A 332,509-nucleotide genomic window follows, 5' to 3' on the forward strand; every position below is an offset into this window, starting at 1 on the left:
GGGCACGGGGCACGGGGCACGGGGCACGGGGCACGGGGCACGGGGCACGGGGCACGGGGCACGGGGCACGGGGCACGGGGCACGGGGCACGGGGCACGGGGCGGAATGAGAGGTTCGACCCGCTTGGGGCTCGTCGGCCCGGCAGGATGACGATGTCGACTTAGACTCCTGCTGCGTCGATTGATGCGTCGATTCTTGGAGTGAGCGCGAATGTCCGGACGACGGGGCTTCGGCCGGGCCACGCTGGTCGCGGTGGTGGTCGTGCTGGCCTGGTTGGTGATCGGCGCGGTGGCCGGCCCGTACGCCGGACGGCTCGGTGAGGTCTCCACCAACGACAACGCGGCCTTCCTGCCCACTGACGCCGAGGCGACCCGTGCCCAGGATCTCGCCGGTGGGTTCGTCGACCGGCAGACCACTCCGGCGCTGGTCGTCTACGAGCGGTCGTCGGGGATCACCGACGCCGACCGGCAGCGGGTCGCCGCCGACGCGGCCCGCTTCGCCCGGGTGCCGGGCGTCGTCACCCCGCTGTCCCCGCCGATTCCCAGCGAGGACGGCCAGGCGTTACAGGTAGTCGTGCCGGTGGACGACGCCGAGGGCGAGCAGATTGGCGCGGTCGTCCGACAGGTGCGCGACATCGCCGGGGGCGACCGGGACGGTCTCACCGTGGACGTCGCGGGTCCGGCCGGTCTGCTCGCCGACCTGATCGAGGTCTTCTCCGCCATCGACGGGCCGCTGTTGCTCGTCACGCTCGTCGTGGTGCTGGTCATCCTGCTGATCGTCTACCGCAGCCCGGTTCTGTGGGTCTTTCCGCTGCTGGCGGCGGGGATGTCGTACGCCCTCGCCGCGGTCTTCGTCTACCTGCTCGCCGACGCCGACGTTCTCAAACTCAACGGGCAGGCGCAGGGCATCCTCACCGTGCTGGTCTTCGGCGCCGGCACCGACTACGCGCTGTTGCTGATCGCCCGCTACCGGGAGGAGTTGCACCGGCACGAACGTCCGTGGAGCGCGATGCGTGCCGCGTGGCGGGGTGCGGCGCCGGCCATCATCGCGTCCGGCGGCACGGTCATCGTCAGCCTGCTCTGCCTGCTGCTGTCCAGCCTGAACTCCAACCGGGCACTCGGGCCGGTCGCCGCCATCGGCATCGCCGCCACGCTGCTGGTGATGCTCACCTTCCTGCCCGCCCTGCTGGTGCTGGGTGGTCGGTGGGCGTTCTGGCCCCGGCGTCCCCGGGTGGACCAGGCCGACCCGCAGGCCGAGCACGGCATCTGGAGCCGGATCGCCGGCTTCGTGGCCCGGCACGCCCGCCCGATCTGGTTGAGCACGGCCGTCGTCCTGGCGGTGCTCACGCTCGGCCTCACCCAGCTCGGCGCGACCATCCTCGGTCAGTCCGACCTGTTCACCCAGCGCACCGACTCGGTGGACGGTCAGGAGGCGGTCGCCCGGCACTACCCGGCCGGCACCGGCAGCCCGGCCACCATCTTCACCACCCAGCAGTCCGCGCAGCGGGTGGCCGAGGTGGCGCAGGGCGTGCCCGGGGTGGCTGCCGTCCGCCCGTTCAGCGGCGGCCAGCAGGGCGGCCCGCCCGACCGCAACGCCGCCCCGAAGGTCGTCGACGGTCGGGTGCAACTGGAGGCGACCCTGACCGACCCACCGGACAGTGACGGCGCCGAGCGGACCATCCGCGACCTGCGGGAGGCCGTACACCGGGTGCCGGACGCGGACGCCGTGGTCGGCGGCTTCACCGCGATCAACGTGGACACCTCGGACGCCGCGAAGCGCGACCAGAACGTCATCATCCCGGTGGTGCTGGTGGTCATCGCGGTGATCCTGGCCCTGCTGCTGCGCGCCCTCGTCGCGCCGCTGCTGCTCATCGGCACGGTGCTGCTCAGCTTCGCGGCCACCCTCGGCCTGTGCGCGCTGCTGTTCCGCCACGTCTTCGGCTTTCCCGGCGTGGACTCCTCGTTTCCGCTGTTCGCGTTCGTGTTCCTCGTCGCGCTCGGCATCGACTACAACATCTTCCTGATGAGCCGGGTCCGCGAGGAGTCGGTCAAGCGGGGTACCCGGGCCGGTGTGCTCGCCGGCCTCGCCGTCACCGGTGGGGTGATCACGTCCGCCGGCATCGTGCTCGCCGCGACGTTCTCCGCCCTCGCCGTGCTGCCACTGGTGGTGCTTGTCGAGTTGGGTACGGCGGTCGCGATCGGGGTACTGATCGACACGATCATCGTCCGGTCGCTGCTGGTGCCCGCGCTCACGTACGACATCGGGCCGAAGATCTGGTGGCCGGGCCGGTTGTCCCGGACGAACGGCGAGCGGGAGGCGCGCGATGCTGGCTGAGACCGACGTGGTGGTCGTCGGCGGCGGCCTGGCGGGCCTCGCCGCGGCCCGCCGGCTGCACCGCGCGGGCGTGCCCTGGCGGCTGCTGGAGGCCGGCGGCCGGCTGGGGGGTCGGGTCGCCACCGATGTCGTCGACGGGTACCTGATCGACCGCGGTTTCCAGGTGCTCAACACCGCCTACCCGCGACTCGGCACGTTGCTCGACACCGACCGCCTGGACCTCGGATACTTCACCTCCGGCGTGCTGGTCCGTCGGGGCGACGACCTGCTGCGGCTGGTCAACCCGCTGCGTGAGCCGACCGGCGGCCCGCGTACCGCCCTCGCCGGTGTCGGTTCACTGCTCGACCGGCTCCGCTTCGCCGCGCTCGCCACCGGTGCCGCCACGCTGCCGGCGTCCCGCCTGCTCGCCGCGTCGGAGACCACCACCGAGACGGCGCTGCGCCGGGCCGGTCTCTCCGACGCGATCATCGAGGAGTTGCTGCGGCCGTTCCTGTCCGGTGTGTTCATCGACCGGGAGTTGGCGACCTCCAGCCACGTGTTCGCGATGGTGCTGCGCTCGTTCGCTCGGGGGCGCATCGGCCTGCCCGCCGAGGGCATGGCCGCGCTGCCCCGGGCCATCGCCGATCCGCTCCCGGTCGACCTGCTAGACCTGGACACCCCGGTCGCGCAGGTCGCGCCCGGCCTGGTCCGCACGCAGGCCGGCGACATCAGGTGCCGGGCCGTCGTGGTCGCCGTCGACCCGCCCGCCGCGGCCGCGCTGCTGCCGGCTCTGACGACGGTACGGATGCACAGCTACACGACGTACTACCACAGCGCTCCCGAACCGCCGCTTCGCGAGCCGATCCTGCTCGTCGACGGCGACCGCCGGGAGATCGTGGCGAACACGGTGGTGCTCAGCAACGCCGTGCCGACCTACGCCCCGGCCGGCCGGCACCTCGTGGCCACCTCGGTGGTCGGCCCGACGGCCCCGCCCGAACCGACCATCCGGGCCGAGTTGACCCGGCTGTACGGACGATCCACCGCCGACTGGACGCACCTCACCACCGTGTCCGTACCGGCCGCGCTGCCCGCCGCCCCACCCCCGCAGGGACGGCTACGCAAGCCGGTCGCGCTCGGGCAGGGGCTGTTCGTGGCGGGTGACCACCGGGACAGCCCATCGATCCAGGGCGCTCTCGCCAGCGGTTGGCGGGCCGCCGGTGAAGTGCTCGAGGAGTTGCGCGCCGGCTGACCCCGAGCCGAAAACGAGGGCACCGCAGCCGTAATTGATCACCTATGATCGCCGCCATGCCCGCCACCCTCCCGGCGCCCACCTTCGACGTCGCCGACGCGTACCCCGAGGTCAGTGACCTGCACAAGGCGCTCGACGCCGCCGACTGGCCCGCGGTGCGGGCGGTGTTCGCGGACCGCGACCCGGACGGCCGCACGCTGCTCGTCGCCGCGGCCGGCGACAAGGTCGGGACCGAGTCGTTCCTGCGCCAGGTGTACGACGCCGACCCCACCGATCCGCTCGCCGGGACGTTGCTCGGTAACCACCTCATCCGTGCCGGCTGGCGGATCCGCAGCGGCTACCGGGCCAAGTACGTCAGCCGGGAGCAGTTCGACCAGTTCCACGACCATCTGCGTCGCGCCGAACGGGTCCTCATCGACGTCACCGCCCGGTACCCCGACGACGCCGCCGCCTGGACCCAACGGATCACCATCGCGCGGGGCCTGGAACTGGGGCAGAACGAGGCGCGTCGCCGCTACGACCGACTCGCCCAGCACCACCCCCACCACGCGCCCGCCCAGGCGACGCTGCTTCAGCAGCTCTGCCCGAAGTGGAGCGGCGACTGGGACCGCGCCTTCGCCTTCGCCCGCGAGTGCGCGCAGGCCGCGCCCGCCGGCGCGCCCAACGCCGTGGTGCTCGCCGAGGCGCACCTGGAACGCTGGCTCGACTTCGACACCGAGCGGGAACGCGCCGCGTACGTGCGCAGCGCCCCCGTCGTGGACGAGATCATGCAGGCCGGGCAGCGGTCCGTGCTGCACCCGGACTTCGTCGACCGGCCCGGTTGGGTCTGGGTCCGCTCGTCGTTCGCGCTGGTGTTCAGCCTCACCGAGCAGTGGTCCGCGGCGGCCAGCCAGTTCAGAGCGCTCGGCAACCTCGGCTCGGAATTCCCCTGGACGTACGCGGACGACGCCGAGGGCTACACGAAGTACCGCGCGAAGGCGTACGCGAAGGGTGGCCAGTCGTGATCCAGCACCTGGACGTGGACGGGGTGCCCACGCTGCTCGCCCCCACCGGTGGGCCGATGCGCGCCGGGCTGACCTTCCGGGTCGGCACCGCCGACGAGACGCTCGCCCGCGCCGGCACCACCCACCTCATCGAGCATCTCGCGCTCGCGCCCCTCGGCCTGGCCGACTACCACGTCAACGGCGTGACCGCGCCGGCGTTCACCATGTTCCACACGCAGGGCTCCGAGACCGACATCGCGGCGTTCCTGACCGCCGTCTGCGGGCACCTGTCCGACCTGCCGGTCGCGCGACTCGACGTCGAGAAGGACATCCTGCGTACCGAGTGGAGCAGCCGGGGCGCCGCCGCGATCGACGACATCCCGCTGTGGCGACACGGGGCCCGCGACTTCGGGCTCAGCAGCTACCCGGAGTGGGGCCTGGGCGCGCTGACCGCCGACGACCTGCGCGAGTGGACGGCCCGCTGGTTCACCCGGGAGAACGCGGTGCTGTGGATCTGCGGCGACCGGGTGCCCGCCGGGCTCCGGCTGCCGCTGCCGACCGGGGTACGCCAGCCGGTCCCGGCGGTCTCGTCGGCGCTGCCGCAGACCCCCGCGTACTTCGTGCACGGCGCCCGGGCCGTGGTGCTCGACGCCGTGGTGCGGCGCAGCGCCGCGGCGGCCGTCTTCGCCGGCGTGCTGGAACGGGAGCTGTACCGGTCGCTGCGCCAGGAGTCCGGTCTCTCCTACACCGCCACCACCGGGTACGACCCGCGCGGCGACGGCAACGCCACGCTGCGGGCACTCGCCGACGCGCTGGCGGAGAAGCAGGACGCGGTTCTCGGCGGCTTCGTCGACGTGCTCGCCAAGCTGCGGGTCGGCCGGATCGAGCAGGCCGACCTGGACGCCACCGTGGCCAAACGCGAGGATCTGCTCGGCACCGCCGAGGTCGATGCCGCGCGACTTCCCGGGTACGCCCTGAACGTGCTCACCGGGGAACCCAACCTGACCATCGACGAGCACCGGGCCGAGTTGAAGGCCGTCAACCTCGCCGACCTGCACGAGGTCGCGGGCGAGGTGATGGGGTCCGCGCTGCTCATGGTGCCGCGAGGGCTCACCGCCGACTGGGCCGGCTTCGTCGCCGCGCCCACCCACTCGACGGAGATCCTGGAAGGCACCGGCTACTCGGCGAAGGAGGGCAACGCCGCCCTGCGGATCGGCGTCGACGGGGTGACCCTGCTCCAGAGCGACAAGCCGCTGACTGTCCGCTACGCCGACTGCGCGGCCATGCTCACCTGGCCCGACGGAGCACGGCAACTGATCGGCGCGGACGCCATCGTGCTGCACATCGAGCCGACGATGTTCCACCTGCACCCGGCGGCGCTCCCGATCATCGACGCCCAGGTGCCGGCCGACCGGCACATCAGCATGCCGGCACGTACGCCGGACGAGATCCCGCAGCCCTCCGCGCCGGAGAAGCCGGCCCGCGCGCCCGGCGACCGCCCCTGGTGGGAGGTCGTGATGATCGTGGTCAGCGGCGTCGCCGTCCTCGTGGCGGGCGCCGTGAGCCTCCTGGTGACCTACGTCATGGTCGCCGCCGGCACCGAGCCGGGCGAAGAGTGGCTCTGGGGCGTCGTCGTGGCAGGCTGGCTGCTCACTGTTATCCTCGCGTTGCCCATCGTGCTGCTGTGGCGACGGCGGCGGTGATGGGACGGGGCCGCATCGGCGCTGGCCCGTGATCCACCGGGCGGGATAAGATCCGCGCGGTTCCGGGGCGGTAGCTCAGCCGGTTAGAGCAGGGGACTCATAATCCCTCGGTCGCGGGTTCGAGTCCCGCCCGCCCCACCGTTTTCCCTGGTCAGCCATGCTGCCGACGATCCGGGCGCACCGCGTCGAGGTCTGGGCCGACGCCCTCAGTCTGCACCGGGGTCCGCAGCCGCACGACCCGCTGCCCGATCAAGCGGGCCGCGTCGGCCCGGCCCCGGCCTGCTGGCGATGCCCGACGGGGAGATCCGCTCTACCGTAAGACGTCATCGTTGCGAGGCTGCGACGAACGACTCGATCCGGTCTAGGTCGTCAGGTTGCAGGCCGCGGTGTGACTTCGGCGCGATCAGGAGTGCTTGCCCACCGGCGGTCAACTCATCACGTAGAGGGCCCGGTGGGGGCAGTGCCTCGTCGTCAGTCCAGACAAGTTTGCGCCCCTCGGCCAGCACGGCGCGAGCCGCAGCAAGCTTCAGCGGCCAACAAGCAGGACCCCGTGGCATCGGATCAGCAGTGATCGCCCGAGCCAACGGGGGGAGGCGCCACAGGTACTCGATCCGGCGCGCATCGGGGCACCATGTGGTGCACCAACGGATCTCCACGATGCCGGACTCACGGAGGGACCGGATCCGGCCGATCAGAGCTGGCGCCCAGCGGACGATGTATGACACCTGGTCGGTGTCCGACCAGACCTCGCTCTTCCTGGGTGGCCCGCCCCAGCCTGGCCGGTTCGCGTTGATGACCCCATCCACATCCAGCAACCACACGGGGCGTCCGGGAGGCAGATCCATCTTTACTTCGTCGCCACCCGGGCTCATGCCATCAATCGAGGCAGTGGACGTGGACGGCGATGTGCTGTGGCTGAGCGCCGCCCGTGTCTCGGTGTAGGACCTCAAGCTCGACACGGTGCCGGACCGCTGAGGCGGGCTCGTTCTCCTCGCCGACCAGGCAGGTTGGATACGTGCCGTCGCTGTGCAGTGTCCCGAGCACGTCCTGCCAGCTCTCGGCGATCACGGAGTAGATCGTGTCGCCATCGAGAGGGCCCCGCAGCGCCCCGTCTTCCTCGAACGCGATGGACCTGGTGTCGTCGTTCGACCAGGTGACCGTCCCCACGAGCAGCTCCGCCCTGGCAGTGTGCGGATCGTCGCCGAGCTTGGCCGCCCCGAAGCCGCCGATCAGCCCTACGGCGACCAGCGCCAGAGAGAACGCAACCGTGGCGAGACGGCGATGTGGCGGAGTAGGGGCCGCCGCCTCCTGCGTCGTGTCGGGAGATGCCACTGGCATGGGTGCAAGGTACGCGATCGGCGCTTACCGGGCTGGCCCCGAAGTTCCTCTCCTGCAACCGATCCGCGCTGACGTCGCGGATCGGTTGGCGGACGACTGTCGCACGTCAGCCGACGGAGGGCAGCCATCGACGGCCTTGTCTGGTCCCACCTGATGCTTGACGGTTGGTCTAAACAGCCCGCCTTCCGTCGATACTCTTGGTCGCCATCGACACCCTGATGGCTGCCGAAGGCCGCACATCGGTCGACCCTGCGGATCCGGCCGGTGTGCTCAGGCGAGGCGGAGGTGCTTGATGATGGTTCGTCGGCGCTGGCTGTTCTGGGCTGCGGCCGTGGTGGTGCTGGCTGGCTGCGGCTCCGAGGTGAACGACCCGCATGAGGGTGCACTACCCAAGGGGGAAAGCTTGGGGGAGATGCGCCAGCAGGCGGGCGAGGCCCTGGCCCGCTATGACCAGGCGGTTAGCAACGCTGATGGTATAGCCACCGTCACCGTGACACCGCCGCCATGGAACTCCCCACCCGGCATCTCCATCGAATCAGCCACCAGTACCAGAGCCGGCACCCGGTTGACTGTCACCTTCACCGGCACTCGGGAACCGGCAACCAGACCGTGCGGTGCCGACTACCACGCCGAGGCGGTCGAGTCGGCCAACGCCGTCGTCGTGATTGTTATCGCCCAGCCTCACGCCGCCAACGAGGTATGCACGCTTGTCGGCTACCAACGAACTGCCGCTCTGACCTTGGCTCAGCCTCTGCGCCAGCGGGTGGTCCTCGAAGCGAGGCAAGGGCAGCGAGTTCCCCTGACCACCAGCGGGTGAGCACCAGCGCAACGGTCGCACGTCGATCGTGTCAACCATCTGGTGGGACACGAGTGTCAAGCATGTCTCGTGACGGGACAAGCCATCGACGGCCTTGTGACCATCGCGCAGTGGCCGCTCGTGCCAGGATGCTCCGATGGAACCGGCGACTGGGGCGGACGAAGTTTGGCGCGCGCTCTTGGACGACACGCAGGGCTGGTGGGTGGGTCATCCGGTCTTCCGGGCCGCCTATGAGCACCCTACGTTGCGCGCCCTTTACCCCATGGCCACGCACGGAGCGCTCAAGTTCTTTAGGACCGCGTGGAGCTGGCCTGATACCCCCGCCGACGATCTGCCCCTCATCGCCTGCGGCGGCCCTCCCTACCAAGTTATTTCGGCCGGTTACGAGCGGATCATTGGCTTTGCCGTAACGGCGGAAGAAGCCGCAGAGCTGGTGGTGGAGAACCTTCCGCCGGCCCCGGTAGTCCCCGACCCGACGCTCTGATTTGCCGCGTTCGCGCGCTGGAGCGTCGCAGATCAGTTGACGGACGACAGTTGCGCAGGCCGCGTACGCCAGCAGCGTCGGGACCGGGATCGGAGCCGGTGAGGAGCCGGGGTCGCCGCCTGTTCGCTCGATCGCGTCCGTGGTCAGGAGGTCGTCGGGGCGTGGCCCCGAGGGGCTGCTCCCCAACGCACGCCGGGCGGAACGAGGCCGAACCAGGCTCCGATGGCGGCCATCGAGGCGACGAGGTACGCCGCCCACCACCCGAGCAGCGCCCACATACCGTGGCCGACGAGGTCGGCCAGGCCGAGCACGAGGAACACGAGAAAAAGGTAGGCCAGACGGCCGTACGAGAGGCTCCTGCTCTTCGGCAACTCATGGGCCTCGCGGAACGGAATGAGGCTGACCCCGTAGGGACGACGGAGCAGCGTGAAACTCGCCGGCCAGAGCCGCCCGTACCCGGCCACGTCGACCACGCTGACGCCGGGCCCGTGCCGGATCGTAGCCTGACGCGACCTGGTCAGCTCGCGCAACCACGGTTCCCAGACGACACGTTGGTGCAGGACACCGCCCCTGCCCCGGCCGCTCACCGTCAGCCACACGGAGTATCCCTTGGGGCTGGTGTCGGACCCGCCGGCGGCGCTTACGGCGTGCGCCGCAGCGGTGACCCGCCCCGCGCTTCCCGGCTGCTTCCCCAGCGCCAGATGCGCGGTCACCAGGACGCGCCGCGCGGGAGCACGAGCGGCACCCCACCACTGAGCCAGGCGGACGAGCCAGGACAGCACCAGAAAAGCTCCCGGAGCCAGCGTCACGCGGATGACGGCCCCTCCGTGCCCGACCCGCGGGTCGGTACTCAGCCGGTACCCCAGCGCGATGAGGGCGGCCAACGCCACGACACTGCCGATCACGAACATCGGCGCGCGAGCACGCCGATTCGCCGAGCTAGCTGTACCTCCGCTGCTGGCCATGGCGTCCGTCCTACCTGTTCGCCCCCAGACGTAGCCACGACGCTAGCAACGCCGAGCAAGGCTCACATCGCGCGTCCGTTCCAGGATCCCGCTGCGTTGCACGGTGGCGGCAGTTCTCGTGCAGTGCACTGCAGTGCGGTCGCGAACGGGCCCTGAGCTGATCGCTTCGACCCGATGATGAGCGGGCGGTTCGCATCTGGTCCGCGAGAGGTCGACGGATAGCGGAGCAGCGTGCGATGTCGAGCCCAGGTCGGTGGGGGAGCTTCTCGGTTCGCATGCTGCCTCAAGGTATAGGCTGAGCTATAGTTGGCTCATGCCTCACGGCCCCGCCCATCGCTGGGCGATCAGAACGACCAGCGATGTCCGCGACTGGTTGCGCGCGCTCCGCCAGACGGATCCGGCGACATACCGGTCGGTCAACGTAGCGATCGACATGCTCGCGGAGGTCGGACCGGGCCTGGGACGTCCGTTGGTTGACACGCTCAGAGGGTCGAGCATCGGCAACGTGGTTGCCGAGGTCGCCTACGACGGCTGGCTCGCCTTTGAGAGGAAGCGGAGGGAGGGCTGATGAGCGACCTCCATGACTGGGACGACATCCGTGCCGAGTTGCACGACGGGGATGACGACGCGCTCGATGTGGAGCGTGCCCGCACCGAGGCATGGATCAGCGCGTTCCACCTGGCCGAGGAGCGCAAGCGTCTCGGGCTCACCCAGCGGCAGGTTGCCGAGCTGATGGGGGTCACCCCCGGCCGAGTCAGTCAGATCGAGAACGGCGATCTGGAGGCCAATGAGGTCGCGACCCTAAGTCGGTACGCGCGAGCACTGGGCGCCCGGATGCGGATCATCTTCGACTATGGCGGCGATCTCCGTCAGATCGCCTGATCCTGGGCCGAGCCTATGAAGCGCACTCCTGCTCTACGTACCCGCAGGTGAACCACATCGAGGTCCGGCTCGGCGTTGTCACTCCGCAGTGAGTCGAGGGCAGAGGGGCGGTAGGTGGCGGACGAGGATTTTCCCAGCGATCTTTCGGGCCACTTCTGGGCGACATTGGAACACCGCCCCGAACTTGATCGGTGGCGCTTCGAGATCATCGACTATCAGGGCAACATCCTGCTCAGTGGCTTGGCCTGTAGCGAGCGGCAGGCCGCAGCCATTGTCAACGCGTGGGACCAGGTGATCGTGACGTCACCGGACGATGAGGACCCCAGCCTGGATTGGGTCGACGACCTGGAGTGACGCGAGAATCGTCGCTCCTACTCCGGAGAAGGGGGATCCACGTACTCGCCGAACGGCTCGACCGATCCGTCCCATCCGAGCCAGCCCTGTTGGGTCATCCGTCCGTCGGCGTAGATGTAGGACCAGCGAGCGCCGTCCTCACCTTCGAAGTGGACGACCCCGGAGCGAACGAACGGCGCGATCGCGACGTAGAGGGCGATGGCCTGGTGCGACCACTTGGGATCGCCTTCGTCGTCGTGATCGAACTCGATCCAGTCCCCGTCGCGGGTGATCGAGGCCCTGGCCTCGCACGCTATGTCGACTAGCCGCTCGGCCGCATCGGGCTCGTACCAGCCACTCTGCTCGGCCATGGCGGCCTTGGCGGCTGCGGTCGCGGCGGCATCGTCCGACTCCGGTAGGTGCAGACGGCCCGATGGCCATACCGAATATCCCACGGCGGGCAGTCTACGGTCGTCGAGGTTCGGACCACCGACGTGCTAGCTCCGGGTCAGTCCGATGGCGGCGGCCAAGCGGGCGACGTCGGCTGTTGTTCGGCCGGCTCGTAGCGCGGCGGTCAGCGCCTCCCGGGCGACGGGGCGGGTCCGCGTCTCCGCAGGCGCGATGCGATCGGCGTTGGCCAGGGCCTGGCCGGCTGCGCCCGCGTCGCCGAAGTTCAGGTGGGCACGTGCGATGTCGATCAGGTGGGCGGCTCGATGTTCGGCGGGGAGCAGCTGCCAGCCGTTGGCACCGATGGCCCGTCGGTGTCTGAGCACGGCCAGGTGGTGATCGCCGGACCACGTCGCGATCAGGGCGCGAGCGAGGTCGACCGGAGTGGTGCCGAAAGCGACGCCGTCGTGGTCGTGGCAGTTGGCGTCGTCCGCGAGGCGGGCCGCGCGCTCGGTGAGGTCGCCGGCGGCGGTGACGTCCGAGCTGATGGCGGCGGCGAGCGCCGCTTCGATCAGCAGAGTCCCCGCTATGCCCGCATGGCGGGGGTGGGGCGGCGCAAGGTCGATCTGGCGTACGGCGTCCAAGGCGGCCGTCATCGCCAGCCGGCCCCGACCGAGGATCCGTAGTGCCTGCGCGAGGGAGATCGCCGCGAGACCCCCGCGTCGACCAGCGAGTCGCCGCGCGGATGACCCGGCAGGAGGTGTTGCACCGGCAGCCGAATCCGCTGCGGATGCACGCCATCCTCTCCGAGGCGTCGCTGCGTACCGAGGTCGGCGGCCCGGACGTGCTGCGTGAGCAGCTCGACCACCTGGTCGCGGCGAGTCGACTGCCGAACGTGACGATCCAGGTGCTGCGCTTCGAGGCCGGGGCGCACCTGGCTGACAGCAGCGGCTTCGTTCTACTCAGCTTCGAGCAGGATGAGCCACCGCTCGGCTACATCGAAACCCTGGCTGGCGAGCTGTTCCTTGAGTTGAGTCGCGACCTGGCGCGGCTGTCGGCGGCGTACGACAATCTGAAGATGCTGGCGATGTCACCCGCCGAGTCGATCACGTTCATCAAGGAGCTGAGCAAGCATGGAACGTAACGCCTGGCGTACGTCGAGCCGTTCCGGCAGCAACGGTCAGTGCGTGGAGGTGCGTGACCGGGGCACCGGGGTCGACGTCCGCGATTCCAAGGCTCCGGAGGGCGGGATGCTGAGCTTCGCGCCGGCCGCCTGGGCGGCGTTCATCAGCAGCGCCAAGCAGCCGCGCTGACCCGTTCCCGCCGTACGCCGGACCGTTCGTCAGAAGTAGCGGATGGACCAGTCGAACATGCGTACCGGCAGGAGTACGAGGACGACGGTCGCGGCGACGGCGAGCAGTACGCGCACGGTGCGGAGACCCCGCCACCACGGGATGATCCAGAGCAGCAACCACATGGCGCCCGCGATCGCCACATGCAAGCCGACCATCCTGAGGCTGGTCTCCTCGCACATGTTGTCGGCGACTGCCTCCTTGCACAGCGCCGGAGGGCCATTGTTGTCTCCGATGTTTCCCAACACTGCGACGATGCCGGCCAGCACCGGTGCCGCGACGAGGGTGAACAGTGGCGTCACCAACCATCCGGCAAGATCGCGGCGCCGGTCCATGAGCCGCTCCACAGGCGAGACGATACAGCCGGATCTCGATGGGGAATGACCCTCGGGCTGGGCACGTGCAGCACACTCAGTTGCCCCGGGGGGTTTCGGCTTCGCCTATCAAATCGATAGGTTTGGTAGATGAAGAAGAAGGTGGACGAGACCGGGTACGACGCGTTGCGGCTACGACAGTGGCAGGCCGGGCACGCCGAGGGCTTCTCCCGGCGCACGTTCCTCGCGCTCGCCGCTGCGGCCTCAACCGGCACACTGCTGCGTCCCGAGGCGGCGTCGGCCGCCGCGCCGGGGCCGATCGTCAAACCGCTGCCGCCCGAGCTGTTCACCGTGTTCGGGTCGAACGCCGAGATGCGCTGGTCCGCGATGCGCGACCAGGGCTACCTGGTCCCGGTCGACCGGTTCTTCGTCCGCGACCACACCAGCACCCCCATCATCGACGCCGGCACCTGGCGGCTGACCGTCGACGGCGCCGGGCTGCGCGGCGCCCCGGTCGAGTTCAGCCTCGCTGAGCTGCGTCGGCTACCCAGCGAGACCGCGATCGCCGCGATCGAGTGTGCCGGCAACGGGCGCAGCTTCTTCACCACTCAGCAGGGTCAGAGCGTCACCGGCACCGCGTGGACGCTCGGGGCGGTCGGGGTCGCACGCTGGCGCGGTGTGCGGCTGTCCACCGTGCTGCGTCGAGCCGGTCTCTCCCGCCGGGCGGTCGACGTGATGCCGTCCGGGCTCGACCCGAATTTCGTGACCGGCGGCGTCGACCTTGGCCCCGTGCGCCGTCCCATGCCAGTCGGCAAGGCCCTGGATGACGTGCTGCTGGCGTACGAGATGAACGGTGAGCCGCTACTGCCCGACCACGGCCATCCGGTACGCCTGGTGGTGCCCGGCTGGATCGGCGTGTCCTCGATCAAGTGGCTGGGCCGGATCGAGGTCTCCGATCAGCCACTCTTCTCTCCCTGGAACACCCAGTTCTACCGGCTGTTCGGTCCCGGCTATCCCGACGAGGGGCAGCCGTTCGACAAGCAGGTCATCAAGAGCGCGTTCGAGCTCGACTTCGGTGCCACCGTCCTGGCCGGCCGCACCGTACGGCTGACCGGCCGGTCGTGGTCGGCCGGCGGCCCGATCCGGCATGTCGAGGTCAGTACCGACGGCGGCCACCATTGGCGGCGCGCCCGGCAGACGGGCCGCGATCTCGACGCTGCGTGGCAACGCTGGGAACTCGATTGGAATCCCACGATCGGCAACCACGAGCTGCTTGCCCGAGCCACCGATGTGCACGGCAACACCCAGCCGGACGTCGCCCGTTACAACACCCTCGGCTACCTCTTCGACGGCGTGGTCCGTCACCCCGTGTCGGCGGTCGCTGGCTGAACCGCTCGGGCCGAGTCCGGTTCGAGGCCGACGCGAGCCCGCATGGGTCCTATGAAGGGTCGACGTACTCGCCGAACGGCTCGACTGACCCATCCCAGCCGTTCCAACCCTGTTGGGTCATTTGCCCGTCGGTGTAGGCGTAGGACCAGCGAGCACCGTCCTCGCCTTCGATGTGGACGACTCCGGAGCGAACGAACGGCGCGATCGCGGGGTAGAAGGCCATCGCCTGGTTCGACCACTTGGGGTCGCCCTCGTCGTCGTGATCGAACTCGACCCAGTCTCCTTTGCGGGTGAGCGAGGCCCTGGCCTCGCACGCGATGTCGACGAGCCGGTCATTCACGTCAGCCATGTCGGGCTCATACCAGCCACTCTGTTCGGCCATGGCGGCTTTGGCCGCGGCGGTCGCGGCGGCATGGTCCGACTCTGGTAGGTGCAGACGGCCGGAGGGCCACACCGAACATCCCACGGCAGGCGAGGCAGGCGGTCGAGGCCGTCGAGCGGGGGCTGACCGTCGACGACGAGACCCGGTGGAGGATCGCCCGCCTCACGGCGCAGGGCGGTGACGTCCGGGCCGGCGCCGATGCCGTGCACGCCCTGCACGCGGCGCTGGGCGCGGGAATGGCCGGCGTCGACGCGCTGGGCGCCGCGCGGCACGCGCTCGGCGACGGCTGGCCGGCGGTGCGCCAGGACCTGTACCGCCTGGTGCGGGAGACCGGCTGACCGAGAGCATCCGGCACCTGGGTGATTGTGCATGCATAATGAATGCATGGTTGCTCTTCAGATTCGGGACGTACCGGAAGAGGTGCGGGACGCTCTGGCGGCCCAGGCCAAGGCGCGGGGACAGTCGCTCCAGGCGTACCTGTTGGAGTTGGTCGAGACGCAGGCGCGGCGGCTGCGCAACACGGCGACCCTTGATCGTTTCGCTGGTCGTTCGGATGGTGCCCGCTCCCTGCCGGGGGAGACCGCCACCGAGTTGGGTGAGCAGCGGGAGCAGCGTTCACCCTGGGGAGACGCCGCGTGATCGTCGTGGATGCGTCGGTGTTGGTCGACGCGTTGGTCGACGATGGTCCGCTGGGCGACGCGGCGCGGGCGGAACTGACCGGCGATCCGCACTGGGCTGCTCCGGGTCACCTCCTTGTCGAGGTTCTGTCGGTCATCAGAGGCAAGGTCCTCGGTGGCAAGCTCGGCCTCGCTCGTGCTTCGGAAGTGGTCGACACTCTGCCCTCGCTCGTCGTCGACGAGGTCAACGTCGCGATGCTGCTCGACCGGATGTGGCAGTTGCGGGGCAACGTCACGGCGTACGACGCGGCCTACGTCGCGGCGGCCGAACTGTTGAGCTGTCCACTCGTGACCGCTGATGGTCGACTCGCCAAGGCCAGCGGCGTCCGCTGCGAGATACGGCTAGTCGGAGCGTCCTGAGGCGGTAGGGCGTGCCGTGACATTCTTCTCCGCCACGGCGTCGAATCGAGGGCTGCTCGTTCGTGGTACGGGTGGAGGTGGTCGGCGGAGGCCGCCCGGGAGAAGGGGAGTTCTGAGATGGCGCGGTACCTGATCTCGTTCAACGATGGCGCGATGGACCACATCCCCGCCGAGGAGTTGCCCGAGGTGGGCAAGGCGGCGCACGCCGTGCTCCAGGAGGCCGTCGACGCGGGCGTCTGGGTGTTCGGCGGCGGCCTTCAACGGCAGCGGGCCAGCGTCGTGGCCACGGACGGGTCGGTCACCGACGGCCTCTACCCGGAGACCAAGGAGGTCATCGGCGGGTTCGTGGTCGTCGACGTGGCGACCCGCGAGGAGGCGCTCGGGTGGGCTGCCAGGTTCGCCGCCGCTTGCCGCTGCGCCCAGGAGGTCCGGGAGATCATGGCCGACCCTGAGATGGAGGAGATGCTCCGCCGCGCCGACCGTCGAGGGTGACCTCGTGTCCAGTGCGCGACGAACCGATCGAGGCTGCGGCCTGCGGATTTAGCCTGGGCCAGTGACGTCGATCGCTGACCCGGGCGTACGCGTCCGGCTGCTGGGGCCGGTGGAGGTCGTCGTCGCCGACGGCCCCCAGGCGGTGAACGGCGTACGCCGCAAGGCGGTCCTGGCGACGTTGGCGCTGCACGTGGGTCGGGTCGTGAGCGTCGACCGGCTCGTCGACGTGGTCTGGGGTGAGAGTCCACCCGCGACGGCCGAGAACACGCTGCAACGTCACGTCTCCTACCTGCGCGGGGTGCTCGGCGAGCCCGGATCGATCGTGGCGCGCCGGCCCGGCTATCTGCTCGACACCGGGCCGGAGTCCACCGACGTCCAGGCCGCCGAGCGCCTTCTCGACCTGGCTCGGCGTACGACGGATCGGGCGGAGCGGGTGGCTCGCCTCACCGCCGCCGTGGCGCTGTGGCGTGGCCCGCCGCTCGCCGACGTCACCGGCTCGCCCTGGCTCGAAGAGCAGGCCGAGCACCTGGCCCGGCTGCGGTTGGAGGCCGAGCGGGCGCTCGCCGAAGCGCGGCTCCGCGCCGGTGAGCACGCGCGACTCGTCCCCGGACTGGAACAGCTCGTCCGGCAGCATCCCCTCGACGAGCACCTGCACGCCCACCTGATGCTCGCCCTGTACCGGGACGGCCGCCAGGGCGAGGCGGTCGCCACGTACCGGCGGCTGCGTGACGCCCTGCGAGAGAACCTCGGCATCGACCCCAGCCCACGGCTCAAGGATCTCCAGGCGGCCATCCTGCGCCAGGACGCCGCGATCGCCGCGCCCGCGCCGGTCACCCCGGCCGTACCCGCACGGGCGGTGGCGGCGCAGTTGCCTCCGCCCGTACCCACGTTCACCGGACGTGCGGCGGAGCTGGCGGCCCTGGACGCGCTGGTCGACCGGGGCGGCGCCGTGGTGGTGTCCGGCACGGCGGGCGTCGGCAAGACCGCCCTCGTCGTGCACTGGGCGCACCGCGTGGCCGAGCGCTTTCCCGACGGGCAGCTCTACGTCAACCTGCGGGGCTTCGACCCGGCGGCTCCGCCGACCGACCCGACGCGGGTGCTGCGCGGGTTCCTGGAGGCGCTCGGGGTTCCGCCGGCCCGGATGCCGAGCGATCCCGATTCGATGGTGAGCCGGTACCGGACGGTGGCGGCGGGCCGGCGTCTGCTGGTGGTGCTGGACAACGCCCGCGACGCGGACCAGGTCCGGCCGCTGCTGCCCGGCTCGCCGGACTGCCTCGCGGTCGTCACCAGCCGCGACCAGCTCGTCCCACTTGTCGTCACCGAGAGCGCCCAGCCGGTGGTCCTCGACCTGCTGAGCCCCGAAGAAGCCCGCGACATGCTCGTCCGTCGGCTCGGCCCGCGACCGGTCGCCGACGAACCCGCGGCGGCTGACGACATCGCCGACCGCTGCGCGCGGCTGCCCCTCGCCCTCGCCATCGTCGCCGCCCGGGCCGCCACCAACCCGCGCTTCTCATTGGCCGCCGTGGCGAGCGAGCTGGGAGGTCTGGACGCCTTCCACGGCGGGGACGCGACCACCGACGTACGGGCCGTGTTCTCCTGGTCGTGTCGGACCCTCAGCCCGGCGGCGGTCCGGCTGTTCCGGCTGTTGAGCCTGCACCCCGGGCCGGATGTCGCCGCGCCGGCCGTGGCCAGCCTCGCCGGCAGCGCCCCGCAGGCGATCGGCCCTCTGCTCACCGAGCTGGCCCGGGCGAATCTCTTCGCCGAGCACACGTACGGGCGGTACGCGTTCCACGACCTGCTGCGCGCGTACGCCGCTGGCCTCGCCGACGAGGCGGAGCCGGCGGCCGACCGCCGTGCCGCGGTCCACCGGCTGCTCGACCACTGTCTGCACGCCGCGCACGTGGCCGACCTGGCGCTGCATCCGCACTTCAGCATGATCAGCCTGCCGGCCCCGCAGCCGGGCGTGACGCCGGAGAGCCCTCGGAATCGGTCGGCCGCCTCGGCGTGGTTCGCCGCCGAGATCCCCGTCCTGCTGGCCGCCGTGCCGCTCGCGGCGCGGTCCGGGTTCGAGGGGCACGCCTGGCGACTCGCCTGGACAATGGCGGGCTACCTGCACCGGCAGGGACACTGGCAGGACTGGCTGGGTACGCAACAGATCGCCCTCGCCGCCGCGTCCCGCATCGGGGATCGGACCGGGCAGGGGCACGCGCACCGTAGCCTCGGTCTCGCCTGCTCCCGGCTGCGCCGCTACGACGAGGCCGACGACCACCTGCGGCGCGCGCTCGACCTGTTCGGCGAGGTCGGCGACGACGCCGGACGGGCACACACCTGTCTGAACCTCGGCCAGCTCGCCGAGCGGCGGGGCGACATCCGCGAGGCGCTCGAGCACTCCCGGCGGGCGCTGACCCTGTTCCGGCGGGCCGGCAACCGGGCCGGGCAGGGTTACACCCTCAACGCGGTCGGTTGGCAGGAAGGGCTCCTCGGCGACCACCACCGCGCCCTCACCTCCTGCGGCGAGGCGCTGCGGATGTTGCAGGAGGTGGACGACGTCCAGGGTCAGGCCGACACCTGGGACAGCCTCGGCCACGCCCACCACCAGCTCGGCGACGACCGACAGGCCGTCGCCTGCTACGCCCGGGCCCTGGAACTCTTCGGCCAGGTCCACGACCGGTACGCCGAAGCGAGCACGTACGTCAACCTCGGTGGTAGCCACCGGGCCCTCGGTGACCTGGGGGCCGCGCGTGTCGCCTGGCGTCACGCGCTGCGCATCCTCGATGAACTCGGCGACGCCGACGCCGACGCGGTCCGCGCCGACCTCGTGCAGCTCGACGCCACCCGGTCGGGCTGACGCACCTGCTTTCAGCGCCGTTTCCGGGCCGTTTCAGGGCGGCTCGGCACTCTTTGGACACCAGATTCCACCCAGGAATGGAGTGTTCAAATGAGTCGCCTGGTACGCCGCCTCGCGGTGATGGGAGTGGTCGGCGCAATGGCGCTGGCCACGTCCACCACAGCCCTGGCACAGACTGACAAGCCGCCCACCAAGGGCGCCGACTGCGTGGTCCAGTACGTCGACGAGCGCGGCGGGATCGTCCGCACCGGGACCGAGCCGGAGGGTCGGGAGTACGGCCGGTTCCGCTGCGCCAGCGGACAGTGGACCTTCGCCTGGGTTCCGTTCGGCGCGGACGACGTGATCGTGGCGGACGAGGTGTTCGTCGACCCGTCCGGCGTCGTCTCGGTACGGCGGTTCACCGGTCCGGCGCTCGGCAACGACCTCACCATCGGCGAGATCACCGCCATCGCCCAGGCCGTCACCGGCAGCGCGGAGGTGGTCGTCGACCGCGCGATCGTCGCGGTCGACGACGGCAAGGAGCGGACCCCCGAGCAGATCGCGGCGTTGTTCGCCGGTAAGGACACCACCGGGGTACGGGTGTTGGACACGATCGACAAGCCGGACGCCGCAAGGTCGGCGAAGGACGTCATCGACGAGGCCGGAGGCACACCCGAGACCACCGTCGTCTACTTCAGCCTCTGGGGCGCGATCAAATCGGTGTTCGCGTGGGTCGCGGACACGATCAGCGACATCGGCGGCTGGTTCGAGCGGCACTGCGACTGGGGGCTCTCTCCCAACGGCCTGGGCGTGGTGGTCACATGTCGCTGGTAGCGCGGGACATCGCCAGGCGCGTCGGAGTCGTCGTCGTGGCACTCATCGTCGGGTTGGTGGCGTCGTACGCGCCGTCGCGGGCGGCCGAGGGGGACGCCCGGACGACCGTCACCGACCAGCCCGGTGCTCCGGGAACGATGCTGCGCCAGTTCGAGGACCTCACCGGCCGAGGTGTCGGTGACCTGAACACGGTGCTGGCCGTCGACACCGGCGGTCGCAACGTCACGGTCGATGAGTTCGCGGCGCTCGTCGCGGGCGAGAAGGTCGACGGTGTCACGGTCCTGGGCACGATGCCCGGCGGCCGGGACATCCTCGGCACGACCATGGCCGACCTGGCCGACGGCGGGTACGACGGCAGGAGCGGCAGCGGCGGCACCCTGCTCTTCGCCTCCTCCGTCCCCGGGGGGCGGGAGTGGTGCCTGACCATGTGCGTGGCCTCGGGGAAGTCCGTGTGGGAGTGCCTGCTGTCGCGCCGGACGGGCGATCTGTTGCGCACCCTCGACCTCTCCGGCGACACGACTCTCGGCGCGACGAAGACGGCCTTCGAGAAGGTCAACGGGGTGGCCGTCGAGGGTCCGTACGCCGTCGACACGCTCATCGGTGACGGTGAGCCCTCGGCGGACGAGCTCCAGGCGCTGCTGGACGACAAGGACGTCGACTCGCTGCGTCGGGTGGCGACCGTGCCGGGGCCCGACCCGGGGTGGGCGTTGACCGACGTCGCCGAGAAGTCCGGCGTCACGTACCGGAAGACGAAGATCCACATCTTCACCTTCGGCCTTCCCTTCCTCGGGAAGATCCTGGTGGTCTGCGTCTCGCACAACGACGGCAAGACGTGGAAGTGCTCGTCCCGCCCCTGGAGCGGGTTCTAGGTGTGCCGAGGAGCGGTATACCTCAGCGGTATACCGCTCACCACCGCCAGGTCCCGCGACCGCCGGCGACCCGGCCGGCCCGGTAGCGCAGGCTGTACCAGAAGGAGGGCAGCTGGGGGGATCGTCCCTGAATCGGAATTCTTGAACCCTTGATGGCGTCAAGCGTTTCCGAGACTCAGGGAGCAGTCATGCCGCCGCACACCGTTACGTCCACGCGCCGCCGAGCCCTGCGGGCGGTCGCCGCGACACTGGCCGCCGCCACCATCCTGACCGGCTCCGCCGCGTTCGCCGCCACCGACAGCGGTCGCCCGGCCGGGCGACGCGATGCCATGCAGCGGCAACTGGACGGTCTGGTCAGCGAGAGCGGCTTCCCCGGCGTCCTCGCCTCCGTACGGGGGGCCGACGGCCGGGTCCGCGACTACACCGCCGGGGTCGGCGACCTCCAGACACGCCGCCCGGTTCCCCGGGACGGCCAGGTTCGCATCGGCAGCAACACCAAGACCTTCACCGCGGTGGTCGTCCTGCAGTTGGTGGGGGAGGGACGCGTCGACCTGGACGCCACGGTCGAGCACTACCTGCCCGGAGTCGTGCGAGGTCACGGCAACGACGGCGACGCGATCACCGTACGTCAGCTGTTGCAGCAGACGAGCGGCCTGGCGGACTACGACGACGTGCTCTTCACCAAGGCGCAGGACCTCATCGACAAGAGCCACTCGTACTACCAGCCGAGGCGGCTGGTGGATGCCGCGCTGACGAACGCGCCGCACTTCGCGCCGGGCGCGAGGTGGGAGTACAGCAACACGAACTACGTCCTCGCCGGGCTCATCGTCGAGCGGGTCACCGAGCGTCCCGTCGGCGAGGAGATCACCAACCGGATCATCAGGCCACTCGGCCTGCGCGACACCTACTGGCCGGGGGTGGGGGAGCAGCCTCTTCGGGGTACGCACCCGCACGGCTACGTCGCAGTGACCCCCGGCGCGCCGTGGGTGGACGTCACCGACATGGACCCGTCGCTGGGCTGGGCCGCCGGCCAACTGGTCTCCACGCCCGACGAGCTGCGGACCTTCTTCCAGGCGCTCGTCGACGGCCGGCTGCTCAAGCCCGCGCAGCAGAAGGTGATGATGAGCACCGTGCCCGCGCCCGGCTTCGAGCCGAGCGGCGAGTACGCGTACGGGCTCGGCATCGCCAGCCACGAGTTGCCCTGCGGCGTCGAAGCCTGGGGCCACGGCGGGGACATCCAGGGCTTCGAGACCCGCAACCTGGTCACCCGCGACGGCCGTGGGGCCGTGGTCGCCGTGACCGGCCTGCCGACCGGTGAGCAGATGCTCGCCGAGGTGAACGAGAGCGTCGAGACGGCGCTGTGCGGCACCGACCACTGAGCATCGTCGGCCCGGTGACATCGCACGCGGACCTGCGCGCCTACCTTGCGGCCGCTACGCCGAGCCGACGCCGTAGGAAGGCGGCTCCCAGCGGGTACCGGTGATCCCGGCCGCCTGTTCGTGTGCGCGGTTGAGGATCGACTCCGCCTCCCGCCGCGCGGCGGTCACGATGCCCTCCGCCTCGAGTCGCGCGACGGTGCGGTGGTCCTCGGCCTGCTTCTCGGCGAGGTCGAGGATCTGCTCCACCCGGGTACCCAGGCCGCTGAGGGTCGGCGTCTCCCGCTTGCGCCGTCGCGGAGCGGCGGCGGCCTGGTCGTCCTCCTCCCGGTCGGCCAGGCCGTCCTCGACGAGGTGGGACTCGCCGGTGCCGATCAGGGAGAGCGCGACTCCGATCGCGGCGACCGCGACACCGGACCAGAGGGCGGCCGGCCCCAGGGCCGGACCGACCGCGCCGCCGACGCCGAGCCCGACGAGGACGGCCGCGGTCCTGGCTGGCTTGCGCACGGGTCCTCCAACGACGGTACGGGCGCGGGTATCGGCTTCCAGCATGACGATCGAGTCAAGTTCTCCGGCCCCGAACGCTCCACGGTGGAATGAGGTCGGTCACCGTGCCGGGGACTGGATTCCCGCCAGGGAGAGGGCCAGGAGTCGTTCCGCCTTCGTGGCGTCGGCCGGCTGGGCGGCGAGTGAGATGGCGTTGGCGAGGGTCATCACGTCTGCCATGACGACATCCGCGCGTACGGTTCCCTGCTCGACGGCCCGACGCAACAGCTTCTCGCCCGCCGCGCTGAGCGTCGCGCCGCAGGTCTCGTTCTCCTCGGGGGGCGCGTTCAGCAGTGTCACCGCGAGCCCACGGGTCGTCGTGGCGTACACGGTGACCTCCCGCAACCAGGTGGTGAAGGCGGCGAGAGCGTCCGGCTCGGCCAGCAGATCCTCGGCGCGGCCGGCGAGGTTCTGCACGCAGGTCCGGAAGACGGCCTGGAGCAGGGACCACCGGGATGGGAAGCGCCGGTGCAGGGTCGCCGAGCCGACCCCGGCGGAGCGGGCGATCTCCTCCAGCGAGGCGTACGCGCCATCGCGGGCGATCGCCTCGGCGGCCGCCTTCACGATGAGGTCGTAGTTGCGCTGTGCGTCGGCTCTCATGGCCCGCCCTTGCCAAAGTGGGGTGGTCCCCCATATCGTAGCCGACGAGAAGTGGGGGGACGCCCCACTTATTTGGAGGCATCATGGCTGTCCTCGTCATCGGCGCGACCGGCAAGCAGGGCGGGGCTACCGCCCGGGCACTGCTCGACCGTGGCGTCGCGGTCCGTGCCCTGGTCCGCGACGTCGCCACCGACAGCGCCCAGGCTCTGGCCGCGCGCGGCGCCGAACTGGTCAAGGGCGACCTGGACGACCCCGCGTCGCTGCTCGCCGCAGCCCAGGGGATGGACGGCCTCTTCTCGATCCCGTTTCCCGACGTGGCGAACCTGCGGGGCGACGCCGAGCTGACTCGCGGTCGGAACGTCGTCGAGGCCGCCCGCCGGGCCGGAGTGGCACACGTCGTACACAGCAGCGTGTCCGGCGCGGGCGACTTCCACCGCAGCCAGCCCGGCTGGGCCGAGGGCCGCTGGGACCGGCACTACTGGGAGAGCAAGGCGGCGATCGACGAGATGGTCCGCACCGGCGGCTTCGCGCACTGGACCGTGCTCAAGCCATCGACGTTCATGGAGAACCTCGTCGGCTGGTCGTACCTCTTCGGCGACTGGTCCAGCGGCACGATCATCACCGGCTTCGCGGCGGACACCAAGCTTCCCTGGATCGCCGTCGACGACATCGGAGAGGCCGCGGCGATCGCGTTCACGGACCCGGGACGGCTCGACGGCCTGGACGTCGAACTCGCCGGCGACCTGCTCACCATGACCGAGGTGGCCGCGATCCTCGGCGAGGTCACCGGCCGGACGATCTCCGCGCCCGTGCTCACTCCGCGGGAAGCCGTCGAACGCGGGCTGCTTCCCGCCATGGTCAATTCGGTCGAGCGGATCAACGAGAACGGCAGCCCCGCCCGTCCCGAGATCACCCGGGCGCTCGGCCTGCCCACGACCGACTTCCGGACGTGGGCACGCCGCACGTTCTCCTGAGGGGTCACATCGAGGCGGTGGCCCGCGTCCGGGTGGCGCTGACCCGGCGGCGGCGCACCGGGTACGGGATCGGGTGCGAGATGCCCCAGGCGGCGCCCTTGCAGACGACCTCCTTGTAGCGGGCCGCCAGCCGCCCGGTCAGCTGGGACGGCTTGGCGCGGTCGTCGGCCGTCACGTACTGGATGATGCCGTCGCGGCGGCCGAGGCTGATGCACTGGTTGAAGTAGCGCAGCGGGGCATTCGGCATCCTGGTCCGACCGGTCAGGCGTGCGGCGATGGCGTCGGCCGCCTGCCAGGCCATCGGAGTTCCCGAGGCGCAGGACATCCGTAGCGGCTTGCCGCCGGGCCCGGCGGCGATGGCGGCGTCGCCGACCGCGTACACGTCCGGGTGCGAGACGGACCGCATGGTGTCGTCGACGACGATCTGCCCGGTGGGCGCGACCGTCAGGCCGGTGGCGGCGGCGATGGGGTGGACGGCGAAGCCGGCCGTCCACACGGTCACCGTGGCCGGGATCGTCGCGCCGTCGGCGGTGACCACGCCGGCCGGCTCGACCCGGACGACGTCGGTGTGCTCGTGCACCGAGATGCCGAGCCGGTCCGTGACGCCCCGCAGGTGCTGTCGCGCCCTGTCGTTCAGCCAGTCACCGAGACCGCCGCGGACGGCGATCGCGACGTCGAGGTCGGGCCGGGTCTCGGCGATCTCGGTGACGGCCTCGAGGCCGGTGAGACCTCCGCCGACCACGAGCACCCGCTGCCCGGCCGCGAGGTGGGCGAGACGGTCCCGCAGCCGCAGCGCCGACGGTCGGCCCGCGAGGTCGTACGCGTGCTCGGCGACGCCGGGAACGCCGTGGTCGGCGGAGGCGCTGCCGAGGGCGTAGACGAGCGTGTCGTACGCGATCTCGTCGTTGCCGTGCTCGTCGGTCAGCGCGACGGTCCGGCGGTCGACGTCGACGGCGGTGACCCGGGCGATGCGGACCCGCACGCCGGTGCCCGCGTACACCCGGCTCAGCTCGCGGCGCGTGAGGTCCTGGCCGGCGGCGAGCTGGTGCATGCGGACCCGCTCGACGAAGTCGGCCTCGGCGTTGACAACGGTGATCTCGATGTCGTCGGGGTGCAACCGGCGGGCGAGGCGGCCGGCGGCGGTCGCTCCGGCGTAGCCGGCTCCGAGGACGACGATGCGGTGCTTCATGGCGGCGCTCCTGTCTCGGCGATGGTCGCTACCTGAACCGGGCGGCGACGCCGTTGCTGACAGGAGGCGGTTATGACCTGGGTCACCAGACGTGCAGGAGCGGCTCCGAGTGTGCGGTGACGGACCACTGGCGGGTGACGCGTTCGAGCTTGTCGGGGTTGACCTGGACGCGGATCGCCGCGACTCCCTCGGGCGTCATCTCCAGGGACATGACACCGACGACCTGCTCGCCGGTCACGACGACGACCGCGGGGCCGCCGTTGACGACCTCGGCGTAGAGGGCGGGGCTGCTGCCGCCCACCAGGTTCCGTTTCACGTCGCTGGGCCGGAAGAGGCCGCGCAGGAACTTCGCCACCGCCAGCGCGCCGACGACCGGCGTGGTGCGGGCCGGGATCTTGCCGCCGCCGTCACCGATGCTCGTCACGTCCCCGGTCAACAACTCGACCAGCCGCTGGATCTGGCCGCTGTTGGCCGCCGTGAGGAACTCGGTGACGATCTTCCGGGCGGCGGCGTCGTCCACCTCGCCGCGCGCCCGGCCGGCGGCGACGTGCTGCTTGGCACGCCGGTAGATCTGCTGGCAGTTCGACTCGGTGAGGTCGAGGATCTCGGCGATCTCACTGTGCGGGTAGCCGAACGCCTCGCGCAGCACGTACACCGCGCGCTCGTTGGGCGACAGCCGCTCCATGAGGGTGAGCACCGCCATCGAGACCGATTCGCGCTGCTCGACGGTGTCGACCGGGCCGAGCATCCGATCCCCGGCGAGGACGGGCTCGGGCAGCCAGGTGCCCACGTAGGTCTCGCGCCGGGCGCGCGCCGAGGTGAGCTGGTTCAGGCACAGGTTGGTGAGCACCCTCGTCAGCCAGGCCTCGGGCGTCTCGACGCGCTCCCGGTCGGTGGCCTGCCAGCGCAGGAACGTGTCCTGGACCGCGTCCTCGGCGTCGCTGGCCGAGCCCAGCAGTCGATAGGCGATCGCCTCCAGGCGGGGCCGGGAGCGCTCGAACACCTCGATCTCGTCGGGACGCAGTGGCATGGCTCGACAGTAACCGCGCCTGTCGCGCGGCCGCAGATCCCACTACTGGCCGTTAGGATCTGGGCCGTGAGCGCCGGGGCCGTAGGCCCCCGCCGACCACCTCGACCGGAGCCTCTGACACACGTCCCTACTGGTCGACGAGCGCCGTCAGGGCCGCGCGTTGTGGCCACGCCTCGTCGGTCATGCAGTCCGTGAGGCAGGAGAGACCGAAGGCGAGCGGCCACGAGACGCTGTGTCGATTCTCCGCGGGCAGCAGCGCGAGAGGGTCGTCGGGATCCCACTGTGTGGTGGTCGGGACGGGTACGGAGAGCACCTCACCCACATACGGCCGTTCCGTCCGGAGGACGGCCCGCCGCAGCACCTCTTCGGCGGTGACCTTGAGCAGGGTGACCGTGCAGAACTCCGGCACGCCGCCCCGACTGATCCACCGACCGAAGCCGAGGACCACGCTCTCGGCTATCTCGTGTGGTTCGAGGTGGCACTCCTCGCGCAGCTCACGTAGCGCGCCAACGACGATGACCTCCTGAAGGCTGGGCGCGGTAACCGTCGCCGCCGCGTCCCCGGGCTCCAACGAACCGGATCCGGAGGGTGCGATGAGCCCCGGGCTGCCCACGTTGTCCCGTGTCTGGGCGACGAGCAGCAGCCGTCCGTCGAGGGTGAACGCCAGGGTGGAGATGCCCACCACGTTGGCCAGCCGACTGTCGGCGAACCGGCGCAGGCGGTCCCGGTGGTCGAGGATCAGGTCGCGGCCACGCATCGGTCGGGTGTCCCGACCTGCCTCGTAGACGTCGTACGGCGCGAGCAGGTTGCTGCAGAAGAAGTCGAAGTAGTGCGCCGGCCGCAGCGTGACGACCGGGTCGTCGGCACCGGTCGGCAGGTCGTCGGCGAGGCCCAACACCGCTCCGTTGTACATGGCGGCCGTTCGGGCGTGCCGGGCCAGGAAGTCGAACGACCAGCGCCGCAGGTCCCGGCCGAGGACGTAGCTCGTCGGCGAGACGACGCAGCGGATGCCGTGGCCCCGCAGCCGGGAACTCTCGTCGGTGGGGATGATGCCGGTGCTGTGGGCACTGGTGAGGACCCGCTTCGGGTACCGGACCTGTTCGACGATGTCCCGATAGTCGTCGCCGTCGCGGGGATGGAAGCGGAACTGCCGAGTCCGTCGACGGTTGGCGAGGATCTCCAGGGTCGAGACCAGGAGACCCGCCGTGGCCGCCGCGACGCTGAGCGCCAGCGGTGGGCTCTGCGTGGCGGTCGCCGCGCTCAGGATCGCCAGGCCGACGCCGGCGGCGGTCAGGCGATACCGCCACAGGCCCTGCCGCCAGATGCTCATCGTCGTGCTGACTCTTCTCGCCGTCCTGAGCACTCGGCACCTTTCGGTCGCACCTGACGGAGACGACCGCATGGTATCGGCAGTAGAAAACACCACATTTCCGCCGAGCTGCCGTGCAAGTTTACGAATGTGTCAGCGCTCGCGCCGTGCGCCGCGCCGCGGTGGCCAGCGGCCGCGCAGGTGAGCAATCCGTCCGTCGAGGACAGATGTCGCTAACCGGACAAGACGGTAAAGCCCCTGGTAGAGGACCCTTGAGCCAGGTGAGAGGGCGAGGGATGTCGGGCCACATCCCCACCCGCGCGCCCGGTACGGACAGCATCGTCCGCTCCGGAGCCAACCTCGCCGGCCCGGCCCCGCCGGTGCGGGCCCGGCACAGCCGCCGGCCCCGACGACGCGTACGGCTCGGCCGTCCCACACCGCTGGCGGCGCCCGCAGCGGTGTCACCGTCCACCACCGGCGACGACGCCCACCGGCACGTCGCCTACGTGCCCTGTCGACCACACGCATCGTGGATCCTGCCCTGTTCGGCGTCGCTCACCCGCGCGCCCGACCGGGCGACCGAATCAGAGAGGCCCTGCCATGGCGGCTCCCACCGCGACCGCAGCCCTGAACGCATCCGTCTTCTCGCCGGGTGACCAGATGCTGCTGACCGTCACGTACTCCGACGCCGACACCAAACCGCTGACCGTCACCATCGTGGTCACCGACGCGCAGGGCAACAGCAGCGCGCCGGTCAAGGTCACCGCGGTCATCGACCCGCTCACCGTGACCGTCTCCGACAACTCCGGGCGTACCTGGACCCGGGTCTCCGACAACGGCTCGGTTGCCGTGTACCGGGCGGTGGCGTGATGCCCCGGGTCACCGTCCAGGTCCGCGACGCCGCCGGACACACGGCGACGGCCGGGGTCGACTACACCGTGCGCCAACCGGTGCTCGGCGGCTACTACCTGTCCGGCGGAGCCGACCCCACCGCCGACATGGCCGGCGGCAACTTCCGCTCGTTGACCCAGTACCGCAGCTTCGCCGACGGGTACATCTTCCCCGGCTACAACCGACCGTGGCTGGTCGACCTGGGCAAGGCCGGCGTCCAGATGAACATGGTCCTGGAGCTGAAGCACTACGGCGCCGGCAACGCCGGGCCGCAGACCTTCACCGTGGACGGCGTCACCTACACCGTGCCCGCGCCGTCGATGACGATCCAGCAGCGCCCCGGCACCAGCTGGCCGAAGGCGTACGGCTACACCCAGGTGCTCAACGGCCAGTGTGACGGGTTGTTCGCGCGGGCCCTGTCGCAGTACCGGTCGCTCGGCTTCGGGGTGAACATCCAACTCGCGTCCGAGTTGGACACCGACCACGAGTTCGGTACGACCGAGGCCGGCAAGGCGTACACCTGGGCCGAATCCGACGCGCGGGCGGTGCAGGCGGTGAACTACATCGTCACCTGGTTCAAGGCCCGGACCTTGCCCACCGGCACGACCTTCTCGGTCGGTCTGGGCGGCTTCGACCGGGCGTGCTTCCAGCGCACCCACCCCGAGTCGTTGATGTCGCGGCTGGACTACCTCCAGTGGAACGCCTACGCGACGGCCGTCGGGCAGACCGCGCTGGCCCGCTTCCGCCGCACCAAGGACTGGGCGGTGGCGGACCTCGGCCCGGTGGCGCTGTCCCGGCCGGTGATCATCGCCGAGTACGGGGTGCGCTCGGCCGAGATCCCCGACCAGGCGGCCTGGATCGCCACCGTTCCGGCGGCGATCGCGCAGCTCAACGCCGAGCGGGGTCCCCTCATCGCGCGGACCAACTACTTCAACTCCGGGTGGGGCACCCTGTCGCCGAAGGCGGCCGGGTTGGCCGCGCTGCGGACCGCGTACGCCACCCGGCCGTACGTCTGATCGACGCGGTCACTCCGCTTCGAGCCGCTCGGCGTACGCGTCGCGCAGTGCGGGCCAGCCGAAGTCCTTGGCCTCGGCGCCGCGGATCGGGCCGACCGGGTCTCCGTCGAGCAGCCGGTCGGCCACGTCGAGGCAGAGGTGCCAGCCCGCGGCGACCATCGGCAGCGCGCCCGGCTCGGCGACCGTGTGTCGCAGGGTGAGCCGGGTGCCGCTGCCCGAGGCCGTCAGCTCCCACCGCAGCAGGTCGTCGCCCCAGGTGTATTCGAGCAGGTGAGGCGGCTCGGCTCGGCGTACGGCCGCGGTCTGCTGCACGGACGTCTCGCCGTCGACGAGGGTGAGCACGGCGGCGCCGGGGCTGCCGAGGTCGCGGTCGGCGAGGAACGGCGCCCACTGCGCGAGCTGTGCCGGATCGGTCAGCGCCGCCCAGACCGCGCCGGGTGGGTGCCGCAGGTCGCGGACGAACACCAGGGTCGTACCGCGGTCGGCGTGTTCGGCGCGCGCCTCAGCGGGTGGGGTCGGGCGGAACGCGTCGCGGTCCATGTCACTGCTCCTGACTGTCGAGGTGCCGTTGCAGGGCGTCCAGGTGCCGACTCCACAGTTGGCGGTACGGGTCGAGCCAGCCGTCGACCGCTCGCAACGGACCCGGGTCGAGACGGTAGATCCGCTGCCGGGCGGCGACCCGGCAGGAGACGAAGCCGGCCTCGCGCAACACCCGCAGGTGTTTGGAGACGGCCGGCTGGCTGACGCCGAGCCCGTCGACCAGCTCGTTGACGCTGCGGTCGGCGTCGCGGAGCGCGTCGAGGATCCGGCGTCGGGTGGGCTCGGCGAGGACGGTGAAGGCGTCGGTGGACACCCAGTCAATATGCCTCTGCCTTCATATGACTGTCAAGGTATATGACGGTGGCGGCCGTCCCGGCGCGGCATCGGGGACGGCTACCTATGCTCGGAGCATGGAACTGCGGATCTTCACCGAACCCCAGCAGGGTGCCACCTACGACCAGTTGCTCGCGGTCGCCCGCCGCGCCGAGGACGCCGGCTTCGGCGCGTTCTTCCGCTCCGACCACTACCTGAAGATGGGCTCGGTGAGCGGCGACCCGGGCCCCACCGACGCGTGGACGACGCTGGCCGGTCTGGCCCGCGACACCAGCCGCATCCGGCTGGGGACGCTGATGACCGCCGCCACGTTCCGGCTGCCCGGCCCGCTGGCGATCACGGTGGCGCAGGTCGACCAGATGAGCGGCGGTCGGGTGGAGCTGGGCATCGGCACCGGCTGGTACGGCGACGAGCACACCGCGTACGGCATCCCGTTCCCGGCCCTGGGCGAGCGGTTCGACCGGCTGGAGGAGCAGCTCGCGGTCATCACCGGCCTCTGGTCCACCCCGTCGGGGGAGCTGTTCAACCACCCGGGCCGGTACTACCCGGTCACCGACTCGCCCGCCCTGCCCAAGCCGGTGCAGCAGCCCCGCCCGCCGATCCTGCTCGGCGGGATGGGGCCGAAGCGGACGCCCCGGCTGGCCGCCCGCTACGCCGACGAGTTCAACCTGCCGTTCGCCTCGCCGGCGGACTCGGCGGCGCAGTTCGAGCGCGTCCGCGCGGCGTGCGCCGAGATCGGCCGCGACCCGGCGGAGCTGGTCTGGTCCAACGCCCTGGTGCTGTGCTGCGGACGCGACGACGCCGAGGTGGCCCGCCGGGCCGCCGCCATCGGCCGTGACCCGGACGAGCTGCGGGCCAACGGCGTCGCCGGCACGCCCGACGAGGTCCTGAACACCATCGACCGGTACGCCAAGATCGGCAGCCAGCGGATCTACCTCCAGGTGCTGGACCTGGCCGACCTCGACCACCTCGACCTGGTCGCGAGCGAGGTGCTGGCGAACCTGTGACCCGTCAGGCGCGGTGCTGCGCGTGCCGGCCCGGCTCGCGCAGCACCGTGTCCAGCCGGCCGTCACGGTCGCTGTCCACATAGGTGATGTCCGGTACGCCGTCACCGTCCACGTCGATCTGGACGACGTCGGCCACGCCGTCACCGTCGAGGTCGGTGACGATCTCGACCGACCCGTCCAGGTGGCGCGTCACGATCGACCGCGACTCGCCGGCGGGCTCGCGGGGCGGTGGCCCCGGCGACGGTACGGGCGTGGGAGCGGGAGCGGGAGCGGGCGTCGGCCGGGGACCGGGTGTGGGCGCCGGCTGGTTCGGCAACCGGACGTCTGGCGGCGCACTGGCCGGCTCGACCGCGCTGCCGGTCGGGTCCAGCTCCTCCTCCGACGGGAAGACGTCGCCTCGCGCGGCCGGATCACGGTAGCTGCTCATGGGCGTAGGGTTCCCCGCCGACGGCGAGAACAACCGTGCCCGATCGTCCGGTGTCCTCGGTGCCCGGTCTGGCGGAAGATGTCGGGACCGACGCCACGGTCATGAAACGGGGGTCCGCGGGTGGAATTGCGCCGGAATCGGGGGGCCCGTGCGCTCGCCCTGGCCTGCGTACTCGGTGGGGTGATCCTGCTGGCCTATCCCAGCGACCGCGCCCTGCTACGGACGATCATCGCGGTGGGTGCCATCGCGCTCGGCGCGGTGGCGCTGGTCAGCGCGTTGCGCCCGTTCCGGTTCGGGATCCACGCGGACGGGCTGAGCATCCGGCGGCCGGGCCTGCGCCGGGAGTTCCAGTGGGCCGAGGTCGACGCGGTGGTCCTCGACGAGCCGCCGCGACGGGACGGCTACCCGACCCCGCCGAGGTTGCTGCTGGTGCCTGCGCAGGGTGTGCCGAGTGAGCTGGTGACCGCCCGCCACCCGCTCGACGGCCGGCCGGCCATCGAGCTGCTCGTCCTCGACCAGGTCCGCGAGCAACCAGAGCAGGTGTCCGAAGCGCTCACCCGGCATGCCGGAGACCGCTTCGTCGACCTGCTCGCTCTGCGGCGCGCCGCGTTCGCCGTCCCGGACATCACGGTGGGCCTGCGCGGCTACGCCATGGACCGGGTCGATCGGTTGATCCGGCGCGGCCAGGACGCCCTGCTGTCCGGCGACGAGGTGGCCCGGCAGGCGGCCCGCGGTGAGATCGAACGCGCGACCGCGGCCGGTCTGCCGCGCGCCCAACGTGGTTACAACTCGTTCCAGGTGGATACGGTTCTAGACGCCCTCCTCGCCGCTCTGAGCGACCAGCAGTCCACCGATCGGGAGACCGCCACGTGACCACCCCGGGACCGAACGCCACGTCGACCGCAGCTTCCGAGGTGCCACGCCGCAACTGGGCCGGCAACGTCCGGTACGCGGCCCGGGCGTTCCACCGACCGACCTCCCTCGACGAGGTGCGTCGCCTCGTCGCCGGCAGTCGGCGCGTCCGCGCCCTCGGCACGGGGCACTCCTTCAACCGCTTCGGCGACACCGACGGCGACCTGGTGAGCCTGGCCGGCCTGCCGGCGACCGTCGAGGTGGACCGCGAACGCGGCCAGGTCACCGTGAGCGCCGCGATGCGCTACGGCGACCTCGCCGGACACCTGCACACCCAGGGGTACGCGCTGGCCAACATGGCCTCTCTGCCGCACATCTCGGTCGCCGGCGCGGTGGCCACCGCCACCCACGGCTCCGGCCCCACCCACGGCAACCTGGCCAGCGCCGTCGCCGGCCTGGAGCTGGTCACCGCCGACGGCGACCTGCTGCGGGTCGACCGCGACGACGACACGTTCGCCGGCATGGTGGTGGGGCTCGGCGCGCTCGGCCTGGTGACCCGGGTCACCCTGGACCTGGTGCCGGCCTTCGAGCTGCGCCAGTACGTACGGCTCGACCTCGACCCGGCCGCGCTGGACGAGGCGCTCGACTCGGCGTACAGCGTGAGTGTCTTCACCGACTGGCGTACGCCGCGCCTGCGGGAGGTGTGGCGCAAGCAGCTCGCGGATCTGCCGCCGCCGGAGGCGGACTGGCTCGGCACCACACCGGCCGACCAGCCACGGCACCCGGTGCTCGGCATGCCGCCGGAGAACTGCACCCCGCAACTCGGCGAGCCGGGCCCGTGGCACGAGCGCCTGCCGCACTTCAAGCTCGGCTTCACCCCGAGCAGCGGTGACGAGTTGCAGTCCGAGTACCACCTGCCGCGTACCGCCGTCGCCGACGTGCTCGCCGCCCTGGCCGACGTGGCGCACCTGATCGCCCCGGTCCTGCACGTGTGCGAGCTGCGGACGGTGGCCGCCGACGAGCTGTGGCTGAGCCCCAACCACCGGCGGGACAGCTTCGTCGTCCACTTCACCTGGGTCTCCGACACCGACGCGGTGCTACCCGTGCTGGCCGAGGTGGAGACGCGACTGGCCCCGTTCGCTCCGCGCCCGCACTGGGGCAAGGTCTTCGTCACCGCCCCAGAAGACCTGTCGGGCCGCTACCCGAGGTACGCCGACTTCACGGCCCTGCTGACGAAGCTGGACCCCAAGGCCAAGTTCCACACCAACCAGCTGACCCACTACTTCCCCCGCTGACCCCCGCTGACCCTCGCTGACCCCCGGTGATCATGAAGTTATTGCCCTTCGGCGCGGCGTGTCCGCGCAACAACTTCATGATCAGCGGGAAGGGGTGGGGGTGCGCAGGGTGGCGCGTTGGACTGCGCGGCTGATGTCGCTGGGGGAGACGATTCCCGTCAGGCGGCCGTCGTCGCCTACCACCAGGGCTCGGCCGTCGGCGCACTCGCTGAGCCGGGGGAGCAGGTCGTTGAGCTGTTCACCCGGCTGGGCGAGCACCAGCTCGTCGGCCCGGCAGGCCACCTCCGCGAGGGTGGTCGACGCGCGCCGCTCGGCCGGTACGCCCCGCACCCGGTCCACGGTGACCAGGCCGGTCGGCCGCCCCTGGTCGGTCAGCGGCAGCGCCGAGTGCCGGTACGCGAAGAGGTAGTGGTCGACGAAGTCGGCGACCGTCATGTCCGCCGACGCGGTCTGCGGCTGAGGTGTCATCACGTCGCCGACGCGGATCCCGCGCAGCGCGGTTCCGGTGCGGGCCTGCCGCTCCTCGACCCCGGCGGCCCCGATCAGGAACCAGCCGATCAGCGCCAGCCACAGCCCGCCGAAGCCGACGCCGGACAGGAACTGCCACAGCCCGAGGCCGATGAGCAGCGCGCCGAGCACCCAGCCGGCCCGCGCGGCGACCACTGACGCCCGGGTCCGGTCGCCGGTGGCCTTCCACACCGCCGCACGCAGCAGCCGACCGCCGTCCAGCGGCGCGGCCGGCAGCACGTTGAAGATCGCCAGCAGCACGTTGATGCCGGCCAGCCACGCGATCGCCCCGAAGAGCAGCCCGCCCTGCCCGGCCAGCGCGAACAGCAGCGCGATGACGCCGAAGAACGCCCCGAGCAGCAGACTGACCAGCGGACCGACGCCCGCGATGCGCAACTCCGCGCCCGGGTCACGCGGCTCGCCCTTCAGCTCGGCCACGCCACCGAACAGCCACAGCGTGATGCCGTCGACCTCAAGCCCGTTGCGTTTGGCCACCACCGCGTGCGACACCTCGTGGGCGAGCAGGCCGACGAAGAAGACCACCGCCGCGGCCAGGCCGGCGAGGGTGTACGCCACGGGCGAGCGGTCCGGGTACGAGCGGGGAAACTGGTTGGCGGCCAAGCCCCACGCGATCAGCGCGAAGATGACCAGCACGCTCCAGTTGACGCCGACCGGTACCCCCGCGATCCGACCGATCCGGAAACTCGCCCTCATCCCGGGCTCATACCCACGGTCAGCCGAGCCATGCGGCGCTCAGGCCGCGGCTGCGGAAGGTGCAGCAGCTGAGCTCGGGCCCACCCGGCATAAGCGCTGCGCGGATGCGCCTTGGTGACGGAGGTTGATCAGGTTGTCGGCGTCGGCAACAAGCCTATGGCGCTGTAGATCAGCTACACCTGCCGAGCGAGCGTCGTTGCCTCGCGCAGGAGCGCATCCAGATCGTTGCCGGAGATCGCCCCACCGCCGAGCGTGTGGAGAATGGTCAAGCCCTGGATACGACCCGCAACCTTCGGATCAACGTCAGTGTCGATGCTCGGATCAAGGGCGGCGCTGATCAGCCTCTCCGCGCTGGTGGCGTCGGTTTCGGCACCCCCGTTCGTCGTGCTTCGCATGTGGCTGACGAATCGGATCACCTCTTCCGGACTGGCGCCGTCGGGGAAGCGACGGTCGACCGCGAGATAGAAGACCGCACCGAGCAGCGTGGCGAAACCTTCCCAGCCCTGACTGTCGAGGCGAGCCTCAATGCGGTCGTTCTCGGCGTGGTCGCCCGTCACCATGGTGCGGATGTAGGCGACCATGTCAGGACTGATCGTCAAGGTGCTTCCTTTCACGATGCTTCTTGGTCACGTTCCACAGGCCCTTCAGGCCGACGACTACGGCTCCGGCTGCCATGATGACGGAGCTGACTGGGTGTTCCAACTGTGGTCGATCTGACGGCGGGGCGGGCCTGGGAGCGGTGGTGGAGGTCGCGGTGCCGCCGGGGCCGCTCTTAATCTGATGCATCAACTCACGAAGCCCGGCCGTGGTGGCCTGCTCGGCGCCCTGAAGATTGCCCTCGGTCTCGTCCGCCTTCTTCACATGACGCCGGAGGAAGGCTTCGGCTCGGTTGCCCCTGGCTTCTGCCTCTGCGACCACTCGTTCACCCGTCGGTGATCCGCGGTCTCGGTTGACGCGGGCGGGGGCGGAACCGGGGGCGATCACGTTGACGTAGTCGGCGAGATGTTGTGCGGCGTTGCTACTTAGTCGGCCGAGCCGGCCGGCCTTGTCGACAGCGGTGCCGCTCTTGCTGATCGCTAGGCCGAGCTTCGGGTTCTCGCTTCCGCTATCGAGTTGGTGGAGATTTCCCTGAGCCTCGGCGACGTCCTGCTGGGCGTGGCCCGCTCTCACGGCGAGGGCGTCCAACTTGTCGATGGCGGAGTTGAGCTGCGCCACGACCTGGGCCAGAAGCCCAGTCATCCGAGTGACTCCCGATAGCTGCCGGCGTTGTCTTTGACCGCCGTGATCACCCGGAGGGTCAGTTCCACCTCGCGTTGGGCCGAAATGAGGTCAGCACGGACCTTGTTCGCCTCGGCGTGCTGGCTGTCATGCAGGGTGGCGAGGGCGAGGCCGGTCGCCTCGTCGAGCTGAGTGCCGATCTCCTTGACCGTGGCGGCGGCCTCGCTGAGCGAGCGGTCGGCTTCGTAGAGGATCGCTTTGATCTCGCCGATGCTCACGGTCAGCCCAACACGCTCATGTACTGCCGTGCTGCTTGGCTGCTGCCCTGCAGGGTGGTTGCCGCTTCGACCAGCCGCTGTTTGCTCTGCTCGGCGCGAGCTATGGCTTCGGCGAGCGTCGGGTGGCCGGTGCCGGCAGCGACGGCTCGCAGCCGGACCAACACCTGTTCGGTGCTCTCGATGGCAGCCCGGATCTGACTTGTCGTGGTGTTGCTTTGTTCGGCTGCCTGAGCGAGCGCGGCCTTCACTTGTTCGATGCTGGCCATGCTGTCCTCCCGCTCGACCACGCGCGACGCGAACCATCTTCGTACGTTCCGTGGAGGGACGAACACTAACCGACATCAAGCGCCGTTCGCAGCCCCCGGACTTAGATGCCGGTGAGCGGTATGACGTACAGGAATATTTATTCCTGTACGTCATACCGCTCTACATCGAGATGACCTGCGGGCCGAGGTGCCGAGCCGGCCGGGATTACTTCTGGCCAGGTGTCAGCGGCGGGGGGTCTCGCTGGCGATGGTCGCCTCGCGGGGCAGCGCCGCCGCCCGCATCGCCCAGTCCAGCGCGTAGTCGGCGATCGCCTCCCAGCCGGGCGCTCCGACGGTGAAGTGCGACCGGTCGGGAAACTCCTCGTACGCGGTGAGCGCGCGGGACTTCTGGTAGAGCCCCGCGTTGGCGCGGACCACCGACGCCGGCACCACGTGATCCTGCCCGCCGGCCATCAGCAGCAGCGGCGCCCGGTCGACGCGTCCGGTGTCGACGCGGGCGGGCGAGCGGGGGTCGACGTTGGCGAACGCGCCCTCGAAGAACACCCGGCCCGCTCCGGGTACGGCGTACCGCTGCCAGGCCCGGTCGGACTCCTCCCGGCTCAACGTGTTGCCGAAGGTGTAGGCGAAGTCGTCCGGGGTGAACGCGACGGCCTTGCCACGGTTGGCGGGGCTGCGCAGGATCGGGAAGCCGGAGCGCAACTGGCTCAACGGCACCTTGAGCACCCCCTTGATCGCCGCCGGATGCACCCCCACCACCGCCGCGCCGAGGCCCCGGTCGGCGAGGACCTGGGCGAACAGCCCGCCGAACGAGTGGCCCATGATGATCGGCGGACGCGGGAGCGCCCGGATGATCCGGTCGTAGTGGGCGACGATCGTGGCCATGCTCTGCTCGGCGATCGGGCTCGGGTCGTCACGCAACTGCTCCACGGACCGGTCCATCCCGGGCCACGCGGGGGCGATGACGTGCATGCCGCGCTCGGTGAATCGCTGGGCCCACCCTTCCCAGCTCCGTGGGGTCATCCAGAGCCCGTGGATCAGCACGATCGTGTCGACCTGGCCCTGCGGTGTGGCACCCATCGCGTCCTCCCGGTGTCGCGGCGTCCGGCGGCGCGCTTACCCGCTGCCGTCCCCGCAATGCCTGTGGCGGGGGCGGATGTGTCGGTGGGCGTGATGACTCAGCGGCATCTTGATGACTGCGTGGCATCACGCTCGTCGCGGTCCTCGCCCGCCGGCCGGTCACGCTGCGTGCCCGCCGGGCTCGGAGCCGTGCGCTCCGGGCCCTGACAAATGTCACGGTCGGAACGTGACGGCCGCTTCAGTAGTCGAGGTCCGTGACACCCCAGGATCAATGCCATGACGAGTACGCATCCGGCCGTCGAGCTGAACGGCCTCACCAAGACCTTCGGTACGGTCACCGCGGTCGACGGACTGAGCCTGCGGGTGCAGCCCGGCGAGGTGGTGGCGTTCCTCGGCCCCAACGGGGCGGGTAAGACCACCACGATCGACATGCTGCTCGGCCTGGCCCGCCCGGACGCGGGCACCGTGCGCGTTCTCGGTGGCACCGCCGACGAGGCGGTGGCCCAGGGGCGGATCGCCGCCGTGCTCCAGACCGGCGGCCTGCTCAAGGACCTCACCGTGGGCGAGACGGTACGGATGACCGCGCACTTCTACCGGCACACCCGACCGGCGGCCGAGGTGCTGGCGCGCGCCGGTATCGCCGACATCGCCGACCGGATCGTCGGGCGGTGCTCGGGCGGCCAGCAGCAGCGGCTGCGCTTCGCGTTGGCGCTGCTGCCGGACCCGGACCTGATGGTCCTCGACGAGCCGACCACCGGCATGGACGTCGAGGGTCGGCGGAACTTCTGGCAGGCCCTGCGCCGCGACGCCCGCGACGGCAGGACCGTCATCTTCGCCACCCACTACCTGGACGAGGCGGACGCGTACGCCGACCGGATCGTGCTGGTCCGCCAGGGCCGCGTCGTCGCCGACGGCACCACCGCCGAGATCAAGAACCTGGCCGCCGGCCGTACGGTGCGGGCCACCCTGCCCGGCGCGGACCAGGCCGCGCTCGCCGCGCTGCCCGGCGTCGACGCCGTGGAGGTACGCGGCGACAGCGTGCTGGTGCGTACCGGCGACTCGGACGCGATCGCCCGGCACCTGCTCACCCGGACCGACGCCCGGGACGTGGAGATCACCTCCCGCAACCTCGAGGACGCCTTCCTCGCCCTGACCACCGAACGTATCGGAGCCTGACGATGTCCACCCCCATGGCCACCAGCACCGACCGTCCTGCCCGGCCCGATCGCCGGCCGTCCGCTCTGGGCGGTTTCGCCCCGGCGGTTCTCGGCATCGAGCTGCGCCGGGTGCTGCGCAACCGCCGCACCCTCGCCTTCACGCTGATCATGCCGGGCGTCTTCTTCCTGATCTTCGGTCTGCCGCAGCGGGGGCAGACGCTCGACAACGGCCGGCCCGTCACGGCGTACGTGATGATCAGCCTCGCCGTCTACGCGGCGATGGTGGCGACGACCAGCGCGGGTGGCGCGGTCGCCACCGAGCGGGCGTTGGGGTGGAGCCGGCAGCTACGGCTCACCCCGCTGCGGCCGACCGCGTACGTGGCGACGAAGCTGGCCACCGCGATGACCCTCGGCCTGCTCGCGGTGGTCGTGGAGTTCCTGGTGGGGGCCGCCGCCGGCGTCCGCCTTCCGCTGGACGTCTGGCTGCTGTCCGGGCTGGCCGCCTGGGTCGGCTCGCTGGTGTTCGCCGCGTTCGGCCTGTTCATCGGCTACCTGGTGCCGGCCGAGAACGTCATGCAGTTCATCGGGCCGATCCTGGCGGTGCTGGCCATGTTCGGCGGACTGTTCGTGCCGGTCGACGTGCTGCCGCACGTGCTCCAGCAGGTCGCGAAGTTCACCCCGGTGTACGGCATGGGTGAGCTGGCCCGCTCGCCACTGACCGGCGACGGCGTGAGCATGGCGGCGGTGGCCAACATCGTCATCTGGACCCTGGCCTTCGGTGTCGGCGCGACCCGGCTGTTCCGCCGGGACACCGCTCGGGTCTGACGGCCGCGACCGCTAGCGTGGACTCGATGGATCTCCCGACGGGGCAGCCCCGACCGATGACCCGCCACTGGCGGGTCATCGGCTGGCTGTTGGCCGCCGTGTGGCTGTTCTTCCTCAACGTGCCGCTCTCCACCGCGCTGCACCAGCCGGAGCCGTGGCGGCGGGTCGTCGGTGTGACCGCTCTGGTCGGCTTCGGCCTGGGCTACGTGCTGCTGTTCCAGTGGGCCCGCCGGCTGCGCCAGCTGCTGCTGCCGATCCCGGCCGGGCGGGCGCGGGCGGGCCTGCTGTTGCTGCTCGCGGTGGGCCTGGTCAGCATCCCGGGCACCGGCGGAGACTGGCTGGCGACGCTTGTCTACGTGGCCGCGGCCGGGGTGTTCCTGCTGCCGGCGTGGGAGGCGGCGGCCACCGTGGCGCTCTGCGCCGTGACCCCGGCGCTGACGTCCTGGCTGGTGAGCGGATGGGAGGCGGAGAACGGCATCGTCTTCGCGGTGCTGCTCGCCTCGTTCGCCATGTTCGGCGTGTCGCGGCTGGCCCAGCGAAACAGCGAACTACAGGCGGCCCAGCAGGAGATCGGCCGGCTCGCGGTCGCCGAGGAGCGGGCCCGCGCCGCCCGCGACCTGCACGACATCCTCGGACACTCGCTGACCGTGGTGGCGATCAAGGCCGAGCTGGCCGGGCGGCTCGTCGAGGTCGACCCGCCCCGGGCCGCCGCCGAGATCGCCGAGGTGGAGAGGCTGGCGCGGGAGGCACTGGCGGACGTGCGGCAGACCGTCGGGGCGTACCGGGAGGTCACCCTCGCCGGTGAGCTGGCTGGCGCGCGGTCCGCGCTCGCCGCGGCGGGCATCGCGGCCGAGGTGCCGGTCGAGGTGCCGGAACTGCCGCGCGAGTGGGACCGGTTGTTCGGATGGACGGTGCGCGAAGGGGTGACCAACGTGGTCCGGCACAGCGGAGCGCGGTGCTGCACGATCCGGGTACGCCCGGACGGGGTCGAGATCGGTGACGACGGGCGGGGCCCGTCCACACCCGACGCCGCCGGGTATGGTCTGGTCGGCCTACGGGAGCGCGCCCGCCGGCTGGATGCCGTGGTCACCCTGGGTCGGCGTAGCGACGGCACCGGTTTCGTGCTACGGGTGCACGCGCCGGGGGAGGCCCGGTGAGCGGCTCGTCGACGCCGATCCGGCTGTTGCTCGCCGACGACCAGGCCCTCGTGCGTGGCGCGCTGGCCGCGCTGCTGTCGCTGGAGCCGGACCTGACCGTGGTGGCCGAGGTCGGTCGGGGCGACGAGGTGGTGCCCGAGGCGCTCCGGCACACGCCCGACGTGGCCCTGCTGGACGTCGAGATGCCCGGCCTGGACGGCATCGCCGCCACCGCCGCGGTGCGGGCCGCGCTGCCGTCCTGCCGGGTGCTCGTGGTGACCACGTTCGGAAGGCCCGGTTACCTGCGTCGCGCCATGGAGGCCGGCGCGAACGGGTTCGTCGTCAAGGACACGCCGGCCCGGCAGCTCGCCGACGCCGTCCGCCGGGTGCACGCCGGGCTGCGGGTGGTGGACCCGACCCTGGCCGCGGAGACGCTGGCGACCGGGGCGAGCCCGTTGACCGAGCGGGAGACCGAGGTGCTGCGGGCGGCGCGGGGCGGCGGCGCGGTCGCTGAGCTGGCGAGGGCGCTGCACCTGTCCGAGGGGACGGTACGTAACCATCTGTCCGCGGCGATCGGCAAGACCGGCGCGCGGAACCGGGCCGCGGCCGTCCGCATCGCCGAGCAGAACGGTTGGCTGCTCGGCGACTGAGTGTCCCGCTCAGGCGGTCGACGGCGGGGTGGGGAGCTGGTCGACGACCACCAGGCTGCTGCCGGTCCGGACCTCGGCGAGCAGTTCCCGCTGCCCGCTGCGGGTCACCCGGATGCAGCCGTTGGTCGTGTTCTCGCCCAGTTCGTCGTCGTTCTGCCAGGTGTGCAGGCCGATGTGCGCGCCCTTGAGCCCGGTCGGCACCGCCTCCGGGTCGTCCGGCACCGAGCCGAGGGCGTAGATGTCCACGCCGCCGTAGACCTCCTCGGGCGGCGGGGTGCGGCCCAGGATGAAGGTGCGTCCGAGCGGCGTCTCCTGCCCCGACTGGCCGAGGCTCGTCTTCCAGGAGCGCACCGCCTTGCCGGCCCGGTACCAGGTCAGCCGGTGCGCCGTGCGCTCCACCACGATCTGGTCGCGCAGCGCCACGGTGTCGAACCCGCCCGGCGGCAGCCAGGCGAGCTGCCGGTTCGCCGACGGCAGCAGGACGGCCGTCCAGCCGGCCCGCCGCTGGGCGATCGGCACGGTCAGCTCGACCCCCGCGAGCGTCGGCTCGACGAAGGCCAGCGGCCGGCCACCGGGAGCGTCGTACGCGGCGATCCGCCGGGTCGGGTGCACGCCCTCGGTCAGCGGCGTGGTGTCCATCGTGGCCGGGTCGGCGGGGAAGCCCTTGGGCGCGGGGTCGTAGTCGAGCACCGGCAGCCCGTCCGGAGCGGGCGCGGCCGGCGGGACCGACTCCTCCGGGCTCTGCTCGACGCTGTTCGGCGTCGGGTCGGCGACCGCCACGTTCTGGTCGTCGGGGGTCGTCGAGCGTGGGGTGAGAGCCTGGCCGATCAGCAGCGCGGCGACCAGCAGCACGGGTACGGCGACCGCGCCGGCGATCCAGCCGGCGCGACGACGGGACGGGGACATTCGGTCAAACGGCACTAAACCACTCTAGGGCGGTGAACGGTCCAGGGCCCCCGGTTCGGCGATACCCGCCAACCGGAGGCCCCGGGAGTCGGTCAGAGCCGCGCGCCGATGTGGATGGCCACCGCGTCGTGCGCGGGCACGTTCGCGGCGAACCAGCCGTTACCGTCCACGGTGATCACCGGGCCGCTGCACGATCCGTTCGTGTACGTGCCGTGGATGACGTCGCAGTACCGGCCGGCGGGTAGTCCGGTGAAGTACGAGCGGCCGTTCACCGCGCCGTCCTCGTCGTTGACGGTGACGTAGCCCTTGCCGCTGCGGCTGAACGCGATGTGGTTGTTGCCGTTGTCGTACCAGTTGGCCACGCCGGCGCCCTCGGTGGCGTTGCGGAAGCCGACCATGTTGGCGATCACCGGCCAACGGTGCTCGCACTCCCAGCCCGAGTAGCAGGTGGTGTTGAGGGTCTTGTCGCTGCCGTCCGAGGGCGGGCCGGCGTCCCGGTCGCTGAAGGTGTAGCTGGACATGACGGTCGGCGACCCGTACGGCCAGGCCAGCATGAAGGTGTTCGCGAGGGCGTAGATCCCCCGGTCGCGGTAGGTCAGCACGCCGCTGGAGTCGCGCTGGGTGTCGTGGTTGTCCACGAACACCGAGGCCGATCCGGAGGGCAGGTGGCCCCAGCCCTCGCCGAAGTTCTTCAGGTAGGCGAGCCGCTCGGAGCGGAACACCCGGGCCAGGTCCTTGCCGTAGCGGAACTCGTGCACGTCGCCGTTGCCGGTGTACTCGGTCGGCTGGACCGGCTCGCCGGCGCCGTAGATGACCTCCTGCACGATGTACGCCGAGCGGGACAGCTTGCTCCTGATGGCGGCGATGTCGGCGGCCGGCATGTGCTTGCTGGCGTCCATCCGGAAGCCGTCCACACCGAGGGACAGCAGGTCGTTGAGGTACGACGCGATCTTCGTACGGACGTAGTCCGACTCGGTCTTCAGGTCGGACAGGTTGACCAGCTCGCAGTTCTGCACCTCGTACCGGTCGTTGTAGTTGGCGATGTCGTCGCCGCCGTTGCGTCCGCAGTGGTGGAAGTCCTGGGTCTGGTAGATGCCCGGGTAGTCGTAGTGGGCGTACGACGAGCCGGCCCAACCGGTGCCGCCGTTGTCCTGGCCGGACATGTGGTTGATGACGGCGTCGACGATCACCTTGACGCCGGCCGCGTGGCAGGTGTTCACCATCGACTGGAACTGGGCCCGGGTGCCCTTGCGGGATTCGATCCGGTAGCTGACCGGCTGGTACGCCATGTACCACTGGTTGCCGCGCACGTGCTCCTGCGGGGGCGAGACCTGCACGTAGCCGTAGCCCCTGGGGCCGAGGGTGCTCTGGCACTCGCTGGCGACCGACGGCCAGTTCCACTCGAAGAGCTGGACGATGACCTTCTTCGCGCCGGACGGGCTGGCGGCGGCCGGGGACGCTGTCGCGGTGAGGGGAACCAACAGGCTGGCGACCAGGCCGAGGGCGAGGATCGCCGAGCCGCGTCGACGTTGGCGCATCGGGACTCCTGACGGGAGCGGGGGTGGGGGTGGTGGTGCCGGGGGAGCGCAGGACTGCTCGGATCTTGCAATCCGTGCTGAAAATTTGCCGAAAGGTTACAAGCGTGTTGCAAGGACTGTCAATGCATGGACCTGTGTCACTGCCCGTCACGTGCCGGGAAGCGTGCACAACGCACCGCGACGCAACTTGGTTCGATGGCGGCCCAGAATTTTTCGCCCCCGGGTGATCCGCGCGCGCCGCCGGTCCGTACTGGATGGGGGAGCAGGGGTCGGCCGGTGGTACGCCGCCGCGAGACGATCGAGGAGCAGATGGCCCGGGCAAAGCAGAACCAGAAGGCCACCGAGGTCCGGACCAGCACCAGCAGTCGGGGGGTGCGGACGCGGTCCCGCTCGGCGACGACGATGCTGATCGCCTCGTTGCTCGCCGCGTTCTGGGCGGCGACCATGCTGACCGGCGCCGGTCAGATGGCGTACGCGTACGGCTTCTTCTTCACCGAGTTCTTCGCCGGCGTGATCGCCCTGGTGTCGCTGAGTCTCACCGTGATGCTGGGACTGCTCGCCACCGACCGGCTGGTGCTGAACATCTCGCACCGGGTGCTGATGCAGTCCGCGCACCGCGCCACCGGCGTCCTGGGTACGGCCGGACTGGTCTTCCACGTGCTCACCAAGATCGCCACCGGTCGGGCTGCGGCGACCGACTCGCTCGTGCCGTTCATCGGCGGTCGAGGGCTCTACGTCGGCCTCGGCACGGTGGCCGCCCTGCTCATGGTCAGCGTGATCTGGACCGGCATCATCCGGGCCCGCTTCGCCGGCGTCGGTCCGAAGTGGTTGTGGCGCACGCTGCACTCCGCCGCCTACCTCGCCTGGCCGTTCGCGATCTTCCACGGCCTCAACGCCGGTCGGGCCGCGGCGTCCTGGGTGGTCCTCAGCTACTTCGCGTGCGTCCTGCTCGTCGTGTTGGCGCTGCTGGTGCGGCTCTCGGTCACCATCGGCCGGCGCAGTCGCGAGCAGCAGCAGGCCGCCGTGCGCAACGCGGCGATGGCCGGGCGGGCCACCGACGAGGGCCGTGGACGATCGCTGCTGGCCGGCCTGGGTCGCCGCCGCGAGAAGAGCGAGGACAAGCGTCCAGCCTGGGCGGAGGCCACCACCGCCACGTGGACGGCGCCGACCGGTCCCCGGCGGCGGGACCCCGAGCGGTTCACCGTTCCGGTGGTGCCCGAGCCCGGTTCGCTGGCCGAGCCGGCCCGGCCGAGTCGCCGTCGCCGGGACGAGGAGCCCGCCGCCCGGCAGGACCGCCGCGAAGAGATGGAGACGACGGCGACCCGCCGCTCCGCCCGCCGCAGCGACGAGGAGGAGATGGAGCCGGTGACCCGGCGGCGCGCGTCGCGCGGCCGCGACCGGGACGAGGAGACCGCCCCCACCCGGCGGCGGCGCACCGAGGAGCCGGCGGCCGAGCGGAGCGGGCGACGGTCCCGCACCGAGGACGAGGGCACCCGATACTCGGCCCCGCCCCGCCGGGTCGTGGATGAGCCGGAGGAGCCGTGGGACAGCCCGCGCCGCTGGCAGGCCGCCGAGCCGATTTCGGCTGGTCCGGTCTCGGTCGAGCCGATCTCGGCCGGCCCGATATCGAGCAGCCCGATCTCGGCCGGTCCGATCTCGGCGGCGCCGCGCAGCGGCAGCGGCCGGCACAGCGCGGAGGACGACCTGCCGGAGGAGCCGGACTACTGGCGCCCGCCGGCCCGGTACGTCCCCGACGAGGTCCCGCCGCCCGTCGACGACACCCCGACCCTCGTCGACCTGGCATCTCGTCGCGCGCGGCGGGCCGAGGGCCGGTCCGCCAAGCGCCGCAAGGCCAGCGCGGACGCCGTGGACGGGGCGTACTGGGCCGGACTGCGGGGTGAGGCGAAGTGATGCGGACGGCCGTCCCCCCGGTGGCCTGCGTCGGTGAGCCTCGACTGACCGCCGGGTTCGCCGAGTTCGGACGCCTCGATCTGGCCGCGCACGAGGAGGTGCACGGACCGATCGGCCCGATGGAGCCGGCGCAGCTGCTCCGGCTCGCCGAGGGCATGCAGCTCAAGGGCAAGGGCGGCGCGGGCTTCCCGTTCGCCCGCAAGATGCGCGCCGTGCTGGAGTCGTGCGAGCGGCAGGACCTCTCCGCGGTGGTGGTGGTGAACGCCACCGAGGGCGAGCCGGCGAGCTGGAAGGACAAGGTGCTGCTGACCCGCGCCCCGCACCTGGTCCTCGACGGCGCGGCGCTGGCCGCGTACGCGCTGGACGCCGACGAGATCGTGATCGGCGTGGCGGACGACGGGGTCGGCCGGGACTCGTTGATGGAGGCCCTCGACGAGCGCCGGATGCCGGTGCCGACCACCATCGTCACCGTGCCGCACCGGTTCATCTCCGGCGAGGGTGGCGCCCTCGTCAACGGGATCAACGGGCTGCCGCACATTCCGCCCGGCACCAAGAAGCGCTCCAGCGACTCCGGGGTCAGTGGCCTGCCCACCCTGTTGTCCAACGCCGAGACGTACGCCCAGCTCGCGGTCGGCGCGCGACTCGGCCCGTACGAGTACGCGGCCCTCGGGACCGACGACGAGCCGGGCACCGTGCTGCTCACGGTGACCGGCGCGGCGGCCCGGCCGGCCGTGGTGGAGTGCACCGCCGGCATGCCGCTGCGCGACGTCCTCGACCTGTGCGAGGTGCCGGACGTGCAGGGCATCCTGATGGGCGGCTACCACGGCAAGTGGATCACCGCCGAGGCGGCCGAGAAGGCCGAGGTCTCCCGCAAGGGCCTCGCCGCGGTCGGCGGCACCCTGGGCGCTGGCATCATCATTCCGATCGGGCTGGACACCTGCCCGCTCGGGGAGGCCGCGCAGGTGGTGCGCTACCTGGCCGGCGAGTCCGCCGGCCAGTGCGGCCCGTGCAGGATGGGCCTGCCGGACCTGGCCCGCGCGGTCGACCTGGCCGTGGCCGGCAGCCAGCCGGCCGACGTCGTCCGCGCGGCCGCGGGCGAGGTCAAGGGCCGGGGCGCGTGCAGCCACCCCGACGGTACGGCCCGGTTCGCGCTCTCGGCGATCGAGGTCTTCGCCGAGGACCTGCGGCTGCACAGCACCGGCGACGGCTGCGGTCGGCGGGTCAAGGGCGTCATGGGGCTGCCCGGCGCACCCGACCCGAACCCGCAGAAGCTCACCCTGGACTGGTCCCGCTGTGACGGGCACGGCCTCTGCGCACACGTGGTGCCGGACTTCATCCGGCTCGACGCCAACGGCTACCCGGCCTTCCCCGCCACGCCCGTGCCGACCTGGCTGCGCGAGGGCGCCCTCAAGGCGGTCAAGGTCTGCCCGGAACTCGCCCTGCGCCTCGCCAAGGCCGAGTAGGGAAAGGCACTGACCACCACACCCGTCGAACGGAGCTGCGGATGCGCAAGCGGAACGGGCGGACAGCGGCGGCGTACCCGCCCCGGGTCGCCATCGTGGGGGCGCTCGTCGCCGCCCTGCTCGCCACGACGGCCTGCACCGGCACGGTGCCGCCCGACGCCGCCGCCGCCGGGACCGCGCCGGCCCCGACCAGCTCCCCGACCCCGTCGGCTGCCCCCTCGGCCGGCGCGTCGTCGGCCCCGGCGGCCCCGGTCCCGGACACCCTGCGCTTCACCGGTACGACCCTCGCCGGCAGCGCCTTCGACGCGACGCGACTGGCCGGCCGGCCGGTGGTCCTCTGGTTCTGGGCGCCGTGGTGCGCCACCTGCGCCAGCCAGGCCTGGACGGTGGCCGAGATCGCCCCGAAGTACCGGGACACCGTGCCGATCGTCGGCGTCGCCGGGTTGGGCGAGCAGCGCGACATGAAGAACTTCGTCACCGAGTTCGACCTCGGCGACATGCCCCAGATCGACGACCGCAAGGGCGTGCTCTGGAAGCGGTTCAAGGTCACCGAACAGAGCATCTTCGTGATCATCGACCGGGACGGCAAGGTCGTCCACCAGGGCTTCCTTGACGGTGAGTCACTCACCGCCCGAGTCACCGCGCTGGCCGGGGCGTGACCGGCCCGCTGCTGCTCGCGCTGACCGCCGGCATGCTCGGCGCGGTCAACCCGTGCGGGTTCGCGTTGCTGCCCGCGTACCTCTCACTGCTGGTCGCCGGAGCGTCGGACGCCCGCGGCGCGGTCGGCCGCGCGCTCACCGCGGCGGCCGGGCTCACCCTGGGGTACGTGGCGGTCTTCGGCGCCTTCGGTCTGGCGCTCGCGCCGCTGGCCGGCTGGCTGCGACCCCGGCTGCCGTGGCTGACGGTGGTGCTCGGGCTGCTGCTGGTGGCGGCCGGTTGCTGGCTGCTCGCCGGCCGGCGGCTGCCCGCGCCGGGCTGGACCGCCCGGGCGCCCCGGCTGACCAGGTCGTGGCCGTCGATGGCGCTGTTCGGGGCGGCGTACGCGCTGGCCTCGTTGGGGTGCGCCATCGCGCCCTTCCTGGCCATCGTGGTGACGAGCCTCCAGGCCGGCTCGACCGGGCGTGGGCTGGCGCTGTTCGGCGCGTACGCCCTCGGGATGGGCCTGGTGGTCGCGGTCGCCGCGGTCGGTGTGGCGCTGCTGCGCGATTCGCTGGTGGCCCGGCTGCGCGTCGCGGGCGCGCTGGTGCCCCGGCTCAGCGGCCTGGTGCTGCTGCTGGCGGGCGGCTACGTCGCCTGGTACGGCTGGTACGAGCTGCGGCTGGCCGCCGGCCAGCGGGGAGCCCTGCGAGATCCGGTCATCCAAGCAGCCGCCCAACTCCAACGCACCCTGGCCGACACTGTGGATCGTGCCGGCCCAACGGTCCTGCTGGCCGCCCTGACGGCCCTCCTCCTGCTGGCTGCGTTCCGGTCAAAACGCCCCCGCCGCCCGCCCCCATCCCTCGTTGATCATGAAGTTATTGCCCCGACACGCCGAGGTGAGGAGCAATAACTTCATGATCAACGAGGGATCGGGGCATCGAGACGACAGGAAGTGCAAGATCGGCGGGGTGAGCTGGTCTAGCGCGGGGTCAGGCGGTCGGTGCCCAGGCGGTCCTGGAGGACCTTGGGGATCAGGACGCTGCCGTCGGCCTGCTGGTACTGCTCCAGGATGGCCGGGAAGAGGCGGCTCGTGGCCAGGGCGGAGCCGTTGAGGGTGTGCACGAAGCGGGTCTGCTTGCCACCCGGCTCGCGGTAGCGGATGGCCGCCCGACGCGCCTGGTAGTCACCGGCCCAGGAGACCGACGAGACCTCCTTGTACTTGCCCGTGCTCGGCATCCACACCTCGATGTCGAGGGTCTTCTTCATCGAGGCGCTGGCGTCGCCGGCCGAGAGCAGCGTGCGCTGGTAGTGCAGGCCCAGCCCCTCGACCAGGCTCTCGGCGTGGGCGAGCATCTCCTCCAGCGCCGCGTCCGCCTGCTCGGGCAGGGTGAACTGGAAGATCTCCACCTTGTTGAACTGGTGCCCGCGCACCGTGCCACGCTCGTCCGAGTGCGACCCGGCCGACTCCCGCCGGTAGCACGGCGTGTACGCGAACGCCTTCAACGGCAGCTTCGTGGTCTCCAGGATCTCGTCCTGGTACGCGCCCAGGATCGCCGTCTCCGACGTGGGCAGCAGGAACTGTCCACGCGGCGCGGAGGCGGCGTCCAGGTGGTAGACGTCGTCGTAGAACTTGGGGAACTGGCCGGCGGCGAACCCGGCCGAGTCGAGCAGCAGGTGCGGCGGGAGCAGGAACTCGTACCCGGCCTTGATGTGCTGGTCGACGAAGTAGTTGAGCAGCGCCCACTCCAGCCGGGCGCCGATCCCCGTGTAGATCCAGAAGCCGGAGCCGCCGAGCTTGACGCCCCGCTCGTAGTCGACCAGACCGAGGGCCCGCGACAGCTCCACGTGGTCGCGGACCTTCTCGATCACCGGCGGCTCACCGAAGGTCTTGACGACCCGGTTGGCCTCCTTGCCGCCGGGGAGGATGTCGTCGGCGGGCAGGTTCGGCAGCTCGCTCATCGCGTCGCGCAGCCGGGCCTGCACCTCGTCCAACTGGGACTCCAGGTCGGCGAGCTGCTTGCGCTCCGCCTCGGGGGCGGCCACCTGCGGCTCGGTGCCGGCGCGCTTGGCCTGCGCGTACGCCCGGGCCTCGGCCTTGCGGCGTTGCCGCTCGGCGTCGATCTCCGTGATCAGGGCGCGGCGTTCCTGGTCGAGCCGCTGGATCTCGTCCAGGGATCGGGTGACCTCGGCGGGATCCAGTCGCTTCGCCAGCGCGGTCGCCACCGCCTCGCGATCCTTCCGGATCAACTCCATGTCGAGCATGCTGCTCCGTACGCCTCCGTCCGGGGTTCACTGGTGAACCATCAGATGTTACCGTCGCGCACGTTTCCACCCGACTACGGGGAGCGCGAGGGGTTTCTACAACCGGATCGGCATCAGGACGGAGAAGGTGTCCTCGTCGTCCGGGCGGCGTACGGCCAGCGGGGCGATCGGTCCGTCCAGCTCCAGCACCAGTTGCGGGCCGCCGGCCGCGTCCAGCGCGTCGAGCAGGTACGCGCCGTTCACCCCGAACCGCAGCTCGCCGTTCGGATCGGCGGGCCGCCCGGTCAGCTCGGTGGGGTGCAGCAGCCGCAGGCCACCCGCCTCGTCGAGGCCCAGGACGGAGACCGCCAGCGGCGTGCCCGCGTACTCGCGGGCGAGTGTTGGTGCGGCCGGGTCGCGCAGCGCGGCGCGCAGGGCCGCCACGTCCACCGGAATGCGGAACGCGGCCGGCCGCGCGCCGACCGCCTCGCGCAGCAGCCGCCGGTAGTCCGGGAAGTCGTACGGCAGGGCGACGCCCGTGAGCGTCCGGCCGGCCACCATGACCCGCAGCTCAGGCCCGGCCACCGTCAGTCGTACCGGCCCGTCGTCGGTGGCCAGCAGCCGGCGCAGCCGGTCGACGAGGTCCACCGGCAGCAGCACCCGCACGGGCGGCCCATCGACGGCGGCCCCGGCGCGGGCCAGCGCGAGGCGGTGCCGGTCGGTGGCGACCAGCCGCACCCCGTCCGGCTCGACGTCGAGCAGGATCCCGGACAGGGCCGGCAGTTCCGGGTCGACGCCGACGGCGAAGCGGACCGCGTCGAGCGCGGCGGCGAACTCGGCGGGGGAGAGCAGCAGCGTGGTCACCACGGCCGGGCCCGGATCGACCAGGGTCCGCAGCCGCGTGATCTCACGGCGTGCGTCGGCGAGCCCGTCGCTCAGCCGGCGCAGGTGCGCGTCGAGCAGCCGGTGCACCTCGGCCGGCTCGGCGCGGACGGCGGCGGCGATGTCGGGCACCGGCATGCCGACCCGGCGCAGCCCCGCGACCAGCCGGGCCGGGGCGAGCTGCGCGTCGGTGTACCAGCGGTAGCCGCTCACCGGGTCGACCAGAGCCGGCGTCAGCACGCCCGCCGAGTCGTAGAAGCGCAGCGCGCTGACGGTCAGGCCGCTGGCGCGGGCCAACTCGCCGATGCTGTGCAGGTCGCTCACCACGTCGGGCATCCTGCCCCCTCGACCTGGTCGAGGGTCAAGCGGCCGACCCCGCCGGGGCCGTCTGGTCCCGCTCGAGCACCCGGAAGGTGAGCCCGGCGCGGACCAGCCGGTCGAGCAGCGCGTCCCCCATCGCGGTGACCGGGGTGAGCTGGCCGGCGGTCGGCGGCAGGTCGTCGAGCGCCAGACACAGCGCCGACTCGGCGAGCATCTTCGCCGTCTCGTCGTAGCCCGGGTCGCCGCCCGCGACCTCGGTGACCACGCGCTGCCCGCCCCCGGTGCCGACGAACCGGACCCGGAACCAGGACGACGCGCGCTGCTGCGCGCTGGGCCCCTGCCCGGAGGCGAGCCGCCCGAGCAACCACCGCCGGGTGGGCGGCACCTTCACCAGGCCGATCAGCGCGCCGAGCCCCACCGCGCCGACGAGCACCGTCGGCAGCCGCTTCAGCGCCGCGAAGTGCCGGTAGCGGAAGTCCGGCCCGTACTCCGGGCGGGCCGCGGCCGACCGGCGGACGACCTGCGGATCGATGGTGGGCAGCGGCACGGTCCAGATGCCCAGCTCCGCCGAGCGGGCCAGCCGGCCGGGCACCGCGCGGACCCGACGGTCGGTGGGACGCGGCTCGACCGCCCGGCGGGCCCGGGCGGCGCGGCTGGCCTCCCCGGTCCGGGCGAAGGCGGTGAGCGCGGAGTGGTAGGTGCCACCGGAGATCCGGGCGCCGGCGCGCACGTAACCGTCGACGGTGATCGGTTCACCGGCCGGCAGGTGCTTGACGGTGAACCAGACGCCCAGGTCGTGCGGGACGGAGTCGAAGCCGCAGGCGTGCACGAGGCGGGCGCCCGTGCGGGTCGCCTCGGCGTGGTGGCGGACGTACATCAGGTCGACGAACTCCGGCTCTCCGGTGATGTCCAGGTAGTCGGTGCCGGCCCGGGCGCAGGCCGCGACCAGCGGCTCGCCGTGGTGCACGTACGGCCCGACGGTGCTGGCGACCACCCGGGCGCTCTCGGCCACCACCCGCAGCGACTCGGCGTCGCTCACGTCGGCGTGCAGCAGCGGCACGTCGACCAGCGCGGGGTCGATCGCGGCGAGCCGGTCGCGCACGGCGGCCAGGCGACCGGGGTCGCGCCCGGCCAGGGCCCAGCGCAACCCGGGCGGCGCGTGCCGGGCCAGGTACTCGGCCGTCAGCCCGCCCGTGAAGCCGGTCGCGCCGAACAGCACCACGTCGTACGCCCGCTCGCCAGTCATCCTCCGAGTCTGCCACCGGTCATCGTCGCGCGCCGATCCGGCGAGGGCGGGTCACGGCGTGAACACGACCCGGACGCAGCCGTCGGCGCGGTCGGCGAACAGCGCGTACCCCGAAGGGCCGTCCGCGAGCGGCAACCGGTGGGTGGCCAGGTGTTCGGTCCGCAGCTCGTCGCGGGCCATCCGGCGCAGCAGCATCGGTACGTCCCGCAGGTCCGGCCGGCGGGCCCCGCGCACCGTGAGCCGCTTGTCGGTGACCGTGCCCAGGGCGAACTCGTCGACGGACCCGTCGGTGCCGCCAAGCACCACCACCACGCCGTCCTTGCGGCAGGCGTGCACCGCCTCGCGCACCGGGTCCGGGCGGCCACCGCCGGCCAACCGGTCGACGACCGAGCGGGGCGGCGGCGGACCGACCGCGACCACGCACACGTCCGGGCCCCGCCCACCGCTGCGCTCGCGCAGCTCGGCCGTCACATCGGCCTGGCGGTAGTCCAGCGGCTCCGCCCCGGCGTGCCGTTCGGCCATCCGCAGTCGCTCCTCGTACCGGTCGACGACGAGCACCCGGGCCGCGCCCCGCAGCACGGCGGCATGGGCGGTCAACTGGCCCACCGCGCCGGCCCCCCAGACGGCCACCACGTCGCCGGGTCGCACCTCACCCAGTTCGGCCGCGAGCCAACCGGTCGGCGCCGCGTCGGCGGCGAAGAGCGCCCGGTCGTCGTCGACCGCGTCCGGCACCCGGAACGCGCCCACGTCGGCGTACGGCACCCGCACGTACTCGGCGTGCCCACCGGCGAAGCCGCCCGCCGCCCGGGGCCGACCGAAGCAGCCGGCGTCCGGACGTTCCCAGCCCGGATCGACGCTCGGCACGTCGACGCCGGCGTTGTCGCAGCACGAGTGCCGCCCCTGGCGGCAGTACCAGCAGCCGCCGCACGCCACGCCTGCGCCGACCACCACCCGGTCGCCGATCCGGTGCCGCCGGATCGCGGGCCCGGCCTCGACCACCTCGCCCACGAACTCGGCCCCCAGCACGTCACCGGTGCGCAGCAGCGGGTCCTGTCCCGCCAGCAGGGGCAGGTCACCGCCGCAGGTGGCGCTGCGGCGGACGCGGAGGATGACGTCCCGCTCGTTGCGCAATTCCGGGTCGGGCACCTCGCGTACCGCCAGCTCGTCGGCGGCCACCCAGCACAGCGCCCTCACCCGGGGCCCCTCGGGCGGTCCAGCGCCGAACGGTCCGCGCGCAGCACCTCGCCGGCCTCGGCGCGCTGCTTCACCTGGCGCAGGGTCCGCCGGACCAGCAGGCGCGGATCGTCGCCGACGAGGTGGGCGGCGAGGCCGGCCGTCGCGGCGGCCCGGGCCAGTGGCCGGGCGGCCAGCTCGGTGCCCCGGTCACCCGGCGCCGGTCGCACCCGCACCTCCACCACGCCGTCCAGGCGGCGCAACGGCTCCGGCCACCGGCCGTCGGGAAGCACCTGCCCCGGGGGCCGATCCACGGTCACGACCTCCCACCCGGCCGCGGTGCGGTCGCGGTCCGCGCCGGACCGGCCACGCCACCGGGGTACGCGCAGCAGCCGTGCCGCCCCGGCCAACGCGCCGCCACCGAGGGCCGACCCCGCCCGCCTCAGCCGTCTCCTGCGTCCCATCGGTCCTCCCGGTCCACGTCCCCCGATCGTCGGTCGGGCCCGGGTGAAGCGGGCTCGCCCGGAAGGGGTGAACCGGCCCGCGCCGGGTAACCGCTGGCCGACCGGGGGTGGAACGCGGGCGGTGGGGGTGGACCGGGTGCCGGAACAGCAGGATTCCGCGCGGGTCGGCACGGCGGCGGTGCGGCCGGGGGAGCAGCGGCCGCTGCTGTCGTCGCGGCTGACGCCGACCGTTCCGCCCGAGCCGGTGGTGGCCCGGCCGCGCCTGCTGCGCCTGCTCGATGCGGGCAGCGCCGGGCCGGTCACCCTGGTGGTCGCGCCGGCCGGGTGGGGCAAGACGACCCTGCTCGCCTCCTGGGTCCGGCTGACCGAACCCGGGGACGCCCCAGCGCCGGCGTGGGTCTCGGTGGAGGTCGGCGACGACGGCGACCGGTTGTGGGCGTACCTGGCGGCGGCCCTGCGCACCGCCACCGGCGCGGCGGACGACGACCTGGTCGCGCCCCTGCCGACCGGCCCGCCGCGCCCCGACCAGCTGGAACTGCTGGCGGCCGGGCTGGCCGTCGCCGAGCGGCCCGTACTGCTGGTCCTGGACGATCTGCACCGGATCACCGACCCGGCCGCGCTGAGCGGGTTGGAGTTCCTGCTGCGGCACTCCGAGCAGCGGCTGCGCCTGGTCGTCGGCGCGCGGGCCGGGCTGCCCCTGGCCCTGCACCGCCTCCGCCTCGCCGGCGAGCTGACCGAGGTCGGCACGGACGAGCTGGCGTTCACCGACGACGAGGTGGCCGACCTGTTGACCGCGCACGCCGCGCCGCTGCCGGCCGCCGGCGTACACCGGCTTCGCGAGCGCACCGGGGGCTGGCCGGCCGCGCTGCGGATCGCCGCGCTGGCGTTGCGCGGTCAGCCCGACCCGGAACGGTGGGTGGGACAGTTCGGCGGCGACCAGCCGGAGATCGCCGGCTACCTGCACGAGGAGGTGCTGGCCACGATCGACCCGGCCGATCGGGACCTGCTGCGTCGTACGGCCCTCGCCGAGAGCGTCTGCGCCGACCTGGCCGAGGCGTTGACCGGCCGCGCGGACGCCGAGCAGGCGCTGGCCGACCTGGCCGGGGCCGGTGGCCCGTTACGCCGGGAGGACAGCCGACCACCCTGGTACCGCTGCGACCCGCTGCTCGCCGACCTGCTCCGCGCCGAGCTGGCCCGGCTGCCCGCCGACGAGGTGCGGGAGCTGCACGCGCGGGCGTCCAACTGGTACGCCGGCGCGGGCCGACCGGCCGACGGCCTCCGGCACGCCCTCGCCGCCGGCCGCTGGGACGTCGCCGCCGAGCTGTTCGTCGCGAACTGGCCGGAGCTGACCCGCTACGACCACGATCCGGTCGGTGGCCCGCCGCCGCCGTCCGCACCCCCGGAGGCGGTCGAGGCCGATCCGGAGGTGGCGCTGGCCAGTGCCGCCGAGCGGGCGTACGCCGGCGACCTGAGCGCAGCCACCGGCCACCTGCGCGCCGCCGCGTCGTACGCGGACGCGCTGCCGACGCCACGGCGGGACCGGTTCCTGCGGTTGGCGACCGCGCTGGAGCTGACCCTGGCCCGGCTCGCCGGTGACCTGCCGCAGACCCGTGCGGCCGCAGCCCGACTGCTGCGCGTCCGCCCGACCGCCGCGCCGACCGCCGGCTCACCCGACGGCCCGCCCGCCGGGCCGCTGACCGACTCCTCGCAGTCCGGGGACGCCGACCTGCGGGCGTTCACCGGGACCGCGCTGGGCCTGGTCGGGATGTCCGCCGGCGGGCTGCCCGCCGCGCGGTTCGTCCGGGCCCGGGCGGCGGCCCGGGAGGCCGGCCGGCCGCGTACCGAACTGGTCGCCGCCAGCCGCACCGCGCTGCTGCTCGCCGTGCGCGGTGACCTGCGCGCGGCGGAGCGGACGGCCCACGACGCGCTGGGCATGCCTCCCTGCCGGGGCTGGTCCTGCCGGCTCGACTGCGGCTACGCGTACCTGGCGTTGGCGGTGGTGGCCCTGTACCGGGACCAGCCCGAGGAGGTCGCCGCGAACCTCGCGCTGGCCGCACCGGCCATCGACCCCGGCGACGAGCCGGTGGCGGCGGCGGTCCTCGCGTTGTGCCGCGCGGGTCTGGCCCGGGACGCCGGTGACCCGGCCGCCGCCCAGCGGCTGCTCGTGGGTGCGCGCGAGGCGCTGCCCGACGAGCCGGCCGCCGCCGAACTGTCGAGCCTGCTCCGGGCCGCCGAGGCCGACGCCCGCGCCGAGCGGGGCGACCTGGACGCCGCCCGGGACCTGCTGGCGGACGTCACCGGCGACCCGGCCACCCCGGCGCTCGACGTGGCCCTGGCCCGGGTCGAGCTGCGGGCCGGCGACCTCGGCGCCGCCGGGCGGGCCCTACCGGACTGGCAGGGGCCGCCGGCCGCGGCCTGGCCCCTGTCGGTACGCCTGGACGCCGGCCTGCTGGAGGCGGTGCTCGCCGAACGGGCCGGGGACGGACGACGGGCCGGGCGGGTCCTCGAACAGGTTCTCGACCTGGCGGGCCCGCAGGGCTCCCGTCGGGCGTTCACCCGGGCGCAACCGTCGGTCCGGGACCTGCTGGCCGCCCACCTCGACGCGGGTACCGCGCACTTCCCGCTGGTCGGTGACCTGGTCCGGGGCGTCGAGGAGGGCACGCCCCGGCCGGCGGTCGAGCCGGGCGGCCTGCTCGACGAGCCGCTCACCGAGCGGGAGCTGACCATCCTGCGGTACCTGCAGAGCATCCTGTCCAACGTGGAGATCGCCGGTGAGCTGTCGTTGTCGGTCAACACGGTCAAGACGCACGTCCGCAACATCTACCGCAAACTCGGCGCGACCCGCCGGCGCGAGGCGGTCCGGCGGGCGCGCGAGCTGCGGCTGATCTGAGCGACGGTTGGCCGCCCGGATCAACCGACGTCCGTCAGGCGTTCGCCGCCGCGTCCACGGCGGCCAGCAGGTCGGGCAGGTCGTACCCGCCGTCGTGCCGGACGTCGTTGACGAAGAGGGTCGGCGTGCCGTTGACCCCGCTGCGGATCCCGCCCACGAAGTCCCGACGTACGCGGTCGGCGTACGTCCGGCGGTCCACCTCTGCGTTCACCTCGTCCGTCGGCAGCCCGAGCTGCTCGACGCCGAGCGAGAGGTGCACGGGGTCCAACTGGTCCTGGTGCTCGTACAGCCAGTCGTGCATCTCCCAGAACTTGCCGCGCGCCGCCGCGGCCTCCGCCGTCTCGGCGGCCCGCTCGGCGTACGGGTGGACGTTGGCGATCGGGAAGTAGCGGTAGACCAGCCGTACCGTGTCGGCGCGCTGGCGCAGCAGCTCGTGCAGGTTCGGGTACGCGGCGCCGCAGAACCGGCACTGGAAGTCGCCGTACTCGATGATGGTCACCGCGGCGTCGGACGGCCCGCGGACGTGGTCCTCGACGGTCAGCGGCTCGCGCAGCCGCGCGGTGACCTGCAGTGGCGTGGTCATCGGGCCATCACCTTCCGCTCGTTGGTCAGGTTGTCCAGCGCGTCGAAGATCCCATCCGCGCCCGGGTTGACGTCGGGGGCCGACAGGTAGCTCCACGCCACCGTCCCGGCCTGGTCGAGCACCACCAGCGCGCGGGCCGACTCACCCCGCGAGGTGTACGCCCCGTACCGGCGGGACACCTCACCCTTGGGCTCGAAGTCGGACAGCAGCGGGAAGGTGATGCCCTGGTTCTCGGCGAACGCCCGGTGCGACCAGATGCTGTCCACCGAGATGCCCAGCACCATGGCCTGGTACTGCTCGAACACCGGCGCCGCCGCCTGGTAGAGCGACATCTGGTCACCGCAGACGGGGCTCCAGTCGGCGGGATAGAAGACCAGGACGACCGGGCGACCCCGGAACTGCTCGGGGCCCCTCTGGCGCCCGTCCGGAGTGCTTGCCAGGGTGAAGCCGGGGGCGGGGTGCCCGGGTTGGATCAGCCCGTTCGGATCACTCATGCCACCAGCCTGCCGCCGGGACGGGTGAGACGGACTCACCCGTCCCGGGTGGTACCCGCGCTCAGCGCAGCACCGGGGCGACCGCGATGTGGTTCTGGACCTCCCGGATGCCGGGCGCGGACCAGGCCACCTGCTCGACCTCGGCGCGTTCGGGCATGGAGTGCACCAACCCGGCGAGAACCGCCGTGTCGCCGTGCACCCGGACGGTGATCCGCTCGGCCTCGGTGGCGCCGGCCCGGGCCAGCGCGTCCACGATCTTCCCGGCCAGGTTCACCCCGTCCGGCGTCGCGTTCGGCTGGACGGTGATGCCGTTGCTGACCCCACGGACGCCGGTCAGCCGGCACACCGCTCGTTCGGCGGCCCGGCGCTGGTACTCCCACTCGACCTCACCGTGCAGCGTCACCCACCCGGCCGAGACGGTGACCTGGAGCTTCTCGATGGGCACGAACGCGTCCCACTCCAGGGCGTCGCCGGCCGCGGCGGCCAGGTCCGGGTCGGCGCGTTCGTCGCTGCCGGCCAGTTGCACGGTCAGGTCGTTGGCGACCGCCCGGACACCGGCGACGCGGTGCGCGGCTCGTTCCCCGGCCCACTTCTTCGCGTAGCTGTCCACCCGTCCGCTCAGCGTGACGACGCCCTCGGCCACGGTCACGCCGATCTCGTGCGGCTGCACCCGGGGTTCCCAGGTCAGCTCGTCGAGGACGGCGGACTGGATGTCCTGGTCGGTACGCGTGATCGTCGCGATGGCCATCTGCCCCTCCCATCCGCTCGCGTGCCTGGCGGACCGGGGTGTTGGCCGTGACCGGCCCGCCGAGGTCCGATGCTGCCGGCCGAGCGGGCTACCCGTCCTCACCCGATGCGGGTGGGGCCAGAAGGCGGCGGGCTAACCAGCAGCGTTGGGAGCGCTTCCATAGCGGCGTCGGATCGGTTAGGGTGAGTGCGTTCCTCGATCGCGGGAGCCTCGCGTCGGGTGGTTGGAGCCAGGGCAGCTCCGATCCGTCCCCCGCGTCGTCGTCCGTCCCCCGGGCCCCGACGCGCCACTTCTGGTCGACCCGTCCCCGCGTCGCCGTGCTCGTCCCCCGGGCCGCGACGCCACACCGGTCGATCCCGACTCCCGGGTCCCCACCCCCGAGAGGAACCACAGATGCCCAGATCACTGGCCAGCGTGGCCGTCGCGGCGCTGACCGTCGCCACGGCCGTCGTGGCGGTCCCGCTCACCGCCGCGGGCTCGACGCCGGCCCCGGCCGCCGCCGAGGCGTACACCTGGCGCAACGTGCCGGTCGGCGGCGGTGGCTTCGTGCCGGGCATCGTCTTCAACCCCACCGAGAAAAACCTGATCTACGCCCGGACCGACATCGGCGGGGCCTACCGCTGGGAGCAGGGCAGCCAGTCCTGGACGCCGCTGCTCGACTGGGTCGGCGCGGACCGCTGGGGCTACAACGGCGTGGTCAGCATCGCCACCGATCCGGTGCAGACCAACCGGGTGTACGCGGCCGTCGGCATGTACACCAACGGCTGGGACCCGAACAACGGCGCGATCCTGCGCTCGACCGACAAGGGCGCCACCTGGCAGGTCACCGAGTTGCCGTTCAAGAACGGCGGCAACATGCCGGGCCGGGGCATGGGCGAGCGGCTGGCCGTGGATCCCAACCGCGACAGCGTCCTCTACTACGGCGCCGAGGGCGGCAACGGGCTGTGGCGCAGCACCGACTACGGGGCGACCTGGGCCAAGGTCACCGCCTTCCCGAACGTCGGCAACTACCGGGCCGACCCCAGCGACCCGAACGGCTACAACGGGCAGAACCAGGGCCTGACCTGGGTCAGCTTCGACAAGAGCACCGGCGCCGCCGGCACCACCACACAGACGATCTACGTGGGTGTGGCCGACAAGGACAACCCGGTCTACCGCAGCACCGACGGCGGCGTCACCTGGGCACGGATTCCCGGGCAACCCACCGGCTACCTGGCGCACAAGGGCGTCGTCGATCCGGTCGGCGGTCACCTCTACATCGCCACCAGCGACACCGGCGGCCCGTACGACGGCGGCAAGGGCGACGTCTGGAAGTTCACCCGGTCCACCGGGGCCTGGACGCGGATCAGCCCGATCCCCTCCACCAGCGGCGACGACTACTTCGGCTACAGCGGGCTGACCATCGACCGGCAGCGCCCGAACACGCTGATGGTGGCCACCCAGGTCTCCTGGTGGCCGGACGCGATCTTCTTCCGCAGCACCGACGGTGGGGCGAGCTGGACCCGCATCTGGGACTTCACCAGCTACCCGCAGCGGTCCAAGCGCTACACCATGGACATCAGCTCGGTGCCCTGGCTGACCTTCGGCACCAACCCGGCGCCTCCCGAGGAGAGCCCCAAGCTCGGCTGGATGAACGAGTCGGTGGAGATCGACCCGCACGACTCCAACCGCATGATGTACGGCACCGGGGCCACCATCTACGGCACCACCGACCTCACCAAGTGGGACACCGGCGCTCAGTTCACGATCCGGCCGATGGTCCGGGGCCTGGAGGAGACGGCCGTCCTCGACCTGGTCAGCCCACCCAGCGGCGCGCCCCTGATCAGCGCGCTCGGCGACGTCGGCGGCTTCCGGCACACCGACCTGGACACCATTCCGTCGATGCTCTTCACCCAGCCGGTCTTCACCAGCACCACGAGCCTGGACTACGCCGAGAGCAAGCCCGCCGTGCTGGCGCGTGCCGGCAACTTCACCGACTCCGATCGGCCCAACGACAGCCACGTCGCCTTCTCCACCGACGGCGGGGCCACCTGGTTCCAGGGCACCGAGCCGTCGGGCGTCAACGCCGGCGGTACGGTCGCCGCGGCGGCCGACGGCAGCCGGTTCGTCTGGGCGCCCGGCGACGCGGGCCAACGCGTCGTCTACTCGGTCGGCTTCGGCAACTCGTGGGCGCCGTCCACGGGCATCCCGGCGAACGCGACGATCGAATCCGACCGGGTCGATCCCAACCGGTTCTACGGCTTCAGCGGCGGCCGGCTCTACCTGAGCATCAACGGCGGCGCGAGCTTCACCGCCACGGCGGCGACCGGCCTGCCCACCGCCGACGTGCGCTTCAAGGCGTTGCCCGGCAGGTCGGGCGAGCTGTGGCTGGCCGGTCCGGGCGGGCTCTGGCGGTCCACCGACTCCGGGGCCAGCTTCACCAAGCTGGGCGGCGTCAGCGCCTCCGGCAACGTCGGCTTCGGCAAGGCCGCGCCGGGGCGGACCAACCCCGCCGTCTTCCTCTACGGCACCGTGGACGGTCAGCCCGGCGTACACCGCTCCGACGACGGCGGCACGACGTGGGTACGCATCAACGACGACCGCCACCAGTACGGCAACCCGACCGAGGCGCTGACCGGAGATCCCCGGGTCTACGGGCGGGTCTACCTGGGCACCAATGGTCGCGGCATCCTGGTGGCCGACCGCACCGGCGGCACGCCGCCTCCCACGACGCCGCCTCCCACGACGCCGCCTCCCACGACGCCGCCTCCGACCACGCCGCCTCCCACGACGCCGCCTCCGACTACGCCGCCTCCGACCACGCCGCCTCCGACCACGCCGCCTCCCACGACGCCGCCTCCGACGACGCCGCCTCCGGTTGGTGGGTGCGCGGCGACCTACCGGGTGACCGGCTCGTGGACGGGCGGATTCCAGGCCGAGGTCGTGGTCAGCAACCCCGGCACCAGGCCTATCGCGGGCTGGACGCTCGGCTGGACCTTCCCCAACGGTCAGCGCGTCAGCCAGCTCTGGGGCGGCACCCACACCCAGACCGGGGCGGTCGTCTCGGTCGTGGACAGCGGCTGGAACGGCGCGCTCGCCCCCGGGGCCAGCACCACGATCGGCTTCCTCGGCTCCTGGACCGGCACCAACTCGCCGCCCACCTCGGTGAGCTGCACGAGTCGCTGACCCGGTGGCCCGGCGTCGTCCGGGCCACCCGAGAACACCGGTCCGCCGGGGCTGCCTGAGGGGTCCGGCACCCCGGCGGACCGGGCACATTTCCGCCAGCGCCGCCACCGGTACGTGAGCGGGCCCCGCCGACGCGATGTCGACGGGGCCCGCTCACGTACCGACTTGCTAGTCGTCCAGGCCGACGGGGGAGTTGGGGCGGTCGACGTCGACGAACTCGACGTCGTCGACGGCGCGGTCGTCTCGACTGCCGGCGGCGCGGGCGGCGGAGCCCACGGCCCAGCCGACCGCCGCGCCGACCAGCGCGGCGCCGATCAGCAGCGTCCACGGCAGCGCCGGCTGGCGTCCGGCGAGCGCGTCGAAGGCGCGCGAGGCGCGACGCCGTGCCTCCTCCGCCGCCGAGCCCACCAGGTCACCGGCGCCGTCGGCGAGGTCGCCGCTGCTGCGACGGGCCGACCGCGCGGTGTCCCGGACACTGTCGCCCGCGGAGCTGACGGCGGAGAGCAGTTGCTCCCACGCCTGGTCCGCGATCCGCTCCGGCTTGCTGCGCCGGTCCAGCAGGTTGGTTCCGAACATCGTGGTTACCTCCTCAGGTGCCGAAGCCGCCGGCCACTTCGGACCTCGGCGTCCGTCCAGCGCGACACGGTTCGCTGACTGCGCAGTGCCCCGGGCCGGTCGCGCGCAAACCCGGCGCCGCGTGGCGCATCCGCGGGAGGTCAGCGCACCGCCACCGCGGCCACACCGCGGGCGAAGTCGTCGTCATCGTCATCGTCGTCGTCTCCGCCGCCGAAACCGCAGGCCAGTACGAGGGCGAGCAGCAGACCGACGCCGGCCAACCCGGCCAGTCGCTTGATCATCGAAGGTCCTCTCCGTCACGGTGGGTGTCCCGGGCCGATGCTAGGAAGCGTCGGCAACCACATTGGCGGGTCCGACCGCGACACGCCGGTCCCACGCGGGGCGGGCGTGCGGGACGGTACGGATGTCGGGCCTGCCGGACCGCGACCGCTACCCTGGTCCGGCGACGCGTCGGTTCCGACCGATCGTCGACTGATCAGATAACGAAAAGTATTGAATGATCAGATAACGAAAAGTGGGGATATGGGCGACTTTGTCCTCTCGGATCCGTGAATTGCTCATCCCGAGGGGTGGCGACCGAGGCCGTTGGAGGAATACTCTCGGTCGCGGCCCGCGTACTGATGAGGCGCCCGGGGGACGGGCGGGTGGAGGTGCTCGCGTGAGCCTGTCGATCGTGAAGTCGGTCCTGTCCGGTGGTGTCGTCGAGATCGCCCCCCGGGGTGAGATCGACGTCGACACAGCGTACGAGGTGCGTGAGGCGATTGCGGAGGTGCTGGCCAAGAGCCGCCCGCTCCGCATCGAGCTGAACATGAGGCTGGTCACCTTCATCGACTCCGTGGGCATCAGCGCCATGGTCGCCGGCTTCCAGACCGCCGAGGTCAGTGGCGTCAAGCTGGTCGTCACCGAGCCGAGCCGGTTCGTGCACCGTCAGCTCTGGGTGACCGGCCTGCTCGGTCTCTTCGGCGCGCCCGAGCCCTACTTCGCCGGCGCCGCCACCCCCGAGGTGCTTCCCGGCGCCTGAGGCGCGGCTGCCACCGTCAGGCCTGCTCGCCCAGACCCCGTCATTGGGAACGCTGCGCGAATGCCGGGACAACGCACGGTGTCCGTCCGGCCGTTGCCAGCCCGAGCGGCGTACGGGACGATCGTGCGACCAGCGACGTCGGGAGACGGTGTGCTCAGCAGCGATACCTTCAGCTACACCGTCCAGGCCCGCTGCTCACTCGCCGAGGCGTCGGCGCTGTTGAGCGACCTGAGCCGTCAGGGTGAACTGCATCCCCTGATCGTGCGGGTCCGCGAGGTGCCGCCCCGCCCGGGTGCCCGCGCCAGCTACACGATCAACGACAGGCTGGTCGCCGGGCCGCTGCGCTTCCGCACCACGTACCACGCGGACGTGCTGGTCAGCGAGCCCGACGAGATCGTCACCGTGGCCCGCCAGTGGCCCGCCACCACGGTTCGCAACCACACCCGGCTGCGCGCCGAGCCGGACGGTCTGGTCCGCATCGACGTCGACATCACGCTGCGCGCGCCGACACCCCTGTTCCGGTACGCCTTCGGTCAGGCCCGCGCCGCCCACCTCGCCCTGGCCGCGCGCCTCGGCGCGGCCCTCGACAGCGCCACGCCCTGAGCCCAGCGAGCCGTTCCGGGTGGCTGACCGGCGCGACGCCGACGCCTCCGGGCGGGTGGCCGGCACGTGCGGTTGGTCCTTTGCTCTGCTTCCACCGAGGCAACACGTGAGGGCCGTCGGTGTCGCCTCCGTGGAAGCAGAGCAAAGGGTGTCCGCGCACCCTTCCGCCCCGGGCGGACAGCTGCGACCAGGCCCTTGTCCCGCTACCCGTCGCGCTGGCGGCGGGGCTGCGGGGACCGGCGTCCCCAGGGTTTGTACGTCGACAGCACCGTTGCGATGATCATGAGACTGGTCGACACCGCGGGCGCGATCACCAGGTCGGCGCGGTCCCGCGCGGGTAGCGCGGCACCCAGCGCGCCGGCGTGCCGCAGGTTCGGGGTGAGCAGGAACAGCACCAGCCCGACCATCACCGTGGTGATCACGAGCTTGATCACCACCCAGCGGTAGCGCAGCAGGCCCCAGGGGGTGAGCAGCGCGCTGGCGACACCGACGAGCCACACGAGCACGCTCAGCGGCGCGAAGAGCACGGTGCCCACGAGCCCGGCGACCGGGTAGACCACCGCCGGGTCGGCCCCGCGCTGTGCCGCGATGCCGAGGGTGAGCAGCACCAGGTCCGCCCCGAGCCAGCCGAGAGACGTGACCAGGTGCAGGGTGAGCAGGGCCTTGCGGGTGCGGGGCGCGATTCGCGGCATACCCGAATGCTCCGGGCTGGACCCCGCATGGTCGTCCGACCAGCGACGACGTCCGGGGTACGCCCGCTGACGTACCCCGGACGGCGTCGGTGCTCAGTACACCGACAGGTGCACGTGGTTGGTGTGGTCGCTGGAGGGGTCGCCGTTCCCCCCGCTGTACGACTTCCAGCCGCTGCTGGGCAGCCAGATCTGCTTGAACCAGATCACGTAGAGCACCGCGAGCCGGTCGGCGTTGCGGATGAAGTAGGCGGCCAGGTTGTTGCCGTACGTCTTGTCGCCGCCGCTGGCGATCCCGCCGAAGCCACCCTTCTGCGCGGCGAAGTCGCAGGCCCGGCCCTTGGGGTGCTCACCCGAGCCGCCGTTGCGGTGACAGGAGACGTACCGGGTGAAGCCGGCGGCCTTGGCCTGGTTGAGCGCGTGCAGGGTGCGGGGGGTGATGCAGCCGCTGGCCGGCGTGGGGTCGTTGATGCTGCACGACTCGGACGGCCAGGAGCCGTCGGAGTTGCGGGGGGCGGGTTGAGCGTTGGCGGTGGAGGTGCCACGGTTGGAGCCGGTGTCGGTGTCGGCGGCGGTGGCGCGTGCCTTGTCGTTGGCGACGGTCAGGGCCCGCTCGGCCTGCTCCTTGCGCTTGGCCATCACCTCGACCTGCTTACGTTGCTCCCGGATCTCGCCGTCGAGGGCGACGCGGGTGCGGTTCGCCTCATCGCGGGTGGACTGCAGGTCGCGCAGCACCCGGTCCTCGTTGGCGGCCACCACGTCGAGGGCGGCCGCCCGGTCCATGAACCCCTCGGGGGTGTTGCTGTTGAGCAGGGCCGAGACGGTGCTGAGTCGGCCGGTGCGGTACGCGACGCCGGCGATCTCGCCGACCTTGCCGTTGCGTACGGTCATCTCGGCCTCGGTGGTCTTGAGCTTGACCGCGAGCTGCTGTTGCCGCTGGACGGAGGTGTCCAGCGCGCGCTTCGCGTCCAGGTAGCCCTTGCTGGCCGCCTCGAGCTGGGCCCGTAGCGCCGGCGTACCACCCTCCTCGTCGCCGTCGGGGGCGGCGGCGGCCCGCAGGCCGCCGGGGGGAGCGGCGGTGGCGGCGCCGACCGGAAGCGCGACGCTGAGGGTGACCATCATGACGATCAGTGCCGTAAGCCGGGCGGCGGGTGGTCGTGCTGGTGCCACTACGCATGTCCTTCCGTCAGCCGCCGACCGGGTTAGCTGACGGGTTCGGGACGGAAGATCCCTACCGCTGACGCGGATGCACCCCAGGAACATGGTTCCCCGGTTCGCCCTGTCGGGCGATTAGGCGACGGCCGCCACCGGCGCCGGGAGGCGCCGCCGGGTGGTGGCCGGGACAGAGCCTACCGGTGCTGGTGGGGTCTGTGCAGCCGTTGTGACGGAAGGTGCCTGCGCGGCCACGAAGGATGATGGTCACCACTCGACGGAACCGCAGGCGCCCGGGGCGGCGCCGGGTTCGGTCTGCAGCGTGGCGTGCTCGATGCGGAAGTCGTCCCGCAGGGCGGTACGCGCCGCGGTGAGCACCGCGCCGACCTCCGCGCCGGGCGCCATGGTCAGGTGTGCGGAGGCCACCTCCATGCCCGAGGTGAGCGTCCAGACGTGCAGGTCGTGCACCTCGACCACGCCGGGCACCGCGGCCAGTCGGTCGTGCACGGCGGTGACCTGGAGGTGTTCCGGGGCGGCCTGCACGAGGATGCGTACGGCGGCCCGCCCCAGCCGCCAGGTGCGCGGCAGGATGAACACGCCGATCGCGACCGCGACCAGCGGATCGGCCCACCACCAGTCGGTGACGGCGATCAGCAGCGCAGCGCCGATCACGCCGAGCGAGCCGAGCAGGTCGCCCAGCACCTCCAGGTAGGCGCCCTGGAGGTTGATGCTCTCCCGGGCGCCGGCGCGCAGCAGCCCGAAGGCGACCACGTTCGCGAGCAGTCCGAGGACGGCCACCGTGAGCATCGGACCGCTGAGCACCTGGTGCGGATTACCGAACCGGCCGATCGCCTCGATCACCACGTAGATCGCCACGCCGGAGAGCAGGACGGCGTTGGCCAGCGCGGCGAGCACTTCGAGTCGGTAGAGCCCGAAGGTGCGCTGCGGGTCGCCGGTGGCCCGCCGCGTGGCGGTGATCGCGGCGAGCGCCATCCCGATGCCGAGCACGTCGGTGAACATGTGCCCGGCGTCGGACAGCAGGGCCAGTGAGCCGGTGTGGAAGGCGGTCACGGCCTCGACCACCATCAGGGCAGCGAGCAGTCCGAAGGCCGCCCAGAGCCGTCCCCGATGCTGGTGGGCGGCGTTGGCGACCGACCCGTGGTGGTGGTCATGTCCTGCTCCCACGAAACCACCCTCCGACGCCGCCCGGGACCCGGTCAAATGTATGCTCACATCGCTATGTGTGCAAGTGTAGGGCGAGGGTCGGCCCACGGGCGCGCCAACGCGACGGTCAGCCGGTCGGGTCGACGGTGGTGAGCCGCTGGGTGGCGCGCGAGAGCGCCACGTAGAGCGTGCGTACGCCGGAGCCCGGATCGGCCCGGATCTCGCTGGGGGCTACCAGCACGACTCCGTCGTACTCCATGCCCTTGGCCTCCAGGCTGGTCACCACCTGCAAGCGCGTCGCGCCGAGCGCGTCGAGCCAACCGGCGACCTCGTCGCGGCGGGTGACCGGCGTGATCACCCCGACCGTGCCGTCGACCTCGCCCAGCAGGCCGGCGGCCGCCTGCACGGCCGCGGCCTGGAGCCCGGCGAGCGGCACCACCAGCTCGACCGGGTCGACGCCGGTGGAGCGGACGGCCCTCGGCAGGGGCAGGTCCGGATAGAGCCGGCGGATCTCCGCTGCCGCCACCGCGAAGATCTCCGCCGAGTTGCGGTAGTTGGTGGTGAGCGTGAACTCGTGCCGTTTGCGCCGGCCCAGCGCCTGGTCGCGGGAGCGGGTCAGCTCCTCGGGGTCACCGGTCCAGGCGGTCTGCGCCGGGTCGCCCACCACCGTCCACGAGGCCAACCGCCCACGCCGACCGATCATCCGCCACTGCATCGGCGAGACGTCCTGCGCCTCGTCGACGACCACGTGCGCGTACTCCCGGTAGTCCTCCGGCCGCTCCCGGGCCGCCGCGCGGGCGGCCCGCTGCCGGTCGGCCGCGGTGCTCAGCTCACGAACGCCGCCCGCGAGCTGGAACGGGTCGCGCCGGGCCCGCGCCGGTTTCACCGGCTTGCCGAGCAGCGCGTCCAGCTCGTCGAGCAACGCCACGTCCGCGATGGTCAGGCCCTCGGAATCCAGACTCCGGTACGCCGTGCCGAGCAGCCGGATCTCCGCGCCGGAGAGGATCCCGCCGGCGTACCGGCGCAGCCGATCCGGTCGAGCCAGCCAGCCGAGCACGTGCCGGGGGTGCAGGCGTGGCCACCAGGCCTTGAGGAACTCCCGGAACTCCGGCCGCTCCGCGATCTCGTCCTCGAAGGCCCGCTGCTCGGGCAGCCGGCCGATGTTCACGCGCCGGGCCTGCGCCCACAGCGCGGCGAAGACACCGTCGAACCCGGCGCGGCGAACCTCGTTACGCCGGGCGCCCCGGTGCAGCGCGCGGTCCCGGATCGCGTCCAGCTCGCGACGGTCCAACCGCAGCAGCCCGCCCCGGTAGAGCAGCCGCAGCTCGCCAGGAGCCCCCGGCGCGGCGTCGCGGGCCGCCCGTTCCAGCACCCGGCGCATGCGCAGCGAGCCCTTCACCGCCGCCACCTCGGGCGGATCGGTTCGGGTGGCCGTCATCCCGGGGAACAGGGTGCCCAGCGAGTGCAGGGTCGCGGTGTCCTCACCGAGCGACGGCAGCACCGAGGCGATGTACTCGACGAAGACGGTCGACGGTCCGACCACCAGGATGCCGCCACCGGCGTACCGGCTGCGGTCGGAGTAGAGCAGGAAGGCCGCCCGGTGCAGGGCGACCGCCGTCTTGCCGGTGCCCGGGCCGCCCGCGACGATCGTCACCCCGGAGCCGGGGGACCGGATCGCCTCGTCCTGCTCCCGCTGGATCGTCGCCACGATGTCGCGCATGCCCCGACCGGTGGCCCGGGAGAGGGTGGCCAGCAGCGCGCCGTCACCGACGACCGTCATCCCCTCCGGGGCGGCCTCCGGATCGAGCAGGTCGTCCTCGATGCGGGTGACCCGCTCCCGCTGCGACTGGATGGTGCGGCGACGCACCACGCCCAGCGGCTGCGCGGGGGTGGCCTGGTAGAACGCCGACGCGGCCGGCGCCCGCCAGTCGACGACGAGGGTGCTGGCGTCCTCGTCACGGATGCCGAGCCGCCCGACGTGCAGCACCTGCCGGTCGCGCAGGTCCAGGCGGCCGAAGACCAGCCCCTCGTGTTCGGCGTCGAGGGTGTGCCGCCGCTGTGCCGCGTGGAAGACCATCGCGTCACGTTCGACGAGCGCGCCGAACGTGCCCACCCGCGCCATCCGGTAGCCGTCCCGCTCGGCGCGCACCGCCGACTGCCGCAGCTCGGCCAGTCGGGCGTACACCCGGTCGAGGTGCCGTTGCTCGACGGCGATTTCCTGCTCCAGGGCGGTCTGGTCGGTCAACGCACGCTCCTTCGATGTCGCCGGCAAGCGGCGCGAACCGCGCGGGCCAACCGCAGAAGGGTACGGCCCCCGACCCGACCCGCCGCGCCCGAGGTGCGCGAACGGGCTCAGCGACCCGCCGCGACGGCGCCCACGACCTGGCCGTGCCGTGGCCGCGCGGCGCTCGGGCCGGGCCCGGGCGGCGGTGCGGCGAGCACCCGGCCCAGGACGCCGGTCAGGGCGGCGTTCACCTCAATCGGACGCTCCATCATCAGCATGTGGCCGGCGCCCGGGCAGACGGTCAGCTCGGTGGCCGGCAGGACGGCGGCGATCGACTCGGCACACGGCGGCGGGGTCAGCCGGTCCCGGTCACCGACCAGGGCGGCGGCCGGCAGGTGCGCCAGGGCGGCGAGGGTGTCCAGCCGGTGCTGAGCGCCGATCGAGGCGCGGAAACCGCCGATCGAGCGCAGCGAGGCGCGGGCCACCGCCGACGTGACCAACCGGATGTCGGACGGATCGCAGCGGTCGCCGAAGAGCATCCACCGGATGCTCGGCTGCAGCGCGTTGAGCAGCGCCCGGGGCGCCCGCCACGAGCCGCAGCGGGCCAGCACGCCAGCGCCGGTCGTCTCGGCGAGCCGGATCAGCCGGGCGATGCGTGGCGAGAGCCCGTACACGGTGTGCGTGTGCCCCTCGGCGGTGGTCGAGACGAAGACCAGGCCGGCCGTACGCGCGGCGAAGTGCTCCCGGTGGCGGTGTGCGTACTCCATGATCGTCATTCCGCCCATCGAGTGCCCGACCAGGACCACCCGACCGCTCGGCGCGACCGCGTCGAGGACGGCGGCCAGGTCGTCGCCGAGCTGGGCCAGGGTGGCCGTGGGCAGCGCCATGCAGCTGGACCGGCCGTGACCCCGCGCGTCGTAGGTGACCACCCGCACGGAGTCGCCGAAGGACGACGTGAGCGCGTCGAGCTGCCGGTGCCAGCTGCGCCCGTCCAGCGTCCAGCCGTGCAGGAGGACCGCCGTCACCGGGGCGTCCACGGGACCGGTGGTCTCGACGTGCAGCCGTACGCCGTCGGGCATACCGACTTCGAATCGCTCCGGCATCGCCACCTCCCACGGTCACCCAGGCATCACCCGTACCTCCGATACCCGGGGGTAACACCGGCTACCCGTCAGGACGCCGCGCCAATCGCGGTCGAGCGAACATTCGCGACTGCGCCCCTGGTGCGCGGCGGCGGGCCAGGCTGGACGGCATGAGGGTGGCGGGGCAGGAGCGGCAGGCCGGCGGTACGCCCCGGGCCGCGCTCGCCGACCTGCTCGCCGGCAACCGGCGGTTCGTCAGCGGCCAACCCGTGCACGGTCACGACGTCACGGCCGCGGCCGCCGCCTCCGGCGACCAGCAGCCGTACGCGGTGGTCCTCGGCTGCATCGACTCACGGGTGCCGTTGGAGGCGATCTTCGACCAGACCTTCGGGGCGATCTGCGTGATCCGCACCGGCGGGCACGTGCTCGACCGCGCGGTGTGCGGCTCCATCGAGTACGTGGTGGGCCAGCTCGGCGTGCCGCTGGTCATGGTGCTCGGCCATGAGCGCTGCGGGGCGGTGGGCGCCACCGTGGACGCGCTGCGCACGGGGGAGCGACCGGGCGGCTCGCTGGCCCACCTGGTCGACGAGATCGCCCCGGCGGTCACCGAGGTGGGGCTGGACGATCCGGCGGTGCATCCTCTGGCGATCCGCCGGCACGTCCGGCGTACGGTCCACACGCTGCGCGCGGACGATCTGCTGGCCGAGCCCGTGGCCGCCGGCCGGGTGGCCGTGGTCGGCGGTCTCTACGACCTGAGCACCGGCGAGGTCGCCCTGCTCGACCCGCCCTAGGGCCGGACGCGAAACCGCCCGCCGGGAACTCCCGGCGGGCGGTCGATGGTGCGGTGGGGGAGGGCTCAGCCCTCGAAGACGCCGGCCGCGACCAGACGCTTCTCGGTGGCCTCCCAGCCGTCGTTCGGGTGAACGGTGGCCAGGTTGTTGATCTCCGCCCGGATCTTGGCGGCGTGGCCGGCGGCGGCCAGCGCCCGGATCTCCTCGACGAAGGCGTCGGAGTCGGTACGCAGGTGCGCGGTCTTGCCGTTGGTCAGGTTACGCACGTAGGCGTGCTTGCCGCCGTTGAGCGGGATGAGGTACTTGAACTCGCCCAGCACGCTGAGGGCGCCACCCTGGCCAGCCTGGCCGGCCCGGACGGACGCGCGCGCGGTCTTAGAGGTGTTGCTCGCCACGGAGGTACTCCTTGCAAGACGTACGGGAGGACTGGACGTCCGGGGGCTGTGTGCGGGTGACACTGCGTCGGCCCGCAGAGGTGGAACGCGGCAGAAGCCGCCGATGGAACTGTACATGACCACGACATCAGGCTGGTCGTCGCGGTGTCCTGAGAGGCAACGGAGACCACCCGTCCGGCTATTCCGGGAGGCGTTTTTTCCGATTCCCTGGCGCACCATCCGTCACAGCAGTCATCATGTGTTGCAGCAACCACTCGGGTGGACGAGGTCGTAGGGGAAGACGCACCTCGCTCTCCGGGAGGTCACCGTGCCAACGCGTGGCGTCGTATACGTCCACTCGACCCCGCTCGCCGTGTGCTCGCACGTCGAGTGGGCGATCGCGCGCGTCCTAGCCGCGCCGGTCAACCTGCAGTGGACGGCTCAGCCCGTCGACCCCGGCGCCCGCCGGGCCGAGTGCGGGTGGACCGGCCGTCCGGGGACGGGCGCCGAGCTGGCTGCTGCCCTCCGGCAGTGGCCCATGATCCGTTTCGAGGTCACCGAGGAGCCGAGTCCCGGCGTCGACGGTGAGCGCTTCATGTACGTGCCCGCCCGTGGCCTGTTCCGGGCCACCGTCGGGGCGGCGGGTGACATCCAGCTCGGCGAGGACCGGCTGCGGGCCCTGATGGCCTCCGCCCGGGCCCCGGAGGCGCTGTCGCACGCCCTCGACAAGGCGCTCGGCACCGCGTGGGACGCTGACCTGGAGCCCTACCGGTACGCCGGTGACGGTGCGCCGGTGACGTTGCTCACCCGGGTCGGCTGATGGCGGGGTCTTCCGCGCTGCCGACCTGGGTGTCGCGTCACTCCGACGGTGGCGACCGGTAAGGTCAAGTTGCCCCGATAAGGGGGAACTGGTGGGATGGTCGGCGTGCCGATTCGCCCGCGACACGCCGGTGTCGCCGTCGCCGCCCTGACCGCCCTGATCGTCTCCGGCTGCTCGGGTACCCCGGATCGTCCCGACCCGACGCCCGGCCCGACCGGCGCGTCGGCGGCCCCGAGCGCGCCCGCCTCGCCGCCGACCGACGACCCGGCCGCGCGGGCCGCCGCGCTGGTCGCGACGCTCTCCGACGAGGACCTGGTCGGGCAGGTGCTGATGCCCTACGCGTACGGCGACTCGGCCACCAAGGTCTCCGCCGGCTCGGCGGCCGGCAACCAGGCGCTCGCCGGCGTCGACACCCCCGCCGAGATGATCGCCAAGTACCGCCTCGGCGGGCTCATCCTGGTCGGCTTCAGCGCCGACGACCCCACCAAGGGCAACCAGGAGACCACAAACGTCGACAACCCCAAGCAGGTCCACGACCTGACCACCGGGCTGCGCGGGGCCGCCGGACGGCTGGCCGCCGGCCCGGCGCCCTTCCTGATCGGCACCGACCAGGAGTACGGCGTGGTAACCCGCGTCACCAATGGCGTCACCATCCTGCCCAGCGCCCTCGCGGCCGGCGCGGCCGGTGACCCGAAGCTGACCGAGGCCGCCTGGCGGGCCGCCGGCGCCGAACTCGCCGCCATGGGCATCAACATCGACTTCGCTCCGGTAGCCGACGTGCTGGCCACCCGCAGCACGGTGATCGGCTCCCGGTCGTTCGGCGCCGACCCGAAGATCGCCGCGGCGCAGGTCGGCGGCGCGGTCCGGGGCCTACAGGCCAGCGGCGTGGCGGCCACCCTGAAGCACTTCCCCGGGCACGGCCACAGCGCCGACGACTCGCACAAGGACCTGCCGGTGCTCACCCAGTCCGAGGCGGCGCTGCGGAGCGGCGCGTGGCCGCCGTTCAGCGCCGGGTTCGACGCGGGTGCGATGGCCGTGATGTCCGGCCACCTGGACGCGCAGGCCATCGACCCCGGCACCCCGGCGACCTTCTCCCACAAACTGCTCACCGACGTGCTGCGCGGTCAGCTCGGCTTCAAGGGCGTCGTGATCACCGACGGGATGAACATGCCGCCGGCGAAGCGGTGGGCGCCCGGCGAGGCCGCCGTCCGCGCGCTGAACGCCGGCAACGACCTGATCCTCATGACCCCGAACGTCGGTCAGGCGTACGACGGGCTGCTCGCCGCCCTGCGCGGCGGGTCGCTGCCCCGGGCCCGCCTCGTCGACGCGGTGACCCGGATCCTGACCATGAAGTTCCGGTTGGCGGCAGGCCCCGCCGAGCCGATGTCCACGCTCAACACCCCGGCGCACCGGGCGGCGGCCGACGCGCTGGCCGCCGGAGCGGTCACCGTGCTGCGCGGTGCCTGCGGCGGCGCGGTGCACGGCCCCGTCACCGTCACCTCCTCCGGCGGTCGGGACGGCACCCGGGCGGCGCTGACCGCCGCGCTGAAGGCGGCCGGCGTGACGGTGAAGCCGAGCGGCGGGACGGTGGTGCACCTGGTCGGCTACGGCGACGGGGAGAAGGACCTCAGCGCCAGCGCGGCCGTGACCGTCGCCATGGACACGCCGTACGTGCTGGCCAAGGCGAAGTCGCCGACGCTGCTAGCCACGTACTCCTCCAGCCGGGCGTCGATGACGGCGCTCGCCGCCGTACTGGCCGGCAAGGCCCGCCCGGGTGGCCGGTCACCGGTGGTGGTGCCCGGCCTGCCGGCCACCACCTGCAAGAGCTGACGGCAGCGGCGGGCAATCCGACGGCCCCTCGGTCAGTCGACGCCCTCGACGATGCGGAAGTCGCGCTCGACGCCGTCGGAGAGTACGGCCAGCGCCTCCTGGTAGGCGGCACTCTCGTGCGCCGCGACGGCCTGCTCGAAGCTGTCGAACTCGATCAGGACCGTACGCTCGGCGATTCCGGCGTCGTACGCGTCGATCCGACCGCCACGGACGAGGACCCGACCGCCCCCGGCCCGGACAGCGGGACCGGCCAGCTCGTTGTATGCGGCCAGCTTCTCAGGGTCGGAAATGGTGCGGTAGGCGCTGACCCAGTAGCCCTTGGGCATGGAACCTCCTGTGTTGGGGGAGTGCGTCCGACTCACCTGGTGGTCTCGGACGAGCGTCGGCGGGCGAGAGCGAGGCTCGTCAGCGTCGCGATCGCCATGGCGCCGATCCCGACCAGCGCCGCCGTGGTGTAGGCGCCGTCGTCGGGAAAGAGGTGGCCGGGGCGGGTGCCCGCGGCGAGGACCAGGCCGCCGACAGCGCTGCCCAGGGAGTACCCGACGCTGCGGACGACGTAGTTGAAGCTCATGGCGCTCGACGTCTCGCTCCTGGGCGTGACAGCCAGGATGACGCCGGGCATCGCGGCGGAGAAGCCGCCGACGCCGAAGCCGAGCACGCCCATCGCCGCGAACAGTTCGGCCAGGTCCGACCGGGCCGCCGCGAACAGGGCGAACCCGACGCCGACCACGATGGCGCTGCCGGCCAGCAGAAGTGGGTCGGCGATCCGCGTGCGGACCCGCGGTGTGAGCTTGCCGGCGACGAACCCCAGCACGGAGAACGGGATGAGGACCAGCCCGGCGACGAAGGTCGTCAACCCGAAGCCGTAGCCGACGCCGGGCGGTGTCTGCGCGTACCGGGTGATGAGCGTGAGCAGGAGGTACATGCCGATCCCGGCGACGAACATGGCGAGGTTCGCTCCGGCGACCGCCGGGTGCCGTACCGCCCGCACGTCGACCAGGGGCGTCGGGCTGCGCAGCTCGATGACGGCCCAGACGCAGAGCAGCGCCACCGCGACGACGGCGAGGCCCGCCGCCACGGCGAGGTGCTCGATCCACAGATTTCGCTCACCGGCGAGGAGCAGCACCAGGAGCAGCGCAGCGCTCAGGACGACCGCGCCCGTCACGTCCACGTGGGCGGACCGGCCTTCGGGAGCTTCGGGCATGGCCCGCCACGCGGTCAGGAGGGCGGCGGCGGTGACGACCAGGCCGAGGCCGTAGGCGGCCCGGACTCCGCCGAACTCGGCGAGCAGTGCGGCCAGCGGGTAGCCGACGCCGGCGCCGATGATCGAGACCACCGAGATCAGAGCGATCACGGCCGCGCTGCGCTCCTCGGGGAGGTGGTCCCGGGCCACGCCCATCATCAGGGCCGTGAGCCCGAGCCCGACGCCCTGGGCCGCCCTGCCGATCAGTAGCCACGCGAACGGCAGTGGCAGCACGGTGAGCGCGCTGCCGGCGACGACGACGGCCAACGTGGCGAGGATCGTGGCCCGCCGGTGCGGACCGGCTCCGAGCCGACCCAGGACCGGCGTGGCGACGGCGCCGCTGAGCAGCGCGACGGTCAGCGTCCACTGCGCGCTGCCGAGCGAGACGTGGAACGACGTCGCCACGCTGGTGATGAGCGGCGTCCCGAGGCTGGCGACCGCCGCCACGACCAGAGCGATGAACATCAGGGCGGGGACCAGCAGCCGCGTCTCGGAACGGGGCACCGGGAACGCCTCCAGCGCGCCCTCGCCGACCGGTTGCCCGGTCACCGCTTCGGCCCTTCGCGGTCCTGACCTTCGAGCTCGGCCAGATGCTCCAGCGCCGGCAGGGCCGCCACCAGCGCCTCGACCTCGTCGCCGGTGAGCCGGCCGATCAACCGCTCGAACGCGTGGATCCCCGCCTGGCGTCGCGTCCGGACGTAGGAGGCGCCGGCCTCGGTCAGGCACACCAGCGTGACCCGCTTGTCGGACGCGTCGCCCCGCCGCTCGACCAGGCCGGATTCCTCCATCACCCGGACCAGGGTGGTCATCGCGGGCTGGGTGACACCCTCGACAGCGGCCAGGTCGGTGATGCGCCGCGGGCCCGTCCGGTCCAGGGTCGCCAGGGTGGCGGCAGACGTCAGGCTCATGTCCCGGGGCAGGCGTCTCGCGGCCCTGGTGGCCAGGCCGTAGAGGGCCGCACCGATGGCTGCGGACGCGCCAGGCGCGGGGTCGGAACGACTCACGCCAGAAGCATACCTCTTTTATATTCAGTGTCTATGGAAATGATCCCGACCTGCGGTTGGTAATCCGGTCGCGCCGCGTGGGGCCACCCTGGCAGCGTGTCGCCATGGGTCAGGCGCAGGGCTTCCGGTACGACCAGCGGGCCGACGGCACGGTAGTGATCACCCATCATGGCCGGGTGGCGGGCACGCTGCGGGGCGCCCGCGCGGCGGAGTTCCTCGCCGAGGTCGACGACGACCCGCAACTGGTGATGGCCCGCTGGACCGGCAACTACCGCCACGGCAACGAGCGGACCGCCCGGCAACACCCCCGCAACCGACGCTGAACATGCGAAAGGGCCCCCTCGGGAGAGGGGACCCTTTCAGATCGGCCAGCTCACGGCCGCTGTCTCACGGCCGAGCGAACACCAGCGCCACGTTGTGACCGCCGAAGCCGAACGCGTTGTTCAGCGCGGCGGGGATGTCCATGTGGCGTGGCTTGTGCGCGGCGACCTCCAGGCTGAGCCCGGGCTCCGGGTCGTCCAGGTTGATCGTCGGGGGTACGACGCTGTCGCGGATCGCCAGGATCGTGGCGATCGACTCCAACGCTCCGGCCGCGCCCAGCAGGTGACCGGTCATCGACTTCGTCGCGGCCAGCACCGGGTGGTCGCCGAGCGCCTTGTGCAGCGCGCCGATCTCCAGCATGTCGCCGACCGGGGTCGACGTGGCGTGCGCGTTGACGTGCACGATGTCCTGCTTGGCGATGTCCGCGTCCGCGATCGCCTTGGCGATGGCCCGGATGGCGCCCTCACCCTCGGCGTGCGGCTGCACGATGTCGTACGCGTCGGAGGTGATGCCGGCGCCGGCGAGGCGCGCGTACACCCGGGCGCCCCGGGCCGCGGCGTGGTCGGCCCGCTCCAGCACCACGATGCCCGCGCCCTCGCCGAGGACGAAGCCGTCGCGGCCGGTGTCCCACGGGCGGGAGGCACGTTCCGGCTCGTCGTTGCGGGTCGACATGGCCCGCATCGAGCTGAAGCCGGCGATCGGCAGCGGGTGGATCACGGCCTCGGTGCCGCCGGCCACCACCACGTCGGCCCGGCCGGCGCGGATGATGTCCAGGCCGAGCGCGATCGCCTCCGCGCCGGTCGCGCAGGCGCTGGCCACCGTGTGCACGCCGGCCTTGGCGCCCAACTCCAACCCGACCCAGGCGGCGGGCCCGTTGGGCATCAACATCGGGATCGTGTGCGGAGACACCCGCCGTGGCCCGGACGCCTCCAGGATGTCGTCCTGGGCGAGCAGGGTGGTGGCGCCGCCGATGCCGGAGCCGACGCTGACGGCGAGCCGCTCGCCGTCCAGGCCGGCGTCCGCCAGACCGGCGTCCGCCCAGGCCTGCTGCGCCGCGATGAGCGCGATCGCCTCGGAGCGGTCCAGGCGGCGCAGCTTCACCCGGTCCAGCACCTCGGACGGCTCCACGGCCAGCTGGGCGGCGATCCGCACCGGCAGTTGCGCGGCCCACTCCTGGGTGAGGGCACTCACCCCGGAGCGGCCGGCGAGCATGGCGTCCCAGGTCGACGCGACGTCCCCGCCAAGCGGGGTCGTCGCGCCGAGCCCGGTGACGACGACGTCAGGACGACTCATGATCAGGACTGCGCCTCGATGAAGCTGACGGCGTCCCCGACGGTCTTGAGGTTCTGCACCTCGTTGTCCGGGATCTTGACGCCGAACTTCTCCTCGGCGGCCACCACGACCTCCACCATGGAGAGCGAGTCGACATCGAGGTCGTCGGTGAAGGACTTCCCCTCGGCCACGTCGTCCGGGTTCACCCCGGCAACCTCTTCGAGGATCTCGGCGAGGCCGGTGGTGATCTCGTCACGGGTCATTGCGGTTGGTTCCTCTCATAGGGGGTTCTCCGGTGGCCGGCGTCGCCGGCCACCGCTCCTGGAGCGCGTACGCGCCTCAAGAGGGCTTCAGGGGCAGCGGACGACCTGACCGGCGTAGGTCAGGCCACCGCCGAAACCGAACAGCAGGACCGGGGCGCCCGAGGGCACCTCCCGCCGCTCGACGAGCTTCGACAGGGCCAGGGGGACGCTCGCCGCCGAGGTGTTGCCGGACTCGACGATGTCCTTCGCGATGATCGCGTCGGGGATGTTGAGCCGCTTGGCGATGCCGTCGATGATCCGGGCGTTGGCCTGGTGCGGCACGAACGCGGCCAGCTCCGACGGGTCGACCCCGGCCCGCTCGCACGCCTGCAGGGCCAGCGGCGCCAGAGCGGTGGTGGCCCAGCGGAACACCGACTGGCCCTCCTGCTGGATGTACGGGCGCCAGCCCTCGATGCGTACCGCGTCGCTCTTCTCCGGCGCCGAGCCCCACACCACCGGGCCGATGCCGGCGGGCTCGTCGTCGGCGGTGGCGGTGACCACCGCGGCGCCGGCGCCGTCGCCGAAGATGATGCAGGTGGAGCGGTCGGTCCAGTCGGTGAAGTCGGACAGCTTCTCAGCGCCGATCACGATCGCGTTGCGCGACGCGCCGGCCCGGATGGCGTGGTCGACGGTGCCCAGCGCGTACGCGAAGCCCGAGCAGGCGGTGTTGACGTCGAACGCGCCCGGTGCGGCGATGCCCAGCTTGCCGGCGACCCGGCAGGCCACGTTGGGGCTCCGGTCGATCGAGGAGCAGGTGGCGACCACGACCAGGTCGATGTCGGCGGCGCTGAGCCCGGAGTTGGCCAGGGCCTTGCCGGCGGCCGCAGCGGCCATGTCGGCCACCGTCTCAGTGTCGGCGATCCGCCGGGTGGCGATGCCCACCCGGTCGCGGATCCACTCGTCGTTGGTGTCCACCAGTTGGGCGATGTCGTCGTTGGTCACCACCCGGGAGGGCTGGTAGTGCCCCATCGAGACGATGCGACTGCCAGTCATGAGTGTCCTCCGATGCGGGCGAGCGGTTGGCCCGGCGTGGCGTGGCGGGCGATCAGGTCCCGTGCGGCCGGCAGGTCGTCCGGGGTGTTCAGGGTGACGATCTCCGGGGCGCCCTCGCCCCTGAGCTCCCGCTTGACCAGGCCGGCGAGGGTGCCGGCCGGGGGCAGCTCGATCACGCCGGTCACACCGTGCTCGGCGAGGGCGCGCATGCACAGGTCCCAGCGCACCGGCGCGGTGACCTGGCGGACCAGGCGTCGCACCAGCTCGTGCCCGTCGGTGACGGCGGTCCCGTCGAGGTTCGACAGCAGGATCCGCGCCGGGTCGACGGGGGCGATCCCGGCGGCGACGGCGGCCAGCGCGGTCTCGGCCGGGGCCATGTACGGGGTGTGGAAGGCCCCGGCCACCTGGAGCCGGATGACCCGGGTCTTCGCGGGCGGCGCTGCGGCGAACGCGTCCAGCCCGTCCAGCGAGCCGGCGGCGACGATCTGGCCGGCGCCGTTGCGGTTGGCGGGGTGCAGCCCGTTGGCGCTGATCGCGGCCAGCACCTCGTCCGGGTCGCCGCCGAGCACGGCCGCCATCCCGGTCGGCTCGAGCGCGCAGGCGGCGGCCATCTCGCGGCCACGGATTCCGGCGAGGGTGATCGCGGCCTCGGGCGACAGCACCCCGGCCACCGCCGCGGCCCCCAACTCGCCGACGCTGTGCCCGGCGGTGAGCGCCACGCCGTCCAGCGGCAGGTGCTCGGCGGCGAGCAGCGCCGCCGCGACGAGCAGCGGCTGGGTACGGGCGGTGTCCTTGATCTCGTCCGCGTCGGCGGCGGTGCCAAGGTGCACCAGGTCCACGCCGGCCAGCGCGGACCACCAGCGCAGGCGCGCCTCGGTGCCGGTCAGGTCGAGCCAGGGAGTCAGAAAGCCGGGTTTCTGGGAACCCTGGCCGGGACTAAGTACGGCGAGCACGCCTATGACTCTCCCGGATACGAGTGGGTAGCGCTGTGCCGGGGCCGACCAAACCGCACTAGAACCTTTGGAGGTTTCTTACAAAGATCGGCGGGGATCATCGCTTGTTTGGGCGGATTTCCGGGCGGCCGGGGTCAATGTCTGGGTCGGGACCGCCGAGGCCGCCGGGACCACCGGGTCCAGCCGACCGACAGTCAACGCCACCTGGAGGGCGAACGCGTCCCGGGGCGACAGCGGCGAGAAGCCGGTCACCTCGGCGATGCGGCGCAACCGGTACCGCACCGTGTTCGGGTGGACGAACAGCGCCCGCGCCGCGCTCTCCAGCGTGCCACCGGCGGCCAGGAACGCGTCCAGGGTCTCCAGCAGCTCGCCACCGGCGCGGACCAGCGTCGCGTACACGTCGTGACGCAGCCGCCGGCGGGCCTCCGCGTCCCCGGCGAGGGCCCGCTCCGGCAACAGGTCGGCGGCCGCGACCGGCCGGGGAGCGCTCGGCCAGGCCGGCGCCGCCCGGAAGCCGGACAGCGCCGACCGCGCCGACTCCGTCGCCTCGTCCAGACTGGGTACGGCCGGACCGACCACCACCGGGCCGTCACCGAACGCGTCCAGCAGCTTGCCGGTTGCGCTCAGCGGGTCCGCCGCGCCACCCAGCACGATCACCAACCGATCGCCGTGCACCCCGCCGATCACCTCGACACCGATCCGCCGCGCAAGCCGGTACACCACGTGCAGCACGGCGGAGACCTCCCCGCCCGGGGAGTGACCGACCGCCACCGCGACCGGCGGCGCGTCCGCCCAGCCCAGCGCGGCGGCCCGGCTCGCCAGGACATCCGGCGAGTCACCCCGCAGCAGCGCGTCGACCAGCAGCGCCTGCAACCGGGCGTCCCACGCGCCGCGCGACTCGGCGGCCCGCGCGTACACCCGGGCGGCGGCGAACGCGATCTCCCGGGAGAAGCGCAGCACCGCCTCGCGCAGCAACTGCTCCTCGCCCTCGGCGGCGAGCTGCGACACCTGTTCCTCGACGACGTCGATGGTCACCTTGATCAGCGCCACGGTCTGCTGAAGGGTGATCGACCGGGCCAGCGCCTGCGGCGCCGCGTCGAACACGTCGTCGGACACCTCCTGCGTGCTGTCCGCCGTGCCGCCGCCCTCGCGCAGCCACTGCACCAGCGAGCGGGCGCCCGCCTGGGCCACCAGCATCACCCAGGAGCGCTGGTCGGCCGGCAGGGCCCGGAACCACGGCAGCGTCTCGTCCATCCGGGCCACGCTGGCAGTGGCCAACGCTCCCGCCGAACGCTCGATCCGGCGCAGCGTGGCCGCCAGTTCCCCACCCTCGGCCGTGCTCACCGCTCTAGCCTGACACGTCGTGAGCAGGCCACGAACGCCGGCACCGATCAGCGGGCCCCGACCGCGCCGGGCTCAGGGCTGCGGCGGCGCGGACAGGCCCAGCTCCTGGGCCAGGATCGCGGCCTGCACCCGGCTGCGCAGGTCCAGCTTCGCCAGGATCCGACTCACGTGGGTCTTGGTGGTGCTCTCCGCCAGCACCAGCCGGTCGGCGATCTGCTGGTTGGACAGGCCGAGTCCGAGACAGGCCAGCACGTCGCGTTCGCGCGGCGTCAACGTGGCCAAAGCGGCCCGGGTGGTGGCCGACGCCCCCGGCGCCGTCGCCGCGAAGGCGGCGATCAACCGACGGGTCACCGTGGGCGCGATGAACCCCTCGCCGCGCGCCACGGTGTGCACCGCCGCCACCAGCCCCTCGGCGTCGGTGTCCTTGAGCAGGAAACCGGACGCGCCGGCACGCAGCGCGCCGAAGACGTACTCGTCCCGGTCGAAGGTCGTCAGCACCAGCACGTCGGCGAGCCGGTCGGCGACGATCGCCCTGGTCGCGGCGATGCCGTCGAGGCGTGGCATCCGCACGTCCAGCACCGCCACGTCGGGGCGTACCTCCCGGCACAGCCGTACCGCCTCGTCGCCGTCGGCCGCCTCGCCGACGACCTCGATGCCCGGCGAGCCGGCCAGGATCAGGACCAGGCCCGCCCGCACCGCCGGCTGGTCGTCCGCGAGCACCACCCGTACCGGCACGGTCACCGGCCCGCTCCGGTGGGGAGCGCGGCCCGGACCTGCCAGCGGCCGTCCCGCGGCCCGGCGGTGAACCGGCCGGCCAGCAACGCCGCCCGCTCCCGCATGCCGATCAGCCCGGCCCCGGCGCCCGTCAGCCCCGACCCCTCCGGACGTACCGGGTTCTCCACGGTCAGCACCACCTCCGCCGGGCCGTACGCGATCGTCAGTTCCGCCTCGCCGGTGCCGTGCTTGAGGGCGTTGGTCAGCGACTCCTGAACGATCCGGTACGCGGCGAGATCCACCCCCACCGGCAGCGGACCCGGCGTGCCGTCGGTGCGCACCCGTACCGCGAGGCCGGCGGCGCGGACGCGCTCGATCAACCCGTCGGCCTCGGCGAGCCGGGCCGTGACCGCCTCGGTGCCCACCCCGCCGTGTTCGCCACCATCCGGCTCCCGCAGCAGTTCGATCATCTGCCGCATCTCGGCCAGACCCTGCACGCTGCTCTCCCGGATCACCCGCAACGCGGACTGCACCTGGCCACGTTCCAGGCTCGGTACGGACAGCACGGCGGTGGCGTGGATGGCCACCGCGCTGAGGTGGTTGGCGACCACGTCGTGCAGTTCCCGGGCCATCCGGGCCCGCTCGGCGCTGACCGCCTGCCGACGGTCCAACTCGACCAGCCGGGCGGTCTGCTCGGCCCGCGTCCGCTCGGCGGCGGCCTGGTCGCGGTACTGCCGCACGCTGATCCCGGTCAACACCGGCAGCAGCCCGGCCAGCACCACCGGCACCCCGACGGCGGCCCCGCGCCACTGCCCGAAGCCGAGCACGCCGGCCACCGCCCCGATCACGCTCAGCGTCACGGTGATCCCCAGCAGCCACCGCCAGAGCCGGGGCGGACCGTACACGCAGGCGTCGTAGAGCACCTGCGTGTAGACCACCACCGTGCCCAGCGAGTTACCCAGCGCCGTGTCCACCACGAGCGCGCCGGTGCCCACCGCCAGACTGGCGCGTGGCGCCACCCGGCGCAGGCCGACCGCCACGCACACCGCCAGCAGGGGCCCCAGGAACAGGGCGGGCGGCACGTCCGGGTGCGGGACGATCTGCGGCTGCATGCCCAGGCCGTAGAGCACCAGGCCACCGGCGAGCGACGCGCCGGCCAGCGTGAGGTCCCGGCCGGGCGTACCGGAGCCGAGCCACGGTGGCGGTCGCATGCTCCGATCCCATCACAACGGCCGGCCCTCCGACTCCGACCGGGGGAGGAGCCCGGTCGCTCCGACATGCGCCGAAAGGGGTACGCCGGGCGGCCGGTCCGTCGAAGGGAGGACCCCGATCTCGTCTCCGGTGTCGAGGTCCGGGCCCTGCCGGTACGCGACGCTGGTGGCGACGACGGGGAGGGCCGCCATGCTGGTCGCGGTGATCATCGGTTGTGAGATCGCGTTCTGGGTGCTGATCGTCGCCGGGCTGGTGGCCCGCTATCCGCTGCGCCGGCCACGGCTCGGCGGGGCGCTGCTGGTCTGCGTACCGCTCGTCGACCTGGCACTGCTCGCCGCGTCGGTGCTCGACCTGCGGCGCGGCGCGACCGCGGACGTCGGCCACGGCCTCGCCGCCGCCTACCTCGGCTTCTCGGTGGCCTTCGGGCACTCGATGGTCCGGTGGGCGGACCAGCGCTTCGCCCACCGGTTCGCCGGTGGCCCACCGCCCGTGCGGCCTCCCCGCCACGGCTGGGCCCGCGCCCGGCACGAGTGGCGGGAGTGGGCCAAGGGACTCCTCGGCTGGGCCGTCGCGTGCGGCCTGCTCGGCGCGGCGATCCTCTGGGTGAACGATGCGGAAAGAACCCGTGAACTGGGCAACTGGATCCGCAGCCTGACCACCGTGATCCTCATCTGGCTGGTCGCCTTCCCGGTCTGGGCGACCCTCTTCCCCGGTCGCCCGAAGCGCTGACCCCGGGGTACGCCGTGCACAGGCCGTCGGTCCCGGCCAGTACGGTGACAGGGCACGTACGGGGGCAGCACCTGCACGTGAGTGCGAGCGTGAGGAGACCGGGGATGGCGCACGGGGAGGCCGAACACGGCTGCGCCCAGGGCGAGCTCTGCCGCCTGGGGCACCACGACCCGCAGGCGGCCGGCAAGCCTCGCCGGCCGGTCGGCCCGGCGGCGGCGCACCCGAGCGAGGCGCCCGCCGGGCGGCCGGACGAGGAGATTCCGCGCCAGCGGGCCGCCGAGCCGGTGGCGGCCCTGGGCGAGCCGGAGCCGGGTGACCCCGCTGGTTGCCTCAGTGAACTTCCTGGATGGGCGGGTGCCCACCGACACGGCCCGGTCCGGCCCCGTCAGCGGGGCACCCGACGGGAGCGCCCGCCACGCCGCTGGTGCTGACCCCACGAGGGCCGAGCGCCATGGCCCGCTGAACCCGCGCCTTCCGGCGCGCCCGCGCCTTCCGGCGGTCGTGTCAGCGGGTCCGGCGGCGGATCAGCAGGGCGATCCCGGCGAGGCCGACCGTGATGGTCAGCATCACCCCGACGTTGAGCAGCAGCAGTCGCTGCAACTCACCGAGCGCTTCGTCGATGTCCCGTACCGGATCCATCGTGTCCTCCGGCAGCACCCGCTCGCCGCCGCCCACGCCGCCACTGACCGTGTCGAACTGCCGCTCCAGCGGCACCCCGGCGGTGCGCAGCGTCTCGGACATGCTGAGCCGGCCCAGGAACCAGCCGGCGTTGGTCCGGCGACCGTCCGGCTGTTTGGCCGGGCGATAGACGCGCGGGCCGCCGGCCGCCTTGGGGTAGAGGTCGAAGCTCTGCTTCGGGGTCTCCCCGGCCAACACCACGACCGTGTACTTCGGACCGAGGTCGGCCGCCTTGGGGCCGGTCGGCATTCCGGTACGACCGAAGAAGTTGACCTGGTCGATGACCGCGAGGACGTGCGCGGGCTGGGTCTCGGACCGTAGCCGCAGAGGCTCGGTGAGCCCTTCGCCGGTGACGTCCACGCCGGCGGGCGCAGGCTTGGGCGCCGCGCTCGCCGGAACGGCGACGCCGAGCACCAGCACTGCCGCAGCCAGCGTGCCCGCCAGCACGGCGAGCCACCGCCTCATCTGTCGGACCATCCCGCCTCCTCGCCCCGTTCGATGGATGGCTTCGCCGTGACGTCCGGGTCGGTCGGCCGGTGACGGCACCGACCGGGTCGGTCCCACTCTCACAGACTCCGCAGAACGTCGATGGATTGCAGCTTGTGGAACAGTATTTGGAACTATCTGCGATCTCTGCTCGACTAATGAGGAGCTGTTTGATCAGCGGGCGGATCGTACCCTTACGGAGGGGTTCATGGGGGGCAGGGTTACACGGATGGCACGGCTCGTGCCAGTGGTACTCGGCGTGGCGTTCGGTGTGTCGTTACTGGCCCCGGCGACGCCGGCCGCCGCGCACAACTCGCTGACCGGCAGCGATCCGCGCGACGGCGCCCGAGTGGCCACCGCGCCCACCCGGATCGAGCTTCGTTTCCTGGCCAAGCCACCGCCGGCTACGACGAAGATCACAATAGCCGGACCGGACAATGTGGTCGCCGGCGGGCGGCCCACGTTCGACGGCACCCGGGTGCGCGTGCCGTTCACGCCCGGCGCGGCGGGGCTCTACACCGTCGCCTACCAGCTGCCATCGAACGACGGCCACCCGCTCAAGGGCGAGGTGCGGTTCACCCTCACCACCGGCACGGCCGCCGACCCGTCCGCCAGCCCCGCAGCCCCCGGCCCGTCCGGCAGCCCCTCAGCGGCCAGCAGCCCGTCAGCGCCCGGCTCGCCCACGGCATCCCCCGCCGGACCCGTGTCGCCGTCGGCCGCCACCATGTCCGCCGTACCGGCCGCCGAGGACCAATCCAACTCCGGTGGCCGCTGGTGGCCCTGGGCCCTCGGCGGCGCGGTCCTCCTAGCCGCCCTGGCCGCCGCTCTCCTGCTCCGCCGCCAAACCCGCTAACCCCCCCCCGCGTCCCCGCCCCCGGAGCCCCGCCCCCAGGCCCCGGGCCCCGCCCTCGCCGATCTTGCGCTTTCTGTGGCGACTTAAGGGGCATCCAACCCCATATCAACAACCGAAACTGCAAGATCGGCGCGGTGGGGTGCGAAGGCGGGGCGTGGCTCGGCGACAGCCGCCGCATCCCGGCGCCGATCTTGCGCTTTTTGTGGCGACATTGCGCGTATCCCACGTATATCGGCAACCGAAACTGCAAGATCGGCGCGGCGGGGAGCGCAGACGCGACACTGCCGACAGCGAGCCGGCCCCTCGCCCGTCCCCGTCCCCGTCCGCCGCGGCTCCGCCCTCGCCGCCCCGCCCAGTCTGGGTCGATCATGGACTTGTGGTGGGGGCGAAGTCGTCATAAAGGTGCCCAACCCGGCACCACAACTCCATGATCGGCGCGCGCGGCAGGGCAGGGCAGGGCCGCGGGGCGGCGGCGGGGCGGGGGCGGGGGTTAGGTCAGGCGGAGGCGGGCTGCGCGCATTCTGGTCAGGGTGCGCTCGCGGCCCAGTACCTCGAGGGACTCGAACAGCGGCAGGCCCACGGTGCGGCCGGTGACCGCGACGCGTACGGGTGCCTGGGTCTTGCCGAGCTTGAGGCCGCGCTCGGCGCCGACGGCCTCTAGTGTCGACTTCAGCGACTCGGCGTCCCAGGACTCGAGCGTCTCGAAGGCCGCGACGGCGGCGTCCAGCAGCTCGCCCGAGCCGTCCTTCATCGTCTTCGTCCAGGCGGCCTCGTCGATCGTGGGCGAGGCCAGGAAGAGGAAGTCGACGTTGGGCACGATCTCGCTGAGCACCGCGATCCGGGTCTGGGCCAGCGGCGCCACGGCGGCGAACGCGTCGGCGTCGTACTCCTCGGGCTGCCACGGCGGCGGCGCGATGGTGCCGGTGCCGGTCAGCCACGGCTGGCAGGCGTCGACGAACTCGGCCACTGGCAGCGCGCGGATGTACTCGCCGTTGAACGCGCGCAGCTTCTTCTCGTCGAAGAACGCGGGGGAGGGGTTGACCTCCTCCAGGCGGAACTCGTCCTCGATGACCGACCAGGGCACGATCTCCCGGTCGCCCGAGGGTGCCCAGCCGAGCAGCATGAGGTAGTTGCGCATCGCGCCGGCGAGGTAGCCCTCGTCGCGGTACGCCTCCAGGGCGACCTTGTCGCGGCGCTTGGAGAGCTTCTGCCGCTTCTCGTTGACGACCACCGGCACGTGCGCCCAGACCGGCGGCTTGACCCCGAGGGCGTCCCACAGGAGCTGCTGCTTGGGGGTGTTGGGCAGGTGCTCCTCGGCGCGGATCACATGGGTGATGCCCATGGTCATGTCGTCCACGACGTTGGCCAGCAGGAACACCGGCGAGCCGTCGCCCCGGGCGATGACGAAGTCCTCGATGAGCTTGTTCTCGAAGGTGGGCTCGCCGCGGATCAGGTCGACGACCACGGTCGTGCCCTCGTCGGGCGTACGGAAGCGCAGCGCGTGGCCCGGCCCCGGCCCGAGGCCACGGTCGCGGTGGTAGCCGTCGTAACCCTGGTACTGCGAGCCGGTGCGGGCCTGTACGTCCTCGCGGGTGCAGTCGCAGTAGTAGGCGCGGCCCGACTCGTAGAGCCGGGTGGCGGCGGCCCGGTGCTCGCCGGCGTTCTCGGACTGGAAGTACGGCCCCTCGTAGCTGCCCCGGGAGATGCCGATCCAGTCCAGCGCGGAGAGGATGCCCTCGGTCCACTCGGGCTTGTTGCGCGCGGCGTCCGTGTCCTCGATGCGCAGCACGAACACCCCGCCCTGCTGCTTGGCGTAGATCCAGTTCTGCAGCGCCGAGCGGGCGCCGCCGACGTGGAACATACCGGTCGGGGAGGGGGCGAAGCGCACACGTACCGTCACGTCCTCCAGCCTACGGCGGCGCGCGACCGCTTTCGGCCACGGCCCCCCGACTCAGGCGACCGAGCGGATCTTGACCACCAGGGCGCTGCCCACCACGGTGACCACGGCGGTGACCGCGTAGAGCGTCGGATAGCCGCCCAGGTGGACCACGAGCGGGGCGGAGAGCGCCGGACCGAGCACCTGCGGCGCCGAGTTGGCGATGTTGATCACGCCGAGGTCCTTGGCCCGGTCGGTGGCGCGCGGCAGCACCTGCGTGATCAACGCGGCGTCCACCGAGAGGTAGACGCCGTAGCCGGCGCCGAGCAGCAGCGCGGCGACGATCGCCATCGGCCAGGTGGGCGCGACGGCGAGCAACAGCGCCGCAACCGCCATGATCAGGCCGGAGACGATCACGTAGATCTTGCGCCGCCCGGAGCGGTCGGACAGCCGGCCGGAGACCACGGCGGTCAGCACCATGCCGAGCGTGTAGAGCAGGATCAGGACCAGCAGACCGCCCTCGGGATCGGGGTAGTGAACCCCGTCGGTGAGGAAGTACAGCAGGTACAGGGTGCCCAGCGCGTTGCCGAGCTGGACCAGGAACCGGGTGATCCACGCCCAGGCGAAGTCCGGGTGCCGGCGCGGGCTGATCCACATCGAGGCGAACAGCGTCCGGACGCGCAGTGCCGGGCGGCTCGCGCGGGGCAGCGGGTCGTCGGGGGTGAGCAGCGCGAACGGCAGCGACAGCAGCAGGATGGCCACCGCGATGGCCAGGTAGCCGGCGGCGTTGCCGGTGACCACGGCGGTGACCAGCACCGCCCCGAGGACCAGCCCGAGCGCCTGCGGGATGCCCACCCAGCCCGAGACGCGGCCGCGCTGCGTCACCGGCACCCGGTCCGGGATGGCGGCGGTGAGGCTGGCCAACATCGCGTTGAAGCACACCTGCGCCGCGACCCAGCCGACGGCGACCCCGAGGATGGTCTGCTGCTGGGCCAGCAGCACCAGCGCCGCCGCGCCGAGCACCGCTCCGCCGGCGGTCCAGACGTGCCGCCGACCGAACTCCCGACCGCCGATCCGCAGCCAGGTCCGGTCGGACAGCGCGCCCGCCAGGGGGTTGGCCAGCACCGCCGCCAACGCGCCCAGGCCGGTGACCACAGCCAGCATGGTCTCCTTGTCGCCGGGCGCGATCCGCTCGATCTGCTGTGGCAGCAACACCTGGATGGGGGTGAAGAACGCCATCCACACGCCCAGGTTGGCGGCGAAGACCAGGCCGATCCAGCCGCGCCGCACCGGCACGGTCGGCTCGGCGAGCGCCGCCGGGAGCGACTTCGCCGTCGGGTCCGCGGTGGTCACCGCGCCGACCCCGGCGCGCTGCCCGCGATCAGGTCCCGCAGCCAGGTGTACGACGACTTCGGCGTACGCCTCTGCGTGGCGTAGTCGACGTGCACCAGACCGAAGCGCTTGGTGAACCCCTCGGCCCACTCCCAGTTGTCCAGCAGCGACCAGACGAAGTACCCGCGGACGTCCACCCCGTCGTCGATGGCGGCCCGGACCGCCCGCAGGTGCCCGTCGAGGTACGCGATCCGGTCCGGGTCCGCCACCTGCCCGTGCGCGTCCGGCTCGTCGTCGTACGCGCAGCCGCCCTCGGTGATCTCGATGGGTGGCAGCGCCTCGCCGTACGTGTCCCGTAGCCAGCGCAGCAGCTCGTGCAGCCCGTCCGGGGCGACCGGCCAGTCGAAGGCGGTACGCGGGTAACCGTCCAGCGGCACCAGGTCGAACGGCAGCGGCGAGCCCTCCTCGGCTGCCCGTACACCGGTGGGGTTGTAGTAGTTGACCCCGAGCACGTCGATGGGCGCGGCGATCGTGTCCAGATCGCCGGCGCGGACGACGGTCGGGTCGAGGCCGGGCAGGTCGGGGTACCCCCGTCCGAGCAGCGGGTCGGTGAAGAGTCGATTGTGCAACGTCTCGTACGCGGTCCCGGCGGCGCGGTCGGCGTCGCTGTCGCCGAGCACCCGCACCGGCGAGTAGTTGTTGGCGATCGCGATCGGGCTGGCGGTGTGTGCCCGCAGCGCCTGTACCGCGAGTCCGTGGCCGAGCAGTTGGTGGTGGGCGACCGGAAAGGCGTCGAAGAGCAGCATCTGGCCGGGGGCGTGCACGCCCATGCCGTAGCCGAGGCTCATCTGGATGAACGGCTCGTTGAGGGTGATCCAGAGCCGGACGCGGTCGCCGAGGCGGGCTGCGGTCCGCTCGGCGTACTCGGCGAAGTGGGCGGCGGTGTCCCGGTGCAGCCAGCCGCCGGCGTCCTCGAGGGGTTGCGGCAGGTCCCAGTGGTACAGGGTGGCCACCGGGTCGATGCCGGCGGTCAGCAGGTCGTCGACCAGCCGGTCGTAGAAGTCCAGGCCGACGGCGTTGGTCGCGCCGCTGCCGTCCGGCCGCACGCGGGGCCAGGCGATCGAGAACCGGTACGCCCCGACGCCCAACGCGGCCATCAGCGCCACGTCCTCGGCGTGCCGGTGGTAGTGGTCGCAGGCGACCGCGCCGCTGCTGCCGTCGCTGATCCGGCCGGGCGAGCGCGCGAAGGTGTCCCAGATGGACGTTCCGCGTCCGTCAGCCGTGGTGGCGCCCTCGATCTGGTGGGCCGAGGTGGAGACGCCCCAGCGGAAGCCGTCGGGGAACTCGGGCATCGGTGCGGTCGACATGCGCCCTCCCGGTGAACGTGAAATGTGTTCGGGACTCTAGGACGCCGTCGATGAATGCGCCATAGGTCGGGCTGGCGTATTCCGCAATGGTTGATCGGCGTGTCTTTTTCCGAACCCGTCCAGGTAAGTCCGATTTGACGCATAGAGTGCCGATATCGTGGGATGTCCTCACTGGAGGCAAGACGGAATGATCCTCGTGGAACGTAGTGCGCACGTGGCGGCGCCGATGGAAGTGGTCTGGGACGTCGTACAGCGGGCCGAGCAGTTGCCGGCCTGGCTGGCGGGGGTTCGCGCGGCCGAAGTGCTCTCGGGAGAGGGCTTCGGGCGGCGACAACTGGTCCAGGCGGGGCGCTCGGCGCATGAGGCCGAGGTGATCGCCTATCAGGAGCCGACGCTGATCGGCTGGCGGGAGCGGGCCAAGGGGGCCGGTGCCCGTGCGGAGGCGCGCACCGAAATCTACGTCCAGCTCACCGAGGACGAGGAGGAGGGCGGGACGGTCGTGCGGCTCATCGTGGTCCGCTGGCCGGCCGGCCCCGTCAAGGCGGCTCTGCTGCGCCTGGGCCTGCGCCGGGTCGGCGCCGACCTGGAGGACTCGTTGGCCCGGCTCACCGACCTGGCCGCCGTCGGCTGACCAGCCGTCCTCCCGGCGTCACCCGCCCCGGCGGTGGCCCGGCGTCCCCACCAGGAACGTCGGCCCACCGTCACCCCCTGCCCGCCGCCCCGAGAGGCCGGGTCGATCATGAACTTGTGGTGCCCGGAACGAGGTGACTTCACCGCTTTGTCCCCCACCACAACTCCATGATCGACGCAGTGAAGGGCCCGGCGCGTCAGCGCCGGGCCCTTCTACCGTTCTTGCGGGTTTAGCTGTCGCCGCCGGTCTCGCCCACCGGGGCGGCGTTGACGTCGTCGATCGCGTACTTCTTGGCGGCCTCGGCCGGCACGGTGGCCTCGACCGCGCCGCTGCGAGCGAGCTGCCGCAGCGTGGCGACCACGATCGACTCGGCGTCGACGTGGAAGTGCCGCCGCAGCGCGTGCCGGGTGTCCGACATCCCGAAGCCGTCGGTGCCGAGCGACGTGTAGTCGCCGGGTACCCAGCGGGCGATCAGGTCCGGTACGGCACGCATCCAGTCGCTGACCGCGACCTTCGGCCCGTCCGCGTCGGCCAGCTTCTGCGCGATGTACGGCACCTTGGCCTCGGCGCCCGGGTTGAGCAGGTTGTACTCCTCGGTCTCCACCGCGTCGCGGCGCAGCTCGGTCCAGGAGGTCACCGACCAGACGTCGGCGGCCACGCCCCAGTCCTGGGCGAGCAACTGCTGGGCCTTGAGCGCCCACTGCATGCCCGTGCCGGAGGCGAGGACGTTGGCCTTCGGGCCGTCGACCTGCGGCGCCGGCGAGTAGCGGTAGATGCCCTTGAGCAGTCCCTCGACGTCCACGCCCTCCGGCTCGGCCGGCTGCAGGATCGGCTCGTTGTAGACCGTCAGGTAGTAGAAGACGTTCTCCTGCGCGTCCCCGTACATCCGGTGCAGGCCGTTCTCCATGATGTGCGCGATCTCGAAGGAGAACGCCGGGTCGTACGCGACCACCGCCGGGTTGGTGGCGGCGATCAGCAGGGAGTGGCCGTCCTCGTGCTGCAGGCCCTCACCGTTGAGCGTGGTGCGCCCGGCGGTCGCGCCGAGCAGGAAGCCCCGCGCCATCTGGTCGGCCGCGGCCCACAGCCCGTCGGCGGTCCGCTGGAACCCGAACATCGAGTAGAAGATGTACATCGGGATCATCGGCTCGTCGTGGGTGGCGTACGCCGAGCCCGCAGCCGTGAACGAGGCGACCGAGCCGGCCTCGTTGATGCCCTCGTGCAGGATCTGCCCGGTGGTCGACTCCTTGTACGACAGGAACAACTCCCGGTCGACGGAGGTGTACCGCTGACCGTGCGGGGAGTAGATCTTCGCGGTCGGGAAGATCGAGTCGAGACCGAAGGTGCGTGCCTCGTCCGGGATGATCGGCACCCAGCGCTTGCCGAACTCCTTGTCCTTCATGATGTCCTTGAGCAGGCGGACGAAGGCCATCGTGGTGGCCACCTTCTGCTTGCCCGAGCCGCGCTTGACGTCGGCGAACCGCTCCGGACCGGGGATGGTCAGCCGCTTGGTGCTGGTCCGCCGCGACGGCAGGTAGCCGCCGAGCTGCTCCCGGCGCTCCTTCAGGTACGCCAGCTCCTCGGACTTCTCGCCCGGGTGGTAGTACGGCGGCAGGTAGGGGTTGTCCTCCAGCGCCTTGTCCGGGATGTCCAGGTAGAGCCGGTCGCGGAAGGTCTTCAGGTCCTCCAGCGTCAGCTTCTTCATCTGGTGCGTGGCGTTGCGGCCCTCGAAGTGCGAGCCGAGCGTCCAGCCCTTGATCGTCTTGGCCAGGATGACCGTCGGCTGACCGGTGTGCTCGGTGGCCGCCTTGTAGGCCGCGTAGAGCTTGCGGTAGTCGTGCCCACCCCGCTTGAGGTTCCAGATCTCGTCGTCGCTCAGCGGATCGACCATCTTGCGGGTACGCGGGTCACGGCCGAAGAAGTGCTCCCGCACGTACGCGCCGGACTCCGCCTTGTAGGTCTGGTAGTCGCCGTCGGTCGTGGTGTTCATGAGGTTGACCAGCGCGCCGTCGGTGTCCGCGGCGAGCAGCGGGTCCCACTCGCGGCCCCAGACCACCTTGATGACGTTCCAGCCGGCGCCCCGGAAGAACGCCTCCAGCTCCTGCATGACCTTGCCGTTGCCCCGGACCGGGCCGTCCAGCCGCTGCAGGTTGCAGTTGATCACGAAGGTGAGGTTGTCCAGCTCCTCGCGGGCGGCCACGCCGATCGCGCCCAGCGTCTCCGGCTCGTCCATCTCGCCGTCGCCGAGGAACGCCCACACGTGCTGCTGCGAGGTGTCCTTGATGCCGCGGTGCTGGAGGTAGCGGTTGAACCGCGCCTGGTAGATCGCGTTCAGGCCACCGAGACCCATCGAGACGGTCGGGAACTCCCAGAAGTCCGGCATGAGCCGCGGGTGCGGGTACGACGGCAAGCCGCCGCCCGGGTGCGACAGCTCCTGGCGGAACCCGTCGAGCTCGTGCTCGTTGAGCCGGCCCTCCAGGAACGCCCGCGCGTACATGCCGGGCGAGGCGTGGCCCTGGTAGAAGATCTGGTCGCCGCCGCCCGGGTGGTTCTTGCCCCGGAAGAAGTGGTTGAAGCCCACCTCGTAGAGCGACGCCGAGCTGGCGAAGGTGGAGATGTGCCCGCCGACGCCGATCTCCGGGCGCTGCGCCCGGTGCACGAGCATCGCGGCGTTCCACCGCACGTACGCACGGATGCGCCGCTCGACGTGCTCGTCTCCCGGGAACCACGGCTCGCGCTCGGACGGGATGGTGTTGATGTAGTCGGTGGTGGTCAGGGGCGGAACCCCGACCTGGCGCTCACGGGCCCGCTCCAGCAGGCGCAGCATGACGTAGCGGGCGCGTTTTGCTCCCCGCTCGTCGATGACACCGTCAAGCGACTCGACCCATTCGCTGGTCTCTTCAGGGTCGATGTCCGGAAGCTGGCTCGGTAGGCCGTCGCTGATCACCGGGCGCTTGCGTTCCGTAGCCACAGGCGTTCCCTCGGTTGTGTGTGGGATAGGTCTCTAGCGCCATCCTGCCCCCTGGTGGCACCCGTCGTCACGTCTAGGTCCCCCGGACGCGATGCTGAACACAGGTACCCGCCGGTAACTTAGCGCTACGGCGGGCCGGGCCGCCCGCTTGCCCGGGCCCGCTACGGTGCCGAACATGAATGGGCGGCGGGTGGTCAGCGGCGGCGTGATCCTCCTGCTCGGTGCGCTCGGGGCGCTGGTCTCCGTGCCGGTGCTCCTGGCCGGGGACACCGCCGTGCTGCCGATCACGATTCTCGGCGTCGGGGCGATGGCGCTCGGCGCGGTCCAGCTCCGCGCCGGACTGCGTGCGTCCGCGCCCCGACGGGGGCCTCGTCGGGTGCCCGGTCCGCGCCGACGGCACGCCGACACCAGCGTCCCCCTGACGTACTACGGCGACTCGGGCGGCGGGGACCGGTCCGACTCCGGCAGCGGCGGAGACTCCGGCGGTGGCGGCTTCTTCGGCGGCGGCGACTCCGGTGGTGGCTTCTCCGGCGGTGGTGGCGACTCCGGTGGCGGTGGCGGCGGCTCCTGATCCTCGACTGCGGCAGAATGCGACGTATGCGCAGTGACGTGATCACCGTCCAGACCGGGTCCCGGCCGGCCGTCCGGGACATCACCGCCGAGGCTCAGAGCTTCGTCTCCGGCGAGGGGGACGGTCTGCTGCACGTCTTCGTGCCGCACGCCACCGCCGGGCTGGCGATCATCGAGACCGGGTCGGGCTCCGACGACGACCTGCTCACCGCGATCGACGCGCTGCTGCCCACCGACAACCGCTGGCGACACCGGCACGGCTCGGCCGGTCACGGGCGGGACCACGTCCTGCCGGCGTTCGTCCCGCCGTACGCCACGCTGCCGGTGCTCGACGGCCGGTTGGCCCTGGGCACCTGGCAGTCGATCTGCCTCGTCGACACCAACGGCGACAACCCCACCCGCCAGGTCCGCTTCTCGTTCCTGCCCGCCTGACCGGCGCCCCTCGCCCGTCAGACCTCTCCGAGCACCCGACGTAGCTGGCCGGGCGTGTGGTCCAGGTGGGCGTGCAGCGTCCGGGTCAGGTGCGCCTGGTCGGCGAAGCCCAGCTCGGCCGCCAGCACGGCGAGGCTCGGCACCCCTTCGGTCAGCCGGTCGAGCGCACGCCCCACCCGCAGCCGGTTCCGGTAGCGGGTCACCGGCACACCGACCAGCGCCTGGAAGGACCGGCTCAGCCGGTACGGCGACACGCCGAGCGAGCGGGCCAGCGGGACGAGGCCATCGGTGTGCGGCCCACCGTCGTGCAGCGCCGAGCGGGCCGCCTCCACCATCGCCCGGTCCCGTGGCGGCGCGTCGACCGCCGGACCGGTGGCGGCACCGACCAGTCGAACCAGGCGTTCGGCGGCGGCGAAGCCCGCGTCGCCGAGGCGTACCGCCCGCAGCAGTCGCCGGTGCGCCAGGTCGATGCGGGCGTCCAGGTGCAGCACCGACGTGGCGGACCGGCCGGCGAGCAGTTCCCGCTACAGCCGGGGCGAGAGATGCACGGAGGTGCAGTCGTCGCCGCCGGCCGGGTGGGCGAACCGTTCCTCCTCGCCCGGCACCGTCAGGTAGCCCACGGTCGGGTCGACGAACTCCTCCCCGCCCCGACCGCGTCGTCGGAAGCCGCCCCGGCGGGCCAACACGATGCCGTGCGCCGTGGCGGGCTCCGGGCGCGACCAGCCGGTGTGGTCGTCCCGACAGCGCACCGCGTGGACCACGAAGTCGGGCTGGCGCACGAGGGTGTGGCTGCTGCGCATGCCGTCAGGCTAGGCCCACCCGCCGACACGACACGCGACGTCGCACGTCGGATCTGGCGGCCGCAAGGATCGTCAAGACACGCGCCCGCCCAGCTCGCCAGGGTGGCCGGCATGACTTCGACCACGACCACGCGGGGACGCCGCGCCCCGCTCGTCGTCCTGCTCACCGGGCAGGCGATGGCCTCGATGGACACCTCGATCGCGGCGGTCGCCGCCCCGACGATCCGGCTCGACCTGGCTGGGCCGCCGGCGCTGGCCCAGCTGGTGCTGGCCGGCTACACCCTGGCCTTCGCCGTGCTGGTCGTCACCGGTGCCCGGCTCGGCTCCCGGCACGGGCCGGCCCGGGTCTTCCTGCTCGGCCTCACCGGGTTCACCGTGGCGTCGCTGGCCTGCGGCCTCGCGCCGGATCCGGTGACGTTGGTCGGCGCCCGCGTCGTGCAGGGCGCCCTGGCGGCGCTCATGGTGCCGCAGGTCCTCGCCCTCATCCAGGCCACGTACGTGGGCGCTGCCCGAGGTCGGGCGATCGGGGCGTACTCGCTGATCCTGGCGCTCGGCGTCGCGGCCGGGCAGGTGGCCGGCGGTCTGCTCGTCACCCTGGATGCCGGAGGGCTGGCCTGGCGTACCGCGTTCCTGGTCAACGTGCCGGTCGGCGCGGTGCTGCTGGTGGCCGGTCGGCGGGCGCTGGCCGCCGTGCCGACGACGACCGTCCGGCCCGCGGCGCTCGACCTGCCGGGGGTGCTGTTGCTGGCCGCCGCGATGCTGGCCCTGGTGACGCCGGCGGTGCTCGGTCGGGACCTCGGTTGGCCGGACTGGTCGACGCCGGCGGGGGTGGCGGCGGGCGTGCTCGGCGTCGGCGTGTTCCTGCGCCACGAAAACCGCGTGATCCGGCGCGGTGGCACCCCGCTGTTGGACCTGGCGGTGCTGACCCGTGCCGGCGTGCCGGCCGGGCTGCTCGCCGCCTGCCTGGTGATGGGCTGCTACGCCGGCTTCCTGTTCACCCTCACCCTGCGGTTGCAGGAGGGGCTCGGTTTCACCGCCCTCGCCGCCGGGCTGGCCTTCCTGCCCTACGCCGCCGGGTTCGCGCTCTGCGGCCTCGCGGTGTCCCGCCTGCCCGTGCGACTGCGCGACGCGCTGCCGCTGCTCGGCCCGCCGCTGTTGGCGGCCGTCGTGCTGCTGGTCGCGATGCTGACGCGGCATGGTTGGCCCTGGCTGCCCGGAAGCCTGTTGCTGCTCGTGGGCGGTGCCGCGCACGCCGCCGGCTTCACCCCGCTGGTCGACCGGCTCGCCACCGCCCTGCCGGCCGGCGCGGCGACCGCGTTCTCCGCGTTGATCTCCACCGGCACCCTGCTGGCCGCGGTGCTCGGCGTGGCCGTCATCGGTGGCCTGCACCTGGCACGGCCCGACACACCTGCCGCCGCCCTGGTGACGGCCGTCCTGCTGGTGACCGCCCCGGTGGCTGCCGGGCGCTGCGCCCGCGCCCTGCGCCAGCCCGCGGGACCATCGGTCGCCACGACCGGTCCGGCGTCGTCGTCCGTCGCCGCGCCGGCCGAGGTCAGCGAGCTCGAACGCTGAGCCGGCCGGGCGGACCCGTTGCGTACGATGTCACCGTGACGCCAGCGGACGGGCAGGTGGACCGCGCCGGGTTGGCCGCCGACGTGGTGCGTCGGATGGCGCACCTGACAGCGTCCCTGCGGCATCGGCAGGGCACGGCCTTCGCCGAGTTGGGGCTCACCCCGGCGGCGGCGCGGGCGTTGCACGAGCTGGACCCGGACCGTCCCCTGCCGGCACGTGACCTCGCCGACCGGCTGAGCTGTGACCGGTCGAACGTGACCGCGTTGGTCGACAAGCTGGAGCAGGCCGGCCTGGTCGAGCGTCGGACCGACCCGGCCGACCGCCGGCAGAAGACGCTCGTGGTGACCGGGGACGGTCGCGTCGTACGGGACCGGGTGGCCGAGGTGATGTCCGACTCCCGACTCCTCGCGGGCCTGCGCGACGAGGAGCTGTCCACCCTGCGTGACCTGGTGTGGAAGGTGTCCGACGGCGGTTGGCCGGAGCCGTGCGACCCACAGTGAGTCAACCCCTGCCGGCCGTGTCCCACTGGGCGACGGTGGCCCCCGTCGGTAATGCTGTCGGACGTGACCACCCCGCAAGATCTCGACGACCGGTTCCGCGAGACGCTGGCGGCGCTGCCCGCCGCACCGCAACGGCGTGACCTCGCCGATCCGGTCACCGACGACGCCCCGCTGACCGGCACCCAACTGCTCGATCTGTTCGACGCGCAGGTGGCCAGCCGGCAGCTCGACCTGGCCGGGCGCTGGCTGCGCAGCTTCGGGGAGGGCTTCTACACCATCGGCTCGTCCGGGCACGAGGGCAACGCGGCGGTCGCCGCCGCGCTGCGCCCCACCGATCCGGCGCTGCTGCACTACCGCTCCGGGGCGTTCTACTGCGTGCGGGCGGCCCAGGTCGCCGCCGCCGCTCCGACGTCCGCCGCCGACACCCCGACGCCCGCCGTGGACGATCCGGAGCCCGCCGCCGAGGCCCCGGAGCCGGCCTCCGACGCCGAGCCGGCCGGGTCCGCGACCCCCAGCGGTGGGTTCGCGGTGTACGCCCAGGCCGCCCGGGACGTGCTGCGGGGCATGGTCGCCTCCAGCGAGGAGCCGATCGCCGGTGGCCGGCACAAGGTGTTCGGCCGGGCCGACCTGGCCGTCGTGCCGACCACCTCCACCATCGCCTCGCACCTGCCCCGCGCGGTCGGGATGGGGCTGGCCGTGGAGCGGCTGCGTCGGCTGGACACCGCCGGCCGGCGTACCGGAACGGGCGTGCGGGTCGGCAGCGGCGCCGGCGCGGCCCACGTCCCGTGGCCGCCGGACGCGATCGTGGTCGCCTCGTTCGGCGACGCGTCGGTCAACCACGCCAGCGCCACCGCCGCCTTCAACACCGCCGGCTGGTACGACCACGCCGGCCTGCGCATCCCGGTGCTCTTCGTCTGCGAGGACAACGGGCTCGGCATCAGCGTCCGCTCGCCGGAGGGCTGGGTGGAGGCGACGCTGCGCGCCAAGCCGGGCATCCGCTACTTCCGCGCGGACGGCGCCGACCCGGTGCGCACGTACACGGTGGCGCAGGAGGCGGCGGCCTGGGTACGCCGGTACCGGCGGCCCGCCGTGCTGCACCTGCGCACGGTCCGGCTCATGGGCCACGCCGGGGCGGACGCGGAGTCGGCGTACCGCAGCCCGGCCGAGCTGGCCGAGGACCTGGACCGGGACCCGGTGGTCGCCACCGCGCGGCTGCTCGTCGACACCGGCGTGGCGACCGCCGACGAGCTGCTGGCCCGGTACGACGAGACCGGCTGGCAGGTACGCCGGCTCGCCGAGGAGGTGCTGGGCGAACCCAAGCTGGCCTCCGCGGCCGACGTGGTGTCGGCGCTGGCGCCCCGCCGCCCGGTGCGGGTCGCGCGGGCCGTGGCCGACGCGGCGGCCCGGGCCAGCGGGCCGGGCGCGGCAGCCCGCGAGGAGGCGTTCGGCGGCAAGCCGCCCGAGCTGGTCGGCCCGATGACCCTGGCGCAGAGCATCAACGCGGCGCTCGCCGACGGGCTGCTCGACCATCCCCAGATGGCCGTCTTCGGTGAGGACGTGGCCGCCAAGGGCGGGGTGTACGGCGTGACGAAGGGCCTGCGCGACCGGTTCGGGGCGGCCCGCGTCTTCGACACCCTGCTGGACGAGACCTCGGTGCTGGGCCTGGGCCTCGGCGCCGGGCTGGCCGGGATGCTGCCGGTGCCGGAGATCCAGTACCTGGCGTACCTGCACAACGCCGAGGACCAGCTCCGTGGCGAGGCCGCCACCATGCAGTTCTTCTCGCGGGGCGCGTTCCGCAACCCGATGGTGGTGCGGGTGGCCGGGTTGGCGTACCAGGAGGGGTTCGGCGGGCACTTCCACAACGACAACTCGGTGGCCGTACTCCGGGATGTTCCCGGTCTGGTGGTCGCGGTGCCGGCGCGGCCGGACGACGCCGCGCCCATGCTGCGGACCTGTCTGGCGAGCGCGGCGGTGGACGGCAGCGTGTGCGTGTTCCTGGAGCCGATCGCGCTCTACCACACCCGGGACCTGTACGCCGATGGCGACGGTGAGTGGCTCGCCGGCTATCCCGAGCCGGGCTCGTGGGTGGCCGGGCACGTGCCGATCGGTCGGGCCCGGGTCTACCGGGTCGGCTCGGCCGACGACCTGACGATCATCACCTTCGGTAACGGCGTGCGGATGTCGCTGCGGGCCGCGGCCGTGCTGGCCGAGGAGGGCGTCGGCACCCGCGTGGTGGACCTGCGCTGGCTGGCGCCCCTGCCGGTGGCCGACATCATCCGGGAGTCCTCGGCGACCGGCCGGGTGCTGGTGGTGGACGAGACACGCCGGTCCGGCGGGGTCGGCGAGGGCGTCATCGCCGCCCTGGTCGATGGTGGATATGTCGGCGCAGCGCGGCGGGTGGCCGGAGTTGACTCGTTTGTACCATTAGGTCCGGCGGCACGTCATGTTCTGGTCTCCCCGGAAGCCATTACCGACGGTGCCCGTACGCTGCTGGCACGGTAAATTCCGTTCCACCCGGTGCGCCACTTGCGCGCAGACCCACAACTGTGTGGACTTTGCCTGACGGCGTCGGTCCGACGCCGCGAGCAGGGACGAGATGAGGAGGCACGCGACAGTGAGCGCGACCGCTGGTCAGGCCGCCGACGGGGTACGCAGCCTGGCGGACCGGTTCGGGATCGAACCGGGGATGGTCGTCATGGAGATGGGGTACGACGACGACGTCGACCAGGATCTCCGCGACGCCCTGACCGACCGCTGTGGAGATCTGGTCGACGAGGACACCGACGAGGTGGTCGACGCGGTGCTCGTGTGGTACCGCGACGGCGACGGTGACCTCTTCGAGCTGCTCGTCGACGCCCTCGGCCCGCTGGCCGACAACGGGGTCGTGTGGCTGCTCACCCCGAAGGCGGGGCGTGACGGGCACGTCGAGCCGAGCGAGGTCGCGGAGTCCGCGCCCACCGCCGGCCTCCAGCAGACCTCGACCGTCAACGCCGGCCGGGACTGGAGCGGCGCCCGCCTGGTGCTGCGCCGAGGGGCCAAGGGCAAGAAGTAACCCACCCTCGTCCCCTCGCGCCCCGGCGGTTCGCCGCCGGGCGCGCTGGGCTGACCTCGTCCCCCGAGTCGACCCGAGGAGTTCGCATGCTGATCGAGGTGGGCGCCGAGGCGCCGGACTTCGTACTCAAGGACCAGAACAACCAGCAGGTCCGACTCTCGGACTTCCGCGAAAAGCGCGCCGTGCTGCTGGTCTTCTACCCGCTCGCGTTCACCGGCACCTGCCAGGGCGAGCTGGCCGAGGTGCGGGACAACCTCGACGAGTACGCCAACGACGACGTCCAGGTGCTGACCGTCAGCGTCGACTCGGTCTACAGCCACAAGATCTGGGCCGACCGGGAGGGCTACCAGTTCCCGCTGCTGGCCGACTTCTGGCCGCACGGAGGCGTCGCTGCGGCATACGGGGTCTTCAACGACGTGGCCGGCATCGCCAACCGGGGCACCTTCGTCATCGACAAGGCCGGCGTGGTCCGCTTCGCCGAGATGAACGGCCCCGGCGAGGCCCGCGACCAGCAGCGCTGGCGCAAAGCCATCGCCGACCTGACGGCCTGATGCGGTCGGGCCGGCGGCGAGCAGGTAGGCTTGCCAGCCACCGGCCCGCCGCAGACGGGGCGATCCGGGGCGCGTAGCTCAGCGGGAGAGCACTCGCCTTACAAGCGAGGGGTCGCAGGTTCGAAACCTGCCGCGCCCACCAATCACCAACAGCCAAAACCCCCCGGATCACTGCCCGGAGACCTTGGTTACAGATCGGTCTCAGGACGTCTGTGACCCCTTTGGCTAGACGATCATGTCCGCCAGGTGGCGCGCGAAAGGTGGCCCGCCGCAGAACTGGAGGAAGCGACGTGGGCGCGAAGACAGCCCTTCTGGCGTTCGCCGACGGCGACATCCGTCCGGCGCTGCGCGGCGCGACGCGGTCGGAGCGAGCCGAGACCGAAGCGTCGGTACGTCAAGTCCACCCCGGCTACGTGGTCGAGCCCGCCGATGACAACACCTTGCTCGAGGGCACCTACCCGCCAGATGACTTCATGTACGCCACGGTCATGGCCGGGGTAGAGCTGTACTGCGACCGACGGTTCATGCTCGATCGCCCGTCTGAGCTACCGGAGCACCTGCGCGGCGCTGGAGCGGGCCGCCGAATCATCGTCCACGGGATGCACTCGGTCGTGGACTGGCTCGGCTTCGCGGTGTGGGAGGACGGCGTGCTGGTCAGATCGCTGAGCCTGTCGCCCGATGGCGGCATCCGAGAGAACATCGGCAAGCCCTACGACTTCGAGTTGCCGTACTGGGCCGGTGAACATCCCGTCGAGCCCATGCCCGGCTGGCACAACCAGGACCCCTACCCGTTGCCGTTCCATCCCCTCGACCTCGGCGAGGAGGCGTTACGTGCGCTATTCGGTTTCATCATCGAGGGCCATCCTTCCCCCGACGACATCGACGCTGACGCCGTTCATCTGCACGGCTTTCGCGTGACCGACCCGTCCAACGAGGAACAGGCAGCCCGTGAGGCCGCATACGCGGGGGCACTACAGACCATGGGACCGCCTCGGAGGTACCGCATGGGACCAGACGGAACCATGCACGAGGTCAGCCCCGACGGCTACTGATTCACCTACCCCGCACACCAGCACGAGCGTCATGCAGGTTCTGATACTGATCTGTCACGCACGTCCTGAGACCCGACACCGGGCTGCCGGAGAAGTGGACGCGCCTATTCCTGCCAGGCCTGCGGCCGGGCCACGCGGGTCGCAGTCTCCACCCACTGCCGAAACAGGTGTAGCGCCTCGCCGAGGTTGAGTGGCCCACACGCTGCCCCGAACTGGTCTTTCTCGACCCAGGTCAGCACCCAATCGTGCTCGCTTCTACGGATCTCTTGCCGCTCGTAGGCCATTCCCGACAGTGCCGTATCGCCCAGGTCGATGCGGACCGACCACCCGGGGTTGTCGAGCGTCTCGATCCGAATGCCGTACTCGTGTTCCCACTCGCCATCGCACTGAGTCGCGTACCAGGCTTGCAGCCAGGACCAGACCCCCGGCGCTAGCTCGTCGTGATCATGCATTCCGTAGTCCTGGTCTCGCTGTGGTCGTCAGCGTCAGGTAAGGGTAGGTCTCGCGGGCGATGTAGCGCAGCGTCGGGATGACGAGTCGCTCCACGCGTGAGCCGAGGATCATCCTGTGTCGGTGATTGCCCACCGGATCTGACGAGCGGCGAGGTAGAGGTGGGAGCGCTCTGCCATCTCATCGACTATGCGCTCCTCGCCGGGGTTGTCCAAGTCGAGGTGGAGGAGTCCGGCTTCGTCCTGAACGAGCTGGGGTTTGTCGTCGAGCACCCAGGAGAAGGTGCCGAGGTCCACGACCTTCCAACGGGCAAGGCGCGAGAGCTCGATGTGGAGCTGTACCCATCGAGTCTGACCGACACGCCGGACATCCAGAAGTGCGACCGCAGACTGCTGAGCGCGTTCCCCGTAGCTTGACCTGAAGGTCAACTCTCTGAGGCAACCATCGCCAAACTCCACCCCGTCCAGAAGATCGTGAGCCGTTGCCGGGAGGAGTGTTCGCCAATGCACCTGAACCACCCGGCGAAGATTACCTGCGTCCCATCCGCACTGGGGGATACCGGCCAGGCAGCCGCGGGTGACATTCCGCCGTGCCCGTTGCGTGCCCGATCTCGCGGTCGATGACGGGTAACCACGGTCAGCGCCTGAGGCAGGTGGCGTGCCTGGCTAGCAGTGACGGCAGGTAGCGAGGCTGCTCTCGGTGCGGTGCCGAAATTCCTGAACAGATTCGCCATGCCACCTAGGCCCGTCTTAGGTGCGGCACCAGCGCGGACAAGCTCATGCCGTTTCCAGCCGTCGGACGGCAACCTGTAGTGCCTGGTCGAGCGACGTCAGTCAGCTACCGGGGCCGCTTGTCCTCGACGTGTATGACGTCGAGCTCATGCCCGTCCTGGTCGCGCTTGTGGCGTCCATAGAGGCCAACGGCCAGGTCGCTGCTGTCCTGGACTTCGTCGGGCCCCATGTAGGTCAGCACGTCGTTGTGATGGCCGTAGACCACCCATCCGGGACCGGGATCGAGAGTGATGGTGCTGAAGTCTCCGGCAGATGAGCCGACGTGCACGGGGCCGTACTCCCGCAGGATCTCGATGGCCTGAGCGGCGAGGTCGGCGCTGGGTCCGGGAGCTGGTAGTACGACGCACGTGCCGTGGGCGAACACGACCCAGGATTTGCCATCCCCTCGGATGATGCGACGCCAAATTCCGGCCAGATCCTGCTCCGACATGACGATGATCATCCCTGAGTTGGTGCACCAGCGCCAGCGGCGATCAGATGCTGCCCTCGGGGCACGATGGCGACTCGCCGTCGGACACGCTTCGCGTGAAGGATCTGGTACCTCAGGCTCTCGATCTCAACGACGGCACACTCGTCGCCTGTCTCGTCGACGGAGGACGACTCCACTGTCACCGGCCAGCCTTCCTTGTCGGCCTTGTAGAGCCAGACCTCCAGGGCGCGTTGCTTGCCGTCACGTGCTGACACCTGGGCGATGATCTCGATCGGGTCAGTCCGGTTCTCCATCGTCGTCCTTCGCCCTGGATTGAGATCGGTGGGTAACAGCGGGTGCAGGTCAGGAGCATGCGCGAGCCGCATGCTCAGCGCCTAGTCGAAGATTTCGCGCGCCCTTTCCTGACGAGAGCGGCGAACGCGCCAGCGCACAAGATCGAACACGTGCCCATGATCAGTGCCGCGAGCGGGTCGCTCTTCGGCCCGGACAGAAGGCTCGCCGACGTCACTCCGAACACGATGGCAAGAATGGGCAGCACGACTCGTGTCACGGCGCGGTGATGACGCCGATTATGTGCGGCGTTGATCTGGCGCTGCTCAGCGGTGAGATCCTTCGCCCACGGCGTGTTGAAGGGCCAGTTGGCGACCCAGATCACTACACCCAACCCCGCAACGATAATCAGCGCCGCCAGGACGGCTTTGAGGGTCATGCGCTACCTCCTGCGAGCCGTGATCAAAGCAAGGGTGGTGGTACTGGTCGTCGTGCGGCGGACAATGACGGCGTGGACAACACGTGGCAGTCGATCGACGACATGATCGTGCGAGGACGACTCATCGTGGCGATCCAGGCGATCCGCCAGGCCGAAGAGTGCAGCCTCCAGCGAACGATCGACCTCTTCACGCAGCGCGGTGAACTTCTACGGCGGACGAGACCCCACGACTTCCAGGACCCCGCGACGACTACTGGCATGGCGTCCACAGTCCAGTAACAGGATCCAGCGGTCACACCCATCTATCGCAGGCCGGTGTCAGCGTCGGGCCGCACGCTCTGCCCCTAGCTGCTGGAGTTCTGGCCCCGCCGCCACACGTCGCCCTGTGCGCCATGTCGCTCGGCCGCGTGCCGCTCCTGGGCCTATCTCGCATCGCGCCCCGCAGCCGAGTCGTCATGCGACGAGAGGCGCTTCCGATCGCGCCAACCGACAAAGACGAACACCGCCATCAGCAATACGACGAGCGCTCCCAGAGAAACCACCAGACTCGTCATGCCATCGAAGCTACCGGGCGCGCGCCAGAGTCCGAGCTGTTGGCCGAACAGTTCGACGAAGTGGATGGCGAGCACATGAACGGGGCTGGACGAACGCTTCCTCACCGCCGGCGCGGGCCCGGCGACGGTCGTCTTCGTCGCTGGCGACCGCTTCAACACGGCGGCCTAAGTTCAGCCCCGGCTATTCCGCGACGAAAACTCCCACGCCGGGCAGGGTCTCGGTCATACCCTTGATCCGTAATACCTGCATGGCGCGGTCGATCACCGGCTCGGTGACCCCGTAGTGCTCGATCAGCTCCCGCCTACTGGGCAGCTTGGAGCCGGGCTGGAACTCGCCGGACGCGATGCGTTGGGCGAGGTCGTCGGCGATCTGTTCGTAGCGGTAACGCGGTGGCACCTGGTTCTCCTCGGTTGGCAACACGAGTAGACCACCTACGTCAGCCCTTGACTACCCAACGGTACCTGTGGGAGGTTGCCGAAGAGGTCGATTCCCTCGGTTGGCACTGTGGGTCGCCCTCGCTGGCGTGGATGTCCGGCGCGTCCCCCGCGCTCGGGCATCCACGCCCCCAGATTGCTACGGCACGAGGAGGCTGCAGTGCGTCCTTTGACTTGGGCAACACGGCAGACCACGGCGCGAGCGGGAGTGGCGAGCTGGTGAAGCGTGTCTCGTACGACGAGTACGTCTTGGCGGTCGCGTTGACTCTGGCTCGCCGTCACCGGCCCGTCTGGTCCTGGCGACATTGGCGGCGTAACTGCCGCTGCGGAGGCGAGCTGCCATGCCGAAGCCGCCACCGCATTCCGATCAACCGCGGCCACTGGCCCGACCAGGGCGGCCCGCAGTGACCACTCACCGCCCGATCAAGCCAGCCTGGACGTGCGGCGGCTGTGCGGAGGAGTGGCCGTGCCAGACCCGGTGCCGAGAGCTGCGAGCCGAATACGACAGGGCCCCGGTGTCGCTGGCCTTCTACCTGGCGGCCCATCTCGTCGACGCCGCCCAGGACCTGGACCACGTTCCCGCCGGCCACCTGCACTACCGCTTCCTCGGGTGGACCCGATGAGCATCCTGCGGCCCGGCGACGACAAGTTCCACTACAGCGACGGCTCGCACAGGTGGATTCCGCCGGCCCCGGACTACGACCAGAAGGTCTGGGACGAGCAGGTCCGCCAACACAAGCAGGGCCACCTCAGGAACGAGCGCCCGAAGGTCCGCATCCGGCGCCTCGTCTGACGGCAGCGAAGTACAGCAATCGGTCAGCCGAACCGAGCCTCCGTGAACGGCGACGTCAGGACTGGGTACGGGTCCACTGCTGATTGGCGCCGGTTCCGCAGGTGTACTGGGTGATGTCGGTGCCATCTGCCGTGCCGCTGCTCACCACGTCCAGGCACTTGCCGCTGTGTCGGGCGCGAAGCTGGTAGTAGCTGCCGGTGGCGACCCACTGCCACTGCTGGTTGGTGCCGGTGCCACAGGTGTACTGGACGATGTTGGCGCTGTTGGCGGTGGAGGCGTTGGCGACGTCGAGGCATTTGCCGCTGTTCTGGTTGACGATCCGGAAGTAGCCGCTACCGGCGTCGCTGAATTCCCACTTCTGGTTCGCGCCCCCGTTCCAGGACCACTGTTTGACTTCGGCGTTGTCGGTGACGGCGTGGTCCATCACGTCGACCACCTTGCCGCTGTTGCGGTTGGTGATGCGGTAGGAGAGCGGCGCCTCCCCGGTGACGGTGCCCGCGGCGGCGTCGATGGTGATGGTGGGATACCAGGTCAGGCTCATGGTCGTGGCGGTGGGGAAGGCGATCGGCAACCACACGTACTGGGAGTCGTTGACCGGCCCGCCCCAGGCGCCGGCCCAGCGGTCGCCGAGGTAGAGGTAGCTCGTCGTCGACGTGCCCTGGATGGGGAGCACGAAGGCCGACTGCGAGCGGAAGGTGGTCGAGTCCCCGACGTTGGTCATGCCGCTCCACGGACCGGAGATGCTGGACGCCGTGGCGTACCGGGCCTGGTTCGGGCTCCAACCGGTCAGGCCCGAGGTGAGCAGGAAGTAGGTGCTACCGCGCTTGAACAGAGCCGGTGCCTCACGGTTGCCGTCGTTCCAGAAGTTGCCGACCAGCGTGGCCGGAGTGAGGTAGTCGGCGCTGAGGCGGTAGGTGAGCAGGTCACGGTTCTCGTCGCCGGCGGAGATCATGTAGGCGGTTCCGCCGTCGTTGTAGAGCGTGATGTCCCGTGACATGTTGCCCAGCGGCCGGAAGCTGCCGTGGTAGGTGTAGGTGCCGTCGATGGTGGCCGAGGAGGCGACGGCGGCCCTGGCCTCGCCGTAGTCGGAGCCGTTCTCCTTGTGCATCCACATCACGTACCGGTTGGTGGCGGCGTTGTAGATGACCTTCGGCCGCTCGATGTTTGCCGACTGCAGTTCCGCCGCCGACGACTGGGTCAGCACGTTGTTGCGGAACTCCCAGTCACGCAGGTTGGTGGAGCGGTAGACGGAGACCGCCCGGAACGTGTTGTTGGCGTTGCGGTTCTCACCGAACCAGTAGTAGTAGTCGCCGACCTTGAGCACTCCACCGCCGTGGGCGTGCAGCAGGTTGCCGGCGGTGTCGGTGAACTGCGTGCCGTTGGGGATCGTGACCGGCGCGGCCTGGGCCGGGGCGGCGGCCAGGGTGGTGACCGCGACGATCGCCGTTCCGACCAGGGTGAGCGCCGCCACCAGGGATGGAAGCAGTCTGTTGGGTCTCACTACGTTCGTCCTTCCGTGGGCGGGGGCGACCGTCCGAACCGATTCGCTCATCAATGTACATCGATTCATGACGGCGTAGGTCGAGGGCGATCGCCGGTGGCGTGGTGCAGGATGCAGCGGTGACGTCCATCTACCGCACCCCGGCGGGCAGGGACACCATCCGCCGGTGGTGTGAGCAGCAGTTCACCGGGTGGTCGACCTCGCACGAGCGACGCGTCATCCAGGCCCACGGCCACGACACGCACCTCCTCACCACCGGCGCGGGCCCGGTGACGGTCGTCTTCGTCGCCGGTGACCGCTTCAGCGCGGCCGCCTACCTGCCGCTGCTCACGGCCCTGACCCGTCAGTACCGGGTGGTCGCCGCCGACATCCCGGGCCAGCCCGGGCTGAGTTCCGGCGCGGCGGACGTCGCCGGTGGCGGGCTCACCTGGTACGGCAGATGGCTTGCCGAGGTCGTCGAGGAGGCCACCAGCGGGCCGGTCGTGACGTTCGGGCACTCGTTCGGTGGCGCGGTGGCGCTCGCCGCCGAGCATCCCCGGGTCAGCGGCACGGTCGCGGTGGCACCGGGCGGACTGTGCCGGCTCAAGGTCACCCCACGTGTCCTGCTGGCGTTCCTGGGCTGGCTCGCGCGGCCCCGGACGGCGTCGAGCCTCCGGTTGCTGCGCCTGCTGTCCGCGCCCGGCCGCACGCCGCGCGCCGAACTGGTGGAGTGGATGACGCTCGTCGCCCGACACTCCCGTCCGGTGAGTACCGGTGATCTCGTGCCGGCGGCGGCACGGGTGCCGGTCGTGGTCGCGAGCGGCGACCACGACGTGTTCCTGCCCCCGGACCGGCTGCGCGCGGCGGCGGAACAGCGGCTTCATGCCGGCGTCGACATCGTCCCCGCCGCCGGCCACCTCGTCACCGACGAACACCCCGACACGCTCGCCGCGCTGGTGGCTCGGCTGGTCGACTGACCCGGGACGGGCGTTACGCGCGATCGGCGACCATCACCCGGCTGTGTGCCAGGGACGTGGTCCTACGGATCGGCATGGACAGCTCTCGCGCCGTCTCGAGCAGGTCGTGGTCGCCGGTGACCGTGAAGCCGTGCCGGGTGAGCAACGCGGCCATGGCGGCCGGTGTCCAGGTCGAACGCCACGGCTCGGTCGCCCAGAAGCTGCGCCGGCCGGTGGACGCCATCAGCACCCGTGCGACGAGCCGACCCAGCGTCAGCGTCGTTCCGGGTAGCTGGAAGTTGACGACGAGGCGGCTCGTCGGGGCCGAGCAGGCGGCGAGCGCGGCGACCGTCGTGGACACCTCCGTCGTGGTCAGGTACGGCACGACGCCCTCCCAGATCCACGTCGTCGGCTCGTCGGGGCGATGCCCCGCGGCTGCCAACGCCTCGGCAAGCAGGTCACGGCCGAAGTCCACCGCCACGAACGTCGGGGGAGTGCCGGCCAGTTCCTCGGCGCGTTCGCGTTTGTCGCGTTGGCTGCTCGGCTGGTCGACCTCGAAGACCGTCCTGCCCGCGAGTTCCGGCATCCGCCAGGCCCGACCATCCAGCCCGGCCCCGAGGATCACCACCTGCGGGCTCGGGTGGGCGCGTACGGAGTCGTCGATCGCCACCGTGCGGGGCACGATCATCTCGGCGCAGGCCCGTACCGTCTCGTAGTCGACCCGGTGCCGCCACGACTGGGGCGCGGCATCGTCGCGTACCCAATCGACCGCCTCTCGCTCGGCGGCGCGGAGCAGGCGCATGGCCGTCGGGTCGGCGAAACGGCCGGGAGCGACCAGGCCGTCCGCCGCCGCGCGACCCTGGCAGACGAGCACCGCCGTACGGCTCGCGGCTGGCGTCTTCGACATCGCTCGGGCTCCCGTCCGCGTCGGCTTCGCGTGCGGACCGTACCGCCGCGCGGAGCTATTTGACCGCACCCGATAGCCTTCGCGGCTATGGGCGCGATCAAACCATGGCACCTTGTGGTCCTCAGCCTCTGCTGTCTGCTTCCGTTCACGGCGGCAGTCGCCGGCGGAGTCTGGGCCGTACTCCGCAAGCGCAACCGACGCTGAGCCCGGTCGGCTGGTTAATGTCGATGTCCATGACCAACCCGGACGAGCACGGTCACCCCGAGCCGCCGATCGCGGGCGACGAGACCGCCACCCTGCTCGGCTCCCTCGACCGGCAGCGTGCCACCCTGGCCTGGAAGACCGGCGGGCTCGACGCGGCCGGTCTGCGGGCGACGCTCGGCCCGTCGTCGATCACCCTGGGCGGGCTGCTCAAGCACCTGGCCCTGGTCGAGGACCTCTACTTCTCGTTCAAGTTGGCCGGGCGTTCACCGGGACCGCCGTGGGAGACGATCGACTGGGACGCCAACCCGGGCTGGGAGTGGCGTTCGGCCGCCGAGGACACCCCGGAACAGCTCTACACGCTGTGGCGGGAGGCCGTGGCGCGGTCCCGGGCCACCGTGGCAGAGTTGCTGGCCGACGGCGGCCCGGAGCAGTTGGCCCGGGGCGAGTGGCCCGACGGTCGGGTGCCCAGCCTGCGGCGGGTCCTGGTCGATCTCATCGAGGAGTACGCGCGGCACGCCGGGCACGCCGACCTGATCCGCGAGTCGGTGGACGGGCTCACCGGCGAGGACCCGCCCCGCTGAGCGCCGGGCGTACCGCCAGAATGGGCGCGTGCAGGACACCGTCGCCATCGCGCTGATCACGTCACTGTCCACGCTGACCGCCGCCGCCCTGACCGGGCTGATCGCCGCCCGCAGCACCCGCCGGCAGCTCGCCCACCAGCTCACCGTCGCCCGCGAGCAGAGCGCCGACCGGGCGGTGGCTCGGCGCGAGGAGCTGCGGCGCGACGCGTACGTCGGGTTCCTCGGCGCCTGCGACGCGGCGTACCGGCGGCTGGACCGGCGGTGGGTCGAGCCGGGCGCGGACGCGGACACGCCCGGTTACGACGAGACGTACGCGGCGATGCGCGCCGTCGACGAGGCGTACAACCTGGTGTTGCTCCAGGGCCCGGCGGACGTCGCGGCGGCGGGCCGGTCGGTGGTGGTCAGCCTGACGACGGAGTACGCCGAGCAGCGCCGGCTCGCCGCCGAGCCGGGCGACGCGGCGGCGGCGGCGCTGCGCGACCGGCACCGGGAGCGGTGGCTCGCGGCTATCGAGGTACGCACGGACCGCCGCGTCGCGTTCGTCGACGTCGCGCGTCCCGCCGTCGACCGCGAGGGCTGACCGCGTGCCGCCTATGCTCGGGCGGGGAGGTGGTCAGGTGGATCTGTCCGGCATCGGCGCGGTGCTCTTCGACATGGACGGCACGCTGGTGGACTCCGACGCCGCCGTCGAGCGGGCCTGGGAGCGGTGGGCGTCCGAGTACGCCGTCGAACCGGCGGCGGCCCTCGCGATCGCGCACGGCCGACCCGCCGACCAGACGATCCGTCGCCTCCTTCCCGCGCTCGACGACGCGGCGGTCGCCGTGGCGGCGGCACGGCAGTTGGCGTTGCAGTACGACGACCTGTCCGACGTGACCGCCACCCCGGGCGCCCACGAGCTGCTGTCGACGTTGGCCCGGTCGGGGTTGCCCTGGGCGGTGGTGACCAGCGCCGACGTGCGATTGGCCGAGGCCCGGCTCGGTGCCGCCGGCATCGTGCCACCGGTGTTGGTGACGGTCCAGGACGTCCGCGAGGGCAAGCCGGCACCGGAGGGCTACCTTCGCGCCGCCGGGCTGCTCGACGTGCCACCGGCGCGCTGCCTGGTCGTCGAGGACGCCGAGGTCGGGTTGCGGGCCGGGCGCGCGGCCGGCGCGGTGACCGCCGCGCTGAAGGGGCTCGACGGCGACGTACGCCTGAACGACCTGGGGCAGTTGGCCCGCCGGTTCGAGGCGGAGACCGAGAAGAAGGAGGCCGCGGTGGAGTTGACCCTGACGCCGATGACCGAGCCGGACCTGGCCCGGTTGCGGGAACCCCTGGTGGTCGGGTACGCCGAGGATCTCGTCGCGCACCGTGGCCTGACCCCGGAGGCGGCCCGGGAGCGGTCGGACGAGCAGCTCCGGGAGCTGCTGCCGGCGGGCGCGGCCACCGAGCGGGCGCTGTTGCGGGTGGGGCGGGTCGACGACACCGAGGTCGGCTGGATCTGGGTGGGCCTGCCGGCGAGCGCCGACACCCGACAGGCGTGGATCTACAACATCGAGGTACATCCGGCGCACCGGGGACGCGGTCACGCACGACGAATGATCCAGCTCATCGAGGCCGAACTGGCCGAACTGGGCGTACCCGAGCTGGGGTTGAACGTCTTCGGCACGAACACCGTGGCGATCGGCCTCTACCGGAGCCTGGGCTTCGAGGTCAGGGCGCAGCAGATGGCGAAGCGGATCGACCCACCGAGCTGAACCGGGACTGTTCACCTGCCCAGCGGGAAACCCGCGCGGACCGCACCTGGGGAGGAGCGACGGATGACGCACGGCGCCGGACTGACCATCGGTGTGCTCGGCTCGTACGGTGGCCGGAACCTCGGCGACGAGGCGATCCTCACCGGCCTGCTCACCGATCTGCGCACGCAGGAGCCGAACGCCCGGATCATCGTCTTTTCCCGCCACCCGGAGCACACCCGGGCCGCGCACCCGGACGTCGAGGCGGTGCCGTGGGAGGGCGTCAGCCGTACCGACTCGGCGTTGGTGCTGGCCCAGCTCGACCTGCTGATCCTGGGCGGCGGCGGGATCCTGTACGACCGGGAGGCCCGCCGCTACCTGCGGGTCGTCCGGGTCGCCCAGGAACGCGGCCTGCCGCTGATCACGTACGCGGTGGGGGTCGGACCGCTCAGCGACGCGGTCGACACCGGCATGGTCCGCGAGACGTTGGCCGGCGCCACCCAGGTGACCGTCCGGGACCAGGAGTCCCGGATGGTCCTGGAGGAGGCCGGACTGCTCAACCCGATCACGGTCACCGCCGACCCGGCGTTCCTGTTGCAGCCGGCCGACTTCCCCGCGCACCTGCTCAGCGAGGAGGGGGTGCCGGTCGGCAAGAGGCTGGTCGGGATCAGCGTCCGGGAGCCGGGACGGGCCGCCGAACGCCTCGACGTCGACGGCTACCACCGGCTGCTGGCCCAGATCGGTGACTTCCTGGTGCACCGCATCGACGCGTACGTGCTGTTCGTGCCGATGGAACGCGACGACATCCGGCACTCGCACGGGGTGCTGTCGCACATGGTCGCCGCGGATCGGGGGCGGATCCTGCACGGCACCTACTCGCCGGAGCAGGTGCTCGGGCTGATGCGCCACTTCGACCTGGCCGTCGGCATGCGGCTGCATTTCCTGATCTTCGCGGCGATGGTGGGTACGCCGTTCCTGCCGCTGCCGTACGCCGGAAAGGTCTTCGACCTGGCCCAACGGCTCGGTGTGCCGGCGCTGCGGGGCGTGGAACGGGAGGTGGAGGGGCCGCTGCTGGCCGAGGTCGACCGTCTGTGGGACGAACGCGAGCAGCGCGCCGAGGCCACCGCCCGTCGGGTCGCCGAGGTCTGTGAGCAGGCCCGGGGCACCTCCGAGGTCACCCGTGGCGTGCTGGACCAGCTGCGCAGCCAAACCCTCACCCGGGCCTGACCGACGCTCACACCGCCGGGCCGGTCCAGCGGTAGCGCCACTCGCGGGCCTCCTCGCGGGCGGATTCCAACTCGTAGATCTGCGCCTCGGCCAGCCCACCGGACCCGAGGTGGTGGTGGGTGAGCGGCGGGCGGCCGTTGGTGTCCAGCTCGACGGTCACGGTCTGCCCGTCCGCCGCGCCGCCGACGAGAAGAATCTGCACGGATGAAGCCATGCGCCCATCCTGCCCGTCGTGCGGCCACCTCGCAGCGGGATGCGGGGCAGCGCGAAGCCTGCCGCGTGGTTAGTGTCGGCGGATGGCAGAGCAGACCATCGATCCGACGCTCGGCCCGGTGCTCGCCCGCGTCGGCGACGAGCGCGCCGTCCTGGAATCGTTCCTCGACTTCCACCGCGCGATGGTGGTGCGCAAGGTGCGGGGTCTGGCCGACGACGAGGGCGCCCGCAGGCTGGTGCCCTCCGCGACCACGCTCGCCGGGCTGGTCAAGCACCTGACCCTGGTCGAGCGGAACTGGTTCCCGGTGCTGCTGGCCCCCGAGCCCGGCGACGTCTACCTCCGCTCCGAGGAGGACGCGGTGGCGAGCTTCACCCTCGACGAGCGGGACACGGTCGACGGGCTCGTCGAGGCGTACGAGCGGGCCTGTGACCGGTCCCGCGCGGTCGTCGCGCGTTTCGACCTCGACCACGTGGTGCCGCACCCGCAGCTCGGTGAGGTGTCGGTGCGCTGGATCCTGGTCCACCTCATCGAGGAGACCGCCCGGCACGCCGGCCACGCCGACATCCTGCGCGAACTGACCGACGGGTCCACCGGCGCGGTCTGAGCTCGGCCTTTCGACTCGTCGATCTTGCACTTTCTGTCCCGACACAAGGGGCATTACCACGCATGTCGGCGACACAAAGTGCAAGATCGGCGCGAGCTTTCCGCGCGGGGCCGCCTATCCTGGGCGCGGGCGGCGACGAGGGGGAGTACGTGCTGGTCATCCACGGGCTGTGGCTGCCCGGCTCCGGGCTCGCCGTGTGGGCCGAGGACAGCGCCGCGCCGGTACCCGTCGCACGCTCCGGCCGCCCTCCCCGGGAGCGCCCGCACCCGTTCGCCGCCGGGCACGCCGACCTGGTCGCGGCCCTCGCCGACGCCGCCGCGCCGGCCCGCCCGGCCACCGCGCTGCTCACCCTGCCCACCCGGGCGGGCACGCCGACCGACTCGCCCGAGCTGATCCGGACCACCGTCGCACCCCCGGCCCGCGGCCGGCTCGCCCTCGCCGCGTGGCGGGTGCCCACCCTGGTGTACGCCCCAGACGACGCCCTGCCCCTGCTCCGCGCCCTGGACGACCTGCCCGTGGTGTGCGGGGCGACCCTGCGGCACCTCGGCGAGCTGGCCGACTTCGCCGCCGACCTGGTGGCCCGGGGCCGCGTCCTGCCCGGCGTCAGCACCCCGATCGACACGACCACCCCGGCTGTTGCCGCCGCCCTGGCCCGCTCGGTCGACGAGCGGGCCGCCCCGGCGGTCACCTGGGCGGTCTGGCGTCCGCTGCTGACCGGCACCGACGCCGGCTGGGCCCGCTCGCTGGCGCTGGCCCTACCGCCGGCCGCCCGCGCCGCCGCCGTCGACACCGAGGGCGGCGGCGAGCTGACCGCCGCCGAGTTGGTGGCGGACGCGCTCGATGGGCTCACCGATGCCGCCGCCCGGGCCGCTCTCGCGAACACCACGCTGGCCCGGGGAGTGCGCCCGGCTGGGCCCGCGCCGGCCTGGCTGGCCGCGCTGGCCGGGCCCCGCCGCGACTTTGCCGTCGACGAGGCGGCGCTGGACGTGCTGCGTACCGAGCTGGACGACTGGCAGCGCGACGCGGCCGGCGGGGCCGTGCGGGCCAGCTTCCGACTGGTCGAGCCGGCCCCCGACGAGGTCACCGAACCGATCCTGGCCACCCGCCCGTCCGGCGACAGCACGCCCGTCACCTCGACCGAGACCGCGCGGTGGCGGTTGGAGTTCGGGTTGCAGGCCGCCGACGAGCCGGGCCTGCACGTCGACGCCGCCGAGGTCTGGCGGGCGCACCCGACCGGCCGTACGGGCAGCCCGCAGGAGACCCTGCTGGCCGAGTTGGGCCGGGCCAGCCGACTCTGGCCCGACCTCGACGCCGCGCTGCGCACGGCCGCCCCCGAGGCGATGGAGTTGGACGTCGAGGGCGCGCACCGGTTCCTCAGCGAAGGCGCGCCGGTGCTGCACGCCGCCGGCTTCGGGGTGCTGCTGCCCTCGTGGTGGCAGCGCCCGTCGGCGCGGCTCGGCGCTCGGCTGCGCGCCCGCAGCCGTACCGCGCCCGGCACGGTCGCCGGCACCGAGGCCGGCGTCGGGTTGGACGCGCTCGTCGACTACCGCTGGGAGATCGCGCTGGGCGACCAGCCGCTGTCGGCCGAGGAGCTGGCGGCGCTGACCGAGCTGAAGACCCCGCTGGTCCGGCTGCGCGGCCGGTGGGTGGAGCTGGACCCGGGACGGCTCGCCGCCGGTCTGCGGCTGCTCCGCTCGGCCGGCGAGCTGACCGTCGCCGACCTGCTGCGCCTGGGGCTCACCGACGGCGAGGACACCGGGGCGCTGCCGGTGCTGGAGGTGAGCGCCGACGGCGCGCTGGGCGACCTGCTGGCCGGGGCGGTCGAACACCGGCTCACCCCGCTCGATCCGCCGCCGGGATTCGCCGGGACGCTGCGGCCGTACCAGCAGCGGGGGTTGGCCTGGCTGGCCTTCCTGCGGTCGCTGGGGCTCGGCGGGGTGCTGGCCGACGACATGGGGCTGGGCAAGACCGTCCAGCTGCTCGCGCTGCTCGCCGGAGACCCGCCGGACGCCGGACCGACGCTGCTGGTCTGTCCGATGTCGCTGGTCGGCAACTGGCAGCGGGAGGCGGCGAAGTTCACGCCGGGGCTGCGGGTGCACGTACACCATGGCGCGGAGCGCGCGCGGGGGGCGGAGTTCACGACGGCCGCGCACGGCGCGGACCTGGTCCTCACCACCTACTCGGTGGCCGCCCGCGACGCCGTCGATCTGGCCGGCATCGACTGGCACCGGGTGGTGGTGGACGAGGCGCAGGCAATCAAGAACGCCTCCACCCGGCAGGCCGAGGCGGTCCGCGCGCTGCCCGCCCGGCAGCGGGTGGCGGTGACGGGTACGCCGGTGGAGAACCGGCTCGCCGACCTCTGGTCGATCATGCAGTTCGCCAATCCGGGGCTGCTCGGCCCGGCCGCGACGTTCCGCAAGCGGTTCGCCGAGCCGATCGAGCGCAACGGCGACGCCGAGGCCGCCGAGCGGCTGCGCCGGATCACCGGTCCGTTCGTGCTGCGTCGGCTCAAGACCGACTCGTCGATCATCTCGGACCTGCCGGAGAAGCTGGAGATGGAGGTGGTCTGCAACCTCACCGCCGAGCAGGCGGCCCTCTACCAGGTGGTGGTCGACGACATGCTCGCCCGGATCGAGACCAGCGACGGCATCGAGCGACGCGGGCTGGTGCTGGCCACCATGACCCGACTCAAGCAGGTCTGCAACCATCCGGCCCAGTTGCTGCGCGACGGCTCCCCGCTGGACGGGCGCTCGGGCAAGCTGGCCCGGCTCACCGAGATCCTGGAGGAGGTGCTGGCGGCGGGGGAGCGGGCGCTGCTGTTCACCCAGTACGCCGAGTTCGGGGCGATGCTGCGCGGTCACCTGTCGGCGCGGTTCGGCCGGGAGGTGCTGTTCCTGCACGGTGGGCTCGGCAAGGCCGAGCGGGACGCCCTGGTGCAGCGCTTCCAGTCGGCCGACGGTCCACCGCTGTTCGTGCTGTCCCTCAAGGCGGGCGGCACCGGCCTCACCCTGACCGCCGCCAACCACGTGGTGCACGTGGACCGGTGGTGGAACCCGGCGGTGGAGGACCAGGCGACCGACCGGGCCTTCCGGATCGGGCAGCGGCGACGCGTGCAGGTCCGCAAGTTCGTGTGTGCGGGCACCGTCGAGGAGAAGGTGGCCGCGCTGATCGCCGACAAGCGCAGCCTCGCCCAGCGGGTGGTCGGCACCGGCGAGCAGTGGATCACCGAGCTGTCCACGGGTCAGCTCCGGGACCTGTTCGCCCTGGAGGCCGGGGCGGTGGTCGAGTGAGCGACTTTTCTGACTACGGCCGCCCCCGCAAGGTCGACGGAGGGCTGAAGGCGCGCAGCACCCGGGGCGCGATCGGACGGTCCTGGTGGTCCCGGCGCTTCCTGGAGGTGCTGGAGTCGTTCGCGCTCGGCACCCGGCTGACCCGGGGCCGGTCGTACGCGCGGGCCGGTCAGGTGCTCCGGCTCGACGTCACGCCCGGCCGGGTCACCGCCCAGGTGCAGGGCTCCCGGCCCCGCCCGTACGAGGTCTCCATCGCGCTGGCGGCGTTCCCAGAGGCGCTCTGGTCCCGGATCGAGGACGAGCTGGCCGGTCAGGCGTTCTTCAGCGCCCGCCTGCTCGCCGGGGACCTGCCCGACGAGTTGGAGGAGCTGTTCGCCGCGGCGGGCGCCCCGCTCTTTCCCGCCGCCGTCGACGAGCTGACGCAGCGCTGCAACTGCCCCGACTTCGCGGTGCCGTGCAAGCACCTGGCGGCCGCGTTCTACCTGCTCGCCGAGGCGTTCGACGCGGACCCGTTCGAGCTGCTGCACTGGCGTGGCCGATCCCGGGCGGACCTGCTGGACCGGCTGCGCGCCCGCCGCGCCGAGGCGACCGGCGCACCGGCGTCACCCGCGCCGGCCTCCATCGTGGACCCGGGCCCGTCGGCGGTCGACGTGCTGCCACCGGCCGGCGCGTCCCGGGCGCTCGCCGGGCTGGCCGGCACGCCCGTCGCGGAGGCGGTGGACCGGTTCTGGACGGCGCCCGTGCCGCTGCCCGACCGGCCACCCCGACTGGCGACCGGGCCGGACCTCCTGCTGCGCCAGCTCGGTCCGCCGGCGCCCGCGATCGGTGGGCCGGGTCTGCTGGAGCGGCTGCGCCGCGCGTACCGGGCCTTCGGCCCGGGGTGAGCCGTCACGTCCAGCGGCGGCGGAACCGCCACATGATTGCCGCGTTGGCGACCAGCACCACCGCGCAGATCGCGCCGGCCAGCCGGCCGGCGAAAACGGCCATCGCCGGGAGCGACGCCCACAGCACGATGGTCAACAACATCAGATAACGGGCCCGGCGGGCCCGGACCCGATGGTCGAGCCGGGCGAAGAACGCCGGGTCGCTCTCCCGGAGCTGACGGGTGATCTGGTCGAACCTGCGCTGATCCTCTTTGCTGAGCATGGCGCTGCCTTCCCCTCACGCGTTCAGCGGTTCGGCGGCATACCCGCTGCGACGGCGGCTCACGCTCCTGCTCCTCGTACTTTTCCCCAGCGTGAGAGCACCTCACGTCCGGCTTATCCGAACCTTAAGTTTGTCTGTGGTGGTGAACAGCGGTGAACGTGGCGCGTACGGCCGCGTGGTCCGATCCGTACCCGGCTGGCGCGCGTCCGCCCTGCTGGGAAGGTTGGAAACCGCCCGCGCCGACCCGTCGACCTTGAATGCCGTGGTGAGGGCTGTCTTAAGTGCCCTCACGGGCGTGTTCGGCCCACCTTGAAGGCACCTGAGCGCTTGGTTACCTTGCCGTAGCAACCCCCTCAGGCAACAGTCGCCGCACCTGCCGCACCTGCCCGGTCGCAGCTTTCCGGCGCTCATCAGAAATCGGGATTGGTACATGGCCGACCAGAATGTGCCACCACGTCGACCGCGGGACGACCGCGGCTGGGACGGACGCCAGCACCACACCTCGGACACGTACGGCGACCCCACCGCGTCCGCGTCGTACGGATACGACTCGCCCCACCCCTACCAGGGCGGCTACCCGGCGCAGGGCGACCCGCGCGAGCAGTACGTCGACGGGTACGCGTACAACGGGCAGCCCGCCCCCGCCCCGCGTGGGCCGCAGTGGGTCGGCCCGGAGGGCCTCGGCCGTCCCGCCCCGTCCGGCCCGGCCGGCGCCGGACTGCCCACTCTGGACGACGACCGCGAGCCGGGCCGCAAGGTCGGCCGGCGTAAGGCCATGGCCGCGCTCGGTGGCACCGCCGCCGTCGTGGCCGGTGGCGCGGCGCTCGCCATGACCCCGCAGTTCCGTGACCTCTTCGGTGACGAGGCGGCGGCCGACGCGACCGGCAGCACGGTGACCGACGGGACCGCGGCACGCCCCAGCGGCCAGCAGCCCAGCACGGTGCGTACCTACACCGAGCAGAACGAGAGCTACATGGGCTCGCGCGCCGGTGAGGCGCTGAAGAAGAACGCGCCCTCCGGTGGCCGTACCTTCTCCGGCCCGGCCGCGGCCGCCGCGGCGACCGAGGTGACCGTCAAGACGGTGCTCGCCAAGGACCCGATCCTGCACCTGGCCCGGCGGGCCACCTTCGGGGCGACGCCCGGCGTCGTCGCCGACATCAAGAAGCAGGGCATCGACGCGTGGATCCGCACGCAGCTCGACCCGGACAAGATCGAGCCGAGCAAGGCCGAGCTGAAGCTCGCCGAGCTGCCCACCCAGTCGCTCTCCGTGCAGCAGCTGCGTGACCAGCGGGACAAGCTCAACGACCAGGGCGCCCAGCCGGAGCGGGAAGTGGTCGACGCCACCCTGGCCCGGCAGATCTGGTCGAAGCGTCAGCTCTTCGAGGTGATGGTCGACTTCTGGAACGACTTCCTGCACGTCGCCGCCGACTTCGACGGTGGCGAGGTCTACCGGACCTCGTTCGACAAGGACGTCGTGCGCAAGCACGCGCTGGGCAGCTACCCCGAGATGCTGGTCGCGGCGAACAAGCACCCCGCGCTGCTGATCTACCTGAACCAGAAAGACTCCCGCAAGGACGCCATCAACGAGAACCTCGCCCGGGAAAACCTCGAGCTGTACTCGGTCGGCGTCGACGGCGGCTACAAGGAGGGTGACGTCCGGCAGGCCGCCATGCTCCAGACCGGCCGTGCCGTCGACGACAAGGGCCAGTACGTCCTGCGCGTCAACCAGCACTACATGGGCAAGGTGAAGATCCTCGGCTTCACCCACGCCAACACGTTCAGCATCAAGGACGTCAACAACCCGACGGCCAAGGAGATCGCCGCCGTCGACGCGGCGATCGACAAGTACATCACCTACATCGCGCTGCACCCCTCGACCGCGAAGTACGTGGCGCAGAGCCTGGCGACCCGGTTCGTCTCGGACACCCCGCCGAAGTCCCTCGTGGACCGGCTGGCCAAGACGTACAGCAGCAACAACGGCATGATCAAGCCGGTGCTGATGACGCTGTTCAGCTCGTCGGAGTTCTGGGCGGCCGTGGGTCAGAAGGTCCGCCGGCCCATGGAGTACCTGGTCGCCACGTACCGCACGCTGGGCGTCTCGCCCGAGGCGTCGGCGAAGAACGACAACGGCGACAACAAGCGCACCCCGTTCGCCCGGGGCCTGCGGCAGATCCACGACAAGCTGCGCGAGCTGGGCCAGTACCCGATGGGTCAGCCCACCCCGGACGGCTACCCCGACGTCTACGTCGCGTGGACCTCGGCGGGCACGATGGTCAACGGCTGGAACGAGGCCGGCGAGATCGTGGCCGGTTACCGCACGGTCTTCACGTACACCACGCCGGACAAGCTGGTCAAGGCGCCGGCCACCGCCGGGGCGTACGTGGACGCGCTGTCCCTGCGGCTCGTGGGCCAGAAGCTGAGCACCCGGGAGAAGAACCTGATCCTCGGCGTTGCCGGTGTGGCGGCGACCGCCAAGGTCGACGCCACGTTCAACGGGGCCATCACCGCCGTCGCGCGGGCGATCCTCGCTTCCCCCCAGCACCACCTCCGGTGAGGCACCCGATGGAGAAGACTGTGTACAACTCTTTCCCCCTGCACCCCGAATGCCCCGACGTGCGACGGCTGGCCGACAACCCGGCCGAGGCGCTGCTGCGCGCCGAGGCCGACCTCGTGGCCGCCGAGAACGCGGCCGAGGCCGACCGCTACCGCCGCCTGGAGGACCTGGAGGAGGCCCAGCAGGACGGGCGCGGCGTCACCCGACGGACGTTCGTCGCCGGTGCCGCGGCCACCGCCACCGCGCTGGCCACCGCCCAGTTCGTCACCACCTCGGCGTCGTTCGCGGCCACCAAGACCGGCACGCTGATCCACGTCTTCCTCTACGGCGGTCTCGACGGGCTGAGCCTCGTCGCGCCGGACGGCGACGCGGTCCTCGCCAAGGCCCGGCCCGACCTGCTGCTCGGCAACGACTCGCTGGCCCTGAGCCGTGGCTTCAAGCTGACCAGCGCGTTCAAGCCGCTGGAGAGCTTCCTCAAGGCCGGTCAGCTCGGCTTCATCCCGGCGGTCTCCGACGAGCGGCTGTCCCGCAGCCACTTCCAGGCCGCCGACGCCTGCAACCTGGGCGGCCTGCCCAACGAGACCGGCGGTCGGGGCTGGCTCGACGGACTGGTCGACAACCTCGGCAAGGGCACCGCGTTCCGCAGCGTCGGCATCGGCAGCACGCTGCCCCGCTCGCTGGTCGGCAACAACGGCGCGCTCTCGCTGAACAGCGTCGGCTCGCTGCGCCTCAACGGCGACGACAAGTTCCGGGCCGCCACCGAGAAGGCCATCAAGGGGCTCTTCACCGGGATCAACCACCCGGTGGAGGAGGCCGTGCAGGAGGGCATGGGCGCGCTCGCCACCGCCCAGAAGCTCGCCGCCAAGCCGTACCAGCCCGCCACGGGCGTCAAGTACGAGGGCGTCGGCAACGCGTTCCAGCAGCTCGCCCAGCTCATCAAGGGCGGCGCCAACGTCCGGGTCGCCACCGTCGGCATGGGTGGCTACGACACCCACGAGAACCAGGGCACCCAGAGCGGTGGCCAGCTGCACCGCCGGCTGAACGAGCTGGCCAGCGCGATGGCGGCGTTCTTCACCGACCTCGGCCCGCAGGCCGCCGACGTGACGGTCATGGTGTCCAGCGAGTTCGGCCGCCGGGTCGGCTCGAACACCGGCGGCACCGACCACGGCCACGGCGGCGTGGTCACCGTCCTGTCCGGCAAGAAGCTGGCCGGTTCGCTGCTCGGCACCTGGAACGGGCTCAGCAAGTTGGACTCCGGCGACGTGCCGGAATACAACAACATGTTCAACGTCTACGGCTCCCTCGCGCAGGGCCGCTTCGGGCTCACCAACGCCGAGGTGCAGAAGGTGTTCCCGCGCATGAAGTACGCCCCCATGAAGCTGTACGCGTGACGTACCCGGGCACACACGCCGCCGGCCGCCGCACCGGGACCTCGTCCCGGCACGGCGGCCGGTCGGCTGCTCCCGTACCCCCGCAGGTCCCGGACCGGCGCGGACCCGGCGGCCGGCGCTTGCTGGCCGCGCTGCTGCTGGTCGGGCTGCTGGCCAGCGTGCTGCCGTGGTGGCTGGGCACCCCCGCCGGGTCGCTGCGCAGCACCGCCTCGACCCTCACCGCCGGCGGCCGGATCACCGGCCTGATCGCCGGTTACCTGCTGCTCGTGCAGGTGCTGATGATGAGTCGCCTGCCGGTGCTGGAGCGGTGGATCGGCGGCGAGCAGATCGGCCGCTGGCACCGCGACATCGGCGCGACGCTGCTGGTCACCGTGCTGGCGCACCTGTCGTTGATCCTCGTCGGGTACGCCGACCTGCGGAACCACTCGGTGTTCGCCGAGGTGGGCACGCTGCTCGGCAGCTACGAGGACATGCTCTCGGCCTTCGTCGCCACCGGCATCATGATGGTGGTCGGGTTCAGCAGCGTCCGGGCCATCCGGCGCGCGCTGCCCTACGAGCTGTGGCACCTGCTGCACCGGTCCAGCTATCTGGTGCTGCTGCTCGGCTACGGGCACCAGTTCAGCCACGGCGCGCAGCTCTACAAGCCGGGCCCGGTACGCACCGGCTGGATCGCGCTCTACTTGCTGGTGGTCGCCGCGCTGCTCTGGGGACGGGTGATCGCGCCACTGGCGTTCAACCTGCGCTACAAGCTGCGCGTCGCCGACGTGGTCGCCGAGAGCCCGGACACGATCTCCGTCTACCTGACGGGCGAGCGGCTGGGCCGGCTCGCGATGCTCGGCGGGCAGTACTTCCGCTGGCGTTTCCTCAGCCCCGGCTGCTGGTGGCAGTCGCACCCGTTCTCCGTCTCCGCCGCCGCGAACGGCCGCTGGCTGCGGCTCACCGTCAAGGTCGTCGGCCGGCACACCGCCGACCTGCGCGACCTCGAACCGGGTACCCGGGTGTGGGCGCAGGGCCCGTCGGGCACCTTCACCGCCGCGCACCGGGTGCGCGAACGGGCGCTGCTGATCGCCGGTGGCAGCGGCATCACGCCCATCCGGGCCATGCTCGAGGAACTACCGCCGGGCGCGGCCCTGATCTACCGGGCCCGCACCCCCGCCGACGTGCTGCTCAGCCGCGAGCTGGACTGGCTGGCCCAGGAACGCGACACGTCGATCTGGTACGTCATCGGCTCCCGCGACGACCCCGGCCCCCGCCAGCTCATGAGCCCCGACGGGCTGCGCCAACTGGTGCCCGACGTGGCCCGGCGGGACGTCTACCTGTGCGGACCGTCCGGGCTCGTCGAGCAGTCGGTGCGCGCGCTGCGCCGCGCCGGCGTACCCCGCCGGCAGATCCACCTGGCCACCTTCGAACTGTAGGAAGGCATCGCATGCGTCGCGCGTTGCTCGCGATCACCGGTCTGGCCGCCAGCACCACCGCCCTGGTGGTGCTCAAGGGCTCGCCGGGCACCACCCAGGTCGCCCAGAACCTGCCGACCGCGCAACCGGTCAACCCCAGCGGGCCGGGGGTCGAGGAGAGCGCCGCCCCGGCCGCCGACCCGTCGGGTGCGGCGCCGAAGCCGTCGGAGACCGCCGACGCGCCGGTGTCGCCCAAGCCCGGCCGCACCACCGCCAAGCCGTCCGGCACGAAGACCACCGCGAAGGCGCCGACCGCGCCGCGCACCACCACCAAGGCGCCCCAGTCGACCACCCGCCGGATCACCGGGCCGCCCGTGGACACGGCGGACGGCTACGGGACCGTGACGGTGCAGATCGTGGTCTCCGGCAACAAGATCATTGACGCCACCACGCTGGAACTGCCCAGCGGCGTCGAGTCCGACATCCACAGTGGCGACGTCCGCAGCAAGTACAACGGCACCGGTGGTGAGGTGGTGGAGAAGCAGAGCGCCAACCTCAACACCGTCTCCGGTGCCACCGCGACCAGCGACGCCTACAAGTCGTCGCTGCGGGCCGCCATCGAGCAGGCGTTCTGACGTGCCGGCCGCGATGACCCGGCCCGGGTTGTGCCGGGTCGAGCACATCATGGGTACGACGATCACCCTGGACCTCGCCGACGACCTGCCTCCGGCGCGTCTGCGGGAGCTGGCCGACGACGTCTTCGCCTGGATGCACGAAGTGGACGCCCGGTTCAGCACGTACCAGCCGAACAGCGAGGTGTGCCGGTTCGACCGGGGCGAGGTGCTGCTCTCCGAGGCGTCGGCGGACCTGCGCTTCGTGCTGGAGGCCTGCGCCGACCTGTGGGGCGTCACCGACGGGTTCTTCGACGCGTACGCCACCGGCGGGCTCGACCCGTCCGGCTTCGTGAAAGGCTGGGCGGCGCAGGTCGCCTCCGACCGGCTCCTCGCCGCCGGGGCGGCCAACCACTGCGTCAACGCCGGCGGCGACGTCCGCGTACGCGGCTTCTCGCCCACCGGTGAGCCGTGGCGCATCGGCATCCGGCACCCGTGGGACGAGATGGCGACCTGCCTGGTGCTCGCCGGCACCGACCTGGCGGTGGCCACCTCCGGCGTCTACGAGCGGGGACGGCATGTGCAGGACCCTCGCCGGGGCGCACCGGCCACCGGACTGCGCTCGGTGACCGTGGTCGGCAGCGACCTGGGTGTCGCGGACGCCTACGCCACCGCCGCCCTGGCCATGGGCGCCGCGGGAATCGGCTGGCTGGACCGGCTGACCGACCACACCTACGCGGTGGTCACCGACGACGCCCGCCAGTTCCACTCCGCCGCCCTCCCACAAACGGCCTGACCCGCCCTGCCCCCTCGCCCTGCCCCCGCGATCTTGCAGTTTCGGTTGCCGATTCGTCCCTTGTGATGGGGAATGCCGCAACACAAAGTGCAAGATCGACGAGGTTAGCGGAGGGGGCGGTGGGTGGTGGCGGGGCGGGTGCCGGTGGGGCGGGGGCGGCCGGGGCGCGAGCCGGTTGGGCGGGTGCCGGCCCAGCGGTGCCCTCGTTGGCCGCGGCGGGGCGGCTCGGTGCCGCCGGGATACGGCGACCGGTCGTGTGTGGACATCGTTCCCCCGTTCGTGGCGCGCGCGTTCGCGCGGTCACCTGCTCAACGAGGACCGGTGGCCCGGCGACGCTGTCGGTCACCGGATCGGATCCTCGGCCGGCCCCGGCTCACCTTCCCCGGCGGGGCAGCGGCAGGTGCCCGGGGAGCAGGTCGTGGGTGAGCGTCACCCCGCTGGCGCGCAGCGCCTCGATCAGGGTGTTCTGCACCAGGTACGAGTCGGGGAGCTGCCAGCGGGCCTGCTCCGGCGCGACCGCCCAGCGGACGGTCCCCTCCGGCAGCCGGGTCGGCGGCGCGGGGATCCACGAGCCCGGCCCGTGCCGGACCACGTGGAAGCAGTGCTCCAACTCGGGCCGCAGCGGGTCACCGGGACGCACCAGGAACATCCACCGGCCGGTGGGGGTGACCAGCACGGGACCGCGTACGCCGGTGCCGGCCGGGTGGGTCTGCACGGCGTCGAGCACGTGCCGGCCGAGGTGCGCCGGCACCTCCAGCACGTCGAAGGTCCGCCCGGTGGGCAGCAGCACGCCGTGTGGGCGCGTCCGCCACCAGGTGGCCACCCGGGCCGGGTCGGTGGTGGCGGCCAGCTCCCAGTTCTCCAGCGCGGGGTGGCAACCCACGGTGGGACAGCCGGCCCGACCGCACACGAACCTGCTGCGGGCGAGGCAGGCGCCGGGCGTCACCTCCCACCCGTGTACGGCGTACCGGATGGCGACCCGGCGCAGCCGCACGCGTTCCAGCGGCGACAGTTCGGCGACCCGTGGTCCGACGTTCCCCCACATGTGTGCCATCTCCTCTCGGTCGGGCCCGGCGGACGCCAGGTCGCAGTTCGAGCACCGTCACTGCCGTAACCCACGATCGTTGAGGTTGACGAACGGCTCATGCAACTTGCACGAAAAGTACGAGGACTGGCTGTCCGGCTGACGTACAGGCTGTGCGACCAGCGAAAACTGCAAGACGAACGACTGATCGCCGCACCCGCGGACAGTGCCCCGCCCGTTCGGCGGTGGCAGGGGAGGGATGGGGAGATGGACGAGCTACCCATTGGCCGGCGAGTGGCCTACTGGCGGGGGCGACGCAAGATGTCGCAGCAGGTCTTCGCGGACCGCCTGGGCAAGTCGAAGAGCTGGGTCGACAAGGTCGAGCGGGGCGTCCGCCGGCTGGACAAGTTCTCGGTCCTCTACGAGATCGCCGACATCCTCCAGATGGACGTGCAGCTGCTGATGGGCCGCGACCCGGAGCGGCGTACGGACGCCTTGAACTGCATCGACCAGATCGAGGTGCAGGAGATCCGGGCCGCCCTGGAGCGGTACGACTCGATGAGCGCGTACTTCGACGCCGTGCCGTACCCGCCGCCGCTGGACGACATGCGCAAGGCCGTCAACCACGCCTGGCTCACCTACCAGTACGGCCGCTACGGGATGCTCACCCGCGCGCTGCCCAAGCTGCTGCGCGACGCGCAGGCCGCCGACGCGGCCTACAGCGGGGCGCAGGCGCCGGAGGCGGCGCACCTGCTCGGGCAGGTCTACCAGATCGCCTCCTCGGTGTTGCGCAAGCTCGGCGAGTTCGAGTTGGCCTGGCTGGCCGCCGACCGGTCGATGGCGGTGGCCCAGCGCGCCGACGACCCGCTGCTGGCCGGCATCGCCACCACGCGGGTCTGCAACGCCCTGGTCGCCATGGGCCGGGCCCGGCCCGCGCTGGAGCTGAACGTGCAGATCGCCAACCGGCTGGCCCCGGGCGGCGGCAACGACGTCTCGCCGGCCCGGCTGTCCGTCTACGGGATGCTGCTGTTGCAGGGAGCCATGGCGGCGGCCCGGATCGGCGACTCGGCCAGCGTCGACGACCTGATCAACTGCGCGCAGGAGGCCGCCACCCTGCTCGGCGGCGACCACAACCACTACTGGACGTCCTTCGGCCCGACGAACGTCGAGCTGCACCGGGCCGCCGCCGCCGTCGAACTGGGCGATGGGGGCCGGGCGGTGGAGGTCCACCAACTGCGCATCGCCGAGCCCGACTTCAACGCGCTGCTGCCCGAACGCCGGGCCCACCACCTGCTCGACATCGCCCGCGGGTACGCCCAGATCGGCGACGTGGCCAACGCCGGCGAGATGCTGCTGCTCGGTGATCGGCTCGCGCCGTCGGAGATCCGCTGCCGACCGATCGCCCACGAGGTGATGTCCGATGTCCTCCGTCGCACACGGGGTGCGCCGCCTTCTCCGGTAGCGGAGTTGGCTGAGCAAATGGGAGTAGGGGTATGAGCGCGGAGCCGGTGTGACGACCGGCCAACCACCCACCAGCGAGCACCGTCCGGTGCTCTACGTCATCGCCTGCGGTTCGCCGTTGGCCCGTCACGTCGGCCGCCTGGTCGAGTTGGCCCAGGCCGACGGCTGGGACGTCTGCGTGGTCACCACGCCGGACGGCGCGAAGTTCGTCGACCAGGCGGCCCTTCACCGACAGACCGGTCACCCGGTACGGACGCACTACAAGAACCCCGGCGACCCGGACGTGCTGCCGCCCGCCGACGCCATGGTCGTCTGCCCGGCGACCGTGAACACGGTCAACAAGTGGGCGGCTGGCATCGCCGACACCCTCGCGCTCGGCCTCCTCGTCGAGGCGCAGGGCAAGGGCATCCCGATCGTCGCCGTGCCGTACACCAACATCGCGATGGCCGCCCACCCGGCGTTCCGGGACGGCGTGGCCCGGCTGGCGGACTGGGGGATCACCGTGCTCTTCGGTGACCACGTGGTCGCCCTGCACCCTCCCGGTACGGGGGAGCAGCACATGCACGCCTTTCCCTGGGCGATGCCGCTCGCCGCGCTGCGGACCGTCGCGTACCGCGCCGCCTGAGCCCGCCCGGCGCGTTGGCGGCGCGGCTCGCGCGGCGTCGCCAGTTCGCGGCCGGCGACGGGCGGCCGGACCGCCGCCCGACGCGGCCGGGGCCGGGTGTCACCGCCTGCGGGCCTCCGCGCCGGTAAGCTGGCCCGCCGTGAGCACAAGCCGATCCACCCCCACCGTGAGCGACGTGGTGGTCGAGATGGAGCGCCGCTATCCGCCCGTCTGGGCGCAAGAGTGGGATCGTGTCGGCCTGGTGCTCGGTGAGCCGACCGCCCCGGTCCGCCGGGTGCTGTGCGTGGTCGACGTGGTGCCCGAGACGGTCGCCGAGGCGCTCGCCGTCGAGGCCGACATGATCGTCGCGCACCATCCGCTGCTGCTGCGCGGGGTGTCGTCGGTCGCGCCGACGACCGTCAAGGGGCGGATCGTCCACGACCTGATCCGGGCCGGCGTGGCGCTCTACGCGGCGCACACCAACGCCGACGTGGCCTCCCCGGGCGTCTCCGACGCTCTCGCCGCCCGGTTCGGCCTGACCGGGCTGCGCCCGCTGCAACGGCCCAAGCCCGGCTCTCCCGCCCATGGTGACGACCGTGGATTCGGCCGGATCGGCGACCTGCCCCACCCGATGACCCTCGCCGAGCTGACCCGGCACGCCGCCGCCGTGCTTCCCGTCACGTCCTGGGGAGTTCGCGCCGCAGGCGATCCCCGGCGTATGGTTCGTACCCTCGCCGTCAGCGGCGGGTCGGGAGACAGCTTCCTCGGCGCCGCGACCGCCGCCGGGGTGGACGCGTTTCTCACCTCCGACCTGCGGCACCACCCGGCCAGCGAGCACGTCGCCGCCGATGGTCCCGCCCTGATCGAGGCCGCCCACTGGGCGACCGAACGACCGTGGCTGGACGACCTGGCCGCCTTCCTGCGGGAGGCGCCGGGCGTCGAGACGCTGGTGTCCGACCTGGACACCGACCCGTGGACCGTGCACGCCGCCGCACCCGTTGTGGACGACAAGGAGCCCGACCGTGAAGGCTGACCCCCAGGTCCAGCGCCGCCTGCTCGACCTTCAGGCGATCGACACCAACCTCGCCCAGCTCGCGCACCGCCGCCGGTCGCTGCCGGAGCGGGCCGAACTGGAGGCGCTGGCCCGGGAACTGTCGTCGCTGGAGGACGAGCGGGTACGCGCCCAGGTGGCGGTCGACGACCTGGACCGGGACATCGCCCGCCTGGAGAAGGACGTCGAGCAGGTCCGTGCCCGCAAGGAGAAGGACCAGAACCGGCTCGCCGCCGGCACCGGTCCGGCCCGGGAGCTGGAGGCGCTCCAGCACGAGCTGGCCTCACTGAACCGGCGTCAGGGTGACCTGGAGGACGCCGAGCTGGAGTTGATGGAGCAGCGGGAGACCGCCCAGGGCGTCCTCGACGGTGTGGAGCAGCGGCTGGCCGACGCCCGGGAGAAGCGGGCCGCCACCGAGCAGCGCCGGGACGACGCGCTGGCCGAGATCGCCAAGGACGAGGAGTTCAAGCGGGGCGCCCGGCAGCCGCTCGCGGCCGACCTCCCCGCCGAGCTGGTCACCCTCTACGACAAGATCCGCGAGGACACCGGGCTGGGCGCGGCGCTGCTCACCGCCGGCCGCTGCGGCGGCTGCCGGCTGGACCTCTCCGGCGCCGACCTGGCCCGCATCCGCAAGGCCGCCCCGGACGACGTGGTCCGCTGTGAGGACTGCCGGCGGATCATGGTCCGTACCAACGAGTCGGGCCTGTAGATCGTGGCGCCGCGCGTGGTCGTCGTCGAGGCCGACGGCGGGTCCCGGGGCAATCCCGGACCGGCCGGCTACGGCGCGGTGGTGCGCGACCCGGAGACCGGCGAGGTGCTCGCCGAGCGCGCCGAGTCGTTGGGTACGGCGACCAACAACGTCGCCGAGTACCAGGGCCTGATCGCCGGTCTGCGGGCCGCCGCCGAGCTGAACGCCACCGAGGTGGACGTCCGGATGGACTCCAAGCTGGTGGTCGAGCAGATGTGCGGCCGGTGGCAGATCAAGCACCCCGGCCTGCGCCCGCTCGCCGCGCAGGCGGCCGCGCTGGTGGGCCGCTTCGGCGCGGTCCGCTTCACCTGGATCCCGCGCGAGGAGAACCGGCACGCCGACGCGCTCGCCAACGCCGCGATGGACGCCGCCGCCGGCCGACCCACCCCGCCGACGTCCCCGAGCGCACCGGCCTCGGCCAGCGCGCCGGACGCAGGCGCGTCGACGGGCAGCGATCCGGCGACCGCGCCGGCCTCCTGGGAGCCCCGTCCGAGCTTCACAGCCACCCGGCTGATCCTCGTGCGGCACGGCGAGACCGCGTACACCGAGCAGGGCCGCTACTCCGGCCGCGGCGACGTGCCGCTCTCCGAGCGCGGCCGCGCCCAGGCCGCGGCCACCGGCACGCGCGTGGCCGCGCTGGCCCCGTCCGTCGCGGCCGTGCTCAGCTCACCCCTTTCCCGGTGTACGGCCACCGCGGCGGCGATCGCCGCCGCGATCGGCGACGTGCCGGTCCGCACCGAGGCCGACCTGATCGAGTGCGACTTCGGGCAGTGGGAGGGGCGCACCTTCGCCGAGGTACGCCAGCAGTGGCCGGGGGAGATGGACGCCTGGCTCGCGTCGCCGCGGATCGCCCCGCCGGGCGGCGAGTCGTTCACCCACGTCGCCGAACGGGTTCACCGGGTCGTCAACGCGCTGCCGAAGGCGTACACCGGAGAGACCGTGGTGGTCGTCTCGCACGTCTCGCCGATCAAGCTGGCGCTGCGCGACGCCCTCGCCGCCACCGACGGCTTCCTGCACCGGCTCTTCCTGGACGCGGCCGGCATCTCGGTGCTCGACCTGTGGCCCGACGGCGGCATCGCCGTCCGCACGGTCAACGACACCGCACACCTGCCCGCCGCCTGACCAGCGCGCCCCCCGCCGTTCGGCGCAGCCGATGCGCCGTTCGGCGCAGAGCCGTCCGCGCCTTGATAGTGACGGCGGTCACAGAGTCGTAGCCTCCGGCCGTTACATCGAGTGCCTCGACTCCCCGGAGGTGTGTCAGATGGCTGCACCCGAACCGGAGGCGCCTACCACGGCGTCATCCAGGGCGAAGGACCACAGCCCCTGGAACTGGTTGCTCCTGATCCCCATCGTGGTGCCGCTGGTCCCGGCGTTCTTCAACAGTGACGCGCCCCGGATCTTCGGATTCCCGCGCTACTACTGGCTGCAGCTGGCCTGGATCCTGCTCGGCGTCGCCACCACGACGCTCGTCTACCAGATGACGAAGAAGCGGGGGACCCGCTGATGTGGCGCGACCATCTCACCGAGATCATCGTCTTCTCGCTGCTGTTCCTGCTGGTCAGCGTGATGGGCTTCGTGGCCGCCCGCTGGCGCGCGCCGAAGGACATGGCGCACCTCGACGAGTGGGGCCTGGGCGGGCGCAGCTTCGGCGGCTGGATCACCTGGTTCCTGGTCGGCGGTGACCTCTACACGGCGTACACCTTCGTGGCGGTGCCGGCCCTGATGTTCGGGGCCGGGGCGGCCGGGTTCTTCGCCGTGCCGTACACGATCGTCATCTACCCGCTGGTCTTCCTGGTGCTGATCCGGCTCTGGTCCGTCTCGCACCGGCACGGCTTCGTCACCCCGGCCGACTTCGTCCGTACGCGGTTCGACTCGCCCGTGCTGGCGCTGCTGATCGCGATCACCGGGATCGTCGCCACCATGCCGTACATCGCGCTGCAACTGGTCGGCATCGAGGCCGTGCTCAAGACGATGGGCGTGACGGGGGACAGCACCCTGGCCCGGCACCTGCCGATCATCATCGCGTTCGCCATCCTCGCCGCGTACACCTACCAGTCGGGGCTGCGCGCGCCCGCGCTGATCGCGTTCGTCAAGGACAGCCTGATCTACATCGTGATCCTGGTGGCGGTCATCTACCTGCCGTACAAGCTCGGCGGTTGGGGCGACATCTTCGACGCGGCGGACGCGAAGTTCCAGGCGTCACCCAACCCGAACGACGGCATCCTGCTCAACGGCAACAACCAGTTGCAGTACGTCACGTTGGCGTTCGGCTCGGCGCTGGCCCTGTTCCTCTACCCGCACAGCATCACCGGCGTCCTGGCCAGCCGGAACCGTGACGTGATCAAACGCAACATGTCGGCGCTGCCCGCGTACAGCCTGCTGCTCGGGTTGATCGCGCTGCTCGGCTACATGGCCATCGCGGCCGGCGTGAAGCCGCTGCCGGGGGCTTCGGCCGGCAGCGTGGACAACAACACGATCGTGCCGCTGCTGTTCGACCAGCAGTTCCCGGACTGGTTCGCCGGCGTCGCGTACGCGGCCATCGGCATCGGCGCGCTGGTGCCGGCGGCCATCATGTCGATCGCGGCGGCGAACCTGTTCACCCGCAACATCTACAAGGAGTACCTGAAGAAGGACGCCTCCCCGGCTCAGGAAGCGAACGTCTCGAAGATCACCTCGCTGGTGGTCAAGGTCGGCGCGGTCGCCTGCATCGTCTTCCTCGACCCGCAGTTCTCGATCGACCTCCAGCTCATCGGCGGCGTCATCATCCTCCAGACGCTGCCGGCGGTGGCCCTGGGTCTCTACACCCGCTGGTTCCACCGCACCGCCCTGATCGCCGGCTGGGTCGCCGGCATGGGTCTCGGCATGTGGATGCTGTACCAGGTCGCCAGCCCGACGAAGAAGCACTTCGGGGGCTCGGCGTTCCCGCTGGAGAAGTTCGGCTTCGACACGCCCAAGACGATCTACGTGGGCATCGTGGCGGTGCTGGTCAACCTGGCCGTCGCGGCGCTGGTGACGCTGGCGCTGCGGGCTCTGAAGACGCCCGAGGGAGTCGACGGCACCGAACCCGACGACTACTTCGCCGACGAGGGCGACCCGCGCGTCACCCCCGGCGCCGACCGCGACTCCGACGCGGCCCGCGAACCAGTCGCCTGACCGCGTTCCCCGTTCCTGTTCCTGTTCCCGGGCGCCGGCCGCGAGGCCGGCGCCCGGGGCCGCTCAGCAGCCCCGGCGCGCGTCGCCCCTCGCCCCTCGCCTGTTGCGCCGGTCGCCGGTCGCGGGTCGCACTTGCCTGTCGCCTGTTGTGTGCACCGGTCGCGCGTTATCACCCTCAAGATCGTGCTCGATCCTTGTTCTAGTGGTGTCGGGCCGCGGGGATGCCACTACATCCAGGATGTTGCGCGATCTTGGCGGCGAACGGGTGCGGCGGCGCAGTGCCCGTGGCAGGGCGGCAGCGGTGAAAAGGGCCGCGCGCCGACCTCCCGCATCGATCATGGAGTTCTGGTGCCCGGATGATGACTAACTGCGCGGGTTCGTACTCCACCACAACTCCATGATCGACCGGGCCGGGCCGGGCCGGGCTGGCGGGGACGGGCAGGGCTGGGTCGGAGGGGCAGGGCAGGGAGGGGTGGGCCGAGTGGGTCGGGGTTCGCCCGGGTCAGGCCGGGGTGGGGTGGGGTGGGGTGTGCGCACCTTCAGGGATGTTGCTGCCTTGGCTGCGCCTGGGACAGCAACTTCGGTGGAGTTGCGCGGATCTTGATGGTTAGCGGGGGCGGTTGCGGTTTACCAGGGCCTGGTTGAGGCGGCCTAGTAACCGGGCCAGGGTTTCTCGGTCCTCGGGGCTCCAGTCGGACAGCATGTCGCCGTAGAGCCGGGTGCGGGCGGCCTGCACGGCGGCCATCCGTTGGAGGCCGGCGGTCGTGGGGGAGATGACCGTGCCGCGCCCGTCCGTGGGGTCGGGGGCGCGGGCGATGAGGCCGTCGCGTTGCAGGGCGGAGACCTGTCGGGTCACCGTCGAGCCGTCCAGGTTGAGCCGCGCGGCGAGCGCGGAGACGTTCTGCGGACCGGCGGCGTCGAGGTGTCGCAGGATGACGTACGCCGCGCGGTCGAGCACCCGGTGCTCGGCGGACCCGGTGGCCCGGCGGGTGGCCTCGCCGAAGCGCATCAGCAGGGCCACCTCGGTCTCGATCAGTCCGAGGGTGCTCTCGTCGTCGTCGCTCATAGCTGTAGGATACAGGGTAAATACCTGTACGATACAGCTAATTGAGGAGCCGGAGTGGATCGGTCATCCGAACCAAACCGCAGTGCCATCTACGCCACCACGCTGGTGGCCTTCCTCGCCATCGCCGGCATCGCCGTCGTCGACCCGATCCTGCCCGCCATCGGCGAGGCGATCGGGGTCACCGCCTGGCAGGTCGAGTTGCTGTTCACCGCGTACATCGCGGTCATGGCCCTGGGCATGATCCCGGCGACGCTCGCCAGCGGCCGGTTCGGTTTCAAGCCGGTGCTGGTCGCCGGTGTCTCGGTGGTCGGCCTGGCCGCCATCCTCGCCTCGTTCAGCGGCAACATCGTGCAGCTCTCCGTGCTGCGCGGCGTGTGGGGGCTCGGCAACGCGATGTTCTTCGCTACCGCCATGGTGGTGCTGGTCAACCTGGCCGTCGACCGGGAGTGGGTGGTCGGCCTCTTCGAGACCGCCCTCGGCCTCGGCTTCGCCGTCGGTCCGCTGATCGGCGGCCTGCTCGGTCAGGTCTCCTGGCGGCTGCCGTTCTTCGTCTGCGGCGTGTTCATGGTCCTGGCCCTCGGAGTGGCCGCCGGCAAGCTGCGCGAGCCCACCAACCGCCAGGCCCCGGTACGCGTCGGCCAGATCTTCGCCACCTACCGCCGACCGGCGTTCATCGCGCTCTGCGTGGTCACCGCGGCGTACAACTTCGTGTTCTTCGTCGTACTCGGCTACACGCCGCTCTTCCTGGGCCTGGACGTCGTCCCGCTGGGGCTCGCCTTCACCGGCTGGGGCCTCGGCCTGGCCACCGGCATCCTGGTGATCGGCCACCGGCTCGCCCACCGGATCGGCGCGGTGCAGACCGTCGGCGTGGCCATCGCCGGGCTGCTGGTCTGCATGGTCCTCTTCGCGACCTCCACCAGCACCGCCGAGGCGCTCGTGGTGCTCGTGCTCGCCGGCCTGTGCATGGGCCTCGCCAACGCCAACCTCACCGACCTGGCGCTCGGCCTCGGCTCCAGCGACCGCCGGCTCGCGACCGGCGCGTTCAACCTGGTCCGCTGGGGTGCCGCCGCGCCCGCGCCGATCATCTCCGGCAAGCTCGCCGAGCAGTCCCTGGCCTTGCCGTTCTGGGTCGGGTTCGGGGTGCTCTCCGTCGGCGTGCTGGTGTACCTGGCATGCGCGCACATGATGGCCGCCGACTACGGCGAGCGGGTCCTCTGGTCCCGCTGGAACCGCGCCGCCGCGAACACCGAGCACGCTCCGGAGGAGCCGGTGGGCGAGGCGTACTGAGGGGCCTCAGCTCAAGATCCGCGCACTATCGGGGAAACTGCTGCCTCAACGCCGTGGGAGGCAGCAGTTTCCCGGTAGTTGCGCAGATCTTGGAGGGTGGGGCGCGTCAGCGCAGGGCGCGGTAGAGCAGGTAGAGGCCGATCGTCGTACCGAACACCACGATCAGCGTCTTGAGCACCACCGGCGGCAGCCGGCGGACCAGCCGGGCGCCCGCGTACCCCCCAAGGAGGGTTGCGGGCGCGACCACCGCGACCACCGCCCAGTTCAGCGGGCCGAACAGGGCGAAGATCACGAGCGTGGTCAACCCCACCACGGCCGAGAGCAGATTCTTGATCGCGCTCACCCGCGCCAGGGTCGCGTCGAGCACCAGCGCCAAGCCGGCGACCAGCATCACCCCGAGCGCCGCGCCGAAGTACCCGCCGTACACCGCACCGAGCGCGACCATCGTCTGGACCGCGACCGTCCGCTGGCGTGGCGACAGGTCCCGGGGGTGGCCGACCAGCCGGCGCAGCGGGTCCTGGAAGGCCAGGACCGCGGTCGCGCCGAGAACCAGAAAGGGTACGACCAGCTCGAACGCGCGGGCCGGGGTCGCCAGCAACAGCAGCGCCCCGACGATCGTGCCTACGATCGTGGTGGGCACCAACGTGGCGAGCGCGCGGGGGCGCGGCAGGTCCTGGCGACTGCCCGCGACACTGGCGACGTACCCGGGGAAGACGGCGACGGAGTTGCTGACGTTCGCCGGCACCGGCGGCAACCCGACCGCGATCATCGCCGGAAAAGTGATCAAGGAACCACCACCGGCCACCGCGTTGACAGTGCCCGCGGCGAGACCGGCGGCGAGCAGCAGCGCGGCGTGGGAGAGATCCATAGCCCCACGAGGCTAGCCCGGCCGACTGAACCCCCGCACGATCGGCCGGCTAATCGCCCGCTCGCCGACGCCAAACGTCGGCGTGGCCCTCGTCCGGCAGGTCGGCCGGGGTGGCTCGGTCGGCTCCGGAAGCTGGGTGTGGACTAGACAGATGCCCTCGCATCTGGATTTCCTCGCTGACGTCGCGGTCACCGGCACGGTCCTCGGCGTCGGTCTCGGCTCCCGCCCGGACGACTGGCCGAGCGTACTGGGCTCCGACTTCCATGAGGCCTCGTGGACCGATCGCCACCTGGTGCGGCAGTTCGGGTTCGTCGATGCCAACTTCCACGACGGGTCGGGCGAGTGGATCTGTGATTACGTCGACGTCAAACTCTGGCAGTTGCATCGCTTCGATGACTTCGTCCCCGAGGCGATCCTCAGTCGGTACGGGGACTTCCCGCCCCGGGTGCCGTTCGAGGAGGTGGCCGACCGGCTCGTCAGCGCGGGCGTGGAGATCTGTCACGTCAGGCGGGAGCAGGTGGCCTCCCTCGAACAGTATTGGATACCGGATGGCAAGGTCATGTTCTCGTTGATCTCCGAGTACCAGCGGGAAGACTTCCCCGCGCTGCGGCTCGGGGACATCTATTCGGTGTCCACCACGGCAGGCGTCGACCTTCGGGCGGAGCTGCTCTCCCGGTACCGCTGATCGTCTCCCTCTGATCCGCGGTCTGACCCGTGCCGCTGCTGTGGCACGCTTCAGTGATGATCGAACTCGCGGACATCGAGGCGGCCGCCGGCCGGATCGCCGGCCACGTGGTGCACACACCCACCGTGCCCAGTCCCGGCCTGTCCGAGCTGCTCGGCGTGCCCGTCACCGCCAAGGTGGAGCTGCTGCAACGTACCGGGTCGTTCAAGGCGCGCGGCGCGGCGGCGAAGCTTCTCGTCCTGGACGACGCCGAGCGGGCGGCGGGTGTGCTGGCGGTCAGTGGCGGCAACCACGGCATCGCGGTCGCGGTGATGGCCGGCGCCCTGGGCGTGGCGGCGACCGTCGTGATGCCCCGGACGGCGCCGGCGCGTGCCATCGAGGTGGCCCGCGCGGCCGGTGCCGACGTCCACCTGACCGACGGCATGGCCGCCGCGTTCGCTCTCATGTCCCGGCTGCGGGAGGACGGACTGACCCTGCTGCACCCCTTCGACGACCCGGTGGTGCTCGCCGGACAGGGCACGGTCGGACTGGAGTTCGCCGACGACGCCGGCGAGTTGACCGACGTGCTGGTCAGCGTCGGCGGTGGGGCGCTGATCTCCGGGGTGGCCGCGGCGCTGCGGGCACGCCGGCCGGGGGTACGGGTCTGGGGCGTCGAGACCGAGGGCGCGCAGGCGATGTCGCTGGCCCTGGCCAAGGGTGGGCCGGTCGAGGTGCCGCTGTCGTCGATCGTCACCACGCTCAGCGCGCCGACCGTCTCGCAGCTCACCTACGACCACGTGACGGCCCTGGTCAGCGATGTGCTGGTGGTCTCCGACGCCGAGGCGGTACGGGGAACGGTGGAGTTGGCCGAGCACGCGAAGGTCTGGGCCGAGCCGGCCGCCGGATGCCTGCTGCCGGCCGCCCGCCGGGTACTAGAGCGGGTGGGTGACGACGCCCGGCTGGGTCTCGTGCTCTGCGGCGGCAACTCGACGGTCGCCGACGTGACGTCGTGGACGGCGCGTCTGGGCGCCTGAGCGGTCCGTCATCGTCATCGGCCGAGCCGAGGTGGGCGGGAAGGGGCGTCCGCACCGCGTCGTTAGGATGGAGGCGCGACGGACGAGTCGACCGGGCGGTCGCGTCGGCGGGCTTCGGCCCGCCGCCGAGGAACGTCCGGACTCCACAGGGCAGGGTGGTTGTTAACGGCAACCCGGGGCGACCCGCGGGACAGTGCCACAGAAAACAGACCGCCGACCCCAACGGGGACGGTAAGGGTGAAACGGTGGGGTAAGAGCCCACCAGCACCCCGGGTGACCGGGGTGGCTCGGTAAACCCCACCCGGAGCAAGGCCAAGCAAGGGCCGTCACCGCAAGATGACGACCCGGCGCAGACGCTTGAGGGCTGCCCGCCCGATGTCTGCGGGTAGGCCGCTAGAGCCTGCCGGCAACGGCAGGCCGAGATGGATGGCCGCCGCCGGCGCGCAACCCCTCGGGGTACGCGCCGCGCACAAAATCCGGCGTACAGGTCGACTCGTCCGTCGCCCACCAGCTCAGAGCCTTGATCAATGCTCTGAGCTGGTCGTTCATCGGGTGACGTTGGTTGACCTTGGTCATCGTTGGGTGGCGTTTGACGGCCTGGCCACGGCCTGAGACGGCCTGAGCGGGGATCGGTGGACCGGCCCCGTCACGGCGCGGGCTGTCCCCGTTGTGAGGGCTTCCGGGGCGGCTTGACGAGGGCTCCTGCGCGTTGCCGACGGCGGTAGACGGGGCCGGGCACGTCCTCGCGGTTGGAGCTGCTACCGCGATCCGGTGACACGGTGGCAAGCCAGTCCCGAGTTTGGACTGGCGCGGCAGCCGGAAGCCCCGACCATCCGATCAGGTCGAGCCGCTGGCTTCCGTCACGGCCTCTCTGAGGCTGGTTCTGGCTGCGGTGGGGCGGTGTCCCGGCGGCTGTCGGTGGCTCACCGCCCCGGCGCCGTAGGCGGCCGGGGCGGCTTGCCCCCGGCCGGGCTTGCCGCCCCGCACCGCGCGGAGCGCGGTGCCTTGATCCATTACAGAAGTATTTGGCAGTGTAGGTCCATCGAACTTGGTGCTCCATCGAACTTTTGTTCGTCGAACTTGTCTCGTCACGGGATGTGCTTTACACCGACCTCGCATCTCATGTCTTTTTCTATCAGGAGAGGGCGTCTTGCGTGACGTGGCGGACTTGTAGTTAGCGTTACTGCGCTATGGCTAGAAGGGATTTTAAATCTAGTTGCCCAAGAATGAATGCGACCAGAGCTAGTGCGATGGCTAATGCTTGCCATCGGCTCTGTAGCCAAACAAGGCTCAGGTCGACGTAGCGGGCAGCGGCGCGAACGGTGCGTGCTGCGCCGCCAGCCGTTGGGGCGGTGGTGAGGGGTCGCGGCGTTCCGTCGGCTTGAAATATGCTAAGCCGCTTAGTAAGTTGTTTGCGCCATATGCTGTCTCCAGTGAGCATGAGGCCTTCGGTTGCCTTAAGAGTCAAGATCATGCCTGCGGGGATGGAGCCCTCAAGGGATTTGGCGGAATTGCAGTAGACTCGAATGTGGTCGGCCACGGCCCTGTAGATTGCTGCAACAGGGTGGTTGGTATCAGTGCCGAACTGGGATTCTTCTTGCCTTGCCATCCGGTCTAGAATGCGTGCGATCTGAATCAGTTCGCCTCTAGCCCAGCTGATAGGATCCGACTTTCTTTGTGATAAAAAGCGACGCACCTCGGGCGGCTTAGCGCTCTGTGCGATGACTAGGTTGATCTTCGAGGTCGCGACAAGGCTGGAGGGGTATCGAAGGATAATTTTTCGCAGAGGGCCTGTTAGGAGGGTGACGACGCCCAGTCCGAGTATGAACGGCAGTGTTACGAAAGGGTCTTTCCTTGGGGCAATGCAAACGAGGAAGTAAGCCCACACGTGCGTCATGGCGACGACAACCATGGATGTTAGTCCAATGAGGTTGAAGATTTTCATCCATGCTTTCCTGACGGAGATAGGATCCTTTTCGTAGACGGCCTGCGGGAAAACTAGCAGACTTCTCCCTTTGAACTTAGTGACATGAGATATGCTGTAGTGGAAGGCTGTTGCTGCGCTCAGTAAGCTGATTCCAGCCAGCAGTACGGTGCTCGTGTAGCGGGCGCCGACCTGTGTATCTTCGGGATAAATGCTTGTTATTAGTGGTACCACTATCGATTGATCGTAATAGAACAAGACTGCAATGCCCAGTGGGGCAATAAAGTAGTCGGAATCCTTCTTGTCGATAATTCCGGATGCGACCCGCGTTTCGAAGAAAAGAAGGTAGAGGATCTGGACTGCGAGTAGCGTTAATGTTAGCAGCCACAATCCGATGGGCAGCAAGAAGAAGAGCGCGATCCGGGGCCATTCCATCGCCGTGGTATACACGGCTCACGGGGGCCTGTGAACCCTCAAGTCAGATATGTGCCACATGGCTTCTTGGGGCTTGACGGCTTGCGGAGTCGCCTCACGCGTGGCCGCCATTGCCGAAGGCTCGATCTCGGACTTTTAGGCCGGTGCGCGGCGGATGGCTTCCTTGGTTTTCGCGGCTTAGGCGTGGCGGGCGCGCTTACCAATCTGACGCCGATTTGAGAACGTAGAGTTCTCTGCGAACCACTGCGGGCCTGGGTACGGGCGCTGCTGGGCGTGAGCGAAGGCCTGGATGGCGTCGACGACCAGGGCTCGATAGTCGAACCGGTCCGGCACGCCTGGGAACTCGCCCGACCCGACGACCCTGACGTGCCGGCCATGGCCCACCGGCTACTGCGGTCGATCAGCGAACGCGCCCGCTCGCGCACCGAACTCCTGGCCGCGAAGGACCGCGCCGCGCAGCTCCCCGAGGCCGCACCGAGAACGCGAACGGACGGCGCGACGGGGGAGAGGCTTTGATGGCGACGAACGATGGTCTCTGGACGATCGCGGACGTGGCGGCGTACCTGCGGGTGCCAACCGAGACGCTGTACCGCTGGCGAATGGTCCAGTACGGTCCGCCGGCGGCCAGGGTCGGCCGGCACCTGCGGTACGAGCCAGCAACGGTCCGGTCATGGGTACGTGAGCAGGCGGCGGCCTGATGGGACACGTAGAGGACCGCTGGTACAAGGTGATCCGGCACGAAGGCGGCCGGAAAGAGCGGATCAAGTCGGACCTGTTCGGCAAGGGATTGCGCTACCGCGTTCGGTACATCGGCCCGGACGGCCGCGAACGTAGCCAGTCCATCCCCGACCGGGCGAAGCGTGAGGCTGACGCCTTCCTCGTTTCCACCGAGACGGACAAACTCCGAGGCTCCTACGTCGACCCGTCCGCCGGTCGGATGACCTTCGCCGAGTACGCCGAGAACTGGTTGCGTACGCGCTCCTTCGACGAGTCGACCCGGGAGAGCACAGAGTTCCGGGTACGGAAGCACCTGCTGCCGTTCTTCGGCTCTCGGCAACTGGCCTCGATCAGGCCGGGACCCATCCGGGAATGGGATGCCGGGATGGTCGGCAGACTGGCCCCGGCGACCCGGGCCGTCGTCTTCGCCCACCTGCGGACCATCCTCGGCGCGGCCGTCGATGATGAGCGGATCGCCAAGAACCCTTGCTCGGCGGCCTCGGTGAAGCCGCCCCGTCCGGCGCAACGTCGCGTCGTCCCCTGGCGCGCCGACGAAGTTTCGGCAATCCGCAGTGGCCTCGCTGAGCGGTACCGCCCAATGGTCGACCTCGGGGCCGGCTGCGGGATGCGGCAGGGCGAGATCTTCGGCTTCGGCGTCGATGACGTCGACCTCGACTCGGGCTGGGTGCACATCGTCCGGCAGGTCAAGGTGGTCCGCTCTCGGCTGGTCTTCGGCCTGCCCAAGAACGACAGGGACCGTCGCGTACCGCTGCCCGACTCGGTGGCACAGTCGCTAAAGGAACACGCCGAGAAGTACGCCCCGCTCTCGATCACCCTGCCGTGGGAAGACCCGTTCAGCGACGAGTGGGTGACGGTGCCGCTGATCTTTACCACCACTCGGCGGGGTGCGATCAAGCGGGCGACCTTCGACGGCAAGAGCTGGCGTCCGGCGGTCGAAGCGGCTGGCATCGTTCCGACCAGGGCGACCGGGATGCACGCGCTGCGCCACTTCTACGCCTCGGCGCTGCTCGACGCGGGGGAGAGCATCAAGGCCCTCGCCTCGTACCTCGGGCACTCCGACCCCGGTTTCACGCTCCGGGTCTACACCCAACCTGATGCCGGCCAGCGAGGAACGGACACGCCATGCCATCGATGACCTGCTAGGCCGCTAGTGCTGCCAGCAGGTAGGGGCTGAACGGTTCAGCTCGATGGAGTGTCATAGGTGGGCGTTACTGTGCGGACCGCTGTTCGGTTCTTCGCGGGAGGATGAAGCTGGCGGGCGGTAGGCGTCGCGGCATGCCAACTCTCTACGGCATCGTGCAGTACTGGAGGGTCAGGTACGGCGAGGTCTTCCCGAACCTGAAAGCGTCCTACATCGGCTGGGGCGAGCCGTTCTGTTTCAGGTGTGGCTGGTTGGCGCCGGTGGACGATACCCAGGCAACCCTTGCCGCCGTGTGGAACTCGGCCCAAGGCTGGCTTGACCGCGCGCACTTGCAGGATCTGGCTCTCGGTGGCTCCAACGGGCCGGAAAATCTAGTTCCGCTGTGTCGACAGTGCCACGACATTATGGACCCCTGCGAAGGTAGGGCGGAAGCGATCGCATACGTCAATGACGGGATTCCAGCCGATAGCTGGTGGCAGATGCACACCGATGCCGTCTTCGGCTCTGAGGCGAACTTCGACGTTCCCCGTAAGACGAAGATCATGCGGGACACGTACACCCGGTGGGTTGAGCAGATGCGCATGATGGAAGCTGCCAAGCGTGGCGATCCGCAGGCGGTGAAACGGCTAGAGAGCATCCTGGAGTGGGCTAGACGCAGCGCGGAACGCGAGGGGCGAAGCTTTGCGGTCACCATCGATGACCTAAGGGCGGCCAACCTCGTTGGAGATGGGATCTCGACCGGGTGACGGCCTGGAGACGGCCTGCATGGCACGTCGGGAGGCTTTACGCATGGTCAGCGGGGGTGCGATGATCTTAATCCGGCGTACAGGTCGGCTCGTCCGTCGCCCACCAGTTCAGAGCCCTGATCGAGGTTTCGAGCTCGTCCTTCGCCCGGAGGAGCGTCCGGGGCGCACCGGGCTTGTGCGGCAGCGGGCGATCCAGGCGACCGGTGCCCTGCGTGAGGCCTTGGAAGAGCTGCCGGAGAGCTTTGGCCTCCTTGACGAGGGCTGAGGGCTGGTAGGCGACAGCAGCAGCTCTACGCTCCAGTGAACTCAATCGCCCGGCCGGTGAACCACAGCGCCGTTCATCCCGTAGGAGTGCTGACAGGCATCTGCATCAGTGAGCTCCAGGAGGATTAGTGGTGATGAAGGACTCGGAAACCGTCGGCGTTGAATACCTGACAGGTGTCGGCGTATACGACGGACCTTCTGATTTTGCTTCGAATCCGCGCACGTTCCATCGTCCCGTCGAGTTGGGCACGGCCATCCGATTCTCGACTCCGCCCTTGAAATCGAGCGAGTACCGGGAAGAGCTGAATGATTTGAAGAAAGCGGTCAAGAAAGGTCGGGATCCAGGGCTGGAAGACTACCAACGAAACGATCTGGTCAGGCTAGTGGAGAAAATGAAGTCGAAGACGCCTCCACTGAACGCTAATCAGGCATTCGTCATGATGTGGCACCTTCGCAACAACGTACGCGGTTACCCGTTGGATGGGCCAATGTTCCAGAAGATCGAAGCGTTCTACAACCTGCACTCTCCGCAACTTGTCCACGACGGATATCACCGACCGTCGGGACCGCACGGTATCGAGCCGCCGCGGTCACCAGGCGAGGTTGCCGCCGGAGACGTCGGCCCTGAAGTGAGCTTGCGCGAGAAGTTTCGGATCGGGACCACTGCGTTCGTGGGAGTGGCCGCGTTGCAGATGACTGGGGCGGCCCATTTCTCCCACGACGGCGATGAGTCATTGTACAAGCAGGTCAAATTCAAGATCAACGAAACATTAAACGAAACTAGAAGGACCCGTGGCCTGAAGAAGTAATCATGTCGGCGTATTCGACGTGGAGCGCCGTACTGGGAAGGTGTCGGCAGCCTGGCCCAAGCGACCCGGGCCGTTGTCTTCGCCCACCTACGGACCATCCTCCGCGCGGCCGTCGACGACGAGCGGATCGCCAGGGACCCGTGTTCGGCAAAGTCGGTCAAGCCCCTGGGTTATCGGGTAGGCAGGTCGGTCCTGCCGGTCTAGCGTCGTTGGCTGAGCTTCGGCACCTACGCCCGCCGCGTGCGCAACCCTGAACTGCTTACGACGCTCCCGAACAGGCGGCCCTGCACGCCGTGCGGTACTGGCGTCGGCATGAGGCACCCGCGCTGCTGGCGGAGCCGGATCCGACCACGTTGGACGTGGACACCTGCGTCACCGCGTCCCTGGCCGCAGGCGGCTCACTGCTACCGGCTCAACGAGAGCTGTTGAGCGCAACTGTCGAAGCCCTTCAGCAGCGGATACGACCCGATATGTGGCGCGATGACCCGCGGGCCTATTACCGGGCGTTCAACCTGTTGAGAGTCGCACGGCATCTCGAAACGGCAGCCGGTGCAGTGCCCACATTCGCCGAAAGCGCACGACCTGCATCTGGTCGCGGTTACGGCCGCGCGGCGACCTGAGCGACGAACGCCCGCCAAGCCGCCGGACCGAAGGTCAGTGCTGGACCGCCAGGGTCCTTGCTGTCCCGGACGCCGACGACACCGGGCAGGTTGCTTGCCACCTCGACGCAGTTGCCGCCGCTCGCGCCGCTGCGGGTGGACTTGCGCCACCGGGCGTTACTAAGGTCCATGATGGCTCTCAACTTCCTTCAGCAGGTCGATGGACTGCCGGCGCGGTAGAGCCTCATTCCGGACGCTCTCCCACCTGGCCTGAAGCGTAGCCACCTCATCGTCCTTGTCGATAACGTCCCCGCCAAGCTGGTTTTCTAGGTGCCCAACCCACACGCCGTCGCTGGACCGAGCCAGCGCGAACGGTCCGGACAGCCCGATGTGTAGGCCGCTGGCGGCCGGGACGACGTGGACGTGGACGTGCGGCAGTTCGGCCAGCGCGACCAGGTGGGCGATCTGCTGAGCCATGATGCCGCCCAGGTCATCGCCGGTACGCCGGATCGCGCCTTCGTCCAGCACGGCGACGAACTGTGGCCGGCGCTCGCCGGTCAAGATGGCCTGCCGGCTCATGCGCGCCTGCACCCGCTGCTCGACCTCGTCGTCGGTGAGGCTCTCGTCTGTCCGCAGGACGGTGCGGGCGTAGTGCTCCACCTGTAGCAGGCCAGGGATCAGGTTGGGCTCGAAGTAGCGAAGCTGGGTCGCCTCTCGCTCGGCGTCCAGCCAGGGAAGGAACCACGACGGCGCACCGAGCTTCATCACCAGGCGTCCGAACAGGCCGTCGTTGCTGAAGGCGCGGTCCGCGCCCTTGATGAAGTCCATCGTCAGGGCGCGGGTGCCGCTCTCCACGGCGCTGACGTGTGAGGCGCTGAAGCCCGCCGCTCGACCGAAGGCCTCCTGAGTCATCCCGGACGCTCCGCGAGCACGGCGGATCTCGCTCACGATGAAGTCCGCCAGCGGGCTCGGCACATCAGCCATGCAACGCTCCTCAGATCGGAGATCGACTACCCGGGGCGCCACACACCGTGCGCCTGTCCTGCCAGCTCCGGCCCGGACCCCGCGACCACCTTCCGAGCGTAGTGGCCTCCACAGCAGAGTGTCACCAGGCGGGCGCGGCTGGTAGGGGCCATGAGACCGGCGGTCGCGTTCGTAGCGGGGCCGCTTCCGGCGGGCGAGCACTCACGGGAGCGGCCCCTTCCCGCAGCACCAGAGGGAAGACCGTGCCTGACAAAGATCCCGAAGAGACTGAAAAAATGAAGGCCGGCGACGTCATCCACCTGACCACCGCCGCTAGCGTGCAGTTCCTGCGTCCGATCGTCGTACGCGTCATCCGCGAGTTGCCCGAGCGGCACACGTACGACGGGTGGGTCTGGATCGAGGGTTACCAGCTGAACGCGGCGGGCGACGCGGTCGCGCGGCGCGAGTTGTACGTGCGACGAGCGGGTGTGCGGGCGCAGGCCCTGCCGGCCAGACAGCGGCGAGGCATGGTGCGGGTCTGATGAACGCCCGACTCCGCCCCCGCCCGCACCTGCCGATGCGTCCGGCGTGGCTGTGCCGCAACTGCGCCGCGCCCTGGCCGTGCGGGCCGGCCCAACTCGCGCTCGCGGCCGAGTTCCACGGCCACTCCGTCGCCTTGGCGTTCTACCTGGCCGCGTCGATGCACGACGCGGTCGATGACGCGTACAGCCTGGGTTTGCGTCCGGACCCGCCGGCGATGCACGCCAGGTTCCTCGGGTGGTTGTCCCTGGCCCGGCGGCCTCGCCGGTCCGGTCGAGCCTGAGCGCCTGTGCCCGCGCGGCAGGCGCTTTGACTCCGCGTCCGATGATGATCCGGTGAAGCTGCGCCGCCCGTACATAGATCGCCTGATCCCCTTCCTGTTCGGGTTGGTGATGCTCGGGGGAGCAGCCTCGATCGCGTACAAGGCGGTGACGGAAGAAATCGGCTGGATCGGCCTGCTCTTCTGCGGGGCGGTTGTGCTCTTCGGTTTGGCGATCGCTGGTCCGATGCTGCGGCACGCGGTGATGCCGTTCCGCGTCGACGTCGACGCGCGCGGCTGGTCGGTGCGCACACCGAAGCTCAATCGGGATCTGCGGTGGGACGAGATCGCGGCGGTCGTGCTCGCCGACGCCCCCGCGACGGCTCGGCGGCGCATCACGGCGGCTCCGCGGCTGCTACTGGTGCCGGCGGCCGGGGTGAACCTGGGAGTCCCGCTCACCGAGGAGACCCGGTTGGGCGGCCAGGCTGCCGTGGAACTGTTCCAGCTCGACGAGGTGGACTACGGGGACGATCTGCTCCTGCGCGACCTGGCCGCGCTGGCCGGCGACCGCTTCCACAACCTCTGCCGACAGCTGACTCGGCCAGCCGACGCGATCCCGCTGCGCCGTTTTCCCGACGAGCCCGACCATGCCCGGTTGACACGGTGGCTGGATCGGCGAAAGGCCCTGCTGTTCGCTGGCTGGTACCTGCTTGTCCTGGTCCCTACGCTGTTGATCATCGGCCTGGGGGTGCAGCGCAACGAGCTGCTCGGCGTCATCATGCTGGTCACGGGCCTGGTCGCGGTCGGCGCAACCACCTTCGGAATCTGGCAGATCTTTGGTGACTGCCGGAACCTCGCGGACGGGTCGGCGATGATCAAAGGGACGAACCTCGTGACCGGCGTTGATGTCCCGACTCACCCGACGAGCCTGCATGCCGGAACGGTCGACATCCTGCCACCGGGCACTCTGCAGGGCTACGGCAAGGCGTGGCTGCTCACCCAGCGGGGACACAAGGGACGTCCGGGGGCCATTCTGCTGCTCAGCGATCCGCGCACCGGACGGCTACGCAGCCGGGACGACCTCTGCGCGTTGGAGGCGGTCCTGCGTGCTTCTCCGCACGAACGGGACCGGGCCGCTGGGCGGCATCTCCAGGAGTTGGCGATGTGGGCACCCGAGGCGTCGCCCATCGCGGCCCCGCCGGGAGTTGTGCCCGCCTCCGCCTACGCGACTGCCCTCTGGCAGGCGTTGAAGGGGATGGGGCGCGCTGTGGTGCTGCTCGGCGTCGTGGCCACCGTCGGGATCGGGGGAGGTTGGGCGGGCGGGGATACCTCGCTTGTGGGTCCTGTCCTGTTCATCACCGCCGTCTGCATGTTCGGCGTGTGGATCCTCTACGCGCTGTACCGCACGCTGGGACTCCTCAACGTGCTACTGACGATCGCCGCGCGAGCGATCCGCGGATGACGGTGGGGCAGTGCCGTTGAGCTGCATCTGGTACCTGGGTAACGAACCGGCCGGGTGGGTCACCCCACCCGGCCGGCGTCCTGATCTCTGAAACGTCAGTGCTTCTTGAACACCGGCATGGTGTCCAGGGTGGTGGTGATGTCCTGCGTGGTGCCGCCCCGGTACGTCTTGCCCGTGAAGATGTCCGTCCAGCTGTTGCCCGGCGGGAACCAGACCGACGTAGCGGCGGTGTCGCCCGGCGTCGTCACCGGTGCCACCAGGTAGTCCGGGCCGTAGAGATACTGCGAGCCGGCGGTGGCGTAGGCGGCCTGCTCGTTCGGGTACGCCAGGTACATCGAGCGGACGATCGGCGTACCCGTGCGGGTGGCCTCCTTGGCGGCGGCGTAGGTGTACGGCTGTAGTTCCTTGCGCAGGTTGAGGAACTTCTTGGCCGACGCGTTGGCTGCCGGGCCGTACTGCCAGGGCAGCCGGTCGCTGTGGTTGGAGTGCAGCCGGTCGATGGGCTGGAACGTACCGAACTGCACCCACCGGGCGTACAGGTCGTCGGGCAGCTTGGTGCTGCCCGGTTCGCTGCCCGGCTCCTGGAGGCCGCCGGTGTGCCCGCCGATGTCGTGGCTGACGGCGGCCAGCCCGGTCGCGGCCGACTCGCCCGGCGTGTAGCCGACCTTCATCTGGAGGGTCGACCAGTCGCTTGTGGTGTCGCCGGTGAAGTGCAGCGTGGTGCGCTTGTCGGCCCACGGTCCGGTCGCCACGGGGGTGGGGCTGCTGTAGCCGCCGGCCTGCAACGACCCGTACGCCCGGGAGAAGGCGAAGCCGGTCTTGTCGGCGTACTGCTGGTTGATCCACGCGTCACCGGTCACGCCGGCGAGCGACGACTTGGTGTTGTCGCAGCACCAGTCCAGCCACCACAGGTCCGGGCCCTTGCTGCCCTTCGGGATCATCCCGTCGTGCAGCTGCAGGTACGCCTTGAGCTGGTCCGGGTCGCCGTAGTCGAACGTGTAGCAGTCCGGGCCGCCGTTGCAGCCGACGCGTTGCAGCTTGCCCTTCGCGGTGGCCTGCGCCTGGGCGAACTTCGGGTCCGATCCGAGGATGCTCGGGTGGATGTTGATGCCGGTGTGCAGGCCCTGCTTCTTCGCCCAGTCGAAGAACGCCTTCTCATCGGGGATGCGGGTGGGGTCGATGCTCCAGCCGTTCCACTTGTCCGGCGCCTTGATGTCGGTGTCAAGGACAAGGACATCCATGGGTACGCCCTCAGCCCGGGCCCGGGCCACCAGGTCCTGGAATTCGGTGGCCGTGCGGTCGTAGTACTCGGAGTACCACACCCCGTACGCCCACTTGGGCAGCAGCTTCGTGGGGCCGGTCAGCGTCGACAGGTCCGCCAGGCCACGGGTGAAGTCCTGCCCGTACGCGAAGACGTAGCCGTCCTGCTCGGGGGCGGGCCGGGGCTTGGTGGTGCGCAGGGCCGAGGCCGAGTCGTCGAGCAGGTACCAGCCGTCCTGGTAGAGCAGGCCCGGGGCGGTGAGCGCGGCGCCGGTCACGCCGTCCAGGCCCCGGCGGTAGCCGCCGAGCGGCGCGTGCGGGGCGAGCAGCGGGGAGTCCCTGCCCGTGACGGCGACCGTGTCGACGTTGACGTTGCAGCTGGCGTCGCTGGGACAGCCCAGCGTCACGGTGTTGGTACCACGGTCAAGGTGGACCGGGACGGCGACGGTGTTCCAGTAGTCCCATCCGCTGGTCGGCGGCAGGGTCGCCGTGACCGGTGCCGCCGAGCCCGCCGTCACCGACATGGTGCGCGTCTGGCTCGGCTGGGCGCCGGCCTGGCCGTTGGCGTAGCGGATCTGCACCTGGTAGTCACCGGCGGCGGGTACGTCCGTCACGGTGAGCGCCACGGCGGCGCTGGTGTTCTCCAGGCCGGCCAGGAAACCCGTACCCGAAGCGCCGTTGTGGTCGTTCGCAGGCCGCGCGCGGCCGGCGAGCGCGCCGGTCTCGGCCTCTCCCAGGGTGCCGAAGGGCAGCGGCTGCGGCTGGGGCGTGGCCGGCGCGGGGAACGGGTCACCCGGGTCGACCACGGCGAGGCTGTCGACATTCACGTTGCCGGAGTCGTTGGTACCTCGCACGACGCTGATCTCGTGCCGGCCGGCGGTGAGGTCGACCGGCACGGTGGCCAGGCCCCAGGTGTCCCAGTTCGCGGTGGGCGGCAGGGTCAGCGTGTGGCCGGCGTCGCCGTCGACCTGAACGGTCAGGGTGCGGTCCACGTTCTGGCCGTCGCCGCCGGTGCTGTTGGCGTAGCGGACGGCGAGCTGCCTGGTGCCGCCCTGCGGGGCGTCGAGCGCGAACGTGACCGAGTCGCCGGACGCGGAGAAGCCCGCCGCGAAGCCGCGGCCGGTGTATCCCCGGTGGTCGGTGGCCACGCCGGGACCGTTGAGTTGCAGCGACTCGGCCTCACAGAGCGCGCCGAACGCGCAGGCCGGCGCGGTGTGGCCGGCCCAGGGCTGGCCCTGCACGGTCTGCTTGCCGGTCTTGAGCCGCACGGTCAGGTTGTCGGCCGTGAACGCACCGGAGCCGACCTGGTAGCGCAGCGTCATCTCGCCGGTGTCGATGGTGAGCCAGCCGTGCTCGACGCGCGTGGTGAAACGCGTACGGGCGAAGTCGTCGCGCCCGATGGCGTTGAACGTGGCGGCGTCGGTGAACCGGCCGTCCTTCTGGTACTCGGTGCGGATCAGGGTGGGGGAGAGCACTTCGAAACGTGCGTTGCCCGAGCGTACGGCGTCGTCCTGCGCACCGTGCGGTTTGGCCTGGGCGGGCGCGGAGGGGGCGAGCGCCAGGCCCGTGACGAGAATGCCGGCCGCGGCGGCTGCTGACGCCCGGCGGCGGGGTGAGTTCCGATAGAGCAAGATGCGCTCCTCGTCTCATATGGAGGAAATGAGTCGATGACAACGCTGTCACTAGCCCGAAACATCTGTCAACCGCGCCGAGCGCCTCGCGCGGCGTCAGCAACGTGCGGCGGCCAGCGGAGCTGCGCCGGCCAGGGCCTCGACCGTCGTCGCCGGAGCGGCCGACTCGGCTGGCGGCGTCGGCGAGGGTGAGAGCGACGGCGACGGCAGCGGGCTCGGCGGTGGCGGAGGCGGAACGGCGACGAGGGACGCCGTGGTGCGCTGGACCTTCCTCGGCGTCATGCGGATGCCGGTGGCGGTGCTCTGGTGGCCGTACACGTCGGTGACCCGGATCGTGTACGGGCCGGGGCCGATCCCGTCGTCGATGGTCCAGTAGTTGTCGACCTGGCGGGCCGCCTTGCGGAAGCCGCCGCTCGGGCCCTTGGCCTCGACCGAGCGCAGCGGGTTGCCGTGATTGCCGACCTGGACCGCGAACCACCACTGCGACGCCCCGCCCTTGATCCGGAAGGTGAGGCCGCCGTCGAGCGACGGGTTCACGACCGCCCGGTACGTCACGGAGGCGATGCCCTGCGAGCGGTCGGCGATCCGGGCGAACGCCTCCTCGGACAGGTCGATCTTGCTGCTTCCGCAGCCGCCGCACTGGTCAATGACCAGCACCCGGACCGTGCCCTTGGGGCCGGTGACGTCCAGGTAGCTGCCGCAGGCGGCCGCGTTGGCGTACCGCGACGAGCCGACAGCCACGTAGAGCCGGTCGGCCGGCGGGCCCGGGAAGGAGCAGGTGCCGCCCGAGCGGCCCGCGTCGTAGAAGCTGGCCGTTCCCCTGTGGACGGTGTTGCCGCTGGGCGGTGCGGCGCAGGCCGGGGTGGCACCGCCGCGTACGGCGAGGGTGATACCGAGGACGGCGGCCAGGGCGGCGATTCCGGTGCCGGCCATCCAGCGTCGGACCCGCCGACCCGACCGGGGCGTACTGGCCGGGCTCTCGCTTGCGGGTTCCGTGCCTGGTGCCGTCACGCCGCCTGATGTTGCCGCATGATCCGCAGCCAGCGCAAAGCCCGTAAGGATTCCGTCACACGCCGGATCGACGGGCGCGCGGTCCGTCGTGGGCTGGCCGTAGATCCACTCGACTTCGCTGACATTGGGGTGTCCGGGGGCCTGGGATGGGCCGGTTTCACGGAAGGCGAGTGGATCATGGCTCACCGCGTTGCTCCGCGTCCGTACCGTGTTGTCGAGGGAGGTACGGATGATTGATCTGGTGACGGTCGCGCCGCCAGGCCAGCTCGACCGTCCAACGCCACCTGAGATGGGGCAGGACCGCGAGGACGCCGCTCCAACCGTCGTCTTCGATCTCGACGGCGTGCTGCTGCGCGGAGACGCGTTCGGGCTCTTCATGCGGCGCGTCGTCTTCACCGGTGCCCGGCTGCCGCTGGCCGTCGGACTGCTCGTCCTCCTCGCGCCCATGATCGCCGTTCCCGCCTACCGCGTGCGGGCGGCGCGGTGGATGAGTCGGATCGGCCTGTGGGGCCGGAACGCGGATCGGTTGCAGGCCGAGCTTCGGCGTTTCGGCGCTGACCTCGGCGCCGAGCCAGGTCGGCTCATCGGACCGGGTCTGCGGATGATCCGTGCCCACCTGGCGGCGGGGGACCGCGTCGTCGTGGTGACCGCGTGCGAGCACACCCTGGCACGCGCGTTGCTCGACGCCATCGGCCTCGCCGAGGTCGACCTGGTGGCGTCGCAGATCCGTGGTCCGAAGCTGATCGTGCACAACCACGGGCCGACGAAGATGGTGCAACTCGCCGCCCACCGGGTGACGCCGCCCTGGCGGGTGGCCTACAGCGACTCGCTGTCGGATCTGCCCATCCTCGCCGCCGCGGAGCAGGCGGTGCTGGTCAACGCGAACGCCGGTCAGGTCGCCCGGGCGCGGCGGCTGCTCGGTGCCCGGCTGACCACCGTGACCTGGACGGGCAGCTAGCGAAAACTCCGCAGAACCGCGTGACTGCTCGTATCGCCACGGCCGCGAGGTGCTGCGTTCTAGGCTCCGAGATAGGGCGGCGGCGTGCCTTTCTCGAATTGGCGCACACAACCGGGCAGTGCCCTCACCCCATGATTCCCCTCGCGAGGCGCGAACTGGTGACAGAGAGGAAGAAGGCATGGCGGTCAAGACGAAGACGCGGCCCGGCACCACGGAGATCCGGCCATTCACGGTGGAAATCCCCCAGGCAGACCTCGACGACCTGAAACGACGGATCGCCGCCACCCGGTGGCCGGAAAAGGAAATCGTCGACGACCAGTCGCAGGGCGTGCCACTCGCGACCATCCAGGCCGTCGCGCGTTACTGGGAGAACGAGTACGACTGGCGCAAGGTCGAGTCACGGCTGAATGCCGTACCGCAGTTCATGACCACCATCGACGGGGTGGACATCCACTTCATCCACGTGCGCTCCAAGCACGAGGACGCGCTTCCGCTCATCGTCACCCACGGGTGGCCCGGGTCGGTGATCGAGCAGATGAAGATCATCGAGCCGTTGACCGACCCGACGGCACACGGCGCGAGCGCGTCGGACGCCTTCCACCTGGTGATCCCGTCCCTGCCCGGGCACGGCTTCTCGGGCAAGCCCACCGCGACGGGCTGGAATCCGCAGAAGATCGCCACCGCCTGGACCGAGCTGATGAAGCGCCTCGGGTACGACCGGTTCGTCGCCCAGGGCGGCGACTGGGGAGCGGTCGTCGTGGACCAGATGGGCGTGCAGGCCCCGCCGGAGCTGCTCGGCATCCACACCAACATGCCCGGCGCGGTCCCGCCCGAGATCGACCTGCTGTTCCAGGGCGACACCACCGGGGCGAACAACGCCATGGGGTCGCTGCCCTCGGGCCTGTCCGACGACGAGATGCGCGCGGCCACCGAGCTGGACTACGTCTGGAAGCACGTCGCGTACGCCCTGATGATGGCGACGCGCCCGCAGACGCTGACCGCCCTGGCGGACTCCCCGGTGGGCCTGGCGTCGTTCCTGCTCGACCACGACGCGAAGAGCCTCGCCCTGATCGCGAAGGTCTTCGAGGGCGCCCAGGCGGGCCTGACCCGCGACGACATCCTGGACAACATCTCGCTCTACTGGCTGACGAACACCGCGGTCTCCGCGTCCCGCCTCTACGCGGAGAACAAGCTCTCGTTCTTCGCCACCAAGGGCGTCAACGTCCCCGTCGCCGTGAGCGTCTTCCCCGACGAGCTGTACGAGGCCCCGCAGAGCTGGGCCGAGCAGGCCTACCCGAACCTCATCTACTACAACAAGCTCGACGTCGGTGGGCACTTCGCGGCCTGGGAGCAGCCGAAGATCTTCTCCGAGGAGCTGCGCACCGCCTTCCGGTCGCTGCGCTAGATGGCCGCGTTCGGTCGGGTGCACCTGCCGCCGCTCGGCGGGGCGGTCGAGTGGCTCAACTCCGAGCCGCTCGGCCCCGCCGAGCTGCGCGGACGCGTCGTACTCGTGAACTTCTGGACGCTGACCTGCATCAACTGGCTGCGCCAGGAGCCGTACGTGCGAGCCTGGTCGCGGGCGTACCGGGACGACGGGCTGCTCGTCGTCGGGGTGCACACGCCGGAGTTCGGATTCGAGCGCCAGATCGACTGGGTACGCGCCGCCGTCGCGGCCCGCGACATCGACTACCCGGTCGCGGTCGACAGCGACTACGCGATCTGGGGCGCGTTCGCCAACCAGTACTGGCCGGCGCTCTACTTCGTCGACGCCGACGGCGTGATCAGCGACGAGCACTTCGGTGAGGGCCGCTACGAGCGGTCCGAACGGGCCATCCAGCGGCTGCTCGGTATCGAGCGGGCCCTCGTACCCGTGGAGGGGCTCGGCATCGAGGCGGCGGCCGACTGGGACCAGTTGCGCACGCCCGAGACGTACCTCGGCTTCGGTCGCGGCGAGCACTTCGCGTCGCCGAACGGACCTGCCCTCGACGAACGCCGCGGCTACGACCTCCCGGAGAGCCTGGCTCTCAACCAGTGGGCCCTCGCCGGAGAGTGGACGATCGGCACCGAGAAGGCGGTGCTCGCACAGGCCGGCGGGAGCGTCGCCTTCCGCTTCCACGCCCGCGACGCGCACCTCGTGCTGTCGCCGGACGGGCGGGGGCCGATCCCGTACCGGGTGCTCCTCGACGGCGAACCTCCCGGCCCGTCGCACGGCGTGGACGTCGACGCCGACGGCAACGGTGTCCTTCAGGACGGGCGTCTGTACCAGCTCGTCCGGCAGGACGGCGTGATCCGCGAGCGGACCGTGGAGATCCGGTTCGACGCGCCGGGCGCCGAGGCGTACGCCTTCACGTTCGGGTAGGTCACGGGGCACCCCACCGGCGATAGTGTCGACCGCTGTGACCATGCCTGACATCACCATCGCCACCCCCGCCGATCGGGACGCCGTCGTCGGCACGCTGGTCGCCGCCTTCGGAAAGGACCCCGTCCTGCGGCACCTCTTCCCCGACGATGAGACCTATCCGCAGCACGCCGCGACCTTCTTCGGGGACCTCTTCGACAAACGGGTGCACCGTTCGTCGATCTGGACGATCGGCGGGGGCGCCTCGGTCGCCCTGTGGGACCCGCCGGCGGAGGGGCACGCGAGCCCGGACGGCGGTGCCGCTCCCGCGTACCCCGCCGACGTGCTGGCCCGCGTCCAGGGTTACGACGACGCCGTCCACGCGGCCCTGCCGACGTACCCCTTCTGGTATCTGGGTGTCCTGGGCACCCACCCGGACAGCGCCGGACGCGGCTGGGGCCGCGCGGTCATGCGGGCCGGACTGGCCCGCGCGGCCGCCGACGGCCTGCCGGCGATCCTGGAGACCAGCAACCCGGGCAACGTGGAGCTGTACCGCCGTGCCGGCTGGGAGGTGATCCGCACCCTGGCGGAGCCGGTCCCCACCTGGTTCATGCGGCAGCCACCGCGCTGAGGCACCCGATCATCGCGGGCATCGGATGTCGGGTGGGCCTCCTGTCCTGCCACCTAGCGTTGCTGCTCGTAAGGGAAGGAGGCCCAGGTGCTGGATCGGCTCAACGAGGCCATGGCGCACATCGAGCGGCACCTCGACCAGCAGATCGAGGTGGCCGACCTGGCGCGGATCGCGCTCACGTCGGAGTACCACTTCCGGCGGCTGTTCTCCGCGCTGGCCGGCATGCCGTTGTCGGAGTACGTCCGCCGCCGTCGGCTCACCGTCGCCGGCGCGGACGTGCTGGCGGGGGAGCGGACGCTGCTCGACGTCGCGGTGCGCTACGGCTACGGCTCGGCCGAGGCGTTCGCCCGGGCGTTCCACGCCGTGCACGGCGTGGGGCCCGGAGAAGCCCGGCGTACGGGGGCGGCGTTGCGTTCCCAGCCCCGGATGTCCTTCCGACTCACCGTGGAAGGGAGCGGCAGCATGGAGTACCGAATCGTCACCAAGGACGTGTTCGCGCTGGTGGGGCGCAAGGCCCGGGTCCCGCTGGTGCACGAGGGGATGAACCCGTCGATCGTGGCGTTCATCAGGAGCATCGACAAGGAGACGACCGCCCGGATCGAGGCGCTCTCCGACCAGGAGCCGGCCGGGATCGTCAACGTCAGCGACAACCTGGCCGACACCCGGGCCGAGGGCAGCGAACTGGACTACTGGCACGGGGCCGTCACCGGGGCCACGCCACCGGACGACCTCGACGCGCTGCCCGTAGCGGCCGGGTCGTGGGCCGTGTTCACCAGCTCGGGCGCGTTCCCGCAGGCGGTGCAGTTCCTGTGGCGGGACGTGTTCACCCAGTGGTTCCCGTCGAACCCGTACCGCAGCCGGCCCGGACCGGAGATCTCCCGGGTGCGGTTGTCCGCAGACGGAACCACGGCGGACGCGGAGCTGTGGATCCCCGTCGAACGGGTCGCGGTCTGAGGACGTCGCGGCCGGAGGCTCAGTCGGGTACGTCGTCCCAGGTGGTGCCCGGCGGCAGATGACCGGCCGACGGGTTGTCGCGCAACGCGTAGGCGATGACCAGCAGCGCGTGCCGGTCCAACTCGGGCAGCCGGTCCAGGCCGAACCACCGCACGTCCAGCGACTCGTCGTCGTTGACCCGCGCGGTGCCGGACACCACCTTGCAGACGAAGCCCAGGTTGAGGTACTCGCAACGGTCGCCGTTGGGGTAGGTGTGCGGGTGGGAGACGGCGCTGGTCAGGCGCAGCGGCGTCACGTCCAGGCCGGTCTCCTCCCGCACCTCCCGGACCAGCGCGGTGGCCGGCTGCTCGCCCGGTTCGACGAAGCCGCTGATCACCGACCACCGCCCGTCGTCCGAGCGTTGGCCGAGCAGCAGCTCACCGGCGTCGTTGCGGATGACCGCGCTGACGCTGGGCAGCCACAGCAGGTCGTGGCCGACGTGCTTTCGCATCCGCACGATGTAGTCCGGTACCGCCATCGGGCGATCATAGGCCGCGCGTCAGCGGCCACCGCCGTCCCGTCAAGGTCGCGTCGTGCTCAGCCCGACCATTCGACGGTACGACGAAAGCGCGCGTACTCCGCAGCCAGCTCGGCGTCGATCCGCTCCAGTCGGGCGGGGGTGAGCACCACCGACGGGTCCTGCCACGGGCGTTCGGCGAGCAGCTGGCGACGCAGCCCGATCGGCGGGTGGGCGGCGAAGAGCGAGGCCTCGTCACGGACCGACAGTTGGCGCAGCAGCGGTAGCCGGTCACTGTTCGCCGCGCGGGCCTCGGTGAACGCCGACCGCCAACGGTCCGGGCCGTGCCCCGCCCGTGCGTGGACGCGTACCGCCAACTTCAGCGACTCGGTGGCCAGCAGGGCGTCGAGCAGGTTGGTGGCGGCCGTCGTGCCGGCGACCCGGGCGGCCAGGTCGTCGGCGAGGTACTCGGCGCGCTGGCTGTCCCGCAGCGCCACGCTCACCAGCACGAGGTGCGCGCCGAACAGCACCCGGGACACCACCCACTGGAACGCGCGGCCCAGCGCGTCAGCCACCATCTCCAGCAGCCCGGCCCCGACGGTGGTCTGCACCGGCCGGAACAGGTCGGCGGCCGAGGCGAGCGTGGTGAACGCGGGTTGGGTGAGCAGACCCCGACGCGGATCGCCGTTGACGAAGTGGCCGAGCTCGTGTCCGAGCAGCGCCACCCGTTCGCCGGCGGGAAGCGAGCCCCACAGTGGCAGCCCGAGCGCCAGGACCCGGCGGCGTCGCACCCCGACCGCGCCCGCGTACGCGTTGACGGCCCCGTCGACGCCGACCACGTCCGGCACCGACGCGCCGACGGCCGCGGCCACCTCGTCGATCAGTCCGAACAGCTCCGGCGCCCGGTCGCGGGACAGCACCTCCAGATCCGGATCGACCCGGCCGAAGCGTGGTCGGAGAGCGACCGCCAGGGCGACCATCGCCACACCCAGCACGATCGCCAGGTTGGGAAAGGGGAACGCCACGATCAGCCAACCGCCGACGACCGCGAGGGCGAGCACGGCCGCGACCAGCAGCAGGGACACCACCGCGGTCAGCGTCCGTGCCGCGTTCGACCCGCCATCGCCGAGCGGACGGCCGAGCAACTGGCGGAACTGCTGCCCGGTCGCCCGGAACGCCAACCGGTGGGTCCACCGGTCGATCCAGGTCCAGCCGAACTCGCGCTCGCGCCGCCCGGGGTCGTACGCGTCCAGGTTCCACTCGCAGCCGGGGCACCACGGCGCCGCGTCCCTCAGCGATGCGGTGGTCGTACCGCATCGCGGGCACGCCCCCGTGCCCGTCACCGTGTTGATCACGGCCACGAATCCTGCCCCGGACCGCCGTACCGGGGAATCAACCGTTCGGCCACCGGTGTCCGCGCGCTTCCCGATGCCCCCCACCTGCACTTATTTCGGCGTTTTCGCCCGCAGTGCGATGAGCGTCTCTACTGTGGAGAGGGTTAGGCGACTTGCGTGATCCGGTGGCGGGCGACCGGTTCGCGGTGCACAGTGTTTCCCATGAGCGACAGCGGACGTAGTGGGCAGTACTACTGGTGCACCCGACACCACCGGGTCGAGACGGACGCCGACGTGTGTCCGGCGAAGCACGTCCTCGGCCCGTACAACTCGGCGGCCGACGCGGAGAACGCCCTGCAGCGAGTGCAGGAGCGGAACGAGGCGTGGGAGGCCGAGGACGCGCGTTGGGCCGGGGAGGACAGGTAGACGGCGCGGGACGGCCCGCGTCGCGGTAGTTCGTGCTCCGCGAGGACGCACGCGAGAGCACGTCCCCAAGGAGGGAACCACGATGGCCGTTACACAGCAGGCCACCACCCGCCCGGCCGCCCGCAAGACCACCGCGAAGAAGACCGCCGCGGCGGAGCGTGGCACGTCGGCGAGCCGGACCACCCCCGTGCGCAAGTCCACCACGGGCGCGGCGAAGGCGCCGTCCCGCAAGGCGGCCGGCGGCGCGGGGCGTGCCCCGGCGACGAAGACGACCACGGCGGCCAAGAAGGCCCCCGCCAAGAAGGCCACGGCGACGAAGACGACCAAGACCACGGCGGCGGCCAAGAGGACCACGGCGGCCAAGAAGGCGCCCGCGAAGAAGACCGCGACCACCGCCAGGACCACGGCGGCGGCGAAGAAGGCGCCCGCGAAGCGGAGCCCGGCGTCCACGGCGCGCAAGAGCGCCACCGCGACCAAGACGACGAGCGCGGCGAAGAAGACAACCAGCGCGGCGAAGAAGACGACGAGCGCGGCGAAGAAGACCACCGCCTCGGCGGCGAAGAGGACCACGGCCGCGACGAAGGCGCCTGCCCGCAAGGTCGCGACCAAGGCGTCGGCGGTGAAGAAGACGGCGGCGAAGAAGGCTCCCGCGAAGAAGGCTCCCGCGAAGAAGACCACGGCGGCGAAGAAGACGGCCACCCGTCCGGCCGGCGGCGCCCGTAAGGCGGCGGCGAAGAAGGCCCCGGCCTCGAAGGTGACCGGCACGTCGTCGACGACCGCCCGTAAGGCGGCGGCGAAGAAGGCCCCGGCGAAGAAGACCACCGCCGCCAAGGCGCCGGCCCGCAAGGTGACCGCCCGCAAGTCGCCGTCGCAGCCGGTCGCCGCACGGGCCACCGCTCCCCGGGGTACGCGGACCACGGCGCGTAGGGCGACCAGCTGACTGTCGTCCCCGGGCTGGCCGGGCGGCGCGGCATGGACTCGGCCGGTCACCGGAAGCGGATCACCGGCGGCGCTGTCAGGATTGACCCGTGGTCATCCGACGCGTACTCGCCCCCCGCATCGACTTCGGCGCGCTGCGCCGCGAGCTCGGCCTGCCCGAGAGCTTCCCCGTGGCCGCCCAGCGGGAGGCCGACGCGGCGGCTGCCGCGCCGCCCCGGCCGGCCGTCGACCGCACCGACATACCGTTCGTCACGGTCGACCCGGCCACCTCCCGTGACCTGGACCAGGCGATGCACCTGGCCCGCCGGCCGGGCGGTGGCTACCGCGTGCGGTACGCGATCGCGGACGTCGCCGCGCACGTCCACCCGGGCGGTGCGCTCGAGGAGGAGACCTGGCGGCGGGGGCAGACGGTCTACCTGCCCGACGGCAACGTGCCGCTGCACCCGGTGACGCTCAGCGAGGGCGCGGCCAGCCTGCTGCCCGACGACGACCGGGCCGCCGTGGTGTGGACCATCGACCTGGACGCCGACGGCGGCACGGTGGCCGTCGAGCTGGAGCGCGCGCTGGTCCGCAGTCGGGCCAAGCTCGACTACACCGGCGTGCAGGCGGCGGCCGACGCCGGTCGGCTGCCCGAGCCGATCGCGCTGCTGCCCGAGATCGGCGACCGGCTGACCGCCCGGGGGCTGCGCCGGGGGGCCATCAACCTGCCGCTGCCCGAGCAGGACGTGGAGCCCGACGGCGACGGATGGCGGCTGGTGCTGCGCGGTCCGGTGCCGATGGAGGAGCACAACGCGCAGATCTCGCTGCTGACCGGGATGGCCGCGGCCGACATCATGCTGGCCGGCGAGATCGGCCTGCTGCGGACGATGCCCCCGCCGAAGCCGGAGGCGGTGCAACGCCTGCGAGCGGCCGCCGCCCCGCTGGGTGTGCGCTGGCCGGACGGCGTGAGCCCCGGCGAGGTCCTCGCCGGCCTGGACGCCGCGCAGCCACGTGCCGCCGCGTTCATCGACCAGGCTGCCGAGTTGATGCGCGGCGCCGCGTACACCGCCTTCGACGGCAGCCGCCCGGAGCAGCCGGAGCACGGCGGGGTCGCGGCCGCGTACGCCCACGTCACGGCGCCGTTGCGGCGCCTGGCCGACCGGTACGCCACCGAGGTCTGCCTGGCCCTGCACGCGGGCCGGGAGGTGCCCGACTGGGCCCGCGCCGCGTTGCCCCGGCTGCCCGAGGTGATGGCCAGCACCGACCGCACCGCCTCGGCGGCCAGCCGGGGCGCGGTCGACCTGGCCGAGGCGGTGCTCCTGGAACACCGCGTGGGGGAGACCTTCGACGCGGCGGTGCTCGACGTCGACGCCCCCGCCAACGGCAAGTCCCGCCCGCGCCCGCCCGGCGGAACCGTGGCCCTGGACGCCCCGCCGGTCCGCAGCCGCTGCCTCGGTGAACTGCCCCTCGGCGAACGGGTCCGCGTCCGCCTGGTCACCGCCGACCCGGCGGCCCGCACGGTGCTGTTCGAGCTGGCCTGAGTCGCCGCCGAGCGGTTTGCGAGGATGAGCGCATGGCATACGACGCGAGCACGCTGCCCGACGTTTCCGGGCTGACGGTCGGCATCATCGGCGGCACCGGCGACCAGGGGCGCGGCCTCGCCTACCGACTCGCCCGGGCCGGCCAGACGGTGCTGATCGGCTCCCGGTCCGCCGAGCGGGCCGCCGAGTCCGCCGCCGAGATCGCCGCGCTGCCCCGGATGCCGGCCGACGTGCGCATCACCGGCGCGGCCAACGACGAGGTGGCCCGCCGCAGCGACGTGGTGATCATCGCGGTGCCGTGGGACGGGCACGCGGCCACCGTCGCCGCCCTCGCGGAGCCGCTGGCCGGCACGATCGTCGTCGACTGCGTCAACCCGCTGGGCTTCGACAAGCAGGGTCCGTACGCGCTCACCGTCGCCGAGGGCAGCGCCGTCCAGCAGGCCGCCGCGCTGCTGCCCGACTCCCGCGTCTGCGCCGCGTTCAACCACGTGAGCGCCCCACTGCTGGCCGACCCGGAGGTCGACCGGATCGACCTCGACGTGCTGATCTGCACCGAGGACCGGGAACTCGTCGACATCGTCGGGGCGCTCGCCGCGCGGATCCCCGGCATGCGCGGCATCTACGCCGGTCGGCTGCGCAACGCCCACCAGATCGAGGCGTTCACCGCGAACCTGATCGCCATCAACAAGCGCTACAAGGCCCACGCCGGCATCCGTGTCACCGACCTCTGACCGCGCCCCGTGGGATCATGGGCATGACCGATGCTGACGCGGTGTTGCGGATCGCGGATCTGCGCCGAGCGTGCTCGATGTTGTTGGATGCGGCCGAGCGTCGATTCGGTCCGGAGATCCAGCTGTCACAGCTCGGCGTCGACCACTACTGGAACGTGGGCCTGGGTGCGGCGTTTGGGATGGCCCAGCGCCCCGAGTTGGAGATCGACTGCGGGCAGAGCAGCGACGATGTCACCGAGCTGGCGAGCCTCCTGCAGCGGGGTGGTTCAGAGGGCTTCGTGTCGCTGTGGCACGACCTTTCGCACGTGAGCGGGCTGTTGCGGCTGCTGGCGTACCTCGACCTGTACGACAATCGCGAGAGTTAGCCTGCGCGGGGACGGGCTGACCGCTGGGCACACCGGCACCAGGCCGAGGCCCTGCTCGCCGGCCTGTGTCCCGCCGCACCGTCGTTCGAGGGCTACACGCCTGCGGTGAGCGCGGCGCGGCTCGGCCCGTGCGCCGTGCAGGCCGTGCCCCGCGGCACGCTCGCCAACTCCGGAACGCGCAGAGCCCGCCGCGAATGGGAGACGTCGAGCGCCACCCTCATCGGGTGTGTGGCTGACTCGCTGCCGTCACGTTCGTCGGTGGTAGTGGTTGCGGCGGGGGAGCTGTTCCGGGTCGAGCCAGGCCGGTGGGACGAATTCGGGGTGGCCGTCGCCGCCGAGTCGGACCGTCCAATCGCCTCGGTGGAGGTGTCGGTGGTGGTGGCCGCAGAGGAGCACCGCGTTGGTCAGGCTGGTGTCGCCGCCGTCGGCCCAGTGTCGGAGGTGGTGGGCGTCGCACCAGCGGGGTGGGCGGTCGCAGCCGGGGAAGGCGCAGCCTCGGTCGCGCAGGACCAGCGCGCGGCGCAGGGGACCGGTGACAAGTCGGCGCTGCCGGCCGACGTCGAGCGGCTGGCCGGCGCTGCCGAGCACGGCGGGCAGGATCGCCGCGTCGCAGGCGAGCCGTCGCACGGTCTCGGCGGTGAGCCCGAAGCCGGCGTCGAGGGTGCCCGAGCCGAGCTGCCGGACCAGGCCGTCGAAGCTGGTGGTGACGACGAGTTGGGTCGGCTCGCCGCCGTGCTCGGGCAGCTCACTGGTGCGCAGGGCGAGTCGGCAGAGGTCGCCGAGGGCGTCGTGCCGCCGTTGCCCCGGTGACCGGTGGTCGTCCTGACCGGAGGGTGCGGTCAATGGGTCGATGGCGGCGCGGAGAAGGCCGGCGGTCTCCGCGTCGAGGGTGCCGCTCAACCGCAGCCGGCCGTCGGTCAGCTCGGACAGGGTGAGGTGACGATCCCGGGTGGCCCGGCGGGCTTCGGCGTCGAGGGCGGCCTTGGCGGCGGCGTCGGCGATTTCGGGCGCGACGTGGTCGAGGATGCGGGTGGCGAGCTTGCGCAGCAGCGTGGGGTCGAACTGGCCGGCCCAGTCGACGAGGACGCCCACCGCTCTGCTGGCGACGTCGGTGCCGGCGGCGGCCCGCACGGTGTCGACGGTGTGGGCGATGACGCGGGCCTGCTCCAGGCTGACGTCTCCGTCGGCCAGCGCCCGGCGGACCTCGGGAACGCCCGTGTCGAGGGCGTGAGCGGACTCGACCAACCGGCGGGCCGCGGGAACGGTCAACCGAAGGCGGTCGCGCAACCAGACCGCCGTCGACGACGCGCCCTGCGCCGGGGCCGTGCCCCGGCCGTCCAGCTCGCGCACGAGGGCCAGCTTGACCGCCGCGAGCTGCTGCTCGAGCCGGTGCGCGGCGTCGAGCGCAGCCACCAGGTCATGCTCCGCGAGAGCCCAGACGGGCGCGGCGGCGGCATTCGCCACCGCGCCCCGCGCCTGCGCCAACTCCTCGATCACCCCCAGAGACTAGAACAGGTGTACGACAAAACAAGTCACCATGATCAATGGGGATGACGTCGCGGCCAAATCGGGGGCGCGTACCGCCGATGTAAAGCTTTCTAGACACGATGTCAAAGAAGCCATACCATCAGCGTGTCAAGAATTCTTTACCGCAGGAGGCGGTCGTGACGCATGAGGAGAAACGCGCCTGGGTCATGCTGGTGGTCAGTGTGGTGGGCTACGCCGCCTACGCCGCCGTGGTCCTGAACCGGGCCGACGGTGGCCCGCTCACCGCCACCCCGTACGTCGGGGTGCTGTTGTGGACCATTGGCGGGGCCGTCGTCGCGAGCATCGTGGCCGAGATCGGGATGGGTGTGGTGAACCCGGGCGCCTCCCGGGTCAAGGACGTCCGTGACCGGGAGATCGGACGGCTCGGTGACCACGTCGGCCAGGCGTTCGTGGCCATCGGCGCGGTGTCGGCGATGCTCATGGCGTTGGCCGAATGGGACTGGTTCTGGATCGCGAACGTCATCTACCTGTGCTTCGTCCTGTCGGCGGCGGTTGGCGCCCTGGCGAAGGTGATCGTCTATCGCAAGGGTGTCCCGCAGTGGTGAAGCCGACCCGCGTCACGAACAACATCCGCGCGCTGCGCTTCGCGCACGGCGAGATGACCCAGGCCGAGCTCGCCGAGCGGATCGGCGTGACCCGACAGACCGTCATCGCCATCGAGCAGAGTCGCTACTCACCGTCGCTGGAGATGGCGTTCAAGATCGCGCGCTTGTTCGACGCACGTCTCGACGACGTGTTCCAGTACCCCGAGGAGGCGGCGCCGTGAAAGCCATCGTCCAGGACAGCTACGGCCCGGCCGACGTGCTCCACCTCGGCGACATCGACCAACCGGCCGTGAACGACGAGGAGGTCCTCGTCCAGGTCCGCGCCGCCGGGGTCGACCCGGGAGTGTGGATCTTCATGACCGGTCGCCCCTACCTGGCGCGGCTGGCCGCAGGGCCGCGCCGGCCCCGGGTTCCGGTTCGGGGGCGGGACCTGGCCGGGGTGGTGGTCGCGGTCGGTGCCCGGGTGACCCGGTTCCGGCCCGGCGACGAGGTGTTCGGCACCTGTCCGCGCGGCTCGTACGCCGAGTTCGCGAGCGCGCCGGAGCGGCGGCTGGCCCGCAAGCCGGCCAACCTGTCGTTCGCGCAGGCCGCCGCCGCGCCGGTCTCCGGGATGACGGCGCTGCGTGCGGTCCGCGACAGCGGCGGGGTACGCCCAGGGCAGCGCGTGCTGGTCATCGGCGCATCCGGCGGCGTCGGGTCGCACGCCGTACAGATCGCCAAGGCGTACGGGGCGACGGTCACCGCCGTCTGCGCGCCGGCCAGGGCTGCTTTCGTACGCGGCCTCGGCGCCGACGACATCCTCGACTACACCAGCGAGGAGGTCGACAGCCGTGGCCCGATCCACGACGTGGTCATCGACACCGGCGGCGACCGGCCGGTGTCTCTCCTGCGCCGCGCCCTCACCCCACACGGGACACTGGCGCTGGTCGGCGGCACGTACACCAAGGGCCCCGTGCTCAGCGGCTACGACCGGCAGATGTTCCGCGCGCCGCTGCTGTCCCTGTTCGTCGGTCAACGCCTGCGCAGCGTCAGCGCGGTCGAGCGCACCAGGGACCTGAGCGAGCTGGGGAACCTCATCGAATCGGGAGCGCTCACCCCGGCGGTCGACCGCACCTATCCGCTGGCCCAGGCGGCGGACGCGATCCGCCACCTCCGGCACGGACACCCGGCGGGGAAGATCGTCGTCATCGTGTGACGCGATGGCCGGGTGACGGGAGGTGGACGTTGCCCACCCCCCGCCAACCCAGGTCGCTGGACTGTCAGAAGGTGTGCTCGGCGGCCGGGAACTCGCCGCCCCGGACCTCCTCGGCGAAGCGCCGGGTGGCGTCGGTGAGGACGTCCGCGAGGTCCGCGTACCGCTTCACGAAGCGTGGCGCCTTGCCGGTGCGCAGGCCGGCCATGTCCTGCCAGACGAGCACCTGGGCGTCGGTGTCCGGGCCGGCGCCGATGCCGACGGTGGGGATGGACAGCTCGTGGGTGATCTGCTTGGCCACCACGCCCGGCACCATCTCCAGCACCACCGCGAACGCGCCGGCCTCGGCCACCGCCCGCGCGTCCGCCAACACCTCGTCGGCCGTGTCGCCCCGCCCCTGCACTCGGTAGCCGCCCAGGGTGTGTTCGCTCTGCGGGGTGAAGCCGATGTGCGCCATCACGGGGATGCCGGCGCCGACGATCGCGGCGATCTGCGCGGCGCAGCGTCGGCCGCCCTCCAGCTTCACCGCGTGGCAGCCGCCCTCCTTCATGAACCGGACGGCGGTGCGCAGTGCCTGGGCCGGGCCCTCCTCGTACGAGCCGAACGGCAGGTCACCGACGACGAGGGTCTGCCGGGTCGAGCGCACCACGGCCCGTACCAACGGCAACAGGTCGTCGGCGGTGATCGGCAGGGTCGTCTCGTAGCCGAAGACGTTGTTCGCCGCGGAATCACCGACCAGCAGCACCGGTACGCCGGCCCGGTCGAAGATCCCCGCCGTGTACTGGTCGTACGAGGTGAGCATCGGCCACCGTTCGCCGCGCTCCTTGGCGGCGATCAGGTCGCGGGTGCGGACCCGACGGGTGGCCGGTCCGCCGTACAGCGCGGTCACCTCGTGCGGAGTGGACTCGATCATGACTGTCTCCCTTCCTCGAGGCCGCCTGCGCGGTCCCCGGGCTCCGCCGATCGTCGCACCGCGCGACAGCCGGGCGGCAGGGCCCAGTGGAAGATCTCACTCGCGCGGCGCGGGACCTCAGCCGTGCTCGCGCCACCGGTTCGTGATCGGCAGTCGACGGTCCCGGCCGAACGCCTTCATGGAGATCTTCGTGCCCGGCGCGGACTGGCGTCGCTTGTACTCGGCGGTATCCACCAGTCGCAGCACCTTGTCGACCACGGCCGGGTCGTGGCCCGACTCGACCAGCCCGTCGCGCCCCAGGTCGCCGTCGACGTAGCCGATGAGGATCGGGTCCAGCACGTCGTAGTCGGGCAGGGAGTCGCTGTCGAGCTGGCCCGGGCTCAACTCGGCGCTCGGCGGCTTGCCGATCGAGTTCTCCGGGATGGGGGCGGTGTCGCCGCGGCGGGCCGCGTCCGCGTTGCGCCACTTCGCCAGACGCCACACCAGCGTCTTCCAGACGTCCTTGATCGGGTTGAAGCCCCCGACCGAGTCGCCGTACAGGGTGGAGTAGCCGACCGCCAGCTCGCTCTTGTTGCCGGTGGTCAACACCAGGTGGCCCTCCTGGTTCGACAGCGCCATGAGGATGACACCGCGTACCCGGGCCTGGAGGTTCTCCACGGCGATCCCGGACAGCGACAGGTTCGCCAGGAAGGCGTCCACCATCGGCTGGATCGGCTCGACGCGGTAGTCGAGCCCGGTGCGCTTGGCCAGGTCGGCGGCGTCCTCCCGAGAGTGCTCGGAGGAGTGCTGGCTGGGCAGTGACACGCCGACCACCCGGTCCGGGCCGAGCGCGTCGACGGCGATGGCGGCCACCACCGCCGAGTCGATGCCACCCGAGAGGCCGAGCACCACCGACGCGAACCGGTTCTTGTTGACGTAGTCGCGCAGGCCCAGCACCAGCGCGTGCCAGACCTCGGCCTCGTCGGCGACCGGCTCGATCAGCCCGCCGGTGACGGCCGGGCCGGACGGCGCGGGCGGGATCGCCTCCACCGCGTGGTACGACACCCGCATGCCGTCGGCGACGCTGTCGCCGCCCGGGCTCGTGGTCGCGGCCGGCAGCTCGACGTCGTGCACGAGCAGGTGCTCGACGAACTGGGGGGCGCGGGTGAGCAGGTCGCCGTCGGAGGTGACGATCATCGAGTCGCCCTCGAAGACCAGCTCGTCCTGGCCGCCGATCATGTTGACGTACGCGATGGTGGCGTTCGCCTCGGCCGCCCGGCGGCGAACCAGCGGGAGCCGGATGTCGTCCTTGTTCAACTCGTACGGCGAGCCGTTGATGTTGACCACGAGGCCGACGCCGGCCTGCCGGGCGGCGGCGAACGGCCCGCCGGCCTGCCACAGGTCCTCGCAGATCGTCAGCGCGACGTCCACCCCGCCGACCCGCACGACGGTCAGCTCGTCCCCGGACACGAAGTAGCGGTCCTCGTCGAACACGCCGTAGTTGGGCAGGTGGTGCTTGAAGTAGCGGGCGACCACCTCGCCCCGGTGCAGCAGCGCGGCGGCGTTGCGGGCGCCCCGCCCCGGCTCGGCGTCCCCGCTGACCTGCGGCGGCCCGTCGGCGTCCAGGTAGCCGACCACGACCGGCAGGTCACCGAGACCGTCCCCGGCGAGGTCGGCCGCGAGCTGCCGCAGGGCGGCCTGGGACGCGGCGACGAAGGACCGCCGGAAGACCAGGTCCTCGACCGGGTAGCCGGTCAACATCATCTCCGGGAAGAGCACCAACTGGGCGCCGGCGTTGGCGGCCTGACGGGTCCAGCTGCGGACCAGGTCGGCGTTGCCGGCGAGGTCGCCGACGCTCGGGTTGACCTGGGACAGGGCGAGACGCAGGGTGGGCATGTCCTCATCTTGCCTCAGCTTCGGCCGAGCAATCCGTACCCTCGGACGAGACGGCGGCCACGCGCGGACGCCGCGCGGACGCCGTGTCGCATCGGTACCGCTCGCCGGGCGGGACGCGAGGGGACGGGCGGCGGCGGTTCGCGTAACGTCTGCGTAACCAGGCCCGGGAACACTGGGCGGTCAGGTCGGGCGCAGCCCGGCCAAGGCGGACAAAGAGTGTCGCGAGGGGTTGGGGAAGTGGACCGTCAGCAGGAGTTCGTCCTCCGTACGCTGGAAGAGCGGGACATCCGGTTCGTCCGGCTGTGGTTCACGGACGTGCTGGGCACGCTCAAGAGCGTCTCGGTGGCGCCCGCGGAGTTGGAAGCGGCCTTCGAGGAGGGCATCGGCTTCGACGGCTCGGCGATCGAGGGCTTCGCGCGCGTCTTCGAATCGGACATGGTCGCGATGCCCGACCCGACCACCTTCCAGGTGTTCCCGTTCGAGGGTGGGGTCAGCGGCGAGAGCGCCCGGATGTTCTGCGACATCCTGCTGCCCGACGGCGGGCCGTCCTGGGCCGACCCGCGGCACGTGCTGCGCCGCGCGCTGTCCAAGGCGGCCGAGAAGGGCTTCACCTTCTACACCCACCCCGAGATCGAGTTCTTCCTGCTGGAGAACGGCCCCCAGGACGGCTCGGTGCCCACCCCGGTGGACACCGGCGGCTACTTCGAGCACACCACCCACGCCGTGGCCCGCGACTTCCGTCGCCAGGGCGTGCTGGCGCTGGAGCGGATCGGCATCTCGGTGGAGTTCAGCCACCACGAGGTCGCGCCCGGCCAGCAGGAGATCGACCTGCGCTACGCCGACGCGCTGACCACCGCCGACAACATCATGACCTTCCGGCACGTGGTCAAGGAGGTCGCGCTCTCCACCGGCGTGCAGGCCAGCTTCATGCCGAAGCCGTTCACCGACCAGCCCGGCAGCGGCATGCACACCCACCTGTCGCTGTTCGAGGGCGAGCGCAACGCCTTCCACGATGGTGGCGACCCGATGAAGCTCTCCAAGGTGGCGAAGTCCTTCATCGCCGGCCTGCTGATGCACGCCCGGGAGTACACGGCGGTCACCAACCAGTGGGTCAACTCGTACAAGCGGCTCTTCCCGCAGGCACTGCCGGACCGGATCACCGAGAGCCCGGCGTACGTCTGCTGGGGTCACCTGAACCGCTCCGCGCTGGTCCGGGTGCCCGCGTACGGCAAGCCGAACTCGGCCCGGGTCGAGGTCCGCTCGCTGGACTCGGCCACCAACCCGTACCTCGCCTTCGCGGTGCTGCTCGGCGCGGGCCTCAAGGGGATCGAGGAGGGCTACGAGCTGCCGCCGGGCGCCGAGGACGACGTCTGGTCGCTGAGCAGCGCCGAGCGCCGCGCCATGGGGTACGAGGCGCTGCCGGAGAACCTCGCCGAGGCGATCGACGTGATGGCCGAGTCCGAACTGGTCGCCGAGGTGCTGGGCGAGCACGTCTTCGACTTCTTCCTGCGCAACAAGCGGGCCGAGTGGGAGCAGTACCGCCGCGAGGTCACCCCGTACGAGCGGCAGCGGTACCTGGCGCTGTAGGCGCGGGGCTGACGCGCTTGCCCGCTGCCGCTATCGTCTCGATCACCGCGCCGGTACCCCTTCCGGGCGGAGAATCGGGAGGCAGTCGGTGCTGGAGGACCTGCTCAGCGGTGCCTGGCAGAGCGTCGTGTTCGGGATCGTGGGCGTCGGGCTCATGGCGGCCGGGTTCGGGCTCGTCGACCTGCTGACCCCGGGGCGGTTGCGGGAGCTGATCTGGGTCGAGCGCAACACCAACGCGGGGTTGCTGCTCGCCGCCAACCAGCTCGGCATCGCCGGCATCGTCTTCACGGCGATCCTCACCAGCTACAGCGACTTCGCCAAGGGGCTCGCCTCGACCGTGGTCTTCGGACTGGTCGGGCTGGCCATCATGGCGCTGGCCTTCTTCGTGCTGGATCTGCTCACCCCGGGCAAGCTCGGTGAGGTCATCTGCTCGTCGGAGCCGCACCCGGCGGCCCGGGTCAGCGCCGCCACGCACTTCGGCGCCGCGCTGATCGTCTGCGCCTGCATCGCCTGAGCCCGGACCGGCCTGGATCGGGCGTCGTACCCCGGTCGTAGCGTGCCGGGCATGAACCGTACGGACCGCCTCTACGCCCTGGTCGAGGAGCTGCGGGCCGTGTCGCCACGGCCGCGCAGCGCGCGCTGGCTCGCCGTGCGCTTCGAGGTGAGCAGCCGGACCATCGAGCGGGACATCGGCGCGCTCCAGCAGGCCGGGGTGCCGATCTGGGCCGAGTCGGGGCGTACCGGCGGTTACGTCCTGGACCGCGCCCACACCCTGCCGCCGGTCAACCTGACCGCCGCCGAGGCAGTCGCGATGGCCGTGGCGCTGCACCGCCTCGCCGGCTCGCCGTTCGCCGGGCCGGGCGCCACCGCGCTGCGCAAGCTGCTGGCGGTACTGCCGGCCGCCGACGCCGCCGAGGCGCACCGGCTCGCCGGCCGGGTGCACCTGATCGGCGACGGGCCGGCCACGCCCGTCCCGGCCACCGTCGCCCACGCGGTCACCGCGCGGCGCGTGCTGCGCATCCGGTACGCCGACCGCGCCGGCATCGACTCGCTGCGGGACGTCGAGCCGCTGGGCTACCTCGGCAACTCCCACCACTGGTACCTGGTGGCCTGGTGCCGTCTCCGCGCCGAGGTGCGATGTTTCCGCACGGACCGGATCCGAGAGGTCGAGGCCCGGCCAGAGGTGGTGGTCCGGGACCTCCGCCTGGAGGACCTGGACATCCCGCACGGCCGTGTCCGCGCGCTGAGCCTGGTCTGAGCGCGTTCCGTTACCGGCGCGGTCCGCGGGTCGCCGTAGGCGCGGGCCCCCGGGTCGCTTCGACGACCCCTGCCGGCTCATCGGAAAACACCGACAGGACGGTGTCGCGGACGACGCCGAAACTCTCCCGAGAGACGGCCGGACGGCCGGCAACGCGAGGACCTGGAGGCAATATGTCCGCGACGCCCATCACGTGGTTCGAGATCGGCACCGACCGGCCGGAGGAGACGGAGCACTTCTACGGCGACCTGTTCGGCTGGACCTTCGTCGAGGAGGGCTCGGCCGACGGCGGCTCGTACCGGGTGACCGGCGCCGGTGGCGAGACCGGGATCGGCGGCGGGATCCGGGCGCTCGACGGCACGTCGCCGAACTACGCCATCTTCTACGCCGAGGTCGCCGACGTCGCGGACACCTGCCGGCGGGCCGAGGCGGCCGGTGGTCGGGTGCTGGTGCCGGCCCGAACCACGCCGACCGGGCTCACCCTGGCCCACCTGATCGACCCGGCCGGCAATCACCTGGGCGTGTTCACGTCTCCACCCGCGCAGGACTGACCCCGGTCCGGCCCGGCCTGTCCGGCGTGGGCTGCGGCGATGATCAACTCGGCATCATGAAAGTCGGGGTGTCCGGCGGCCCCGGACACCCCGACTTCAGGGAAGCCGAGTTGATCAGGCCGGGCCGCCCTGTCCGGCCGGGCCGCCCTGTCCGGCCGGGCCGCCGTGGCCGAACGGGCCAGGGTGGCCGGCCGCGCCCGGGAAGACGCCGGCCTCGACGGCCTTGGTGATGGCGTCGGCCTGCTCCTGGGTGAGCTTGCCGTCCTTGACGGCCTGGTCCAGCCGCTCCTTGAGCTCGGCCTTGCGATCCTCGGGCGAGTGGCGCTGCGGCCGGTCGGCCGGCCGGTGCTGCTCGCGGATCTTCTCCAGCGCGGCGGTCACCTTGTCGGTGGGCACACCCAGCTCCTTGGCCAGATCCTCGGCGAACTGACCCTGCCGGTCGGCCTTGGCCCCGGGCGCCGGGGCGGTGCTGGCGCTCGGTGTCGGCGAGTCGGCGGCGAAGGCGATCGTCGGGGCCGCGATCCCGACGCCGAGGACACCGGCGGCGGCCAGGCCGGCCAGCATGTGCTTCCTACTGATGGTGCGGGACATGCTCTCCTCCAGAAGGCTAGGTGGTACGCGATGTCGTCACCGACAGTGACGGTTAAGCCTGGGTGCGACCCGTGGCGAACCTGTCAGCGGGCTGACAATCGAAGGCGGAAATCGGTTGTGCTGTCGCTTGTCGGGCGGTCAGGGTCGGTCCACCGCGAACGAAGGGACGTACGCCCCGATGAGAGTCGAGATCCGGGAGATCGCACTCGTCGGGCCGGACGCCGGCCCGTACGGCATCACGGTCGGGCCCGACGGCGCGCTGTGGCTGACGTTGGTCCATGGCGGCGGCGTCGCCCGCCTGGACCCCGACGGCCCGGTCCGAACCCATCCGCTGGAGCCGGCCGGCGGCCGCCCGTTGATCATCACGACGGGTCCGGACGGTGCGCTCTGGTTCACCCGCTCCGGTGATGACCGGATCGGTCGGATCACCGTCGACGGCGCGCAGCGCACGGTCGCCCTGCCGCCCGGTACCGGGCCGGGTGGCATCGCGGCCGGACCCGACGGGGCGCTCTGGTACGCGGGGATGACCTCCGACACGATCGGCCGGGTGACCACCGACGGCACGGTGACCACCTTTCCGCTGCCGGTCACCGGCGGGTTCCCCTCGATGATCACCGCCGGCGCGGACCGCGCCCTCTGGTTCACCCTGAACCGCGCGAACGCGATCGGCCGGATCGCCCTCGACGGCACGGTGACGCTGTACCCGTTGCCCACCGCGGACGCCGGGCCGGTCGGCATCGCCCTCGGCCCCGACGGCGTCATCTGGTTCGTCGAGATCACCGCCGGCCAGGTCGGCCGGATCACGCCGGACGGCCTGATCGTCGAGGTCCCGTTGCCGGACCGGGCCGCGCGCCCGCACGCGATCGCGGCCGACCCAGCGGGTGGGGCCTGGTTCACCGAGTGGGGCGCCAACCGGATCGGGCACCTCGATGCGACCGGACGATTCGAGAGCTACGCCCTACCCACCCCGCAGTCGGAACCACACGGCATCGTCCACACCCCCCACGGAGTGTGGGCAGCCCTGGAAACCGGCGCACTAGCCCACCTGACCAGCTGACCCACACCCCGGGGCCATCGGGCCCCCTGGCCCCCGGCCCCCGGCCCCCGGCCGTCCGGGCCCCCGACCTCCGGCCGTCCGACCTCCGGCCCTCCTGGCCTCCGGCCCTCCTGGCCTCCGGCCCTCCTGGCCTCGTTGATCAAGAGGTTTGCGTCAGAATTCGGCCCGGAACTGACGCAAACCTCTTGATCACCGGGGCCGGGCCGGGTGGTGACCGGGCCGGGGGGGCGGGGCGGGCCGGGCCGGGCGGGGTTACTGGACTGCGGGGGTGACCTTGAGGGTGTTGGTTTCGGTGTCCAGTTGTGCTTCGGTGCCTACCGGGACGGTCAACTGGTTGTGGCCGTGGCCGATGGGGAGGCCGCCGAGGACCGGTACGCCCAGGTCGCCGAGGCGTTCGGTGAGCACGTCGACGATCGTGGTGTCCCAGCCGTCGCCGCAGTCGGTGAACTGTCCGACCGCCACCCCGGCCAGCCCGTCCAGCGCGCCGGCGCGGCGGAGCTGGGTGAGCATCCGGTCGACCTTGTACGGGGGTTCCTGCACGTCCTCGATCAACAGCACCGCGCCGGTCAGGTCGGGCAGGTCCGGTGTGCCGATCGACGCGGCGAGCAGGCACAGGTTGCCGCCGAGCAGGGTGCCGGTGGCGCGGCCGGGGACGCGGACGTCGAAGGTCTCCTCGGTGGGTACCGCCTCGACGGTCACCGGTTCGGTGGTCATCAGCGCCGCGTGCAGGGACTCGGCGGAGCGCAGCGGCGTCCGCTCGTCCCGCCAGGCCGCCCCGGGGCCGTGTACGCCGGCCAGTCGGGCGCCCCGCCACAGGGCGAGCTGCAACGCGGTGATGTCCGAGAAGCCGGCCACCACCTTCGGGTCGCGGCGTACGGCCGCCATGTCGATGGCGTCGACGATCCGCTGGGCGCCGTAGCCGCCCCGGGTGCAGATCACGCCCCGGATCTCGGGGTCGGCGAACGCCGCGTTCAGGTCGGCGGCCCGCAGGTCGTCGGTGCCGGCGAGGTAGCCGTGACGGGCGTACGCGTTCGGGGCCGGTATCGGGCGCAGGCCCCAACCGGTGAGCAGCTCCACGCCCCGGGCCACCCGCTCGGGCGAGGTCGGCCCGGACGGCGAGACGAGCAGCACCGTGTCACCCGGGCGCAGCACGGGCGGGCGGACGACGGTGGAGTCCTCGTTGATCACAACCGCAGAGCCTAGCCACCGCGTCGACACGAAGGCCGCCAGCCGGTGGCACCGACCCGCGCCGGGGCGTGGCGGAGCGCGCGGCACCCGCTAGCCTCGACGGGTGGCAACCGCGCTGGTGATCGAGAACGACCCGACGGACGACGCGCGCCGGTTGGGTGAGTGGCTGACCGAGGCAGGGCTGGATTTGTGGGTGGTCCGCCCGCACGCCGGTGAGGAACTTCCCGCCGACCTTGAGGGGTACGCGGCACTGGTGGTGCTGGGTGGCGACCAGCAGGCGTATCCGCTGCCGGACGGCTCCCCCGGGGCGCCCTGGTTCCCGGCCGTGGAGGGGCTGCTGCGCAAGGCGGTCCGGTACCGCGTGCCGACCCTGGCCGTCTGCCTGGGTGCGCAACTGCTCGCCACGGCGCATGCCGGGCTGGTCGAGCGGAGCCCGTCCGGGCCGGAGATCGGCCCCGGTGTGGTCGGCCGGCGCGACGCCGCCGAGCAGGACCCGCTGTTCCGGTACGTGCCGCTGATCCCGGACGTGCTCCAGTGGCACTCCGACGAGATCACCGAACTGCCCCGGGGCGCCACCCTGCTGGCGGCCTCCACCCGCTATCCGCACCAGGCGTTCCGGCTCGGTGACCGGGCCTGGGGGTTGCAGTTCCACATCGAGTGCGACACCGCGATGATCGCCGACTGGGCCACCGACTCGACCCTGCTCGCCGAGTTGGGCTACGACCCGGAGCTGGTGGTGGCGGCCTGCGACTCGGTGATGGTGGACGTCGAGGAGGTCTGGCAGCCGTTCGCCGCCCGGTTCGCCGCGCTGGCCCTCGGCGAGTTGGACGTCGGCACGATCCGGCCCGGCCTGCCGCTGCTCGGGCACTGATGAGCCGTCCGACGAGAGCCCCGGGCCGGCTCGCCCGCTACGGCTTCGGCACCGCCGAGGGCGACGGCGGGGCCCGCGCCGCGGACCTGCTCGGCCCGGACGGGCTGGGTCTGTGGCAGCCGGAGGAGCAGGAGCCGGTCGACGACGCGGCCGGGGAGCTGCTCGCCGCGCTGTCCCGGGCCGCCGACCCGGACCTGGCGTTGCGCCAGCTGCACCGCATCGTCGAGGCCGAGCGGCGGACCAACGGCGGTACCGACGCGTCGCCGCTGCTCGCCGAGCTGCACGCCGACCCCGGGCTGCGGCGTCGGCTGATCGCCGTGCTGGGCGCGTCGTCGGCGCTCGGTGATCATCTGGTGGCGAATCCCGAGCACTGTCTGACGCTGCGCACCGCACCGGACGGACTCGCGCCGGTCGCCGACGGTCGGCTGGAACCGGCCGGCGACGGGAACCCGGTGGCGGTGCTGCGTGCCGCGTACCGGCTCTCCCTGCTGCGGATCGCGGCGGCCGACCTCACCGGCGGCCGGGCCCTGGAGCAGACCATGGCGGCGCTGTCCGCGCTGGCCGACGCGACGCTGGCCGCCGCGTACGAGATCGCCGTCGCCGAGTTGGCGGCGGGCACCGAGCGGCCCCGGCTGGCCGTGGTGGCGATGGGCAAGTGCGGCGGCGGCGAGCTGAACTACGTCTCCGACGTGGACGTGATCTTCGTGGCCGCCGAGGACGCCGACCTGCCCGCCGCGACCCAGGTGGCGACCCGGCTGATCTCCGTCTGCGGGATGGTCGCCTGGCCGGTGGACGCCGCTCTGCGGCCCGAGGGCAGTCGCGGCCCGCTGGTGCGTACCCTCGCCAGCCACCTCGCCTACTACCGCCGGTGGGCCCGCACCTGGGAGTTCCAGGCGCTGCTCAAGGCCCGTCCGGCCGCCGGGGACCTGCCGCTGGCCCAGGAGTGGATCGACCAGCTCGCGCCGCTGGTGTGGCGGGCCGCCGAACGACCCGAGGCGGTCGAGGACGTCCGCGCGATGCGCCGCCGGATCATCGACAACATCCCGCCGAAGGAGCTGGAACGCGAGATCAAGCGTGGTCCGGGCGGGCTGCGCGACATCGAGTTCGCCGTTCAGCTCCTGCAACTCGTGCACGGCCGCGGGGACGAGACCCTGCGCGCGCCGGGCACCATTCCGGCGCTGCGCGCGCTCGTCGCCGGCGGCTACGTCGGCCGCGCCGACGGGGAGTCGCTGCTGCGCGGCTACCGCTTCCTGCGCGCCGTCGAGCACCGGCTGCAACTTCAGGCCCTGCGCCGTACGCACACCGTGCCCACCGAGCCGGGGGCGCTGCGCTGGCTGGCCGCCGCGTTGGGTTTCGTGGCCACGCCGGGCCGCAGCGCCGTCGAGAGCTTCCGGGCCGACTGGGTCACCCACGCCACCGAGGTACGACGGCTGCACGCCAAACTGCTCTACCGGCCGCTGCTGGAGTCGGTGGCCCGGGTACCCGCCGACGGGCTCCGGCTCACCCCGGAGGCGGCCCGGCACCGGTTGGAGATCCTCGGCTTCGCCGAACCGGCCGGGGCGCTGCGTCACCTCCAGGCGCTCACCGGCGGGGTGAGTCGTACGGCGGCCATCCAGCGCACCCTGCTGCCGGTGCTGCTGAGCGAGTTCGCGGACGCGCCGGAGCCGGACCGGGGGCTGCTCAACTACCGCAAGGTCTCCGACAAGCTGGGCAGCACCCCCTGGTACCTGCGCCTGCTGCGGGACGGCGGTCCCGTCGCCCGCCGGCTGGCCCGGGTGCTGGCCCTGTCCCGGTACGTCGCCGACCTGCTCGCCCGGGACCCGGAGGCACTGCGGCTACTCGCCGAGGAGAACGAGCTGTCGCCGCGTCCGCGTCCGGTGCTGCGCGACGGCTTCCTCGCGGCGGCGGCCCGGCACACGGACCCGGTCGAGGCGACCCGCGCGGTGCGGGCGCTGCGCCGTCGGGAGCTGGTCCGGGTGGCCTGCGCGGACGTGCTCTGCCGGGCTGGCGCGCTCGCACCCGTCCCGACCCGGACGGACGGCACGACGCGGCCGTCACCCGGCCTGGCCGACGTCACCGACGTCGGCACGGCGCTCGCCGACGTCACCGACGCCACCCTCGCCGCCGCGCTGCGGGCCGCGCGGGCCAGCCAACCGGGCCCGGACGGGCTGCGGTTCGCGGTGATCGGGATGGGCCGCCTCGGCGGGTACGAGTCGAACTACCTCTCCGACGCCGACGTGCTCTTCGTCTACGACCCGCCCGCCGGCAGCAGCGAGAGCGCCGCCAGCGCCGCCGCGCACGCCATCGCGGAGGAACTGCGCCGACTGCTCGGCGTACCCGCCCCCGACCCGCCGTTGGGTGTCGACGCCGACCTGCGCCCCGAGGGCCGGCAGGGTCCGCTGGTGCGCAGCCTCGCCGCGTACGCCCAGTACTACGCCCGCTGGTCGCGGGTGTGGGAGGCGCAGGCGCTGCTGCGCGCCCGGTTCGTCTGCGGTGACGCCGACCTGGGCGCCGAGTTCGAGGCGATGATCGAGCCGGTGCGCTACCCGGCCGACGGGTTGACCCGCGAGCAGGTCGTCGAGATCCGCCGGATCAAGGCCCGGGTGGAGACCGAGCGGCTGCCACGCGGGGCCGACCCGGCCACCCACACGAAGCTGGGCCGGGGCGGGCTGGCCGACGTCGAGTGGGCGGTCCAGCTCGTCCAGCTCCGACATGCGGGCGCGATCCCGGAACTGCGCGGCACGCGTACCCTCGATGCCCTCGCGGCGGCCGAGCGGGCCGGCCTGATCGATGCGGCGGACGCCGCGGAGATGGCCGCCGGCTGGTCCCTGGCCGCGCAGGTCCGCAACGCGCTGATGCTGGTCCGGGGCCGGGCCGGCGACCAGCTTCCCCGGCACGGCGTGGAGCTGGCGGGGGTGGTCCGGCTGCTCGGCCGCGACGACCCGGGGGAGTTCCTCGACGAGTACCTGCGCACCGGCCGCCGCTCGCGCGCCGCCGCCCAACGCGTGCTGGAGGGGTAGGAAGGTCAGCCGAGGGTGTATTCGCCGGCGCGGGGGACGGTGACGGTGGTCCAGTCCCCGTTGGCGGTGACCGTCGCGCCGCCGGACGCGGTCAGCCAGCGGCTGTGCCGCACCCGGACCGCCACCGGACCGGCGGTCGGGGCCCGGAAGGTGACTGCCGCGCCGTCCGCGCGGACCAGCTCGGCGGGCGCGGCGACCAGCGGCGTCGGGTCGGCCACCGCCCAGACCCGCCAGTGCGGGCCGGACCAGGCCGGGGTCAGGTACGGCAGCCCGCCCTCGACGAGTTCCGCCTCGGCCCGTCCCACCCAGGACAGCGGGGCATCCGGCACCGCCACGTACTGCACGGCGTTCTCCGCCAGCCAGGCCCGGTAGCTGGCCGGGGTGAGCGGCACGCCGGTGCCGGTCGCGCCGGGCACGGTGGTGAAGAAGAGCGGGTTCCGGTCGATGTCGGCCTGCCGCAACCAGCCGCGAGCCAGCGGCACCTCACCGAGGCGGGCCGCCTCCCAGTAGTTGCGCGTCGGCGGCACCTCCACCCGGCCGGTGAGCCGCTGCCCGGCCAGGAACGCGCGCAGCGGCGCGTGATAGCCGGGCGCGCTGGTCGGGTCGCCGATGCCGCGCAGGTCCGCCGGGACCACCGGCGGCTGCCACCCGCAGACGGCGGCCAGCAGCGCGGCCAGGCCGATCCCACCCAACAGCCGGGCCGGCACGGGTCCGAGCGCCGGCCGTCGGGCCAGGCGGGCCGACAGCCAGGCCGGCGGGCGGGCGGCGGCGGCCAGCACCGGCAGCGCGAACATCGTCGCCAACCGGGTCGCGTTCAACCCCACCGGCGTGTGCACGCCCGCGGCGACCAGCACCCCGGCGGCGGCCAGCAGCGCGCCGAACCGCACCGGCCGGTACGCCACCAGCGCCGCCACCACCAGACTCGTCACCACCGCCCGCAGGGTGTCGGTGCGGCTGATGTTCATCCAGCCGCCGTCGCCGAAGAGCAGGGCGGTCGCGCCCAGCGGCACGGCCGCCGCGACACCGAGCGCCAGCCCGTCGGCGTACCGGCCGGCCAGCAGCAGCGCCGCGCCCGCCAGGCCGACGAACAGGCCGGCCACCGGGCTCGTCGCCGAGGCCAGCAACGCGCCGGCCGCCGCCAGTGCGACCCGACGACCCGGGGGTACGCCCCGAGTCAGCGCGACCAGCGCTCCCAGCCCGAAGGCGACACCGAGGGCGTACGTCACCCGGCCCGAGACCAGGTTGCCGGCCAGCGTGACCACGCCGACCAGGCTGCCCAGCAGCGGACGCGGCACCGGGCTGCGGACCAGCAGCGCCGCCAGCGCGGTCGCCGACGCCACCAGCGCCAGCACACCGGTCACCCGCACGCCGAGCACCGCCATCACGGGCTGCGACACCAGGCTGTAGCCGAACTGCTCCACCCCGCCGTACCAGCGCAGATCCACCGGGCTGAGCCCGTGGGCGGCGAAGAAGTCCGCGCGGGCGACCTGCGCGGCCAGGTCCGAGCCCATCAGCGGCAGGGCCAGCCAGAGCGCGCCGAGCACGACGGAGCAACCGGCGGCCACCGCCACCACCCGACTGCGCCGCATGCCCACCTCCGTACCGCGACAACCGTACTGGCAGCATGTCCGGCGTGCCTCACCACCTCGCGCGCTGGACCGGACTGGCGGGATCGGCGCTTCTCGCCGTCGCCGCGTTCCTGGGCGGCGCACTGACCGACTCACCCCTGCGCAGCAACCCGGTCAGCATCTGGCAGGGCCCGCACGGGCCGCTGGTGCTCGTCGCCTGGCTGGTCGGCACCGCGCTGCTGGCGTACGCCTGGTGGTCGCTGCGCGACGACGTGCCGTCGACCCGCTGGGCGCTGGTCACCGTCGGGCTCTGGCTGCTGCCGCTGCTGATCGCACCCCCGCTGGCCAGCCGCGACGTCTACGCGTACGCCTGCCAGGGCGCCAGCTACGCCGCCGGGATCAACCCGTACGAGCAGGGCGTCTCCGCGCTGCCCTGCCCCTGGCTGGACACCATCTCGTACATCTGGCGGGACACCCCGGCCCCGTACGGGCCGCTGTTCGTGGTGCTGTCCGGCGCGGTGGTCAAGGCCACCGGCTCGCTGACCGGCGCGATCGTGGTGTTCCGGCTGATCGCCGTGGCCGGGGTCGCGCTGATGGCGGTCAGCCTGCCGGTGCTGGCCCGACGGGTTGGCGTACCGGCCTCCCGGGCGGTCTGGTTGACGCTCGCCTGCCCGCTGGTCGCCGTGCACCTGGTCTCCGGCGCGCACAACGACGCCCTGATGGTCGGCCTGCTCGTCGCCGGGCTGGCCGTGATCGCCTCCCGGCCCGGACGCCCCGGACCGCTGCTCGCCGGTGGCGTGCTGCTCGGACTCGCCGCCGGCATCAAGGTGACGGCGCTGGTCGTGGTGCCGTTCGCCGCGCTGGCCGCGATCGTCGGCGGGTACTCGATCCGCGCGCTGATCCGCCACGGCGGCTGGGTGGTCGGCGGCGCGGTCGCCGTCGTGGTCGGGGTGACCTTCGCCGCCGGCCTCGACTTCGGCTGGGTCGGCGGGCTGGCCCGAGGCGGTGACGTGATCGCCTGGACGTCGCCGTCCACGGCGGTCGGGCAGACCGTCGGCTACCTGGCGGTGCCCTTCGGTGGGCACGTCGACGCGCTCGCCGTCACCCGGGGGATCGGCGTCGCGGTGCTGGCGGTGCTGCTGGTGTGGCTCTGGTGGCGGGCCCGCACCCGGGAGCCGCTGTGGTACGCCGCCGTGGCGCTGACCGCCACGGTCGCCCTCGCGCCACTTTTCCACCCCTGGTACTGGGTCTGGCCCCTGGCGGTGCTGGCGGCCACCGCCCGGCGTACCGGATGGTTCATCGTCGTCGCGCTGGTGGCGTCGTTCCTGGTGCTGCCCGACGGCACCGGGCTGCCCAGGTACACCAAGACGGTCGGGGCACCACTGATGACGCTGTTGGTGATCGTGCTGGCCATCCGGTTGGTACGGTCGGCTCGGGCGGCCCGAAAACCGGTCCCCGTCGACTGAGGGAAGGTGCGCCGGTGACCACTCCCGGCGCACCTTCGCCGCTCTCGGGTCCGTCGGCCCCGTCGTCTGTGTCGTCTTCCGCGGGCCGGCTCGCGCGGTACGCGGGGCTGGTCGGCTCGGTCCTGCTCGCCGTCGCCGGCTATCTCGGCGGGGCGCTGCCCGACGCCCCGCTGAACGTCACGCCCGTGTCGATCTGGCGAGCCCCGGGCGGCCCGGCGACGTTGGCCTGCTGGCTGGTCGGCACCGCGCTGCTCGTCGGAGCGTGGTGGTCACTGCGCGCCGGTGCGCCGTCGAGCCGGTGGGCGTGCGTCACCGCCGCGCTGTGGGCGCTGCCGCTGCTGCTCGCGCCGCCCCTGGGCAGCCGCGACGTCTACTCGTACGCCTGCCAGGGCTGGACCTACGCGCACGGTGTCGACCCGTACGCGGTTCCAGTGGCGGCGGCCGGCTGCCCGTGGCTGGAGACGGTGGCGCCGATCTGGCGGGACACGCCGGCGCCGTACGGGCCGGTGTTCGTGCTGCTCGCGGCGCTCGCGGTGACCGTCGGAGGCGGGCTCACCGGCACTGTCGTACTGCTGCGGGTGATCGCCGTGGCCGGGATGCTGCTGGCCGCGTTCTGCCTGCCTCCGCTGGCCCGGGCCACCGGCGTGCCGACCCGGCGGGCGGCCTGGCTGGCGCTGGCCGCGCCGCTGGTCGGCGTACACCTGGTGGGCGGCGCGCACAACGACGCCGTGATGCTGGGTCTGCTGCTGTGCGGGCTGCTGGTGGCGGTCCGTCGGCCGGGCCGGCCCGGCGCGCTGCTGCTCGCCGGCGCGCTGCTCGGGCTGGCGGTCACCGTGAAGGCCAGCGCAGTCGTGGTGGTGCCGTTCGCGGTACTGGTGGGAGCATCCGGCCGGACGGTGTTGCGCAGCGGCGCGTGGCTGGGCGGCGGCCTCGTCGCCGCGGTGCTCGGCAGCTCGGCGCTGACCGGTCTGGGGTTCGGCTGGGTGGGCGGGCTGACCCGCAGCGGGGACTCCGAGCAGTGGACGTCGCCGCCCACCGCCGTCGGATTCGTCGTCGACTACGCCGGCGCGCTGGTCGGGCGCGACCCGCAGGCCGTGCCGGTGGCCCGCGTGGTCGCGTTGGTGCTGCTCGCGGTCGTGCTCGTTGCCCTCTGGTGGCGTACCTGGCGAGTTTGGCGGCGAGCGGACGCCGGGTCGGGCGGGCTGTCGGACGGCTCGGCGCGGTGCCGCGTGGTGCTGCACGGCGCGGGCCTCGCCCTGGTCGCCACCGTCATCCTGTCCCCGGTCTTCCACCCCTGGTACGCGACCTGGCCGCTGGCCCTGCTCGCGCTCAGCGCCGCCCGGACCACGTGGTTCGTGCTGCCGGCCGCCGTGGCTGCCTTCCTGGCGCTGCCCGACGGCACCAACCTGGCCCGCTTCACGAAAGCCCCCGGCGCTCTCGCGATGACCGTCCTGCTCCTGTTCCTGCTCCTGGGGAGGTGGCGGCACGCACCGGAGCGCTCGCCGCATCCGTGACCATCGGTCGGATGCGAGAAGATCGCGCTCGAACATGGATGTAGTGGCTTCTGGCGCGTTCGAGGCCACTACATCCAGGATCGAGCACGATCTTGGTGCGGCGAGCGCGGCGGCCAGCTTTGTCGCCACCGAGGATGCGTGGTGTAGTTCGGTCGTGGGCGACATCGAGACAGCGGCAATGCGGAACATCCGTCGGTGGCTCAAGGGCGAGATCTTTGACCGGACTACCGGCATTCGCTTGGTAGGCGGTCCCCGTGACGGCCGCTGCCAGATCGTGCAGCTGGACATGGATGGCCAGCCCTCGTCGGGTTTACGGACAGGCAACGTGCGTGGCGACACCTGGTCCGTCTATCTCCTGTCAGAGACGGGCGGGGACGGTGTCGAGCATTCGTGGGTATATCGATTCGCCGGCACGGAGCCACGATCATGAGCTGCGGCGCGGAGCCATCTGGCTCCACGCTTTAGCCTCAGCCCCGACCCCGGGTCCGTGCCGGGCGGCCAACTTTCGGCCCCCCTGGAGAAGTTGAAAGGTTCTCACGCGACGATCAGGCGGAGCAGTGTCCGGCCTCAGGACGTGCAATGGGGCGCTGCCCCAGGACGTCGCGATGAAGGCGCTTCGCGGCGCGGGGGAGGCTCCAGCGACCGGGCATCTCTGAGATGTTAGGGCGGTGCACGAGTGGCTGGACGTACTCGACCGGAACCGGCTGCTCATCGACGGCGCGCTCAGCCAACACGAAACGGCGGCCACGCCGGCTTTGAGCCGGCATGACCGCCGTCCGTGAGGTTGACACCAACCTTCACGCAAGATCAGTGACGATCCTGTTGGTGCAGGTCAGAGCCTTGATCAGGCTCAGCAGTCGTAGTACATGGCGAACTCGTGCGGGGTCGGGCGCAGACGCACCGGGTCGACCTCGTTGGCGCGCTTCCAGTCGACCCAGGTGGAGATCAGGTCGGGGGTGAAGACGCCGCCCTCAAGCAGGTAGTCGTGGTCGGCCTCGAGCGAGTCGAGCACGGCCGGCAGCGAGCCCGGGACCTGCTTGACGTCGCCCCACTCCTCCGGCGGGAGGTCGTAGAGGTCCTTGTCGATCGGCGTCGGCGGCTCGATCTTGCTCTTGATGCCGTCCAGGCCGGCCATCATCATGGCCGAGAAGGCCAGGTAGACGTTTGCCGACGGGTCCGGCACGCGGAACTCGACGCGCTTGGCCTTCGGGTTGCTGCCGGTCACCGGGATGCGGGTGCAGGCGGAGCGGTTGCGCTGCGAGTAGACCAGGTTGACCGGGGCCTCGTAGCCCGGAACCAGCCGGCGGTACGAGTTGACCGTCGGGTTGGTGAACGCCAGCAGCGACGGCGCGTGGTGCAGCAGACCGCCGATGTACCAGCGGGCGGTGTCGGACAGGCCGGCGTAGCCGGTCTCGTCGTAGAACAGCGGCTCACCGTTGAGCCAGAGGCTCTGGTGGGTGTGCATGCCGGAGCCGTTGTCACCGAAGAGCGGCTTGGGCATGAACGTGGCGGTCTTGCCGTTGGCCCAGGCCTCGTTCTTCACGATGTACTTGAAGAGCTGGAGCTGGTCGCCGGCGTGCAGCAGCGTCGAGAACTTGTAGTTGATCTCGGACTGGCCGGCGGTGCCCACCTCGTGGTGCGAGCGCTCCACGGTGAAGCCGGTGTCGACCAGGCGGCGCACGATCGAGTCACGCAGGTCGGCGTAGTGGTCGACCGGCGGCACCGGGAAGTAGCCGCCCTTGTAGGCGGTCTTGTAGCCGAGGTTGCCGCCCGCCTCATCGCGGCCGGTGTTCCAGGCGCCCTCGATCGAGTCGATGTAGTAGAACGACTGGTGCGCCGAGGTCTCGTGGCGGATCGAGTCGAAGATGTAGAACTCCGCCTCGGCGCCGAAGTAGGCGGTGTCGGCGATGCCGCTGGCCGCCAGGTACGCCTCGGCCTTCTTCGCGACGTTGCGCGGGTCGCGGCTGTAGGCCTCGCGGGTGAACGGGTCGTGGATGAAGAAGTTCAGCGCGAGCGTCTTCTGCGCGCGGAACGGGTCGATGAACGCGGTGGCGACATCCGGGAGCAGGAGCATGTCCGACTCGTGGATCGCCTGGAAACCGCGGATCGACGAGCCGTCGAACGCGAGGCCGTCGGTGAAGAGGTCGTCGTTGACGGACTCGACCGGCAGGTTGAAGTGCTGCATCACACCGGGCAGGTCACAGAAACGAACGTCGACGAACTTCACGTCCTCGTTCTTGAGGTATCGCAGCAGTTCCTCGGGATTGGCGAACACACATCCTCCTGGCACGTCCACGGGTGGCTAGCGTCCTGGGGACGCTATGGCCGGGGGGTTGCCCGGCCATGTCTTCAGTGTTTCTGCCGTGTTACGTCCCTCGCGGAGCGTCAGGGACGCTCCTGTCCACGCACTCAGCCAGCGCGAACGTCGTACCGGCTGTGCCAGTGTAATGACACTTGAGGCCATTGGCCCGAATCGGCACGCAGTGGTAACCGCTCCTCGGCGGCTCCTCGATGGCCTCGATTCGGACGCGGATACCCTTGATCGCTGTGACCAATCCGCACGTCCCGGCAGCGCCGGCCACCGACCCGACCTTCACCCCGCCGAGCCTGGGCCGGCGCTTCGGCGCGCTGATCGTGGACTGGGTGCTCTGCCTGCTGGTGGCCAACATCTTCGCCGACCCGGTACGCGACGGTTGGGCGCCGGTGCTCGTGCTGATCCTGGAGTACGGCCTCTTCCTCGGCCTGTTCGCCCAGACGCCGGGCATGTACATCACCAAGGTCCGCTGCGTGAACTGGCACGACGGGGGTCGGATCGGCGTGCTCCGCGCGCTGGCCCGGGGTGTGCTGCTGGCGCTCGTCGTCCCCGCGCTGATCATGGACCAGCACCGCCGGGGCATACACGACCGGCTCGTCGACTCCGTCGTCGTCGACGCCCCCCGCGGCTGACGCCCGGGCACCGCCCAACTCCCGGGGCCGGCGCGGCTCGGCCGGGCCCCGCAGGATCCGCACAGCTTCGGGGATGTTGCTGCTTCCCGCGCGTCGGAGACAGCAACATCGGGGAAGAAGCGCAGATCTTGGGCGCTGGGCGCGGGGCGCGGGGCGCATGCGAGAAAGAGCCGGACCCGTGGGGGTCCGGCTCTCTTCGGGTACGAGGTCAGCGTCGCGGCTGGCGGGCGCCGCCCGGCGGGCGCATGTTCTTCGGGATCGCGCCCTTGGGCATCTGCGGACGGGCGGTGAGCGCCTTGAGGCGCCTGTCCAGCGCGTTGACGTCCTTGCCGCTGAGCGCGCGGGGCAGCCGCAGCAGGGTGTTGCGCAGCTTGCGGATCGGCAGCTCGCCCTCCTGCTGGCCGATCACGTAGTCGTGCAGCGGGGCGGAGCCGATGACCTTGGCCAGTCGACGCTTCTCCTGCCCGAGCAGGCCGCGTACGCGCTGGGGGTTGCCCTCCGCCAGCAGGATCACGCCCGGCCGGCCGATGACCAGGTGGACCATGTCCATCTGGGTGGTGGAGCTGACGGCCGGCGTGACCCGCCAGTCGCCGCGCATGTTCTCCATGATCTGCGCCGCCGCGCCGGGCTGCCCCTCGGCGGCGTTCATCATCGCCTTGTTGGACCGCAGGTTCAGCACGATCAGCACCGCGAGCAGGGCGAACAGGATGCCCAGCGGCAGCCAGATCCAGCCCCAGAGGATCACCGCGACCACGGTGAGCGCGAGCGGGATGAGCACCGCTGCGGCGACCAGCGGCGCGAACCACCGGTCCTGCTTGGCGGTGAACTGGAACACCATCCCGATCTGCTTCAGCCGCTGGCCGAACGAGACCTTCTCCTGGGGCTTTGCCATGCCGCAGAGTCTAGTGGTCCCCGTCGCCCGGGTTGATCCGCGTCCGGGTGCCGCCCGGCTGAGTACCTTACGTCCCCTCAGCGGCCCGGAACGGGCGGGTAAGGAGGGTGCCGCTGGGAGAGATGAGGCGGTGTGCCCATGCCGGGTCGGGGCCTTCACGCGAAGAGTTGTCGGCAGAGAACGACGACGCGACGAAGGAGCCCGACATGTTCGGCAACGACGTGGATTTCCTGCTCTCCCTGCACCGTACCCAGGCCGCCGAGCTGCGGGCCGAGGCCGCCGCGGAGCGGCTGGCCCGCTCGGTGACGCGCCGGGCCGGCCGGACCTGGACGGGCCGCCGCCAGCCGGTCCGCCGCACGGGCGACGACCGCCGGTGACCGCCGTGGCCCCGCCCGCCGCCGCCCCACGCGCTGCCGCGACCCCGCCGTTCGGCGGGGTCGCGGTGTCGTCCGGTCATGGCATGCTCGGTCCCGTGACCCTCCGTGCCGCGAGTTCCGTCCTTGTCGGCCGTCAACGCGAGATCGCGGCGCTGCACGACGCGCTGGGTCGGGCCGGGAAGGGCGAGCCGGCCACCGTGCTGGTGGGTGGTGAGGCGGGGGTGGGCAAGACCCGGCTGTTGGAGGACTTCGCGGTCGGGGCCACCGCCGCTGGCACCCGGGTGCTGGTCGGCCAGTGCCTGGAACTGGGTGAGGCGGGATTGCCGTTCGCCCCGTTCGCCGCCGCGCTGCGCGCGGTGCTGCGGGCCGACGGCCCGGAGGTCTTCGCCGGCTTCGAGGCGGAGTTCGCCCGTCTGCTGCCGGAGCTGGGCCGGACGTCGACGGCGTCGGCCGTGTCGCGAGCGGGACCGCTTACCGACGCCCCGCGTGGATACCTGTTCGACCTGGTCGCCGAGCTGTTCCAGCGGCTCGCCGACGTCCGGCCGCTGCTGCTGGTGATCGAGGACCTGCACTGGGCGGACCGGTCCACCCGGGATCTGATCGGTTTCCTGGTCCGGGCCGCGCGGCCGGGCCGGCTGCTGCTGGTCTGCACGTACCGCACCGACGAGTTGCAGCGGGGGCATCCGCTGCGCCCGTTCCTCGCCGAGCTGGACCGGGCCCGCGGTGTCGAACGGGTCGAGCTGGGCCGGCTGGACCGCGACGGCACCGGCGCGATCCTCGCCGACCTGCTCGGCGGCGAGCCGGCGCCGCGTGCCGTCGACGACGTCCACAAGCGTACGCAGGGCAATCCGTTCTTCATCGAGGAGCTGGCGGTGGCCGGCGACCCGATCGGCTGCGCGGCGATCCCCGAGACGTTGCGTGACCTGCTGCTGGCCCGTGTGGACCGGCTGCCCGAGCCGACCCAGCGGGTCCTGCGGATCGCCGCGGCCGGCGGCACGCGCTTCGCCCACGACCTGCTCGCCGAGGTCGCCGGCCTGCCCGAGGCCGAGTTGGAGGACGCGCTGCGCGCGGCCGTCGCGGCCCAACTGGTGGTGGCCGACCGGGACGGCGACTACGAGTTCCGGCACGCTCTGGTCCGTGAGGCCGTGCACGACGAGTTGCTGCCCGGCGAGCACGCCCGGCTGCACGCGCGGTTCGCCGCCGCGATCGAGGCGCAGCCGCACCTGGTCGTCGCCGGCCGCGCCCCGGCCGAGATCGCCCACCACTGGTACGCGGCGCACGACCATCCCCGTGCCCTCGTCGCCGCACGGGTCGCGGCCTGCGCCGCCGCCGACCGGTACGCCTACGCCGAGCAGCGTCGCCTGCTGGAGCGGGCGTTGGAGTTGTGGGAGTTGGTGCCGGACGCGGCCGACCTGCTGGGCATGGACCATCTGGCGTTGCTGGAGCAGACGTTGGACGCGGCGGTGACGGCCGGCGACTTCAGCCGGGCCATCACGTTGACCCGCGCCGGACTGGCCGAGGTGGACGCCGACGCCGCGCCGCTGCGCGCCGCCCGCCTGTTGGACCAGCGGGGCCGACTGATGGCCCTGCTGGGCAAGAGCGACGGCCGGCGGGAGTTGGATGAGGCGTACCGCCTGGCGGCCGGCGGTCCGCCCGGTGTCGAGCGGGTCCGGCTGCTCGCCGACGTCGCCACCCACCTGGTCAAGATCGACGTCGCGCAGGCCGCCCGGGTGGCGGCCGAGGCGGCCACGGACGCCAAGGCGCTGGGCGCGGAACCGGCCCTGCTCGCGACCCGGATCGCGCTGCTCTGCCAGGGCGAACGGGACGGCGAACGTGGGCTCGCGGAGCTGGACCGCGCCGAGGCGGCGGCCCGGGCGTCCGGTGACGTGCCGGCCCTGGTGCTCGCCAAGGTGTTCCAGTCGGACCTGCTCTGCGAGGTGGGCCGCTACGCCGAGTCCGCCGAGGCGGCCGAGGCCGGCATGGCCGAGGCGCGGCGGGTGGGGATCAGTCGCTCGACCGGGGCGTACCTGCTGTCCAACCGGGCCGAGGCGCTGATCGCGTTGGGTCGCTGGGACGAGGCGGAGACGGTGTGCGCCGAGGCGGCCCGGATCGACCTGTCCGGCGTGACCGGCCTGCACTGGCTTCAGGTGTGCGCCGGTCTGCGCCTGGCCCGGGCGCACCCGGGCGCCGACGAGCTGGTCGAGCGGGCGTTGGCCTTCCTGGGCCGGCCCTACCTGTGGCCGAACCATCGCCTGCCGCTGCACGAGCTGGGGATCGAGGCGGCGTTGGCCGCCGACGACGTGTCCGAGGCGGTACGCGCGGCTCGCGTGGCGGTGGCCGACGAGAGCCTGCCGCAGCTACCCCGCGAGGGCTGGCCGGTGCTGAGCGCTGCCGCGCGTACCGCCGCCCGGACGGGTGACGTCGAGCTGGCCGCCGCCGTGGCCGCGCTCGCGGCCGACCTGCCGGCGCGGCACCCGGCCGCGCGGGCGCACTCCGCCCAGGTCAACGCCCTGTTGGCGACCGATGACGAGGCGTTGCCGGCGTGGCGGACGGCGGTGCGGGCGTGGCGGGCCGACGGGCAGCCGTACCCGCTGGGCCGGGCGTTGCTGGCGCTGGCCGAGGCCGCCGCCGTGGCCGGCGAGCGCGACGAGGTGTCGACGGCGATCACCGAGGCGGCCGAGATCGCCCGGCGGCTCGGCGCGACGCCGCTGGCCGGGGCCGCCACCACCCTGGCGCGGCGGGTCGGTCTGCGCGCCGCGGGCGCCGGTGGGACCGGCCCGGATGTGCTGACGTCCCGGGAACGGGAGGTGCTGCGGCTGGTCGCCGAGGGGCACAGCAACAGCCGCATCGCCGAGCGGCTGTTCATCTCACCGAAGACGGCAAGCGTGCACGTGTCCCGCATCATCGCCAAGCTCGACGTGACCAACCGGGGCGAGGCCGCCGCGCTGGCCCACCGCCTCGGCCTGCTGGCCGAGCCCGCCGCCCGGGGTTGACGTCGCCGTCAGCCGCGCGGCAGGTAGATGCGCCAGCCGTCGAGGGTGACCAGGTCGAGGGCGTCCGGGCCCGCGCCGAGTCGCGCGTCGAGCCGGGCCGCCAGCGGCGACCCGGTCGGTGCCACCCAGGCGGGCGCCGCCGCGCGCTCCACCTCCCGGCGGTACGCGGGGTAGCGGTCGAAGCCGGGGCGCAGGTCGTCGTCGACGACCGCGCAGACCACCCGCTCCGCGCTGGCGAAGGTGAGACGGTTGCAGGTCCAGTAGCCGGCGCGCACCTGTCGTACACCGAGGTCACGCAGCGTGGCCACCAGCGCGGCGTGCCGGGCCTCGGCGGCCCGGGTCGCCGGGGCCGTCCGCGCCGCCTGCGCGGTGGCCCAGGCGGTGGTGAGCAGCGTGGCGGCCAGGACGGCGAGCGCGACCGGCCGGGCCGCCGTCGACCCCGACCGGGCCAGCGTCCAGACCGGCCAGAGCAGCGCCGGCACGGCGATGAGCAGGGTGGACAGGTACCGGGCGCTCTCCGCCGGGGTCAGGCCGGAGGAACTACTCACGGTGTACGCGACGAGCGTCGCCACCGCGGCCAGCACGAGCGCGAGTCGCACCGCTCCCGCGACGCGGGGCGAATCCGTGCCAGCCGAGGTGGGTGGTCGGCGCAGGCTGCGCCAGGCCGTGCCGGCCGCGACGACGAGTAACACCGGCAGCGCGTACGCCCACCACAGTTGCCAGGTGGCACAGGCGCCGGGGTCGCAGAAGCCCATCCCGAGCGGCGGTCCGACCAGCAACCCGCCGTGCAGCCGGGCGGCCCACCCGGCGGTGGCGTCGGCGCCACCCGCGGCGAGCACCGCGTGCACCGGGTTCCGGCCGGTCAGCAGGCTGTCCGCGAGCAGCGGGGCGGCTCCCAGCAGGACGGCCACCCCGACCAGCGCGCCGGCCCGACCGCGCAGCTCCCGGTGACGGAACCCGACGAGCACCGCGCCGGTCGCCACGACGTACGGCAGCACCAGCGGGTCGACCCAGAGCATCAGGCCAGCAAGGAATCCCCAGGTCGCCCAGCGCATCACGCGCCACCCGGGTCGGCCGGCGGCCAGGTCCACGGCGAGCAGGGCGAGCGCCACCCCGACGGCGTTCATCTCGGGGTAGCCGCCGCCGGCGATCAACTGGTTCTTGACGATCCGGTCGGCCCCGAGGGCGAGCAGGACGACCACCAGCAGACCGAACCAGCGGTCCCCGGTCAACCGCAGCGTCAGCCGCCAGGCCAGCAGCAGGAACAGCGCGTACAGCGCCAGCGTGGGCAGTCGCAGAGCGAACAGCGACGGACCGGCGACGGCGAACAGCGGCGCGGCCAGGTACGCCTCCAGCGTGCCCATGTACTGCTGGCCGTAGAACCAGACCGGGAAGTCCTCGCCCCGGGCGATGTGCAGCGCGGCCAACCCCATGGTGGCCTCGTCGCTGTTCGTCGGCGGTGTCGCGTGGCCCAGCAGCCAGAGCCGGTAGCCGATCCCGGCGAGCAGGGCCAGCCCGGTGAGCCACCCGAGGAGTCCGAGGCGCGCGCCGGGCCGTGGACGCGGTCGATCCGCGCCGCGCGGCTGGTCGCGTACCCCGGCGGTCATCGCACGATCATGACACCCGGGCGCCGCAGGGTCCGTGCGGCGCTGTCGGCGGGTCAGCCGGCGGTGGCGACGGTGCTGGCGGCGCGCGCGTCGAGCGCCTGCTGGTAGAGCCGGCCGGCGCGGTACGACGAGCGCACCAGCGGCCCGCTCATCACCCCGGCGAAGCCGATCTCCTCGGCCTCCTCGCGCAGCTCCACGAACTCCTCCGGCTTGACCCAGCGGGTCACCGGGTGGTGCCGGGGGGAGGGGCGCAGGTACTGCGTGATGGTGATCAGCTCGCAGCCGGCCTCGTGCAGGTCGCGCAGCGCCTGCGACACCTCGGCCCGCTCCTCGCCCATGCCCAGGATGAGGTTGCTCTTGGTGACCAGACCGTCGGCGCGGGCCTGCCGGATCACGTCGAGGGAGCGGTCGTAGCGGAACGCCGGGCGGATGCGCTTGAAGATGCGCGGCACGGTCTCCACGTTGTGCGCCAACACCTCGGGCCGGGAGCCGAACACCTCGGCCAACTGCTCGGGTACGGCGTTGAAGTCCGGGATCAGCAGCTCGACGCCGCAGCCCGGCTGGAGGGCGTGGATCTGCCGGACCGTCTCGGCGTAGAGCCACGCGCCGCCGTCGGGCAGGTCGTCCCGGGCGACGCCGGTGATGGTGGCGTAGCGCAGGCCCATCGACACGACCGACTCGGCAACGCGACGCGGCTCGTCGGCATCGAACTCGGCCGGCTTGCCGGTGTCGATCTGGCAGAAGTCGCAGCGCCGCGTGCACTGGTCGCCGCCGATGAGGAAGGTGGCCTCCCGGTCCTCCCAACACTCGTAGATGTTGGGGCAGCCGGCCTCCTGGCAGACGGTGTGCAGCCCTTCGCGCGAGACGAGCCCGCGCAACTGGGTGTACTCCGGGCCCATCTTGGCCTTGACCTTGATCCACGGGGGTTTGCGCTCGATCGGCGTCTCGGCGTTGCGCGCCTCGATCCGCAGCAGGCGACGCCCCTCGGGGGCGGCCGTTGCGGTGCGCGCTGCCTGGCCGGTCGTCGGCGCGGAGTGCTCGATCGTCACGAAAACGAGCCTACGCCGGATGGTGGCCGTCTATGTGCGTCAGGCGACCGGCGTCACGCCGCAGACGTTGTGACGCCGGACACCGGCAAGCCGAGAAACCGCGTCACACACCCGAGCTGCGGGAAGAACGGTAAGGAAGGGCACCTTCTTAACGCCTGCGGTAGAGGAAGGGCACCTTCCTAACGCCCAGCTAGTAGAGCCCGCCCGGCTGAGCTGGGGTTCGTCGCCGACCATCGGGACGTGATGCGCGTACTGCGCGACACAGTGGCTCAGATGGTGGGCGCGGTGCGTGGGCGCGCCGGCAACGCTCGGCGTCGACCTGCCGGCCGTGCCGGCTCAGATCCCGGCGGTGCATTTCACCGAGGCGTTGACGATCGCCGGCGCTCCCGCCGACGAGCCGGACCTCGCGCCGGCCCACGCACGGGCGTTGGGCGAGTGGGCCCGCCGTGAACAAGGATCGGACTTCCTCTTCGTCACCGGCTACCCGATGGCGAAACGCCCGTTCTACACCCCCCCCGGACCGGCACAGCCCGCGTACTCGAACGGTTTTGACCTGCTCTTTCGCGGTGTGGAACCGGTCACCGGTGGGCGGCGGCTACACCGGCACGCCGACTACCTGGCGGCGTTGGCGGCCCGGAGCGAGCGAGCCGGTCGAGCCCTATGCCGGCTACCTGGACGCGTTCCGGCACGGCATGCCGCCGCACGGCGGGTTCGCTATCGGTTTGGAGAGGTTCGTGGCCCGGCTGGTCGGCGCGGCCAACGTTCGGGAGGTCACCGCGTTCCCACGGGACCTGCACCGCCGGACCCGGTAGGAGCGGACGCCGGCTGTGCGCTCAGACTTCGATCAGGGTGGACAGCCGGCGCTCGACCACCGGCAGCACGTCGGCGACGGTGATCGGGCGGCCCAACTCGGCGGTGAGCGACGTGACGCCCGCGTCGCGGATGCCGCAGGGCACGATCCGGTCGAAGTACGTCAGGTCGCAGTCGCAGTTGATCGAGAAGCCGTGCAGGGTGACGCCCCGGGCCACCCGGATGCCGATGGCGGCCACCTTGCGGGCCGGCCCCCGGTCGTCCTCGGGCACCCAGACTCCGCTGCGCCCGTCGACCCGGCCCGCCGACAGGCCGAACTCGGCGCACACGTCGATGAGCAGGTCTTCCGTGCGACGGACGTAGGCCACGACGTCCACCGGGTCGGGCAGTCGCACGATCGGGTAGCCGACGAGCTGACCCGGCCCGTGCCAGGTGATCTTGCCGCCGCGGTCCACGTCGACGACCGGAGTGCCGTCCGTCGGCCGGTCCCACGGCTCGGTGCGCTTGCCGGCGGTGTAGACGCTCGGGTGCTCCAGCAGCAGCACGGTGTCGCCGCGCTCGCCGGCCACCACCGACTCGTGCAGGCGTCGCTGCTCGTCCCAGGCGGCCTGGTAGTCGAGCAGGCCGGCGCGGACGGCCGTCAGGCCGGGGGTCGTCGTCGTCACGGCATCAACCCTAGTCCCGTATCCGGCTCCGATCCCTGGTGAGCCGCCTCACCAGGGACACGCCGGACCACCCGGGAGGTCGTTGTCACGCCGGAGCCGGGCCACTCGCAGCGCGGCGACGACGCACGCGCCGCAGAACGAGGATGAGCGCCAACAGCGTCGGCGCGGCCAGTGTCAGGTAAACCCAGAGCGAGGCGGCGAACGGTGACGGCCGTGGCTCCGGTCCACCGAACGCGGCTCGGATCAGCAGGTCGCCCGGCACCATCAGGTCGGTCGACCCGACCGGCGTGGTCACCAGCACCTCGCGACGACCGTCGGGCGACAGTGCGGCGAGGATGGCACGCCGGTCGGTGTCCTGCTCCGTGTCGCTGACGTAGCGCACGACGGGGTCTGCACCACGCCAGCCGAGGATGCCGCTCGCCGAGGCGCCCGCCGGCAGGGCCGTTCCGACAGCTTGGCCGGTGGCCGCGTCCAGAAACTCGACTCGCCAGGTGCGGGCCGCGATCTGCTCGGACGTGCACCTGGGCCCGGCGCAGCCGTCGAAGGCGAGCAGCGCGAGCCGCCGGCCGTCGGGATGCCAGGCGGCCGGCCCGGCAAGTATTCGCCTGTCGCCCAGGTCGACCTGCCAACGAGGGGCGCCGCCGGTCGGGTCGACGACCACCAGTCGTTGGCGTTCGGCGAATCGGGCTGGCACGTCCGGCCAGCCGGTGGCCGCGATCAGATCGCCACCGGGTGACCAGGCCGCCGCGGTGTGCTGGGCGAAGGTGCCGATCTCGACCACCCGCTCGGTGCCCTGGAACGGGTCGACGACGAGCAGGTCGTCGGGCTTTTCCGGATCGTTGAGCTGCTGGTTCTCCGGCCCGTAGGTGATTACGCCGTCGTCGTTGCTGCGGGTGCCCAATACGCGCCGCCCGTCCGGCGACCAGGCCAGCGGGTCCACCCCGACGGTCATGGGGCGGCTCTGCCGGCCGGTGGTGAGGTCGAGCAACTCGCCGGACTGTGGCCGCAGATAGTGCCGTCCGTCCGGGGAGAGCAGCCCGTGCCCCTCGCCGATGCCGATCGGGATCAGCCGGTACGCACCGTCCCGGGCCACCACCACCCCGGTCGACTCGAAGTAGCGGGTGCGGTCGGTGAAGAACACGAGCCCGGCCGGACCGGCCGGGCGTTGCGCCACGGTCGCCTGCCACAGCCACGGCGTGTGCACCCGGGTCGGGACCAGCCCGGTCGCGCGGTCGGCGACAGCGCTCGTGGCGGCCGTGGCGATTGGCGCGCCGAGGGCCACCAGGGCCAGGGCGATAGTGGTTGTGGCCCAGCACCGAAGGTGGCGGCCCAGCGTCTCCATCGGTCCATTAGACGCGCTGAAAGCCCGTGGCGGTGTCCCGGTCGCTCGCGCCGCGGCTACCGGTCGGTCGGTGGGATCCGCCAGAGCCAGACGTCGTCGACCCGCTCCGGTTCGCCGAACAGCGCCGTGGCGGTACGCCGGACCGCCGCCTCGTCCACCTCGAACTTCGCGCCGTGCACCGCGTCGGCGAGGACCAGCGTCTCGATCCGCCAGTGCCGCAGGTCGGACTGGACCTCCGTCCGGGTGCCGTCGGTGATGATCGGCACCAGCCCGGTGCGGCCGGCCTGGTCCATGAGCGCGCTCAGGGTGCGTGGCACCGGGCCGATCCGGCCCCGACCGTCCGGTCCGCCCGGGCCGAGGAAGAAGCCGCCCGGAATCGCGAACTCGCCCTGGCGGTGCGACAGGGCGTACGCCTGCCAGCGCTGGCCGTCCGGATAGATGTCCACGGTCAGCGGCACCGGGGTCATCGTGTTGCCGTCGGAGACGTACTCCCGCCAGGCGCCCGAGGTGATGAACGCCGGGATCGGCTCCCGCTCGTCGGTCAGCAGCGGGGTGGGCAGCAGCGGCAGCAGGGCCACCGCGAAGCCGATCGCCCAGGCCAGCTCCGTCGAGCGGTGCCGGGGTGGGGAGGTGCGCAACTGCTCGACGGTGTACGCCAGCAGCACCCCGATCACCGGGGCCACCACCAGCGCCAGCCGGGCGGGCAGCGCGGCGTTCACCACCGGGAACTGGCCCAGGATGTCGAACGGCATCGGCAGGTCGGTACGCCGCCCGTCGATCTTCGCGACCGGCCCGAAGGACAGCACCGTGAAGATCACCGCGACGACGCCCAGCGCCCAGAGGACCGCCCGGCGGCCGGGGTCGGCGCGTCGCCACAGCGCGACGAAGCAGACCACGGCGAGGACGAGCAGAGGGACCCCGAAGAACGAGTTCTCCTCGGTGGGGTTCGGCGCCAGCGAGGTCCCCAGCCCGACCTCCCCGGCCAGCGACCGGCGCGGGAACGCGGCGAAGGCGGCGATGTCCTCGGAGTGGATCACCGGGTCGAAGCCGGTGCCGTGGAACCGCTGCGGCCCCGCGAAGTGCAACCACAGCGGGTACGCCAGCAGCGCGCCGGCCACCACGGCGGTCACACCGAGCCCGCGCAGGAACGTGGGTAGCGCGGCGCGGGCCTCGGCCCGGTGGGCCGGGTGCAGCGCCCATACGGCGACGAACACGCCGAGCGCGAGAGCGGCGAAGAACAGGCCCTCGGCGGCGATCGAGAAGGCCACCGCGACCAGCACGCCGAGGATCACCCCGTCGCGCAGCCAGTGCCCGGGGCGGCGCAGCGCGAACAGCCGCCAGATCAACAGCGGGACCAGCCAGCCGGCGGTCCAGTTCAGGTGCGCGTTGGCGTGCGAGACCATGCCGGGGGAGTAGGCGATGAAGAGGCCGCCCACGGCGGCGGCGAGCCGGCTGCGTACGAGGTGCCGCGAGAGTAGCCAGTACCAGGCCAGCGCGGTGGCGAACAGGTTCAGGGTGAGGATCACGAGGAACGTCACCGGTGGCCCGACAAGGTACGTGAGCGGGGCGAAGACCACCGCGTACACCGTGATCGAGGTGTTGACCGCGAGGTTCACGCCGTCCGGGACGTTGATCAGGTAGGTGAAGAAGGGGTTCTCCCCGTGGGTGACCGCGTGCCCGCCGAAGGCCAGCAGCCACTCGAAGAGCGCCTGGTCGCTGGAGTTGACGGTGATCGTGCGGACGTTCGGGTCCCGCCACAGCCCACTGGTCACCCAGACGGCGAGCGCGAGCGCCCCCAGCACGACGATCAGGTCGGCCCGGAGGTCCCGATGGGTACGCGACGGCGACGCTGGGGCGGGCCCGGTGGCCAGCGACGGGGAGGACGGCACGCAGCGGACGTTACCAATCGGACCTGGACGAGCCGGTCAGACCGGCGGTTGTTGTCAGCTCTGGTGCAGCCGTGGCGGGAGGAGTTCGGCGTACACAACGGCTGTCGTGAATGTGTGAACGCGCCCCATATCGGGCCAGGGACACACCGTCGTAACGTCTCGGCAACTTGACCGTGACCCAGTTCACAGTCTGCCCCGTCAGGAGGCCTCCGTGCGCCGCTCCTCGTCCCTCCTCACCCGGCTGACCGGTGCGGTCGCCGGGCTCGTCCTCGCCGTGGCGGGCGCGATCACCCTCGCCACGCCCGCCCAGGCCGCCAGCCTCACCCAGGTCACCGGGTTCGGATCCAACCCCGGCAACCTCGCTATGTACGCCTACCGGCCGGACAACCTGCCGGCCAACTCCCCGGCCGTGGTGCTGTTGCACGGGTGCGTCCAGAACGCCTCCGGTTACTTCGCCAACTCGGGCTGGCAGAAGTACGCCGACCAGTGGAAGTTCACGCTGATCGTCGCCCAGCAGCCCTCCGGCAACAACGCCAACTCCTGCTTCAACTTCTTCGAGACCGGCGACACGGCCCGAGGCCAGGGCGAGGCGCTGTCGATCAAGCAGATGGTCGACCACGCCAAGGCGAACTACGCGGTCGACGGCTCGCGGGTCTTCGTCAGCGGCCTCTCCGCGGGCGGGGCGATGAGCGCCGTCATGCTGGCCACCTACCCGGACGTCTTCGCCGCCGGATCGATCATCGCGGGCATCCCGTACCGCTGCGCCACCAGCATGGTCAACGCGTTCAGCTGCATGAACCCGGGTACGGACAAGACGCCGGCGGCCTGGGGCGACCTGGTCCGGGGCGCCTACTCCGGCTACACCGGCCCGCGCCCCCGGGTGGCCATCTGGCACGGCACGTCGGACACCACGGTGACCCCGCTGAACGGCACCGAGTCCCGCGACCAGTGGACCAACGTGCGGGGGATCTCGCAGACGCCGACCAGCACGTCGTCGCTGCCGGGCAACACCAGCCTCGAGGTGTACGGCAACGACGAGGTACGCCTCTACCGCGTCTCCGGCATGGGCCACGGAACGCCGGTCGACCCGGGCTCCGGGGCGGACCAGTGCGGCACCGCCGCCGCCTACTTCCTGGACACCATCTGCTCGACGTACCGTGACGCGCTCTTCTTCGGGCTGAACAACGGCGGCACCACCCCCACCCCAACCCCCACGGCCAGCGCAACCCCCACCGCGTCGCCCACCCCGACCGCGACGCCCACGGCGAGCCCGACCCCGACCACGCCGCCGACCTGCGTGACGGCGACCAACTACGCCCACGTGACCGCCGGCCGGGCGTACCAGTCCGGTGGCTACGCCTACGCCAACGGCTCGAACCAGCGCATGGGCCTCTACAACACCTTCTACACGAGCACCCTCAAGCAGACCGCCGCCAACTACTGGGTGATCGGCTGCTGACCCCCACCCAGACCGCGTTGATCATGAAGTTATTGCCACGACACGCCGACGTGGCGGGCAATAACTTCATGATCAACGCGGTCTGTCAGTCAGTCCTGGAGGGCTGCCTTCAGGGCCTCGGGGAGGGTGGGGTGGGCGTAGGGGTAGGCGGCTTCGGTCAGGACTCTGGGGTGGACTCTCGTGCTGGTGAGGGCTTCGTGGGCGAAGCCGCCCAGGGCCACCTTGAGCGCCAGGGCGGGGATCGGAATGATCGCCGGGCGGTGCAGCTGTCGGGCCAGCTCGCGGGTGAAATCGGCGTTCGTCACCGGGTTCGGGCCCACCACGTTGACCGGGCCGGCGATCTCGTCGTGCGTCAGCAGGAAGAGGGTCGCGTCCAGCCAGTCCCGCATGGAGATCCACGGCAGCCACTGCCGCCCACTGCCCAACCGCCCCGCGATGCCCAGCTTGAACGGGAGCAACTGCGGCTTGAGCAGACCGCCGTCGCGGTGCAGCGGCAGGCCGGTGCGGAGCCGGACCACACGTACCCCGGCGTCCTCGGCCGGCCGGGTCGCGGCCTCCCAAACCCGGCAGACGTCGGCCAGGAAACCCTCGCCAGCGGGGGCGTCCTCCTCGACCACCCGGTCGCCGGTGTTGCCGTACCAGCCGACGGCGGACGAGTTGAGCAGCGCCCGGGGTCGGTCGCCGTCGGGGAGGCCGGCGATCGTCGTCGCGAGCGTGGTGGTGCTGTCCACCCGGCTGGTGCGGATCAACCGCCGGTAGTCGTCGTTCCAGCGCTTGTCGCCGACGCCCGCGCCGGCGAGGTTGATGACCGCGTCCGACTCGGCGACCACGGCCGGGTCGAGCTGACCGGCCGCCGGGTCCCACTGCCGCTCGTGCGGGTCGCGCGGCGCTCGTCGCACGAGTCGGGTGACCTGGTGCCCGTCGGCGACGAGCCGGTCGCCCAGCCGGGTGCCGAGGAAGCCGGACGCGCCGGCCATGAGGATCCGCATGCCGTTATCTTCGTCGAAAACCCGCTCCCCGGACGCGCCGCGCCGCCACTCCTCGCCGATCTTGCACTTTGTGTCGCCGTTATGTCGGGCCAGGCCCGTTTCGTCGCCACCGAAAGTGCAAGATCGACGAGGTGGGGTCAGGGGCGTAGGTCGGACAGGAGGTTTTCCACCTCGGCGTACGCCTCGGGGGGGAGGGGGTTCAGCTTCAGGGTTTCCAGGTTCTCTTCGGCTTGGGCTACGGTGCGTAGGCCGGGGATCGGCACCGTCCGTGGGCTGCGGGCCAGCAGCCAGCCGAGCGCGCCCTGGGCGAGGGTCCGCCCGTCGGCGGTGAGCGCCGCACGGACCTGCTCGACCCGCGCCGCCCACTCCGGCGTCGGGCGGCCGTCGGTGTACCACCGCAACCACTCGGGCGCACGGCCGCGTACGTCGTCCGCGCCGGGCGTCCGGGTCGAGCCGGTGAGCAGCCCCATCGCCAGCGGCCCTCGGTTGAGGCTCGCCAGGTCGTGGCGGTCGCAGACGGCGAGTACCGCCGCGTTGTCGTTCAGCACCGACTCGTCGTGCTGGATGGCGGCACAGTGCGGTCCGCCGGCCGCGAACGCCTCCGCCGAGGCCGCGTTGTCGGTGCTCCAGCCGTACGCCCGGATCTTGCCCTGGTCGACGAGGCCCTCAAGGGTGTCGACCAGGTCGAGCGCGGCGGACGTCGGCAGTTCGCTGATGTGCAGCTGGTAGAGGTCGACGTGGTCGGTGCCGAGGCGGCGCAGCGAGTCCTCCAGGCTGCGGACGGCGAAGGTTCCGCTGGCGTCGGTGCCGAGCCACCGTCGGGTGTCCTCGTCGCTGACGTTGCCGAACTTGGTGGCGATCACCGCCTCGGACCGGCGGCCCGAGAGGGCCCGGCCGAGGACACGCTCGCTGTGCCCGGCGCCGTAGTTGCTGGCCGTGTCGAAGAGGGTGACGCCGAGGTCGAGGGCCCGGTGAATGGTACGGATCGACTCGTCGTCGTCGACCTCGCCCCAACCGAACGGCTGCCCCCCGTCGCCCCACAGTGGACCGCCGATCGCCCAGCATCCCATCCCGATCGCGCTCACCTCGATGCCGCTGCGTCCCAGCGTGCGTGTCGTCGTCATGCGACCAGCCTCCAATCTGGAGTGCGCTCCAGGTCAAGGGCTGGCTAGCATCCGGGCATGACCGGTTACGCCCCCGCCGAGGCCGCCCGGCGCAGCGGTTTCAGCCTGGACACACTGCGGTACTACGAGAAGATCGGCCTGCTGGCCGACGTGGGTCGTACGCCGGGTGGCCAGCGCGTCTTCACCGACGACGACCTGAGCTGGCTGCTGCTGTTCCGCTGCCTGCGGGACACCGGGATGCCGATCGCCCAGATGTGCCGGTACGCGTCGCTGGCCCGTGCGGGTGAGCACACCGTCGACGAGCGGCGTGAGCTGCTGCAACAGCACGCGGCGCAGGTGGAGGAGCAGATGCGCCTGCTGCGGCGTCAGTACGACCATCTGCGGGAGAAGATCCGCTTCTACGAGCGGCTGCCCGGCGCGCCCGCTGCCGACGAGGGTCGGTGATCGCGGGCGGACCAGGTCGCGTGCGCCGCCGACGTGCGGCTCAGCGCGGCGCAGAAGGTCAGGCAGTGGGCCCGTAGGTCCCGCGAGGGGGTGTCCAGGTCGGCCCGGAGGCGGGCCAGCTCGGTGCGGAGCCAGAGGTGGATCTCGATCATCTGGTTGCCGACGGCGGCGAGCCGATCGGTCGGTGAACCGGTTGGGTGCACGTTCGTCCTCATGCTGTCCCCCGCGCCTCCATGCCCTCGGCGGCCATCGTGCCGGGTACACCGCGACGCTGTCCGACACACTGGACCGCAACCGTCAGGGCGTGGTCGGCTCGTCGGGCTCCCGGACGTCGTGCCAACGGGCACGCCACCCCGCCTCGTGCGCCTCGTGCGTCGTCCGTTCCTCGAACACGGCGGCCCGCAGCGCCTGCCGGGATTCCGCCATCACCAGCACCTCGACGGCCACCAGCCCGACGCAGATCACGGTCGCCAGGGTGAGCGCGCCCAGCGCCGGCAGGTACAGGCCGATGGGCAGGGCCACCGTGAGCGCCACGATCACGCCCACGCGGGTCCAGGTGGCGGTGTGCAGGGTGCGCAGTTGGAACAGCATGTTGACGGCGAAGTAGGTGATCAACCCGCCGAAGAGCATCGGCACCGCCGGCCCCTCGATCTTCTCCGCGATACCGCCGGCCGGGTCGGTGATCTTGTGCAGGATCTCCTCGTTGCCGATCGAGAAGAGGATCACCCCGGCGATCATCGGCAGATAGAGGTACGCGTACGCGTCGCGGGCCATCGCCACCCGGGGAGCGCCCTCCGCCGCGTGCAGAGCGATCCGGGCGGCCGGCCCGACGAAGTCGAAGTGCGCCCACCAGAGCGCAGCGGTGATCACGATGCCGAGCGCGGCGGCGGCCACCGCCGGCCAGGTGACCGGCTTGCCGAGCAGGTTGCCGCCCACTCCGGTGGAGATGATCGACTCGCCGAGCGCGATGATCAGAATGAGGTCGTAGCGCTCGGTCCAGTGCTCCGCGCTGGTCACCCCCCAACCCCAGGTGCCGACGATGAAGCCGGTGGCGTACTGCACCACCACCACGGCGATCCACAGCCCGTCGCGGACCAGGGCGGCCCGGTCGGGGTCGGTGATCTGCGGCGGGATCAACGCGGCGGCGAGCAGCAGCAGGATGCTCACCGCCAGCTCCGGGGCGAAGCGTCGGAGCTGGCGTCGCTCCTGCGGGCTGTCCCGCACCACGTGCTGGTAGAGGAACATGTGCACGGCCCGGACCACGACGTAGCTGATGGCCACCAGCATCGGCCCGGCGGCGCTGCCCTTCGGGTCGCTGAACGCCTGCGGCAGCCCCAGCGCGAAGGCGAACAGCGCGACCATCGAGATCACCATGAGCGCCGGCACGTAGCCCTCGCCGAGCCGGACCCGGGTGGCGACCAGGCTGTGCACCACCCAGATCCACCAGAGCACGGCGAGCACCAGGGCGGCGTGCAGCAGTTGGCGGCCGGAGATGTTCGCGGCCGTCGCGCGGGTGATGATGAAGAACGAGAAGACGAAGACCAGGTCGAAGAAGACCTCGAACTTGTCGACCCGGGCCCCGGGGGCGATGGGGACGGCGGGTCCCAGTTGTCCGCGCCGCCGGTTACCGCCCACGGTCCCACTCTGGCAGCGTCCGGCCTGGTCGGAGGACCGAACGGGTCAGCCCGCGTCGCGGGAGCGCAGCCCGTCCATCAGTAGGTCGAGCAGCCGGTTGGCCTGGGCGCGCTCGCCGGCGGCCAGGGAGATGCCACTGAGGCCCGCCAGCACGTCACCGACGGCGACGTCGGCTCGGACGGTGCCCGCCGCGACTCCTGCGGCGAGCAACTGGCCGAGCACCGCCAGCAGTAGGTCGCGGCTCTGCGCGTACGGGTTGGCGCCGGACGCGATGACGAGGCGCAGCGCGTCGGCCATGCCCCGCTTGGTGGCGAGGTAGTCGGTGAAACGGGACATCCAGTCCCGCAGCGCCCGATCGGGCGGCATCTGGTCGAGTAGCTGCGGCGCGGCGTCGCAGAGCCGGGCCAGCTCGTTGCGGTACGCCGCCTCGACCAGCGCCTCGCGGGTGGGGAAGTGGCGGTACAGGGTGCCGATGCCCACCCCTGCCTCGCGGGCGATGGCGTCGAGCGTTACCTCCGGCCCGGGGCGGGAAAAAGCCTGGACCGCGACCCGAAGCAGGCGTTCGCGGTTGCGCAGCGCGTCCGCCCTCAGCGGGCGGGGGCTGGACTCCGGCACCGTCTCCTCCTCGCTGAGCGGGTGTAACGCACGGGACATGGCAAGCGGAGGGAACTCCGGTTAGCCTCGACCGCAGCGGAGGATCCTCCGCTTCCATCGTACCGGCGGGCCGACCGGCCCGCCCCAGCCTGGACAAGGATGGATCATGACGACGAGCAACCCGATAACCACGTCGTTCGCCCACGACTCCACCGCCATGGACGTGATCCGGGGTGTGGACCTGGTCGGCCGACGGGCGATCGTCACCGGCGGGTCGTCCGGCATCGGCGTGGAGACCGCACGCGCCCTGGCCAGCGCCGGCGCGGAGGTCACCCTGGCCGTCCGCAACCCCGACGCAGGCCAGAAGGCCGCCGACGACATCACCGGCACCACCGGCAACGACCGCGTCCTGGTCGCCCCGCTCGACCTCGCCGACCAGAATTCGGTCGCCGACTTCGTCGCCAACTGGGACGGCCCGCTGCACATCCTGGTCAACAACGCCGGCATCATGGCCGCGCCCCTGAGCCGCACCCCGCAGGGCTGGGAGATGCAGTTCGCCACCAACCACCTCGGGCACTTCGCGCTCGCCACCGGGCTGCGCCCGGCGCTCGCCGCCGCCGACGGGGCCCGCATCGTCTCGGTCAGCTCCGCCGCCCACCTGCGCTCGCCCGTCGTCTTCGAGGACATCCAGTACGACCGCCGCGAGTACGAGCCCTGGCAGGCGTACGGGCAGTCGAAGACGGCCAACGTGCTCTTCGCCGTCGAGGCGACCCGCCGCTGGGCCGACGACGGCATCTACACCAACTCGCTGATGCCCGGCGCGATCCGCACCAACCTCCAACGCTACGTCAGCGAGGAGGAGCTGAACCGCCTGCGCTCCGGCAACGCGGCGGCGTGGAAGACCGTCGAGCAGGGCGCCGCCACGTCGGTGCTGGTGGCCGCGTCCCCGTTGCTTGACGAGGTCGGCGGACGCTACTTCGAGGACTGCCAGCAGGCCCCGCCCGCCCGACCCGACACGCGGACGGGCGTCGCGGACTACGCGCTGGACCCGGAGGCGGCCGAGCGGCTCTGGAAGGTCTCGACCGACCTGCTCAAGGGCTGACCCGTCAATACGGAAGGGGCGCCCCGGCCGAGGTGACCGGGGCGCCCTTTCGCGTGACGAGGTGGATCAGGCCAGGCCCAGCTCCGACTCGAAGTTGCCGGCCTCCAGCCGCTCCTTGACCGCGCTCAGGAAGCGGGCCGCGTCGGCGCCGTCGATCAGTCGGTGGTCGTACGACATGGCCAGGTAGACCATCGACCGGACCGCGACGACCTCGCCCAGGTCCGGGTCGTTGACCACGACCGGCCGCTTGACCACGGCACCCGTGCCGAGCATCGCCGACTGCGGCTTCGGCACGATGGGGGTGTCGAAGAGCGCGCCCCGGCTGCCCGTGTTGGTGAGCGTGAAGGTCGCCCCGGCGATCTCGTCCGGGCTGATCTTGTTGGTCCGGGTCCGCTCGGCCAGGTCGGCGACCCGCTTCGCGATGCCACCGAGGTTGAGGTCACCGGCGTTGTGGATGACCGGCACCACGAGGCCCCGCTCGGTGTCCACGGCGATGCCGAGGTGCTCCGCGGCCGGGTAGGTGATCGTGCCGCCGTCCAGGTCCAACTGGGCGTTGACGATCGGGTAGGTCTGCAGCGCCTCGACGGCGGCGAGAGCGAAGAACGGCAGGAAGGACAGCTTGACGCCGTGCCGCTGCACGAACGAGTCCTTCGCCTGCGCCCGCAACTTCGCGACCCGGGTGACGTCCACCTCGACCACCGTGGTGAGCTGCGCCATCTCGTGCAGCGACTCCTGCATCCGGTTGGCGATCGCCTTGCGGATCCGGGGGAGCTTCTCGGTGGTGCCCCGCTTGCCGCTCGGCTGCGGCTTCGCGGCCGGCTTGGCCGGGGTCGCCGCGCTGGCGGCGGGCTGTGCCGCCGGAGCCGGCGTAGCCGCTGAGGCCTTGGCCTTCTCGGCCGCGTCGAGGACGTCCTGCTTGCGGATCCGGCCACCCACGCCGGTGCCGTTGAGCGCGGCCAGGTCCACGCCGTGCTCGTTGGCCAGCTTGCGTACCAGCGGCGTGACGTACCCGGCCGCCTCCTCGCCACCCTGGGCGGGAGCGGACGGGCGCTGCGGCGCGGCGGTCGGCGCGGACGGCTGGGCGGCCTGCTCGGCCTTCGCCGGCTGCGCCGACGTCTCCGCCTCGGCGGCCGGCTCGTTGTACGACATGCCCGGGGTGGGCTCCTCGACCTTCGGCTCCGGCTTCGCCTCGGCCTTGGGGGCCGGCGCGGCCTCCGCCTTCGGCTCGGGCTTCGGCTCGGTCTTCGCCTGGGCCGGGGCCGCACCGGCGACGCCAATGACCACCAGGTCGGCGCCGACCGCGGCGGTCTCGTCCTCGGCGACCTTGATCTCCAGCACGGTGCCGGCCACCGGCGACGGGATCTCCGTGTCGACCTTGTCGGTGGACACCTCCAGCAGCGGCTCGTCCACCTCGACGGTGTCGCCGACCTGCTTGAGCCAGCGGGTGACCGTGCCCTCGGTGACGCTCTCGCCCAGGGCCGGCATCTTGACCGCGGTGCCCTCGCCCGACGACGCGGCGGCCGGAGCCGGCGCCTCGTCCTGCGCCTCGTCCTGCGCCACCTGGTCGGCGGTGCCCTCGGCGGCGGCCGTCGGCTCGGCGGCGGGCTCGACCGACTCGGCCGGCGCCTGCTGCTGCTCCTGCGGGGCGGCCTCGCCACCGCCGGTCGACTCGCCCTCACCGGCGATGACGGCCAGCTCGCTGCCGACCTCGGCGGTCTCGTCCTCACCGACCACGATGCGGCTCAGCACACCCGCCGCGGGCGACGGGATCTCGGTGTCGACCTTGTCGGTCGAGACCTCGAGCAGGGGCTCGTCGACCTCGACCGTGTCGCCCTCCTGCTTGAGCCAGCGAGTGACGGTGCCCTCGGTGACGCTCTCGCCGAGCCGGGGCATGGTGACCGATACCGGCATTTTCTGAGACTCCTTCATTCCCCTGGTGGGATCTTCGCCCGTCGCCGGACGCCGCGGTTGATTGTCAGGCGTGCGCGTGCAGCGGCTTGCCGGCGAGGGCCAGGTGCGCCTCGCCCAGGGCCTCGTTCTGGGTCGGGTGGGCGTGCACGAGCTGGGCGACCTCGGCCGGGTAGGCCTCCCAGTTGTAGATGAGCTGCGCCTCGCCGATCAGCTCACCCACCCGGGCGCCGACCATGTGGACGCCGACCACCGGGCCGTCCTCCACCCGGACCAGCTTCACGAAGCCGGTGGTCTTGAGGATCTGGCTCTTGCCGTTGCCACCCAGGTTGTAGTTGTACGTCTTGACCTTGTCGGCGCCGTACTGCTCCTTGGCCTTCGCCTCGGTCAGACCCACCGACGCCAGCTCGGGGTCGCAGTAGGTGACGCGCGGGATGCCCACCTCGTCGATGACGGCCGGGGTCTGGCCGGCGATCTCCTCGGCGACGAAGATGCCCTGCTGGAAGCCGCGGTGCGCGAGCTGGAGGCCGGGCACGATGTCGCCGACCGCGTAGACGTTCGGCACGCTGGTGCGCAGCCGCTCGTCGGTCAGCACGTAGCCGCGGTCCATCTTGACGCCCTGCTCCTCGTACCCGAGGTTGGCGGTGCTCGGACCGCGACCGACGGCGACCAGCAGCAGCTCGGCCTCGACGGTCTCGCCGCCGGAGATGGTCAGCTTGACGCCGTTGTCGGTCTTCTCGACCTTCTCGAACGGCTTGCCGACCTTGAAGTTGATCTTCCGCTTGCGGAACGCCCGCTCCAACGCCTTCGACGACTCCTCGTCCTCGGCGGCGACCAGTCGGGGCAGCGCCTCGACGATCGTCACGTCCACGCCGAAGGACTTCCACACGCTGGCGAACTCGACGCCGATCACGCCACCACCGAGCACGATCGCCGACGAGGGGATCCGGTCCAGGGTCAGCGCGTGGTCGCTCGTGATGATCCGCTCGCCGTCGACGTCCAGGCCGGGCAGGCTCTTCGCGTACGAGCCGGAGGCCAGCACGATGTTGCGGCCGGTGTAGCGCTTGCCGTCGACCTCGACCACGTTCTTGCCGACGAGCTTGCCGTGGCCCTCGACGATGGTGATCGACTTGTTGCCCTTCAACATGCCCTGGAGGCCCTTGTACAGGCGGGCGATCACGCCGTCCTTGTACGAGTTGACCCCCGCCATGTCGATACCGACCAGCTCGGCCTTCACACCGAACTGCTCCGACTCGCGGGTCTGGTCGGCGATCTCGGCCGCGTGCAGCAGCGCCTTGGTCGGGATGCAGCCGTTGTGCAGGCAGGTCCCGCCGAGCTTGCCCTTCTCGACCAGCGCGACCTTCAGGCCCAGCTGGACGGCGCGCAGCGCGGTCGCGTAGCCGCCGCTGCCACCTCCGAGGATGACAATGTCGAAGGTCGCTTCGTTCGGCTCGCTCACGTCCAACTCCCAGGTCGCGTCACTGCATCGGGGGTCACGGAGGTGTAACACGGACACACCCCACCTCGGTCATCTTGTCACCACTGGGCACAGGGTGCGTAGTGAGGTGCCCAACGACACGTCATCGACACGTACCCTTGGCACCGTTGTCGATGACGTCAGGTGGGGGAGAAGTCCGGTGGGGTTGTTCCGGCGTCGCAAACAGGCGCGTGTGGCGAGCCACGACCGTGCGGCCGATCGTGGCGATCTGGCCCATCTGGAGAACTTCATCCGGAGCCGGCGAGGTGTCGAGGCGTTCATCGAGCCCCGGACGACGGTCACCGAGACCACCGTGATCCTGATCGCCGACGACGGGGAGTGGACCCGCCGGCGCATCGACGGTCCGGACGGCGCGCGTCGCTTCGCGTACCGGATGGGCATCCCGGTGTACGACGTCCGGCTGATGGGCTACCCGCAGCGGATGCGCGACTTCAACGAGCGCCGCAAGCGCCGCCCCGAGCTCTACTGAACTGAAAGCGGGGCTCCCGGCAGCCGGGAGCCCCTCTTCCAGCGCGTGCGGTCAGCCGTTGGCGGCGACGTCCTCGACGAGCTGCACCAGGGTGCGGACCGGCACGCCGGTGCCGCCCTTGGTCCAGTAACCGGTCGGCTCGCCCGAGTGGTAGCCCGGGCCGGCGATGTCGATGTGCGCCCACGCCACGTCGTCGGTCACGAACTCGCGCAGGAACACGCCGCCCTGCAGCATGTGCCCGGCCCGGTCCATCCCGGCGTTGACCTGCGAAATGTCCGCCACGTCGGAGTCCATGCCCTTGCGTACGTCGTCCGGCAGCGGCATCGGCCAGGCCGGCTCGCCGACCGAGTCGCCGACCGTGCGGACCCGCTCGCACAGCTCGGGAGTACCCATGACGCCGGCGACCCGCTTACCCAACGCGATCACCTGACCGCCGGTGAGGGTGGACGTCTCGACTAGGTAGTCCGTGCCGTCGGCGCAGGCGCGGGCGATGGCGTCGGCCAGCACCATCCGGCCCTCGGCGTCGGTGTTGAGCACCTCCACCTTCTTGCCGCTGAACATGCTGATCACGTCGCCCGGCCGGTAACTGGTGCCCGACGGCATGTTCTCGGCCATCGGCAGGTACCCGCTGACCGCCACGTTCGGCTTCAACGCGGCGATCGCCAGCATCGCCGCACCCACCGCGGCGGCGCCCGCCATGTCGGACTTCATCTCCCACATGCCCTGCGCCGGCTTGATCGAGATGCCGCCGGTGTCGAAGGTGATGCCCTTGCCGACCAGCGCGACCCGCTTGCCGTTGCCGGCATCCTGCGGCGTGTAGGTGAGCTTCACCAGCCGCGGCGGGGCCTCCGACCCCTGCCCGACCGCGATGATGCCGCCGTACCCGCCGGCGGCCAGCGCCGCCTCGTCCAGCACCTCGACGCCGAGGCCGGCGTCCCGGGCGGCGGCGGCCACGGCGTCGGCGAACGACGGGGGACGCAGCTCGTTCGGGGCGGTGTTCACCCAGTCCCGGCTGGTCCGGACCGCGCCGGCGACCGCCTGCGCGCGGGTGATCTCCGCCTGGGCGCCCGTGTCGGCGGCGTCCGGAACGGCGATGAGCACCTCGGCCACCGGCTCCCGCCGGTTCGGCTGCGGCCGGGTCTTGTAACCGGCGAAGCGATAGCCGCCGAGCAGGGCGCCCTCGGCGACCGCGCGTAGCGCCGCCAGCGCGTCCGCGTCGTCGGGCAACGGCAGGCTGAGCGCCACCTTCGGCGCGCCCGCCAGGGCCCGCACCGCGGCGCCCGCCGCGCGGCGCAGCGTCTCCGGCGCCGGGGCGGCGCCCGTCGGCTCCGGGCCGAGCCCGACCGCGACGACCAGTGGAGCCGTGACGGTACCCAGCGTGGCCAGCTTGATCACCTCGCCCGGGCCACCGGTCGCGCCGAGCAGCGCCAGCGTCTCGGTCAGCTTGCCGTCGAACGCGACGGCGATGCTCTCCGCGCCGCTGCCGAGCAGCAGGGTGCCGGCGAGGCCGCTGGTGGCGTCCTGCTCTCCGGTCTGGCTGTGCACGCCGATCACGATCGCGTCGACGGCGAGCTCCGCCGGGTCGGTGTCGACCAGGCTCAGGGTGGTCGTGCGGGGGGTTGTCACTGAAGCTACTCCGGGCGGGCCGGGCCGGTCGCGTCGTCGCGTACCAGCGGTGAAGGTCTCCGGCGGAACCTACCCGCCGGACATCGGGGCTGTCCCGTCGATCACGCAACGGGGTCCCGCCGATGCTAACCAGCGGCGTAACCCCCGGTAAGTTGCCACCCATGACCGACGTGACCTCCGCCGCCGCCGCGACCCGGCTGCGACGTTCCCCGCTGCACGAGCGGCACACCGCCGCCGGCGCCAAGTTCGCCCCCTTCGGGGGCTGGGAGATGCCGCTGGAGTACGCCGGCGGCGGGGTGCTCAGGGAGCACACGGCGGTGCGGACGGCGGTGGGGGTCTTCGACGTGTCGCACCTGGGCAAGGTCCGGGTGACCGGTCCCGGAGCGGCCGAGTTCGTCAACTCCTGCCTCAGCAACGACCTGGGCCGCATCGGGCCGGGCCGCGCGCAGTACACGCTGTGCTGCGACGACGCCACCGGCGGTGTGGTCGACGACATCATCGCCTACCTGTACGCCGACGACCACGTCTTCCTCATCCCGAACGCCGCGAACACCACCGAGGTCGTACGCCGGTTGCGCGCCGCCGCGCCGGAGCGGATCACCGTCACCGACGAGCACGAGGCGTACGCGGTGCTGGCCGTGCAGGGCCCCCGCTCCGCCGAGCTGCTCGCCGCCCTCGACCTGCCCACCGGGCACGGCTACATGAGCTTCGACGCCGCCAGCCTCGCCGCCGTGGAGTTGACCGTCTGCCGTACCGGCTACACCGGCGAGCTGGGCTACGAGCTGGTGGTGCCGGCCGAGCAGGCGGTGACCGTGTGGGACGCGCTCTTCGCCGCCGGCGAGGCGTTCGAGCTGCGCGCCTGCGGCCTCGCCGCCCGGGACACGTTGCGCACCGAGATGGGGTACCCGCTGCACGGGCAGGACCTCTCGTTGGACATCACCCCGGTGCAGGCCCGCTCCGGTTGGGCGGTCGGCTGGGACAAGCCGGCGTTCTGGGGCCGTGACGTGCTGCGCGCCGAGAAGGCCGCCGGCCCCCGTCGTACGCTGCGTGGCCTGGTGGCCGTCGACCGCGCCATCCCGCGCCCCGGCATGACCCTGCACCTGGGCGACCGGCAGGTCGGCGTGGTGACGAGCGGCACCTTCAGCCCCACGAGGAAGCAGGGCATCGCCCTGGCCCTGATCGACACGGACGCCAACCTCCCCGAAGGCGCCGAGGTCGAGATCGACATCCGAGGCCGCCGCGCCCCCCTGACGGTAACCAAACCCCCCTTCGTAACCCCCTCAACCCACTAACCCCAACCCCGGCCCCATCACCCCGTTGATCATGAAGTTATTGCTGCGACACGCCGACACCGGTGGCAATAACTTCATGATCAACGGGTAGGGGTCGGCGGGACGGGTCGGCGGGGTGGGGAGGGGTTAGGGGGTTGGGGTGGGGGGTTCGCCGGAGTCCAGGACGGCCTGGGTCCAGCCGCCCTCGATGACTCCCGTCGCGTCCAGGACCGCCCAGTCGACGACGTCGGCGGACTCCACGACCACCGGGGCGCCGATCCGGACGCTCTCGTCGGTGTTCGCGTCGCTGGCGCTGACGCCGACGATCCGCTCCGGGGTCTCCCACGAGGTGACGCCCGCCCAGACGTACTCCGGGCCGTCGTCGCCCGGCAGGCCGTACTTGACGACGAGCTGCGACTCGGTCGGCAGCCGGCCGGCGACGAAGCGGGCCCGCGCGTCGCCCAGCGCGGCGCGGGCGGTGGCGACCGCACGGCTCATGGCGTCACCGGAGCGGGCGTAGCGCACGTCCGGCTGGATGCCGGAGAACAGGGTCGCGCAGGCGGCGGCGAAGTAGCGACCGTCCGGGCCGGGGTGCCCGGCCGGTGGGCGCAGGCTCAGGAACGAGTCGGCCTCCGGGTCGGTCGCCGGGTCCAGCTCGAGGCGCAGCAGCACCGGGGCGGTCGCGCCGTGCTGCTCCGGGTTGCCGTACGCGACGGCGATGTCGTGCCCGGTGACCGTGGCGAGCACCGGTAGCTGCACGAAAGCGGGCACCTCCGCGCCGTTGAGGCCGTCGGTCCAGTCCCGCAGCAGCCGACGGGCCGCGCCGGTCATCACCGCGCCCCAGGCGCGGGTGAGGTGGTCGGGCACCCCCTGGGTCTGCAACTCCAGCAGCCCGAAGCGACGCAGCCCCTTCGTGGTGAACCACAACCCCTCGGCGTCCGACGAGTACGGCACCAGCACCCAGTCGACGAGCCGGATCCGGCCCTGCTCGTCGGGGAGGGAGCGCAGCGCGGTCGCCGGGTCGAGGAACTGGAGGCCGAAGACGTCCACCACGTCGCTGTCGACGGACTCGGCGACCGCCGCCGCCACCGCCCGTGCCGCCCACTCGTGCGCCGGCGGCCAACCGGGCCGGTACTCGGCCTGCACCACCACCAGGTGCGTCGCCGCCGCCAGCCGGGCCAACTGCTCCGGCGTGGCGCCGAACGCGGTGAGCAGATCCGGCGGAAGCGCGGGGAACTCGGCGATCGGCCGGGTGTCCACGCTCATCAGCGGGCTGTCCAGCATCTGGGTGGCGAGCCCGTGCACCGGTTCGGCGAGCCGCCCGGCCAGCGACGCCACCGCCGTCTTCGCGCTGACCTTCGGTAGCCCCGCCATCGGCACCAGGTAGGTCGCGCTGAGCGACTCCGGCACCGGTACGGGCAGGAAGTCGTCCGTGATGAGCATGTTCGTTCCCCCGGTGGCCGCGCCGGTGTTGTCGAGCCGAACGCTACCCGGCCGCGTACGACGGCTTCAGCCGGACAGCACCACACCCAGGTAGACCAGCGTGGTGACCACCTCGACGGTCGCGCCGAGCACGTCGCCGGTGATCCCGCCGAGCCGCCGTACCACGTGGGTCAGCAGCGCCACCGCGACGGCCAGCGCGGCGACGACGGCGAGTGGCCCCTGCCACGGGCGGCCCGGCACCGCAGGCGCCGCCAGCAGCACGACGGCGACCGCGCCCACGGTCAGGGCCGCCGGGCCGACCGTGCCGGCCACCAGCGCGCCCAGGCCGTCCGGCCGGGCGGCGGGCACGCCCCGCCGGCACGCCACCGTCACGCCCAGGCGGCCGGCCGCCGTCGCCGCGACCACCGCCGCGAGGCACGCCGGCCACGACCGCCCGGCCAGGTCGGCGAGGGCCGCGGCCTGCACCAGGAGTACGACCACCAGCGCCACGACACCGAACGGTCCGACGTCCGGCTTCTTCATGATCTCCAGCGCGGCGGCGCCCCGGCGGTACGAGCCGAGCGCGTCCACCGTGTCGGCCAGCCCGTCCAGGTGCAGCCCTCGGGTCAACAGGGCGGCGACCCCCACCGTCACGCCCGCCGCTACCAGCGGGGGCGCGAGCAGGCCGGCCAGGAGCAGGACACCACCCAGGAGTACGCCGAGCAGCGCGCCGACGGCCGGGGCGAGCGCCATCGCCGTACCCGCCACCGGGCGGTCGATCCGTCCGGCGCGTACCGGCAGCGTGCTGAAGGTGGTGACGGCGAGCCGGACGCCCGCGACGAACCGCGACTCAGCCGGCACGCCAGCCCGACGCCGGCTGCTCGTCGGCCCCGGTGCGGGTGGGGCCCGGCCCGGCCGGCTCCGGCTCGACGAACTCCGGGTCGGTGTAGTCGGGCCCGGTGTAGGCCGGCTCGTCGTCGGCGTAGTCGGGCTCCGGCTCGTCGGTGCCGTCCGGCTCGGCGTCGCCGCCGAGCGACGGATGGACCGGCAGGGCGGCGGCCAGCGCCAGCACCGAGCGCAGCATCGGCAGCGCGACCAGGGCGTTCGCGCCCTCGCCGAGGTCCAGGCGGAGATCGAGCAGGGGGGTGAGGCCGAGCACGTCGGCCGCCAGCCGCACCGCGGGGTGCTGGCCGTGGTCGGCCAGCAGGCACCAGTGCCGGGCCTGCCCGGCCAGGTCGCGGCTGATCATCCCCGCCGCCAGGCCGACCGGCCCGTCCAGCAGCACCGGCACCCGGCGGGCGGTCGCGCCCAGCAGCACGCCGGTGGCCACCGCCACGTCGCCGCCACCCAACTCGGCCAGCACGTCCTTGGCGGAGCGCGGCGAGCGGCGGGTGCGGTGCAGGGCGTCCCGCACGGCGGCGCAGCGGACCATCCAGGCCGCGTCGTCGATCTCACCGGAATCGGTGATCACCCGACCCAGCACCGACGGCGGTTCCGCGCCCGCGGTGGCCGCCAGCACGGCCGCCGCCGCCGCTTCGGTGCCGGCGCCACAGGCGCCCAGGACCAGCAGTTGTACGCCCGCGTCGGCCGCCTGCTCGGCCAGCCGCCAGCCGTAGCGCAGCGCCGACTCGACCTGCTCGCCGGCCAGCGCCGGCTGGGTCTCCATCGGGGCGGCGGCCGGCGTGTCCACGACCTGGAGGCTCGCGCCGGCCTCGGCGGCCAGCCGGGCCAGCGCGCCCCGGCCGGCGCGGGCCTGCGCGGCGCGGCGTGCCGACTCGCCGGCGACGGTGCCGGCGGACGCGCCGCCCGCGTGATCGCCGTTGAGCAGCAGCACCCGTACCGAACCCCAGGCGGACGGGGTCGACGTGCCCTGCGTGGCGGCGGCGAAGCCGACCACCCGGTCCAGGACGCCCAGCCCGGCGCCCGGCACGTCGAGGCTGGCCAGTCGGTCGACCGCCTGCGGGCCCGCGTACTCGTCGGGCATCGGCAGTTCCATGCCCGGCTGGATGACCAGCCCGGTGGCCACCATCGGCAGCGCCATGGTCGGCGCGGCCCAGGGGTTGCCGGGCTCCTGGTTCGGCGCGACCGGCGGGGTGTGGGTCAGGACCTCGGGGAGCTGCACCTCGGGCGTCGGCTCGGTGTCACCCAGGCGCGGGGCGACCGGGCCCGGGGTGCCCAGCTCGGTGGCGACGGAGTGCCTCCCGGTCGCGGCCACCGGCGTGGACGCAGCCGAGGTGGCGACCGCTGCCGGCTTCAACCAGGCGGGCTGGCCGGCGACCACCAGCACCACGGCGTCGCAGGCGTCCGCGACCGCGCGGTTGGCCGCACCGAGCGCGTCGGCGAACGCCCGCCCCAGCGGAGTCGTCGGCACCAGCGACAGTCCCACCTCGGGGCTGACCAGCACCACCCGCGCCGTGCACTCCCGGATCGCCTCGGCCAGCTCGGCGATCGTGGCCAGGTCGTCGGCGGGCTGGTGCTCCGGGTCGAGCAGCACGGTCACCCAGCCGCCCAGGTCGTCGACGAGCAGCGTCTCGTTCGGCTCGGCGGACGCGAGCACGTCCGCCAGCCGACGCGGCTCCCCGGCGGTCTCCTCGGTGGTCCAGCTACCCGGTCGCCGGGCGCGGTGGCTCGCCAGTCGGGTGGCCCACTCGGTGTCCTCCGGGTCGCCCTCGGGCGCGGTGGCGACGTAGCGGACCACCGGCGCGTCGGCGACCAGGGACTCGGCGAACTCGGACTTGCCGGACCGGATGCCGCCGAGCACCAGGACCGTGTTCCACCCGTCAACGGACATGCCCGTACCTTAAGGCCGCCCGGGGTCGCTCTGCCTGCCGGCCCGGCGCTCGCACGACGGGTGGGGGGCCGTCGCGCGTCGGGCCGACTACGCTGGCGGGGGTTCGTCCCACCGGGACTTCAGCGGCGAGGGGAGACGCGGCATGGCGTGGAGCTGGCGGTACGAGGGCACGGATGGTCAGACGGTCGAGGGACCGGCGGAGTCGTTCGGCAGCCAGGCCGACGCCGAATCCTGGATCGGTCAGACCTGGCGTGAACTCGCGGCGTCCGGCGTCACCTCGGTCGCGCTCGTCGAGGACGACCGGGTGGAGTACCGGATGAGCCTGCTGCCCACGGCCGAGTGATGGCGTACGACCGGCCGGGCGACAAGCTGGTGCTCGGCGTGCCCAGCGCGGCGTTCCGGCCCAGCCCGGTCTTCCTCGGCCTGGTCGCGCTCTTCGTGGCCAGCGGGGTGCTGGCCTGGAACGGGTACGGCAGCGTCCGCTTCGACGTGTTCCTGTTCGTGGTCTCCGGCTGGCTGGTCTCGCTCTGCCTGCACGAGTACGCCCACGCGGTCGTCGCCTACCGCGCCGGTGACCGGGACATCGCCCACCGTGGCTACCTCACGCTCAACCCGTTCAAGTACACCCACCCGTTGCTGTCGATCGTGCTGCCGGTGGTGGTGGTGCTGCTCGGCGGCATCGGCCTGCCCGGCGGCGCGGTGTGGGTGGACCGGCACGCCATTCCGGGGCGGCTGCGGCACACGCTGGTGAGCCTCGCCGGTCCGGCGACGAACGTGCTGTTCACGTTGCTGCTGGTGCTCGCGGTACGACTGGGCGCGACCTCGGGCGGTCCGGTCGAGTTCTGGGCCGGGGTGGCCCTGCTGGCGTTCCTGCAACTCACCGCGAGCGTGCTCAACCTGCTGCCGGTGCCGGGCCTGGACGGCGGCAACATGATCCAGCCGTGGCTGAATCCACAGTGGCGCAGGATGTACGACCTTTTCGCCCCGTACGGCTTCATCCTGCTCTTCGCGCTGCTGTGGAACCCGCGCATCGGCGGCTGGTTCTTCGACGCGGTCTTCGCGATCGGTGACCTGCTCGGCCTGCCGTCCTGGCTGTACGCCGCCGGGCTCGACCTGATCCGCTTCTGGCAGAGCTGAGCCGCCGGGCCGGCCTGACGGCCGGCTGAGCTGACCGGCCCGGTCCGCGCGAACCTGTCGCGCCGACCGGACCGGGCCCGGCTCAGGGACGCTCTGCGGGAGACTCGGTCTTCGCCGCGTCCCGCTCGACGACCGGATCGATGATGTCGTCGATGGCCTTGAGCAGCTCGGCGTCGAGCTTCACGCCGGCCGCCTTCACGTTGTCCTGCACCTGCTCGGGGCGGGACGCGCCGATGATCGCCGACGAGACGTTCGGGTTCTGCAGCACCCACGCCACGGCTAGCTGGGCCATGCTCAGGCCGGCCTGCTCGGCGAGCGGCTTGAGCTGCTGCACCCGGGTGAGCACGTCGTCGTTCAGGAACGGGGCGATGAAGTTCGCGCCCGACTTGTCGTCGGTGGCGCGGGAGCCGGCGGGCGGCGGCTGCCCCGGCAGGTACTTGCCGGAGAGCACGCCCTGCGCCATCGGCGACCAGACGATCTGACCGATGCCCAGCTCCTCGCTGGCCGGTACGACCTCGGCCTCGATGACCCGCCACAGCATCGAGTACTGCGGCTGGTTGGAGACCAGCGGGATGTGCAGCTCCCGGGCCAACGGGTGGGCGGCGCGCAGCTGCTCGGCGGTCCACTCGGAGACACCGATGTAGTGGGCCTTACCGGAGTGCACGACGTCGGCGAACGCCTCCATCGTCTCCTCCAGCGGCGTGCTGTAGTCGTACCGGTGGGCCTGGTAGAGGTCCACGTAGTCGGTACGCAGCCGGCGCAGCGAGCCGTTGATCGACTCCATGATGTGCTTGCGGGACAGGCCGCGGTCGTTACGACTCGGCCCGGTCGGCCAGTAGACCTTGGTGAAGATCTCCAGGCCCTCGCGACGCTCGCTCTCCAGCGCCTGGCCGAGCACGGCCTCGGCCCGGGTGCCGGCGTACGCGTCGGCGGTGTCGAAGGTGGTGATCCCCGCGTCGAGGGCGGCCCGCACACACGCGAACGCCGCGTCCTCCTCGACCTGAGAACCGTGGGTGATCCAGTTGCCGTACGAGATCTCGCTGACCATCAGGCCGGAACGGCCCAGGTGTCGGAATTCCATGTCCCGACCCTACGTCGACCGATCCCGGTCGCCGAGTGGCGACTCAGAGCACGGGATTGGCGTCGGTCAACAGTCGGTCGATCTCCTCGAGCACCGCCGCGCGATCGGGATGCACCAGATCGATCAGTGACGCGCCGCGACGGTCCAGCGCGCCCCACCGACCGCCCCCGCTGACGAGGAACGCCACCGGGTGGATGACCACCACCGGGTACGACGGTGGCACCAGCACCGTGCCGGTGCGATCCACCACACCGCGCCGGCCGGCCACGTCCACGACCACGAGACCCTCGTCGGTGAAGCCGTCGACCGGCCCCGCGTCGCTCAACTCGGTGACGAAGGCGTGGTAGCGGGTCGGCACCACGATCCGTCCGGTCCGGTCGACCGCCCCCCAGCCCTCGCGCTTCACCGGGGCCAGTCCACGGCGGAACGGTCGTACGTCGGCGAAGTTCGGCGGGACCTGCACCGTGCCCGTCGGGTCGATCGCCGCCCACCCGCCGTCGGTGACCACCCAGGCCAGACCGTCGCTGAACGGGCGCACCGCCCGGTACGACGGAGGGATCACCGTCGTACCCAACATGTTGATCAGCGACCACCGGTCGGTGTCCGGCCGCCGGACCCAGGCCAGCCCGTCGTGGAACGGCTGCGCCTCCGCGTACCGGGCGGGAACGGCCACCTCCCCGGCCTGGTCGGTGTAACCCCACAGCGGCCCGTCGCGGTCCGGCTGCGGGGGCCGGTCACGGTCGAGCACCTCGTCCCGACCCCGGGGGTACGGCCCGAAGCCGTCCGCCGCTCGCACGGTGACCGCGTCGAGGGCCACCCGTACCCGGTCCAGCAGCTCGGCGTCGGCCGCGCCGCGCAGGTCGAGCGCCCGCTCGAAGTGGTGGCAGGCCTCCATCAGCCGGCCCTGGTCGTAACAGCAGCGTCCGGCGTGCTCGTGCAGGGCGGCGCGCAACCGGTCGGGCAGCTCGACCGAGTTGGCCTCGGCGAAGAGCTGGTCGGCCTCGGCGAAGTCACCCCGCCAGCGCAGCACGTGCGCCAGCCGCGCCTGCGCGAGCGCGGTCCGACGCAGCTCACCGGTGGCCTCCGCGTACGTGAGGGCGAGGCGTCCGTCGGCCAACGCGTCGTCGAGGTCGCCGAGGATCCGCGAGGCCACCGCCCGGAGGCTGAGCAGCCGCGCGCGGGCCCGGTTGTCGATCGCCGTACCCAACTTCTCGGTCAGCCGCCGCCGGATGGCCCGCATGCCGTCCGGCTCGGTCAGCTCCTCGCGCAGGGTCACCGGGTCCAGCCGCCAGCGGTACGCGGCCAGGACCTGCTCCGGGTCGCCCTCGTCGGACAGCGAAGGGCGCACCGGCCCCGTCGCCGTGCCCGGCGGTGCCGACACGGGCGCGTCCGCCTCGGACGAGGGGTCACGTGGCCCGGGAATGACGACTGCCGGTACGGCGGACACGGTCTCCGCGGCGACGGTCTCTGCGGCGACGGTGTCTGCGGGGGCGGTGTCTGCGGCGACGGTCTCTGCGGGGTCGGGTGGCGCGGGAGGGGGCGGGGACGCCGCTGGGGGCCCGGAGACGGGCTCGCTTGCGGCGGGTGGCGGGGGAGTGGGCGCGGGGGCGGCCTGTGCCGTGGTGGGTTCGGGGGCGGCAGGTGGTCCGGAGACGGGCTTGACGGCGGCGGGCGGTGCGAAGGCTGGTTCGGGCGCGCGCGACGCGTAGGCGGGTTCCGGTGTGGCGGGTGCCGTGGTGGCGCTCTGCGCCCCGCCGTCCGACGCGGCATCGGGTTCCGGCAGGGCGGCGGGTGGTGCGGAGGTGGGGGCTGCGAAGGCGGTCGTGGGCGCGGCCGGCGGTGCCGACACAGGTGTGGCGGGCGGTGCCGACACGGGCGCGGTCGGTGTGCGTGCCGCGACGGAGTCCGCGTCGACGGACCACTTCGTTGCGGGCTCGGGTGTCGTGCGTTCCGCCTCGGTCCACGGCGCGGGCTCCCCGTCGGTGCCCGGCGCGGCGGTCGACGGGCCTGCGGCGTTCGGCCCGGGCGACGACGATGGCCGGTTCGACGATTCCGAGCTGGCGGCACGGTCGACGGGCGACGTGCTTCTCGGGGCTGCCACCTCGTCGAAGTCGTCCGCAGTGGACCCGCTCGGCCGCTCCGACGGCTCGCCGGAGACCGGGCGGCGATCCCTGGTGGCTGCGCCGTCGCTCGTCAGCCGCTCGCGGCTGGTGGTGTCGCCCCGGTCGTCCGACCAGGCGTGCGGCGCGAGCGGAGTGGATTCCGCCGGCGGACCGGACACGGGGTCCAATCCGGTCGGGGTCGGCTCGGCAGCGGGCGTCGCCTCGTCCAGCTCATCGGACCAGGACGGACGCCCAACGTCGACCGGCCCGATCGGCGGCGCGGAGACGGGCGACGCGGAGACCGGGGGCGCGGAGACCGGAGGTGCGGTGACCGGGGGCGGGGAGACCGGAGGTGCGGAGACCGGGGGCGCGGAGACCGGAGGTGCGGTGACCGGGGGTGCGGTGACCGGGGGTGCGGAGACCGGCGTCGCGACGGCCTCGCCAGCGTCGGGTCGCTGGTCGGGGGCCGGGCGGTCGACCAGCGGTTCGGTCGACGCGGTCGTGTCGTGCGTGTCCCCCGTCCCGGGCGGCGACCCTGCCGGTACGTCGACGAGGGCCCGGTCCTCGCTCGCCCCGGCAGCCGTGGCGGCGGCCGCCGACGGCGCCTCCTGACCGGACTCGACCGGCTCGGTGGCGGGGCTGAACCAGGCGTCGGGGCCCCGCCCCGGTGTCGTCGCCGGCTCCGGGGTGGTTGGCGCGGACGTCTCGGTGGGCGTCGGCGGCACGTAGCGGCGCGGCACCCCCGGGGCGACCGGGAGCGACGGCTCGGCGTCGGGCGTGGAGGACCTCGGCGTCGCCGGTGTGGCGGGCGGTTCCGGTCGCTGCCAGGTCGGTGGCGGCGCGACCGGCGGGCGGCTGTCCGGGCCGGGGTAACGCGGCACGGTGGTGGGCCGGGCGTCCGCAGTCGGCGCAGCTTCGGTCGGCCGCCGCTCGGGCCGGGGCGGCGACGCCGACGGCTCGTCCGACGACGGGGGATCCACCGGGGCGGGCAGGAACTCCACCCGGAGTCGCGCGGCCGGCGGACCGGAGATCGGAGCGTCCACAGCCGGCGAGACCGGCAGGCCCGACACCGGCCGGTCGTACTCCGGCCGGTCGTACTCCGGCCGGTCGGACGAGGTGGGCGATCGCCGCCCGTGGTCGGCGGGCGCGGGGGAGACGGGCGTCGCCGACGGCGGTGCCCCCCACCCGGCGGCGGGCGAGACAGGCCGGTCCCGTCCGGGAGCGGCGGGAGACACGGGTGCGTCCCGTCCGGGAGCGGCGGGGGACACGGGTGCGTCCCGTCCGGCGACGGCGGGGGACACGGGTGCGTCCCGTCCGGGAGCGGCGGGGGACACGGGCCGGTCCGGAGGCAGCCGGTCGCTGCCCGGCGCGGCCGGGGAGACGGGTGTGGGCGGGACCGGGGTGGTCCGACCGTAGGTGGGCGACGCGCTCGCGGCGGGGCGGACCGGCCGCTCGTCGTACCGGCCCGGCTCCGCCGGTGGCCGTGCGGGGGCAGTCGGCGGCCGGGATCCCACGCGCGGCTCGGTGTCGCGGTACGGCTCGGGCCGGTAGCCCGGCTCCCGGGTGCGGTCCGGATGCACCGGCCCGGGCGCCGGCCAGGGCAGGCCGCCACCCGACCGGGGCTCGCGGTACGCCTCGTCGCGGCGGGTCTCTTCCCGGTACGGCTCCGGGCGGACCGTCTCGCCTGGACGACGGTCCGGGTACGCCTCGGCGCGCGCTGCCGCCTCGCGGGGTTGCTGGCGGTGCGGTTCGACGTCGGGACGCCGGCGGTCGTCGTCGCGGCGGGGCTGCTGCGGCGCGTCCGTTTCGGGGCGGCGTCGCCGTCCGCTCTCGGATGTCTGGGGCGGCCCGTACATCTCGTCCGGGCGGCGCTGCCACTCGCTGGACCCGCCGGGGCCAGCCTCCACCCGGGACCGCTCGTCGGCAACGCCGCGCTCGGCACGGCGGGCCTCGTCGGGAAGGCCGCGCTCGGCACGGCGGGCCTCGTCGTCGGGCCGGCGATCCGAACGACGGGCGTCGTCGGGGCGACGGTCGGGCTGGCCGTCGGCCCGGTAGCGGCTGCGACTGTCGATGGGCGCCCACTGGCCGGCGCCCTCGGCGGCCCAGCCGTCAGTCGGGCGGCTCTCGGGGTTCCGGGTCGGGCGGATGCCGTACCCGTCGCCGGGCTGCCGGTCGTGGGCGGCGGCGGGTCGCTCCGACGTGCCGCGTCGACGCGGTGGCTCGTCGGGCTCGGACACCCAGCCCGAGTCACCCCGGGGCGCCGGGGAGTAGGGCCCGGGGGAGACCGGCGGTGACGTCGGGTACGCCCGGTCCCGGTCGGTCGGCTCGGGTCGGCGTCGGCGGCTGTCGTACCCATCGGAAGCGGGCTGCTCGCGGTGCCACGCGGCCTCCCGGCCGGGCGTCCGGTCGTCGCCGGGGCGTCGGTCGGACCAGGCGGTACGGCGGTCCGACTCGGGCGAGCGGCGCTCCTCGCGCCGAGGCGGCTCGGGGAGCGGCCGGCGGTACGGCTCGTGGTCGTAGTAGGCCGGTTCGGAGCGGCCGTGCCGGGACGCGTCGGATGTCCGCTCGTCGCCGCGCGGCCAGCCGTAGGACTGGCCCGGCTCGTCGTCCGCCCGCCACCGGCCCTCGGGTTCGGCCGGCGGTTCGTCGGCCCAGGAGCGGCCGAGGTAGGTGCCGTCCGGGCGGGTGGGCGCGAGCGGGGGGACCTCGGCACGACCCACCGCGCTCGCCCGTGGGCGCGGTGGCGGGGACTGGTGCGTGGCGCCGATGTCGCCAGGGTAGCGCTGGCCGGGGAACTGGGGTTGCCATTCGGTGGTCGGTTCGACCACCCAGGACGGTTCGTTCGGATCCCGCCACCGGTCGGTGTAGCGGCCGTTCATCCGTCGAGCCCGTCGCCACACCCGACCGCTCGGCCGATCCCCGTCGACGGTGAGGTGGCGCTCCTGTCCCGCTGGCCGTTGGGCGTCCGGTCGCCGCCTGCCACGCTCCGGTGGCCGGCTCGCGTCCGCTCGCTCACGGCGTTGTCACCTCGTTGCACATTGTCGCGCTGGGGCCTCGCGTGCCGGTCGGGTCGCCCGTTCCGGCAGGGCGTGGCTGCGGATGGAGGGTAACGGCGCGGGCTCGTTCACCGCCACTGTGGTGCCGTCCACGAACGCAAACGTTATCCGATGGTTCCGGACATTTAGGTCGATAACCGAATCTGACTTTCGACGATACCCCACCCGCCGCCCCGGACGGACCGGAGCACCCGGTCAGGGATGCTCCATGACGAGGACGGCGAACGTCCCGGGGACCAGCGCCTCGTACCGGTGTGGCAGGTCGCCGGGGAACGTCGCGTAGTCACCCGGACCGAGGTCGACCACGTCGCTCTCGGGGCCCACCCGCAGCCGTCCGGCGGCCACCACCACATGCTCCACACTGTGCGGCGTGTGCCCGTCCGCCTCCCGGACCGCGCCCGGCTCCAGCTCGATCAGGTAGATGTCCCGGCGTACCCGCGACGTTCCGGCGCTGAGCAGCGTCCCGGTGAAGTCGGCCCGCTCGGAGCGGACCCGGGGGCCCTCGCCGGCACGAATCACCCGGAGGTTGTCGGCCGCCGGCTCGACGAGCCGGCTGAACGGCACGCCCAGCGCCACGCCGATCGCCCACAGCGTCTCCACGCTCGGGTCACCGGTCCCCGACTCCAGCGCCGCGAGCGTGGACTCAGGCGTCCCCGCCCGGGCGGCCAGCTCGGTCAGCGAGACACCGGCCCGCTCGCGTTCGCGGCGCAGGGCGGCGGCGACGCTGGCCGATGGTTCTCCGGGCATGCGTGTTCGCTCCACTGGATCATCGTTCGCGGTCACGAACAACGGCGACCTGTTCACCGTGCGGGACTACGCGCACGGTACAACGAACGAGGAACCGCCCGACGTCCTTTGCCACCAACGCGGCCAGAGCGGGGTGTTCCCGGCGACGCGTCGCCGGGATCAGACCTTGTCGCCGAGCTTCACCGCGGGCGCCGGAGCGCGCATCCGCCGGAAGGTGATCGAGCGCATCACGGCGTAGAGGTAGAGCGAGCCCATCCGCTGGTCGGTCTTCGGGAAGCGCTCCCGGACCAACTTGCTGATCTTGCGGCAGATCAGCAGCGAGTCGACCACCACGCCGAGGGCCAGGGCGCCCCAGAGCACGTTGGAGATCAACCGGACCACCGCCGGCATCGCGGCGTTCGAGCCGATCAGCACGATCAGCGCGCCGCCGAAAAACCAGGTGCCGACGGTACGACGGGAGTCGACCACGTTGCGCGCCAGCAGCCGCTCCGGGCCCCGGTCGCGCGGGCCACCCTCGCGGCGGAAGTCGGCGGCGGCCTCGGAGCGCAGTTGACGACGCCGTTCCCGCTCCTCCTCCTTGGTGAGGGGGCGGCTCGGCCCGGCCGGACGCCGGCCGACCACCGGCCGCTTCGGCGTCTCCCGGCCCTTGGCCGGGGTGTAGCCCCGGGGACGGTCGGCGGTCTCCTCGGGGGTCACCGAGGTGACGGCCTCGTCGACGAGGTCGGTGGACTTGCGGCGAAAGAGCGACGGCACGCGGCAAGGGTAGCCAACGGTTCGCGCCCGGTGCACATCGCGGTGCGACGGCCGACGGCTCCAGGTCGCAGCGCGACCTGGAGCCGTCGGGTCCGAACGGTTGGTGAGAGGTTACGGGCGCTCGGCGTGCGCCCCCAGGTCGGCGAGCTTCGCCTCGAAGTCCTCGTAGCCCCGGTTGATCAGGTCGACGCCGTACACGCGGGAGGTGCCCTCGGCCGCGAGCGCCGCGATCAGGTGGCTGAACCCGGCCCGCAGGTCCGGGATGACCAGGTCGGCCGCGTGCAGCTTGCTCGGCCCGGCGATCACCGCCGAGTGCTTGAAGTTGCGCCGGCCGAAACGGCACGGGGTGCCGCCGAGGCAGTCCCGGTAGACCTGGATGTTGGCGCCCATCGAGTTCAGCGCCTCGGTGTAGCCGAGCCGCTGCTCGTAGACCGTCTCGTGGACGATCGACAGGCCACGGGCCTGGGTCAGCGCCACGACCAGCGGCTGCTGCCAGTCGGTCATGAAGCCCGGGTGCACGTCGGTCTCCAGCGCCACGGCGTTCAGCTCGCCGCCCGGGTGCCAGAAGCGGATGCCGCCCTCCTGGCCCGGGTCGCCCAGCTTCGGCGCGCGGGCGTCGGTGACCTCGTACTCGCCACCGACGGACCGGAAGATGTTCAGGAAGGTCATCATGTCGGCCTGCTGCGCGCCGAGCACCTCGACGTGACCACGGGTGGCCAACGCGGCGGCGGCCCAGCTCGCGGCCTCGATCCGGTCCGGGATCGGCCGGTGGGTGTAGCCGTGCAGCTTCGGCACGCCCTGGATCTCGATCACCCGGTCCGTGTGGACCTTGATGATCGCGCCCATCTTCTGCAGGATGCAGATCAGGTCGATGATCTCCGGCTCGACGGCGGCGTTGCGCAGCTCGGTGACGCCCTCGGCCATGACCGCGGTCAGCAGCACCTGCTCGGTGGCGCCGACGCTCGGGTACGGCAGGGCGAACTTGGTGCCGTGCAGCCCGTTCGGCGCGGACAGGTGCAGCCCCTCGGGCCGCTTGTCGACGGTCGCGCCGAACTCCCGCAGCGCCTGCAGGTGGAAGTCGATCGGACGCGGGCCGATGTGGCAGCCGCCCAGGTCCGGGATGAACGCGTGCCCGAGACGGTGCAGCAGCGGCCCGCAGAACAGGATCGGGATACGGCTCGAACCGGCGTGCACGTTGATCTGGTCGGTGCTGGCGCTCTCCACGTTCGCGGGGTCGAAGACGAGTTCACCGTCCTCAGCGCCGTCGGTCACCTTGACGCCGTGCAGACCGAGCAGACCCCGGACCACCTCGACGTCGCGGATCTTCGGCACGTCGAACAGCCGGCTCGGGCTGTCGCCCAGCAGTGCGGCGACCATCGCCTTCGAAACCAGGTTCTTCGCGCCGCGCACGCGGATCCGCCCTTCGAGCGGAGTGCCTCCATGCACGACCAGGACGTCGTCGGTCAACGCAACCTCCAGCGCTTCGGTGCTGCTGTGTTGATGATGGGGAGCGTGAACCTTGTCGCTACCCCGGATGCGGCCATATCGAAACGGCCCGCTCGCGTCGTCGCTCCGGCAGCATAGCCCTCGGTGACGAAAAAGGACTCGGTCAGACCGGCGTGTGTGGCATTAATCGGTGATCCGGCACTTTTGTGTACCAGGGACGTCACGCATTGTGATCATGCGCCGGGCAGGGCGAGCATCTGGTCCAGCGCCACCCGCGCGTGGTGGGCGGTGTCGGCGTCCACCGTGATCTGGTTGACCACCCGGCCCGCGACCAGCTCCTCCAGCGCCCACACCAGGTGCGGCAGATCGATCCGGTTCATCGTCGAGCAGTAGCAGACCGCCTTGTCGAGGAACATGATCTGCTTGTCCGGGTGGGCCAGGGCCAGCCGGCGGACCAGGTTCAGCTCGGTGCCCAGCGCCCACGCCGAGCCGGCCGGCGCCGCCTCGATGGTCTTGATGATGTACTCGGTCGAGCCGACGTGGTCGGCGGCCGTGACCACCTCGTGCCGGCACTCCGGGTGCACCAGCACGTTGACGCCCGGCACCCGCTCCCGTACGTCGTTGACGCTCTCCAGCGTGAACCGGCCGTGCACCGAGCAGTGCCCCCGCCAGAGGATCATCTTGGCGTCGCGCAGCTGCTCCGGCGTGAGCCCGCCACCGGGCTTGTGCGGGTCGTAGAGCACGCAGTCGTCGAGCGACAGGCCCATCTCCAGGACCGCCGTGTTGCGGCCCAGGTGCTGGTCCGGAAGGAAGAGCACCTTCTGCCCCTGCTCGAACGCCCAGTCCAGGGCGCGCTTGGCGTTGGACGAGGTGCAGACGACGCCACCGTTGCGCCCGACGAAGCCCTTGATGTCCGCCGAGGAGTTCATGTACGTCACCGGCACGGTGTCGCCCGCGATGCCCAGCTCGGTCAGCGTGTCCCAGGCGGCCTCGACCTGACCCAGCACGGCCATGTCCGCCATCGAGCAGCCGGCGGCCAGGTCGGGCAGGATCACCCGCTGGGTGCCGGTGGTGAGGATGTCGGCGCTCTCGGCCATGAAGTGCACGCCGCAGAAGACGATGTACTCCGCCTCCGGACGGGCCGCCGCCTCCCGGGCCAGCTTGAACGAGTCACCCGTCACGTCGGCGAACTGGATCACCTCGTCGCGCTGGTAGTGGTGCCCCAGTACGAAGACCTTGCTGCCCAGCTTCGCCTTCGCCGCCGTGGCGCGGGCCACCAGGTCGGGATCGCTGGGCGCCGGCAGGTCGCCCGGACACTCGACACCGCGCTCGGTGTCGGGGTCACTGCCCCGGCCGAGCAGCAGCAGAGCCGTCGCCGTGTTGGAGGGTTCCACCCAGGTCGAAGTCACGTACCCCATGGTCCCACAGCGCGAGCGCGCCGCAGCTCCGCTCGGTGTGTGCTGCCACACTGCTCGCCATGCGCGTGCTGCTCTGCCCGGACAAGTTCGCCGGCACCCTGTCCGCACCGGAGGTGGCCGCCGCGGTCGCCGCCGGTTGGCGCACCGTCACCGACGGCGATGACCTGCTGATCCGGCCCCTGGCCGACGGTGGGCCGGGCTTCGTCCAGGTGCTCGCCGACGCACTCGGCGGCCGGCGGCTGCCGGTCTCGACAGTCGATCCGCTGGGCCGTCCGGCGGCGGGTGAGATCCTGCTCACCGCCGATGGCGCGACCGCCTACCTGGAGAGTTCCCAGGCGTGCGGACTGCACCTGCTCGCCGTCGACGAGCGCGACCCGAAGGCCGCCACGTCGTACGGGCTGGGTCTGCTGGTGGCCGCCGCCGTGGAGAGCGGGGCCCGGACGGTGGTGATCGGGCTGGGCGGCTCCGCCACCAACGACGCGGGCGCCGGCATGCTCGCCGCGCTGGGGGCGACTCCGCTGGACGGGACCGGCGCGGCGCTGCCGTACGGCGGAGCCGCGCTGGCCGCGGTCGACGCGCTGGACGGCGTACCCCGGTTGCGGGACGCCCTGCTGGTCGCCGCCACCGACGTGGACAACCCGCTGCTCGGCCTGCACGGCGCGAGCAACGTCTTCGGTCCGCAGAAGGGCGCCGACCGGGCCGACGTGCTGCTGCTCGACGCCGCCCTGGAACGCTTCGCGGCGGTGCTGGAACGGGACCTGCCCGGCTGCCCGGCGGGCCTGGGCGCGCTGCCCGGCGGTGGGTCGGCCGGCGGCCTGGGCGCGGCCGTCCTCGCGCTCGGCGGAACCGTTGAGTCCGGTATCGGTCTGGTCACCCGCGCCAACCGGCTGGACGCCGCCCTGGACACCGCCGACCTGGTGATCACGGGGGAGGGGTCCTTCGACCACCAGTCGCTGCGCGGCAAGGTCGTCGCCGGGGTGGCCGGGGCCGCCCGGGACCGTGGGGTGCCCTGCGTGGTGGTCGCCGGCCAGGTCAGCACCGGCCGGCGGGAGGCCGCCTCGGCCGGAGTGACCGACGCCTACAGCCTGGTGGAGCACTTCGGTGGCGAGGAGACCGGCGGGCTCGCCGCCGCGCTGAGCCGCCCCGCCGACGGGCTGCGCGAACTGGGCGCCCGGCTGGCCCGGCAGTGGAGCCGCTGAGCGCGCGCCACCGTCCCACCTGGGCCGGGGGCCCGCCACGCGGGTACGTCCGGCTCGGGCGGCGTACCATCGGAACTGGACCACAACCGGGAATCACTGGACGGCGCGCGACGTTGGCCAGTGCGTCCGGACCCAAAACCGCGCAGGGAGACTTCCACGTGACCACGCCAGCGCAGACCGAGTCGACCGAGGCCCAGGCCCCTACTTCCGTCGTCCTCACCGACGTCGCGGCGCAGAAGGTCAAGGCCCTGATCGAGCAGGAGGGCCGCGACGACCTGCGGCTCCGGGTCGCGGTGCAGCCGGGCGGCTGCTCCGGCCTGCGGTACCAGCTCTTCTTCGACGAGCGCTCGCTCGACGGTGACGTCGTCACCGACTTCGGTGGCGTCGAGGTCGTCGTCGACCGGATGAGCGCCCCCTACCTGGCCGGCGCGACGATCGACTTCGCCGACCGGATCGACGCCCAGGGCTTCACCATCGACAACCCCAACGCGGGCAACTCCTGCGCCTGCGGCGACTCGTTCAACTGAGTCACGCACCACACCAGCGATGACGGGGCCGTCCTTCGGGGCGGTCCCTTCGTCGTGGCGCGCTTGTGACGAGCTGGTTGCCGTTGCACGACGGACCGGACACGCCCCGGTTACCGGGCCGGTAGGCTGACCGCGCCCCGCTCCCGACCCTGAGGTTGACATGAAGATCGCCGTGACCGGCTCGATCGCCACCGATCACCTGATGAGCTTCCCGGGTCGCTTCGCCGACCAGCTCATCGCCGATCAACTGCACAAGGTTTCGCTCTCCTTCCTGGTTGACGACCTGGTGCTGCGCCGCGGTGGGGTGGCGGCGAACATCTCCTTCGGCATGGGGCAGCTCGGGCTGCGCCCGGTGCTGCTCGGGGCGGTCGGCGCGGACTTCGCCGACTACCGCTCCTGGCTGGAGCGGCACGGCGTGGACTGCGACTCCGTGCACGTCAGTGAGGTGGCGCACACCTCCAGGTTCGTCTGCACCACCGACACCGACATGTGCCAGATCGCCTCGTTCTACGCGGGCGCCATGAGCGAGGCGCGCAACATCGAACTGGCCCCGGTCGCCGACCGGGTCGGCGGGCTGGACCTGGTGCTGGTCAGCGCCAACGACCCGGAGGCGATGCTGCGGCACTCCGCCGAGTGCCGCACCCGCGGGTACGCGTTCGCCGCCGACCCCTCCCAGCAGCTCGCCCGGATGCCCGGGGAGGACGTGGTGGCGCTGATCGAGGGCGCCGAGTACCTCATGACCAACGACTACGAGAAGTCGCTGCTGCAGAGCAAGGCGCAGCTGAGCGACGACCAGTTGCTGGACCTGGTGAAGGTGCGGGTCACCACGCTGGGCAAGGACGGCGTCGAGATCGCCGGTCGGGGCATCGACCCCATCCACGTACCCATCGCCCGGGAGATCCGGGCCGTCGACCCCACGGGTGTCGGCGACGGCTTCCGGGCCGGTTTCTTCACCGCGCTCTCCTGGGGTCTTGGGCTGGAGCGGGCCGCCCAGGTCGGCTCGCTGCTGGCCACGCTCGTCCTGGAGACGGTCGGCACCCAGGAGTACGACGTGCGCCGCGACCTGTTCGTCAAGCGCCTAGCCGAGTCCTACGGCGACGTAGCAGCAGAAGAAATCCGCCCCCACCTCCTCCCGTAACCCCCGCCCGGGTCCCCTCGCCGATCTTGCACTTTGTGTCGCCGTTTCGCGGCTTGTGTCCGCTCTTGTCGCCACAGAAAGTGCAAGATCGCGGGGGAGAGAGGCCGCGGGTTAGTGGGTGCGGCGGATGTCGTAGGCGGGGCCTTCTGGGCCTGTCAGGGCGCCCAGGAACTCCTGGCCCCGCATGCGGCACCAGGCTGGGAGGTCGACCGCTGCCGCCGGGTCGTCAGCCAGCACCCGGACGACCGTGCCGACCGGCACCTGCGGCATCCGCCGGGCCGCCGCGATCACCGGCAGCGGGCAGCGCTGACCCCGGCAGTCGATCACCTCGTCCGGCATCGTCACAGCCCGACCACCCCGGCGTCGGCGCGCAGGCCGGCGACGATCCCGGGCAGCTCGGTGAGGAACCGCTCGACGTCCGCCTCCGTCGTCTCCCGGTGCAGACTGACCCGCACGTTGCCGTGCGAGAGCACCCCCATCGCCTCCAGCACGTGCGACGGCCGCAGCGTGGACGACGTGCAGGACGAACCGGACGACACCGCGAACCCCCGCCGGTCCAGCGCGTGCAGCAGCGTCTCGCCGTCGACGTACAGGCAGGAGAACGTCACCAGGTGCGGCAGGCGCAGCACCGGGTCGCCGACCACCTCCACGTCGGGCACCTCCGCCGCGACCCGCGCCCGGATCCGGTCCACCAGCGGGGACAGCCGGGCCGCCTCGGCGGCCGCGTCGGCCGCCGCCGCGCGCAGGCTCGCCGCCGCCGCCACCACCGCGGGCAGGTTCACCACCCCGGGGGTACGACCACCCTCCCGCTCGTCGGCCGGCCACGGCGACTCCCAGCGGGTGCCCTTGCGCACCGCCAGCAACCCCACCCCGGGTGGCCCGCCCCACTTGTGCGCGCTGGCGCTGAGCACCGACCAGCCGGCCGGCAGCGGCACCCGTCCGACCGACTGCGCCGCGTCGACGTACAGCGGCACCCCGACCTCCGCGCACACGGCCGCCGCCTCGGCGACCGGCTGCACGGTGCCCACCTCGTGGCTGGCGCTGATCAGCGCCGCCAGCGCGACCCCGGGAGCACGGACGGCGTCCGACCAGCCGGTCAGGTCCAGCCGGCCCACCCGGTCGACCGGTACGGCGGAGGCGGCGCCGCCGGCCGCGACGTGCCGCTCGGCGGCGTGCAGGACGGCGGAGTGCTCGATCGCCGAGTGCACCAGGGTCGCCCCGACGCGACGCCGTCCCGCCAGCGCGCCGAGCACCGCGCCGTGGGCCGCCGTCGTACCACTGGGGGTGAAGGACAGCTCGTCGGCGCGGACGCCGAGCGTCTGCGCGGTGGCCTCGCGGGCGGCGTCGAGCAGTTGTCGCGCGCGGCGTGCCTGGCCGTAGAGCTTCCCCGGGTCGGCCCAGCCGTCCTCCAGGGCCGCCAGCAGCGCCTGCCGGGCGACCGGATGCAGCGGCGCGGCCGTCGCCGCGTCCAGGTAGACCGAAGAGGCGCTCACGCCGACATACGCTATCGCGACGTTATGCCCAGGATCCCCCCGATGGGGGCGGACAGTGACCCCACCACGGCCGAGTCCGTCATGGTCGAGTAATCTGCGACCGTCGGTGACGCCTTTGCCGCCGGTGCTGACGAACGACGCACCGCGGCGCGCTAGGGAGGCAGGACCAGGTGGTCGCAAGGAGTTCGGAGGTACGGCCGTCGGCCGTACGGCACGGTGCTGCCCCACGGGTCGGTGGACGCCGGGGACGTGGTGCCGGTCGGCTGGCCGGGCTCGGTCTCGGGGGCGTGGCGCTGCTCGTTCTGCTCACGGGCTGTGACGTCGGCAAGACGTTCGACGGTTTCGGTTGGCCGCAGGGCGGCATCACGCCCGAGTCGCACCGGATGTACGACCTGTGGATCGCCTCCTGCGTCGCCGCGCTCGCGGTCGGCGTATTCGTGTGGGGCCTGATCTTCTGGTGTGTCGTGCGGTACCGCAAGCGTGGCAACGCGCTGCCGGTGCAGACGCGCTACAACCTGCCGATGGAGTTCCTCTACACCATCGCGCCGATCCTGATCGTCTCCGTGCTCTTCTACTACACGGCGATCGTGCAGACCGACGTCGACAAGCTGTCGAAGAACCCGGACGTGACTGTCGAGGTCGTCGCGTTCAAGTGGAACTGGCAGTTCAACTACCGCGACGGTCAGGGCACGGAGGCCAAGACCACCGCGTCGACGCTGGGCACCAGTGAGGTCATCCCGGTGCTCGTGCTGCCGACCAACCGGTCCATCCGGTTCGAGGAGACGAGCCGCGACGTCATCCACTCCTTCTGGGTGCCGGAGCTGCTGTTCAAGCGGGACGTCATGCCGGGCAAGATCCGCAACGTCTTCGAGGTCTCCAGCCTGGACGCCGAGGGCGCGTACGTCGGCCGCTGCGCCGAGCTGTGCGGCAGCTACCACGCGTTCATGAACTTCGAGCTGCGGGTCGTCTCGCCGGAGAAGTACGACCAGTTCCTCGCGGCCAAGCAGGGCGGCAAGTCCACCCAGGAGGCGCTGGCCCAGATCGGCGAGGAGCCGTACGCGCAGACCACGAAGCCGTTCGACACCCGACGGACGCAGAGCAACTTCAACCCGGACAGCGCTCCGGCCGGCACGGGAAGCTGAGGCAGCCGCATGAAGACCGAGTGGCGTATCTTCCTGATCATCGCCGGGTTCCTCTTCGGCGCGACCATCCTCTACGGCGCCTGGACGCACGGTGAGTCCGGCAACATCGAGTGGGTGGGCACCGTCGCCCTGGCGCTGTCGTTCCTGCTCTGCTCGATGTGCGGTGGCTTCTTCTGGTTCGTCTCCCGCCGTATCGACCTGCGCCCGGAGGACCGGGCCGACGCCGAGATCGCCGACGGCGCCGGTGAGGTCGGCTTCTTCAGCCCGGGCAGCTACTGGCCGTTCGGTCTGGCGCTGGCCGCCGCGATCGCCGCGCTGGGCATGGTGTTCTGGCAGTTCTGGCTGATCGGTCTCGGCCTGGTGGCGGTCGTCTTCGCCGCCTGCGGCCTGCTGTTCGAGTACTACAGCGGCACCCGGCGCACCGCCGAGCACTGATCGACCGATCGCGTACCGCCACGAAGGCCCGCACCCCGACCGGGGGAGCGGGCCTTCGTCGTTCCGTGCTTGATCGACCCGGGTTCCTGGAAGCCGGGGTGTCCGGTTGTCCCGGACACCCCGCCTTCAGTGATGTCGCCGAGGCGGTGCGGTCCGGGGGCGGGCGCGGAGATTTGTCGGACCCGCGTGGGAAACTACAGGCGAGTAGTTCTCCGCTTCCGTTGTGCGTCGTTGTCACGTTCCGGGGGCGGGTCGCCGGTAGTGAGAGGAGACGCCCGATGTCGCACCGCGATCTCTACTGCGACGTCTGCGAGGGCGTGACGCCGTTCGAGGCGCCGCCCTGCGTCGACGGCCACGGCAGCGGCTGTCCCGAGCTGGTCTGCACCGGTTGCGGCGCGGCCGTGGTGATCACCACGTTCGTCGCGCCCGTCACCCGGCTGGCCGAGCGCCGACGCCGCCAGCCCACCCGCCGCCACGCCGCCTGACCCGCAGCACCCTTCCCGGCAATCCGGGGAGCAGGTCAGGCGGTGGTCGCGGCCTCGGCCGTGGTGGTCGCGGTCTCGATCCAGCGCTCCAGGACGCCCGCCGCCGCGCCCGAGTCGATCGACTCGGCGGCGCGGTCCAGGCCCGCGCGCAGCGCCTCGGTCAGGTCGCCGTCGAGGGGCCCCTGCGTCGCGAGCGCCGCCGCCGCGTTGACCAGCACCGCGTCGCGCACCGGGCCGGTCTCACCGGCCAGCAGGCGACGGGCCACACCGGCGTTGTACGCGGCGTCACCGCCCCGCAGGTCGGCGAGGGTGGCCCGGGGTATCCCCAGGTCGGTCGCGTCCAGCACGGCCTCACGTACGGCGCCGTTCTGCGCCGCCCAGACGCGGGTCGGCGCGGCGGTGGTGAACTCGTCGAGCCCGTCCTCGCCGCGCATCACGATGGCCGAGTCGCCGCGCGCGGCGAACACGCTTGCCATGACCGGCGCCATCCGGGAGTCGAAGCAGCCGACCGCGCCGGCCCGGGGGCGCGCCGGGTTGGTGAGCGGGCCGAGGAAGTTGAAGAAGGTGGGTACGCCCAGCTCCCGGCGGACGGGTCCGGCGTGACGCATCCCGGGGTGGAAGCGGGCCGCGAAGCAGAACCCGATGCCGGCCTCCTCGACGCAACGGGCGACCTGCTCGGGGCCGAGATCCAGCGGGATGCCGAGGAACTCCAGCAGGTCGGCGGTGCCGCACAGGGACGAGGCGGCCCGGTTGCCGTGCTTGACGACGCGTACGCCCGCGCCGGCGACCACCAGCGCCGTCATCGTGGAGATGTTGACCGTGTGGGCGAGGTCACCACCGGTGCCGACGACGTCGAGCGCGGTGCGTCGCAGCTCCTCCGGGAGGACGACCGGGACCGAGCGGCCCAGCATCGCCTGCACGAGACCCGCCAGCTCGGCCGGGGTCTCGCCCTTGGCCCGGAGCGCCACCGCGAACCCGGCGATCTGCACCGCGCTCGCCGAACCGGTCATGATCTCGTCCATGGCCCAGGCGGTGTCGGCGGTGGACAGCTCCTCGCCGCGCAGCAGCGAGTTGAGCAGGTGCGGCCAGGTCCGATCGCCCATGGCGGGCCTCCCGAGCGTACGAAGTGCGGGTGGGCTGGAACCGGCGCAGGCTCGGCCGGCGCCGTGGCGGTGCCGGGTGGCGCTGGGACGTCAGGCGGGTGCGTGCGTCCGCAGCAACTCGGCCACCGTGCTGCCGGTGGTCACCGGGTCGAGCGGGTGCACCAGCGTCGCGTCGACCTCGGCGTACGCGGCGAGCCATCGGTCCGCGGCGCGGGCGATCACGAGGCAGGTGGGAGGCGCGTCGTCCCGGTCGTCCTTGATCTGGCGGGCGATGCCGATGCCGCCGCCGGGGCTTGCCTCGCCGTCGAGCAGCAGCAGGTCGATCTCGTAGTCGTCGACCAGCCGGATGGTCTCGGCGTAGGTCGACGCGTCGACGAACTCGATCCGCAGGCCGGGCGCGGGCCGGGTGCCCACGGCGAGCCGCATCCGGTCACGGACCTGCGGGTCGTCGCTGTAGAGCAGGACGGTGCACAGACGCTCACTCATGCCGACACTCCGCTTCCAACCTCGTAGCTGCCCGCCGATCGTACCGGCCGACGTGACGTACCTGACACGCCGCCCGCTTCCCACGCGCCGGGCGTGCCGTCTGCGCAGCTCAGGCCGTTGTGGCTTCGGCCGCGCGGTCGCGCGCCTCCTGGCGGTCCAGCTCGCGGTCGACGCGGCGGGCCTCCCGCTCGGACTGCTTGACCCACTGCACCACCAGCACCGCGAGCATGGTGACGCTGACGAACTCGCCGCCGGCCCAGAGGATGCCGCCGGCGACCACCTGGTCGGCCTTCGGGTCGGACCAGCTCAGATTGAGCGACGGGTACCAGTCGCCGCCGAAGAGCGTGGTGCTCTGCATGATGGTGAGCCCGAGCACGGTGTGGAACGGCACGGAGAGCAGCATCAGCAGCGCCCGCGCCGGATACGGCCAGCGGCCCGGCAGCGGGTCGAGGCCGAGCAGCGGCCAGAAGAACACGCAGCCGGTCATGATGAAGTGCGCGTGCACCAGCTCGTGCGCCCAGGTGTGCTCCAGCGTGAAGCGGTACAGGTCGCTGAAGTACAGCGCGAACGGGTTGACCACGAAGATGGCGAACGCCACCAGCGGGAAGCTGTAGACCCGGGCGATCCGGCTGTGCACGATCGCCAGGAGGCGTTTGCGTGGCCCGACCGGCAGGGTCCGCAGGGCCAGCGTCATCGGCGCGCCCAGCGCCAGGAAGATCGGCGACACCATGGAGAGCACCATGTGCTGGACCATGTGCACCGACAGCAGCGCGGTGTCGTAGGCGTGCAGCCCACTGACCGTGACGAGCGCGATGCCGCCGAGGCCGGGGCCGAGGAAGAAGACGGTACGGGCGACCGGCCAGCGGTCGCCCCGGATGCGCAGCCGGTGCACCCCGTACAGGTAGAGGCCGGCGGCGAGCACCAGGCCGAGGGCCAGCCAGCTGTCCAACCGGGTCTCGGTCAGCACCGCGCCGATGGTGAACGGTGGCGGGGTCGCCTCGGCCCCGGCGGCCAGCGTCGACGGGCCCGCCGAGGTGGCCGCGAGCACATCGGCCGGGACGGCCGAGGTGGCGGCGAGGATGGGATCGACGTGCAGCACGCTTTTCAGGCTAGGCCAGGCGAACCGGACCCTGACGCCCGGGCCACGGAAGGCGCAGGTTTGCCACCCCGCTGATCGCCGGCCCCGGTCAGGGGCAATAATGACGGCGTGACTGCGGCCCCAGCCATTGACAAGAGCCGGATCCACTCTCTGACGCGACCCAACATGGTCAGCGTGGGGACGATCGTGTGGCTCTCCAGCGAACTCATGTTCTTCGCGGCGCTCTTCGCGATGTACTTCTCGATCCGCGCGGCTGCGCCGGAGCAGTGGGAGAAGCACACCGAGTCGCTGAACATCCCGTACGCGACCACCTTCACGGTGATCCTGGTGCTGTCCTCGGTGACCTGCCAGCTCGGCGTCTTCGCGGCGGAGAAGGGTGACGTGCACGCGCTGCGCCGCTGGTTCACCGTCACCTTCGTGATGGGCCTGATCTTCGTGCTCGGCCAGGTGAACGAGTACCGCCACCTGGTGGAGGACGGCGTCAGGATCAACGCCGACGGCTACGGCTCGATGTTCTACCTGACGACCGGTTTCCACGGCCTGCACGTGACCGGCGGTCTCATCGCCTTCATCATCTTCATGGTCCGCACGACCATGGGCCGGTTCACCCCGGCGCAGGCGACCTCGGCGATCGTCGTGTCGTACTACTGGCACTTCGTCGACGTCGTGTGGATCGGCCTGTACGCCATGATCTACTGGCTTCAGTGATCTTGGCGCGTCACGAACCGCGCCGCTGCTCCGTCCCCTGAGACAAGGTCCAACCGGTTAAGGACACAGCTCATGACTTCTGACAACGACCGCCGACGCGGCCTGCTCGCGCGGTTGCGCGGGCGGCCCGCCGCGCGCAGCAGGGGCCGCCGCCGGCTGGGCGCCGCGGTCCGGCTGATCGCGGCGCTGATGATCGCCGGCGGCGCCTACACCGTCTTCGCGCCCGGTGCGCAGGCGCAGGACAATCCGCCGCTCACCGGCGCCGCAGCCGAGGGCAAGGCGCTGTTCGACGTTAGCTGTGTGACCTGCCACGGGCGCAACGCCCAGGGCGTCGAGGGCCGCGGGCCGAGCCTGATCGGCGTCGGCGCGGCCTCGGTCGAGTTCCAGGTCAGCTCGGGCCGGATGCCGCTGGCCCGCCAGGAGGCCCAGGCGCACCGCAAGCCCCCGGTCTTCACCGACGAGCAGACCCGGCAGCTCGCCCAGTACATCCAGGAACTCGGCGGCGGCCCGGTGGTTCCGGGCACCGAAGAGGACCTGCACGAGAACGGCAACGTCGCGGCCGGCGGCGAGCTGTTCCGGATCAACTGCTCGCAGTGCCACGCCTTCGGCGGTGGCGGCGGTGCGCTCTCCTCGGGCAAGTTCGCCCCGAGCCTGCACCCCGCGACGGACCGGCAGATCTACGCGGCGATGCTGAGCGGCCCGCAGAACATGCCGGTGTTCGGCGACAACCAGATCACTCCGGAGCAGAAGGCCGACATCATCGCCTACATCCAGGGGACGCTGAAGAACGACCAGGACCCGGGCGGGTTCAACCTCGGTCGGTACGGGCCGTCCACCGAGGGCCTGGCGATCTTCCTGGTTGGCATCGTGGCGCTCGTGTTCGCTAGCCTGTGGATTGCGGGTAAGTCGTGACCGAGCGGATCTTCAGTTCCACCGCCGTGGTGCCGCTCGGCGCCACCCGTAGCGAGGTGACGGCATGAGCACGCACACCGAGCACCAGGCCTCGCAGGGCCCGGAGCCGCTCGACGTGAACGACCCCAGGCTGAGCCGGTTCGACATCGTCCGCGAGGGCGCGCGTCGGGACGACATCGAGATCGTCCACTACGAGCCGCAGGTGCTGCCGGGCACCAAGGCGGAGCGTCGGCTGACCCGCGTGGTGGCCGGGTTCTTCCTGATCACCGGTCTGGCGGCGACCGCCTTCCTGGCCATCTACATCTGGTGGCCGTGGCAGTACGAGCCGGGTCGTGGTGGCGACAAGTTCTACACGCCGCTGCTGGGCGCCACCCTCGGCGTGGCCCTTCTCGCCGTCGGCTTCGGCATCCTGACCTGGGGCAAGAAGTTGCTGCCCAAGGAGGTCTCGATCCAGGACCGGCACGAGGGCCAGGTCGACTCCGAGGGTCGCACCATCACCGGCCAGACCATGCTCTACCTGGCCGACGAGATGGGCATCAAGCGTCGTCCGCTGCTCGGCATCTCGCTGCTGGCCGGTCTCGCGCCGGTCGCCGCGGTCGCGGCGGCGCCGCTGGTCGGTGGCCTGATCTCTCAGCCGCACAAGAACAACCAGATGTTCACCACCGGGTTCGCCCCGACGGAGAACGGGCAGAAGATCCGTCTGGTCCGCGAGGACGGCCGCCCGGTGCGCCCGGCGGACATCAGCGCCGGTGGTCAGCTGACCGTCTTCCCGGGCATCGAGCACGGCGTGAGCAACCGGCACGCCGACTCGCCGACGTTGCTGATCCACCTGCGCGACGCGGACGCCCAGAAGTCCCGCGAGGCCAACTCGCGGCCCGGCGTGAAGCACCACAAGGACTACATGTGGGGCAACTACGCGGCGTTCTCCAAGATCTGCACGCACGCCGGCTGCCCCGCGAGCCTCTACGAGCAGCAGACCAACCGGCTGCTCTGCCCGTGCCACCAGTCCCAGTTCCTGATCACCGACAACGCCCGGCCCGTATTCGGCCCGGCCAGCCGGTCGCTGCCGCAGCTGCCGATCGAGTTGGACTCCGAGGGTTTCTTCGTGGCGAAGTCCGACTACACCGAGACCGTCGGGCCTGACTTCTGGGAGCGGCCATGAAGCGTCGAAAGTTCGACCTGGCGGCCACGCCGGGCAAGGCCGCGGCGGGGGTGGACGACCGCTTCGCGGTGGCCACGCCGCTGCGCAAGCTGCTGAACAAGGTCTTCCCGGACCACTGGTCGTTCCTGCTGGGCGAGATCGCGCTGTTCTCGTTCATCGTGCTGCTGCTGACCGGTGTGTTCCTGACCTTCTTCTACGAGCCGGCGATGACCGAGGTGGTCTACGACGGCAGCTACGCGCCGTTGCAGGGCACCCCGATGTCCGCCGCGTACGCCTCCAGCCTGGACCTGTCGTTCGACGTCCGGGGCGGCCTGGTGATGCGGCAGATGCACCACTGGGCGGCGCTGCTGTTCATGGCCGCGATCGTCGTGCACATGCTGCGGGTGTTCTTCACCGGCGCCTTCCGCAAGCCGCGCGAGACCAACTGGATCATCGGCTCGCTGCTGTTCTGGGTCGGCTTCCTGGCCGGCTTCACCGGCTACTCGCTGCCGGACGACGGCCTGTCCGGCACCGGTCTGCGGATCGCCTCCGCGATCATGCTGTCCATCCCGGTGGTGGGCTCGTGGGTGACGTCGTCGGTCTTCGGTGGCGAGTTCCCCGGCACGATCATCATCAGCCGGTTCTTCATCGCCCACGTCCTGCTGATCCCGGGCCTGCTGCTCGCGCTGATCAGCGCCCACCTGGGTCTGGTCTTCAAGCAGAAGCACACCCAGTGGCCCGGCCCCGGCCGGACCAACAACAACGTGGTCGGCGAGCGGATGTTCCCCCGCTACGCGCTGAAGCAGGGCGGCTTCTTCATGGTCGTCTTCGGCGTCATCGCGCTGCTGGGCGGTCTGTTCCAGATCAACCCGATCTGGCTGTTCGGGCCGTACGAGGCGTGGGTGGTCTCGGCCGCCAGCCAGCCCGACTGGTACGTCATGTTCCTCGACGGCTCCACGCGACTCATGCCGGCGTGGGAGATCAACATCCCGATCGGCGACGGGTACGTCATCCCGCCGCTGTTCTGGCCCACTGTCGTGCTGCCCGGCATCCTGGTCGGCCTGTCGACGATGTACCCGTTCCTGGAGGCCCGGCACCTCAAGGACCGCAAGAGCCACAACCTGCTCCAGCGGCCCCGCGACGTTCCGGCCCGTACGGCCGTGGGCGCCATGGCCGTCGCCTTCTACATCGTGCTGACGCTCTCGGGCGCCAACGACGTGATCGCCGACAAGTTCCAGATCAGCCTGAACGCGATGACCTGGGCGGGCCGGGTCGGTCTGCTCGTGGTTCCGCCGCTGGCGTACTACGTCACCTACCGGCTCTGCCTGGGTCTGCAGCAGCACGACCGGGAGGTGCTCGCGCACGGCGTCGAGACCGGCATCATCCGGCGTCTGCCGGACGGTCGGTTCATCGAGGTCCACCAACCGCTCAGCGCGTCGAACGGGCACGCGGACGGTCACGGTGAGCTGGAGTACGTCGGCTGGGTGGTACCGAAGAAGATGAACCGGCTCGGGGCCCTCGGCCCGGCGGTCCGGGGCTTCTTCTACCCGATCGAGAAGCCGGTCGAGGCGCCGGTCTCGCCGGGTCACCCGCCGGTCGAGCCCCGGGGAGATCGTGCGGAGATCGGCAGCGGCGAGAGCCGCCGCTGACCTCCCGACAGCACCGTCACGTGACGCCCGCCGGACTTCCGGCGGGCGTCACGCCGTTTCCGGTGTCCGGTCGCCCAACCGAGCAGGAGTCGGACGGGCACGGCGGGACCGGTCGACCCCGCGCGCCGGGCGATCGCAGGAATAACCCCCGTGAGCCGGGTATCCGTGCGGTCCAACGTCTCTAGGGGGGGAAGCATGTTGGGTCTCAAACGCCTCGGCCTGTTGGCCGCGCTGGTGCTGGTGGGTGTCGCGCCGGCAGCAGCCGCCCAGGCAGCGGCACAGCCGTCGACGCAGGACACCCAGTACCTGCAGGCGGTGCACCAGGTGAACCTTTTCGAGATCACCGCCGGTGACCTGGCTCAGCAGAAGGGCCAGAACCAGGGGGTCAAGGACCTGGGCGCGATGTTCAAGACCGACCACACCCAGCTGGACCAGACGGTGCAGCAGACCGCGTCGCAGCTCAATGTCCAGCTGCCGAACGAGCCCACGACCGATCAGCAGGCGGTCATCGACAAGCTGAACAACGTCAGTGGCGCGGAGTTCGACCGGCTCTGGGTGACCAGTGAGCTGGCCGGTCACGTCCAGGCCATCCAGGCCACCCAGACGGAGATCTCGCAGGGCTCCGAGCAGTCGGTGGTCCAGTTGGCCCAGACCGCCCTGCCGACGCTGCAGGCGCACTACGACGAGCTGGTCCAACTGGCCAACCAGTTGGGCATCCCGGTCCCGCAGACCAGCGCCAGCGGCACGCCCAGCCCGGGCACCTCGTCGCCGGCTCCGGGTGGCGTCACCGAGTCGCCGGCTCCGAGTGGTGGGATCACCGAGTCGCCGGAACCGGGCCTCGGCACCACCGAGCGGCCCGCTCCCAGCGAGAGCTGATCTCGCGGTAGCGCGACGGCCGGTCCACCCGTGCGGGGTGGGCCGGCCGCGGCGCGTTCCGCCCTGGCCGCGCACGCGGCCCGCGCGTCAGTCGGCGTCGGCGAGGCCGATCGCGAACGTCTCCTCGAGGTCGAGCTTCGAGTACGCCCGGAACGCGATGTGCGACTCCGTGTTCAGCACGCCCGGCACCTTGGAGATGCTGCCCGCGATGACCTGCGCGATCTGGTCGAACTCGCGGACCCGGACGATGGCGATGAGGTCGACGTGCCCCGCCACCGAGTAGACCTCGCTGACGCCGGGGACGTTGGCCAGGGCATCGGCCACCTCGGGGATCGCGTCGGTGGCGCAGTCGATCAGCACGATCGCGGTGATCACGGGGCATTTCTCCGTTCGTCGGCGTCGTCGCCCATGCTAGACCTGCACCGTCCCGCCGTCGCCGAAGCGGATCACGTTCCGCAGACGCTCGTCCTCTCGTACGGTCGCGCCCGGCCAGATCACGCTGCGCCGCACGTCGCCGTCCACCCGGGCGTGGGCGCCGACCACCGATTCGACGCAGTTCCCGGGCACCGTGGCGGACTCGTCGACGAGCACGCCGCCGGCCGCCGCGTGCAGGTTGGCCGCCAGGTAGTCGGCCGGCGTCCCGGTGTCGTAGAAGGTGCCCGCGTAGGGCACCACGTCGAGCGCCCCGGCCGCCTCCGCCGGCCGCCACACCGCGCGTACCAGGTCGGACATGACCACCGGCAGGTCGCGGACCAGTCGCCACGGCAGCAGCGAGAAGCCGGTGAAGCAGTGCCCGGCGAAGGTGCCCGGCGCGTGCGGGTCGGCGGCGGGCTGCCCGAGCAGGCGTACGGAGTGCCGGTCCCAACCGTCGAGCAGCGCGGCCACGTCGGGGCCCGGCGCGGTGGCCGGATCGGCCAGGTACGCGTCGGCGTTGCCGACCAGGACTCCTCGGCCGTCGATCCAGTCCCGCAGGTTCGCCACCCCGCCCGCCGTGCCGAGCGGGTCGCCGGGCTCCACCGACAGGTGGGCGCGGTCGCCGACGTGCGCGACCACCTGGTCGGCGAGGTAACAGGCGTTCACCGCGACCCGTGCGGGGCCGGTCAGGCCCAGACCGGCCAACCGATCCAGGGCCCGGTCCAGGAGCGGCACGTTACCGACCGGGCAGAGCGCCTTGGGCACCCGTTCGGTGAGCGGGCGCAGCCGGGTGCCCTCGCCCGCGGCGAGCACGACCGCGCAGACGTCCCCCGGCCAGCTCGCCCCGGTCATGGCGCGGTGTCGGGCACCGGCGGCGGGAACTGCCCGGCCAGCGGCCCGATGTCGTAGTAGGCGAGCAGCCGCGCGGTCGGCCAGGTGAGCTTGGGCAGGTCGTCCAACCGATGCCAGGCGGCCTCGAAGACCTCCCCACCGTCCACCACCAGTTCGGTGCTGGACGCCGGCACCTCCGCCTCGAAGACCATGTCCACCCAGCCCTTGGCGTGCACGATCGCGTTCGGCACGGCGGGGCGCAGCCGGGACGGCGGCAGCCGTACGCCGGACTCCTCGAACAGTTCGCGGGCCGCGCCCACGACCGGGGGCTCACCCCGGTTCAGCAGGCCGGCGGGGAGCGACCAGCCCTTGCCGGGAGGCTGGCGCAGCATCAGCAACCGACCCGCGCCCGTCGCCTCGGTGTCGCGGACCAACGTGACCGCGCCGACGATGTACTTCGGTACGGCGAGCCGGACCAGACGCCGGCGCACCGGCAGCGGCAGCCGGTAGAAGGCCTGGTAGAAGACGGCCCGACCGGTGGCACGGGAACGGGGGATCATGCCTTGAGGCTAGTGGTCACGAATGTCCCTCGGACGCGCTGGGGCACCCGGAGTCACTGTCGATGGTCGACCAGTTCGATGAGCTGGCGTACCACGGCGTCCGGTTCGATCACCCGGTCGAAGACCGCGACGAGCAGCGTCTCCAGGTCGGGGTAGCCCAACTCCTCGGAGAGCCGCAACAGCGGCAGGTCGCTGGCGAGGCCCCGGTTGTGCTGGCGCAGGGCGAGACCGATGGTGGCCCGACCGAGGCGTACCTTGTCGCTGATCGTGATGCCCGGCTCGGTGTGCTCGGCGAACCACCTGTTGATCTGCATCTGCGCGTGCGGCGACTTGACGAAGTCCAGCCACTCCTTGCGCGGGCCGCGCGGGGCGGCGGCGGCCTCGAAGCCGTTGTCGGCGTCGTTCTCGGTGAAGATCTCCACCACGTCGCCCTCGTCCAGTTCCGAGCTCAGCGGCGCGAGCCGGCCGTTGATGCGGGCCGCGAGGCAGTGGTCACCGCGATGATTGCCCAGCTCGTACGCCAGGTCGACGGGTGTGGCGCCGGCCGGCAGCACCACCTGACGGCCGTCGGCGAAGACCTGGATCTGGCCCTCGGCGAGGTCGCAGCGCAGCGACTCGTAGAACTGCGCCGGGTCGGCGGCCTCCGGCTCCCAGTCGAGCACGCGGCGCAGCCAGTCCAGCTGCTCGGCCCGGGCCGCCGCGCTGCCGCTGCCCGAGCGCGGGAAGCGGAAGTCGGCGGCGATGCCGTACTCGGCCGCGCGGTGCATCTCCTGGGTGCGGATCAGCACCTCCACCGTACGGTCCTGCGGGCCGCAGACGCTGGTGTGCAGCGAGCGGTAGAGGTTGTTCTTCGGCGAGGCGATGAAGTCCTTGAAACGGCCCGGTACCGGCCGCCACGTCCCGTGGATCGCGCCCAGCGCCGCGTAACAGTCGGTGGCCGGGCCGTCGACCACCACCGAGATGCGGGGCAGGTCGTACGGCGCGGTGTGGCCGCCCGCGACGGTGTCCTTCCAGATCGAGTAGAGATGCCGGGGACGGGGGCTCACCTCGGCGTCGACCCGGCTGCGCTTGAGCGCGGCCCGGGCGCGGTTGACCACGGCGTCGAGGTAGGCCTCCCAGCCGGGCCGGTCGTGCACGTGCCGGGCCAGCCGGGCGTGCTCGTCGGGCTCCAGGTGCAGCAGCACCACGTCGTCCAGTTCACGCTTGAGGGTCTGGATGCCCAACCGGTCGCAGAGCGGGACCAGGACCTCCTGCGTCTTGCGGGCGATCCGCTCCCGCGACGCCGCGGAGCGCACCCCGAGCGTACGCATGTTGTGCAGCCGGTCGGCCAGCTTGATGATCAGCACCCGGACGTCCTTGGCCGCCGCGACGATCATCTTGCGGACCGTCTCCGCCTCGGCGGCCTTGCCGTAGAACGCCTTGTCGAACTTGGTCACCCCGTCGACCAGGTGGGCCACCTCGTGGCCGAAGTCCTCCGAGAGCGCCTGGAGCGTGTAGCGGGTGTCCTCGACCGTGTCGTGCAGCAGCGCCGCGACCAGGGTGGTGGTGTCCATGCCCAGCTCGGCGCAGATCTGCGCCACCGCGAGGGGGTGGGTGATGTACGGCTCGCCGCTCTTGCGGAACTGCCCGCGGTGCATGTTCTCCGCGATCGTGTACGCCCGGCGCAGCACCGCCGGGTCGGTGCCGGCGTGGATGCCCCGATGGGTGCGGACCAGGTGGGTGACCGGGTCGGAGTCGGTGGTCGGCCAGCTGAGCAACGACCGTAGTCGGCGGGTCAGGGGCAGCTCGCCCGACTGGGTTGGCAGTGCGCCCCCCAGGGCGGCGCCGTGTCCGGCGTCGACGTCCACGAGGGACACCTCCTCACCCCGGCTCCGCGGTCACCGGACCCGGTGAGCGGAGCAGGCCCACGAAACGGGCAGGACTGCACTTCCTTAACAGCCTAAGCGAGTCGACGTAGTCCGATCGGTCAGTTGGTCATGAGCGTTCGGTCGAGAGTTGGTGCGACGCGCCGCTCTCGGCCTTCGCCAGCAGGTCACGGAAGCGGCCCGCGCCGCCCGCCGGGGAGGACCAACCGGACGACATCTCGACCAACCGGGTCTCCGGCCGCTCCAACCAGGACAGGATGCGCTCGGACTCCTCGGCGGTGGCCGACGGCACCGGACCGTGCCCACCCGGCACCGTCTCGGCCGTGGCCCGGATGGCGTTCAGCGTGGGTCTCGGGTGGACGCCCGGCGGGGACACCCCGGCGCCGGCCAGCCGACCGTGGCGTACCAGGGCCAGCTCCCAGCCGCCCCGGGCGGCCGGTCGGGCCGCCGCCAGCTCGGCGATCCCGGTCAGCGCCGCCAACCGCTGCATCCGCACCGTGGCGCGCAGCACCGCGGCCAGCCGGTACCGCACCACGGCGGCCTCCTCGTAGCGCTGGTCGGCCGCGAGCACGTCGATCCGGGCCAGCAGCGCGTCCACCACCGGCTGAGGGTCGCTCGTGGTGGCCGTCCGGAACGGCTCGACGGCTCTGTCGTCGTACTCCTCGGGGGTGATCCGGTGCTCGCAGGGCGCCGGGCAGCGACCCAGCTCGGCCAGCGCGCAGGCCGGCGTGACGGTGCGCAGCGAGAGCCGGTGCGTGCACTGGCGCAGCGGGACCGCGTCGTGGAAGGCGGCGGCGGCCAGCTCCGCGGCCCGCCGGGAGGTGAACGGCCCGAGGTAGGCGGTGTCGGTGGGGGAGATGTCGCGCACGATCGACAACCGGGGGTACGGCCCGTCGGTCAGCTTGAGCCAGACCATCCGCTCCGGGTACTTCGACCGCCTGTTGTACGGAGGGGCGTGCGCGGCGATCAGCCGCAGCTCGCGGACCTCCGCCTCCAACGAGTGCGCGCACTCCACGGCCTCGACCCGCTCGGCGGCGGCCAGCATCTCGGAGATCCGGGCGCGCTTCTCGCCGGCGGTGAAGTAGCTGCGCACCCGGGTGGCGATGTCGCCCGACGTGCCGACGTAGAGCGGCCGGTCGTCGGCGGCCCGGAAGATGTAGACCCCCGGGACCCGGGGCAGCCCCTCGGCCAGGTGCCGCTTGCGGCGCTGCGTCGGGGTGACCGCGCGGGCGAACTCGATGGCGTCGCCGACGGTGTCCACGCGGTGCCCGCCGAGGCGACCGATGAGACCGTGCAGCACGTCGACGGTGGCCTTGGCGTCGTCCAACGCCCGGTGGGTGGGCTGGGTGGCGGTGCGGAAGTACGCCGCGAGGGTGCCGAGCTTGCGGTTGGGCACCTCGTCGCGGGTCAGCACCCGCCGGGCCAGCGCCGCCGTGTCCAGCACCCGGGGGTTGGGCCAGCGGTAGCCGTGCCGGGCGCAGGCGGCCTTGAGGAAACCCACGTCGTACGGAGCGTTGTGGGCCACCAGCACGGCGTCGGCGATGAACTCCAGGAAGCTGGGCAGCACCTCCTCGATCGGCGGGGCCGGCAACAGCATGGCCTGCGTGATCCCGGTCAGCACGGTGATGAACGGCGGGATCGGCTGTCCCGGGTTGACCAGGGTGGCCAGCGCCCCCAGCTCCTCGCCGCCGCGCACCTTGACCGCGCCGATCTCGGTGATCCCGCCACCGTCCGGCGCGCCGCCGGTGGTCTCCAGGTCGACCACCACGAAGGTGGTCGCGTACAGCGGCAGGGCCGGGTCCACCCCGCCCACCGCCGGGTCGAGACCGGCCAGTGACTCCTGGACGTACTCCGCCTGTGCCATCGGCGGCACGCTAGCGCCCCGGTCCGACACTCCCGTCGCAGAGGTCCCAGCAGTCACCATGGGGCTAGGATGAGAGATCGGCTCACTCACCAGGCGGTGGGCCCGCCAGCGGTGGGAGACTTGCCACATGCCCCTCGCCGAGCCGCACGACGACCACCTCCCGCAGGAGGATCCGGTCGCCCGCGACGGCGCGGTGAGCGATCCGGACGCCAGTGACACTCCCGCCGATTCGGGCGGTGATCCCACGATCGAGCCGGAGCCGACGCTGCCCGAGCCGGTCCGGCAACGGATCGTGGCGCTGACCGCCGCCGTGCTCCCCAGCCTCCCCTCCGACGAGGTGCCGGTGCCGCTGCGCCGGGTGGCCAAGTTCGCCCCCAACCGGCGCGCCCGTCTCGGCGCTCCGGCCATCGCCGCTCAGCTCACCGCCGACCCGCTGTTCCGGCAGCGGGTCACCGCCCGGGTGCTGGCCGACGCCGGTGACCTCGGGGCGGCCGTGGTCGAGGGCACCGCGCCGGCCGCCGCCGACCCGGTCGAGGTGGCCGCGCTGGCGTACCTGGTCCGGCCTCGCGGCTGGCGGGAGCTGATCGACGCCAGCGGCGCCGCGGTCCGCGCCGAGGCGGACAGCGCCGTCGTCGCCGAGCTGGTCCGCGAGGCCGAGCAGCGGGCCACCCGTGCCGAACACGACCGTGCGGTGGCCCGGGTCGAGGCCGACAAGCTCCGCGACGAGCTGGCCCGGGTCCGCGAGGAGCTGGGCCAGCTCCGGGAGGAGTCCCGTCAGCTGACCCGTACCCTTCGCGAGACGCAGGCCCGCGAGCGCAAGGCCAGCGAACTTCTCGCCACCGAACGCGGCCGGGCCGCGCGCGCCAGCGCGGACGTCGACGCCGAGCTGCGCCGCGCCCGCGCCCGGCTCGCCGAGGCGGAGGCCGCCGCCGGCGTGGCCCGGGCCAGCGCCAAGGAGGCCCGCTCGGTCGACGACGCCCGCCTCTGGCTGCTGCTGGAGACCATCGGTCAGGCCGCCGTCGGGCTGCGCCGGGAGCTGGCACTCGACCCGGTCGACAAGCTCCCCGCCGACTTCGTCGCCGACGCGTTCGCCGAGCAGCCCGGTACCGCCCCGGCGGGCCCGGCCGCGCGCGCCCGCGACACCGACGACCCGGCCCGGCTCGACCAGCTGCTCGCCCTGCCCCGGGCGCACCTCGTGGTGGACGGCTACAACGTCACCAAGCGCGGCTTCGGCGAGATGTCGCTGGAGCAGCAGCGCAAGCGCCTCATCACCGGGCTGGGTGGTATCGCCGCGCAGACCGGCGACGAGGTCACCGTCGTGTTCGACGGCGCCGAGCGGATGCACGGTCTGCCGCCCGCCCCACGCGGCGTACGGGTGCTCTTCTCCCGCAAGGGCGAGACCGCCGACGAGCTGATCCGACGTCTGGTCCGCGCCGAGCCGGCGGGCCGTCCGGTCGTCGTGGTCTCGTCCGACCGCGAGGTCGCCGACGGCGTACGCCGGCACGGCGCGTACCCCCTGGGGGCCGACTCGCTGCTGCGCCGCCTCGCCCGCTCCTGACCGCACGTCGGAGGTCGCGGCGGGCGCGCTATCCCGAGAAGCGGTCACCGATGCGGACGCGGTCGTAGCGGCCCTTCTGCACGCACGACTTCCTGCTTCGGCCGCTGTCGGTCACGTAGGTGATGCGGTAGCAGGTTCGCAGGCGGCACAACTGGCCCTTACGGTTGCAGGCCGTCGTGGAGACCTGGTCCTTGGCCGCCACGGTTCCGTCGGTGTCGCCGTGCGGCCACCTCGCGACCAGCCCGATCGCCATGGCGAGGGCACAGACGACCACCGCCACCACCGTGACGCGTCGCTTCGCCGATCTGGTCCTCCGCCGTGGCGTCGCTCGGCGACGCGGATGCTTCGACGGAGAGCGGTCGTCCTCGTCAGTCACCTGACAGCCCTCGGCCGTCCTGCCCGCCCCCGCTGATCACGGCCCCACCGTAGAGGGACGTCGCAAGGCACGGTCGGCGCGCGGCGGCCGGATCGTCGGGGGCGGGCAAGAATTTGGCGAGGTTCCGGCAGGTCCGGTCGGCGACGGTGTCCGCATCCGCCCGGCACCGCCGGGCACCGGACAGAGGCAGGCGAACGACATGGGAAAGAGACTGCTGGGCACCATCCTCGGCACGGTCGTCACACTGGCGGCGCTCCTGGTCGCCCCGGCAGCGGCCCAGGCGGCCTCGGGGGGCGGCTGCACCGGGGCCTACCCGATCAGCTCGTGCATCTCGTACCAGGGCTCCAACCAGACCGTGGTGGGTGACTTCTACATGAACGCCACCCCGGACGGGTCCCGGTGCACGGCGTACCTCCAGCTGCGGACCACCAACAACGGCAACACCTCGTGGATCTACTACGACCTCAACCGGACCGGCCGGTTCGGGCCGATCAGCCGCAACGTCAACGTGATGAACAACTTCAAGGGCTCCGCCGTGGCGGTGGTCGAGGTCTACACGTGCAGCGGAGCGTTCCACGGCACCTACACCAGCCCGCGGGTCTACTACCCGTGACGTACGGATCCGGCCGCCGGCGCGTCAGCGTCGGCGGCCGGATCGCGTGTCAGACGGTCAGTAGGAGCAGTACGGGGAGTCCATGATGTCGATGGCGACCGCGTAGCCGTACGGCTCGAGGTAGGCCAGCTCGTCCGGCGCGATGCAGACCCAGTCGCCATTGGAGTAGATGATCTTCGCGCCGTCGTCGTTGCGGCTGTTGTAGACCCAGTCCGCGCCCCTGCTGCGGGACCCGAGGGTCTGGTAGTAGGTGTCCTGGAACGACGCGGTCGGCGGATTGCCGTTGTACGGGTTCCCGGTCACCCAGAAGCAGACGCGGGGGTAGTTGCAGCCCAGGGCCGAGGTGGCCTGCGCCGGTGTGGCGACGAGCCCGCCCGCGGCCGTCGTGACGCCCGCGAGGAGCGCGACGGCGGTGAGCCGGGAGCGTGTGGTCGAAGATGGTCCGCGCATGTCGACGCCTCCGTTGAGTCGGGGTGGTGCGACCCGCTTCGTTGACCCGGACCGGTGGCCAGGGCTGGGGTCTCGCCCGGCGTGGCCCGGACGTAGCACCACGATCGCAGTGACCTGGATCGACGAAACAGGCGCTTGACCGGCAGTTGACCGGCGATTCGCTCGGTGCGCCCGCGCGAGGTCGGCGATGTCGGGCTCTCCGACCGTTCGGGATACCCCGATTTCGCTGATCTGGAGTCGATCTAGCCCTCAACGGGCGGTTCTGTCGTACCCGGTGGATAGCGTCGATGTGACCGACGGTGCTCGGGTGGCGACGACAGGGTGTCGGCCGCGCATCTCGAGCGATCAGGAGGCGTGATGCTCATCGACTGCGACGGGTGCGCGAAGCGGGCCGACGGCTGCTCCGGCTGCCCGCTGACCGCCCTGTTCGACGACACGTCCCCGGCGGCCGGGCTGGTCGCCGCCGAGGTCGAGGCGATCGAGGTGTTCGCCCGGGCCGGCTTCGACGTCGAGGTGCTGGCCGCTCCCGCCCAGCCCGACGCTCCCGCACGGCCCGGTGCTCCCGTGCGGCCCGGCGCTCCCGCCCGGCCCGGCGCCGGCGCGCGCCGGGTCCGCCGGGTGGCCTGAGCCCTCGCCCCGGGGCCAATCGAAGGCCGGGTCGGCGAAGTGCGTCACCGCACCCGAAGCGGGCTTTTCGCGGGCCATAGGATGGGCGGTCACGGCGGGAGGAGCGGCGGGATGAGCGGGGTACGACGCGAGCACGACCGGCCCGTCGGCGCCCCGCGCGCCGGCGCCGCGTGGCGTTGGCGCGGCCACGCGCGGCGGCACGACGCCAGCGGGTGCCGGCGTGATCGTGCCCGGGCGCTGAGCGTGGTGGCCACGGCGGTGCCCCGGTGAGTCCGCGCGGCTGGGCGTTGTTGACGTTGGCCGGGTTGACGGTGGCCCTGCTGGTGACCGTCGCCGTGTTCGTCCCCTGGCACCGGCCCCCGGCCCCCCGTGCCGACCAGCTCGCCGCTCTGCGGGATCTCCCGGCCGACCAGGTGGCCCGGGGGCGTGAGTTCCGCGCCGCGCTGCGCCCCGGCAGCTACGCCGCGCTCGCCGTGGGGCTGCTGATCGCCGTCGCGCTGGGGCTCACCCCGCTGGGCAGTCGCCTGGTCGAGCTGGTGGGCCGGCCCTTCGGTGGGCACTGGATCGCCCAGGCGGTGCTCGGCGGCCTTGCCGTGGTGCTCGTCGCCGACCTGCTCACCCTCCCGTTCTCCGCCTGGCGGCAGACCGTCCTGACCCGCTACGGGCTCAGCACCAACTCCTGGGGTGGCTGGGCCGTCGACCTGCTCAAGTCGTACGCGGTGAGCGCCGTGATCGGTGCGGTGGCGCTGTTCGGCTTCTACCTGGTCATCCGGCTCGCGCCGCGCTGGTGGTGGGCGCTCGGCGCGGCGGGCGCGGCCCTGCTGGTGGTGCTGCTGTCGTTCGTGCTGCCGGTGCTCGTGGAGCCGGTGTTCAACAAGTTCACCCCGATGGAGCAGGGTGCGCTGCGCACCGAGCTGATGAGCATGGCCGCCCGCGACGGGGTGCCGGTGCGCGACGTGCTCGTCGCCGACGCCTCCCGGCGGACCACGGCGGTCAACGCGTACGTCTCCGGCCTCGGCCCGACGCGCCGGGTGGTCGTCTACGACACGCTGCTGCGCGAGGCCGAGCCCGCCGAGGTGACCGCCGTGGTGGCGCACGAGCTGGGCCATGCGAAGGACTCCGACGTGGCGGTGGGCACGCTGACCGGGGCGCTGGGTGTCGCCGCCGCGGTGGTGGCCCTCTACCTGCTCGGCTCGTGGGGGCTGCTCCTGCGGTTGGCCGGCGTCGACTCGATCGCCCATCCACGCGCGTTTCCGCTGGTGATTGCCCTGGTCACGGTGGCCGGTCTGGTCGCCACCCCGGTGCAGGCGCTGGTGTCGCGGCGGGTGGAGGCGCGGGCCGACGCCCACGCGCTCGCGCTCACCGGCGACCCGGCGGCCTTCGAGTCGATGCAGCGCCGTCTCGGCACGGTCAACCTGGGCGACCCCGACCCGCCGCGATGGGAATACCTCTACTCGGCTTCGCATCCGTCCACCGTGGAGCGGATCGCCGCCGCCCGCGCGTACGCCCGGGAGGCACGCCGATGAGCCGCACGTTGCTGATCACGAACGACTTTCCGCCCCGCCCGGGTGGCATCCAGTCCTTCGTGCACAACCTCGCCGTGCGTCAGCCGGCGGGGTCGGTGGTCGTCTACGCGTCGAGCTGGCGCGGTGCGGAGAAGTTCGACGCCGACCAGCCGTTCGAGGTGATCCGGGAACGCACCCGGGTGCTCCTGCCCACCCCGCTGATCGCCCGGCGCGCGGCCCGGCTCGCCCGCACGTACGACTGCGACACGGTGTGGTTCGGTGCGGCGGCGCCGCTGGGGTTGCTCGCCGCCGGTCTGCGCCGGCGTGCGGGCGTACACCGGGTGGTGGCGCAGACCCACGGCCACGAGGTCGGCTGGGCGGCGCTGCCGGCCGCGCGGCCGGCGCTGCGGCGCATCGGGCGTGGCGTCGACGTGACCACCTACCTCGGCGAGTACACACGCGCCCGGCTCGCCCGGGTGCTGGCCGGGGTGACCGACCTGCGGCGGCTCGCGCCGGGCGTGGACGTGGACGCCTACCACCCGTCGGTGGACGGCGAGCCGGTCCGGGCCCGGTTGGGGCTGACCGACCGGCCGGTGGTGGTCTGCGTGTCGCGTCTCGTGCCGCGCAAGGGCCAGGACATGCTGATCCGGGCACTGCCGGAGATCCGCCGCCGGGTGCCCGACGCGGCGCTGCTGATCGTCGGCGGCGGGCCGTACCGGGCCACCCTGGAGAAGCTGGCCCGCCAGACCGGCGTCGAGCGGGACGTCGTCTTCACCGGCTCGGTGCCGGCGGCCGACCTGCCCGCGCACTACGCGGCCGGCGACGTCTACGCCATGCCCTGCCGCACCCGCAACCGCGGTCTGGACGTGGAGGGGCTGGGCATCGTCTACCTGGAGGCGTCCGCGACCGGCCTGCCGGTGGTGGCCGGCGACTCCGGTGGCGCGCCCGACGCGGTCCGGGAGGGCGAGACCGGGTACGTGGTCCGTGGCCGGGACGTCGCGCAGCTCGCCGACCGGGTCGCCCGGCTGCTCGGCGACCGGGACCTGGCCCGCCAACTCGGGGCGGCCGGCCGGGCGTGGGTGGAGCGGGAGTGGCGCTGGGAGGCGCAGGCGCAGCGGATGGCGGCCCTGCTGGCCGGCTGACCGTCGCCGCCGCTCGTCAGGGTTGGGCCTGCCGGGGCGGGGCGTAGCTGGGCACGTACTCCTGGTCGGTGAGCCCTTGGATCGCGGCCATCACCTCGTCGGTGATGGCCCGGATGTCGCGCGGCCCGGTGATGCGGCCGGCGACCGGGATCGCCGGGCCGAAGCGCAGGGCGACCGGGTGTCGACGGGGGATTCGCGCGTCGACCGGCAACACCTCGGCGGTGCCGAGTACGCCGACCGGGATGATCGGCACCTCGGCGTCGCGGGCCAACCGGGTCATTCCGGTGCGTCCGCGGTAGAGCCGTCCGTCGGGGGACCGGGTGCCCTCCGGGAAGATGGCGACGAGGCCGCCGGCGCGCAACACCGGCACGGCCGCGTCGAAGGCCGTGAGGGCGGCCCGGCCGCCGGCCCGCTCGACGCGGATGGCGCCCATGCCGGCCACGACGTGCCGGCTGAGCCAGCTGCCGGTGAAGTACTCGGCCTTGGCCCAGAACGTCACGTGTCGGGGTGTGAGGCAGGCGAGGACCACCTGGTCGGCGACGGACAGGTGGTTGCTGGCGAGGATCGCCCCGCCTCGGCGGGGCAGGTGCTCCAGGCCTTGGACGCGGGGTCGCCAGCCCAGTCGCAGGGCTGAGCCGACGGTCAGTTTGCTGAGGTCGTACAGCAGGGGCACGTCTTCTCCCGTTCAGTTCCGCGCGGGGCCGAGGTGCGCGTCGAGCGCGGCCCGCAGCACGGTGTCGTCGTCGCGGTCGCCGGTGGCCAGCGGCAGGCTGCCCCAGGCCCAGAGCTCGGCGATGCCGTGCAGGTTGGCCCAGAGCGCGCCGGCCACCACCGGTGCGGGCGGGGCGGTCGGCCGACGTGTCTGGGCAACCAGGTCGGTCAGGAGGGTGAACAGCGGCAGGCTCGTCTCGCGCAGCCGTAGACGACTGCTGGCCAGCAGGTCGTGGCGGAACATCAGCTCGAACATGCCGCGGTGCCCGGCGGCGAAGTCCAGGTACGTCCGGGCCAGCGCGACCAGTCGGGTACGCGGCTCCGCGCCGGCGGCGTGCATCGTCCGCTCCACCCGGGCGGTGAGGTCGGCGAAGCCCTCCCGGGCGATGGCCGAGAGCAGGTCGACGTGGGTGGGGAAGTAGCGGCGCGGGGCGCCGTGCGACACGCCCGCCCGTCGGGCGATCTCCCGCAGGGACACGGCGGACTGGCCCTCACGCAGCACGAGGTCGACTCCGGCTGCCACCAGCCGGTCCCGGACGCCGGCCTCCTCCACGGTCATAGACACTGTCTACCAGTTCGCCGTAGACATTGTCTACGGCCGTGGGCGACGGTGCGGTCGCCCGTGCAGGCTCAGCGGATGCGGGCCAGGATGCGGTCGGCAGGGGCCGGGCGGCCGAAGTGCCAGCCCTGGGCGGCGTCGCAGCCGATCGCCCGCAGCCGCTCGGCCTGCCCGGCGGTCTCCACCCCCTCGGCGGTCACCGTGAGGTCGAGCGCGTGCGCCAGCGACACCAGCGAGGCGAGGATCCGCTCGTCGGTGCGCCCCACCACCGGCGACCGCAGGCCGGCCACGAACTCGCCAGCCACCTTCAGCTCGGTGACGGGCAGATCCCGCAGGTACGCCAGGTTGCTGTAGCCGGTGCCGAAGTCGTCGATGGCGATGCGTACGCCCAGGTCGGCCAGCAGCCGTAGCGCCCGGACGGGCTCCTTGGCGCTGCTCATCATCGTGCTCTCGGTGATCTCCAACTGGAGCCGTTCGGGCGGCAGGCCGGTCTGGCTCAGCAGCGTACGGACCTCCGCCACCAGACCGGGCCGGTGCACCTGCCGGACGGCCAGGTTGACGCTCACGAAGGGCGCCGGCGCGCCGTCCGTCGACCACGCCTCCGCCTCCCGGCACGCCTCGGCGAGCACCCACCCGCCCAGTTGCACGATCGAACCGGTCTCCTCGGCCAGCGCGATGAAGCTGTCCGGCCGCAGGACGCCCAGCTCCGGGTGTCGCCAGCGGACCAGCGCCTCCACACCGAGCAGTCGGCCGTCGCGCAGCGAGGTCAGGGGCTGGTAGTCGAGATAGAACTCGCCCCGCTCCAGCGCGGCCGGGATGGCCGCCGACAGGGCGTACCGGGCCAGTTCGCGGCGGTTGCGTTCGGCGTCGTAGAGCGCCCAGCGCGCCCCACCGGCCGACTTCGCCCAGTGCAGGGTGCTGTCGGCCGCCCGCATCAGGTCACTCGGGTTGGAACCGGCCACCTGCCGCTCGACGATGCCGATGCTCGCCGTGACCTGGAGCTCGTGCCCGTCGACCACCGCCGGTGTCCGGACGGCGGCCAGGGCGATCTCGGCGACCTCCACGACCGCGTCGGTGCCGCCCGCGCCCTCCACCAGGATGACGAACTCGTCCCCACCGAGGCGGGCCACCAGATGCTCGCCGAGGGACTGGCGCAGCCGGTCGGCCACCGTGGTCAGCAACCGGTCGCCGACCTGGTGTCCCAGCGTGTCGTTGACCACCTTGAAGCGGTCCAGGTCGAGGAAGCACACCCCGACGCGCTGGGCGCCCCGGCCCGGCTCGTTGAGCGCGGCGGTGAGCCGCTCGGTGAACAGCGTCCGGTTGGGCAGGCCCGTGAGCGGGTCGTGGGTTGCCTGGTGGCGGAACCGCGCCTCGCTGGCCCGCAGCGCCCGTTCGGCCTGCGTGCGCGCCATCATGGCGGCCCGGCGGATGGACTCCTGCTCGTCGAGCGTGCGGTCCCGCAGCGCGCGGGCGTAACCGGTCGCCACGGCGGCCAGGAGTCGGGCCATCCGGTCCTCGACGTCCTCGGCCACCAGTCCCAGGTCCCGCACGAGCCGAAGCTGGATCACCTCGACGGTACGGCCCAGTCCCTCGGCGGACGCGATGTGCGCGGCGACCAACTCCGCACCGACCCGATGCCCGGCCCGCAGGTCGAACGGCTCGGCGAGCAGCGCCTGGGCCAACTGACCGGCAAGCCTCTGCAACAGGGCCTCGAGCTGGGCCTGTGTCATCGGCAGGTAGCTCGTACCGGAGACCGCCTTGGCCCAGGCGCGGGCGAAGGTGCCGGGGCGGGTGACCGCCGAGGGCGCCTCAGTCACCGAGTCGCCCGACGCCGCCCATGAACACCGCCCGCTCGGCGTCCTCCGCGCTCTCGGGGCTGTCCGGTCGCCACTGTGGCACCCAGACGACGCCCGGGTCGACCAGCTCGAACCCGTCGAAGAGGGCGGTCAGCTCGGCCCGGCTGCGAATCGTGAGTGGGCTGTCGGTGCGCCGGTAGACCCGTTCGGCCTCGGCGCGCTCCTCCCCGGCGCGGCCGTCGTCGCTGGCCTGCGACAGCACCAGGTAGCTGCCGGGCGCCAACGCGTCCCGAAGCGTCGCCAGCAACTCCGCCGGCCGGTCGTCGTCGGGGACGAAGTGCAGGACGGCCACGATCATCACCGCCACCGGCTGGCTGAGGTCGAGCAGCCTGCGCGTGTCGGGGTGCGCCAGGATCTCCTCCGGATGCCGCAGGTCCTCCTGGACGATCGTCGCCCGGTCGTTGCCGGCCAGGATCTCCCGGCTGTGCGCCACCGCGACCGGGTCGACGTCCACGTAGACCACCCGCGACGCTGGGTCGATCCGTTGGGCGATCTCGTGCACGTTGCCGACTGTGGGGATGCCCGAGCCGATGTCCAGGAACTGGCGCACTCCGGCCTCGGCGAGGTGGTGGACCGCCCGGCGCAGGAACGCCCGGTTGGCCTGCGCGGCCAGTGGCGCCTCCGGCACGGCCGCCACCATCGCCTGCGCGGCGGCCCGGTCGGCGGCGAAGTTGTGCGATCCGCCGAGGTAGTAGTCGTACATCCGGGCGACGCTCGGGCGCTCGATGTCGATGGTGTCGGGCGCCCAGTCCGGCCGCTGCATGCGCTCACCCCTTGAGTCCACGACGCGGGCGTCATCGCCCGCGCGCGTATTCTGCCCCCGCGGTACCCGCCAGACCATAGCGTGCCCGTCCACTCGTCGCGGACGTCGGTCGATACGCGAAGGTCCGCGCCGGCGGCGAGCCGGCGCGGACCTTCGGTTACGGAATTCCGCTGGACGAACGGGCGCGCGTTCAGAACTTCGGCGCGTCCGGCGCTTCGAGCAGGCCGAGTCGCAGCGCGGTCATCAGGGCCTGTGCCCGGTTGGCGGCGCCGAGCTTCTCGTAGAGCTTGGAGATGTGCGTCTTCGCCGTGGACTCGCTGACGAACAGCTGCTTGGCGATGCCCGCCACGCTCATCCCGTCGGCGAGCAGTCGCAGCACCTGACCCTCGCGGGGGGAGAGCTGCGGGCCGGAGGGGGCGAGCCGACGCTTCATCGCCTCGGCCAGGTCGGCGGCGGTGAACGCGCTCGGCGACGAGGCGGCGTGCCGCGCGGCGGCCACGACCTCGTCGGCCGGGGCGGTCTTGGGCACGAAGGCGCTCGCACCGGCCTCCAGTGCGCCGAAGAGCTGGTCGTCGCCGGCGTACATGGTCAGCACCACGATGCCCATCGACGCGCTGGACTTGCGCAGCGCGCGGGTGGCCTCCAGGCCGCTGCCGTCGGGCAGCCGCAGATCCATGATCACCACGTCCGGCTGGAGGGCGCCGGCCTGGCGTACCCCCTCTGCCGCGGTCGCGGCCTCGCCGACGACCTCGAACTGGCGGTCGCGCTCGAAGGCGTGCCGCAGGCCCTTACGAATCAGGTCATGATCGTCGACAAGGAGAACCTTGGTGCGGGTGGCCGGTGTCGGACTTGTGGTCATCCTCGGGTTACTCCCCTTCTGGTGCTGCGCTGTCACGCACGTTATCGCGCCGGGCCGAGGTGCCGAGAACCACCGCCACGGTCGTGCCGCTGGGTTGCCGCGGCCTGATCTCCAACCGGCCCCGGATACGTTCCGCCCTCTCGGCCATGATCGCAAGACCGTACCGTCCGTCGGGGCGCTGGTCAGCCATCCCCTGACCGTCATCCGACACTTCTATTTGCGCGTACGGGGGGTCGACCTCACACGTGACCCACAAATTGGACGCTCCGGCGTGCTTGCGGGCGTTGGTCACGGCCTCCTGCGCGATGCGCAGCAACTCGGCCTCGGTGGCGGCCGGCAGGCGGGCCGTGGACTCGTCCAGCGACAGGTGCACCCGCAACCCGCCCGACGCGCCGACGGTGCGGGCGTACTCGGCGATCGCCGCGGCCAGCCCGCCCTGCCGGTCCACCTCGCTACGCAGCTCGAAGAGGCTCAGCCGCAGCTCCTGGATCACCCGGGTCACCTCGGCGCGCAGCGTCCGCAGGGCCTCGGCCGTCTCGTCCGCGTCGTCGAAGACGGTGGCCATGGCGTTGTCGATGCCGTAGCCGACCATCACCAGCTCCTGCGCCACCCCGTCGTGGATCTCCCGGGCCAGCCGCTGGCGCTCCTCGTTGGTGGCCAGCGACCGGACCTCGTCGAACAGCAGCGCCGCCTCCAGCCGCAGCGCGGCCGGGCGGGTCAGCGCGGTCACCCGGGACACCACCGGCGGCGGGTACGCCTGCGCGACATCGGCCTCCAGCACCACCAGCCCCACCGTGCGTACCCCCGCGACCAGCGGGACGATCAGCGCGGACACGTCCGGACCCCGATGCGAGCGGGACTGCGAGCGGGCGGCGGTGGTGGCCTGCTGACTGGCCCAGGCGTCGGCGATGGCCGAGTCCGCGTCCAGCGTCGTCTCCCAGTCCACCCGGTCCGCCCCGGCCTGGGCGAGGACCACGAGCCGGCCGCCGCCGCTGGCGGACAGCACCGCGCCCCGGTCCGCCCGGGCCACCGTGCGCAGCTCGTCGATCAGGTGCTCGGAGATGCCTCCCGGGTCCAGGGTCGCCCCGGGCAGTTGCCGGGCCACCGTCCGGAGCTGGGTCAACAGCCGGGTGGCCTCGGCGTACGGCTGGGGCTTGCCGTCGGCGCGTACGGCCATCACCCGGTGCAGGGTGCCGGCGGCGTAGAGCCCGAGCGCGGCCAGGATCAACCACTGCGCGCAGACCGCGAGGTAGCCCACCTGGCCGAGTTGACGTTCCCCGTCGACCTCGGTCAGCGCGCCGCTGATCAGCAGCGTGCCGGCGGTCACCGCGAGCAGCGCCGCGCCCTCGCGGAAACGCCGGCGCAGCGCGGTGACGGTCACCGGCACCGCCAGGTAGGGCAGCACGGCGGAGGCGCCGAGCCCGTCGACCGTGCCCCCGATCGACGCGACCGCGGCGACCTGGCTCGCGGCCAGCCCCAGCACCACCACCTCGGCGACCCGACTCAGCGGCCCGACCAGCCGGTGCTGCGGAGCGAGCAGGGAGGGCAGCCCGGCGACCGCCAGCAGCGCGATCCACCACAGCTGGGTGACGTCGCGGGTGGCGAACAGGGTCAGGATCGCGACCAGCGCCAGCATCACCAGGCGGGCGGCCGCGGCGAGAGGATGCGGGTGTGGGGCGGCGGTTGTGGATGCGGGCACGTGACGGATCGTAGTCAGCCGCGGTAGATGTCGGCGATCTCCGCCGCGTACGTCTTGTGGACGACCTGGCGTTTGACCTTGAGCGAGGGGGTCAGCTCGCCGGTGGCCTCGGTGAAGTCGCGGGGCAGGATCCGGAAGACCTTGATCGCCTCGGCCTTCGACACGGCCTGGTTCGCGGCGTCGACGGCGGACTGCACCTCGGCGCGCAGGCCCTCGTGCTCGCGCAGCGTCTCGATCGGGGTCTCCGGGGGGAGTCCGGCGTTCGCCAGGAAGGTCGGCAGCGCCTCCTCGTCGATGGTGACCAGCGCCGCGATGAACGGCTTCGCGTCTCCGACGACGACGCACTGACTGATCAACGGGTGCGCCCGGACCTGGTCCTCCAGCACCGCCGGGGCGACGTTCTTGCCGCCGGCGGTCACGATCAGCTCCTTCTTGCGGCCGGTGATGCTCAGGTAGCCGTCGGAGTCGAGCTGGCCCAGGTCACCGGTGCGGAACCAGCCGTCGGAGCTGAGCGCCTCGGCGGTCGCCGCGTCGTTGTGCCAGTAACCCGCAAAGACCAGCTCGCCGGAGATCAGGATCTCGCCGTCGTCCTCGATCCGGACGGTCACGCCGGGCAGCGGCCGGCCGACGGTCCCGATCCGGGTGCCGGTGGGCAGGTTCGCGGCGGCGGCGGGGGACGTCTCGGTCAACCCGTACCCCTCCAGGACCGTCACACCGACGCCACGGAAGAAGTGGCCGAGCCGCGCGCCCAGGGGCGCGCCGCCGGAGATGGCGTCGCGGCACCGCCCGCCGAGCGCGGCGCGCAGCTTGCGGTAGACGAGCCGGTCGAAGACCGCGTGCTGCGCGCGCAGCGCCAGGCCCGGCCCGCGCGAGGTCTCCAGCGCTTCGCTGTACGAGATGGCGACCTGCTCGGCGCGGGCGAAGACGCCGCCCTTGCCGTCGGCCTCGGCCTTCTGCTTGGCCGCGTTGTAGACCTTCTCGAACACCCGGGGTACGGACAGCACGAAGGTCGGGCGGAACTCCTGCAACTCGCCGACCAGGTTCTTGGTGTCCGCGCAGTGGGCGAGGGTGGCCCGTGCCTGCACCACGCCGATCTGGATGAGCCGGGCGAACGCGTGCGCCAGCGGCAGGAAGAGCAGGGTGCTCGCGCCGGCGTTGAACAGGTTCGGCAGCACGGGCACCGCGTTGGCGATGTCGGCGTACATGTTGCGGTGGGTCAGCACGCAGCCCTTGGGGCGGCCGGTGGTGCCGCTGGTGTAGATGATGGTGGCCAGGTCGTCGGCGCGGACCGCCTTGCGGCGCTGCTCCACCTGGGCCAGCTCGACCGCCGCGCCGGCGGCGACCAGCTCGTCGACCGCGCCCTGGTCGATCTGCCAAACGTTCGTCAGCTCGGGGAGGCGGTCGCGGACACCGGCGACCAGGTCGGCGTGGGCGTCCGTTTCGACAAGCGCGGCGACCGCGCCGGAGTCGGCGATGATCCAGGCGGCCTGCTCGGGACTGGAGGTCTCGTAGATCGGTACGGTGACCCCGCCGGCCGCCCAGATGGCGTAGTCGAGCAGGGTCCACTCGTAGCGCGTCCGGCTCATCAGGGCGACCCGCGCGCCCGGCTGGACGCCGACGGCGATCAGGCCCCGGGCCACGGCCGCCACCTCGTCGCGGAACTGCAGGCAGGTCACTTCGGCCCAGGTGGTGGTGTCGCCGCCGTCGGCGGAGCGGGTGGCGCGGGCGAACTGCACGGTGTCCGGCGCGATCTCGGCGTTGTCCCAGACCGGATCGGTGAGGTTGGCCGCCTCGCCAACGGTGACGATCGGCGGAACGGAGAACTCGCGCACTTGCACTCCTTCGTGCTCGCACTGGCCTGGGCCGGCCTCTGCCCGAGAGCGTCGGCTCTGTCGAAACCTACCCGGCGGGGGGTTCGGGTGGGGTAGGCAGGGCGCGGCGGGGGCGGCGCGGGGTGTGCGCGGCGTCAGCCGGGTAGCCTCCCCCCATGGCGGACTCCTCCACCCAGTCGATCATCATCGGCGCGTCACCCGACCGGGTGGCGACGGTCATCTGCGACTTCCCGAGTTACCCGGAGTGGACCGAGGCGGTCCGCCGTGCCGAGGTGATCGAGGAGTACGAGGACGGCTACGCCAGCCAGGTGCGGTTCACCATCGACGCCGGGGTGATGGCTGACGAGTACGTGCTCGCCTACGAGTACGCCGAGGACCTGTCCCGCGTCGAGTGGCACCTGGTCGCCCCCTCGAAGATGCAGAAGAGCCAGCGTGGTTCGTACGACCTGGTGGGCAACCCGGACGGGACCACCACGGTGACGTACACGCTGGAGGTCGAGCTGTCCGTGGGGATGCTGGGCATGTTTCGGCGCAAGGCCGAGAAAATGATCATGGATACGGCGTTGAAGCAGCTCAAGCGCCGGGTAGAAGCACCCGGCGTGGCGCAGTGACGCGTCCGGCGGTGGGGTAGAGGAGCCGAGGGTGGGCGGAACGGAGCCGGGTTCGGCCCGGGAAGAGGCGGAGCGTCTGGTGGCGGCCCTGCTCGCGGGGGCGCGGCTGGCGTCCAGCGGCTCGACGGGCGGCGCGTTCGGCCCGTTGGGCGGGATGTTGGCCGGTGTCCTCGGTCACAGTGCCGCTCCGGGCGGCGGCGATCGCGCCCGTGGTGGTTTCGCCACCGGTTCGGCCGAATGCTGCGTCTGCCCGGTCTGTCGTGGCATCGCCGCGTTGCGTGACCCGAGTCCGGAATTCGCCGAACGCCTCGCCACCGGCGCGGGCGACCTCGCCGCCGGCGTGGCCAGCCTGCTCCGCGCGTTCGCGCCGCCGGAGCCGTCCCCGACGACCGTGCCGGAGTCGGCCGCGTCGTCGCAGGCGGCGGCCGGTGCGGGCGGCGACGGCGAGCCGGTGCGGCCCGCCTCGACCGCGCGGTCGGCCGAGGCCGTCGACGAGCACGTGTGGCGCGATGCCACCCGCACCGGGCATGATTCCCAACCGGCGCCGGAGCGGGATGTCTGGTCGGTCGCCACCCGGTCGGCGGACACCTCCGCCCCGGCCACCGCGGCACCCGTCGACGACGCCGGGGCGGTGGCCGCGCCGGTGCCGACCAGCCGACCCGTGGTGCCCGCTTCGCGGGCGTCCGACGACACCGGCGCGGACGCGCCGGGCGGCGGCGCCTGAGCGCGGGACATCGCGATCCGGACCGGCGTGCCCCGTGGCGCGCGCGATCCGGACAGCACAGCAGAGGGGAGCGGCGGCGGTGACGCTGACCATCGGAGTCGACGTGGGTGGCACGAAGGTGGCCGGCGGTGTCGTGGACGACACCGGCGCGGTCCTCGTGCAGAGCCGACGGGACACCCCCGCCGACGACGTCGCGAAGACCCGCGACGTCATCATCGAGCTGGTCGACGAGCTGGCCGCCGGTCGGACGATCGAGGCGGTCGGCATCGGCGCGGCCGGCTGGATCGACGCCTCTCGCTCGACCGTGCTCTTCGCCCCCAACCTGGCCTGGCGTGACGAGCCGCTGCGCGAGTACGTGAGCGCCGCCGTCGGCCTGCCGGTGATCGTCGAGAACGACGCCAACGTGGCCGCGTGGGCCGAGTTCCGCTACGGCGCGGCCCGCGCCGCCGACGACTCGATGATCATGTTCACCATCGGCACCGGCGTCGGCGGTGGCATCGTCCTCGGCGGCGAGCTGATGCGCGGCGCGCACGGCATCGCCGCGGAGCTGGGCCACATGCTGGCCGTGCCGGACGGACACCAGTGCGGCTGCGGGCGGCTCGGCTGCATCGAGCAGTACGCCAGCGGCAGCGCCCTGGTCCGCTTCGCCCGTGCCGGCGCCCGACAGGAGCCGCAGCGGGCCACCGCCCTGCTGGAGCTGGCCGGCGGCGAGCCCGAGGCGATCACCGGTCACATGGTGACCGCCGCCGCGCAGGGCGGCGATCCGGTCTCCGCCGAGGCCTTCGCGCAGATCGGCCGGTGGCTGGGCACCAGCCTCGCCGACATGGCGCAGATCCTCGACCCGCAGGCCCTGGTCGTCGGCGGCGGCGTGATCGACGCCGGTGACCTGCTGCTCGGCCCGACGCGTCGCTCGTACCTCGACGCGCTGGCCCAGCGGGGACGCCTGCCGGTGGCCGAGGTCCTCCCCGCCGAGCTGGGCAACAGCGCCGGGGTGATCGGCGCGGCCGACCTGGCCCGACGGATCTGAGGGCGGCCAGGACATGGGCGTACCGCTGCGCGTGGTGTCGTACAACATCCACAGCCAGCGCGACGACACCGCCGCGCTGGCGGCGGTCGTCCGGGCCGCGAAGCCGGACGTCGTGATCGTGCAGGAAGGTCCGCGCCGGTTCCGGTGGCGGCAGAAGTCGGCCACGCTGGCCGAGTCGTTCGGCCTGGTGGTGGCCGCCGGAGGCCTGCCCGCCCTGGGCAACCTGCTGTTGACCAGCCTGCGGGTGCAGGTGCGCAGCGCCCGGTGCCAGCGGTTCCCGCTCACCCCGGGCCGGCACCTGCGCGGCGCGGCGTACGCCGACTGCCGGGTCGGCGACGCCCGCTTCACCCTCGCCGGCTCGCACCTGTCCACCGACCCGGCGGAACGGCCCGCGCAGGCCGCCGAGTTCCGACGCGGCCTGGACGCCGCCAACGCTCCAGTGGTGGCGGGCGCCGACCTGAACGAGGGCCCGGACGGGCCGGCCTGGGCGACGGTGGCGCGCGGCCTGACCGACGCGGCGGTCGCGGCCGACCGCGCGGAACGGCTCACCTACTCGTGCGCCGACCCGCGCCGGCGCATCGACGCCCTCTTCGTCGACCCCCGCATCACCGTGGTCGACTACGACGTGGTGGACACTCCGCAGACCCGCCGGGCCAGTGACCACTTCCCGGTGCTCGTCGACCTGCTGCTGCCCACCACGGCCTGACCCCCACCGGTCCGGACCCGCCGATCGGTCCGCGCCGGGGCTGGACATCCGGCTCCGATGTGGAGAGGATTTCGCGGCGAACCGGCACCCGTGCCGCACAAAAGGAGATGTCCCGGTGTCCACCTCCACCGACCAGGGCCGGCCCGACCCGGATGCGATCCCGTCCGCGCAGAGCCGCGACGGCCGCTCGCTCTCCGACCGGGGCGACACGGTCTGCGTCATCGGCGCCGGGGCCAGCGGCCTGACAGCCATCAAGAACCTGCGCGAGCACGGGTTCGGGGTGGACTGCTACGAACGCGAGACCGGCGTCGGCGGGGCCTGGAACTGGCGGCACGACCGCAGCCCGGTGTACGCCAGCACCCACCTGATCTCGTCGAAGCCGTTCACCCAGTTCCCCGACTTTCCGATGCCGGACTCCTGGCCGGACTACCCCCACCACGGCCAGCTCCTGTCGTACTTCGAGCGGTACGCCGACCACTTCGACCTGCGGTCGCACATCTGGTTCGGCACCGAGGTCGTCCGGGTCGAGCCCGCGCCGGGGGAGCGGTGGGACGTGACGACCCGATCCACCGGCGGGTACGGCCCGGAGCGCACCTCCCGCTATGCCGCCGTGGTGATCGCCAACGGGCACAACTGGTCGCCGAAGCTGCCCCGCTACGAGGGCCTGGAGGAGTTCCGCGGCGAGATCATGCACGCGTCGTCCTACAAGGACCCGGCGCAGTTGCGCGGCAAGCGGGTGCTCGTGGTCGGTGCCGGCAACACCGGTTGTGACATCGCCGTCGAGGCCGCCCAGCAGGCGTCGCGCTGCTGGCACTCCACCCGGCGTGGCTACTGGTACGCCCCGAAGTACGTGCTGGGCCGTCCGGCCGACCAGATCAACGACGCGTTGCTGTCACTGCGGGTGCCGCTGCGGGTCCGCCAGTGGCTCTACCACTGGACGATGCGGTTGACCGTCGGCAACCTCACCCGCTTCGGGCTGCCCAAGCCCGACCACCGGGTGTACGAGACGCACCCGATCGCCAACAGCCAGCTCGTCTACTACGTGGGCCACGGCGGGATCGGCCCGGTGCCCGACATCGCCCGGTTCCAGCCGTACGCCGTGGAGCTGGCCGACGGCCGCGAGATCGACCCCGAGCTGGTCATCTTCGCCACCGGCTACCTGCCGCGCTTCGAGTTCCTCGACGCGTCGGTGTTCGGCGACAGCGCCGGCACCGGCCGTCCCACGCTCTGGCTCAACGCCTTCACGCCGGGGCACCCCACGCTGGCCGTCGCCGGTCTGGTGCAGCCGGACTCCGGCCTGTTCACCCTGTCCCACTGGCAGACGGTGCTCTTCGCGCGGCTGCTGCGGGCCCGGCGGGACCGACCCGAGCGGGCCGCCGCGTTCGCGCAGCGGGTCCGGGACCGGGCCGGGGAGCGCTACGCCGGTCAGGTCAAGGACAGCAGCCGGCACTGGTTCGAGGTCGGGCACGCCGACTACCTGCGCGCCGTCCAGCGCGCCCTGCACGACCTGGAGGGCAAATGACCGAGCTGCGGATCATGCGGGGCCGGGAGTGGGCTCGTCCGGTCCGGCCGGCGCGCCGTGAGGTGCTCAGCGCCGTACCCGAGTTGGAACAGGGGCGTCCGCCGCTGCTGTTCGTACCCGGGTTCGGGCACGGCGCGTGGGCGTTCGCCGAGCACTGGCTGGGCCATGCCGCGTCGCGGGGCTTCCCGGCCTACGCCCTGAGCCTGCGGGGGCACGGCGGCAGCGAGCCGTCGCCGGAGGCGACGCTGCGCGCGTACACCCATGATGTGACCCAGGTGGCCGCGAGCCTGCCGCGCCAGGCGGTCCTGGTGGGGCACGGCGCCGGGGCGCTCGTGGTGGCCCACGCGATGGCGCGCTACCCGGCGCGCGGCGCGGTGCTGGTTTCGCCGGTCTTCGGCGGCTGGGGCATCTTCGGTACGGCGGTGCGCCGCAACCCGGCCGGGACGCTGCCGGCGGTGTTCGGCGGACCGCTGCGGCTCAGCCGGTCGCAGCTGTTCAGCCGGGAGTTGCCCGACGAGGACGCCCGGCGGTACGTGGCGCGACTGGGCCGGGCCGGTCGGCGCGCCCAGTGGGCGCTGCTGGGCGAGCCGCCGGCCGAGGCGGCCGTGGGCGAGCCCCCGGTCCTGGTGCTGGGCAGCCCGGACGACCGGGTGGTGCCGGCGTCGACGTTGACGCGGGTCGCCCGCCGGTACGGGTCGGCGCCGCTGCTGTTCCCCGGCATGGGGCACGACCTGATGCTCGACGCGCGCTGGGCCGAGCCGATCGACGCGATCCTGGACTGGTTGGAGAAGGAGCCCGCCGGCCGGTGACCATGCGCCCCGGTCAGCCGCCGGCGGGCTGGGTCGCCCGGGTCGCCGGCTGTGGCACCCGGGCGGCGCCGTCGGTGCTGGTGAGGCGGCCGACCAGCGCGCCCGTCTCGTCGAGGGCGCTCAGGTAGGAGCGGGCCCAGGCCCGGATGTCGTGCTCGTGCAGGTGGGCGCGCATCGCCCGCATGCGGTCGGTGACGTCGGCGGGGTCGGCCCGCAGCGCCGTGCGCAGCGCCTGCTTGAGCCCCTCCAGGTCGTGCGGGTTCACCTGGTACGCCTGGGACAGCTCGGCGGCGGTGCCGGCGAACTCGCTGAGCAGCAACGCTCCGGTGTCGTCCACCCGGGCGGCGACGTACTCCTTCGCGACCAGGTTCATGCCGTCGCGCAGCGGGGTCACCGCCATCACGTCGGCGACCCGGTAGAGCGCCGCCAGCTCGGCCCGGTCGAAGGGCTGGGTGAGGTAGTGGATGGCCGGCTCGCCGACCCGCCCGAACTCGCCGTTGATCCGGCCCACCTCGCGCTCGATGCGTTCGCGCAGGATCTGGTACTGACCGACGCGTTCGCGGCTCGGCATGGCGACCTGGACGAGCACCGTGTCGCGGACCTTGACGTCGCCGCTGGCCAGCAGCTCGCTGTACGCCTTGAGCCGCTGTTCGATGCCCTTGGTGTAGTCCATCCGGTCCACGCTGAGGATGACGTGCCGGGGGTCGCCGAGATCCTGCCGCAGGCGGCGGGCCCGGGCGGCCACCTCGGGGCGGGCGGCGAGAGCGGCCATCTCGGCCGTGTCGATCGAGACGGGGAACGCGCCGATGCGGACCACCCGGTCGTCGATCCCGATCCGACGGTCGGTGGCCGGCAGCTCCAGCACCCGGGTCACCAGCTGGGCGAAGTTGTGTGCCGCCTGGGCGCGCTGGAAGCCCACCAGGTCGGCCCCGAGCATGCCGCGCAGCAGCTCGGCGCGGCGCGGCAACTGCATGAACAACTCCGGCGGCGGGAACGGCACGTGCAGGAAGAAGCCGATACGCAGGTCGGGGCGGAGCGCGCGCAGCAGCCCGGGTACGAGTTGCAGGTGGTAGTCCTGTATCCAGACCACGCCACCCGGCTCGGCCACCTCGGCGGTCGCCTCCGCGAACCGCTGGTTGACCCGCTGGTACGCCTCCCACCAGCGTCGGTGGTGCTCGGGTTGCTCGACGGCGTCGTGGTAGAGCGGCCAGAGGGTCGCGTTGGCGAAGCCTTCGTAGTGGTCGCGCAGGTCTTCGTTACTGAGAGCGACGGTGTGCATGTGGACGCCGTCGACGTCCGGCAGGGCGGGCGCCGGGCCGGTGCCACCGGCCCAGCCGACCCAGATCGCCGGGGTGTGTCGCAGCAGCGGGTGCAGCGCGCTGACCAGCCCTCCGGGGCTGCGTCGCCACTCGCAGGCGCCGTCCGGGGCCTGGCTGTCGTCGATGGGGAGGCGGTTGGCCACCACCACGAGGGAACTCTGTCGCATCTCGGGCATTCCGATCAGCAGAGGACTGACCGCCACGAGAAAGGGAAAACCGGTCAGTCAGCGGGGGAAGTGACGTACAGCGGTATTCCTACTGACAGTAAGTTACACCACTGTTACGCCCCGAGTGAGGGCGGTCGCGTCCCGCGATGCGGGCCCCGGGTGCCCTAGACGACGGCGCCGTTGTCCGGGTCGTCGTCCTCCTCGTCACCGGGGCGCAGCCGCCAGATCAGCGTGACGAAACCGGCCAGGATGCCCGTGAACCCGAACAGGGTTACCGCCGAGCGGTCGATCGGGAGCAGCGACGGGAAGAGGAAGAGCACGAACCCGACGACCACGGCGAGTGCGCCCACCACCGCGTACTTGGATACGCGGGGCAGCGGCGGCGGCGGCGGCGGGTGGTAGGTGTCCTCGTCGTCGTCCGGCAGGTCGGCGCCGAAGGTGTCCAGACCGTCCAGCAGCGAGGGCTCGTCGTCCCGGCTGTTCCGGCCGACCGAGATCCCGGAGAAGTCGGTCGCCGACGGCAGCCGACGGACGTCGGTCGCGGTCGGTCCGGCCTCGTCGACACCGGAGCGGGCGAGCGGACCGGCCGTCGGCTCGTCCCGGGTGTCCCGGTCGTCACGTTCGTCCACGTCCTCCGCGGCCGGCCAGGGCCGCTCGTCGGTGGTCGAGGGAGTGCTGTGGAAGCCGGCCACGATCCGGGCCCACTCCGCGTCGATGTCCGGCTCGTCGCGGGCCGGGGGCTGCTCCGGGGCGCTCTCGTCGGCGAGTTGCGTCAGGTAGTCACGGGCGGTCCGCAGGTGCGAACGGTCGACGTAGAGCCGGTCGACCGGGCGGGCCGGGACGGTGGTGGTACGGGTGACCGGATTGAGGTCGGCCGACGGTTGCAGGTAGGCGGCGATCCCGCCGGCGGCCAGCACGTCGAGCAGGTGCTCGCCGACGCGCGGATCGACATCGCCCACGACGGCGTACTCGCTCGCGTCGAGCCCGTTGTCCCGCCGTCCCCGGCGGGCCCCACCCGCTGACACCCGGACATCCTCCTCAACGCGCCCTGCGGCGCGGCCACCCCTGCCCCCTCGACGCCCGTGCGCACGCCGTGCTCTGAATCGTGACACGTCAGGGGCCGGTTCCGGGAGTGCGTTGTGTCGCGTCTTGGAAAGTCGAGGCTGCCGTCGCAGGTCGCGGCGGGGGTCCTTTGTCCGTTCTTGCGCGAGACGTGCGATCTCGGTGATCGTCCGGGGCGGGCGGCGCGCTGGTGAGCTGCGGCGATTGCGCCAAGGCGGCAGTGACCGCGCGGTCGCCTGCCAAGAGCCGAGCAGTTTCCCTGTTGTTGCTGCCACCGGCGGGTGGGAAGCGGCAAGAACCCTGATATTGCGCACGCCGGCCCGCCAGGTGGTCCCTGGGTGCCGTGGCGACCGCGTCCGCCGCGTCGTGGCGGTGAGCGTCCGTCCGTTGTGGTGGACGCGCTCGCTTCGTAGGCTCCACGGGGATGACGGCCGGCGCTGTCGCGGCCCCCTCGGAAAGGACGCCGGTGCTCTACTGGCTGTTGAAGCACGTGATCCTCGGTCCGCTGCTCAAGCTGATCTTCCGCCCGCGGGTGGAGGGGCTGCGCCACGTGCCGGCGACCGGCCCGGTGATCCTGGCCAGCAATCACCTCTCCTTCTTCGACTCGATCTTCATCCCGTTGATCGTCTCGCGGAGGGTCACCTTCGTGGCCAAGGCCGAGTACTTCACCGGCAAGGGAATCAAGGGCTGGTTGACGAAGATGTTCTTCGTCGGCACCGGCACCATCCCGGTGGACCGCTCCGGCGGCCAGGCCGCCCGCGCCGCGCTGGACACCCAGTTGCGGGTGCTGCGCGCCCAAGGTGTGGCCGGCATCTACCCCGAGGGCACCCGCTCCCCGGACGGGCGGCTCTACCGGGGCAAGACCGGGGTGGCCCGGCTGGCCCTGGAGAGCGGCGCGGTGGTGGTCCCGGTGGCGATGCTCAACGCCGACGAGCTCCAGCCGCCCGGCCGGCTGATTCCCCGTTTCGGCCAGGTGCGGGTCCGCTTCGGCGCCCCGCTGGACTTCTCCCGCTACGCGGGCCTGGCCGGCGACCGGTTCGTCGAGCGTGCGGTCACCGACGAGATCATGTACGAGGTGATGGAACTCTCCGGCCGCGAGTACGTCGACATCTACGCGCAGAAGCTCAAGACGGCAGTCGCCGCCTGAGTCTCAACAGGCGACCGCCGGTCCGGTCGGGCTGATCGGCCGCCCGGTCAGCGCCAGCAGACCCGGCGCGTCGTTGCGCAGCGCGAACGTGCGCACCTCGGCGCGGGGCACCCGGGCACCCGCCGGGTCACCCGCCCGGGTCAGCTCCGAGGCCGCCAGCGCCAGCGCCAACACCCGGTCGCTCGCGTCCGGAATCCGCCCGTACGTCTCGGCGGCGGCCAGGTGCAGCTCGGCCGCGCGCCGGTGGTCGCCGTCGGCCGCCGCCACCGCCGCGGTCACCGTCCGCAACGCCGCCTCCGACCACGGCGTCCGATGTCCGACCCGGTCCAGCATCGCCCGGACCCGCACCGCGGCGTCCCGGCCGGCCAGGGCGCCGGCGTACGCGGCCGCGGCGATCCACTCCCCGCTGGCCAGCGCCGGCACCGCCGACCAGGACCGTTCCAGCTCGTCGATCAGCTCCGCCGCCTCGGCGTGGCGCTCCTGCAACGCCCGGCACAGCGCCGCCATGCCCAGCATCGTCCAGCGCAGCCGGTGGAAGCCGCTGCGCCGGGCGGTGGCCAGCGCGTGCGCCAGGTCGGCCGGGTCCTCGTCGTCGCGCAGCACGAGCAGGCAGCACCGCAGCCCCCGCACCTGCATGTCCCAGCTACCGGTCGGCGTGTCCACGAACGCCTCCGCCGCGGCGAGCAGCCGGCCGAAGTCACCCTCGAACCAGGCCCGCATCGCCTCGGCCGAATAGCTGGTGGTCAGCGTCTGCCCGCTGGCCGTCCGCGCCGGAGCAGCCGAGAGCAGGGCGTCCGAGCGCAGCCAGTCGCCCTCCTCGCGGATGGCCCAGGCCAGGTTCTGCGTGGCCCGGGGCAGCGCGAGCAGCTGACCGGCCCGGCTGAACTCGACGATGGCGTGCAACTCGTCCAGGCCGATCCGGTCGCCGGCCTGGTAGCGCGCCGTGGCCGCGGTGATCCGCGCGTTGGTCCGCGTCTCGGTCAGGCCCAGCCGCTCCGCGATCTCCGCCGCGGTGTCCGCCGCCGACACCGCCGGGTCGCGCTCGTAGTTGAGCATGTGCAGGCGGCCCAGCTCGGCGTACGCGTCGGCCTTCTGCGGGCTGTCCGGTAGCTGGTCGAACAGTTGGACCGCGCGATCCAGGCAGGCCAGCGCCTCACCCCGGTCGGCGCGCAGCCACGCCGCCTGGCCGAGCAGCGTCCACGCCCGCGCGGCGCACGCGTCGTCGCCGTGCGCCGCCAGCCGGTCGGCCAGCGCGTGCACCTGCTCCGGCCCGCCGCCGGAGAGGAACTCGTTGCCGTCCCGGTAGAACGAGATCTCCGTGCTCAGCAGCTCCAGTTGCAGCCGGCCCACCGGGTCGCTGTCGTCGGCCAGGCCGAGCGCCCGGCCGGCGTGGCTCGCCGCCGCGTCCAGCCCGTGCAGGGCGTACGCCCGGCGGGCCGCCCGGTGCAGCGCCTGTCGTGCCGGTCCCGCGTACCGCTGCATCTGCATGCCGAGAGACCGCGCGATCTCGTGGGCCGCCCAGCGGTGGTGGGCGAGGACCTCGGCCAGGTCGGTGTCGCGGCTCTGCGACAGCGCGTCGAGCCAGTCCGCGGCCCGCTCGTGCCGTGCCACCCGCTCGGTGCGGGGCAGCCGCTGGTAGCAGACGTCGCGTACCAGCACGTGCCGGAACCGGAACTCGGCCTGCCCGGCCATCGTCGAGGCGGCCTGCTCGTGCACGAAGTCGCGCTGTTCGAGGCGGCGCAACGCGCGCTCGACCGACTCGACCGGCTGCCCCAGCGCGGCGGCCACCGCGCCCGGCCAGAACTGCACCCCGACCACCGAGGCGGCGAGCAGCACCGCTCGGTCCTTGGCGTCCAGCAGGTCCACCCGGTTGGCGATGACCGAGTGCACGCTCTCCGGCATGGTCAGTTCGAGCTGCTTGTCCAACGACCAGCCCCGCCCGGACTGGCGCAGCGCGCCCTGCTCGATCAGCATCCGGACGTACTCGTGCGCGTAGAGGGGGTTGCCGCCGGCCACCTCGATGAGCGGCGTCAGCATCTCGGCGGAGAACGCCGCCTGACCGAACAGGTGCGCGTACAGGGCGGCGATGCCGGTGTCGCGCAGCGGCGGCAGGGTGATGGTCACCGAACCCGTGATCGTCCCGGCCCAGCTCGGGTCCCGGTCGACCAGCTCCGGACGAGCGGTGCACAGCAGCAGGAGGGGCACCTCGCGAGCCGCCGCCCCGAGCAGCTCCACGAAGCGCAGCATCGCGTCGTCGGCCCAGTGCAGGTCCTCGAAGACCAGCACGGTGGGGCGGCGGGCCGCCAACGCCAGCAGGAACCGCCGCCACGCCGACTCCGCCTCCTCCGCCGGCAGCGGCGTGCCGGGCAGTCCGACCAGCGGACGCAGCGCGTCGACCACCCGGTCGCGCTCACCCGGCCCGATCAGCTCCCCGACGGCGGTGCCCAGCCGCTGGGCCGCGCTGGCGGCCGGGTCGGTGTCCAGGATGCCGGCCTCGGACTTGACGATGTCGGCGAGCGCGGCGAACGTGACGTTCTCGCCGAACGGCGGGCAGCGTCCCGTCCGCCACGTCAGCGGCTCGTCCACCAGCCGGCCGGTGTGCCGGTACAGCTCGCGTAGCAGCCGGCTCTTGCCGATCCCGGCCCGGCCGAAGATCGTCACCACCTGGGGCAGCCGGTCGCGCAGCGACCGGTGCAGGGCGTTGACCAGCATCCCCAGCTCGTGCTCGCGGTCCACCAGGGGCGTGGTGTCCGGCTCCCGGTCGGTGGGCTGACGGCGCAGCGGGGACAGGGCGAGCCACACCTCGGTGGGGGAGGAGCGCCCGCGCAGGGTGACCGGGGGCTGCTCCTCGTAGCGGATCGCGTCCTTGGTCAGGGCGTGCGTGGTGCCACAGACCAGCACCCCGCCGGGCGGCGCGACCGATTGCATCCGCGAGGCGGTGTTCACCACGTCACCGGCCACGATGGCCTGCCCACCGTCGCGGGCGGCGGCCACGTCGACCAGGGCCTCACCGGTGGCCACCCCCACCCGGAAGCGCATCTCGGTGCTGCCCGTCGGCGCGAACCGGGTGAGCACCCGTTGCAGCTCCAGCCCCGCCCGTACGCAGCGCAGCGCGTCGGTCTCGGTGGCGATCGGCGCGCCGAAGAGCGCCATCACGGCGTCACCGATGTACTTCTCCACCACCCCGCCGTACTGGCCGACCACCCGGCGGGCTGCCGAGAAGAAGCCCGTCTGCATGCCGCGGACCTGCTCCGGATCGGCGCGCTCGACGTACGGGGTGAAGTCGATGAGGTCGACGAAGAGCACGCTCACCCGCCGGCGGTCCTCCTGGGGCGCGACCGCGGCGGTCCGGTCCGTGCCCGGCCGGGGCGACCCGCACGAGGTGCAGAACGCGACGTCCGAGGCGAGCGGACGCAGGCAGTGCGGGCAGACAGCACCCAGCTCGGCGCCGCAGCCACCGCAGAAGCGGTCCCCGTCGGCGGCCGTGCGTCCACAGCGCCCACACTGCGCGGCGATGACACACCCTCCACTGGCGATACCGGCCACGCCCCCAGCGCCGCCGCCCGCAAGGAGTATCGCCGCCGGAAGGGCTGTCGGGTACCGGCCTGTTGGTTTGTGGACAGTCCACCAACGGCTTGAGCGACTACATTCAGTCCGCCACATCTTCGATCAGCGACCAGAGGGGGACAGGTCAATGGTGTACGTCAAGCTGGAGAGTGACTGGACCGACGGCAAGGGCGTCAGTCACTCGGCGGGCGAGTCCGTGGACGTCGACGCGGCCACGCTCGCCACGCTGCAGGCCGAGGGGATCGTCAGCGAGCAGTCCACCGGCTCGGGCGGCGACAGCAAGGGCCCGAACAAGTGGGCCGGCCCGGGCAGCCCCGGAGTCTGAACCGCACTTCGGTGACACAGCGCATCGGCCGGGCCGCCCACGGGCGGCCCGGCCGTTGTGGATGTAGGAACCCGCGTCGGGGACGGCGGGGCAGCTCAGCGGTCGTTCATGCCCGCCCGGCGGCGCAGCGCGGCGACGTCGGTGACGACGATCCGGCGCCCCTCGGTCCGCAGCCAGCCGCGGCTGGCAAAGGAACCGATGGCCTGGTTGACGCTCTGCCGGGAACCGCCCGCCATCTCGGCCAACTGGCTCTGGTTCAACTCGATCGTGATCATCGGCGCCTGGCTCTCGCCGGCCAGCCGGACCAGCGTCTTGGCGACCCGGCCCGGCAGGTCGAGGAAGACGTGGTCGGCGTTCTGCTCGGTGAGCCGGCGGATCAACCCGCCCAGCGACCGCATCACCGCGTCCAGGATGCGTGGGTTGGAGTGCACCAGCTCCATGAACGCGCCCCGGGAGAGCGCGAGCGCCGCGCAGTCCTCGATGGCCTCGGCCGACGCGGAGCGCGTGGAGGCGTCCAGCAGGGAGACCTCGCCCAGCACGTCCGGCGGACGGATCACCGACAGAACCGCCCGCTCGCCGGTCGGCGCGGTGCGGAACACGGCGACCGCGCCCCGACGCAGCACGATGAGCGACTCGCCCGGGTCGTTCTCGACGAACAGCAGCTGACCCTTGCGGTAGGTGCGCGGAACGGCGGCCGCGATGACACGCTGCCGCACCTCGGGCTCCAGGCCAGCGAACATCTCGACACCCGTGAGCGCGTCACCCGGCTCCGGCAGGCGCATCTCCACGGCCCAACCCCTCCCCGGTCATGGACCACACAATCGCTCACCGGGTGAACCTGATGGCCCTGACGAGGTGAACTGACACCGGTTCGGCATCCGGTAGCGGTACACATCAGATCATGACGGTCCGGTCGCTTGCTGTACACCCCTCGAAGCACTTCCGTGACCGTCGCGAGCTGCGGCGTACCCCCGGGGGCGTCGCCAGAGCGGCGTCGGCGGCCCGGGTCGCCGCCGGCCCACGGCGGACCGGCCGGGCTCGCACCCGGCCCCGCCGCGCGCCGACGGACGGCGGTGGGTGAGGATGTCCGGAATGGTCTACCGCTACTTCTACGACTGCGAGTTCATCGAGGACGGCCGGATCGTCGACCTCGTCTCGATCGGTGTCGTCGACGAGAACGGCCGCGAGTTCTACGCGGTCTCCACCGAGTTCGACGACTCCCGAGCCGTGCCCTGGGTCCGCCGTAACGTCCTGGACCGGCTGCCGTCGCCGGCCGACCGGGCCTGGCGCTCGCGGGAGCGCATCCGCGACGATCTGTACGACTTCCTCATGGAGCCCGTCCGGGACCGGCCGGCCGAGCAGTTGGAGCTGTGGGCCTGGTACGCGGCGTACGACCATGTGGTCCTCGCCCAGCTCTGGGGGGCGATGCCGGCGCTGCCCCGGGAGATTCCCCGGTTCACGAAGGATCTGCGGCAGCTCTGGGACGACCGGGGCCGGCCGGCCCTGCCGGACGCGGACGCGGCCCGGCACGACGCCCTGGTCGACGCCCGGCACAACCTGGCCCGCTGGCGGGCGATGACGGCGCGCTGAGCGATGGTCATACGTCTGTAGGTTTGACCGGTTCTGTCCCGGGCAACGGTTCGTCAGCCGAGCCGAGGGAGATTGCCATGAGCAACGATCCGACCAGCGTCACCGACGCCCGGGCGCGGGTCACCGAACTGATCCGCGCCGCGCGGATCTGCATGCTCACCACCATCGCGCTGGACGGGCGGCAGGTGAGCCGGCCGATGGGGCTGCAGGAGGCCGAGTTCGACGGGGACCTCTGGTTCTTCGCCTACACCGACTCGGCCAAACTGCGCCAGATCCGGGTGAATCCGGAGGTCAACGTCGCCTTCTCCGACCAGAGGCACAACTCCTGGGTCTCGGTGTCGGGGACCGCCAGTGAGAGTTCCGACACCGAGCGCGCGAAGCGGCTCTGGAAACCACTGCTCAAGACCTGGTTCCCGGACGGGCTGGACACTCCCGGCCTGACCCTGATCAAGGTGCACGCCAGCTCCGCCGAGTACTGGGACTCGCCGAGCAGCACCGTGGTCAACCTCCTCGGCTTCGCCAAGGCCGCCGTCACCGGCCGTCCGCCGTCACCCGGCGAGAACCGTGAGGTGACCTACTGAGCCGCCGCCCCCGGGGCGCGCTGTCGTCGCGCGCGCAGGCCGACTACAGTGCGCAGTGACGGCCCGCCCCGGGCCGGCAACGGCGCCGATGGTCTGACCTGACACATACCCTGGGGCATATCGGGCTTTACCTGATGCTCCAGGAGGATGAGCGGATCATGCGTATCGGCGTGCTCACCGGCGGCGGCGACTGCCCCGGTCTCAACGCGGTCATCCGGGCGGTGGTCCGCAAGGGCGTCGCCACTTACGGTCACGAGTTCGTGGGCTTCCGGGACGGCTGGAAGGGCCCGCTGGAGGGTCTGTCCCGCCCGCTGGGCATCGCCGACGTGCGCGGCATCCTGCCCCGGGGCGGCACCATCCTCGGCTCGTCCCGCACCAACCCGTTCAAGATCGAGAACGGCGTCGAGCGGATCAAGGACAACCTCGCCGAGCAGGGCGTGGACGCGCTGATCGCGATCGGCGGCGAGGACACCCTCGGCGTGGCCACCAAGCTGCACGAGCTGGGCGTGAACGTCATCGGTGTGCCGAAGACGATCGACAACGACCTCGGCGCCACCGACTACACCTTCGGCTTCGACACCGCGGTCAACATCGCGATGGAGGCCATCGACCGCCTGCACACGACCGCGGAGAGCCACCACCGCACCCTGGTCGTCGAGGTCATGGGCCGGCACGCCGGCTGGATCGCCCTGCACGCCGGCCTGGCCGGTGGCGCGAACGTGATCCTGCTGCCCGAGCGGCAGTTCGACGTCGAGCAGGTCGCCGGCTACGTCGAGAAGCGCTTCCAGCACCAGTACGCCCCGATCGTCGTGGTCGCCGAGGGCGCCCAGCCGCTCGACGGCCAGATGGTGCTGCACAACCAGGAGCTGGACGCGTTCGGCCACGTCCGCCTCGGCGGCATCGGCCAGTGGCTCGCCGAGCAGCTGGAGGCCAAGACCGGCAAGGAGGCCCGCACCGTGGTGCTGGGTCACATCCAGCGCGGTGGCACCCCGACCGCCTTCGACCGGGTCCTCGCCACCCGCCTCGGCCTGCAGGCCATCGACGCCGCCAACGACGGCGACTGGGGCAAGATGGTCGCGATGCAGAGCACCGACATCGTCCGGGTGCCCCTCGCCGAGGCCACCCGCGAGCTGAAGACCGTGCCGCTGGAGCGGTACCAAGAGGCCGAGGTCTTCTTCGGCAGCTGATCGACAGGTCGACGGCACGGCGGGCCTTTCGGGTCCGCCGTGCCGCGATCCGACGCGAGGGGGTACGGGCCGACATGTCCACCGACGTGCACACGGTCGCGGTGATCGGCGCGGGCAAGATCGGTGAGCTGATGCTCTCCGGGCTGCTGCGCTCCGGATGGCCGGTGGAGCGGCTGCTCGCCACCGCCCGCCGACCGGCCCGCGCCGAGGAGCTGACCGCCCGCTACGGCGTCCGGGTGGTCGACAACCTGACCGCCGTCGACGAGGCGGCCGTGCTCGCCGTCTCGGTCAAGCCCCAGGACGCCGCCGCGCTGCTGGACGAGATCGGCCCGAAGGTACCCGCCGACAAGCTGGTCATCTCGCTCTGCGCCGGGCTGCCCACCAGCTTCTTCAACCGCCGGCTGCCCGACGGCACCCCCGTGGTCCGGGTCATGACCAACACTCCGGCGCTGGTCGACGAGGCGATGACGGCCATCTCCGCCGGCGAGTACGCCACCGGTGCGCATCTGAGCCTCGCCGAGGAGATGTTCAAGCCCCTCGGTCAGACCATCCGGGTGCCCGAGTCGCAGCAGGACGCGGTCACCGCGCTCTCCGGCTCCGGCCCGGCCTACTTCTACCTGCTGGTGGAAGCCATGATCGACGCCGGGATCCTGCTCGGTCTGCCGCGCCAGGTGGCGCACGAGCTGATCGTGCAGACCGCCATCGGGTCCGCCGTGATGCTGCGCGACTCCGGCGAGCACCCGGTCAAGCTGCGTGAGGCGGTCACCTCGCCCGCGGGCACGACCATCTCCGCGATCCGTGAGCTGGAGAAGCACGGCGTCCGCGCGGCGCTGCTCGCCGCGCTGGAGGCGGCCCGGGACCGCGCCCGCGAGCTCGCCGCCCAGGCCGACTGACCACGCCGAGCGGGGTCACTGCGGCGCGGTAGGTGGCGCATACTGGCGGCGTGTTCACTCTCGCCCAGGCCCGGCACCTGGTGGCCACCCTGCAGCCGCGTGTCGACGAGCTGATCCGTGTCCGCGCTGACCTGGCCGAGCTGCGCGTCGACCTGGCCGACCACGGCGTCAGCGCGCTCGGCGGGCTGGCCGAGGTCAAGGGGCTGGAGGCCCGACTGCACGCCGTCGTCGACGAGCTGCACCAGCACGAGATCCAGGTCAAGGGCATCGCGCCGGTGCTGCTCGACTTCCCGGGCGAGCGCGAGGGCCGCGCCGTGCTCTGGTGCTGGCTGGAGGGCGACTCGGACGTGCGGTGGTACCACCGCGCCGAGTGCGGCTTCGCCGGCCGTCGCCCGCTCTGACCGGGCCGCGCCGCCGCGCCGCCGGGGTGTTGATCCATTCGGGTTCATGGAAACCGCGGTGTCCGCTTGCGTCGGATGCCACGATTTCCTGGAACCCGAGTCGATCAAACCCTCAACCCGCCGTGGACGTCGGCAGGACCGGCCCGGGGGCGTCGAGGACCGCGAACACCACCACGTTGTCCCGGTAGTGCCCGCGCCGCCGGTCGAAGTCGCCCCCGCAGGTGACGAGGCGCAGCTCCGGCCCGGGTGTCGGGCCGTAGACCGTGGCCGTCGGGAACTCGTCCTTGCGGGTGCGCAGCGACCCGGTCACCCGGAACGACAGCCACCGCCCGTCGCGCCACACCTGGACGCGGTCGCCGGAGCGCAGCTCGTCGAGCCGGGCGAAGACCGCCGGGCCGCGGCGCGAGTCCAGGTGCCCGGCGAGCACGGCCGGACCGGTGTCGCCGGGGGCGGGGCCGCCCCCGTACCAGCCGGCCGTGTCGAAGTCGGCCGGCGGAACGAGCGCGCCCGCGCGGTCCAGGCCCAGCACCGTGAGCGCCGAGTCGACGCCGATGCGCGGCACCCGTACCCGCGTGGGTGGACCCTGTGGTCGCGGCGACGCGGCCACCGACGCGCAGCCGTCGGCGCAGCCGGGGTGCCAGGTCGCGACCGCAGGCGGCCCGGTCGTCGCGAGCCCGACGCCGCTGCCGGCGGCCAGGCAGACCGCCGCGCCGGCCGCGACCAGCGCGGCCAGCGGCGCCCGACGGTCGCGGTGCCGTCGGATGGCGGGCCCGATGCTCACCAGGTGATGCGCCGCCGCCGACGCCAGAGCAGGAGGCTCGCCACCACGGCCCCCGCGGCCACCGCGCCGGCCACCAGGGGGTACGCCCCGAGCCCACGCCCGGCCGTGCCACCCGCGCCGGTCTCCACCCCACCCGCCGGTACGACGGTGCCGCCCTCGGCGTCCTGGCGCAGCTCGGCGCTGAGCCCACCCTGCTTGTCGTCGAGGACCAGCAGCGAGTAGACGGCGCCGCCGGTGAGCCGCACCTCGGCGTCGGTGCTCGGACCGCCCGCGCCGGTCAGCCGCAGCTTCCAGGTGCCCGGCTCCACCTGTTGGTAGTCGGTGGTGGTGGCGAACTGCACGCCGTCGGCGATCCTCGGGCCGTCCGGGGCGGCCACGTCGAGGACGGGGGTACGCACCGACGCCTGCACGACGCGCACCTTGGCCCGGCCCTGCGTGGGAGCGCTCAGGTCGTCGGTGAGCACCCGCAGCCCCAGGTCGGCGTGCCGCCCGACACCGGCCACCGTGTACGCGTCGCCACTTCGCACCGCGACCTCGGTGGTGAGCACCGGCGGATCGCTGGCAGGCGTGCCCGCCTCGCGCATCGCCACCGCGTACCGGCCCGGAGGCAACTGGAGATAGTCGGAGACGACGCCGTAGCCGACGCCGGGAAAGACCCTCGGCTTCGCGGCGTCGGGGGCGGCGAGGTAGACGTCCACCGCCGGTGTGTCGGGGGAGAGGTGGGCCAGTCGGACGTACCCGACGCTGGCCGCGCCGGCCGACGCCGGGATCGCGGCAGCGAGGGAGGTGCCGAGCAGGAGCGCGCCGGCACCGGCCAGCAGCCGGCGGGACGCGGTACGGAGCGTGTGCATGTCGCCTCCGAGGCACGTTCGGTGAGCGGGCGGCAACCCACCGACAGAGTCCCGTGCGTGAGACTCTCGCGCAAGTTGTACACGCGATGTTTCTCCTCGCCGGAACCCGCCGATCGCCGCCGTGCCAGGGGATTGACAAGCAAGATCCGCGCAAGTTCGGGGAAACTGCTGCCTCAGGCCGGGCCGAGACGGCAACTACAGGGAAGTTGCGCGGATCTTGACCGCAGGCGGGGCCGTCGCTCGCCTCGTTCGCCTATTCTCGGGCGATGCGGGATCGACGCGTGGCGCTGGTCTGGGCGGTCTTCGTCGTCGTCGCGACGGTGTCCTGTGTGCTCGTGTCGACCCGCGACGATCGCCTCTCCGACCTGCACATCTACTACGGCGCACTGTCCGAACTGCACGCCGGCCGGCCGCTGTACGAGTACCGCGCCGCGAACGGCGGCCCGTTCACCTACCCGCCGTTCGCCGCTCTCGTGCTGGGACCGATCACCCTCGTGGGTGAGGGCGTACTCCAGGGGATCTGGCTGGTCGCGACGTGCGCGGCGGTCGTCGCCGTCGCCGGGATGGTCGGTGTCGCGCTGAGCGCCGATCGGTCCCGCCGCCCGTTGGTCGTCGCGGTGGCCGCCACGGTCCTGATGCTCTCGGCGCCGGTGCAGAGCAACCTGCGGTTCGGGCAGGTCAGCATCTTCGTCGTGCTGCTGGCGCTGCTGGACGGCATGGGCGTAGTCCCGCCACGGCTGCGGGGAGTGCTCGTCGGAGTGGCGGCGGCGATCAAGCTGACCCCGCTGCTGTTCGTCGTCTACTTCCTCGCCACCGGGCGCTACCGCGACGCCGGGCGTGCCGTGGCGACCTTCGTGGCCTGCGCCGGGCTGGCGGCGCTCGTGCTGCCCGGCGAGAGTTGGATCTACTGGACCGAGGCCGTCCGGCAGACCTCACGGATCGGCAACCTGGCCTCGCTGGGCAACCAGTCGGTGCACGGGATGCTGTTGCGCGTCGGGGTCGACGAGGCGACCCTGCCCGTGCTCTGGGCCGCTCTGGTCGCGGTGATCTGCGGGGTGGCGCTCCTTCGCGCCCGCCAGTTGGCCGCGCGGGCCCGCCCCGGTCACGCCGCCGTGCTCGTGGGCTGCGCCACGGTGGCCGCGTCCCCGGTGTCCTGGACCCACCACCAGGTGTGGCCGGTGCTCGCCGCGATGCTGCTGGTCGGCGCGTCCGGCGTCACCCAGCGGGTGGCCGGCGCGGCGCTGCTCGCCGCCATGGTCGTCTCGCTCGGGGCGGTCCTCGGGCCGGTGTCGGCGCGTCCGGGCGTGCAGTTCCTGTTCGAGAACGCCCGCACCGTCGGCACGTGCCTGCTGTGCCTGGTCGGCTTCGGCGGTGTCGCGGTCGCCGCCGCGCGGGGCAGCCGTCGCCCCGCCGCTCGGCGGGCCTGGCTGCGGGTGGGTGTCACGTCCGCGGTGGCTCTCGCCTTCTTCGCCGTACAACCGCTGCCCGCCGGGGCGGACCCGACGTTCAAGGCGTACGCCCTCGACGACGTGGCCAACCCGCGATACTTCTTCGTCTGCCGGGGTCCGGCCGAGTGCGCGGCCTACGCCACCGACGCGCCGGTCACGTTCGGTACCCGGGCGGAGAAGACCAAGGTACGGGTCAACGGTGTGGTCTCGGATCGGGTGGCCCGACTGGAGTACTACTCCGCCCCGGGCGGCGCACCCCGCAGCATCCCCCTGCTGGCGGCCTATCCCGGCACGCGGACGTTCTCGTTCCGGTCGGCCAGCATGGCGCAGGGTCGGCTGGTGGCGTACGACGTCGACGGTCAGCCGATCGCCAGTTACGACGACGAACTGGCCGCCGCCCTCCGGAGGGCCACCCGGTAGGCGGTCACCGGAGGGCGGCGCGTGCTCAGCGGGTGGCGGCGGCCAGGGCCGTGCGCAGCTTCTCGGCGTCGCCCGGCGCCGGGTGCGCCCAGTCGGTCGGGGTGGCGGAGTAGAGCGTGCCGTACGCCGGGGTGTCCGGCTGGTAGCGCCAGCCCTCCGCGAGCGGGCCGACGTCGACCGCGTCGTACCCGATCCGGTCGAGGAAGGCCGTGACCTCGGCCTTCGCGGCAGCGTCGTCGCCGGCGATCGCGAGAGCGCTGCGGTCGGCGGCGCCGGACGGCCGGGCGAGCGCGGCCAGGCCCGCGAAGTAGATGTTGTTGAAGACCTTGACCACCCGCGACTCCGGCAGGTGCCGCTGCAGGAGTTCGCTGCTGGTGGTCTCGCCCGAGTCCAGCTCGGGGAAGTTCCCGTCACGCTCCGGGTAATAGTTGTTGGTGTCGATGACGACCTTGCCGGCCAGTGGCTCAACGGGCACCGCCCGGTACGCCCTGAGCGGCACGGTGACCACCACCAGGTCGCCGACCTGCGCCGCGTCCTGCGACGTGCCGGCGCTGGCCCGCTCGCCCAGTTCGTCGACCAGGTCGGTGAGCGTCTCCGGCCCGCGCGAGTTGCTCAGCACCACGTCGTAGCCGGCGGCCACGGCCAGCCGGGCGACGGTGCCGCCGATATTGCCACTGCCGATCAGTCCCACAGTTGTCATGTTTCTTCCCAACTCCGTCCACCCACGACGCATTCCGGCCGATGCGCGGAGTTGTCCCGGTTACGGCACAACGTACTGCGGACGGTCGTCGCCCGACCGGCTCCCACCCACGTACCACCCTCCGGTGACCCTGCCCCGCTGACCGCCCTGCCCCGGTGACCGCCCTGCCCCGGTGACCGCCCTGCCCCGGTGACCGCCCTGCCCCGGTGATCAAGAGGTTCGCGTCACCGATCGGCCGATTCCTGACGCGAACCTCTTGATCACCGGACCGAGGGCGGTGGCCGGGGGCGGGGTGGCCGGGGCGGGGTGGGCCGGACCGGAGGCTGTCAGGCGGGGAGGATCTTTTCGATGGGGGTGCGGAGGTCGTCGGGCTCGACCGTCGGGGCGAAGCGGCCGGCGACCGTGCCATCCGGCGCCACCAGGAACTTCTCGAAGTTCCAGCGGACGTCCCCGGTGTGCCCGTCGGCGTCCGGGGTGTCCACCAGCGCCGCGTAGAGCGGGTGCCGGTCGGGCCCGTTGACGTCGACCTTCTCGGTCAGCGGAAACGTCACGCCGTAGTTGACCTGGCAGAAGTCGCTGATCTCGGCAGCGTTGCCCGGCTCCTGCCCGGCGAACTGGTTGCACGGCACGCCGAGCACGACGAGGCCGCGCTCGGCGTACGTGTCGGCGAGGTGCTGGAGGCCGGCGTACTGCGGGGTGAGGCCGCAGCGGGAGGCGACGTTGACGACCAGCAGCGCCTTTTCGCGGTAGCGGGCGAGGTCCGCGGGGCCGCCGTTGAGGGCGCCGATCGGGATGTCGAAGACGGTCATGGCCCGAGGCTACGCGCCAGGTGTGGGGTCGCCCGGGCAGGGCGTGGCGGGCCCGTTCCGCGCACCAGCGGAAATCGAAACATGGACATCTTGACGGAGTGATGACGGTGTGAGTACCGTCTCACCATCTCTTTTGGAAAGTTTCCTAACAGTTCGGGAGACGCCTCATGAAAAGATCGCTCCGCCGGGCCCTCTGGGCCGGCGCCGTGGTCGCCGTGACCGTCGCGGCGGTGCCGATGACGACCGCGTTCGGCGCCGGCACGGTCACCACCACGTTCGCCAAGGCGCAGGACTGGGGGACCGGTCACGAGGCGAAGGTGACCGTGACCAACGGCACCAGCGCCACGGTCGCCACCTGGCGCATCGAGTTCGACCTGCCGTCGGGCACCACCATCAGCAGCGCGTGGGACGCCGACGTCACCAGCAGCGGCAACCACTACGTCGCGGTCAAGAAGAGCTGGGCCGGTGGGCTCGCGCCCGGTGCCTCGTTCAGCTGGGGCTACAACGGCACCGGCGCGTACAAGGCGCCACTGAACTGCACCGTCAACGGCGCTGCATGCGGCGGCGGCACCCCGACGACCCCGCCGACCACGACGGCGCCGCCGACCACGGCACCCCCGACCACCGCGCCGCCCACGACGGCGCCGCCGACCACCGCGCCCCCGACCACCACCCCGCCGCCCAACACGGGCGGTAAGAAGGTCGTCGGCTACTTCGCCGAGTGGGGCGTCTACGGGCGCAACTACCACGTCAAGAACATCCAGACCAGCGGCTCGGCCGCCAAGCTGACCCACATCCTGTACGCCTTCGGCAACACCACGGGTGGTCGCTGCACCATCGGTGACCCGTACGCCGACTACGACAAGGCGTACACGGCGGCGGAGAGCGTGGACGGTGTCGCCGACACCTGGGACCAGCCGCTGCGCGGCAGCTTCAACCAGCTGCGCAAGCTCAAGGCGCTCAACCCGCACCTCAAGGTCATCTGGTCGTTCGGTGGCTGGACGTGGTCCGGCGGCTTCACCCAGGCCGCGCAGAACCCGGCCGCGTTCGCCGAGAGCTGCTACAACCTCGTCGAGGACCCCCGCTGGGCGGACGTGTTCGACGGCATCGACGTCGACTGGGAGTACCCCAACGCCTGCGGTCTGAGCTGTGACACCAGCGGCCCGAACGCGTTCAAGAACGTGATCGGCGCGCTGCGGTCGAAGTTTGGCTCCAGCGCTCTGGTGACCGCGGCGATCACCGCGGACGGCAGCAACGGCGGCAAGATCGACGCCACCGACTACGCCGGCGCGATCGGCAACCTCAACTGGCTCATGCCGATGACGTACGACTACTTCGGCGCGTTCAACGCGCAGGGGCCCACCGCCCCGCACTCGCCGCTGACGTCGTACACCGGGATCCCGCAGCAGGGCTTCAACTCCGACGCGGCCATCCAGAAGCTCAAGAGCAAGGGCATCCCGTCCAGCAAGCTGCTGCTCGGCATCGGCTTCTACGGCCGGGGCTGGACGGGCGTCACCCAGGCCGCGCCGGGCGGCAGCGCCACCGGGGCGGCGCCGGGCACCTACGAGGCGGGCATCGAGGACTACAAGGTCCTCAAGAACACCTGCCCGGCCACCGGCACGATCGCCGGCACCGCGTACGCCAAGTGCGGCAGCAACTGGTGGAGCTACGACACCCCGTCGACCATCAACGGCAAGATGACGTACGCGAACAACCAGGGCCTCGGTGGCGCGTTCTTCTGGGAGCTCTCCGGCGACACCAGCAACGGCGAGCTCATCGGCGCCATCAAGGGCGGTCTCGGCTGAGCCGAGGGCCGATGCACCACCCACACGGCGGGAAGGGGCCCGCACCGCCCCTTCCCGCCCGTGCCGTAGCGGCCCGGTCGACGCCACGCGTCGGCCGGGCCGCCGGCCTTGGGCGGGTCGGGTCCGATATGGCAGACTCGCGGCTCGGCAGGTCTCGATTTCCCGTTCGACGGAGGTGGTCATGCGCGCGACCCACCGTGGGCTGGCGATGACCGCCGCCGCGTTCGTGCTGCTCCCGGCCGCCCTCGCCGGCTGCGCGAGCGGCGGCGACGACGCCGACGAGCAGACCGTCACGCCCCAGCGGGCGCCCGCCGACGAGGCCGCCACCCGGTCCCGTGAGCGCGTGCAGGCGTACCTCGACGCGATGACCGCCAAGGACGTCGCCGCCGGCCGCAGTCAGCTCTGCGCGGTGTTGCACGCCGGGTTCGACGCCGCGGCCACGGGTCCCAACGGCGACTTCGCCGACCACTTCAAGGTGCCCCAGGCGACCATTACCGACGTCCGGTCCGGTCAGCGCGGCCAGGAGGTCAGCGTCTCGGTCTCGGTCACCGCCGGCAAGAGCAAGGTCACCCGCCCGCTGGTGTTCACCGTCACGCGGGACGGCGGCGACTGGTGCATCGCGAGTGAGGCGCCGGGCGGCAACCCGGCCACCAGCCCTTCACCCGCGTCCCCCTCACCCGCGTCCTGACCGAGGTGGGTGGGATCGACCTCCCACTTGCCGGAACCGTCACCCTCGCCGCCCGGTCACACGCGCGGTCGCCGTACGCTTTCTCTCATGCGCCATGAGTGGCATCAGCTGAGCCATCCCGCGGTGGGTAGCCCGGGCCTGCAGACCAGCCGTCCGACCGTCGACTCCGCCGAGGACGCCGCCCTCGGCCTGGACCGCTGGCGGGAGCTGCCCCGCGAGCAGGTCCCACCGTGGTCCGACCCGGCCGCCGTCGCCGAGGTCTGCAAGGTGCTCGACACCGTGCCGTCGGTCGTCGCGCCCTACGAGGTGGACCAGCTCCGGCAGAAGCTGGCGCTGGTCTGCGAGGGCAAGGCGTTCCTGCTCCAGGGCGGTGACTGCGCCGAGACCTTCGCCGACAACACCGAGAGCCACCTGCTGGCCAACGCCCGCACCCTGTTGCAGATGGCGATCGTGCTCACCTACGGCGCGTCGCTGCCGGTGGTCAAGGTCGCCCGGGTCGCCGGCCAGTACACCAAGCCGCGCTCACTGCCGACCGACGCGCGGGGCCTGCCCGCGTACCGCGGCGACATGATCAACTCGCTGGAGGCCGATCCCGCCGCCCGCGTCGCCGACCCGCAGCGCATGATCCGGGCGTACGCCAACTCGGCCGCCGCGATGAACATGCTGCGGGCGTACCTCGCCGGTGGGCTCGCCGACCTGCACGCCGTGCACGACTGGAACAAGGGCTTCGTGCGGACCTCTCCGGCGGGGGAGCGCTACGAGGCGATCGCCCGGGAGATCGACCGCGCGTTGGCCTTCATCCGGGCCTGCGGGATGACCGACGACGAGGCGCTGCGGACCGTCACCCTCTACTGCTCCCACGAGGCCCTGGCCCTGGAGTACGACCGGGCGCTCACCCGGGTCTCCGACCGCCGGGCGTACGGGCTGTCCGGGCACTTCCTCTGGGTCGGCGAACGCACCCGGCAGATCACCGGCGCGCACATCGACTTCATCTCCCGGATCGCCAACCCGATCGGCGTCAAGCTCGGCCCGACGACCTCACCGGACGAGGCGATCGAGCTGTGCGAGAAGCTCAACCCGGACAATGTCCCCGGCCGGCTCACGCTGATCAGCCGGATGGGCAACCACCGGGTCCGCGACGCCCTGCCACCGATCGTGTCCAAGGTCACCGCCGCCGGCGCCAAGGTGGTCTGGCAGTGCGACCCGATGCACGGCAACACCCACGAGTCGTCCAACGGCTACAAGACGCGGCACTTCGACCGGATCGTCGACGAGGTGCTCGGTTACTTCGAGGTGCACCGGGGCCTGGACACCCACCCCGGTGGCATCCACGTCGAGTTGACCGGTGAGGACGTCACCGAGTGCCTCGGCGGCGCCCAGGGCATCGAGGACCTCGACCTGCCCGACCGGTACGAGACCGCCTGCGACCCGCGGCTGAACACCCAGCAGTCGCTGGAGCTGGCCTTCCTCGTGGCGGAGATGCTCCGTGGCTGACGCGAGGAGTGAGCTTGCGAGCCCCGCAGTCGGCAGCCGAAAGGACGACAGTGGCTGACGCGAGGAGTGAGCTTGCGAGCCCCGCAGTCGGCAGCCGAAAGGATGACAGTGGCTGACGCGTTTGTCGACCTGCGTTCCGACACGGTGACCCGGCCGACCGCCGGGATGCGCGAGGCGATGGCCGCCGCCGAGGTCGGTGACGACGTCTACGGCGAGGACCCCACCGTCAACGCGCTGGAGGCGGAGGTCGCCGCGCTGTTCGGCCACGAGGCGGCGCTGTTCGCCCCGAGCGGGACGATGGCCAACCAGATCGCCCTGCAACTGCTCGTGCCGCCCGGCGAGGAGCTGCTGTGCGACGCGGACGCGCACGTCGTCACGTACGAGATCGGGGCCGCCGCCGCGTACGGCGGAATCTCCTCGCGGACCTGGCCGACCGTCGGCGCGGACATCGACCCGGAGGTGGTCGCCCGGATGATCCGTCCGGACGGCTTCTTCGCCGTGCCCACCCGTGCCATCGCCGTCGAGCAGACCCACAACCGGGGTGGTGGCGGCGTGATCCCGCTGGACACCCTGCGAGAGCTGCGCGGCGTCGCCGACGACGCGGGGGTGGCGCTGCACTGCGACGGCGCCCGGATCTGGCACGCGCACGTCGCCGACGGGGTGTCGCTGACCGAGTACGGCGGGCTGTTCGACACGCTGTCCGTCTGCCTCTCCAAGGGGCTCGGCGCACCGGTCGGCTCGCTGGTGGTGGGCAGCGCGGAGAAGATCGCTCGGGCCCGGATGATCCGCAAGCGGATGGGTGGCGGCATGCGCCAGGCCGGCATCCTCGCCGCGGCCGGCCGGTACGCGCTCGCGCACCACGTCGACCGGCTCGTCGAGGATCACGCGAGGGCGGCCCGGCTCGCCGAGGCGGTCGCGCCGTTCGGGGTGCTCGCCACCACGGTCCGCACCAACCTCGTTCCGCTGGACCTGACCAAGCACGCGCTGGACGCCCGCGCCCTGGCCGCCGCCGCGCGCCAGGAGGGCGTACTGATCTCGGTGCTCGGCCCCCGGACCGCTCGCCTGGTCACCCACCTGGGCCTGGACGACGAGGGCCTGGACCGCGCGCTGCGGGCCCTACCCCGCATCCTGGCAGCAGCCTGAGGCCGTGATCGAGAGGCCCGGAGTCGCACCGGCCGGCCAGCGTAACGGATAACTAATCCGCTTATGCTACCTTGGAACGGATGACCCATCCATTTCAGGGGGCTCCATGCGCGACAGCATCACGGTGAACGGCACCCTGCGGACGTACGAGATCATCGGGTCCGCGGACGGCAACCCCGGACGCAGTCTCGTGCTCGTCTTCCACGGATCGAAACAGACCGGGGCCAAGCACCGGAAGTTCGTCGGCCGGGCCTACGACGCGCTCGCCGAGAGCGGCGCGGCGGTGGTGGTCTACCTCGACGGCCACAAGGGCAACTGGAACGACGCCCGGCGGGAGAGCTCCTTCCCGGCCCGCACCGACAACAGCGACGACGTCGGTTTTGTTCGGGCCCTGATCGAGAAGGTCGCCCTCAGTCACGACATCGACCCCGCGCGGGTGTACGCGGTCGGCTACTCCAACGGCGGCCAGATGGTGATCCGCCTGGCCCACGAAACTCCGGTGCTGATCGCCGGTGCGGCGGTGATCGCCGCAACGATGCCGGCACCCGAGAGCTTCCTGCTCGGCGACGCGGCACCCGCGCCCATGCCGGTCCTGTTGATCAACGGCACGAAGGACCGGATCGTCACGTACGCCGGTGGTGCGTACAGCTGGTGGGCGCGCCTGGTCTTCAAGGTCGGCGGCCGCAACCTGTCCGCACCCGAGTCCGCGGCCTATTTCGCCGCCGGTAACGGCATCACCGTACAACCCACAGTCACGAAACTGCCGGCCGTGAACGCCGCGACCTCGATCGAACGCACCGAGTACCGGCAGCCCGGGCACCCGTCGGTGGCGCTCTACACCGTGCACGGTGGCGGGCACACCATCCCAGGGCCGGCCAAGGCGCCTGCCGTGCTGGGCAGGACCAACCAGGACGTGCGGACGGCCCGGCTCATCGACGAGTTCTTCGCCATCTCCACACCGGCGCACCGCTGAGGGCGACCGGTCGTACCCGTGGATTGATCTCAGGAAGGGTGGCGGGCCAGGCGGCTGAGGATGGCGATGTCGGCGGCGTGGCCCAGCTGCTTCTCGCTCGGGGTCTCCACCACCACGGGGACCCCAACGGTGGCCGGATGGGCCATCAGCTCGGCGAACGCCGGCTCGCCGATGGTGCCCTTGCCGATGTTCTCGTGCCGGTCCCGGGTGGAACCGCACAGATCCTTGGAATCGTTGGCGTGCACCAGCCGCAACCGGTCGGCTCCCACCGTGGCCACCAGCGTGTCGAGGGTCGCGGTCATGCCGCCCTCGGCGGCCAGATCATGCCCCGCCGCCCAGGCGTGGCAGGTGTCGAAGCAGACGCCGAGCATCGGATGCCGGTCCACCGCGTCGAGGTAGGGCCCGAGGTGCTCGACCCGCGAGGCGAGGGAACGGCCGCCGCCGGCGCTCGGCTCGACCAGCAGCATCGGTCCGCCGGCCTCGGCCGTCCAGTCGAGCAGGGGCAGCAGCTCCCGACGGACCTGCCGCATCGCCTCCTCGGCGTACCCCTCGTCGACCGCGCTGCCGGCGTGGAACACCACCGCCCGCGCGCCGATGGCCACGCCCCGGCGCAGCGCGTGCGCCAGTGTCAGCGCCGACTTCTCGACGGTCGCCGGGGTGGGTGAGCCGAGGTTGACCAGCAGGGAGGCGTGGATGAACGCCGGGATGCCCCGCTCGGCGCAGCCGTCGCGGAACAGCGCGTCCTGCGCCGGGTCGCCCGGTGGCAGCGCCCAGCCCCGCGAGTTCGAGACGTACACCTGCACGGCTGCGGCGCCGGTCCCGTCCAGGTACGGCAGGGCCGCCCTGGCCAGCCCGCCGGAGGTCGGGGTGTGCGCGCCCACTGGCCGCGTCGAGATCGACGTCATCAGAAGCACGTGATGACGACCGGGGTGCCCGGAGGCACCTGCGAATTCTCTCCGGGGGCCTGGATGCGGGCCACGGCGTTCGGGTTGACGGCGACCGTCACCGGGAAGCCCTGGCTCTCCAGCACCTGCTTGGCCTGCTGGCAGGGCAGGTCGATCACTCGGGGCACCACGACCAGCGGCGGACCCTTGCTGATCTCCAGCTTGACCTCGGTGCCCTTCTCCACGCCCCCACCGTCGGCCGGGCTCTGGCCGAGGATCTCGTCCTTGGGCTTGTCGGAGTCCTTGAAACTCTCCACCGGGACCAGGCCGAGCTGGCCCAGTTTGGTGCGCGCCTCGGTCAGGCTCTTGCCCACCAGGTTCGGCACCGTCACCGGCGCCCGGCCACGGCTCAGGATCAGCGTGATCTTCGTGCCCGGCTTGACCTCGGCGCCCACCTTCGGGTTGCTGTCCAGGACGACGCCGGCCGGCAGGGTGTCGTCATAGCGGGCGGTGCCCTTGGCGACCACCAGTTGGGCGTTGACCAGATCCGCCTCGGCCAGCTCGTACTCCTTGCCGATCACGTCCGGCACGGGGAAGCGCTCCGGGCCCAGCGAGAGGGTCAGGGTGATCGTGCCGCCCTTGACGATCTTGCTCGACGACGCCGGGCTCTGCCCCAGCACGCTGTCCTTCGGGGCCTTCTCGTCGAAGCGCGGCTCCCCGTACGCCAGGGTCAGGCCGGCGCGCTCGGCCTGGGCCTGCGCCTCGGCCTTGTTCAGGCTGACCAGTTGCGGGGCGGACGTGTAGCGGCCGACGCCGAACCACCAGCCACCGAGCGCGGCCACCAGGCCCAGCGCCACGACCACGGCCGCGAAGGCCAGGCGACCCTGGGACGTGCCCAGGATCCTGGTGCGCAGCTCGGCGAACCGCGCGGCCAGACCCTCGGCGGGCTCCGGGGCGGCCCGCCGACGACCCGGGCCCTGCGCGCCACCCTCGGGCAACCGCGCCCAGGTCGGCCGTTGCGCCGGGCGGATCGCGGCGACCATCATCGTCGGCTGGGAGGCCGGCGGCTCGTCGGTGATCCGCCGCAGGACGGCGGTGCTGGTGCTGTTGACGTTGCCCAACTGGTCCCGGGCCACCTGGACCTCGGCCAGCAGCGCGCCGGCGTCGGCGGGCCGGGCGGACGGGTCACGCCGGGTGGCGCGCTGCACCAGGGCGTCGAGGGCCGGCGGCAGGCCGGGCACCAGCGTCGAGGGCGCCGGCACGTCCCGGTCGACGTGCTGCCAGGCGACGTCCACGGGACGGCCCCCGTCGTACGGCACCCGACCGGTGAGCATCTCGAACAGCACGATGCCGGCGGAGTAGACGTCGGTACGCGGATCGGCCCGACCCTCGGTGACCAGCTCCGGGGCGACGTACGCCACGGTGGCCATCAGTTGGTTGCCCTGCTCGTCGTCGGCGCTGGCCTCGACCGCGCGGGCGAGCCCGAAGTCGGCCACCTTGACGACGCTGTCCACCAGGTTGGCGACACCGCCGGTGGGCGCTTCGGCCACCAGGACGTTCTCGGGCTTGACGTCGCGGTGCACGAGGCCGGCCCGGTGCGCGGCGGCGATCGCGGCGAGCATCTGCTCGGCGATGGCCAGCGCCTCGTCCGGGTTGAGTCGGCGTCGTTCGGCCAGCACGTCGCGCAGCGTGCGGCCACGGACGTACTCCATCACCAGGTACGGCAGGCCGGCGTGGGTGCCCTGGTCGTAGACCGCGACCACGTTCGGGTGGGTCAGCCGGGCGATGGTCTTGGCCTCGTCGGTGAACCGGGCCACGAAGTTGGCGACCCGGGCCCGCGCCTCGGGCGCCTGGGTCGGGTGAATGATCTTGACTGCGACGGTGCGCTCGAGGCGTTCGTCGGTTGCGGTGTACACGGTCGCCATGCCGCCACGGGCCACGCGACCGCGAATGCGGTAGCGCCCGTCGATCAGCGAGCCCAGCAACGTGTCGGCGACCTGTGTGTCCATCGGCAGGGAGTCTATGTGTCCAGGGGGTGGGAGTTGAACAGGATGCTACAGCCCGAGGACGTAGCGGTCCGTCCCGTCGTGGGCCGGTGCCCCGGCGCCAGCCCTGATCCGCTGCTCACCGACGGTACGTGTGGGGTGCCGATGTCTCCCGCCGCCGACGGCGTGGCAGGGTGATCGGGTGACCGAACCCGTACCCGACCCCGAGCTCGCCGGCCCCACCGACCCGTCCGGCTGGCTCACCCTGCCCGACGTCGCCGAGCGGCTCGACGTGTCGATCAGCAAGGTCCACCAGATGATCCGCGACCGGGAGCTGTTGGCGGTCCGCCGCGACGGCGTACGCCGGATACCCGCGGACCTGGTGGCCAACGCGACAGTCCTCAAGCACCTGCCCGGGGTGCTCAACCTGCTGGCCGACAACGGCTACGACGACGAGGCGGCCATGCGCTGGCTCTACGAGCGGGACGACACGCTCCCCGGCGACACTCCCGCCGCTGCTCTCTCCGGCGACCAGGCCCGCGAGGTCAAACGCCGCGCCCAAGCCCTGGGCTTCTAGCCGACCCCTGCCCTTCTTCGTCGATCATGAAGTTATTGCCCGCCGGCGCGGCGTGTCGCGGCAATAACTTCATGATCAACGCGGCGGAGGGGCGGGCGCGGGGCGGGTGGGGTTAGTCGGAGCGTCGGGTGGCGGCTATGGCCAGGTCTACCAGGGCCTGGCGGGCTTCGGTGTCCAGGTCGACGGCGGCCAGGGCGGCCAGGGCCGTGTCGGTGAGCGTCACGATGCGCTGCTCGGTGCGGGTCAGGGCCCCGCTCGCCTGGATCAGCTCGCGCAGACGGGCCACACCCTGCTCGTCCAGGTCCGGGTTGCCGAGCTGACCGAGCAACAGCTCCCGGCCCGCGTCGTCGGTGGTCTCCACGGCCGCCGCCACCAGATAGGTGCGCTTGCCCTCGCGCAGGTCGTCCCCGGCCGGTTTGCCGGTCTGCGCCGGGTCGCCGAAGACCCCCAGCACGTCGTCGCGGAGCTGGAACGCCTCACCCAACGGCAACCCGTACGCCGAGTAGGTCGTCCGGATCTCCTCGCCCGCGTCGGCCAGCGCGGCGCCGAGCAGCAGCGGACGCTCGACGGTGTACTTCGCCGACTTGTACCGGGCCACCTTGCCGGCCCGCTCCAGCGAGGTGTCCCCGGTGGCCTGGGTCAGCACGTCGAGGTACTGCCCGACGGTGACCTCGGTGCGCATCTCGTCGAAGACCGGCCGGGCCCGGGCCAGCGCCCGCAGGTCCAGACCGGCGGAGTGCAGCAGCTCGTCGGACCACACCAGGCACAGGTCACCGAGCAGGATCGCGGCGGCGTCGCCGAACCCGTCCGCGTCGCCACCCCAGCCGGCCGCCCGGTGCCGACTGGCGAACCGCCGGTGCACCGCCGGCTCGCCCCGCCGGGTGTCGGAACGGTCCATCAGGTCGTCGTGGATGAGGGCGCTGGCCTGCACGAACTCCAATGCCGCGAGCGCGGTGAGAACCTCGTCGCCGTCCACCCCGCCGGCGCCGCGGAATCCCCAGTACGCGAACGCCGGGCGTAGGCGCTTGCCGCCACCGAGCACGAACGCCTCGATCGCCTCCGCCACCGGAACGAGGGCCTGGTCAACCAGGGTCAACCGGGTCCGCTGGCCGGCCAGGAACTCGGTGAGCGCCTCGTCGACCCGCTGCCGCAGGCCGGCGCGGTCGACGGGGGACACGGGAGCAGCATGGGTCACGCCACGACGCTAGCGGTTCCCCACGGCCCGCGCCCCACCGCCACGCGTAGTCCCGCCGGCACGGCCCAGCCCGGTCCGCCTGCCCGGTCGCGCACCCGCCGCGCCGTGTCGGCCCGACCCGGCCGTCGTGGGCGGTCCGGTCCGCCGGGTGCGCGCGGCCGCCTCGGCGAGCACCACCGGCGGTACGTCCAGCACGACGGCGAGCCAGCCGAGCCAGAACCCACCGGGTACGCGTCGCTGCCGCTCCCACCGGGACACCTCGTGCCGGCTCAACGTGGCGACGCCCGCCGCGGCGCACAACTCGGCGGCGGCCCGCCGCTGACTCCACCCCCGGGCCAGCCGATGCCGGACCAGCAGTGGCCCGAGCTGCGTGCGGTACGGCGGTGCGGGCGAGATCACGGGTCCTCCCGGCGGGTCGACGCGGTGCGACCTCGCCCGCGAACGGGCCGGGCGCACCTCGGCTGCGTGACCCCCCACGCCGGAACCGGACCACCCCCGCCGCCCGTCCCGCGCCCTCCATTCCTACCTCGGAGGTACGACGAGTTTTCCGCCGGAACCCAGCGAGGACGCCGACGTGTTCCTGGTCGGCAGTCTCCGGTTTGCCCGAGAAGAAAGCCCTCCACCTAATCGGCAGGAGGGCTTTCTGCGTATGGTGTTATTAGTTGCGAGCACCCTTTGACGGGTCTCGAGCGCGGTCAGCTCAGGGCATTGGCCTTCACGACTGCAACGAAGGCTTGCCACTGGTGAGGGCCGAACACCAGCGCTGGCCCGTGCTGGTCCTTACTGTCCCGGATGGCAACAATGCCCGGAAGGTTGTCAGCGACCTCGATGCACGCCCCGCCGTTGTTGCCGCTCTTCGTGCTCTTGTGCCAATGTGCGCTGGTCAGGTCCATGATGCTGCCGCTTCCCTGATGAGGTTGAGAGACTGCGCTCGGGGGAGCGCTTCGCCAACTATGCGCGACCACCGTCCCTCCAGGGTAGCGACTTCCTCCCTATCCTCGATGATCTGTGCTCTGACCTGCGCATCGATGTGAGCTGCCCGGGTTCCGTCGGGCAGTTCGGCCATGATGAACGGCCCGCCCAGCCCGGGATGCATCGGCGTATCCAACGGGACGACATGAACCCGTACGCAGGGCAGCTCTGCGCAGGCAAGGATGTGTTCACACTGGACACGCATCAGGGTGCCGTCGTCCTTGGCGCTGGCCGGACGGCGAAGGACTGTTTCATCCATGACTGCCACCAGCAGTGGAGGTCGTGAGCGGCGGAGGATCGACTGTCGCTCAATGCGAGCTGAGGCGAATGCATCCACCTCCTCCGAGGTCAGGGATTCCATCTCTAGGGTTGCCCTGGCGTACGCCTCGGTCTGCAACAGTCCCGGAACCCATGCCAGCTCGAACCACCGAAGCCCCAGTGCCTCACGTTCAACATCGACCCACTGGCGGAACCACGATGGCTCGCGTCTCTTGAGTACGTCCGGCCAAAGGTCCTTTACGTCCTTGCCGAGGATGGCCGCTACTCGGGAGCGTGCCACTGGGCGGGGGATGCGTCCACGGCTCACCCATCGCTGTGCCGTCTTGGGGTCTACGCCGGTCTGGGCTGCAAGGCTTTCGGCTGTCTCGCCGGCTTCGGTCATGGCTGCGATGAGTCCGTGGTTCACAGCGCTCTCCTCATTGGACGTCCGTGACCCTCAATGAACATACATCAACGCAGTGTAGGGGTCCCATCACCATCCGGCATCGTGCGGGAAACGACGATGCGGAGGACGGATGCGCCGTTGGAAGTGGTTCCAGAGACCAGGCAGCCCGATGGACGTCGTCGAGCGGACGAGCTTTCCCGGGCAGGCGGGTGAGTGCCGCACCATCGAGGCGCCCGGGCAGAGTGAGACGAAGCGGCAGGCTGTGAATTTTCGCAACCAGCAGGCCGGCGATCATGATGCTTGAGGAGCCTCGACCCGAACCCCCTTTCCTCGTGATCATGGCCAGTTACGTGATCGACTTTCACCACCGGAACGTCTGCTCGAAGTGCACGCCAGACGGCTCGTGCCCTCGACTGGTGGAGGCCAGTGGACATCTCAGGAGTTGGCGGGAGAGGAAAGAAAGTCGATGAGGCTCAACCCCGGTGACGTTCTGCTTCTCACCAAGAAGGCGAGTATCCAGTTCACAAAGCCAATGACGCTCAGGGTGATCGGAGTAGTGACGGACTGGATCACCTATGACGGCTGGGTCTGGGTCGATGGCTATCAGCTGGACAAGAAAGGTGATGCCGTAGAGAGGCGGCGCGTCTTTGTCCAGTCGGCAGGCTTGCGGGTCCTTACGGCAGCGGTAGGCGACGGAAGGGTCAAGCGTCCTCAACGACGATGACGCCGGCCTCGATCCGCTGGCGCAGCTCGTCAGCAACCTGCCGGTAGGGGCGTGGCTACGGTTTAGGCACGTCCGTCACCGTACTTCCGATTTTTTCGATCGCTCGCTCGTCGCCTGCTCCCCATGACACGCGGCTGGCTCGGATCGTGGGCGGCGGTGGGAAGCGTCTGGGTCACGATGGCGTCGCCCGCTAGAGTCGGGTCGTGGCGCTCGGTCTTCCCTCGGTACTCCCCAATCCGCAGCCGGCGATCGGGGCGCTCATCCGTGACCGTCAGCCGACGTTCTCGTTCGAGTTCTTCCCGCCCAAGACCGAGGCGGGGGAGCGGCTGCTCTGGCAGGCCATCCGCGAGCTGGAGTCGCTGCGCCCGTCGTTCGTGTCGATCACCTACGGCGCGGGCGGTTCGACTCGGGACACCACGGTGGCGGTGACCGAGCGGATCGCCACCGACACCACCCTGCTGCCGATGGCCCACCTGACCGCCGTCAACCACTCCGTGGCCGAGCTGCGGCACGTCATCGGGCGGCTCGCCGGGGTCGGGGTGCGCAACGTGCTGGCCGTACGCGGTGATCCGCCCGGCAACCCCGGCGGCGAGTGGGTCCGGCACCCCGAGGGCGTCGACTACGCCGAGGACCTGGTCCGGCTGGTCCGTGACTCCGGCGACTTCAGCGTCGGTGTGGCGGCCTTCCCGTACAAGCACCCCCGTTCCCCCGACGTGGCCAGCGACACCGCGCAGTTCGTCCGCAAGTGCCGCGCCGGCGCCGAGTTCGCGATCACCCAGATGTTCTTCGAGGCCGACGACTACCTGCGCCTGCGCGACCGGGTGGCCGCCGCCGGCTGCGCCACCCCGATCCTGGCCGGGGTGATGCCGGTGACCCAGATCGGCACCATCGAGCGGTCCGTGCAGCTCTCCGGGGCGCCCTTCCCGCCCGCGCTGGCGGCGCGTTTCGAGCGGGTGGCCGACGATCCGGAGGCGGTGCGACAGCTCGGCATCGAGCAGGCCAGCGAGATGTGCCGCCGGCTGCTGGACGAGGGCGTCCCCGGAATCCACTTCATCACCCTCAACCGGTCCACCGCCACGCGGGAGGTCTGGCAGAACCTCAAGGCCGGCGCGCGGGTGTGAACGCGGAGTCGGCGACACCTGATGCCCGGCACGACGGTTGATCCCCAGGTGGGCACACAGCTGAACTGGGACCAGTACGCCACGGCGTGGGCGCGGCTGCACGGCGGGTTCGACCCACGGGTCGCCGCGCCGGTGGTACGCGCCTGGCTGCGGTTCGCCTACCACGTCGGGTACGTGCTGGGCCGGCTGCGGGTCGGCCCCACCCCGGTCACCGTCGTCGGGGTGCTGCTCTGCTTCTGCGTACCGTTGCTGGCGACCCGGCCGGGCGACGGCCCGTTCCTGGGCGCGTTGTTCGTGCTGCTCGCCGCCGTGGCCGACAGTGTGGACGGCGCCGTGGCCGTCGCCACCGACCGCACCACCCGGCTCGGCTACGTCTACGACTCGCTGGCCGACCGGCTCGGCGAGGTGGCCTGGCTGCTGGCGTTCTGGCTGGTCGGCGCGCCGGGCGGGCTGGTCGTCGCGGCCGGTGCGCTGTCCTGGCTGCACGAGTACGTCCGGGCCCGCGCGGCCCTGGCCGGGATGCGCGAGATCGGCGCGGTGACCGTCGGCGAGCGACCCACCCGGGTCTCGGTCGCGCTGGCGGGTCTGGTGGTCGCCGGGCTGGCCGGTCTGATCGAGCCGGACCTGGCCGCCGGCACCATCACCATGGCGACCGCGGTCTGGGTGCTGCTCGCCGGCTTCGGGCTGGGGCAGTTGCTGTCCACCGTCCGCCGCGCGCTCCTCGACGCCGGCTGAGCTACCAGCGGCCGCCGGACTACCAGGCGGGGCCGATCTCCTCGGCGACGATCTGCGCGGAGAGGGTCACCATCGGCAGCCCGCCGCCGGGGTGGCTGGAGCCGCCCACCAGCCACAGTCCGTGCGCCGGCCCCCGGTTGGCCGGGCGGAGCAGACCGCCGGCGGTGCCGTAGATCGCGCCGCCCGGCGCCCCGGTCGCGGTGTCCAGGTCGGCCGGGGTGCGCACCTCGCGGAACAGCAGCCGGTCCCGCACGTCCACGCCGCGCTCGGCCAGGACGTCCAGGATCCGGTCGGCGTACGCGTCGGCGAGCCCCGGGCGTCGCCAGTCGACCGCCCCGCCGGCGGTGCCCTGCCGGGCGGCGTTGACCAGCACGAACCACGCCTCGTGCCCGGCCGGTCGGGCCATCGGGTCGTCGGCCACGGTGACGAACACCGTCGGGTCGGCCGCCGGCCGGGCCCGTACGCCCCGACCCGGGTCGCCGAAGACCGCGTCGAACTCGGCGTCGTAGTCGCGTGGGAAGAAGACGTTGTGGTGGGCCAGCCCGGTGTCGCCGGAGACGCCGAGCAGCAGGACGAAACCGGCCAGGCTGCGGTCGGCCAGCCCGGTCAGGCGACGCGCGTGCGGCAACAGGTCACGGTAGACGGTGAGGGCGTCCACGTTGGCCACCACCACGTCGGCGGGCACCGGTGCGGCGACACCGGCGAGGCGTACCCCGTGCACCCGGCCGCCGGTCGCGTCGATCCGGGTGACCCGGGTGTCGGTCTGCACGACCACGCCGAGGTCCAGGCAGCGGGTCAGCAGCGCGTCGGCGAGTGTGCCCAGCCCGCCGCGCAGGTACCAACCGCCGAAGGCCAGCTCGGCGTAGGGGACCGCGACCAGCGCCGCTGGCGCCCGGCGTGGGTCGGCGCCGGTGTAGGTGGCGTACCGGTCCAGCAGCATCCGCAGTCGCGGGTCGGACAGGTGCCGGCGGCCCAGGCCGCGCAGGCTGCGGCCCGGCGCGATGGCGGCCAGGTCGCCCAGCCGCCAGGCCAGCGAGGCCAGGTCGCGGGGGGAGTCGACGGTACGGCGCAGGATGTCCCGCGAGGACGCCTCCCACACCCGCGCGGCGCGCCGCCACAACCGCTGCCAGTCGGCCGCCGCCCGGTCACCGAGGGCGGCTCCGATCCGCGCGGCGAACTCCGTCGGGTCGGCGCACGAGTCCAGGGTCGGACCGCCGCCGGGAAAGACGTGCCGGACGATCGGGTCCAGCGGGACCAGGTCCAGGTACTCGTCGAGCTTCGCCCCGGTCGCCTCGAACAGGTCGTGGAAGACCTCGGGCAGCGTGAGCAGGCTCGGTCCGGTGTCGAATCCGAACGTCCCGGCCGGGGTGTCGTGCGCGTACCGGCCGAGCTTCCCGCCGACCGTGTCGGCGGCCTCGAAGACGGTCACCTGGTGTCCGGTGGCGGCCAGCCGGGCGGCGGTGGCGAGGCCACCCACCCCGGCGCCGACGACCACGATCCGCGCCATGCCGTGCCCTCCCTAGCTGACCGGACGGCCCCGCCAGGTGAGGCGGCGTCGCTTCCGCAGATGGTACGACCGCAGGGTCAACCAGCCGAGGACCACGACCGACACGGGGTGTGCGAGCGCGTCGGGCCACCACCGACCCCCGGTCGCGCGGGCGGTGATCGCCCGCCCGGCCACCCCCAGCAGGTATGCGATGAGCGCAACCATCGACACCCGGGGAGCTGTCCAGGCGGACCCCAGCGCGACCAGCGGCGGGGCGGTGTAGAGCAGCAGCAGCGCCGCCACCACGGCCGCCGCCGCGCCCGGGTGCCCGAACGACGCCCACAGCGACTTCGAGTACCCGTCGCGCAGTTGCGGCCAGTCGTCGTACATCCGGCAGGTGGCCAGCCGCGAGCCGTCGGCCAGGGCGATCCGCCCGCCGGCCCGCTTGACCGCGCGGGCCAGCTCGACGTCCTCCAGGATCTTGTCGGCGACCGCGGCGTGCCCGCCGGCGGCGGTGTAGCCGGTCCGGTCCACCACCAGGAACTGGCCGCCCGCCGCGGCCAGCGACGGCCGCGGCGAGCGTTCCATCGCCCGCAGCGGCAGGAAGGTCAGCCAGAGCCACTGCAACAACGGCTGGACCAGCCGGTCGGCCGCCGTCGTCACCACGATCCGGGGGTACGGCGACAGCAACGTCGCGCCGGCGGCGCGCAACTCGGTGACGGCGGCCGCCACGGCGTGCGGGGCGAGCACCACGTCGGCGTCGACGAAGACCAGCGCGGTGGCCTCCGGGGCGGCCCGGGTGGCGAGCTGCCAGCAGGCGTGCGGTTTGCCCAGCCAGCCCGGTGGCGGGGCGACCCCGGTGAGCACGGTGACCCGGGGATCGTCGCCGGCCACCGCGCGGACCACGTCGGCGGTGCCGTCGGTGGACCCGTCGTCGAGGACCACGACACGCAGCCCGGGCACCCCCCGCTGGGCGAGCAGGGCGCGCAGGCAGGGCGTGACGCGGGTGGCCTCGTCGCGCAACGGCAGCAGCACGGCCACCGGCTCGTCGACCTCGTCCGGTGCGTCGGTGGGCCGGCGCAGCCAGCGGGTGGCGTTGACCCAGGTGTGCGCGGTCAACGCGGCGACGGCGACCAGCAGGACGGACAGGGCGGTCATCGGGTCGCGTCGACGCCGGTGCGGTCCGGCCGGTGATCCTCCTGGCGGGGCTGGCCGTACCGGCGGGCACGCAGCAGCGTCACCGTCAGCGGCACGGCGGTGACCCCCATGCCGGCGGCACCCCAGAGCGCCGAGGCGGGCAGGTCCAGAAAGACGGCGTGGGCCAGGATGCTGGAGAAGTACGTCCACAGGTAGAGCGCGACCATCGGGTGGTCCCGTCGGTCGGTGCGTTCGGCGGTCGGACCGGCCAGCGGGCGCAGCGCGCTCATCAGCAGCACGGCGAAGAGCAGCCAGCCCAGGTAGTTGCTGACCGGGATGCCGGTCAGGCCGGGCAACGCGGGAGTGGCGTCGCGCCAGATCCAGTAGCCTTCGGCGACCATCTGCGGGTCGAGGAAGAGGTCCCACGCCGCCAGGCCCACGGCGGCCAACGCGATCCTGCCCACCCACCGTCCGACGGTCGAACCCCTGCCGTCGCCGGTCGGGGTGCTGCCGTCGCCGGTCAGGCGGACCGCGGCCAGCCAGGCCGGCCAGGCCATCCAGGTCCACGCCAACGGAATGATCAACGGCACCCCGGCCAGCTTGGGACCCAGCTCGCCCGAGTAGTCGTAGCTGCCGAACGGCACACCGGTGGCCACCCCGATCGCCTCGATCGCGAACCCACCGCCGGTGGCCACCGCGACCAGCGCCGCCGCCACCCGGGGGCCCCGACTGAGCAGCGCGTGGCCGACCGAGAGCAGCCAGCCGAGCACGACGGTGGCCACGGTCAGCCCGGCCCGGGTCGCGCCGGTGGTCAGCGGATAGCAGATCTGGGCGAACACCAGGACGCCGAGCAGCGTCCAGGAGATCCGCCGGGTCATGACGCCGGGGGATCGAGTGGCAGGTCCCGACCGAGTACGCCGAACGGCCGCTCGTCACCCGGAAAGTGGAAGTCGCGCAGCACGTCGACGAAGCCGAAGCGCCGGTACAGCCGCCAGGCCCGCGAGGTCTGCTCCTCCGCCTCCGGGGTGGACAGCAGCGTGGTCTCGCCCTCGGCCATCGTGAGCAGCGCCCGCAACTGGCCGGCGCCCAGGCCGTGCCCCTGCGCGGGCGGGCGGACGTGCAGCTCGACCACCTCGAAGCAGTGGGTGAGCCAGCGCTTGCGGGTCGGGCCGTCCAGCGCCCGGTGCACCTGGTCGTGCCACCACTGGCCGGCGCCGCCCAGATAGCCGTACCCGAAGCCGGCGAGGTGACCCTCGCTGGTCAGGCTGGCCACGGCCCGGAACCCCGGCCGGCGGACGTGGGTGGCGATGTAGCCGCGCCGGGCCTCCAACAGGTCGGTGCGGTACCCCATCGCCTCGCCGTAGACGGCCACCACGTCGTCCAGTCGTCGGACGAGGTCGTCCGGCGTCCAGCGCACCAACCTCATGCCCGTCCACCCTTCCCTGTCGCCTGGTCGCCGTCGGCGACCCAACCGAGGACCGTCCGGTCGCCGACCACGTCGCGTACCTCGAACCGGGCGAACAGCTCCTCGGCGTACCAACCCGCGGTGGGGGTTCGCATGATCGCCGCCCGATGCTCCGGGTGACGGTACGCGAACGCCACCAGGTCCGTCGGGTCACGCCACACGCTGACCGTGCCCTGCCAGCCCAACGGGGCCTCACCCACGCCGAACCGGGCGAGCAACCCCGGCGCGTCGCGCAGGGCCGCCGCCACCGGCGGGATCGCCCGCCAGAAGGTGGCCGCCCGACGTGCCCGCAGCCGGGCCCGCGTCAACGCCAACACCGGCCCGGCCACCCGACCGCCCGGTGGTTCGCCGAACGGCCGCTCGCCCGACCACTCGCCACGGCTGCTCAGCGGACGCAGGTCGACCCGGACCTGCGCCTGGGCGATGCGCGCCCAGGCCCGCCCGACCGGCGAGTCGTCGAAGCCGGCCGCCGCGGCGGGGGAGTCCCAGACGGTCAGCGCCGCCCACCTGGTGAGGTCGGCGTCACCCGGGCCGAAGCCGGTGCCCGTCCCGGTGCCCAGCAGCTTGCCGAACCGGACGCCCGGCAGGGCGCGCAGCCGACGCGGATCCACCGCCATCCTCATCAGCGCCCGGGGCAGCGCGCTCCGGGCGGTCCGCCACACGTGCAGGGTGACCAGCTCCGGTACGGCGTTCACGCCACCTCGGCCGGGGTGCCGGCGGTGACGCGCAGCAGTTCGGCGTAGGTGGTCGGGAAGACCGCCTGCGGTACGCCGCCCGCCGCCCAGATCTGCGGGTACGTCGCCAGCGCCGTGTCCACCAGGGTGCGCAGCGCCCGAGGGTGCCCGAGCGGGGCGACCCCGCCGATCGGCTGGCCGGTGTGCTCGCGGACGAACTCCGGGGTGGCCCGGCGCAGCCGGGTGACGCCGATGGACGCAGCCAGACCGGCGGTGTCCACCCGGTGCGCGCCGGAGGTGAGCACGAGCAGCGGCGCGTCGTCCGCGTCGAAGATCAGCGAGTTGGCGATCTGGCCCACCTCGACGCCGAGCGCCTCGGCGGCGGCTGCCGCGGTGTGCACCGCGTCGGGCAGGAGTCGGACCGTGCTGGGCTGACCGGCGTCGTCGAGCGCGCCGGCGCCGTCCAGCGCGTCCTGCACCGCCCGTACGTTCGGGTGTGGCTGCATCCCGTCATTCTTCCCGGTCCGTGTGCGCCGGTTCATCCCGGCACACGTCACGGCGAGTCCTGGCGCGTCACACGTTGCATTTTCGTCGGAGGGGAGGTGTACTGTCAGCAGCAGTTAGAACGAGTGTTCGATTGCCTCGAACGTTCGTTCCAACCAGCCGGAGCGCGGCGTTTCGCGGCGCCAGTTCCGGCCGGTGCGGCTCCGCGGGCCGCACCTGGGTTTCCGGGCAGTCGCGAGCCCGGTCCCATCAGGCAGGAGCGTCGCCCGCCGCCCACGACCCCCGGGCGGCGGGCGACGAACCCGCCGGTACGCCGGCCGGGTGTGGTGTGGGGAAGCATCCACACCCGGCCGGCCACCCCCGGTGCGTCTTCCTCCGCACCCACCCGACCTCGGCGTCTCGTCGGCGGCACCATCGCCCCGACCGACGCCCCGGCCACGTGGAGGAGACAGTCCATGCCGACCAACCCGGCTCAGGCACCGACGGTGCCGGCGCACGTGCTGCCGCACCGCACCCCTGCCCAGCTCCTCACCCTGGCCCGCCGTGGGCTGGTCGAGGCCGGCCAGACCCGACCCGACGGCCTGCGCTACGCGGCCGCCCACCTGGCGGCGCTGCGCGCGGCGGCCGCCCTGCTCGCCGCCCGGGCCCGTCCCGCCCCGAGCCGGCGCAACCGGATCACCAGCGTCTGGGTCCTGCTCTGCGCCGTCGCCCCCGAGCTCGACGAGTGGGCCCGGTTCTTCGCCGCCGGGGCCAGCAAGCGAGCCGCCGCCGAGGCCGGCATTCCCCGGGTGGTCAGCGCCCGGGAGGCCGATGACCTGCTCCGCGCCGCCGAAGAGTTCGTCACGGTGGTGGAGACCGCGCTCGGCGTGGCACACCAACCAGCCCTGGACGGCCTCGCGGCGTGAGACCGCCGTGACGCCGGCCGCCTGGAAGGGAAGCCGGGCGGCCGGCGTCACGGTGCGGCCTGATCTGTTCCACAGCAACGACGGGGGGTTGGTCCGATGGCGGGCCGCATGGTGGTGGGTTCCGCCGCGCTGGCCGATCTGGTACGCCCGGCGAGCGCGCCCGATCCGGTGGGCGGCCACCGCGTGCTTCCGGTGACGCCGGAGCTGACCGGCCTGTTGCCCAACCGGGGTCTACGCCGGGGCAGCACGATCGCTGTCGCCGCCGGTCAGCCCCGCCGCAGTGGGGGCACCTCGCTGGTGCTCGCACTGCTGGCCGAGGCGTCCCGGGCCGGCTCGTGGTGTGCCGTGGTCGGGGTGCCGACGTTCGGCGCGGGTGCGGCGGCGGAGCTGGGCATCTCCCTGGACCGGCTCGCCCTGGTACCGAATCCGGGTCCCGAGTGGGCCACCGTGGTCGCCGCGTTGATCGACGGGGTGGACGTCGTGGTCACCGCCGTACCGGCCGCGGTCTCCGCCTCGGTCGCCACCCGGCTGGCCGCCCGGGCCCGGCAGCGCGGCAGCGTGCTCGTCCCGTACGGCCGGTGGGACGGCGCGGACGTGACGCTGCAGGTGGTCCGTGGGGTCTGGGAAGGGCTCGGTCAGGGGCGGGGCCGGCTGCGCCGCCGGGAGGTCACCGTGTCGGCGCGCGGGCGGGGAGCAGCCGCCCGCCCCAAGGAGATCAAGGTCTGGCTCCCCGACGCCGAGCTCACCCGCGTCATACCCCGGACGGTGCGGTCGACCGTGGGCCGACCGTCCGGGCCGCTCGCCCTGGTCGGGTCGGGGTGACCGGCTCGCCGACCCGGACCCTGCTGCTGTGGTGCCCGGACTGGCCGGTGCTCGCCGCCGAGATCGTCGACGGGATACCAGCCACCGGCCCGGTCGCCGTACTGCACGCCAACCGGGTGGTCGCCTGCTCCGAGCGGGCCCGCGCCGAAGGCGTACGCCGAGGGCTGCGCAAGCGGGAGGCGCAGGGTCGTTGTCCGCAGCTCACCGTCGTGGACTACGACCCTGGCCGGGACGCCCGGGCGTTCGAGCCGGTGGTCGCCGCGCTGGAGGAACTGGTGGCCGGTGTCGAGGTGGTCCGGCCGGGCGCCTGTGCGGTTGCCGCCCGGGGCCCGAGTCGCTACCTCGGCGGTGAGGAGGCGGCCGCCGAACGGCTCATCGAGCACGTCGCCCAGTCGTGTCTGGTGGAGAGCCAGGTGGGCATCGCCGACGGGGTGTTCGCCGCGGCGCTGGCCGCCCGCACCGGCCGGGTGGTGGCGCCGGGTGGGACGCCGGCGTTCCTGGCCGGGATGCCGGTCGAGGCGCTCGGTCGGTCCGCGCTGGCTGACCTGCTGCGCCGGCTGGGGGTGCGGACCCTCGGTGACTTCGCCGCGCTACCGGCCGGCGACGTGCTGGCCCGCTTCGGGTTCGACGGTGCGCTGGCCCACCGGCTGGCCGCCGGCCGGGACCACCGCCCACTCGCCGTCCGGCAGCCGCCGGCCGACCTGACGGTGACCGCCGGGTACGACGATCCGATCGACCGGGTCGACGCGGCGGCGTTCGCCGCCCGTGCTCTGGCGGAGCAGTTGCACGACCGGCTCGCCGGGCACGGGCTGGCCTGCACCCGACTCGGCATCGAGGCGGTTACCGAGCACGGGCAGGAGCTGCACCGGGTGTGGCGGCACGACGGTCTGCTCACCGCCGCCGCCATCGCCGATCGGGTGCGTTGGCAGCTCGACGGCTGGCTCTCGGGCAGCAACGGTCGCGCCGGCGCCCGTCCGGCCCGTCCGACAGCCGGCATCATCCGACTGCGGCTGATCCCGGACGGGGTGGTCGCCCAGGCCGGCCTGCAGACCGGCCTCTGGGGGGAGACCGGCGAGGAGCGGGAGCGGGCGCACCGGGCATTGAGCCGCGTACAGGGCATCCTCGGCCCGGAAGCGGTGGTCACGGCGGTGCTCGGTGGCGGGCGTTCCCCGGCTGACCAGGTGCGCCTCGTGCCGTGGGGCGACGAGCGGCTACCGGCCCGACCCGGCCCACCGGCCGTCACCGGCGCGGGCATGGGTGCGGGCGCGGGTAGGGGTGCGGGCGCGGGCATGGGTGCGGGCGCGGGCATGGGCGCAGGTGCTGGCGCGGGCATGGGCGCGGGCGCGGGTAGGGGTGTCGGTGCTAGTGCTGGTGGTGGCGGCGGTGCTGGTCCCGCGGCCGGCCGGGGTGGGGGTATTCCGCCGTGGCCGGGTCGGCTGCCGCCGCCCGCGCCCGCCGTGGTGCTGCCCAGCCCCCTCGCCGCGACCGTGCACGACGCCGCTGGCGAGCCGGTGGTGATCAGCGCGCGGTTGGCGGTGAGCGCCCCACCGGCCCGACTGGTGGTCGGCACCGGTCAGCCGGCGGAGATCGTGGGTTGGGCCGGGCCGTGGCCGGTGGACGAGCGCTGGTGGGCGCCGGCCGAGGCCCGCCGCCGGGCCCGGTTCCAGGTGAGCCTGGCCGACGGTGCCGCTCTGCTGCTCGCCGTGGAGTCGGGGCAGTGGCTGGTGGAGGCGATCTATGACTGAGCGTTCAGCCGGCCATGATCGACTCGACTTCCCGGAAGTCGGGGTGTCCCACCTCTTCGGACAGCCCGATTTCCGTGATGTCGAGTGGATCAATCCGGTTGTGGTCGGTCTGGGGGTGGCCGGATGAGTTTTCACAACCCGAAGATGCCCTGGTCGGAGCTGGAGAGCGTGCTCTCCGGCCGGGCCGGCGGCGGGCGGCCGCGCGCCGAGCGGCACCTGCACGTGGTGGATCCGCTCGCCGTGGACGCCGACGGCGGTGACTCGCCGGCCTGGAGTCGCCACCGCGAGCGGTACGAGCCGCCGGAGCTGGCCCGTCCCGACGGGGTGGTGCCCTACGCGGAGCTGCACGCGCACACCAACTTCAGTTTCCTCGACGGCGCGAGCCACCCCGAGGAGTTGGCCGAGGAGGCGGCCCGGCTGGGGCTCACCGCGTTGGCCGTCACCGACCACGACGGCTTCTACGGGGTGGTCCGGTTCGCCGAGGCGGCCCGGATGCTGGGCCTGCCGACCATCTTCGGCGCGGAGCTGTCCCTCGGGCTGCCCGGCCCGCAGAACGGCGAACCCGACCCGCACGGCGCGCATCTGCTGGTGCTGGCGCACGGCCACGAGGGGTACGCCCGGCTGGCCACCACGATCGCCCGCGCCCAGTTACGTGGTGGGGAGAAGGGCCGCCCGGTCTACGGGGAGCTGGAGGAGGTCGCCGCCGAGCTGAAGGATCACGTGCTGGTGTTGACCGGCTGTCGCAAGGGGCACGTGCCGGGGGCGCTGCTCACCGAGGGGGTGGACGCGGCGGCCCGTGAGCTGGACCGGTTGACCGCGCTCTTCGGCGCGGAGACGGTGGCGGTGGAGTTGACCGACCACGGTCATCCGGTCGACGCCGACCGCAACGACGCGCTCGCCGAGCTGGCCGCCGCGGCCGGGCTGCCGACGGTGGCCAGCAACAACGTGCACTACGCCAGCCCTGGCCGGAGGCGGCTGGCCACCACGGTCGCCGCGGTGCGGGCCCGGCGCAGCCTGGACGAGATCGACGGTTGGTTGCCCGCGGCGGCCACCGCCCACCTGCGCAGCGGCGCGGAGATGGCGGCGCGGTTCGCCGCGTACCCGGGCGCGGTGGCGCGGGCCGCCGAGTTCGGCGCCGAGCTGGCCTTCGACCTCCAACTCGTCGCGCCGCAGCTGCCGGCGTACCCGGTGCCGCCGGGGCACACCGAGATGAGTTGGCTGCGCAAGCTGACCGCCGACGGGGCACACGAGCGTTACGGGCCGCCGCAGGCGCACCCGGCGGCGTACGCGCAGCTCGACCACGAGCTGAACATGATCGAAGAGTTGGGCTTCCCCGGTTACTTCCTGGTGGTCTACGACATCGTCTCGTTCTGCCGCGAGCAGGACATCTACTGCCAGGGCCGGGGATCGGCGGCCAACTCGGCGGTCTGCTACGCGCTGCGGATCACCAACGTGGACGCCGTCCGGCACCGGCTGCTCTTCGAGCGCTTCCTCGCCCCGGAGCGGGACGGTCCGCCGGACATCGACGTAGACATCGAGTCCGACCGTCGGGAGGAGGTGATCCAGCACGTCTACACCCGCTACGGCCGGGAACACGCCGCGCAGGTCGCCAACGTCATCTCGTACCGCCCCCGGTCCGCGGTGCGGGACGTGGCCAAGGCGTTCGGCTTCTCACCCGGTCAGCAGGATGCCTGGAGCAAGCAGATCGACAGGTGGGGCTCGGTCGCCACGGTCGACGTCGAGGGCATCCCGGAGCAGGTGGTGGAGTACGCCAACGAGCTCCAGACGTTCCCCCGGCACCTGGGCATCCACTCGGGCGGGATGGTGATCTGCGACCGGCCGGTGATCGAGGTCTGCCCGGTGGAGTGGGGGCGGATGCCCGGGCGCAGCGTCCTGCAGTGGGACAAGGACGACTGCGCCGCCGTGGGTCTGGTGAAGTTCGACCTGCTCGGCCTGGGCATGCTCTCCGCCCTGCACTACGGCTACGACATGATCGGGTCCCGGCTGGATCTCGGCGACATGACGCTCGACGATCCCGAGGTCTACGACATGCTCTGCCGGGCCGACTCGGTCGGGGTGTTCCAGGTGGAGAGCCGCGCCCAGATGGCCACCCTGCCGCGGCTCAAGCCCCGCGAGTTCTACGACCTGGTGGTCGAGGTGGCGTTGATCCGTCCCGGCCCGATCCAGGGCGGTTCGGTGCACCCGTTCATCCGGCGTAAGAACGGTCAGGAGCCGGTGACGTACGCGCACCCGTTGATGCGTAACGCGCTGGAGAAGACCCTGGGGGTGCCGCTGTTCCAGGAGCAGTTGATGCAGCTCGCCATCGACCTGGCCGGTTTCGACGCGGCCGAGGCCGACCAGTTGCGCCGGGCGATGGGCGCGAAACGCTCGGTCGAGCGGATGACCCGCATCGCCGACCGGCTCTACGCCGGGATGGCCGAGCGGGGCATCACCGGCGAGCTGGCCGACGACGTCTACCGCAAGCTCACCGCGTTCGCCAGCTACGGCTTCCCGGAGAGCCACGCGATGAGCTTCGCCTACCTGGTGTACGCCAGCTCGTGGCTCAAGCGCTACCACCCGGCCCCGTTCCTGGCGGCGCTGCTCAACGCCCAGCCGATGGGCTTCTACTCGCCGCAGACCCTGGTCGACGACGCCCGCCGGCACGGGGTGGAGGTCCGCCGTCCGGACATCAACGCCAGCGGGGCTCTGGCGGTGCTCGAGTCCACCCCGGACACCCGGTGGGGCAGCGAGCCGGGGGAGCCGCCGCACGCCTGGGGGCTGGGCGGTCCGGCCGTCCGACTGGGGCTGTCCAGCGTACGTACCCTCGGGTCGGACGTGGCCGAGCGGATCGAGGCCGAGCGGACGGTCGGTGGGGCGTACCGTGACATGCCGGATCTGGCCCGGCGGGTCGGTCTCACCGCGACCCAGCTGGAGGCCCTGGCCACCGCGGACGCCTTCGCCTGTTTCGGGCTGACCCGGCGGGAGGCGCTGTGGGCCGCCGGCGCGGCGGCCCAGGACCGACCGGGCCGGCTGCCCGGCACGGTGACCGGCGCGGCGGCGCCCACGCTGCCCGGCATGGAGGCCGTGGATCGGCTGGTAGCCGACGTGTGGGCCACCGGGTTGTCGCCGGAGAGCCACCCGGCCCGGTTCATCCGGGGGCAGCTCGACGTGCTGGGCGCGGTGCCGATCGCCCGGCTCGGTCGGGTGGAGCCGGGCCAGCGGATCCGGGTCGGCGGCATCGTCACCCATCGACAGCGCCCGGCGACCGCTGGTGGGGTGACCTTCCTCAACCTGGAGGACGAGACCGGGATGTTGAACGTCACCTGTTCACCGGGTCTGTGGCAGCGTTATCGGCGGGTGGCCCGCACCAGCGCCGCGCTGGTGGTCCGGGGGCGACTGCAACGCCACGAGGGAGTGACCAACCTGGTCGCCGACCGGCTGGACGCCATTGAGCCGCCGGTCAGTCCCGCGTCCCGCGACTTCCGCTGATCCAGTGATTCACATTACGGTTTCTGTCGCCGCGGAGCGGGAGACTCGTCCTGAGCGGGCAGAGCGGCCCGTGATCCGTGAGGGGGACTGACAAGTGATGGGAAACCACGCGTACACCGGTGGCGGAATCGCCAACGTCCGGCGGACCCGGCTGGGTGCCGGCTGGATGCCGTCGCACCTCACCGACCCCCGCGAGTACGAGGTGACGAACGGTCCGGTCGCCAACGAGCGTCGATCCCGGGCTGAGGACGCGGTCGAGGGCGCCCAGTCCTGACCACTAGGCTCGACCGGGTGGAGCAGACCCGAGGCCGGTTCGCCGCGCCGCCGCTGACCCCCCGTACCGCCGTGATCTGGTCGGTGCTGCGCGCTGAGCTGGATCGGCGCGGCGACGCCGAGCTGACCGTGCTGGACATCGGCGGGGGCACCGGCGGTTTCGCCGTCCCGCTGGCCCGGGCCGGGCACCGCGTCACCGTCGTCGACGCCAGCCCCGACGCGCTCGCCGCGCTCACCCGCCGGGCCGCCGAGGCCGGGGTCGCCGATCGGGTCGTCGCCGTGCAGGGCGACGGCGACGCCCTCGCCGGGCTGGTCGAGCCGGCCGGGGTCGACCTGGTGCTCTGCCATGCCGTCCTGGAGGTCGTCGACGACCCGGCGCCGGTGGTCGCCGCGCTGGCCACCGCGCTGCGCCCCGGCGGCGCGGCGAGCGTGCTGGTGGCCGGCCGGGCGGCAGCCGTGCTGGGTCGCGCCATGAACGGGCACCTGGACGTCGCGGCGGCGTTGGCCGCCGACCCGGCCGGCAGCGCCGGGCCGCGCGACACTCTGCGCCGCCGCTACGACGCCCCCGAGGCCGTCGCACTGCTCACCGCCGCCGGGCTGGAGGTCGAGGACATCCACGGGGTACGCGTGCTCGCCGACCTGCTGCCGGCCGCCGTCTCCGACGGGCAGCCCGCGGCCCTGGTCGAGCTGGAACTGGCCCTGGCCGCCCAACCCCCCTACCGGGATCTGGCCGCCCAACTGCACCTGTTCGCCCGCCGGCCGGCATGACCCGTCCGGTCCGGCCCGCCGACGGGGGTAGGTCGGCCGGCTCGTCCGGCCCCGAGGTGACGGCCGACGGGCGTACGCCGGCTGCCGGCGGTCCGGTGATCGGCCTCGACCCGCCACTGGCGGTCCTCGCACCCGATCGGGCCGGCGGACGTCTCGCCGACGTGCTGCCCAGCGCGCTCGCCGTACTGGGCGTGCCCGGCTCGCCCGACCCGCTCGGCCTGACGCCCGCGCTGGCCGGGGTACGCCGCATCGCCGTCCTGCTCGTCGACGGGCTCGGCTGGTACCAGGTGCCGACCGCCGCGCCGTACGCGCCAACGCTCGCCGGGCTGGCCGCGACGGTGGGTCGGCCCCTCGTCGCCGGCTTCCCGTCCACCACCCCGACCAGCCTCGTGACGCTGGGCACCGGCGTCACGCCCGGCGCGCACGGGGTGCTCGGCTTCACGGTGCGGGTGCCCGGCACCGACCGGGTGCTCACCCACACCGACTGGGCCGCCGACCCGTCGCCGCTGCGCTGGCAGCCGGTGCCCACCCAGCTCCAACGGGCCCGCGCCGCCGGTGTGACGACGACGGTGGTGAGCCGCCCGGAGTTCGGCGGCAGCGGGTTGACCCTGGCCGCCAACCGGGGCGGCGACTTCCGGGGCGCCGCCGGCGCGGATCAGGTGGCCACCGCCATGCTGGCCGCGCTGGCCGCCGCCGATGGGCCGACCCTGGTCTCCGGCTACCACCCCGACCTCGACCGGCACGGGCACCTCAGCGGGGTCGACTCGGCGCCGTGGCGTAGCGCCGCCACCGAGGTGGACCTGCTGCTCGCCCGGCTGGTCGACGGGCTGCCGCCCGACGCGGCGCTGCTGGTCACCGCCGACCACGGGCAACTCGACATTCCCGTCGCGCACCGCTTCGACCTGGACACCGACCCACGGCTGCGCGACGGCCTGCGGGTGGTGGCCGGCGAGGCCCGGGTGCGCTACCTGCACACCGAGCCGGGAGCGGTGCACGACGTGGTGGCCGCCTGGTCGGCGGTGCTCGGCGACGCCGCCCGGGTGCGTACCCGGGAGGAGATGATCGCCACCGGCTGGTTCGGGCCGGTGCCCGAGGAGCACCTGGGCCGGATCGGTGACGTCGTGGTGACCTGCAACGACACGTACGCCGTCCTGGCCAGCCGCACCGAGCCGCCGCAGGCGTCGAAGCTGGTCGCGTACCACGGGGCGGACACCGCCGCCGAGCTGACCGTGCCGCTGCTGGTCGTGCGGGGCTGACCGGGGCGCGGTCCGGCCAGCCGGCCGGCGCTGGTGTCGTACCTCGGGGATAACCTGCACGGATGGGCCGCAGTCAGTCGTTGCCCCGGGGCGGTGATCCGCGCTTCGGGCCGGACGCCGACGACTCCGCCAGCGGCATCCTGCACGTCGACATGGACGCGTTCTTCGCCTCCGTGGAGGTGCGCGCCCGCCCCGAGCTGCGCGGCCGCGCGGTCGTGGTGGGTGGTGTGGGTTCGCGTGGCGTGGTCAGCTCGGCCAGCTACGAGGCTCGCCGCTACGGCGTGCGCAGCGCGATGCCGACCTCCCGGGCCCGGGCCCTCTGCCCGCACGCCGTCTACCTGCCGCCGAACTTCGCCGCGTACTCGGCCGCCTCGCGGGCGGTCATGCAGATCTTCCGGGACGTCACCCCGCTGGTCGAGCCGCTCTCCCTCGACGAGGCGTTCCTCGACGTCACGGGCGCCCGCAAACTGTTCGGCCCGCCGGCCACCATCGCCCGGATGATCCGCCAGCGGGTCGTCGACGAGCAGGGGCTGACATGTTCGGTCGGGGTGGCGCCGAGCAAGTTCGTGGCCAAGCTCGGCTCCACCCGGGCCAAGCCCGACGGCCTGCTGGTCGTACCCGCCGGGCAGGTCCTCGACTTCCTGCACCCGCTCCCGGTGGACGCGCTGTGGGGGGTGGGGGAGCGGGCCGCCGAGACGCTGCGCCGGCTCGGTCTGGCCACCGTGGGGGACCTCGCCGAGGCCCCGGTCGGCATGCTGCGCAAAGCGGTGGGCGCGGCGTCCGCGGCACACCTGCACGAGTTGGCGTGGGGGCGTGACCCGCGCCGGGTCAGCCCCGAACACGTCGACAAGTCGATCGGCGCCGAGGTGACCTTCGATGCTGATGTGGCAGACCCGATGGAGATCCGCCGTGCCCTGCTCGCGCTCAGCGCGAAGGTCGGCGTCCGGCTGCGGAGCGCCGGCCACGTCGGGCGCACGGTCACCCTGAAGGTACGACTGGCCGACTTTCGCACCGTCAACCGCTCCCGCACCCTCGACGTACCCACCGACACGGCCCGGGAGATGTTCGACACGGTCTGGGCGCTCTACACCGTGCTGGACCCGGCTGAGCGGATCCGCCTCGTCGGTGTCCGGGTGGAGGGGCTCACCTCGGCGCAGGGTGCGCCCCGGCAGCTCACCCTCGGCGCGCCCGAGCGTGGTTGGCGGGAGGCGGAAGCTGCCGCCGACGCCGCTGCTGCCCGATTCGGGCGGTCCGTCATAGGTCCGGCCAGTCTGTTAGCCGACCGTGACGCTCATCGAAAGGAAAATCCACCCCACCCGTAGGTCGTCCCGCTTTCCGACGCGCGACCCCCCTCGTAGACTTGCGGGTAAGCAGCCGGTTGGCTGCCACGGTCTGTCGGCCCGAGTGGGCCGACCAACGTGACCGGGGAGGAGTGCCGTGCCGCTCTCGGAGCACGAGCAGCGGCTGTTCGAGCAGATCGAGCGGTCGCTTGCCGAGGACCCCAAATTCGCCTCGGCCGTGCGCGCCAGCGATCCGCGCTTCCACGCGCGGCGTCGCCTGCTCGTCGCAGCCGGCGTGATCATCGCTGGCTTGGCCCTACTGGTCTATGGCGCGGTGATCAAGACTCCACCGCTGGCGGTGGCGGGCTTCGTCGTCATGCTGGCGTCGGCCGCGTTCGCGGTGCAGTCGCACCGGCGGGCGCAGTCACCCGACCTGCACGTGGTGGGTGGCACGACGAGTCGTCGTCGTCCCCGCGGTGGCCGGTCCGGTCGCCGACGGTCGATCCTGGACCGGATGGAAGACCGATGGCGGCAGCGCCCGGAGGGGCACCGCTGAGCGCGTCCCGCCGCTGAGGCGGGCCGACCACCGCGACGAGCGGGCCATCGGGACAACCCCGGTGGCCGCCGTCGCTTCGCCATGCCCCGACCACAGTGCTCGCGCGGCGCCGCACCGCCGTGCTCGTGCCGCACCGCCGTGCTCGTGCCGCGCGTCCCTCCGAGATCCCGCCGATCTTGCAGTTTCTGTCGTCTGTATGAGTGGGATATCCCTTATGTCGCGACAGAAAGTGCAAGATCGCTGAGGGCTGAGGGCTGAGGGCTGAGGGCTGAGGGCTGAGGGCTGAGGGCTGAGGGCTGGGGGCTGGGGGCTGAGGGCGGCACCTGGTCCTGGGGCGGTGCCCCGGCGTTGGGCCGGGGCGCCGCCGCAGGGCGCTTGCGGGTGTCGGTCAGCGGGCGGCTCGATCGGCCAGCAATCGGCGCGGGTTCCAGCGCAGCAGCCGGTAGCGCATGCGGGTGGTCAGCGCCACCAGGCGGCCGGAGGAGTCCGCCAGTGCGATCCGCCAGCGCAGCAGCACCGAGGGCGGCAACACGGCGGCGAGCACCCGGGTCCGTCGATCCGCCCGGGACGAGAGCGCCCCACGGACCGCGCGGAGCGCGGACGGCAACGGTTCACCGGTCAGCGGAGCCCGCGCGTACCGGGCCCGCTCCTCGGCACGGCCGAGCAGCCGCGCCGCCCCGATGGCCTCGGCGTCGTCGGGGAGAGCGTCCCGGACCAGCCGGTCCGCAGTCGCGCGGGGCGTCTCGGTCAGGTCCACCCGCACCTTGTAGTCGACGAGCGTGTCGAGCAACTCGGCCCAGGCGGCGTGGGCGTCGGCGCGAGCGCGACCCGGGTCCGCCTCGACCACCATCACGCGCGCGTCGTCGGTCGACGGTCCGTCGCCCACAGCCGCGGCAGCCGCGACGTCCGCCCGGCCGGCCCGCCGTCGACGCAGCGCCCGCCGACGAAGTGCCGGCACCGCCAACAGCGCCACCAGCGCGAGTACGGCCGCCACCCACCACGGCCACACCGGGGCCTGCTCAGTCGGCTGCGAATCCCCCAGGGAGAGCCCGGAGTCGGTGTCCCGGTCGGCGTTGTCCGGGCCGGTCGGCCCGGCCGACGAGTCGGCGCCGCTCGGGCTGTCCGTGGCGCCGGCCTCCGGAGTGGACGGCTCGGGGGCGTCCGTGTCCGGCGCCCAGGCCGATCGGGTGGACCCGGGAACTCCGGAAGCCGGGGTGGCGTCGAACGGCACCCAGCCGATGCCGTCGAAGAAGACCTCGGTCCAGGCGTGCAGGTTGAGGTTGGTCAGCGTGTACGTGTCGCCGTCGCGCCTGCTGCCGTTGGTGAACCCGAACGCGACCCGCGCCGGGATGCCGGCCGACCGGACCAGCCAGGCCATCGCGGCGGCGTACTGCTGGCAGTAACCGACCTTGTTGGTCAGGAAGTTCACGATGTCCTGGCCGCTGCTGCCGCTCGCGGTGCTCAACCGGTACGTGAACCCGTTGTCCGCGGAGAAGTGCTGGTAGATGGCGAGCACCCGGTCGTAGTCGGTCCGCTTGCCCTGGATCAGCCCTCGGACCAGCTCCTCCACCTCGGGCACCGGCCCGGGGGTGGCGGTCTGCTGCCGGCGGAGCGGGTGTTCGGCCGGCAGCGTCTTCGCGGCCCGCAGGGTCGCCGGGGTGTACGTCGAGCGGATGTAGTCGAACGAGTACTTACGGCCCCGGGAGCTCTCCCGGTTGGAGAACACGATCTGCTGGTTGGTGTCGTACAGCCAGTTGCTGTTCAGGTCCTGGGTGCGCACCGGCTCGGCGTACACCGGCATCAGGGACATGCTGAGGCTCTTGGTCACCTCGACGGTCGCCCGGTACTCGGCCTGCTGCACTCCCGGGGCGACCCGCTCGCCCGGATCGGGCAGATCGCGGTTCACCGGCCGGCCACTCGCGGCGCGGGCCTGGAAACCGTTCGGGCGCAGCTCGTCGGCGACCGCGTAGCGCAGGTAGAACGGGCTCTGCTCCGACGTGGTCACCTTGACCAGGTCCACCACCTCGGACTGGTTGAGCTGGCCGGCGAGCGACGCGAACAGGTCGATCCGGCCGGACGAGCCACCCACCCCCCGACCGTTGCCGGTGCCGTTACCCGTGCCCTCGGTGATCCGGTCGAGCAGCCCACCGCTCAGGCCGGGCACCGCCAGCGGCAGCACCACGGCCAGCACCACACCGACCACGGCGAGCCGACGTCCGGCGGACGCCAGCGGCGACGCCTCCCACACGTCCACGTCCCGGCCGTCGCCGGTGAACCGCCGCCCGAACCGACGCACCCGGTCGATGTTGTCGGTCACCAGCAGCCACAGGTAACCGGCGGCGCCCACCACGAACGGCAGTGGGGGGACGCTGTCCACGTAGACGGCGACCGGCACCGAGTAGATCGCGAGCATCGGCAGCCCGGCCAGCGCCGGCCGGCGCAGTCCCACGGCCAGCACGTCCACCAGCACGGCCACCCCGCCGAGGCCGAGCACGGTGATGAAGAGCAGCGGATCGGTGTCCGGGACTTCGACGCCGTACGAGCGCATGTCCTGCGCCGAACCGGCGAGCAGATCGGCGAAGTGCCCGATCGTGCTCGGCGTGGGCAGGAGGGCCACCAGCTCGCTGCCACTCGGGAACAGCCAGGTCAGCGCGAGCAGCAGGGCGGCCAGCATGCCGAGCACCTGGCCCCAGAGCGGCGCGCGGACGAGCCGGGTCAGCGCGGCGACCCCGGCCACCACGGCGACCGCTATCGCGCACTGGATCAGCCACGTCCAGGTCTGGAAGATGGCCGACAGCGGCGCGGCGGCGAGCAGCGTCGCGGCGGCCGCGACCAGACCGGTGTTCCGGCTGGCGATCATGAGGGGGACCTTCCGTTCATCGCACGCGGCCAGCGACCGTCTCGGCCAGCGCGGCCCGCAGGGCGAAGCCCTGGGAACCGCGGCCCGCCTGCGGCCACAGCGCCGGCAGCCGGCTGCCGTGGTCGACGCCGATCGCGCGCCAGCCGCTGCGGACCATGGTGAGCACGGCGGCGCCGTGCGCGTGCTCCGCCTCGGCGCGCGCCTTCTCGGGGAGGCTCAGCCAGGTGGAGCTGTCCAACAGGAAACCGACACACGTCGCGCCGTTGCCGCGCAGCCCGGCCAGCAGCTCGGCCTCGGCAATGCTCACCGCGCCGAACAGCCCGATGATCAGCCCGCCGTCGGCGCGCTGCCGCACCCGCTGCACCAGCCCGGTGACGTCGGCCCGCTGGTCCAACCGCACCTCGGCCAGATGGTCGAGCAGCACGCCGTCGCCACCGCCCTCCGAGGCGTCGACGTCGACCCCCGAGCCGGTGACCAGGCGCAGCTTGTAGCCGGCCTGGCGCAGGTGTACGGCGATGCTCGCGGCGGCCGAGACCGCCCACTCGAAACTCGCCGTCGGCCCGTCACCCCGGTGGCCGTACGCCCGGGTGTCCAGCACGACGGTGGCGCGGCTCTCCCAGGGCTGCTCCTCCCGGCGCACCATCAGCTCGCCGGTGCGCGCCGTGGACTTCCAGTGCACCCGGCGCAGGTCGTCGCCCCGGCGGTACTCCCGGGTCGCCGCGTCGTCCTCGCCGTGGACCGCCACCGAACGCGCCCGGCTGTCGCCGCTGCCCGCGTACTCCCCGGGGAGCCGGACCGACGGCAGGGGGGTGACCTGCGGGATGACCGTGAGGTGATCGGTGCTGGGGAAGGAGCGGGTGAGTTCGCAGAGACCGAACGGGTCGGTCATCCGAACCACCAGCGGACCCACGTCGTAGCGACCGCGCACGTCCGCGCGGACCGTGTACGCCACGGAGCTGGCCTGGTGCGCGCCGAGCCGTTCCAGCACGACGCGGGGTCGGCTGCCCAGCGCGTAGGGCAGCCGGTCCTCCAGCAGCAGGGTGCCGGTGGGCAGCCGGGAGAGGTTCTGCAGGCGCAGCACGATCCTCGAGTTGGCCCCGACCGGAACCCGGTGCGGGTCCAGCGAGCGGTTGCAGGCCAGCTTGTAGCGGCTGCGGCCCACGTAGGCGGCGGCCAGCAGGGGCAGGATGGCCAACAGCAGGGCGACCCGGAGCAGGTCCTTCTCGCCCAGGATGACGGCCGAGACCGCCGCGGCGACCGCGGCGGCCAGGAACGAGCGCCCGCGGGTGGTCAGCCCGCGCAGCCCGGCACGCACGTCACGGCCTCCGCGGCTCGTAGGGCGCGCGGCCGTTGCCGGTGGCGGGCCGGGTGTCGTACGGGTTGCGCTGACGGTCGTGCGGCAGGGGCAGCCGGTGCACCAGCTCGGAGACGATCGCGTCGGTGGTGCGCCGGGCGAGCTGCGCGTCGGCCGTCGGGATGATCCGGTGCGCCAGCACCGGCACCGCCAGGGCCTGCAGGTCGTCGGGGAGGACGTAGTCGCGGCCCTCCAGCGCGGCGACCGCCCGGGCCGTGCGCAGTAGTTGCAGCGTCGCCCGGGGGGACGCGCCGAGGCGCAGGTCGTGGGCCTCACGGGTGGCGGTGACCAGGTCGACCGCGTACTGCTTGACCGCGTCCGCGACGTGCACCTGCCGGACGGTGGCGATGAGCTGCCGGACCATGTCGGCGTCGGAGACCGGACGCAGCTCGTGCAGCGGATCGGTGGCGCCGTGCCCGTCGAGCATCGCCAGCTCCGCGCCGGCGTCCGGGTAACCCATCGCGATCCGGGCGGTGAACCGGTCGCGCTGCGCCTCGGGCAGCGGGTACGTCCCCTCCATCTCGATCGGGTTCTGGGTGGCGATGACCATGAAGGGGGTCTGGAGCTGGTAGGTCACGCCGTCGACGGTGACCTGCCGTTCCTCCATGCACTCCAGCAACGCCGACTGGGTCTTCGGCGAGGCCCGGTTGATCTCGTCGCCGACCACCAGGTTGGCGAAGACCGCGCCGGGGCGGAACTCGAAGTCGTGGGTCTCCTGGTTGTAGACGCTGACGCCGGTGACATCGCTGGGCAGGAGGTCGGGGGTGAACTGGATCCGGCGGACCGTGCAGTCGATGGACCGCGCGAGGGCCTTGGCCAGCTTGGTCTTGCCGACGCCGGGAACGTCTTCGATGAGGAGGTGGCCCTCGGCGAGCAGTACGGCCAGAGCCAGCCGCACGGTGGCGGTCTTGCCCTCGATGACCTGCTCGATGTTGGCCACGATGGCCTCGCTGGCGGCGCGGAACTCGTCGTGCGGCAACAGGCCGCCCACCTCGTCCCAGGTCTGTTGTGTCACGGGCCTCCTCCTCGTCGCCGTCACGGCCGCTCTGTAGAGAGCACCTGGACCCGCCGTTGGGTTCGCGACGTCGAGCCTCGATTGCCGCAGGAATCTCACTGGCCTCTCAGGCTAACCATGTTTGTCGTTATCGCCGACCCCCGCAGGTAGTCCGCCGGTTACGCCCCGATATTCGCCAGCTAGGGGGAACGGGTCGAACACGCCCGGTGGTCGGCGGGCCGAACCGGGCGCGCGGTACACTGCGGGCATGGCCGGAGTCTTCCTGCTTCTTACCGGGCCGTGCTGATGCGCTGAAGGCGCGACAGCACGGCAGCCCCTCCTGCGCGAGGGGCTTTTTTGTGCCCGCCGCCGGTCCGGCCCGGCGGTGCCGAGACGAAGCGAAGCGAAGCGAGGAGAGACGATGAGCGAGGCAGCCGCACCGGCGGGCGACATCCCCCCGTTCCGGTACACCGCGGCCATGGCCGACGAGATCGAGACGCGTTGGCAGGACACCTGGGCACGCGAGGGCACCTTCCACGCCCCGAACCCGACCGGCCCGCTGGCCGACCCGAGCCACCCCCGGGCCGGCGCGGAGAAGCTGTACGTGCTGGACATGTTCCCGTACCCCTCGGGCGCCGGCCTGCACGTCGGCCACCCGCTGGGCTACATCGGCACCGACTGCTACGCCCGCTACCAGCGGATGGCTGGGCACAACGTGCTGCACGCCATGGGGTTCGACGCGTTCGGGCTGCCCGCCGAGCAGTACGCCGTGCAGACCGGCACCCACCCCAGGACCACCACCGAGCAGAACATCGAGCGGTACAAGGCGCAGCTGCGCCGCCTGGGACTGGCGCACGACGAGCGGCGCTCGGTGGCGACCATCGACACCGACTTCTACCGCTGGACGCAGTGGATCTTCCTGCAGATCTTCAACTCCTGGTACGACCGCGACGCCGGCCGGGCCCGCCCGATCGCGGAGCTGATCGCCGAGTTCGAGGGCGGCAACCGGGCCACCCCGGACGGCCGGGCCTGGGCCGAGCTGAGCGTCGCCGAGCGTCGCGGAGTCGTCGACGACCACCGCCTGGCGTACGTCTCGCAGGCCCCGGTCAACTGGTGCCCGGGCCTGGGCACCGTGCTGGCCAACGAGGAGGTCACCGCCGACGGCCGCTCCGACCGGGGCAACTTCCCGGTCTTCAAGCGCAACCTGAAGCAGTGGATGATGCGGATCACCGCGTACGGTGACCGGCTGCTGGACGACCTGGACAGCCTGGACTGGCCCGAGCCGATCAAGCTGATGCAGCGCAACTGGATCGGCCGTTCGCAGGGCGCCCACATCGACTTCGCCACCGCGGGGACGCCGATCCGGGTGTTCACGACCCGCCCGGACACCATCTTCGGTGCCACGTACATGGTGCTGGCGCCGGAGCACGAGCTGGTCGACGCGCTGGCGCCGGCCGGTTGGCCGGACGGCACGCGGGACGCCTGGACCGGCGGGCACGCCAGCCCCCGCGAGGCCGTCGAGGCGTACCGCAAGGCCGCCGCCGCGAAGACCGACGTCGAGCGGCAGTCCGACTCCAAGGAGAAGACCGGCGTCTTCATCGGCGCGTACGCCACGAACCCGGTCACCGGCGCGCAGATCCCGATCTTCATCGCGGACTACGTGCTGGCCGGCTACGGCACCGGCGCGATCATGGCGGTGCCGGCGCAGGACGAGCGGGACTGGGCGTTCGCCGAGGTCTTCGAGCTGCCCATCGTACGGACCGTGCAGCCGGCGGAGGGCTTCGACGGCAAGGCGTACACCGGCGACGGCCCCGCCATCAACAGCGCCGCGCCCGAGCGCGGCCTGGACCTGAACGGCCTGGGGGTCGCCGACGCCAAGGCGGCGATCATCGCGTGGCTGGAGACGAACGGGCACGGGACCGGCGCGGTGACCTACCGGCTGCGGGACTGGCTGTTCTCCCGGCAGCGCTACTGGGGCGAGCCCTTCCCGATCGTCTACGACGAGACCGGCGCGGCCATCGCCCTGCCCGAGGAGATGCTGCCGGTCGAGCTGCCCGAGGTGGACGACTTCTCCCCGAAGACGTTCGACCCGGACGACGCCGACTCCAACCCGGAGACGCCGCTGTCGCGTCGTCGCGACTGGGTCGAGGTCGAGCTGGACCTGGGTGACGGGCCGAAGCGCTACACCCGCGAGACCAACGTGATGCCGCAGTGGGCCGGCTCCTGCTGGTACGAGCTGCGCTACCTGGACCCGACCAACACCGAGCGATTCGTCAGCGCCGAGAACGAGCGGTACTGGATGGGTCCGCGCGGTGAGGGTGACTGCGGCGGCACCGACCTGTACGTCGGTGGCGCCGAGCACGCCGTGCTGCACCTGCTGTACGCGCGGTTCTGGCACAAGGTGCTGTTCGACCTGGGTCACGTGTCGTCGTTCGAGCCGTTCCGCAAGCTGTTCAACCAGGGCATGATCCAGGCGTACGCGTACACCGACTCGCGGGGCAGCTACGTGCAGGCCGAGGACGTCATCGAGCGCGACGGCGCGTACTACCTGGAAGACCTGGTGGTCAACCGCGAGTACGGCAAGATGGGCAAGTCGCTGAAGAACGTGGTGACCCCCGACGACATGTGCGCGGCGTACGGCGCGGACACCTTCCGGGTGTACGAGATGTCGATGGGCCCGCTGGAGGTGTCCCGCCCGTGGGAGACCCGGGCGGTCATCGGCTCGTACCGGTTCCTGCAGCGGGTCTGGCGGGCGGTCGTCGACGAGCAGACCGGCGAGCTGCGCGTCACCGACGACCCGGCCGACGAGGCGACCCGACGGCTGCTGCACACGGTGATCGACGGGGTCCGTGGCGACATGGACGGCATCCGGTTCAACACCGCGATCGCCAAGCTGATCCAGCTGACCAACGGGCTGACCGGGTTGTCGGCGACGCCCCGCGAGGTGGCCGAGCCGCTGGTGCTGATGGTGGCGCCGTTCGCCCCGCATGTGGCCGAGGAGTTGTGGCGCAAGCTGGGTCACGACACCTCGCTGACGTACGCGGACTTCCCGGTGGCCGATCCGGCGCTGCTGGTGGCCGACACGGTGACCTACCCGGTGCAGGTCAACGGCAAGGTCCGGGGACGCGTCGAGGTGCCCGCCGACGCCACCGACGAGACCGTCCGCGCGGCGGCCCTGGAGGCGGTGGCCGCGTCCCTGGCCGGCAAGGAACCCCGCAAGGTCATAGTGGTGAAGGGCCGAATGGTCTCCGTGGTCGCCTAACCCCGCTAACCCTCTGCCCCACCCGCTCTGCCTCGTCGATCTTGCAGTTTCGGTTGACGTTCTGTCCCCTGTGTCAGGGTTTGTCGGGACAGAAAGTGCAAGATCGGCGGGGCGGGCGGGGGTGGGGCGGGGGCGCGGGGGTGGGGTGGGGGTTAGGTTGGGGTTTGGCGGCGGTGGCGGTTGGCGCGCCACCACTGGTGGACGAGCACGATGCTGGCGATCAGGCCGAGGCTGGCGGGGGCGGCGGCGTACCAGTTGACGTGGCCCGGTGAGCTGACCGCCGCGCCGATCGCCGCGTAGCCGAACGCGGTCGGCGCGGAGGCGATCACGCTGCCGGCCAGGAACGGCAACACCCGCGCGCCGGTCGTGCCGTAGCCGTAGCTGACCAGGCCGAAGCCCGCGATCGGCAGCAGCCGGACGGTGACCACCCCGAACACGCTCTGCCGGGCGAACCAGCCGTCGAGGCGGGCCAACCGACCGCGTACCCGTTCGGCGACGAACTCCCGGCCGAGCAGCCGGCCGACGGTGAACCCGATCGCCGCGGCCACCAACGCGGCGCCCAGGGCGTACGCGGCGCCCTCCAGGGGGCCGAAGATCGCGCCCGCGGCGAGCGTCACGAAGGTGCGGGGGACCAGCGCGACCAGGAGCAGCGCGCCGCCGAGGATCGCCGCCACCGGGGCGAGGTCGCCAAGCTGGTCGGCGAGCGCCGGCAGCCGCGCCGGGTCCGGGCGGGGTACCAGGAGCAGCAGCAGCCCGCAGCCGCCGATGAGCGCGACCAGCAGGGCGAACCGAGCGGCCGACGGCTGCCGGAGCAGCCGCCGGACAGCGCGGATCATGCCCGGGCGGCGGCCACCGCAGAACGGCGCTCGTTACGGAGCCGGTCGGGCCAGGTGTCGTCCAGCGGCGGGAGCTGGTGTGCCCCGGTGGCCCAGCGCAGCAGCAGGTCGGCCAGGGCCGGGTTGCGCGCCAGCGCGGGACCGTGCGAGTAGGTGCCGAGCAGCTTGCCGCGCCAGGCGCCCTCGGTGGCGCCGTCGTTGCCGATCCCGGCGGTGACCCGGGCCAGGGGGGCGACCTCCGGGCCGAGGTGGGTACGGCCACCGTGGTTCTCGAAACCGGTCAGTGGTGGCAGGCCGAGCCGAGGGTCGATCTCGCCGGCCAACTCGCCGACGGCCCGGCTCTCGCCCCGGTCGGACCGCAGGTCCAGCAGTTCCAGGCCGCGGCACTGCACGCCCTTGGCGAAGAAGGACGTCCCGAGCAGCTGGTAACCGGCGCAGACACCGAAGACCACCGAGCCCTGGGCGACCGCCCGGTGCAGACCGCCGTCCGCGATGAGCCGCTGCGCGCCCAGCGCCTGCGGACCGTCCTCGCCGCCGCCGACGAGGTAGATGTCGGCCGTCGACGGCAGTTGCTGGTCGGAGCGGACCTCCAGCACCTCGACCGGCATGCCACGCTGGCGGGCCCGTCGGGCCAGGATCAGCGCGTTGCCCCGGTCACCGTAGGTGGACAGCAGGTCGGGGTAGATCCAGACGATACGCAGGCTCTCAGTTGACACGGTCCAACTCCGCTCGGATGTCCTGGAACGCGGTGTAGTTCGCGATGACCTCGAGCCGGCCGGGCGGGACCGACCGGACGGCGTCGTCGAACGTGCGGACGTGCTGGAAGGGCACGTCGTTGACGTCCAGCCGAACCGCCAGGTCGTATGCCCGGTCACCGGTGATCAACACCTGCCGGCCGCGGAGCGGGGCGAAGTCGACGTCGAACAGCCAGGAGGTGTCCAAGCCGTCGGGGTCACGCGCGTTGATGGAGAGCAGGGTGGGCGCCTCGTCTGCCATGTCGAACGCCTCCAGCCAGCTGGCCGGGTTCTTGGCCAGCAGCAGCCGGATGTTGCGCCCGTCCCGGTCGACCTGCGCGTACCGGCCAGCGACCGAGGTCACGATGCCGAGACGGCTCACCGCGTCGACGGGGCGTACGCCGAACTCGGCCGCCACCGCCAGCGCGGTCGCCGCGTTGCCCAGGTTGACCTTGCCGGGTAGCTGGAGGGAGACCTTGTGCCAGGCCCCGGTGGGGTCGAGCACTCCCTCGTCCTCGACGACCCAGTTCGGCTCGGGGCGGCGCAGCGCGCAGCCGGTGCACCACCACTGCTCGCCGGAGCGGGCGATGGTCGAGCCGCACTCCGGGCAGACCCAGGAGTCGTCGTGCCAGCGCTGACCGGCGCTGAACCAGGTCACGTGCGGCGGATTGATGCCGCGGGCCGGGTCGGCCGGTGGGGTGGCCGCCCAGACCACCATCGGGTCGTCGGCGTTGGCCACCACCCGTACGTCGGTGTGCCGGACCAGGGCCGCGCGCCAGAGCTGCGCCATCATGGCGACCTCCTTGGCGCGGTCGAGCTGGTCGCGGGAGAGGTTGAGCAGCGCGACCACGTGCGGCTCGGTCGACTCGAGCACCTGGGCGAGGTAGTGCTCGTCGACCTCCAGCACCGCGTACGGGGTGCTGCCGGCCTTGGCCAGCGCCGAGGTGTGCCCGCTGGGCATGTTGGCGCCGAACGAGTTGGTCGCGACCCGCCCGAGCACGCCGACCGCGGCGGCGGTCAACCGGGTGGTGGTCGTCTTGCCGTTGGTGCCGGAGACCAGCGCGATGGCGCGGCCGGCCGACAGGTGCGCCAGCAGGTCCGGGTCGATCTTCAACCCGATCCACCCGCCGATCACCGAACCGTCGCCACGGCCGGCGGCCCGGGAGAGCGCCGCGGCGGTCCGTGACACGGAGCTGGCCACCTTGGCCCGTAGGGGCATTTTCGCGTCCGTCACGCGAGCGAGGTTACCGGACCGCCGACCTCGCCAGATCGCCGCCGACGGTGAACCGTTCGGCCGTGGCATCCCGGCGACAGGTCGGCGCGCGCTCGGCCGGACGGAGTCGATCAATGTCGGAAAGCGGACCACGCCGGGCGGCCGTGCCGGCCCTCCACTCCGCTCCACCCCCTGTGACGTGCGGATTCATGCGCGGACCGGACGCGCCACGCGGGCGAATCTGGTTGCAGGTGGAGGGAAGTGGAGTAGAGTGGGGCCCAATGGTGAGGCCGGGAGGGCTCACCGGCCCGGGGGGTCAGCGGCGCCGCGAACGCCGCTCAAGGGCGAGGGGGTTGGGCCGATGTTTCTCGGCACCCATACCCCGCGCCTGGACGAGAAGGGCCGGTTGATCCTTCCGGCCAAGTTCCGGGATGAGCTGGCGGGGGGTGTCGTGGTCACCAAAGGGCAGGATCGCTGCCTCTATGTCTTTCCGACACCCGAGTTCCAACGAATCGCGGAGCAGTTGCGCGCGCAGCCGATGACGCACAAGGCGGCCCGGGCCTACAGCCGGGTCTTCTTCGCCAGCGCGCACGACGAGGTGCCGGACAAGCAGGGCCGCGTGACGATCCCCGCGCATCTTCGTGAGTACGCGGCGCTCGACCGGGACCTGGTGGTCATCGGCGCGAGCACACGGGTCGAGATCTGGGACAAGGTCGCCTGGGAGACCTACCTCGCCGAGAGCGAAGACGACTTCGCCGACATCGAGGAGGGGGTGCTGCCCGGCGGTCTGTAGGGCGGAACGGCGCCCGACGTACTGCGAGATCTCCAGCCGCTTTCGAGTTCCTGGCATCACTTCCCCGGTGCCAGGCGCACGATCCAGGAATCCGGCGGAAGTCGGTGTCCGGCGGGAGCGGATGGGGATCTGGCGGTACGACGGGAGCGCCGTCTCCACGGCAGGCGCGCGAGAAGAACGGACGTTTCAACCAGTGGGGGTCATCATGGGGGAGTTGCGCGGCACGCACGTGCCGGTGCTGCTCGAGCGGTGTCTCGAGCTGCTGGCCCCCGCGCTGGGTCGAGGCGGCCGGACGGTGCACGTCGACGCGACGCTCGGCCTGGCCGGGCACGCGGAGGCGGTACTCGAAGCGCATCCGGAGACCGTCCTGATCGGGCTCGACCGGGACACCGAGGCGCTCGCTCACGCACGGGTGCGGTTGGCGCGGTTCGCCGACCGGGTGCACCTGGAGCACGCCGTCTACGACGAGCTGCCCGACGTGCTCCAGCGGCTGGGCTATCCGGGCATCGACGGGATCCTGTTCGACCTGGGTGTCTCGTCGCTGCAACTGGACGCGCCCGACCGCGGGTTCGCCTACGCGCAGGACGCGCCGCTGGACATGCGGATGGACCAGACGCGGGGGACGACCGCCGAAGAGGTGGTCAACACGTACGCCCATCCGGATCTGGCCCGGGTGCTGCGGGTGTACGGCGAGGAGAAGTTCGCCGGGCGGATCGCCTCGGCGATCATCCGGGAGCGCGAACGGACCCGGATCACCTCGTCGGCGCGCCTGGCCGAGCTGGTCCGGGAGTCGATTCCGGCACCAGCCCGACGAACGGGCGGGCATCCGGCAAAGAGAACGTTTCAGGCTTTACGGATCGAGGTAAACAGAGAGCTGGCAGCGCTGGAGACAGCGCTGCCGTCCGCGCTCGACGCACTGACCGTGGGCGGTCGCATGGTGGTCCTGTCCTACCACTCGCTGGAGGACCGGCTCACCAAGGCGGCGCTCGCGGACCGGGTCCGCAGTAAGGGCCCGGTCGACCTCCCGGTCGAGCTACCCGGGTCCGGTCCGACGTTCCGGCTGCTCAGCCGGGGCGCCGAACTGCCCGGGGAGGCGGAGGTCGCCGCGAACCCGCGCGCCGCCTCGGTGCGGCTGCGGGCCGCGGAGCGACTCGACCCGAACGCGACAGAGCAGGGGCGGACCGACCGCGAACGGTCTCGCCGACGGGTGAGGGGAATGCACCAACCGGGCACGGGGTCCGCCTGATCCGTGGGGGGTCAGGGGCGCCGCGACCGGCGAGGGACGGACGTTGAGGGGGAGGGACATGAGCATTGACAAGCGCGACCGCCGGGACGTCACCGGCGGCGGGCAGCGCGCACCGCGGTCGGGGGGCCGGACCGCGGCGGAGCGAGCTCCGCGCGTGGAAAACGGTACGCCACGCATCGATCGAGTGAGTCGGCAGGGGGAGGCTCGCGCCCGGGGGGCGCGCGAGTTCCCGACCCAGGGCAGTGCCGCGCTGCGTCCGGCCGAGAAGGCAGCCGCCACGGCGGCAGCCCGCTCGCCGCGGCTGCGGGTGGCGCCTCCGCCGCCGGTGTCGGTTCCGCGCGCGCCGTTCGCGGCGCTGATCGTGGTGCTGGTGGTCGGCGGGGTGTTCGGCATCCTGGCGGTCAACACCAAGATCAATGAGAACGCGTTCCGGTTGGAGAAGCTGCAGCAGCAGCAGGCCCGACTGGACCTGGAGAAGCAGCAGCTCGACAAGGAGATCGCCGACGCCAAGGCGCCGGGGAACCTGACCGCCGAGGCACGTCGGCTGGGTCTGGTGGACGCCGGTGAGCCGGCGTACATCCGGATGCCGGACGGCAAGCCGATCGGCGTGCCCAAGCCGGCGACCGGCGAGCCGTCGGTCACCAGCCAGGGCGCGGGAGGCTGACCGGTGCCACCGAGGTCGGACGAGCCGCGGGGGGGCCCCCCGGGGGGGCGGCGGGGGGGTCGCCCTGTCCCCCCCCCCACCCCGTAGCGCCCGGGGGGGT

Annotated in this window: 321 protein-coding genes, 2 tRNA genes, 1 other RNA gene, 5 pseudogenes and 1 riboswitch; of the genes and pseudogenes, 179 read left to right on the forward strand and 150 right to left on the reverse strand. The window is 72.2% G+C overall.

Features of this window, described 5'->3' with window-relative positions; translation table 11 throughout:
- Window positions 1-210: 210 nt before the first annotated feature.
- The 5 genes from ACIA3K_RS02940 (at window position 211) to ACIA3K_RS02960 (ending at window position 6,386) form a co-directional block, all read left to right on the forward strand.
- Window positions 211-2,334, forward strand: a complete 2,124-nt coding sequence (locus ACIA3K_RS02940) for an MMPL family transporter (protein WP_396798817.1) — start codon at window positions 211-213, stop codon at window positions 2,332-2,334.
- Complete coding sequence (locus ACIA3K_RS02945) at window positions 2,324-3,562, forward strand: FAD-dependent oxidoreductase (RefSeq protein ID WP_396798818.1); 1,239 nt, start codon at window positions 2,324-2,326, stop codon at window positions 3,560-3,562. The genes ACIA3K_RS02940 and ACIA3K_RS02945 overlap by 11 nt, the downstream gene beginning before the upstream one ends.
- Before the next feature lie 56 nt (window positions 3,563-3,618).
- The gene (locus ACIA3K_RS02950; RefSeq protein ID WP_396798819.1) at window positions 3,619-4,566 is read left to right on the forward strand and encodes a hypothetical protein; all 948 of its coding nucleotides are present in this window, start codon (window positions 3,619-3,621) and stop codon (window positions 4,564-4,566) included.
- Entirely contained in the window at window positions 4,563-6,248 is a 1,686-nt protein-coding gene (locus ACIA3K_RS02955; RefSeq protein ID WP_396798821.1) for an insulinase family protein, read from the forward strand. Before ACIA3K_RS02950 ends, ACIA3K_RS02955 begins: the two co-directional genes overlap by 4 nt.
- A 64-nt stretch (window positions 6,249-6,312) precedes the next feature.
- Window positions 6,313-6,386, forward strand: a tRNA-Ile gene (locus tag ACIA3K_RS02960).
- A 738-nt stretch (window positions 6,387-7,124) separates the two neighbouring features.
- Here the strand turns inward: ACIA3K_RS02960 and ACIA3K_RS02965 are convergent.
- Window positions 7,125-7,586 (reverse strand): hypothetical protein, encoded by a 462-nt coding sequence (locus ACIA3K_RS02965; RefSeq protein ID WP_396798823.1) that lies wholly within the window; start codon window positions 7,584-7,586, stop codon window positions 7,125-7,127.
- A gap of 292 nt (window positions 7,587-7,878) precedes the next feature.
- Between ACIA3K_RS02965 and ACIA3K_RS02970 the strand changes: the two genes are divergently transcribed.
- Window positions 7,879-8,403: a hypothetical protein gene (locus ACIA3K_RS02970; RefSeq protein ID WP_396798825.1), complete on the forward strand. Its 525-nt coding sequence runs from the start codon at window positions 7,879-7,881 to the stop codon at window positions 8,401-8,403.
- Between the two features lie 136 nt (window positions 8,404-8,539).
- Window positions 8,540-8,887: a DUF6193 family natural product biosynthesis protein gene (locus ACIA3K_RS02975; protein ID WP_396798826.1), complete on the forward strand. Its 348-nt coding sequence runs from the start codon at window positions 8,540-8,542 to the stop codon at window positions 8,885-8,887.
- A gap of 143 nt (window positions 8,888-9,030) precedes the next feature.
- Here the strand turns inward: ACIA3K_RS02975 and ACIA3K_RS02980 are convergent, their stop codons facing one another.
- Window positions 9,031-9,798, reverse strand: a complete 768-nt coding sequence (locus ACIA3K_RS02980; protein WP_396798827.1) for a hypothetical protein — start codon at window positions 9,796-9,798, stop codon at window positions 9,031-9,033.
- 367 nt (window positions 9,799-10,165) lie between these two features.
- On the opposite strand from ACIA3K_RS02980, the gene ACIA3K_RS02985 reads away from it, so the two are divergent.
- The 3 genes from ACIA3K_RS02985 to ACIA3K_RS02995 all read left to right on the forward strand — a co-directional run bounded on the left by ACIA3K_RS02985 (window position 10,166) and on the right by ACIA3K_RS02995 (window position 11,088).
- Window positions 10,166-10,420 carry a hypothetical protein gene (locus tag ACIA3K_RS02985; protein WP_396798829.1) on the forward strand — a complete coding sequence of 85 codons (255 nt, stop codon included), beginning with the start codon at window positions 10,166-10,168 and terminating at the stop codon, window positions 10,418-10,420.
- Window positions 10,420-10,734, forward strand: coding sequence for a helix-turn-helix domain-containing protein (locus ACIA3K_RS02990; protein ID WP_396798830.1), 315 nt, complete (start codon window positions 10,420-10,422; stop codon window positions 10,732-10,734). Before ACIA3K_RS02985 ends, ACIA3K_RS02990 begins: the two co-directional genes overlap by 1 nt.
- 114 nt (window positions 10,735-10,848) lie before the next feature.
- The gene (locus tag ACIA3K_RS02995; RefSeq protein WP_396798831.1) at window positions 10,849-11,088 is read left to right on the forward strand and encodes a hypothetical protein; all 240 of its coding nucleotides are present in this window, start codon (window positions 10,849-10,851) and stop codon (window positions 11,086-11,088) included.
- 17 nt (window positions 11,089-11,105) lie between these two features.
- On the opposite strand, the gene ACIA3K_RS03000 is transcribed toward ACIA3K_RS02995, so the two are convergent.
- Together ACIA3K_RS03000 and ACIA3K_RS03005 are read right to left on the reverse strand one after the other, a co-directional pair.
- Window positions 11,106-11,522: a hypothetical protein gene (locus ACIA3K_RS03000; protein ID WP_396798833.1), complete on the reverse strand. Its 417-nt coding sequence runs from the start codon at window positions 11,520-11,522 to the stop codon at window positions 11,106-11,108.
- A gap of 42 nt (window positions 11,523-11,564) precedes the next feature.
- Window positions 11,565-12,110: a hypothetical protein gene (locus ACIA3K_RS03005; RefSeq protein WP_396798835.1), complete on the reverse strand. Its 546-nt coding sequence runs from the start codon at window positions 12,108-12,110 to the stop codon at window positions 11,565-11,567.
- Window positions 12,111-12,139: 29 nt separating this feature from the next.
- On the opposite strand from ACIA3K_RS03005, the gene ACIA3K_RS03010 reads away from it, so the two are divergent.
- Together ACIA3K_RS03010 and ACIA3K_RS03015 are read left to right on the forward strand one after the other, a co-directional pair.
- On the forward strand, window positions 12,140-12,598 hold the full coding sequence (locus tag ACIA3K_RS03010) for a DUF5753 domain-containing protein (protein WP_396798837.1): 459 nt from the start codon (window positions 12,140-12,142) through the stop codon (window positions 12,596-12,598).
- Window positions 12,588-12,767, forward strand: coding sequence for a DUF397 domain-containing protein (locus tag ACIA3K_RS03015; protein WP_396798839.1), 180 nt, complete (start codon window positions 12,588-12,590; stop codon window positions 12,765-12,767). Before ACIA3K_RS03010 ends, ACIA3K_RS03015 begins: the two co-directional genes overlap by 11 nt.
- A gap of 29 nt (window positions 12,768-12,796) precedes the next feature.
- Here the strand turns inward: ACIA3K_RS03015 and ACIA3K_RS03020 are convergent, their stop codons facing one another.
- Window positions 12,797-13,141 carry a hypothetical protein gene (locus ACIA3K_RS03020; protein WP_396798840.1) on the reverse strand — a complete coding sequence of 115 codons (345 nt, stop codon included), beginning with the start codon at window positions 13,139-13,141 and terminating at the stop codon, window positions 12,797-12,799.
- Window positions 13,142-13,270: 129 nt separating this feature from the next.
- On the opposite strand from ACIA3K_RS03020, the gene ACIA3K_RS03025 reads away from it, so the two are divergent.
- Complete coding sequence (locus ACIA3K_RS03025; protein ID WP_396798841.1) at window positions 13,271-14,509, forward strand: sulfite oxidase; 1,239 nt, start codon at window positions 13,271-13,273, stop codon at window positions 14,507-14,509.
- A 49-nt stretch (window positions 14,510-14,558) separates the two neighbouring features.
- On the opposite strand, the gene ACIA3K_RS03030 is transcribed toward ACIA3K_RS03025, so the two are convergent.
- Window positions 14,559-14,963 (reverse strand): hypothetical protein, encoded by a 405-nt coding sequence (locus tag ACIA3K_RS03030; RefSeq protein ID WP_396798842.1) that lies wholly within the window; start codon window positions 14,961-14,963, stop codon window positions 14,559-14,561.
- Between the two features lie 131 nt (window positions 14,964-15,094).
- Here ACIA3K_RS03030 and ACIA3K_RS03035 point away from each other — a divergent pair, with 131 nt between their 5' ends.
- From ACIA3K_RS03035 to ACIA3K_RS03070, 8 genes are all read left to right on the forward strand, one after another.
- Window positions 15,095-15,229, forward strand: coding sequence for a hypothetical protein (locus ACIA3K_RS03035; protein ID WP_396798844.1), 135 nt, complete (start codon window positions 15,095-15,097; stop codon window positions 15,227-15,229).
- Between the two features lie 46 nt (window positions 15,230-15,275).
- Window positions 15,276-15,530, forward strand: coding sequence for a FitA-like ribbon-helix-helix domain-containing protein (locus ACIA3K_RS03040; RefSeq protein ID WP_396798846.1), 255 nt, complete (start codon window positions 15,276-15,278; stop codon window positions 15,528-15,530).
- Complete coding sequence (locus ACIA3K_RS03045) at window positions 15,512-15,928, forward strand: type II toxin-antitoxin system VapC family toxin (protein ID WP_396799353.1); 417 nt, start codon at window positions 15,512-15,514, stop codon at window positions 15,926-15,928. The genes ACIA3K_RS03040 and ACIA3K_RS03045 overlap by 19 nt, the downstream gene beginning before the upstream one ends.
- Before the next feature lie 117 nt (window positions 15,929-16,045).
- Window positions 16,046-16,420, forward strand: a complete 375-nt coding sequence (locus ACIA3K_RS03050) for a YciI family protein (RefSeq protein ID WP_396798848.1) — start codon at window positions 16,046-16,048, stop codon at window positions 16,418-16,420.
- 61 nt (window positions 16,421-16,481) lie between these two features.
- A complete protein-coding gene (locus tag ACIA3K_RS03055; RefSeq protein ID WP_396798850.1) occupies window positions 16,482-19,268 on the forward strand; it encodes a BTAD domain-containing putative transcriptional regulator in 2,787 nt (928 codons plus the stop codon).
- 90 nt (window positions 19,269-19,358) lie between these two features.
- Complete coding sequence (locus ACIA3K_RS03060) at window positions 19,359-20,081, forward strand: hypothetical protein (protein ID WP_396798852.1); 723 nt, start codon at window positions 19,359-19,361, stop codon at window positions 20,079-20,081.
- Window positions 20,069-20,950 carry a hypothetical protein gene (locus tag ACIA3K_RS03065; RefSeq protein ID WP_396798853.1) on the forward strand — a complete coding sequence of 294 codons (882 nt, stop codon included), beginning with the start codon at window positions 20,069-20,071 and terminating at the stop codon, window positions 20,948-20,950. Before ACIA3K_RS03060 ends, ACIA3K_RS03065 begins: the two co-directional genes overlap by 13 nt.
- Before the next feature lie 188 nt (window positions 20,951-21,138).
- A complete protein-coding gene (locus tag ACIA3K_RS03070; protein ID WP_396798855.1) occupies window positions 21,139-22,329 on the forward strand; it encodes a serine hydrolase domain-containing protein in 1,191 nt (396 codons plus the stop codon).
- Window positions 22,330-22,383: 54 nt separating this feature from the next.
- Here the strand turns inward: ACIA3K_RS03070 and ACIA3K_RS03075 are convergent, their stop codons facing one another.
- Window positions 22,384-22,833: a hypothetical protein gene (locus ACIA3K_RS03075; RefSeq protein ID WP_396798857.1), complete on the reverse strand. Its 450-nt coding sequence runs from the start codon at window positions 22,831-22,833 to the stop codon at window positions 22,384-22,386.
- Window positions 22,834-22,932: 99 nt separating this feature from the next.
- On the reverse strand, window positions 22,933-23,472 hold the full coding sequence (locus ACIA3K_RS03080; RefSeq protein ID WP_396798859.1) for a TetR/AcrR family transcriptional regulator: 540 nt from the start codon (window positions 23,470-23,472) through the stop codon (window positions 22,933-22,935).
- A gap of 83 nt (window positions 23,473-23,555) precedes the next feature.
- Here ACIA3K_RS03080 and ACIA3K_RS03085 point away from each other — a divergent pair, with 83 nt between their 5' ends.
- Window positions 23,556-24,446 carry an NmrA/HSCARG family protein gene (locus tag ACIA3K_RS03085; protein ID WP_396798861.1) on the forward strand — a complete coding sequence of 297 codons (891 nt, stop codon included), beginning with the start codon at window positions 23,556-23,558 and terminating at the stop codon, window positions 24,444-24,446.
- 4 nt (window positions 24,447-24,450) lie between these two features.
- Here the strand turns inward: ACIA3K_RS03085 and ACIA3K_RS03090 are convergent, their stop codons facing one another.
- From ACIA3K_RS03090 to ACIA3K_RS03100, 3 genes are all read right to left on the reverse strand, one after another.
- Window positions 24,451-25,635 carry an NAD(P)/FAD-dependent oxidoreductase gene (locus ACIA3K_RS03090; RefSeq protein WP_396798862.1) on the reverse strand — a complete coding sequence of 395 codons (1,185 nt, stop codon included), beginning with the start codon at window positions 25,633-25,635 and terminating at the stop codon, window positions 24,451-24,453.
- Window positions 25,636-25,717: 82 nt separating this feature from the next.
- Window positions 25,718-26,665: an RNA polymerase sigma-70 factor gene (locus ACIA3K_RS03095; RefSeq protein WP_396798863.1), complete on the reverse strand. Its 948-nt coding sequence runs from the start codon at window positions 26,663-26,665 to the stop codon at window positions 25,718-25,720.
- A gap of 127 nt (window positions 26,666-26,792) precedes the next feature.
- Window positions 26,793-27,995, reverse strand: a complete 1,203-nt coding sequence (locus tag ACIA3K_RS03100; protein ID WP_396798864.1) for a hypothetical protein — start codon at window positions 27,993-27,995, stop codon at window positions 26,793-26,795.
- Between the two features lie 579 nt (window positions 27,996-28,574).
- On the opposite strand from ACIA3K_RS03100, the gene ACIA3K_RS03105 reads away from it, so the two are divergent.
- Both ACIA3K_RS03105 and ACIA3K_RS03110 read left to right on the forward strand, forming a co-directional pair.
- Window positions 28,575-28,844: a hypothetical protein gene (locus ACIA3K_RS03105; protein ID WP_355051350.1), complete on the forward strand. Its 270-nt coding sequence runs from the start codon at window positions 28,575-28,577 to the stop codon at window positions 28,842-28,844.
- On the forward strand, window positions 28,844-29,881 hold the full coding sequence (locus ACIA3K_RS03110; RefSeq protein WP_396798866.1) for a hypothetical protein: 1,038 nt from the start codon (window positions 28,844-28,846) through the stop codon (window positions 29,879-29,881). The genes ACIA3K_RS03105 and ACIA3K_RS03110 overlap by 1 nt, the downstream gene beginning before the upstream one ends.
- Window positions 29,882-29,890: 9 nt before the next feature.
- Here the strand turns inward: ACIA3K_RS03110 and ACIA3K_RS03115 are convergent, their stop codons facing one another.
- Both ACIA3K_RS03115 and ACIA3K_RS03120 read right to left on the reverse strand, forming a co-directional pair.
- On the reverse strand, window positions 29,891-30,421 hold the full coding sequence (locus ACIA3K_RS03115) for an SRPBCC family protein (RefSeq protein WP_396798867.1): 531 nt from the start codon (window positions 30,419-30,421) through the stop codon (window positions 29,891-29,893).
- Window position 30,422: 1 nt separating this feature from the next.
- Entirely contained in the window at window positions 30,423-30,734 is a 312-nt protein-coding gene (locus ACIA3K_RS03120) for an ArsR/SmtB family transcription factor (protein ID WP_396798869.1), read from the reverse strand.
- 97 nt (window positions 30,735-30,831) lie between these two features.
- Here ACIA3K_RS03120 and ACIA3K_RS03125 point away from each other — a divergent pair, with 97 nt between their 5' ends.
- Entirely contained in the window at window positions 30,832-31,761 is a 930-nt protein-coding gene (locus ACIA3K_RS03125) for an LLM class F420-dependent oxidoreductase (protein ID WP_396798870.1), read from the forward strand.
- 4 nt (window positions 31,762-31,765) lie between these two features.
- Here the strand turns inward: ACIA3K_RS03125 and ACIA3K_RS03130 are convergent, their stop codons facing one another.
- Window positions 31,766-32,188, reverse strand: a complete 423-nt coding sequence (locus tag ACIA3K_RS03130) for a hypothetical protein (RefSeq protein WP_396798872.1) — start codon at window positions 32,186-32,188, stop codon at window positions 31,766-31,768.
- Window positions 32,189-32,308: 120 nt separating this feature from the next.
- Here ACIA3K_RS03130 and ACIA3K_RS03135 point away from each other — a divergent pair, with 120 nt between their 5' ends.
- The gene (locus ACIA3K_RS03135; protein ID WP_396798873.1) at window positions 32,309-33,061 is read left to right on the forward strand and encodes a hypothetical protein; all 753 of its coding nucleotides are present in this window, start codon (window positions 32,309-32,311) and stop codon (window positions 33,059-33,061) included.
- Window positions 33,058-34,335 carry an FAD-binding protein gene (locus ACIA3K_RS03140; RefSeq protein WP_396798875.1) on the forward strand — a complete coding sequence of 426 codons (1,278 nt, stop codon included), beginning with the start codon at window positions 33,058-33,060 and terminating at the stop codon, window positions 34,333-34,335. The genes ACIA3K_RS03135 and ACIA3K_RS03140 overlap by 4 nt, the downstream gene beginning before the upstream one ends.
- Before the next feature lie 81 nt (window positions 34,336-34,416).
- Here ACIA3K_RS03140 and ACIA3K_RS03145 read toward each other — a convergent pair whose 3' ends face one another.
- The 6 genes from ACIA3K_RS03145 to ACIA3K_RS03170 form a co-directional block, all read right to left on the reverse strand.
- Window positions 34,417-35,556, reverse strand: a complete 1,140-nt coding sequence (locus ACIA3K_RS03145; protein WP_396798877.1) for a site-2 protease family protein — start codon at window positions 35,554-35,556, stop codon at window positions 34,417-34,419.
- A 173-nt stretch (window positions 35,557-35,729) separates the two neighbouring features.
- Window positions 35,730-36,137: a hypothetical protein gene (locus ACIA3K_RS03150; RefSeq protein WP_396799354.1), complete on the reverse strand. Its 408-nt coding sequence runs from the start codon at window positions 36,135-36,137 to the stop codon at window positions 35,730-35,732.
- Between the two features lies 1 nt (window position 36,138).
- Window positions 36,139-36,795, reverse strand: a complete 657-nt coding sequence (locus ACIA3K_RS03155) for a hypothetical protein (RefSeq protein WP_396798879.1) — start codon at window positions 36,793-36,795, stop codon at window positions 36,139-36,141.
- Window positions 36,792-37,052 carry a hypothetical protein gene (locus ACIA3K_RS03160; RefSeq protein WP_396798881.1) on the reverse strand — a complete coding sequence of 87 codons (261 nt, stop codon included), beginning with the start codon at window positions 37,050-37,052 and terminating at the stop codon, window positions 36,792-36,794. The genes ACIA3K_RS03155 and ACIA3K_RS03160 overlap by 4 nt, the downstream gene beginning before the upstream one ends.
- A gap of 2 nt (window positions 37,053-37,054) precedes the next feature.
- Window positions 37,055-37,318 carry a hypothetical protein gene (locus ACIA3K_RS03165; protein WP_396798883.1) on the reverse strand — a complete coding sequence of 88 codons (264 nt, stop codon included), beginning with the start codon at window positions 37,316-37,318 and terminating at the stop codon, window positions 37,055-37,057.
- Between the two features lie 222 nt (window positions 37,319-37,540).
- Complete coding sequence (locus ACIA3K_RS03170; protein WP_396798885.1) at window positions 37,541-38,395, reverse strand: alpha/beta hydrolase; 855 nt, start codon at window positions 38,393-38,395, stop codon at window positions 37,541-37,543.
- A gap of 276 nt (window positions 38,396-38,671) precedes the next feature.
- Between ACIA3K_RS03170 and ACIA3K_RS03175 the strand changes: the two genes are divergently transcribed.
- From ACIA3K_RS03175 to ACIA3K_RS03190, 4 genes are read left to right on the forward strand one after another with little or no spacing between them, the layout of a single operon-like run.
- A complete protein-coding gene (locus tag ACIA3K_RS03175; RefSeq protein WP_396798887.1) occupies window positions 38,672-39,571 on the forward strand; it encodes an ABC transporter ATP-binding protein in 900 nt (299 codons plus the stop codon).
- Window positions 39,572-39,573: 2 nt separating this feature from the next.
- Window positions 39,574-40,377, forward strand: a complete 804-nt coding sequence (locus ACIA3K_RS03180; RefSeq protein ID WP_396798889.1) for an ABC transporter permease — start codon at window positions 39,574-39,576, stop codon at window positions 40,375-40,377.
- A gap of 26 nt (window positions 40,378-40,403) precedes the next feature.
- Window positions 40,404-41,534: a sensor histidine kinase gene (locus ACIA3K_RS03185; protein WP_396798890.1), complete on the forward strand. Its 1,131-nt coding sequence runs from the start codon at window positions 40,404-40,406 to the stop codon at window positions 41,532-41,534.
- Entirely contained in the window at window positions 41,531-42,163 is a 633-nt protein-coding gene (locus tag ACIA3K_RS03190) for a response regulator (protein WP_396798891.1), read from the forward strand. The genes ACIA3K_RS03185 and ACIA3K_RS03190 overlap by 4 nt, the downstream gene beginning before the upstream one ends.
- A gap of 9 nt (window positions 42,164-42,172) precedes the next feature.
- On the opposite strand, the gene ACIA3K_RS03195 is transcribed toward ACIA3K_RS03190, so the two are convergent.
- Both ACIA3K_RS03195 and ACIA3K_RS03200 read right to left on the reverse strand, forming a co-directional pair.
- Complete coding sequence (locus ACIA3K_RS03195) at window positions 42,173-43,084, reverse strand: L,D-transpeptidase (protein ID WP_396798893.1); 912 nt, start codon at window positions 43,082-43,084, stop codon at window positions 42,173-42,175.
- A gap of 77 nt (window positions 43,085-43,161) precedes the next feature.
- Window positions 43,162-44,607, reverse strand: a complete 1,446-nt coding sequence (locus tag ACIA3K_RS03200) for an alpha-amylase family glycosyl hydrolase (protein WP_396798894.1) — start codon at window positions 44,605-44,607, stop codon at window positions 43,162-43,164.
- Window positions 44,608-44,883: 276 nt separating this feature from the next.
- Between ACIA3K_RS03200 and ACIA3K_RS03205 the strand changes: the two genes are divergently transcribed.
- The 4 genes from ACIA3K_RS03205 to ACIA3K_RS03220 are packed head-to-tail and all read left to right on the forward strand — an operon-like array spanning window position 44,884 to window position 49,530.
- On the forward strand, window positions 44,884-46,518 hold the full coding sequence (locus ACIA3K_RS03205; RefSeq protein WP_396798896.1) for a hypothetical protein: 1,635 nt from the start codon (window positions 44,884-44,886) through the stop codon (window positions 46,516-46,518).
- Complete coding sequence (locus ACIA3K_RS03210; protein ID WP_396798897.1) at window positions 46,518-47,981, forward strand: NADH-ubiquinone oxidoreductase-F iron-sulfur binding region domain-containing protein; 1,464 nt, start codon at window positions 46,518-46,520, stop codon at window positions 47,979-47,981. The genes ACIA3K_RS03205 and ACIA3K_RS03210 overlap by 1 nt, the downstream gene beginning before the upstream one ends.
- A 41-nt stretch (window positions 47,982-48,022) precedes the next feature.
- Window positions 48,023-48,640 (forward strand): thioredoxin-like domain-containing protein, encoded by a 618-nt coding sequence (locus ACIA3K_RS03215; protein WP_396798898.1) that lies wholly within the window; start codon window positions 48,023-48,025, stop codon window positions 48,638-48,640.
- Window positions 48,637-49,530, forward strand: a complete 894-nt coding sequence (locus ACIA3K_RS03220; RefSeq protein WP_396798899.1) for a cytochrome c biogenesis CcdA family protein — start codon at window positions 48,637-48,639, stop codon at window positions 49,528-49,530. The genes ACIA3K_RS03215 and ACIA3K_RS03220 overlap by 4 nt, the downstream gene beginning before the upstream one ends.
- A 68-nt stretch (window positions 49,531-49,598) precedes the next feature.
- On the opposite strand, the gene serS is transcribed toward ACIA3K_RS03220, so the two are convergent.
- From serS to ACIA3K_RS03245, 5 genes are all read right to left on the reverse strand, one after another.
- A complete protein-coding gene (gene serS, locus ACIA3K_RS03225; protein ID WP_396798901.1) occupies window positions 49,599-50,882 on the reverse strand; it encodes a serine--tRNA ligase in 1,284 nt (427 codons plus the stop codon).
- Between the two features lie 96 nt (window positions 50,883-50,978).
- Window positions 50,979-52,079 carry a MerR family transcriptional regulator gene (locus ACIA3K_RS03230; protein ID WP_396798903.1) on the reverse strand — a complete coding sequence of 367 codons (1,101 nt, stop codon included), beginning with the start codon at window positions 52,077-52,079 and terminating at the stop codon, window positions 50,979-50,981.
- 25 nt (window positions 52,080-52,104) lie between these two features.
- A complete protein-coding gene (locus ACIA3K_RS03235; protein WP_396798904.1) occupies window positions 52,105-53,310 on the reverse strand; it encodes a saccharopine dehydrogenase family protein in 1,206 nt (401 codons plus the stop codon).
- Between the two features lie 51 nt (window positions 53,311-53,361).
- Entirely contained in the window at window positions 53,362-54,504 is a 1,143-nt protein-coding gene (locus ACIA3K_RS03240) for an alcohol dehydrogenase catalytic domain-containing protein (protein WP_396798905.1), read from the reverse strand.
- Window positions 54,501-54,947 carry a hypothetical protein gene (locus tag ACIA3K_RS03245; protein WP_396798907.1) on the reverse strand — a complete coding sequence of 149 codons (447 nt, stop codon included), beginning with the start codon at window positions 54,945-54,947 and terminating at the stop codon, window positions 54,501-54,503. Before ACIA3K_RS03245 ends, ACIA3K_RS03240 begins: the two co-directional genes overlap by 4 nt.
- Window positions 54,948-55,014: 67 nt before the next feature.
- Between ACIA3K_RS03245 and ACIA3K_RS03250 the strand changes: the two genes are divergently transcribed.
- Entirely contained in the window at window positions 55,015-57,837 is a 2,823-nt protein-coding gene (locus tag ACIA3K_RS03250; protein WP_396798908.1) for a LuxR C-terminal-related transcriptional regulator, read from the forward strand.
- A 34-nt stretch (window positions 57,838-57,871) separates the two neighbouring features.
- Here the strand turns inward: ACIA3K_RS03250 and ACIA3K_RS03255 are convergent, their stop codons facing one another.
- The 3 genes from ACIA3K_RS03255 to ACIA3K_RS03265 all read right to left on the reverse strand — a co-directional run bounded on the left by ACIA3K_RS03255 (window position 57,872) and on the right by ACIA3K_RS03265 (window position 59,662).
- Window positions 57,872-58,420, reverse strand: coding sequence for a DsbA family protein (locus ACIA3K_RS03255; protein WP_396798909.1), 549 nt, complete (start codon window positions 58,418-58,420; stop codon window positions 57,872-57,874).
- Complete coding sequence (locus ACIA3K_RS03260) at window positions 58,417-58,914, reverse strand: redoxin domain-containing protein (RefSeq protein WP_396798911.1); 498 nt, start codon at window positions 58,912-58,914, stop codon at window positions 58,417-58,419. Before ACIA3K_RS03260 ends, ACIA3K_RS03255 begins: the two co-directional genes overlap by 4 nt.
- A 61-nt stretch (window positions 58,915-58,975) precedes the next feature.
- A complete protein-coding gene (locus ACIA3K_RS03265) occupies window positions 58,976-59,662 on the reverse strand; it encodes a BON domain-containing protein (RefSeq protein ID WP_396798912.1) in 687 nt (228 codons plus the stop codon).
- A gap of 393 nt (window positions 59,663-60,055) precedes the next feature.
- On the opposite strand from ACIA3K_RS03265, the gene ACIA3K_RS03270 reads away from it, so the two are divergent.
- Window positions 60,056-62,827, forward strand: a complete 2,772-nt coding sequence (locus ACIA3K_RS03270; RefSeq protein WP_396798914.1) for a cellulose binding domain-containing protein — start codon at window positions 60,056-60,058, stop codon at window positions 62,825-62,827.
- Between the two features lie 168 nt (window positions 62,828-62,995).
- Here the strand turns inward: ACIA3K_RS03270 and ACIA3K_RS03275 are convergent, their stop codons facing one another.
- Together ACIA3K_RS03275 and ACIA3K_RS03280 are read right to left on the reverse strand one after the other, a co-directional pair.
- Window positions 62,996-63,403: a hypothetical protein gene (locus ACIA3K_RS03275; protein WP_355051382.1), complete on the reverse strand. Its 408-nt coding sequence runs from the start codon at window positions 63,401-63,403 to the stop codon at window positions 62,996-62,998.
- 140 nt (window positions 63,404-63,543) lie between these two features.
- Complete coding sequence (locus ACIA3K_RS03280; RefSeq protein ID WP_355051383.1) at window positions 63,544-63,684, reverse strand: hypothetical protein; 141 nt, start codon at window positions 63,682-63,684, stop codon at window positions 63,544-63,546.
- Window positions 63,685-64,061: 377 nt separating this feature from the next.
- Here ACIA3K_RS03280 and ACIA3K_RS03285 point away from each other — a divergent pair, with 377 nt between their 5' ends.
- Window positions 64,062-64,424, forward strand: coding sequence for an STAS domain-containing protein (locus ACIA3K_RS03285; protein WP_007463546.1), 363 nt, complete (start codon window positions 64,062-64,064; stop codon window positions 64,422-64,424).
- A gap of 150 nt (window positions 64,425-64,574) precedes the next feature.
- Complete coding sequence (locus tag ACIA3K_RS03290) at window positions 64,575-65,027, forward strand: SRPBCC family protein (RefSeq protein ID WP_396798916.1); 453 nt, start codon at window positions 64,575-64,577, stop codon at window positions 65,025-65,027.
- A 203-nt stretch (window positions 65,028-65,230) separates the two neighbouring features.
- Here the strand turns inward: ACIA3K_RS03290 and ACIA3K_RS03295 are convergent, their stop codons facing one another.
- The 5 genes from ACIA3K_RS03295 to ACIA3K_RS03315 form a co-directional block, all read right to left on the reverse strand.
- Complete coding sequence (locus ACIA3K_RS03295) at window positions 65,231-65,719, reverse strand: hypothetical protein (RefSeq protein WP_396798918.1); 489 nt, start codon at window positions 65,717-65,719, stop codon at window positions 65,231-65,233.
- 93 nt (window positions 65,720-65,812) lie between these two features.
- Window positions 65,813-66,886, reverse strand: coding sequence for a coiled-coil domain-containing protein (locus ACIA3K_RS03300; protein WP_396798920.1), 1,074 nt, complete (start codon window positions 66,884-66,886; stop codon window positions 65,813-65,815).
- 5 nt (window positions 66,887-66,891) lie between these two features.
- Window positions 66,892-67,023, reverse strand: a riboswitch (cyclic di-AMP (ydaO/yuaA leader).
- A gap of 112 nt (window positions 67,024-67,135) precedes the next feature.
- On the reverse strand, window positions 67,136-68,053 hold the full coding sequence (locus ACIA3K_RS03305; RefSeq protein ID WP_396798922.1) for a cation diffusion facilitator family transporter: 918 nt from the start codon (window positions 68,051-68,053) through the stop codon (window positions 67,136-67,138).
- Between the two features lie 106 nt (window positions 68,054-68,159).
- Complete coding sequence (locus ACIA3K_RS03310; RefSeq protein WP_396798923.1) at window positions 68,160-70,277, reverse strand: HelD family protein; 2,118 nt, start codon at window positions 70,275-70,277, stop codon at window positions 68,160-68,162.
- 107 nt (window positions 70,278-70,384) lie between these two features.
- Complete coding sequence (locus ACIA3K_RS03315) at window positions 70,385-71,359, reverse strand: alpha/beta fold hydrolase (protein WP_396798924.1); 975 nt, start codon at window positions 71,357-71,359, stop codon at window positions 70,385-70,387.
- 149 nt (window positions 71,360-71,508) lie between these two features.
- Here ACIA3K_RS03315 and ACIA3K_RS03320 point away from each other — a divergent pair, with 149 nt between their 5' ends.
- The gene (locus ACIA3K_RS03320) at window positions 71,509-72,129 is read left to right on the forward strand and encodes a carbonic anhydrase (protein ID WP_396798926.1); all 621 of its coding nucleotides are present in this window, start codon (window positions 71,509-71,511) and stop codon (window positions 72,127-72,129) included.
- A gap of 65 nt (window positions 72,130-72,194) precedes the next feature.
- On the opposite strand, the gene ACIA3K_RS03325 is transcribed toward ACIA3K_RS03320, so the two are convergent.
- Window positions 72,195-72,524, reverse strand: coding sequence for a hypothetical protein (locus tag ACIA3K_RS03325; protein ID WP_355051393.1), 330 nt, complete (start codon window positions 72,522-72,524; stop codon window positions 72,195-72,197).
- 307 nt (window positions 72,525-72,831) lie between these two features.
- On the opposite strand from ACIA3K_RS03325, the gene ACIA3K_RS03330 reads away from it, so the two are divergent.
- Complete coding sequence (locus ACIA3K_RS03330; protein WP_355051394.1) at window positions 72,832-73,323, forward strand: DUF3145 domain-containing protein; 492 nt, start codon at window positions 72,832-72,834, stop codon at window positions 73,321-73,323.
- A gap of 96 nt (window positions 73,324-73,419) precedes the next feature.
- Entirely contained in the window at window positions 73,420-75,153 is a 1,734-nt protein-coding gene (locus tag ACIA3K_RS03335) for a glycoside hydrolase family 3 protein (protein WP_396798928.1), read from the forward strand.
- A gap of 32 nt (window positions 75,154-75,185) precedes the next feature.
- Here the strand turns inward: ACIA3K_RS03335 and ACIA3K_RS03340 are convergent, their stop codons facing one another.
- The 3 genes from ACIA3K_RS03340 to ACIA3K_RS03350 are packed head-to-tail and all read right to left on the reverse strand — an operon-like array spanning window position 75,186 to window position 77,400.
- A complete protein-coding gene (locus ACIA3K_RS03340) occupies window positions 75,186-75,479 on the reverse strand; it encodes a DUF1330 domain-containing protein (protein ID WP_396798930.1) in 294 nt (97 codons plus the stop codon).
- Between the two features lie 32 nt (window positions 75,480-75,511).
- Window positions 75,512-76,945 carry an MFS transporter gene (locus tag ACIA3K_RS03345; RefSeq protein WP_396798932.1) on the reverse strand — a complete coding sequence of 478 codons (1,434 nt, stop codon included), beginning with the start codon at window positions 76,943-76,945 and terminating at the stop codon, window positions 75,512-75,514.
- Window positions 76,942-77,400 carry a MarR family winged helix-turn-helix transcriptional regulator gene (locus ACIA3K_RS03350; protein WP_396798934.1) on the reverse strand — a complete coding sequence of 153 codons (459 nt, stop codon included), beginning with the start codon at window positions 77,398-77,400 and terminating at the stop codon, window positions 76,942-76,944. The genes ACIA3K_RS03345 and ACIA3K_RS03350 overlap by 4 nt, the downstream gene beginning before the upstream one ends.
- A gap of 104 nt (window positions 77,401-77,504) precedes the next feature.
- Between ACIA3K_RS03350 and ACIA3K_RS03355 the strand changes: the two genes are divergently transcribed.
- Entirely contained in the window at window positions 77,505-77,723 is a 219-nt protein-coding gene (locus tag ACIA3K_RS03355; protein WP_355051399.1) for a hypothetical protein, read from the forward strand.
- 64 nt (window positions 77,724-77,787) lie between these two features.
- Here ACIA3K_RS03355 and fabF read toward each other — a convergent pair whose 3' ends face one another.
- The 7 genes from fabF to ACIA3K_RS03390 form a co-directional block, all read right to left on the reverse strand.
- A complete protein-coding gene (gene fabF / locus ACIA3K_RS03360; RefSeq protein ID WP_396798936.1) occupies window positions 77,788-79,014 on the reverse strand; it encodes a beta-ketoacyl-ACP synthase II in 1,227 nt (408 codons plus the stop codon).
- 2 nt (window positions 79,015-79,016) lie between these two features.
- Window positions 79,017-79,256: an acyl carrier protein gene (locus ACIA3K_RS03365; RefSeq protein ID WP_007463517.1), complete on the reverse strand. Its 240-nt coding sequence runs from the start codon at window positions 79,254-79,256 to the stop codon at window positions 79,017-79,019.
- A gap of 87 nt (window positions 79,257-79,343) precedes the next feature.
- Window positions 79,344-80,288, reverse strand: a complete 945-nt coding sequence (locus tag ACIA3K_RS03370) for a beta-ketoacyl-ACP synthase III (protein WP_396798939.1) — start codon at window positions 80,286-80,288, stop codon at window positions 79,344-79,346.
- The gene (locus ACIA3K_RS03375) at window positions 80,285-81,241 is read right to left on the reverse strand and encodes an ACP S-malonyltransferase (RefSeq protein ID WP_396798940.1); all 957 of its coding nucleotides are present in this window, start codon (window positions 81,239-81,241) and stop codon (window positions 80,285-80,287) included. The genes ACIA3K_RS03370 and ACIA3K_RS03375 overlap by 4 nt, the downstream gene beginning before the upstream one ends.
- A 78-nt stretch (window positions 81,242-81,319) precedes the next feature.
- The gene (locus ACIA3K_RS03380) at window positions 81,320-82,633 is read right to left on the reverse strand and encodes a PucR family transcriptional regulator (RefSeq protein WP_396799355.1); all 1,314 of its coding nucleotides are present in this window, start codon (window positions 82,631-82,633) and stop codon (window positions 81,320-81,322) included.
- A 24-nt stretch (window positions 82,634-82,657) separates the two neighbouring features.
- Window positions 82,658-83,320 (reverse strand): response regulator, encoded by a 663-nt coding sequence (locus ACIA3K_RS03385; RefSeq protein WP_396799356.1) that lies wholly within the window; start codon window positions 83,318-83,320, stop codon window positions 82,658-82,660.
- 2 nt (window positions 83,321-83,322) lie between these two features.
- The gene (locus tag ACIA3K_RS03390) at window positions 83,323-84,510 is read right to left on the reverse strand and encodes a sensor histidine kinase (RefSeq protein WP_396798942.1); all 1,188 of its coding nucleotides are present in this window, start codon (window positions 84,508-84,510) and stop codon (window positions 83,323-83,325) included.
- Window positions 84,511-84,700: 190 nt separating this feature from the next.
- Here ACIA3K_RS03390 and ACIA3K_RS03395 point away from each other — a divergent pair, with 190 nt between their 5' ends.
- A complete protein-coding gene (locus tag ACIA3K_RS03395) occupies window positions 84,701-85,240 on the forward strand; it encodes a hypothetical protein (protein ID WP_396798944.1) in 540 nt (179 codons plus the stop codon).
- Window positions 85,241-85,344: 104 nt separating this feature from the next.
- Entirely contained in the window at window positions 85,345-85,671 is a 327-nt protein-coding gene (locus tag ACIA3K_RS03400) for a hypothetical protein (protein ID WP_396798945.1), read from the forward strand.
- Window positions 85,672-85,744: 73 nt separating this feature from the next.
- On the opposite strand, the gene ACIA3K_RS03405 is transcribed toward ACIA3K_RS03400, so the two are convergent.
- On the reverse strand, window positions 85,745-86,395 hold the full coding sequence (locus ACIA3K_RS03405) for a hypothetical protein (protein ID WP_396798946.1): 651 nt from the start codon (window positions 86,393-86,395) through the stop codon (window positions 85,745-85,747).
- A gap of 238 nt (window positions 86,396-86,633) precedes the next feature.
- Between ACIA3K_RS03405 and ACIA3K_RS03410 the strand changes: the two genes are divergently transcribed.
- A complete protein-coding gene (locus tag ACIA3K_RS03410; RefSeq protein ID WP_396798948.1) occupies window positions 86,634-87,257 on the forward strand; it encodes a copper resistance CopC family protein in 624 nt (207 codons plus the stop codon).
- Between the two features lie 490 nt (window positions 87,258-87,747).
- On the opposite strand, the gene gltX is transcribed toward ACIA3K_RS03410, so the two are convergent.
- Genes gltX through ACIA3K_RS03425 form a run of 3 tightly spaced genes read right to left on the reverse strand, consistent with a single transcriptional unit; the run spans window position 87,748 to window position 91,832 of the window.
- Complete coding sequence (gene gltX / locus ACIA3K_RS03415; RefSeq protein WP_396798949.1) at window positions 87,748-89,157, reverse strand: glutamate--tRNA ligase; 1,410 nt, start codon at window positions 89,155-89,157, stop codon at window positions 87,748-87,750.
- 51 nt (window positions 89,158-89,208) lie between these two features.
- On the reverse strand, window positions 89,209-90,486 hold the full coding sequence (locus tag ACIA3K_RS03420; RefSeq protein ID WP_396798951.1) for an MFS transporter: 1,278 nt from the start codon (window positions 90,484-90,486) through the stop codon (window positions 89,209-89,211).
- A complete protein-coding gene (locus ACIA3K_RS03425; protein WP_396798953.1) occupies window positions 90,483-91,832 on the reverse strand; it encodes a GH1 family beta-glucosidase in 1,350 nt (449 codons plus the stop codon). The genes ACIA3K_RS03420 and ACIA3K_RS03425 overlap by 4 nt, the downstream gene beginning before the upstream one ends.
- Before the next feature lie 187 nt (window positions 91,833-92,019).
- On the opposite strand from ACIA3K_RS03425, the gene ACIA3K_RS03430 reads away from it, so the two are divergent.
- Window positions 92,020-92,463: an SRPBCC family protein gene (locus tag ACIA3K_RS03430; protein WP_355051413.1), complete on the forward strand. Its 444-nt coding sequence runs from the start codon at window positions 92,020-92,022 to the stop codon at window positions 92,461-92,463.
- A 229-nt stretch (window positions 92,464-92,692) separates the two neighbouring features.
- Here ACIA3K_RS03430 and aceE read toward each other — a convergent pair whose 3' ends face one another.
- Window positions 92,693-95,431: a pyruvate dehydrogenase (acetyl-transferring), homodimeric type gene (gene aceE / locus ACIA3K_RS03435; protein ID WP_396798955.1), complete on the reverse strand. Its 2,739-nt coding sequence runs from the start codon at window positions 95,429-95,431 to the stop codon at window positions 92,693-92,695.
- Between the two features lie 175 nt (window positions 95,432-95,606).
- Between aceE and ACIA3K_RS03440 the strand changes: the two genes are divergently transcribed.
- Both ACIA3K_RS03440 and ACIA3K_RS03445 read left to right on the forward strand, forming a co-directional pair.
- On the forward strand, window positions 95,607-96,002 hold the full coding sequence (locus tag ACIA3K_RS03440) for a hypothetical protein (RefSeq protein ID WP_396798957.1): 396 nt from the start codon (window positions 95,607-95,609) through the stop codon (window positions 96,000-96,002).
- Window positions 96,003-96,028: 26 nt separating this feature from the next.
- The gene (locus ACIA3K_RS03445) at window positions 96,029-96,433 is read left to right on the forward strand and encodes a secondary thiamine-phosphate synthase enzyme YjbQ (protein WP_355051416.1); all 405 of its coding nucleotides are present in this window, start codon (window positions 96,029-96,031) and stop codon (window positions 96,431-96,433) included.
- A gap of 17 nt (window positions 96,434-96,450) precedes the next feature.
- Here the strand turns inward: ACIA3K_RS03445 and ACIA3K_RS03450 are convergent, their stop codons facing one another.
- Window positions 96,451-96,924 (reverse strand): helix-turn-helix domain-containing protein, encoded by a 474-nt coding sequence (locus ACIA3K_RS03450; protein WP_396798959.1) that lies wholly within the window; start codon window positions 96,922-96,924, stop codon window positions 96,451-96,453.
- A 33-nt stretch (window positions 96,925-96,957) separates the two neighbouring features.
- Window positions 96,958-97,233 (reverse strand): hypothetical protein, encoded by a 276-nt coding sequence (locus tag ACIA3K_RS03455; protein WP_396798960.1) that lies wholly within the window; start codon window positions 97,231-97,233, stop codon window positions 96,958-96,960.
- Window positions 97,234-97,344: 111 nt separating this feature from the next.
- Here ACIA3K_RS03455 and ACIA3K_RS03460 point away from each other — a divergent pair, with 111 nt between their 5' ends.
- The 7 genes from ACIA3K_RS03460 to ACIA3K_RS03490 all read left to right on the forward strand — a co-directional run bounded on the left by ACIA3K_RS03460 (window position 97,345) and on the right by ACIA3K_RS03490 (window position 103,960).
- Entirely contained in the window at window positions 97,345-98,805 is a 1,461-nt protein-coding gene (locus ACIA3K_RS03460) for an MFS transporter (protein WP_396798962.1), read from the forward strand.
- 95 nt (window positions 98,806-98,900) lie between these two features.
- Window positions 98,901-99,305 carry a MarR family winged helix-turn-helix transcriptional regulator gene (locus ACIA3K_RS03465; protein ID WP_396799357.1) on the forward strand — a complete coding sequence of 135 codons (405 nt, stop codon included), beginning with the start codon at window positions 98,901-98,903 and terminating at the stop codon, window positions 99,303-99,305.
- Window positions 99,306-99,356: 51 nt separating this feature from the next.
- Complete coding sequence (locus ACIA3K_RS03470) at window positions 99,357-101,807, forward strand: thiamine pyrophosphate-dependent enzyme (RefSeq protein ID WP_396798963.1); 2,451 nt, start codon at window positions 99,357-99,359, stop codon at window positions 101,805-101,807.
- Window positions 101,808-101,919: 112 nt separating this feature from the next.
- Window positions 101,920-102,357 carry a DUF3052 domain-containing protein gene (locus ACIA3K_RS03475; protein WP_396798964.1) on the forward strand — a complete coding sequence of 146 codons (438 nt, stop codon included), beginning with the start codon at window positions 101,920-101,922 and terminating at the stop codon, window positions 102,355-102,357.
- An 86-nt stretch (window positions 102,358-102,443) separates the two neighbouring features.
- Complete coding sequence (locus ACIA3K_RS03480) at window positions 102,444-102,908, forward strand: peroxiredoxin (RefSeq protein WP_396798966.1); 465 nt, start codon at window positions 102,444-102,446, stop codon at window positions 102,906-102,908.
- A 67-nt stretch (window positions 102,909-102,975) separates the two neighbouring features.
- A tRNA-Val gene (locus ACIA3K_RS03485) sits at window positions 102,976-103,050 on the forward strand.
- Between the two features lie 148 nt (window positions 103,051-103,198).
- Window positions 103,199-103,960: a DUF6928 family protein gene (locus tag ACIA3K_RS03490; RefSeq protein ID WP_396798968.1), complete on the forward strand. Its 762-nt coding sequence runs from the start codon at window positions 103,199-103,201 to the stop codon at window positions 103,958-103,960.
- A 104-nt stretch (window positions 103,961-104,064) separates the two neighbouring features.
- On the opposite strand, the gene ACIA3K_RS03495 is transcribed toward ACIA3K_RS03490, so the two are convergent.
- Window positions 104,065-104,412: an immunity 53 family protein gene (locus tag ACIA3K_RS03495; protein ID WP_396798970.1), complete on the reverse strand. Its 348-nt coding sequence runs from the start codon at window positions 104,410-104,412 to the stop codon at window positions 104,065-104,067.
- A 159-nt stretch (window positions 104,413-104,571) separates the two neighbouring features.
- On the opposite strand from ACIA3K_RS03495, the gene ACIA3K_RS03500 reads away from it, so the two are divergent.
- The gene (locus tag ACIA3K_RS03500) at window positions 104,572-104,826 is read left to right on the forward strand and encodes a hypothetical protein (protein WP_396798971.1); all 255 of its coding nucleotides are present in this window, start codon (window positions 104,572-104,574) and stop codon (window positions 104,824-104,826) included.
- 421 nt (window positions 104,827-105,247) lie between these two features.
- On the opposite strand, the gene ACIA3K_RS03505 is transcribed toward ACIA3K_RS03500, so the two are convergent.
- From ACIA3K_RS03505 to ACIA3K_RS03515, 3 genes are read right to left on the reverse strand one after another with little or no spacing between them, the layout of a single operon-like run.
- A complete protein-coding gene (locus ACIA3K_RS03505) occupies window positions 105,248-105,643 on the reverse strand; it encodes a hypothetical protein (RefSeq protein WP_396798973.1) in 396 nt (131 codons plus the stop codon).
- Window positions 105,640-105,996, reverse strand: coding sequence for a hypothetical protein (locus ACIA3K_RS03510; RefSeq protein ID WP_396798975.1), 357 nt, complete (start codon window positions 105,994-105,996; stop codon window positions 105,640-105,642). Before ACIA3K_RS03510 ends, ACIA3K_RS03505 begins: the two co-directional genes overlap by 4 nt.
- Window positions 105,997-105,998: 2 nt before the next feature.
- Complete coding sequence (locus tag ACIA3K_RS03515) at window positions 105,999-106,340, reverse strand: hypothetical protein (protein WP_396798976.1); 342 nt, start codon at window positions 106,338-106,340, stop codon at window positions 105,999-106,001.
- A 72-nt stretch (window positions 106,341-106,412) separates the two neighbouring features.
- Between ACIA3K_RS03515 and ACIA3K_RS03520 the strand changes: the two genes are divergently transcribed.
- Entirely contained in the window at window positions 106,413-106,619 is a 207-nt protein-coding gene (locus ACIA3K_RS03520) for a hypothetical protein (RefSeq protein WP_396798978.1), read from the forward strand.
- 143 nt (window positions 106,620-106,762) lie between these two features.
- Here ACIA3K_RS03520 and ACIA3K_RS03525 read toward each other — a convergent pair whose 3' ends face one another.
- Both ACIA3K_RS03525 and ACIA3K_RS03530 read right to left on the reverse strand, forming a co-directional pair.
- Window positions 106,763-106,969: a hypothetical protein gene (locus tag ACIA3K_RS03525; protein WP_396798979.1), complete on the reverse strand. Its 207-nt coding sequence runs from the start codon at window positions 106,967-106,969 to the stop codon at window positions 106,763-106,765.
- 106 nt (window positions 106,970-107,075) lie between these two features.
- Window positions 107,076-107,315, reverse strand: coding sequence for a winged helix-turn-helix domain-containing protein (locus ACIA3K_RS03530; protein ID WP_396798980.1), 240 nt, complete (start codon window positions 107,313-107,315; stop codon window positions 107,076-107,078).
- 633 nt (window positions 107,316-107,948) lie between these two features.
- On the opposite strand from ACIA3K_RS03530, the gene ACIA3K_RS03535 reads away from it, so the two are divergent.
- Window positions 107,949-108,122, forward strand: coding sequence for a hypothetical protein (locus tag ACIA3K_RS03535; protein ID WP_396798982.1), 174 nt, complete (start codon window positions 107,949-107,951; stop codon window positions 108,120-108,122).
- Window positions 108,123-108,177: 55 nt separating this feature from the next.
- Here ACIA3K_RS03535 and ACIA3K_RS03540 read toward each other — a convergent pair whose 3' ends face one another.
- Entirely contained in the window at window positions 108,178-109,623 is a 1,446-nt protein-coding gene (locus ACIA3K_RS03540; RefSeq protein ID WP_396798983.1) for an RICIN domain-containing protein, read from the reverse strand.
- 119 nt (window positions 109,624-109,742) lie between these two features.
- Here ACIA3K_RS03540 and ACIA3K_RS03545 point away from each other — a divergent pair, with 119 nt between their 5' ends.
- Entirely contained in the window at window positions 109,743-110,579 is an 837-nt protein-coding gene (locus ACIA3K_RS03545) for an alpha/beta fold hydrolase (RefSeq protein ID WP_396798984.1), read from the forward strand.
- A 13-nt stretch (window positions 110,580-110,592) separates the two neighbouring features.
- On the opposite strand, the gene ACIA3K_RS03550 is transcribed toward ACIA3K_RS03545, so the two are convergent.
- Window positions 110,593-111,465, reverse strand: a complete 873-nt coding sequence (locus tag ACIA3K_RS03550) for a class I SAM-dependent methyltransferase (protein ID WP_396798985.1) — start codon at window positions 111,463-111,465, stop codon at window positions 110,593-110,595.
- A 233-nt stretch (window positions 111,466-111,698) separates the two neighbouring features.
- Here ACIA3K_RS03550 and ACIA3K_RS03555 point away from each other — a divergent pair, with 233 nt between their 5' ends.
- From ACIA3K_RS03555 to ACIA3K_RS03570, 4 genes are all read left to right on the forward strand, one after another.
- The gene (locus ACIA3K_RS03555; RefSeq protein ID WP_396798986.1) at window positions 111,699-112,250 is read left to right on the forward strand and encodes a DinB family protein; all 552 of its coding nucleotides are present in this window, start codon (window positions 111,699-111,701) and stop codon (window positions 112,248-112,250) included.
- 28 nt (window positions 112,251-112,278) lie between these two features.
- Window positions 112,279-112,830, forward strand: a complete 552-nt coding sequence (locus ACIA3K_RS03560) for a hypothetical protein (protein WP_396798988.1) — start codon at window positions 112,279-112,281, stop codon at window positions 112,828-112,830.
- 37 nt (window positions 112,831-112,867) lie between these two features.
- Window positions 112,868-113,983 (forward strand): HAD-IA family hydrolase, encoded by a 1,116-nt coding sequence (locus tag ACIA3K_RS03565; protein WP_396798989.1) that lies wholly within the window; start codon window positions 112,868-112,870, stop codon window positions 113,981-113,983.
- A gap of 63 nt (window positions 113,984-114,046) precedes the next feature.
- Window positions 114,047-115,189, forward strand: a complete 1,143-nt coding sequence (locus tag ACIA3K_RS03570; protein WP_357132596.1) for a polysaccharide pyruvyl transferase family protein — start codon at window positions 114,047-114,049, stop codon at window positions 115,187-115,189.
- Window positions 115,190-115,196: 7 nt separating this feature from the next.
- On the opposite strand, the gene ACIA3K_RS03575 is transcribed toward ACIA3K_RS03570, so the two are convergent.
- The gene (locus ACIA3K_RS03575; RefSeq protein ID WP_355051431.1) at window positions 115,197-115,403 is read right to left on the reverse strand and encodes a hypothetical protein; all 207 of its coding nucleotides are present in this window, start codon (window positions 115,401-115,403) and stop codon (window positions 115,197-115,199) included.
- Window positions 115,404-115,485: 82 nt separating this feature from the next.
- Here ACIA3K_RS03575 and ACIA3K_RS03580 point away from each other — a divergent pair, with 82 nt between their 5' ends.
- The 3 genes and pseudogenes from ACIA3K_RS03580 to ACIA3K_RS03590 all read left to right on the forward strand — a co-directional run bounded on the left by ACIA3K_RS03580 (window position 115,486) and on the right by ACIA3K_RS03590 (window position 120,181).
- Complete coding sequence (locus tag ACIA3K_RS03580) at window positions 115,486-116,007, forward strand: DinB family protein (RefSeq protein WP_396798991.1); 522 nt, start codon at window positions 115,486-115,488, stop codon at window positions 116,005-116,007.
- Between the two features lie 689 nt (window positions 116,008-116,696).
- Window positions 116,697-119,297 (forward strand): annotated as a pseudogene (locus ACIA3K_RS03585) (DEAD/DEAH box helicase); the annotation flags it as partial.
- A complete protein-coding gene (locus ACIA3K_RS03590) occupies window positions 119,294-120,181 on the forward strand; it encodes an SWIM zinc finger family protein (protein WP_396798992.1) in 888 nt (295 codons plus the stop codon). The pseudogene ACIA3K_RS03585 and the gene ACIA3K_RS03590, both read left to right, overlap by 4 nt.
- Window positions 120,182-120,185: 4 nt before the next feature.
- On the opposite strand, the gene ACIA3K_RS03595 is transcribed toward ACIA3K_RS03590, so the two are convergent.
- Window positions 120,186-120,443 (reverse strand): DUF3040 domain-containing protein, encoded by a 258-nt coding sequence (locus ACIA3K_RS03595; RefSeq protein ID WP_396798995.1) that lies wholly within the window; start codon window positions 120,441-120,443, stop codon window positions 120,186-120,188.
- A 430-nt stretch (window positions 120,444-120,873) separates the two neighbouring features.
- Here ACIA3K_RS03595 and ACIA3K_RS03600 point away from each other — a divergent pair, with 430 nt between their 5' ends.
- From ACIA3K_RS03600 to ACIA3K_RS03620, 5 genes are read left to right on the forward strand one after another with little or no spacing between them, the layout of a single operon-like run.
- On the forward strand, window positions 120,874-122,997 hold the full coding sequence (locus tag ACIA3K_RS03600) for a DUF1800 domain-containing protein (RefSeq protein ID WP_396798996.1): 2,124 nt from the start codon (window positions 120,874-120,876) through the stop codon (window positions 122,995-122,997).
- Between the two features lie 8 nt (window positions 122,998-123,005).
- Entirely contained in the window at window positions 123,006-124,388 is a 1,383-nt protein-coding gene (locus ACIA3K_RS03605) for a DUF1501 domain-containing protein (RefSeq protein WP_396798998.1), read from the forward strand.
- On the forward strand, window positions 124,385-125,803 hold the full coding sequence (locus ACIA3K_RS03610; RefSeq protein WP_396799000.1) for a ferric reductase-like transmembrane domain-containing protein: 1,419 nt from the start codon (window positions 124,385-124,387) through the stop codon (window positions 125,801-125,803). The genes ACIA3K_RS03605 and ACIA3K_RS03610 overlap by 4 nt, the downstream gene beginning before the upstream one ends.
- 11 nt (window positions 125,804-125,814) lie before the next feature.
- On the forward strand, window positions 125,815-126,417 hold the full coding sequence (locus ACIA3K_RS03615) for an FMN-binding protein (protein ID WP_396799001.1): 603 nt from the start codon (window positions 125,815-125,817) through the stop codon (window positions 126,415-126,417).
- Window positions 126,418-126,466: 49 nt separating this feature from the next.
- The gene (locus ACIA3K_RS03620) at window positions 126,467-127,189 is read left to right on the forward strand and encodes an FAD:protein FMN transferase (protein WP_396799358.1); all 723 of its coding nucleotides are present in this window, start codon (window positions 126,467-126,469) and stop codon (window positions 127,187-127,189) included.
- 373 nt (window positions 127,190-127,562) lie between these two features.
- On the opposite strand, the gene ACIA3K_RS03625 is transcribed toward ACIA3K_RS03620, so the two are convergent.
- The gene (locus ACIA3K_RS03625; protein WP_355051440.1) at window positions 127,563-128,234 is read right to left on the reverse strand and encodes a bifunctional DNA primase/polymerase; all 672 of its coding nucleotides are present in this window, start codon (window positions 128,232-128,234) and stop codon (window positions 127,563-127,565) included.
- Between the two features lie 246 nt (window positions 128,235-128,480).
- On the opposite strand from ACIA3K_RS03625, the gene ACIA3K_RS03630 reads away from it, so the two are divergent.
- The 7 genes from ACIA3K_RS03630 (at window position 128,481) to mctP (ending at window position 135,230) form a co-directional block, all read left to right on the forward strand.
- Window positions 128,481-129,710: a helix-turn-helix domain-containing protein gene (locus tag ACIA3K_RS03630; RefSeq protein ID WP_396799003.1), complete on the forward strand. Its 1,230-nt coding sequence runs from the start codon at window positions 128,481-128,483 to the stop codon at window positions 129,708-129,710.
- 13 nt (window positions 129,711-129,723) lie between these two features.
- Window positions 129,724-130,299, forward strand: a complete 576-nt coding sequence (locus ACIA3K_RS03635) for a flavoprotein (RefSeq protein WP_396799004.1) — start codon at window positions 129,724-129,726, stop codon at window positions 130,297-130,299.
- Window positions 130,300-130,474: 175 nt separating this feature from the next.
- Window positions 130,475-131,311, forward strand: a complete 837-nt coding sequence (locus ACIA3K_RS03640; RefSeq protein ID WP_396799359.1) for a Nif3-like dinuclear metal center hexameric protein — start codon at window positions 130,475-130,477, stop codon at window positions 131,309-131,311.
- A complete protein-coding gene (locus ACIA3K_RS03645) occupies window positions 131,301-132,038 on the forward strand; it encodes a zinc ribbon domain-containing protein (protein WP_396799005.1) in 738 nt (245 codons plus the stop codon). The genes ACIA3K_RS03640 and ACIA3K_RS03645 overlap by 11 nt, the downstream gene beginning before the upstream one ends.
- Before the next feature lie 3 nt (window positions 132,039-132,041).
- Complete coding sequence (locus ACIA3K_RS03650; protein ID WP_396799006.1) at window positions 132,042-133,199, forward strand: bifunctional RNase H/acid phosphatase; 1,158 nt, start codon at window positions 132,042-132,044, stop codon at window positions 133,197-133,199.
- 139 nt (window positions 133,200-133,338) lie between these two features.
- The gene (locus tag ACIA3K_RS03655; RefSeq protein WP_355051446.1) at window positions 133,339-133,581 is read left to right on the forward strand and encodes a DUF3311 domain-containing protein; all 243 of its coding nucleotides are present in this window, start codon (window positions 133,339-133,341) and stop codon (window positions 133,579-133,581) included.
- Window positions 133,581-135,230 (forward strand): monocarboxylate uptake permease MctP, encoded by a 1,650-nt coding sequence (gene mctP, locus ACIA3K_RS03660; protein WP_396799008.1) that lies wholly within the window; start codon window positions 133,581-133,583, stop codon window positions 135,228-135,230. Before ACIA3K_RS03655 ends, mctP begins: the two co-directional genes overlap by 1 nt.
- A 607-nt stretch (window positions 135,231-135,837) precedes the next feature.
- Here the strand turns inward: mctP and ACIA3K_RS03665 are convergent.
- Window positions 135,838-136,296 carry a MarR family winged helix-turn-helix transcriptional regulator gene (locus tag ACIA3K_RS03665; protein WP_396799009.1) on the reverse strand — a complete coding sequence of 153 codons (459 nt, stop codon included), beginning with the start codon at window positions 136,294-136,296 and terminating at the stop codon, window positions 135,838-135,840.
- A gap of 54 nt (window positions 136,297-136,350) precedes the next feature.
- Between ACIA3K_RS03665 and ACIA3K_RS03670 the strand changes: the two genes are divergently transcribed.
- The gene (locus ACIA3K_RS03670; RefSeq protein WP_396799012.1) at window positions 136,351-137,583 is read left to right on the forward strand and encodes an MFS transporter; all 1,233 of its coding nucleotides are present in this window, start codon (window positions 136,351-136,353) and stop codon (window positions 137,581-137,583) included.
- 106 nt (window positions 137,584-137,689) lie between these two features.
- Here the strand turns inward: ACIA3K_RS03670 and ACIA3K_RS03675 are convergent, their stop codons facing one another.
- A complete protein-coding gene (locus tag ACIA3K_RS03675) occupies window positions 137,690-138,451 on the reverse strand; it encodes a sulfite exporter TauE/SafE family protein (protein ID WP_396799013.1) in 762 nt (253 codons plus the stop codon).
- A 151-nt stretch (window positions 138,452-138,602) separates the two neighbouring features.
- Here ACIA3K_RS03675 and ACIA3K_RS03680 point away from each other — a divergent pair, with 151 nt between their 5' ends.
- From ACIA3K_RS03680 to rnpB, 3 genes are all read left to right on the forward strand, one after another.
- Window positions 138,603-139,136 (forward strand): hypothetical protein, encoded by a 534-nt coding sequence (locus tag ACIA3K_RS03680; protein WP_396799014.1) that lies wholly within the window; start codon window positions 138,603-138,605, stop codon window positions 139,134-139,136.
- A 56-nt stretch (window positions 139,137-139,192) separates the two neighbouring features.
- Window positions 139,193-140,149, forward strand: coding sequence for a threonine/serine dehydratase (locus ACIA3K_RS03685; RefSeq protein WP_396799015.1), 957 nt, complete (start codon window positions 139,193-139,195; stop codon window positions 140,147-140,149).
- Between the two features lie 83 nt (window positions 140,150-140,232).
- Window positions 140,233-140,649: RNase P RNA component class A (gene rnpB / locus ACIA3K_RS03690), an RNA gene on the forward strand.
- A 680-nt stretch (window positions 140,650-141,329) separates the two neighbouring features.
- On the opposite strand, the gene ACIA3K_RS03695 is transcribed toward rnpB, so the two are convergent.
- On the reverse strand, window positions 141,330-142,508 hold the full coding sequence (locus ACIA3K_RS03695) for a hypothetical protein (protein ID WP_396799016.1): 1,179 nt from the start codon (window positions 142,506-142,508) through the stop codon (window positions 141,330-141,332).
- A 273-nt stretch (window positions 142,509-142,781) separates the two neighbouring features.
- On the opposite strand from ACIA3K_RS03695, the gene ACIA3K_RS03700 reads away from it, so the two are divergent.
- From ACIA3K_RS03700 to ACIA3K_RS03720, 5 genes are all read left to right on the forward strand, one after another.
- Window positions 142,782-143,024, forward strand: a complete 243-nt coding sequence (locus ACIA3K_RS03700; RefSeq protein ID WP_396799017.1) for a hypothetical protein — start codon at window positions 142,782-142,784, stop codon at window positions 143,022-143,024.
- Window positions 143,024-143,206: a helix-turn-helix domain-containing protein gene (locus ACIA3K_RS03705; RefSeq protein ID WP_396799018.1), complete on the forward strand. Its 183-nt coding sequence runs from the start codon at window positions 143,024-143,026 to the stop codon at window positions 143,204-143,206. The genes ACIA3K_RS03700 and ACIA3K_RS03705 overlap by 1 nt, the downstream gene beginning before the upstream one ends.
- A complete protein-coding gene (locus tag ACIA3K_RS03710) occupies window positions 143,206-144,381 on the forward strand; it encodes a tyrosine-type recombinase/integrase (protein WP_396799019.1) in 1,176 nt (391 codons plus the stop codon). The genes ACIA3K_RS03705 and ACIA3K_RS03710 overlap by 1 nt, the downstream gene beginning before the upstream one ends.
- 140 nt (window positions 144,382-144,521) lie before the next feature.
- Window positions 144,522-145,133 (forward strand): HNH endonuclease, encoded by a 612-nt coding sequence (locus ACIA3K_RS03715; RefSeq protein ID WP_396799021.1) that lies wholly within the window; start codon window positions 144,522-144,524, stop codon window positions 145,131-145,133.
- Between the two features lie 392 nt (window positions 145,134-145,525).
- Window positions 145,526-146,206, forward strand: a complete 681-nt coding sequence (locus tag ACIA3K_RS03720; RefSeq protein ID WP_396799022.1) for a hypothetical protein — start codon at window positions 145,526-145,528, stop codon at window positions 146,204-146,206.
- Between the two features lie 598 nt (window positions 146,207-146,804).
- On the opposite strand, the gene ACIA3K_RS03725 is transcribed toward ACIA3K_RS03720, so the two are convergent.
- Entirely contained in the window at window positions 146,805-146,996 is a 192-nt protein-coding gene (locus ACIA3K_RS03725; RefSeq protein WP_396799024.1) for a DUF397 domain-containing protein, read from the reverse strand.
- Window positions 146,986-147,789, reverse strand: coding sequence for a helix-turn-helix transcriptional regulator (locus tag ACIA3K_RS03730; protein WP_396799025.1), 804 nt, complete (start codon window positions 147,787-147,789; stop codon window positions 146,986-146,988). Before ACIA3K_RS03730 ends, ACIA3K_RS03725 begins: the two co-directional genes overlap by 11 nt.
- A gap of 275 nt (window positions 147,790-148,064) precedes the next feature.
- Here ACIA3K_RS03730 and ACIA3K_RS03735 point away from each other — a divergent pair, with 275 nt between their 5' ends.
- From ACIA3K_RS03735 to ACIA3K_RS03745, 3 genes are read left to right on the forward strand one after another with little or no spacing between them, the layout of a single operon-like run.
- On the forward strand, window positions 148,065-148,310 hold the full coding sequence (locus tag ACIA3K_RS03735; protein ID WP_396799027.1) for a hypothetical protein: 246 nt from the start codon (window positions 148,065-148,067) through the stop codon (window positions 148,308-148,310).
- On the forward strand, window positions 148,310-148,591 hold the full coding sequence (locus ACIA3K_RS03740) for a hypothetical protein (RefSeq protein ID WP_396799028.1): 282 nt from the start codon (window positions 148,310-148,312) through the stop codon (window positions 148,589-148,591). The genes ACIA3K_RS03735 and ACIA3K_RS03740 overlap by 1 nt, the downstream gene beginning before the upstream one ends.
- A gap of 52 nt (window positions 148,592-148,643) precedes the next feature.
- Window positions 148,644-150,029 (forward strand): hypothetical protein, encoded by a 1,386-nt coding sequence (locus tag ACIA3K_RS03745; RefSeq protein ID WP_396799029.1) that lies wholly within the window; start codon window positions 148,644-148,646, stop codon window positions 150,027-150,029.
- A gap of 95 nt (window positions 150,030-150,124) precedes the next feature.
- Here the strand turns inward: ACIA3K_RS03745 and ACIA3K_RS03750 are convergent, their stop codons facing one another.
- Together ACIA3K_RS03750 and ACIA3K_RS03755 are read right to left on the reverse strand one after the other, a co-directional pair.
- A complete protein-coding gene (locus ACIA3K_RS03750; RefSeq protein WP_396799031.1) occupies window positions 150,125-152,920 on the reverse strand; it encodes a TIM-barrel domain-containing protein in 2,796 nt (931 codons plus the stop codon).
- 96 nt (window positions 152,921-153,016) lie between these two features.
- Window positions 153,017-153,853 carry an expansin EXLX1 family cellulose-binding protein gene (locus ACIA3K_RS03755; protein ID WP_396799033.1) on the reverse strand — a complete coding sequence of 279 codons (837 nt, stop codon included), beginning with the start codon at window positions 153,851-153,853 and terminating at the stop codon, window positions 153,017-153,019.
- Window positions 153,854-154,160: 307 nt separating this feature from the next.
- Between ACIA3K_RS03755 and ACIA3K_RS03760 the strand changes: the two genes are divergently transcribed.
- The 5 genes from ACIA3K_RS03760 to ACIA3K_RS03780 all read left to right on the forward strand — a co-directional run bounded on the left by ACIA3K_RS03760 (window position 154,161) and on the right by ACIA3K_RS03780 (window position 158,812).
- Window positions 154,161-154,889 (forward strand): haloacid dehalogenase-like hydrolase, encoded by a 729-nt coding sequence (locus ACIA3K_RS03760; RefSeq protein WP_396799035.1) that lies wholly within the window; start codon window positions 154,161-154,163, stop codon window positions 154,887-154,889.
- 178 nt (window positions 154,890-155,067) lie between these two features.
- Window positions 155,068-156,294, forward strand: coding sequence for an epoxide hydrolase family protein (locus ACIA3K_RS03765; RefSeq protein WP_396799037.1), 1,227 nt, complete (start codon window positions 155,068-155,070; stop codon window positions 156,292-156,294).
- On the forward strand, window positions 156,295-157,248 hold the full coding sequence (locus ACIA3K_RS03770) for a thioredoxin (protein WP_396799039.1): 954 nt from the start codon (window positions 156,295-156,297) through the stop codon (window positions 157,246-157,248).
- 37 nt (window positions 157,249-157,285) lie between these two features.
- Window positions 157,286-157,858 (forward strand): GNAT family N-acetyltransferase, encoded by a 573-nt coding sequence (locus ACIA3K_RS03775; RefSeq protein WP_396799040.1) that lies wholly within the window; start codon window positions 157,286-157,288, stop codon window positions 157,856-157,858.
- Window positions 157,859-157,945: 87 nt separating this feature from the next.
- Window positions 157,946-158,812, forward strand: a complete 867-nt coding sequence (locus ACIA3K_RS03780) for a helix-turn-helix domain-containing protein (protein ID WP_396799042.1) — start codon at window positions 157,946-157,948, stop codon at window positions 158,810-158,812.
- 19 nt (window positions 158,813-158,831) lie between these two features.
- On the opposite strand, the gene ACIA3K_RS03785 is transcribed toward ACIA3K_RS03780, so the two are convergent.
- Together ACIA3K_RS03785 and ACIA3K_RS03790 are read right to left on the reverse strand one after the other, a co-directional pair.
- Complete coding sequence (locus ACIA3K_RS03785) at window positions 158,832-159,329, reverse strand: NUDIX hydrolase (protein ID WP_396799044.1); 498 nt, start codon at window positions 159,327-159,329, stop codon at window positions 158,832-158,834.
- Window positions 159,330-159,388: 59 nt separating this feature from the next.
- Window positions 159,389-160,663, reverse strand: a complete 1,275-nt coding sequence (locus tag ACIA3K_RS03790) for a M48 family metallopeptidase (RefSeq protein ID WP_396799045.1) — start codon at window positions 160,661-160,663, stop codon at window positions 159,389-159,391.
- A 201-nt stretch (window positions 160,664-160,864) separates the two neighbouring features.
- Here ACIA3K_RS03790 and ACIA3K_RS03795 point away from each other — a divergent pair, with 201 nt between their 5' ends.
- The 5 genes from ACIA3K_RS03795 (at window position 160,865) to ACIA3K_RS03815 (ending at window position 164,623) form a co-directional block, all read left to right on the forward strand.
- On the forward strand, window positions 160,865-161,068 hold the full coding sequence (locus ACIA3K_RS03795; RefSeq protein ID WP_396799046.1) for a hypothetical protein: 204 nt from the start codon (window positions 160,865-160,867) through the stop codon (window positions 161,066-161,068).
- Between the two features lie 82 nt (window positions 161,069-161,150).
- A complete protein-coding gene (locus ACIA3K_RS03800) occupies window positions 161,151-162,008 on the forward strand; it encodes a histone (protein ID WP_396799047.1) in 858 nt (285 codons plus the stop codon).
- Between the two features lie 88 nt (window positions 162,009-162,096).
- Window positions 162,097-163,527 (forward strand): RNB domain-containing ribonuclease, encoded by a 1,431-nt coding sequence (locus ACIA3K_RS03805; protein WP_396799048.1) that lies wholly within the window; start codon window positions 162,097-162,099, stop codon window positions 163,525-163,527.
- 32 nt (window positions 163,528-163,559) lie between these two features.
- Window positions 163,560-164,258 (forward strand): NADPH-dependent F420 reductase, encoded by a 699-nt coding sequence (gene npdG, locus ACIA3K_RS03810; RefSeq protein WP_007463329.1) that lies wholly within the window; start codon window positions 163,560-163,562, stop codon window positions 164,256-164,258.
- Between the two features lie 23 nt (window positions 164,259-164,281).
- Window positions 164,282-164,623 carry a hypothetical protein gene (locus ACIA3K_RS03815; RefSeq protein WP_396799049.1) on the forward strand — a complete coding sequence of 114 codons (342 nt, stop codon included), beginning with the start codon at window positions 164,282-164,284 and terminating at the stop codon, window positions 164,621-164,623.
- A gap of 246 nt (window positions 164,624-164,869) precedes the next feature.
- On the opposite strand, the gene ACIA3K_RS03820 is transcribed toward ACIA3K_RS03815, so the two are convergent.
- Window positions 164,870-166,120 (reverse strand): DUF222 domain-containing protein, encoded by a 1,251-nt coding sequence (locus ACIA3K_RS03820; protein ID WP_396799050.1) that lies wholly within the window; start codon window positions 166,118-166,120, stop codon window positions 164,870-164,872.
- Window positions 166,121-166,287: 167 nt separating this feature from the next.
- On the opposite strand from ACIA3K_RS03820, the gene ACIA3K_RS03825 reads away from it, so the two are divergent.
- Genes ACIA3K_RS03825 through ACIA3K_RS03835 form a run of 3 tightly spaced genes read left to right on the forward strand, consistent with a single transcriptional unit; the run spans window position 166,288 to window position 167,911 of the window.
- Window positions 166,288-166,716 carry a hypothetical protein gene (locus tag ACIA3K_RS03825; RefSeq protein ID WP_396799052.1) on the forward strand — a complete coding sequence of 143 codons (429 nt, stop codon included), beginning with the start codon at window positions 166,288-166,290 and terminating at the stop codon, window positions 166,714-166,716.
- A gap of 23 nt (window positions 166,717-166,739) precedes the next feature.
- Complete coding sequence (locus tag ACIA3K_RS03830; RefSeq protein WP_347662521.1) at window positions 166,740-166,937, forward strand: helix-turn-helix transcriptional regulator; 198 nt, start codon at window positions 166,740-166,742, stop codon at window positions 166,935-166,937.
- Window positions 166,934-167,911: an NAD(P)-dependent alcohol dehydrogenase gene (locus ACIA3K_RS03835; protein ID WP_396799053.1), complete on the forward strand. Its 978-nt coding sequence runs from the start codon at window positions 166,934-166,936 to the stop codon at window positions 167,909-167,911. The genes ACIA3K_RS03830 and ACIA3K_RS03835 overlap by 4 nt, the downstream gene beginning before the upstream one ends.
- Window positions 167,912-167,975: 64 nt before the next feature.
- Here the strand turns inward: ACIA3K_RS03835 and panB are convergent, their stop codons facing one another.
- Window positions 167,976-168,821 (reverse strand): 3-methyl-2-oxobutanoate hydroxymethyltransferase, encoded by an 846-nt coding sequence (gene panB, locus ACIA3K_RS03840; RefSeq protein ID WP_357134865.1) that lies wholly within the window; start codon window positions 168,819-168,821, stop codon window positions 167,976-167,978.
- A gap of 117 nt (window positions 168,822-168,938) precedes the next feature.
- Window positions 168,939-170,696 carry an NAD+ synthase gene (locus tag ACIA3K_RS03845; RefSeq protein ID WP_396799054.1) on the reverse strand — a complete coding sequence of 586 codons (1,758 nt, stop codon included), beginning with the start codon at window positions 170,694-170,696 and terminating at the stop codon, window positions 168,939-168,941.
- A gap of 237 nt (window positions 170,697-170,933) precedes the next feature.
- Between ACIA3K_RS03845 and glnA (ACIA3K_RS03850) the strand changes: the two genes are divergently transcribed.
- The 4 genes from glnA (ACIA3K_RS03850) (at window position 170,934) to ACIA3K_RS03865 (ending at window position 174,092) form a co-directional block, all read left to right on the forward strand.
- Complete coding sequence (glnA, locus tag ACIA3K_RS03850) at window positions 170,934-172,283, forward strand: type I glutamate--ammonia ligase (RefSeq protein ID WP_355051478.1); 1,350 nt, start codon at window positions 170,934-170,936, stop codon at window positions 172,281-172,283.
- 88 nt (window positions 172,284-172,371) lie between these two features.
- Entirely contained in the window at window positions 172,372-172,797 is a 426-nt protein-coding gene (locus ACIA3K_RS03855) for a DUF350 domain-containing protein (RefSeq protein WP_355051479.1), read from the forward strand.
- 51 nt (window positions 172,798-172,848) lie between these two features.
- Window positions 172,849-173,541: a helix-turn-helix transcriptional regulator gene (locus tag ACIA3K_RS03860; protein WP_396799055.1), complete on the forward strand. Its 693-nt coding sequence runs from the start codon at window positions 172,849-172,851 to the stop codon at window positions 173,539-173,541.
- 173 nt (window positions 173,542-173,714) lie between these two features.
- Window positions 173,715-174,092, forward strand: coding sequence for a VOC family protein (locus ACIA3K_RS03865; protein WP_396799056.1), 378 nt, complete (start codon window positions 173,715-173,717; stop codon window positions 174,090-174,092).
- A 114-nt stretch (window positions 174,093-174,206) separates the two neighbouring features.
- On the opposite strand, the gene ACIA3K_RS03870 is transcribed toward ACIA3K_RS03865, so the two are convergent.
- Window positions 174,207-174,683 carry a hypothetical protein gene (locus ACIA3K_RS03870; protein ID WP_396799057.1) on the reverse strand — a complete coding sequence of 159 codons (477 nt, stop codon included), beginning with the start codon at window positions 174,681-174,683 and terminating at the stop codon, window positions 174,207-174,209.
- A gap of 178 nt (window positions 174,684-174,861) precedes the next feature.
- Here ACIA3K_RS03870 and ACIA3K_RS03875 point away from each other — a divergent pair, with 178 nt between their 5' ends.
- Window positions 174,862-175,740, forward strand: coding sequence for a virginiamycin B lyase (locus tag ACIA3K_RS03875; protein ID WP_396799058.1), 879 nt, complete (start codon window positions 174,862-174,864; stop codon window positions 175,738-175,740).
- Window positions 175,741-175,992: 252 nt separating this feature from the next.
- Here ACIA3K_RS03875 and ACIA3K_RS03880 read toward each other — a convergent pair whose 3' ends face one another.
- Window positions 175,993-176,928: an LD-carboxypeptidase gene (locus ACIA3K_RS03880; RefSeq protein WP_396799059.1), complete on the reverse strand. Its 936-nt coding sequence runs from the start codon at window positions 176,926-176,928 to the stop codon at window positions 175,993-175,995.
- 103 nt (window positions 176,929-177,031) lie between these two features.
- Between ACIA3K_RS03880 and ACIA3K_RS03885 the strand changes: the two genes are divergently transcribed.
- On the forward strand, window positions 177,032-177,799 hold the full coding sequence (locus ACIA3K_RS03885) for a type 1 glutamine amidotransferase (RefSeq protein WP_396799061.1): 768 nt from the start codon (window positions 177,032-177,034) through the stop codon (window positions 177,797-177,799).
- The gene (locus ACIA3K_RS03890; RefSeq protein ID WP_396799063.1) at window positions 177,799-180,819 is read left to right on the forward strand and encodes a bifunctional [glutamine synthetase] adenylyltransferase/[glutamine synthetase]-adenylyl-L-tyrosine phosphorylase; all 3,021 of its coding nucleotides are present in this window, start codon (window positions 177,799-177,801) and stop codon (window positions 180,817-180,819) included. The genes ACIA3K_RS03885 and ACIA3K_RS03890 overlap by 1 nt, the downstream gene beginning before the upstream one ends.
- A 5-nt stretch (window positions 180,820-180,824) precedes the next feature.
- Here ACIA3K_RS03890 and ACIA3K_RS03895 read toward each other — a convergent pair whose 3' ends face one another.
- Complete coding sequence (locus ACIA3K_RS03895; RefSeq protein WP_396799065.1) at window positions 180,825-182,408, reverse strand: hypothetical protein; 1,584 nt, start codon at window positions 182,406-182,408, stop codon at window positions 180,825-180,827.
- 44 nt (window positions 182,409-182,452) lie between these two features.
- Between ACIA3K_RS03895 and mptB (ACIA3K_RS03900) the strand changes: the two genes are divergently transcribed.
- Entirely contained in the window at window positions 182,453-183,853 is a 1,401-nt protein-coding gene (mptB, locus tag ACIA3K_RS03900; protein ID WP_396799067.1) for a polyprenol phosphomannose-dependent alpha 1,6 mannosyltransferase MptB, read from the forward strand.
- 68 nt (window positions 183,854-183,921) lie between these two features.
- Window positions 183,922-185,367 (forward strand): polyprenol phosphomannose-dependent alpha 1,6 mannosyltransferase MptB, encoded by a 1,446-nt coding sequence (gene mptB / locus ACIA3K_RS03905; RefSeq protein ID WP_396799069.1) that lies wholly within the window; start codon window positions 183,922-183,924, stop codon window positions 185,365-185,367.
- 850 nt (window positions 185,368-186,217) lie between these two features.
- Here mptB (ACIA3K_RS03905) and glnA (ACIA3K_RS03910) read toward each other — a convergent pair.
- On the reverse strand, window positions 186,218-187,642 hold the full coding sequence (gene glnA, locus ACIA3K_RS03910) for a type I glutamate--ammonia ligase (protein ID WP_355049337.1): 1,425 nt from the start codon (window positions 187,640-187,642) through the stop codon (window positions 186,218-186,220).
- Window positions 187,643-187,914: 272 nt separating this feature from the next.
- On the opposite strand from glnA (ACIA3K_RS03910), the gene ACIA3K_RS03915 reads away from it, so the two are divergent.
- Complete coding sequence (locus ACIA3K_RS03915) at window positions 187,915-188,313, forward strand: RDD family protein (protein WP_396799070.1); 399 nt, start codon at window positions 187,915-187,917, stop codon at window positions 188,311-188,313.
- A 208-nt stretch (window positions 188,314-188,521) separates the two neighbouring features.
- Here the strand turns inward: ACIA3K_RS03915 and ACIA3K_RS03920 are convergent, their stop codons facing one another.
- The gene (locus ACIA3K_RS03920) at window positions 188,522-189,205 is read right to left on the reverse strand and encodes a DUF4191 domain-containing protein (protein ID WP_396799072.1); all 684 of its coding nucleotides are present in this window, start codon (window positions 189,203-189,205) and stop codon (window positions 188,522-188,524) included.
- 206 nt (window positions 189,206-189,411) lie between these two features.
- Here ACIA3K_RS03920 and ACIA3K_RS03925 point away from each other — a divergent pair, with 206 nt between their 5' ends.
- Entirely contained in the window at window positions 189,412-189,582 is a 171-nt protein-coding gene (locus ACIA3K_RS03925) for a hypothetical protein (RefSeq protein ID WP_355049340.1), read from the forward strand.
- Between the two features lie 95 nt (window positions 189,583-189,677).
- Entirely contained in the window at window positions 189,678-192,575 is a 2,898-nt protein-coding gene (locus ACIA3K_RS03930) for an AAA family ATPase (RefSeq protein ID WP_396799074.1), read from the forward strand.
- A gap of 8 nt (window positions 192,576-192,583) precedes the next feature.
- Here ACIA3K_RS03930 and ACIA3K_RS03935 read toward each other — a convergent pair whose 3' ends face one another.
- A complete protein-coding gene (locus ACIA3K_RS03935; protein WP_396799076.1) occupies window positions 192,584-194,182 on the reverse strand; it encodes a hypothetical protein in 1,599 nt (532 codons plus the stop codon).
- 53 nt (window positions 194,183-194,235) lie between these two features.
- Window positions 194,236-195,231, reverse strand: a complete 996-nt coding sequence (lipA, locus tag ACIA3K_RS03940) for a lipoyl synthase (protein WP_396799077.1) — start codon at window positions 195,229-195,231, stop codon at window positions 194,236-194,238.
- Window positions 195,232-195,580: 349 nt separating this feature from the next.
- On the opposite strand from lipA, the pseudogene ACIA3K_RS03945 reads away from it, so the two are divergent.
- Both ACIA3K_RS03945 and ACIA3K_RS03950 read left to right on the forward strand, forming a co-directional pair.
- Window positions 195,581-195,802: pseudogene (locus ACIA3K_RS03945) on the forward strand (amino acid--tRNA ligase-related protein); the annotation flags it as partial.
- A 121-nt stretch (window positions 195,803-195,923) separates the two neighbouring features.
- Window positions 195,924-196,043, forward strand: coding sequence for an amino acid--tRNA ligase-related protein (locus ACIA3K_RS03950; protein WP_396799360.1), 120 nt, complete (start codon window positions 195,924-195,926; stop codon window positions 196,041-196,043).
- Window positions 196,044-196,064: 21 nt separating this feature from the next.
- On the opposite strand, the gene lipB is transcribed toward ACIA3K_RS03950, so the two are convergent.
- From lipB to ACIA3K_RS03965, 3 genes are all read right to left on the reverse strand, one after another.
- Window positions 196,065-196,706: a lipoyl(octanoyl) transferase LipB gene (gene lipB / locus ACIA3K_RS03955; protein ID WP_396799079.1), complete on the reverse strand. Its 642-nt coding sequence runs from the start codon at window positions 196,704-196,706 to the stop codon at window positions 196,065-196,067.
- Between the two features lie 85 nt (window positions 196,707-196,791).
- The gene (locus ACIA3K_RS03960; RefSeq protein ID WP_396799080.1) at window positions 196,792-198,048 is read right to left on the reverse strand and encodes a hypothetical protein; all 1,257 of its coding nucleotides are present in this window, start codon (window positions 198,046-198,048) and stop codon (window positions 196,792-196,794) included.
- Between the two features lie 56 nt (window positions 198,049-198,104).
- On the reverse strand, window positions 198,105-199,937 hold the full coding sequence (locus ACIA3K_RS03965; protein WP_396799081.1) for a DUF2079 domain-containing protein: 1,833 nt from the start codon (window positions 199,935-199,937) through the stop codon (window positions 198,105-198,107).
- Window positions 199,938-200,148: 211 nt separating this feature from the next.
- Between ACIA3K_RS03965 and ACIA3K_RS03970 the strand changes: the two genes are divergently transcribed.
- Entirely contained in the window at window positions 200,149-201,396 is a 1,248-nt protein-coding gene (locus tag ACIA3K_RS03970) for a PHB depolymerase family esterase (protein ID WP_396799083.1), read from the forward strand.
- Window positions 201,397-201,485: 89 nt separating this feature from the next.
- On the opposite strand, the gene ACIA3K_RS03975 is transcribed toward ACIA3K_RS03970, so the two are convergent.
- Together ACIA3K_RS03975 and ACIA3K_RS03980 are read right to left on the reverse strand one after the other, a co-directional pair.
- Entirely contained in the window at window positions 201,486-202,385 is a 900-nt protein-coding gene (locus ACIA3K_RS03975) for a TIGR01777 family oxidoreductase (RefSeq protein ID WP_396799085.1), read from the reverse strand.
- Between the two features lie 137 nt (window positions 202,386-202,522).
- Window positions 202,523-203,509 (reverse strand): aldo/keto reductase, encoded by a 987-nt coding sequence (locus ACIA3K_RS03980; RefSeq protein WP_396799086.1) that lies wholly within the window; start codon window positions 203,507-203,509, stop codon window positions 202,523-202,525.
- A gap of 57 nt (window positions 203,510-203,566) precedes the next feature.
- On the opposite strand from ACIA3K_RS03980, the gene ACIA3K_RS03985 reads away from it, so the two are divergent.
- Window positions 203,567-203,953 (forward strand): MerR family transcriptional regulator, encoded by a 387-nt coding sequence (locus ACIA3K_RS03985; protein ID WP_396799087.1) that lies wholly within the window; start codon window positions 203,567-203,569, stop codon window positions 203,951-203,953.
- Here the strand turns inward: ACIA3K_RS03985 and ACIA3K_RS03990 are convergent.
- From ACIA3K_RS03990 to ACIA3K_RS04000, 3 genes are all read right to left on the reverse strand, one after another.
- On the reverse strand, window positions 203,908-204,168 hold the full coding sequence (locus tag ACIA3K_RS03990; RefSeq protein ID WP_396799089.1) for a hypothetical protein: 261 nt from the start codon (window positions 204,166-204,168) through the stop codon (window positions 203,908-203,910). The genes ACIA3K_RS03985 and ACIA3K_RS03990 overlap by 46 nt on opposite strands.
- Window positions 204,169-204,250: 82 nt before the next feature.
- On the reverse strand, window positions 204,251-205,588 hold the full coding sequence (locus tag ACIA3K_RS03995) for a low temperature requirement protein A (protein ID WP_396799091.1): 1,338 nt from the start codon (window positions 205,586-205,588) through the stop codon (window positions 204,251-204,253).
- Between the two features lie 45 nt (window positions 205,589-205,633).
- Window positions 205,634-206,242 (reverse strand): TetR/AcrR family transcriptional regulator, encoded by a 609-nt coding sequence (locus tag ACIA3K_RS04000; protein ID WP_396799093.1) that lies wholly within the window; start codon window positions 206,240-206,242, stop codon window positions 205,634-205,636.
- A 106-nt stretch (window positions 206,243-206,348) separates the two neighbouring features.
- On the opposite strand from ACIA3K_RS04000, the gene ACIA3K_RS04005 reads away from it, so the two are divergent.
- The gene (locus tag ACIA3K_RS04005) at window positions 206,349-207,284 is read left to right on the forward strand and encodes an SDR family NAD(P)-dependent oxidoreductase (protein WP_396799095.1); all 936 of its coding nucleotides are present in this window, start codon (window positions 206,349-206,351) and stop codon (window positions 207,282-207,284) included.
- A gap of 66 nt (window positions 207,285-207,350) precedes the next feature.
- On the opposite strand, the gene sucB is transcribed toward ACIA3K_RS04005, so the two are convergent.
- Together sucB and lpdA are read right to left on the reverse strand one after the other, a co-directional pair.
- Window positions 207,351-209,195 (reverse strand): 2-oxoglutarate dehydrogenase, E2 component, dihydrolipoamide succinyltransferase, encoded by a 1,845-nt coding sequence (sucB, locus tag ACIA3K_RS04010; RefSeq protein ID WP_396799097.1) that lies wholly within the window; start codon window positions 209,193-209,195, stop codon window positions 207,351-207,353.
- A gap of 64 nt (window positions 209,196-209,259) precedes the next feature.
- Window positions 209,260-210,651: a dihydrolipoyl dehydrogenase gene (lpdA, locus tag ACIA3K_RS04015; RefSeq protein WP_396799099.1), complete on the reverse strand. Its 1,392-nt coding sequence runs from the start codon at window positions 210,649-210,651 to the stop codon at window positions 209,260-209,262.
- Window positions 210,652-210,829: 178 nt separating this feature from the next.
- Between lpdA and ACIA3K_RS04020 the strand changes: the two genes are divergently transcribed.
- Entirely contained in the window at window positions 210,830-211,159 is a 330-nt protein-coding gene (locus ACIA3K_RS04020) for a hypothetical protein (RefSeq protein ID WP_396799101.1), read from the forward strand.
- A 51-nt stretch (window positions 211,160-211,210) separates the two neighbouring features.
- Here ACIA3K_RS04020 and ACIA3K_RS04025 read toward each other — a convergent pair whose 3' ends face one another.
- Complete coding sequence (locus ACIA3K_RS04025; RefSeq protein ID WP_396799103.1) at window positions 211,211-212,785, reverse strand: leucyl aminopeptidase; 1,575 nt, start codon at window positions 212,783-212,785, stop codon at window positions 211,211-211,213.
- A 161-nt stretch (window positions 212,786-212,946) separates the two neighbouring features.
- On the opposite strand from ACIA3K_RS04025, the gene gcvT reads away from it, so the two are divergent.
- Window positions 212,947-214,077, forward strand: a complete 1,131-nt coding sequence (gene gcvT / locus ACIA3K_RS04030; protein ID WP_396799105.1) for a glycine cleavage system aminomethyltransferase GcvT — start codon at window positions 212,947-212,949, stop codon at window positions 214,075-214,077.
- Between the two features lie 126 nt (window positions 214,078-214,203).
- Here the strand turns inward: gcvT and ACIA3K_RS04035 are convergent, their stop codons facing one another.
- From ACIA3K_RS04035 to ACIA3K_RS04045, 3 genes are all read right to left on the reverse strand, one after another.
- Window positions 214,204-215,499, reverse strand: a complete 1,296-nt coding sequence (locus tag ACIA3K_RS04035; RefSeq protein ID WP_396799107.1) for a DUF2314 domain-containing protein — start codon at window positions 215,497-215,499, stop codon at window positions 214,204-214,206.
- A gap of 66 nt (window positions 215,500-215,565) precedes the next feature.
- Window positions 215,566-216,339, reverse strand: a complete 774-nt coding sequence (locus ACIA3K_RS04040; protein ID WP_396799108.1) for an adenosylcobinamide-GDP ribazoletransferase — start codon at window positions 216,337-216,339, stop codon at window positions 215,566-215,568.
- Entirely contained in the window at window positions 216,329-218,269 is a 1,941-nt protein-coding gene (locus ACIA3K_RS04045; RefSeq protein WP_396799109.1) for a bifunctional adenosylcobinamide kinase/adenosylcobinamide-phosphate guanylyltransferase, read from the reverse strand. Before ACIA3K_RS04045 ends, ACIA3K_RS04040 begins: the two co-directional genes overlap by 11 nt.
- Before the next feature lie 142 nt (window positions 218,270-218,411).
- On the opposite strand from ACIA3K_RS04045, the gene ACIA3K_RS04050 reads away from it, so the two are divergent.
- Both ACIA3K_RS04050 and ACIA3K_RS04055 read left to right on the forward strand, forming a co-directional pair.
- The gene (locus ACIA3K_RS04050; RefSeq protein ID WP_030337978.1) at window positions 218,412-218,612 is read left to right on the forward strand and encodes a hypothetical protein; all 201 of its coding nucleotides are present in this window, start codon (window positions 218,412-218,414) and stop codon (window positions 218,610-218,612) included.
- Entirely contained in the window at window positions 218,612-219,406 is a 795-nt protein-coding gene (locus ACIA3K_RS04055) for a site-2 protease family protein (RefSeq protein WP_396799110.1), read from the forward strand. The genes ACIA3K_RS04050 and ACIA3K_RS04055 overlap by 1 nt, the downstream gene beginning before the upstream one ends.
- 82 nt (window positions 219,407-219,488) lie before the next feature.
- On the opposite strand, the gene ACIA3K_RS04060 is transcribed toward ACIA3K_RS04055, so the two are convergent.
- The 6 genes from ACIA3K_RS04060 to nadA form a co-directional block, all read right to left on the reverse strand.
- Window positions 219,489-220,487: an aldo/keto reductase family protein gene (locus ACIA3K_RS04060; protein WP_396799111.1), complete on the reverse strand. Its 999-nt coding sequence runs from the start codon at window positions 220,485-220,487 to the stop codon at window positions 219,489-219,491.
- A gap of 43 nt (window positions 220,488-220,530) precedes the next feature.
- A complete protein-coding gene (locus ACIA3K_RS04065; RefSeq protein WP_396799112.1) occupies window positions 220,531-225,468 on the reverse strand; it encodes a WG repeat-containing protein in 4,938 nt (1,645 codons plus the stop codon).
- A 372-nt stretch (window positions 225,469-225,840) separates the two neighbouring features.
- Complete coding sequence (locus tag ACIA3K_RS04070; protein WP_396799113.1) at window positions 225,841-226,392, reverse strand: helix-turn-helix domain-containing protein; 552 nt, start codon at window positions 226,390-226,392, stop codon at window positions 225,841-225,843.
- A gap of 159 nt (window positions 226,393-226,551) precedes the next feature.
- On the reverse strand, window positions 226,552-227,145 hold the full coding sequence (locus ACIA3K_RS04075; protein ID WP_396799114.1) for a DUF3043 domain-containing protein: 594 nt from the start codon (window positions 227,143-227,145) through the stop codon (window positions 226,552-226,554).
- A gap of 111 nt (window positions 227,146-227,256) precedes the next feature.
- Window positions 227,257-228,612: a UDP-N-acetylglucosamine 1-carboxyvinyltransferase gene (gene murA, locus ACIA3K_RS04080; RefSeq protein WP_203177790.1), complete on the reverse strand. Its 1,356-nt coding sequence runs from the start codon at window positions 228,610-228,612 to the stop codon at window positions 227,257-227,259.
- Between the two features lie 212 nt (window positions 228,613-228,824).
- Window positions 228,825-230,000 (reverse strand): quinolinate synthase NadA, encoded by a 1,176-nt coding sequence (gene nadA / locus ACIA3K_RS04085; protein WP_396799115.1) that lies wholly within the window; start codon window positions 229,998-230,000, stop codon window positions 228,825-228,827.
- A gap of 68 nt (window positions 230,001-230,068) precedes the next feature.
- On the opposite strand from nadA, the gene ACIA3K_RS04090 reads away from it, so the two are divergent.
- The 3 genes from ACIA3K_RS04090 (at window position 230,069) to ACIA3K_RS04100 (ending at window position 232,873) form a co-directional block, all read left to right on the forward strand.
- Complete coding sequence (locus tag ACIA3K_RS04090; RefSeq protein ID WP_396799116.1) at window positions 230,069-231,208, forward strand: glycerate kinase; 1,140 nt, start codon at window positions 230,069-230,071, stop codon at window positions 231,206-231,208.
- A gap of 158 nt (window positions 231,209-231,366) precedes the next feature.
- Window positions 231,367-231,735, forward strand: a complete 369-nt coding sequence (gene erpA, locus ACIA3K_RS04095) for an iron-sulfur cluster insertion protein ErpA (RefSeq protein WP_282257478.1) — start codon at window positions 231,367-231,369, stop codon at window positions 231,733-231,735.
- Between the two features lie 160 nt (window positions 231,736-231,895).
- Complete coding sequence (locus ACIA3K_RS04100; protein WP_396799117.1) at window positions 231,896-232,873, forward strand: carbohydrate kinase family protein; 978 nt, start codon at window positions 231,896-231,898, stop codon at window positions 232,871-232,873.
- A gap of 111 nt (window positions 232,874-232,984) precedes the next feature.
- Here the strand turns inward: ACIA3K_RS04100 and ACIA3K_RS04105 are convergent, their stop codons facing one another.
- Both ACIA3K_RS04105 and ACIA3K_RS04110 read right to left on the reverse strand, forming a co-directional pair.
- Window positions 232,985-233,218: a sulfurtransferase TusA family protein gene (locus tag ACIA3K_RS04105; protein ID WP_396799118.1), complete on the reverse strand. Its 234-nt coding sequence runs from the start codon at window positions 233,216-233,218 to the stop codon at window positions 232,985-232,987.
- Complete coding sequence (locus tag ACIA3K_RS04110) at window positions 233,215-234,366, reverse strand: cysteine desulfurase family protein (protein WP_396799119.1); 1,152 nt, start codon at window positions 234,364-234,366, stop codon at window positions 233,215-233,217. The genes ACIA3K_RS04105 and ACIA3K_RS04110 overlap by 4 nt, the downstream gene beginning before the upstream one ends.
- A gap of 170 nt (window positions 234,367-234,536) precedes the next feature.
- Between ACIA3K_RS04110 and coxB the strand changes: the two genes are divergently transcribed.
- The 3 genes from coxB (at window position 234,537) to ACIA3K_RS04125 (ending at window position 236,428) form a co-directional block, all read left to right on the forward strand.
- Entirely contained in the window at window positions 234,537-235,508 is a 972-nt protein-coding gene (gene coxB, locus ACIA3K_RS04115) for a cytochrome c oxidase subunit II (RefSeq protein WP_396799120.1), read from the forward strand.
- Between the two features lie 9 nt (window positions 235,509-235,517).
- Window positions 235,518-235,943 carry a cytochrome c oxidase subunit 4 gene (locus ACIA3K_RS04120; protein ID WP_355049377.1) on the forward strand — a complete coding sequence of 142 codons (426 nt, stop codon included), beginning with the start codon at window positions 235,518-235,520 and terminating at the stop codon, window positions 235,941-235,943.
- 278 nt (window positions 235,944-236,221) lie between these two features.
- Window positions 236,222-236,428 (forward strand): hypothetical protein, encoded by a 207-nt coding sequence (locus ACIA3K_RS04125; protein ID WP_396799121.1) that lies wholly within the window; start codon window positions 236,222-236,224, stop codon window positions 236,426-236,428.
- A gap of 35 nt (window positions 236,429-236,463) precedes the next feature.
- Here ACIA3K_RS04125 and trpD read toward each other — a convergent pair whose 3' ends face one another.
- The 3 genes from trpD to ACIA3K_RS04140 form a co-directional block, all read right to left on the reverse strand.
- Window positions 236,464-237,531, reverse strand: coding sequence for an anthranilate phosphoribosyltransferase (gene trpD, locus ACIA3K_RS04130; RefSeq protein ID WP_396799122.1), 1,068 nt, complete (start codon window positions 237,529-237,531; stop codon window positions 236,464-236,466).
- Between the two features lie 90 nt (window positions 237,532-237,621).
- The gene (locus ACIA3K_RS04135; protein WP_355049380.1) at window positions 237,622-238,017 is read right to left on the reverse strand and encodes a hypothetical protein; all 396 of its coding nucleotides are present in this window, start codon (window positions 238,015-238,017) and stop codon (window positions 237,622-237,624) included.
- 109 nt (window positions 238,018-238,126) lie between these two features.
- On the reverse strand, window positions 238,127-239,116 hold the full coding sequence (locus tag ACIA3K_RS04140) for a cytochrome c oxidase assembly protein (protein ID WP_396799123.1): 990 nt from the start codon (window positions 239,114-239,116) through the stop codon (window positions 238,127-238,129).
- 108 nt (window positions 239,117-239,224) lie between these two features.
- Here ACIA3K_RS04140 and ACIA3K_RS04145 point away from each other — a divergent pair, with 108 nt between their 5' ends.
- The 5 genes from ACIA3K_RS04145 to ACIA3K_RS04165 all read left to right on the forward strand — a co-directional run bounded on the left by ACIA3K_RS04145 (window position 239,225) and on the right by ACIA3K_RS04165 (window position 244,402).
- Window positions 239,225-239,824 carry a heme-copper oxidase subunit III gene (locus ACIA3K_RS04145; RefSeq protein WP_357126727.1) on the forward strand — a complete coding sequence of 200 codons (600 nt, stop codon included), beginning with the start codon at window positions 239,225-239,227 and terminating at the stop codon, window positions 239,822-239,824.
- Window positions 239,825-239,896: 72 nt separating this feature from the next.
- On the forward strand, window positions 239,897-240,736 hold the full coding sequence (locus tag ACIA3K_RS04150; protein ID WP_396799124.1) for a cytochrome c: 840 nt from the start codon (window positions 239,897-239,899) through the stop codon (window positions 240,734-240,736).
- 64 nt (window positions 240,737-240,800) lie between these two features.
- Window positions 240,801-241,898 (forward strand): ubiquinol-cytochrome c reductase iron-sulfur subunit, encoded by a 1,098-nt coding sequence (locus ACIA3K_RS04155; protein ID WP_396799125.1) that lies wholly within the window; start codon window positions 240,801-240,803, stop codon window positions 241,896-241,898.
- On the forward strand, window positions 241,895-243,526 hold the full coding sequence (locus tag ACIA3K_RS04160; protein WP_396799126.1) for a cytochrome b N-terminal domain-containing protein: 1,632 nt from the start codon (window positions 241,895-241,897) through the stop codon (window positions 243,524-243,526). The genes ACIA3K_RS04155 and ACIA3K_RS04160 overlap by 4 nt, the downstream gene beginning before the upstream one ends.
- A gap of 195 nt (window positions 243,527-243,721) precedes the next feature.
- Window positions 243,722-244,402, forward strand: coding sequence for a DUF4142 domain-containing protein (locus ACIA3K_RS04165; protein WP_355049386.1), 681 nt, complete (start codon window positions 243,722-243,724; stop codon window positions 244,400-244,402).
- Window positions 244,403-244,489: 87 nt separating this feature from the next.
- On the opposite strand, the gene ACIA3K_RS04170 is transcribed toward ACIA3K_RS04165, so the two are convergent.
- The 5 genes from ACIA3K_RS04170 to ACIA3K_RS04190 all read right to left on the reverse strand — a co-directional run bounded on the left by ACIA3K_RS04170 (window position 244,490) and on the right by ACIA3K_RS04190 (window position 249,936).
- Window positions 244,490-244,777 carry an Lrp/AsnC ligand binding domain-containing protein gene (locus tag ACIA3K_RS04170; protein WP_355049387.1) on the reverse strand — a complete coding sequence of 96 codons (288 nt, stop codon included), beginning with the start codon at window positions 244,775-244,777 and terminating at the stop codon, window positions 244,490-244,492.
- A 36-nt stretch (window positions 244,778-244,813) separates the two neighbouring features.
- Entirely contained in the window at window positions 244,814-245,668 is an 855-nt protein-coding gene (locus tag ACIA3K_RS04175) for a sugar phosphate nucleotidyltransferase (protein ID WP_396799127.1), read from the reverse strand.
- Window positions 245,665-246,207, reverse strand: coding sequence for an NUDIX hydrolase (locus ACIA3K_RS04180; protein WP_396799128.1), 543 nt, complete (start codon window positions 246,205-246,207; stop codon window positions 245,665-245,667). The genes ACIA3K_RS04175 and ACIA3K_RS04180 overlap by 4 nt, the downstream gene beginning before the upstream one ends.
- 53 nt (window positions 246,208-246,260) lie before the next feature.
- A complete protein-coding gene (locus ACIA3K_RS04185; RefSeq protein ID WP_396799361.1) occupies window positions 246,261-248,054 on the reverse strand; it encodes a RelA/SpoT family protein in 1,794 nt (597 codons plus the stop codon).
- Between the two features lie 127 nt (window positions 248,055-248,181).
- The gene (locus ACIA3K_RS04190; protein WP_396799129.1) at window positions 248,182-249,936 is read right to left on the reverse strand and encodes a DEDD exonuclease domain-containing protein; all 1,755 of its coding nucleotides are present in this window, start codon (window positions 249,934-249,936) and stop codon (window positions 248,182-248,184) included.
- Between the two features lie 127 nt (window positions 249,937-250,063).
- Between ACIA3K_RS04190 and ACIA3K_RS04195 the strand changes: the two genes are divergently transcribed.
- On the forward strand, window positions 250,064-251,494 hold the full coding sequence (locus ACIA3K_RS04195) for an NYN domain-containing protein (RefSeq protein WP_396799130.1): 1,431 nt from the start codon (window positions 250,064-250,066) through the stop codon (window positions 251,492-251,494).
- 28 nt (window positions 251,495-251,522) lie between these two features.
- Here the strand turns inward: ACIA3K_RS04195 and ACIA3K_RS04200 are convergent, their stop codons facing one another.
- On the reverse strand, window positions 251,523-251,768 hold the full coding sequence (locus tag ACIA3K_RS04200; RefSeq protein ID WP_396799131.1) for a hypothetical protein: 246 nt from the start codon (window positions 251,766-251,768) through the stop codon (window positions 251,523-251,525).
- 301 nt (window positions 251,769-252,069) lie between these two features.
- On the opposite strand from ACIA3K_RS04200, the gene ACIA3K_RS04205 reads away from it, so the two are divergent.
- Window positions 252,070-252,483: a hypothetical protein gene (locus ACIA3K_RS04205; RefSeq protein WP_396799132.1), complete on the forward strand. Its 414-nt coding sequence runs from the start codon at window positions 252,070-252,072 to the stop codon at window positions 252,481-252,483.
- 57 nt (window positions 252,484-252,540) lie between these two features.
- On the opposite strand, the gene ACIA3K_RS04210 is transcribed toward ACIA3K_RS04205, so the two are convergent.
- A complete protein-coding gene (locus tag ACIA3K_RS04210) occupies window positions 252,541-252,933 on the reverse strand; it encodes a hypothetical protein (protein ID WP_396799133.1) in 393 nt (130 codons plus the stop codon).
- 357 nt (window positions 252,934-253,290) lie between these two features.
- Between ACIA3K_RS04210 and ACIA3K_RS04215 the strand changes: the two genes are divergently transcribed.
- From ACIA3K_RS04215 to ACIA3K_RS04230, 4 genes are all read left to right on the forward strand, one after another.
- The gene (locus tag ACIA3K_RS04215; RefSeq protein WP_396799134.1) at window positions 253,291-253,560 is read left to right on the forward strand and encodes a hypothetical protein; all 270 of its coding nucleotides are present in this window, start codon (window positions 253,291-253,293) and stop codon (window positions 253,558-253,560) included.
- A 111-nt stretch (window positions 253,561-253,671) separates the two neighbouring features.
- Window positions 253,672-253,830 (forward strand): hypothetical protein, encoded by a 159-nt coding sequence (locus ACIA3K_RS04220; protein WP_396799135.1) that lies wholly within the window; start codon window positions 253,672-253,674, stop codon window positions 253,828-253,830.
- Window positions 253,827-255,086, forward strand: a complete 1,260-nt coding sequence (locus ACIA3K_RS04225) for a M48 family metallopeptidase (protein WP_396799136.1) — start codon at window positions 253,827-253,829, stop codon at window positions 255,084-255,086. The genes ACIA3K_RS04220 and ACIA3K_RS04225 overlap by 4 nt, the downstream gene beginning before the upstream one ends.
- Window positions 255,083-256,207: a glycosyltransferase family 4 protein gene (locus ACIA3K_RS04230; protein ID WP_396799137.1), complete on the forward strand. Its 1,125-nt coding sequence runs from the start codon at window positions 255,083-255,085 to the stop codon at window positions 256,205-256,207. Before ACIA3K_RS04225 ends, ACIA3K_RS04230 begins: the two co-directional genes overlap by 4 nt.
- Window positions 256,208-256,223: 16 nt before the next feature.
- On the opposite strand, the gene ACIA3K_RS04235 is transcribed toward ACIA3K_RS04230, so the two are convergent.
- From ACIA3K_RS04235 to ACIA3K_RS04265, 7 genes are all read right to left on the reverse strand, one after another.
- Window positions 256,224-256,880: a lysophospholipid acyltransferase family protein gene (locus ACIA3K_RS04235; RefSeq protein ID WP_396799138.1), complete on the reverse strand. Its 657-nt coding sequence runs from the start codon at window positions 256,878-256,880 to the stop codon at window positions 256,224-256,226.
- Between the two features lie 12 nt (window positions 256,881-256,892).
- Window positions 256,893-257,477, reverse strand: a complete 585-nt coding sequence (locus tag ACIA3K_RS04240) for a TetR/AcrR family transcriptional regulator (protein WP_396799139.1) — start codon at window positions 257,475-257,477, stop codon at window positions 256,893-256,895.
- Window positions 257,478-257,548: 71 nt separating this feature from the next.
- Complete coding sequence (locus ACIA3K_RS04245; RefSeq protein WP_396799362.1) at window positions 257,549-259,207, reverse strand: putative bifunctional diguanylate cyclase/phosphodiesterase; 1,659 nt, start codon at window positions 259,205-259,207, stop codon at window positions 257,549-257,551.
- A 79-nt stretch (window positions 259,208-259,286) separates the two neighbouring features.
- A complete protein-coding gene (locus ACIA3K_RS04250) occupies window positions 259,287-260,096 on the reverse strand; it encodes an SAM-dependent methyltransferase (protein WP_396799140.1) in 810 nt (269 codons plus the stop codon).
- A gap of 190 nt (window positions 260,097-260,286) precedes the next feature.
- Window positions 260,287-260,955: a response regulator transcription factor gene (locus ACIA3K_RS04255; RefSeq protein WP_007072219.1), complete on the reverse strand. Its 669-nt coding sequence runs from the start codon at window positions 260,953-260,955 to the stop codon at window positions 260,287-260,289.
- Window positions 260,956-260,962: 7 nt separating this feature from the next.
- A complete protein-coding gene (locus ACIA3K_RS04260; protein WP_396799141.1) occupies window positions 260,963-262,654 on the reverse strand; it encodes a GAF domain-containing sensor histidine kinase in 1,692 nt (563 codons plus the stop codon).
- A gap of 14 nt (window positions 262,655-262,668) precedes the next feature.
- Window positions 262,669-264,486 carry an AMP-dependent synthetase/ligase gene (locus ACIA3K_RS04265; RefSeq protein ID WP_396799142.1) on the reverse strand — a complete coding sequence of 606 codons (1,818 nt, stop codon included), beginning with the start codon at window positions 264,484-264,486 and terminating at the stop codon, window positions 262,669-262,671.
- Between the two features lie 155 nt (window positions 264,487-264,641).
- Here ACIA3K_RS04265 and ACIA3K_RS04270 point away from each other — a divergent pair, with 155 nt between their 5' ends.
- The 6 genes from ACIA3K_RS04270 (at window position 264,642) to ACIA3K_RS04295 (ending at window position 269,885) form a co-directional block, all read left to right on the forward strand.
- Entirely contained in the window at window positions 264,642-265,097 is a 456-nt protein-coding gene (locus tag ACIA3K_RS04270) for an SRPBCC family protein (protein WP_355049405.1), read from the forward strand.
- Window positions 265,098-265,128: 31 nt separating this feature from the next.
- The gene (locus tag ACIA3K_RS04275) at window positions 265,129-265,821 is read left to right on the forward strand and encodes a hypothetical protein (protein ID WP_396799143.1); all 693 of its coding nucleotides are present in this window, start codon (window positions 265,129-265,131) and stop codon (window positions 265,819-265,821) included.
- A 79-nt stretch (window positions 265,822-265,900) separates the two neighbouring features.
- Window positions 265,901-266,848 (forward strand): ROK family glucokinase, encoded by a 948-nt coding sequence (locus ACIA3K_RS04280; RefSeq protein WP_396799144.1) that lies wholly within the window; start codon window positions 265,901-265,903, stop codon window positions 266,846-266,848.
- A gap of 13 nt (window positions 266,849-266,861) precedes the next feature.
- A complete protein-coding gene (locus tag ACIA3K_RS04285; protein ID WP_396799145.1) occupies window positions 266,862-267,554 on the forward strand; it encodes an endonuclease/exonuclease/phosphatase family protein in 693 nt (230 codons plus the stop codon).
- A gap of 115 nt (window positions 267,555-267,669) precedes the next feature.
- Entirely contained in the window at window positions 267,670-269,076 is a 1,407-nt protein-coding gene (locus ACIA3K_RS04290; protein ID WP_396799146.1) for a flavin-containing monooxygenase, read from the forward strand.
- Window positions 269,073-269,885, forward strand: a complete 813-nt coding sequence (locus ACIA3K_RS04295) for an alpha/beta hydrolase (protein ID WP_396799147.1) — start codon at window positions 269,073-269,075, stop codon at window positions 269,883-269,885. The genes ACIA3K_RS04290 and ACIA3K_RS04295 overlap by 4 nt, the downstream gene beginning before the upstream one ends.
- A gap of 13 nt (window positions 269,886-269,898) precedes the next feature.
- Here the strand turns inward: ACIA3K_RS04295 and ACIA3K_RS04300 are convergent, their stop codons facing one another.
- Both ACIA3K_RS04300 and ACIA3K_RS04305 read right to left on the reverse strand, forming a co-directional pair.
- Entirely contained in the window at window positions 269,899-271,371 is a 1,473-nt protein-coding gene (locus ACIA3K_RS04300) for a trehalose-6-phosphate synthase (RefSeq protein ID WP_396799363.1), read from the reverse strand.
- Between the two features lie 164 nt (window positions 271,372-271,535).
- Window positions 271,536-272,396 carry a DUF308 domain-containing protein gene (locus ACIA3K_RS04305; protein ID WP_357126801.1) on the reverse strand — a complete coding sequence of 287 codons (861 nt, stop codon included), beginning with the start codon at window positions 272,394-272,396 and terminating at the stop codon, window positions 271,536-271,538.
- 503 nt (window positions 272,397-272,899) lie between these two features.
- Here ACIA3K_RS04305 and ACIA3K_RS04310 point away from each other — a divergent pair.
- Window positions 272,900-273,580, forward strand: coding sequence for a lysophospholipid acyltransferase family protein (locus tag ACIA3K_RS04310; RefSeq protein WP_396799364.1), 681 nt, complete (start codon window positions 272,900-272,902; stop codon window positions 273,578-273,580).
- Window positions 273,581-273,583: 3 nt separating this feature from the next.
- Here ACIA3K_RS04310 and ACIA3K_RS04315 read toward each other — a convergent pair whose 3' ends face one another.
- Entirely contained in the window at window positions 273,584-277,126 is a 3,543-nt protein-coding gene (locus ACIA3K_RS04315) for an ATP-binding protein (protein WP_396799148.1), read from the reverse strand.
- Window positions 277,127-277,274: 148 nt separating this feature from the next.
- On the opposite strand from ACIA3K_RS04315, the gene ACIA3K_RS04320 reads away from it, so the two are divergent.
- Entirely contained in the window at window positions 277,275-277,472 is a 198-nt protein-coding gene (locus ACIA3K_RS04320; protein WP_357126810.1) for a hypothetical protein, read from the forward strand.
- 95 nt (window positions 277,473-277,567) lie between these two features.
- Here ACIA3K_RS04320 and ACIA3K_RS04325 read toward each other — a convergent pair whose 3' ends face one another.
- Window positions 277,568-278,260: a Crp/Fnr family transcriptional regulator gene (locus ACIA3K_RS04325; RefSeq protein ID WP_007463121.1), complete on the reverse strand. Its 693-nt coding sequence runs from the start codon at window positions 278,258-278,260 to the stop codon at window positions 277,568-277,570.
- A gap of 304 nt (window positions 278,261-278,564) precedes the next feature.
- On the opposite strand from ACIA3K_RS04325, the gene ACIA3K_RS04330 reads away from it, so the two are divergent.
- The 5 genes from ACIA3K_RS04330 to ACIA3K_RS04350 all read left to right on the forward strand — a co-directional run bounded on the left by ACIA3K_RS04330 (window position 278,565) and on the right by ACIA3K_RS04350 (window position 282,124).
- Window positions 278,565-279,062, forward strand: a complete 498-nt coding sequence (locus tag ACIA3K_RS04330) for a polyadenylate-specific 3'-exoribonuclease AS (protein ID WP_357127315.1) — start codon at window positions 278,565-278,567, stop codon at window positions 279,060-279,062.
- Between the two features lie 77 nt (window positions 279,063-279,139).
- Window positions 279,140-279,643 (forward strand): pyridoxamine 5'-phosphate oxidase family protein, encoded by a 504-nt coding sequence (locus ACIA3K_RS04335; RefSeq protein WP_396799149.1) that lies wholly within the window; start codon window positions 279,140-279,142, stop codon window positions 279,641-279,643.
- A 158-nt stretch (window positions 279,644-279,801) separates the two neighbouring features.
- On the forward strand, window positions 279,802-280,830 hold the full coding sequence (locus ACIA3K_RS04340) for a 6-phosphofructokinase (protein WP_355049614.1): 1,029 nt from the start codon (window positions 279,802-279,804) through the stop codon (window positions 280,828-280,830).
- Between the two features lie 74 nt (window positions 280,831-280,904).
- On the forward strand, window positions 280,905-281,723 hold the full coding sequence (proC, locus tag ACIA3K_RS04345; protein ID WP_396799150.1) for a pyrroline-5-carboxylate reductase: 819 nt from the start codon (window positions 280,905-280,907) through the stop codon (window positions 281,721-281,723).
- A gap of 50 nt (window positions 281,724-281,773) precedes the next feature.
- On the forward strand, window positions 281,774-282,124 hold the full coding sequence (locus ACIA3K_RS04350; protein WP_355049422.1) for a DUF2203 domain-containing protein: 351 nt from the start codon (window positions 281,774-281,776) through the stop codon (window positions 282,122-282,124).
- A gap of 112 nt (window positions 282,125-282,236) precedes the next feature.
- On the opposite strand, the gene ACIA3K_RS04355 is transcribed toward ACIA3K_RS04350, so the two are convergent.
- Together ACIA3K_RS04355 and ACIA3K_RS04360 are read right to left on the reverse strand one after the other, a co-directional pair.
- Window positions 282,237-282,905 carry a class F sortase gene (locus ACIA3K_RS04355; RefSeq protein ID WP_396799151.1) on the reverse strand — a complete coding sequence of 223 codons (669 nt, stop codon included), beginning with the start codon at window positions 282,903-282,905 and terminating at the stop codon, window positions 282,237-282,239.
- Complete coding sequence (locus ACIA3K_RS04360; RefSeq protein WP_396799152.1) at window positions 282,902-283,756, reverse strand: DUF4397 domain-containing protein; 855 nt, start codon at window positions 283,754-283,756, stop codon at window positions 282,902-282,904. Before ACIA3K_RS04360 ends, ACIA3K_RS04355 begins: the two co-directional genes overlap by 4 nt.
- A gap of 266 nt (window positions 283,757-284,022) precedes the next feature.
- Here ACIA3K_RS04360 and ACIA3K_RS04365 point away from each other — a divergent pair, with 266 nt between their 5' ends.
- Window positions 284,023-285,624 (forward strand): glycosyltransferase 87 family protein, encoded by a 1,602-nt coding sequence (locus tag ACIA3K_RS04365; RefSeq protein ID WP_396799153.1) that lies wholly within the window; start codon window positions 284,023-284,025, stop codon window positions 285,622-285,624.
- 25 nt (window positions 285,625-285,649) lie between these two features.
- Here ACIA3K_RS04365 and ACIA3K_RS04370 read toward each other — a convergent pair whose 3' ends face one another.
- A complete protein-coding gene (locus tag ACIA3K_RS04370; protein WP_396799154.1) occupies window positions 285,650-286,324 on the reverse strand; it encodes an NADPH-dependent F420 reductase in 675 nt (224 codons plus the stop codon).
- Window positions 286,325-286,650: 326 nt separating this feature from the next.
- Window positions 286,651-287,133, reverse strand: coding sequence for a glutathione peroxidase (locus ACIA3K_RS04375; protein WP_396799155.1), 483 nt, complete (start codon window positions 287,131-287,133; stop codon window positions 286,651-286,653).
- A gap of 167 nt (window positions 287,134-287,300) precedes the next feature.
- On the opposite strand from ACIA3K_RS04375, the gene ACIA3K_RS04380 reads away from it, so the two are divergent.
- From ACIA3K_RS04380 to ACIA3K_RS04400, 5 genes are all read left to right on the forward strand, one after another.
- Window positions 287,301-288,938, forward strand: a complete 1,638-nt coding sequence (locus ACIA3K_RS04380) for a glycosyl hydrolase family 18 protein (protein WP_396799157.1) — start codon at window positions 287,301-287,303, stop codon at window positions 288,936-288,938.
- Window positions 288,939-289,119: 181 nt separating this feature from the next.
- A complete protein-coding gene (locus tag ACIA3K_RS04385; RefSeq protein ID WP_396799158.1) occupies window positions 289,120-289,626 on the forward strand; it encodes a hypothetical protein in 507 nt (168 codons plus the stop codon).
- An 87-nt stretch (window positions 289,627-289,713) separates the two neighbouring features.
- Complete coding sequence (locus tag ACIA3K_RS04390; RefSeq protein WP_396799159.1) at window positions 289,714-291,120, forward strand: class II 3-deoxy-7-phosphoheptulonate synthase; 1,407 nt, start codon at window positions 289,714-289,716, stop codon at window positions 291,118-291,120.
- A 102-nt stretch (window positions 291,121-291,222) separates the two neighbouring features.
- Window positions 291,223-292,263 (forward strand): threonine aldolase family protein, encoded by a 1,041-nt coding sequence (locus ACIA3K_RS04395; RefSeq protein WP_396799160.1) that lies wholly within the window; start codon window positions 291,223-291,225, stop codon window positions 292,261-292,263.
- Window positions 292,264-292,369: 106 nt separating this feature from the next.
- Window positions 292,370-293,236 carry an alpha/beta hydrolase family esterase gene (locus tag ACIA3K_RS04400; RefSeq protein WP_396799161.1) on the forward strand — a complete coding sequence of 289 codons (867 nt, stop codon included), beginning with the start codon at window positions 292,370-292,372 and terminating at the stop codon, window positions 293,234-293,236.
- Between the two features lie 29 nt (window positions 293,237-293,265).
- Here ACIA3K_RS04400 and ACIA3K_RS04405 read toward each other — a convergent pair whose 3' ends face one another.
- Both ACIA3K_RS04405 and pknB read right to left on the reverse strand, forming a co-directional pair.
- Entirely contained in the window at window positions 293,266-294,141 is an 876-nt protein-coding gene (locus ACIA3K_RS04405; RefSeq protein WP_396799162.1) for a deoxyribonuclease IV, read from the reverse strand.
- Window positions 294,141-296,129, reverse strand: a complete 1,989-nt coding sequence (pknB, locus tag ACIA3K_RS04410) for a Stk1 family PASTA domain-containing Ser/Thr kinase (protein ID WP_396799163.1) — start codon at window positions 296,127-296,129, stop codon at window positions 294,141-294,143. Before pknB ends, ACIA3K_RS04405 begins: the two co-directional genes overlap by 1 nt.
- A 178-nt stretch (window positions 296,130-296,307) precedes the next feature.
- On the opposite strand from pknB, the gene ACIA3K_RS04415 reads away from it, so the two are divergent.
- Window positions 296,308-296,682 carry an Rv2175c family DNA-binding protein gene (locus ACIA3K_RS04415; protein WP_396799164.1) on the forward strand — a complete coding sequence of 125 codons (375 nt, stop codon included), beginning with the start codon at window positions 296,308-296,310 and terminating at the stop codon, window positions 296,680-296,682.
- A gap of 112 nt (window positions 296,683-296,794) precedes the next feature.
- On the opposite strand, the gene ACIA3K_RS04420 is transcribed toward ACIA3K_RS04415, so the two are convergent.
- From ACIA3K_RS04420 to ACIA3K_RS04435, 4 genes are all read right to left on the reverse strand, one after another.
- Window positions 296,795-297,877 carry a polyprenyl synthetase family protein gene (locus tag ACIA3K_RS04420; protein WP_396799165.1) on the reverse strand — a complete coding sequence of 361 codons (1,083 nt, stop codon included), beginning with the start codon at window positions 297,875-297,877 and terminating at the stop codon, window positions 296,795-296,797.
- 9 nt (window positions 297,878-297,886) lie between these two features.
- Entirely contained in the window at window positions 297,887-298,276 is a 390-nt protein-coding gene (locus tag ACIA3K_RS04425) for a helix-turn-helix domain-containing protein (protein ID WP_396799166.1), read from the reverse strand.
- A 296-nt stretch (window positions 298,277-298,572) separates the two neighbouring features.
- Window positions 298,573-298,770 carry a DUF397 domain-containing protein gene (locus ACIA3K_RS04430; RefSeq protein WP_396799167.1) on the reverse strand — a complete coding sequence of 66 codons (198 nt, stop codon included), beginning with the start codon at window positions 298,768-298,770 and terminating at the stop codon, window positions 298,573-298,575.
- Window positions 298,761-299,534, reverse strand: a complete 774-nt coding sequence (locus ACIA3K_RS04435) for a DUF5753 domain-containing protein (protein WP_396799168.1) — start codon at window positions 299,532-299,534, stop codon at window positions 298,761-298,763. Before ACIA3K_RS04435 ends, ACIA3K_RS04430 begins: the two co-directional genes overlap by 10 nt.
- 148 nt (window positions 299,535-299,682) lie before the next feature.
- On the opposite strand from ACIA3K_RS04435, the gene ACIA3K_RS04440 reads away from it, so the two are divergent.
- The 3 genes from ACIA3K_RS04440 (at window position 299,683) to ACIA3K_RS04450 (ending at window position 302,093) form a co-directional block, all read left to right on the forward strand.
- Window positions 299,683-299,817: a hypothetical protein gene (locus ACIA3K_RS04440; protein WP_396799169.1), complete on the forward strand. Its 135-nt coding sequence runs from the start codon at window positions 299,683-299,685 to the stop codon at window positions 299,815-299,817.
- Window positions 299,818-300,440: 623 nt separating this feature from the next.
- Complete coding sequence (metF, locus tag ACIA3K_RS04445) at window positions 300,441-301,358, forward strand: methylenetetrahydrofolate reductase [NAD(P)H] (RefSeq protein ID WP_355049438.1); 918 nt, start codon at window positions 300,441-300,443, stop codon at window positions 301,356-301,358.
- A 21-nt stretch (window positions 301,359-301,379) separates the two neighbouring features.
- Entirely contained in the window at window positions 301,380-302,093 is a 714-nt protein-coding gene (locus ACIA3K_RS04450; protein ID WP_396799170.1) for a CDP-alcohol phosphatidyltransferase family protein, read from the forward strand.
- Between the two features lie 19 nt (window positions 302,094-302,112).
- Here ACIA3K_RS04450 and ACIA3K_RS04455 read toward each other — a convergent pair whose 3' ends face one another.
- From ACIA3K_RS04455 to ACIA3K_RS04480, 6 genes are read right to left on the reverse strand one after another with little or no spacing between them, the layout of a single operon-like run.
- Entirely contained in the window at window positions 302,113-303,600 is a 1,488-nt protein-coding gene (locus ACIA3K_RS04455) for a phytoene desaturase family protein (protein WP_396799171.1), read from the reverse strand.
- A 12-nt stretch (window positions 303,601-303,612) separates the two neighbouring features.
- The gene (locus ACIA3K_RS04460) at window positions 303,613-304,737 is read right to left on the reverse strand and encodes a glycosyltransferase (protein WP_396799172.1); all 1,125 of its coding nucleotides are present in this window, start codon (window positions 304,735-304,737) and stop codon (window positions 303,613-303,615) included.
- Window positions 304,734-305,594: a carotenoid biosynthesis protein gene (locus ACIA3K_RS04465; RefSeq protein ID WP_396799173.1), complete on the reverse strand. Its 861-nt coding sequence runs from the start codon at window positions 305,592-305,594 to the stop codon at window positions 304,734-304,736. Before ACIA3K_RS04465 ends, ACIA3K_RS04460 begins: the two co-directional genes overlap by 4 nt.
- Entirely contained in the window at window positions 305,591-306,142 is a 552-nt protein-coding gene (locus ACIA3K_RS04470) for a GNAT family N-acetyltransferase (protein ID WP_396799174.1), read from the reverse strand. Before ACIA3K_RS04470 ends, ACIA3K_RS04465 begins: the two co-directional genes overlap by 4 nt.
- Complete coding sequence (locus tag ACIA3K_RS04475) at window positions 306,139-306,876, reverse strand: monooxygenase (RefSeq protein WP_396799175.1); 738 nt, start codon at window positions 306,874-306,876, stop codon at window positions 306,139-306,141. The genes ACIA3K_RS04470 and ACIA3K_RS04475 overlap by 4 nt, the downstream gene beginning before the upstream one ends.
- Window positions 306,873-307,361: a YbaK/EbsC family protein gene (locus ACIA3K_RS04480; RefSeq protein ID WP_396799176.1), complete on the reverse strand. Its 489-nt coding sequence runs from the start codon at window positions 307,359-307,361 to the stop codon at window positions 306,873-306,875. Before ACIA3K_RS04480 ends, ACIA3K_RS04475 begins: the two co-directional genes overlap by 4 nt.
- A gap of 453 nt (window positions 307,362-307,814) precedes the next feature.
- On the opposite strand from ACIA3K_RS04480, the gene ACIA3K_RS04485 reads away from it, so the two are divergent.
- From ACIA3K_RS04485 to ACIA3K_RS04530, 10 genes and pseudogenes are all read left to right on the forward strand, one after another.
- Window positions 307,815-308,264 (forward strand): SAV_6107 family HEPN domain-containing protein, encoded by a 450-nt coding sequence (locus ACIA3K_RS04485; protein WP_396799177.1) that lies wholly within the window; start codon window positions 307,815-307,817, stop codon window positions 308,262-308,264.
- 96 nt (window positions 308,265-308,360) lie between these two features.
- Window positions 308,361-309,086, forward strand: coding sequence for a hypothetical protein (locus ACIA3K_RS04490; protein WP_355049446.1), 726 nt, complete (start codon window positions 308,361-308,363; stop codon window positions 309,084-309,086).
- Window positions 309,083-310,324, forward strand: a pseudogene (locus ACIA3K_RS04495) (DNA polymerase Y family protein); the annotation flags it as partial. The gene ACIA3K_RS04490 and the pseudogene ACIA3K_RS04495, both read left to right, overlap by 4 nt.
- A 174-nt stretch (window positions 310,325-310,498) precedes the next feature.
- Window positions 310,499-310,831: pseudogene (locus ACIA3K_RS04500) on the forward strand (DNA polymerase Y family protein); the annotation flags it as partial.
- 123 nt (window positions 310,832-310,954) lie between these two features.
- Entirely contained in the window at window positions 310,955-314,320 is a 3,366-nt protein-coding gene (locus ACIA3K_RS04505) for an error-prone DNA polymerase (protein ID WP_396799178.1), read from the forward strand.
- 94 nt (window positions 314,321-314,414) lie between these two features.
- Entirely contained in the window at window positions 314,415-314,594 is a 180-nt protein-coding gene (locus ACIA3K_RS04510) for a hypothetical protein (RefSeq protein WP_396799179.1), read from the forward strand.
- Complete coding sequence (locus ACIA3K_RS04515; RefSeq protein WP_396799365.1) at window positions 314,591-315,361, forward strand: methyltransferase domain-containing protein; 771 nt, start codon at window positions 314,591-314,593, stop codon at window positions 315,359-315,361. Before ACIA3K_RS04510 ends, ACIA3K_RS04515 begins: the two co-directional genes overlap by 4 nt.
- Window positions 315,358-316,617, forward strand: a complete 1,260-nt coding sequence (locus ACIA3K_RS04520) for an alkaline phosphatase family protein (protein WP_396799180.1) — start codon at window positions 315,358-315,360, stop codon at window positions 316,615-316,617. Before ACIA3K_RS04515 ends, ACIA3K_RS04520 begins: the two co-directional genes overlap by 4 nt.
- A 62-nt stretch (window positions 316,618-316,679) precedes the next feature.
- A complete protein-coding gene (locus ACIA3K_RS04525; protein ID WP_396799181.1) occupies window positions 316,680-317,939 on the forward strand; it encodes a DNA polymerase IV in 1,260 nt (419 codons plus the stop codon).
- 115 nt (window positions 317,940-318,054) lie between these two features.
- Window positions 318,055-318,453 (forward strand): DUF3040 domain-containing protein, encoded by a 399-nt coding sequence (locus ACIA3K_RS04530; RefSeq protein ID WP_007463044.1) that lies wholly within the window; start codon window positions 318,055-318,057, stop codon window positions 318,451-318,453.
- A gap of 388 nt (window positions 318,454-318,841) precedes the next feature.
- Here the strand turns inward: ACIA3K_RS04530 and ACIA3K_RS04535 are convergent, their stop codons facing one another.
- From ACIA3K_RS04535 to ACIA3K_RS04545, 3 genes are read right to left on the reverse strand one after another with little or no spacing between them, the layout of a single operon-like run.
- Window positions 318,842-321,313, reverse strand: coding sequence for a DUF3488 and DUF4129 domain-containing transglutaminase family protein (locus tag ACIA3K_RS04535; RefSeq protein ID WP_396799182.1), 2,472 nt, complete (start codon window positions 321,311-321,313; stop codon window positions 318,842-318,844).
- Window positions 321,314-321,329: 16 nt separating this feature from the next.
- Complete coding sequence (locus ACIA3K_RS04540) at window positions 321,330-322,628, reverse strand: DUF58 domain-containing protein (protein WP_396799183.1); 1,299 nt, start codon at window positions 322,626-322,628, stop codon at window positions 321,330-321,332.
- 1 nt (window position 322,629) lies between these two features.
- Complete coding sequence (locus ACIA3K_RS04545; RefSeq protein ID WP_357126923.1) at window positions 322,630-323,682, reverse strand: MoxR family ATPase; 1,053 nt, start codon at window positions 323,680-323,682, stop codon at window positions 322,630-322,632.
- Window positions 323,683-324,082: 400 nt separating this feature from the next.
- On the opposite strand from ACIA3K_RS04545, the gene leuS reads away from it, so the two are divergent.
- A complete protein-coding gene (leuS, locus tag ACIA3K_RS04550; RefSeq protein WP_396799184.1) occupies window positions 324,083-326,923 on the forward strand; it encodes a leucine--tRNA ligase in 2,841 nt (946 codons plus the stop codon).
- A 152-nt stretch (window positions 326,924-327,075) separates the two neighbouring features.
- Here the strand turns inward: leuS and ACIA3K_RS04555 are convergent, their stop codons facing one another.
- The 3 genes from ACIA3K_RS04555 to ACIA3K_RS04565 are packed head-to-tail and all read right to left on the reverse strand — an operon-like array spanning window position 327,076 to window position 329,712.
- Window positions 327,076-327,759: a TVP38/TMEM64 family protein gene (locus ACIA3K_RS04555; RefSeq protein ID WP_396799185.1), complete on the reverse strand. Its 684-nt coding sequence runs from the start codon at window positions 327,757-327,759 to the stop codon at window positions 327,076-327,078.
- Entirely contained in the window at window positions 327,756-328,475 is a 720-nt protein-coding gene (locus tag ACIA3K_RS04560; RefSeq protein WP_355049458.1) for a glutamine amidotransferase, read from the reverse strand. Before ACIA3K_RS04560 ends, ACIA3K_RS04555 begins: the two co-directional genes overlap by 4 nt.
- Window positions 328,465-329,712 carry a MurT ligase domain-containing protein gene (locus tag ACIA3K_RS04565; protein WP_355049616.1) on the reverse strand — a complete coding sequence of 416 codons (1,248 nt, stop codon included), beginning with the start codon at window positions 329,710-329,712 and terminating at the stop codon, window positions 328,465-328,467. The genes ACIA3K_RS04560 and ACIA3K_RS04565 overlap by 11 nt, the downstream gene beginning before the upstream one ends.
- Window positions 329,713-330,067: 355 nt before the next feature.
- On the opposite strand from ACIA3K_RS04565, the gene mraZ reads away from it, so the two are divergent.
- From mraZ to ACIA3K_RS04580, 3 genes and pseudogenes are all read left to right on the forward strand, one after another.
- Window positions 330,068-330,499, forward strand: a complete 432-nt coding sequence (gene mraZ, locus ACIA3K_RS04570) for a division/cell wall cluster transcriptional repressor MraZ (protein WP_355049459.1) — start codon at window positions 330,068-330,070, stop codon at window positions 330,497-330,499.
- Window positions 330,500-330,704: 205 nt separating this feature from the next.
- Window positions 330,705-331,814: pseudogene (gene rsmH, locus ACIA3K_RS04575) on the forward strand (16S rRNA (cytosine(1402)-N(4))-methyltransferase RsmH).
- A complete protein-coding gene (locus tag ACIA3K_RS04580) occupies window positions 331,804-332,409 on the forward strand; it encodes a hypothetical protein (RefSeq protein WP_396799186.1) in 606 nt (201 codons plus the stop codon). The pseudogene rsmH and the gene ACIA3K_RS04580 overlap by 11 nt, the downstream one beginning before the upstream one ends.
- Window positions 332,410-332,509 lie beyond the last annotated feature (100 nt).

This window comes from Micromonospora sp. NPDC051543, from assembly GCF_044454415.1.
Taxonomy (GTDB): domain Bacteria; phylum Actinomycetota; class Actinomycetes; order Mycobacteriales; family Micromonosporaceae; genus Micromonospora.

Coding starts and splice junctions, on each gene's coding strand:
- ACIA3K_RS03200 (WP_396798894.1), bottom strand. CDS start 44,607: ATGCGCCAACGTCGACGCGGCTCGGCGATCCTCGCCCTCGGCCTGGTC.
- ACIA3K_RS04210 (WP_396799133.1), bottom strand. CDS start 252,933: ATGCGCGGACCATCTTCGACCACACGCTCCCGGCTCACCGCCGTCGCG.
- ACIA3K_RS04270 (WP_355049405.1), top strand. CDS start 264,642: ATGGCGGACTCCTCCACCCAGTCGATCATCATCGGCGCGTCACCCGAC.
- ACIA3K_RS04535 (WP_396799182.1), bottom strand. CDS start 321,313: ATGATCGCCAGCCGGAACACCGGTCTGGTCGCGGCCGCCGCGACGCTG.
- ACIA3K_RS04100 (WP_396799117.1), top strand. CDS start 231,896: ATGAAGATCGCCGTGACCGGCTCGATCGCCACCGATCACCTGATGAGC.
- ACIA3K_RS03715 (WP_396799021.1), top strand. CDS start 144,522: ATGCCAACTCTCTACGGCATCGTGCAGTACTGGAGGGTCAGGTACGGC.
- ACIA3K_RS04335 (WP_396799149.1), top strand. CDS start 279,140: ATGAGCAACGATCCGACCAGCGTCACCGACGCCCGGGCGCGGGTCACC.
- ACIA3K_RS04135 (WP_355049380.1), bottom strand. CDS start 238,017: ATGAGTGAGCGTCTGTGCACCGTCCTGCTCTACAGCGACGACCCGCAG.
- ACIA3K_RS04000 (WP_396799093.1), bottom strand. CDS start 206,242: ATGTCCCGTGCGTTACACCCGCTCAGCGAGGAGGAGACGGTGCCGGAG.
- ACIA3K_RS03100 (WP_396798864.1), bottom strand. CDS start 27,995: ATGAGCATCTGGCGGCAGGGCCTGTGGCGGTATCGCCTGACCGCCGCC.
- leuS (WP_396799184.1), top strand. CDS start 324,083: ATGAGCGAGGCAGCCGCACCGGCGGGCGACATCCCCCCGTTCCGGTAC.
- ACIA3K_RS04125 (WP_396799121.1), top strand. CDS start 236,222: ATGTCGCACCGCGATCTCTACTGCGACGTCTGCGAGGGCGTGACGCCG.
- mctP (WP_396799008.1), top strand. CDS start 133,581: ATGTGGCGCGACCATCTCACCGAGATCATCGTCTTCTCGCTGCTGTTC.
- ACIA3K_RS04525 (WP_396799181.1), top strand. CDS start 316,680: ATGGGCCGCAGTCAGTCGTTGCCCCGGGGCGGTGATCCGCGCTTCGGG.
- ACIA3K_RS03785 (WP_396799044.1), bottom strand. CDS start 159,329: ATGGCGGTACCGGACTACATCGTGCGGATGCGAAAGCACGTCGGCCAC.
- ACIA3K_RS03495 (WP_396798970.1), bottom strand. CDS start 104,412: ATGCATGATCACGACGAGCTAGCGCCGGGGGTCTGGTCCTGGCTGCAA.
- ACIA3K_RS03515 (WP_396798976.1), bottom strand. CDS start 106,340: ATGACCCTCAAAGCCGTCCTGGCGGCGCTGATTATCGTTGCGGGGTTG.
- ACIA3K_RS04060 (WP_396799111.1), bottom strand. CDS start 220,487: ATGGAATTCCGACACCTGGGCCGTTCCGGCCTGATGGTCAGCGAGATC.
- ACIA3K_RS03730 (WP_396799025.1), bottom strand. CDS start 147,789: ATGGCTGATGTGCCGAGCCCGCTGGCGGACTTCATCGTGAGCGAGATC.
- ACIA3K_RS04485 (WP_396799177.1), top strand. CDS start 307,815: ATGCCGACCAACCCGGCTCAGGCACCGACGGTGCCGGCGCACGTGCTG.
- ACIA3K_RS03150 (WP_396799354.1), bottom strand. CDS start 36,137: ATGGTCGCCTACATCCGCACCATGGTGACGGGCGACCACGCCGAGAAC.
- ACIA3K_RS04205 (WP_396799132.1), top strand. CDS start 252,070: ATGGGAAAGAGACTGCTGGGCACCATCCTCGGCACGGTCGTCACACTG.
- ACIA3K_RS03260 (WP_396798911.1), bottom strand. CDS start 58,914: ATGAGTGATCCGAACGGGCTGATCCAACCCGGGCACCCCGCCCCCGGC.
- ACIA3K_RS03875 (WP_396799058.1), top strand. CDS start 174,862: ATGAGAGTCGAGATCCGGGAGATCGCACTCGTCGGGCCGGACGCCGGC.
- ACIA3K_RS04150 (WP_396799124.1), top strand. CDS start 239,897: ATGACTTCTGACAACGACCGCCGACGCGGCCTGCTCGCGCGGTTGCGC.
- ACIA3K_RS03340 (WP_396798930.1), bottom strand. CDS start 75,479: ATGCCCAAGGGCTACTGGGTCAGCGCCTACCGCACCATTTCCGACCCT.
- ACIA3K_RS03280 (WP_355051383.1), bottom strand. CDS start 63,684: ATGATCAAGCGACTGGCCGGGTTGGCCGGCGTCGGTCTGCTGCTCGCC.
- ACIA3K_RS03795 (WP_396799046.1), top strand. CDS start 160,865: ATGAGCGACAGCGGACGTAGTGGGCAGTACTACTGGTGCACCCGACAC.
- ACIA3K_RS03065 (WP_396798853.1), top strand. CDS start 20,069: ATGTCGCTGGTAGCGCGGGACATCGCCAGGCGCGTCGGAGTCGTCGTC.
- ACIA3K_RS04480 (WP_396799176.1), bottom strand. CDS start 307,361: ATGCAGCCACACCCGAACGTACGGGCGGTGCAGGACGCGCTGGACGGC.
- ACIA3K_RS03130 (WP_396798872.1), bottom strand. CDS start 32,188: ATGAGCAGCTACCGTGATCCGGCCGCGCGAGGCGACGTCTTCCCGTCG.
- ACIA3K_RS03095 (WP_396798863.1), bottom strand. CDS start 26,665: ATGCCACTGCGTCCCGACGAGATCGAGGTGTTCGAGCGCTCCCGGCCC.
- proC (WP_396799150.1), top strand. CDS start 280,905: ATGTCCACCGACGTGCACACGGTCGCGGTGATCGGCGCGGGCAAGATC.
- ACIA3K_RS03815 (WP_396799049.1), top strand. CDS start 164,282: ATGACCGATGCTGACGCGGTGTTGCGGATCGCGGATCTGCGCCGAGCG.
- gcvT (WP_396799105.1), top strand. CDS start 212,947: ATGACCGACGTGACCTCCGCCGCCGCCGCGACCCGGCTGCGACGTTCC.
- ACIA3K_RS03480 (WP_396798966.1), top strand. CDS start 102,444: ATGCTGATCGAGGTGGGCGCCGAGGCGCCGGACTTCGTACTCAAGGAC.
- ACIA3K_RS03395 (WP_396798944.1), top strand. CDS start 84,701: ATGCTGGTCGCGGTGATCATCGGTTGTGAGATCGCGTTCTGGGTGCTG.
- ACIA3K_RS03050 (WP_396798848.1), top strand. CDS start 16,046: ATGGCGCGGTACCTGATCTCGTTCAACGATGGCGCGATGGACCACATC.
- ACIA3K_RS03680 (WP_396799014.1), top strand. CDS start 138,603: ATGCCCTCGCATCTGGATTTCCTCGCTGACGTCGCGGTCACCGGCACG.
- ACIA3K_RS04295 (WP_396799147.1), top strand. CDS start 269,073: ATGACCGAGCTGCGGATCATGCGGGGCCGGGAGTGGGCTCGTCCGGTC.
- ACIA3K_RS03070 (WP_396798855.1), top strand. CDS start 21,139: ATGCCGCCGCACACCGTTACGTCCACGCGCCGCCGAGCCCTGCGGGCG.
- ACIA3K_RS03985 (WP_396799087.1), top strand. CDS start 203,567: ATGACCGGTTACGCCCCCGCCGAGGCCGCCCGGCGCAGCGGTTTCAGC.
- ACIA3K_RS03975 (WP_396799085.1), bottom strand. CDS start 202,385: ATGCGGATCCTCATGGCCGGCGCGTCCGGCTTCCTCGGCACCCGGCTG.
- ACIA3K_RS03370 (WP_396798939.1), bottom strand. CDS start 80,288: ATGACTGGCAGTCGCATCGTCTCGATGGGGCACTACCAGCCCTCCCGG.
- ACIA3K_RS04195 (WP_396799130.1), top strand. CDS start 250,064: ATGCCCCTCGCCGAGCCGCACGACGACCACCTCCCGCAGGAGGATCCG.
- ACIA3K_RS03355 (WP_355051399.1), top strand. CDS start 77,505: ATGGGTCAGGCGCAGGGCTTCCGGTACGACCAGCGGGCCGACGGCACG.
- ACIA3K_RS03400 (WP_396798945.1), top strand. CDS start 85,345: ATGGCGCACGGGGAGGCCGAACACGGCTGCGCCCAGGGCGAGCTCTGC.
- ACIA3K_RS03960 (WP_396799080.1), bottom strand. CDS start 198,048: ATGGAGACGCTGGGCCGCCACCTTCGGTGCTGGGCCACAACCACTATC.
- sucB (WP_396799097.1), bottom strand. CDS start 209,195: ATGCCGGTATCGGTCACCATGCCCCGGCTCGGCGAGAGCGTCACCGAG.
- ACIA3K_RS03950 (WP_396799360.1), top strand. CDS start 195,924: ATGCCGCCGCACGGCGGGTTCGCTATCGGTTTGGAGAGGTTCGTGGCC.
- ACIA3K_RS03920 (WP_396799072.1), bottom strand. CDS start 189,205: ATGGCAAAGCCCCAGGAGAAGGTCTCGTTCGGCCAGCGGCTGAAGCAG.
- ACIA3K_RS03165 (WP_396798883.1), bottom strand. CDS start 37,318: ATGGCCAGCATCGAACAAGTGAAGGCCGCGCTCGCTCAGGCAGCCGAA.
- ACIA3K_RS04155 (WP_396799125.1), top strand. CDS start 240,801: ATGAGCACGCACACCGAGCACCAGGCCTCGCAGGGCCCGGAGCCGCTC.
- ACIA3K_RS03605 (WP_396798998.1), top strand. CDS start 123,006: ATGGAGAAGACTGTGTACAACTCTTTCCCCCTGCACCCCGAATGCCCC.
- ACIA3K_RS03870 (WP_396799057.1), bottom strand. CDS start 174,683: ATGTCCCGCACCATCAGTAGGAAGCACATGCTGGCCGGCCTGGCCGCC.
- ACIA3K_RS04380 (WP_396799157.1), top strand. CDS start 287,301: ATGAAAAGATCGCTCCGCCGGGCCCTCTGGGCCGGCGCCGTGGTCGCC.
- ACIA3K_RS04255 (WP_007072219.1), bottom strand. CDS start 260,955: ATGACCACAAGTCCGACACCGGCCACCCGCACCAAGGTTCTCCTTGTC.
- ACIA3K_RS03080 (WP_396798859.1), bottom strand. CDS start 23,472: ATGAGAGCCGACGCACAGCGCAACTACGACCTCATCGTGAAGGCGGCC.
- pknB (WP_396799163.1), bottom strand. CDS start 296,129: ATGGACACACAGGTCGCCGACACGTTGCTGGGCTCGCTGATCGACGGG.
- ACIA3K_RS03170 (WP_396798885.1), bottom strand. CDS start 38,395: ATGGGTGCCACACCGCAGGGCCAGGTCGACACGATCGTGCTGATCCAC.
- ACIA3K_RS03555 (WP_396798986.1), top strand. CDS start 111,699: ATGACCAACCCGGACGAGCACGGTCACCCCGAGCCGCCGATCGCGGGC.
- ACIA3K_RS02940 (WP_396798817.1), top strand. CDS start 211: ATGTCCGGACGACGGGGCTTCGGCCGGGCCACGCTGGTCGCGGTGGTG.
- ACIA3K_RS03655 (WP_355051446.1), top strand. CDS start 133,339: ATGGCTGCACCCGAACCGGAGGCGCCTACCACGGCGTCATCCAGGGCG.
- ACIA3K_RS04490 (WP_355049446.1), top strand. CDS start 308,361: ATGGCGGGCCGCATGGTGGTGGGTTCCGCCGCGCTGGCCGATCTGGTA.
- ACIA3K_RS03265 (WP_396798912.1), bottom strand. CDS start 59,662: ATGGCCATCGCGACGATCACGCGTACCGACCAGGACATCCAGTCCGCC.
- ACIA3K_RS04035 (WP_396799107.1), bottom strand. CDS start 215,499: ATGCTCATCACGGACGACTTCCTGCCCGTACCGGTGCCGGAGTCGCTC.
- ACIA3K_RS03695 (WP_396799016.1), bottom strand. CDS start 142,508: ATGGAATGGCCCCGGATCGCGCTCTTCTTCTTGCTGCCCATCGGATTG.
- ACIA3K_RS03125 (WP_396798870.1), top strand. CDS start 30,832: ATGGAACTGCGGATCTTCACCGAACCCCAGCAGGGTGCCACCTACGAC.
- ACIA3K_RS04240 (WP_396799139.1), bottom strand. CDS start 257,477: ATGACCGTGGAGGAGGCCGGCGTCCGGGACCGGCTGGTGGCAGCCGGA.
- ACIA3K_RS03155 (WP_396798879.1), bottom strand. CDS start 36,795: ATGACTGGGCTTCTGGCCCAGGTCGTGGCGCAGCTCAACTCCGCCATC.
- ACIA3K_RS04190 (WP_396799129.1), bottom strand. CDS start 249,936: ATGGCACAGGCGGAGTACGTCCAGGAGTCACTGGCCGGTCTCGACCCG.
- ACIA3K_RS04090 (WP_396799116.1), top strand. CDS start 230,069: ATGCGCGTGCTGCTCTGCCCGGACAAGTTCGCCGGCACCCTGTCCGCA.
- ACIA3K_RS03175 (WP_396798887.1), top strand. CDS start 38,672: ATGACGAGTACGCATCCGGCCGTCGAGCTGAACGGCCTCACCAAGACC.
- ACIA3K_RS03675 (WP_396799013.1), bottom strand. CDS start 138,451: ATGGATCTCTCCCACGCCGCGCTGCTGCTCGCCGCCGGTCTCGCCGCG.
- ACIA3K_RS03685 (WP_396799015.1), top strand. CDS start 139,193: ATGATCGAACTCGCGGACATCGAGGCGGCCGCCGGCCGGATCGCCGGC.
- ACIA3K_RS04385 (WP_396799158.1), top strand. CDS start 289,120: ATGCGCGCGACCCACCGTGGGCTGGCGATGACCGCCGCCGCGTTCGTG.
- ACIA3K_RS02970 (WP_396798825.1), top strand. CDS start 7,879: ATGATGGTTCGTCGGCGCTGGCTGTTCTGGGCTGCGGCCGTGGTGGTG.
- ACIA3K_RS04165 (WP_355049386.1), top strand. CDS start 243,722: ATGTTGGGTCTCAAACGCCTCGGCCTGTTGGCCGCGCTGGTGCTGGTG.
- ACIA3K_RS03755 (WP_396799033.1), bottom strand. CDS start 153,853: ATGGCCGGCACCGGAATCGCCGCCCTGGCCGCCGTCCTCGGTATCACC.
- ACIA3K_RS03510 (WP_396798975.1), bottom strand. CDS start 105,996: ATGCGGCTCGCGCATGCTCCTGACCTGCACCCGCTGTTACCCACCGAT.
- ACIA3K_RS03020 (WP_396798840.1), bottom strand. CDS start 13,141: ATGGACCGGCGCCGCGATCTTGCCGGATGGTTGGTGACGCCACTGTTC.
- ACIA3K_RS03335 (WP_396798928.1), top strand. CDS start 73,420: ATGGTCGGCGTGCCGATTCGCCCGCGACACGCCGGTGTCGCCGTCGCC.
- ACIA3K_RS03570 (WP_357132596.1), top strand. CDS start 114,047: ATGACGCACGGCGCCGGACTGACCATCGGTGTGCTCGGCTCGTACGGT.
- ACIA3K_RS04455 (WP_396799171.1), bottom strand. CDS start 303,600: ATGGCGCGGATCGTGGTCGTCGGCGCCGGGGTGGGTGGCCTCGCCACC.
- ACIA3K_RS04175 (WP_396799127.1), bottom strand. CDS start 245,668: ATGACCGGGGCGAGCTGGCCGGGGGACGTCTGCGCGGTCGTGCTCGCC.
- ACIA3K_RS03550 (WP_396798985.1), bottom strand. CDS start 111,465: ATGTCGAAGACGCCAGCCGCGAGCCGTACGGCGGTGCTCGTCTGCCAG.
- ACIA3K_RS03665 (WP_396799009.1), bottom strand. CDS start 136,296: ATGAGCGACGACGACGAGAGCACCCTCGGACTGATCGAGACCGAGGTG.
- ACIA3K_RS03895 (WP_396799065.1), bottom strand. CDS start 182,408: ATGCGGCGCAGTCGGGTGGTGGCGGTGGCCGCCGGTTGCTCCGTCGTG.
- ACIA3K_RS03410 (WP_396798948.1), top strand. CDS start 86,634: ATGGCACGGCTCGTGCCAGTGGTACTCGGCGTGGCGTTCGGTGTGTCG.
- ACIA3K_RS03460 (WP_396798962.1), top strand. CDS start 97,345: ATGACTTCGACCACGACCACGCGGGGACGCCGCGCCCCGCTCGTCGTC.
- ACIA3K_RS04400 (WP_396799161.1), top strand. CDS start 292,370: ATGCGCGACAGCATCACGGTGAACGGCACCCTGCGGACGTACGAGATC.
- ACIA3K_RS03580 (WP_396798991.1), top strand. CDS start 115,486: ATGGCAGAGCAGACCATCGATCCGACGCTCGGCCCGGTGCTCGCCCGC.
- ACIA3K_RS03505 (WP_396798973.1), bottom strand. CDS start 105,643: ATGATCATCGTCATGTCGGAGCAGGATCTGGCCGGAATTTGGCGTCGC.
- ACIA3K_RS03595 (WP_396798995.1), bottom strand. CDS start 120,443: ATGCTCAGCAAAGAGGATCAGCGCAGGTTCGACCAGATCACCCGTCAG.
- ACIA3K_RS04465 (WP_396799173.1), bottom strand. CDS start 305,594: ATGACCCGGCGGATCTCCTGGACGCTGCTCGGCGTCCTGGTGTTCGCC.
- ACIA3K_RS03615 (WP_396799001.1), top strand. CDS start 125,815: ATGCGTCGCGCGTTGCTCGCGATCACCGGTCTGGCCGCCAGCACCACC.
- ACIA3K_RS03230 (WP_396798903.1), bottom strand. CDS start 52,079: ATGCCCGACGTGGTGAGCGACCTGCACAGCATCGGCGAGTTGGCCCGC.
- ACIA3K_RS03865 (WP_396799056.1), top strand. CDS start 173,715: ATGTCCGCGACGCCCATCACGTGGTTCGAGATCGGCACCGACCGGCCG.
- ACIA3K_RS03575 (WP_355051431.1), bottom strand. CDS start 115,403: ATGGCTTCATCCGTGCAGATTCTTCTCGTCGGCGGCGCGGCGGACGGG.
- ACIA3K_RS03535 (WP_396798982.1), top strand. CDS start 107,949: ATGAGCATCCTGCGGCCCGGCGACGACAAGTTCCACTACAGCGACGGC.
- ACIA3K_RS03275 (WP_355051382.1), bottom strand. CDS start 63,403: ATGTTCGGAACCAACCTGCTGGACCGGCGCAGCAAGCCGGAGCGGATC.
- ACIA3K_RS04395 (WP_396799160.1), top strand. CDS start 291,223: ATGACAGTGGCTGACGCGTTTGTCGACCTGCGTTCCGACACGGTGACC.
- ACIA3K_RS04285 (WP_396799145.1), top strand. CDS start 266,862: ATGGGCGTACCGCTGCGCGTGGTGTCGTACAACATCCACAGCCAGCGC.
- ACIA3K_RS03620 (WP_396799358.1), top strand. CDS start 126,467: ATGGGTACGACGATCACCCTGGACCTCGCCGACGACCTGCCTCCGGCG.
- ACIA3K_RS03235 (WP_396798904.1), bottom strand. CDS start 53,310: ATGACTGGCGAGCGGGCGTACGACGTGGTGCTGTTCGGCGCGACCGGC.
- npdG (WP_007463329.1), top strand. CDS start 163,560: ATGGCATACGACGCGAGCACGCTGCCCGACGTTTCCGGGCTGACGGTC.
- ACIA3K_RS03710 (WP_396799019.1), top strand. CDS start 143,206: ATGGGACACGTAGAGGACCGCTGGTACAAGGTGATCCGGCACGAAGGC.
- ACIA3K_RS03980 (WP_396799086.1), bottom strand. CDS start 203,509: ATGACGACGACACGCACGCTGGGACGCAGCGGCATCGAGGTGAGCGCG.
- ACIA3K_RS04300 (WP_396799363.1), bottom strand. CDS start 271,371: ATGCGACAGAGTTCCCTCGTGGTGGTGGCCAACCGCCTCCCCATCGAC.
- ACIA3K_RS03430 (WP_355051413.1), top strand. CDS start 92,020: ATGATCCTCGTGGAACGTAGTGCGCACGTGGCGGCGCCGATGGAAGTG.
- ACIA3K_RS04370 (WP_396799154.1), bottom strand. CDS start 286,324: ATGACAACTGTGGGACTGATCGGCAGTGGCAATATCGGCGGCACCGTC.
- ACIA3K_RS03770 (WP_396799039.1), top strand. CDS start 156,295: ATGGCCGCGTTCGGTCGGGTGCACCTGCCGCCGCTCGGCGGGGCGGTC.
- ACIA3K_RS03625 (WP_355051440.1), bottom strand. CDS start 128,234: ATGTGGGGGAACGTCGGACCACGGGTCGCCGAACTGTCGCCGCTGGAA.
- ACIA3K_RS04375 (WP_396799155.1), bottom strand. CDS start 287,133: ATGACCGTCTTCGACATCCCGATCGGCGCCCTCAACGGCGGCCCCGCG.
- ACIA3K_RS04050 (WP_030337978.1), top strand. CDS start 218,412: ATGGCGTGGAGCTGGCGGTACGAGGGCACGGATGGTCAGACGGTCGAG.
- ACIA3K_RS03365 (WP_007463517.1), bottom strand. CDS start 79,256: ATGACCCGTGACGAGATCACCACCGGCCTCGCCGAGATCCTCGAAGAG.
- ACIA3K_RS03295 (WP_396798918.1), bottom strand. CDS start 65,719: ATGCCGCGAATCGCGCCCCGCACCCGCAAGGCCCTGCTCACCCTGCAC.
- ACIA3K_RS03425 (WP_396798953.1), bottom strand. CDS start 91,832: ATGTCGACCGCACCGATGCCCGAGTTCCCCGACGGCTTCCGCTGGGGC.
- ACIA3K_RS03145 (WP_396798877.1), bottom strand. CDS start 35,556: ATGAGGGCGAGTTTCCGGATCGGTCGGATCGCGGGGGTACCGGTCGGC.
- fabF (WP_396798936.1), bottom strand. CDS start 79,014: ATGAGTCGTCCTGACGTCGTCGTCACCGGGCTCGGCGCGACGACCCCG.
- ACIA3K_RS04120 (WP_355049377.1), top strand. CDS start 235,518: ATGAAGACCGAGTGGCGTATCTTCCTGATCATCGCCGGGTTCCTCTTC.
- ACIA3K_RS03060 (WP_396798852.1), top strand. CDS start 19,359: ATGAGTCGCCTGGTACGCCGCCTCGCGGTGATGGGAGTGGTCGGCGCA.
- ACIA3K_RS03215 (WP_396798898.1), top strand. CDS start 48,023: ATGCGCAAGCGGAACGGGCGGACAGCGGCGGCGTACCCGCCCCGGGTC.
- ACIA3K_RS03735 (WP_396799027.1), top strand. CDS start 148,065: ATGAAGGCCGGCGACGTCATCCACCTGACCACCGCCGCTAGCGTGCAG.
- ACIA3K_RS03445 (WP_355051416.1), top strand. CDS start 96,029: ATGCGCAGTGACGTGATCACCGTCCAGACCGGGTCCCGGCCGGCCGTC.
- ACIA3K_RS03600 (WP_396798996.1), top strand. CDS start 120,874: ATGGCCGACCAGAATGTGCCACCACGTCGACCGCGGGACGACCGCGGC.
- ACIA3K_RS04160 (WP_396799126.1), top strand. CDS start 241,895: ATGAAGCGTCGAAAGTTCGACCTGGCGGCCACGCCGGGCAAGGCCGCG.
- ACIA3K_RS04470 (WP_396799174.1), bottom strand. CDS start 306,142: ATGAGGTTGGTGCGCTGGACGCCGGACGACCTCGTCCGACGACTGGAC.
- ACIA3K_RS04365 (WP_396799153.1), top strand. CDS start 284,023: ATGCGGGATCGACGCGTGGCGCTGGTCTGGGCGGTCTTCGTCGTCGTC.
- ACIA3K_RS03185 (WP_396798890.1), top strand. CDS start 40,404: ATGGATCTCCCGACGGGGCAGCCCCGACCGATGACCCGCCACTGGCGG.
- ACIA3K_RS03015 (WP_396798839.1), top strand. CDS start 12,588: ATGGAACGTAACGCCTGGCGTACGTCGAGCCGTTCCGGCAGCAACGGT.
- ACIA3K_RS03800 (WP_396799047.1), top strand. CDS start 161,151: ATGGCCGTTACACAGCAGGCCACCACCCGCCCGGCCGCCCGCAAGACC.
- ACIA3K_RS03925 (WP_355049340.1), top strand. CDS start 189,412: ATGTTCGGCAACGACGTGGATTTCCTGCTCTCCCTGCACCGTACCCAG.
- ACIA3K_RS04505 (WP_396799178.1), top strand. CDS start 310,955: ATGAGTTTTCACAACCCGAAGATGCCCTGGTCGGAGCTGGAGAGCGTG.
- ACIA3K_RS03760 (WP_396799035.1), top strand. CDS start 154,161: ATGATTGATCTGGTGACGGTCGCGCCGCCAGGCCAGCTCGACCGTCCA.
- ACIA3K_RS03040 (WP_396798846.1), top strand. CDS start 15,276: ATGGTTGCTCTTCAGATTCGGGACGTACCGGAAGAGGTGCGGGACGCT.
- ACIA3K_RS04360 (WP_396799152.1), bottom strand. CDS start 283,756: ATGCACACGCTCCGTACCGCGTCCCGCCGGCTGCTGGCCGGTGCCGGC.
- ACIA3K_RS04005 (WP_396799095.1), top strand. CDS start 206,349: ATGACGACGAGCAACCCGATAACCACGTCGTTCGCCCACGACTCCACC.
- ACIA3K_RS04430 (WP_396799167.1), bottom strand. CDS start 298,770: ATGGACCTGACCAGCGCACATTGGCACAAGAGCACGAAGAGCGGCAAC.
- mraZ (WP_355049459.1), top strand. CDS start 330,068: ATGTTTCTCGGCACCCATACCCCGCGCCTGGACGAGAAGGGCCGGTTG.
- ACIA3K_RS03440 (WP_396798957.1), top strand. CDS start 95,607: ATGAATGGGCGGCGGGTGGTCAGCGGCGGCGTGATCCTCCTGCTCGGT.
- ACIA3K_RS03115 (WP_396798867.1), bottom strand. CDS start 30,421: ATGGACCGCGACGCGTTCCGCCCGACCCCACCCGCTGAGGCGCGCGCC.
- ACIA3K_RS03845 (WP_396799054.1), bottom strand. CDS start 170,696: ATGCCCACCCTGCGTCTCGCCCTGTCCCAGGTCAACCCGAGCGTCGGC.
- ACIA3K_RS04045 (WP_396799109.1), bottom strand. CDS start 218,269: ATGTCCGTTGACGGGTGGAACACGGTCCTGGTGCTCGGCGGCATCCGG.
- ACIA3K_RS04390 (WP_396799159.1), top strand. CDS start 289,714: ATGCGCCATGAGTGGCATCAGCTGAGCCATCCCGCGGTGGGTAGCCCG.
- ACIA3K_RS04245 (WP_396799362.1), bottom strand. CDS start 259,207: ATGACACAGGCCCAGCTCGAGGCCCTGTTGCAGAGGCTTGCCGGTCAG.
- ACIA3K_RS03860 (WP_396799055.1), top strand. CDS start 172,849: ATGAACCGTACGGACCGCCTCTACGCCCTGGTCGAGGAGCTGCGGGCC.
- ACIA3K_RS03765 (WP_396799037.1), top strand. CDS start 155,068: ATGGCGGTCAAGACGAAGACGCGGCCCGGCACCACGGAGATCCGGCCA.
- ACIA3K_RS04220 (WP_396799135.1), top strand. CDS start 253,672: ATGAGCGGGGTACGACGCGAGCACGACCGGCCCGTCGGCGCCCCGCGC.
- ACIA3K_RS04520 (WP_396799180.1), top strand. CDS start 315,358: ATGACCCGTCCGGTCCGGCCCGCCGACGGGGGTAGGTCGGCCGGCTCG.
- ACIA3K_RS02980 (WP_396798827.1), bottom strand. CDS start 9,798: ATGTTCGTGATCGGCAGTGTCGTGGCGTTGGCCGCCCTCATCGCGCTG.
- ACIA3K_RS03005 (WP_396798835.1), bottom strand. CDS start 12,110: ATGACGGCCGCCTTGGACGCCGTACGCCAGATCGACCTTGCGCCGCCC.
- ACIA3K_RS03320 (WP_396798926.1), top strand. CDS start 71,509: ATGAGGGTGGCGGGGCAGGAGCGGCAGGCCGGCGGTACGCCCCGGGCC.
- ACIA3K_RS04340 (WP_355049614.1), top strand. CDS start 279,802: ATGCGTATCGGCGTGCTCACCGGCGGCGGCGACTGCCCCGGTCTCAAC.
- ACIA3K_RS03990 (WP_396799089.1), bottom strand. CDS start 204,168: ATGAGGACGAACGTGCACCCAACCGGTTCACCGACCGATCGGCTCGCC.
- ACIA3K_RS03105 (WP_355051350.1), top strand. CDS start 28,575: ATGGCGGCTCCCACCGCGACCGCAGCCCTGAACGCATCCGTCTTCTCG.
- ACIA3K_RS04055 (WP_396799110.1), top strand. CDS start 218,612: ATGGCGTACGACCGGCCGGGCGACAAGCTGGTGCTCGGCGTGCCCAGC.
- ACIA3K_RS04330 (WP_357127315.1), top strand. CDS start 278,565: ATGGTCTACCGCTACTTCTACGACTGCGAGTTCATCGAGGACGGCCGG.
- ACIA3K_RS03270 (WP_396798914.1), top strand. CDS start 60,056: ATGCCCAGATCACTGGCCAGCGTGGCCGTCGCGGCGCTGACCGTCGCC.
- ACIA3K_RS03390 (WP_396798942.1), bottom strand. CDS start 84,510: ATGCGACCGCCACCGTGGCTCGGCTCCGGTACGCCCGGCCGGGACCTC.
- ACIA3K_RS03405 (WP_396798946.1), bottom strand. CDS start 86,395: ATGGTCCGACAGATGAGGCGGTGGCTCGCCGTGCTGGCGGGCACGCTG.
- ACIA3K_RS04250 (WP_396799140.1), bottom strand. CDS start 260,096: ATGCAGCGGCCGGACTGGGCGCCCGACACCATCGACATCGAGCGCCCG.
- ACIA3K_RS02945 (WP_396798818.1), top strand. CDS start 2,324: ATGCTGGCTGAGACCGACGTGGTGGTCGTCGGCGGCGGCCTGGCGGGC.
- ACIA3K_RS03740 (WP_396799028.1), top strand. CDS start 148,310: ATGAACGCCCGACTCCGCCCCCGCCCGCACCTGCCGATGCGTCCGGCG.
- ACIA3K_RS03725 (WP_396799024.1), bottom strand. CDS start 146,996: ATGGACCTTAGTAACGCCCGGTGGCGCAAGTCCACCCGCAGCGGCGCG.
- ACIA3K_RS02950 (WP_396798819.1), top strand. CDS start 3,619: ATGCCCGCCACCCTCCCGGCGCCCACCTTCGACGTCGCCGACGCGTAC.
- ACIA3K_RS04180 (WP_396799128.1), bottom strand. CDS start 246,207: ATGATCCCCCGTTCCCGTGCCACCGGTCGGGCCGTCTTCTACCAGGCC.
- ACIA3K_RS04450 (WP_396799170.1), top strand. CDS start 301,380: ATGCCCGGCACGACGGTTGATCCCCAGGTGGGCACACAGCTGAACTGG.
- ACIA3K_RS03705 (WP_396799018.1), top strand. CDS start 143,024: ATGGCGACGAACGATGGTCTCTGGACGATCGCGGACGTGGCGGCGTAC.
- panB (WP_357134865.1), bottom strand. CDS start 168,821: ATGATCGAGTCCACTCCGCACGAGGTGACCGCGCTGTACGGCGGACCG.
- ACIA3K_RS04565 (WP_355049616.1), bottom strand. CDS start 329,712: ATGCCCCTACGGGCCAAGGTGGCCAGCTCCGTGTCACGGACCGCCGCG.
- ACIA3K_RS03085 (WP_396798861.1), top strand. CDS start 23,556: ATGGCTGTCCTCGTCATCGGCGCGACCGGCAAGCAGGGCGGGGCTACC.
- ACIA3K_RS03630 (WP_396799003.1), top strand. CDS start 128,481: ATGGACGAGCTACCCATTGGCCGGCGAGTGGCCTACTGGCGGGGGCGA.
- ACIA3K_RS04065 (WP_396799112.1), bottom strand. CDS start 225,468: ATGAACGGCCGCTACACCGACCGGTGGCGGGATCCGAACGAACCGTCC.
- ACIA3K_RS04405 (WP_396799162.1), bottom strand. CDS start 294,141: ATGACGTCGATCTCGACGCGGCCAGTGGGCGCGCACACCCCGACCTCC.
- ACIA3K_RS03890 (WP_396799063.1), top strand. CDS start 177,799: ATGAGCCGTCCGACGAGAGCCCCGGGCCGGCTCGCCCGCTACGGCTTC.
- ACIA3K_RS03465 (WP_396799357.1), top strand. CDS start 98,901: ATGGCGCACCTGACAGCGTCCCTGCGGCATCGGCAGGGCACGGCCTTC.
- ACIA3K_RS03470 (WP_396798963.1), top strand. CDS start 99,357: ATGCTGTCGGACGTGACCACCCCGCAAGATCTCGACGACCGGTTCCGC.
- ACIA3K_RS03180 (WP_396798889.1), top strand. CDS start 39,574: ATGTCCACCCCCATGGCCACCAGCACCGACCGTCCTGCCCGGCCCGAT.
- ACIA3K_RS02975 (WP_396798826.1), top strand. CDS start 8,540: ATGGAACCGGCGACTGGGGCGGACGAAGTTTGGCGCGCGCTCTTGGAC.
- ACIA3K_RS02985 (WP_396798829.1), top strand. CDS start 10,166: ATGCCTCACGGCCCCGCCCATCGCTGGGCGATCAGAACGACCAGCGAT.
- ACIA3K_RS03210 (WP_396798897.1), top strand. CDS start 46,518: ATGCGGACGGCCGTCCCCCCGGTGGCCTGCGTCGGTGAGCCTCGACTG.
- ACIA3K_RS02965 (WP_396798823.1), bottom strand. CDS start 7,586: ATGCCAGTGGCATCTCCCGACACGACGCAGGAGGCGGCGGCCCCTACT.
- ACIA3K_RS04460 (WP_396799172.1), bottom strand. CDS start 304,737: ATGACCGCCCTGTCCGTCCTGCTGGTCGCCGTCGCCGCGTTGACCGCG.
- ACIA3K_RS04320 (WP_357126810.1), top strand. CDS start 277,275: ATGGTGTACGTCAAGCTGGAGAGTGACTGGACCGACGGCAAGGGCGTC.
- ACIA3K_RS03255 (WP_396798909.1), bottom strand. CDS start 58,420: ATGACCACGCCACTGCAGGTCACCGCGCGGCTGCGCGAGCCGCTGACC.
- ACIA3K_RS03455 (WP_396798960.1), bottom strand. CDS start 97,233: ATGCGCAGCAGCCACACCCTCGTGCGCCAGCCCGACTTCGTGGTCCAC.
- ACIA3K_RS04555 (WP_396799185.1), bottom strand. CDS start 327,759: ATGATCCGCGCTGTCCGGCGGCTGCTCCGGCAGCCGTCGGCCGCTCGG.
- ACIA3K_RS04070 (WP_396799113.1), bottom strand. CDS start 226,392: ATGCCCGGAGAACCATCGGCCAGCGTCGCCGCCGCCCTGCGCCGCGAA.
- ACIA3K_RS03110 (WP_396798866.1), top strand. CDS start 28,844: ATGCCCCGGGTCACCGTCCAGGTCCGCGACGCCGCCGGACACACGGCG.
- ACIA3K_RS04215 (WP_396799134.1), top strand. CDS start 253,291: ATGCTCATCGACTGCGACGGGTGCGCGAAGCGGGCCGACGGCTGCTCC.
- ACIA3K_RS04230 (WP_396799137.1), top strand. CDS start 255,083: ATGAGCCGCACGTTGCTGATCACGAACGACTTTCCGCCCCGCCCGGGT.
- ACIA3K_RS03090 (WP_396798862.1), bottom strand. CDS start 25,635: ATGAAGCACCGCATCGTCGTCCTCGGAGCCGGCTACGCCGGAGCGACC.
- ACIA3K_RS03025 (WP_396798841.1), top strand. CDS start 13,271: ATGAAGAAGAAGGTGGACGAGACCGGGTACGACGCGTTGCGGCTACGA.
- ACIA3K_RS04580 (WP_396799186.1), top strand. CDS start 331,804: ATGAGCATTGACAAGCGCGACCGCCGGGACGTCACCGGCGGCGGGCAG.
- ACIA3K_RS03245 (WP_396798907.1), bottom strand. CDS start 54,947: ATGGGACGCAGGAGACGGCTGAGGCGGGCGGGGTCGGCCCTCGGTGGC.
- serS (WP_396798901.1), bottom strand. CDS start 50,882: ATGCTCGACATGGAGTTGATCCGGAAGGATCGCGAGGCGGTGGCGACC.
- trpD (WP_396799122.1), bottom strand. CDS start 237,531: ATGGGCGATCGGACCTGGCCGCACCTGCTCAACTCGCTGCTGCGCGGC.
- ACIA3K_RS03935 (WP_396799076.1), bottom strand. CDS start 194,182: ATGACCGCCGGGGTACGCGACCAGCCGCGCGGCGCGGATCGACCGCGT.
- ACIA3K_RS04440 (WP_396799169.1), top strand. CDS start 299,683: ATGGACGTCGTCGAGCGGACGAGCTTTCCCGGGCAGGCGGGTGAGTGC.
- ACIA3K_RS02990 (WP_396798830.1), top strand. CDS start 10,420: ATGAGCGACCTCCATGACTGGGACGACATCCGTGCCGAGTTGCACGAC.
- ACIA3K_RS03315 (WP_396798924.1), bottom strand. CDS start 71,359: ATGCCGGAGCGATTCGAAGTCGGTATGCCCGACGGCGTACGGCTGCAC.